We start from the raw sequence: 448,088 nt of genomic DNA, 5'->3' as shown, positions 1-448,088 counted from the left end.
CGACCGGGCCATCGAGGCGCTGGACCGCGAGATCGCCGCGGCTGAGGGGCGGCGGATCGTCCGGCAGGTGCGCGTGACGACGGCGAAGGGGCTCTGAGGCGATGGGGCTTTTCGACCGCTTCCGCCGCCGGTCCGCCGGCGGCCCCGCTTCCGTGCGCGCCCGCCTTGAGGGCGCCATGGCGAAGCGCCGGCTGCGCGGCTGGAACCCGCCGCTCGAGAACATCAACGCGCTGGTCGCCTCGGGCGGGCCGCGGCTCCTGGCGCGGTCTCGCGAATTGGTCGTGACCAACGGCTATGCCGCCAACGCCTGCGAGGCCTTCGCCGCGAACCTCGTCGGAGACGGGATCAAGCCGTCCTCGCTGATCGGGGACGCCGATCTGCGCGACCGTGTCCAGCGGCTCTGGCTCGCCTGGACCGACGAGGCCGATGCGGACGGGCTGACGGACTTCTACGGCCTGCAGGCCATGGTTACGCGCGAGATGTTCGTCGCGGGCGAGTGCTTTGTCCGGCTGCGCCCAAGACGCGCCGAAGACGGACTGCTCGTCCCGCTGCAGCTGCAGCTTCTCCAGTCCGAGATGCTGCCGTTCGAGAAGACCGAAGCCGCGGCCAACGGCAACCGCATCCGCTGCGGGATCGAGTTCGACGGGATCGGACGGCGCGTGGCCTACCACTTCCGCCGCCGCCACCCCGGCGATAGCACCGATCAGGGGGCGGTCATCCCGGAGACGGTGCGCGTGCCGGCGGCGGACGTGCTGCACATCTACCGGCCGATCGACGCGGGCCAGATCCGGGGGCTGCCGCATATCGCGCCGGCGATGGTGCGGCTGTTCCTGCTCGACCAGTACGACGACGCCGAGCTCGACCGGAAGAAGACCGCGGCGATGTTCGCGGGCTTCATCACCAAGACCGCGCCGGAAGAGCCCATGATGGGCGAGGCCGAGGCGGATCTCGACGGCGCGGCCATCGCCAGCCTCGAGCCCGGAACCATGCAGGTGCTGCTGCCAGGCGAGGACGTGAAGTTCTCGTCCCCGGCGGATGTCGGCGGCGGCTACGAAGCGTTCCAGTACCGCACGCTGCTGGCGGTCTCCGCTTCGCTGGGGCTGCCCTATCACCTGGTGACTGGTGATGTGCGGCAGGCCAACTATTCGTCGTTGCGCGCAGAGCTCGTCGAGTTCCGCCGCCGCATCGGCCAGCTGCAGCATGGGGTGATCGTGCACCAGCTCTGCCGGGCAGTGTGGCAGCGCTGGCTCGAAACTGCGGTGCTGTCGGGCGCACTCGATGCCGATCCCGCGACGGCGCGGCCGGTCCAATGGATCCCGCCGCGCTGGGACTGGGTCGATCCGCTGAAGGACATCCAGGCGCAGGTGCTGGCGATGGAGGCCGGCATCACCTCGCGGCGCAAGGTGGTCGAAGCCACCGGCTACGACGTCGAGGAGGTCGACCGCGAGAACGCCGCCGACGCCGCGCGCGCGACAGGTCTCGGCCTGCGCTACCGCACGAGCCCCGGCGGGACGCAGGGCGCCCGCGCGACGCCTGCCACGCGGGCCGAGCCCGGCAATGGCGCCGGCAACGATACGGACGACGGCGCCGCGGCGACCGATCCGGCCACCGAACAGGAGTGACGACATGGCAAGCTGGTATGCGATCCGCGCCCGGGGGACCGGTGCGGAAGTGGCGATCTATGACGAGATCGGCGCCTACGGGGACTCGGCGAAGGGTTTTCTGGCCGAACTGGGCGCACTGCCCGAGGGCACGCCGGTCGATCTGCGGCTGAACAGCCCCGGCGGCTCGGTGTTCGACGCCGTCGCGATCCACAATGCGATCAAGCGGCACGAAGGCACGGTCACGGTCTGGATCGACGGCATCGCCGCCTCGGCCGCGTCCTACATCGCCATGGCGGGCGACGAGATCGTCATGCCCGAGAACGCCTTCCTGATGATCCACGACCCGGCCGGCCTCGTGATGGGGACGGCTGAGGACATGCGCGCCATGGCCGAGGCGCTCGACAAGGTGAAGGGCAGCCTCGTCTCGGGCTACGCCGCGAAATCCGGCCGGACGACTGAGGAGGTCTCCGCGCTGATGGCCGCCGAGACCTGGTTCGACGCGAGTGACGCCGTGGCGCAGGGCTTCGCCGACCGGCTGATCGAGCCTGTCCGGATCGCCGCGAACTTCGACATCGGGCGCTTCCGCAATGCGCCGCCGGTGCTGGTCAAAACGGTCGAGGCTGAGCCGGAGACAGACGACGCGGCCGACGGCGCCGAGTTCGAAGCGAAAGAGGATACCGATGATGCCGCCGAAGGCGACGAGGTCGCGGACGCCGAGGACGCTCAGGCCGTTCCCGACACCTCGGAGCCGCCCACCGAAACCCCGCGGCCGACCGGTGAGCCGCCCGATCCCGCCGCGATCCGCGCGCAGGCCATCGGGCATGCCCGGGCCGTCGTCGATCTCTGCCGTCTCGCGGGCCAGCCGCAGATGGCCGGTCGCTTCCTCGAGCAGGACACCAGCCTCGACGAGGTGCGCGCCGCGCTCCTCGCTATCAAGGCCGAGGCCGAGCCCGAGATCGCGCCCCATCACCCGCAGCCCGGTCGCTCCTCGGCCGCGCGCCCCTGGGGCGAGATCGTCGCCCGCACCTTCAAGCTGAAAGGATGACACCATGACCACGCTCGTCGAAGGCACGCACCCCGGGGGCTTCCTCGTCTGGGAAGCCTTCCGCGACTACACCCGCGAGACGATCACCGTCGCCGCGGGCACCCTCGAGCCCGGCACCGTGCTCGGCAAGATCACTGCGTCGGACAAGTACGCCGCACACGACCCGGCGGCCGTCGACGGCACCGAGACCGCCGTCGCCGTGCTCTGGGGCAAGGCGGATGCGTCCGGTGGCGACGCACCGGCCGTCGCGGTCCTCCGCGGTCCCGCCATCGTCAACCGCCACGACCTCGTCTTCGCGGGTACGCCCAGCGAGGGGGAGATCGCGGCCGCCCATACGGCGCTGCTCGCCGCGGGCATCCTCGTTCGCTGACCCAATCCCGACAGGAGGCATCCTCATGGCCACCATGGACATCTTCGAAGGCGATGCCTTCACCATCGTCGAGCTCACCCGCGCTCTCGAGAACATCCCCTACAAGCCCGCGTTGCTCTCGGGCTCGAACCTCTTCAGCCCGCGCGGCGTGCGTTCCCGCACCGTCGTGATCGAGAGCCGGGACGGCACGCTCTCGCTGATCCCGTTCTCGGAGCGCGGCTCGGCCTACGAGCAGCAGGTGCCCGACCGGCGCGAGATGCGCGCCTTCGTCTGCCGACAGTTCAAGAAGCAGGACGTGCTCTGGGCCTCCGAGATCCAATCGGTGCGCGACTTCGGCTCGGAGAGCGCGACCCAGCAGGTGCAGACCGAGGTCGCGTATCGGCTTCGCAAACTCCGCCAGGACGCCGAGACGACCTTCGAGTACCACCTGTTGAATGGCATCCAGGGGCTGGTGAAAGACCCGAAGGACCACGCCACGGTGGTGAACTACTTCACCGAGTTCGGCATCTCTCCGGCGGCCGAGATCGACTTCGACCTCGACAACGCAAGCCCGGCCTCGGGGGCGCTCCGCAAGCGCTGCCAGGCGCTGATCGAGAGCGTGGAGGACTCGATGGGTGGGCTTTCGGCCGGCGCCGTGCAGGTGCGCGCCGAATGCGGCTCGGCCTTCTTCGCCGATCTCGTGGCGCACAAGGAGGTGCGGGAGACCTACCTCAACACCGCTGCCGCGGCCGACCTGCGCGGCCGGGTGGCCGACGAGGTCAGCTTCGGCGGCATCACCTTCCGCCGTTATCGGGGCGGGGTGGGCTTCACCGTCCCGACCGACAAGGCGTTCTTCTATCCCGAGGGCATCGAGGGGCTCTTCGAGATCTACTACGCCCCGGCTGACACCTTCGAGACCGTCAACACGCTCGGCCAGCCGCTCTACGCACGCACGATCCCCGACCGGGATCGCGACGAGTGGGTGCGGCTCGAGATCGAGAGCAACCCGCTGCCGATCTGCACCCGGCCGCAGGTTCTGCGCTCGGCAAGGCGGACCTGATGACCGCCTTCGCCGCCGCCCTCGACGCGCTCTTCGCCGATGCGCATCTCGCGCGCGACGTCGTCTACACCGCCGAGGGCGGCGCACCCGCGCTGGTCCGCGCGATCCTGCGCCGGCCCGACGACGTCACGCACTTCGGCGACGCGCGCATCTGGTCGGAGACCACCCGGCTGGATCTGCGCCTCGCCGAGGTGCCCCAGCCCCGTCCCGGCGACCGCATCGAGATCGACGGCGAGGCTTTCCTCATCCAGGGCGAACCCGTCCGCGACCGCGAGCGGCTCGTCTGGACCGTGGACCTGCGCCCGGCCTGACAGCGATGAAGCTGAAGCTCGACATCACCCCCGATCTCGTCGCCGCCATGGCCGCCGAGGTGAAGGCCGGCGAGAAGGCCGTCACAGTTGCCATGCGCGAAGCCGGGACCGGGCTCAAGACCGCCTGGCGCGGGCAGATCACTGGTGCGGGGCTCGGCCGACGGCTCGCCAACTCGATCCGGAGCCAGACCTACCCGAAGGCCGGCGAGAGCCTTAACGCCGCGGCGCTGGTCTGGTCCAAGGCCCCGGTCGTCGTCGGGGCCCACGACACCGGCCCGCTGATCCGCTCGAAAGACGGGTTCTGGCTCGCGATCCCGACCGAGGCCGCCGGCCGTGGTCTGCGCGGCGCCAAGATCACCCCCGGCGAATGGGAACGCCGCCGTGGGTTGCGTCTCCGCTTCGTCTACCGCCGGCTCGGTCCGAGCCTGCTGGTGGCCGAAGGCCGGCTGAACAGCCGCGGGCTTGGGGTTGCGTCACGCTCGAAGACCGGTCGCGGACGCACGACGGTGCCGATCTTCCTGCTGGTGCCGCAGGTCAAGCTGCCGAAGCGGCTGGATCTGGCGCGGGACGCGGACCGGGCTTTGGACAGCGTGCCGGGGCTGATCGTGGCGAACTGGGTGGAGGGGCGTTGAAATCAGGCCAGTCCGTCGAGGAGAACGTCCAATGCTGTCGCCGTTATGACGCCTACGGAAACGTCGCCAAACGCCGTCGCAAACTGCTGCCGGGAAACCTTGCCGGATCGCAGAACCTGAGCCGCAGAGATGGCTCCCGCCAACAGAGCGGAGGCTGCAGCACCTTCTGCGATTTCGACCGCCATACTGTCTCCCGGCAGTTCGGTGAACACGCGTGAAACATCGCCAGATATCGCCGCATTCGAGAAACCTGAACCACTTGCAGCGGAAACGACAGCCGCCACTTCTTCCGTCGCGACAATTTCGATGTCCGGATAGCGGGCAAGATGCTCAAAGATCGCGGCTGGCGAGGCGACTGCCTTTAGCTGAACGGCATGGATGACATCACCGTCAACAATGAACTCCACATCTGCGCCGGGATGGTTGGTCGCCTCGAATACCCGCGCGGCAACGTCATCTGCGTCGATGTTTTCAGCATGGACGAAAAGCAACTCGTGGTAGATGCCCTTCACGTTGGACACGACGCCTCGAAGCTGTTCGGGATTGAGCTCAGAGATGTAAGCGGCCAGTTCCTCTGTCGTGGCACCGTTCAGGTTCGTCGCCGACCGCCTTACGGCATCGAGAACAAGTTCCTCTTCCATCGACCAGGAGCGAGTGGGTTCATCGAGCAGGCGCTGCAGGGTGACAGCAACGACGACCGCAGCGCTTCGGGTCAGGCCGCCGCGTCCTTCTCCATCGCTGCCAGCGCGATCCGGCCCAGTTCGGCCCTGCACTGATCGAGCTTGCGCCGTTGCAGGTAGGCCAGTCTTCGCGTGAATGGTTCGCATTCGGACTTTCCGTTCTCTTTGAGGGAAGCATCATCCCAGTGCTGGTTGATCTGGTTCGCCAGCGGAATGAGCACTTGTTCTGCGACAAGCCGCATCTCTGCAGATGAGGCTGTCTGGCTCAGTTGTCGTTGCTGCTTTGTCGCGTTGATCAGCGTTACGCATGCTACAAGGATAGCCTTCTCATGCTCCTGCAAGTCGACTTCGGAACGCGCCTTGCCAAAGAGCTTCCGTTTGCCCCAAAAACCTGCGGCAATTCCGGCGCCCACACCGCCTGCCACCAACATGAGGCTGCCGCCTACGGCCCCAACGCCGACCAGAGAACCTATCCAGAAATGCAGCGCCGACGTTGCGGCGGCACCATGCAGGGTAGCTAAGGCCGCGCCAGTTGATGCTGCGCCAAACGTGGTGACAAGGCCTGAGATCCCGCCCACGGTTAAAACACCGCCAAGTTTGCCGATGACCGCGTTGACGAAAAGCCGAGATCTTCGGTCGGATGTCTGGCGGATTGCTGATACGATCTGCGTGAGCGTTTCCTCGAGATGTTCCAAGGAGATCGATACCGGCCTCGGGCGCCAGTCATAGCGCTCTGCGTTTTTCCGCGCCCATGCTTCAATCGCGCTGGCGTTCGGCAAGTGCGAACTCGCCCTCTCTTGCTGCCTTCGTCCCCAATCAAGAGCGCGGTCGGCATGAGGCTCAGCGAGCTTGATCGCCGCAGAAATCTTTTCTGAGGCAGCCTTCACCGTGGTGGAATTAAACTTCGGGAGTTCGCCAAACTTCAAATATTTCAAGCCTCAACCTACTCTGGAACAGGGTTCGAATACCACATGCCCACACCGCGCGAAACCATCCTCGCCGCGCTGCACGCGCGACTCTCGGTACTGCCCGCCACCGCGCTTCGAGGCGAGGTGCTGCCCGAGCGCGTGCCGGCCGATGGCCTGATGATCTTGCGCGACGGCGAGCCGGGGGAGCCGGAGGTGACGTTGTCGCCCCTGCGGTATCACTACCAGCACCGCGCCGAAATCGAGGCGGTCGTTCAGGGTTCTGACCGTGACGCTGCCTTAGACACGCTGGTAGCCGGCCTCGGTGCAGCACTCGCCGCCGACCGGACGCTGGGCGGGCTCTGCGACTGGGTCGAGGCTGAAGCGCCGCGGGTAGTGGACCTGCCAGTCGAGGGTGCCGCGAGCCTCAAGGCGGCGGTGATCCCCGTTATGCTTCACTTTTCCACGGCCGACCCGCTTGGGTAGAGCCGACGGTCAGTTGCCGCGACAGGTTCCGTAGTAGCCGCCCGAGAAGTAGCAGTATTCACGGGCCACTCCGGCAGCGATCATCTGGGCCGCGACATCGCGGCCATCGGCGAGGAAGCACTGCCCGACGATCCGTCCGTACCGGTCGACATCGTGCACGCGACAGGTCAGGCTTTGTCCGGCGACCAGCCGCCGCAGAGTAGACGTCGCTGCGGAAGCGCCGCGCTCGTTGCGCTCCGGAGCGTCGAGGCCCCAGACACGGATTGGCCGTTCAACGCCGCGAAGTGAGAAGGTGTCGCCGTCCGTCACGTAGCGCACCGCGCCGCTCACGGTATTCGTCTGTCCCAAGACGGGGCCAACCGAAAGAACCACGATCGCGAGAGAAACGATCATACTGGTGATGATCGACCGACCGAAAACACTGAGCAGGGAGTTGGGACGAGTACTGCGCATGAACTTTATGTGCGGCACGGCCTGACCGAACGCAACCGTGCTTCGACACCATCAAGGAGAACACGATGGCAAGAGCCCAAGGGGCGCGGGCGCAGATGGCGCTTGCGTTCGAGACGACCTATGGCACGCCGCCTGTCGGCGGTTTCACGAAGATGCCCTTCGCCAGCACCTCGCTGGGCGCGGAACAGCCGCTGCTGAACTCGGAGTTATTGGGCTACGGCCGCGATCCGCTGGCGCCGATCAAGGACGCGGTGACGGCCGACGGCGATGTCGTCGTGCCGCTCGACGCGGAGGCCTTTGGCTTCTGGCTGAAGGCGGCCTTTGGCGCACCAACCACCACCGGCACCGGCCCCTGGACTCACGAGTTCCAGTCGGGGGCGTGGACACTGCCCAGCATGTCCATCGAGACCGGCATGCCCGAAGTGCCGCGCTTTGCCATGTATTCTGGCTGCGTGCTCGACCAAATGACCTGGCAGATGCAGCGCTCGGGCCTGTTGACTGCAACGGCACGGCTGGTCGCGCAGGGCGAGACGGTGGGCACGAGTTCTAGCGCCGGCACACCCGCCGCGCTGGAGCTGAAGAGGTTCGGCCATTTCAACGGATCGATCACCCGGAATGGATCGGCCCTCGGCAACGTGATTTCGGCCGACATCACCTACGCCAATAACCTCGACCGGATCGAGACCATCCGGAACGATGGCCGCATCGACGGCGCGGACCCGTCCATCGCCGCGCTCACCGGGTCCATCGAGGTCCGCTTCGCCGACAGCACATTGGTGACGCAGGCGATCAACGGCGATCCGTGCAAGCTCGAGTTCGGCTACGCGCTGCCCTCCGGCGAGAGCTTCACCTTCACCGTCCACGCCGTCTACCTGCCGCGCCCGCGGATCGAGATTTCCGGGCCGCAGGGCGTGCAGGCGACCTTCGATTGGCAGGCCGCCCGCGACAGCGTCGTCGGCCGGATGTGTACCGCCACCCTCGTGAACGACGTGGAGACGTACTGATGCTGACGCTCGACCTGACCAACGCCCCACGCTGGCACGATCTCGTCCCCGGCGTCCGGGTGCAGCTGCGCCCGCTGACCACAGCGCTGATGGTGGCGACACGCAGCGACCCGGTCGTCGAGACCGTGCCGGAGGAGGCATCTGACGAGGAGCGCGCCGTCGCCTTCGCCAAGGCACTGGCGCGCCGGGCGGTGCTCGCCTGGGAGGGCATCGGCGATGCCGACGGCCAGTCTATCGACCCGAGCCCCGAGGCCATCGATGCGCTCCTCGATGTCTGGCCGATCTTCGAGGCGTTCCAGTTGACCTATGTCTCCAAGGGCCTGCTGCTGGAACAGGAAAAAAACGCCTCCGCGCTCTCGCCGAGTGGTCCTTCGGCGGGGGCGAGCGATACTGCGAAGCCTGCGCACCCTACGAGGGCCGCGCGCAAGCCTGCCCGGACTGCCCGGCGCGGCTGAACCGGCCGCTCACGCATGAGGGTTGGCAGGTCCGGGACCTGGTCGGCCGTCTCGGCGGCCAGCTCCGCGTGCTCCCCGGCGCGGTGATCGGCTGGGACATGTCGGCGGCGCTGGCACTCGGTGACGCGCTCGGCGTGCCGCCGCTCGCCATGGCGGAACTGCTGCCCGTGATCGAGGCGGTGATGGTGGCGAAGATCAACGAACAAATGGATCATTCCAGTGGCTGAAAAGCGCGTTTCTGTCCGCCTTGCTGCGGTTGGCGGCCGACAGGTGCGCGCCGAGCTGGAAGGTGTCGGTGAGGCCGGGTCGCGAGGCTTCGGCCGGCTCAGCCGCGAGATGGAGGCGGCGAACACCCGGCTGGCGGCGTTTTCTCGCCGTGTAGCAGTGGCTGCCGCTGCCGCAGTTGCCGCCGCGACCGCCGCTGGCGTGGCCATGATCCGGTCCGGTCTGCAGACCGTCGATGCGCAGGCCAAACTCGCGCAGTCGCTCGGCACCACCGTAGCCTCGATCCAGACGCTGGAGCGGGCGGGCGAACTGGCGGGCGTCTCGATGTCCGGCATCGAGCAGGCGACCAAGGATCTGACGCGTCGTCTCAGCCAGGCGGCCGCCGGGACCGGCCCTGCCGCCGACGCGCTGGACCGACTGAGGCTCTCGGCAAACGAACTGATCGCCCTGCCGCTGGACCAGCGGGTCGGCGCGATCAACGCCGCCATCGAGAACTTCGTGCCCGCCGCCGAACGCGCGGCCGTGGCAGGCCAGCTCTTCGGCGAGGAAGGCTCGATCGCCATGAGCCGGATCGACACCGCGACGCTGCGCCAGGCGACGGAGGACGTGCTTGCTTTCGGCGTTGTCGTCTCGGAGCAGGATGCCGATCAGATCGAGCGGACGAACGATGCGATCTCCCGGCTTGGGCTGATCTGGCGCGGTCTGTCGAACCAGCTGGCCGTTGCCGCGGCTCCGGCGTTGGAAGCCGTCGCCAACGCGATGGCGGCGGTCGCCAGCCGCACCGGCCCGCTTGGCATCGCGATCCGCGGTCTCTTCGACAACATCGGCCGCCTGACCACCTATGCCGCCACCTTCGCGGCCTTCCTCGCGGGCCGTTGGGTCGCTGGCATGGCCGCTGCGGCCCTGTCTGTGCGCGGGCTTGCCACGGCGCTGGTCGTGCTGCGTGGGGCGCTGATCCGCACCGGTATCGGCGCGCTGATCGTCGGCGCGGGCGAGCTCGTCTACCAGTTCACCCGTCTCGTCTCCGGCGCGGGCGGTTTCGGAGAAGCGATGTCGCTCCTGAAGGACGTCGCGGTCGAGGTCTGGGAACGGATAAAGATGGGCGCTGCTGCGGCGGGTGCAGCCGCCACGGCCATGTTCTTCGATCTCAAGGCCGATGCAGCCTCCGGGATGCAGAGCGCCATCGAGAGCGTCGTAGCTTTCGGGAACACGGCGGCGAACACCTTCGAGGGCGCCTACGAGGCGATCAAGGCGATCTGGGGCCTGCTGCCGGCCGCCATCGGCGATCTGGCGTTCCAGGCGGCCAACAGCCTGGTCGATGGCGTCGAGGCAATGCTGAACGGCGTGGTCTCGCGCATCAACGGCTTCATTGGCGGCATCAACGAGGGGCTTGAAGCGCTCGGGTCTGAACGCCGCATCTCGCTGGTGCCCGACCTCGACCTCGGCGAGATCGAGAACCGTTTCGAGGGCGCGGCCAGTGCCGCCACGACAGCGGCGCAGGCGGCCTTCGACCGGGCCTTCGAGGACAACCCGCTCAGCGCGCCCGATCTCGGTCTGACCGAGGCGGCGAACCGCGCGCTCGAATCCGCGAACGTCTATCACGGGGCCGCGCGCGATCTGGCCGAAGGTGCCCGCGCGCCGCTGGAAAGCTGGCAGGCGCTGCGCGATGCCGTGCGCGGCACCGACGAGGCGCGCGCGGATGCGCTGACCGAGGCCACGGGTGCTGCCGAGCGGCTGGAGACGGCGCTCGGCGATGCCGGGCGCGCCGCGACGGATGCAGGTGCGGCGGCCGGAGCTGCCGCTGCGGCAGCGGAGCCCGCGACCGAGGCTGCCGTCACGGGTTGGCAGGCCGTCACAGCGGCGCTGTCCGATTACGCCAGCAAGGCGCGCGAGATCGGCGGCGATATCGGCCAGAGCCTCGTCGGCGCCTTCCAGTCGGCGGAGAACGCGGTCGGTGAGTTCGTGAAGACCGGCAAGCTGAACTTCCGCGATCTGGTCACCTCGCTGCTCGCCGATCTCGCCCAACTGGCGGCGCGGCGGTTCATCCTCGGGCCGATCGCAAACGCGCTCTCCGGCGTGTTCTCCGGCGCGGGCGGCATCTTCGCGAACGTCCTGCATGCGGGCGGGATGGTCGGATCGGCCGGACCCTCGCGCATGGTCCCGGCCATGGCCTTCGCTGCCGCGCCGCGCATGCATGGCGGCGGCATGGCCGGACTTCGCCACGACGAGGTGCCCGCGATCCTGCAGCGGGGCGAGCGGGTGCTGTCGCGGCGTGAGGTGCAGAGCTACGGCGCAGGCGGCGGGGTCAACGTCACCATCATGGCCCGCGACGCCGAAAGCTTCCGGCAATCGCGCACGCAGGTCGCGGCCGACATCGCCCGCGCGGTGTCGCTCGGGCGGAGAGGCATGTGATGGCGTTTCACGAGGTCCGGTTTCCCGACAACGTCAGCCGGGGCGCGCGGGGCGGCCCGGAGCGGCGCACCCAGATCGTCGAGCTCGCCTCGGGCGACGAGGAACGCAACGCCAGCTGGGCGAACAGCCGCCGCCGCTACGATGTCGCCTACGGCATCCGCCGCGCCGACGATCTGGCGGCGGTGGTGTCCTTCTTCGAGGCGCGCAACGGTCGCCTCCATGGTTTCCGCTTCAAGGACTGGGGCGACCACAAGTCCTGCCTGCCCTCGGGCACGCCATCGCCGACCGATCAGGCCATCGGCACCGGGGATGGCACGACCACCGCTTTCCAGCTGGTGAAGCGCTACGCCTCCGGTGCGCAATCCTGGACGCGGGCCATCGCCAAGCCGGTGACCGGAACCGTGCGCATAGCGCTCGCCGGGGTCGAGCAGCCCTCCGGCTGGTCCGTCGACACCGCCACTGGCGTCGTCACCTTCAGCGGCGCGCCGGGCGCTGGCGTCGCGATCACCGCGGGCTTCGAGTTCGACGTGCCCGTCCGCTTCGACACCGACGTGCTCGACGTGACGCTCGACCTCGAGCGGCTCGGCTCGATCACCACCATTCCGCTTCTGGAACTGCGCCGATGAAGACCCTTGATCCCGCCCTGCAGGCCCATCTCGACGAGGGCACGACGACGCTCGCCTGGTGCTGGCGGATCGCCCGCGCCGATGGCGTGAGCTTCGGCTTCACCGATCACGACCGGACGCTGACCTTCGATGGCACCGACTTCGAGCCCGAGAGCGGGCTGACGGCCTCCGAGGTCCGTTCCGGCTCGGACCTGTCGGTCGATGCGCAGGACGCCGAGGGCGTGCTGACCTCCGACCGGATCACCGAGACCGACATCCTGGACGGCCGCTGGGACAACGCCGAGGTCGAAGTCTGGCGGGCGAACTGGGCGGACACAGGCCAGCGCGTGCTGATGCGGCGCGGCGCCATCGGCCAGATCCGGCGCGGGCGGCTGGCGTTCGTCGCCGAGGTCCGCTCGCTCGCCCATGTGCTCGGCCAGACGGTCGGGCGGACCTTCCAGGCGACCTGCGACGCCGCGCTCGGCGACGCGCGCTGCGGCGTCGATCTGGAGGATCCGGCCTTCAAGGGCACAGGCGCGGTGATCGATCTCCTGCGCGACCGGGCCTTCACCGCCTCGGGGCTAGGCGCATTCACGTCTGGCTGGTTTACCTTCGGCACCATCGAATGGACCAGCGGCGGAAACGCGGGGCGGCGCACCGAGGTTTTGGGCCATGACGTGACGGACGGCATCGCCGTGCTGACCCTGCTCGAGGCGCCGGTGCGTGCGATCGCCGAGGGCGACGCCTTCACCATCCGCGCGGGCTGCGACAAGCGGATGGAGACGTGCGGCGCCAAGTTCGCCAACACCGCCAATTTCCGTGGCTTCCCGCACATCCCCGGCCAGGACGCGGTCCTGCGCTACGCCACCAAGGATGGCGGGCACGAAGGGTCCGTGCTGTGACCTCCGCCGATCCCACCCGCGTCATCGCCATTGCGCGGGCCTGGCTCGGCACGCCGTACCACGACCAGGCCAGCCTGCGCGGTGTCGGCTGCGATTGCCTCGGGCTCGCCTGCGGCGTCTGGCGCGAGGTCGTCGGCCCCGAGCCGTTCCCGATCCCGCCCTACAGCCGCGACTGGGGCGAGACTGGACCCCGCGAGGTGCTGGCCGAGGGCGCGCGACGCATGATGATCGAGGTGTCGCCCGCCGAGGCCGGTCCCGGTGCGCTGGTCCTCTTCCGCATGAAGCCCCGCGCGATCGCGAAGCATGTCGGGATCCTGACCTGTCCCGACAGCTTCCTCCACGCCTATGAGCGGCTCGGCGTGATCGAGGAACCGCTCACCCCATCCTGGCGGCGGCGCATCGCCTTCGCCTTTCTGTTTCCGCAACGCTGAGACCCCGACATGGCAACGCTTGTTCTCGGTGCCGCTGGCGCCGCCATTGGCGGTTCGATCGGCGGCGCGATCCTCGGCGTCAGCGCCGCCACCATCGGCGGCTTCATCGGCTCCAGCATCGGCTCGGTCGTCGACAGCTGGATCATCTCGTCGCTGGCGCCCACGCAGCGCATCGAGGGCGCGCGGCTCGACACGCTGCGCATCACTTCCGCAACCGAAGGCGCGGTCATCCCGCGGCTCTATGGCCGCATGCGGATGGGCGGCAACATCATCTGGGCGACCGATTTCCGCGAGGAGACGAAGACCACCACCCAAGGTGGCGGCAAGGGCGGCGGAGGCGGCAAGGTCAAGACGACCGAGTATCTCTACTACGCCTCCTTCGCCGTGGCGCTCTGCGAGGGCCCGATCACCGGGATCGGCCGCATCTGGGCCGACGGCAAGCCGATGGACCTCTCCGGCGTCACCTGGCGCTGGTATCCTGGCGACGAAGCACAGTCTGCCGATCCGTTCATCGCGGCGAAGATGGGCGCGGCCAGCACGCCCGCCTATCGCGGCACCGCCTATGTGGTCTTCGAGGAGCTGGCGCTCTCGACCTATGGCAACCGCCTGCCGCAACTCTCCTTCGAGGTGTTCCGCCCACTCGCCGATCCCGACACCGCCGAGGGGCTGACCCGCGCCGTCACCATGATCCCGGCCTCGGGCGAGTTCACCTATGCCACGCAGGCCATCCGCAAGACCGATGACGGCGCAACGGTGCCCGAGAACCTGAACGCGCTGGCGGACTCCACGGACATGGTGGAGGCGCTGGACCGGCTGCAGGCGATGGCCCCCGCGGTCGAGAGCGTCAGCCTCGTGGTGGCGTGGTTCGGCGACGATCTGCGGGCGGGATCCTGCAAGGTGCGGCCGGGCGTCGAGGTGTCGGCCAAGTCGACCACGCCCGCCAGCTGGTCGGTGAACGGTGTCAGCCGCGCCAATGCCTTCCTCGTCAGCCGTGACGATCAGGATCGCCCCGTCTATGGCGGCACGCCGTCCGACTTCGCGGTGGTGCAGGCGATCCAGGAGATGAAGGCGCGCGGGCTGCGGGTCACCTTCTATCCTTTCATCCTGATGGACGTGCCGCCCGGCAACACGCTGCCGAACCCGTATTCCGACAACGCCGCCGAGACCGGCCAGCCCGCGTTCCCCTGGCGGGGGCGGATCACCTGTTCGCCTGCCGCTGGCTACGCGGGCTCGGTCGACAAGACCGCCACGGCGGCAAGCCAGGTCGCGGCGCTGTTCGGCGCAGCCACGCCCGCGAGCTTCAGCGTCTCGAGTCAGACGGTTTCGTGGACCGGCACGCCCGGCGACTGGGGCCTGCGCCGCATGGTACTGCACTATGCCCACCTCTGCGCGGCGGCGGGCGGGGTCGATGCGTTCCTCATCGGGACCGAGATGCCGGGGCTGACGACGATCCGCTCGAGCGCCAGCACCTATCCGGCGGTCCAGGCCTATCGGGACCTGCTCGCGGATGTCCGCTCTATCCTCGGTGCCGGGACGAAGATTGGCTATGCGGCGGACTGGTCGGAGTATTTCGGGCACCAGCCGGGCGACGGCTCGGGCGATGTGTTCTTCCACCTCGACCCGCTCTGGGCCGATCCCGAGATCGATTTCGTCGGGATCGACAACTACATGCCGCTCTCCGACTGGCGCGACGGCTTCGAACATGCCGACGCGGCCGAGGGCTGGCCCGCGATCTACGACCGGCCCTACCTGCAGGGGAACATCGCGGGCGGCGAGGGTTTCGACTGGTTCTACGCCAGCGCCGCCGATCGAACCGCGCAGGTCCGGACCCCGATCACCGACGGTGCGGCGGCCAAGCCGTGGGTCTTCCGCTACAAGGATCTGCGCGCCTGGTGGTCAAACGCGCATTACGACCGACCGGGCGGGGTGGAGAGCGGCACGCCGACGGCATGGACGCCCGAGTCCAAGCCGATCTGGTTCACCGAGTTGGGCTGTCCCGCCATCGACCGGGGCACGAACCAGCCGAACGTCTTCTTCGATCCGAAGTCGTCCGAGAGCTTCACGCCGCATTTCTCGCGGGGCTGGCGCGATGACGCCATCCAGCGCGCCTATCTGGAGGCGACGTATCTCTGGTGGGGCACGCCGGCGAACAACCCGCTGTCATCGGTCTACGGCGGCCGGATGGTGCATCTGCCCGAATGCGCCGCCTGGACCTGGGACGCACGACCCTATCCCTTCTTCCCGGCGCTGACCGACGTCTGGACGGACGGGGCGAACTGGCGGCTGGGGCACTGGCTCACCGGGCGGCTTGGCGCTGTGTCGCTGGCCGCACTCGTTCGGCACCTCTGCCTGCGCGCCGGGCTGCCCGAAGCCCGCATCGACGTCACCGGTCTCTGGGGCGCGGTCGAGGGCTATGCCATCACGGCGCTCGAAAGCCCGCGCGCCTCGATCACCACGCTTTCGCGGCATTTCGGCTTCGACGCCGTGGAGACCGAGGGCGTGATCCGTTTCATCATGCGCGGCCGGGCCTCCGTCGCCACCCTCGCGCCCGACGATCTGGTCGCGGGCCGCGAAGGCGAGGTGCTGGAGCTGACGCGGGGACAGGAGACGGAACTGCCGCAGGCGCTGAAGTGGCAGATCGCCCGCGCCGACGAGGATTACGACGCCGCCCTCGTCGAGGCGCGGCGCATCACGGTGGACACGACCCGGATCGCCTCGGAGAGCTTCCCGATGGCGGTGCCGCCCGAGGAAGCCGAGCGGCGCTGCCGCCGCGTGCTGATGGAGGCGTGGGTGGGGCGCGAGACGGCGGCGTTCCGTCTGCCGTCCTCGCGCCTCGCGCTCGATCCGGCCGACGCGATCCGGCTTGAGCATGACGGGCGGCTGGTCGATCTGCGGCTGGTCTCCATCGCCGACGCCGAGGCGCGCGGCATCGAGGCGGTCCGACAGGACCGCGCGACCTACGACCTCCCGCCCGGCGATCCCCGCGCGGCGTCGCTGACGCGGGCCGTGGTGTTCGGCGCGCCGGACGCGCTGCTGATGGACCTGCCGCAGCTGACCGAGGACCAGCCCGCACACCGGCCACTGGTCGCCGCGCACGCCGTTCCCTGGCCGGGTGAGATGGCGGTGTTCCGCAGCCCCGCGACCGATGGCTTCGAGTTGCTGACCACGTTCGGCAGCCGCGCCCGGATCGGGACTCTGTTCTCCGACTTCTTCGCGGGCCCCACATCGCGCTTCGACCTCGGCAATGCGCTGGTGGTCGATCTGCTGACCGGCACGCTGGAGAGCGTCACGGATCTGACGCTGTTCGGTGGGGCCAATGCGCTGGCCATCGAGAGCACGCCCGGAGCTTGGGAGATCGTGCAGGCAGGCGCGGCCGAGTTGCTCGCGCCCGGCCGGTATCGGCTGACCCGGCTCTTACGCGGCCAGCGCGGCACGGAAGGCGCCATGGGCAACCCCGTGCCGGCGGGCGCGCGAGTCGTCGTGCTGGACACTGCGCTGGCGTCACTGCCCATCGCGGAGGCCGATCTCGGCATCCCGTGGAACTGGCGCATCGGCCCGGCCAGCCGTCCGGTCAGCGACGAGACCTATGTCGCGCAGGCATTTACGCCCGCGGGCGCCGGACTGCGGCCGTTCTCGGTCGCCCATGTCGAACAGCCATGGCGCGCACCGCGCAGCCCCGGCGATCTCACCATCCGCTGGACCCGCCGATCCCGGGCACTCGCGGCCGACAGCTGGGGCGGGCTTGAGGTGCCGCTGGCCGAGGAGCTCGAAGGCTACGAGGTCGAGATTCTCGACGGCGCCACAGTGAAGCGGGTGCTGAGCACCGCCACGACCAGCGCGGTCTATTCCGCCGCTCAGCAGACCGCCGACTGGGGCGCGCCGCTCGACCCCGGCGAGAGCCTCACCGTCCGCATCTTCCAGCTCTCCGCCCTCGTCGGGCGGGGCGCGCCCGAGACCGTCACGCTGACATTCTGAAGGCCATCCCATGTCCGACACCACGACCCATCTCCTGCTGCCCTACATCCTGGCGGCGCAGGCCCAGAAGCATGTCACCCACAACGAGGCGCTGCGGATCCTCGACGGGCTCGTCCAGCTCTCGGTGCTCGACCGGGATCTGACGGCGCCGCCCGGCTCTCCGGTCGATGGCGACCGATACATCGTCGCTTCCGCCGCAACGGGCGACTGGGCAGGCTGGGACCTGAACGTCGCGCTCTGGACTGATGGCGCCTGGCTGCGTCTGCCGCCGCGGACCGGTTGGCGGGCGTGGGTCGAGGACGAGGGCCTGCTATTGGTCTACGACGGCACGGGCTGGGTCGGCACGACGCCGACCGCGCTGCAGAACATGGCGCTACTCGGGTTGGGCACGACGGCGGATGCCTCGAACCCGTTCTCGGCCAAGCTCAACGCCGCGCTCTGGACCGCAAGGACCATAGCCGAGGGAGGCACCGGCGACCTGTTCTACACCATGAACAAGGAAGCTGCGGGCGACGATCTCGGGCTGACACTCCAGACCAACTTTGTGACCAAGGCGCTCGTGGGGCTATTCGGCTCCGACCGCTTCCGCCTCGCGGTCTCGGCCGACGGCAGCACCTTCTTCGACGGGCTGAGCGTCGACAACGCGAACGGCATCGTCGATCAGCCGCGGCTACCGCGCTTCAAGGCCTACACGAACTACGACAACTACGTCGCCATCGGGACCTGGACGAAGATTGGCCTCAACAACACCGACTACAACGACCAGGGGGCGTTCGACGCAGCAAACAACCATTTCGTCGCGCCCGCGGACGGCACCTACCTCTTCGGCGCGACGCTGCTCTACAAGGTCAATGCCAGCACGACCGCGCGCATGCGGGGGCGGCTGGTGCTGAACGGCACGACTGAAATCCGTGGCTCCCTCGGTGAAATCTCCGCGACCCATGTCTCGCTCGCCACCGCGATCTGGCTGCAGACCATGGTGCCGCTGACCGCAGGCGATACCGTCGAGCTGCAGGGGTATTTCCGGGTCGCGGACGGCTACTTCGCTGCCGATCACACGTCCTTCTGGGGCTGCAAGGTCGGCTGAGCGGTAGAGGGAGCATCAGATGACACCACCCCGATCCGAGGGCTTCGTGCGCATGCCCGACGCCGAGTTCGAGGCGATCCTGACGCGGGCAGCCGAGGAAGGCGCGAAGCGGGCGCTCGCCGACGTCGGGCTCGACGGCGACGAGGCCGCGCTCGACATCCGCGATCTGCGCTCCCTGGTGGACTGCATCCGGCTGGTGCGGCGGACGGCCATGCAGACCGCTGTCCGCATGATCACCACCGGCGTCATGCTGGCGCTGCTCGCGGGCATCGCCATCAAGCTCAAGATTTTCGGCGGCAGCCCTTAGCCGCGCCCGATCCCCATTCATCAGCCCGCAATGACCCGCCCTCGTGGCGGGGTGAGCCGTGGTCTGCCTGAAAGGCAGACGAGAAGGTCCAGTGGACCCTCCCGAACGGCGAACGCACCGAGCCCTGCGAGGGGCCGACAACTCGTTTTCGGAGGCCCCCCATGACCACGACCTTCCACCGCCATTGGCGCGATGTGCCCGAGAGTGCCTGGCGCTGGCGGAATTTCAGCCCGGCCGAGATCGCCTGCCGGGGCACCGGCAAGCTGCTGGTCAACGAACCCGCGCTCGACAAGCTGCAGGCGCTGCGCGACCGGCTGGGCAAGCCGCTGATCGTCCGCTCCGCCTACCGCAGCCCCGAGCACAACCGCGCCGTGGGCGGCGCGACCCGCTCCAAGCACCTCGACGGCGCCGCCTTCGACATCGCCATGGCGAACCACGATCCGGTGGCCTTCGAGGCCGCGGCGCGCGCGGTCGGGTTCCTCGGCTTCGGGTTTTACCCGCGATCGGGGTTCATCCACGTCGACCTTGGGCCCGCGCGGCAGTGGGGCGAGCGGTTCCCGGTCCGGGAGACTGCCTTTGCGGCTGAGACGCCGCCCGCGCGCGAAGTCTTGGCGCAGAGCCGCACCATGAAGGGCAGTGGCGCGGCTGGCGTGGCGACGCTGGGCGCAGCCGGGGTCGAGGTCGCGCAGAGCGTCCTGGCGGAGACCCAGACCGCCATCCTGCCGCTGGTCCCGTATCTCGACACGTTGCGCTGGGTATTCATCGCCGTGGCTCTCGGCGGGATCGCGGTCACGATCTACGCCCGCCTCGACGATTGGAAGCGGGGGAGGCGGTGATCGATCAAAAGGGCATAGGCGAGGTCGCTGCCCGACCCAGCCCATCTGTTGCCCCCAATCCCCATCTTCTTGTGATCGGGGGCACATCACTCTCACCATGGGTGATCAGTAGAGTTCTGCAAAGCCTTCTGCCTTCATCGACGGCAGAACGATGACTGACGCTCCGTGCACGGCCCGTTCGTGCAAGTGGATCACATCCTGGTTCAGCATCCTGATACAGCCGGACGACACCGCCCGGCCAAGTTCTCTCGGAGAGGCATCCCCGTGGACACGGTACAGCGTGTCAACACCGTTCTGGAACAGGTAGAGAGCTCGGGCGCCCATCGGATTGCCAGCGCCCGGGTCCATGCCGCCGTTCGCCACGGAGTATGGTTCAAGCTCCGGCTGGCGAGCGATCATCGTGTCGGGCACTCTCCAGCGCGGCCATTGGCGACAAAACTGAAGGCGTGCCGTCCCTTCCCATGAAAAGCCCGCCGCACCGACGCTTACGCCATAGCGCGTAGCCTGTAGCGGGCTTTCCACGAAGTGAAGCATGGCCGCGTCCGGATCGACGATGATCGTGCCTCTGGCATGCCCAGGCCACCGGTTTTCGACCTCCTGGCGCCAGTATTCCGGTGCAATTGAACCCTCGGGAATCGCGGGCACGGGATATGGCTCATCCGTGATGGCGCCATAGAAGTCTGGAAGCGGGGGATATTGCGGTTGGGGCGGAACCGCTCGTGTTACGATGGCGGTCTCGGGCCGGGCGCAGGCAGAGAGGCCCGCAGCCACCCCGAGGGCAGCGAAGGTGCGACGTGTGAGCATGGGACTTGTCCTTGTTATCGTGACTGAAGCTGCGCATTGGGGCGCGGGATCGGTCACGAAAGTCGGGGAGGTCCCGTTCGAGGTATCCGGCCAAGATCGTCGCCAAGCCACTCGCTGTATCGAAAGATCAGAGTAGCGGCGGCAGGCCCGTGGGTATCTGCCAAAGTGGGCACGTTCGCCGCAAGGTCCGGACCACAGGGCGATCCCGGCAGGGAACCGAGACGGCATTTCCGGTGTGGCGTTGCTACATGGACGTCCGACGCGACAACTGTCGTTCTGACGGAAAGGTCTCGTGCGCCGATCTTGGCGTCGTTCGGACTGAATGCACCCCATGGCAGGAGCAACATGATCGACATCATGACAACGACGGGCATAAACCGGTGCACTCAGTCTTCTTTCAAGGTCAACAAGCGGTCGCCAATCAAGATATTGCGAGGCGGATCACGAAAGCGATCATGGCCAGAGCGCTAACGCTGGCGATCCACAATCCGACGAACCACAGCCAGCGCGAGTATCGGGATCGACTGGACATCAATGGTACCCCGCCTCGGGATCGACCTTCCCCCGGAACACCCAGTAAGCATAGCCAGTATAGGCGAGGATGATCGGGATCAGGATGCCCGCGCCGATGATCATGAAGAGTTGGCTTCTGTAAGGGGCGGCCGCCTCCCACAGTGTGACCTCGGTCGGGACGATATAGGGGAACATGCAGATGCCGAGACCAACGAAGCATAGACCAAACATCGCCAACGCCAGCATGAAGGGCCAGTAGTCGTGGCGGTGCACGTGAAGAGCCCGGAACATGAGGACCGCGAGGCCTAGGACCGCGGCGCCCACCAGCACGGCCAGAAAGATGCGGGTGCCAGCGAACCAGCGCACGAAGTATCCCTCTTGCAAGAACGGAGTCCAAAGGCTGACCGCGCCGATGAACGCAACCGTTGCGACGCCCAGGATCCAAGCGCGGGTACGCATACGATCCTGAAGCTCGCCATCGGTTTTCATGATGAGCCAAGTCGCCCCGAGGAGCATGTAGCCAACCATGACGGCCAAACCGACCGTCACCGAGAAAGGCGTCAGCCAGTCCCACCAGCCGCCTGCATAGGCCCGAGCGGCCTTGTCGATGGTGATGCCCTGGAGGAGCGCGCCGAGTGCGATGCCCTGGCTGAGAGCGGCCACCGCGGAGCCGCCGATGAAGGCAACGTCCCAGACACCACGCCAACGCTCGGTGCGCCAGCGAAACTCGAAGGCAACCCCTCGAAAGATAAGCGCCAGCAGCATGGCTATGATCGGCGCATAGAGCGCCGGCAGGATCAGCGCATAGGCTAGCGGGAACGCCGCAAAGAGGCCTCCGCCCCCAAGAACGAGCCAAGTCTCGTTCCCGTCCCAGACGGGGGCAACCGAGTTCATCATCACGTCGCGGTGGCGCCTCTCGGGCTCAACGGCGAAAAGCATGCCCAGACCGAGGTCGAATCCGTCGAGCACCACGTAGATGAGCACGGCGAAGGCGATAAGGAAGCCCCAGACAAAGGTTAGGTCGAATGCGACCCCTTCTGCGATCGGCATTGTTCTCACTCCCCCGGATGGGCGGCGTCCGGGCGCCGCATGGCTTCCTCGATGGCCGGCGTGATGCCGGCCGTGCGAGTTGGTCCCTTGGTCACGTCCTTGAGACGCGGTTCGTCGAAGACAGGCGGGCGGCTCATCAAACGCATGATGTAGAAGGTGCCTGCGCCGAAGACGGCGAAGTAGACCACGATGAAGGCTATGAGCGAGGTGCCGACGGCAGCCGCGTCGAGCGGTGCCGCGCTCTCAGCCGTGCGCAGCATCCCGTAGATCGTATAGGGCTGGCGTCCGACCTCGGTGGTGATCCATCCGGCCAGGACCGCGATCAACCCTGAGGGCGCCATGGCCAGGGCGGCGCGGTGCAGCCACGGCGCCTCGAAGAGGCGCCCTCGCCAGCGCGCCCAGAGCGACCACGCTCCGATGCCCAGCATGGCAAAGCCCACGGCGACCATGACACGGAAGGACCAGAAGACGATGCCCACGGGCGGTTGTTCGTCGTCGGGGATCGTATCGAGACCGTCCAGCGGAGCATTGAGGTCGTGCTTGAGGATCAGCGAAGACAGCTTCGGTATGCCGACCGCGTAATCGAGGGTTTGCGTTTCGTCATTGGGGATCCCGAACAGATAGAGCGGTGCACCGTGGTCATGGCTTTCATAGTGGCCCTCCATGGCCATGACCTTGGCGGGCTGGTGTTCCAGCGTGTTGATCCCGTGCAGATCTCCTAGGAAGATCTGCACCGGGGCCACGATGGCAGCCATCCACATCGCCATGGAGAACATCGTCTTGGTGGCCTCGGACACTGCCTCGCCCCGCCGCCGGCGGCGCAACAGGTGGAAGGCCGCCACGCCGCCCACGATGAAGGCCGTCGTCAGGTAGGCGGCCGTCACCGTGTGCATGAGGCGATAGGGGAACGAGGGATTGAAGATGATCTCCCAGAAGTTCTCAGGCAGAAACTGGCCGGTGTCCGGATCGATGGAGAATCCCGCGGGCGTCTGCATCCAGCTGTTCACGCTGAGAATCCAGAAGGCCGAGAAAAACGTACCGAAGGCCACTGCTGCGGTCGCGGCCATGTGCAGACCCGGCCCCACGCGCTCGCGCCCGAACAGCATGATCCCGAGGAAGCCCGCCTCCAGGAAGAAGGCCGAGAGCACCTCGTAGGCCATTGGTGCACCGATGACCGGCCCGGCCTTGTCGGAGAAAACCGACCAGTTCGTGCCGAACTGGTAGGACATCACGATGCCCGACACGACGCCCATCGCAAAGGCCAGCGCGAAGATCTTCACCCAATAGCGGAAGAGATCGAGATACTTGTGATCCTTCGTCCAGAGCCACAGCCCGTTGAGCACCGCGAGGTAGCTCGCGAGGCCGATGGTGAAGGCCGGGAAGAGAAAGTGGAAGCTCACCGTGAAGGCGAACTGAATGCGGGCCAGGAGCACTGCGTCGAAGGAGGCGAGCATGAGTTGGTTTCCGAGGTGGCGGTAGGAGGGGCGGCGCGGCCGCCCGCTGGGCGCGGTTTAGAAGGACAGGATGCGCGCGTTCGGCGTCAGCAGCCGCGCGGCCATTGCCGCAGGGTCAGCGGGGGTGATTCCGTCGAGCAAGACCTCAGGACCTGCGCCCTTGTTCGGCAGGTAGATCGCGCAGACCTCGACCTGGGTGCCGGTTTCCATGATCTTCTGCATCAGCCCTTGGGGGCTCATGCCCTGCGGCTCCTGCGGAGCGGTCACCGAGGCGGGGGCATCGTTCAGGGCCAGGTCGCCGGCCGGGCCGCAGAGCAGGATGTGTGCCTCGGCACCTTGCTGAACCGCCTGCATGGTCAGAACCATGCCCATCAGCTGAGTTTGCGCGTCTCCCGAGGCAAGGACCGTCACCAACTCCGGCGCTTCCTGCGCCTGCGCGGCTCCGGCGAGACCCACCAAGGCCAGCGCCGCGAATGCAAAACGTCTCATGTTGTCTCTATCCTTCTCGTTTGTGAACAATAATCAATCTTGCAGGCGCGTGGTTCGCAAGTAGGGACGGTGCGTCGTCCAGCCCTGCGGGAAGAGACCCTTCGCCGCGACGTCGTCGATCGACGTCGGGATGATGACCTCGTCGCCGGGACGCCAGTCTGCAGGCAGCGCCACGCCCATGGCGTCACCGGTCTTCAAGGCGTCGATCACGCGCAGGATCTCATCGAAATTGCGCCCGACACTCATCGGGTAGGTCATCGTCAGGCGCAGCTTCTTCGCGTTGTCAATGATGAAGACCGAGCGCACGGCGGCGGTCTCGGACTGGGCCGGATGGATCATGTCGTAGAGCCGCGCGATCTTCAGATCCGGGTCCGCGACGATGGGAAATCGCAGCCTCGTGTTCTGCGTGTCGTTCACATCCTCGATCCATTTCAGATGCTCGTCGACCGTGTCGGTGCTGAGCCCGATCGGCTTGACGCCGCGCTTGTCGAACTCGGCGCTGAGTTGCGATGTCCGGCCCATCTCGGTGGTGCAGACCGGCGTGAAGTCCGCCGGGTGGCTGAAGAAGAAGGCCCAGTCATCCCCGATCCAGTCATGGAACGAGATCGGTCCGAGCGTCGTGTCAGCGGTGAAGTCTGGAACGATATCTCCGAGAAGCAGAGGCATGATGTTTCCTTTCGTGGGTTGCCCGGCAGATACCGCGCCTCGCCGTGCCGTTCAGTGACATTGTCACCCAGCTTGCAAAAAAGTTATATGCTGGGTAGAAGTTTCATCGGGAGACATAGATGAAGCTCACGGCATATTCCAACTACGCGCTTCGATCGCTTCAACTTGCCGCACTCAGGGCGCCGGATCTCATCCGCGTCGATGACGTGGTGCGGGTGCATGGGCTGGCCCGGCCGCACATCGTGAAGATCGTCCACGAGCTGGGGCGCGCCGGCTTCGTCAAGACCCAGCGCGGGCGGGGCGGCGGGTTCCGTCTTGCGTGTCCGGCCGAGGAGATCGTCGTGGGTGACGTCATCAGGTTGACCGAGGGGCCGCTCGATGTTGTCGAATGTTTCAATCCGGCGTCGAACACATGCCCCCTCATCGGGGTTTGCCGGCTGTCCCGGGGCCTCCACGAGGCCACCCGGGCGTTCATGGCGGTCCTCGACGATCTCACGCTGGCGGACATTTCCGCCAATCGCGATCAGCTCTTGGGGCGCATCGCGACCGTCGAGAAAGGCGCCCCGGCGCCGACGCGGAGCGCGACATGAGCATCGGCGACTGGACCGAACGGTTCCAGGGTACGCGCGGTCTTCCCCGGACGGTGCGCGACAGGCTGCTCGCCAGTGCACAGGTCGCACGCTACGCGCGCGGCCAGACCGTCTTCAGCCCCGATAATCGTCCCGACAACCTGATGTTTCTGGTCGAGGGAACGCTCCGGGTCTCGCAAACGGCCGAGTCGGGGCGGGAGATCGTGCTATACCGGGTGGAGGCGGGTGAAAGCTGCGTGCTGACGACGGCCTGCATGCTGGCCGAAGAGGCCTACAACGCCGAGGGGGTGGCGGAAACGGCGCTCGTTGCCGTTGCGCTCTCGCAAGAGACCTTCGATCTGCTGGCGGCGGAGGAACCGGCCTTTCGCAAGTTCGTGTTTGCGGCCTATTCGCGCCGTCTGCTGGATCTCCTGCATGTCGTGGACGAGGTGGCCTTCGGACGGATCGACGTGCGCCTCGCGGCAAGGCTGCTCGCTCTCTCCGGCACGGCTGTCGAAGTATCGGCGACGCATGACGACCTCGCCCGGGAGCTGGGCACGGCGCGCGAAGTCGTGTCCCGCGTCCTGCAGGACTTCCAGAAACGCGGGTTCGTGAGCCAGGCGCGCGGTCGGGTCCGGCTGCTCGCCCGCGAAAGCCTGCAGCGACTCGCCGAGAGCGATTGATCGACACGGCCCGCACGCGGCCTCCGGCGACGGACTTTTCCTGCGCTCAGTGACAATGTCACTGAAGCTTGTGCGGCAAAGCTATATTCGTCAGACAGCTTTTATCCTGGAGGATCTGCCGTGAGCGTCAATGTTGGAACCGTCGATCGTATCTTTCGGGCCGCCCTTGGCCTCGCGCTTCTCTATCTCGCGTTTCTGAGCGGTCTGCCGCTCTTCGAAGGCGCGCTGCTCAAATACGGCGCGGCTGTCGTGGGGCTCGTCATGCTGGTCGTTGCCGTGACCCGTGTCTGCCCGGTCTATTCCGTGCTCGGCGTCAAGACCTGCCGGGCCTGAGCCGATGGAGACCGTGTTTACACCCTGGGCCTCCCTCGGCGGCGGCGTTCTGATCGGTCTCGCGGCCACGTTGCTGATGCTGTTTCTCGGCCGGATCATGGGCGCGACCGGCATTCTTGCCGGCTTGCTCACACCGTCCTCGGGCAGCGAGTTCGCGTGGCGCGGCGCGGTGCTGCTGGGCATGGTGAGCGGGCCGCTTGCGCTGCTCGTGATCACCGGTGAGATGCCGGCGGTCCAGGTGCCCGTCTCGACAGCGATGCTGATCGGCGGCGGATTGCTCGTCGGCATTGGCGTGACCTTCGGGTCCGGCTGCACGTCCGGTCATGGCGTCTGTGGCATGGCGCGCTTGAGCGTCAGGTCGGTCGCCGCGACGCTCACCTTCATGATCACGACCTTCGCCACGGTCTACGTCGTTCGTCACGTTCTGGGAGCCTGAGCCATGCGTTTGATCGCCGCCTACATCATCGGACTGGTGTTCGGCACCGGAATCGCACTCTCCGGCATGGCGAACCCGGCCAAGGTACTGAACTTCTTTGACATCGCGGGCAGCTGGGACCCGTCGCTCATCTTCGTGATGGGCGGAGCGCTGGTGACGACCTTCATCGGCTACCGGCTGGTCTTCGGGCGGCCCGCGCCCGTTCTGGCGGAGGCGTTTCAGGTGCCGATCAGCCGCACCGTCGATGCCCGCCTTCTGGGCGGCTCGGCTGTGTTCGGTATCGGCTGGGGCATCGCCGGTTTTTGCCCGGGCGGAGCGTTGCCCGCGCTCGGGACCGGCCGGTGGGAAGTGTTCGCCTTCATCGCAGCAGTGGTCGGGGGCATCTTCCTCGCCAGGTTCCTCCAGTCCAGAGGCGCGAGCGCCCGGCGCGCAACCGCCTGACGGTCTGCAAAAGGAGAATTTCATGACTCGCTATCCGATCAATCTGGACGTCAAGCCCGATGTCCATGCGTTCTTCGACGACGCGACCAACACCATCAGCTACATTGTGAAGGATCCTGCGTCGAACGCCTGCGCGATCGTCGACAGCGTCATGGACTTTGATTATGCGGCAGGGCGTATCACATACGACCATGCCGACATGCTCATCCGCAAGGTGGAGGAAATGGGCCTGTCGGTGGAGTGGATCATCGAGACCCACGTTCACGCCGACCATCTGAGCGCTGCGCCGTACCTGCAGCAGAAACTGGGCGGAAAGATCGGCATCGGCGCCAGAATCATGGTAGTGCAGGACACCTTCGGCAAGGTGTTCAACGAGGGTACCGAGTTCCAGCGCGACGGATCGCAGTTCGACGCACTGTTCGAGGATGGCGACACCTACATGGTGGGAAACATGCAGGCGGTCGCAATGGCGACGCCCGGCCACACGCCTGCCTGTATGACACACGTGATGGGTGACGCGGCCTTCGTCGGCGACACGCTCTTCATGCCGGATGGCGGATCGGCGCGGGCGGACTTCCCCGGCGGCGACGCCGGTACACTCTACGATTCTATCCAGAAAGTGCTGTCGCTGCCCGACGAGACGCGGCTCTTCATGTGTCACGACTACGGCCCGAACGGGCGCGAAATCCGCTGGGAGACGACCGTCGCCGATGAAAGGGCCCACAACATCCACGTAGGCGCCGGCAAGACACGTGACGAGTTCATCAAGTTCCGGACCGAGCGCGATGCGCAGCTCGCCATGCCCAGGCTCATCATCCCGTCGCTTCAGGTCAATATGCGCGCGGGCAAAGTGCCTACCGACAAGGACGGCAATCGCGTGCTCAAGGTGCCAGTCAACGGTCTTTGAGAATAGAACAGCGGCAACACGGCGAAAGGAGGATTCCATGTCCAACAACAAGACGGTGGAAAACCTGAACAAGGCGCTTCAGATGGAAATGAGCGCCGCGCATCAATATCAATTGCATGCGCATGTCCTCGACGATTGGGGACTCAATTTGCTTGCAGACAAGATGCGCGAGGAACAGGCAGAAGAAATCGGGCACTCCGACCTGTTCATCGAGCGTATCATGTTCTTGAAAGGAACGCCTGAGATCGCTTTCGCGAAATCACCCAAGCGAGCCGAAACCCTGACAGACATGTTCAAGGCGGACCTCGCCGATGAAGAGGAAGCCGTTGAATTCTATCTCAGCGCGGCCCGACAGGCCTATGAAGCCAACGATGTCGGATCGCGCATGCTCTTCGAAAAGATCGCAATGGATGAGGAAGGCCATAAGGCCTGGTTGGAGCTGCAACTGGAGTTGATCGAGCGCATCGGTGAACAGGCGTACAGCGCGAAAATGGTTTCAGTCATACAAGACGAAGAACCATCTGCTTGAAGAAGTCCGCAGGTGTGATGGCGGCGTTTCGGCGCCGGTGGACCGTCTTCGATCAAAACCAACCGGGAGGAATGCAACAATGGAACTGAAAGAAATCTCGCCGAAAGTCACGGTGTCCCCGCAGATCGCAGCCTCGGACATGGCCGCGATCAAGTCGGCTGGTTATCGCGCAATCATCTGCAACCGCCCCGACGGGGAAGGCGCGGATCAGCCGAGCTTCGAGGAGATCGAGGCCGCTGCCAAGGCCGAGGGGATCGAGGCGAGATATGTCCCGGTTCAGTCCGGGATGGTAACTGACGACGATGTTGCTGCCTTCGGTCAGGCGCTGGCAGAGGTGCAACGCCCGGTTCTGGCCTACTGCCGGACTGGCACACGCTCGGCGACACTCTGGTCGCTGCACGAGGCGAAAAAGCGGCCGGTTTCCGAAATCCTCGCCATGACGAAGGCGGCAGGCTATGACATGAACGGTGTCGCGCGCCGCGTCGCCAATGGCGGGAAGACGCCGACCGACACCGGCGACGCTCATTACAAGGTGGTGATCGTCGGCGCGGGCGCCGGCGGCATCGCGGTCGCTGCCAGCCTCAAGGCGCGCAAGCCGGGCCTCGAGATCGCGATCATCGATCCTGCCGACATTCATTACTATCAGCCCGGCTGGACGATGGTCGGTGGCGGCATATTCGAGGCGCAGGAAACCGCCAAGACCATGGGCAGCCTGATCCCGAAAGATGTCACCTGGATCAAGGCCGCAGTCGCTGCGTTCGAGCCGCAGAACAACGCTGTCATCCTCGATGGCTGCCGCGTGGTGAAATACGATCGGCTTGTCGTTTGTCCTGGCCTTAAATTGGACTGGGGCAAGATCGAGGGCCTTGTCGAGACGCTCGGACGAAACGGCGTGACTTCGAACTATCGCTACGACCTCGCGCCCTATACCTGGCAACTGGTGCAGGAGATGCGCGGCGGGACCGCGGTCTTCACGCAGCCGCCGATGCCGATCAAATGCGCCGGCGCGCCGCAGAAGGCGATGTATCTCTCGGCCGACCACTGGCACCGCTCCGGGCGGCTGAAGGATATCGACATTCACTTCTGCAACGCGGGCGGCGTTCTCTTCGGCGTGAAGGACTACGTGCCGGCCTTGATGGAATACGTGAAGAAGTACGACGCGACGCTCGACTTCTTCCACAATCTCGTGGCGGTGGACGGACCGGCAAAAAAAGCCACCTTCGAAGTCAAGGAGCCGGAGAAGGAGCCCCGGCGCGTCGAGATGGAATTCGACATGATGCATGTCTGCCCGCCGCAGACCGCACCGGATTTCATCCGCGTCTCGCCCTTGGCCGATCAGGCGGGCTGGGTCGATGTCGATCAGGCCACACTGCGGCACAAGAGTTTCGACAATATCTGGGCGCTCGGCGACGTGATGAACGCGCCCAACGCCAAGACGGCCGCCGCGGCGCGCAAGCAGGCGCCCACGGTTGCCGAGAACATCGTTGCCGACATCGCCGGTCGCTCGGCCGTGGCGCAATACGACGGCTACGGCTCGTGCCCGCTGACGGTCGAGCGCGGCAAGATTGTCCTGGCCGAGTTCGGCTATGGCGGCGTGGTAATGCCGAGCTTCCCCTCTTTTGTGATCGACGGAACGAAGCCGAGCCGGGCCGCGTGGTTTCTGAAGGAGAAGATGCTGCCGCCGATCTACTGGCAGGCGATGCTTCGGGGGCGCGAGTGGATGGCGAAGCCCGCGAAGCTTGAGGTCGCTGCCGAGTAAGACGAGAACGCGCGCCGGCCTCTCCTCCCGCTGAGCACGCGTCCACGAACGGGGCGCACCGGTTGCGCCCCGTTCCCCAAACCCCAAGAGCTCACCCGCAATGATCCCAAGACTTGCCAGCTATTTTCCGATCCTCAGGTGGGGCCGGCAATACAACCGATCGGCGCTCACGAACGATCTCGTGGCGGCGGTGATCGTGACGATCATGCTGATCCCGCAGTCGCTGGCCTATGCGCTTCTGGCAGGCTTGCCGCCCGAAGCCGGGATCTACGCCTCGATCGCGCCGATCCTGCTCTACGCGGTCTTCGGCACGTCCCGCGCGCTCGCTGTGGGGCCTGTGGCGGTCGTGTCGCTCCTGACCGCCTCCGCCGTCGGTCAGGTCGCCGAGCAGGGCACCGCGGGCTATGCCGTCGCAGCGCTGACGCTCGCGGGGCTTTCCGGTGGCTTCCTGTTGCTGCTCGGCGTCTTCCGGCTGGGATTTCTGGCAAATTTCCTCAGCCATCCAGTGATCGCCGGGTTCATCACTGCTTCGGGCATCCTGATCGCGACGAGCCAGCTCAAGCATATCCTCGGGATCGAGGCGAGCGGTCACACGCTGATCGAGATGGTCGGTGCGCTTGTCTCGAATCTGGGGCAGATCAATCCGATAACGGTGGTCATAGGCGTCACGGCGACGGCATTTCTTTTCTGGGTGCGCAAGGGACTGAAGCCGCTCCTGCGCAAGATCGGCGCAGGTCCGCTTCTGGCCGACATAGTCACCAAGGCGGGGCCCGTGGCGGCAGTCGTGGTCACGACACTCGCGGTTTGGGCTTTCGGTCTCGCCGAGCGCGGCGTCTCCATCGTCGGCGAGGTGCCACAGTCCCTGCCGCCGCTGACCATGCCCGGTCTCGCACCCGAGCTGATCCGCCAACTGGCAATCCCGGCGATCCTGATCTCCATCATCGGCTTCGTGGAGTCCATTTCCGTCGCCCAGACGCTCGCTGCCAAGAAGCGTCAGCGCATCGACCCGAACCAGGAACTCATCGGCCTCGGCGCTGCGAATCTGGGCGCGGCCTTCACCGGCGGCTATCCCGTCACCGGCGGGTTCGCGCGCTCGGTCGTGAACTTCGACGCGGGCGCCGAAACGCCGGCTGCCGGCGCCTTTACCGCGATCGGCCTCGCGATTGCCGCGCTCGCCCTGACGCCGCTGGTCTATTACCTTCCCAACGCGACGCTGGCCGCCACAATCGTCGTCGCCGTGCTCAGCCTCGTCGACTTCTCGATCCTGAAGAAGACCTGGTCGTACTCACGCGCCGATTTCGCGGCGGTCACTGCCACGATTCTGCTGACCCTGACGCTGGGAGTCGAGATCGGCGTGGCCTCCGGCGTCATCCTCTCCATCGCGCTGCACCTCTACAAGACGTCCAAACCGCATGTCGCCGAGGTCGGGCTGGTTCCCGGAACGAACCATTTCCGGAACATCAACCGGCATGAAGTCGAAACGCATCCGGAGATCCTCGCCCTGCGTGTGGACGAGAGCCTCTACTTCGTGAACGCCCGGTTCCTCGAGGATCTGATCCAGGATCGCGTGGTCGACGGTCAGTCGCTGCGCCACGTGATCCTTATGTGCTCCGCGGTAAACGAGATCGACTACTCTGCCCTCGAAAGTCTGGAGGCGATCAATCACAGACTCACGGATCTTGGGGTCGGACTGCACCTATCGGAAGTGAAGGGTCCGGTGATGGACCGCCTCAGGACGACGCACTTCCTCGACCAACTCAATGGCCGCGTCTTCCTGTCCCAGTATGACGCCTGGAAGGCGCTCACCCAACCGGCCGATCCGGCCAAAGCCGCAGAATGACCTGAAAGGAAAGGACTGCATGACGATCCCGCATTCGAAAAGCGCATCCCGTGGACCTGGAAGCCCCGATGTCGTCGGTTTCTACGACGAGGCCTCGGGCAGCTGCCAGTACATCTGCATCGACCCGGCGACGAAGAAATGCGCGCTGATCGACGTGGTTCTCGACTTCAATCCCGCCCGCGCGCACACCTCGACCGAATGTGCCGACTGGGCGCTCGACTGGATCGAGCGCGAGGGTCTGACACTCGAATGGATCCTCGACACGCACCCCCATGCCGACCACCTGATGGCGGCCGCCTATCTCAAGGAGAAGACCGGCGCGCCCAACGCAATCGGCGAGAAGGTGCGCGAGATCGCAGAACTCTGGCGCGACTTCTACAACACGCCGGACGCATTCGACCCGGAGGCCGATTTCGATCGGCTCTTCGCCGAGGGCGACACGTTCCGCGTGGGCGAAATCGACGTGCGCGTGATGCTGTCGCCCGGCCACACTCTCGGCTCGATCACCTATGTGGTGGGCGACGCGATCTTCGCGCATGACACGTTCATGCAGCCTGACAGCGGAACCGCCCGCGCCGACTTCCCCGGCGGATCGGCCGCCATGCTCTACGACTCGCTGATGGCGATCCTCGCGCTGCCAGACGAGCATCGCATTTTCATTGGCCACGACTACGGCGCCAAGGGCCGCGATGGTCCGGCTTGGGAAAGTACAGTCGCCGAGCAGAAGGCGTCGAACAAGCACCTGGGGGGCGGCGTTCCGAAAGACGAATACGTGAAGGTCCGCGAGGCGCGAGACGCGACACTCAACCTACCCGACCGGATGCTGCATGCGCTGCAGTTCAATCTTCGGGGCGGCCGCCTGCCGGAACCGGAGGGTGACGGAAACAGCTACTTCAAGATACCGGCGAACAGGTTCTGATCATGGCACAACTCGAAAACTGGACTCCGGAACAAGTTAAGGCGGCGCTCGACGCGCACGAGATCGTATTGATCGATGTACGCACGCCGCCCGAATACATGATGGAGCATATTGATGGGGCACTGCTGATGCCCATGGCGTTCTTCCGTCCCGAAGCACTGCCCACACAGGACGGCAAGCGTATCGTGTTGCATTGCGGCTCGGGCGCCCGGTCAGGCAAGATAGCCGAGATCGCGCTGGCGGCGGGACTGTCGCCACTCGCGCATATGGAGGGCGGCTTCGGCGCATGGAAGCAGGCCGGTCTGCCCTACACCGGCACCGATATGGCCACGGGCGCACCCAAGGCGGTAGCGGCGGGCTGACGTGCCGGTTGATCGGCAAAGCCACGGAGAAGTCGCTTCGGCACCGTCGTCCCTTTGCGGCTTGGCTCTTTCGTCCCTACGGCCGGGGGTGCGCCTGGCGGTACTGAAACACGGCGACCACGTCATCTCGGGCGGTACGTGGCCGAACCGCACTGGGGATGCCAGCGGCAACCGTCATGTTTCCGATCGACGGAAATGTGACAGCGGCAGTTGCACCGTCGCCCGCAACCCGCCCTCTGCGCGATTCGACAGGACCACGTCGCCGCCATGGGCGCGCAGGATGGCCCGCGCGATGGGCAGGCCGAGGCCGATACCGCCCGTCTCGCGCGAGCGTGACGTCTCGAGCCGGGTGAAGGGGTCGAAGACCTTGTCCAGATCCTGCTCCGGGATGCCGGGACCATCGTCCTCGATCCGCATCTCCGCGCGATCGCCAACCCGCGTGACCGACACCCGCGCCCCGCGGCCGTAGCGCTGCGCGTTCTCCATCAGGTTGCGCAGGGCGCGCCGGATCGCCGTGCGGCGGACCTCGGCCCTGACCGGTTCCGATGATAACACGGCGATCTGCGGACCCGTCTCGGAGAGCTCGTCCGCGAGCTCGCCCACGAGAAGGGAAAGATCGCACGTCTCCATCGGCTGGTCGGTGGAGACGCCTCGCGCGTAGGCCAGCGTCGAGTCCACCATCTCCTGCATTTCTTCGAGCGTGGCGGCCATCCGTTCGCGCGTCTCGTCATCATCGACCATCTCCGCGCGGACCCGCAGCGCCGTGATGGGAGAACGCAGGTCGTGGCCGAGCGCGGCAAGCATCCGGGTTCGATCCGCGATCATGGCCGTAAGGCGCGCATGCATGCGCCCCAGTGCGTCGGACAGGGCGCGCACCTCGCGCGGGCCGTGCCTTGGCATCTTGGGAGCGGGCGCATCGAGGCCTAACCCGTCCGCGGCATCCGCAAGCTGCCGGAGCGGCCTGGTGATCCGTCCTAGCCCGAACCAGAGCGCCGCCATCAGCAGCGCCAGCGACAGAAGCGTGGCGCCCATGAGCGCGGGCGGCGCCTGGATGTCCGGCCTCTGGAACCGGGCTTGGACATTGAGCCAGTCGCCCTCGCCAAGCGGGATCGAAATCCGGAACTCCACCGGCGCGACACCCGCCGCGCGCATCCGCTCGTGCAGCCAGGCGAATGCGGCGGGCGGCTCTGCGGGCTGTCCATCATGCGGCGACACGGTGATTTCCGTCGCGCGGATGTCGCCGCCTTCGAGCGCCGGCAACTCCATGCGCCCTGTCTCGACTAAGGGCCCATCGCCCACGCTGAACCGGACAAGGCGGGAGTTCACCGCTGCGAGGATGCTCTCCTGGCTCTCGGTTGGCGCCGCATCGAGCGCGCGGGCCACCGCTTCAGCACGTTCGACCGTCTCGAACCGTTGTGCCGCGCGGATCGCCGCGCCGCGTTCGTCGGCGAAGAGCCAGATGCTGATCGCCTGCGCAGCCAGGAAGGCCCCGAGGATCAGTAGCGCCAATTGGCCGAGCAGGCTGCGGGGGACGAGACGCATCACGTCACCTCGCGGACGTCGGCGGCAAGGCTGTAGCCGCCCGACCGGATCGTCGCGATGATCTGAGGATGCGCCGGATCATCTTCGATCTTGCGGCGCAGGCGGCTCACCTGATTGTCTATGGTCCGGTCGAAGACATCCGCCGTGCGCCCGCTGGTGATGTCGAGCAGCTGGTCGCGCGACAGCACGAAGCGCGGCCGTTCGAGGAAGGCCGTCAGCAGTTTGAACTCCGCCGTGGTGAGCGAGACCTCGAGCCCGTCCTCGTGCGTCAGCGCGCGCGTGTCGGTGTCCAGCACCCATCCCGCGAAGGTCAGCTTGCGCCCGCCAAGCGCGCCCGCCAGCGGCTCGGGCCGGTCGGAGCGACGCAGGATCGCCTTCACCCGGGCCAGCAGCTCGCGCGGGTTGAAGGGCTTCACCAGGTAGTCGTCGGCGCCGACCTCGAGCCCCACGATCCGGTCGGTATCCTCGCCAAGCGCGCTGAGCATCAGCACCGGTGGACCGCCTGCCGCAGCCAGCCGACGCGCCGCCGACAGCCCGTCTTCCCCCGGCATCATCACGTCGAGCACGACGAGATCGAAGCGGCCCGCGCGGAGCGCCGCGTCCATTTCGGGCACGTCCCTGGCGGCGCTCGCGCGCATGCCGTTCTTTTCAAGGTAGCGCGTCACCGCATCGCGGATTTCACGATGATCGTCGACGACAAGAATATGCGGTGCGCGGGCGGGATCGGTCATAAGTCCTTGATAGCGCGGGGTGACCCTGTTCGGGAGATTATTCTGTCCAGATCCGTCGCAGCGAGGCGGCTTTGCGACAAAGCGATACAATTCGGGGGTCGGACCGGCACTCTTCTGCGACAAGGGGCCTCCATCTTCGCCTCATCGAAACCAGAAACCCGAAGAGGTGACCCATGAAACGCAAGACCATTCTGACCCTCGGCGCAGCCGCCACCGCCGCCGTGATCGGCGCCATCGCCATCCCCGCCATCGCCGGTGGCTGGGGTCCGCACGACGGCTGGGGCCCGCGACAGATGATGCAGATGATGCATGGCGACCAGGCCGGCTTCATGCAGGACGGCCGCGGCCCCGGCATGATGATGCAGCGCGGAGGGCCCCATTTCAATAATCCGGGGCCGATGGGGATGGGCGGCATGGCCGACAACCCGGTCTACCAGTCCTTCGACTCTGATGAGGACGGCACGGTGACGGCGGCCGAACTCGAGGCAGGCATCGCCGCGCTGCACACCGAGCACGATGGTGACGGGAACGGCGCGCTGTCCTCGGACGAGTTCGCAGCCCTCTTCGCAGAGGTCACCCGCGGCATGGCCGAGCGGCCCTTCACCATGCTCGATGCCAACGAGGACGGCGAAATCAGCGCCGAAGAGATGGCGTTCCCGGCGCAGATGATGGCCCGCATGCAGCGCATGCACGGCGCCGATGCCGAACAGCAATGACAAGAGCGTGCGGTCGGCGTCGCAACGGCGCCGGCCCGCTGCGCACGACGAGGGACCTGAGCCATGACCGCCACGACCGCCGCTCCACAAGGATATTCCGCCACCCAGATCGCCCTGCACTGGGCCGTCGCCGTGCTCGTCGCCGGGCAGTACATCTTCAAGGACGCCATCTCGGGCGCCTGGGATGCGATCCGCGCGGGCGAGACCTATGCCTTCGACCCGCTGATCCTCGCCCATGTGGCGGGCGGCGCATTGATCCTCGCCTTCGTCGTCTCGCGCCTCGTGCTGCGCCTGACCCGCGGTGTGCCTGCGGCCCCCGAGAACGAGCCCGCGCCGCTGAAGACCCTGAGTCACATCGCGCACTGGGCTTTCTACGCAGTGCTCGCGGCGATGGCCGTTACCGGCTCGCTGGCCTGGTTCGCTGACGTGACACCCGCCGCACAGGCGCACAACGTGCTCAAGGTCGTGCTGCTCGCCCTCATCGCGCTGCACGTGCTCGCGGTGCCGTTTCACCGCCTCGTTCTGAAGAACAACGTGATGCGGCGGATGATCCGCCCGTCTGCCTGAACAATGCGCCCGATGCGCACAGCAGGATCGGGCTATCCCACGCCCAGAAAATCAAGGAATTCACTCGTGAAACGCCACCTCATCCCCGCCATCTTTGTCCTCACCGCCACCGCCACCGCCACCGCTGCCCTGGCCCAGACCACGCCCGGAGACCAGTTCATGCAAAGCTGGGACCTTGATGGAAACGGCGCGGCAACACTGGAAGAATTGCGCGAAATGCGCGGCAACGTGTTCATGGCCTTCGATGCCGATCAGAATGACATCCTCGACGCCGATGAATACGTCTATTTCGACGAGGCGCGCGCCAATGACGTCGCCAACTACGAGGCCGACCAGCGCGATCAGATGCAGGCCGTTGCCGATGGCATGAACCTGACCGCCAGCGATACCGATGGCAATGGCATCGTCGGGCGTGAAGAGTTCCTCGCCGGCACGGACGGTTGGTTGGCCGAGCTCGACAAGGACGGCGATGGCGTCATCACGCTGGACGATTTTGCCATGTGATCATCCGGGGGCGCCGCTGCGCGCCCCCTGCCACCGGAAAGGATCAGACAGATGACCGCCCCCGACACCCCCGACCTGCCGCTCGACCTGGGCCGGGACACAGGCGACGCCGCCGCCCCGGCGCGGCGCCGGCGCTGGTTCCGCAAGCGTTATCTGTTGGTCCTGCTGATCCCGGTCTTCATGTTTTCGGGCGCAGTGATCGGGCTCTATTACCAGCCGCCGGGGCTGCAGAACTTCTATGCCCTAACCGGGCTGCAACCCGGCGGCGGGGCCGACAACCCGATCGCGCTGCCTCCCGAGATCGACCTGCCCGAGGAGATGGCCGAGACCCTGTTGCCGTCTGACGTGGTGGGTTTGGCGCGCCTGATGCCCCGTGGCGACGTCGCCATCGTCGCCGCCCCTTACGGCGCGGGCGATGCACGGGTCGCCGAGATCCTCGTCTCGGTCGGCGACCGCGTGTCCCGGGGCGACATGCTGGCCCGGCTCGACAACATGCAGGCCCTGGAAAGCGCCGTCCTGACGGCGGAGGCAACCCTCGCCGTCCGGCAGGCGACCCTCGCGCAGACGCGCAGCGCCGTCGCCGCGAGCCGGGCCGAGGCGCAGGCGACCCTCGATCAGGCGCGCGCCACCGCGCGCGAGGCGCAAGCGAACCTCGCGCGGACCGAGGGGCTGGCCGAGCGCGGTGTCGCCACCGAGGCCACGCTCGATGCGGCGCGCACCGCGGCCGAGGAAGCCGGTCTGGCCGTCGTACGGGCCGAGGCGACACTGGCGCGCTTTACTGGCACGGCGCTGGACGACCAGCCCGATGTCGTCGTGGCCGCACGCAACGTGGACGCCGCGCAGGCGGAGCTTGCGCGTGCTCGCGCCGACATGGCCCAGGCCGAGGTGCGCGCGCCCGTCGACGGCACGATCCTCGAGGTCAACGCGACACCCGGCCAGCGCCCGCCCGCCGAAGGCATCATGGAGATGGGCGACACAAGCGCCATGATGGCAGAAGTCGAGGTCTGGCAGGATCGTGTCGCTGCCGTCGCGCCGGGCCAACCGGTCGAGCTTGCCGCCCCCGCACTGGGGCAAGGCGTGCGCGGCACGGTCGAAAGCATCGGCCTGACCGTCGGGCGGCAGGGACTGATCTCGGACGATGCCGCGGCAAATTCCGACGCGCGCGTGATCCGGGTGCTTGTGGCGCTCGATCCCGCGTCCTCGCGCCTTGCCGCGCGCTATGTCGGGCTGGAGGCGGTGGCCCGCATCGACACGGGCGCGCCTGCGCGGGTCGGTCAATGAGCCGTCTTCTGCAATGGATCTTCGGGCGGCTGCCGATCGGCTGGCTGCAACTGACCCACAAGCGGGGTCGGTTCGTGGCGGCCCTGTCGGGCGTCGCCTTCGCCAATGTCCTCGTTTTCGTGCAGCTCGGCATCATGAACTCGATGGCCGCGGCGACGCTGAAACCCTACGAGCTTTTCCAGGCCGACATCATGATCTCGGCCGCAGACGCCAACGCGTTGGCCGAAGGCAGCAACGTGGCGCGGCAATGGATGCTGCAGGCCTTCGCGGCCCCCGACGTCGTTGCCGGCATGGGGCTGTTCGTGGGCAACGCGCCCTGGGATCGCGGCGACACCGACATCACCTTCACCACCTTCGGGATCGACCCCGGCCAGCCGGGGTTCGCGTCGCCCGCGATCGCCGGCGATCTTGCGTTGCTGCAGGTGCAGGACGTCGCAATCCTCGACCGGCTGGCGCGCGGCCTGCCGCGCGACGAGGCCGCCGCGATCCGCCCGCAGACGCCCCTGTCCTTCGAGACGCAAGGCCGCACGCTCACTGCGCTCGACACCTTCGCGGGCGGCGGCGGCTTCGGGGGCGACGGCTACATGTTCGTGTCGGACCAGACCTTCCTTTCGCTCTTTCCTGCGCGCAGTTCGGCCGCGCCGGACCATATCCTGCTGCGCCTGCGGCCTGGTGCAGATGCGGACGCTGTCATCGCGCGGCTGGCTGGGCTGATTTCCGAGGACAGCCTGCGCATCCGCAGCTACGCCGAAGCCGCGCAGGAGGATCTGCGCTATCAGCAGACGCAGCGGCCCACGGGCGTGATCTTTGGTTTCGGCGTGCTGATCGGCGTTCTGGTCGGGCTCGTGATCGTCTACCAGGTCCTGTCGGCGGACGTGGCCGACCACCTGCGCGAATACGCGACCTTCAAGGCCATGGGCTACGGGCCGCGCTTCTTCCTCGGCATCGTCGTCGAGGAGGCGCTGGTGCTCGGCCTTCTGGGCTTTCTGCCCGGGCTTGTGGTGGGCACAGCGATTCTGACGCTCATGGGCGCAATCACCACCCTGCCGTTGTCGATGACGCCCGCTATGGCGCTCATGGTCTTCGCAGGCACGGTCGTCTTCTCAGTGCTCTCGGGGGTGATTGCCACGCGCAAGCTGTCCGCGGCCGACCCGGCCGACCTGTTCTGAGGAGCCACAGGCATGAGCAACGAGACCGTCCTCGACATACGCGGCCTGAACCACTGGTTCGGCAGCGGCGACGCGCGCAAACAGGCCTTGTTCGACATCGACATGACGCTGGAGCGTGGCAGCTTTACCGTGCTGATGGGGCCGTCGGGCTCTGGCAAGACCACGCTGCTGACACTGGCCGGATGTCTGCGCGGCGTGGAAGACGGGTCGGTGCGGCTCATGGGGCACGAGTTGCGCGATGCGCCCGAGGCAGAGCTGACCCTGCTGCGCCAGCGGCTGGGGTTCATCTTCCAGGCGCACAATCTGCATGAAAGCCTCACGGCGTTGCAGAACGTCATCATGGGGGTACAGGTCCGCCCCGGCGTGCCGGATGGTCTGGCCCGGCAAGCAGCGGCCCGTGCTCTCGATCTGGTTGGGCTGTCCGACCGACTGCACTACCTGCCCGCGAACCTGTCGGGCGGGCAGAAGCAGCGCGTCGCGGTGGCCCGTGCGCTGGTTGGCAACCCTGCGATGGTGCTGGCGGACGAGCCAACAGCAGCGTTGGACAAGGACAGCGCCGCCGATGTGATCGATCTTCTCAAGCGTCTCGCCGCGGCGCGGGGCACAACGACCCTTCTGGTCACCCACGACAACCGCATCCTCGACCGTGCCGACTGCATCCTCACGCTCGAGGATGGCCGTATCGTCTCCAGCGACATCGGACCGGCCGCAAAACTCACCGACCGCAACGAATATTCGGAGGCGGCGTCATCCAGTCCGCAGGGATGATCAAGATGGCGACGGAATTCTGTTCATGTGCCGCGACATCTTCCGGAATGGGACGCGCTCGCGGAGGCTCAACCATCTGATGTTGATTTTTTGCTTTTTATACAGAGCCTTGGGCGTCAGAGAACGTTCGACGCCAGACCCACCCCCTCCGCCATTTTCCCTGAAAAATTCACGATTATAAGGGTTTCAGGGGGGCTATTCCCGTATTGTTCCCCATTTTTTGGGGTCCTGACCGGCCGTCCCGACAGCGGAAACGCCAAGCCCCGGCGCAGGGCCGGGGCTCGACAGTGGGCCTTACGGCGCGGGTCGGGGCGCGTGCCCCTACACCCGATCCAGCACGCCCTTCACGCCCGCCTCGCGCAGCGCGGCCGCCAGCACGTCCGGCCGACGCCCGACGCGATCAGCTTCTTCACGTCCTCGGGGCCAATCGGCAGACGCCTAGCAAGGGCGGGATTGCGCGCCCGCAGGTCGGCATGGAAGTCCTCGATGAATGGTCAGCGGCAACCTTTGGCTGCAGGACGAGCGTCGCGGCGACGCGATCGACGTTGGCCGACAGCACGTTATCCACCACCTTCTAAAGGTGGCCGCGGTCGATCTTGTCCAGCAGCCGGTCTGCCTCGATGGCGGGCTTGTCCGTCAGTCCGATCCTGGGCCGACTTGGCCAGGGCGGCCTTGGTCCGCGCGTCGATTCCGACGACCAGCGTTGCCACCAATGCGATCGCCCCGTCCTGGGCGTTTGCGATGGCCTGTTTGATGATGCCGGCGGACATGGCCGCGACCGGGACGAGGGCAAGGAGCACGATCAAGGCTTTCGTTTCGGTCACGGAGTGGTCTCCTATCAAAGAAAGGGCTGTGAGGATCATGGCTCCGGAGACTCCGTCCGGGCACAACTGACGGAATTTCTACGGGTCCGAGACAGCTTCGTTGATGGCCCGTCACTCACGGCGTCGAGTGCCTGCTCAATCAGGTCCGCATCCAGCCGGTCAAACTTGTTTGCCAGCACCATCGCCGGATGGTTGACCGCGTTGGGTCGTCAGCACCCTCGATGGTCACCACGTGCGCGCGCGCCACATGATCCTCGCCACGGGTACCTACACCGGCGAGCTGGTCCCGCAACTGGCACGCCGACTCGCACGGACTGTTGTACCGGTGCTGTCGTGGCAGATGTCGACTGATCCCATCGGCGATAACCTTCGCCGCCATGTGCTGCCTGGACGGCAAGCGGTGTCAGACACGCGCGGCGACCTGCGATTCTTCCGCTACGACGCCCGCAACCGACTGGTCACGGGTGGTGTCGTAATGGGACACCGGGACATGGCCCGCCGGGTTGCACAAAAGGCCGCCTCGACCTTGGCCGAGGCATATCCCGAGCTTGGCGTTCAGCGGATGAGCCACGTCTGGTCGGGCTATGTCGGAATGACCTGGGACCGCTTTCCGCGGATCCACAAGCTGGGACCCGACGCGTGGACCTGGATCGGCTGCAATGGTCGCGGGGTCGCGTTAGGCGTCGCGCTGGGACGCGAAATGGCGCGTGCGGTATCGGGCACCGCCCTAGACACGCTGGCGCTGCCGCTGTCAGAGCCACAGCCCCTTCCCCTGCACCGCTTTGCCCGCTGGATTGCGCCCAATTATCTCGCCTGGATGCGCCGCAAGGATGTTCGGGAAATAAAGTGAGTTGCACGCACCTGGCGTGTCGGGCGGCTTAGGAAGATATCGCAAAAAAACTGGTGAGGCCTCGAGGGGACTGTGCCGCAACCTCGACGCCATTGATAGCTCACGGCAAGTGCCCGTCGCGCGGACACCTGCGCTGATGCCACACATCCATCGGCTGGCAGGGGCAGCTTTGCTGGTCCCGGCAGCGATTCTGCGTTTCAGAGCCGCGTCCGCGTCGGACAATCCTGGCAACTTTTCGACGCCGGCGTCTCCCCGCCACCTGCACGTCAATTCTGCTTGCGCGCCTTATGCAACTCTCTCTAATCTCAAGATATCAAGATATGTGATCCACCAATTTTCGTAGCGGATGGAGGATATCTCTGTGCTGAGGGCGATACTGACCACGGTTGCGTCTTTCGCGCTCGCCAACATGGCGACGGCAGAAGAAAACACGATCAACTTCAGATCCTGGGGCGGCGCCTACAGCGCCGCGCAAAAACAGGCCTACGTCCAGCGTTTCCAAGAGGCGACCGGGATAAAGGTCAACATGATCGACGTCGACAACCCGGCGACACCGATCAAGGCCGAGGTCGAGGCCGGTAACGTCATGACCGACGCTGCGACCGTGGAATACGCGGATGCGATCAGCCTGTGCGACCAGGGCCTGCTCGAGCCGATGGACATGGCGATCTTTGCGCCCGGCGCTGACGGCACGCCGCCGGAGAAGGATTTTCTGGAGGGGACGATCAGTGATTGCTTCGTGGCTAGCGACGTCTCGGCCACGATCATCGGCTATGACACCACCAAGTTTCCGAATGGCGAGCCCTCCACCGTCGCGGACTTCTTTGATCTCGAGAAATATCCCGGCAAGCGTGGCCTGAGAAAGAGCCCGAAGGTCAACCTTGAACTCGCGCTGATGGCGGACGGCGTCCCCCCGGCGGACGTCTACGCAACGCTGGAGACGCCGGAAGGCATCGACAGGGCCTTTAGGAAGCTCGACACCATCAAGCCCAGTGCGGTCTGGTGGGAGGCCGGCGCGCAGCCGCCACAGCTGTTGGCAGACGGCGAGGTCACCATGACCACCTCCTATAACGGGCGCATTTTCGATGCGATGATCAACGAAGCCAAACCCTTCAAGATCATCTGGCAGGGAGAGGTCTACGAGTTCGAGGGGATCGTCATTCCGAAAGGTGCCCCGAACGTCGAACTTGCCAAGAAATTCATCAATTTTGCCACCGAGCCTCAGTCGATGGCCAACCTGACCCGCTACATCAGCTATGGCCCCACCCGCAAATCGGCCGCCGCCCTTGTTACGACTTACAAGGACGACAAGACCGAAATGATGCCCAACCTGCCCACCAGCGAAGTGAATCTGAAGGAAGCCCTTCCCTCCAGCAACGAGTTCTGGGCAGATCACGACAGCGAATTGACCGAACGTTTCAATTCGTGGCTGGCGGGATGAATGGAACTGAGGATGGCAATTGAAATGGCGCCCCGCGTGGGCGCCGTTTTTAAGCTCGGGGCTGTCAGCTGAGAGAGTAGCGAGCCAACTGGCGTAGTATCCCTCCTAACAGCGCGGTCACGGGGGGCTGCTCAAGCCGATGGGACAGGTATCTTAGTCGCGGTTAGATCAACACGAGCTCTCTCTCTCGCGGCATTACCGATACGCCCCGCTGCCAAACCGCAGTAGCCCGCTGTAATGTGATCTTCTTCGCCATGCTTGCGACGACGAAGTTTTCTCCACCACTCCATCGCGGCTGCATACCCTCATGCGGTGCCCGCCCTTGCCAGCATTGCATGAAGCAGCACCGACGCTCCCGCCGCGAGATCCTCTGGCGAGGCATATTCCGCGACATTATGGCTGATGCCATCGCGGCACGGCACGAAGATCATCGCAGCGGGCGTGCCCTCGGCAATGTTGCAGGTATCGTGCAAGGCGCCGCTGGCCATTCGCATAGCGCTTTCGCCCAACAGGGCCGCGGCGTTTTCAACCGCGCTGACGCAGTTCGCATCCAGCCGCGTGGGGGAGATCTCGACGCGCTGTTCGACGGTGGCCTCACAACCCGCCGTACGCGCCTCGACGACGCACGCCTCCGAGCAGCGGCGGGCGAGGAGCGACAAGGTTGCCGGATCGGGATGACGGACATCGATGACGAAACGCACATCGCCCATGATGGTCGACGGGCCATCGGTTCCCGGTAGGAATTGGCCAACGCTGACGCGTGCATCGGGCTGCGCCCGGCCAATCTCCGACAGCGCGACCAACATCCGCGCAGACGCCAGCAGCGCGTCGCTCCGACTATCCATCGGCGTCGTGCCAGCGTGACCATCGCGTCCGCGGACCTCGACGTCCAGCCAGACCAGACCCTGGATCGATTCGACCACGCCGATGCGGCGGCCAGCCTGTTCGAGGATGGGCCCTTGCTCGATATGCAGCTCGAAGAATGAATCGAACCGGACCGCGGCGGGCCCGTCCGCGCCGCGCCAGCCGAGCCGCTCAGCCTCCTCGGCAAAGCATGAGCCTTCCAGCGTCGGCGCATTGTCCAGCGCGCCATCGTCGAGAAATCCGGCATACCACCCCGATCCGGTCAGACCGGGGGCAAAGCGCACCCCCTCTTCATTGGTCCAGTTGACGACCGCGAGCGGGGCAACGGTTTCGATTCCCGCGTCGTTCAGGGTCTCGACCACCTCGAGCGCGGCGAGAACGCCGGAAATCCCGTCGAACCTTCCGCCATGCGGTTGGGTGTCGAGGTGACTGCCCGAAGCCACAGGCAGGCGCGCGGGATCCGCGCCGGGCCGCAGAAAAATCATGTTCCCGGCCCTGTCGACGCGCATCTCCATGTTCGCCGCGCGGCCCCACTCGGCGAGCAACCGCCGCGCCTCGGCATCCTCGGGCGTCATGGCCAGCCGGCAGCAGCCGTCGCCCGCGATTGCCCCGATCCGCGCGATGTCCATGTGACGCTTCCACAGCCGCCCACCGTTGACACGGAGCGGCGCGGGCGAACCCTCCGCAGCAGTCATAGCGCCCTCTCTTTCCGTCCACTGACGAGTTGCGAAATGATGACCGCGAGGATCAATGCACCGCCGTAAAACAGATCCTGGACGAAGGTCTGAAAGCCCACTACGGATAGCCCGTTGATCCCGGTCACCAGGAAATAGACCGCTACCACCGAACCCAGTGCGTTGAACCTGCCGGGCTTGATGCATGTCGCACCCAGGAAAGCGGCGGCGAAGGCGGGCAGCAGCAGCGCGGTCCCGGAACTGGGATTGGCCGACCCCGTCGTGCCCGCGTAGAGGATGCCCGCGATCGCGCCCAACACGCCGGATATTACCAGCGCCATCAGCCGGACCCTGCCTACCGGCACACCGCTGAGCCGCGCAATTTCACGTCCGCGACCCGTGAACAGCAGCTGCTGGCCCAACGCGGTGTAGCCGAGCATGTACCAGACGCCCAGCGCCAGCAGCAGCGCATAGTAGAAGCTGAAAGGAATGCCGAACAGACGGTTGATGATGACGTATTTCAACAGCGCGGGTGACAGGCCTCCGATGGTCTGGGAATCGCTGACCCATAGCGTGACGCCGTGCAGGAACGTACCCATGCCCAATGTCACGATCAGCGAATGGACCCGAAAATAAAGGATGATCGCCGCATTGATCGCGCCGATGGCGGCCCCCACCAGCAACATCAGCGGAATGACCTCGCCGATTGGCAGGCCCATCCGCGCGTTCAGGATAGCGGTCAGCATCGAAACCAGCGTCAGGTTCTGCGCGATGGACAGGTCGAAATCCCCCGCGGTCAGCGGCACGATCAGGCCTAGCGTGACGATCACCAGAACGGCTTCCGAGCCGAGGATGGTCGAAAAGTTGGACCACGTAAGGAAGGAGTCGGGCCGCAAGGCCCCGAACAGCAGGATCACCACAATCCAGACAAAGATCAGTCCAAAGCGCTCGGCCTGCTCGGCCCAGTCAGATCGCGTCATGGACCCGGTCCTCTTGATAACAAGCCTCGGCAATGTGCTGTTTCGCGACATGATCGCCCTTCAATTGTGTCTTGATGCGGCCGCGGTCGAAGACCAGCACTCGATGGGCAATGGCTTCCAGCTGGTCGAACTCCGACGTGGCGCAGATCACCGCCGTTCCCGATGCGCAGAGTTCGGCGATCCGCTCGAAAATCTCGCGACGGGCACCGACATCGATACCCTGGGTCGGTTCGTCCAGCAGCACCAGCCTCGGGCCAAGCTGGAACCACTTGCCCAGAACCAGCTTTTGCTGGTTGCCGCCGGAAAGCTCGCCCGCCGCCTGCGCGGGATGACGCGCCTTCACGCCGAACCGGTCCATCAGGACGCGAGTCGCCTTGTTGCGTGCGTCGGGATGGATGGTGCGGCTTTTCCCCAAAAGCGGCAGCATCGCATTTTCGGCGAGGCTGATGTCGAGCGCGAGGCCGGCTTTTTGCCGATCCCCGGGAATGAGAACGATGCCATCCCGTTTTGCGCGGGCAGGCGTGACCGAGGCGACAGCCACGGTTTGCCCATCCACGGTCAGTTGGCCGCCAGCCGCGGATCGCGCCCCGGCGAGCAGATATGGCACCTCGTCATAGCCGGAACCCAAAAGGCCGGTCAGCCCGAGGACCTCGCCGGCCCGCACCTCGAAGGACAGTGGCGACAGGGTCGCGCTCGTCAAATCTTCGACGCGCACCCGAACCGGCGCCGTGTCGACCGGCGCGGGAATTACGCGGCCCCCAGCAACGTCGCTGCCAACGATAGCGCGCACGATAGCGTCTCGCGGCGTGTTCCGTGTCACGAAGGTCGATACCACGCACCCGTCACGCAGGATCGTTGCACGCTCGGTGATCTCCAAGATCTCGTCGATGTCATGCGACACAAAGACGATGCTGACCCCCTGTCCCGCCAGTCTGCGCATGAGGCCGAAAAGCTCGCGCACATCGTCGAGCGGTAGGAACGGGGTCGGCTCGTCGAGGACAAGCACCCCGCCCGTATCAGCAAGCCGGTCGGCGGCGCGGACAATGGCAAACTCCGCCCGCTGCACCTGCGTCAGGTCTTCGACCGGCGTGCGCGGATCCAGTCGCAGGCCGTGCTTTTCGAACAGGGCGCGAGCCCGGCGGGTTTGCGCCGCCCAGTCAATATGCCAGCGGCCAAGATGGCGACGGTCACCTGCGATCAGGTTCTCGATTACCGTCGCCTCAGGCAAAAGGGCCAGGTTCTGGTGGACAAAGGCAAGCCCGTGCCTCTCGCCCTCGCCGGGGGCCAGCGGCAAGGAAACCTGCCGGCCATCAACCTCGAGCCGACCGGCGTCTGGGGCATGCACCCCTGCCAGGACCTTGATCAGTGTGGATTTGCCGGACCCGTTGGTCCCGAGCAGGCCATGGATTTCCCCCGATGCGACTGTCAGGTCGACATCGCGCAGGGCATGGACGCCGCCAAATGACTTCGTCAGCCCCGAGATGGCCAGCCGCGGCGCAGCCTCCACTATTCCAGCTTCCACAGGGACTTGTAGCCCGCCACATAGGCGTCGCCGTAGCCCTCGGACGCTTTCGCCGGCTTGCTGACCCCGTCCATATGCTCGGCATCGAATACCTTCAGCGGGACCTTGGAATCGCGAACTGCGGGAAGGTCGCACAGCAGCCGCATTTCCGCGTCCAACATGGCATGCGAGATCCAGTCTAGGTTTTCGCCGATATCCATCTCGACGCTGCCGTCGCGGATCATGTCCAGCACAAAGGGCGTCCCGTTGAAGGTGGCGACTTTCACCTGAGCCGTCTTGCCCGCGATCTGGATCGCCGGGACCACGAATTGCGACATGCTGTCATAGATCGGGATGATGTAGTTCAGGTTCGCGTTGGTCTGCAGCTTGCCCTGCACCAGCGGCTGGACCTTAGTCGCCCAGTCGACGATCGGAACGTTCGCCAGCTCAAAGGCGCAATCCGGGCAGTTCGCCGCAAATGCGGACTTAAGGCCATCCACGATACTGTCTGTGGATAACGCCTCGTTGGAGGTCAGGACCAGCGCGTTCACCTTTCCGCCGGTCTTGGCGATGGTCCAGTCGGCCATCAGTTCACCCGCCTTGCGGTAGTCGATGGCCGTCGCGGAATCGACACCGGCCGGCGGCTCCTGCTCGAGACCCGTCAGATGCGATGCAACGACCTTAACGCCCTTCCCTTGGGCGCCGATCACTTGCGGCTGAAAGAAGCGGGGGTCCGCGCCGGCCAGCAGGCTGATCAGGTTGAAGCCGTTATTAGCCCCGTATTCCATGCCTTGGATATACTGGGTCGGGCTGCCCTGATTCTCCCACTGGCGATGCTCGAAGCCGAGGGTCTTGGCCAACGCGTCCTTGCCGTCAGCGATAGTCTTGATGAAAGGAATCGCACTGGAGGCCGGGATCGTCAGGATCTTCTTGCCCTTCATGCAGGCGCGGGCGTCGAACGGCTCACCTGGCGCCGTGAATTCGGGTTGACCCGAATACGCCGCGATCTCGGCCTTCGCGGCTTCCACACCGTCCCGGGCGTGGGCCGGCAGCCCCGCGGCCAGCAGCACGGCTACGGCGATAATGGGCGCGGAATTGTGGACGTTCATCTCTTCGCATCTCCTCGGGCTGCTGTTGGTCAAGCGGGTCGGCGCAAAAGCTTCGTTTCGGCGTTGTCGATCGCGCCATCCACGATGGCGACCCCGTACTGCGCGCGGGCATCATCCGCGGTGATCAAGCCGTCCAGAAGGTCGTCGAGAACGGCTTGCGGATCACGTTCGTGCGGATTGCCGTAACCGCCGCCGCACGGACCGACCGCCGTGAGGCGATCCCCGCGTGACAGGTGGCGGTAGGGAATCTTGGACGGCAAAGCCTCGGGGGCAAGATTGCCGCCGCGGGCGAGCTCGATCCGTGCCGGGGCGCCGTCTGCCCCTCCCGCAAAGCCCCAGGGCGCGAACCGCTGCCCGTCGCCTTCGATAGAAACGGCCCCGTCCTCCAACATCTCGAAGGAGCGGACCGAGCCGATACCGCCCCGCCATTTACCCGGTCCGGCCACACGCTCGCGCAGCTCATAGGTCCGCACCCGCAGGGGTAGGTGCGACTCGATATCCTCGACCGGGTTGTTGCGGGTGTTGGCGTAGAGGGTGTCGACCGCGTCCATGCCGTCCTTCCCGGCGCGGCCACCGTACGAGCCCTCCATGATCTCCATGTGCACCCACGGGGCGCCCTGAGACGCGCCGGAGAAAGCCATGACGCGCAAATTACCGATCCCCGCGCTGACCTGCTCAGGAACCGCCGGCGCGATCGCCTTCATGATCGTGTCGGCCAGGGCATTTCCAGGACAGAAACGCGCAATTACAGGGGCCGGAAAGATCGGATTGGCCAGACAGCCCTTGGGGGCATGAATCGTGATGGGCCGCGTCAAACCGCTGTTTTGCGGAATGTTCCCGTAGATTTCGCTGTCCAGCAGGATCGAGCGGAGCGTAAGCCAGACCGCGCAATCCACGGTGCCGACGAAGGGCATGTTGATCGGTCGGTTGGAAGTCTGCGGCGCCGTGCCTGTCAGATCAACATGCAGATCCGAGCCCTTGACGGTCAGGGTCACTTCGATGGGTAGGTCGCGCAGCGCCGGATCGTCGCTGTCAATGTACCCGTCGATGAAAGTGCGGGCATTGTAGCTGCCGTCCGGAAGGCGCTCGATCGCCGCCCGCATCAGCCGCTCGGAATAATCGAGCAGATTCTCATAGGCCGCGGTCACCGCCTCCAGGCCGTATTTATCCAGCAATTCGCCATAGCGCTCTGCCCCGATACGGGCCGCCGCGACTTGCGCCTCCATGTCGCCGACCACGAGGTCGGGAATGCGGATATTCGCGCGCAAGATCTGCCACACGGGCTCGACCCGGCGGCCGGCGTCGTAAACCCGGATTGCCTTGAACTGCAGCCCCTCGGCATAGGTGTCGACCGCGTCGACGATACCGCAACTGCCGGGGGTCAGGGCCCCAATTTCGAGATGGTGCGCGGTCGTCACCGAAAAACCGACCAGCGCGCCATGGTGGAAAACCGGCACGGCAAACCCCACGTCCGGGCCGTGCGAGGCGCCGCCATAGGGGTCGTTGTGCATGAAGACATCGCCCGGCTGCACGTGATCGCCCCGCGCTTCCAACTCGCGTAGGATGCCGGTGATATATCCCGGAATTGGACCGGACTGCAGCGGCGTACTCATGGTGCATTCGCACAGCTGCCTGCCCTGCGCGTCGGTCAGCGCCGCGCCGAAATCCTCGCTCTCGCGGATGATGCTGGAATAGCTCATCCGCATCAGCTTGTGGCCCATCTCAATGGCGATGCTCTCCAGCGCGCCGTGGATGACAGCGGCAAGGAAGGGGTCGATTGGTGACGTCATCGCATCCTCCTCAGGCTGCATCGATCAGGGTCAACATGAGGTTTCCGGCGGCGTCCTGTACGAAACTCCAGCCGGGCGGCACGACCGTGGTGGTATCGATCTGCAGCACGATCGCAGGCCCCTCAAGGGGTTGATCGACCCCCAACTCCTCGCGTTCATAATGGGGGATGTCGTATTCGCCGAGGACGTCATTGACCCGGAACACGCATCGACCACGACCTACCGGCCGCGGCGCGGCACGCTCGGGCGGCCGCGGAGGTCGATCAAGCTTTTCGACCTCGCCGATGCCCCGCGCCTTGACCGTGACAATCTCGATCGGACTATCGGTGAAGGCGTGCCCGTACTCGGCGCGGTGGCGGTCATGGAACGCCTGCCATACTCCCTCCAGTGCAGCCTCGTCCAACAGTCCGGCCGGCAGGTCGATCTTCAGCTCGTAGCCCTGCCCAACGTAGCGCAGATCGCCCTCGCGCAGCAGCTTTCGACGGGCGGGCTGCACGCCGTCCCCCTCGAAAAGGTTGGCCAGTTCCGCCTCCATGTCATCGAAGAGGCCATTCAGGCGATCCACGTCGATCGCGCCTTTGACCGCAAAGGCGGTGCGCAGGACGTGATATTCCAGATCCGCGGTGAGCAGGCCCGTCGCGGAAGTGATTCCCGGATGTCGCGGGATCAGCACGCTGCGGATTCCCAGCATTCCCGCCACTTCGGCAGCATGAAGCGGCCCGGCTCCGCCGAACCCGGCGAGCGTAAAATCCCGCGGATCGATGCCCTTCTGCACGGTGCGCGAACGGATGGCGTTGGCCATGTTGCTGTTCAGCACGGTCAGCGCCCCTTCTGCCGTTTCCTCTGGCCCGCGCCCGAGTTCCGCGGCAAGGGTGGCGATCACCGCCTCTGACGCGGCGCGGTCCAGCGCCATGCGGCCACCGAGGAAGCGCTCGGGCACCAACCGTCCCAGCACGACGTTGGCGTCCGTCACCGTAGGACAGGTGCCCCCACGGCCGTAAGCTGCGGGCCCGGGGTCCGCGCCCGCGCTCTGCGGCCCTACACGGAACGCTCCGCCGGCGTCGATGTGGGCGATCGAGCCTCCGCCTGCACCGATGGTGTGAATGTCAATCATCGGCAGCATCACCGGAAAGCCGGCGATGCTTGCGCTGCGCGCGTCCGCCTCGGCCAGGCGGCCGTCCTGGATGATGCCGATGTCGGCGCTCGTCCCGCCGATATCGAGCGTGATGAGCCGGTCGGTTCCCGAGTGCCGCCCGATCCAGGCGCCGGCGCGAACGCCAGCTACCAGACCCGACAGCAGCGTCGCCGCGGGTTTTTCCGCGATCATCGTGGGCGTCGCCAACCCGCCGCTGGAGGTCATCACGTGAAGCTCGGCCGTGATGCCCAAGCCGCGCATCCGGTCTTCGAGTTCCGCAATGTAGCGGCGGACCTTGGGTCCGATGAACGCCGACATGGCGGCCGTGGTAAACCGCTCGAACTCGCGGAATTGCGGCGCGACCTCTGACGAGGTGGTCACGAAAACGTCCGGCAGCACGCCGCGGACGATTTCCGCCGCGCGCCGCTCATGGGCGGGGTTGACGTAGGAGAACAGAAACCCGACGAGAACCGCCTCGACGCCGGCCTCGCCAAGCTTGCGCGCCGCCTCGGCCACCGCAACCTCGTCAAGCGGCTCCAACTCCTGCCCGGAGGCGTCGAGCCGCCCGTTCACCGTCAGCCGGTGCCTGCGGCGGATCATCGGGCGGCTCTGCCACGGCAAATCCTGGATGATCGAGTAATGCTGCGGTCGCTGGTGGCGGCCTATATGCAGAATATCGCGAAAGCCGGCGTTGGTGATCATGCCGGTCACCGCACCGCTATGGGTCAGCATGGCGTTGGTGCCGACCGTCGTGCCGTGAAATAGCATCTCGATCTCGGCCGGCTTCACACCCGCTAGGGCACAGATGCCGGTGATCCCTTCAACCACCCCCAGCGCCGGATTGGACGGCGTGGACGGCGTCTTGTGGATCGTCACGCGCTCGCTGCCCAGATCCGCTAGCAGAAGGTCCGTGAAGGTCCCGCCAACATCCACCCCAAGTGCCAGCATTCCGCAATCTCCTCCCTCTTCGAATCGAAGTTTGATCCAAATGGATTTATCTTGCAAGCATGGCGGCCCCCCGCCGTGGATTCTAAAAGAGGCCGGTCAGAAGGGATGCGCGGCTATGGACCACAGACGAAAAACGCTGTTCTCGGGCGAGCTCGGTCCGCTGATGCTGCTCAGCCATGTCGTGCTGGGAAACAACCTCGTCACGGACCGCTTCACGCGGCGGCAGTTCGACCTGCCGGTGCAGGCCTGGTCGGCGCTTTACGCCATCTCGCAGTTTCCCGGCATCCGCGCCAAGGAGATCGCGTTTCTCTTTCCGCGCCCGCAGAACACGATCAGCCGCGCTCTGGCGACGCTTGAGGAGCGCGGTCTGATCACGCGCGAGGCCTCGGGTGAGGACGCGCGCGAGAAGCTGCTGTTCATCAGTCCCGAGGGCGAAGCTACCTTGAAGCCGTTGATCAGCGCTTCGCTGGAGCGACAGAAGGAGCTGTTTGGCGGATTGACGGGTGAGCAAACGCGTACGCTGATGAGTCTTTTGGAGCTGGTCGTGGAGAGCCCCGGCCTTATCGACAGTACGGCGATGGACGGCAGCGTTTTCGATCAGGCAGATGGGACTGAGGCGGAGTCACAATCGCGGTGGATCACAGGGGGAAGTTCATCCGCGGGTGCAAAGGCAGAATAATCTGACGGAGCCGGGGGCTAGCTCCCCTCCTTTCGCGACAGATGATCTCACCTACCGCCTCCAAATAAACCCGCGATCAGTCCGACAGGTCATCAAGCTGGAACCGAATCGTCACCTCTTCGATGTCCAGATCGCGTTCCAGGTTGTGCAGCGTTTCATCCTCGATCAGCCCGGCCCGGTGCAGCCGGATCAGCTCGGCGCGCCCGGAGCTGATGCCGGCGTCGAGCAGCTCGAAATGCGCGCGCATCTGCTCCAGTGACGTTGGGCTCGGTTGCATAATGCTCGGTGCCTTTCAGGCGTTTCAGTGATTGTTCGAGCAAGACAGGATGGCGCAGTTCGCCATCCGGGCCAAAGGCCCGCGCCTTGATCTGGGCATGGCGAGCCTGGGCGACGGCATATTCCGCCTCGGCGATGCTCAGGGCACCCCGTTCGACGACAGCATCATGCGGTATCTGTGGCGACGCGACGCGCTTGTGCCCGTCGTGGGCGGCGCGCTGCGCGAGCGGCGCTCAAAGGCCGGGCTGCTGCCTCCTGGCTGCCCGACCATCCGCTACCCGTCCGACAGCTACATGGGACGGATCATCGCCAGCCACGAACGCCGCGCGGTGGCCCGATTAGAGGGCCCGACGGCGGTCGAGTCGGCATTTTCCGTCGGGATGTCCCGGCTGGTTGCTGCGGGTGTCGGGGCAGGCTGGACGCCCCACTCGATCGCTCAGGCCGATCTCGCGACTGGCAGGGCAGTCACGCTGTCCGCTGATTACGGCCGTATTCCACTGGATATCGTATTGTTCGTCCGCCGGTCGAACACACGCGCCGCCACGCTGATCGAGACCCTTTCGTCCGCCGGACCCCCGGACACGCAGTCCTCGTCGTAAGACCAACTGCGCGCAACTCCCGTGCGCTCGAACGGAATCTTGAAGTGACCTGTCCTGACCGAAATTGACAGTTGTTCCCGTGAGGCGAGCGTGAACGGGCCTGTTAGGGACGGAACTCTCCTTCGGTGAGCCCTGACACTAGCCGAAACGCAGACCGAGTGGAGCGCGGCGCGGTAGTCCAGCAAGCACCGATCTGCTCGAGGAGCGAGCGCTAGGGACCGATCCGCCCACTCGGGCGCTCCAACTCCAAAAGCTTTACGCGATCGGGCAAAGCCTACGGGAATGCAACCTTAGTTAAAAGTCGCGCCGCCCTCCACGTATAGAGTTTGACCAGTAGTCAGTGAAGCTTGATCGCTGGCCAGAAACAACACGGAGTTCGCAAGTGGACAACACCGACGTCCCTTCGCGCCCCTAGCGCGCACCACCCCGAACCCGCCATCGGCGCGGTGCGGCTGTTACCTAGGATGGCGGCAACCCCGGACGCGTTGATACTTCCGTCGTTCAGACATTCGGAGCAGTCGGAAAGCCAGCCCTTTGCAGTTGCGGATCGGGAACTAGGAGGGCGACAGCATCCGACCAAAGTAATCTCGGCTCTTAAAAGGCATTTCCTGCCGAGCGGGCGCCACCAGAGTTTCGGCACGAGAGTATATAGGTTTCGATGAACCAATGTGCGCTGAGGGCTCGAAGCAGTTAATCGCGCCGCTGCGTTTGATGGCCGTTTTTGTCGCCATGTCGGCCTATCCGCTGACGGCAGAGCAAGAAGGGGATCTAGTGGGGTCACGATCGTCAAAATCTACACGTCGTTCCTTGTCGACTTGATCGCGCACGTAGATGGTCTTGATCCCCGGAGCGAGTGCCCTCGAATCGTGTTGGGTTGGCCCGAACTGGTCAGGTTGGCGAGTTCTGGCGGACCACCCTGATCGGTAAACGCCGTCATATGGGGCGGCGTTATGCGTGCGAGGTTCCGGAGGCGGTAGCGGGTTTATCGACCCCCTCACGATCCGCCGAGCCGACAGGCGACGACCTGATGCCGCCGCGGATCGAACTGCAGGGCAGCCTCGCAGCGATCCTGCGCGTCAGGCTGGGTGTGGAGGACACTCCGGACGGTAAGACCTCCTGCGAGAAGGAGGTCTTGCACTGCAGAGAATCTGGTTGCGAGGACAGGATTTCGATTATTGCGAAAGATCCTGTCCTGGCCTGGGCTGCGTCAAGCAGCATTCAGAACGGTGCGTCAGCAGGCTGACCAGCCCCTTCACGCCGTCGAGGTAATTTCCTACTCGCATGTTCTCATCAAAGCTGTGCTGACGATTGTCCGAGTTGACCAAGGGCACAATAGCGAAGGGCACGTTCAGCGCCTGGACCGCCGCGCCGGTCGGAACCGTGCCGCCCATCATGCGGATGCGCACTGGATCGGGTGGGTGCATAGTTGCCATAGTGCCCGCTGTGCAGTTCACTCGTGCCGCCGAACACGGTCAAGGTTGCAGCCTGCAGCCCGCGGTTCCCGAAGACCAGCGTCGGCCGGTTGCTCTCGTGCATCGGGCCGTCGAGCACCACCAGCGCGTCGGCCTTCAACTGATCGAGGTTACGTTCGATCACGCCGCCCAGCGTGGGCGAGCCCTGCTCCTCGTCTGAGTCAAGCAATACCTTGACATTGACCGCCGGATCCTCCCCCGCGGCCTTCATCTCATCAATCGCCGCCAACAGCATCATATCGGCGCCTTGTCATCCGAAGATGAGCGCGCTCGCCCGCTACGACGACCGCCCGGAGGTTCAGTTAACGCCGCGTCACATACAAGTATAAGAGGTCGTATCTCGGGTAGTTCCGCACATCCGTGTGTCCGAACTTGACCGGCGAGATGTGGCTGTTGAATGCCTAAGCGGATTCGCCCAGCAGTTCCAAGATCTGGTCGCGGTCGATGGCATGAACCGCCGCGAGGCGGCCCCGCACGTCGTCGAAGGGCGGCTTGTTGCAGCGGAAGTACAGGTACTTGTGCTCGCACGAAAGACTGCTGGAGGCGACAAAGTTGGGATGGTTCTTAACAGATTCAAACTGCTCTGGCTCCGGCCGCTCGCTCGTTTGATATTGGCCGTTCAGCCCCGCCATATTCAGGATATTGAACAGGGCACTCCGTTATGTTAAGTCACTTGAATATCTGTCCTTTAATCTTGAATTTTACTCCAACCCCATGACCTCGCGCTCCTCAGGGCGCTGTGCTCGTCTCTAGGCTGACGCGCGCAGTCACCCCTACTGTCTTTTCCCCCCACAATCGGGAAACCTGACGTGCAGCGTAGAACCCGAGGATGGCAAACATGCGCGTTGGGCGTTCCCTTGGCGTGTCGCTGCTGCCGCTATTTCTGGGGCTGGTGCTCTTTGCGGCTTCGCTGACCCCGTCGCTGATTCCCCGGGCCTGGGCGGTGCAAGGCGCGCTCGGCGGGCTTGTCGCAGCGCTGGGCTACATGATCGGTCGCCTCCTGCTGACGCTGTGGCGCGCGCTGGAACTGCCCATGCTGCGCGGTCGCGCGGCGCTCTACGGGCATCTGATCGCTGCTATCCCGGTGCTGATGGCACTCGTTCTGTGCCTCGGGCATGCGCGCGGCTGGCAGAACGGCATCCGCAGTCGCATGGGGATGGAGTTGATCGACACCATCGACGTGCCCAACATGGTCCTCGTCGCGGTGACCGTGCTGGCCGTGCTGTTGCTGTTGGGCGGCCTGGTGCAGGGCGCGTTCGACCGGTTGCGCGCGCGCCTTTACCGCCACATGCCGCGGCGGACGGCGAATGTTGCGGGCCTGCTGATCGTGATCGTCGCGCTGACGATCGGCACACGGGACGGCGTGCTCGACCGCGTCGTCCGCGCCTTGGACGAATCCTACACCACTGCGCAGGAGTTGTTCGACACCGCCCCGCCGGCGCCCGCGGACCCCCGCACGCCGGGCAGCGCGGCGTCGCTGGTCGACTGGGGCTCGATGGGCCAGCCGGGCCGGAATTTCGTCACGGGCGGCCCCGATGGGGCGGCTATCGCTGCCTTCAGCGGACGTCCGGCCAAGAACCCGATCCGCGTTTATGTCGGCCTGGCCGAGGCCGACACGGCTGAAGCCCGGGCCGACCGGGCGCTGGAAGAACTGATCCGCCTCGGCGGGTTCGATCGCAAGGTGCTGATCGTTGCGATGCCAACGGGCACTGGCTGGCTCGATCCGGGCAGTTTCGACGTGGTCGAATACATGCAAGACGGCGACATCGCATCGGTCGCGGTACAGTATTCCTACCTGCAGTCGCCATTGGCCCTGCTTCTGGAAACGCGGGCCGGACTGGACCAGGCACGGGCGCTGATCCGCGCGGTGCACCGCCACTGGCGCAGCCTGCCGAGGGACAGCAGGCCTCGCCTCTATATCCACGGGCTCAGCCTCGGGGCCTGGGCGTCGATGTATGGGACGGACCTGTTCTCGCTGCTAGACAGCCCCATCAACGGTGCGTTGTGGGCCGGTCCCCCCTTCCCTTCCGCTCGCTGGAACGAGGCCATGGCCGAGCGCAATCCCGGCACCCCCTATGTCGCGCCACAGGTTGGCGAGAGCCGTCTGATCCGTTTTGCCAGCCACACGCAGGATGCGGGGGGCGCACAGGGCTGGGGCGACATGCGGCTGATGTTCCTGCAGTATTCCAGCGATCCGATCGTGTTTTACGAGCCGGCCTCTTTCTGGCGGCCCCCGGTCTGGATGCGCGAGGCCCCTGCCCCGGACGTATCGCCCGACCTGACCTTCACGCCAGTCGTGACCCAGTTCCAGCTGGTCGTCGACATGATCCTGGCGACGAGCGCGCCTGCGGGTCACGGCCATTCCTATTATGCGCGCGACTATATCGGCCCGTGGGTCGCCGTGACGGATCCTGAAGGGTGGACCCAGGCTGACAGCGATCGCCTCGCCGCCCATTGCAACAGAGGGTTCCAGCAGGGATGCGACAACGGCTGAAGCGCACGGGCCTGATCGCCGCCGCCGTGGCGTTGCTGATGCTGCTGGCCGTCGGCGTCAACACCGGGCGGCAATGGGCCGGCTGGACGGGTGCGTCCGACACGGCGGCCGAGCGCCGCGCTGCGCTGTTGCCGTATTGGCAGCTTACCCCTCCACCTGCCGGAGTCGCCGAAATCGGGGGCGCCGTCTTGCTGTCCGGCTGCGACGGTGTCCACGACAACATGGATTTCTGGGCGGGACGGCTCGCCAGCCACGGCTACCTCGCCCTTGTCCTCGACAGCCACAGCCCGCGCGGCCTCGACCGACTGGAGGCCTGGCGGCTGGTCTGCGCCGGGCAGGCCCTGCCGGGGGCCGAGCGTGCGGGGGATGTCGCGGTCGCCTTGGCCGATCCGGTTCTGCCCCCGGGGCGGCGGGTCGTCCTCGGCGCCTCGCATGGCGGCTGGGCGGCGATGGAGTTCCTGCGCCAGGCAGTGACCGGGCAGCCCTCGCCCGCTTTGCAAAGCTGGCCTGCCACCCACCCCCGGCTGCTTGCCAGCCTGGACGCGGTAATCCTGCTCTACCCGTATTGCGGCCTGCTGAACGGCGCGGACCAGGGCGACTGGACCCGCGCCCCGCCGATCCTGATGCTGCTTGCCGCCGAGGACCAGATCATCAGCACCCCCGCCTGTGAAGATCTCGCCGACCGCCTCCGGCGCCGCGGAGCGCGCATCACGGTGACGCTCCTTGCGGATGCAGACCACGGCTTCGACCAGAACGAGCGCTCCTCGCTGTCGCCCCTGAGCTTTGATCCGGAGATGCGCGAAAGAGCGAGTGGGCTAGTGGACGACTTTCTAGCGTCCTCGGAATAAGCAAGCGCCCGCTCGTCACGTAACGGGCTCAGTCTCCGCACTACCTTCACCGAGATGCGTCCTCCCCCATTCGCACAGCGGCTTCAGGGCCTCGTTGAGCGAGGCACCGAGTGGCGTCAGGGAATAGTCCACGCGCGGCGGGACCTGATGAAACATCTCCCGGTGCACCAAGCCGTCGGCCTCCATTTCGCGCAACTGCTGGATCAGCATCTTCTCGCTGATGCCGGGGATGCGCCGCTTCAGCGCGCCAAATCGCTCCGCGCCATCATGCAGTTCCCACAGGATCACGCCTTTCCACTTGCCACCCAGGATTGCGAAAACCGGCCCGAGCCCAGCGTTGTAGGATTGCCTGCGAATGGTCATGGCCGCCCATTCTAACCAAATCGTAAGTATATGAGGAAATAGTAGGTAGTTGATAAATAGAAAGCATATCGCGCAGCGTCACTCCACTCCAAAGGGCTCAAGGCCCGAGTTTTGGTGAAGGATGGCCCGACATGTCCGACAAACTTCTAGTCCTGATCGGTAGCCCCCGCCGGCAGGGAAATTCCGCTACGCTGGCCGAGGCGGTGCGGCGCGGGGCCGAGGCCGCCGGGACCGACGTCGCGCTGCGCTTTCTCGACGATCACCTAACCAGCTTCCTGCGCGACTGCCGCACCTGCCGTGGGCCGGACGGCGAATGCACGATCAATGACGGATACCGCGCGCTCTTTTTCCAGGAATTCCTGCCTGCTCGCGCCGTCGTCTTTTGCTCGCCGATCTACTGGTACGGCATGTCGGCGCAGACCAAGGCCTTCTTCGACAGGTGCTTTTGCCACTATGCGGCGTCCTCACCGGACTCGCAGGGCGTCTTGCGCGCGATGGCGGGCAAAAGGCTCGGGCTGGTTCTCGCTTCGGAAGAGACCTATCCGGGCGCCACGCTGGGCATCGTGCACCAGATGCAGGAATTTTCGCGCTATACCCATTCCGATTTCGTCGGCGTGGTCCACGGTGTCGGCAACAGCCGCTGTGAAGTTCGCCATGACCCCGCCGATTGTGTTGGGCAGGCCGAGCGACTGGGTGCGGAAATCCTGGACCGCCGCTATTCGGATTATCGGCTGGATACCAAGCGAGCTTCCGTAGTGTGGCCCGGCGACGCGGGCCATGCCGGGCAATGAGATCAGCGCTGCGAATTTGGGGCCAGCGAGGGCCAGTTCGTTCACCATCGACCGAGATCGGCGCAGCGATCTACGGACTACGCTACTGCCCCGCGATTAACGGCTCTTGCTGGAAAGCCGTTGCGCCCATAGTCGATAGCGGCAGCCGTTGAACCCGCCGCGGCCGCCCTCGCTTGATCGGGGGTGGACAGCAGTGCTGTCTCGGCGACAGTCATCAGCACTCTGGGCGGCGCAACGCCATGCGCCGCCAGCCCGTTGCCAACCACGCCCGAAAGCGCACCAAGCGAGGTGAGACCATGACCGCGACCATCTGGCACAACCCCAAGTGCAGCACCTCCCGCAAGGTGCTGGCGACCTTGCGCGAGGGCGGCGAGACGCCGGAGGTGATCGACTACCTTCGCGACCCCCCGACCCGAAGCGCGATCATGGCCTTGGTGACCGAGGCAGGCCTGACCTTGCGCGCGGCACTCCGCGAGGCGGGGACACCATATGCCGAGCTGGGGCTGGCCGACCCGACGTTGTCCGACGCGCAATTGCTGGACGCAATCGAGGCGCATCCCATTCTTTTGAACCGTCCGTTCGTGCGGACCGAGCGCGGCACGCGGCTTTGCCGGCCAGCCGAGGTCGTGCGGGAGATCATGGCGAATCCGCCGGCCCCCGAGGCGCAGCCCTCATAACTGGGCGCACGGCGCGCTTGCGGACGGGGATCATGGCGGTGCAAACCCAGCCCCCGAAACGCACATAATCATTCGCGCTTTCAGTGCAGCACTTGGCGCAGAAAGGCCTGGGTGCGCTCGCTGCGGGGGGTCGTAAAGAACACCTCCGGCGGCGCATGTTCCACGATTCGGCCATCGTCCATGAAGATGACGCGGTCCGCGACCTCGCGGGCAAAGCCCATCTCGTGGGTGACGACCGCCATGGTCATGCCTTCGGCTGCAAGCTGGACCATGACGTCGAGCACTTCCTTGACCATCTCGGGGTCGAGCGCGCTTGTCGGCTCATCGAACAGCATCACCTCGGGCTGCATGGCCACGGCGCGGGCAATGGCGACCCGCTGCTGCTGGCCGCCGGACAGCTGGCCGGGGTATTTCGCCGCCTGCTCGGGGATGCGGACCTTGGTCAGGTAGTGCATCGCCCGGTCGCGCGCCTCGGCCGCGGGCAACCGGCGCACCAGCCGCAATGGCAGTGCGCAGTTTTCCAGTACGGTCAGGTGGGGAAACAGGTTGAACTGCTGGAACACCATTCCGACGCGCCGCCGCACACCTTCGACGACCGCCGGCTCGCGCGTCAGGCGCACGCCGCTGACGGTGATCTCGCCCTTCTGGAAGCCCTCCAGGGCGTTGATCGTCCGGATGAGCGTGGACTTGCCCGACCCGGATGGGCCGCAGATCACCAGCCGCTCGCCCCTGGCAATGGTCAGGTCGACGTCATACAGCACCTGCAGATCGCCGTACCACTTGCACAAGTCCCGGATGTGGACCGCGGGTTCGTCATTCATGGGGCTCACCGGGTCACCGACTTGTTGTAGTGTTTTTCGATCATCTTCTGCACCAGCTCCAGCACGATAGAGAGCATCCAGTAGATCAGCGATGCCGTGATCATCATCTCGACATGCCGGAACTCAGTCTGGCCTTGGGTGCGGGCCAGGTACATCAATTCCCACACGCCGACGACCGAGACGAGCGAGCTGTCCTTGAGCATCGAAATGAACTGGTTGCCGGTCGGCGGGATGATCACGCGCATGGATTGCGGCAGGATGATGCGCGTCATCACCGCCGCGGGCCGCATCCCGAGGGCGCGCGACGCCTCCCATTGGCCCTTGGGGATGCTCTCGATCCCGGCGCGAAAGATCTCGGTCATGTAGGCGCCGTAGCAGAGCGACAGGGCGGCGATGCCGGTTGGCACTGCATCGACGACATAGCCGAGCTGCGGCAGGCCCAGGTAGATCATGTAGATCTGCATCAGCAGCGGCAGGCCGCGGAACAGCGAAGTGTAGAAGTTGGCGATCCCCAGCGCGATCCCATTGGACGACAGCTTGGCCACCGCGCCGATCATCGCCAGCACCGTCGCGATGACGATGGAAATGGCCGAGATGTAGAGGGTCGTGACGAGCCCCTGCGACAGCAGAAAGCCGATCTTGCGCCGGATGAAGACGAAGCTGAGATCAAAGGAATAAAAGAACAGCAGGATCAGCAGGGCCAGCTCGCCCCAGACCAGCCACACCTGCTGGCGCAGGGGCAGCCGCAAGACGACAAAAATGTTGAAGCCGGCCAGCAGCGTGACCAGTGCCGCGGTCAGCACGTTCAGTTGCGTGCCGTCCTGCACCGCGGGAAAGACGCTGGAGGTCAGCCGGCCGAATGCGCCGCCCCCGGCATTCATCGCCACGAGCGCCGCGAAAAGGCCGCCCAGAAGCGGCAGGTAGACCACGGGCCGCGTCAGCAGCGGCGGGTAGTCGACGTTGTCCCGATAATGCATCGATTCCCTTCCCGCTCGCCCGATCAGCCGCGGCGCTCTCGCCAGGCGTCCTGCGCCTGTAGCTTCCAATAGGTCAGTTGCACGGCCGCCATGCCGGCAAGGCCGCCAGTCCATTCCAGCCCGAAGGGCTCGAACCGGCGCCAGCGGTCGGACTGGCCGAGGATCGCCTCGGCGACGACGCGCCCGCCGATGGCGGTCGTATTCATTCCGTGGCCGCCGAAGGCCGTGCAGTGCCAGAGGCCGGACGGCATGCGACCGATCTGCGGCATGAGGTGGCGGGCATAGGACATCAGGCCCGACCAGACCTTGTCGATCTCGATCCCAGCGAGTTGCGGGTAGGTCGAGGTCATGGTGCCGTGCAGCAACCGGCCGAGATCGCGCGGCTCGCTGCGGCGGGTGGTGATCTTGCCGCCCCATAATATGCGCCGGCCGCCATCGACGAGGCGGTAATAGTCCCCCGCCCGGCGGTCGTCGCCGACGGCCGAGGTTGTGTGGATCGCGGTGGCGATCCGCTCGGGGTCGGGCTTGGTAACCATGACATAGGTGGCGATGGGCAGGAACGCGCGGTCCAGCTGCGGCACCAGGCCGCCGGTATAGCCACCGGTGGCGATCAGCACGTCGCGCGCCTTTACCTCGCCGCCGGCTGTGGCCACGGTCCAGCCGGCGGGGCTGCCGCTGACCACGCTCGCGGCGCTGCCCTCGTGGATCACGGCGCCGGCCGCTTCGGCCGCGCGCGCAAGGGCGCGCGCATAGGCCAACGGGTCAAAGTGAAAGGCGTTCAGGTCGTGCAGCGCCTGGTGGTAGACCGGCGAGGTCAGATGCTGGCCCAGTGCGGCCCGGTCGAGGTAGTCGACGTGATAGTCGAACCGCTCTGCCAGCCAGTCGCGGCGGTCCTGCAGCGCGCGCCCAGCATCGTAGCGTACGGCGCCGAGGATGCCCGGTCGCGGGTCGGCGCGGTCGATGCTCAGCCGGGCGATGGTATCCGCGACGATGCGCATGCCCTCGATCGACATGGCGTGCAGTGCATCCGCCCCCTCCGCGCCGCAGCGCCGGGCGATGGCGTCATAGCCCTGGGCGTAGCCGGGGCTGACAAAGCCGCCGTTGCGCCCCGAGGCGCCCCAGGCGACCCGCCGCGCTTCCAGCAGCACGACGCGGCGGCCGGCGACGGCCAGATCATGCGCGGCGGTCAGGCCGGCAAGGCCGCCGCCGATGATGCAGACATCCGCCTCGGCTGGGCCCGACAATGGCGGACGGGCAATCAGGTCGCTCGATTCCAGTCGCGTCCGGTACCAGACGTCGGCGTAATTGGTAGTCGTTGGTTCTGTCATGTCGCGCCCGAAGCAAGGCGCGGCGCGAGCCTTGTCGCGCCGCGGGATGTCATTACTTCGAGTAATCCTTGCCGTACCATTTGGTCGTCAAGGTCGCGAGAGTGCCATCAGCACGCATCTGCTCGATGATCTCGCCAAGGCGCGCGGTCCACTCGGGATCGCCCTTGTCGGCCACCACAACTAGGGGCTCGCGGAAGGCATAGTCACCCTCCAGTGCCTTGATCGGATAGCCGCTTTTGATGGCGCCCATCACCGTCTGCTCGGGCGCAATCACCGCGTCGAGGCGCTTGCCATCGCCGAGGCGCAGGTCGTCGAATGGCAGCAGCGAGCTGGCATAGGTCTTCACCTCGCCCGGCTCCAGCCAGTACTGGATCGGCGCGACGCCCGGCGCATCAATCTCCAGCCGCCGATTGATGTAGTCCTCGGAGGTGGTGCCGGTCTCGACGCCGATCTTCTTGCCGTTCAGGTCCTTCTGGTCGGTGATGGCGCTGTCGGCATGCACGGCAAAGATATACGGGCTATAGTAATAGACCCCCGCGAAATCGAGGACCTGCGCCCGCGGCTTGGTCGGCGTGATCGATCCGACCGCCGCGTCCCAGCGGCCGCCCCAGCGGCCGCCGGTCATCAACCCCCAGTCGGGCGTGTCGAAAGTGACTTTCGCGCCAAGACGCTTTCCGATCTCGTTCGCGACGTCGATGTCATATCCGACGAGTTGGTTGGAATCGTCGAGATAGCTTTGCGGAGGCCACGCGGCGTTGGTCGCGACCATCATCTTGCCGCTTTTGGTGACGCGATCCAGCGTCTCGCCGGCCTGCGCCAAGGGCGCGAGCAGCAAGGCGGAAGCAACGATCAGGCTGCCGAGCAATTTCATTCTTCTCTCCCCTCCCGAATGACGCCCGTCCGGACCGGCCGGGCGCGATTGGTCCATTGATATCGTATCAGGCATTTTCGCGGGTCAGCACAGTTTCCGGTGTGCGCCCGACAATCCGCGTGAACAGCGCCGGATCGGTCGCCCCTTCGGTATTGATGACCAGCAGCCGCGCCTGCGGCCCGAGGCCGATCCGAGGCGCAAGCTCGCCATCGCGCAGCACGGCCATGGCGCCGGCCAGACCCACGCCGCCACTCTCGCCGGCGACAACGGGCGGGTCCCCGGGCTCGGGCTCCGCGAGCCGGCGGACGACGGCGATCGCGTCCTCCTCCTCCAGAGTCATGAATCCGTTGGCCAGTCTTTCCAGTACCCGGAAGGCGACCAGCGACGGCTCGTAGCACTCGAGCATGGCCATCACCGTCGGCTCACCCGCCGGGACCTGCACGACGCGCCCCGCCTGGGCGCTTGCGAACAGACTCGCGGCCCGGGCGGGGTCGACAACCGTGACATGCGGGCGTCGCTCGCCCAAGACGAGAGCCAGGTGCCCGGCGATCGCAGCGGCAAAACCGCCGACGCCGGCCTGCAGGAAGACATGGGTCGGCGGCGCGGGCAGCTCCGCCAGCGCCTCGCGGGCGATGGCCGTGTAGCCCTGCATGACGAGTCCGGGAATTTCCTCGTAGCCGGGCCAGGACGTGTCCGACAGGATGGTCCAGCCGTTGGCGGAGGCAACGCGCGTCGCCTCCGCGATGGAATCGTCGTAATGGCCGTCGACCCGGATGACCTCGGCGCCCAGGCGCGCGATGGCATCGATCCGCGCCTGGCTGACCCCGGCATGGACAAAGATGACCGAGCGCGCACCGAGCAGCTGCGCCCCTTGAGCGACCGAGCGGCCATGGTTGCCGTCAGTCGCGCAGGCAAAGGTGATGGACGCAGCCACCGCGCGCACGTCCGGCGCCATCAGTCCCTCTGGCTCGATCGCCCGGCCAAGGCGCCGACTTGCCTCGTCCTGCACGACCCGCATCACCGCATAGGCCCCGCCCAGCGCCTTGAAGCTGCCGAGGCCGAGCCGCTGGCCTTCGTCCTTCAGATGCACCGAGGCGAGCCCCAGCTTTCGCGCGAGGCCCGGCAGCGCGACCAGCGGCGTGGGGGCGTTGTTCTCGCGCAGGGCCAAAATGCGCGAAACCTTGTCGGCCCCGGTCTGCCCCAGCGTCTCGGCATCGCGCGGATCGAGCGGCTGGCCGAATACCGGTAAGGTATTGATCAGATACATCACGACTCCCTTTTGCGAGAGGCTATTGCACTCACCGTGAGAGTTGCGCTGTAAATTGAGGCTCTTCATGCAAGTCTGTTTCACGAGACCGCACACGCCATGACGCCCCTCGACGCATTCGACATCGCCATCCTGCGGATCCTGCAACGCGACGCGAGGATGCCGCAGCGCGAGATCGGCGAGGCGGTGAACCTGTCCGCGCCCTCGGTGCAGCGCAGAATCCGCCGGATGGAGGCCGAGGGCGTGATCGCGGCCACCGTCGCAGTCCTTGACCCCGGCAAGGTCGGCCGGCCACTGACCATCTTCTGCCAGGTAGAACTGGTCAGCGAGACGCCCGAGGACATCGACATGATGAAATGTCGCTTCCGCGACGCACCCGAGGTGCAGCAGTGCTTTTACGTCACCGGCGAGGCCGATTTCATGCTGGTCGTGGTGGTCGAGAGCATGGCGCATTACGAGGATTTCACGCGCCTCGTTCTGTTCCAAGGCAGCAACGTGCGCAAGTTCGGCACCTTCGTATCGATGGATACCGTCAAGACAGGACTGACGCTGAACATCTGACTACAGCACCCCTCCGGCCTGTCCGGATGACTGGACGCCCGCCATCAGATCTCGCGCACCGTCCCGTCCCCTCGCCGCAGGGCCGGCAGGCCGACGCCGGTTGCGTCAAAGCCGCCGTCGACGGCCAGCGTCTGCCCGGTGACGAAGCTGGCCTTGTCCGAGCATAGGAACACGATCGCCTCGGCGATCTCGCGTGCCTCGCCATAGCGGTTCAGCGGGATGGCGTCGTAATAGGCGCTGATGATTTCCGGCGCATGCACCGCCATGGCCAGTTTGGTCCTGACCGGGCCGGGGGCGACGCAGTTGACGCGAATACCTTGCTCGCCCAGTTCGGCTGCGAATTGCTTGGTCAGATGAATGACGGCGGCCTTCGAGGTGCCATAGGCGACCCGCAGCGTCGAGGCGCGCAGGCCCGAGATCGAGGCGATATTTACGATCGCGCCGCGTGTTTTCGCCAGCTCCGGCACCGCCGCCTGGGTACACAGGAACACGCCGTCGAGGTTGGTCGCCATGACCTCGCGCCAGGCCTCGAAGCTGGTCTGGTCCGCGCGCGAGAACAGCGCGACGCCCGCGTTGTTGACCAGTGCATCGACGCCGCCGAACTGACTGACGACCGTTCGGATCAGGCCATCGACGCTTTGTGGCTCGGAAATGTCTGCCTCGATCGGCAGGACATTCTCCATCGGGTCACACACGGCATGTAGTTCGTCCGTGTCGCGGTCCACGACTGCGACCCGCCAGCCCTGCTCGAGGAAAATCTGTGTCGCGGCGAGGCCGATGCCGCGGCATCCCCCGGTTACGACGGCAACCTTGGCGTCATGCGTCATCGCGCACCCCTTCTGTCTCGACTATCAATTCCAGCGTCACGCCGACCGGGTTAACCCCGCGCTCCAGCACGCCGCGCATGATCTTGCCGTCGATGTCCACGACCTCGATCGGCACATGCGCCTCGCCCGCCCTGAGGGTGGCACCAACCAGATGCAGTTCCGTGGCGTGGCAGTCCGTGCGGCTGCCGTCGACAAAGCGGATGTGATCAATGCTGCCGACCCCGTACAGCCGCGCATCGGTGATGCCGTGTCCAGCGCAGAGGGTCTCGATGGCAGTGAGAACGTCCTCGCCAGGAAGGATGCGAGCCAGCAGGCCAGTGCCGATACCGCTCCCTTGCGGCGTGAATAGCGTAAAGGCGGTTTCCACGTCGGGCAGCGACTCGAACCACGCATCAGGCGCGCCGATGCCGGCGACAGGCGCATCGGCGGCCAGAATGCTGTCGAAGGGCAAAAGGTGGCCCATGGTACCCGCCCATGTGCCATGGCAGTGCAGGAACGGCGCGCCATCCTTCCAGCCGACGGTTGCGGTGGCCCGCCCGATCTGGACGGGGCCGTCCGGGGCATGGGTGTCCGAATACCATGCCGCGTGCAGGCCATCCGTCGATGGCGCCGGCAGCACAAAGCGCAGCGGATCGCAGACCGCCCCGTCCAGCCACACCACGCCGCCCTTGCAACCCTTCGCCGCAAACAGATCGCCGACTGCCTCCATCACGCTGCGCCCGGCCGGCAAAACCCCCGCAATGCGGCGCAGGTCGGCCGGCACGGCCACCGTGCGCTCGGCCGCGCGCGGGCCGGGATGGATCATTCGCAGGCTCATGCGAGCATGCCGCGGGCTTCCAGCTCTTCGCGGATCATCTTCTTGGTGATCTTGCCATAGGCTGACTTGGGCAGCGCATCCCAGAACAGGAACCGCTTGGGCATCTTGTAGCGCGACAGCTTGCCGTCGAGGAACGCCGCCAGGTCATCCTCGGCCACGGGGGCGTTCGCGACGCAAACCGCCCAGCCTATCTCTCCCCACAGGGGGTCCGGCACGCCGACGACCGCGACCTCGTTGATCGCCGGGTGGGTCAGGATTTTTTCCTCGATCTCGCGTGGATAGACGTTCGAGCCGCCCGAGATGAACATGTCCGACTGCCGACCGGTGATGTAGAAAAAGCCCTGCTCGTCCATGTGGCCAAGATCGCCCGTGCGGAACCAGCCGTTCCGAAAGGATTTCGCATTGGCCTCGGGGTTCTGGTAGTAGCCGGCAAAGACGGCCGGGCCGATGCAGCAGATCTCTCCTGTCTCGCCCGGCGCGACCTCGTCGCCATTGTCATCCTGGATCTGGACCTCGATCCCGGTCCGCGCATGGCCGCAGGTGCCGATGCGGGCGGTGGGCCCGTCCTCGGCCTGATGCAGATGCGCGGGCAGGACGGTGATGTTGCCCGTGACCTCGCCCAGCCCGAAATACTGGACCAGCACGGGGCCGAGCGTCTCCAGCGCCCTTTGCTGGTCCACGCGGTACATCGGCGCGCCGGCATAGACGACATAGCGCAGGGACGAGGTGTCGGCCGCCGCGCTCGATGGATGTTCCACCAGCAGTTTCAGGATCGTCGGCACGGTGAACATGGTCGACACCCGCCACTGCGCGACCAGATCCCAGACCTGCGCCACGTCAAAGCGCTCGGTCGGCAGCAGGATCGTCTTTACCCCGCGCGCCACCTGCGTCAGCTGATGCACCCCCGCGCCGTGCGACAGTGGCGCGACCACCAGTGAGGCATCATCGCCGGTCAGCCCCGGCATCAGGTCGGCAAGGTGATTGGTCACCACAAAGGCCATCTGGCCATGGGTCAGAACGCTCGCCTTGGGGCGCCCGGTGGTGCCCGAAGTGAAGAAGAACCAGCAGGGATCGTCGCGGCCAACCGCTGCGGCCGGCGGTCGCTTGCCCATATGCTCGGCAGTGATGGCGGCAATGTCGGGGCCGAAATCGGCAGCCCCGATGGCGATCTGCGGCAGATCGCAGGCCGCCGCATGGGCCGGAAAGGCGGCGTTACAGAACATCAGCGACGCGCCCGAGGCCTCGGCGAGATAGGCCACCTCCTCCGGTGTCTGGCGGAAGTTGGCGGGCACCCAGACCCCGCCGGCGCGCCAGACGGCGAACATGGCCTGCATCATCTCCATGCAGTTCTGCGACTGGCACAGCACCCGGTCGCCCTTTTGCAGGTTGAACCGCGTCTGCAGTGCATCGGCCAGCGCATCGGCGCGGGCGTTCCACTCGGCCCAGGTCCAGCGCGTATCGCCCATCACAAGGGCAATCCCGTCCGGGTCGCGCCGGGCAGCCTGCGCGAGGAAGGTCGCAAGATTCATCACGCGGGTCGAGACAGGGGCAACGCCGCCTGAGGGGTCCGTCATCGCGCGCGCTCCAGGATCGAGCAGTAATTGGCAACGGCCGTGCCGCCCATGTTGAAGACTCCGGCCAAGTTCGCGCCGCGAACCTGCATGGCCCCAGCCTCGTCCATCAACTGCATCGCAGCCATGACGTGCTGCGAGACACCTGTCGCGCCGATCGGGTGGCCGCGCGATTTCAGCCCGCCCGAGGGGTTCACCGGCAGCGCGCCGCCCATGCGGGTCGTCCCCTCTCGGATCACGCGCCAACCCTGCCCGCGCGGAGCGAGCCCCATCGCCTCGTATTCGATCATCTCGGCGGTGGTGAAGCAGTCATGGGTTTCCACCAGCGACAGGTCGGTGATCGCCAGCCCCGCCTGGTCCAGCGCCGATCGCCATGCGCGGTGCGCGCCGGCAAATTCGGTCGGGTCCCGGCGCGACAGAGCCAGAATGTCCCCGGCCTGCGCGCGGGCGCGAAAACGGATCGCTCGGGCCAGACCTTCAGCCACCTCGGACGCCGCCAGCACGATGGCCGCTGCGCCGTCCGAGACCAACGAGCAATCCGTGCGCCGCAGCGGACCGGCCACCAGCGGGTTCTTGTCGGACGGTGTGTTGCAGAACGCCACATCCAGCGCCTTTTGCATATGCGCATAAGGGTTGTTGACGCCGTTGCCGTGGTTTTTGGCGGCAATCATCGCCAGTTCCTCGGACCTGTCGCCGTTCCGCTGGAAATAGGCGTCCGTGATGCGGCCGAAGACGCCGGCAAACCCGCCGGGCGTGTCCCCTTCCTCGGCGACATAGCTGGCGGTCAGCAACACGCCCCCGACATCGGTAATGGGCAGCGCGGTCATCTTTTCCGCGCCGATCACCAGGGCGATCCTGCCGCGGCCCGAGGCGATGAAATCCGCTGCCGCATAGAGGGCCGCCGAGCCGGTGGCACAGGCGTTTTCGGTGCGCATGAAGGGCATGCCCGCCAGTTCCGGCGCGCCCATGGCGACGAGCGCGCCCTGAAAATCCTGGCGCTGAAAGCCGTTGTTGTAGACGCCGGTAAAGATGCCATCGACCGCCTCGGGCGGCACCCCGGCGTGGTCCAGCGCCGGCAGCGCGACCTCGGCCATCAGGGCCATCGTATCGGGCGCCTCGGCCTTGCCGAACTTCGTATGCGCCCAGCCGACGATCAGGGGTTCGGTCAAGGGATGTTCCTTTCGGTGCCCAGCGCGGAAAGGCGCGCCGCGATAACTGCGGCCTCGCGATGCAGGCCGGCGACCAGATCGACCTGGCGCGCTGGCGTCATGCGGTTTTCGATGGCGGCGATGGACAGCGCCCCCGCCGGGCGCCCGTCCGGCCAGGAAATGACCACCCCGAGGCCCCAGGACCCGGCAATGACATGTCCGGGATTGAGGGCGTAACCGTCGGCGCGGGCCTGCTCCAAATCCGCGACCACAGCCGGCATCAGATCGCCGATCTGCGGCGCCGCCCGGGTCAGCAGCGCCTCCGCCTCCGCCGCTGGCAGGGCGGCGAGGATCGCCAAGGCACCGGCCCCGAGGCCTGCAGGTTTGCGGTCGCCACGCATCAGGGCATGGGTGCGGACCGGAAAATCGCCCTCGATCCGTTCCAGGCACAGGGTGTGGTCATCCTGCGGCACGGTCAGCAGCACCGTATCGCCCGTCTCTTGCGCCAGCCTGACCATGCCCTCGCGGGCATGGTGCAGGATGCCGTGGCGCTCTGCCGCGAAACCGGCCAGCAGATAGGTCTCGGCGCCCAGATGATAGCGGCGCGTCGCGCGGTCCTGCTCGACCATGCGCGCCGCGCCCAGCGCCAGCAGCAGCCGCCGCGCCGTGGGCCGCGCAAGACCCGAGGCTGCCGCAAGCTGCGCCAGCCCCAGTCCTTGCGCCCCGCCCCGCCCGACCAGCGACAGCAGCGACAGCGCACGCGCCACCGCCTGCGTTCCTCCAGTGTCCGCATGGGCAGGGGCGACGGCGTCGCGCATCAGGCCAGCTTGCGTCCAATGGCCGTTTCCAGAATGGCCCAGGCCTCGTCGCCAAAGGTTTTCTTCCATTCCGCGTAGAACCCGGCCTCGCGCAGCTTGTCCTCGAACGCCTTGGGATCGACGTCGTTGAAGACAAAGCCGTTGCCCTCGAGGTCGGTCTTGAGGGTCTTGTTCATCTCGGCGATGTCGGCCCGCTGCTTGACCGCCGCGGCGTTGAAGTTGTCGGCGACGACCTTCTGCACGTCTTCGGGTAGGGCCTGCCAGGCGCGGCGGTTGCCGAGCATCCAGAAGCCGTCCCACATGTGGTTGGTCAGCGAGCAATATTTCTGCACCTCCCACAGCTTCGCGACCTTCATGATCGCCAGCGGGTTTTCCTGCCCGTCGACGATCCCGGTCTGCAGAGCGGTATAAACCTCGGCGAAGTTGATCGATGCCGGGGCCGAGCCGAAGGCAGTGAAAAGCGAGGTCCACAGCGGGCTGACCGGCACACGGATCTTGAACCCCTCCAGATCGGCCGGCGTCGTGATCGGCTTTTTCGACGAGGTAATCTGGCGGAAGCCGTTGTCCCAGATCTTGTCCATGACGACGAGGCCACCAGCCTCGATCTGACCGCGCGCATAGGCGCCCAGATCGCCATCCATCGCCTTCCAGACCGTGTCGTAGTCCGGGAAGGCAAAGCCCACGCCGTTGATCGAGGCGTTGGGCACCAGCGTCGACAGGATCACCGGCGAGAGCTGGAAGAACTCGACCCCGCCCGAGCGCAGTTGGCCCAGAACGTCGGTATCGGCGCCCAGCTGGTTCGACGGGAAGATCTGCAGGTCAAAGCGGCCGTCGGTCCCCTCCAGGATCGCCTTTTGCGCCTCGGCCAGGCGGATGTTGCTGGGATGGTCCAGCGGCTGGTTGTTGGCGACCTTGTAGCTGAACTCGGCCGCCATGGCCGGGCGGACCCGGATGAATGGCGTTGCGAGCGCGCCGACGGCGGCGCCCAGCAGGATGTTGCGGCGGGTGATAGTCATGATTTCCTCCTCCTCCCTGAGGTATTCGATTGATTACAAAAGCGCGGTCGAGAACCAGGGCACGGCGGCGATGACCAGAAGGCCGACCAGCAGTGCGGCGAGATAAGGCCAGATCTTCGCCATCACCTGTTCGGCGGGCACGTTGGCGATCTTGCAGGCGATGTAAAAGCCAATGCCGATTGGTGGTGCCATCAGACCGATGTTCATCGCCGTGACGATCACCATCGCATAATGGATGTCGTGAATGCCCAGCCCGCGCGAGATCGGGAACATGATCGGCGCCAGCAGCACGATGGCGGGCAACCCCTCCAGCACGCAGCCAAGCAACAGGAAGATCACGATCGAGGCGAGCATGAAGACGAGCCAGCCGCCCGGCAGGCCGGTCACCAGCACCATCAGATCGCGCGCAAAGCCCGATTGAGTCAGCCCCCAGGCCATGGCCGACGCGGCGCCGAGAATCAGCAGGATCGCCCCCGACATGGCGGCGGTCTCGACCAGCATCGTGCCGACGCGGCGCAGCGGGATGCCGCCGTAGAGCACCGAGCCGATGATGAAGGCATAAAGGGTCGCGATGGTGCTGACCTCGGTCGCGGTGGCAACGCCGCCGGCGACCAGACTGCGGATCATGAAGGGCAGCACCAAGGCGGGCGCCGCGATCAGGGCGGTCTTGCCGATCACGCCGAGCGAGGCGCGCTGCACCCCCTCCATCCGCTCGCCGCGCGCTTTCCAACGGGCCAGCACAGCCAGAACGACCAGAAGCACCATGGCGATGGCAAAGCCCGAGGTGAAGAGGCCGGCGATGGACACGCCCGCAACCGATCCCAGTACGATCAGCACGATCGAGGGTGGCACCGTGTCGGCCATGGCCGCGCCGGTCGCCAGCAGCGCGGTCATCTCGGGCGCGGAATGGCCACGGCGCCGCATCTCGGGGAACAGGGCCGGCGCGACAGTTGCCATGTCCGACACTTTCGAGCCGGAAATGCCGGAGACGAGGAACATCGAGCCGAGCAGCACATAGCTCATCCCGGCCTTCACATGGCCGAACAGCGAGGCGAGGAAACCGACGATGGCGCGGCCCATGCCGGTCGCGTCAAGGATGCAGCCCAGCAGCACAAACACCGGCACCGACAGCAGGATCAGCGAGGACATGCCCTCGTCGATGCGGCCCATCATGACGAAGGCCGGGGCGTGGGTCGCAAAGGTCAGGTAGCCGAGTGTCGCCAGGGCAAAGCAGAAGGCGATGGGCACGCCCATGATCAGCAACGCGCCCGCGAAGAGGCCTAGGAACAGCGGCAGGTTCCAGTTGCCCAGCGACAGGATCGCGGGCTTGGCGACCCACAGGGCGGCGACGACTGCTCCGGTGACCAGCAACGTGCCGATAATGGTGGACCATTCGCGAGTCCGCAGGACCGACAGCACCATCAGCACCACCATCAACCCGATCCCCGCCGGCAGGGCAGACGCCCGCCACGACATCGGCAATTGCAGTGCGGGCGAGGTGACGAACGATTCCTCGTAGGCGTATTCGACGGCGACGGGCAGCAAGCGCAGCAGCAGGACGCAGACCAGCACACTGCCGGCGACCTCGACCACGCGGGCCAGCCTCTCCGGCAACATCGGCAGGAAGACGGTCAGCCGCATATGCTCATGCCGGTCTACGGCGAGCGCCGCCCCCAGCATGGCCATCCAGATGAAGCTGATCGAGGCGACCTCGTCGCCCCAGATCAACGGCTTGGTCAGCACATAGCGAAAGAACACGTTGGCCAGCACGGTGACGATCATCACCAGCAGCAAAGCAGAGGCCGCAATCTCGACCGGGCGCATCCAGGCCTCTGCCCGCTTCGGCTCGGCCAGGGATTCGATCCCGCCGAGAGCCAGTTCGGCCTCGGCATGCGCATCCGCGTGGTGCATCACTGTCCTCCCCCTCGGGACTGCGGCCAACTCGCCGCACCGGCGTCCACATGGTGGTTATGATTTTGTCCCCCGACGCGGGGATACTGCGTCGATTCTGCTGTCGTGCAAGAAAAAAGGGCGATGCTCGTACAGAAATCGACAGATTTTTTCGCTCGTGGGAAGCGTCCATAATTCCAACATGCGGAACTGAATTTCGATAATCGGAAAAAATTTCGTGCGATCAATGTCTCTGCCGGTCACCGGCAATGCCTCGCCGGAAGCCAAATCGACGTGGAAAGAACCGCACCTCCCTCGCGGGGGCGACTTTAGTCGTCACGACGGGTCGCCCCACAAACCGGTCCAGGTGACTGATCCCGTCTTGCAAATGGCCCCGGACTGCTCGCCATCCGCCACACCCGCGAGAATTGACCCGCTTGACAGGCCGCAGTTCTGGGACCAGCTTTCGACCGGTTGGCTTAATTGTGCCCTGAGAGATTGATTTGCCTGAAAATTCGGCACCTTGCCGCGACTTCCTCAAAATGCACGGCCTCGGAAACGATTTTGTCATCGTCGACGGGCGCAGCCATGCGTTTCGTCCCGACCCCGACACGATCCGGGCGATTTGCGATCGGCATCGCGGTGTGGGTGGCGACCAGTTGCTGGTAATCGAGCCGCCGAGCGCGCCTACCGCCGATGCCAGAATGCGAATCTATAATGTCGACGGGACCGAGGCCGAGACCTGCCTGAATGCCACTCGCTGCGTCTGCTGGCTGTTGCTTGAGGAAGGCTTCGACAAGGTCCGGCTGGAGACGCTGGGGGGACTGATCGCGGCCCGCCGCGCTGCGGGCGGGGATGTGGCGCTGCGCCTCGGTGCGCCGCGCTGGGACTGGGCAGCCATCCCCCTGTCGCAGCCGGCGGACACCGGCGGGCTGGACATGGAATCCGGCCCGCTGTCCCACCCGGTGGCACTGAACCTCGGTAACCCGCATCTGGTCTGCTTCGTCCCCGACCGGGACGCGGTGGACGTGCGGCGCTGGGCCCCTGCCCTCGCCGCCAACCCCGCCCTGCCGGAAGGCGCCAACATCGGCATTGCGCAAGTCGTGACTGATGACCGCCTGCGCGCCGTGGTCTGGGAACGGCCGGGCATCCTGACTCAAGCCTGCGGCAGCGGCGCCTGCGCCGCGGTGCTGGCTGCACGCCGTCGCGGGCTGATCACCGCCCGCCGCGTGGTGGTCGAGATGCCGGGCGGCAACCTCACCGTCGAGGTCCACGAGGATGACAGCCTGACCCTCACCGGACCCGTCGCAATCGCCTTTTCGGGCCGATTTTCCACCGACCACGGAATTGCCGCATGACCGCCCAGCCCATCGTCGTCGTTGACCGTATCAGCAAGACCTTCCCCTCCGCCGACGGGCGCGGTTCGCACCGCGCGCTGGACGAGGTCTCGCTGACCATCGATCCGGGCGAGGTGCTGGTCATCATCGGACCCTCAGGCTCGGGCAAGAGCACGCTGTTGCGCACCCTGAACGCGCTTGAGAGTTTTGACACCGGGACGATCACCATCGATGGCGTCGCCCTGGCCGACCGGAACACCAACCTGAACCATTTGCGTGCCGAAATCGGCATGGTGTTCCAGCACTTTAACTTGTTCCAGCACAAGACCGCGCTGGAAAACGTGGCGCTGCCGCAGGTGGTGGTGCGTAAGCGCAGCCGCGCAGGCGCGCTCGAGCGGGCGCGGAAGTTGTTGGACAGCGTCGGCATTGCGGACCGCGCGAACCACTATCCCAGCCAGCTCTCGGGCGGCCAGCAGCAGCGCGTGGCCATTGCCCGCGCGCTGGCGATGGACCCGAAGATCATGCTCTTTGACGAGGCGACGTCTGCCCTCGACCCGGAAATGGTCGGCGGGATCCTCGATCTGATGCGCAAGCTGGCGCAGGGCGGCATGACGATGGCCGTCGTCACCCACGAGATGGGCTTTGCGCGCGAGGTCGCGGACCGCATCATCTTCATGGACCAGGGCCGTATCGTCGAGCAGGGTACGCCCGAGGCCTTTTTCTCGGCGCCCGCGCACGAGCGGACCCGCGCATTTCTAGACCAGATTCTCTAGCGCCGCCGGCGACGACGACGCGATCACAACAAGGGGGCGAACCAGATGAGACGATTTCTTAAGAGCGTAATGGCGCTTGCCGCGGCCTGCATGACCACGGTCAGCGCCGCGCAGGCCGACGAGATGGACGATATCCTCGGCCGGGGCGAGTTGCGGATCGCGGTCCAGACCCAGGGCCCGCCCGTCAGCTTCGTCGACAAGAACGGCGCCCGGACCGGCCTTGCGGTCGAGCTGGCGCAGATGATGGCCGACGATCTGGGCGTCAAGCTGGTGGTCCAGGACTACGACTGGAAGGGCCTCATCCCGGCACTGCTGTCGGGCAAGGTGGACATGATCGCCGCCGACATGACCCCGACCCCGCAGCGCGCGGCGCAGCTGCTGTTCTCGCGCCCGATGTTCTACCAGGAGACGGTTGCCGTCGCGCCGAAGGATTCGCCGGCGACGAAATGGCAGGACCTGAACAAGTCCGGGCTGACCCTCGGCGCGACGCAGGCCAGCTCGTATGGCGAGGCGATCAAGAAATACATGCCCGAGGCCACGCTTAAAGAGTTCGCGGGCGGCACCGCCGCGACCGCGCAGGCGCTGTCGTCGGGCCGTCTTGACGGGATGGTCTCGGACCTCGGCAACGTCACCAGCTTCGTGGACGAATTCGGCAACCTCAAGATCCTCGAGGGTGTCATCACCCGCGAGCCGCTGGCCTTTGCGGTCCAGCCGAACGCCTTTCACCTCAAGCTCTGGCTGGACAACTATGTCGAGCTGATCACGGCCGACAACCGGCTGGAAGCCAAGATCAACTACTGGTGGAAAACCACCGACTGGGCCAAGGACCACAAGTAAGCGCCCGACCGGGCTGGCCTCGCGCCGGCCCGCCTCAGCCCAGCAGGCAGCATGAACCCGATCGTCGAATTCTATAATTACCGCATCGTCGCACAGTACCTGAACCGCTTTGCCGAGGGTCTGGCGAACACGCTGACGGCTGCCGGCATCGCCCTGGTGCTGTCTGTCCTGTTCGGCACGCTGATCGCGATCGCCCTCTTGTCGCGCCGGGCGATCATCACGCGGCCGATCGCGGCCTATGTCGAGTTCATCCGCTCGACCCCCCTGCTGGTGCAGATCTACCTCGTCTACTACGGCCTGCCCGCGCTGGTGCCGGTCACCAAGTCCTGGAATGACATGTATTTCGGCATCGCCGCCCTGGTGCTGAACTCGTCCCCGTACATGGGCGAGATCATCCGCGCCGGCATCGGCTCGGTCCCGCGCGGCCAGATCGAGGGCGCCAAGGCGGTCGGCATGTCCTACGGCCAACGGATGCGATATGTCGTGCTGCCTCAGGCCTTTGCCAACACCCTGCCGCCGCTGATCGGCCAGACCGCCGTCCTGATCAAGGACACATCCTTGCTGTCGATCATCACCGTTTTCGAATTCACCAGCGCAGGCATCCTTCTGAACAGTGAGCGCGTGCGCCCGAACGAAAGCTTCCTGACCATCGCCGCAGGCTATCTCGCGATTTATGCCGTGATGGTGCTGCTCTCCCACTTTGTCCGCCGGCGCCTTGCGGGGCCGGCCTGGAATGGTGGGGCCTGAGGGATGCTGGAACGTTACTGGTCCATTACCGTGTCGCTGATGCCGTTCCTGTGGCAGGGCTTCTTGCAGACACTGCTGATCTCGTTCGTCAGCATCATTGCCGGCTCGATTATCGGCTTTGTCATCGGCGTGATCCGCAGCCAGCGTGTGCCCCTGCTGACCGGGCTCCTCGGCCTCTACATCCACCTGCTGCGCGGCACGCCGTTCCTCGTGCAGCTTTATCTGTTCTATTTCGTCCTGCCGAACACCGACATCTCGTGGCTGAGCTGGAACTCGCAGACCGCCGCGCTCGTCGCGCTGTCCATCTATACCTCCAGCTACGTGGCAGAGATCGTGCGCGGTGCGATCGACGCGGTGCCGCGCGGCCAGTCCGAGGCGGCGACCGCGCTGGGCATGAACCGTATCGAACGGCTGTGGTACATTCTTTTGCCGCAGGCCTTGAAGCTGACTGTCCCGCCGATGAGCGGCGTTTATGTCATGATCATCAAGAGCACCGCGATCCTGTCCGTCATCGGCATTGCCGATCTGACCCGACAGGGCGAGATCGCGATCCTGCGCCATCCCCGCGACGTGCTTTTCATCTATGGCCTGATTGCTGCGATCTATTTCGTTTACTGCTACCCCGTCCTCAGGTTCGCGCGCTGGGCGGAACGCCGTCTCGGCAGCGCGCAACCCATCAACCTCGACTGACGGCATGCTGGACACATTTCCTTGGGTGGACCTCGTCGGCGCGCCGACGCCGTTGGAGCGCATGTCCCGGATCGGCGAGGTCCTCGGGCACCCCGCCATCTGGGTCAAGCGCGACGACTGCATGCCGCTCGCCTTCGGCGGCAACAAGGTGCGCAGCCTAGAGTTCTGGATTGGCGAGGCAAAGGCGCAGGGCAGCGACATGCTGGTGGTCGCCGGCGCCCTGCCCTCCAACCAGTGCCGCCTGACAGCCGCCGCCGGGGCGAAACTCGGGATCGAGGTGCTGGTCCTCTATGCCGGTGACAGCGAGGCCCCCCTGCGCGGCAACGCGATGCTGACCGAGCTTCTGGGCGCGGACATCCGTCGCCTGGGTCCGGTGAGCGAAGAGGAGCGCGGCGCCCTCGCGCAGCAGGCAATGGCGGAGCTGCGCGCAGCTGGCCGGCGACCCTACCTCATTGGCGATCCCTTCGTCGGGGCGCTGGGGTATGTCCGCGCGGCCGAGGAACTCACCGCGCAGGACCTCCAGCAAGGCGCGGGGCTGCGCCATATCGTCCTGCCTGGCTCGATGGGTGTGACCGAGGCCGGCCTGATCCTCGGCGCCGCGTTGCTGGACCGCGACTGGCGCTTTCATCTGGTCAGCGTGGAATATGATGCTGCCGAACTGACGGCGCGGCTGACCGAAAACATCCTTGGTGCCGCGGCGCTGATGGACCAAGCTGTGCCCACGGACCTCATGGACCGGGTCGAGATCCACACCGGAGAGTTGGGCGGCGGCTACGGCGTCGTGACGGAAGCGTCGCTTGCTGCCGCGAGGACCATGGCCGCCAATGAAGCGCTGATGATCGAGCAGGTCTATGTGGCCAAGACCTTTGCCGGTCTGCTGAACCTGGTCCGGTCCGGCGCGATCCCAAAGGATGAGGCCGCCTGCATTCTGCATACTGGCGGCACGCCATCCCTGTTCGAGCAGTAAGCCGGCCGGAGAGCAGATCGCATTCGCGCCACATCAAACGCGGTGGACCATCACCTCTGCGCCGCGACAGTCAAAGGCGGCGGGATCACCCCGCCGCCTTCAAAATGTCTTCCAGTACGGCGCCCAAGCCTAGATGCTGCGGATCATTCCGCCGTCGCAGCGCACGCGGCTGCCGGTCACGTAACTGGCCGGGTCCGAGCAGAGGAACGCGACCACCGCCGCAAACTCCTCGGGACGGCCGTAGCGGCCGGCGGGGATCGTTGCGCGCGAGGCTGCGCGGACATCCTCCAGTTCCTTGCCGGTGCGTTTGGACGCCGCAGCGTCCAGCTGGTCCACACGCTCGGTATGGATGCGGCCCGGCAGGACGCAGTTCACCGTCACCCCGTCGGCGGCGACTTCGCTGGCCAGCGTCTTGGACCAGCCGACCACCGCGGCGCGAACGCCGTTCGAGACGGCAAGGTTCGGGATCGGCTGCTCAACGCCGGAACTGACAATGGTCACAATTCGGCCCCAGCCGCGCTCGCGCATCGGCGGCAACAGGCGCGAGGTCAGGTGGAAGAGACTCGCCGCCATCGCTTCAAAGGCGCGGCTCCATTCCTCGGACGCGACGCTCGCCGCAGCGCCGGGGGCGGGACCGCCGGTGTTGCAGACGAGAATATCCATCCCGCCATCGGCAAGCAGCGTGTCAGCGAGCGCGTCGACGGAGGCGCGGTCCGCCAGGTCCACGCGATGCGGCCCTTCGGCGCCGCGCGATGCGGCGATCACCTCCGCCCCCTCGGCGCGCAGCGCCTCGGCGACGGCGCCGCCCAGCCCCTTCATGCCGCCCAGCACAAGCGCGCGGCGCCCGGTAATTCCCAGATCCATCAGCACAAATCCTTCAGCTTGCGGTCGAGCCGCGTCATCAGTCGGTCAATCTCGGCCGCGGCTACCGCGCCCAGCTTTGTGCCCGGCTTGCGCAGCGCCGGCGTGCCGAGGATCCCGCGCTTCCACAGGATATGCTTGCGCACGGCGAGGCCCAGGCCGGGCTGCATCTCCATCCGCACCAAGGGCAAATAGGCCTCGAACAGATCGAGGGCGCGATCCATATTGCCGGCGCCGACTGCGGCGATCACGTCGCGCATCATCTCGGGGTAGGCAAAGCCGGTCATGGCGCCGTCCGCGCCACGCTCCATCTCCTCGGGCAGGAAGCAGCCGCCGTTACCGCACAGGATGGAAATGCGGCGCGGCAGCCCGCCGGGCGCGCGCAGGGTGCTGATCTTTTCTAGCCCGGGCCAGTCCTCGTGCTTCAGCGACACGACCTGCGGAACCGCCTCGACGATCCGGGCGATGACGCCGGCGCTCATCTGGACCGAAGTCGCGAGGGGGAAGTCCTGGATGACGATCGGTGCCGCGCCAGTCGCCTCGGCGGCGCCGCGGTAGTAGGCGAAGATCTGGTCATCGGTGCGCGTCGTGGGGGGCGGCGCGATCATCACGCCGCCGGCGCCTGCGTCCATCACGGCCGCTGTCAACTCGCCCATCGCCGCGAACCCGGGCGACGAGACACCGACCACCACCGGTACGCGCCCGTCCACCCGCCCGAGAATGCGGCGCACGATATCGGCACTCTCGGCTTGGGTCAGCTTCGGCGCCTCGCCCATGATGCCCAGCACGGTCAGCCCGGTGGCGCCCCGTTCAAGGTAGAAGTCGGTCAGCGCGTCGAGGCTGTTCCAGTCGATCGCGCCATCATCGCTGAACGGCGTGGCGCCGATCACATAGACGCCACTGGCTTCGGCGGTCATCAGAGTCATGAGGGATCCGGTCTCCTGGTTCTGGCCGGTGGCCCAATTTAGGATGACCCTCGGCGCCCGCTGCGCGAGCTTCTGATTTGTGCCATACGGTATACACGATGTATCCGCTGTCAAGCGACCCCGCTAGCGAGCGAAATAGCCGGAAATCATGTTGGGAAGGGCCAGACTGATCGCAGGCCCCGGCTGGACCAGAAATCCTCGCCCAGCGCAGTCGCAAACCTAACTGAACGCCACTTGCAAGCCGCCAAGGTCGAGACCTTCAAGATCCGCGCTCCACGTCTCGCCCTGCGAGATGACATGGGCGTCGGTCAGGGTCCCGGTCGTCACGATCTCTCCCGCCTGCAACTGCGGGCCGGCCCCCTCCTGGCCAACCGCCTCGACCAGAAAGCGCAGTGCCGTGAGCGGGCCGCCGAGGACGTTGCGAGCATGGCCCGTTTCCACCGCCGCCCCGTTCTTGAACAGGGTTACGCTGAAGTCATGCAGTCGGTCAGCCCACCCGGGGCCATTGTCCCCGATTTCGGACCAAGGCCCCAGGACGAGGGCGCCGTGCAGCCCGAAGGCGGCCGTTGCCGCGGGCGCCGAGAACTTCCAACCGGGAAAGACGGACTGGACGATCTCGAAACCAAGCGCCACGCGGTCGATACAGCCGAGCAGCGCCGCCTCGTTCATTCCGGGCTCTGGGGTCCGGGCCAATTGGAAGACGATTTCGGGTTCGATCCGTGGCTCAGAAAATGGGTCCAGCGAAAGGGTCGCACGGCCCTCCGAGGCGGGCCGGACGGTCGTCTCCCAGACGTAATTCCAGATCGGCCGGTCCACGGCATAGAGCGGCCAGATGGAGGTGTTCGAGAATCCGATCTTGCGGCCCACCACCCGATCCCCGCGCGCCTCGCGCAGAGATCTGATGTATCCGGCAATCCGGTAAGCTGATGCCATGTCGGAAACGGGAAGGCCCGGGCGCTGCTGGCCCGTGCCCCAGAGTTCCAGCAACGCGACCGCCGTCTGCCGTTCCTGAGTTTCGTTTGCCATGGCTTCCCCAGCACTTGCGATGGGAGCCATCACAACTGCGGTCGCAACCGGCCGCAAGCCCCACAGGGCACCCGTGGCCCGATCGAGAACACAAGCAACCGGGTGCTCGGCGCAACGCCGGGCACCCGAGTCGCTTCAGATCACGCCGAGCGCACGCATGGCTTCGGCCACGCGCACGAAACCGGCGATGTTCGCGCCCAGGACGTAGTCCCCCGGAACGCCGTACTCCCGGGCGGTTTCATCACACAGATCGTGGATCTCGGTCATGATAAAATCCAGCCGGCTCACGGTCTGCTCAAAGGTCCAGCTGTCGCGCGAAGCGTTCTGCTGCATCTCCAGAGCCGAGGTCGCAACGCCGCCGGCGTTGGCGGCCTTGCCCGGCGCAAAGGCGACGCCCGCCGCCTTGAAAGCCGCGATCGCGCCCGGCGTGCTGGGCATGTTGGCGCCCTCGGCGACCAGCTTGACGCCATTGGCGATCAGCGTGGCGGCATGAGTCTCGTCCAGCTCGTTCTGCGTCGCGCAGGGCAGCGCGATATCGCAGGGCACGTCCCAGATCGAGCCGTCGCCGGCCGCGATGAAGGTCGTGCCGGCGCCCTTGGCCGCGTGATAGTCTGACACCCGGCCGCGCCGCTTTTCCTTGATCTCGCGCAGCAGGTCGAGGTCGACGCCGTTCTCGTCGACCACGTAGCCGCCCGAATCCGAGCAGGCGATGACCTTGGTGCCGTAGGCCTGCAGCTTCTGAATGGCGAAGGTCGCGACGTTGCCCGAACCGGACACGATCGCGGTCTTGCCCTCCAGCCCGTCCTTTCGCGCCTCGAGCATCGAGCGGACGAAGAACACCGTCCCGTAGCCGGTCGCCTCGGGACGCGCACGCGAGCCGCCGTAGGACAGGCCCTTGCCGGTCAGAACGCCGGCCTCGTAGCGGTTGGTCAGGCGCTTGTATTGGCCGAACATATAGCCGATCTCGCGGCCGCCCACGCCGATATCGCCCGCAGGCACGTCGGTGTATTCGCCCAAGTGGCGCGACAGCTCGGTCATGAACGACTGGCAAAAGCGCATGACCTCGCCCGTCGACTTGCCCTTGGGATCAAAGTCAGAGCCGCCCTTACCGCCGCCGATGGGCATCGTGGTCAGCGCGTTCTTGAAGGTCTGCTCGAAGCCGAGGAACTTGATGATGCCGACGTTCACCGAAGGGTGGAACCGCAAGCCGCCCTTGTAGGGCCCGAGAGCCGAGTTGAACTGCACGCGAAAGCCGCGATTGATCTGGACCACGTTCTGGTCGTCGACCCACGGCACGCGAAAGATGATCTGCCGCTCGGGCTCGCACAGGGTCTCGATCAGGCCATCGTCGAGGAACTCGGGATGCTTGGCGACGACATGACCCAAGCTCTCCATGACCTCCATGACCGCCTGCAGGAACTCGGGCTCGCCGCGGTTTCGGCGTTTGACGGTCTCGAGGATGGGGACAAGGTTCTCGTCGATCTGCATCATGCGCAAGTTTCCTCAGCGGTTGGGTGCCGTGAATTAGGGGGCGTCCAGGCGGGACTGGCCGCGCGCGTCGCGACTGCCGGCCACAGCGCAACCCGCGGGTTCTGCCTTGGAGTGCGGCGGGACGCAATGATCCAAAACGTCTCATGCGGGCACCCGGCCGCTTGGGGCCGGGCGCCGCGTCGCAGCAAGTAGCGGATCGCCTCGACTTGCTGCGGTTTAGATCACCAGTTCGATCAGGAACGGCCCGTCCCGCAGCAGGCTGGCGCGCAGCAGGTCGGCCAGGCCCTCCAACGTGTCGGTGCGCGCGGCCTCGACCCCGAAGCCGCGGGCGAGCGCGATCCAGTCTATGACCGGGTTGCCGAGGTCCAGCATGTCCATCGCGGTCGGACCCGGGTTCGCACCAACGCCGGCATATTCGCCGAGCAAAATCTGGTAGCGCCGATTGGCGAGGACGATGGTCGTGCAAGGCAGCCGCTCGCGCGCCTGGGTCCAGAGCGCCTGCAGCGAGTACAGGCCCGAGCCGTCCGCCTGGAGCGAGATCACGCGGCGCTGCCCGCCCGCGCCGATGGCGGCGCCTGTGGCAAGCGGAAAGCCGTCACCGATGGCGCCGCCGGTCAGCGAGATCCAGGTGTGCGGCGCCGCCGCATCGTAGGCCGGGCCGGTCCCTCCGCCGAAGCTCACGGACTCCTCGCAGATGATCCCACCCTCTGGCACCAACGCTGCCAGAACCCGCGCGAGCCCTTCCGCATGGGGCGCGCCTGTCGGCAGGGGCGCGCTGTCCGCGTTCGACTGCGGCGGCGGCAGGGCGGTCGCGCCAACCTCGTCCGCGAGCGCACGTAGCGCCGCGATGCCGTCTTGGTCGGGGCGGCTGAGGACATGCAGCACCGCCTGCGGCGGGAACATCTGCGAGGGCTTGCCGGGGTAGCCGAAGAAGCTGACCGGCGGGGTCGCGCCGACTTGGATGATCCGATCATATGGCGCCAAGGCCTCGAGCGCGGCCTCGACGGTATAGGGCACGCGCGCCAGCGGCCAACGCCCCTGCCCGCGCTGCAGATTTCCCGTCAGGAACTGGGCCATCACATCCGCGCCGGTGGCGGCGGCGATGCCGTAAGCAAGCGAGGGCCCATCGCCCAGCAAGGCGTCCGCCGCCAGCAGCAGCAGGGTGCGGCCCTCGCCCTTACCGCGGAGCAGACGCGCGGCCCCATCGACGGCGGCCGGGTCGACCGGCGGCGCCGCCGCCGCAGGCAGCGGCTCCGCAACCTCGCCGCCATCGCCCCAGGACGCGTCGGCCGGCAGGATCAACGTTGCCACCTGCCCCGGATGGGTGCGCGCCGCGCGCACTGCCTCGGCCGTATCGCGCCCGACTTCCTGCGGCGTCTGCGTGGTGCGGACCCAGGCCGAGACGACGCGGGCCAGGGCCTCGGTATCGGCGGTCAGCGGCGCGTCGAGCGGGCGGTGATAGGTCGCTTGGTCGCCGACGATATTGACGATGCCGCTGCGGCCACGCCGGGCGTTGTGCAGGTTGGCAATGCCGTTCGCAAGGCCCGGGCCGCAATGCAGCAGGGTGCAGGCGGGCTTGCCGGCGATGCGGGCATAGCCATCCGCCATGCCGGTCACGACCGTCTCGTGCAGGCCCAGCACGCAATGCATGCCAGGGATGCGGTCGAGGGCGGCGACGAAGTGCATCTCGCTTGTGCCGGGGTTGGCAAAGCAGGTGTCGATGCCTGATTTCAACAGCGTGTGGACCAGGCTTTCGGCGCCGTTCATCTGGATATCTCCGGTCAGTCTTGGGTGAGTGATTCTTCAAGGGCCGCGACAAGGATGTCGGCATGTTCCGTGCCAAAGGGCAGCGGCGGACGGATTTTCAGCACGTTACCGGCGGGACCAGCGGCACTGATAAGAACACCGCGACGGCGCATGCCGTTGACGAGGGCCGAGGCGCGCGCGCCGTCCGGTGAGCCATCCGCGGTCCGCACGTCGACGCCTAGATAAAGCCCGGCGGCCCGCACCTCGCCCAGTTCGGACCGGCGCGATGCCAAATCCCGCAGGCGGCCCGCCAATACCCCCCCGGTGTCGGCGCTATTGCGCGGCAGCTCCTCGTCGCGCAGCACGTCGAGCACGGCCAGCCCGACGGCTGCCGACACAGGATTGCCCCCGAAAGTATTGAAATATCGGATGTCCCGCCCGAAGCTCTCGACCAGGTCTGCGCGGGCGATCAGTCCCGCGACCGGGTGGCCGTTGCCCATGGGTTTACCCATCGTGACGATGTCCGGGACGACCCCGTGGCGCGAAAAGCCCCACATTTCGCCGGTGCGGCCAAAGCCCGCCTGCACCTCGTCGGCAATGAAGATGCCGCCTGCCGCGCGGATCGCCTCGGCGGCCGGGCCGAGCGTGCCGGCCGGGTCCGGCAGGATGCCGTCGCTCGCGAAAATCGTGTCGACCAGCAGCGCCGCCGGCTGCAGCCCCGCCTCGGCAAGGCTGGCAATCGCAGCGCGCACCCCTTCGGCGAACTGGCCTGCGGGATCGGCGGCAGTCGGGTCGGGGGCGGGAACGGTGCGCACGCGCGGACCCGGTGCGACATGAGGCCCGAGCGCGGGCGACATCTCGGCCAGGCTCTCGGTGACGCCATGATAAGCGTAATCGGTCACGATCACGCCCTGCGCGCCGGTCACCGTTCGGGCGATGCGAATGGCGAGGTCGTTCGCCTCGCTGCCCGTGCAGGTGAACATCACGTTCGACAGGGGCGCGGGGACGGTAGCCAGCACACGCTCTGCGTAATCCACCACCAGCGGGTGCAGGTAGCGGGTGTGGGTGTTCAGGACCGCCGCCTGCTCGGCCATCGCTGCCACGACGCGCGGGTGGCAATGCCCGACACAGGCGACATTGTTGTAGGCATCGAGATAGCGCCGCCCCTCGGCATCCCACAGCCAGACCCCCTCGCCCCGGACCGGGTGCAGCGGCTCGGCATAGAACAGGCGATAGGCCGCGCCCAGCGCCGCGGTGCGGCGGGCGACCAGGGCGCGGTCGCCCTCGGAAAGCGCGGTGGCTTTGTGCGGATCGAACGCGTTCGGCATGCTCATGGGCGATCTTCCCCTGTGGCGGCGGCAAGGCGCGCTGCGACCGCGCCCGGCCCAATGGTGGCAAAGGCGGACAAGCCCGCGACCGCCCCTGGCATGTTGCGCAGCAAGTAGGCGCTGTTCCGCGGCTCGCTGGCGGCGCGCCAGGAGGAGACGACCACGGTGGTCGCCCGGCGGGCGGCGATCAGGCCCGGCAGGACCTCAATCTCGGCCGGCAGCAGCGGCAGCCTGCGGGCATAGCCGCCCAGCAAGTCGGCCATGGCGGCCAGCGGGTCGGGGCCGCCGACCGGCTGATAGGCCAGGGCGATGCCAAGCTCGTTAACCAGCGGTCCCTCGACCATGTCGCCAAAGTCGATGATCGCTGACGGTTGCTGGGGGGTGGCGCGGTCGATCAGCACGTTGTGCGGATTCATGTCGTTGTGGATCACCTGCCGGCGCAGCGAGCCAAGGCGCGGCTCGACCTCGTCCACGAAGAAGTCCAGCGCCCGCGCAGCCATGGCGCGTGCCTCGCCGTCGGGAACATGCTTCAGCAATGCGCGCAGGTTGGCCGCTTGCGACAGGTCCCAGACAAAATTGTCGTGCCGGGGCGCCTCGCCCGCAAACCCGGCCAACGCCAGGTCAAGCCGGGCGATCAACCCTCCCAGCGCGTCGCGGAAGGATGCCGACACTGGCGCATCCGCCAGGGGCGAGCCATCCAGCCAGCCGACCATGCGCGCAATGCGCGGACGCGCGCCGTCCAGCCGGTGCCAAGCGGCGCCGGAAAGCGTTGGCAACACGCTTGGCACTGGCAGGCTCGGATCGACCGTGCGGGCATGGACCAAGGCCTCGCTCTGGAAAGCGGCGATGGCTGGGTCCTCGTCGGGATGGGTGATCTTCAGCACCTGGGGCGTGCCGCCATCGGCTGGGTCGATGCGGAAATTCTCGTCCCGTTCGGACGCCAAGGGCCGCGCCCTGCCGCGGACGCCCCAGACCTCGGCGGCAAGTTCCTCGGCCCGGTCGGCCGTCCATTCGCTCACGCCACGCCCTCGAAACCGTCGAGGAACGCATCGAGGCAGCCGCCAATCGCGTCGATGGCATAGCCGCCTTCCTGCACGATGACCGTCGGCAGGCCGGCGCGCCGGACCATCGCGCCGATTTCGCGGAAGGCTTCCGTCGTCACCTTCAGCGCGCCCAGCGGGTCATCCTTATGCGCGTCATAGCCAAGCGACAGGACCAGTGCCTCGGCGCCCGACGCCGCGATCTCGGCCAAGCCACGCTCGGTTGCCGCCAGGAATTCGGCATCGCCAGAGCCCGGGGGGACTGGCAGGTTCAGGTTTGATCCCTCGCCCGCGCCATGGCCGCGTTCCTGGGCATAGCCAATGAAGTAAGGATAATAGGCCGCCGGATCGACGTGGACAGAGACGGTCGTCACATCGTTGCGGCGGTAAAATATCTCCTGCGTGCCGTCGCCGTGATGGGCGTCCACATCCAGCGTCGCCACGCGGCCGAACCGCTCGCGCAGGCGCGAGACAGCCACGGCGGCGTTGTTCACGTAGCAAAAGCCGGTGGCCCGGTCGGTCCGGCAGTGGTGGCCGGAAGGACGGCAGAGCGCGTAGGCCGCGCCCCCTGTCTGGGCCACATAGGCCGCCGCGGCCTCGGCCGAGGCCGCCGAGCGGAAGGCCGAGACATGGGTGTTCGGCCCGATCGGCACAGCGCCGTCTCCCAGATACCAGCAGGCCTGCGCCACGACCAGCGGCGAGGGGCACGGCGGGCGCGCGTCCCGATCGGGGGCGCCATTCCAATAGGGCGAGACGTTGGGCAGCACCTCAGGCCCCGCGCCCGGCAACTCGCGCCAGCGGCGGTAGGCGGTCTCAAGAAAGGCGAGGTAATGCTCTGGATGAACGCGCGCCGCCGCGGCCCGCCCGTCGCCCTCGGGCGCCTCGGGCGTGATGTCGTGCCGCGCCAGCGCGTCCAGCAGGCGCGTCGTGCGCTCGGGCAGGTCGGTCGGTGCGGCCAGCACCCCAAGTCGCATGAATTGCTGCGGATCGTGGAGCGCTTGGTTGGGATGGTAGAATGCTTTCAAACTTCGGCCTCCAGCGGGACACCCGTCATGGGCGGCGTCCAGTCGCGCCCCGGAATGGCAGCGATCAGACCTTGTGTATAGGGGTGGCGGGGGGCGTCGATCACTTGCGAGGGCGGACCCTCCTCGACGATCTCGCCCTTGTACATCACCGCGATGCGGTCGCAGACCTGTGCCGCAACCCGCAGGTCATGCGTGATGAAGATGATTGCCAGGTTCAGCCGCTGCTGCAACTCGCGCAGCAGGGCCAGCACCTGCGCCTGCACCGACACATCGAGGGCCGAGACGCTCTCGTCCGCGACGATCAGTTCCGGATCGAGCATCAGCGCGCGGGCGATGCCGACCCGCTGGCGCTGCCCGCCGGAAAACTCGCTCGGGTAGCGATCGAAGGCCGAGGGCTCCAGCCCGACGAGGCGCAGTAACTCGCGCGCCTTGGCTTCGGCATCGCTGCGGGCGACGCCGTTCGCCACCTGCGCGTCGGACAGGATGCGACCGATAGTCTGGCGCGGGTTCAGCGAGGCGAACGGGTCCTGAAAGATCATCTGCAAATGTCGCCGGCGCGGCCGAAACGCCTGCGGTGACAGGGGCACGATGTCCTCGCCCTGAAAGCGCATGCTGCCGCCGTCCACCGGGATCAGCTTCAACAGGCAGCGGCCGACGGTGGACTTGCCCGACCCGCTTTCGCCCACGATGCCCAAGGTCTCGCCGCGGGCAACGTTGAAGCTGACGTCGCGCACCGCATGGACCACGCGCGCCTTGCCGAACAACCCGCCGCCGGTGCGATAGGTCTTGCGCAGCCCGCTGACCTGCAAAAGCGGGGTGCCGGCATGGCTTTGCCGGGTGTCCCCCGCGCTGCGGCTGGGCACGGCGGCGATCAGGCGCCGGGTATAGGGATGTCGGGGCGCATTCAGGACCTCGGCCGCCGGTCCCTGCTCGACCAGGCGGCCATGCTGCATGACGACGACGCGGTCCGCGATCTCGGCCACGACGCCAAAATCATGGGTGATGAACATCACGCCCATCCCCTTGCTGCGCTGGATGCGCGCGATCAGCTCCAGGATCTGGGCCTGGGTCGTCACGTCCAGCGCGGTCGTCGGCTCGTCCGCGATCAGCATCACCGGCTCGAGCGCGAGGGCCATGGCGATCATCACGCGCTGCCGCTGACCGCCCGACAGGCGGAACGGGTAGACGTGGCGCAGGGTCGCGGGATCGGGCAAGCCGACGAGGTCCAGCAGCTCCAGCACGCGCCGCTCGCGCGTGGCGGCATCGCCGACATGGTGGACTTCCATCACCTCGGACAGCTGGTCGCCGACACGCATCAGCGGGTTCAGTGCGGACAGCGGCTCCTGAAAGATCATGCCCATCGCCCGGCCGCGCAGGTCGCGCAACTGCGGCTCGGGCATGGTCAGCAGGTCCTTGCCCTGCAACAGGATCTGGCCCTGCGTCGGTCGCAGGTGGGGCGGCAACAGGCCCATGATGGCGTTGGCGGTCATCGACTTGCCCGAGCCGCTTTCGCCGACGATGCAAAGGATCTCGCCGTTGTTCAGATCGTAGCTGACATCCTCGACGGCGTTGACCCGGTCGAGGCCGGGGGGCAGGGGAATGGTCAGGTTGCGAACCGACAAAAGGACATCGCGCGTCATGCTCAAGACCTCCGTCCGCGCAGATGCGGGTTCATGGCATCGTTGATGCCCTCACCGATGAGGTTGATGGCGAGGACGGTCAGCAGAATTGCAATCCCGGGAAAAGCGCTCATCCACCAGGCCTGCCGCAGCATCGTGCGCGCGGCGCCGATCTGGTAACCCCAACTCATCGCATTGCGATCGCCGAGGCCGAGGAACGACAGCGAGCTTTCGGTCAGGATGGCGGTCGCCACCATCAGCGAGCCGGTGACGATGATGGGGGACATCACGTTCGGCAGGATCTGGCTCCAGATGATGCGGGGGCCGGTCTGGCCGATGGTGACCGCGGCCTCGACGAACTCGCGCGAGCGCAGGCTCATGAACTCGGCCCGTACCAGCCGCGCCACCGGCGGCCAGGAGACGATGGCGATGGCGAGCGTGATAGAGGTCAAGGTCGGCGAAAAGATCGCAACCAGAACGACCGCCATGGCAAAGGCGGGAATGGTCTGGAAGAACTCGGTAAACCGCATCAACCCGTCGTCCACCCAGCCACCGTAAAAGCCCGACACCGCGCCCAGGGTGACCCCGATCAGCACCGCAACCGCGGTCGAGACCAGCCCGACCAGCAGCGAGACGCGCGCGCCATGGGCGATGCCGGCAGCGATGTCGCGGCCCAGCATGTCGGTCCCCAGGGGATAAGCGGCATCGACGAACGGGCCCAGCATTGGGCGCGCGACCCCCTGCCACGGGTTGCCCGGATAGATCACCGGCGCCAGCACCGTGATGGCGATGACCGCGAGCAGGATCAGCGCGCCGATCAAGGCGCCGCGGTTGGCGGCAAAGCGGCCGAGAAAGGACATGCGCGCCTCCTTCTTGCGGATCAGGCCGTGGCGCCGATACGGGGATCGACGACGCGGTACAGAAGGTCGGTGATCAGGTTCACGACCACCACCACCACCGCCGTTGTCAGGAACACCCCCAGCAGCACCGGGTAGTCCCGCTGCAGCAGCGCGTCGAACATCAGCCGGCCGATGCCTGGCCAGCCGAACACCGTCTCGGTGAGTACCGCGCCGCCGACCAGTTGCCCGGCCTGAAGCGAGGCAAAGGTAAAGATCGGCAGCATGGCATTGCGCAGGACATGTCGGCGAATAATGCGCGCCTGCGGCACGCCCTTGGCGCGCGCGGTCTTAACGAAATCGAGGCTCATGACCTCCAGCATCGAGGCCCGGGTCAGGCGCGCATAGACCGCCGCCGAGAAGAGGCCCAACGTCAGCACCGGCAGCACCAGATGCGCGGCAATGTCCTTGACCCGCGCCCAGCCGGTAAAGCCCGCGCCCACCGTCTCCATATCGAAGGCCGGCAGCCAGCCGAGTCGGATCGAGAACAGCAGCACTGCCATCAGCCCGACCCAGAAAAGAGGCGTGGCGTAAAAGACCAGGGCGCCGGTCATAATCGCAGTATCGGTCAGCTTGCCGCGCCGCCACGCGGCCAGAACGCCCGCGCCGACACCGATGACCAGCGATACGACAAAGGCGCATCCGGTCAGCAGCAGGGTCGCCGGCAGCCGGCTGGCAATCAGTTCTGCCACCGGAACCTGGTTACGATAGGAGTATCCCAGATCGCCACGCAGGATACCGGAGATATAGGTCCAGAGCTGCACCGGCAGGGGCTGGTCGAGGCCAAACTGCGCCCGAAGCTGAGCGATGAACTTTTCGTCCCCAGCGCCAGCCTCGCCCGCCATGACCGCCGCCGGATCACCCGGCGCCAGATGGATGAGGACAAAGTTCATGACCGCCACGCCAAGGATCACGAGGACTGCCTTGGCGAGGCGCACGAGGATGAAGCGGACGGTGTCCATCGGTCTGGCGCCGTCCCGTTATTTCGAGATCCAGGCTTCGTCCATCACCTCGTTTAGGCCGATGCCCGTGCGGACCAGGTCGTGGACCTTGTCGTGCATCAGCGTGGTGTTCTGCAACTCGAACAGCCAGATCACCGGCACGTCGTCGACCAGGATCTTTTGGACCTCGGTATAGGCCGCGGCGGCCGTCGCCTCGTCGGTCGCCTGCGCGGCCTTGGCGAACAACTCGTCCACCTTTGGATTCACATAGCCGCCGTTGTTGCCGTAGGGCGTGCCCTTGATGATGTTGTTCGACAGATAGTGCCGCGCAACGCCCAGCGCCGGATCACCATACTGGTAGGTGAAGTTGACCGACATGTTGAAATCGAGGTCGGACATGGCCTGCGACCAGCCGCCCGCGTCCACCGCCTTGATGGTCGTCGCGAAGCCGACCTGATCCAGCTGCTGGCGGACATATTCGACCAGACGCTCCCACTGGGGGCCGTAAGGCAAGGGCATGATCTCGATCGGGTTGGCCTTCAGATCGACGCCCGATTCCTTGATCAGCGCCATGGCCTTCTCGATGTCAAAGGGATAGGTCGGCGTGTCGGCGGTGTAGTACTTGGTCGTCGAGGCGATCGGGCCGGTGGCGGCCTTCGCCTGGCCGAACATGATCGACTGGGCGATGAAGTCGCGGTCGATGGCGTGCATCACCGCCTGGCGCACCAGCTTGTTGTCGAACGGCGGCTTGCGCAGGTCCATCGGCATGAAGGCCAGCGGCGAGTAGTACTCCCAGCCCGCGGTGGTGGACTGAACGCCCGGCAGTTCGGCGAGGCGCTGCACCTCGAAACCCTCGACATCGCCGCCGCGAAGGACGTCGACCGTCCCCTGCTCGAACGCGACCGCACGCGATGCGGCGTCGGGAATAATGCGGAAGTAAAGCTCGTCCAGATAAGGGCGATCCTTCTTCCAGTATTCAGGGTTCTTCACCAGGTGGATATACGAGCCGCGCTTCCATTCCTGCAGCTTGAACGGTCCGGTCCCGACGGGGGTCTGGTTCGCCGGGTTAGTGCGATAATCGGTCCCCTCATAGAGGTGCTTGGGGATGATCGGGAATGAACTCAGCTCGAACGCATTGATGAAGGCCGAGAACGGCGTCTTGAGCTTGAAGACGACCGTGTTCGGATCGGGCGCGGTGACGCTTTCGACATAGGTCGAATGGATCAGGCGCCAACGCGGATGCGCCTCGGTCAGGAAGGATTCGCCGGTGAATACGACATCGTCCGCGCTGAAGGGCTGGCCGTCATGCCACTTGACCCCCTCCTGCAGATGGAAGGTGTAGGTCAGCCCGTCGTCCGAGACCTCCCAGCTTTTCGCGAGGCTGGGCAGTGGTTTCAGGTCGGTGCCGTAGGTCAGCAGGCTTTCGTAGATCTGCCCGCCGACGTAAAGCGTCGGCCCCTGGGTGTTGAGGCCGACCATCAACATCGGTGGCTCGGGCTGCGCGATCATGTTCAATGTGCCGCCCGGCGTCGGTGTCGCCGGTGCCTGCGCCCCCGCCGGCAAGGCCAGTGTCGCCCCTAGAACAAGGCTCGCAAGCCACTTTCTGGATCCCTGAAACATGGTGCCCTCCCCTGCCACGACGCTTCCGTTACGTTAAGTTAACTGATGCTACACACGCATTGAGTTAAAGGCCAACTGCGCCCGCGCCGGCTGATCGCTTTTTTGCAGCGATTTGCGCCTGCGCCGCGGATGTCCGCCGAGAGCGCCGAATACCCCACTCCCCCACATATCAAATTTGATAGTCCGGACGCGAAGTCGCATCGTGGCACGACCTCGCCCGACGCTCATCCGGCACCCGACCCCGATGTCTGGTGCAGGCGTGAGACCAGCCGGACGAATGGCCAGAAGAGCAGGAAATAGACTACGGCCGCGGCAATCAGCGGCGTCGCGTTGTAGGTCATGCCCTGCGCCAGCTGGGCCGAGCGCAACAACTCTTGCAGCGCGACAGCCGATGCGATGGACGTCTGCTTGGCCAGCTCCAGCGTGTTGCTGACGAGGTCCGGCATCACGTTGCGCGTGCCCTGCGGGATGATGACGTATTGCATGCTCTGCCGCCACCCGAGGCCGGTTGATCGTGCAGCCTCATGCTGGCCTTTGGGAACGGACTCGAGCCCGGCGCGAAAGATTTCCGCAAAGTAGCTGGCCCCGTTCAGGACGAGCGCGAGGATCGCCGCCGGAAACTCGGTCAGCCGCAGACCGAGGAACGGCAGCGCGTAGAAGATGAAAATCAGCAGGACCAGTGGGGGGATCGAGCGGAACACATCCACATAGGCGATGACCAGCGTGCGCCCGATCCGGCCACTCGCGCCCTGGGTGATCGCCAATGCAAGGCCCAGCGCCGCGGCCAAGGGAATCGAAACGACGCTGAGTTTCAGCGTCATCCAGAAGCCCTGGACCAGAAGGGGCGCGACCTCGCGCAGGATTTCCAGGTTGAAGAAGTTGAGGATGATTTCGTTCATGCGTGCACCGGTCCCTTGAACACGCGCTCTAGCCAGCGGGTGAAGCGGACGAATGGCAGGAAGATCAGCAGGAACAAAACCGCCCCGATGGTCAGTGCCGTGGGATTGGCGATGTTGGACTGGATGGAGGATGTGACGTTCAGCAGTTCGGGCACCGCGATGACCGAACCGAGCGTCGTGCCCTTGGAGATGCCGATCGCGCGGTTGGTCAGTGGCGGGATCGTCATGCGCACGACCTGCGGCAGGATCACGCTGAACAGCGTCTGGTTGAAGCCGAGGCCGGTCGAACGGCCCGCCTCCCACTGGCCCTTGGGCACGGACAGGAACCCGCCCCAGAAGATTTCCTCGGCAAAGGCCGCCAGGATCAGCGCCAATGCCGTCACCGTCGCAAGGAACGGGCTGAGGACAAGGCCCGTCACCGGCAGCGCAAAGAAGAACAGCACGACCAGCACCAGCTGCGGAATCGCGCGGAAGAAATCGACGAAAAAGACAATCAGCAGGCTAACGGGCCGAACCTGGTAGAGCCGCAGGATGGCGAGGCCGAGGCCCAGCGGTATCCCCAGCAGCACCGTCAGGACGGACATCTGCAGCGTGACGAAAAAGCCGGCCCAGATATCGGGCCAATAGCCCGCCAGACGACCGAAATTGAAGAAGTACTGGCCGAGTTGTTCCATAAACTCAGGCCCGCAGCCGGCTGACGAAATCGCGGATCCGCTGGTGACGGGGCGTGACCAAGATCTCCTCGGGCGTGCCGCTGTCCAGCACGACGCCCTGGTCCATGAACACCACCCGGTCGGCAACCTCGCGCGCGAACTGCATCTCGTGTGTGACGACGATCATCGTCATCCCCAGCTTGCGGGTCTTGTCCATGACACTCAGAACCTCGCCCACCAGCTCGGGATCGAGGGCCGAGGTCGGCTCGTCGAACAGCATCACCTGCGGCTCGAGCGCCAGCGAGCGGGCGATGCCCACCCGCTGCTGCTGCCCGCCCGAGAGTTGCGAGGGGTAATAGTTCGCCCGCTCGGACAGTCCCACCACGTCGAGGTGGTGGAGGGCCTTTGCGTCCGCCTCGGCCCTCGACAGACCGGCGACCTTGCGCAGGGCAAGCGTCACGTTCTGCTTGGCGGTCAGGTGCGGGTAGAGATCGATGCCCTGGAACACCATGCCGATCCGCCGCCGGAGAGCGTTCAGGTCCACCCCCTTACCCGTCACCTCGTGACCGCCGACCGCAATGCGACCCGACGTCGGCTCCTCAAGGCGGTTGATGCAGCGCAGGCAGGTGCTCTTGCCCGAACCGGACGAGCCGACGATGACCACTGCCTCGCCCGCGTTCACCTTGAGGTCGATGCCTTTCAGGACCTCGACCGCGCCATAACTCTTGTGCAGGTTCTCGATGACGACAACAGGGTTGCCGTCATGCGAGGTTTCGGGCCGCGTCTCGGTCATTTGCACTCCGGCTCGTGCTCGGTCGCGTCATAGCCGTCGAAATTGGGCGCGCCATAGCCGGGGTAGATCGTGGTGACGGACTTGCCTTGCTCGGGCTCGGTACCGAACCACTTCTTGTAGATCGCGGCCAGGGTGCCGTCCTTCTTGAGGCACTCGATCGCGACATCGACACGGTTGCGGAACTCGGTGTCGTCCTTGCGGAAGGTCAGGCCAAAATCGTTACCGGTGTCGATCACGAAGGGCACTTCGGCCATCGGGGTCTGGGTCGTGACATAATGCGACACCGGCTCGTCGGCGATGTTGGCGAAGGCGCGGCCCATCATCACGGCCTGAACGCCATCGGCGTTCTTGTTGAACCGCTGAACGGTAAAGCCGTATTCCTTTTCGTGCTCGCCGGCCCATTTGTCGGCCGTCGATCCGTTGTTCACGGTGACGATTTTGCCGGACAGGTCCTCGAGGCCCGCGACCTTGCCGCCCTTCTTGACCAGCACTCCGAGGCCGGTCGGCATGTATGGTTCGGCGAACAGCATTTCCTTCGCGCGCGCCTCGGTGATGTTGGCGGGCGCTGCCACCATCTCGTAGCGCTTCGAGAAGAGGCCGGCGAAGATCGACGAGAAGTTCACGTCTGCGACTTCGATCCCCGGGCGGCCCAGCTGCTTGGCGATGGCCTCGGCGAAATCATAGGAAAAGCCGGTGATCTGGCCATTTGCTTCCTTGAAGGCGAAGGGGGCGAAGCCGACGTCGAAGGCCACCATCAGCTTCTGGTCGTCGGGGTGGTCGGCCGACTGGGCCAGCGCCGGGCCGCTGCCTACCGCAAGCGCCGTTCCCAGCGCAAGCGTAGCGGCGAGGGACGAAATACGTCGCAGGATCATGGCTCTAGGCTCCTAGACTTGTGTGAGGTTCGCGCTGCTGCGCGGCGCGGGGCCTCCCCGGCGAGAGGGACCCTAGCAAGGTGTGTGACAGCACAGGCATCAAGATTCGTCTCTGATCCATAGCCCGATGTTATGATGCGCTCGCCTTTCCGCGTCCGGGCTTGGCCGCGGGCAGCAGCGCAAACTCGGTCTGGCGTTGGGAATACTCACGCAGAGCGCGCACGAACAGCCGCGTCGGATGCGACATCGGCTGTAGTTCGGACGAGATCAGGCGCAGATCGCAGCTCGCCCGCGGCACCAACCGACGTGCGACGATATTCGGCCAGGCATTCCCGCTGAGTGCGAATCTGTCGACGATCGCGACCCCCGCCCCGGCATGGACCAGAGCGCAAGCCTGGGCGGTGAAACGCACGATGGTGTGGAACCGCACCTTGTCGGCACTGGAGCGGAGCGCCCGGCGCACCATCGCGCCATAAGGCGTATCGGGTCCGTAGCCGATGATCCCGTAAGGTACGAGGTCCTCAGGCCCGACTGCCTTTAGCGCCTCCAGCTCGTGCCCGGCGGGAAAGATGACGGCCAACTCACCTTGGTGCAGCTTTTCGACCGTCAACGTCGGGTTGTCGATCGACAGGATCGACACGCCCAGGTCCACGCGGTTGCCGCTGACCTTGTCGATCAGGTCGATGAGCGAGAGGATCTCAAGCTCCACGCGTAGTTGCGGGTGCTTTTGTCGAAAATAGGCAATGGCGGCCGGGACATAGCCCTGCGCCGGGCTGGGACTGGCGGCAATGCGGACCGTGCCCGAGCTGCCGGACCGCAATTCCTCGGCGATCAGGTTGATTCGGTTGACCGATTGGTGAAGCTGCTCGACTTCCTCGAACAGCTTTCGCGCCTCCAGCGTCGGCTGCACCCTGCCGCGGCCGCGCTCGAACAGCTTCAGCTTCAGCCGATCCTCGGTATAGCTCAGCATGCGGCTGACGGCCGGCTGCGAAACCGACAGCAGACGCGCGGCACCCGAGATCGAGCCGGTAGTCATGATGGCGCGAAACACCTCAATCTGCCGCAGGTTTATCAGCATTGAATAACACCCCGTTATAGGTGGACGCGAACTTGGTATGCCCCAGTTCGGGCGATCTCGCTATGGTTGTCGCAGCACTCACACGGGAAGGTACCATGGGCGATTTCGATCTGGTTCTGAGCGGGCGCGTCGTGATGGACGACGGCATCATCGAGAACGGCTATGTTGCCGTGCGTGATGGACGCTGCATTCAGGTCGGCACCGGCCACGCCCCCGCCGCGGCCGAGCGGCACGAGCTGGGACAGGCATGGATCATGCCCGGCGTCATCGATGGCCAGGTGCACTGCTACAGCGCAGGCCGGACCGAAGGCATCGGCCGCGCGTCACGCGCCGCGGCCGCCGGCGGCATCACCGTCATGGTGGACATGCCCTATGACCAGCCCGAGCCGATCACCAATGCCGACCTGTTCCGCCAGAAGATCGCCACCGTCGAGGACGAGGCACATGTCGATGTCGCCCTCTACGCCACGATCGCCCCTGAAAACGGGCTGGGCGCCATTCCCGGTCTCGTCGAGGCGGGGGCCTGCGCCTTCAAGTTCTCGACCTTCGAGGCAAACCCGACCCGCTTCCCCCGGATTGGCGATGACACGTTGGCCGAGGCCTTTCGCCTGGTGAAGCACTCGGGCCTGATGTGCGGTGTGCACAACCAGGACCAGGAGCTGAGCCGCAAGAACATCGCCCGCGCCATCGAGACAGGCGACACCGGCTGGGACGCCTTTGGCCGCGCGAACAACACGCTGGTCGAGGATCTGGCCACCGCCCGCATCTACGAGTTGGGCGCTTTGACCGGCGCCCGGGCGCACGCGGTCCATGTTTCGACCTCGCGCGGGTTCGAGATCGCCGAGATGTACAAGCGCGCCGGCCACCGCGCCAGCATCGAGACCTGCGTGCAATACCTGATGCTGAACGAAGAAGAGCATGTGCGCCGCTTTGGCGCCCGCACAAAGCACTATCCCCCGATCCGGCCACGCGCCCAGATGGAGGCGCTGTGGACGCATATCGCTGCCGGGCATTGCGATTTCGTCTCGTCCGACCACGTGTCCTGGGGTCTGGAGACAAAGCAGGCCGAGAACTTCTTTGACAACATGTCCGGCGGCCCGGGCCTTGAAACCTTGCTGCCCGCCTTCTGGACCGGCTGTGAAGAGCACGGGATCTCGCCCAGCATGGTCACCCGGCAGATGTGCAGTGGTCCGGCGCGATCCTTCCTCCTAGCGGACAAGGGCCGCCTCGCGCCCGGCGCTGACGCCGACATCGTCGTGCTGGAGCCGGGCCGCTTCATCCACGATCCGTCGAACAGCCAGGCCGCCGTGCAGTGGAGTTCCTTTGAGGGACGCGAGTTCAGCGTGCGCGTCGCCGCGACCTACAGCCGCGGCAAGCTTGTCTGGGACGGCAAGGCGATCCGCAACCAGGCGGGCGATGGCCAGTTCCTGCGTCCTGCAGCCTGACATGGCCTGCGGGATCGAGGGTGACTGTGGAGGGCTGTCGGGCCGGGTGGCATCGTGGGGGATCGCCAGTGGTATTGTGCGGGTTGGGCAGGTGGCGATGGCTTCTACGGCCAGCGGCGCGCGTCCTCACGCTCTGAACCCGCGTTGCCACGACGGCCTCACCATCCCTAAAGCCGCATGATCCATGGACTGGTCGGTATCCGAACTCACCGAGCGCGAGGTCTACAAGCTCCTCGTCAATACGGTTCTTCCGCGGCCCATCGCGCTCGTCACCAGCCTTGACGCAAAGGGCGGGATCAACGCGGCGCCGTTCAGTTTTTTCAATGTCTTCAGCCATGCCCCTCCGCTTGTGGTTCTGGGTATCGAGGGGCGCGCGGGGGATCCTGATGAACCCATGGGCCTCAAGGACACGCTGAACAACATCCGCAGCACCGGCGAGTTCGTGGTGAACCTGGTGGACCGGGCGATGCTGCCGGCGATGAACGCCTGCGCGGTCGACCACGCACCGGGCGTCGACGAGCTTGCCCTCGCGGGGCTTGAGGCAGTTCCCTCGCGCGCCGTCGCGCCGCCCCGCATCGCCGCCTCGCCGGTGCAGTTCGAATGCCGCGAGACCGTGACCCTTGCTGTCGGGCGGCGCCAGCGGATGCTGGTTTTGGGCGAGATCATCCACATCTGGGTGCGCGACGGTGCCACCAACGAACGCCTGCATGTGGATATCGACGCGCTCGATCTCGTCGGGCGGCTGCACGGCGCAGACTGGTACGTCTCCCTGCGCGAGCGCTTTCAGTCGCCAAGAAAATAGACCTCACTTCGGCTTGTCAGAGGAAAGGCCCACGGAATGTCGGCGCAAAACAGCACGATCTACGTCATCAACCCGAACTCCAGCACCGTGGTAACCGCCGGGATCGACGCGGCGATGGAGCCGCTGCGCCCATGCGGCCTGCGCATCGAATGCGTCACGCTGGAAGGCACGCCCAAGGGTATCCAGACCCAGCGCGATGTCGATTCCATCGACGGCCCGCTGCTGAATCGCGCCGCCCAGCTGGAAGACAGCGCCTGCGGTTTCGTCGTCGCCTGCTTCAGCGATCCCGGCATGTTCGCCCTGCGCGAGCAGAGCCGTCACCCGGTTCTCGGGATTGCGGAATGCGGCATGTTGACCGCTATGAGCCTCGGCCAGCGGATCGGCGTCATCTCGATCCTCTCGACCTCGATCCCCCGGCACATGCGCCTGTTCGGCGCGATGGGCATCATGGACCGGATCGCCGCCGATCGTGCCATCGGGATGGGCGTGGCCGATCTGGCGGACGACGCCCGCGCGGTCGCGCTGATGAGCGAGACGGGCCGGATGCTGCGCGACGAGGACGGCGCGGACGTGCTGGTCATGGGCTGCGCAGGAATGGCGCGCTTTCGCGCCGCGGTCGAGCAGGCGGTCGGCATCCCGGTCGTCGAGCCGACGCAAGCCGCCGTCGGCATGATGATCGGCCGCGTCAGCCTCGGCTGGGCCGGCAAGACGGACGCGAAGGCGGCACGATGAGCAGCCTTGCCGAGGAACTGCGCGCCATAGTCGGCGACAGGCATGTCCTGCAGTCCGAGGCAGAGATGGCGCCTTATCTGGTCGACTGGATGGGGAAATATCACGGCCAGGCGCAGCTAGTCGTCTCGCCCGGCACGACCGCGGAAGTCTCGGATACCGTCCGGGCCTGCGCCCGCCATGGCGCGATCGTGGTCCCGCAGGGCGGAAACACCAGCCTCTCAGGCGGGGCGACGCCGGGCTCTGCGGGGGCGGTGGTCCTGTCCACTCGCCGGCTGCGGACGCTGCGGCGTGTCGATCCGGTCGGCAATACCATCACGGCAGAGGCCGGCTGCATCCTGGCCGAGGTCCAGCAGGCCGCACAATCCGCTGGCCGCTACTTTCCCCTCAGCCTCGGGGCGGAGGGCAGTTGCACCATTGGCGGCAATGTCGCGACGAGTGCCGGCGGCGTTGCCGTGCTGCGCTATGGCAACATGCGCGACCTGACCCTTGGCGTCGAGGTGGTGCTGCCGGACGGCCGCCTGTTCGACGGGCTGCGCGATCTGCGCAAGGACAGCACCGGCTATTCGCTGCGCGATCTCTTCGTCGGCTCGGAAGGCACGCTCGGGATCATCACTGCGGCGACGCTGCGCCTGTTCCCGACCCCGCGCGCCTCCGTCACCGCCATGGCCAGTGTCGAGGGTCTGGATCAGGCGGTGTCGCTGCTCAACCAGATCAACGATCATTGTGGCGACCGCCTGTCGGCCTTCGAATACATCAGCGGCGCCTGCCTGTCGGTGATCGCCAAGCATGTTCCGTCAGCCCCCCTGCCCTTGCCCGCCGCAAGTGACGCGGTGCTGATCGAACTGACCGACAGTCACGCGGATGCGCCCTTGGCTGCCATGCTTGAGGAGCAACTGGTCACCGCAAGCGAAGCAGGGCTGATTTCCGACGCCGTCGTGGCACAGAACGCCGCCCAGGCCGGGGCCTTCTGGAAGGTCCGCGAGGCGATCTCGGAGGCTCTGGTCCGCGAGGGCGGCAGCGCCAAACATGACGTGGCGGTCCCCGTCTCGTCGCTGCCGGAATTCGTCGCTGATGCGGATGCGGCCGTCCAGCGAGTGATGCCGGGCGCGCGGCCGGTGATCTTTGGCCACCTCGGCGATGGCAACCTGCACTACAACCTGCTGCGTCCCGTGGACGCAGGCAACGCCTTTCCGGGCTGGGATCGCGTGACCAGCGGGGTTCATGCCGTCGTGTCGCAGTACCGCGGCTCGATCAGCGCCGAGCACGGGATAGGCCAGTTGCGCGTAGGCGAGATGCCTGCGTTCAAGGGCGAGATCGAACTGGAACTGATGCAGCGCATCAAGGGCCTTCTCGACCCGCAGGGCCTGTTCAACCCCGGCAAACTTCTACCACTCTGACAAGGATTGACCGATGCTTCTGGATGAAACCGCGCGCGGCGTATTCGTAATTTCCGTCACGCCTTTTACCGAGGACGGCAGTCTCGACCTCGACAGCACCGACCGGCTTGTCGATTTCTACCGTGAAAAGGGCGCGACGGGCCTGACTGTCCTCGGAATGATGGGCGAGGCGCCCAAGCTGACGGCCGACGAATCCGCCGCCTTCGTGCAGCGCGTGCTGGACCGCGCCGGTTCCGACCTGCCGGTCGTCGTGGGCGTCTCGGCCCCCGGGTTTGCTGCGATGAAGGAGCTCTCGGACCGCGTGATGCAGATGGGCGCTGCGGGCGTGATGGTCGCGCCGCCCTCGGCGCTGCGCACGGACCAGCAACTCTACGGCTATTTCACCGGCGTTGCCGATGTCATCGGTGCCGACGTGCCGTTCGTTCTGCAGGACTTTCCGCTGGCGACGAGCGTGCAGATGTCAGCCGACCTCATCATCCGCATCATCCGCGACGTGCCAAGTTGCGTCATGCTCAAGCATGAGGACTGGCCGGGCCTTGCCAAAATCGACGCGCTGCGGGCGGCCGGGAGGAAGGATGGCCTGCGCCGCATCTCGATCCTCGCCGGCAATGGCGGGATGTTCCTGCCGGAGGAGTTGCGGCGCGGCAGCGACGGCGCCATGACCGGCTTTGGCTACCCCGAGATGATGGCCGACGTGCAGGCCGCGCATGACCGCGGCGATACGGACCGCGCACAGGACCTGTTCGACGCCTACTTGCCGCTGGCCCGCTACGAGCAGCAGCCGGGCCTCGGCCTCGCGCTGCGCAAGGCGATCCTCGCGCGGCGCGGCGCGATTGCCTCGGCCCATGCGCGTAGGCCCGCGCCCAAACTGTCCCCGGCCGACATGGCGGATATCGAATTCCTCATCACCCGCCAGGAGCGTCGCCTGAAGGAGCTGAACTGATGGATCTGGGCATCAAGGGGCGGCGCGCGCTCGTACTCGGCAGCAGCCAGGGCCTCGGTGCCGCGATCGCCACGGCGCTGGCGCAGGAGGGTGCGATCGTGACCGCGGCCGCGCGCAACACGGACAAGATCAAGGATTGGGCCGGCAACCTTACAGGCGGAGCTGCCGGCAACGTCCAGGCGGCGCATGTCGATCTGGCCGATGTCGCCAGCGTCGATGCCCTGGCCGAGTCGCTTCTGCGATCCGGCGGGGTTGATATCCTGGTCCTCAATTCCGGCGGACCGCCCCCCGGCGAGGCCCGCTCGGCCGCGCGCTCTGACTGGACGGCGCAGTTCGAGGCGATGGCCGCCAACCTGTTCCACCTCGCCGGGCGCCTTTTGCCGGCGATGGAGGTGCGCAAGTGGGGCCGCATCATAGTCCTCGGCTCGTCGGGGATCGAGCAGCCGATTCCCCGGCTGGCACTGTCGAACGCGATCCGCGCCTCGGTCCTCGGCTGGGCAAAGACCCTGTCGGCCGAGGTCGCGGCCAACGGCGTGACCGTGAACGTGGTCCTGCCCGGCCGCATCCACACCGAGCGCGTGGATCAGTTGGACGCCGCGACCGCCTCGCGCCAGCAGCAGCCCGTCGAGGACGTGGCGGCTGCCTCGCGTGCGACGATCCCCGCCGGCCGCTACGGCGCGCCGCAAGAGTTCGCGGACGTGGTGGCCTTCCTCGCCAGCGAGCGCGCATCCTATGTCACCGGCGCCAAGATCAGGGTAGACGGCGGCGCCATCCGCAGCGTGTGAGGCGAGGACTTCCGATGCAACTGACCCTGGACCACGTCCACATCTTCGCTGCCTCGGCGCGGAAGACGGCGGATGACTACGTCGCCCTGCTCGGCGCGCGCGAGATCGAGCAATATGAGACGCCCAACGGCCTGCGCGTCATCCTGCAGCTGGGTGGCGCGCAGGTCTATATCGAGGAGCGCGCGGGGGGCACCGGCGCGGTCGATCACCTGGCTTTTGCGACCCGGGACCTCGACGCCGCAGTGGCGCATATCGAGAATTCGGGTGGGACGATCCTCACGCCTCCGCGCCAGGTCCGCGAAGGGCTTCGCATCGCCTTCGTGGCACCCGAAGGCGGCGGCAAGACCGAGATCGTGCAGAGGGGCTGAACAAGGCTGGTCTTGAGGGCCTGCGCGGGGGCCCGCCGACGACGGTGGGCTCCCCGACAGGATTGGCGAGCTGTAGCTTCAATTGGCATCCGGGCGGCTAGCGCCCGCTACACCTTAAAATTGGAGATGCCGTGGCTGCTGCTCCGGCGTCCGCGTCCGATCCGGTCTTCGCAAGTGGGCTCGCGTCGCGAGACGCCCGCCGCCGTTGCCGTCAACTGGGCTGCGCAGCGAGCGGTGCAGACGGTCGCGCGCTTCCGCCAGGTCCAGCCGCGCTCCCCCACGATTGCGGATGAGCGGAGAGTTACTCGGTCCTGCACAACATCCATGAGTGTCGCCACCGTCATGGTGGAAGCCCTTTCCGAGGCTTAAACCGACCTTGGGCGGGAGCAATGCGTATCTCGCTCCCGCGACAAAAAACCCGGGCCTTTGCCGAGGGCTCCACCCCTCATCGTGAAGCTCCTTCGCACCTCGCCGCGCCAGAATTTCCCCTGCTTTTCCCACCTAGCGCCCAAACTCGTGCTGATCCCTCCCCTTACCCCTTGAGGACGCATCACAATTTTTATTGACAGCAATCAGTGCTATTTATACGCATAATATGGTCATGCGGCATAAGAACCGGGGAGGGTTCGGCAATGCTAGACTCCGTCAAATCACGTCAAACTGACTCACGCAGCCGTCGCAGGATGCGCTGTTCCCTTGGGGTGGGAACTGCGATCGCGCTGCTGGCAGCGCAGATCGGTGCTGGCCCGGCATCTGCCCAGGCAGCGACCGAGGCCCCCAGGTTCGACAAGCATGGGACCAACAACGCCATCACCGACGTGCCGGGAATTCTCGTCGGGCAGGTGACGCGCAACGACCCGCCGTTCCTGACCGGCGTGACGGCCGTCTATGCACCCGACGGCGCGGTCGGCGGCGCGATAGTTCCCGGCGGCTGGCCGGGCAGCATCAACGTCGAGGTGTTGCAGCCGGGCAAAAACGACCAGGAATCGCACGTGATGTTCCTGACCGGCGGCAGCTATTTCGGCCTAGGCTCGTTCTCGGGGATCATGCGCTGGCTGGAGGAGCATGGCGTCGGCATGAATGTCGGCACTGATCCGCTGCATGTAGACCCGCTCGTCTCGGGCGCGGTGGTGTTCGACCTGCTGCGCGGGGGCGACTTCAAGGCAAGGCCCGACGCGGATTTCGGCTATCAGGCGATGGAAAACGCCAAGTCAGGTCCTGTCGAGCAGGGCAACGTCGGCGCGGGCACAGGCACCCGGTCGGGCGGCAAGAGCCTGCCGCTGAAGGGCGGCATCGGCACAGCCAGCGTGGAACTGGACAATGGCATCATTGTTGGCGCGATAACCGCGGTCAACGCGGTCGGCACGCCAGTCGATTTCTCGGACTGCAGTTTGCGGGCGGTGGATTTGGCTATCGGGGACGAGTTCGGCGCCTACAAGAGTCCCTCGCGCGAGGAATGTGACGCGGCGCTGGAAAAGGCAAAAATCGACGCGGAAACGGGCAAGCCGCATGCCAACACCACCATTGGCGTGCTGGCAACCAACGCCAAGCTGGACAAGGAACAGGTCAAGCAACTGGCCGAGGCGGTGTCTCGCGGTCATGGCCGCGCCATCGACCCGATTCACCTGATCAGCGACGGCGATTCCTACTTCACCCTCGCCACCGGCGAAGTGACCGCCGACGACGCGCAGATCCAGCAGATCTACGCTGCGGCGGAAAACGCCTTCGCCCGCGCCATCGTGCACGCAACGCTGAAGGCAACCTCGGTCGGTGAATTCGTCAGCTACTGCGACACTTTCCCGTCCGCCTGCGGGGCGCAGTGACCTTGCTTTCAATGTGAAACGATCCTGTCCGGTGCGCTGCAACTCGCGCACCGGACATTGCCGCCAACAACGATATTGCCCGGCAACAATCGATGCGTACTAATATAATCAAAAGCTGAATCTGGGGAGGAAGTCATGTTGCATCGCCGCGAGGTTCTGAAGCTATCATCTCTGGCCGCCACCAGCCTGACGATGCCCGGCCTGTTGCGCGCCGCCTGGGCGCAGGAGGGCACGATCCCGATCGGCGCGCCGTTGCCGATGTCGGGCGCCTTTGCCGCAAACGGCAAGTTCGGCGCGATGGGGACCGCCATGGCCGTCGAAGCGGCGGGCACGGTCCTCGACCGCAAGCTGTCCTATCTGGAAATCAACACCGAGGGCCGGCCCGCAAGCGCCGTGCGCAAGGTGCAGGAGGCGATGGAGCAGCAAAAGGCGACGCTGTTCGCCGGCGGCATCCTGTCCTCCGAAGCCCTCGCCATGGGCAAGGAAATCAGCAACCGTGGCGGCGTGTTCTTCACCACCGCCGGCGCCGACGAGATCACAGGCAGCGACTGCAACAAGGGCACCTTCCGCTGGAGCGTGCCGACCTTTGGCGCCATCAACCAGACCGTCCGGCCGCTGATCGAGCAACTGCCTGACGCGAAACGCTGGTACACCATCACCCCGCAATACGTGTTCGGCGAGGGTCTGCTGAGCGCCGCCAAAACGATCTTTGCCGAAAAGGGCATCGAGCATGTCGGCAACAGCTACCATTCGCTCGATGAAAAAGAGTTCAGCGGCTACATCACCAATGCGGTCGCCACCCAGCCCGACGTCCTGCTGATCCTGAACTTCGGCTCGCAATCCAGCTCGACGCTGCGCCAGGCCGTCAACTTCGGCCTGAAGGGCCGCATGAAGATCCTGGTCGCCTGGGCCTCCGGGCTGGAGCAGTTCGAGGCGCTGGGGCCGGAGATCAGCGAGGACGTCTATTTCGGCGCGCAGTATTGGCATGCCATCGACACGCCCTTCAACAACGAGCTGGTCAAGGCGGTGCAGGCCAAGCACGGGATCAACCCAAACTACTCGCTGGCGAGCGCTTACATGATCACCAAGCTGCTGATCGACGGCGCGGCCAAGGCCGGCGATACGACGGGCGAGGCCGTCGCCAAGGCGCTGGAGGGGATGAAATACCCGGGCCTGACGGGCGACGAGGAAATCCGGGCGGCCGATCATCAGGTGATCAAGAATTACTACCTGCTGAAGGGCAAGGCGAAGGACGCCATGAAAGACAAGGACGACTACGCCGACGTCATCAGTTCGGGCCAGTCGTTCCTGTCGCCCGAAGAAGCCGGCTGCAAGATGGGCTGAGGCGCGGCCCGCTGCGGTTGCAACTGCGGCGGGTCCCTACCCTTCGGCGTATCCGGGGCGGCCGCGGCTGACCCCGCGGTGCGCCGCCTTCCAGCCGCCGCGCGGAGAACGACATGATCTATCTGTTCCAGCTCATGAACGGCATCGGACTGGGGATGCTCTACTTCCTGCTCGCCGTGGGGCTGAGCGTCATCTTTGGCTTGCTGCATTTCGTGAACTTCGCGCATGGCGCATTTTACCTGCTCGGCGCCTATTTCTGTTTCGCGGTGTTCCAGATGGGCTTCGGCTTCTGGGTCGCGTTGGCGGTCGCACCGCTGCTGGTCGGCTTGCTGGCCGCGGTGACCGAGGCGTCGTTGCTGCGGCGCATCTATCGGCTGCCGCACACCTACCACATCATTGTCACGATCGGCCTGGCGCTCATCATCCAGGAACTGGTCATCATCATCTGGGGGCCGATCGGCTCCAGCGTTCCGGCACCGGCCGGCCTCGACGGCGCCGTGATGCTGGGCAGCTTCATCTACCCGGAATACCGGTTGTTCGTCATCGGTTTCACCGCCCTGCTCGCGGGCGGGCTGTGGTGGTTGCTGGAGGGTACGCGCCTTGGCGCGGTGGTCCGAGCAGGCTCGGAATCGGCCGACATGATCGCGCTGCTGGGCTATGACATCAAACGGATCAATACCGCGGTCTTTGCCCTCGGCGCGGGTCTGGCCGGGCTTGCCGGCGCCCTCGCCGCGCCCATTCGCGGGACCGATCCCTTCATGGGGGTCGAGGCGCTCGCCATCGCCTTTGTGGTTGTGGTCATCGGCGGCATGGGCAGCTATTCGGGCGCGCTGATCGCGGGGCTGCTGGTCGGCATCGTGCAGAGCATGATGACCACCATCTGGCCGCAGGGTGCGGGCATGGCGGTCTACCTCGCCATGGTGCTGATCATCCTCGCCATGCCGCGCGGGCTGATGGGGCGCGCATGACGAGCATCAACAAGCCGCTGTTCCAGTTTGCGCTTGCCGTGCTCGTCGCGGCCGCGCTGCCGATCTTCCTCAGTTCCGGCACACTCGCCTCGGAGGTGCTGATCTTCGCGATCGCCGCTGCCGCCTGCAACCTGCTGCTCGGCTACACCGGCCTTCTGTCCATCGGGCAGGGCGTCTTCTTCGGCATCGGCAGCTATACGCTGGGGCTGACGCTGGTGCATACCGCGCTGTCGCCGCTGATCGCACTCGCCTTCGCTGTGGTGCTTGGCGCAATCGTCGCGATCGGCATCGGGTGGCTCGCGATCCGGCGGCAAGGTGTCTACTTCGTCATGCTGACGCTCGCCTTCGCGCAGTTCTTTTACTTCCTCGCCTATACCTTCAGCGGCATCACCGGCGGAGACAACGGCCTGCTGGGAATCCCGCGTTCGAATATCGGGCCATTACGGCTGGCAGACTCGTGGACGTTCTACGGCTTTGTCGCGGTGCTGTTCCTGCTGGTCTTTGCCGGCCTGCAGCGGGTGGCGAGTTCCACCTTCGGCCGCACGCTGCTCGCCATCCGCGACAACGGCGCGCGGGCGCAGGCCATCGGCTTTCCGGTCCGCGCCTTCAAGATTGCCGCCTTCGCTATCTCGGGCGGCGTCACCGGCCTTGCCGGCGGCCTCCACGCCCTCCTCATCGGCATCGCGCCACTCGCCAACATCGACTACCACCTCAGCGAGAGCCTGCTGATCATGACGATCATCGGCGGCACCGGCAGCCTGTTCGCCTCGGTGCTTGGCGCCGGGTTCTTTGTCCTCGTCTCCGACACGCTGTCGGCGATCTGGCCGCGGTGGCTGCTGCTGCTGGGGGTGCTTCTGATCGCGCTGGCGCTGTTCATGCAGAAAGGCATCTGGGGTCTTGTCGAACGCCTCGTCGGCCTCGCGGCCGAGCGGCGCAGTCCGGCGGCGCAGACGCCCGCTGACCGGGCGGAGGAGCCGAGATGACCCAGGATCTGCTGGTCTCGAAAGGTCTCGGCGTCAAATACGGCAGCTTCGCCGCGCTCAGCGATGTCGACCTGAACATCCGGCCCAACACCGTTCATTCGATCATCGGCCCGAACGGCGCGGGCAAGACCACGCTGTTTCACGCGCTGACCGGCAGCGTCCGGGCAAGTTCGGGCCGGATCATGTTCGGCGGCCAGAACATCACGCCCCTCAGCGACGATCAGCGGGTCCGCATGGGCCTCGCGCGGTCATTCCAGGTGACGAGCCTCTTCCAGAGCCTGCCCGTGCGCGAGAACCTGCGGCTGGCCGCCCAAGGGCGGACACCCTGGCAGGCGCTGCGGATGTGGCAGGCGGCCGAGGCCAACAGCGAGGCCCTGGCCACCGCCGACGCCCTGATGCAGCGCCTCGACCTCAGCCGGGTGGCCGACCGCGCGGCGGGCGAGCTGTCCCACGGCCAGCAGCGGCGGCTGGAGGTCGGCATGGCGATGGCGTCAAAACCTCGCCTGATTCTCCTGGACGAGCCGACCTCGGGCATGGGCATAGACGACATCGGCTCGATGAAGCGCCTGATCGCCGATCTGGGGCGCGATCACACCGTGATCCTAATCGAGCATAACATGGGCATTGTCATGGACATCAGCGACAGGATTACCGTCATGCAATCCGGTCGTACGCTGGTCGAGGGAACGCCGGCCGAGATCCGCGACAACCCTGCCGTGCGCCGCGCCTATCTCGGCTCGATGATGACGGGGGGGCACGCATGAGCGGGGCCGCACTCGAGATCGAGGATGTGCATGCCTACTACGGCAAGAGCCACATCCTTCAGGGCGTCTCGCTGCGCGTCGCGCCGGGCGAGGTTGTCACCCTGCTGGGCCGCAACGGCGCCGGCAAATCGACGACGCTGAAGACCATCAGCGGCCTCGTCGCCCCGGCCGGCGGCCGCATCACCTTCGACGGAAAGGACATCGCCGGGATCAAGCCGCACCAGATCGCCGGCCGCGGGCTGTCGCTTGTCCCAGAGGACCGGGGCATCTTCGGCCTTCTGACGGTCGAGGAGAACCTGCGGATCGCGCAGCGCAAGGACTCGCTGTGGTCGCTGGCCGACGTCTACCGCAACTTCCCGCGGCTGGAGGAGCGCAAGCGCAATGGCGGGGCGCAACTGTCCGGCGGCGAGCAGCAGATGCTCGCCATCGCCCGCGCCCTGGTGAACGGGCCCAAGCTGCTGATGCTGGACGAGCCGGTCGAGGGCCTGGCGCCGGTCGTCGTCGACGAGATCGTCGCCCAGATCAAGCAGATCCGTTCCAGCGGCATTCCCATCCTGCTGGTCGAACAGAACCTCGCCGTCTGCACAGAACTCGCCGACCGGCACTACATCCTTGAACTGGGGCGAATCGCTTACGAGGGCACGCGCGCGGAGTTTGCCAGCGACGATGCGGTCAAGGACCGATACCTCGGCGTCGGCGCCCAGTAAGCAGTGGAGAACAATTTGCGTTTTGTCATCGCCCGCCTGAATCACGAGACCAACACCTTCTCGCCGCTGCCGACGCCGCTCGAAGCCTTCTCGCCGCACTTTGGCGAGGAGGCCCGCGCGGCGGCAGAGGGTTCGATCACCTCGATGGGCGCCTTCCTCGACTTTGCCCGCGCGCGTGGCGCCGAAGTCGCGACCCCGGTCTATGCCCACGCCAATCCCAGTGGGCCGGTTTCAGATGAGGCATTCGAGACGATGGCGGCGGCGATTGTGGACGCAGTCGCGCTGGGCTGCGACGCCATCCTGCTCGACCTGCACGGCGCGATGGTCACGGAAAGCCTCCATGACGGCGAGGGCGAGTTGCTGGAGCGTGTTCGGGCCGCCGCGCCGGGCATTCCCATCGGCGTGGCGCTCGACCTGCACGGCAACATCACCGGCCGGATGCTCGACAACGCCGATCTACTCGTGGGCTTCAAGACTTATCCCCATGTCGACATGGTCGAGACCGGGCAGCACGTCGCCCGGCTGATCGGTCGGATGCTCGACGAAGGCATCGCCCCCGCCCGCGCCCTGTCGCACCCGCCGCTGCTGGCCCAGACCCTGCAGATGAACACCGGGGTGCCCGGCGCCATGCAGGATGCCATCGCCGCGGCCCGCGCCGCCGAACGGCAGCCCGGCGTCCTCGCGGTCAGCGTCTTCGGCGGCTTTTCGATCGCCGACCTCGCAGAGGCCGGCGTCTCCGTCGTCGTGATCGCCGAGACGGGCGAGGTCGCCTCGGATGTGGCCAAGCGCCTTGGCACGGACATCTGGGCCGACCGGGAGGGGTTGGTTTACGTCGAGGAACCGCTCAGCCAATCGGTCGCGGCCGCAGCCGCTGCGGCCGATGCCGCGGCGGGCCAGGACGGCCCCGTGCTGATGCTCGATCATGGCGACAACTGCATGTCCGGCGGCACCTGCGATCGCATGGACGTCCTGGCCGAGGCGCTGCGCCAGGGCCTTCGCGGCATCATCGCCGGCCCGATCTGCGATGCCGAGGCGGTGGCACGCATGACCGAGGCCGGGGTCGGCAGCACGGTCACCCTCGGCCTCGGCAATACCTGGCATCTGCCCAAGATCGGCGTGGACAAGCCGCCGCTGGAACTGACCGGGACCGTCCGCGCCCTTGGCGAGGGCGCATACGTCATCAGCGGGCCGACCTACACCGGCATGCGCTGCAGCATGGGCCGGGCCGCCGTGCTGGAAACCCCGCAGGCGCTGATCCTCGTCTCGGAGGAGCCGCACGAGCCTTGGGACCTCGGGGTTTTCACCTCCATGCGGATCGATCCGCTTAAGGCCCGCTTCCTGATCCTGAAGTCGCGCATGTATTGCCGTCCGGTGTTCGAGCCGCTGTCAAAGGCCTTGGTCGAATGTGCCAGCCTTGGCGTCACCAGTTCCGATTTCGGGCTTTTCTCGTTCGAACATCTCGCGCGCCCGATCTATCCTCTCGATCCGGACACGGAATGGATCGCAGAGGCGCGCTTATCATGATGCAGGCACCAGCAGCACGGGACGAGGTCGACCGCCCGCGGCGCGCCAAGCTTTCAAACCTGATTTCAGAGGACTTGCTGAACTGGATCGCGCGCGAGGGGCTGAAGCCCGGCGACCGGCTGCCGAACGAGAAGACTCTGATGCAGCATTACCGCTGTGCCAAGGGGACGATCCGCGAAGCCCTGAAAGTCTTGGAAGTCCAAGGGCTTGTCGAAATGCAGACCGGGCCCAATGGCGGCGCGGTGATCCGGCCGGTTTCCATCGACGCGGTGACCCAGCAACTGCGGACCTATCTGCATTTTCAGTCGCTGGATTTCGAAGAGGTCTACGCGATCCGCCACAGCCTGGAGGTCACGCTGGCCGAAAGCGTCGTCGGCAAGCTGGACGAGACGCAGCTCACACGGTTGGAAGAGAACATCGAGAGCTGCGTCGCCGCCCTCGCCGCCGGCGAGCGCACCAAGGCCCGGCATCTGGAGCTGACCTTCCACGACCTTCTGTGCGAAAGCTGCCCGAACCCGCTGCTGGTCTTCATCTGCCATTTCGTGAATGGCCTTTTGCGCGATCTGGTCGAGTTCCGCAGCAACAGCCACGACGAACACGCCGCCTTCGCCCAGGCGAACCTAGAAAGCCACCGGCGGTTGCTTGACGCGTTCCGGGCGAACGACCGTGCCGCCGTATCGGGGATCATGGCAAAGCATATGTGCGAGGCCGAGAACTTCATGACCAGGCTGGATGCGGCGGTCCATTCGGACATGCTGAGCAGGTAACGCGCGGGCACGGACCGCGAGGTGGGGTCAGGTTAGCAATCTGAATTCTGGCGGAGCGAGAGGGATTCGAACCCTCGAGACGGTTCCCCGCCTACACACTTTCCAGGCGTGCGCCTTCGACCACTCGGCCACCGCTCCGTCAGGGTCGTCTAGCCGGACGCGTTCAGGCCCGCAAGTCAGAGCTTGCCGATGCGTGACTGCAATTCGGCCAACTGGCGGCGGATCTCGGCCATTTCGTCAGGGTCGGTAGCCGCGGCTTTCCCGGGCGGGTCCTCGTCGTCGGGCTCGGGGCCGCTCGACGCGGTGGGCCAGGTGGCGGTCATCGCCTGCAGGAACTTTTGCTGCTGGCGGCGCAGCGCCTCCAGCCCCGGGAGCGCGTCGAGGCCGGGGACCGCCAGCGGGGCGGGAAAGCTGGCCAGGTTCTCGAGCATACGTGTCTGGCCCTGGCGCAGCATCTCGAAGCTGGCGGCAAGGAATTGCGGCACCACACTCTGGGCGTTGCCCGCATAGCTGCGCACCAGGTCGGTCAGCACGTCGACCGGCAGGATGCTCTCGCCGCGGCTTTCGTGTTCGACGATGATCTGCAGCAGATACTGGCGGGTCAGGTCGTCACCTGATTTCAGGTCCACGATCCGGACCTCGCGACCGGCACGGATCACGGCCGCGATATCCTCGAGCGTGACGTAATCGCTGGTCTCGGTGTTGTAGAGGCGGCGGCTGGCGTAGCGCTTGATCAGCAGCGCGGGGCGCGCTTCGGGTACGTCAGATGGGGCTGGGCTGGGATCGGACATCCGCATCCTCGCAAGTTGGGAATGGCGATTTTGTCCCCTGCCCCGGCAAATGCCAACCGCAATTGCGGTAGCGCGGCGTCAGGGCAGGCATGCTAACCGAACCAGGCCGTCCGGATATGCGAACGGGGGCAGTTGCCCGCCCCCGTTCCTGCGGGCAAAGCCCGCATCATGCAGTGATCGAGATCAGGACTTGGCGTTGTCGGCCGCGGCCTTGGCACCGGCGTTGACGGCGCCCTGGACGTTGCGGGTCGCGGCCTCGGCCTGACGGCTGACGTTCTCGGCAACCGACTTGGCGGTGTTCTGCGCGTCAGCGGCGATGTCCTTGCCGGCGGTCAGCATCAGATCAACGGTTTCCATCTGAACTTTCTTGGCGATCTCGGCATAGGCAGCCATATGCTCGGCAGCCAGTTCGGCCGCGGCAGTGGCGAAATCGCTCATCGCCTTGGTGTAGTCAGCCGGCTGCTCCTTGGCGGAGGACAGCTCGCCCAGACGGGCGATCGTGTCCTTGGCCCAGCGCGACGACACTTCGGTCGAACGCTCGGCGGCCTCGAGGGCAACGCGCGACATCTTTTCGCCAAGGGCGGTCTGGGTGCGCAGGGCATCGCGCATCGACGAGGTGTCAACCGGCAGGTTCGACATGACGTCCTGCATGGCGCGGGTGTAGTCGGCGGGCTTGAGCATGGCTGTCTTCCTTGGGTCAGCGTCGCGGTGCGACTCGGGGATCGGATGACAGGACAATACATGCTGCGTTGCAGCATTTCAAGCTCCAATGCTGCAACGCAGCATAAATTATGCCGGCTGGTGGACGTAGGTCCCAGGCGCCGGGGCGAGGCCCTCGCCGGGATCGCGCGCCGCCACCATCCCGCCCGAGCGCGGCGCCAACCATTCGCCCCAGGTCGGCCACCAACTGCCCTCAAGAAACCGGGCCGCGTCGCGCCAGGTTTGGGCGCTACCCCCGAACCCTGCCCCCGAGGTATAATGGCCGTATTTGATCCGCCCCGGGGGGTTCACGATTCCAGCGATATGGCCCGACTGGGACAGGATGAACGTGCGGTCCTGCGCGCCGGTCATCGAAAAGCCGCGCCAGCAGTCGAGCCAGGGCGCGATGTGATCGTTCTCGCAAGCGATCGCGCAGATCGGCAGATCGACATCCGACAGCCGCACCTTCTGGCCAAGGACGGTGAAGCCGCCTTGGGCAAAGCCGTTCGACTGGCAAAGGCCGCGCAGGTATTCACGCGCCATCTTGCCCGGCAGGTTGGTCGCATCCGCGTTCCAGTACAGCAGGTCGAACGCCGGCGGTGTCTCGCCCAGCATGTAGGCGCGGATCGCCGGCGCCCAGACCAGGTCATTGGCGCGAAGAAAGCTGAAGGTGCGCGACATGAGTTGCGCGCCCAGAACCCCGGTGCGCGCGACCTCCTCGTCGATCCCCCCGAGGAAATCGTCCTGGAGGAAGGTCGTGAACTCGCCCGTTTCGGAGAAATCGGTCAGCGTGGTGAAGAACGTCGCCGCGCCCACACGCTGATCGCCCCGCGATCTCAGCAACGCCAACGTCAGCGCCAGCGTGGTGCCGCCGATACAATAGCCGACCGCGTTCAGCTTGGGCTGGCCGGTCCGTTCCAGGACCTCGTCCATCGCCGTCAGATAGGCCGATACGTAATCGTCCATGCCGACATCCGCGTCACGCCGGACCTCCGGATTGCGCCACGAGATGACGAACAGCGTGTACCCCTGCCCTACCAGCCAGCGGATCAGGCTGTTCTGCGGCTTCAGGTCGAGGATGTAGAACTTGTTGATCCACGGCGGGAACAGGATCAACGGGGTTTCATGCACCTGATCGGTGGTCGGCGCGTACTGGATCAACTCGAACAGCGGGTGGCGAAAGACAACGGTGCCCTCGCTGGTGGCGATATTCTCGCCCACGGTGAAGGCGTCGCGGTCGACCAGCGAGACGACCACCTCGCCGCCGTTGCGCTCTATATCGGCGACAAGGTTTTCGAGGCCGCGCACCAGGCTTTCGCCCTCGGTCTCGACCGCGCGCTGCAGGGCGTCGGGGTTGGTCGCGAGGAAATTGGTGGGCGCCATCATGTCGATCATCTGGCGCGTAAACCAGTCGATCCGGCGGCGCGCTGTGGGATCGTCCGGCTGCACCTCGGCTGCCGCCTTGGAAATTGCGGCGGCGTTGATCTGGTACTGGCGTCGCACGAGGCTGAAGAAAGGGTTGGTGGTCCACAGCGGGTTGCGGAATCGGGGGTCCTTGGGCGCGTCATCATCGGCCTGCGCGACCCGCCCGGCGGCCAGATCGGCCTGCGCACTGGCATAAAGCCGCAGCGTTTCGGCCCAGTAGCTCGTCTGGGCCTGAATGAGGCGGGCCGGCTGCTCGGTCATGGCCTTCATCCAGCCCTGCGCCGCGGCCTGATAAAGGTCAGGCCCCGGCCCCTGAACGCCCGCGCTCTGCGGCTGGCGTTGGGCGAGTGCAGCGATCAGGCGCTGCGACAGCTCCTCGATGCGCGAGATATTCCGGGCCATCGCCTCGGGCAGCATCGGGTTCAGCGTGGCCAGCCCTTCGAGGGCGTGGCGCGGCGGCGATCCTGCGGCGGTGTCAGACGGGGCGGACGCTTGCGCCTCCGCGGGGGTGGCGAGCGGCGAGCCGGAGGACTGGCCCTTCGCACAGGCGGAAGGCGGCATCGCGGTCGGTTGCGCCACGGATGCCGCGTTTGTCTCGCGGGAGGTTCGCACCTGCGGGGCAGCAGCGCTTGCGTTGGGCGAGGCCTGAGCCTCGGCGGACGCTACAGGCGCCGCCACCGGCTTTTCCGGCGCGGTTTTAGGCGAAGCCGCTGCGGTTGCTGCTTCCTTAGGTGTGATCTTCGGTTCAGTCGGTATGAGCTTGGGCTCGGGTGGTGCCTGGACCGCCATTCGCGTACCCGCGTTTGGCGCCGCGACGGCCTCGGGCGCGACTGCGGGCGCCACCGCCGGCGGAGGCGCGCCGCGGATTTTCCGGGGAGCTTTCGCCTTGGCGCTTGGCTTTGTCGCGGCAGGGATGGCGGCCCCCAACGGGTCCGCCTTGGTCGCCGCGGGGTCCGCCTTAGGGGCCGGCGAAGGGGTCGCTGCTTGCGCCTTCGGCTTGGCGGCGGCTGGCTTGCGCCGCGCTGCTCGCGGTTTCGGCGCTGCGCCCGCGCCGCGCAGTGCCGTGGACGTCTTGAGGCCGGACATTTGCGTCACCGGCGCAACGGCCAGAGTAGCATCAGCATTCTGGGCGGGCTGTGCCTTGGGCACGGTCTCGGTCCCAGGGGGAGGTACGATCTTGGCGGCAGTCTCGAGCTTGGGCTCCGGCGCAGGGGCAAGGTTTTGTGGCGAGGCTGCGCTTGCCGCCGGCTTGCCAGGCGCCTTGCGGGCGGGCTTCGCGGCTGCCCCCGCCACCTTCGGCGACTCTTTTGGCACCGGGGCGTCCAGACCCAGTGTGTCCTGCGCGCCGCCACGGGGCGCGCGTGCGCTGCGGGTTTTGCCCTTGCTGCTTGTCATGGCCGCAGCCTCCTCCTACCCTTTAGTGAATGTAGGACCGTGGAACCGCTCGCCACAAGCGCGGTTTCGTCCAGATCGCGCGATCCTCTGCGCCAGGAGACAATTTTAGTGAATTTTCTGTATCGCAGCATGGCTCGCTATGACGCCATGGAAGCGGCGCGAAACACCAGCGAATGGATGGGGGCCTCGGCTCGCGCCCTCGGCAGCTACCCCGCCTTCGCCCTCGCCCCCGTACCGATGTTCAAGATGCTCGCCGCCTGGGGCGCCGTCACCGAACGCAGCTTTGCACGAATGGCGATCAAGCCCGACTGGAACCTGCCGCCGATCATCGGCCCCGAGGGGCAGGACCACATCGTCTATGTCGAGCCGCGCCTGCGCCGCCCGTTCGGCGATTTGGTGCATTTCCGCGTCGCCCGGCGCGAGCCGATGACGCGCCGCATCCTGCTGGTCGCGCCCATGTCGGGCCATTATGCGACGCTGTTGCGCTCGACCGTTGCGTCGCTGCTGCCCGACGCCGAGGTCTATATCACCGACTGGCACAATGCCCGTGACATCCCGGTCAGCGAGGGCAAGTTCGACGTCGAGGATTACACCCGCTACCTGACCGACTTCATTGCCGATCTGGCCGCGGACGGCCCGATCAACGTTGTCGCCGTCTGCCAGCCCGCGCCCTTGGCCTTGGCCGCCACCGCGCTGTTGGCCGACGAGGCGCCGGAGTTGCTGCCTCGCAGCCTGATCCTGATCGGCGGCCCGATCGATCCCGACGCCAAGGCAACCGAGGTGACTGATTTCGGCAACCGCATCACCATGGGCGAGCTCGAGCATCTTGTCATCCAGCAGGTCGGCTTCAAGCATCGCGGCGCGGGTCGGATGGTCTATCCGGGTCTGGCACAACTGACCTCGTTCATCGCCATGAACGCGGCGACGCACACCAAGGCCTTTACCGATCAGATCTTTGCCGAGGCGCGCGGCGATGCGACGCCCTATGACCGGCATAACAAGTTCTACGACGAATACCTGGCCGTGATGGACATGACGGCCGAGTTCTACCTCTCGACGGTCGGCCGTATCTTCAAAGGGCTGGAACTGGCGCACAACCGCTTTACCGTCGAAGGCAAGCCGGTCGATCTGGGGCGCATCCGCGATACTTGGGTGATGACAGTTGAGGGGGCCGAGGACGACATCTCGGCGCCGGGCCAGTGCGTCGCGGCGCTGGAGCTGTGCAGCGGCCTGCCGGCCGAGCGCAAGGCCCAGCACCTCGAGCCGGGCGCCGGGCATTACGGTATCTTCGCGGGCAAGAGCTGGCGGTTGAACATCCGCCCGCTGGTTCTCGACTTCATGGACGAGGCAGCCGGCACCAAGGCACCCCGACGTCGCAAAAGGGCCTCGGCCTCTGCTGTTGCCGCCTCGGCGGATGCCCCCTCACCCTCGCGCAAGCTGGCGGTCTAACGCGCGGAACTGCCGACCAGATCGCCCGTTGAGGTCCGCAACCTGAATGGAGACGATCATGGCCGAGAAGCGCGACAACGAAGACCGCCAGGAGCTACCACCGGCCGAGCAGCGCGCCCAGTTCTGGAAGCGGCTCGAGGGCATCAATGCCGGGATGCTCGGCGCGACTTCGGACCTGAAGCTGGTGCCGATGTCGCACACGGCCGACCCCGACCAGCACGCGCTGTGGTTTATCACTGCCGCCGGCACCCATCTGGTCGAACAGACCGAGGGCGGCGCGCAGGACGCGTTGTATGTGGTCGCCGAAGGCTCGGGCAAGCTCTACGCCCGGATCGAGGGCAAGCTGGAGCGGTCAGGCGATCAGGCCAAGCTGGACGAGATATGGAACACAGTCGCCGCCAGCTGGTTCGAGGATGGCAAGCAGGACCCCGACGTGCGACTGCTGAAACTGGCGATCTCGCGGGCCGAGGTTTGGACCACGACCGGCGGCCTCGGCTTTCTCTATGAGCTCGCCAAGAACAAGCTGACTGGTGCCGAGCCGGACATGGGCGAGCATTTCTTCGTCGAGTGAGACGAGAGGGTCGCGCCGCAGAAGCGGCGCGATCCTACTTGTCAGACGTCTGCGACAGCAGCGACCAGCAGCGACAAACTAACGGGATCAGAAAGCCGGTGGTCGGCGCCCTTGATCTTCGTCAGCCTGACATCCGGCCCGTCGATGTGGTCCAGCAGGGTGAGTTGGTCGGCCATCGGCACGTCGGCATCCGCGGTGCCATACAGCATCCTGACCGGCGCGCTGATCTGCAACGGGCGATCCAGGATTGACTCCTTCCGGCCCTGATCCAGCAAGTGGTGCGAGAAGACGTAGTCATCGCCATAGTCGCTCGCCCGGCTGACATGGCCCTTGTCTTTCAGCATGGCGCGATCTGCGGCGGTAAACTCCGCCTCCATCCGCCGGGTGAAATCCGGCGCGGCTGCGGCCGTCACGACCCCTGCGATCCGCTGCGGCAGGCTGCGCGCCACCAGCAGCGCCAGCCAGCCGCCGAGCGAGCTACCGACCAAAACCTGCGGCCCCTCGGTCAGCGCGTCGAGCACGGCAAGGACATCCTCGCGCCAGTCGGACAGGCCGAAATCGGGAATGTTGCCGCCGCTTTCGCCATGCCCCGACAGATCGAGACGCAGGAAGGCACGGCCTTGCGTCGCGGCCCAATCCGCCAGCACCTGACCCTTGGTCCCGCGCATGTCACTGTTGAAACCGTGCAGAAAGACGAGCCCCGGCCCCTGGCCCGCCTGCCGCAGATAGGCCAGCCGGCGTCCCTGCGGCGTCTTCAGAAACTCGGTCATTTGTCCCCCTGCCCGCCTTGCCGCAGCCTTATCCCATGGCCGGGCGCGGTCCGAAAGTCGGCCCGCGGTCAAATCGCGCGCAACAGATTGACAGCGCTCGGCGAACCCGCCAAGAGGCGACGGTCAATCGCAACCGGGCGTGCCGTAGGCGCCAAACCGACGAGGAGGACCGCTGATGTCCCAGATCACCCTCACCTTTCCCGATGGCGCCTCGCGCGACTACGATGCCGGCGTCACCGCCGCCGAAGTCGCGGCCAGCATCGCGCCCAGCCTCGCCAAGGCGGCGATCAGCGCCAGCCTCGATGGCAAGCACATCGACCTCGCCTGGCCGATCACCGCATCGGGGGCGCTGTCGATCAACACGCTCAAGGACGAGGCGCCTGCCCTCGAGCTGATCCGGCACGACCTCGCCCATGTCATGGCCCGCGCGGTCCAGGAGTTGTGGCCCGACGTCAAGGTCACCATCGGCCCGGTGCGTGACGCGGGTTGGTTCTACGACTTTGACCGCGCCGAGCCCTTCACGCCCGAAGACCTCGGGGCAATCGAGGCGCGGATGCGCCAGATCATCGCCGCGCGCGAGCCCGTGCGCACCGAGCTTTGGGATCGCGAGCGCGCCCGCGCCTATTACGAAGCGGCCGGCGAGCCCTTCAAGCTGGAGTTGCTGGACCGGATTCCCGAGGGCGAGGACATCCGCATGTACTGGCACGGCGACTGGCAAGACCTGTGCCGCGGCCCGCACTTGCAAAACACCGGCCAGCTGCCGGCCGACGCGTTCAAGCTGACCCATGTCGCCGGCGCCTACTGGCTGGGCGATGCCAGCCGGCCGATGTTGCAACGCATCTATGGCACCGCCTTTCGCAACCGCGACGAGCTGAAGGCGCATATGACCATGCTGGAGGAGGCCGCCAAGCGCGACCACCGCAAGCTGGGCCGTGAGATGGACCTTTTCCACCTGCAGGAAGAGGCGCCGGGCATGGTGTTCTGGCACCCCAACGGCTGGACCATCTACCGCACGCTCGAGGATTACATGCGCCGACGTCTCGGCCGCGCGGGCTACAAGGAAATCCGCACGCCGCAGGTTGTCGACCGCGTGCTGTGGGAAAAATCAGGCCACTGGGAGGCCTATCGCGAGAACATGTTCATCGTCGAGGTGGACGAGGAAGGCGCAAACGAAAAGCGCATCAACGCGCTGAAGCCGATGAACTGCCCCTGCCACGTGCAGGTTTATAATCAGGGCCTGAAATCCTATCGCGACCTGCCGCTGCGGCTGGCCGAATTCGGCTCGTGCCACCGCTACGAGAGCAGCGGCTCGATGCACGGGCTGATGCGGGTCCGCGGCTTCGTTCAGGACGACGCGCACATCTTCTGCACCGAGGAGCAGATCGAGGCCGAATGCGCGTCATTCATCGAGCTGCTGGCCTCGGTCTATCGCGACCTCGCGTTCGACAGCTTCGATATCAAGCTGTCCACGCGCCCGGAAATCCGCATCGGCCGCGACGAGGACTGGGACACGGTCGAAGCGGCCCTCGAAAACGCCATCAAGAAGACCGGCAACGCTTATCAGATCGACCCCGGCGAGGGCGCGTTCTACGGGCCGAAGCTGGATTTCAAGCTGACCGACGCCATCGGACGCGAATGGCAGTGCGGCACCTTCCAGGTCGATCCCAACCTGCCCACGCGCCTCGATGCCGAATATGTCGGCGAGGATGGTGCCAAGCACCGCCCCTACATGCTCCACCGCGCGATCCTGGGATCGTTCGAGCGGTTCATCGGCATCCTAATCGAGAACTATGCCGGCAAGCTGCCCCTGTGGCTGGCGCCGCGCCAGGTGGTGGTCGCCTCGATCGTCTCGGGGGCGGATGACTATGTGGCCGAGGTGGTCGAGGCGCTGAAAGCGGCCGGAATCCGGGCCGAGGCGGACACCCGCAACGAGAAGATCAACTACAAGGTGCGCGAACATTCGCTCGCCAAGGTGCCCGCGATCCTCGCCATCGGCATGAAGGAGGTCGAGGAGCGGACCGTTTCGATGCGCCGCCTGGACCAGCAGGGCAGCCGCACCTTGTCGCTCGCGGAGGCCGTCGCGGCCCTGAAAACTGAGGCGACGCCGCCTGATCTGCGGTGATCGGCGGTCGGCAGGCTCGCGCCGACGAACGGTAGTACATACAACTCGGGATTGATTCCGTTGGCGAGAGGCGCGTATGACGGGAAATACGGCCCCGGCGCACTGGCCGGCGGAAGCCCTCTTGATTTTTATCGCGATTCGGTGATCATTTCGTTCGCGTGAGCACGACTTTCTACCGCCTCCCTTCACGGGGCAGCCGGAATTCGAAAGGGCTGCACGGACCGGATGCATGTCGCACCGGATAAACTGAAGGAGGGTCCTGTCATGGCGACCGGTACCGTAAAATGGTTCAATTCCACCAAGGGCTTCGGCTTTATCGCGCCCGATGATGGCGGCAAGGACGTCTTCGTCCACATCTCGGCCGTCGAGCGCGCTGGCCTGACCGGCCTGAACGACAATCAGAAAGTCGAGTATGAGCTGCAGTCCGGCCGTGACGGCCGTGCCTCGGCTTCGGACCTGCGTCTGCTCTGATTGCCGGCATTTTGAATAACAGATGGCCCGCCGGATGGCGGGCCGTTTGCGTTTTTGGGGATGGCTGGCGGGCTTAAGCTGCCTTGGGACGCCCAAAAGAGTCGTCGGTGGCCCATCCCAAAACGAACGGGCGGTCGAACATTCTTGCTCCTGAGCACCGGCAGATTCCTGCCGGAACGTCGATCGCGTCCTAGCCGTCTGACCCCTCCGGCACCTTGGCGAAGGCCGAGTTCGTTGGTTTGCCCTCTACCGTCTCGCGTGTCGGCGGCGTGCCCGGATCCACTGCAAGTTCCTGCACGCGCGGCGCGCCGGGACGGCGGATCAAGGGTTCGGCTTCAACCACGGCGGGGCGCAGGTCCGCGCCGCCGGCCGCGATCATCTCCAGCAGGCGGGCGCGCATGTTCGGAGGCCAGAAATCATTCAGATGCGCGGCCACCGCCCGCCACGGCTCAACCGCGGGCTGGCTGGCAAAGAAGGTCGCGATCTGGTTGGCCATCGTCACCAGCCGGGCGTCGTTATGCGCCGTCACATCATGCTCAGCCGCCATGGCCTTATTCCGCCGCCAGGATGCGGCGCGCGGCCTCGGCATGTTCGGCATAAGCCTCCTGCCAGTCCGATGGCCCGTTCGAAGGGGTCACCTGCACGGCCGTCACCTTGTATTCCGGGCAGTTCGTCGCCCAGTCGCTGTTGTCGGTCGTGACCACGTTCGCCTGCGTCGTCGGATGGTGGAAGGTGGTGTAGACCACGCCCGGCGCCACCCGCTCTGTCACCAGGGCGCGCAGGGTCGTCGCACCAACACGACTCGCCAGCCGCACCCAGTCGCCGGACTTCAGCCCGCGGTTCTCGGCGTCATGAGGATGAATCTCCAGCCGGTCCTCGGCATGCCAGACGTTGTTGTCGGTCCGCCGGGTCTGCGCGCCCACGTTATATTGCGAGAGTACGCGTCCGGTCGTCAGCAGCAGCGGGAAACGCGGCCCGCTGCGCTCGTCGGTGGCGACATATTCGGTGTGGATGAACTGGCCCTTGCCGCGCACGAAGCCGTCCCCATGCATCATCGGCGTGCCGAGCGGCGCAGCATCATTGCAGGGCCACTGGACCGAGCCGACCGCATCCAGCAGCGAATAGCTGACGCCCGCAAAGCTGGGGGTGGTGGCCGCGATCTCGTCCATGATCTGCGCCGGATGGGTGTAGTTCCAGTTACCGCCCAGTGCGTTGGCCAGCAGTTGCGTCACCTCCCAGTCGCCATAGCCGTTGCGAGGCGCCATGACCTTGCGCACGCGGTTGATGCGACGCTCGGCATTGGTAAAGGTCCCGTCCTTTTCCAAGAAAGTGCTGCCCGGCAAGAACACATGAGCGTAACTGGCGGTCTCGTTCAGGAACAGGTCCTGCACGATCACGCAGTCCATCGCCGACAGCGCCGCCGCGACATGGGTTGTGTCGGGGTCCGATTGCAGGATGTCCTCGCCCTGGCAGTAGAGGCCGTGGAACTCGCCGGCGACGGCAGCGTCGAACATGTTGGGAATGCGCAGCCCCGGCTCGTCCGGGATGGTCACGCCCCACAGCCGCTCGTAGATGCCCCTCGCCTCCGGGTCGCTGACGTGGCGATAGCCGGGCAGCTCATGCGGAAAGCTGCCCATGTCGCAGCTGCCCTGGACGTTGTTCTGGCCGCGCAGCGGGTTCACCCCGGCGCCCGGCTTGCCGATGTTCCCGGTCAGCATCGCCAGGTTCGCAATCGCCATCACGGTGGTCGAGCCTTGGGAGTGCTCGGTCACCCCGAGGCCGTAATAGATCGCCGAGGCACCGTTCGCGGCGTAGCGCCGGGCGGCGGCGCGCATGGCATCGGCCGGAACCCCGGTCGCCTCGGCCACCGCTTCGGGCGCGCGGGCCGGGTCCGACACGAACTCGGCATAGGCGAGGTATTCGTCCCAGTCGCAGCGGGCGCGGATATAGGCTTCGTCGATCAGCCCCTCGGTCACGATCACATGGGCGAGGGCCGTCAACACGGCCACGTTGGTGCCGGGGCGCAGTGCGAGGTGATGCGCCTCGCCGAGGTGCGGCGTGTCCAGCAGGTCGATGCGCCGCGGGTCGAGGACGATCAGCGCCGCCCCCTCGCGCAGCCGCTTGCGCAGGCGCGACGCGAACACCGGATGGCCGTCAGTCGGATTGGCGCCGATCACTAGGGCAACGTCGCAGAACTCGACCGAGTCAAAATCATGCGTGCCGGCCGATGTGCCGAAGGTCGTCTTCAGCCCGTAACCGGTGGGCGAATGGCAGACCCGGGCGCAGGTGTCGGTATTGTTGGTGCCCAGGACCGCGCGGGCCAGCTTTTGCACCAGGTAGGTTTCCTCGTTGGTGCAGCGCGAGCTGGTAATCACGCCGACCGAATCGCGTCCATGCTCGTCCTGGATGGCGCGCATGCGGTTCGCGGCAAAGCTGATCGCCTCGTCCCAGCTGGTCTCGCGCCAAGGGTCAGTGATCGCCTCGCGCACCATCGGGGACAGGATACGATCGCCGTGATTGGCATAGCCCCAGGCAAAGCGGCCCTTGACGCAGCTGTGGCCGCGATTGGCCTTGCCGTGCTTGTAGGGGATCATGCGCACGACCTCGTCGCCGCGCATCTGCGCCTCGAAGCTGCACCCGACGCCGCAATAGGCGCAGGTGGTGATGATGCTGCGCTCGGGGGTCCCGATCTCGGCGACTGTGTTCTCCAGCAGAGAGCCGGTGGGGCAGGCCTGCACGCAGGCCCCGCAGGACACGCAGTCCGAGGTCAGGAAAGGCTGGTCCTGCCCGGCGACGATCCGGCTGTCGAAGCCTCGGCCCTCGACCGTCAGGGCAAAAGTGCCCTGGATGTCATCGCAGGCCCGCACGCAGCGCATGCAGACGATACACAGCGCGGGGTCATAGGTAAAATAGGGGTTCGAGGTGTCGGGCGCGCGGAACAGCGGGTTGGCCTGGCCGTCTGCGCCGCAGGGCGCGACATGGTTCGCCCCGGGCGTATAGCGCACCTCGCGCAGGCCGACGGCCGCGGCCATGGTCTGCACGTCGTCCAGCCCGTTGGCCGGGCTGGTCAGCAGATCGCGCGGGTGGTCCGAGACGTACAGTTCCATCACGCCGCGGCGCAGCTGGCGAACCGTGTCTGACTGAGTATGCACGATCATGCCGTCGGCCACCGGCGTCGTGCAGGAGGCGGGCGTGCCGCGCATGCCGTCGATTTCGACGAGGCACAGCCGACACGAGCCGATAGCCTGCATGCTGTCGGTCGCACATAGCTTGGGGATGGCGATCCCGGCCTCGGCCGCGGCGCGCATGACCGAGGTGCCGGCCGGCACGGTCACGGCAAAGCCGTCGATGCTGAGGGTGACCAACTGGGCCGAGGGCGAGGCGGGCGTTCCCAGATCGCGGCTGTTTTGCGGATCGAGCGCATCCTGCGGGATGATGAAGTCTTTCATTCGGCGGCCTCCCGGCTGCGGACGAACTCGTCAGGGAAATGGGCGACGGCGGACATCACCGGATATGGGGTAAACCCACCAAGGGCGCAAAGCGATCCCAGGCGCATCGTCTCGCAGAGGTCGGTCAACAGCGGCAGGCCGGCGGGATCGCCCGCGGCGATGCGGTCCAGCGTCTCGACCCCGCGCGTGGCGCCGATCCGGCAGGGGGTGCATTTACCACAGGATTCGACCGCGCAGAACTCCATCGCGAAACGTGCCATGCCAAGCATGTCCGCGCTGTCGTCAAAGACGACGATCCCGGCATGCCCGATCAGCCCGTCCTTGGCGCCGAACTCCTCGTAACCGAAGGGGGTGTCGAACAGCGCCGGCGGGAAATAGGCGCCGAGGGGACCACCGACCTGCACTGCCTTGACCGGCCGCCCGGTGGCGCTGCCGCCACCGATCTCGTTCACGATCCTGTCCAGTGTCAGGCCAAAGGCGCATTCGTAAAGGCCGGGACGGGCGATGTTGCCGGCGAGCTGCAGCGGCATGGTCCCGCGCGAGCGGCCGATGCCGAAGTCGCGATAGAACGCGGCGCCTTCGGCCAAGATGACGGGGACCGAGGCCAGCGAGATGACGTTGTTGACGACCGTGGGCTTGCCGAACAGCCCCTCAAGCGCCGGCAGCGGCGGCTTGGCACGGACAACGCCGCGCTTGCCCTCGAGCGAGTTGAGCAGCGAGGTTTCCTCGCCGCAGACATAGGCACCGGCGCCGACCCGCACCTCCATGTCGAAGACAGGCCCGAGGATGCCCGCCCGCCGGGCCAGGTCCATGGCGGCGCGCATGATGCGGATGGCGTCCGGATATTCACTGCGGATATAGACATAGCCGCGATCGGCGCCGACCGCGTGGCCGGCGATCGCCATGCCCTCGATCAGGCAGAAGGGATCGCCCTCCATCAGCATACGGTCGGCGAAGGTGCCGCTGTCGCCCTCGTCGGCATTGCAGACGATGTATTTCTGCGCCGCTTGCGCCTTCAGGACGGTGTTCCACTTGATGCCTGTGGGAAAGCCCGCCCCGCCGCGGCCGCGCAAGCCGCTGTCGGTGACCTGCTGGACCACCGCTGCCGGCTCCATCGCGCGGGCGGTAGCCAGGCCGGCGAGCCCGCCATGGGCGCGGTAGGCATCGAGGTCCAGCGGATCGATCAGCCCGACGCGGGCAAAGGTCAGGCGGGTCTGGGATTTGAACCAGTCCATATCCTCGACCCGACCGAGCGCCTTGGGGTGGCTTTCGGGGGCGTCGAACAGGGCCGGCACATCGGCCGCTGTCAGAGGCCCAAATGCAGTGCGGATGCCACCCTCGGGCTCGATCTCGACCAGCGGCTCCAGCCAGATCATGCCGCGGGTGCCGTTGCGCACCAGCCGCAGCGAGATGCCGCGGGCCTCGGCCTCACGCGCTACGGCGGCGGCAACCTCGTCCGACCCGAGGGCACGGGCGGCGGCATCCGCGGGAACATAGATCGTCAGCATCAGCGCAACCCCGCAACGGCAGCGGCAATGGTTTCGGGACGCACCCGCCCCATCGGCCGCTCGTCCAGCATGGCAGAGGGCGAGCAGGCGCACAGGCCCAGGCAATAGACCGGCTCGAGCGTCAGGGCGCCGTCCGGCGTGGTGTCATGCCAGCCCAGGTTCAGCGCCTGCATGATGGCGTCGTTGTTGGCCGCCGCGCCCATCGCCTGGCAGCTTTCCGCACGGCAGAGGCGCAGGACATGCCGGCCCTGCGGCGCCCGCTTGAAGTCATGATAGAACGTCAGGACGCCATAGATTTCGGCCGTCGTGGTCCGCAGCGCGTCCGCCAACATCGGCACGGCGATTTCTGGTACATGGCCAAGCGCCGACTGGATGTCGTGCAACATCGGCAGCAGCGGGCCATCCTGTCCGGAATGCGCGGCGATCACCTCGGCGACGATGCCTTGGGTGGCGTCCTTGTCAGTCATGTCCGGCCTTGCCTGATGCTGGGTCAACAACTCATCGGGCTAGCGGCGCGTCAACGGATGATCAAGGGTGATGATCCGTCGGATGATAGGCAGTCCCTATCGCAACTTGGCCAGCAGCGCAGCAACAAGGGGCGGTTGCGGGCTGAGATCCCGGGTCACCAGGGCGATCGCCTCGCCGCCGTCGCCCGGCAGCCTGCGCGCCGTGACGCCAGCTGGCAGGGGCAACGCCTCGCCCAGGGCTTGCGGCAGGATCGCGGCCCACGGCCCGGCGGCAACGCAGCCGAGGATCGCCAGCGTGCTGTTGGACTCGATGCGCGGGACGACCGGCTCGGCACCGCTGGCGGCCAGCATCTGCTCGACGACCCGCCGGTTGCGCATGTCGCGGGACAACAGCGCCAGCGGCTTGGTCGCGGCCTCGGCCCAGGTTGCGGGACTGGTGCCACCGCCCTGCTCGACCAGGCAGTAATCCTCGGTATAGAGCGGCAGGCGCAGCAGCCGCGCAGGGGCCGTGATCTGGTAGGTGATCGCGGCATCCAGTTCCAGCGAGTCGATCCCGGCGATAATCGCATCCGAGCTGAGGGTCACGACAGCCAGCCGCGCCCGAGGATTCGCGGCGAGGAACGGGCCGGTCAGTGCCGCGACCCGCACCGCGGCGGTGGGTATGATCCCCAGGCGCAACTCGCCTGTGATCCCCTCGCGTAATGCGCGCATATCGGCGCGGAAGGCCCGCGCCTCGCCGACGATGCGGCGCGCCCAGTCGAGTGCGCGCTCGCCCTCAGGCGTCAGGCCCTGGAAGCGCGAGCCGCGGCGCACCAGTTGCACGCCTAGTTGGTCCTCGAGCGTACGCAGCCCCGAGGACAGCGACGGCTGGCTGATCCCGAGCGCGGCGGCAGCCCGGCCGAAATGCCGCTCGCGCGCGAGGGCGATCAAGATCTCAAGGCGGTCGATCATCGGCTGACGGTGCGGCGACGCGCCCTAGCGGTCAAGCGCGGCAGTCGCGTCCAGCCCTGAGGTTAGGCCATCGAGCGCCTCAAGGGCGAGGCGCCGCGTGATGCGCCGTCCCTCGGCCAGCGAGGCCTCGTCAATGGCCGCGACCAGACGCCTCGCGAGGCCGAGATCGCGGTCCATACGCAACACAAGCGCGTCGATCACATCCGGCGCGACCTCGAGCTGGCGGTCGGCGAACAGCTTGACCAGCACCGCGCCCAGCAACGCCTCATCAGGCGGTCCAAGGACGACCTGCGGCAGCGCATCCATACGCGAGCGCAAATCCGGCAAGACGAGCCCCCAGTCCCGCGGCGCAGTGGACGCAGTCAGCAGCAGCAATCCCTGCCGCGCGGCCGACAGGTTCCACAGGTGAAAGAGGCTCTGCTCCGCCCCCGCCGCGCCGCCCGCGCGATGGGCATCCTCGATGACCAGGGCCGCGCCTTCGGGCATCAGGTTGTCGGCCATCTCGGGGTGCAACGCGGCGGCGGAGACGCGGCGCGCGCCATTCTCGGCCGCCCAGATGGCCGCGAGGTGGGATTTTCCCGACCCCTCTGGCCCCAGCAGGACCAAGCGCCCCCCGGGCCAGTCCGCGGGCGCGTCCAGCGCGGCAAGCGCGGCGCTGTTCGACGGGGCGACTAGGAAATCGCCGCGCCCCAGCGCCGGGGGGGTAGCCAGATCAAGCGAGAGCTGTCGGGGGGTACGCGGTTGCATCAAGCCTTGCGGTCGCGGTCACGCGCAGGGGCGGGACGGACTACCTCGCGCACCGTAGGCCGGGGCTTGCCGCGCAAGGCGTCGTGAACCTCGGCCTCTGCCTCGTCGGTGAGCGTACGGACCGGGGCCTCGCCATCCTCGGCTTCCGGCTCGGCATCGGGCACGGCGCCGGCGCGCGCCATTTCCGCGCGGGCAATGTCCGGTGCAGCTTCCGCCTCGCTCTTGGCGATGGCGGCCTCCGCGCGCTCCTCGATACTTGCGCGGGTTGCGGCAAGCTCGGCGGTGATGCCCTCGACGGTCACCTCCTCGCCCTCGCCATACAGCACTTCGGCCGCGGCGGCGGGGTCAGACTTCGGACTCGCGTCGGGATCGATAGCCGCTGGCGGATGGGCAGTTCCGCTGGCGGGTGCGGCGGGGGGCGAAGCACCCGCCATGGCCGCCAAGGCCACGTCGCGCGCTGCCTCTTTGAGATCCTCGGTCCGCTGCGCGACCTCGGCATGGACCGCGCGGTCCATCGCGGCCGACCGCCGCTTCCGCGAAGTGGCGTCCAACTCGGCATCATCGACCAACGTGCGGATGGGATCGGAATCCCCGGCATCCGAATTCGTCGGCGTGGGCGAGACGGCGACCACCTCCGGCGTGACATCGGTGACGCGCGGGTCGGCCACGATCGCCACGGCCGCACTGGCCGCCGTAGCGCCGGTCGCCTTCGCGGTTTCCTCGGCAACGCGGAGCGCCTCACGGCGAGCATCCTCGATCCGCACCTCGGCCACGGCAACGGCCTTGGCGTCCTCCGCCCGGCGACGCGCCTCGGCGACCGTCCCGCGCGGCACCAGTTCGATCAGCGTCGGCTGCTGCGGCGGCGGCGGGACCTCGCGCCCGGTGTAGATCGCCCCCTCCTTGTAGCGGGCGGCCATGAACCGCGCGACGACCCCGACCATCGCTGCGAGCGGAACGGCAACGATCAGGCCGACAAAGCCGAACAGCGTGCCGAACACCGACAGGGCGATCATCAACCAGACGGGGTGCAACCCGACATGGCCGCCGATGATCTTTGGTTGCAGATAGTTCCCCTCGACGAACTGACCAATGGCAAAGATCGCAGCGACGACACCAATCCAGTAGGGCTCGTTCCAGAAGCTGACGGTGGCCACGCCGATGGCCGTGACCCCGCCGATGAACACGCCGACGTAGGGGATGATCGACAAGATCGCCGCTGATATGCCGATGACCAAGCCGAAAGGCAGGCCGACCGCAAACAGCGATACGGCGTAGAATGCTCCAAGGATAAGGGTCACAAGCCCTTGACCGCGCAAGAATCCTGACAGACTTTCGTCAATCCCGGAGGCTAAATGGCGCAGCGTATCGGCGTGCTCGCGCGGCAGCAGATCGTCGACTTTCTCGACCATATGGTCCCAGTCAAGCAGCATGTAGAAGGCCACGACAGGCACGATCACCAGCAGCGCAAGCACGCCCAGCATGCTCGACAGCGAGGTCAACACCGTGCTGAGCACCTCGCCGGAATGCTCGTTCATCGCCGTCGTGGCGTTGTTGATGGCGTTCTGCAGGGTGCCACCCTCAGGCAGCAGGCGCGGGAAGCGGGTCGAGAGGAACTCCTGCAGGCGTTCGAGGAATGCTGGCGCACCTTCGACAGCAGAGATCAGTTGCTTGATGAGCATCGGCACCAGCAGCAGCAGGATCAGACCAAAGGCCAGGGCAGCGACCACCGTGATCAGGCCCACCGCCCATCGGCGGCTGACCCCGGATGCCTCTAGCCGGTCCGCGACGGGGTCGAGCACATAGGCGACGCCCGCCCCCAGCAGGAACGGCGTCATCACATTGCCCAGGCGCCATAGCGCAAAGATCAGCAAAAGGCCGACCGCGCCCCACCACCAGATCTGCTTTTGAACCGGAATCCGCATCCACCCGTCCCCTCGCGCGCGCCGCACACGCATTGCCCATGACAAAGAGGCGCCAGCAAGGGCGCCATGTGACATGCAACACCGCTTGCCCGCAACGGGTTCAATCACGCGCGCGACATGCGCGGGCGGAGTCGGGACGGCAGGCCATTGCCCTGCGCCAGACCATCGGCTAGGCCGGAAAAAATCGTAACGGAGGCTGTTTACGGATGCGCCTGACCCAGTACTTCCTGCCGGTGCTGAAGGAAAACCCGGCCGACGCCCAGATCGTCAGCCATCGCCTGATGCTGCGGGCCGGTATGATCCGCCAGCAGGCGGCGGGCATCTATTCCTGGCTGCCGCTGGGCTTTCGCGTCCTCAAGCGGATCGAGCGCATCGTTCACGAGGAACAGCAGCGCGTCGGTCACATCCCCTTGCTGATGCCCACCCTGCAGCCCGCCGACCTATGGCGCGAGAGCGGCCGCTACGAGGCCTATGGCGAGGAAATGCTGCGGTTGAACGACCGCCACAAGCGCGAGCTGCTCTATGGGCCGACCAACGAGGAGATGATCACAGACATCTTCCGGGCCCATGTGAACAGCTACAAGGACCTGCCGCTGACCCTCTATCACGTCCAGTGGAAGTTCCGGGACGAGGTCCGTCCGCGCTTTGGCGTGATGCGCGGTCGCGAATTCCTGATGAAAGACGGCTACAACTTCGACCTGACCAAGGAAGACGCGCTCCACGCCTATAACCGCCATCTGGTCAGCTACCTGCGCACCTACGAGCGGATGGGCCTTCAGGCGATTCCGATGCGGGCCGACAGCGGCCCCATCGGCGGCGAGGACACGCACGAGTTCCTGGTTCTGGCCGACACGGGCGAAAGCGAGGTGTTCTATGACAGCGAGATCACCGACCTGACCTTCGGCGACCGGACGGTCGATCCCGCCGATCCCGCCGCCTGCCAGGCCGTGCTGGATGAGTTCACCAGCCGCTATGCCCGCACGGACGAGACCCATGATCCGGCCGTGTTCGAAAAGATCCCCGAGGCGCGCCGCCGTACCGCCCGCGGTATCGAGGTCGGCCAGATCTTCTATTTTGGGACCAAGTATTCCGAGCCGATGGGCGCGACGGTCGTCGGTCCCGACGGCACCCGCGTTCCGGTCCACATGGGCAGCCACGGCATCGGCGTCTCGCGCCTTCTGGGCGCGATCATCGAGGCGAGCCACGACGACAAGGGCATCATCTGGCCCGAGGGCGTGACCCCCTTCGACGTCGGCATCGTCAACCTCAAGCAGGGGGACAGTGCCACCGATAGCGCCTGCGAGGCGCTCTACGCCGCGCTTGAGGCGCGCGGGCTCTCGGTCCTCTATGATGACCGGGACGAGCGCGCAGGCGCCAAGTTCGCCACCATGGACCTGATCGGCCTGCCGTGGCGCATCACCGCGGGGCCGCGCGGCCTTGCGACCAACACGGTCGAGTTGACCAGCCGCCGCACCGGCGAGACCGTGACGCTCGCCCCCGCCGATGCGGTCGAGCGACTGGCTGCCATCTACGCCCCGATCAAGGCCGCGAGCTACGACGCGGCGGTCGGCTGAAACGACAAAAAGCGCCGCCCCGGATCCCGGGCGGCGCTTTTGCAATTTCGCTTCGCTTTAGTGCCGGACGGTGCCTGACAACAGGTTCAGGACCAGCACCCCGACGATGATGAGGCCGATCCCGAGGATCGCCCACAGGTCCAGCCGCTGACCGAAGAATGCCCAGCCGATGAAGGCGATCGCGGCCACGCCGCTGCCGCTCCAGATCGCATAGGCGATGCCGACGGGAATGTATTTCAGCACGATGGTCAGCAGCCAGAAGGCGAGGCCATAGCAGATGCCCATGGCGATCGTGGGAACCAGCCGCGTGAAGTGATGAGATGCCTGCAACAGGCTGGTGCCGGCCACCTCGAGCGCAATGGCGAGGGCCAACAGGGCGTTCGGCGGGATGTTCATGCAGCCAACCGCCCTTGCAGAGAATTCGAAGCACTGGCCACAATCTGAACCGGGAGCAGGTCGCCGACCTTCACGTTGTCGGCCTTGACGAACACCGAATGCAGGTAGTCAGATTTGCCGATCATCTGGCCGCCCATCCGCCCGGGTTTTTCAAACAGAACCCCGACCGTGCGCCCGACCATCGCTTCCTGCGCCGCGCGCTGCTGGCGCGTCAGAAGGGCCTGCAATTCGTGCAGGCGGGTCTCGGCGATCTCCTGCGGGACAGGCGGGCGGTCGGCGGCCGGCGTGCCGGGCCGGGCCGAATAACGAAAGCTGAACGCGGCGGCAAAGCCGACCGCCTCGACCAGTTCCAAGGTGGCGGCATGGTCGGCATCGGTTTCGCCCGGAAAGCCAGTGATGAAATCGCTGGTCAACAGAATATCGGGCCGCGCCGCGCGGATGCGCTCGATCAGGCGCAGATACTGCTCGGCGGTATGACGACGGTTCATCGCCTTCAGCACACGGTTGCTGCCCGATTGGACCGGCAAATGCAGATAAGGCATCAACGCTGGCACTTCGGCATGCGCGGCGATCAGATCGTCGGTCATGTCGTTAGGATGGCTCGTGGTATAACGGATGCGCGCCAGCCCTTCGATCTCGGCCAAGGCGCGGACCAGGTGGCCCAGACCCATGGCTCGCCCAGTCGCGTCCTCGCCATGCCAGCCGTTCACGTTCTGGCCCAGCAACGTGATCTCTCGCACGCCACGCGCGACGAGGCCGCGCGCGTCCTCGACAATGCGGGCTGCCGGGCGGCTGACTTCCGCGCCGCGGGTGTAGGGCACCACGCAAAAGGCGCAGAATTTGTCGCACCCCTCCTGAACGGTCAGGAAGGCAGTTGGCGCACGGCGCGTCGCTGGCGGCAGGTGGTCGAACTTGTCCTCCCGGGGAAAGTCCGTGACGACCGCCGGCGCTTCGCCCCGGACCATGGCTGGCAGGCGATGATAAGCCTGCGGGCCGACGACCAGATCGACGATCGGCGCGCGCCGAATGATCTCTTCGCCCTCGGCTTGGGCAACGCAGCCGGCAACGCCGATGCGCAGGTCCGGCCGCCCGGCTTTCAGCGGCTTCAACCGGCCAAGATCGGAGTAGAGCTTTTCCGAGGCCTTCTCTCGGATGTGACAGGTGTTCAGCAACACCATGTCAGCATCATCGACGCTATCGGTCTGGACATAGCCCTCTGCGCCCATCGCGGCGGCCATGCGCTCGCTGTCATGGACGTTCATCTGGCAACCATAGGTCTTGATGAACAGGCGCTTGGGCTGGGTCATGGCTGGCGGGTCCCTCGGAGTGGACGGGAATTAGCGGAAGCCAGGGTCAAAGGAAAGCATCGCTGGCACCTCAGCCTCAGGCGTCGTCCAGCCGCTGGTCCATCGTCTCGGCCGGCTCGTCACAACCCGCGACCCCGACGACCCGCGCCGGAACACCCGCAACTGTCACGCAGGGCGGGACGTCCGACAGGACCACGCTGCCAGCCGCGATGCGGCTGCGCGAGCCGACGCGGATATTGCCCAGAATCTTGGCCCCTGCCCCGATCAGCACGCCATCGCCGATCTTGGGGTGACGATCTCCGTTTTCCTTCCCAGTCCCGCCCAGCGTCACGCTATGAAGCATCGACACGTCCTCGCCGACGACCGCAGTTTCGCCGATCACGATTGAATGGGCGTGGTCGATCATCAGCCCCGGCCCGAGGCGCGCAGCCGGGTGAATGTCGACGCCGAACACCTCCGAGATGCGCATCTGCACGAAATACGCCATGTCCTCGCGCCCTTGGCCCCACAGCCAATGGCCGATGCGATAGGCTTGGATCGCCTGAAAACCCTTGAAGAAAAGCAAGGGCTGGATCAGCCGGTGTGCGGCCGGATCCCTCGCATCCACCGCCAGCAGGTCCCGCAGCGCGGTTTCGCTGAGCGTCGGATCCTCGGCATAGGCCTCGTCGGCAATCTCTCGCAGTATCTGCTCGCTCATCTCCGCCGAGGCCAGTTTCAGCGAAAAGCGATAGGCGAGCGCCTGATCCAGCCGTGTGTGGTGGAGCAGCCCGGCATGGACCGGACCGCCCAGCAATGGCTCGGCCCGCACGACGGCCTCAGCTTCCTCGCGGATGCGGTGCCAGACATCGTGCATGGTCTTGCTCGTCAGGGGCCGTTTCACCAGGGCGTCCACGTCTACCTCGCAGGCTGTGGCGAGCATCTTAACCGATCCCCCGCCGGGGTGCGAGGCAGGGCGCGCGGCACCCCGCTGTGCCGGTGCGTCAATCCGGCAGACGCAACTCCCACCAATGGATGGCGAGACGGATTTTTCCGCCGGCAAACGCGCCTCCGGTGGAGGTCAGGATCAACGGCGCGGGGTCCCAATAGGTCATGGGCGCCGACAAAATACCCCGCGCCCACGAGCCTACGGTCAGTCCCAGCCCCTTGCCAAACCGGTCGAGCGCACCGGCGGTCCCGAGTTGCCAGCTCGTCAGGGTCCCGGTCACGGTCTGCTTGACCCGCGCATTGGCACCAATGACCATGGCGCCGGAGGGGATCACCAACCCCGTCGTGATGCTCGTACCAGCGGTCAGCGTAACCTCCAACTCGGCAACGCCCGCCACCATGCCAGCGCCCGAGGCGGCCAGCGTCAGCGCCCCCACGATCCAGCCGCCGCTGCCGGCCCAGACAAGGCGCGCGCCGGTCGATCGATCCCAAGCACTCATCCCCGGTCGAGGAGCCACATAGACCCAGCCGCCGTTGCTGCCGATGGCGATCTGGCCGCCCTGCCCTGCCCAGGCATCCACCGCACCCGGAGCCACACCATAGCAAAGTCCATCGACCACCACCTCGGGCGGCGCCAGACGGTTGGCTTCCTCAAGAACCAGGTTCACCAAACCGTCCAGCCGAACCAGCGACTCGTTCAGGGTGACGTGCTTTTGCGCCTGCGCTGCCTGCAGCAGCGGCAGCTTCAGGCGGGACGTGGTGTCAGACATCGATCGTTCTCCTTGCGACAGGTCCCGGCCCATAGGCATCGGATAGTTGCGCGACCTCGGCCTCGAACGGGCCGCCCGCGATCGCAGCGGCCCAGGATGCTTCGGGGATCGTCCAGCGCGGCTCGCTAACCAGCGCCTCGGCCAGGCGCCCGCCGTCTCTCACCAGGCGTACGCGATAGGCCTCGCGCGATTCGCCCAGCGGGACCTCGACACCGTCCCAGCCATCGCCATCGATGCGCGTGCGGCGCACCCAGGTCAGTTGGCGCGCCGACAGCCGCAGGTGGCACGGCGCGTAAGGCCGCAAGCCGACGCCCCTAAAGGACAGCGCCCGTTGGCGATAGCTCGGATCATCGACCCCGCGCAGGGCCGGTCCGGCACGCCAGATGCGCAACTGGCCACGGCTCGAGGCTGGCAGGCTCAACTGTGCGGAGGCCCCATCAAGCAGCACCACCTTGCTGCCCACCGGCCACACCGCCGGCATCACCCCGTCAGTCCCAGCCTGTCCACGCAGCCGACCCGAGACCTCCCAGACGCCCGGACCGACCAGCACCGCCGTCGCGAACTGAAACACTTCCCAACGGTCCGGGGTGCCGTCCCCAATCGCAATGGCATTCGCCCCTGCCAGCAGCGCGGTCTCAGTGGCAGAGCGCAGCGCGCCGCCCTTGACCCGAATCCGCAGCGCCGGACCCCGGTCGCGCACGCCAGCGGACGCCGCATCCAGCGCCGTCAGCGTGACGCCCATTACCGAGGGACGCGGCAGCACGCGGTTGAGGGCAAACCCGCCCTCCTCGCTCAGCGCCGAATATACAGCCACGCTACCGGGCCAAGGCATCGCCGTGACCGCCAGATGCGGCGCGTGTGGAACTTCGTCCCCGGTCAGCAGCGGCAGATCGAGGTATTCCGCCCAGACCGGAACCGGCGGCACGAAGCGGCGCGGCGCCAAGGCGTCCTCGGTCGTGTCCACCGGGCGATAGACCCCCGGCTCAACCCTGACCGCTTCGACGACGGCAGCGCCCGCACGTTCGATACGGTCGATGCGCCAACGGCCAGCAGGACCCTGACCAGCAGCCGGTTGCCACCGGATCACGTCCCCGGGCTGCAATCCGGCTGCCCGGGACGGCGGCAGCGCCAGGCGCATGCTGTCGCGCGCAACCCGCGATTCCGCCAGCCAGCGTTCAGCGATCGCCCGCCCCTCGGCGCGGGTCAGCGCCAGGCTGAACTCGGAATCGGTGGTCGTGCCGGGCCGGCGCTCATCGGGCAGCACCGCCTCGGCAGTGCAGGTCTCGTAATCCGTGCCCGCCTCGACATGCGTGATCCGGACGCGGCCCGCGAGTTCTGCCTCCGGCGCGCGCAACACCTCCGGGCGGGACAGATCCTGGCTTTCGGCCAGATCATCGGCCCCAATTTCCGCCGCGGGACGCGCGCCCCGCATCCGAAAGACCAGCTTGCCCGCGCCGCTCGTCACGTCAAAGCCATACGCCAGCATCAACACTTGCAAAGCCGCGCGCGCAGTCTCAGCACCCTGCAGCGCATAGCCGCGCACGATCCCGGACAGGCCCGAGACGTCAACCTCGCTCACCCCGGCATCGCGGCAGATCTCGGTCACCACGTCACCTAGCGGTGCCGCGCCCGCGCGGCCGTTCAGCCAATGGCCCCGTGCCCAGGCGGCGCCATCCGACCACAACTCGCCCAGCGCCGGAAACGCTGGGTAAGGCCGCGCATCCCAGCACCAGACATGCAGTCGCGCGGTGTCAATCATCCGACCGCCCCAAGCGCCGACGGGGTTGTTCTCCGGATCCGACCAATGCTCGGTCACGGCGCGCACATAGGCCGCCTGCATGGCGTCGTTGCGGCTGCCGTCGGAATAGAACGGCAGCATGGATTCCGAGCTCATCGCATCCAGGAACTTGTTCGGCTGGTTGGTCCCCTTGTCGAGCGCGGAGCAGCCGAGTTCGGTAAACCACACCGGCTTGCTACGCGGGACCCAGGCCGTCGGCACAGGGCTGCGCGCCCCGCCGGCGGCACGGTCGCGATGCGGGTTTTCCCACCAGCCGCGAATGTCCTTGAGCCGCCAGACCCATTGCTCGTTGAAATCGCCATCGGTGATCGGCGTGCGTATCTGCGCGTCGCGATGCGCGGGATCGGCATAGTACCAATCGAACAATTCGCCACCGGCGACACCGCTGCGCAGGTAGGCGGGATCGTCGATCCGGCCCCAATGCGCGTCTGCATGCTCCTCCGCATCGCGCCAGTCAGTCAGCGGCAGGTAGTTGTCGATGCCGACGAAATCGATGTTCTTGTCTGCCCAGAGCGGGTCGAGGTGAAAACGCCGCTCGCCATTTCCCGGCATGTGACCGGCATACTCGGTCCAGTCGGCGGCATAGCTGAGCTTGACCTGCGGCCCGAGGATGGCGCGCACCTCGCCAGCGAGGCGCCGCAGTTCAGCGACCGCCGGATAGGATCCGCTCGCGCCGCGCAGCGTGGTCAGCCCGACCATCTCGGATCCGATCAGGAACGCGTCGACCCCGCCCGCAAGTGCGCAAAGATGCGCGTAGTGCAGGATCATGCGCCGATAGCCCCACTCGGCTGGACCGGAATAATCGATCCGCATGCCGTTGACCGTGAAATGCGACGGTTGGGCGACGCCAAAGAAGGCCGCGACCTCGGCCGCCATGGCAGCCGTGCGGTCGGGACTGCCGGGGCGCCCCGGGGCGACCGACGCGGTGATCCGCCCGCGCCAAGGCATGACCGGCTGGCTGCTTGCGCCGCTATGCGGATCAGGGCGATTGTTCCCCGCCCGCTGCTCCATCAGGATGAAGGGATAAAATACGACCTTGCGGCCGCTGGCGCTCAGGGCATGGATCCCCTCGATCACCGCCGCATCCGCGGGCGTGCCGCCATAAATCGGCCGATCGTTCACCCTGGCAACCGTCATGGCCTGATCGCGGCCGATACCGCCCGCGCGCCACGGCATCGCCGGTGCGTCGATCACATCCTCGACCTTGGGCTGCACCGTGCAATTGCCGCAGCGCAGGTCGTCGCCGAACCATGAGACCACCAGCGAGACCGAACCCGCCCGTGGCAACTCGGTCCGCAGCGTCCGCAGCGAGGCCGCAAAATCGCTTCCATCGGACACGGTGTTGCGATTGATCATCCGGGTCTCGCCAAGACCCAGGTCCAGCCCAACAGCTGTGGTGGCCAGGCTGTATTCCCCGGTGCCGGGAATCATCGCCACCGCCTGAACATGCTGCGAGAGGCCGTGGCCATTCGGCACGGCGCGGGTCACCTCGAAGGTCAGGAGCGGGACACGATTACCCCAGCGCTCAAGCCCGAGGCTCTCGACCACCACATAGGCGGTGCCACGATAAGCGGGCGCAGCCTCGCCCTCATGGGCGGTGATGCAGGGGTCGGGCAGCTGAGTAGTTCCCCCCTTATAGACGCGCAGGTTCAAGTCATTGGGGTCCACCTCCTCACCGTCGGCCCAGACCCGGCCAATACCGCCGATCGGCCCCTCGCACAGGGCAAAGGCCGCGCTCAGCCGATAGCTGATCTCGGTGACCTTGGGCCCGCTGGCGGCACCCTTGCCGCGGCCGCCGTCCTGATCGCGACGCACTTCCTCCAGCGGCGCGGCCCAGATGACATGGCCGGGCAGGCGCATCTGGCCCCAGACCCGGGTGATGGGCGTGCCCTCGCCCGCGCTCTGCAGACGCAGGCGGTCGACCCGCCCCGTCTCGACCGCGCGCGAGCCCGTCCCCAGCAGTCGTTGGTCGATGACCCGGCCGAGCGTCGCGCCGACTGCCCGGCCCACGACCGCGGTCGAGAGGCCGAGCATGGTCCCGCCCATGCCCGCGCCGATCGAAGCACCCACGGCAGACAGAAGAATGGTGGCCATCGCGTCCTCTCAAGGCTTGAAGGTGTTGCGCTCACTGGCCCGGAAAGGTGAACCGGGTCACGATGCGCGCGGCCCAGGGCCGCGACAGCGGGCTCTCGACCACGCCATGGCGGTCGTAGGCGTGGATAAAGGCACCCGCAGCCCCGGCGCACGAGACGATACCCAGGTGCTTGGCACTGGCGCGCTCGACCATGCGGAACAGGATCACCTGCCCCTCCGCCACGGGAGCGTCCGGGGGAACAGCAAGCAGATGCCGAAGCGCGCCAGCCAGCAGCAACTCGGACCCGCCGACCTCGCCCCAATCGGGGCTGTAGGCCGGCAGCGCCTCCGGCTCGGGCCCGTACAATCTTCGCCAGACGCCGCGGACCAGCCCCAGGCAATCGGCGCCGGCGCCGAGGGTCGAGGCTTGATGAACGTAAGGCGTGCCGATCCACGCACGGGCGGCGGCGACCGCGGGATGTTCGTCCATTACGCGTTGCCCCCGCGTCCACCCGCACCATCGTCCCCGTCGTCCTCGCCCGCGGCCAGCCCAAGGTCCCCGCCGCCATTTCCCGGCAGCGGAGTGCCGGGCCGCGGTGCAGGCCTTGCGCGGCCGCCGGTGGCCTTCGGCGCCGTCAACCAATCCTCGCTTGGCAGATGGGGGAAGCCGCGAAAATTCAGGTAGTTGTTGAACTTCAGCCGACAGGTGTCCGGCTGCTTGTCGCAGCCCGCCGTCAACCTTAGCCCGTCCCCGGCAGCGACTGCAGCGCCGATACCTGCCCACAGTTCGATCTCGCGGCCGCCATCGGGCATGGCCAGATCGCGCTTGATGGCACCACGCAGGCCCTTGGCGGCGCCGGAGGTCACCTCCAGCGTACCGCGCTCGAACCAGCGCAGGTCATACCCCGGCAGGCCGCCAATCCGAAATACCCGTCCCTCCTCGACCGCGACCGCGACCGTATCGGCACGATAACCCGGCAGGCCCAGGTTCATGCGGCATGCGCTGTCACCCAGCACCGCCGGGCAGCGCGGATGATAGACCCGACCTTGCGGCCGGTTCAGCGCCTCGCTGAGGCCGCGCAGCTCGGCCTTGAAAGCCGAACCCTGGCGCGTCACCTCGCCCAGCGCGCCGCGAAATACTAACTGCCGCGCCGCCGGCTTCGCCCAATCGACCTCCCACAAGCGCACGTCGGCCGCGTCCCAGCGACCAGCCTGCAGATCAGCCTCGGTGATCGCATCATCCGACAGCATCCCAGCGGCCTCCGAGTTGTCCACCGACAGCCCAGAGGATTGCATCACCGCCGCCGCACTCATCCCCGTGTCGGGGCGAAAGCGGATGCCCTCGAACTCGAGCGCGACATCGTGATCGGTAAACCCGAGGACCAGGCCGTCTGCGCGCGTCACCGCCCAGGCACGTGCCCGCGTCGTTCCCTGATCGAGCGCGCTCATACCCGTACCTCCAGCACCGGGACATCGGGCATGCCGCCAGCTTGGAACGAGGCGACCGAAACGGCGATCCGATCCGCATCGAACCGAACGGGCACGTCAAATTCATATCCCGCGGTGATCTCGGCACCAGCGCCCGGGGCCGCGTGGAAAGTCAGCGCGCCTCTCGCATAATCCAGCGTCCAATCGACCGCCTCGCGCATGGCATCACCAGCAATCGCCACCAGCACCGTCCCGCGCACCGGCTTGGCAATCGGCCGCACATAGCTTGCCGGACCGCTGAGATAGGCCTTCCGCAGTTGGAACACCTGCGTGACCCCATCGCCGTGCCCGAGGATCTGATCGTCCATCGCAGGCGTCCCTGATGGCGCACAGCTTTTGAAATCGGCCCAGTCCTTCCAACGAAAGCCGTGCATCTGCCCCGCCCGCGCTTCGAAAAACGCGATCAAGTCGGCCAAGTCATCCAGCGAGCGCAGGCCCAGCCCCGCGTCATAGCGGCGGCGCGAATGGGCCCAAGGGGTGTTGCGCTCCTCATAGCCGTTGCTGAGGGCGACGATTTCGGTGCGCCGTTCAGGGCCGCCCACCGATCCGAAGGACAGGTTGGCGGGAAACCGTATCTCGTGAAATGCCATCATGCCCTCAAGCGTTGCGATCGCCGCGCGCCAGGGCGCGGCTCATCTGGGCTGCGATCTGGCTCTGACTGCGGCTGAAACCTGCGACGTCGGGGGTGGTCACATTGATCGTGACATTCACGGCCGCCCGTCCACCCTGCCCGCCCGCGGCGGCGACGCCGAGGCGCCCGTCCGGACCACGCCGGAGGGGCATGATCGCCTCGGGGCCAGCCTCGCCCATCAGGCCCGTTGCACCGCGCATCGGGAAATACGTCGGCTGGCTGACAACCCCACCGCGGGCAAAGGGCATGACGCGCCCCTCGGTAAAGGCGCCGCCTTTGGCAAAGGGTTGCGCGCCGCCGATCGTGCCGCCCAGCATGGCTCCCATGCCCTGCGCGATGGCGCCGCCCAGCGCCTGATGGACCGGCTTCATGGCGATGCTGAAGGCGGTGTCGACGATGCTGCGGGCGACCCCCTTCAATGCGTCGGACAGCTTCATCCCGTCGAGCGCGAGACCGTCGAACGCACGCCGCAGCCCGCCGCCGATTCCGGCCGACAACTGGCCCGTCTCGCGGGCGGTGTACAACATCGACTGGCGCAGCCGTGCCAGCTCGGCCTCAAACTCTGCCGACATACGGCCCGAGGCGCCGAGGCCCTGCTCCAGCCGGTCGAGTCCATCCTGGTCCGCCATCACAGCCTCCATCCTCGCATTTCAGTTTGTCACCCCGTAGGCGCGGCGCCCTCGGGCGCATCGGGAAAGCGCGCCGCCAGCTCGGCCAGCCGCACACGGTTCATCGGCCCGCCCCCGCCACCCGTCAGGTCGAGGCCAAGCATCAGCGCCAGTTCGGCCGGGGTCAGCGCCCAGAACTCGCGCGGCTTCAGCCCCAGCCCCTGGATGCCGGCGCGCATCAGCCCCGGCCAGTCGAGGCCGTCGGGGTGCACATCACCCGCCGCGCCCGTCATCGCGTGATGCGAAAAGCGCGGGCGATCAACTCTGCCGCAGCGCGGGCGCAGGCCAGGGGGCCGCCTTCGATCTCGACGGTTAGCAGATCCTCCGACCGACCACGCCATCCGCCGCCGCGGAGCCCCGCGATCAGAACCGCCAGCACGTCCCGGGTAGAGAACGCCCCACCCTCGAACCGCTCGATCAGCGCGACCAGGCTCTCTGCGCCGAGATCTCCCTCCAGCGCAGCCAGCGCCCCGAGGGTCAGGCGGGCGTGGTGCGGAACGCCGTCCAGGACGACCTCGACCTCGCCCGCATAGGGGTTTGCGCCGGCCATCTTAGGGAACCGGGGCGGGGGTCGCGTCGGCGGTAAAGGTCAGCGCTCCCGCGCTTGCCAGCGTCAGCTCGTAAGTCGCCTCGCCATTCCAGGTCCCGGCATATTCCAGGCCGGTAATGACGAACGGCCCGTCGACGATGCCGAAATCCGGGATCACGACCTGACAACGCGGCGCCTCTCCATCGAAAAACACCTGCCGCACGCGCGCGTCCGAACCGCTGTCCCGGAACACGCCCGAGCCGGTGATCGAGGCCGAGCGCACGCCCGCACCCCCCAGCAACTCGCGCCAGCGGCCGGTGCTGTCGAGGCTGGTGACATCGACCGTCTCGGCGTTAAAGCCGATACGAGTCGCCCTCAGCCCGGCCACTGTCTCGAACTGACCGCCGCCGGTCATGTCCATCTTGATCAGCAGATCACGTCCGTTCTGCACAGCCATTGCAGGCCCTCCTCATGCTTTGATTGTCTGTCAGCCCAGATCGACGCGGGCGCGAAAGGTCAGGTCGACCCTCCGCCCGGCACCGCTTTCGGCCCGGCGGGCGGTGGCGCGCAGGAACCACAGGCCTGCCAGATGGCCCTCGTCCAGCGGCAGATCGCCAGCCTCCAGAGAGGCTGCGACAGCCGCCGCGGCGGACTTGACCGCCTGGAAACCGCCATTGTCTTCGTCCGAGCCGGACAGGACCGACACCACGAACTCATGCTCCGCGCCCGCGCCCGTCTGATCACCCGCCGGGCGCACGACCTCGGGTCCTAGCGAGACATAGGTGCCGGCCGGGGGCGTCACCGGCATGGCGTCATAGACCGCATCGCCGATCAGGGCGGTAACGGCCGGATCGGTGCAAAGCTGCGCGTAGACCGCGCCTTGCAGGGCGATCGAACCCATATAGCTCATGCGCCTCCCTCCTCGCGGGCATGACAGGTCAGCCAGCGTCCGCCGGCATCGGTTTCGGCAATCGCCTCGATGCGGAAGAGGCGCTCGCCCATGCGCAGGCGCTGCCCCGGCCGGGGTCGGCGCGGGTCGCCCGCGGGTGCCGCGCGCGTCGTGATGGCCCAGGACACCACGCTGACCGCACCGACCTCACCGCGCGCCTCGCGCCCGGTCGAGGCGCGCATCCCGGCCCAGATTGCCCCGAGTGCGCGCCAGACCGTCGTTTGCCCGCCCATCCCGTCGGACGCCCGCTCCGGAGCCTCGAGGATCAGGCGGTGCCGCGGATCAGGCCCGCTCATCGCCACGCACTCCGCCGGACATTTGCTGCCCCGCCGCGCCCGGCCAGCGTGCGCACCGCGCGCCACCGCTCGATCAGCGCCGCGACCCCGAAGGGCAACGAAGCGGACACGCTCATACCGCCACGATCTTCGTAGTAGTGCGCGGCAAGCATCATGACCGCCTGTGCCAGATCCGCCGGAATGGTCGTCCAACTGGTGCCAAACCCCGCGGTGAACAGAATCGTCACGAAGCCGCGCTCGGGGACCACGGGAAGGACCGAGCCGGCCGGGACCAGCAGCGGACGCTGACTGTCGGGCAGCAATTGCACCTCGCTGGCGGCAAGGCTGGTCTCGCTGCCGCGGCCATCGTCGATCACGACGCTGTCGATGGCCAGCACCGGCGCCAGCGGCAGCGGCTGGGCCTCCGGGTCGCGCCAGTCCTCGATCCGCATGCGAAAGCGGCGTGTCAGCAGCACCTTGCCGGTGCGCGCCTCGACCGCAGCGATGGCGGCGCGCAGAAAGCCCGCGAGGGCCGCATCCTCGGCGGCATCAACCGCCACATCAAAGCCGCTTCCAAGTCGCAGGTAGGCGCGAAAGGCCTCGACGGGCAGCGCCGCGGCCGGGGGGGCCGTCTCCTCGACAAGCATCATCTCTCGGTTCTCCCGTCACGGACGCGTGGCTGAATGAATGAAAACGGGGCCGCGCCCGCGCGCCTGCCGGCGCGCGCGGACAGCTGGACCGGCATGCGTCAGCGCGCGGCCCCTTCCTCGCCCTTGGATCAGGCGAAGTTCAGCCGCTTGATCGCGCGGGCGTCGGTGACCGCGCCGCCGACCCGCTTGGTCGCGTAGAACAGGACATGCGGCTTGGCACTGAAGGGATCGCGCAGGATGCGCAGCTCCGGACGCTCGACAATGGTGTAGCCGGCGCGGAAATCGCCGAACAGCAGCGCGACACCGCCGCCGACCGGGTCGGGCATGTCCTCGGACACGACCACCGGATAGCCCAGCAGCCGCGACGGCTCGCCTGCCGAGACGCTGTCCTGCCACAGGAAGCGGCCATCGGCATCCTTCTGGCGGCGCAGGCGGGCGGCGACCTTGCTGTTCATGACGAACGAGGCATGGGCGCGGTAACCCGCGCCCAGCGCGTAGATCACCTCGATCAGCTTGCCCATCGGGTCGGCGACGTCGAAATCGCCGGGCGTGGTGGTCGCGGTGACGCCGATCTTCAACGGATCTTCGGTGTAGAGGGTCGCGGTTGCCTGCGTCAGCAGGCCCTTGGGCTTGTCAGTGCCGTTGCCGGTCATGAAGGCTGCAGCCTCGGCCCGGCCGAAACGCTCGGCGATCCGCTCGGACAGCCAGGCCTCGACGTCAAAGGCGGCGTCGTCCAGCAGGCGTTGGCTCGCCTTCGGCATGGCCGACAGCTCGTTCAGCGGGATCGAGATACGGGCGAGGCCGGCGTTCGCGGACTCGGCCGTCGCGGCAATGTCGTTTGTCCAGGCCGTGCCGGTATCGCCGGTCTCGACCAGAACGTCATAGCTTGAGGCGTCGATCTGCACGACATTTGCCAACGCCCGGATCGAGGTGGCCGAGCGCAGCGCGCTCTGCACGTTTTCCGCAACCACTGTCGGCATCAGAAAGCCGCCATCGGCGACGCTGATCGCCTTTTCTTCCAAGGTCAGGCCACGCAGGCCGTCCTCGTCGCCACTGCGAACATAGGCGTTGAACGCCTTCTGATGCGGCGCCTCGGCCTCGGCGCTCGAGGCCAGGGGCGAGCGGCCACGCAGCGCGGTCTTGCGGTCGAACATGGTCATGCGATTTTCCTGTACTTGCAAGCGATTGTTAACATTCTTGCGGAACGTCTTGAGTTCCTGGACAAAGCCCATCACGGCTTCGTTCAGGTCGGCAGGCGCGTCTGCCTCGGCCGTGGCTTTCACCTCGGTCATCCCTCGATCTCCTTGTCGGAAAGTTGCATTCGCCGGCGACTGGGGCCGCGGCGTCACGCAGGTCCGGGACGGGCGGCGCGGCTGCGCGCCCCTCCCCGGTCTCAGTCGGCGCGCAGCATCGTTGCGGCGCGCATGAACAGGTTGGCCAGAGCACCCGGGCCAACGGTAGCGGCAGATTTTGCATCCTCCGGCCGGACCGCCGCCGCGAGTTTCGCGTCCGGCAACATCGGGAAAGTCACCAGCGAGACCTCCCACAGCTCGACCTCGGTGAGCGCCCGGCGACCCTTCTGGTCGCGCTCGGCGCTGATCGTGCGGTATCCGATCGATAGCCCATCGATGGCCCCGGCCGCGATCAGCGCGGCGGCCTCGCGGGCCCGTGCAACCTCGGTCAGCAGCCGGCCCTTGACCCACAGCCCGCGCTCGTCTTCGCGGATTTCCTCCCAGACGCCAATCGGGGCGGTGGCATCATGCTGCCACAGCATCCGCACGCGCCCGCCCTTGCCAGAGAGCCGCCTCAGCCCTGCCTTGTAGGCGCCGGGCTGCACCACGTCACCGCCCTGGTCGGGAATGCCGAAAAGGCTGGCATAGCCCTCGATGGTGGCGCCGTCGGTCATCACCGGGCAGGCCACGCCTGCCGCGTATTTCGTCTCCAGCCCCCAGGCATTCAGCCTATCGCCAGTCTCCACCATCAGCCCCCTTTCGGCACATAGGTCAGGATCGACTGGACGGCTTGGGTCAGGATCACGGCAACCACACCGTAAACCGTGACCCACAGCCGTTTTTCCAGCGCGCCCATAAGGTATTCGATGCGCTCCAGCCGTTTTTCGACCTGGCCGAACTGCAGCGCCATGATCCGCTCCTGCGTGTCAAAGCGGTGGTCGCGCCAATCGGGCATGCGGTGCGGCATCTGTCCGCCCCCATCCACGGCCTCAGCCCTCGGCCGTCGGCAGCAGGTCCGGCGCCAGCGGCGGCAGACCCAAGGCGGCGCGCTTTTCGGCCGGCGTCAGAAAATCCGCCGCGGCAACCCGGCGCCAGTGCTGGTCACGCTCGTCCGAAAGCGCCGGGATCTGGTCCAGGTCGGGCTTCAGATCGACCTCGGCGCCCAGATGTTCGGACAGCCACCACGCGACTGCGGCCGACACCCGCGTCGCCAGCGGTAGGACCGTCAGGCGATAAAAGGCGCGGTTGGCCTCGGCGTAATTGGCATAGGTCAGATCGCCCGGTATCCCCAGCAGCATCGGCGGCACGCCAAAAGCCAGCGCGATCTCGCGCGCGGCGGCGTCCTTGGTCTGGTGAAACTCCATGTCGCTGGGACTGAACCCCATCGGCTTCCAGTCGAGCCCGCCCTCCAGCAGCATCGGACGGCCCGCGTTGCGCGCGCCCTGATGGTGCATCTCGATCTCGGACTGCAGGCGCTCGAACTGCTCGGGGGACATGACCCCCTGCCCGTCGGCCCCCTTGTAGACCATCGCGCCCGACGGCCGCGCGGCATTGTCCAGCAGCGCCTTAGACCAGGCCGAGGCACTGTTGTGAACGTCCACCGCCACGCCTGCCGCCTGCATTGGCGACAGCCCGTAGTGATCGTCTTGCGGGTGGAACGCCTTGATGTGGCAGATCGGATCGGGGCTGCCGGTCATGTCGAACCGGGTCTTGCGACCGCCGACCTGATACTCGAACGCGACAGGCCAGCCGTCCTCGCCGGGCACCAGCGCCATCCGGTCCGCACGCAGGACGTGCAGCTCGTCCGGCAGGCCGCCGTCGTTTTCGCCGACGGCCTCCAGATAGCCGTTCCCGGTAAGCAGCAACTGGCCGTAAAGCGCCTCGAACAGCTCGGCCCGGCCCTGCCCCAGGTTCGGACGACGCAGAAGGTCGAGGACCGGATGCACCTCGTAGCGCCGGTCCGCGTCCTGGCAGACCAAAGGCACGGCGGCCGCGGCTTCGGCGATCAGCTTGACGGTGCGGAAGCCGACCGGGTTGTTCGTGAAACCGGCCCGCGTCAGGCTGGCAGTGTCGCGCGGGGACCACGCCACGCGGCCCGATCCAGACGCCAAGGCCACGACCCGCCCGGTTGCAGAGCTTTTGCGCTCCACGACCGGGGCGGGCGCGGCAGGCTCGGGCGCGCCGCCCCGGCCAAACAGTCGCAACGCCATCTCGCGTCCTCCATCACAAAAAGCAAAAGGGCCGGCGGATCGCCAGCCCTTCCTTGTCTCCGCCACGTCAGCGGTCCGCAGACTCCGACCTTGCTAAAGCATCCGCACCTGCGGCCGGCGCCAGCCCTGGGCCGGCTCGATCATCAGCTCGTGGATCGCCCAGACCAGCGCATCGACCCGGTCGGGGCTCCCCTGCCCCTCAAAGCCTCGGACCGTCATCTGGCACATCTGATCCTCGAGCGCGCCGAACCGGCCCCCCGCGACATGCTTGATCCGCCCCTGCTCGTAGAGGGCGGCAACCGGCTCGGCCCGCAGGCCTTTGCCGCGACCCGCGCGAAGGCCCCGAAACGGGACCAGCGGATCGACCTGCCGGATGACGCTCTCGACCAGATCGCCGCCTTGGTTCACCTCGGCCACCAGCCGCTCGGCCCGGTGCCGGTCGACGGCGGCAATCGCCGCCCGCGCCCAGTCGGTCGGGCCGCCCCTTACGGTCGCGTCCTGCAGCACATAGGCCCGCCATTGCGAAGGATCGCCTTCGGCTACGACGCCGGCGACGATGATGCCGCATTCATCGCTGGCCTTGCCGCCGGTGACGGCCGGATCGACCGCGACCACGATCCGCGACAGCTTCTGCGGCCGCGCGACGCGGCAGCCCTCCAGCATCGCCTGGGTCCACAGCGCGCCCTCGACATCGTCGAGCAGCGCGCCGTCCAGTTCCTGCCGGCCAAGGCGCGTGCCGCCATAGCGGGTCTCGACCTCGGCCAGAAAACTCTCCGCCAAATAGGCGCGGTTGGCGTCGGTCGGCGCATGGGTCGTTACGGTTGAGGCATTGCCCAGGATCCGCTTCAACACGGCGACATTGCGCGGCGTGGTGGTGATGACCTGCTGGGGATGGCTGCCCAGCCGCAACGCGAACTGCAGCATATCCCAAGTATCCTCGGCCTTTTTCCACTTGGCCAGCTCGTCGACCCAGGCGGCATCGAACTGAGGGCCGCGCAGGGCCTCCGGCTCATGCGCCGAATACACCGAGGCGGTGGCGCCATTGGCCCATACCAGGCGGTGGCGCGTCGCCTCCCAGACCGGCCGCCGGTCTGGGGGCGAACATGCCAGGATGCCGCTCTCGCCAAAAATCATCACCTCGCGGGCCTGGTCCATGGTCTCGCCAATCAGCGCGACGCGCCGGGCCGCGCCGAGGGCCGTGGCCGTGGTGCCCTCGACCATGCGCCGCACCCATTCCGAGCCGGCGCGGGTCTTGCCCGCCCCGCGCCCGCCCATGATGACCCAGGATTTCCAGTCGCCCTCGGGGGGCAACTGGTGCGGCAGCGCCCAGAATTCGAACAGCCAGGGCAATGCCGCCAGGGCATTGTCGCTCAGCCCGCCGAGGAAGGCGTCAACCTCCTGCGGCGCGGCGCAGGCAAGCCAGCCTGCGCCCGATTTCCTCTCGTGCTGCGTCAAGGTCGAGGGCGCCTGCGCCGCCGCATCCCCCGGCAACATCCTTGCGAAGTTTTTCAATGCGATTCCTCTCCTCGATCATGACGAGGGTTGCGCCGCGCATTTCGCGCGCCAGCTTGACCGCGTCCTTCAGGTCGTCGAGCTCGCCCCGGTCGAACCGGTCATTCATCGCCTGCATCTTGTCGGCGCAGCTGTTGAACAGGCCGCCGACCGTTCCGAATGCCTGACGGATCACGTCCTCCAGGTCGACGTCCTCGGTCCCTCCGGCGCAGCCCGATTCCGGACTGATGCGGACCGCCTCGCCATCCTTTGACCCTTGGCCTTGTCCCGGCACATAGGGTCCGTCCGCAGCCTGAAGGCCACGGTTGCACATCACTGTCATTCTTTGGTTGTCCTGCCTCAGGGCCCGTCCGCACAGGCGCGAGACATGAAAAAACGGCCCGTCGGTCGTTCCCGACCCGGCCGCTTGCCCACCTCTCCCAGCATGTCGTTGTTGTACCCCGCACCGTTCGCCAAGTCAATCTGGCGGCCCGAGGGCGCACGGTTAACCGCTTGTTTCCCAGCGTTTACTGGCGCCACGGCGCGCAACACCCCCGCAACACCGTCTGGATCTCGCCCAGCAACGCCGACGCGACCTGCGGGAATCGGGAAGTCCATCGACTGTCATCACGCACACACTCCGTGACGAGGCCTAAAGGGGCACGCTGAATAGACCGATCGAACACTCGACCATCGCGTGCCGACTCTCCATCCAACAAAGCGAAAGCCGGCAGAGGTCTCCCTGCCGGCTTTCCAGGAATTTCCCGCTCCGCGGCCAGGCGGCAGTTTAGGACGCGGGCTTCAGCTCGATCACATGCTCGGCCGCGGCCTCGACTGCCTCGCGCGAATAGACCAGCGGCGCGTAATCGCCCGCGGCCCACAGCGGCGCCAGGTCGCGATAATGCGCGCTCATCGGATCGCCGGACTGGCCCGGGGTGTTGACGAACCGGCTGGCGTCCCAGTTGCCGACATCCAGGACCATGCGGAACGACGCGCCCGAGGTGACCTCGAACTTGTCGTTATAGCTGGCCGCGCGGGGACTGTAGGCCGACCCGCCCATCGACAGCGGCCCGACGTTCAGCTGGCTCGCCCGCCCCGGCCGCGCCAAACCCGCGACCGAACTGGTGAACTTGCCCTTGTGGATGTCCCCCCACTGCCAGTTGGCCTGGTCCTCGCCCAACAGCTCGGTCGTTTCGGTGACCGCCCCGCTCAGCGCCTTGGCGAGGATCTCGTCGCGTGCCGCCGCGGGGTCCGACCCGAGACGATCATCCGGCGCCTCCATCAGGTCCATGATCGGCGTGATCGCGCCCCTGCCCAGCAGTTCGGCCAGCGGCGCGTCCAGCACGCGGGGCGCTGCTGTCGGGACCAGATGCTTGCTCAACAGCACCTCGCCCACCGCGGCCGCGCCGCTGTCAGCCGCCGTCACGCCATCCCACCCCTGGATCAGCGCCAGCGCATCGCGCTCGGCCTGCGGCGCTGTCTCCGGCAAGTTCACGCCCTTGTAGAGCGCGACCAGCCGCCGCTGCATCAGACTGTTGTCGTCATTCTGCAGCGCCATCGAATCGGCCAGCGTGACCTTGTCATTGGCCGACAGCACCTCGGTAATGCGGTTGAACCGCGCCGGATCGGACCATTCGAACCCGACCTTGTTCTCCTTGTAGGGATAGCCCTCGGGCAGGTTCATCTGGTTGGCCGTGGCGAAATACCCGGCCTCGGGATTGTAGACCGAGGGCAGTTCCGAACGTTCGAGGAAGCCCCACTCGTACCGACCATCGCCCGGCACCGGCAGCAGCCCGTCCCAGTTCTTGCGCAACGGCGACATCGCCCCGACGATCCAGCCGATGTTGCCATCGGTGTCCGCATAGACCTGGTTCTCGGACGGGGCCGAAAAGCGTGCCATCGCCGTGCGGAATTCGTCCCAATTCTTGGCGCCCATATAGTCGACCGAGCCGAAATAGGCCGAGGTGCCCGGCTCGAACCAGACGCTGCGGAAGGCGAATGCGCGGTTGTTCTCGGCGTCGACCTTCAGCACCGGGCCGTGCCGGGTGAACCGCATCTCGACTTCCTGCGCCTCGCCATCCCGCACCGGGATGGTGTCGCGCACGACCTCCATGTCGACCCACTCGCCGTTGTAGCGGTATTGGTCGGGGTTGTCGGGGTTCAGCTCGTAGACAAAGATATCCTCCTGATCGACCGCAAAGATCGTCAGGCCAAAGCCGATCTTGTCATTATGCCCGATCGAGATGCCGGGCAGTGCCGGCTCGCCCGCGCCAATGACGGACATGCCCGGCGAGTTCAGATGCACGACATAACGCAGCGACGGCACGCCATGCGCGCGGTGCGGGTCGTTCGCGAGTATCGGGCGGCCCGTCGCCGTGCGTGAGGGGGCGATGGTCCAGTTGTTCGAGCCAATCTCGTGAACCTCGGCCGCGACCTCGCGCAGGAAATCGGCCGGCTTCAGGGCGGATTGCTTGTCGCCCGAGGACTGGCCGTTCTCGTGGCTCGCAGGAGCCGCAGGGTCCGGGGCCGCGGGGACCAGGGGCGACGCCGCTGGGTCTGATGCCGCAGGCGCGGCGGGCTCGGCCGGGGCGTCCGCGGAGGTGTCGGCCGGCGCGTCGGCTGGGGCATCAGCCGCGGCTCCGGCCGGCGCGTCAGCTGCGCCGGGGACGGTATCAGTACCGCCACTGGCCGATGCGTCAGTCGCAGCATCTGCGGGTGCGTCGGCCGGCTCGGGCGCGGCTGCCGCATCATCGTTGGGCACGGCGGTATCGTTGGCGGGCGTCTCGCCCGCAGCAGGCTCCGCCGTCGGGGTCGCAGTCGCGTCGGCGGGCGTTGCCGCAGCCGGATCGGCCGGTGCGGCCGCTGGCGCCGCAGCCTCGGTTCCGGAGGTCGCGCCTGCGGCCGGCGCGGCCGAGCCGCTCGCGGCTTCCGCTCCAGCCGGCGCAGCCGCCCCATCCGCCTTCGGAACCTCGAACTTCACGTTCTGGGTCGCCAGTTCGTAATCCTTCAAGACATCCTCGGGGATCGAGCAGGGATCGAGGCCCTCGGGCACCATGGGGGTCCATTCCGGCTCCAGCTTCTGGCGCAGACGGTCGGCCTCGATGTCCTTGCCGCAGGTGATCCGCGCGCGGTCAACCTCCGAGGCGGCGTTCCGGGTCAGGCCATGGCTGCGAATGCGCACCACGTCCTCAGGCTCCCAAATCGAGGGTTTAGAGCCTGTCAGCCCGAACTCGACCGGCATGGGCCGATCGCCATCCAGGACCTGCTGAACATAGGCGTTCACGCCGTCGACGAAAGCAGCGGCATATGCTTTGCCGTTCGGGCCATAAGCGGCCCATTCCGCCTCGATGTCGCCGCGATAAAGGAACATGCGCGCGGCGCGGTCCTGCGCGACGAAGGCGTCACCAAAGCTCTCCGACAGCTTGCCCAGGCCGCGCTTGCGCCACAGGTCGATCTGCCACAGCCGGTCGCGGGCGGCATTGTAGCCTTGTAGGAACAGCGCATCGCGGTCGGTGCCGGCATAGATATGCGGCACGCCCCATTGGTCGACGATGATTTCGGCTGGCTTTTCCAGACCGGGCACGTCCATCGCCTCATGCGTTGCCGACGACGGCAAATCCGCCCAGGCGGGCCCGGCAGCAATCAGCAGCCCGGCGCCAACACATCCCAGAAAACGGTTCATGGTCTCCCCCTCTGCAACCCTGAGGAGTATTCGGGCATGTTTGGCCCGAGATGGGAAGCCGTCAAATGACGTTGCGTCACGAAATGGCGCAGATCCGCGCGTCGCACGCGTCGATCCGCGTGACGCGACGGTCTGCCGCGCGCGGGGGTGCCTCGGGCGGCTGGCCAGCCGCCGCCCCGCGGCTTAGGCTGGGGACATGCTCGATCAGCCTGGCCCCTTTTCGACTGTCCCGCGACTGCCGCCCCAACGCGGCTTCTGGGGACGTCTGGCCGACCGCGTCGCGGCCTTCATCGGCCGCGCCGACCCCGCGCTGCCGCCCGAACGCTCGGTCGCCTTCTCGATTGCTGTCATTGCCCTCGGGGCCAAACTCGCCAAGGTCGATGGCGAGGTGAAGCGTTCGGAGGTCGCCGCCTTCCGCCGAATCTTCGTCATCCCCCGCGCCGAGGAAAAGAACGCCGCGCGCCTTTTCGATCTGGCCCGCCAGACCCCGGCGGGATTTGACGCTTGGGCCAACCGCCTCGTGCGCCTGTTCGAGCCTGGTGATCCGGTCCTGACCGACGTGATCGAGGGGCTGGCCATCATCGCCGCCGCCGACGGCAATGTCGGCCCGGCCGAGCGCGGCTTCATCGCCCAGGTCGGCGAGATCTTCGGCCTGCCCGCCGCCGTGGTCAAAGCCATCATCGAACGCCACGACCCGGCCGGCTGCGCCCCTTGCACCGTTCTGGGCATCGCTCCGGACACGCCGATGGCGGCGGCACGCCAGAAATATCGCGCCCTGATCCTCGAGGCGCATCCCGACCGCGCCATCGCCCGCGGCCTGCCGCCCGAGGCCGTGCGCCTGGCCGAGGCCCGCACCCGCCGCATCAACGCAGCGTGGCAGGCCTTTCAGGCCCGCCATCCGAGTGTCTAGCAGCGGAACCGGGCGCGGCGCGGCGGGTTTCCCTCGTTGCCTGCGCCCCTCGTTCGCGCCCTCCGTTGCGCCCCTATGAAAGGCCGCGCCATGCGTCTCTTCAACCTTCGCCCGCTGCTGATCTCCTCGCTCAGCGCCCTTGTTCTGCCAGGCCTGGCTTTGGCCGAACGGGTGGTACCACTCGCGCCGGCGCAGCAGTTCGATCCGCTCGCGGTGCCGCTACCCCCGGTCCAGGCGACCCCGCCCGTTCGCGTTCCCGCCCCGCAGCCGCCGATCATCGTCGTGCCGGCGCCGGGCTGGCAACAGACTGCCCCGCCACCGCCCCAGGTGCGGATACAGGCGCCCTCGCCGACCCCGGCCCCGCCCGAGGCTGGCGCCGATCTGATCGAACGCGGCGCTGGGATCCTTCTCGACAACCTGCTGACCGAGATGCAGCCGACTTTCGAGGAGATGGCGCGCGGCCTTGATGGCGTTGCCAACAAGTTCGGCCCCGCGCTGGAGGACCTCGGCTCGCTGGTTGATGACATCCACAACTACCAGACACCCGAGCGGCTGCCGAATGGCGACATCCTGATCCGCCGTCGCGCCGATGCCCCGCCGCCGCCGGCCAGCAACGCGTTGCGCGATCTGACGACGCCGCAGGACACGCCCGGCACAACGCCGCCGGCAACCTCGCCTCCTGGAACGGTCCAGCCGACCACGCCTCCGGCTCCGATGGCGCCCGATACGACTGCGCCCAACGACCCGCCGCCGCTGGCCGCACCGATCCCCTCGGTGCTACCGGGCACGCAGATCGAGCTCTGAATCGAAAAGGGCGCCCGCGGGCGCCCTCTCAATTCCTGCCTGCCGGCTCAGTGACCCGAGGGGCCGGTCGCGCCGATCCCGGTTTCCGAGCGGGCCTGCTGCGCGAGGTAGCCTGCCCGGTCGACGTCGCCCCGCCGCGAGCGGTCGGTGACCGAGAACAGCCAGATCCCCAGGAACGCCAGCGTCATCGAGAACAGCGCCGGCGAGGTATAGGGGAATGGCGCCGTGCCCTTGGCATGACCCAGCGTCGCCTCCCAGACCGAGGGCGAGAGCACGGTCAGGATCACCGAGGAGATCAGGCCGAGGAAGCCGCCGATCACCGCGCCGCGCGTGGTCATCCCCTTCCAAAGCAGAGACAGCAGCAGCACCGGGAAGTTGGCCGAGGCCGCAACCGCGAAGGCGAGCGAGACCATGAAGGCGATGTTCTGCTTTTCGAACACGATCCCCAGGATCACCGCCACGATCCCCAGCGCCACGGTCGTCGCGCGCGAGACGCGCAGTTCTGACCCCGGTGCCGGATTGCCGCGCTTGACCACCGTCGCATAGAGGTCATGCGACACGGCCGAGGCGCCCGACAGCGTCAGGCCGGCCACCACCGCAAGGATGGTGGCGAAGGCAACGGCCGAGATGAACCCCAGGAAGACGTTCCCGCCAACCGCATGGGCCAGATGGACCGCCGCCATGTTGTTGCCGCCCTGCAGCGCCCCCTTTGCGTCCAGAAAGTCCGGATTGCTGAGGACAAAGGTGACCGCGCCAAAGCCGATGATGAAGGTCAGCAGATAGAAATAGCCGATCCAGACGGTAGACCACATCACCGACTTGCGCGCCTCGCGGGCGCTGGGAACGGTGAAAAAGCGCATCAGGATATGCGGCAGGCCGGCGGTGCCAAACATCAGCGCCATGCCAAAGCTGATGGCGCTGATCGGGTCGTGGATGAAGTTGCCGGGTGCCATGACCGAGCGTCCGGTCGCAGCCGCCTCGGCCGGCGGCTGGCCGGCCGCGCTTGCGATGTCGGTCTTGATGCGGACCGCTTCGGCGAACATGCGCTCGGGGCTGAAACCAAACCGGGCCATCACCATGAAGGCCATGAAGGTCGCGCCGCCCAGCAGCATGCAGGCCTTGATGATCTGCACCCAGGTGGTCGCGGTCATGCCGCCAAAAAGGACATAGACCATCATCAGCACGCCGACGATGACGACCGCCATCCAGTACTCCAGCCCGAACAGCAACTGGATCAGCTGACCGGCGCCCACCATCTGCGCGATCAGGTAGAAAGCCACCACAACCAGCGTCGAGCAGGCGGCAAAGATGCGCACCGGGGTCTGCGCGAAGCGGAAGGCGGCGACATCGGCAAAAGTGTACTTGCCCAGGTTGCGCAGCCGTTCGGCCATCAGGAAGGTCAGGATTGGCCAACCGACCAGAAAGCCGATCGAGTAGATCAGCCCGTCAAAGCCGTTGGCCATGACCGCAGCCGAGATCCCAAGGAACGAGGCCGCGGACATGTAGTCACCGGCAATCGCGAGGCCGTTCTGGAACCCCGTGATCCCCCCGCCCGCGGTGTAGAAGTCCGAAGCCGAGCGGGTGCGCGTCGCGGCCCAGCGCGTGATGACCAGGGTCATCACGACAAAGGCGCCGAACATCACGATGGCGGTCCAGTTGGTCGCCTGCTTGACCACCTCGCCCTCGAGAGCGCCGGCGGCGAGGGACAGGGTCGGCAGGGCCAGCAGGGCCGCCGCCGTCACCAGGGCGGGTGCAGAGAGCCCCGACCTCATTGCAGCGCCTCGCGGCGGACTTGCTCGGCCAGCGCGTCGAACTCGGTATTGGCGCGGCGCACATAGATGGCGGTCAGGATGACGGTCACGATGATGACGCCGAATCCCAGCGGAATGCCGAGCGTCGTGACGCCGTTGCCGATCGGCCTTGCCAGGAAGGATTTCCCGAACGCGATCATCAGGATGAAGCCGTAATAGACGATCATCATGATGATCGTGAGTGTCCACCCGAACCTCAGCCGTTGCGTGCGCAGCGCCTGATAGTTCGGGTCTGACACGATGCGTTGAAGCACCGCCTCGTCCATGGGTCTCTCCTCCCCCTCTGCGGGCCGCCCGGTGGTTCGCTTGTCGCCCCGGGTCGGCCCTGCGTTGGCCGGACCGCCCCCCGGCGGCCGGCAATTCCGTCTCAGCCGCGATTCATGCGGTTCTCGATCAGTTCCTCGACCACGGCAGGATCGGCCAGCGTCGAGATGTCGCCCAGCGCCCCGAAGTCGTTTTCAGCGATCTTGCGCAGGATCCGGCGCATGATCTTGCCGCTGCGGGTCTTGGGCAGGCCGGGCGCCCACTGGATCAGGTCGGGCCGGGCGATTGGCCCGATCTCGGCCCGGACCCAGCCCTCCAACTCGGCGCGCAACTCGTCCGTGGCGGGTACGTCGTTCATCAGCGTGACATAGGCATAGATGCCCTGCCCCTTCAGATCATGCGGATAGCCGACGACCGCCGCCTCGGCGACCTTGGCATGGGCGACCAGCGCGCTTTCGATCTCGGCGGTGCCCATGCGGTGACCGCTGACATTGATGACGTCGTCGACGCGGCCCGTGATCCAGTAATAGCCGTCCTCGTCACGCCGGCAGCCGTCGCCGGTGAAATAGGTGCCGGGATACTGCTGGAAATACGCCTCCTCAAAGCGTTGGTGATCGCCCCACAGGGTCCGCATCTGGCCGGGCCAGCTGTCAGAGATGGCCAGGACGCCCTCGACGCCGTTGCCCTCGATTACCTCGCCGGTCGCGGCATCCAGGACCACCGGCCGCACCCCGAACACAGGCAGGGTCGCGCTTCCGGGCTTGGCCTCGATGGCATAGGGCAGCGAGGTCAGCATGTGCCCGCCCGTCTCGGTCTGCCACCAAGTGTCAACGATCGGACAGCGGCCTTTGCCGACATGGGTGTCATACCAGTGCCAAGCCTCGGGGTTGATCGGCTCGCCGACGGTGCCAAGGATGCGCAGGCTGGACAGATCGTATTTCTCGACCCACTCCGGCCCCTGTCCCATCAGCGCCCGGATGGCGGTTGGCGCGGTATAGAAATGCGTGACCTTGTGCTTGTCGCAGACAGCCCAGAATCGGCCCGCGTCGGGCCAGGTCGGGACCCCCTCGAACATCAGCGACGTGCCGCCGTTCGCCAGCGGGCCATAGACGATATAGCTGTGCCCGGTGACCCAGCCGACATCGGCGCTGCACCAGAACACCTCGCCATCGCGCCAGTCGAAGGTGGTATCGAAGGTCATCGCGACGTGGACCAGGTAGCCGCCCGTGGAATGCACCACCCCTTTGGGCCGCCCGGTCGAGCCAGAGGTATAAAGGATGAACAGCGGGTCTTCGGCATGCATCGGCCGCGGCGGGCAGTCGGGGCTGACCTCGCGCATCAGGGCCAGCACGTCGACATCGCGCCCGTCGATCCAAGTGGTCTGATCGCCAGTGTGCTTTATGACGAGACAGCGCACGCGGTCACTGCAATGCAGCAGCGCGGCATCGGTGTTCGCTTTCAACGCCGTCCGGCGGCCGCCGCGCGGCGCAGTGTCGGCCGTGATGACCAGCTTTGCCTCGCAATCGTTGATCCGGTTCGACAGGGCATCGGGCGAGAAGCCCGCAAAGACCACCGAATGGATCGCCCCGATCCGCGCGCAGGCGAGCATGGCAAAGGCGGCTTCGGGGATCATCGGAAGGTAGATCACCACCCGGTCGCCGCGCATCACGCCCTGGCTCAGCAGGACGTTGGCCATGCGGTTCACCTGATCCGAGAGTTCGGCATAGGTGATGTGGCGCGCGGGCTCGGAGGGATCATCCGGTTCCCAGATGATGGCGGTCTGATCGGCGCGAGTGGGAAGGTGTCGGTCGACGCAATTGACGCAGGCGTTCAGAACGCCGTCCTCGAACCATTTGATCGAGACCTGGCCCAGAGTGAAGTCGGTATCCTTCACGCGGGTGTAGGGCTCGATCCAGTCGAGGCGCTGACCCTCGCGTCCCCAGAACGCATCCGGATCGGTGATCGAGTCCGAATAGAGCCGCTGGTATCCTGCGGGATCGATGCTGCTAGCCTCGGCGCCCGCCGGGATCTTGACCTTCTGCACATCCTGAACCGACATCCTGCCCCCCTCATGACCACCGGCGACTGCCGCTTCGGTTCCGGGGCAGTCCCGCATTCCGCCAAGACCGACAACCAGCGTCGCGAGGCGGATTGGGTCCACTAAAGGCGAGGCGCAAAAGCAAGTAAATATCTGATCGCGGGCGCGCTCCGGGCCTGACATGCAAAAGCCTCCGGGCCGGCGGGCGGCCCGGAGGCAGGATCAGTCCACGTCTGCGGTCAATTCTTGTTGTCCATCCGCACCCTAACCGAGATGCTGCCCTTGGCCGCCTTCGACCAATTGACCTTCAGCGATTTCTGATCGCTCGCCTGTCGGACCTGCAAATAGGGCATGTCATTCAGCCTGGCATTGCCGCTGTCGGTAATCGCCGTGGTGGCAATGATCGAATCCGCCTGCTTGGCCCAGCCGTTGAATGGCAGGCGGTCGGCGGTCGGAACGGTCCAGCCGGTCGAGGCGGTGGCCTGGCTATGTTCGACCAGCAGCGGGTTGCTGGTCCACACGTCGACGCCGTTATAGGTGTTACCGTCGAAGGTGATGTTGCGCATCCAGCCGTTGTCGAGCGCCGCGTAGGTCGTATCCACGCGGTCTACCCGGGTGATGTTGCGATCTGTCGCCAGGAACACGTTGCTCGTCACCGTAAGTCCCTGAATGAAGTGCCCGGGACCATAGGGTTTGACCACGATGAACGAAAAATAATTCACCGTGTGCGAGCAGAGGAACGTGTTGCCCGTAACTACGAGCCCGCCGAACGACCATTGCGCACCGTTGAACGTCGGCTGCGGCGCGTATTCGTTGGTCCATTCGATACTGCTGTTGTCGATGTAATTGGCAGTCACCGTTATCTGGACGGTGGTGTTGGCGATCACGAGGCCGCCGCCGCGCACGCCCGGATCGGCCGCATCGCCCTGGAACCAGTGGTTGCCACTGATCAGGTGGCCCGTGCCCGAGGCGACCATGAAGTGGCGAAAGCGCACAAAGCGGTTCTCGCAGATCTTGGTGTCGTTGGCGTTGACGTTGATGCAGACGTTGGTGCGGTTCTGCCAAAGCTCGTCCATCTCGTTTGACAGGAACTGGCAGCGGTCGACGAGCATGTCCTGGCAGCCGCGCCCGATCGAGGTGATCCCCCGGTCGCGACACCGCACGACGTAGCAGTCGCGGAAATGGATCATCTCGCCGGCGGGCGGCAGCATGACCGCGCTCGCAACGCCGTCGCACAGGAACTCGATGTCGGCAAAGTTCAGGCGGTCGACCTTGGCCATGCCGGACATGTCGAAGATATAGCGGAAACGCTTGAAAGCATAGGTGCGCGTGCCGGACCCGCCAAACAGCGGCTGGCTGAGGGTCAGGGTGCCGGCGCCGATATTGCGCTCTTTCACATAGACTTCGCGTCCGACGCCGGCGCCAGTGACGAGGCTGCCGACCTCGATGTTCGCGACATTGGCAACACCGGTCAGCAGCGTGGACTGGCCGACGTTGTATGTCGCGACCGAGCTCACGCTACCAGTGTTCCAGGCAGCGCCGGGCACGGCGCAAAGCTGGCCGTTGCTGATGACGCGCCGGTTGGAAAAATTGGTCACACCCGGAACCGCGTCAGCGAGGTCGATCGGGCCGGTAAGGTCAACCCGGCGGCCGCACAAATCGAGCGTGCCGTGGTCGGTATAACCCAGCAGCGCCTGCAAGGCGCGCTTGAACCCCTCGGTCTCCTCGCCGAATGCCTCGGCGTAGGTCGGAAAGTTGAAGCTGGCGACGAGGGCGAGGCGCGCGGTGCGCGGCATCACCAGCTTGCCCTGAAATCGGATGGGGGCATTGATCGTCAGATCGCTGCCGATGCGAAAGGTGCCGGCCGGGACGACCAGTTGCCGCCCGCGTGCGGCGGCGTCGGCGGCAGCAAAGGCCGCGCGGTCGTCGGTCACGCCGTCACCGACCGCACCAAAATCGCGCACGTCGACCCAGTCCATCATCGTGCGCAGAAAGGCCGAGGTGACATCCTCGATCCTGATCGACTCGATCCGGACTGAGCCGCCGTTGGCGCCAAACAGATCGAGGCCAAAGTGGCCGTAGATCGGGGCCGAACCCCAGGCCATGTTGACGCCGGTGCGCCGGCCGGTGCCGACAATGGCGCTGACCTCGACAATGCGGCCATAGCCGGACAGCGCGGCGGCCGGGCCGGTATCGACGAGGTTGGTAACACGCTGGCGCGCGCCGTTGCCGGCAAAGGCGGCGATGCGCACTGAGGGCAGCATGCCAGCCACCGCCTTCACTCGCGCGCTGATGCGCAGATAGGTGCCCGGCAGGATCGGCGTTTCCGCCATGAACCGCAGCTTGGTGAGGTCGTCCTGCTTGAATATCTCGAGGCAGGTTCCGAAATCCTGGTCCGCCGGCACCACGGCGGCGTTGGTCGCGTTTGCCCAGGTGGCGCTGCCGGCGGTGCCATCCTCACGCGACCAGACCGACAGACCCGCGGCAAAGCCCGGCGGGCTGAGCTGGATGCCGTCCGTGATGGCGATGTTCATGTGCAGTTCCCCTTGCTGACCGGCCGGGGCCGCTGTCACCCCGTATTGCGGGCACAGTGTCAGCGAATGGTTAATGCGGCCTGACCGAGGAGGGCGCTGCAACGGCCAAACGCGCAACATCGGGCGCGGGTGGGGTGCCGCGCCCTACAGGGCAATTTGCGACGGGCCTCGCATGCGCAGCCTTAGGCGGCGGGCTGCGGAGCCGCTGTCGTCAACTCTCCGGCCAGGGCGCGCTCGATCAGTGCCTTGGTTTCCGCCAGGCCATAAAGCGCGATAAAGCCGCCAAAGCGCGGGCCCTGTTCGGCCCCAAGCAGGACCTGGTACAGGGCCGAGAACCAGTCCTTCATCGAATCGAAGGCGTGGTCGCGGCCGACGGCGTAGACCATTTCCTGCAGCTTTTCCGGATCTGCCGGCTCGGTCCATTCGCCCAGCCGCGCCGCGAGGTCGGTCAGTGCCGCGCGCTCCGCCTCGGTCGGGGCGCGGTAGCTGCGGGTCGGCGCGACGAAGTCGTTGAAATAGCGCAGTGCATGACCCGCGGCAGCATCGAGGCCCGGGTGGGTCTGCGGGCTCGCCTCGGGCGCATAGCGCTGGATGAAGCCCCAGAGGCCCGCCTTGTCCTTGGCGCCGGCAACCGACGCCAAGTTCAGCAGCATCGAAAACGGCACCACCATGTCCGAGGGCGGCACCTGCCCGCCATGGATATGGAATACAGGATTGGCCGCCTGCTGTTCCGGTGTCTGGTCGGGATAGGCCCGCAATTGCTGATGATATTCGTCGACGGCCTTGGGAATGACGTCGAAATACATGCGCTTCGCCGTTTTGGGCTTTTGGTACATGAAATACGACAGGCTCTCGGTCGCGGCATAGGTCAGCCATTCGTCGATCGATAGGCCATTGCCTTTCGACTTGCTGATCTTCTGGCCGTGCTGGTCCAGGAACAATTCGTAATTGAAATGCTCCGGCGCGCGGCCGCCGAGGGTTTTGCAGATACCGTCGTAGATCGGCGTGTTGGTGCTGTGATCCTTGCCATACATCTCGAAATCGACATCGAGCGCGGCCCAGCGGGCGCCAAAGTCAGGTTTCCACTGCAGTTTCACATTGCCGCCTGTCACCGGCAGCGTGGTCTCCACCCCCTCTTCGTAAAACGTCACCGTGCCGGCCTTGGGGTCGACATGCTTGATCGGCACGTACAGGACGCGGCCGGTGCGCGGGCTGATCGGCAAGAAGCAGGAATAGGTCTGCTGACGCTCCTCGCGCAGACTGGCCAGCATGATTTCCATGATGGCGTCATATTTCTCGGCCACTTTCAGCAGCGTCGCGTCGAATTGGCCCGATTTATAGAATTCGGTCGCGCTGATGAATTCGTACTCAAATCCGAAAGTGTCCAGAAAGCGGCGCAGCATGGCATTGTTATGGCCACCAAAGCTGTCGAGCTCGCCGAACGGATCGGGGACCGAGGTCAGCGGCAATTGCAGATGCTCGCGCAGCATTTCCTGCTGCGGCACATTTTCGGGCACCTTGCGCATTCCGTCGAGATCGTCGGAAAAGCAGAACAACCGCGTCGGAATGTCGCTGATGATCTCGAACGCGCGCCGGATCATCGTCGTACGCGCGACCTCGCCAAAGGTGCCGATATGCGGCAGCCCCGAGGGGCCGTAGCCGGTTTCGAACAGCACGTAACCCTTTTCGGGATCGCGTTTTTCATAACGTTTCAGCACCCGGCGCGCCTCCTCGAACGGCCAGGCCTTTGAGGTCATGGCGGCGTCGCGCAAGGGGGTCATGGCGGATCTCCGGGAATATCGGCGGTGTGCGGGCAGACACCGGCCATATTGAAAGCCCCGCCGCGCGTCAATAATCTGCCGGTCCACGCGCCGTTGCATCCCCGCCGGAGAGATCGATGTCCCTTGAGTTGCCCTCGCTGTCGGTCTGCGACGCGCTCGTTGCGGTGATGGTCGCGGTATCGGCATCCGACGCGCGCATGCGCACGTCCGAGCTGGTCGCGATCGAGCGTATGGTGAACCACGCCCCGGTGTTCGCGGACTACGACGCCGACCGCGTGCGGGCGGTGTCGCAAACGGTCGTGAGCCTCTTTGAGGAAGAGGACGGCCTCGACGCCTTTTTCGGCCTGATCCGCGAGGCTTTGCCCCAGCGTCTGCACGACACCGCCTATGCCCTCGCCTGTGACGTCGCTGCCGCCGACGGCCGCATGGGCGAGACCGAGGGCGCCCTGCTGGCTGAAATCCGCAGCGAGCTGGAGATCGACCGCTTGCACGCCGCCGCCATCGAATTGAGCGCCCGCGCGCGGCATCGCACACTTTAAGCGCTAACGCCTCTGCCGATCCCGCTCCTCAGCGGGGGCACTCCGTGGGCGGCTGCCCGAAGCGCGGTTGAGGAGGCAGGGTTGCGCGGCAAATCCAGTATCGCCCAGGCAGGGGGCCTCATCTGCGCCAGTTTGCCGGCCTGCCGAGCGGGGATGCGCCACGGCGCCAGGATCTGCGCCGCCCGCGCCCTCCGTGCGGCCAGTTGGCTGCCAGGGCGCGACAGGACACCGATCGGAACGCGCTCCGCGATCTCGCGCCAGCGGTCCCAGCGGTCGAACTGCATCAGATTGTCGCTGCCCATCAGCCAGACGAACCGGACCCCCGGGTAATGCTTCTGCAACGCCGCGATGGTGTCGGCCGTCATGCGCGTGCCGAGCCGCGCCTCGATGGCGGTGACGACAACCCGGGGGTCGCGCAGCAGTTTGCGCGCCGCAGTGATGCGATGCTCCAGCGGCATCGGTCCGTGTGCCTTCAGCGGATTGCCGGGCGAGACCAGCCACCACACTCGGTCCAACCCAAAGCCGCGCAACGCAGCACGGGTAATCGCGACGTGGCCTTCGTGCGGCGGGTCGAAAGACCCGCCAAGCAAACCGATGGACTGCCCCGCGAATGCCAGAGGAAAACCAGATCGCATGGGGCGCTGTCTCATGCCGCAGGCCTTCAGGCAAGACTGCGGTAGATTGTGGGGCAAGCCAGACCCCACTCAAGCGCCACCCCGGCTGTCATGCGCCAGCGCAAGCACCGGCCGCTCGCGCCACGGGCCCTTAAAGACCGTCGCCGCGCCAAAGCCGGTGCAGCGGCAGACCCGGCCGCGTCCGGCGCGCTTGGCGGCGTAGAGGGCAGCGTCCGCCTCGCGCGCCAGCGTCTCGTGCCCGACCCCGGGATAGTCGCAGCTGAGCGCGATGCCGATGCTGGCCGAGACGGAAACCGCGACCGCGCCCAAGGCGACCGGTTTTTCGATCCGGGTGATGATCCGTTCCGCCAGAGAATCCAGCGAGGCGATAGAGGTCGTGCCCGGCAGCACCACCACGAATTCGTCTCCGCCAGGACGCGCGATGACATCGCTGCTGCGGGTCTGTTCGACAAGCACTGCCGCGACGTGCCGCAGCAAAAGATCGCCCGTCGCATGGCCATGGGCGTCGTTGATCGCCTTGAAACCGTCGAGGTCGATGTGCATGACCGCATGACCGGCAGGATCGCCCTGGCGCCGCGTGGCCGTCCCGTCGGCCGTCCGTGTCAGCCCAAGCAAGGCGGCATCGAGGCCGCGCCGGTTGCAGAGCCCTGTCAGCGCGTCGGTGGTGGAATCCGCCTCTGCGGTGCGGCGAGCCTCGTCCAGGCGAGCGTTGAAATGCGACAGTGCGCCCGTCGCGGCGGCATTGGCCTCGTGCAGAAACAACAGCTCCATCGCCAGGTCGCTGGGGGCAAAGTCGGCGTCTGTGAGGTCAAACTGGCGGACCGATTGCGGCAGGTTGATCCCAAAGCCGAGGTTTACCAGCAGCCGTCCCCTGCCAACCGGCACGGCGTGGCCGCGCAAAACGGTGAACGGCGTCTGTATCTGGCGCAGAAAGACGCGCGCGCCGTTGCGCGCAGCCTCGGCCAGCGCAGCCGCGGCCGGTCCGTCCCCGGGGTGCGGGCGCTCAACTACGAAGCTGTCGGTCAGGTTGGCGGCGCCCTTGGTCAGTTTACGAATGGTCGGCCCACTGGAGACGATGCAGCCGTCCTCGTCGATCAGCAGGTGCATTGGCATCAGCCTGCCGACGTCCCCGAAATCCAGTGCCTCGTCGCGCATCAGATCGCCTCCCTGTGCGCGCGCGGCCCCGCGCCGAGGTCAAAGTCGCGCGCCGCGCCGAAGCTGTCGTCAGAGACGTCGACACTGATATAGGCCCCCTCATCCACGATGAGCGCGAGGGCGCCATACTCATCCGACATGGCGCGCAAGACGCCCGCCAGGACGCAGCGCCACTCCGGGAAGGAATGGGTGACGGCGACACAGAACTGCGCCTCACCCTGCACCAGCACGCTGATCCTCGGCATGTCGAGATCGGGCAACACCAGATGGGCGCGACCCGGCAACTCCTCCAGCGCGAGGACGAAATCGGCAAAATCCGCGCCAGAAAAGCGAAGCAATCGTCGCGCCGGCTCTATCCGGGCGAGCCACGCTCCGACATCCTCCAGGAACTCGGCCTCGGGCTTTGCCAAGACCCGAGCGCCGATCGCGACGAGGCAATGGGTGTCCGCGTCAGGATAGCGCCGAAAGGGCTCGAAGCCCTCGCGCTCGATCCCCAGTGCATCGGCAACACTGTTCCACGCAGCCTCTCCATAGCTGTCGCGCAGAAAGCTTTCGATCGAGCGGTTGATGAGACCGTGCATTTGTGTGCCCTGGAGCTGTCCTTGGCCCAGCGCTAGCACCCTTGGGTTAAGAAAACCTCAATCCCAGCCGTCCTCGGGCCCGCTAAGCGCTTGGCGCGCCGCCATGACTTCCGTTGGTTTCACGCCCGCCGCGGTTGCAAAATCAACAACGCGGGCGTCGTTTTCGAGCAGGAAGTCAAGCAAGAACAGGGCAAATTCAGGCTCTACAGCCATTTTTCTAAGCCCACCCGCCTCGGCCCCAGACGCCGCCAGAAGAGCAGCGGCGAGGTCAGGATCGGTGGCAACAAAATGCAGAGCATCGTCAGCAAGTTCGCGCGCAGCGAGGGGGGTCATCGGCGGCCTTTCGCCCAGTCCCGGGCACTACGCCGCGGGCGGGAAACGATTTGTTAACGACTTGGGCGCAGTCTGACCCCAAGACACGAGACCTGTTCAAGGTACGAGACCCCAATGTCAGGCACAATTCTCATCGCCGATGCTGTATCCAGGAATCGGATCGCGCTGAAGGTCAAGCTGTCCGCGGCCTGCTATGATACTTGCGTGGCCACCGACGTCGACACGGCGCTGGCGGGGGCGCGGGCCCAGGTTCCGGATCTGCTCCTGGTCGACGATGCACTACCCGGCGGAGGCGCGATCGAGCTTTTCCGGCGCCTGGCGGCCGATCCCCTGACCCGCGCAATCCCGGTCATTGCCCTTTGCGATGCCTCGGGTCGCCTCCCAGCCGTGCGTGCCGGCGCAGACGCGGTGTTAGAGCGTCCGGTCGACGAATTTTTGCTGCTCGCCCGGATTCGAAACCTGATGGCCGGTGGCGGCCGGCCCCTTGCCGGCCCGGACACACCAACGGTGCCAGACGCATTCGCGGCGCTCGGTCTCGCAGAGGCGCCGGCAAGCTTTGCCCCCGCGCCCTCGCCGAAAGGCCGGCTGGTCCTGGTCGCCCCTGATGGCGCCACGGTCATCGGCTGGAAGCAGGCGCTTGGCGGACACGGTCCGTTCTCTATCGAGGCAAGTTCGGCCGAGCGCGCCTTGAACGATGCCGCAGCCGGCCGCCCGGGCGATGTCTATCTGATCGCCGCCGACCTCGCCCTGCCCGGCGATGGCCTGCGGCTGTTGTCCGAATTGCGCGCCAGGCCTTCCTCTCGCGGCGCGGCCTTCATCATTGCGCTCAGTGACGAGCGGGCCGCGTTGGCCCCGGTCGCGCTCGACCTCGGCGCGGGAGACGTACTGCCCATGTCCCTGCGCGACCGTCCGGTCGCCGAGGAGGCCGCGTTGCGCATCACCGCGCAACTCAAGCGCAAGCGGGCAGCCGACCACCGCCGCCTCGCCGCTGAGGCGGAACGGCACTGGGCGGTCACCGACCCACTGACTGGCCTTCACAATCGCCGCTTCGCCATGCCGCGCCTCGAAGCGATGGCAGCGGAGGCCGAGCGCGGCGAACTGGCGGTGATGGTCGTCGATCTCGACTGCTTCAAGGCCATCAACGATACCTACGGCCATGCCGCCGGCGACACCGTCCTGACCGAAGTTGCGTGCCGCCTCGCGCATGTGCTTCCCCCTTCCGCCTTGCTCGCCCGGATCGGCGGCGAGGAGTTTCTGATCGCCATACCAAACCTCCTACCCGGCGGCGCCGAGGCAGCCGCCGATGGTCTGCGCCGGTGCGTTGCCGCTGCGCCGGTCGAACTGCCAGCCATTCTTGGCGGCGGCCAGATCGCCGTGACCGCCTCGATCGGCCTTGCCCGCGGGATGCAGGGCGAACTGGCCAACATCATCATGCTGCGCGCAGACCGGGCGCTGCTTGGTGCCAAGAGCATGGGACGCAACCGCGTGGTCGCTGCCCCCTTGTGGTCGCAGCCTGACGCATTCTGCGGCGTTTGATCGCATGTCACGCAATCCGGCATGGAAAATTTTCCCTGCCTGCGCTATCTGACGCGGGTGCGGCCAGCCGGGTCGCCCCAACCGAAATTGGTCCGATGTCCCTGAGCCAGATCGAAGTCGTGCAGCCTGCGATCGTTAATGACCGCATCACTGGTCTTGCCATGCGTCGTGGCGCGCTGGGTCGCTGCCCTGCCTGCGGCGAGGGCCGGCTCTTTCAAGGATATCTCAAGGTCCGCGACGAATGCCCTTCCTGCGGCGAACCGCTGCACCACCAGCGAGCAGACGACGGACCGGCCTACCTCACGATCTTGATCGTGTCGCACCTGCTGACCCCGGTGCTGATGGCGGTCTTTATTACCTGGCGGCCGAGCGTGTCCTACATGCTGATCGGGTTCCTGGGGGCCGCCGTTGTGATGTCGCTGGCGCTACTGCCGGTCATCAAGGGCGCGCTTGTGGGCATGCAGTGGGCGCGCCGGATGCACGGCTTCGGCTCCGGCGAGGCCCGCGCTGACTGATCCGGCTCCTCCGATCCGCGACGCCGCCAGCGTCGTTCTGGTTCGCCGTGACGGACCCACGCGGGTCCTGATGGGCATGCGCGGCGCGAAAGCCGCCTTCATGGCATCGAAATATGTCTTCCCCGGCGGCGCGGTTGATCCGGAGGATTTTGCCAGGGCATCCACCAATTCCGGTCCCCTCGCAATCGATAGCGACTGTCCGGCGGATGCGATCCTGACCTGCGCAAGGCGCGAGCTGGCCGAGGAAACGGGGCTGAAGTTGTCATCGAACTCGAGGCTTCACTTCTTTTTTCGGGCCGTCACTCCGCCCGGCCGACCGCGCCGGTTCGACGCCCGCTTCCTGCTCGCGGACGCCCGTGATCTGACGGCGGATCCCGATGATTTTTCAGCTGCCTGTGACGAGCTTTCGCACCTGCACTGGGTTCGGCTTGACGAAGCGCCTCGGCTCGACCTGCCGTTCATCACGGAAGTCGTTTTGGCTCAAGTCGCATCCTTGATCCCCATGGCAGGGGCGGATGCCCTGGTGCAGCCCTCAAGCGTGCCATTCTTTGACAACCGCGACGCCGAGCCGCGCTTCACCTGGATCGGCGGTTAACCCGATATTTACGCGAATCGGTCAACCTCGTTGACGAAGGACCCCCGCAAGGGTAGAACAATCCCCGAACACAGGCGGGGCCGAGGGATGCCATGCTGACGAAAAAACAAGTTGAGTTGCTCACTTTCATCCAGTCCCGGATGGCTCGTGACGGCGTTCCTCCCTCGTTTGACGAGATGAAAGAGGCGCTCGACCTGCGCTCCAAGTCCGGCATCCATCGACTGGTGACCGCGCTTGAGGAGCGCGGCTTCATCCGCCGCCTTCCGCACCGGGCGCGCGCTCTCGAAATTGTCCGCCTGCCTGACAGTATCGGCGGCCGCGTGCCCCCCGGCACCATCGCCGGGCCGGATGCGGCCTCTGCTTTCCGCCCCGAGGTGATCGAAGGCGATCGCCGGCCACCGCCACGCAACGCCATGCCGGTCGTATCGTCCTCGGTCGATCTGCCCGTCATGGGCCGGATTGCGGCGGGTGTCCCCATCGAGGCGATCAGCGAGGTCTCGCACCATATCGCCGTGCCGGGGACCATGATCTCCGGTCGGACGCATCACTATGCCCTCGAGGTGAAGGGCGACTCGATGATCGAAGCAGGCATCAACGACGGCGACGTTGTGGTCATCCGCGAGCAGACTACGGCCGATAACGGCGACATTGTGGTCGCCTTGGTCGAGAGCAACGAGGCCACCCTCAAGCGCTATCGCCGCAAGGGAAACATGATTGCCCTTGAAGCTGCGAACCCCGCCTACGAGACGCGGATCCTCGGCGAGGACAAGGTCAAGATTCAGGGCAGGTTGGTGGGTCTGATCCGCAGCTACTAGCGAAGGGTTGGCGACCCAAATACCCGCTCTGCAGTCCTGGCGCCGAAAGCATATGACGGGCGTGAGCCTGCGGCACAGCGACAGCGGTCCGAAGCTCTGCCCGGGGTCCCACAATTGTCCGCCAAGATTCTAGCCGAACCTTAGGTGCGGGGGCAGCCCACTCGTCGACTATCAAAGCTGCATGATGGCCACGGCGCCGCGGAGTTCCGCCGCCTCCGGCATGACGAAAACCTTGCGTCGATGCGGATTTGCCGGTAGCGGGAGCGCAGCACTGTCGAAGATCGCTGATCATCGGCGCCGTGCTGGGGGCGTGGCGAAATGGTAGACGCGGTAGACTCAAACTCTGCTTCCGCAAGGAGTGCCGGTTCGATCCCGGCCGCCCCTACCAAATTTACATTCATTTGATTTGAAACACCCGCGATAGCTGTAGCTCTCGGCGGTTTTCACGCTTCGTGTGCCAAGGGGGGGCGCCCGAATTAGGGCTTGAATTTGAGCCGGGTTGCGCCCGACTCTTTATCTGAAGAACTGACCCCGGATTTCACCGTTAGACGCAGTGCTTTGAAAAGACCCAGGCGCAAGTATCAGACACGAAATTGCGCAACCCTCGGGCGGCAAGCGGCCTGTCTCAGAATACTCTGAAATAACAAATAACTTTCGGCTCCGGGGTCAGAACCCTCAAATTGAATGGGGCGGCCGCCGCCGCCCCATTTTCCTCACATGGTAAAGTCTGCCGAGGACAGAGCTCCGTTGAAGTGCCACAGAAGGACGGTGCTGTCCCCGTCAAGGGTCAGCATCAGGCCGTCCTCGGTGGTTACCGCGCTGTTCAGGATGGCGTCCACGTCGGCGCCGTAACTGACTCCGATCAGGTCCTTGCCGTCCTGGAAGTCCATGACCTTGTCTGCATCGGTCGTCTCGCACGCATCATCGAACCAGAAGGTATCCCTGCCGGCGTTCCCGTACAGCATGTCATCGCCATTCTCGCCCGCCAGCTGGTCATTGCCTTGCCCCCCGAAGAGGGTGTCGCGGCCTTCCCAGCCGAGCAGAACGTCGTTGCCGTTGCCGCCGCGGAGGAGGTCGGCACCGTTCCAGCCGTCGAGGAAATCATTGCCGCTGCCGCCGGTGAGGACGTCGTTGCCGTTATCCCCGAAGATGTAGTCATCGCCGTTGTAGCCGCGCAGAAGATCATCCTGGGTGCTTCCCCAGATCAAGTCGTCGCCGGGCGTGCCGATTTCGACCGAGCCTTCGTTCGACATCGCAGCGATTCTGAAGGCATTTGCCATTTATTTACGCTCCCTGACTTTCGACCGCAGGGGTGGCGCGCGGTCGATTGGCGCCGCCGCCTGATCAACCGGATCAGCGCGGCGAGCTCATAAGGTCGGCAAGTGCGCAAATCAGTCAATTAGCCCGTTAACAATAGTTAATGGAACGTGAAAATTCCAATATAAATTGTATCAGGATTTACGGCGAGGATTGTAGGTCGAGAAAGGAATTTCATCTACCGGATGAAATCAATAAGGCGAAAGCAGATATCGAATTCAACCATAAGCTGGAGTGGCGAATCAACTCTGCTCGTCCTCGTCGTCCCCGCCGTCAAACTCGATGCCGATGCGCTGCTTGGCACGGGCCCCCAGCAGACGCAGCTTCTCGATCTGCCCGGTGATGTTCCCGGGCCCGGAGGTCAGCCGGCCCATGGCGATGCCATGGGCCTCGTGGGCGCGCGACAATGCTGTCCCGACGTCATTCATTGACTTTATGAACAGCGCGAACTTGTCGTAGAGCGCGCCGGCCCGGTCGGCGATGGCGGCGGCGTTGCTTTCCCGGCGCTCCACCGTCCAGATGTGATCGACGATCCGCAGCGCCAGCATCAGCGTCGCGGGCGTCATGACCGCAACCCGGCGCTGCATTGCCCAGCTGACCAGATCGCCGTCGGCGCGGACCGCCTCGGCATAGGCACCCTCGATCGGCATGAACATCATGACGTAGTCGACCGAGCCCTCGTCCAGGCGCTCGTAGCCCTTGTCGGACAGGGTCTGCACATGCGTGCGCACGGCTGCGACATGGCGCTTCAGGGCGGCGGCACGCATCAGCGGATCCTCAGCCTCGGTCGCCTCGGCGTAAGCGTTCAGCGAGACCTTGCTGTCGACGACCAGCACCTTCTTTTGCGGCAGCCGCACGATCACGTCCGGGCGCCACAGCTTGCCTTCCTCGTCCCGCCGGGATTCTTGGGTCAGGTAGTGAACCCCCGCATCCAGCCCGGAATCCTCCAGCAGGCGGGCAAGGATCATCTCGCCCCAGGCGCCCTGGCGCTGCTTTTCGCCCTTCAATGCGCGGGTCAGGGCCACCGCCTCGACGCTGATCTGTTCCGAGCGCTCGTGCAGCAGGCGGATCTGCTCGCCCAGGCGCGCGCGTTCGCGGTTGGATTGATCCTCGCGGTTCTGAAGTTCCGTCTGAAAGGTCGCGACCTGATCGCGAAAGGGGGTCAAAAGGGCCGAGAGTTGCTCTGCATGGCGTTCGTGCAGCGCCGTCCCCGTCGACTTCAGCGTCTCGTCGGCCAGCAGACGGAACTGGTCCGTCATCTCCTGACGCAGGCCGCGCAGGGTTGCGATCTCACGCGCCATGGCCTCAGCGTCTTTCTGCGCGGCAAGGCGGGCCTCTCCCAGCTGCTGCCGCAGGTCGTTGGCGGCGTCGCGCTCACTGCGCAACTGGCCCGCAAGGCTGTCGCGCTCGGCCGCTCGGTCGGCCAGTTGCCCAGCAAGCGACTCGGCCCGCGTTTCCGCCGCGGCGGCGCGCAGGGCCTGCACCTCGCGTGCATCGGACACATCGGCGAGCCGCGCCTCCAACCCGCGCTGCGTGTTTGCCGCCACTTCCAGCCCCTCGCGCGCCGCCGCCAGCCGTTCCTCGGCCGCACGCAAACGCGCCTCGGCCTCAAGCCTTGCCCGGGCGGCCGTTCCAACCGCGCCGCGCCAAAAGAACAGAAGCAGGCCCAGCACCGCGAGCAGCAGAACGATTGCAATCATGGGCGCATCCAACGTCATGCAAACCGTCCTTCTTTCCGGTTGTTCCTCTTTCGTTTCCTAACCCCCGGGAACCCTGCCGGCAACGCCCGGTTATGCCCGGTATGCTATCGGAAAGAGGGCCAATGCCTAAAAACGTCGCCGTTTTAGTGGGTTCGCTCAGAAGTGGGTCGATCAATCGCAAGCTCGCCCATGCGCTTGAGGGACTGGGTGGGGACAAGCTGACATTCGAGAATGTCGAGATCGGCGATCTGCCGCTCTACAACGAGGATCTGTGGGCGGAGGTGCCCGCCCCGGTGACGCGGATGAAGCGCCAGATCGAGGCCGCGGATGGCGTCCTCATCGTTTCGCCTGAATACAACCGCGGCTATCCGGGGATTCTCGCCAACACATTTGACTGGGGCAGCCGGCCGTCGGGCCAAAGCTCCTTTACGCGAAAGCCGGTTGGCATCATCGGCGCGACCGGGGGCGCGACGGGGACCGCTGCCGGCCAGCAGCACCTGCGGCTGGCGGCGGTGAACCTGGGGATGATCGTGATGCACGCGCCAGAGATGTACATCACCTGGAACAGCGAGCGGTTCGGCCCGGACGGAGAGATCAAGTCCGACGACACACGCAAGCTGCTGCAAGGATTTGTCGACGCTTTCGCGGCTTTCGTCGACAAGCACGGCTAGGTCGAGGACTTAGGCCCCGACCTTCAGCCAGTCCCACAAGGCCTGCGCCTCCGCCTCGTCATGGAGGCGCAGCTTGACCTCGCCCTTGTCCTTCCAGCGCGCGGCGGGAAAGCGCGCCAACAGCGCGTCGGGCGTTGTGATGCCCCCACGGATCGCCGGCTTGCGGAGGGAAAACAGAACCCAGCCCTCGTTGAGGATGGCCGAGAACATCCAGTCCTCGCCGTGGTAAAAGCGCAGATCGTGTTGGATAAAGCCGTTGGACCTCAGCTCGCGCCGCCAGCCTTCGGGCAGCGGCGCGGTGGTGAATAGGGTCCAAGCCTCGCGCGAACCGGCAGATACACCCTCCGGCGGGCGCAGCAACTCCTCGCTCATTGATCGAGGAAGCTGCGCAGCTTGCGCGAGCGGCTGGGATGTTTGAGCTTGCGCAGCGCCTTGGCCTCGATCTGGCGAATGCGCTCGCGGGTGACACTGAACTGCTGGCCGACCTCCTCCAGCGTGTGATCGGTGTTCATGCCGATGCCAAAGCGCATCCGCAGCACGCGCTCCTCGCGTGGCGTCAGGGACGCCAGAACGCGGGTCGTGGTTTCCTTCAGGTTTTCCTGAATGGCACTGTCCAGCGGCAGGACGGCGTTCTTGTCCTCGATGAAATCGCCAAGCTGGCTATCCTCCTCGTCCCCGATCGGGGTTTCGAGGCTGATCGGCTCCTTGGCGATCTTCATCACCTTGCGAACCTTCTCCAGCGGCATCTGCAGCTTTTCGGCCAGTTCCTCGGGGGTCGGCTCACGGCCGATCTCGTGCAGCATCTGCCTGCCGGTGCGGACCAGCTTGTTGATCGTCTCGATCATGTGCACCGGGATGCGGATGGTGCGGGCCTGATCGGCGATGCTTCGGGTAATCGCCTGGCGGATCCACCAGGTCGCATAGGTGCTGAACTTGTAGCCGCGGCGATATTCGAACTTATCGACGGCCTTCATCAGACCGATGTTGCCTTCCTGAATAAGATCAAGGAATTGCAGGCCCCTGTTCGTGTATTTCTTGGCGATCGAGATGACCAGGCGCAGGTTCGCCTCGACCATCTCCTTCTTGGCCTGACGGGCCTCTTTCTCGCCGCGTTGGACCTGGTTCACGATCCGACGAAACTCGTCGATCTCGACGCCGACGTGCTGGCCGACCACGGCCATGTCGCTGCGCAACTGCTCGACCTGTGGGCGCGAGCGCTCGAACAGCGCCTGCCAGCCGCGGCCCTTGTTGCGGACCATGCGGTCCACCCAGGCGGGGTCCAGTTCCGACCCGCGATAGGCGTCGATGAACTCGCGGCGGTTGATGCGGGCGGCGTCCGCCAGCTTCACCATGCCGCTGTCGATGGTCACGATCCGGCGGTTGATGCCATAGATCTGGTCGACCAGTGCCTCAATGCGGTTGTTGTGCAGGTGCAGGCCGTTCACCAGCCCGACGATCCGGGTGCGGACCTCCTGGTAATGCGCCTCGCTCTTCTTGGAAAAGCTGCCGTCCTCGTTCAGGCGCGCTGACATGCGCTGATCCTGCAAGTCGGCCAGGTCCTCGTAGTCGCGCGCGATCGCCTCGAGGGTCTCGAGGACCTGCGGCTTCAGCGTCGCCTCCATCGCGGCCAGCGAGGGGTTCACGCCCTCGTCGTCCTCGTCGTCATCGCCCGCCAGCGGATTGCCGTCGGCGTCGACCTCGGGGGCGGAGGCGCCCTTGTCGGCGCTCCCCGTCGCGCCGCCGGGGGTCAATTCCTCCTCGTCGCCCTCGTCCTCGTCCATCGAGCGACCGAAGGTCGTCTCGAGGTCGATGACGTCGCGCAGCAGGATGTCCTCTTCCAGCAGTTCCTCACGCCACATGGTGATGGCCTTGAAGGTCAGCGGACTTTCGCAAAGGCCCGCGATCATGGTGTTGCGGCCGGCTTCGATGCGCTTGGCGATAGCGATCTCGCCCTCGCGGGACAGCAGCTCGACGCTGCCCATCTCGCGCAGATACATGCGCACCGGATCGTCGGTGCGGTCCAGCTTTTCCGTCTCGGCGGTAGAGACGGCAACCTCGCGCGAGGTTGAAACCGGGACCACGGCGCCGGCTGGGGTCTCGCCCTCCTCGGCCTCGTCATCCTCGATGACGTTGATGCCCATTTCGGACAGCATCGACATCACATCCTCGATCTGCTCGCTGCTCACCTGCTCGGGCGGCAGGACGGCATTCAACTGGTCGTAAGTGATGTAGCCGCGCTCGCGCGCCTCGGCGATCATGCGTTTGACCGCCGCCTGGCTCATGTCCAGCGAATGCTCCGCCTCGGGGGCGTCGGACTTGATGTTGTCGTCGTCTTCGTCCTTGGCGGCCATCGAGGCTCTCCTGACAATGGTCGGGGCGCTGGGTGATTCGGTTGCTGGCCCGAATCACAGCGGCTCCCGCCGGGTCTATCGTGTCGCCGGCGGCTGAGAAAGCCCAGCCGGCGGTAAATGCCTGCCTGAAACCGCAGGTGATTCGCCCCGGTGATTCGCAAAGGCGCCCTCGTCAGGCAGATGCTCATGCATCAGCGGCAGGTAAAACGCCGTCGCGCCAGCTTCAGGTCCGTTTCTTGCGCCACACTTCGTCCTCCAGCAGCGACGAAAGATGTGCGCTCAGGGCCTCGCTGTCCTCGCCGAGATCGGCGGTATCGTTCCACTGCGGACGGTCGGCCGCTTCGCGCGCCTGGGCCAACTGCGCAACGCGCCAGGTCAGCCCCTCGTCCACCAACCCGGACATTTCCGCCTCGGCCCGCACCAGTTCGGCCCGCGCCGCCCGCCGCGCCTCGAGTTTGTCGAGGGCATTTTGAAGGACCGGGCCGGCGAGATCGGGACCTGCGCCGCCTTGCAGGGGCGGTGCGGTGCGCAGATGGGGATCGTCCAGCAGTGCGTCAAGGGCGGCACGCCCGGCCGGGCTTTCGCGGCCCGACAGCAGATCATGCAGCAGCGCAGCCCGCGGCGGATCGGACGGATCGAGGCGTTCGAGCCGCCCCTCCAGCCCATGGACCAGATCCGGATGGCGCGCACAAATCGCGAGGATCAGCCCCTCCAGCAGCCGCTCACCCTCGTCCGAGGCGACCAGAACCGAGGCGCGCGTCTCCGCCCGTGCCGGCGCAGGGGCCGCAGGTGCGCCGCGTCGGCGCGTCCCGGAGTTTCGGGGGGCGCCCGCCGCCTCGCGCGGCAAGGGGGCGAACAGCGCGCGCTTGCGTGCGTTCAACTCGGCCTCGGTGTGGCTGCGGGTCGCGGGGTCGGGAATCTGCTGGACCGCTGCGCGCAGCGCGTGATCCAGCGCGGCCCGCCGCTCGGGGCTGTCGAGGACGCGCCCCTCGGTCTCGCGCTGCCACAACAGGTCGACCAAGGGCCGCGCGCTCTCGATCACCTGGCGCATCGCCCCGGCGCCCTCGCGGCGGATCAGATCGTCCGGATCGAGGCCGGGCGGCAGCATGGCAAAGCGCAGCGCCTGCCCCGGGCCGGTCAGCGGCAGGGCGAGATCGACCAGCCGCAGCGCGGCCCGCAGGCCGGCGGCGTCGCCATCCAGCGCGATCACCGGCTCGGGCGAGACGCGCCACATCAGGCGCAACTGATCGCCGGTGATGGCGGTCCCCAGCGGTGCGACTGCCCCCTCGAAGCCGGCGCGCACCAGCGCGATCACGTCCATGTAGCCCTCGGCCACCAGCAGCGGCTGGCCCTTGCCAACAGCCGCCCGCGCCGGCCCGAGATTGTAGAGGTTGCGACCCTTGTCGAAGAGCGGTGTTTCCGGCGAATTCAGGTATTTGGCACGGGCATTGGGGTCCATTGCCCGCCCGCCCAGCGCGATCGCCCGGCCTTGCGCGTCGCGGATCGGAAAGATGATCCGGTCACGAAAGCGGTCATAGGGCGCGCCGCCGTCGTCGGGCTGGATCGTCAGCCCGGCCTCTGCCAGCAGTTCGGCCTTGATGCCCTTGGCCAGCATGGCCTCGGTCAGCGCCCGCCTTGCGCCGGGGGCAAAGCCGAGGCCAAAGCATTCCGACGCCTCGCCATCGAGCCCGCGCGCGGTCAGGTAATCGCGGGCCGGCCCCGCCGGCCCGGTCTGCAACTGCAGCCGGAACCAACGCACCGCTGCCTCCATCACCTCGTAAAGCTGGCCGCGCCGGTCGGCCTGCTGGCGCGCCTCGGGCGTGCGCTCGGGCATCGCCATGCCGGCCTCGGACGCCATGGCGGCCACAGCCTCCATGAAGCCGAGACCCTCGGCCTCGCGTAGGAAGGTCAGGGCATCGCCCTTCACGTGGCAGCCAAAGCAGTAATAAAACCCCTTCTGGTCATCGACGTGAAAGCTGGCAGTCTTTTCGTGGTGAAAGGGACAGGGTGCCCACCAGTCGCCCTTCGCCTGGTTGCTACGACGCAGGTCCCAGGTCACGCGCCGGCCGATCACCCGGCTCAACGGCACGCGCGCCCGCAGCTCGTCCAGAAATCCGGGTGGAAGGCTCATGCTCGGTCCCCGCCGGTGACGGCGCCGCGCACCAGGCCCCAGTAGAGGGCCTCGATCCGCTCGCGGTCGAGGCGGCCGCCCGCGCGATACCAGCTGGTGACCCCGGTCAGCATGGCGATCAGCGCCATCGCCGTCAGCCGCGGTTCGGTCACATGCATGGTGCCATCGGCCCGACCCGCATCGAGGATGACCTGCAAGGCATCCTCATAGCTGCGGCGCTGGGCGGTGATCCGCGCCAGGTTTTCCGGCGTCAGCGAACGCAACTCTATCATGCTGAGAAAGACCCCGTCGGCATGCTCCAGGCTCAGCCGGACATGAAAGCGCACGAAGGCCTCCAGCCGCGTCAGTGGCGCGGCGGCCGGGTCGTCCTGCCATGCGGCCAGCAGCGCGGTCATGTGATCCGACAGCAGCCCGAACAGCAGCGCCTGCTTGTCCGGCACATGACCGTAGAGCGCGCCAGCCTGCAGCCCGACCTCGGCCGCGATCTGGCGCATGCTCACGCCGTCATAGCCGTGCCGCGCGAACAGCCGCAATGCGGCGGCGCGGATCAGCGGGCCGGTGGTCCCGGCGCGGGAGCCGTGTGTGCGTGCCATCCTTTCCCTTTAGTCCGCGATGCCGTCCCGGGAAAGGCCCGACCCCTTCATCGCCCTGCGTTCCGATCTTGCCCGGCCGGTGCCGCGCGCCCTAGTCTGCGCCCCATGAACGCCGCTCGCCCAACCCTTCGCCCCGCCGCATGGCTTGCAGCATGCCTCGCGCTCGCCGCCTGCGGGGACCGAGCGATGGATGACTATCCCAGCCTCGTCCCCGCCGAGGAAGTTCTGGCCGAGCCTGCCCTGCCCCCGCATGCCGCGGCCGACCCCGACGCCGTCGCCGCTGACCTGCATGCGGCAAACCGCGAGTTGCGGGCCGAGGCCACGGCGCCCATCGCCCCGGTCATGACCCCCGACCTCGCGGCGCGGACCCGCGCGCTGCGCGCCCGCGCCGCCGAGATGCGCTGTGAGGGGGAGACGCCCGGACCCAACTGCTGAGACCGCCGTCAGGCTTGCGAGCGTCCGCCGTGCAGGCCACAAAGCCCCGAACCGCTCACCTCGGGAAAGGCGCCATGCCCGTCATAACCTGCATCGACGATCTCAAGCGCGTCTACCGCCGCCGCGCCCCGCGCATGTTCTATGACTATGCCGAGAGCGGCAGCTACAGCGAGCAGACCTTCCGAGACAACAGCAATGATTTTGCCGACATCCGCCTGCGCCAGCGGGTCGCCGTCGACATGGCTGACCGCAACCTGCGGACCGAGATGATCGGCGAGACCGTTGCGATGCCGGTTGCACTGGCGCCGGTCGGCTCGACCGGGATGCAGGCGGCGGATGGCGAGATCAAGGCCTGCCGGGCGGCGCAAAAGGCCGGGGTGCCGTTCACTCTGTCCACCATGTCGGTCTGCTCGATCGAGGATGTGGCGGCGCATGTCGAAAAGCCGTTCTGGTTCCAGCTTTACGTCATGCGCGACCAGGGCTTCCTGGAGCGCATCATCCAACGCGCCAAGGACGCCAAGTGCAGCGCACTGGTCCTGACACTGGATCTGCAGATCCTCGGCCAGCGCCACAAGGATGTGAAGAACGGCCTGTCCACCCCACCCAAGCTGACGCTGCCGGTGCTGGCCAACATGGCGACCAAGGCGCGCTGGGGCCTGGGCATGCTGCGCACCCCGCGCCGGCAGTTCGGCAATATCGTCGGTCATGTCGAGAATGTCGCCAATGTCAGTGATCTGGCTGCCTGGAACCACGATAACTTCGACCTGCAACTCGACTGGGAAAAGATCGCCAGGATCCGCGAGATGTGGGGCGGCAAGCTGATCCTCAAGGGCATCCTCGATGAGGAGGACGCCCGCATTGCTGCCGACTTCGGGGCCGATGCGATCATCGTCAGCAACCACGGCGGACGCCAGCTGGACGGCGCGCTGAGCAGCATCCGCATGCTGCCACGGATTGTCGCGGCGGTCGGCGACCGGGTCGAGGTCCACATGGACAGCGGAATCCGCAGCGGTCAGGACGTCCTGAAGGCAATCGCGCTCGGCGCCAAGGGCACCTATATCGGCCGCGCCTTCGTCTACGGCCTTGGGGCCTATGGTGAGGCGGGCGTGACCACCGCGCTGGACGTGATCCGCAAGGAACTGGACGTGTCCATGGCGCTGTGCGGCGAGCGCGACATCCGCAAGGTCGGCCGGCACAACGTCCTGCTCAAGCGCGGCTGGGTCGAGGAATATGTCTGAGGGCGGACCTCAGACAGCCAGACCAGCGGCATAATCCTCCAGCGCGAGCGCCGGCAGGCCGCCGGCGCCGTCCGGGTCGATGAGTTCGATTCCGCGCAAGGTGATGCGGTGGTCGGTGGCGCGGTCGACCAACTGCCAGTCGCCGCCCGGCGCGCCGATGTCCATCAGAACGAAATCGTCGGCAAAGCCGGGATAACCGAGGATCAGGTCACTGCCGGCGCCGCCGTCAATCGTCTCGGCCGGCATCACGTCCTTCTGCCAGCCGTCAAGGACGATGGTATCGTCCCCGGTGCCGCCCCAGACCTTGTCCCAGCCGCCGCCGACCAGATTGCTGGGCCGGGCGACGTCGATCAGGTCATTGCCGGGGCCGCCGTCCGCCTCGTCATTGTTGCCGGCCGACTGGATCACGTCATCGCCGCCCCAGCCGACCGTGCGCGTTGTCGGGGTGCGCACCCCCTCGCCCGTGGCCGGCCCAGCCAACGCGATCAGATCGTCATTATGGCTGCCGATCACCAGCAAATCGGTGGTGTTGTCCCATTGGACCTGAACCCCCGCGTTCTGGACCCCGACCAGATCGAGGACCCTGATCGGCCACCCGCCCTCGACCTGCGCACCGATCAAGTTCCCGTCGGCATCCCTTACGCTGAAATCCCCGCTGGCGTCGCTGACCTGCACCTGAAGGCTTGCATCGCCGCCGGGCGCGCGCGCTGCAATGCCGGTTGCCGTCAGCCGGCCGTCGCTATGGATCGCCACCAGAGGCGCAGTGAGATCGACAAAACCATCGGTGAAATAGGCCCGTTCGATCCCGGACAGGCGATCGGTGCTGCCATCGCGAAGGTCGGTGACGTGCCAGCCGTCCGCCTCCAGCGTCAGCTGGAAATCCTGCCGCCTCGCCGCGAGATCCACACCGTCGAAGCCTTCGCCTCCGTCAAGGCGGTCAGCACCCGCACCCCCCGACAGCATATCGTCGCCGGGACCGCCGAACAGGGTGTCGTTGCCGCGCTCGCCGAACAGGTTGTCGTTGCCGCGCCCGCCGCTCAGCATGTCGCGGCCGCCGTCGGCGGGGCTGGGGACGCTGAAATCGCCCCACAGCCAGTCATCGCCGTCAAAGCCGAAGAGGCTGTCGCGGCCATAGCCGCCGATCAGCGAATCGCCCCCGACCCCGCCCTCGATCCGGTCGTCACCGCCGCGGCCGTCCAGCTCGTCGTTGCCATTCTGACCGCGGATGATGTCATTGCCCGCACCCCCGCGCACGATGTCGGGGCCGAACCCCGATTCGATCAGCGCGCCGCTGGTGTCCGTCCCCTCGATCGAGATCACGTCACCGCGCCCACCACCGATCAGGGTTACGGCCCCCGGTCCGTCCCAGTAAATCCGCATTGCGGTCTGGAAAAGCCCACTGCCGTCAACCATCCGGACCCCGGCCAGCTCCTCGGCGCCGAGGCCAAAGACTGGAGCGATCACCCCGGACGGCGAGCGCGAGATGACCAGCGGATGAATCTCGGCATGGCCGGCAAGGCGCAGCACGCCCGCATCGACACTGGCCGAGAAGATGGGGACGGACATGACGGACCTCTCGCGACGGAGTGGAAGGACGGCGCGCAGATCCTGCACCGGAGTGGTGCAATGCCAAAGGCTTATTCGCGGAACATGCTGGTTTTTAAGCCAGAACGGGACGACGCAGCAGCGCCCACAACCCCAGCAAGATCAGCGCCATCACCCCGGTCACGGCGGCAAACCCGAGACGCAGGCCGCCGCCCTGCGACACCCAGCCCATCGCCACCGGGCCGATGAAGAAACCCGTAAAGCCCAGCATGAAGGCGCGGCTGATGGCGCGCGGGCGATCCTGCGGCGCGACCCGCCGGCCGAGGAGGGAATTGGCCGAAGGCACGACCACCGCGACGCCGATACCGATCAGCGCGACCCCGGCGACTGCGATCTCGCGACTGGGGGCGGCCGCCAGCATCATGGCGCCGGCCATGGCGATCACGGTCGAGATCGCGACCAGCCGCGCCTCGCCCAGACGCGCCGCCACCGCCTGACCCGACAGTCGACCAATGGCCATCATCAGTCCCATCATCGCCGGCCCGAACGCCCCCTCGCCGGGCTGACCGCCCAACGTGCGCTCGATATGTAGGGCCGACCAGGTCTCGGTCGCGTTCTCGGACATGAAGGCGGCCATCAGGATCAGGGCGGCCGGCAGCACTGCGGCCCAGGGCATCGGCGTGGGGGCAAGCGCCGCCGATTCCCTGGGTCCGGCAACGCCGTCACCGCGCATATGCGCGGCCACCCCCAGGAGCAGCAGCATGATGACGCCAACCACCACCGCCTGCGGCGCGCCCGCCGCGCGCGCCACCCCGGCAAGCGCCGCCGAGACGGCAAAGGCGAGCGAGTAAAGTCCGTGGCCAAGGTTCATCAGCGGGACGCCATACTGCGCCTCAAGGACCGAGATCCGCACGTTGCAGGCGACATCGATGCTGGCCATGGCAACGCCCATGACGGCAAATGCCGCAAACAGCGCCACCGGCCCGCCCGCGCCCGCCAGTTGCGCCAGGGCGGCCAGCGAAAGCGCGAGCGCCGTCAGCGGCAACATGCGCGGACCCAGCCGCCGCGCCAGGGCGGGATAGACCGCCATCGCGGCGATATTGCCGACCGCCGCGCCCAGCATCACCATGCCCATGGTCGCGTCCTCGAATCCGGCCCGCGCCTTCACCGCGGGCAGCCAGGCGGCATAGGCCCCCCAGAACGCCCCCAACGCGGCGAGGCCCGCGGCCGGCCGGTGACTGATCTGCAGCGCTCGGCGCAGCCCTGACATGACATCTTCCCGCAACGTGATCGCCGCGCCTGACTATCTCAGCCGAGGCAGGGCGGCGAGGGGCGGAATTCCGTTTGCCGTCCGCGGTGCGGCCTGCTAAACGCCCAGCTTCGTCGCCGCCTGCACCCTTGGAGGAGGGGCGATGTCTATCATCCAAACGAAGGAACGTATCATGGCCAAAGAGATCCCGGATCTGGTGGCCGAGGCACGGACGGGGACAGGCAAGGGGGCCGCCCGTCAAGCTCGCCGCAACGGCAAGGTGCCCGGCATTGTCTACGGTGACGGCAAGGACCCCTCGCCGATCAGCCTCGAATTCAACCCGCTGCTGACCAAACTGCGCGCCGGCCGCTTCATGTCCACGCTGTGGAACCTGAAGGTCGAGGGCCAGGACGACGTGCGCGTCGTCTGCCGCGGCGTCCAGCGCGACGTGGTCAAGGACCTGCCGACGCATATCGATTTCATGCGCGTGCATCGCAACACGCGGGTGAACCTGTTCATCCACGTGAACTTCGAGAACGAGGAGGCCGCGCCCGGCCTCAAGCGCGGCGGCACGCTGGTCGTTGTCCGCCCCGAGGTCGAGCTGATGGTGACCGCGGCCGATATCCCCGATCACATCACCGTCGATCTGACCGGCCGCGAGATCGGCGATTCGATCCACATCTCGGACGTGACGCTGCCCGCCGGCGCGCGCCCGACCATCGAGCGCAACTTCGTCATTGCCAACATCGCGGCGCCCTCGGGCCTGCGCGCGTCGGACAATGCCGATGACGCCGCTGCCGCCGAAGAAGGCGAAGCGGAGGCGGCCGAGGCCTGAGCCTCGCCCCTGCTGACACGAGGGGGCGGGGCTTATGGCCGCGCCCCCTTTTTCATGCCAGAATGTGATCCGGACCCGCCATGACCGAACCCGTCCATATCGTCGGCGCCGGCCTTGCCGGATCGGAGGCCGCCTGGCAGATCGCCCGCGCGGGCGTGCCGGTCGTGATCCATGAGATGCGCCCGGCTGTCGCGACCTTTGCCCACCGTACCAGCGATTGCGCCGAGATGGTCTGCTCGAACAGCTTTCGCAGCGATGATGACGTCATGAATGCCGTCGGCCAGCTACACTGGGAAATGCGCGCCGCGGACGGTCTGATCATGGCGATGGCGGAACGCCACCGCCTGCCCGCCGGTGGCGCACTCGCGGTGGACCGGGACGCGTTTTCGGCCTCGGTCACCGCGGCTCTGCGCGCCGAGCCGCTGGTCAGCTTTGCCCCGGGCGAAATCACTGGACTGCCTGCGGACGGCCACTGGATCATCGCCACAGGTCCCCTGACTTCGGACGCCCTCGGCCGCGCCATCGCCGCCGAGACCGGCGCCGAGGCACTAGCCTTTTTCGACGCCATCGCCCCGATCGTGCATGCCGATACGATCGACATGGACATCGCCTGGCGCCAGTCGCGCTATGACAAGGGAGAGACCGAAGAGGAACGAACTGCCTATATCAACTGCCCGATGGACCGCACCCAGTATGACGCCTTCATCGACGCTCTGCTGGCCGCCGAAAAGACCGAGTTCCATGAGGGCGAGACGGCTGGCTATTTCGATGGCTGCCTGCCGATCGAAGTGATGGCCGAGCGGGGGCGCGAGACGCTGCGCTTTGGCCCGATGAAACCGGTCGGGCTGACCAACGCGCATCGCCCGGAGGAAAAGCCCTATGCCGTGGTCCAGTTGCGCCGCGACAATGCGCTGGGTACGCTCTACAACATCGTCGGCTTTCAGACAAAAATGAAATACGGCGCGCAAACTGATGTTTTCAAAAGTATTCCCGGCCTGCAATCAGCCAGATTTGCGCGCCTCGGCGGAATCCACCGCAACACCTTCCTGAACAGCCCGACCCTGCTGGACGAACGGATGCGCCTGCGCTCGCGCCCGCATCTGCGGTTCGCCGGGCAGATCACCGGCGTCGAGGGCTATGTCGAGAGCGCCGCCATGGGCCTGCTTGCTGGGCGCATGGCCGCAGCCGAGGCGTTGGGGCGCGATCTTGGCCCGCCGCCGGGAACGACCTCGATGGGTGCGTTGGTGCATCACATCACCGGCGGCGCCGAGGCCAAGACCTTCCAGCCGATGAATGTGAACTTTGGCCTCTTTCCCCCGATCGAGGCGCGCGCGGGCCGGCGCGGCCGCAAGGACCGCTATCCGGCCTATACCGAACGTGCGAAAACGGATTTCAGCCAGTGGCTGGCGGGCTGAGCGGGCCGCGCACGAGGTTTGCCCCCTCGCCCAGCGGGCCGCTGCACCTGGGGCATGCGCTCGCCGCGCTGACCGCCGCCAGCCTCGCCCGGGACGGCAGTTTCCTGGTGCGGATCGAGGATCTCGACCGCAGCCGCTGCCGCCCGGAATATGAGGCGGCTATCTTTGCCGACCTGGCTTGGCTGGGCCTCGACTGGCCGCGGCCGGTCATGCGCCAGTCAGAACGCGGTGCGACCTATGCCGAGGCGCTGGACCGGCTGGCCCGCCGAGGGTTGATCTATCCCTGCCGCTGCAGCCGGGGCGATATCCGTGCTGCACTCTCCGCCCCGCAAGAGGGAAGTCCCCTGAGCGGGCCGGACGGGTTGATCTATCCGGGAACCTGCCGCGGGCGGCCGCTGTCCAAGGCGGGTTCCAACGATGCGCTGCGCCTCGACGCTGCACGGGCGCTCGCCCTGACAGGGCCGCTGAACTTCAACGAATGTTGCCATGAGCCCGGAATAAAGCACATGAATGAAGCGGATTTTCTTCGCTTTATCGGCGATCCTGTTCTGGCACGCCCAAGCCTCGGCGCGGCCTATCACCTCGCGGTCGTGGTGGACGACGCGGCGCAGGACATCACTATCGTCAGCCGGGGCAGCGATCTGTTCGATGCGACCTGGATCCATGTCCTGATCCAACGGCTGCTGGACCTGCCGACCCCGGCCTATTGGCATCATCCGCTGGTCCGCGATGCCGAGGGAAGGCGGCTCGCCAAGCGCGACGATGCGCGCAGCCTGGAGGAGTTGCGGCGTGCCGGCTGGACGCCGGCGCAGGTCGCTCAGGCTGCCGGTTTCTCGGGCGACATGATCTCGACCTCGGCCCCGTCGCGGACGGCGGTGTAAAAGCAGCTGCGGCGGTTGGTGTGGCAGGCCGGACCGGTCTGTTCGACCATCAGCAACAGGCAGTCCCGGTCGCAATCGACCCGCATCTCGACCAACCGCTGCCGATGGCCCGAGGTTTCGCCCTTGCGCCAGAAGGCCTGTCTTGAGCGTGACCAATAGGTTACCTGTCCTTCCTCAAGCGTTTTCTGCACTGCCTCGGCATTCATCCAGGCCATCATCAGCACCGCGCCGTCCCTAGCGTCCTGGGCGATGGCAGGGATCAAGCCTTGGGCATCAAAGCGCAGCGTGATGGGATCGAACATGGTTTTCCTTTCGCTCGCTCGCCCCTATCTACCGCCAAGGGAGGCTCGCGCAATGTCCGACACCGATCTGATGGCCCTCTATTCGCGGCAGTTGTTGGCGCTTGCGGCCGACATCGAGCATCTCGGTCGTCTCGACAACCCCGAGGGCGCGGCCGAGCGTCGCTCGCCGCAATGCGGCTCCACCGTACGGGTCGAGGTGGCGATGGAAGGCGGCAGGATCGCGCAATTTGCCCAGCAGGTTCGGGCCTGCGCGCTGGGGCAAGCCTCGGCGGGTCTGCTCGGCAAGCACATGCCGGGCCCGACTCTGGACGAGGTCCAAGCCGCACGCGCTGCACTGGCAGGGATGCTCGCCGGGGGGCCCGCACCGGAGGGCGCCTTTGCCGATCTTGCGGTGCTGGCAGCGGCGCGCGATTTCCCCAACCGGCACGCCTCGATCATGCTCGCCTGGGACGCGACGCTGGCGGCCATCGCGGATGCGGCGACGCGCGCATAAAAAAGCCGGCCGCAAGGCGGCCGGCCAGTTGCGCATTACCTACCGAGGGGACGGTCGACGGGTCCACAGGCGAGCGGACCATCCGGGCAACGCGGGGCAGTGAACAGTCAGGCCGGGACTAGCGCGGGCAGCCACAGCAGGGCAATCATGGCGCCGAAAAGCGCGGTTACGCTGACGAGGTCGGAGAGGGCTTGGCGGTCCATGGCGATTCCCTGTGGCGACAGTGTTGCCACTTTGTTCTCACGATCACAGCCGCGCGTAAAGAACTTTTTAAGAACATCGTGCCGGACACGGGCTATCCCGCAGCAATCAGACGGATCGCCTTGTCCTGCTCCATCAGCCAAAGCAGATGTCGCGCCGCCTGCCCCCGGGACGAGGCAAGCTGCGGATCCCCCTCCAGCAGCGCGCGCGCGTCGCTGCGCGCCAGTGCCATCAGATTCGACTGCCGTTCGAGATCGGCGATGCGGAACCGGGGCAGCCCGCTCTGCGCGGTGCCAATGGCGTCGCCCGCCCCGCGAATCGCCATGTCCTCCTCGGCGATCCGAAACCCGTCCTCGGTCTCGCGCAGGATGCCCAGCCGCCGGGTGGCAGTCTCGCCCAGTGGCGGCTGGTAGAGAAGGATGCAGAAGGACGCGCCAGTGCCGCGCCCGACCCGGCCCCGCAACTGGTGCAGTTGCGCGAGGCCAAAGCTTTCGGCCCGCTCAATCACCATGATGGTGGCGGCGGGTACATCCACCCCGACCTCGATCACCGTGGTGGCGACCAGCAGATTGGCTCGGCCCGAAGCGAAATCGGCCATCGCCGCGTCCCGCGCCTCGGCTGGCATTTGGCCATGGACGAGGCGGACGGAGTCGCCAAAGATGGCGCGCAGGTTGCGGAAACGCTCCTCGGCGGCGGTCAGGTCGCTGACCTCGCTTTCCTCAACCAGCGGGCAGACCCAGTAGGCGCGCGCACCTTCTGACAGCGCCTTGCCGAGGCGGGCGATGATATCCTCGCGGCGGCTGTCGGGCACGATGGTGGTGGTGATCGGCTGGCGGCCGGGCGGCTTTTCGTCCAGCACCGACAACTCCATATCGCCGAACTGGGTCAGGGCGAGGCTGCGCGGGATGGGGGTAGCCGTCATGACCAGCACATCTGGCGGTACGCCGCCCTTGGCCCCCAGAGCCATGCGCTGGGCGACACCGAAGCGGTGCTGCTCGTCGATCACGGCAAGGCGCAGGTCGGCGAACTGGACGGCCTCCTGGAACACCGCATGCGTGCCGACCAGAACGTCGATCAGCCCGGCCGCGAGGTCGGCGAGGATCTGCGCGCGTGCATCGGGACGGTCCCGGCCAGTCAAGGTCGCAACTCGCACCCCTGCGGCCTCGGCCCAGGGCGCAAGCCCCGCGGCGTGCTGCCGCGCGAGGATTTCCGTCGGGGCCATCAGCACACCCTGTCCGCCCGCCTCGACCGCGATTAGCAGCGCCAACCAGGCAACCAGGGTTTTCCCCGAGCCGACATCGCCCTGCAGCAGGCGGTTCATCCGCATCGGCGCCGCCATATCCCCGGCAATCTCCGCCACCGCACGCTCCTGCGCGGCTGTCAGGCCCCAGGGCAAAGCGGAAAGCGCCTTTGCCCGCAGTCGGCCATCGCCGGGGCTCGCCCGGCCGGGGGCGCGGCGCCGTTCCCGCCGCAGCAGGGCGAGCGTCAGTTGGTGGGCGAACAGTTCATCATAGGCGAGGCGCGCCCGCGCGGGATCGGTGGGCGCGAGCGCGGCGCGGCTGCCGGGCGCGTGCGCGGCAGCGAGCGCCGCGTCGAAGGCCGGCCAGCCCTCGCGCGCCAACAGGGCCGCGTCGATCCATTCGGCCAGCGGCGGCACGCGGCCCAGCGCGGCCTCTGCCGCATTGGCGACCACGCGCTGGGTCAGGGCGCCGGAGAGCGGATAGATCGGCTCGAACGCCGCCAAGGGCTGTGCGCCAACGGCCAGAATGTGGTCGGGATGGACCATCTGCGCGAGGCCATCGAATAGTTCGATCTTGCCCGAAACGATCCGTTGCCCCCCAACCGGCATTTGCGCGGTGACCCACGCTTCCTTCGCGTGAAAGAAAACCAGCGTCAGATCCTGCGTGCCGTCCGAGGTGACAACCCGCCATGGCCGGCCACGCCCCGACGGTGGCAGGTGCCGCGAGATGGTCAGCGTGATGCTGATCACCTCGGGTGGCCGGGCCTCGGACAGGCGGTCGATTGCCCTGCGGCTGATACCATTCTGGGGCAGCGTCAGAATCAAATCGCGCGGCCGCGTGACGCCAAGCCCTGCGAGCCCCTCGGCCGCGCGCGGCCCGATCCCGGGCAGAGTCTCGACGCCGGCAAACAGCGGAAACAGCACCGCGGGCCGACCGCGCGGCGGGGTCAACTGGCTGCTATCGTCAGCCATTCGTCCTCGTCGACGACCCTGATGCCCAGATCCGCCGCCTTCTTCGCCTTTGATCCCGCCCCGGGCCCGGCCACCACCAGATCGGTCCGCGTCGAAACCGTCCCGGCCACCTTGGCGCCCATGGCCTCGGCCCGCGCCTTCGCCTCGGCCCGCGTCATCCGCTCTAGCGTGCCGGTAAAGACGACCGTCAGGCCGGAAATCTCGGTCTGTGCGGTTGGCGCGGCGACCGGCTCGATCTCCGTCAGCTGATCGACCAGACGGTTGATGGCAGCGCGTTCGGTCGGTTGCGCAAAGGCGGCGGTCAGCGACCGGGCCAGGACTGTGCCGACACCGTCGATTGCGTTGAGCGCGGCCCAGGCCGGGGAAGCCTCGTCATGCGCCTCGTCCACCGCCGCGATAAAGCTGGGCCAGTCATGATAATGCCGGGCCAGCAGACGGGCGGCAGTCTCGCCGACGTGGCGGATGCCGAGTGCAAAGATCAGCCGGTCGAGCCCGATGTGGCGCCGTTGCTCTATCGCGCCGAGGAGGTTGCCCACCGATCGCTCGCCCCAGCCCGCCGTGGTCTTCAACGCGTCGCGGTGCCGTTCGCCAAGATGGAAGATATCCGCCGGCTCGCTGATCCAGCCGAGCGCATGGAAAGCCTCGACCTGCTTGGCGCCCAGCCCCTCGATGTCAAAGGCGCCACGCGAGACAAAGTGGCGCAGTTTTTCAATGGCCTGTGCGGGACAGGCCAGACCGCCCGTGCAGCGGCGCACAGCATCACCCGGCTCTCGCACCGCATCCGCTCCGCAGGCGGGGCAAAGATTGGGAAAGGCATAGGGCCGCGCCCCTGCGCCGCGTGCTGTCAGATCGACATCGGCAATCTTGGGGATCACGTCGCCGGCCCGGTAGACCATCACCCGGTCGCCCTCGCGAATGTCGCGGCCCTCACGGATCATCGCCCCGGTGGCATCACGGCCGGCGATGTAGTCTTCGTTGTGCAAGGTCGCGTTCTGGACCACCACGCCGCCGACCGTGACTGGAGCGAGACGCGCGACGGGGGACAGCGCGCCCGTCCGGCCGACCTGAATCTCGATCCGCTCGAGGGTGGTCCAGGCGGTTTCGGCCGGGAATTTGTGCGCGAGTGCCCAGCGCGGCGTGGTCGAGCGCATGCCAAGGCGCGCCTGTAGCGCGAGGTCATCGACCTTGTAGACGACGCCGTCGATGTCGTAGCCGAGGCTGGCGCGCTGCGCCTCGATCTTGCGATAGACGACCAGCAGGCACTGGGTCGTCTCGCAGCGTTGCATCAGGGGGTTGGTCTGAAATCCCATGGCGCCCAGCCGCGCGACCGCCCCGAATTGGGTGGCGGCAAGCGGCTCGGATGTCGCGCCCCACGCATAGGCGAAGAAGTGTAGCGGCCGCGCAGCGGTGATCGTCGCATCGAGTTGCCGCAGCGAGCCGGCGGCGGCGTTGCGCGGGTTCGAGAACGGCTTGCCGGAACCGCTTACCGCGCCGGAGGCGTTCAGCGCGGCAAAATCGGCATGGGTCATATAGACCTCGCCCCGCACCTCCAGCAATTTCGGCGCCTCGTGCAATTCCAGCGGCAGTCCGCTGATGTGGCGGGCGTTGGCGGTCACATCCTCGCCCGTGGCCCCGTCGCCCCGTGTCGCGGCACTGACCAGCCGGCCATCCTCGTAGCGCAGCGACAGTGACAAGCCGTCGATCTTGGGCTCGGCAGTGATCGCCAAAGGCGCGTCAGCGGCCAAGCGCAGGAACGACCTGACGCGCGCCGCAAACTCGTCGACCTCACTGTCCGCGAAGGCATTTTCCAGCGACAGCATTGGTCGGGCATGGGTCAGCTTGCGAAAACCAGGGGCAGGCGCGGCGCCGACCTTTTGCGTAGGGCTGGCTGCGCTGGAGAGCGCCGGAAAGGCAGCTTCAAGTTCCTGCAGACGGCGCTTGAGGGAGTCATAGGTCGCGTCGTCGATCTCGGGCGCGTCCGCCTGATGATAGGCGAGATTCGCCGCTTCGATCTGTGTGCTAAGTCGGACGATCTCCGCTGCCGCGTCTTCGGGCGGCAGGGCTTCGACATCGGGACTGCCGATAGCCGCCCTATCAGGCGCGCTCGCCCCGGACCCGGTGTTTTCGCTGCCGCGTGCCATCGTCAGCCTTGCCCTGTGCCATCATCCGACGCCGCACGGAGATGCCGGCAGCGACGAAGGTGATACCGGTGCCTGTGCCGGCATGTCCAGCCGTGCCAGCGCGGGCACCGCCATGCCGACCAAAGGGGGCGAGTCAGGCGCCGACGGCCAGGCGCTCGATCTGTTGCGGCGTTGGCTCGCGCAGCACATACCCGCGCCCCCAGACCGTCTCGATATGGTTGTCGCCGCCCAGCGCCTCGGCCAGCTTCTTGCGCAGCTTGCAGATGAAGACGTCGATGATCTTCAGCTCCGGCTCATCCATCCCGCCGTAGAGATGATTGAGGAACATCTCCTTGGTCAGCGTGGTGCCCTTGCGCAGGCTGAGCAGCTCGAGAATCTGGTATTCCTTGCCCGTCAGGTTCACCGGACGGCCGTCAACCTCGGCCGTGCGCGCGTCCAGGTTGACGATCATGCGGCCGGTGCGGATCACCGATTGGCTGTGGCCCTTGGAACGACGGATGATGGCCTGGATGCGGGCGACCAATTCCTCGCGGTGGAAGGGCTTGGTCATGTAATCATCGGCACCGAAGCCAAAGCCCTTGAGCTTGCTCTCGGTGTCGTCCGAGCCGGTCAGAATCAAGATCGGCGTGTCGACCCGGCTGAGGCGGATCTGCCTCAGCACCTCCATCCCGTGCATGTCTGGAAGGTCGAGATCGAGAAGGATCAGATCGTAATCATAGAGGCGTGCAAGATCGATGCCCTCCTCGCCCATATCGGTCCGGTATACGTTGTAACTGGCGTGGGTCAGCATCAATTCGATGCTGCGCGCCGTGCTGGGATCGTCTTCAACCAGAAGGATTCTCAACACGCCCTCCGTTCCAAAGCTCTTGTTGTGTGTAACACTCGTATCACCGAAAGGTTAACAGGACGTTACCGGAAGGCAAACATTTCTAATCTTCAATCCTGGGTTGCCGATACTTTTGTATTGCCGTGACCCTAAGGGCGCCCGTTCCAAAACGCGCCACGGCATCAATCCAGCTATCAAACTCCTCATCGGTCAATTGATAGCGTGACAGCGCGTCAATCCGCTCGATCAGGCCGCGGCTGACCGCGTGGACCACGATCGCCTTGCGGCTGGCGACCCAGCGAGTGTCGGGCGGCGGCAGGTCAGCAAGGCTGAGGATGCGGCCATCGGGCAAGGTCACCGCCCGCGGGCCACGGTTCTTTCGGACATACATGACAGCATCCCATTGTATTGCCATCCGTAAATACGATCGGCGCATTAAGATCGGGTTGAAGCAATGTACCGTCAAACCCGGTTGCGGGGTTGTTTGACGCCCTTAGTGCCTCTACTTTTACCCATTCCTGCCCTGCCCCACTTATTGGACCCTTCGATGACCGTCGCCGCTTCCATGTCCGATGCGCCGCTCGATGCGGTGAATTCGCTTGGTTTTGCGAAATCTCCGGCGGAAACGCGGGTGGTTGTCGCCATGTCGGGCGGCGTCGACAGTTCGGTCGTGGCGGCCATGCTGGCCGAGCAAGGCTATGACGTGATCGGCGTCACGCTTCAGCTCTATGACCATGGGGCCGCGCTCGCGAAAAAGGGGGCCTGCTGCGCCGGGCAGGACATTCATGATGCCCGCCGCGTCGCAGAGCGCATCGGTGTGCCCCATTATGTCCTTGATTACGAAAACAAGTTCCGCGAAGCGGTGATGGAGGAGTTCGCCGAGAGCTATCTTGGCGGCGCTACCCCCGTTCCCTGCATCCGCTGCAACGAGCGGGTCAAGTTTCGCGACCTGCTCGCCACGGCGCGCGATCTCGACGCCGATTGCATGGCGACGGGTCATTACATCCGCCGCGTTGATGGCGCGGCCGGACCCGAGCTGCACATGGCCGCCGACCCGTCCCGCGACCAGAGCTATTTCCTGTTCTCGACCACCCCCGAACAGCTGGATTTTCTTCGCTTTCCCCTGGGCGGCCTCGCCAACAAGTCCGAAACGCGGGCGCTCGCGGCACGCTATGGCCTTGCGGTGGCGGACAAGCCCGACAGCCAGGATATCTGCTTCGTGCCGAACGGCGATTATGCCAGCGTCATCGAAAAGCTGCGCCCCGGCGCTGGCGAGCCGGGCGAGATTGTGGATCAGGCGGGGAATGTCGTCGGCGCGCATCAGGGCGTGATTCGCTACACCGTTGGGCAGCGCCGCGGTCTCGGCATCGGCGGGTTGGCAGAGCCGATGTATGTCGTGCGCCTCGATCCGGCGGCGCGGCAGGTCATTGTCGGTCCCAAATCGGCGCTCGCGACCAGCATTGTGCCAGTGGGCGAGGTGAACTGGCTTGGCGACGAGGCCTTTGACGCGGTGCCCGAGCGGCACATCGCCGTGCGCGTGCGCTCTACACGCCTGCCGGTGCCAGCGATCCTGCGCGCGACAGGCCGGCGCACGGCCGAGGTCGAGTTGCTGGACCCCGAGGAAGGCGTCAGCCCTGGCCAGGCCTGCGTGTTCTATGCGCTGGATGGCAGTCGGGTGTTCGGCGGCGGCTGGATCGTGGCCCGCCGGTCCAAATAGGCCAGCACCGAGGCCGCAGCCCGCACCCCGGGCAGCGGACCGCACTGCCCCAGCCTCTGCATCGTCAGCGCCATCGCCGCGCGCTGCTCGACGACGGCTGCCGGGTCGCTCAACAGCCGCTGTACCGCAGCCGCCAATGTTTCGGGCTGGCAGGCGCGTCCCAGAAACTCCGGTACCGCGCGCGTCTCCGAGACGAGGTTGACCAGCGTCACGGTGTCCGTGCGGATCAGGCGGCCCATGATCCAGCGGGTCAGCGGCGCCATGTCATAACCGATGACCATCGGCACATCGTTGGCCGCAAGCTCCAGACTGACCGTCCCCGAGGCAGCAAGGGCCAGGTCGGCCGCGGCAAAGGCCGCGCGCTTTTCCTGTGCATCTGTGACCACCCGCGCCTGCGGGAACATCGCCCTGACGGCATCGGCGACATGCGGCACGGTGGGCACGACCGCGCTCAGACGCGGGTTCTTCTCGCGCAGCAGTTCAACCGCGCGCGCGAAGCGCGGGCCAAGCCGCGTCACCTCTCCCATGCGCGAGCCAGGCAGGACAAGCATTAGCGGGCCGGGCCCGACCTCAGCTCGAAACGCTGCCGCCTCCTCCGGGGTGGCGCGGGGCTCGGCAACCACGGGATGGCCGGTGAAATCGCAAGACATTCCGGCCGCCCGCATCAGCGGCGGCTCGAACGGCAGCAGTGCCAGGACGTGGTCGATGACCTCGGCCATGCGGCTCGCCCGGCCGGGGCGCCACGCCCAGACTGAGGGCGCGACGTAATGGACGGTCGCCAGATCGGGTCGCACGCCGCGTGCCAGGCGGGCAACCCGCAGGCCGAAGTCCGGCGCGTCGATGGTGATCAACACATCGGGCCGGATCTCGGTGATTGCCTGCGCTGTCTGGGAAATCCGCCGCTTGAGTGCGCGGTAGCGGGGCAGCACCTCCCACAGGCCCATGACCGCGAGTTCGGACATGGGCACGCGGGATTCGAGACCGAGGGCACCCATCTCGGGGCCGCCGATGCCGTCGAACCGGGTACCGGGAGCGAGCTCTGACAATCCCTTCATAAGCGCGGCGCCGAGGCGATCGCCCGAGGGCTCGGCCGCGATCAGGAACACCCGCGGGCCGGCATCGGCTTGTGATACCGGGTCAGTCATCCGGGCGGGACCACAGGAACAGCCCTGCTGCCTCCGCCGCCGCCATGGTCCGCTCTCGGTCCAGCAGCACCGCGTGACCGGCGCGCCAGGCAATTCCGTTCAGTTTGGCGGCGGCCACCTGGTCGATGGTGTCGGGCCCAATGGCCGGCAGGTCGATACGCAGGTCCTGGCCGGGCTTGGGCGCTTTCCACAGCACCCCTCCGCGACCGGAGCGGCTCTGGGCAGTGAATTCCAGCATCGCCGCGGTGCCCGGCAGTGTCTCGACCGCCAGCGTCAGCCCGCCGGCGACGACTGCCCCCTGGCCGATGTCGAGCGCGCCGAGGGTGGCGACGACCTCGGCGGCGCGGGAGGCGTCTGCATCGTCGGCCGCGGTGACCCGGCCGGCGAGGATGCCCGAGGCCGGCAACAATTGCGGCGCGACCTCCCTGAGGCCCGCGACGGCCAGGCCGGCGTCCTCGAAGATGGCGATCAGCTCGCGCAGTGCGGCATCGTCGCCCTGACGCATCGCCATGGCGATCCGCGGCACCAGCCGTGCGGTCAACGGGTCGAACGCCTCAGGATCGAGCGCCGGGCGGCGGACGGCGCCAGCGAACACGACCCGGGTCACGCCCCGATCCATCAGGCCGTCGAGGAACGGGATCAACCGCTCGAGCCGGAAGGTCTCGGCCGCGATGCCGTCGGGGGCAAAGCCCTCCAGCGCGGCGACAATTGGCGCGTCCAGGCCTGCCGCGACCTCGGCAGCCAAGCCGCCGGAGCCGGCGATGATAGCGGTGCGGTTGGCTTCGGGGGTCCCCGGCATCACTCGGCGCCGCCGAGGGGCGTCAGAAAACTGCGCTCGCTGGGGCCGAGGATGAAATCGAGGATGGCGCGCTCACGTGGGCCTGCATCCGGCTGACCGGCAAGGCCGCGGGCCGCCTCGCGGAACGGCCCGTGGCCCAGAGCCGCCAGCATCGCGCGCAAGGCCGACAACTCGCTGCGCGATGCGCCGTGACGCTTGAGGCCGATGATGTTCAGCCCATCCAGCCGCGCTCGCGGGCCCTGCACCAAGCCGAAGGGGATGACGTCGGCCGTCACCATGCTGAGTGCGCCGATCATCGCGCCCTGGCCGATGCGCACGAACTGGTGCACGCCCGAGAGGCCGCCGACCACCACGTCGTCACCGATGCTGACATGCCCGGCGAGGGCAACGTGGTTGACCAGCACCACGCGGTCGCCGACCTGGCAGTCATGGGCGACGTGACAGCCGGTCATGTAGAGGCCATCGTCGCCGACGCGCGTCTCGCCGCCGCCGCCCTCGGTCCCGGGGTTCATCGTCACATGCTCGCGGATGCGGTTGCGGGCCCCGATGACAAGGCGTGTGCGCTCGCCGCGGAACTTCAGATCCTGCGGCGCCTCGCCGATGCTGGCAAAGGGAAAGATGACGGTGCCCGGACCGATCTCGGTCTGGCCGGAGACGACGACATGCGATTTCAGCACCGCGCCGTCGTGCAGAACCACCTCGGGGCCGATGACGCAGAACGGCCCGACCTCGGCCCCCACGCCGATCTCGGCGCCGGGCGCGATCACGGACGTCGGGTGAATACGGGTGTCAGCCATTGCGGCCGGCGTCGCCCTTGAGGTCCATCATGGCCGTGAAATTCGCCTCGGCCGCCGGCTGCCCATCGACCGTTGCCCGGCCGCTGAATTTCCAGACCTTGCCGCCGCCGCGCACCACCTCGACCTCCAGCGACAGCACATCGCCGGGAACGACCATCCGGCGGAACCGGCAATCGTCGATGGCCATGAAATAGGTCAGCGCCGACTTGTCGACCAGATCCATGCTGATGCCGACCAGAACGGCGGCGGTCTGGGCCATTGCCTCGATGATGGTGACGCCCGGCATGATCGGGCGATCCGGAAAATGGCCCTGAAAATGCGGCTCGTTGCAGGTGACGTTCTTGATCCCGACGGCGCGGCTGTTCGGCACGATGCCGGTCACCTTGTCGATAAAAAGGAAGGGGTAGCGGTGCGGGATGATCCGTTTGATCAGGGCGAGATCGGCCTCGGTCGTGGATGGCTGGGCAGGGTTTTGGGGGGTATCGGGCATGTCGCGGTCCATCCAGCAGGGTGGCCCCGTGGGTAGCAACCGCGCGCGGGGCTGGCAAGGTGGCGAGCGGTGGCGCGGCGGCAAGGGAACGCGCCGGCGCGTCAGGCTGCGGTCCAGGTCTGTTCGAGGTCCGGGCCCAATCGGCGGGTTCCAATCAAGCGGAACCGCGGCGCGCCGCTGAGGGCGTCCAGCGACATCGGGCCAATCGCCGCGGCGCCGTCGCCGCCGAGGATCATGCCGGCGCTGTGCAGCACCAGATCATCAATCCGGCCGGCATGGATCAGCGCGGCGGCGAGCGTCCCGCCCCCTTCGCAAAGCACGCGCGTGATGCCCCGCTCTGCCAGCGCGCGAAGTGCGGCATCAATGTCCAGGCGACCTTCGGCGGTTGAAATGACGACGCCCTTGGCACCGTCGGCGGTAGGATCGGCGGCCCCGTGCAGGTGCCAGAATGGTGCGCCCGTCTGCGGCAGGACCGGCAGCGGGCCGCTCGAGAGGACCGCGCGGACCGGCTGGCGCATCGTGCCAAGGCCACGCACATCGAGGCGTGGCAGGTCGGCGCGTGCGGTGCCGCCGCCGACCAGCACCGCGTCGTGCGACAGGCGCAGGGCATGGACGGCGCGCCGCGCCTCCGGGCCGGTGATCCACTGGCTCTGCCCTGAGGCCGTTGCGATCCGGCCGTCGAGCGAGGCTGCGAGCTTCAGCGTGACAAGCGGCAGTCCTTGCGTGACGCGGCGCACAAAGCCGCGGTTCAGTCGCGCGGCCTCGGTGCCGCGCACGCCCTCGGTAACGCGGATGCCGGCCGAGCGCAGCATGTCGTGGCCACGACCGGCGACCCGGGGATCTGGGTCGGTCATCGCGGTTACGACATGGGCGACGCCCGCCGCGATCAGGGCCTCGGCGCAGGGGGGTGTCTTGCCATGGTGGGCACAGGGCTCGAGCGTGACAAAGGCGATGCCGCCGCGCGCCCGCTCGCCGGCCTGCGACAAGGCCCTGACCTCGGCATGGGGGCGGCCACCGGGCTGCGTCCAGCCCCGCCCGGCGACGAGGCCCCCGGCATCGAGGATAACGCAACCGACAGCGGGATTTGGCCAGACATTGCCCAGACCGCGCGCCGCCAGTCGCAGCGCGTGGTCCATGGGCCCGTTCAGCGCATCCGGATCAGGCACACTCACGCATCTCCCGTCTGGGGGCGCAGTTCGGCCACGAAGCGGTCAAAGTCGTCAGCGGCTTGGAAATTCTTGTAAACACTGGCGAAACGGACGTAACCCACGGTATCGATCCGGGCCAGCGTCTCCATGACGATCTCGCCGATGGTCTTGGAGGGTATGTCCGTCTCGCCCAGCGATTCCAGCCGGCGCACGATGCCGGAGATCATCTGGTCGATCCGTTCGGGTTCCAGCGGCCGCTTCTGCATGGCGATCCGGATCGAGCGCGACAACTTGTCCCGATCGAAATCCTCACGGCGGCCGGACGATTTGATGACCACAAGATCGCGCAACTGGACCCGCTCGTAAGTGGTGAACCGCCCGCCGCAGGCCGGGCAAAAGCGGCGCCTGCGGATGGCGACGTTATCCTCGGCCGGGCGCGAGTCCTTTACCTGAGTGTCGATATTGCCGCAGAACGGACAGCGCATCAGGACCCCTCATCTCGGCGGCCGTGCCGCGCTGGACCCCATGACTATAGGTTGGCCCAAAGGGCTTGGGTAGCGGCTGGTGCGGAACACAAAATCAGGGTGCCGTGATGTTGCGGGAAAGCCGCTGTTCAGGCCGACCGGCGGTAGGTGGTCGAGGCATCCAGCAGATGGCGCGTGTAATCCTGCGCGACCGATCCCGCGCGCAACGCCTCGACCGTCAGCGTCTCGACGATCTGGCCCTGCTGCATGACAGCCAGACGCTCGCAGAGGTGCCCGACCACCGCGAGGTCATGGCTGACCATGACGTAGCTGAGGCCATGCTCGGCACGCAGGTCGGCCAGCAGGTTCAGGATCTCGGCCTGAACCGAAACATCAAGGGCCGAGGTCGGCTCGTCCAGCAGCAGCACCTCGGGCTCGGCCGCAAGCGCGCGCGCGATGGCGACCCGCTGCCGCTGGCCGCCGGACAGCTGATGCGGATAGCGAAAGCGGAACCCGCCCCCGAGGCCGACCTGCTGCAGCAACTGGTCGATGCGGGCGTCCACATCGGTCTTGCCCTGCAGATGCAGGGTTTCGCGCAGCACCGCGTCAATCGTGTGCCGGGGATGCAGGCTGGCATAGGGGTCCTGAAACACCATCTGCACCCGGCCCTTGAACGTCGGGCTGCGCCGGATACCCGACAGCTCCTCGCCATCGACGGTGATGTTGCCCGACCAGGTCGGGATCAGGCCGGCGATGGCGCGCAGGATGGTGGACTTGCCCGACCCGCTCTCGCCCACAAGGCCGAAGCTTTCGCCCCGCGCCACGTCCAGCGACACGCCGCGAACCGCATCGACACGTTCGGGCGGATCGCCGAACCAGACGCTCAGATCGCGGATCTGGATCACGGGGTCGGGCACGGCACCGCTCATCGGATGCCACCCGGAAAGGCTTCGATCATGCTGTCCTCGATGATCGCGCCGTCGCGCCACTCGGGCTTGCGGTCCAGCACGGGCAGCCGGTCGACGGGGGCGTACAGCTGCGGCAGGCTGCTGAGCAGGCCGCGCGTATAGGGGTGGCGCGCCTCGTGAAGGCGTGATGCCGTAAGTGTCTCGACCACGCGGCCGGCATACATGATCAGCACGCGGTCGCAGAACTGCGAGACGAGATGCAGGTCATGGCTGATGAAGATCAGTCCCATGCCGCGGTCCTGGACCAGATCGTCCATGATCCGCAGGACCTCGCTACGGACCGACACATCGAGGGCCGAGGTCGGCTCGTCGGCGATCAGCACCTCGGGGTTGGGTGCGAGCATCATTGCGATCATGATCCGCTGGCCCATGCCGCCGGACACCTCGTGCGGATAGGCGTCATAAACACGCTCAGGGTCGCGGATGCGGACCGCGCGCAGCATCTCCATCGCCTTGGCACGGGCCTCGACGCGGCTGCCGCCGGCGTGCAGGCGGTAGGCCTCGACGATCTGGTCGCCGACGCGCATCACCGGATTCAGACTGAACTTTGGGTCCTGCATGACCATGCTGATGCGGTTGCCGCGAATGGATCGCATCTGCCGTTCGGGCAGGTTCAGGATATTCTCGCCGTCCAGTTCCATCCGCGCGGCGGTCACGCGGCCGGGCGGCCGTACCAGTCCAAGGATGGCGCGGCCGGTCATCGACTTGCCGCTGCCGGATTCGCCGACCACGCCCAGACGCTCGCGCCCGAGGTCAAAGCTTATGCCGCGCACCGCCTCGAACGGGCCCTGCCGCGTCGGAAAGGTCACGCGTAGATCGCGCACGCTGAGGATCGGAGCGCCGCTCATTCCTTGGACCCCTTGGGATCGAGAACATCGCGCAGCCCATCACCGAGGAAGTTGAAGGCGAGGCTGACCATGAAGATGGCGATACCCGGCATGGCCGCCACCCACCAGAAATCAAGGATATAGGTCCGCCCGTCCGAGATCATGGCCCCCCATTCCGGCGCCGGCGGCTGCGCCCCGAGGCCGAGAAAGCCGAGGCCGGCGGCCGACAGGATGATCCCCGCCATATCCAGCGCGACCCGCACGATCAGCGAGGACAAGCATAGCGGCCAGATATGTCCGATCAGCAGGCGCAGGCGTCCTGCCCCCTGCATCCGCGCTGCGGCGATGAAATCGGCGTTGCGGATGGTCAGCGTCTCGGCCCGCGACAGGCGGGCGTAGGGCGGCCAGCCGGTGATCGCGAGGGCCAGCACCGCATTGGTCACGCTGGGGCCAAGCGCCGCGACAAAGGCCAGTGCCAGGATCAGCTTCGGGAACGCCAGGAAAATGTCGGTGATCCGCATCAGGACCTGGTCGACCCAGCCACCGGCAAAGCCGGCGATCGTCCCGACCAGCAGCCCGATCAGCGGTGAGATCAGGGCGACGGTGCCGACGATGAACAGCGTGATCCGGCTGCCCCAGATCAGCCGCGACAGGATGTCCCGGCCCAGCGCGTCCGTGCCCAGCCAATGCGCCGACGAGGGCGGCTGCAGGCGGTCAGGCAAGCGCTGCGCGAACGGGCTATAGGGCGCCAGTTGCGGCGCAAATATCGCCATGCCAATCAGCAGGATCAGGATGATCAGCCCGAGCACCGCAAGATGGTTCGAGCGGAACACCAGCCAACCCTGGTAGATGGCGCCAAGCCGGGCCTGCCGCGCGGTCTGGGGCGCGGGGCTCAGCAGCCAGGCGCGCAGCGTCGGCTGGGAATTGGTCATGATGTCGGTCACTGCGCCCTCGGGTCCATCACGCGGTAAAGGATGTCGCTCAGCAGGTTCAGCGCCACAAAGCAGGTGCCGACGACAATCGTGCCGCCAAGGACCGCGTTCATGTCGCCGGCCAGCAGCGTCTTGGTGATGTAGCTGCCGATGCCGGGCCAGCTGAAGATGATCTCGGTCAGGACCGAGCCTTCCAGCAGCGAGCCGAAGCTGAGAGCGATGACGGTGATCAGTGGCACCAGGATATTGCCGAAAGCATGGCGCCAGATGACCTTGCTCTCGCTCAGCCCCTTGACGCGCGCAGTGGTGATGTATTCGGCCGACAGCTGCTCCAGCATGAAGCTGCGCGTCATGCGGCTGATGTAGGCGAGGCTGAAGTAGCCGAGCAGGGACGCCGGCAGGATGATGTGGCTGAAGGCATCGCGGAACGCACCCCAGTCGCCGGCGATCAGGGTGTCGATCAGCAACAGGCCCGTGTGGGTCGTGACCATGCCGTCATAAATGATGTCCTGCCGCCCCGGTCCCCCCACCCAGCCGAGGATGCCGTAGAACACAAGCAGGCCCATAAGTCCCAGCCAGAAGATCGGCACCGAATAGCCAACGAGCGCGACTACCCGCGCGACCTGGTCGATCCATCCGCCGCGATTGGCGGCGGCAATCACGCCCAGCGGGATGCCGACGAAGACGCCGATCAATGTGCCGAGGCTCGCCAGTTCCAGCGTGGCGGGGAACACGCGGCGCAGATCCTCGGCCACCGGATGCCCGGTCGAGATCGAGCGACCGAAATCGCCGCGCAGGACATCGCCCATATAATTGAAGAACTGAACGATCAGCGGCTTGTCGAGGCCCATGGCCACGCGCGCCGCCTCGATCTGCGCGGGCGAGGCACGCTCGCCCACCACCTTCATCACGGGGTCGATAGGCATCACCCGGCCGATGATGAAGGTCACCAGCAGCAGGCCCAGCAGCGTCAGCAGCAGGGACAGCAGCAAGCCACCGGTTTTTCTGAGGCGCCGTCCCGTCCGGGTCGCGCCGCGCGGCGCCTTCGGCGGCAGCGCCTGCTGCCCCCCGCCGGTGTCTGTGACGGACAAGACTTACTCGCCCTTGCTGACCTGCTTGTACATCACCCAGGCCACCGAGCCGCCGCCGGACCAGTCCTTCACGCCCTTCTGCATGCCGACCTGCTCGACCCGCTGGAACAGCGGCATGATCGGCGCGGTGTCGTGAAATTCCTTCTGGATCTCGATATACATCTGCTTGCGCTTGTCGCTGTCGGGCTCCAGCAGCGCGGCGTTCACCTTGTCCTGCATCTCCTGCGGGACGGCGTAGGAGTTGCGCCAGGCAATGGTCGAGCCCTTCTCGGCCGCGTTGTCCGGGTTCAGCGCAAAGGCGCTCGCGTTCGTCTGCGGGTCGGAATAGTCCGGACCCCACTCGCCGATGAAGATCGGCACCTGCCGCGCGCGATAAGCGTCCAGCACCTGCGCGCCGGTCATCTGCTCGATGTTCAACGTCAGGCCGGCCTCGGCCATCGCGGCCTGCAAGGTCTGGGCAATGTTGATATATTCCGGCAGGTCGCGGATCTTGGTGGTAATCGTGCCCGAGGTCACGCCGGCATCGGCCAGGATCTTCTTCGCGGCCTCGACATCAAACTTCCACGAGTTGTCGTCCGAGGCACCCAAATAGCCTTCCGGCAGGAAGTTCTGGTGGATGCGCCACTGACCCTTGAGGAAGCTGTTCCCCATGCCCTCGAAATCGATCAGGTGGTGCATCGCCTGGATCACGGCCGGGTTGGACAGGATCGGGTCCTTCTGGCTCATGCCCATGTAGACCATGCGGCCGCGCAACTCGTCCTGGATCTTCAGCTTGTCATTGGCCGCGACTGCGTCGACATCGGTCGGCGACAGGTTGCGCGCGACGTCGATGTCGCCCTGCTCGAGTTGCAGGCGCTGCGAGCTGGATTCGGCCACGTTCTTGACGATAACCCGCTTCAGCTTGGGCGCGCCGCCCCAGTAATCTTCAAAGGCGATGAACTGGACCGCCTCGTTCGGCTTCCACGCGCCGAGCGTGAAGGGGCCTGAACCGGCGTCGTTGGTGGTCAGCCAGGTGTTGGCCAGATCGTCACCCTCGACATGCTGCATCGCCAGTTCCTTGTCGACGATCGAGCCGACGTTGGCGGTCAGACAGTTCAGAACGAAGCTCTCGGCATAGGGCTTGTCCATCGTGATGCTGAGCTTGTTGCCGTCGGCCTTGACCATCTCCTCGACGTTGTCGGCGGTCAGGCCGAACTGCGTCAGGATAAAGACGGGCGACTTGTCCAGCTTGACCGCACGCTGCAGCGACCAGGCGGCATCCTCGGCCCGGACCGGGTTGCCCGAATGGAACTTGACCCCCTCGCGCATGGTGAAGGTGATGGTCTTGCCGTCCTCGCTGACCTCCCAGCTCTCGGCGAGGCTGGGCTGGAAGCCCTTCTCCAGGTCCAGCGGGTCAAAATCCACGAGGCGGTCGTAGAGGTTCTGGTCAACGTCATTGCCCGAGAACTCGAAGCTCTGGCCCGGGTCGAGACTGATGATGTCGTCGATTGTCGCGGCCACGACCAGCGTGTCGGCCGGAGTAGCGGCAAAGGCGGCGGGCGCGAAGGCGACGGCCGTGGCGAAAAGAACCGCGCGGGCGCTGGGCTTCAGAAATGACATGTCGTGGACCCTGTTGCTGTTTCTGGCCTGACGCGACGCGTCGGCTTATGCCGCGAGATTGTCGCAAATGTGACCGTCGGGCAAGGGCCGCTGTGGAGGGTTGGGACGCCCCGCAGCGATCGCGCGGACTGGCTACGGAAAGCAGGTGTCCCGTCGCCGCGCGATACTCAGCGCAGCCTCAGGCGGCGACGCTGTTGCTGCGGGGGATGTAGTTCAGCACCGGGCCCAGCCAGCGCTCGACCTCGGCAATCGGCATGCCTTTGCGCGCCGCATAGTCGCGGACCTGATCTTCCTCGACTTTCGCCACGCCGAAATAATAGGCGTCGGGATGGCCGATATAGATGCCCGAGACGGAAGAGCCCGGCCACATCGCCATGCTGTCGGTCAGTTGGACCCCGGTCGCCGCCGTCGCGTCGAGCAGCGAGAACAGGGTGGTTTTTTCGGTGTGATCGGGCTGTGCCGGGTAGCCGGGCGCCGGACGGATTCCCGCATAGGGCTCGCCGATCAGTTCCTGCGGATCGAAACCTTCGTCCGGCGCGTAGCCCCAGTAGTCGCGGCGCACGCGGGCGTGCAGCGCCTCGGCCATCGCCTCGGCAAAGCGGTCGGCAAGTGCCTGGACCATGATTGCAGAATAGTCGTCGCCCGCGGCACGAAAACGCTCGGCGATGGCCTGTTCCTCGGGGCCGGCGGTGACGACGAAACCGCCGACATAATCGGGCTGGCCGACCGGGGCGACGAAATCCGACAGAGCCACGTTCGGGCGCCCGTCGCGCTTTGTGACCTGCTGGCGCAGCGTGTGGAATGTCGCGAGGGGCATCGCGCGATCCTCGCCGGTCCACAGCTGGATGTCGTCGCCGACCGTGTTGGCCGGCCAGAAGCCCACCACGGCGCGCGGCTTGAACCAGCCCTCGGCCACCACCTTGGCCAGCATCGCCTGTGCGTCGGCGAACAATGCCCGCGCCGCCTCGCCCTGCCGCTCGTCCTCGAGGATGCGGGGATAGACGCCCTTCATCTCCCAGGTCTGGAAGAAGGGCGTCCAGTCGATGTAGCGCGCCAGATCGGCCAGGTCCCAGTGGTCGATCACCCGCGTGCCCAGGAACTGCGGCACCGTCGCCTGGTACGCGGGCCAGTCGACGACCGCGGCGTTGGCGCGCGCCTCGGACAGCGGAAGACGGCGCTTGTCGGCCTCGGCACGGGCGTGGCGCGCGGCAACCTCCTGGTACTCGGCCTGAACGTTGGCGACGTAACCCGCCTTCTGGCCGGACAGCAGGGCCGAGACGACGCCAACCGCGCGGCTGGCGTCGGTGACATAAACGGTCTGCCCGCGGCTGTAGCGCGGGTGGATCTTGACCGCCGTATGCACCCGGCTGGTGGTCGCGCCGCCGATCAGTAGCGGTAGTTCGAACCCCTCTCGCTCCATCTCGGCCGCGACATGGGCCATCTCGTCGAGGCTGGGGGTGATCAGGCCGGACAGCCCGATGATGTCAACATTCTCGGCCCGCGCGACCTCGAGGATCTTGGTCGCGGGGACCATGACGCCGAGGTCGATGATTTCGTAATTGTTGCAGGCCAGGACGACGCCGACGATGTTCTTGCCGATGTCGTGCACGTCGCCCTTGACGGTGGCCATCAGCACCTTGCCGGCGCTGCTGTTGCCGCTGCCGCCGGCAAGGGCCTTTTCAGCCTCCATGTAGGGCAGCAGCAGGGCGACCGCTTGCTTCATCACACGAGCGGATTTGACCACCTGCGGCAAGAACATCTTGCCGGCGCCGAACAGGTCGCCCACGACGTTCATTCCGGCCATCAGCGGCCCCTCGATGACGTGCAGCGGACGTTCGGCCGCCTGCCGCGCCTCCTCGGTGTCGGCGTCGATGTATTCGGTGATGCCGTTCACCAGCGCATGCTCGATCCGCTTTTCGATCGGCCATTCGCGCCAGCTGAGGTCCTTTTCCCGCGCCTTGGTGCCGCCCTCGCCGCGGAAGCGCTCGGCGATCTCCAGCAGGTTCTCGGTCGCGGTGCCGCCGCCTTTGGGCGTGCGGTTCAGGATCACGTCCTCGCAGGCCTCGCGCAGGTCAGGCTCGATCTGGTCATAGACCGCCAACTGGCCGGCGTTGACGATGCCCATGTCCATGCCAGCCTGAATGGCGTGGTACAGGAACACCGAATGCATCGCCTCGCGGACAGGCTCGTTGCCACGGAAGCTGAAGGACAGGTTCGACACGCCGCCGCTGATGTGAACGCCGGGGAGGGTCTGGGTGATGCGACGCGTGGCGTTGATGAAATCGACGCCGTAATTGTCATGCTCTTCGATCCCGGTCGCGATGGCGAACACGTTGGGATCAAAGATGATGTCCTCGGGCGGAAAGCCGACCTCGCCGGTCAGCAGCTCGAAGGCGCGGGTGCAGATCTCGACCTTGCGGTTCTCGGTGTCGGCCTGACCCGTCTCGTCGAAGGCCATCACGACGACCGCGGCGCCATAGGCCCGGCAGAGGCGCGCGTGGTGCAGGAACTGCTCCTCGCCCTCCTTGAGGCTGATCGAGTTCACGATCGGCTTGCCCTGCACGCATTTCAAGCCGGCCTCGATCACCTCCCACTTGCTGCTGTCGATCATCACCGGCACGCGGGCGATGTCCGGCTCGGCGGCGATCAGGTTGAGGTAATCGACCATCGCCTGGCGCGAATCGATCAGGCCCTCGTCCATGTTGATGTCAATGATCGTGGCACCGTTCTCGACCTGGTCGCGGGCGACATCCAGTGCGGCGCTGAAATCGCCGTTGGTGATCAGCTTGCGGAACCGGGCAGAGCCCGTGACATTGGTCCGCTCGCCGACGTTGACGAAGGGAATGTCCTGGGTCAGCACGAACGGCTCCAGCCCCGACAGGCGCATCAGCGGCTCGGGTGCGGCCAGCGGGCGCGGCTTGTAGGGCGCGACCGCGGCGGCGATAGCGCGGATATGATCGGGGGTCGAGCCGCAGCAGCCGCCAACGATGTTGACGAGACCGCCCTTGGCAAAATCCTCGATCTGCGCGGCCATGGCAGCGGGGGATTCGTCGTATTCGCCCATCTCGTTGGGCAGACCCGCGTTCGGATAGGCGCAGGTCAGGGTGTCGGCGATGCCCGCAATCTCGGCCAGGTGGCCATGCATGGCATTGGCGCCCAGCGCGCAGTTCAGTCCGACGCTCAGCGGTTGGGCATGGCGGACGGAATACCAGAAGGCGGTGGGCGTCTGGCCCGACAGCGTGCGGCCCGACAGATCGGTGATGGTCCCCGAGATCATGACCGGCAGGCGCATGCCGTGTTCAATGAACACCTCTTCGCAGGCAAAGATCGCCGCCTTGGCGTTCAGCGTGTCAAAGATCGTCTCGATCAGGATGATGTCTGCGCCGCCCTCGATCAGGCCGCGGATCTGCTGGGCATAGGCGATGCGCAGATCGTCAAAGGTGACCGCGCGATAACCCGGGTTGTTCACGTCCGGGCTGATTGACGCGGTGCGGTTGGTCGGCCCCAACGCGCCGGCGACAAATCGAACGCGCCCATCCTCGGCCGTGGCCCGGTCCAGTGCGCGCCGCGCTATGCGCGCACCGTGGACGTTCAGGTCGTGTACCGACCCCTCCATCCCATAGTCGGCCTGGGCAATCGTGGTCGAGCTGAAGGTGTTGGTCTCGACGATGTCGGCGCCGGCCTTGGCGTAGCGGTAGTGGATTTCCTCGATCGCCTCGGGCTGGGTCAGGATCAGCAGGTCGTTGTTGCCCTGCTGGAGATGGTCGGCATCGCCGTGGTGCAGCGATTGCGCGTGATGACAGGCGCAGCCCGAACCGTGGCTACGTACGCCGGTAAAATCATCCTCGGAAAATCCGAGCTGCTGGATCTGCGTGCCCATGGCCCCGTCGAGGATCAAGATCCGCTCGGCTGCGGCCTTGCGCAGGGCGTCGAACACGGGCGAGAGCGGCAGGGACATGGCTAGGGTTTCCGGCGGAAAAGGGGCCAGCCTGTCTAACGCCTGACGCAGGATGAGGGAAACGCATAATCCTCACCCAAATCATGAGCCGCGCTCACGCTGGGTTTGGGGTACATGCTGTGCTTGCACACGGTGAGCAGGCTTATTATATCGCCGCTCATGGAACATCCCGCCCACGGCCTTGCCGTCATGATGCATCATATTGGCCGCCGCCTCAGCCGCCGCTTCGAGGAGCGTACGCGCGACCGGTCGCTAACCAGCGCGCAATGGCGTCTGCTGGTGCTGCTGCGCCGCGCCGGCGAGATGCGGCAGGCGCGCCTCGCCGAAGCCTTGGAGATCGAGCCGATCAGTGTCTCGCGCATGATCGACCGGATGGAACAGGGTGGCTGGGTCAGCCGCGAGCCCGATCCGACCGACCGCCGCGCCCGCATCGTCCGGCCCACCGCGCGCGCGATGAACTCGCTCTCGCGGCTGGGGGACGTGGCCGAGGCGGTCTATGCCGAGGCGCTGCGCGGCTTTTCGCGGTCCGAGATCGACACCCTGATGGGTCTGATCGACCGCATGAACCTGAACCTTGCGACCGCTGACGGCGAGACGGCCTGCGGCACATCCAAAATCGGAGCTGAGGCATGAACGCCGAGACACCCCTTGATTCGAGCAATGCCAAGGCTGCTGCCGAACCGATGAAACCCGCGACTGCGCCCCCTGCCCCGGCCATCGCCCCGACCGTCGAGCCCGCGCCAAAGCGCGGCCGCCGGCGCATCCTCATGTTCTCTGTCCCGATGCTGCTGGCATTGGTGGGCGGGTATGTCTGGCTCAGCGGCGGGCGCTACGAGGAAACCGATAACGCCAACCTGCACCAGGCCCGGCTGCTGATCGCGTCCGATCTGTCCGGCCGGGTCGCCGAGGTGGGCGCGGTGGACAACCAGCCCGTCGCCAAGGGTGCGTTGCTGTTCCGCGTCGATCCCGAGCCCTACAAGCTGGCCCTGCAACAGGCCGATGCATCGGTCGCTGCCGCCCGTGTGCAGGTCGCGCAGCTGAAGGCGGCCCTGTCGGCGGCCGATGCCCAGCGCAATCTGGCGCAGGGCGATCTGGACTTCGTCGAGACCGAGGCCCAACGCCAGGCGACGCTGACAAAGCGCGGCGTCAGCAGCGCGGCCAACCAGGACAGCGCCCAGCACGACCTGCTGCGCGCCAAGCAGGCGCTCGCCGCGGCCGATGTCGGTGTGCAGGGCGCGGCCGCCGCACTTGGCGGCGATCCGCAGGCGCCGGTCGACAGCCATCCGCTGGTGCTCCAGGCCATCGCTGCCCGTGACAAAGCCGCCTACACCCTGACCCAGACCGAGGTGCGCGCGCCGATGGCGGGGATTGTCTATCAGGCCGCGTCGTTCCGCCCCGGCCAATTCGTGGCCGCGGGCTCGCCCGCCTTCTCGCTGGTCGCGACCGGCGATTCCTGGGTCGATGCCAACTTCAAGGAAACCCAGCTGGAGGCCCTGCGCCCCGGCGAGCCGGCAGAGGTCGAGTTCGACGCTTTTCCGGGCCGCACCTACCACGGCACTGTCCAGGCGGTTGGCGCCGGCACCGGGGCGGAATTCTCGCTGCTTCCGGCCCAGAACGCGTCCGGCAACTGGGTCAAGGTCACCCAACGCGTGCCGGTTCGCCTGCGTCTGACCGAAGGGCAGGAAATTGGCGACCTGCGCTCGGGCCTCAGCGCGACGGTCAAGGTCGATACCGGCCGCCAGACCGGCCTGCAGCGGCTGGGTGATCGCGCGAATGCCGCGGCGGCCAAGATCGGCAATGGCAAGGCGACCGCCGGCGCAAGCGTGACCACGACAACCAAGACCACCGGCCCCTCGGACGCGGCGCATCTGCCGGCGACGCTTCCGGCCGCCGCCCCGCCCCCCGTCACCACGGCCCCTGCCCCGGTGACGCCTGACGGCACCACCGGCACGCCGGCCACGGCAGCGCCATGAGCCGCGCGCCTGCCATGGCGGGCGCGGCCCCCTCCGGCGCGGCCACGGCGTCACCCCGCCCGCAGCCCGGCCGCGCCTCGATCGAGGTCAACAACAAGGGCCTGATCACCATCTCGATCATGCTGGCGACGGTGATGCAGGTGCTGGACACCACCATCGCCAACGTCGCCCTGCCCTCGATGCAGGCCGACCTGGGGGCATCCGCGGACACCATCAACTGGGTGCTGACCAGCTATATCGTCGCCGCCGCAATCATGACGCCGATGACTGGCTGGCTGGCCGACCGGATTGGCCGCAAGCGGCTGTTTCTGGTGTCGGTGGCAGGCTTTGTCGTCGCCTCGCTGGCCTGCGGGCTGGCCTGGAACCTCAACAGCATGGTCGCCTTTCGCCTGCTGCAGGGCGTGTTCGGCGCGGCCATTGTGCCGCTGTCCCAGACCTTCATGCTGGACATCAACCCACCCGAAAAGCAGGGCCAGGCCATGGCGCTGTGGGGCGCCGGAATCATGGTCGGCCCGATCATCGGCCCCACCTTGGGCGGCTGGCTGACCGAGAGCTTTGACTGGCGCTGGGTGTTCCTCATCAACCTGCCGGTCGGCATCGCCGCCTTCCTCGGCTGTCTGGCCACGCTGCCCGAAAAGGCCACCGTGCGGCGTTATTTCGACCTGATCGGCTTTGCCTTCATCGCCCTCGGGGTCGGCTCGCTGCAACTGATGCTGGACCGGGGCGGCGAGGTCGACTGGTTCAACTCGACCGAGGTCTGGATCGAGCTTGGCCTCGCCATCACCGGCTTCTGGGTTGCCATCGTCCATATCGCCACCGCGCAAAAGCCGTTCCTAGAGCCGCGCATGTTCCGCGACCGTAACTTTTCGACGGGACTGGTGCTGATCTTCGTGATCGGCGTCGTGTTGCTTGCCAGCATGGCGCTGTTGCCGCCGATGCTGTCGCGCATCTACGGCTATCCGGTCATTACCACCGGCCTTGTTATGGCCCCGCGCGGGGTCGGAACGATGTTCTCGATGATCCTCGTCGGGCGGCTGGTGCAGATCGTCGACCCGCGGGCGCTAATCGTCACGGGCCTGCTGCTGACCTCGTGGTCGCTGTATCTGATGACCGGGTTCAGCCCCGATATGTCGAACCGCCTAATCATCGAGAGCGGCATCATCCAGGGCATTGGCCTCGGTCTGGTGTTCGTACCGCTGTCCACCGTCGCCTTTGCCACCATCGAGCCGCGGCTGCGCGCCGACGCGACCGCCCTGTTCAGCCTTGTGCGCAACATCGGCAGTTCGATCGGGATTTCGGTCGTCTCGTTCCTGCTGACGCGCAACGTGCAGGTGAACCATGTCGAACTGTCGGCGCTGATCGTGCCCACCGCGCCCGAGGTGCAATCGATGCTGCCGGTCGCAGGCCGCCTGCCGGGCGGCAGCGCGCTGGCGGTGCTGGACGGGATGATCAACGTTCAGGCGTTGATGATCAGCTATCTCAACAACTTCCTGGCGATGATGTGGGTGACGCTTGCGGCCCTGCCGCTGGTGTTTTTGCTCCGCCGGCCCAAGCGTGGTGGCGGCCCTGCGGCGGCCGCGCATATGGACTAGGCACGTCGCACAGCGGGCCTGAAAAAAGGCCCGAGGGTTCACCCCTCGGGCCAAGTCTTGTTCTGCTCGCGGTTTGCCGCCTGTTTACCCCCGCGTGCGGGGATTACTTGTCCTGACGCTTGTCAGGCTCTTTCGCGACGCCCTTGAAGGGCTTGTCATCGGCCTTGCGGTCCATGAACTCGCCCGTGGTCCGGTCGCGCTTGGTGTGGTGACCGTCCTCGCCCTTGATCTGGGTGCGATCCTTGACCGAACCGATACGGTGGCCGTCCCCGGTGTTTGTCGCCATGACGCTTCTCCCTTCGATCAGCTGCAGCCGCTGGTGCCGCCGCAGGTGTTGCACTTCATGCAGGTGCCGTTGCGCACCAGCGTGAAGTTGCCGCATTCGCCGCAGGCCTCGCCCTCGTAACCCTGCATCTTGGCCTTTGCGCGGGCATCCATGGTGACGGTCATCGACGCCGCCTCGAAGCTGACCGCACCCTCGGCAAATCCGGCGCTGGTCGCCCGGCCCAGCGCAGTCGACGAGGCGCCGCCCTGCAGGACCATCAGCTCTTGCGGAAGGCGCTTCCTCAGATAGCCGGTGCTGCTGATCTGGCGCAGCATCTCCAGCCCCTTGGATTTCTCCTCGCTGACCTCGGCGATGTTGCGGCCCTCGGCGACGCCGCCGCCAAGGTCGTCAAAGCTGGCGCCCTCCGGTTTGACATGCGCCAGGTCGGTGCGGTCGAGGTAGCTGACCGCGAGTTCGCGGAACACATAGTCGAGGATCGAGGTCGCCGACTTGATGCTGTCGTTGCCCTGGACCATGCCTGCGGGCTCGAACTTGGTGAAGGTGAACGCGTCCACGAACTCCTCCAACGGCACGCCGTATTGCAGGCCGACCGACACCGCGATGGCGAAGTTGTTCATCATCGCGCGGAAGCCGGCACCTTCCTTATGCATGTCGATGAAGATCTCGCCCAAGGAGCCGCTGTCGTATTCGCCCGTCCGCAGATAGACCTTGTGGCCGCCGACGATGGCCTTTTGGGTATAACCCTTGCGCCGGCCGGGCAGCTTTTCGCGGTGACTGCGGACCATTTCCTTGACGATGATCTTTTCGACCACCTTCTCGGCCATGACCGTGACCTTCTCGTGCAGCGAGCCGGTGGCCATGACCTCCTCGGCCTCGTCGTCATCCTCGACCAGCGCGGATGCGAGCGGCTGGCTCAGCTTGCTGCCGTCGCGGTAGAGGGCATTGGCCTTGATCCCGAGGGACCAGGACAACTCGTAGGCGGCCAGCGCATCGCTGATGCTGGCATCGTTGGGCATGTTGATCGTCTTGCTGATCGCGCCCGAGATAAAGCTCTGCGCCGCCGCCATCATCCGGATGTGGCTGTCGACCGACAGATAGCGCGTGCCGGTCCGGCCGCAGGCATTGGCGCAGTCGAACACCGGGTAGTGCTCAGGCTTCAGATGCGGAGCGCCCTCAAGGGTCATGGTGCCGCAGACATGATCGTTGGCAGCAGCGATTTGCGCCTTGGTGAACCCGAGGTGTGCAAGCAGGTCGAAGGTCGGGTCAGCCAGCCGTTCGGCCGGAATACCCAGCGTGCCGCGGCAGAAATCCTCGCCCAGGGTCCACTGGTTGAACACGAAGCGGATGTCGAAGGCCGAGGCGAGCGCGCCCTCGACCTTTGCGATCTCGGTCGGACCGAAGCCGTGACCGGCGAGCGCGGTGGGGTTGATATGCGGGCAGTTGCCCAAGGATGCGTGACCCACGGCATGGGCGACGATCTCGGCCGCCTGAGCCGGACCATAGCCGAGGACCCGCAGCGCCTCGGGGACCGACTGGTTGATGATCTTGAAATAGCCGCCACCGGCCAGCTTCTTGAACTTGACCAGGGCAAAGTCGGGCTCGATCCCGGTAGTGTCGCAATCCATCACCAGGCCAATAGTCCCCGTGGGGGCGACAACGCTGGTCTGGGCGTTGCGATAGCCGTGCGCCTGGCCGAGGCGCAGCGCCTCGTCCCAAGAGGCGCGGGCCAGATCCACCAGCCGGCGGTCGGGGCAGTGCGCCGCGTCGAGCGCGACGGCCGGGACGTTCAACCCCTCATAGGCCGTGCCATGCGCCGCAGCGCGGTGGTTGCGAATGACGCGCAGCATGGCGTCGGCATTGCGGCCATAGCCGGGGAACGCGCCAAGCTCGCCCGCCATCTCGGCCGAGGTGGCATAGGCAACGCCGGTCATGATCGCGGACAGCGCGCCGCACAGCGCCCGCCCCTCGGCGCTGTCATAGCCAAGGCCCATGTTCATCAGCAGGCCGCCGATATTGGCATAGCCAAGGCCAAGCGTGCGGTAGTCATAGCTGCGCTGGGCGATCTCCCTGGAGGGGAACTGCGCCATCAGCACGCTGATCTCCAGCGTCACGGTCCACAGGCGCGTCGCGTGGACATAGGCATCCGCGTCAAAGCGGCCGTTGGCCCAGAAAGTCAGCAGGTTCATCGACGCCAGATTGCAGGCGGTATCGTCGAGGAACATATATTCGCTGCACGGGTTCGAGCCGCGGATCGCCCCGTCCGCCGGACAGGTGTGCCAAGCGTTGACCGTATCGTGGAACTGGATACCCGGATCCGCGCAGGCCCAGGCGGCATGGCCGATCTGGTCCCACAGATCGCGCGCCCGCACCGTCTTGGCGGTCTTGCCATCGGTGCGGCGCAACAGGGCCCAGTCGGCGTCGTCATGCACGGCCTTCAGGAAGGCGTCGGTCACACGGACGGAGTTATTGCTGTTCTGGCCCGAGACGGTGACATAGGCCTCGCTGTCCCAGTCGGTATCGTAGGTCGGGAATTCAATCGAATCAAAACCCTGCCGGGCGTATTGCAGAACCCGGTTGATGTATGTCTCGGGGATCATGGCCTTCTTGGCCGACCGGATCGCGCCCTTCAGCGCGGCGTTCTTCGCCGGGTCGGTGGCGTCCTCAATGCTGCCGTCCCATCCCTTCACGGCAGTGAAGATCCAGTTCAGCTTCTGCTCATGCGCCTTGCTGCCGGCGACGAGGCTGGCCACCTTCTGCTCCTCGATGACCTTCCAGTTGATGAAGGCCTCGATATCGGGGTGGTCCATGTCGCAGATGACCATTTTGGCGGCGCGGCGCGTGGTGCCGCCCGATTTGATGGCGCCCGCCGCCCGGTCGCCGATCTTCAGAAAGCCCATCAGGCCCGAGGATTTGCCGCCGCCCGACAGCCGCTCGCCCTCGCCGCGCAGAGACGAGAAGTTGGTCCCGGTGCCGCTGCCGTATTTGAAGAGTCGCGCCTCGCGGACCCACAGATCCATGATGCCGCCGTCGTTGACCAGATCGTCGCTGACCGACTGGATGAAGCAGGCATGCGGCTGCGGATGTTCGTAGGCCGAGGTCGAGGCGGTCAACTTGCCGGTCTTGTAGTCGACATAGAAATGCCCCTGCCCCGGTCCGTCGATGCCATACGCCCAGTGCAGCCCGGTGTTGAACCACTGGGGGCTGTTCGGCGCGCCCATCTGCCGGGCCAGCATGTGGCGCATTTCGTCGTAGTAGGCTTCCGCGTCGGCCTCGGTGGTGAAATAGCCGCCCTTCCAGCCCCAATAGGCCCAGGCCCCGGCCATGCGGTCGAACACCTGGCGGGCCGAGGTCTCGCCCACGAACCGTTGGTCCTCCGGCAGGCTGGCCAGCGCCGCCTCGTCGGGGATGCTGCGCCACAGGAACTCGGGGACGTCCTTTTCACGGACGCGCTTCAGTCGCGCGGGAACGCCGGCCTTGCGGAAATATTTCTGGGCGATGACATCGCTGGCGACCTGGCTCCAGCCGCGGGGGACCTCGACTGCCTCGTTGCGGAAGACGACAGTCCCGTCCGGGTTGCGGATTTCCGAGGTGGTGATGGTAAAGCCGATACCGCCATAGGCGTTGCCCTGGCCGCCCTTGGCCTCGGAGGTGAAATGCCGTTCGATCTGCATGGCTGCGCCCCTGTCCCTCGTCCCGCGACCCGGCTGTTCGCCATGTGCCGCCACCCGCTGCACCGGCCCAAAGTCCACCCCGCCTCTGCCGTCAGCAGAAGGGGCCGCGTCCCAATGGGATGCGGTAGGCGGATGAAGGGGTCGGTGCTTGTCCGCACCACATCTTGTGGTGCCGTAAACCTTTTACACTAAGTGCCGCGTTCGCGCAGCCATCGCAACGAATATTTTTCGCACTTTAGCGAAGGGTTTTCGTTGACAGGTCGGCGGTCCACAGACGGCGCCACAAGGCGGGACAGGCCGCGCGCCAACAGTTGCAAGGGCTTGCGGCATCACCTTGCGAGTCGTTCCGGAGTTGTCCCCAGACCTGTCCTCACGCCCTGGCGATGCTGTGGCAGCCGGATTGTGTGACGATTAAATCAAGGGGCTCGTCCGTGTCTTCGACCGGAATCAGCGGCAGGCGTTGCGCCTCGAAGGCGAATCCCACTGCAAGCACTGGGGCTGCGCGCCGCAGTTGCGCTAGCGTGCGGTCATAGAAGCCGCCGCCATAGCCCAGCCTTCCCCCGGACCCGTCAAATCCGGCCAAGGGCACCACCACAATATCTGGGGTCACAACTGGGGCTGATTCGGGCGGGTGGGTGGTCCCCAAGGCGCCCCCCTCCAGCGCATCGCCCCCACGCCAGAGGCGAAACGCAAGCGGCGCCGCCGGGGCCATCACGACGGGCAGGCAGACGGGACCGCTGTGCCCGGAAAGCGCGGGGCGCGGATCGGCCTCGCCGCGCATCGGAACATAGCCTGCGACCACGACCTCCGGATGGCGCGCCAGCAGCGCCGCAAGATGCGCATTCATCGCCGCCTCTGCTACGTCGCGGTTTTGCACCGCGGCCCGGGCGGCCAATGCCTGCGCCCGCAGCGCGGATTTCAGAGAAGGATCCATGTCGCGAGCGACAGGAAGGCAAAGAAGCCCATGACATCGGTCAGCGTCGTCACGAATGTCCCCGAGGCGAGCGCCGGGTCGAGGCCCAGACGGCTCAGCGTCAGCGGCACCAGAACGCCCCCGAGTGCCGCGACGATCTGGTTCACGATCATCGCGCCCGCCAGGACCACGCCCAGCCAGGGGCTGCCGAACAGCAGACTGCCCCCGAGCCCGAGGATGAGGGCGAGCCCGAGGCCGTTCAGCATGCCCGCCAGCAATTCGCGCAGGACGACGCGGCGGGCGTTGCCGCTGGTCAGGTCGCGTGTGGCAAGCGCACGCACTGCCACCGCCAGCGACTGCGTGCCGGCGATGCCGCCGGTCGAAGCGACGATGGGCATCAGCGCCGCCAGCGTCACCAGCGAGGTGATGGTGTGTTCGAACCGCGAGATGACGAGGGCCGACAGCGAGGCAGTAAACAGGTTGACCACCAGCCACGGCAGGCGTTGCCGCGCGGTCTGAATTGCGTTGTCGGTGACATGGCTCTCCTCGCCCACACCGGCGAGCTTCAGCATGTCCTCCTCGTGCTCCTCGTCCAGCACGGCCATGGCGTCATCGATGGTGATGATGCCGACCAGCCGGTCGTGAGAGTCGACGACCGGCGCCGAGATCAGGTGGTACTGGTTGAACGCATAGGCGACGTCGCCCTCGTACTCGTCGGCGTCGATGGTGCGAAAGCTGTCCTCGGTGATGTCGGCCAGACGGACGTTGCGCGCGGAACTCAGCAGCCGGCCCAGCGTCACATAGCCCGTTGGATGGCGGCGAGGATCCACCAGAACCACATGGTAGAACTGGTCCGGCAGCTCTTCCTCGCGGCGCAGGTAGTCGATGGTCTCGCCCACGGTCCAGTGGCCGGGCGCGGTCACCACCTCGGATTGCATCAGGCGGCCGGCCGAATATTCGGGCCAAGCCAGCGACTGTTCGACCGCGGCGCGGTCGGATTCGTCGAGCGCGGCGAGGATCTCGGCCCGGTCCGGGGCGTCGAGGTCCTCGACCAGGTCGACGACATCGTCGGTGTCCATCTCGCGGACGGCCTCGGCGACCACCTCGCGGGGCAGTGCGTCGATCACCTCCTCGCGGATGGCTTCGTCGATCTCGGACAGGATCTCGCCGTCGATCTCGCCGGAATAGAGTCGCAGCAAGGCGCGCCGCCGCGTCGGGGTCAGCTGCTCGATGATGTCTGCGATGTCGGCGGCGTGCAGCGGCTCCAGCAGGGCATCCAACTGCGGGCCGTCATCGGCGTCAACAGCGGCTTCGATGGCCACGACTTCGGCCCGCGAGGGGGCGAAGTCGTCCTCGTCCTCGGCCTCGGCGGTCTGCGGGGCGCGGTCGTTCACTGGGCACCCAGCAGGTGCAGGGCCGCGGCATGCAGGGCGGGACTGGCGGCAGCGATGATCTGGCCGCCCGGCTCGGCCGGGCCGCCCTGCCAGTCGGTGACGATCCCGCCGGCGGCGCGGATCACGGCGATGGGTGCTACGACGTCATAGGTCTGCAATCCGGATTCGACCACCAGATCGACATGCCCGGCGGCCAGCAACGCATAGGCATAGCAATCAAGGCCATAGCGCGTCAGTCGGACTGCGCCCGCGACACGGGCAAAGGCTGCCGCCGCGCCCACGCCCGAGAGTTCGGGAAAGGTCGTCATCAGGATGGCGTCCGCCAGATCGACGTCGGTGCGGACGCGCAGCGGATGGCGGCCGCGAGGGCCCGTCACCTCGGCCACCTGCAGCCCGCCGGCAAATCGCTCGTCGGTGAAGGGCTGGTCGACTAGGCCGAACAGCGCTTGGCCATCGCTGTCCGTCACGCCGATCAGGGTGCCCCAACTGGGCGCGCCGCTGATGAAGGCGCGGGTGCCGTCGATCGGATCCAGCACCCAGGTCATCCCGCTAGTGCCAGGGGCCGCACCGTATTCCTCGCCGATGATGGCATCGTGCGGCCGGCGCACGGCCAGGATGTCGCGCATGGCACGCTCGGCCGCGCGGTCAGCCTCGGTGACCGGGTCATAGCCCTTCGTCAGCTTGTTGTCCGGCTTCAGCGCCGGGCTGCGAAACAGCGGCAGGGTCTGTGCCCGCGCGGCATCCGCCAGCGCGTGAGCGGTAGCGACGATGTCGGCTGCGTCATCATCCATGCCAGGCCCCCGATCCCGATTGCGCGCGCCGGCGGTCTAACCGCAAAGCGCGCCGCAGGCCAGAGGACCAGGGCGCGAACAAAGAAACCCGACCCCTCGCGGGGCCGGGTTTTCTGTCCGAGCCGCCCGGTGTCAGGCGGCGTCGGATAGGACCCGTGCCAGCTCGAAAATCTGGCGGCGCTGGGCCTCGGGCATCGCGTAATACGCACGCACCAGCTGCAGCGCTTCCTTGTCGGCGAGGATATCACCCTCGATCCGACCGGTCGGGACGCCGCCGGTTTCCAGGCCCTCGAAACAGAAGGACACCGGAACCTCCAGCGCGTGGGCAATGTCCCAAAGGCGGGAGGCCGAGACGCGGTTCGCACCCGTCTCGTATTTCTGGATCTGCTGGAACTTGATCCCGACCTTCTCGGCCAACTGCTGCTGCGTCATGTCGATCATCCAGCGGCGATGCCGGATGCGCTTACCTACATGAACATCTACGTTGTGTGTCATCTCACTTCCTCACCCGCTGCTGAGGTGGGTAGCGCTGGTCCTGTGTGCCAGCGAGGAAAAAAACAGTGAACTGGCGTGAACCTGCCGAAATATACAGGTCCTTAACATTAAATTAGGTCAACAACCGTGACGGGTGCCGTCCACGGATGCCTCGCGCCGCCAAAAGGTCCCCAGATTCATGCGAATCAGCCAGCGGTGAAAGGCATGAACAGGTTAACTCACCTTGCGGGGTGCCCGACTGAATAGGGATTAACAAGTGTTAACAACGCCGGCCGGCGGAACCCCGCCTTCAACCTATGCCTGCAGAACTGCCGGCCCGGGCAAAAGATGAGGTGCCAACGCGTTTGTCAGCCAGGCGGCGTTGAATTTTCAGACGGCTACACCGATATTGTCCGCAAGCGGACGGCCCAGAGGGCCGCCCCCGTGACACCCATGACGGACATCCGGAGGGCATTTGCTCATGGCCGAATACAACACGATCCGCCAGCCTCAGGTGGGCACGCGCGGGGCGGTCTACGACGAGGGGCTGCGCGCCCATATGAACAAGGTCTATGGCCTGATGGCCACGGGCATGGCCATCACCGCACTCGCCGCGTGGGCGATCAACGGGCTGGCAGTCATCGATACTGATCAGGGTCGCACGCTGACCGACTTCGGTCGCGCTATCTACGCCTCGCCCCTCAAGTGGGTCATCATCTTCGCCCCGCTGGCGATGGTCATGGCATTCGGCGCTGCGCTGAATCGCCTGTCGATCTCTGCCGCGACGACAATGTTCTACGCCTTTTCGGCGATGATGGGCCTATCGCTCAGCTCGATCCTGCTGATCTACACCGGCTATTCGGTGGTACAGACCTTCCTGGTCACAGCGATCGCCTTCGCCGGCCTGTCACTCTACGGTTATACGACCAAGCGTGACCTGTCGGGCTTTGGCACCTTCCTCGTGATGGGTGTGATCGGCCTGATCGTCGCGATGGTGGTGAACCTGTTCCTGCGCTCGCCGGCGATGCAGATGGCGATCTCGGCAATTGGCGTGCTGCTGTTCGCCGCGCTGACCGCGTTCGACACGCAGAACATCAAGCGCGCCTACCTGGAGCTGGCGAACACCGACAGCGATTTCCTCGGCAAGGCTGCCATCATGGGCGCGCTGCAGTTGTACCTGGACTTCCTGAACCTGTTCCAGTTCCTGCTCAGCTTCATGGGCCAGCGCAACTGATCCGTACCTTAAATCGCACAGAACGAAGGCCGGGGATTTTCCCCGGCCTTTTCATTTGCGCTTCTGATCCGCGGGCTGGCGACCCCGGCAGGATTGCAAGAGAGCAGCAGTCTCAATGGGTTGCCCTGTATCACGCGGGAAAAGCGCGCCTTGATAAATCAATGGGTTGCGCCAGAGAGTGTATCACCCTTGAAACCCTGCCCGCGGAGCCGGAGCCCCTCTAGTCGGACGATCCGCGGCGGTCTACGGTCGGTCGCGCGGCGCGAATCCACGGCCGGAAGCAACGAGACAAATATGCCTTTGAAGCATTAGATCGAACAGCTCGACCGAGCGCTCTCGGCGTTTGGCGACGGTTGAGGCAGGGGCCGCAAATTCTATTCGGCTCGCTCAGCGGTGGCGCTGGCTGGTTCGAGTGGAGCGACTCCATGTCGGTTGCGCGGGACAAACTGCAACTGGCAGCGGCGATATACCTTTTCGATACAATTGTGCAGAATTGGGACAGATGCGCAGCCAACCCCAACTTGCTCGTCAAAGGTGATCAGTTCTTGATGATTGATCACGGGGAAGCCTTTGTTGCTGCGACCGGGACAGATGTCGAACGCGACTATCATAAGATACCCTGGCACCTTGGAGGTGTTGAAAATCATGCGGGGGAGTACGAGATGCACCCTCTCTGGCCAAAGCTGCGCCCCAAGACCCACGTGAACTTCGCGGCAGCGGCAGGACTGTGGAGGGCCTTGCCGGACGACACCTTCGCCCTTATCGCTGATGATGTTCCCGGCTGCTGGAACAAGGTAGCAGCTTCGCGGATTGCCCACTATACGGCGGAGGCAGTGGCAAACGTGGACGCAATCGTCGCCAACATAGAGCATAATTTCGACCGATGACCAAGCATGCCTACTCTTACGCAGTTTTACAGTACCGCCACGACGTCTGGGTCGGCGAGGCGCTGAACGCGGGTGTGCTGCTGCTCAGTGAGGGTGCGCGATTCCTGAAGCTCAAAGCCCGGACAGGTCAAGGGCGACTCGCAAACGCCTACCCCGATCTGAACCACGGGGCGCTGCGTGACGCAGTGAAGGCCTTGGAACGACGCTTCGACAAAATCGCAGCCGCCTCAGGACTGTTGATGCCCAGTGGCAGCGCGATCGACATTGGCCGAAAGGTACTCATTCCTGACGATAGCAGCCTGTCATGGGGCATGACGGGATCGGGTGTCGCCGATGACCCTGAAGCCGCCTTGGAGAAGGTTTATGCTCGGTTTGTCGGACGATATGACAAAGCGGCGGGGCGAGAGGTTCGCACTGATGAAATGGTCTTCGAGAGCGTTCGACGAAAGTTAGAAATCGCCGAGCTGCATGATCGTTTGCAGCCTCATGTAGTGCGCTCTAAGTTCGCGGCGATCGAGTTTGAACACGCCATTCAGAACGGTGTGTGGCATGTGATACAGCCACTTTCATTCGACTCCGCTGATGAAGAGCGCATGATGGATAAGGCCGCTAAGTGGGCTGGGCGTCTACAGGGGATCGCAGAATGTGAGGGCAAGGTGCGCCCCTACTTTGTGACGGGAAAACCCTCGATTCAGTCACTCATGCCTCGGTACCGTAAAATGGTCGAGTTTCTGCGCGCCAGTCCCTTGCAGCCAGTGGTGATGGACGAAGCTCACGCCGGCGACTTGGTTGCAGCAGTTGCCGAGAATATCACCTGACGTTCTCCTGGATCGCGCCGCCCCCGAGCCGATCGAGGGATAAATGCACGACCTGAGCGCTCGGCCCCTCGCCGGAGGGCACTGGATTCGATTCGAGTGCGGGTGCGGTCATGTGGGTGAGGTGGAACTGCCCTCCGGCCCGTGGCGGCCCCGAGACGAGCGGCTTGCCCGCGCCCGGTGCAGCGTGTGCGACCGGCGCGGGGCGATCTCCATGACGGTGATGCGCGAGACGACCGTGCCCGGAATGCGTCCGCCCGGCGCGCCAGAGCGGCCGGTTTAGTTTCTGATAGCCATCGCCTCGGTCAACGCCTCGGCGAGCGGATCGCCCGCCTCGACGGCTACCGGCATCGGTGCTGCCTTCGCGCCCATCTTGGCCACGATCATCTGGGTGATCTGGTCCCGCGCCGCGTCCGCGTTCGTCTTGAAGAAGTGCTTGATCGCGCCGGGCACCGACTTCTCGACATAGGACAGCGCGAGGTCGATTGCCGCCACGCCGGGCACAGTGCCAACGGCAAGCTCGCCTGCGGCGAGCGCCCGGTCGACGCCGGTGTCGATCGCCTTGTGCAGCGCGTCTCGGTTCCGCTGGTCGGAGTAGAGGCGCGCCACCAGCGGGATATAGCGGGCCAGCAGAGTGAGGACAGCGGCCGCGCCGGCCTCGATAATGAGGGTGAGGGCCGGCTGCAGCCATTCGAGGATCAGGTGAGTCATGTTATGCTCCGAAGATACGGGTCAGCCACGCCCAGAAACTGGTCTGGGCGGCAGGTTGCGCTGCGGGATCAGGCGTGGGACGCGGCAAAGGCCGCTGAGAGGCCATCTGGAGCGCGCGGGCGCGCACGGCGGCAACGCGGCGGCTCCAGCCCACGCCGAAGTGCGGCCAGGTGCCGAGCCGGCGCAGGAAGGCCAGACGCGCGTCGCAGGCACGGTCGATCGCGACGACAGCGGGGGTCTCGGTCGCGGCGATCAGAGTGCGCTGGCCAATCTTGCCGTCGATCTCGAGCCCGCCGATTCCCGCTTGCAGCCACTCCGCGCCCCGCCGGGGCCCGCTGTTGACTGCACCGTCGAAGGCCACCAGATCCAGCCCGGGCGGCAGCGCGTCGCCCTGCACGGCGTCCCAGAAGTCGCGCCGGTAAAGGACAGCGGCGCGGGCGCGGGTCATGCCCTTGATGTTCTCGTTGGGGTAAGTTCGGCGGGAAATGCCCATGTTGGTTTCCCCGCCTGGGTCGCGCGGATCGTTGACGTATCCGCCCTCGTGCTTGAGAACCTCAGAAAGGCATTCCTCGAAGTTTCCTCGCATGGTAGACTGTCCTTGTGTCACGAAGTGAGGTGTTGGAATGGTTGCGGCTATCGACATCACCGGCGAGCGGTATGGACGGCTCGTAGCGGTTCGCCGTCTTCCGCCCGTTCGCGGAAAGACGTTTTGGCTTTGGCGATGTGACTGCGGGAACGATTATGAGTGTCGCCTAGAGAACGTCAGGCACTCACACACGCGCAGTTGCGGATGCAAAAAGGCAGAAGATATCGCCGCCCGGTCACTGCGGCACGGGCATCAGGTCGGCAGGAAGGAAAGCCGAACCCTCAAGTGCTACAGGCACGCAAAGTCTCGCTGCGAGAACCCGAACGATCCCAAGTTTTCCATCTATGGTGGTCGCGGCATTCAAATGTGCCCCGAGTGGAGTCGAGACTTTGAGACGTTTCTTGGAGACATGGGCGAGTGCCCGCCCGGAAAGTCTATTGATCGGATCAACCCTGATGACGGATATCGCCCGGATAACTGCCGGTGGGCCACCACTTCGCAGCAGGCGAGAACAAGGACCGATAATGTGCTGGTAGAGCACGACGGCAAAAAGATGATCCTAAAGGACTTCGCTGCCCTCAAGGGCGTGAACTACAAAACGCTCCACAACTATGTGCGATACAAGGGCATGGAGCCGGACGAAGCTGCGGCGCGGCTCTTGTCCAGATAGGAAAAAGACCCCGCCTTTCCGCCCAGCCGCCCTCATGCTTGAGGGTTTCGGCCAGACACGCGTCGAAATTGCCTCGCATGGATATGGCTCCAGACATGAAAAAGCCCGCCGGTCAGGGCGGGCAGCATTAGACGGATGTTAGACGGGCCTTAGACGGCGGCGCGGATCGCCCGGCCCACGCGCCACGTCAGCCAGATGCGGCGGGCGTGCTGGTCCTCGCAGAACCACCAGTCAGTGGCGCGGATGAAGGCCCGCCGTGCGGCGCAGTTTGGGGCAGCGTAGGCAATTGCGCAGATAGGAATCGGCCGCCCGGTCAGCAGCAGCCCGAACGCTGCCGAGATGCGCCAGTGGGTCACTCTGGCCGACCCAGCCGGGCGATGGCGGTGCCCAGCCGCGTGTCGGACACCATCCGGTCCTCGATGCGCTCCAGCCGGTCGTCGGCACGCTGCATGAGGCGTTCCAGCCGGTCCAGTTGCCGCGACATGTCTCGCCGGTCTTCCTCGGCAATGCTGTGGCCGTGGTCGATCCGGTCGCGCAGCGTCTCAAGCGCGGCCTTGGTCTCGTTCACCGTCGGCGGTCGCTCAGGCGGCGGGGCGGCGGGCTTCATCGCTTGCCGCACGGCCGCGAACCCGGCGAGGACAGCGGCCCCGAGCGCGCCGACAATGGTACCGATTGCCTGCAGGTGTTCCTTATCCATTCACGCGGCTCCGCCAGATCGCAATTTCCCGGCCGCAATCCTTGGCTGCGGCGTAGATCGCCATCCCGCAGAACCCGAACGCCATGAAGCCGTAGGTGTAGACCCCCGAGGAAAGGGGCGTGTAGAGCCAGAAGCCGAAGGCAAGGTTGAACAGGACCAGGCCGTTCACGAACAGCGCGACGAGCCGGGCGAAGGGCGTCCACGCCGCCCGGCCGTTGATGTGCAGCGCGTAGGCATGGAGGCTGCCGACGCAGATGAACAGCGCCGCCCAATAATCCTCTCGCATGATGCTGGTGACGCCGGAGAAGCCGGCACTGCCGCTGAAGGAAAGGCCGGGCCGGGCCAGCCAGAGCCCGAGCCCGAGCGTGTAGAACGCAAGGCCGAACTCCAGCTTGCGCTCGGGGAATTTGGTGAACCAGCGGATGCGGCTAAGCATGGCCGGTCAGCATGTTGTCGAGCGTGATCTTGTTCTCGATGTTGGTCATGCTTCCTCCTTCGCGGCAGGGGCGATCTCGGCCCGCCGACCTCAAATGCGAAACCCGCCTCCTGAAAACGGGGCGGGTTTCTTTAGAATTGGCCACTAAGGATCTTGAGACGGCGCCAGGTGCTAGCTGGTTCGCGGCCATTTAAACTTCATTCTATATTGACCTCATTGAGGCGCACGCCGCGTCTTGACGGTATCGAATGTGATCGCCGCGCCAGCTTGCATAAGTGCGCGCGCCAGCACTTCAGCGCTAACGGTGACATTTTTCGGCCGCTGGCTGACGGGCGTGCTGAAGTGCGCGGCGACCTTTTCCCGGTCTTCTGCGGGGACGTGTTCTTTGATGAACTTGGCGTTGCTCTCAGCGAAGAACTCCATGATCTCCCGGCGCGTTTCCGGACCAAAGACGCTTGCCTTCTCTCCGACCTCTTGGTTGCCCATGCGGCGGATGTTGCGAATGATCGGGTCGACATTGTAACCGGCCCCTATCAGCAGGTTCAGTGCCAGTTGCAGGCCAACACTGGAAGCTGTCGGGCTAACATTACCCTCGATGATGTGCTCGGGGCCTAGCGCTTCGCCGATGCCCGCGATATTGCAGAAATCGCGCACGACATCGCCTTCCGCCAGCAATGCTCGCGAAAAACACCGCGGCACAATTTTTGCTTGTGGCAGCGCCCTTTGCACAACCGATTGAAAGAACGAATAGTCCAGCGCTTCGCCGAGTTTCATATAACTCTCGGGGTCGGGCCGAGACACCGCGATCTTGCCCTTCACGGTCTGAATAATACGGCTTTCGATCGCATCGTCCTGGCGCCGATAGTACCACACAACCGTGGTGTCCCAGCCTTCGGTTAAATCGCCCAAGCGGCGGAGCAAATGTTCGACCAACGGCGGGTCCATGTGCGTGATGCGACCGCCCGAGATCCCTTCGCAACTGATGATCACGTGCTTGCAGCCCGAGGTTCCGATTTCCTCCAGTAACGGCGCAGAGTCGAACGAACCCGGCAGGTCCTTGTGAAACTCATTCTTGAGGCCCCTTATCAGCGCTCCGTGCTGCCACTTGCGGCAACCAGTTTCGGGATAAAGGATGCCGTGATCGATCAAACGGGCACGATTATGATCGAGCGTCTTCTGAATCGAAGTGCTGCCAGTCTTGTACTGGCCGATGTGCAAAATGAGTTTCTTCATGCCCGCTCCAGACGGCGACATAAAATCTATCAGGTGCGCAGCATACCGTTAGCGCTACGCGCCTGCGATACGACGCCTCGACCCTATAGTGAGCCAGGAGCCCTGCGCCAAGTGACATCGCCTTGGAGGCGCCGGTTTGCGCCCACCCCGGACTTGGGTCAGAGGGCGCGAGGTCTCGAAGGTCCCGCCGCGGCATGGACAGCCCTATTCCTCCTCAGGACAATGACTGCCCCACCGAGTGCCACATGATGTTGATATGCACGTCCGGGTTGGTGTCGCACCAGAACTGCACCTGGGTTCGTCCGAGCCGCTGCATTCGGATGTTGGGCAAAGCGTAGGGTGCCGAGGCCTGTGTCGAGGATGCGCTCACGGAATAGACGATGCTGTAGTCGAGCGCGTTCGGAAGGAACAGACGGTCGGCCAGTTCAACGATCCCGCTCTTGTACGCACCGCTCGACGCAGCCCAGGTAGTGGGAAGAACCCGTTGGACAACTGTGCCTCGGGTCGATGGCACGCTCACTCCAGCATTCGTTCCGACGTGGTAGACGTTATCCGCGACCACCATCTGCGCTGGGCCGACAAAGTAGTTGTGGGAGCCCCAGGCATCGATGCGGAAGAAGTCGCCCGGCAGTAGGCTGTCGCTGTTGCCCGTCTTCGTCCCCTGAAAATCCCCGTTGACGATCATGAGGCCGTTGAGCTTCGTGTTTGGGGCCCGGGGCACCAGCTCGTAATAGAACGGATCGTTGATTGCCGCGCCGGAGGTCAGGTGGCGGGTATTTCTGTCCTGGACCCGCGGCTCTTCAAAGCGCGAGATGCACTTGTCCGTGTAGCAGTCAGAAAACACCGGGAAGGCGCCCTTATAGACCAGTCGGCCATAGGTCTTTCCCGTGGTCAGAACATCGCCGTCGCGGGCGCCGTTATAATAGTGGTCGCCGATCAGCTGGCTCGCCCCGGTACCGTAGACGACCAGCGGGTATTTGCAGTAGCGGCCGATGTTGTTGCGCCAGGTGATGTCACCGGTGCCGAGAACGAGGGCGGCGGCCGTACGTTTGGCATGCTGGCCGTTCTCGACGTCGGTCAGGTTCCACTGAGAAATCTTCAGGTCCTGCGCCGCGCCGTCTGTGCCTCCCGCGACCCAGACGCCAAAGTTTGCGCAACCGCGTCCTTTCAGGCGGCTGAGCGTGTTGGAGCCGCCGTGATACAGCACGAAATCTGCGGCGGGCTGCTTGTTGGCATCGCGGCCATCGAAGGAAATCGTGTCCAGCGTGAAGCCGCCCAGGCCGACACCGAGGTAGAAGAAGGGATAGGTGGCATAGTCTTCCGGCTTAGGGGATGCGATCTCGCCGGGCTTAAGCACGGAGCCGAAGGCGGCGACGATGCCATTGGGACCCGAGATCGGCCAGATGCTGTTACCATCGCCGGGCCAGCGGGAAACCCAGGTGCTGTGCGGCTTGATATTGGCGAACCGAAAGGATCGCTCCCGGAAGCCCGTCGGCGCGATCGTCCTGGAGAGAGCGTAGAACTTGTTCAGGCCGTCCAGCAACTGTGGACGACCGTCTGCCGCGCCCATCCACTCTAGGGCCTTCTCGATGGGAACTGTGTCGTCAGCCACTCCGTCGCCGACAGCACCGAAGTGCATCGGCGTGCAGTTAATCGCAGGGGACCACTTTGTCCCGTCTGCCACCTGCAAGGCCGCGCCGGACGAGTCCCGCTGATACAGAAGGCCGTTCACCCAGAGGAATTTTGCCTTCGTCGGTGGTTTCGCTGCCAGCGCTTCATCCCTTGTGGCGTATTCCGTCGCGGTGAAGCCGCGGAACTCTGGCTCCAACGGCACCACGACGGAGGGCATAAGCGGCCGGTTAAGCGTCAAGGCACGAGTGCTTGGGCTGAGCGACGCAGAGCTGATACCTGACCCCGCTGTTGCCGCCGCATCTACGATCCTTTGGGACGCCTCGGCCGCGTCCCTGCTCGCTTGCTCAGCTGCCGTGACCGCATCATCCGCGCGGCGTCCGACGTCCGCCACCGCATCATCTGCTGCGGTCTTGGCGGCCGCGACAGCCTGGTCCCGGATCTGCATCACCTGTTCGAGCGTCGAGAGGCCGGCCGGCCGGGCCTGCGTGCCGAAGTTGAGGATCATCAGCAGGCCTCCACGATATTGAGGGCGAAATCCGGCGAACTGTCCTTCGAGCCCTCGGACCAGGTGATGTGAATGGACGCGCGACGCGCCCGCGGCGTCAGCGTGTCGAGCACGGCCGTATCGGGCATGATCGTGCCGAGCAGCGGGTCCGGGATCTGGACCGGGACGATCAGGCAGGTCGGGCCAGTCTCGACGGCGATCTGCACGCTGCAGCCGGAGAGGTCATAGGGCGTGCCGTCGTCCTGGCGCATGGTGATCGGTTCGGCGGATTCGCCGAGGCGGTAGGTGTAGGTCTGCATGGGTGCCTCATTCATCCGGCGGGCCGAGCATGTCGCGTTCCGGGCATGAAAAATCCCGCTCGAAGCGGGCGAAGGGCGGCGACTGAGAAGATCAGGGAAGCGGGAAGGCCTTTAGCGGTTGGCTGCGTCCAGGGCCGCGCGGATACGGTCGAACATCGCCTTGTGCCCGATCTCGTTCGGGTGCAGCCCGTCTGCCAGCCACGCGCTGTCGCCCGCGTCCAGCAGCAGCTTGGTGGGCGTGTAGTGGTCGATCATGTCGAGGTTGAAGCGGTTCGCGACCCGCAGGATTGCCGCGCGCGCATCTGCCATGGTGAAGAACTGGGGCGGCACCACGTCAGTCACTGCCGCCGGCGCGGCCTCTGCCCTGCTCGCCCAGTCAGCGGCGGCCCCCTCGGCTTGCGCCGCACGACCCGCAGCATCGACCGCAGCATCCCTCGCAGGGATAACCTGCCCCACTGCGCCCGCAGCGGCATCGCGGGCTGCTACTGCATCCTGTGCCGCCTGCGTGGCCTCTGCGATGTGCCCCTCGATCGTCCCTGCGACCTCAACCGCATGGTCGACCCTTTGCCGGTCCTCTGGCGTCAGGCCACCGGGCGGCCCCTGGCGGGAGACGAGCAATTTAACAATGGCGGTCATCAGCAGCCCCCCTGAACGTTGATCACCAGATCCGCGACATGCTCCCATCCGTCGCGGTCCATCCACACGCCCACGGGGTAAACCCGCGCCGGCAGATCGAGGCTGGACAGGTCAGCGCTGTAGCCCTCCGCGACCTTGGTGCAGGGCAGCGGCACGCACGCGCCGGCCACGGTGAAACGCAACTCCATGGTGCCGGTGACCTGCGCGTCCGCCTCGTCGCGCGGGTCGAGTATCAAGGGCAGCGTGTCGCCCTTCCGGTAGGATAGTGTTTGGGGCATCTTCGGCTCCGAATATGAAAAAGCCCCGTGAAGGCGGGGCCGGTGTCGTGCATGAAGGGCGTCAGGCCGAGCGCAGAAAGCAGGGGCGCGATTAATGAAGATCATCGCCGTCGGTGGGTCGAACACCGTATTTAAGAATGGCTATCTGGGCGACCTGCAGGCGCTGCTACCCGAGGCGGTGTTCGTCAACCGATCGGTCGGTGCTGCCAACTGCAGCATGGGACTGTTCCGTCTGCTCAGCTATCCGGACCTGTCCGAAGGCGACATCGTCGTCTGGGAATACGCGCTGAATGACACCTTCAGCCTGCCGACGCGCGGCGTTGAATGGCACCTGTCAGTCATCGAGCAGACACTCATTCATGCACGGGATCGGGGCTGTCTTTTTTTGCCGGTGATCCTCACCACCCGCGACATCGAGAACAATCAGGAGATCACCCCCTACAGGGCCGCGCTGCACTATCTTTTCCGGGCCTATGGCGTCACTCCGATCGACGCCGCGCAAGAGGCTCACATCGCCTTCAATGTGGCGGTGCTGCCCAAGTCCGACTTCCGTGATCTGTCGCACTACTTGCCCGGCGGACGGGTGTGCAAGCTGATCGCCCAGAAGATGGCCGAGCAGATCGCCAAGGGTCTTGCGCCGGCTGGCACCTTGCCCGCGCCCCTGTTCGCGCGGAAAGGTTACCTGCCCCGCGTGCGAACCGACCTTTCGGGCGGGACAGTGTCAGAGTTCACGAACAGTCTTTTAAGCGTGTGCTATAGGGATACGAGGGGAAACCAGACCGTCACCTTCGATCCGCGCACCCGGTACGGAAGGGTGATAGCTGCAATCACCCTTGTCAGCCCGGGCGGTGGAAAATGCGACGTCATCACGCCTACAGGGGTCGCGGGCGCACTACTTGAACCAAAGGAACCAGTCGCGATGACGCTGCTGAAGTCGATCCTGGGGCATCGCGGCTTCAACAAAATAGGGACCGGCGAAGGCAAGGTTATCCAGTTCGCGCCGCGCGAGAGCACATCGGATGAGCGCCCGCGCGGTGTGGTAGCGGTGCTTACAGAAGAGCCAGCGTGACACGGTTCCGAGGTGCGACCTCAGTCCGTGAGGGTCAGTTGGTAGACCTCGATCGCCTCGCGCATTGCCGCAATCTTCTGATCCCGGCTCGCGGGGTCTTCTCCGATCACCTGCTCGTAGCGGCGGGCACCCGCTAGCAAGGCTTCCCGCTCGCGCTCTTCATAGGTCATGCGACGGTGACTCCCCTGATTGCCGCCTTCACGTTGGCGACGGTTGCTGCCTTGACGAGAAGGCGCTCCAAGCGGGCGCTGACCATGACATCGCTGCCCGAACTGGCCGCCGTGACAGGGCCGATCCCCGACCATGCGGACAGGTCGATGATGTCCCCGACGGCAAAGTCTGTAATGGTGGATTGCTGTTCGTTTCGCAGGATCACGAAGGTGTCGTTTTCGGTGCCTCCGGTCAGCAAATCTGCTCCACCATCCGCAACGAGGGTATCCATTCCTGCGCCGCCGAGCAGAGTGTCATTTCCCGGGCCACCGCTGATGCTGTCGTTGCCGGCATCTCCCCGCAGGCTGTCATTTCCCGCGCCGCCGCGAATGGTATCATTTCCGTCCCCGGCAAAAACGACGTCGTCTCCGCCGTCGCCGGAAATCGCATCGTGCCCACCTGACGTGTCGATTGTGTCGTTTCCCTCGCCACCGCTCACAGTGTCGTTCTTCCATTGCGTGACGATGTGATCGTTGCCGAAGCCGCCGTCGACGTTGGTGGCATTCTCGACGTAGTCATCCCCCGCGCCGGCGCTCACAGTGGCGCTCGCTCCCCAGCCCATGATCAGGCTGTTATCTTCCGAATTGGCGACCAGGCGCGCCAGAGCCTCGGTGCTGCTGCCTGACTTCCAAAAATTCTCCGAGGCGCGAGTGACGCCCTCGATGCCTTCAGGCAGGACAAATTCCACCCCGTCGGTCGGAAGCCACCATAGAATATCCCATCCCTCCCCGAGGTTGCTGCCGGGGCCGAGCAGGTCATGGGAGAAAACGATGTCGTCGCCGCCGCTTCCCTTGAGCTGCTGCTGCGCAGCGTTACCGACCAGCATGGTCGCGCGACGGCGGGCAGCACCGGCGGGTGTGTTGGCGTAGCGCATCCCCCCTTGTTCGGCCATCGCGCGGAGCCGGCTCAGCAGGTTCGCCGTGCGGGTCGGGTTCTGGCCGGCTATGTTCTTGATATTGCGCCAGTCTGTGCTGTCGTTGAAAACCACCGTTTCGCCGGACAGGTACTCCCCAACGCGGTAGCGTGTTCCACCGGCCTGATATGTCCCGTCGTCCGCGCTTTCGAGAAGCGCCGACATGCCGCCGAATACCTCGGTGATGGAGTAGCATTCGCCGATGGCACTGGCCCCCTCGATCAGCGGCCGCAGCGACTTGCCGACAGAACGCGCGGGGGATGGCACCCCAGCATAGTCCAGCACTGTCTGGAACATGTCGTACCAACCGACCGGTTGCTGCACGGTGCGCGCTACGGTCTGCCCTGGCGCTCGATACCAGACCGGCGGGTTTGCCGCCTCCGAGAGCGTCGTCAGCTTGTGCCAATGGAAGTGCGACCCGAGGTGGAACCCGTGATCGGACCAGACCTCAATGACATACTCATCGCCGCGGCGCGCGCACATATCCTCGATCGCCTGGACGAGACGCCCGAAGTTGTTGCTCGTGAAGCTGAGCGCCGCGAAGTAACCCCAAACGGTTCGCTTGAGCTTGTCCGCCTGGGTGACAGGATCAATCACCCCGCCGGGCGCCGCAGCGCGGCCGAGCTCGTATTGCAGGATGTCCTGCGGCAAAGACCACAAGTCGGTGGAGGTGAGATCGGCAGGGATCGTGAAGTCCGAGAGGCTGTAGAGATTGTAGTAGGACTCCGGGACGACGTAATCATCATGCGGCCTGAACAACCCCATGCAGCCCATGAGAGGGCGCGTGCCGCTGTAGTTGCGCAGGAAATCTTCCCACCATAGGACGACCTTCAGGTCGCCATAGTCGGTCGGGTCGTTCAGACTGACCGTGCCGTTGATGCCGCCGTAATCGACGCTAATACCGTCCGCGAGGTCGTCGTTGATCTGGCCTTGGACATAGTCGCAGGCGATCGTGTTGTAGTTTGCCGCCTGGTGGCGGCCGTCGGTGTACTTCCCGACCGAGACAACCTGGAAGCCAGCCTTCCGGCAGAGATACGTGTATGTGTCGGTCGCGCGTGACCGCAGAATAACGCCCGGCTGGTTATAGTTTATGCCGCTCTCCGCCGGCGTGAAGCCGGTAACCTTCGACCAGCGGGACTGCCCGCACACGGGCACCGCGCAAACGGCATTTGGGAAATGCGTGCTCGTTGCCGTGAACGCATCGAGCTCCGGTGTGATCGGCGCGACGCCATACATGGTCCCGAATTTCGGGTAGTTCACCATGTCATCGATCGCGATCGAGAAAACGTGGCGCATTACCAGACCCCGACAGCGGAGTTCGGGTGCATCCTTTGGACGGCAGTCCATGCCGCGGCCGCCTCGGCATCTGTTATCGCCCTGTCCCAAACCGCGAAGAGAGGCGAGTATCCGACAAAGCCGCGGATGATGGCTCCGCCGGCGGCGGGGGCGTCGTCCCGTGCCCAGAGAGATACAAGGCCGGTCTCTGCTGTGGGGGTTGTCGTAGGAGCGATGTCTTTCGCCTTGACCCCGTTGTCGAACGTGCTCAAGCCCGTTCCGTCGGCGCGGTGAAGGGTGCAATGCCACTTGGCCATATCAAGCTTTGACGTCCCGAGACCGGCGGAAATGCCGCCCGGGACTGTCCAGAAGTGCCCGCCGTTCGCAGTCAATCGAACAAAGCTTTCCCCTCCGGTCGTCGAGCCAGTCACCGTGAAAAGGTGATCGTCCACAGTGTCCGTAGCCTCCACTCGCCACACCTGAAGGATCGTGAATTTGCTCGCGCTCTTGAGAGGGACGCGGCCATAGGCTGCGTATGCGGCCGGGAACGAGAACACCTGATCCCCGAGGGCGGTCGACTGCGAGGTCGTGGCCAGAGAGGTGCCCATCGCGGTGACTGCGGTGTTCCCCGCCTCGGGCAGGATGCTGGTGACGCCCCCTGAAGAGTTGCGGATGAGGTAGTCTTCATCGGCAACCCAAAGACCTAGCAGGTCGGGGATCTTTGCGATCTCCTGCACCCAATCAGTGATCGGTAGGGTAACGCCTGGAGGCACGGTAACGCCCTTCAGAGGAATGCCCGTTGTGGCCATGACTAATCCTTTCAGGTGATTTGAAGCCGCCCGGACAGGGCGTAGCGGGTGAGGGTCTGCGTCGAATCGAGCGGGTTGACGGCCGAATAGCCGTCGCAAATAGTTCCGCGCGCGGCGGTGAAGCCGTCGCCTTTGTCGCCGGCCTGCCCCCAGGCGTAGGTGACGTAGCTGCTGCCCGCGGTGACAGTGCCTGATACGGTCAGGAAGGCGGATTTGGCCGCAATGGTCACGTCCGTCACGGTCGCGCCTTCGACAGCGAAACCGGCAACATCAACAGACGCACCGTAGTTGACACTCCGCAGCTTCGACATTGCGTCGAAGTCCACTCGGACGCGGCCGTCGGCCTCGAGGCGCGCCAGGGTCGGGGTCGGGGCGTAATACTGCCCGAGCTTGGCCGTCGCCTCCGCCGCCAGAACCATATGGCCCGCGATGGCCTTCAGGCCAGCGGCTCCGGGGGCATGGGGCGAGCCAGCCGCGAGCGCATACGGATAGAGCGGCGTGACGGGCCACATCTCGACGGTAGGATCGAGGCGCCAAGCCTCAGCCGCCGCTAGGGTTCCCTGGTATGCACCGTCGGTGCGGGTGCCGCTGAACTGCGTATAGAGCGCATACATTGCAGCCGTTTGGCCGGTGATCGATGCGGCCTGCTCCCCGAGCCATTTGACAAAGGCGGACATGGACTGCGCCAGCGAACCAGGCACCCCGGTCTTGTCGCTCGCACCGAAGGTCAGGACGGCATAACGAAGCGCGGCCGCCTCGCCATATTTCGCAACCGCGTTCTTGAATGCGGTGAGCCAGTTGGTGACCGTAGGGCCCTGCCACGTCGACACGGATGCCGTCATGGACAAGGCATCAGCGACATAGGCAGGCATCCGCGCTCGCGCCCTCCACGCCTTCTCGAGGGCTGCAGCAGCAACGGTCTGAGGAAGCGCTAGGGTCGATACAGGGGCGATGTCGCTACCCGAGAGGCCAAGAACATGCCAAGGCCACGGGTTATCGCCGGAACTCTCGGCCGCCCAAGGCTGCCCGACCCCGAGGATACCCATGACGGTGCCATCGCTCTCGGCGATGCTGATTTTCGTCGCAGGTGTGACTGCGTAGCGGCGCGTTTCCCCGCGCAGCTGCGGCGAAGAGTAGCGCGTCACGCTACCACTCACCGCCAGATCCCATGCATCAACATCCGGCCAGGTTCCATTGGTCCCTGTATGCCCGCTCGCCGGGGTATTAGCGGGCGGGGTTCCCGGAGTTGTCTCGCCATCCCAAGCTGTCCTGAACTTGGTGTCGATCCAGAGCAAAGGCTTCTCGTCCTCAGCGCGGTAGGCGATCACGGTGGCCGTTCCGCGCCGGCGGCGGGATTGATTGAACCGCGCCCCGAGGACATCCGGCAGAAGACGGAAAACCGGATCCCCGCTGGCGGTCACAGACATGACCGGCAGTCCGGCACCGTCGGTGAGGAAATCCGTGAGCGATCCGCGCCGCCTTTTGCTGCGCAGAGTGCGTGTGAATTCGGACAGGAAGGCTTCCAGTTCGCCTGTGGGTGTCGCCGCGACGACTGGTTTGCCCGAGGCATCTGAGGCGATGATCCGGTTTCCCCGCTGCCCGGAAAGTCGCGTGATTCGCGTGGCAAGCGCAGGGATGATCTTCCGGCGCTCCTCAGCCTCAGCGACAACAGATGCCACTCGTGCTGTTGCCTCAGCCGAGACCCCCGCAGCGACACGGTCGATGACCTCCTTTGCGGTAACCCCGCCATAGATCATGCGCCAGCCATCGCTGGCCCGCCGGAATGCGTAGAAAAGGTACGCCTTCAGGCCCACGTTCTCGTTGAAATAGTCGCCGTTTTCCTGGCGGAGGTTTCGTGCATCAGAGCCGATCGTCAGGGTAACGTCGCCGGTAGTGGTGGTGACCGGGCTGACAAAACCAATCTGCATGTTGGCCGTGATGCCATCGCCCGTCAGCTGAGCAACGTCCGCCGGGAAGTCGCCTTTGATAGACGCAGACGTACCGACTACCATCCCGGTGACATTCACCAAATTGACCATGCCGACGTTGCGCAAGATCGTCGACAGCGCATTTGCCGCGGGCCAACGGTCGACCACACCCCAATTGGGGAATGTTCCGAAAAGGGGGTCAGCGCTGGACGAACCCGCGCTGCGCAGCGTCATCCAGCCGTCCTCCAGCACAAAAATGTGCCTGAGGTTGCTCGCTAGCTTGTCCTGGCCCAGATCGATGGCGGACTGCCGGGAACCGAAGATTTTACCGCTGCTGAACTCGCCCGCATCAAACGCCGCTCGGATCTGGTCGAACCAAGCGCGCTGATCACCCTTCTGAACGGGGCTTGCCCCCAGCCCCTTGGGCAGAGGGGGGGTGTAGGTAAATGCCATGGTTTCCCTCGTGATCAGGAGATATTGGCGACCAGCACTTCGGCCGATGCCACGTTGCTGGCGTTCTCGGACCGCAACCAATATTTTGCCCCGCCGGTCGGGACGGTGCCGCCGCCAATAGTCACCTCGGCGCCAGTGGCGTAGGTAGTCGCGATCTGAGCGGCCGAAGCGAAAGCGCTATCTGGCTCGCCGCGATAGAGGCTCGTGCGGCTGTAGTTGGCCCCCAGATCGGGCCGGAACGTGACCGAGACCGCCGTCCCGATGCCGCCGGACCAGCTGACCACCGTCGGCGGAGCGGGCGGCGTGCCGTTCGCCACGACCTCGATGTTGTTCACCTCGGTCCATGTGCCCACAATGGCAGTCCCCCAGGATGCCCGGCGGACGCCGAACCGCATGTCGATCGGCTCTCGATCGAACAGGGCCTGCGTGCGCATGACGCCGCCCGCCGTCCCTTCGCGTATCATCTCCGTCCAAGGATCGACCGAGCCTGCGCGGCGATACTGGCCGATGACCGATTCCCCTGCGGGCTGGGTAAATGTGGTCCGGACGTAGGGCGAGCCGAGCCCGGTCACGACGGTTGTCGAGATGATGCTTATGGTTGGCACCACTTTCGGGCCCGGCGTTGCCTTCGCGGCCACTGGTGCGGTGCCTTCCTCAGCAGCCGTCCAATCATCCGCCTCAGGCCGGACGTGCTCGAGCGTCACAGTGACGACCTGATCGCCACCGTTCATGTCGCACTGCCAGCGCCGGATCGCGAACGGCTGGTTGTTGATGCCGATCCGCGGCATGTGCAGATAGACGTTTTCCTCTTCGTAGAGCAGCAGTCCCCAGAAGCGCAGGTTGATGGTGAACCGCCACTTCGGGTTCATCGCCGCCGCGCGCCGCTTGGCGATCCGCCGCGCCTGGCCGTGATGCTGGACAACGGGGAGGTCGATCTCCTTGGGCGCCACCTCGCCATAGCGGGCCAATGCAACCGGGTCCTCCCATGGGTCGGCCGAGGTTTCCTGGTACATATTCTCCGGGCTGGTGAACTTGGGCACCAGCGTCGCCACCACGTCGAGGCCATCGCGGCCCGACCCGCCATCCCAGGAGACAATCTTGTCCTCGGTGATCGTGTAGGTCGGCGGGCGCCACTTCCCGACGCGCATGCCCAGCTTGCCATCCGTGGTCAGGAACAAATGGCCGTCCATACCATCCAGCCAGCGCTGCGCGACGTCCTTGAGCGGCTCGGCCAGTTGGTATCCCCCGCCCCCGAGGTAGCGTGCGCGGGTCGTTCCGCCGGCGGACGGGACGGTCTGGAAACTGTCGGAGACCGCGAGTGCCCATGAGGCATCGTCCATCTCGGAAGGTGCCAGCCAACCATGGTCAGCATGCGTGATGATGTCGTAGAGCTGCCAAGCCAAGTTTAGAGTGTGGGTGGGGGTGCGCCCCGGCGCATTGGCGATGTCGCCGTCGAACTCCACCAGCACCTTTGGCTCGCCGCCGGGGTACACCTCGATCGCATCCTCTGAGGACACGCTCTTGAACTCGGCGAGGATCGTGCCGACCCGCGTCGCCTTGTGGGCAGCCGTCCACTCGGTCACCGCGCTGAGCAGCGACGGATACTGGCCACCGTCAATGAACGAGCCCTTGCCGCTGCGCCAACGCAGGTTGACGTTGCCGCCGTAGTCCGGCACCCGATCCCCAATCCCGCCAGTCACGCCCTCGCTGACGACGGTCACCTCGACGTCGTTCAGCCACCAGCGGCGCACATCCGTCATGCCCCCCTGTGCAATCGCGATCAGCTTGAACAGCACCCGCTTCGAGCCGACCGACCGCCAGTCCCAGAACAGCACGGCACCGCTCGCCCGGTTTGTCCCCAAGTAGCGGACCCGCGGCGCGTCGGACTGGCGCAACTCGTTCTGCAGGTCCTTCGGCTTGGGCCCCTTGGGCGCGAATATCTTCGCGATGGCGGCATTGAACGCGAGCGCCGCCCCCGCTGAAATGAGGGCCGCTCCAATGCCAGTCGCGCTAGCCAGCGCCCCAGACGCCACGGCCGCGTTGATGATCCAAGTGCCTACTACCTGAGGCATCAGCTGCCCCAGATCGCGAGGGCAGGCATGTTGGCCTCCCCCATGCCGGCCAGCGATTTCACCGCCCACCCGTTCTCAGTGCGGATCGCGGCGGTTTCTCGGCCGTCAATCATCACCACCCCCACGTCACCGGGCCTGGCCTCGGTCCACTCGACCAGGAAGCCCATGAAGGGGCGTATCGTTTCCAGCAGCCCGCCTGCCGTCAGGGCCTCGGCCTCGTCCTGCGTGCTGTAGCGCCCCCGGAACGATGCCGCCGGGTCCTGTCCCCACCGCTCGGCGCACCAGTCGGCCACCCAGAGCGTGCAGTCGCACTCGCCCCAGACAAATGGGCGATCCCATGTCCGGGCCAAATAAGCGTTCAGCCCTTCAGCCATCCGGTAATCACCTTGTCTTTGAGCGAGGCCACGAACTGCATCGCCTTGTCGCCGGGGTAGCGGGCCTGTTGGTCGCGGTCGGTATATTCGCCAAGCGGGGTCCAGTTGCGCCGGGCGAGGTTGCTCTCGACACGGATCGTCAGGCCCGCCTGCGCCACGCTCTCCGCAGGCTTGATGTCGGCGATCCATCCAGTGTGCATGACGATGGCCGGGCCAACTGCGGCGCCGTCCAAGAGCAACTGCACTGCATAGGTCGCCTTGGCCGCCCGCCATTCTGCCTCGTCATGCAGGGCCGCGATCATCAGCGAGGCGAACTCGCCGGGGGTGTCCGGCCCCAGCGACGTCACCCGATAGATGGCAGGTTCCGCGTCGAGCACCGCGCCGCGATTGATTGCTCCGGCTTCCAGCCACCCGAACGCCGGCTGATAGGTCTCGCCGCCGATGGTCCGCGCAATCACGTCATCCACCAAGCGGAAGGTCTGGCTCTTGAACGCGACAGTGAACAGGCGCCGCACCTCGACCATCTCGCGGTTGCTGTCGAGCAGGTCCACCTGCGCAGGGGTGAAGGCCATTACCGGTCGAATGCCTCAATGAGGGTAAGGGTCGTTTGACCGCCCCAGCGCATCAGCTCGCGCGACCTCCGGCCCTCGTCGTCCGTGGCAAACCGGCCATAAAATACAGGGGGGTCGGTTTGGATTACCTGTCCTGCCGGGATCGCTTGCCGCAAAGGAGGCTCGAAATAGATATCGTTTCCGCCCGCAGAAGTGACCCGATACAGGAACCCGTTGATAGAAAACATGTCGCCGAGGCGCAGTGCCGGCCTGACAGGTTGGGTCAACTTGAATGTCAGAAACCGCGAGCCGACGCCGGCCGCGTTCACGACCGTCATGGGCTGGCTTGCGGTGCCGTCGACCCACCCTGTCCCATCGCTGAAATACGTCCCGTCTGACCACGGCTGCTGCAGTGGCGACACTTTCGCGCCGTATCGGTAAGGATCGCAGAGCGGGATCGCGGCGACGTTCTGTCGGCCGCGCATCCGCGAGATATACGCCTCGAACGCCTTGAGCCGCTCCCCGTCGAACTCCCGGCTGAGCGTCAGGGAAATCTCCCACCACGACGCTGTGCTGGTCAGGACCTGCTCCACGCCATTCAGCGACACCCCGCCTGACCGGCTGATGTTGCGGATGAAGAACGAGCCCTCGACCGGGCGCAGAAGCCCGGCGGGCCATACGATCACTGCCATCAGGCATACCGCGCGTTGAATTCAGGCATGCTCTGTCGCAGCATCGGAACGAACTCGCGATGCATGAACTCCGCCATCTGGCGCTTGGCCATGTCGAGGTCCGTCTGAGACACGGCGCCATTGGCATGGATGACCGGCGCGAAAGTGATCGTGTTGCTGCTCCTGCCGCCCAGCCTGTGGTTCGGAATGACGGTGCCTGGCAGTCGGGGAACGATCAGCTCAGGACCGCGCTCGCCGACGACGTAGGGCGCACCGGCGTTAATCGGGCCGCCGCTGGCCCTGAAGCCAATCGCACCGCGCAACGCCTGCGAAAGGGCGTCGTTGCCGCGCACAGCCCCGCCGCCGCCAAACATCGAGAACAGCCCGGACAGTAGCCCGCCGCCCCCGCTGGACATCGGTCCCTGACCGAACAACGCCGCTTGAAGCGCCGCCTTGGCAATGTCCTGAGCGATGCTCTTCAGCATATCGGAGAAACTCGCGCCGGCGACTATAGCATCGACCAAACCGTCCTGGAACTTCCTCTGCTCGCCGTTCCAGAACTCCTGTGTCTCGGCCGCTTTCTGCTGCGCCGACTGCACTTGCTGGTCGATGATGATCTGCTGTTTCTTGCCCTCGCCAAGCGCCTCGATCGCCTGTTTGTAGGTCATGCTGCCATCGGTCATCATGGCGTCGAGGCTCACCTGCCGACGCTTGGCCTCCTCCATCAGCGCGAAGATCGTCAGTTGCTTCTGCATCTCGCCGTTGACCTCGGCGATGGCCGCGGCTTTGTCCGCTTCGGACAGATTGCTCGCATTGATCCGCGCCACCGCGTCGGCGCGTTTCTTCTCTTCCTCGGCCTGTTTCTGCTGCGTGACGTAGGAGGACGAAAGCTGCTCCGCATACTGCGTGACCTGATCGGCAAGTTGCTTTCGCCTCTGGATTTCCTCGTCCAGATCCTTCTTTCGCTTCGCTGCCACCTCGGGGTCGATCAAGGGGGTCGATTGCGCACCCATAGCGCGCTCGATGATCGGGTCGCCCACATTATGCAGGCTGGTCCATTCGTTCCGCAGGCCGGGCAAGCCCTGTCCGCGACGCCGGCGGATCAGTTGGTCCGCCATGCGGTCCTGCATGTTCTGGTCGTACAGCTCGTTCCCGGTCAGCCCGAGTTCCTTGATCAGGCTCTCGAGCGTCTGGCCCACGATCTGGTAAGCCCCGAGAGCCGAGGACCCCTTGCCGTTGCCGTATTTGGCCCGGTTCGCCGGGTTCGCTAGCATCTGGTTCTGAAGCGCGCGGACCTCATTCAACGTCATGTTGATCAGGTCTTTGGGACCGCCGGTCCACTGGCCGTTGTCGAGGGTGGCGTTATAGTTGCCACCGCTCTCCTTCAGCTTGATCAGCTCGCGCAGGCTCTGATTGGCCGCCTCCACCTCTTTGGCGACGGTCGCCATCTCGGTCGCAAAGGGCGCGCCCATGTTCGCCAGCTTGTCGCTGAGCGCGCTCAGGCCATTGGAGGCAGATGCCCCGAGGGTCGAGTTGATGGCCTTCGCCATCTGCGCGAACACTTCATCGCTCACTCGGCCTAGCTCGCGCGTCTTTTCGATCTGAACGTCGATGTTCAGCGCGACCTCTTCGAGCTGGGCGACGAGCGCGGTGTTGCCGCTCTTGCGTGCCTTTTCGAGTTGCTCGTCAACGACGCCCTTCTGCCGCGCCAGGTCCATTAGTTCGCGGGTCTTCCCAGCGAACTTGTCAATGATCTTCTGCGTCTCGCCCATCACAGCAGCAACCTGCCGCTCGGCTTGGGTGCGGATTGCGCCGGCCTCGACGACGAGAGTGTTGAGGTTTTCCATCTGGCCTTCGGTAAGCTTGGCGTTTCCGGCAATGTCGGACAGAACAATCTGAAGGTTGGCGGCTTCCTTCGCATAGGCGGACGCGCTGTTGGCCGTGGCGAGCCGCTTCATGGCTTGGCTCAAGGCCTCGACCTGAGGGACGGTCGCCCCGGTCTTTTCGCGCAGGTTATCCATCGCATCGGCCTGCTGCGCGATACTGGCAGCCTCGATTTCGGTGTATCCCGATCCCGTCCACACCTTCACAGGCTGTGGGCTCGTGTCGTAGCCAACCGATTGTCCGACTTTCTTTGCTGCACCCGAGAGATCGTTCTCCGCGCGGATGCGCGCGAACATGGCCTGCGCTTGATCTGCTCGCGCGATTTCATCAGCGAGGCCACCGAAAGCAGTCTGCAATTCATAAATCGGACGGGAGGCGTTCTCCGCAGATGCAACCATGTCATCGGTCGATGTCGTGAGAGCCTTCAGGCTCTCCTCAAGCGTGTCGGTGTCGCGCACGAGACCTATAAGAGCGCGGCCGACCGGGATCAGGATGGCGGCTGCCGTCCCCATGCCAATCCCCAGCGCGCCAAAGCCTGACAGAAGCTGAGGCAACTGTTGCGCAAGGGCTTGGCTGGCGGACGTACCAGCCCCCACTTGAACCGCAAAGTCTTGCACCTGGAAACCAAGGTTGCGGAAGCCGTCTGCCCCGCCTTGCGCGCGCGCGGTGGTTTTCTGGATGATCCCGGCAGCCGTCCCCATCTCGACGGTCGCGCGCTTCATGTGCTCAGCGTAAAGACGGCTACCGATGGCGCCGTTCTTCAGTGCGAGATTGAGCCTCTGGACCTCGGCCTCATATTTCTTCGTGGCGACGTAGACCGGGTCATAGGCGCGCTTGAGCGCGTCCAATTCACGCGCGTGCGCCCGGGCGGCCTGGCTGTTCGATACGGCCCCCGTCGAGTCCTGAAACGCCTTCTGCGCCGCTTCACCTGCCGCCTTGTACTTGCTGACGACCTGCTGCACCGAAGCAGCTAGCTTGGACGCGGAAAAGCCGACGTCTAGGACGAGATCAGGTTCAGCCATCAGAATCCCTCAATTCCCATCGCGCGCAATTGCGCCTCGGTCAGGCTGTCCGCCGATGTGTTGCTGCCCGAGCCGGGCTTGAAGCCATTGGCGCGGCTGTACACGTCCCACGACGCCGCCAGTTCCCAGAGGCTGCAAAGTCCGGTCTGACAAGGTCCCCAGCCCATCACGGCCCCGATCCCGTACAGCTGGCTAAACCTTAGCTTTCCTCGGGGGTTGTCTCCGGCGTCTCTTCGCTCGCCAGCGTCTGCTTTCCCGGCATATCGTCCAGCGGGCCATAGAGCGCGGCCGTAAGGACCTGGAGGGCCGGCACCTTGAACGAGATCAGCGGGTGCCGGTCGAGTGCGTTGCCGACGAGCCGCGCTGCCTCGCTGTCGCCCATACCGCCGCCGATCAGGCCGAACCGCAAGGTCTCGAAAATCTCGGTCGCCAACCACTGACCCGATTGAAGCCGGAAAAGGAGCCACTCTGGGCCGGCGTCCGTTTTCTGTTGCAAGCCCTCAAGCTGGGCGAGCGCCAGGCGGAAAGGATGCTCCCCGCCCGGCCATGTCATGGTGAGCGCGAGCATCAGACTTTCGCCACGCGCTCAGGGGTTCCGTCGAAGGCGACTTCAATGTTCGCGGTGACCTTTTGTCCCTTGACCCGAGCGTGGTTCAGAGACGTGAGGAAGGCAGGGCCCTGCTCGTACTGCGGGTCGCCGGTCAGGGTGGCGGCATGGCCGACGCGGACCATCTTGGTCGCGCCCGTGTAGAACCAGTCCATCATCGTCTTGTGCGACTGCTGCGCCCAAGCACCGTCCGCCGAAACGGTCACATCCACCGACCGCAGCGCGCGGTCGACCTTGAGGGGCAGGCTTTCGTCCGCGCAGTCTGCGGGAACCTCGCTGGTCTCAAACTGCGCTCCGCGGGTGATGGTCACGCCGATCATGCCGCAGAGTTTGGTCCATACAGTTCCATCTTCGCTGACTTCGAGCGTCATTTGCTCGAAACGTTCCGTGACCGGAGCCACCATTTTGCAACCCTCCTTTGGGCATAAAAAAAACCGCCATTCCGGGCGGTGCGGTTTGGCCCCGGTTGGGGATTACGGCTTTAGTTAGCCGCCGGCTTGGCCGCCGAAGCTTGGTCGCCGGTCTTCGCATTTTCGCCGACGCGAGTTGCTGCGCCTGCCTCCACGGCATAGGCGATAAACTCCTCGGGGAACGACTGCGGGTCCTTGCTGGCCTCGGCGTACCACCCGCCGCCGCCCTTGGGCTGCGTGTAGCCAACCGGCTTGTGGAAAATGGCTTTAGCCATTGGGCATCTCCCTTTTGATCGCGAGCTTCACTGCGCCGCGGATGCGTTTGCGAAAGGCCGCCTTTTTGGCCTTCCAGACCGGATGGAAAAAAGGTTGGGCCGGGGTGCCGGTTTTCGTCCCGAACTCAATAAACCGCGCGTAGAACGCGTCTCGGTTGCCGGCATAAATTTTGAGGCGGAGCGTGGCATACTGCCTGCCTCGGTTCTTGCCGCTACGGACATCTGCAATGGTGAACGACCCGGCAGGGACCTCGCCCCAGGTCCACCCGATGCTGTCGCGCAGGGCGCCACTCTCGACCGGAACTGTCGCCCGCATCGCATCCACGATCTCCTGCGCGCCCTCCTCCATCGCCTGTGCGGCGGCGGCGCGAGCAATATCTGGAACTCGCTCTAGACTGGCGCGAAGCCGTGGGGATAGCTGTGACATAACGAACCCGTGAACAAAGGAATCACTGATGCGCTTTAGTTTGGTCGTCCTCGTCGCCCTCGGCGTAAGTGCCTGCGTCGATGTAAACGACACTGAGGTTAACGCGCGCCCGGCGGCCGTGACGTCGAAGGATCGCGGTTACATTCAGTCAGCTATCGTAGACTCTTTGAAGGACCCCGGGTCGGCGCAGTTGCGCAATGTCGCCGCGTTTGATCTCAGCAACGGCCAAGGCCGAGCGATCTGCGGCGAGATAAATGGCAAAAACTCGTTTGGCGCCTATATCGGATACAAGCCCTTCTATCTCCGAATTCGCGATGGCGCCCTAGCCTCTCGGTTTGTGGGGTCTGGAGCCAAGTACGATCTTGACGGCCAAATGGCCATCGAAGCATGCAGTTTAGCCGCTACCGGACGAATGAAGGTAAAGGCCTAACCCTCGACCATCGCCTCGACCTGCACCACGCCGTGGATCACACCCGGCGCCGGATCGTCCATGACCCGCACCAGCGAGACCCGCAGCGGGTGCATGGTCAGCGCCGCGGTGTCCTCCCAGCCGTCCAGTGCAGCGACCACCTCGTCGGTAGCGTCCTTGGCGGCCCGCTTGTCGGGCTTGTTGCTCGCCCAGATGTCGACCTGGACCGTCTCGACGCGGCCGCGGATGCATTCGGCGCTGTCATCGTTCCAGTAGCTCGGGCCGATGCTGACGTAGGGCATCGTCGCAGTCTCGTTGGGGCCGTCGAATACGCGGCCACTGACCAAGGGCACCTCGGCCTTGAGCCGGGCGACGATCAGCCGCTGCAGGGCGCTGCTGATGCCCATGTCAGGCCCGCGCACCCTCGACGGGCGGGATGCCACTCGCCTGCGCGATCTTAATAAAAGCGTCCGCGGCCGATTCATTGACCGCGACCAGCTTCCCGCTCGACATATAGATGCAGGCCCCAAGCTCGTGCGGCGCCACTGTCTCGATTAGGTCTACGTTGACGATCACAGGGTCGCCCTCGTAGCCCATCGCCCGGCTAGTGAAAGAAGTCCACGTGGCCATGATCAGCCCTCAGCCAGCATTTCGAGATACCCGTTCGCTTCGGTCGGGCGCGGGTCTTCCTTGATCGCATAGACCTTGCGAATGCCGGTCCGGTCCCGCAACTCAGCCTGCCACTCGCTCGTGATCCGCCGCGCGCGCGCGCTGTTGCGGATCGTGATGATCACGGGGTTCCGCGACGCCAGCCGCGCCTGCATGACGCTCTCCCCGCCCCGCAGATGCTTCACGGCCGCCCATTCGGTGAACTGCGGCACCCATGCGTCCTCGGTGCCGCCCATGTCCGTCTCGACCGTCTCGCGGGCGGAAAAGGTGGCCTGGTAATCGAGGTTGGGAACAGTGCGCTTCATGCCAGAGCCGGATCCCGCTCACGGTGGAGCAAATCCTTCGCCGCCGGCGACAGCCAGCCACCTTCGAGTTCGCCCATCGGGTCATCGTGGATCCGGTGCAGGACGTGCACCATGGCGGCCTGGACGTGTAAAGGGACGGTGTGCGCCGTCCATCCATGGTCCGGCCGCTTGATGTAGTCGACAACGATCTGCTCAGCCATCTCGGCTTCGCGCTGAACCTTCAGGTCCTCATCGTCGTGTGTAATGCGCAGGGTTTCTTTGGCCGTCTCGAGGTCAATCAGCATTCCCGCCTCCGACCCTTAGCGGGCTGCGATCGGCCGGCGCCTTTGCGACGCCGTCCTTGCCGTCACGGCCCTTCTTCACGCTGAGGCGCCAATCGCTGGAACCGTCCGGCCGCGCTTTTGTCTCTCGTTGCGCGATCCATACGCTGCCGCCGAAGGTGACGCTGTCGCCCTTCTGATAACCCGCGCCCGGCGCGTAAACGCCGCGATCCAGCACCACCGGCACCACGAAGTGACGCTCCTCGATCCGTTCGCCCTTCTGGAACAGGAAGGTAATGGTCCGCTCACCGTCGTAGTCGAGGGTCAAGTCATCAAAGCCGAGACCGTCTTGGCCGTCGCGCCCCGGCTCGCCGACAACGCGACCTAGGCTTCTTGTCTCTCCGTTGGTCAGCGTAACGACCAAACAGCCCTCACGATCGATCAGCGCGCCCGCCAGGCCTACGCCGTCCTTACCGGGCGAGCCATCCTTCACCGTGATCGCTCCCACCGCCTTGCTGACCGCCTCGGCTACGAGCCGCTCAACCTCGGCGGGATCAGCGTCTCGACCGGGCTCGCCATCTTTTCCGTCCTCCGGGAGAGGTAGGGCCTCCAAGAATGACTGCACCTGCATTGTAAGCAGTGGCATGACATCTCCCAAGTCGACACTGGTGCCGTCTTGGCCGTTCAGCCCATCTAAGCCCGGTTCTGGCGGTGGCAGCGCTGCAACGGCAGCAGCGGTGCTTTCTGCGATCCACCCCTTGATCTCGGTCAACGTGACCGCTGGCTCAGCATCGCCCAGACGCTTGAGCGCGGCGTCCATTTCATTGATCTTTCCACGGACCTCGGACAAGCCATCGTCGCCTGCCGCAGCCTCCAGCGCTGCGATCCGTCCGACCAACGCGGCATTCGCTTGCCGCAGCCCCTCGTTTTCCTTGAGGACGGGCGACAGATGCTTCGCGATCAGGGCCTCGGTGGCATCCAGCATCGCGGCAGCGACGGATTCACTGTCGAGCATCGGGCGCCGTCCTTTTGTGAGTGAGAGCACGGATAGCGAGCGCCAGAGGCACGCCCTTGTCCCCTTCGTCGGGGGGCGGAAGCGTCGGAAGTGCGGGCGGCGGGCCCTCGATTAGCGCGCGGTCCCGTGCTGCGATCGCATCGAGACTGTGATCCTGCTCCTGCAGGTAGACCGTGTCTCCACCTGCCATCTTCGGTAGATCGATCCGGCGACGGCGCTCGTTCAGCGTCATCAGGTTCTTGGCCTCGGCCAAGGTCTCCATCTGGGTCTTGCTGTCCATTCGAAGCAGCCCGTCCAGATCGAATTCGGTGCCGATCCGGTCGCCAACATAGGCGTCCAGGCCCAATCCCTCGTCCAGGCACAGTTCAGCCGCCTCGATGTGCTGCTGCAGGCACTGGCTATAATATTCGACGTTCAGGTTCTGGACGTTGTTATAGTTCGGTTGTCCCTCGCCCATGGCCACCTTGTAGAGCGGAACGTGGAACACGCTGCAGATGACCGACGCCGTCCACTTCAACTGCTCGATCATCTGAGCGTCGCTCGCCGTCATGGTCATCGGCTCGTATTTCAGCCCATCCCCGAGCACCGCGACTTTACCGGCGTTGTCGCCGGTGTAGCGGCTCTCCCAGTGCTCCTTGAGCCTTTGGGCCGTCTCATCGCTGATGGCGCCGGGGGCAGTCAGGATGCCGCTCGGCCGGGCCCCGTTCGCGAAGAAGTTGGTCGAGTTGGTCTGGATCCGAATGCCCTGCATCGCGGCCAGACCAGCCGCGTGAATCGGCGAGGTGCCGACCAGCGGATGATAGATCGTGTTCATCCGGTCGTGGATGATCTCGGATGCCGGCACGACAACGTCGCCTTCTTGCCCCGCCAAATTGTCGGCTGCGAGTTGGTAGTAGACGTCCCCAGTGTCTGTGACGAGCGGCGTAACCCGGCGCGGGTCGAGCACGTGAAGCGCCGTGACCACCGCGCGATTGTCGCGCCGCTTGAGCACATAGACGTTCCCGGTGGATAGCTTCGAGAGCATGTAATGCTCCCAGAACTGAATGCGGTTCTGGAAGTGGTTTGGCCTGCGCAGAACCGGCGAATAGGCGGGACTGTCGATCTCGGACCAGACGCCACTGTTATCCTGTTGCACCAGCTTCACCCGAAGCTTGGCAATGTCCGACGCAATCAGCGTCATGCAGGCGTAGACCGCATGGAACGCACGGACGCCGTCATAGTCGACTTCGACATTGCGCTGCCAATTGCCCGAGTTCGCCTCGAGAACGGTGAACCAGCCGCTGCCACGGCCCGTGGGGACTGGTGATGCGGAGACGGCCTTTTCTTGCCGCCCGAACAATCCCCAAAGAGCCATGATTATTCCGCCGCCTCGGCAATCTTTTCGCGCAGGGTGTCGGCGTTCCAGCCGTGATAAGCACGCTTGCCAACAATTTCCTGGTACCGATCACGCAGCTGAGCCAGTTCCTTCGCCTCAGCTTCCGCGGCGTCGTCAGCCCGCAGGTCGGTGCGCTCATAGCCCAGCTTGCCGAGAATGGCCGCGAAGCGCGGGTCTTTGGCCCGCATCGCCCGGTCCATGTATGTGGATTTCTTCATGTGATAGCCTCCCGCAGAGGGAGAGAGGCGGGCGGACCCGCCTCTCCAGTCATTGTCACGGGGTGGCGTCGTAGCCGGCCCAGGTCGCCTGGGTGATGACCGCCACGCCGGACGGCCGGCGGCGCGCCCAGTTGATGAACCGCTCGGCCCGGAAGGCCACGCTGTTCGTCTGGAACATCGACACCAATTGGATGGGCGTCGGCGTGGTGCTGTTGTGGGTCGGGCTGTCCGACATCTCCAGCGACGCCTCGCGCGACATGGCAACCTGCACGCCGCCCTCGTCCACCAGGTAGATGTCCGAGGCGTTCGCCAAGACCACCAGACCCGCCGGCGCATAGTCGGAAACGATCACCGGCAGACCGGCGAAGGTGCCCCCGGTCATGGTCAGGCCGGGGAATTCCGGCTGGCCCAGCGGGTTGATCATCATCGACAACGAGAGTGCCGCCGATGCCGACATGATCCACACACCGTTCGTCGGCGCGTTCTTGGCGGCGATGAAGCTGCCAAACAGCGCCTGAATATCAGCGCGGATATTGTCAGCCGTGCCGCCGGCCGAAACGATCGGCGTCAGGCCATTGGTGATCGAGGCTGGCGACACGCCGGCCACGGCAGCCTTGGCGGGGTCGATGAAGTCCTTGTCCAGACGCGTGGCGATCGCAGCGGTGAGCTGGTCACGCAGGAACGCCTCCGCTGCGATGCCCGATTTGCGCAGCAGTTCTTCGGTCACAACCGCGATGTTCGCGACCTTGAGGATGCTGAGCTTGTTGGTCTCGCCCTCGAACTTGGTCAGCGGCTTTGCCTTGCCCTCGCCGACCCAATAGGCTTCACCGCCGCCCGTCTGCGCGCCGATGGTGGTATCCGCCGGCACGTTGCGCAGGCTGGGGACGCCGTTTTGGCCGAAGCGCCCGAGGATCGTGCGGGGCCGCAGATACTCGAGGAAGTCGCCAAACACGCGCCCCTCATCGGTGACCATCCACTCCGCCCAGTTGCCGTCCAGCGTGGCGCCGGCCGGAACAGCTGCTTTGGTGATGACGCCGTAGACGGCCGAGTCCTCGCCATAAAGGCGCTTGGCGATCTCGCGCGGGTTCTCCACGTCCAGCTGCGCCAGAGCCTTCACCTTGGCGAGACGGGCGAAGTTGATGCCCTTGTCGACCTTCTCGGCCAGGCGCACCTTGCCGGGCACAGTCGCCGGGTCACGGCTCTCGTGGTCCGAGGCCTTCTGGCCAGCAACCGGCTTCGCCGCAGCCAACTTGACACGCTCCAGCGCCTTGAGACGGCTCAGATCTGCGTCGACCTGATCGACCTCGGCTTGCAGGCCGTCGAACTCTTCGTGCTCGTCGGCCGCCATCGTTTCGCCGCGGTTGATGCTCTTCGTGGCGATTTCTTCCATGCGCGCGGCATTCGCGGCGCGTTTTGCCTCCAAGGAGGCGATCTGTTCAGCGAGAGCCATCTTCGGCACCCCTTTCGTGCTGATTTTCACCGGGGTTCCCGAAGCGCCGGGACTGATCTCGCCCTCGCCGGACGCGGCGATCTGTTGGCGCGAGATGCTCTTGATCGCGGAAATAGTGGCCTCCGCGTTGGCCGGTATGGTCACGAGCGAAAGCTCGAGCCATTCCCAATCTGTGAACCGCAATCCGCCAGTCTTGAGCCGCTCAGGTTCTCTGGCGTTGAAGCCGATGGACACACCGCGCACCAAGCCGGCCTTTACCGCCTGCCATGCCTTGTCCACGAGCTTCTTGAGGTCGCCGTCCTCCTCGACCTTGGCGAGGCGCGCCCGGAAGGGAATGCCCTTGGCGTTCGGCTCGGCGAACTCGACAGTGCCGACCGCTTCGTCATGGTTGTGCTGCCACAGCAGCGGCAGAGGCAGCGCGAACTTGGCGCCCATGGGCTCCACGACATCGCCCATGCGGTCGGGTGAGGGAGTAGACGCGACGCCTTCAATCACACGCTCGTCGCCGTCCTGCAGCGCTTTGGCGGTGAGGATCGAATAGGCACGGTTCATGCCGGCCTCCTGCTGTTGGATAGTGCTGACAGGTCTAGCCGATGACCAGCATTTGGTACTCGGGCGCCTTCTGCGCCTCGGGGTTCCGGCTCATGACCGTGACCGCGTCGAACAGCGCCATGGCCGGGTCGATCTTGGCATCGCCGGCGTTCGCCTTCGTCGCGCGGATCGCCGTCGCGGTCGGCTCGATCTTGATGTTACCCACGGCCCACGCCATCAGCGCCGAGCCGTCGTGCCAGAGCGTGCCGTTCGCCAGCTTGCGCTCGGCCGTCTTGATCGCGTTCATCATCGCGTAGCCCTGCGGCGCGCCGATGACCTGCCCGTCCTCCGGCGTCACACCGATCGCAGCCAGCGCGTCGATCAACTCGCCGAGGCCTGCCGGGTCGGCCGCAACCGCGGCGAGCAAGCCCCGAGCCTTCACCTCGCCCACGATCTCCACGATCGCCGAGATGTCGGCCAGCTCGTCATCGACGATAGTGAGCGACCCTTCCCGCTCGAAATCCCGTAGACGCGGCGCAATTGCCCGGCGCCGGTCCAGCACGCCGTCGTGGCACCACGCATGGCACCAGGCGAGCCAGTCTTTTGTCTCTCGGTCGCGCCCCAGCACGGCAAGCCCGAACAGATCGTCCAAGCCGCCGCCGTCGACGCCGACCACGACCACCTCGCTGCGGTCCAGAACCTCGCCCAGATCCATGGGCCTCTCGCGGCGCGCCCAAAAATCCGCCCCGGGCCAGCGGTTGGCCCGCAAGTTCATCCCGATCTCGACGTTCAGATGCTTGGCAAAGAACGTCGCGCGGGTGCTGGCGTCCTTGGCCAGTTCCTTGCCCATCTCCCGTTCGAGCCAGTCCTGCGACACGCTGCGCCCCATGTTGGGGTTCGTGACGTAGAAGTTGGCCGGCTCCAGATACGCCTCGCGATCCAGCATCTTCTGCGGGTATTCGTAGATCACGGGCAGGAACCGCTTGTCCTCGATGCGGCCGTCCCGCACGTCGCGCGCATAGTCCAGCTTATCCTTGAACACCCCGGCCGGCGGCGCGTCCGCCTGGGTGGTCAGGTAGATTACGAAGCCCTCGGGCCGCGATACCAAGCCGCCCGTCGCCTCCCGCAGCATGGCATCCGCGCTCGGCCGCTTGCCAAAGATCCACAGCTCATCGATCAGGATCCGGCCCGACTTCTTGCCGCCCACCGTGTCCGTGTCCGCGGCCACGACCTTGAGCGACGATTTGGTCACCCGGTGCGTGATCGTCCTCACATGGTCCTGCACATGCAGCAGGTCTGCCAACTCCTCGTCGGCCCGGACCATCGCCGCCGCCGGCTTATAGCTGTTGCCCGCCACCTCAACTGTCGGCGCGAGGATCAGCAGCTCCTCGTCCTCTCGCCAGCCAATGATCAGCGCCGTCAGCATGATCGCCGCAGCTATCGTGGATTTCGTGTTCTTCTTGCTGATGCAGAGGAAGAACTCGCTGATCAATTGGTTGCCCGTCTCAGGGTCATTCGCGCCGAAGATCGCCGAGACGAACTCGAACACCCACGGCGCGCTCACCTCACCGAAGGTAGGCTTGCCGGGCAGGTCTGGCACCCGCAGCGACTTGAATACGCCGAGGGCATAGTCGGCCTCTGACTGGAACAGCGGGGCGAACGGGATCAGTCCCTCACGATTGACGATCCGGCGCTCCCAATCCGGGCAGGCCGTCGACCACACCGGCATCACCCGTTACTGACCGCCAGGCGCGGGCCGCCGCGCGGAGCGAACTTGCCGGCCGCCACTTTCTCCGCCGCGTCCTGCTTCTGCTCCTTCTTGCCGGGGACGACATCGGATGCCCGTGCATGCACAAAGGGTGCCGCCGCCATCGCCATCCGGTCGCGCCGGGTCGGCTCCTGCTCAGCGTCGTTCATCACCGCCAGCATGTACTCCAGCGGGGTCATCCCACCGAGGGACTTGCGCGGACGGTTCGCTGCCGCCTCGTTCTTCACCGCCGGGACACTGCCAGCCTCTTTACGAGGGCGGCCAGCACCAGGCCGGGCACCACCTCGGGCCATGTCAGCACCTTTGATTTCGGATTGATTTCGCCGCTGGATAATCAAACGGCCGGGATTTTATCTCTGCGTGAGGAGGACGCCGGTACCCAGATACCTTGGGTTGCCGACTTTTGCCCTCCCCCCCTTCAAGTCAGCACATCCGCGCGTACTCAAGCGCCAGCTCTCGCTCGCATCTTTGACGACGAAGGCTCTCAGAAGCATCCCGCAACCCAGCCATCGCTTGCGACTTGGTCAGAGGGAACCCCGGCGCCGTCCGATAGTGGTACTTCTCGCCTGAATCGCTCAAGAAGTACCATGCGTCCCAGATGCTCTTAGAGCCGGTGGCAACCAGCACCCAATCGTGGAAGCGGTCTCCGACGGATACGGCATCGTTTGCCTTCACCTTCATCTCATCCATTCCTTAGCCGTCTTGGCGGCGTGGCAGGGCGCGCACAGGCTCTCGAGGTTGCTGTCCTCGTCGTTGCCGCCATGAGCCTTGGGGACGATGTGGTCGACGGCATGGTCGCGTGGCCTGACCTTGAGCGCTGTCAGCCTGTCGTGCCTCAGGCACTCTTGGCACAGGTAGCTGTCGCGCTTGAGGATGCGGGCCGCGGTCTTGACCCATGCGGAGCCGTAGCCCCGTTCGTGCCTGCTGCCTTTACCTGACCATGCCGAGCGCTCGCCGGATGTCGGCAGTTCTGCGATGGGGCCGGTGGCCGCAATGGACTGGCGTACCGTTGCCATCCGAGGCGGAAGTTTAGCCAGACGACCCATTGCTCCATGCTCGCTCTTTAATGCGCCGCAATAGTGCGGGTCGTCGGACAAGAAGAAGTCAGCGTGTTATCAACTCGCCGAGACTCGCGCTGGGACATGCAATAGAACTGGGGTGTGCCTATCAGGGAGAATGCACATGAGTCTCATCACAGAATATCGCGATCTTGAAGCGAACATCACAGCACTCGAGACTGCACGGGCTTCCTCCCGTGGCGGGGACTATGAGATCTACCGTTCTCTAGTATCCAAGGGCCGGGTATTGCTCCCCTATTTGAGCGGCGACGGAATCGCTTTCGGTCCGTCTCGCTTCCTGGGCTACAAAGACAACACGGTTTCTGAGCATGTAAAACGCGAGCAACTCGACGGCCGCGAGACGACGCCCCGCATTCGGCAGGTTTTAAGCAAACAGTTTGGGTTCACCATTACGAATACACCCGACGATGCGGTCGACCGACTATTTCACCGGTTCTGTTCTTCCCTGCGCGCTGAGCCAGACAATGCAGCACGCACATTCTGGATTACGCCCGAGGTCGCCAACTGGTTGGCGGACCATCTTGGCGACGAAGAGGCCTTCATTTCGCATGGCACCAACAACGTGGATGAGATCGAAGAGCGAGTTCTCCGCGACGAGACGCTACCGGCGACGACTCGCGATGCCATTATAAAAGCGCGAGTGGGCCAAGGGCTGTTTCGGCGCCGGGTTCTTCAAAGCTACGGCAGCTGCCTCGTGACCGGCCTCAATGAGCAAAGATTACTGGTTGCCTCGCATATAAAGCCGTGGCGAGACTGCTGGGACAACCCAAACGAGTGCCTGAGCGCCGACAACGCTCTACTGTTGTCGCCGACGTGGGACGCCTTGTTTGACAAGGGTTTCGTCAGCTTTTCAGATGGTGGTGAGCTGCTGGTCTCGGAACGGCTTTCGTCCAACTCGAAGCGAGCGCTGGGGGTCAAAGGTCTGACCGTTAGCCTTAGTGCCGGTCAGATCTCTCACATGCGACACCATCGCAACATCTACCAATTCGGAGACTAGACAACTGGGGATCAGCCAAACTCAGCTGGATGTAGTCGCGGGGAGTTTGCAGCGCTCACAGCATCGCGCGCTAATGGACCCACTGCTGTTGCGCGCCTGATAGATCGTCTCACGGTTGTCGCTCAGTACGCCAAACGGCGCATTTTGCGCTACGTGTCGTGCCAGCAGGCCGATGCGAGGCGGGTCGCAAGGACCTGCACGCCGCCCAGGACGGTGAGCGCACCGATACCTGCCCATCCCGTATGGACGTGCCCGTTGGGGCGCCCGGCAGCGATGGCGAACCCCTTGATCTCGCCGCGACGGGCTTGCCTCAGAAGGTCCTCCAGTTCGCGGATCACGTCAGCGTTGGCGCCGTCGTCCGTTAGCTGAGTTCCGACTAGGGAGACGACCGTCATGGCTATGCCTCCCACAGCGATGTTATTGCACGGGCAATGTCGGCCGCTGCGACCTGCGAGGGATACAGGATGTGCAACCTCTACAACCAGACGACGACGCAAGAGGCGATGCGCCGGCTGTTCGCGGACCTGACGGTACATGACCGGGCAGGCAACGTTGAACCCGGCCCGATATACCCTGATCGGCCGGCGCCTATCATTCGCCATGCCGACGAGGGGCTGGAGATCGTGCGGGCGCGCTGGGGGCTGCCGTCCCCCAAGTCGCTCCTCAAGACCGTCCGTGACCCCGGCGTCACGAACGTGCGCAATGCAAGCTCGCCCCACTGGCGGCGTTGGCTGGGGCCCGCGTATCGCTGTCTCGTGCCGCTGACAGCGTTTGCAGAACCCCGCGGCGCCGGCCTCGGCAACCAGTGGTTCGCCGCTGCTGATGGCGAGCCCATGTTCTTCGCAGGGCTTCAGGTTCCGAACTGGACCTCGGTGCGCAAGATCAAGGATGGCGCCACCACCGACGATCTGTTCGCCTTCCTCACGACGGAGCCCAATGCAGAGGTCCGGCCCATTCATCCCAAGGCGATGCCGGTCATCCTCACGCGGCGGGAAGAGTGGGACACATGGCTCTCTGCGCCATGGGAGGTTGCAGGCAAGCTGCAAAGGCCTTTGCCCGATGGAGCGCTGCGCCTGGTGGATGAGCCCCTCTAGATGGAAACCCCGCCTGCATCTCTGCGGGCGGGGCTATCTGCCGCACGTGGCTGGCAGGTGGAAAACGGCTATCTGCCGGTCGCGAGAACCAGGATGCGACAGACGCGATACCAGAGCGGGTCACGCGGGCCGCTGGCGGCGAAGTCGGCTAGCTGCAAGCCTGCGTTCCTCATATCCCAATTGCGCATCGCAACCCCGTTGAAACGAAACGCCCGCGCGATTCCTCGCCGGGCGCCGGGCGCGCGTTTCCCAAAAGTCGCGCGCGAGTGTGGTCAAAATGGCCGATTACCATTTACCTGTCAACTACCCATCGCGCATGCCATGCGGTCCAGCGCATCATGTAGCGCCACGAGTCCCGTCTGATAGCCCTTGCCGCGAAACCCACGGATCGCCGCAGGCGTGCGGCCGTCCAAGACGCACGCCTCGACGATGGGCCAGTCCTCCCGAGTGACGTAAGCCGCCAGTTTGGCATAGCGGCTGATGCGGTCGACCTGGATCGTCACCGCGTGGTCCGGTTTGGGGCTCGACTGCACCCGATCGTTCTCGGGCCATCCGGGGCCGCGCTGTGTGCCCTCGAAGGCATCGCGCAGCTTCTCGGCCGCGGTGAACCCGGCGGTGCTGATCACCCCGCGTCGGTGCCAGACCTCCAGCATATCGACCCGGCGCGCGCCGTAGACCTTGTTCGGGTTGACCCGGCGCCCGGTCTCGGCGTTGACCTCGCCCCGGTCCTCCAGCACCAGCCCGGCACGCATGGCGGGACCATTGGCGCCGAGGTCCCATGGGGCGGCGTGCAGCGACACAGCTGGCCGTGGTGCGCAGCCGTGCTGCCAGGCGCCCATCTGTTTGCGTATCCGGCGAGACCTCATCTTGCCCATCGTGCCACCCCGTTCTGCCGCGCGTTCTCGCGGGCGATGATTTCGCGCTCGGGCCAGCCGGGCACCTGATCCATGTCGATGACGGCCCAGCCGGTGCCGGCGGCGATGTCGCGCCGACAGGCGGCGTTGCGGGCCGCCGTTTCCTCAGGGGTCAGCCCTTCGGGTTTGGTCCAGCGGTAGATGCTGCTGGCGAGGCTCATGCGGCGTCCCCGCTGCGCTGCGCAGCAATCAGCCTGCTCACGTGGATGTCCGAGAGCCCGGTTGCCGCGATAATGACCGCGCGATCTGTCTCGCCACTCGCGATCATCTGCGTAGCGACCACGGCGGCCGGGGACACCTTGCGTCCGTACTCTGCGGGCTTTGGGGCGCGCCGCATCTGTTTCGGCGCGTGACCTTCGGCCGCGGCCTGGCGTTTCATTGCCTTGCCCAGCAGAGCCTCTAGCGCGGGGGTCAGTTGGCGCGCGCGGAACGCCACCGCGAAGGCGGCGCTTGAGGTCGGGGCGAGAGGCTTGCAGGCGCTCATGACAACACCCTCCCCATCGGAACTGCACTGGCATCTCTCGTCGTGGGCGCCGGGTGTCCTTTCATGATCGCGGCTCGCCATCCTTTCGCCGGGGGCCAGTCCACGCCCCAGCCCGCCAGGGTTTCTCGCGTCCAGCCGCCGTTCGGTGTCCGCGCGGCTTCTATCTCTTGTGCGGTGATGGCTCTCATTCTCTTGCTCTTGCTGGAAGGTGGGGGGTTCCGGATGGGCGCACTTCACCCGTCGTCAGGATGAAGTGCTGCTCGTGCTGGCATGGAGCCGGGGACACGGACGCAACGCTCTCTCCGAACAGGCGCGTCGTTTGCACGCGGGACCGGGGTCAGGCTGTCGGTCCGTACCTGTCGCTTCACTCCCTTTCGGGACCTGGCGGCACCTTTCCCCATCCTCGGAGAGCGAGACGGGGCAGGCTGCACCTCGTGGGTGCGTCCTATGCGGGTAATGGGCTTGCCGCGTCCCCCGCCGGGGTTTCCCATACCCGTCATGTTCCGGGGCTGGGCCTGCTGTGCAGGATGCTGAGCGGCTATGATGGTCGCTTGAGGCCGTGCCAGTCGGTTACCACCCCGACCTTTCACCCTGACGCCCCTTGATTGCCTCATGGGGGTCAAACTGCGTCCTTTGCGGGTGCCCACCGCGCCGGACTGTGGCCCTCTCACGGCGGCTTCACCTCGCGCAGCAGCAGCGCGACGGCCCGCAGGCCGTGCCGCGTGTGATGGTCGTTCCAGTCGCCCATCTCGGGCGGCATGACCCAGCGGCAGCCGGACTGGCGCGCGTAATGCTCGCCGGTGCCGGTGCCGAAAACGTCGACGGTCTTGTCGTGGTCAGCGGCGATGATGGCGCCGGGGATCGCTCCCGCGACCTTGGCGACATTCTGCGCGCTGAAAGCCGAAAGGACCGTTGCGGAGCGACCCAGCAGCCTCAGGGCCGCGCGGACGCTGAGCGCGGTCGCGATACCCTCGCAGACCCAGGTCTCGCGCCCTGTGGCGATCCTGTGGGCCGCGGCGCCCATGCGGCCGCCGAGGATGTTCTTCTTGATGCCTTCGGCGGTGATGAACTGGACGGTGGTCACCTCGCCGCCAGCCCGTCCAGGGATCAGCAGCAGGGGCCCCTCCCCCTCCGGCAGAGCCGCGGCAACCCGCGGGCCCATGCCAGTGGCGGGAAGGACCGCCCGCGCATCCTCGAGCACGAGCCCGCGCTCCTCGGGGAAACCCTTGCGCGCCAGGTAAGCGTGCCGCTCCTGCCGGCTCGCGCCCACCAGGGCGGCGTAGATCGCGGCGACGGCACGGCGGTCGGCCTCCTGCTCGCGTTCGCGCGCAAGGTCCCGCGGGCGCGCCGGGGATGCCGGTGCGGCCTGATCCCGGAACCGCGCATGCTGCCCGGTCTGGTGATTCCACGACACGCCACCGCGACCATCTGGGTCCAGTTTGACGCGGCCATCGCCTTTCCCGTTCGCCTTGCCCTCAACATCCGCCAGAACCCAGCGGCCGGGAACGGGGCGAGCCGGCGGAACGATCCCGACCGCGCGGCAGGCCTCAACCATCGCATCGTGCACGCTCATGCCGCAATCTCACGCAGTGCATGGCCGCCCCACTGGTCAGCGCAGGCCGCGGCGATGCCTTCGAATGTTCGGCTGCGGATGCGCCACCGGTCGGGTCCGGGCGGACACCGATGGACGGCCTGCCAGCGGTGGTCCTCTGGTGAGCCCTTCGAAGGCAGTGTGAGCCGATCGGTTGGAGCCAAAGGCGGCAGCCCCCGGAGGTAGAAGCCGGTCGCCTTTTTAGCTGGCTCACCGAACCACCAGGGTTGGACGATCTGCGGCTTTGGCAGGTCCTCCGGGAGGCGCGCCCGCGCATGGCGATGCATGACCGGATTCTCGATTGCGAGGCGCGCAACGGGCGCCTCCCAGCAAGCCGCGAACAGCGCGGCGCCCTCGTCCAGTTCGGCCCACATTTCGGCGCGCGTCCGGCCAGGCGGCGGGACGCTGAGCCAGCGAACTCCGCTGTTGCATAGGCGGGTGCAGGGCGGATGACAGACAACCAGCAAATCCCAGCCGTCCCCCAGATGGTCGCGAATGTCACCACGAATATGGCGATTGCTGCCGTCCTCGGCCGCTAGAAGATCACAGGACCAGGCGTCGTGTCCGAGCGCAGTGAATGCCCTCCGCATCACGCCCGAGGTTTCGCAACCGATCAGAACACGCAAGCTCATGCTGCCCTCCGCTTCGACTGGCGAAAGCGCTTGACCTCTCGGTCGATCAGGCCCAGCGCGCTGTCGCTGATCGGGCCCGGCGCGGCGGAGTACCAGCCAGCGGGCAGCTTCGCGTCGGGATAAACCCCATGCCAGATCCCCGCAGCCCAGCGGCGTGCCTTGTCCTCGCCGTAGCGGCTGTTGCCGAGGCAATAGGACAGGGCCGCGCTCCAGACGCCGCGTGGGTCATTCAGGCACTCGGCCCGAAGCCCTGGGCGCGTCGCCATCGCCAGCGTCGCTGGATCGAAGGCATGAAGCGAACCGTCGACGGAATGGATGCCGGACCGCGCCGGGCGCTGCCAGCCGCATGAGCGGCAGGTGTCGCCGTAAAGGGCCCCGCTGCATTCCGGGCAGACCACCTTGGCCCGCTCGCCCGGCTCGCGCTTGCGCGGAGTGCTGTCGCGCTTCGTGGCCTTGGACAGGTCGCCCGCGCCGTTCTCCCAGACATCGTAGGTGTCGAGGGCAAACCGCTCGACGTTGCCGCTGTGGCAGAGCCAGAGTGCCTTCGCCTTGCCCTCGGCCGGCCGCATGATGCGCCCGATCTCCTGCATGTGGCTCGACAGGCTCTTGCGGTATGGCTTGCAGCCGATGCCAACCAGCACGTCTGGCACGTCGAACCCCTTAGTCAGTACGCCGCAGGACACCAGCCCGTGGATGATGCTGTCGGGGCGGCGGAACTCGGCGATCTTGGCGTCACGCTCGGCCTCGTTGCGGTCCAGGTAGCTGACCTGCTGGAAGTTAAACCCGGCGTCGGCGAAGGCTGCGCACAACTCGCGCCCGTGCTCGACGGTCGGGCTGAACACGATGGTCTTGGCAGGTCCGCCGAAATGCTCGCACGTCTTGGCGATCCACTCCGCGACCACGTCACCGATGATCTTGATGCCTGCGCCGGTCGCGCTGGCATCGGTGAACTCACCCATGCCCGAGACGGCAAGTTCGCTGTCCTGCGGCGAGCGCGCGACGTAGATCAGCGGCTCGATCAGGTTGCCGGCGTCGATCAGGGTGCGGGTGGAGGCGACATTGACGATGGTGTCCCAGTGATCGCCCATGCCCTTGGTGAATGGGGTGGCGGTCAGACCGATGGCGACGGCCTCCGGGTTGTCGGCGATGAACCGCAAGGTCTTGCGATAGCTGCAGTGCGCCTCGTCGTAGATCACCAGGCTGGGCCGGCGCGGCAGTACGCGGCGCTCGAGCGTCTGGATCGAGCAGACCTGTACGTTCTCGCGCGGCATCCACCGCTCGTTGATGCCCTGCACGATGCCGTGCGGGATGCCATAGCGGTCGAGGGTGGCCGAAGTCTGTTTGACCAGTTCGACCCGGTCCACCAGGAACAGCGCATAGCTGCCCTTGGCATTGGCTTCGCGCAACAGGTGCGACGCGATGACGGTCTTGCCGGCCCCGGTCGGGGCGTAGAGCACGGGGCGCTTGAGACCCCGCCGCACGCATTCGCGCAGCAGGTCAACGGCATCGGCCTGATATGGCCGCAGGCTGATTGCTTCGGTGGGCCGAAGATCGAGCATCATGCTGCCACCTCCGCGTAGGCCGCGGCCTCCGCCTCGGCGCGGGTCATTCCGGCATCGAACTCAAGGATCGCCGCGCGCTCGCACCATGCGTCATAGGCCGGCCATGCCTCGGTCATCACTGCATCCCTGTGGTGCTTGACCCAGGCGATTGCGGCATCGTCCAACCGGCCGCGCACAAGCGTCGGCCGCCATTGGTCGAAGGTCAGGTCGCCGCCATGGGCGCGAATGCGGGCCAGGATGCTCACAGCGGGATTGCCTCCCGCTCCCGCGAGGCGGCCAATTCCCGCTCCAGATCGGCAATCCGCTTATCGGCGGCGCGCAGCTTGCGGGCCTCGACGGCCAGCTCGTCCATCTTCTTGCCCTTTGCCGCCTTCTCGCGGTCTCGCTGGGCTTGCAGGTCGGCAATGATGCGGCCGCTCTCGCTGTGGGCCAGCTCGGCGTTGGCACGCTCCAGGTCGGCAATTCGCGCCTCGGCAGCGACCAGCTTCGAACGCAGCTCCGCGTTTTCCTCGCGCAGCCCGGCCAGATCGTCGGTCAGCGCCTCGCGCGTCAGGGCGCGGGTCGGGTGCGGGTTGGCGGTTGTAGACTTGGCCTTGCGTTCGTCGCGGATTGTTTTCGCTCTAGCCTTCACGGCCTGTGGCCCAGCTGCGACCACCTCGGCTTGTTCGGCTCCTGGCAGTCGCGCAACCTCGGCTGCGGCCGAAACGGCAACTTCTCCGCTTTCGACTTGGGCCGCCAATTCTGGCGCTCCATGGTCGAGTACCGCCTTCGCCGCCTCAACTGTGCGCGTGCCGACGTTCAACATAGTGGCAGCTTCTGCGGTCGAGACCTTCCGCAGATTTGCGGAAGGTTCCAAATCAGTTCGTGCGCCTTGAGGCATGTTCGCCAGTTTGGCCGCAACCGCCGCGCGTTGGCTTTCGGTCAGGTGCCGCCGGTGCAGGTTAGTCGACAGGACATAGGCCAGAGCCTCAGCGTCCGTGCCGGCATAATCCGCCACCGGAAACTCCAGCCCCAGATCGCGCGCTGCCATATAGCGATTGCGACCATCCAAGATGCGCCCGTTGAACAGAACAATCGGCTCCCGGACACCGAACTGTCGGATGTCATCGCGAAGTCGATCCTGCGCAGCCGCATCGAGCATCGGGAAGAGGTTGGCATAGTCGTGCCAGAGTCCGGTCAGCGCCACCTCGTGGCGGTGGTTGGTCAAAGCGCTCATGTCTCGATGATCTCCACGCCCTGCGCGGCCAGAATGGCCCTCTTGAGCTTGTATTCGGGGGTACGGTGGCCCTTGGCGTCCTCGATCACCTCGAGCCCGCGCGCGGTGTCGAAATAGACAAAGTCAGCGACGTAGACGGCGACGCGGTTCGACGGCTGGAAGCGGACCGGGCCGTCACGCCCTTCGAGGGGAAGGCGGACCTGCCGGCGCAGATCACGGATAGCGCCGCCCTTTTCGAGCAGCTTGAGAGCGGCGTAGCGCGCCATCTCCCGTTGGCTGTCAAAGCGCATGCCGTCGTACTCGACCGGGATGTTGCCGAACTTCTTGAAGCCGCGCCGGGTCATGCCGCGACCTCGCTGCGGCTGATCCAGACGGCCTGGCGGTCCGCGTCGTGGATCTCGATCTGCCCCGCAGCGCGGCCGAGGGCGATCACTTCCCACACGATGCGGTCGGACAGGCCGGTGGCGGCGATAATGCCGTCGACATTCAGCTGCGCGGGTGGCGCGATTGCGTTCCAGACGGCGCGCTTCTGTTCGGGGGTGGGAGCGGGAAGCGTCATGCCGCGTCCCCTGCCCGCTCGAGGCGCTTACGACAGGGCGGTATCCAGCCCATGCGAGGCATGGATTCACCCATCATCCAGACCAACCAGCAGTAGGAGGTGGCCGTCGTGGCATCAGGGTCATGGCGCCCCTTCACCATCGGCACGCGCTCGGTGAACTGCAGGGTCAGCGAAGGGGGATTGTCGCGGAACAGCCGCTCGTAACGACCGATCCCCTCCAGGAAGGCGCTGCGGACGATGACCGCGACCCCCACGTCGGACGTGGCGAAGGCCCGGTGGACGAACTGTTCAGCCAAGCGGAAGGGCGGGTTCGTGATGGTCCAGTCGACCGGCGCGAGGGGCACGGGAAACAGGTAGTCCTGAACCGGATAGCCTGCCCCGTAGTCGTGAACGTCGGATGCTTCGACCGTGCCGAAGTACTCGGCCAGAGGTTTCACCATGTAGCCACGATTCGCGGCCGGCTCGCGCACGGTCATGTCGCCGAGGCTGTAACCCTCGCGGTCGCGCAGCCATTCGCACAGCGCGCGCGTAGCCCATGGCGGAGTCGGAAAATCATCGAGGCTGTCATGCGCCTCGACGCGCCGCTGCATGACGGCCGTGCTGCGGTTCTGGCTCATGCCTCGCCCCCGTCGCGGCGGCCGGCGGACAAAGCGACGGACTTTTCTTCCCGGCGGGCGAGGGCATGAAGCCCCCGACCTACGGCGCTCGCGAACCACCATCCGCCGAAAGCACGAACGGCGGCGGCAGCACGCGCCTCGATGCGCACGACGGCGATGATGAGATCGTCCATCATGCGCCCAGCAGCTTTTCAGCCGCCCCCGGCACGTTCTTGATCGCGTAGGCGACAGCGCCGCCCCTGGGCCCGGTGACGCCATCGCGCCAGTTGCGCGCGGCCTTCTCGGTGACGCCGAAAAACACGGCGACATGCTCAGCGCTCTGGAAGTGCTTGTTGGTCAGCTCGATCCAGGCGTCGCGCAGGTGTTGGTCGAAGCTGCGAGGGTCGGACTTAAATCCGGACGACATGTCGTCACTCCTTGTGCTGTTGATCGGGTGTGAGGACCGATCGACAGCAGCAGAGAAATGGGGGGTGGCCTGATGGATCATCGGGCGCCCCCGGAGGTCCGCCGATAGCCAGCGGTCAGCGTGACGGTGATGGCCTCGTCATCGACGTGGACGGATGTGCAGGACTCGTCGTCACCGATGGCGGCGCTTGCGCGATCCTTGGCGTCCAACATCTCGCGAACGGCCATCAGTTCGTCGAACGACAGCGCCGCGAGCGGGGCGGGCAGAACGACTGGATCCACATCGGCGATCTGGTCGCGCGGATAGTGGAGGGGATGTGAGGGGGTCATGAGCGAGCCTCTTGCGTCAGAGCCTGCGCGAAGCGACTTTGCCCGTGCCGCCCCTGCGGGAACAGGGACGGCACGTATCCACCCGGCTCATGCGAAGGAGATGCCGAATGGAATCCAAGGATCAGGAGGAGCGCATTGCGGCGCCTGGAGAAGCAGGTCGCTCTGCTGGTTCGGGAGATCGCTACGCTGAAGGGAGCGACAACCGGGCGAGGATTGCTCGCTGCGCTGCACGATGCGGAGCAGAGATACGGCTAGCCGTGGCGCTCTCTGTAGTGCTTCAGATCTTCCAGATCGCCGTGCGCGAGCCTGACGCTCACACGCAGGCGCCGAATCCTGTATATCGCCCACGCCGCCAGTACGGCGGTCGCCAGCACGTTGAGGCCGACAACGGCCGCGAGAAGGATCATGGCGTGTCCTTTGCTGGGGATGTGATGTGCCGGGGTGCACGCGCACCCGCCCCGGCTCGGGCGTCGCGGAGGGAGGACCGCTGCGTGTGTCTGAGGGGGCGGTCATTTGCGCGACCCCAAAAGTTCGACGAGGGAAAGAGCAGCGAACAACACGCCACACGTCGCGAGCGTAGCGGCCAGAGGTCCCGGCTCCGACCGATAGGCCAGGATCACATACCCTATGCCGGTAGCGGCGTGCACCGTCGCGCTGCCGAGACGGGTCATGCTGCGCCTCGTTCTTGGAAAATGTCCGGGCGAAGAACCGACTTACTGACCTGCCCGCCGGTCGCAGCCTCGATCGCGAGGGCCATCTCGGCGGTGATCGAGGGCGCGCGCAGGAGATACGAGATTTGCTGCTGCGAACATTTCGCCGCCTCTGCCAGCTTGGCTTGCGAGCCGAGCAGGTCGATGGCGCGTTCGATGTGGGGGCGGAAGTGCGTCATACTAGAAATCTAGTTGAGGGCCGACTGCATTGCAACTAGAAATCTTGTCGGACGGGAAAAGTCCGATCTGCTATTCCCGCGCCATGACGATCGGTCGGAATCTCAAGCGCTTCAGAGAAGAAGCTGGCATGTCCCAGGCGGAGCTTGCGCGCCGGGCCAAGGTCTCTCAGCAACTGATCTCACAGCTTGAGCGCGACGCGCCTACCTCTACGAAGAAACTGCCAGACATTGCGGCAGCGCTCGGGGTGCAGGCGTCCGATATTGACCGACGGTTTGCTTCCGTGTCGCCACCGTCGGTCGAGATGGTCCCTCTGGTGTCATGGGTGAGCGCCGGCCAGATCAAGGACCACGATAGCGTCGACAATCTTTCGGACTATCCAACCGTAGCAACGTCTGGGCTTCCTCCTGGTCGCTGGATCGGGCTGCGTGTCGAAGGGTTCTCGATGAGCAAGTTGTCTCCACCGGATTCTGTGCTACTCGTGAACCTCGATGATACTCGCCTTGTGGCTGGACGGTGCTACATCGTCGCCCACCCCGAGACAGGGGAGGCCACCTACAAGGCCTACCAGCCCGACCGCGATCCGGTGTTTCAACCCCTCACCTACAAGGAGGGGATAGAGCCGCCAGCTTTCCCCGCCGGAGTCCGCGTTATAGGTCGCGTCTACCGCTCCTACATCGACCTCTAGCTGCGCGCTTCGTGGCTTTTGCACCCATTCTGGGCGCATGGGCCATGCGCGTCGATGACCGATCACTAGTTTTCTTGTTTTTGTCGTTGACGGCATACTAGTTTGCTAGTAGACCTGATCCCAACGCGCCACCCCGGCGCAGAGGGAGACCACCATGCACCGCATCCTCGCCGCCGCCGCTCTGATCGCCCTGACCGGCCCGGCCCACGCCTCTGATGTCTGCGACACGCTGGGCGATCTCGGCAGCCTCATGGTCGAGGCGCACCAGTCCGGCACCCTGACCGAGCGTCAGGCCGTCGCCATGCTCTCGGCCAGCGACATGCCCGTCTCCGTCAAGCCGCTCGTGAAGACCATCGTCAGTAATGGCTTCGATTGGGAAGGCGAGCCGGATGTCTACGGGGCCTTCGTCCGCGCCACCTGCGAGGACGCGGTGGGGGACGCGCTGTGATGGCTGATCCCGATGAACTGATCCGCCGCATGGCGATGATGCTGGACTGCTGCACCGACCATCTGGACAAGGCAGCCGCCGCCGAGAAGCGCCGCGAGGCCGGCAAGGCGATGCGCCAGATCACCGAGCAACAGCGCGCCGAAGCTGCCCGCGAGCTGATCGCGGAAGCTGAGCTGTTCTTGTCGGGGAAAACGCAATGATCCGCGACCTGCTCAACGTCTGGCGCGAGAACCCCGTGTCCGCGCTCACCGGCGCGGTTATCACCTTGGCCCTGATCTTCGGTGCCCCGACCTATTGCTGGCTCATCCAGAACGGCGACCGCCTGATCGGGGGTATGCTGTGACCTCCTGCCACTGCTGCAAGGGCGCCCGCGTCATACAGGCCCGCGACCTTGCCACCGGGATCGCCAAGACCGGCATCTGCCCGATCTGCGAGGGCACCGGACGCGCTGACCGCGTGGCCACCGCCAAGGACGTGTTCCTGCGCGACCTGCTGACCACGATCAACACCTCGGCGGCGCTGGACGAATGCGCGCATGAGCTGGTGATCGATCGGATCAAGGATGCCGTCCGCGATGGCAGCTACGGCGCCGAGACGTATCACGCCGAGCCCTACAGCTGGGGCGGCAGTCGGGGCACCGAGACCACGATCACGCTCACGTCCTGGTCGCTCTGCTGCCACGACCTGACCCGCGACGACGCCGTGCTGCTGCTCGGCGAGACCCCGGTCACCGACATCGAGGACACCCGCACCCCTTTCGAGGAGGCCGCATGATGGACACCCGCACCCCTTCCCATCTGGACGAATGGTTCGCCGAGCGCCGCGACATGATGGAACGGACGGCGGCGGAGGCCGAGGTCGAGCGCCACTTCGTCACCGCCCTTGTTGTCACCTACTGCGTGACCGGCGCCCTGGCCGTGGCGGTGGCCGGGCTGCTGCTGATGTGACTGCCCGCGCGGGGTGCCTGTATCTCCCGCGCCAACTGCCGGCGGCCTCTGCGCCGCACGTCGCCGGCCTTTTATTCCCGCCGCACTCCCGCGGCACCCGCCCCGGCTGACCGAACACGACCGCAGCCGGGGCGGCCATCCCATCCCCGAGAGGACGCCATGAACGCCATGAGCCAGATGCCGGATCATCCCGGCCCTCATCAGCACCCGACGCCATCGGCCGTGCTCTGCGCCATCGCGGAAGAGATGGCCCGCTACAACCGCGCGAACCCGGACGCCCCGCAGAGGGCGACCTTCATGGCGGTGGTGCGCGATGGCGTCAGCCGCGCCAATGCCGAGCACCGCGCGGCGCGCGAAGTGTGGGGGCTGGTGTGATGCGGATGATCGATCTCGACCATATCCGCCGCTGGTCCGCGCAGATCGCCGAGACCGACGACCCCGAAACCGAGGCCGGGTATCTGGACACGCTCGACGGCGAGACAGACGCCTTGGACATTGCCGATCGGCTGATCCGCAGCGTTCTTCGCGACGAGACGATGAGCGAGGCCGCGAGCGTCGAGGCCAAGCAGTTGCAGGCCCGGGCCAAGCGCTACGCGGATCGTGCCGCACGGGGCCGACAAGTCATCGGTGAACTGCTGGACGCCATGCAGGTGCGCAAGATTGAGCGACCCCGGGCGACCGTCAGCCGCACGGCAGGCCGCACACATGCAGATATCGTGGATCCCGACGCCGTCCCGACCCAGCTGTGCCAGATCAAGCGGCAGCCCGACGCCACCGCGATCCGCAAGGCCCTGGAGGCCGGCGAGGATGTGCCGGGTGCCGTGCTGGCGCGCGGGTCGGACAGCATCAGCATGCGGGTGGCGTGATGGATTGGCTCACCGCAACAGATGCCCTGACCCGCAAGCTCGACCCGAAGCACGTCAGCAGCCGCAAGCAGGGCGGCGGGCAGGTCCAGTATGTGGAGGGCTGGCACGCGATCGCCGAGGCGAACCGAATTTTCGGTCACGGCGCATGGGCGCGTGAAACTGTCGAACTGCGCCAGTTGGGCGAGCCTCGCGAGACCGAAGGCAAGTTCCGTGTCGAATACCTCGCCCGCGTCCGCATCACCGTGTGGCTCGATGGCCCCCCGGTGGTCCGTGAAGGCTGCGGGTTTGGCCAGGGCATCGACCGGGACGTTGGCCAGGCGCACGAAAGCGCACTGAAGGAGGCAGAGACGGACGCCATGAAGCGGGCGCTGATGACCTTCGGCAACCCCTTCGGCCTCGCCCTCTACGACAAGTCCCGCGCCGATGTCGGGGTGGATGCGTCCCCGGCCGATGTCGAGCGTGCGGTCGCGATCATGGCCGCTGCGACAACCGTGGAAGCGCTGACCGCCGCGTGGCGCGCGCTGCCTCAACACGTCGGACAGGACGAGCGCGTGAAAGCGGCGGCGGCTGTTCGGAAGACACACCTGATCCAGAACAAGGAGGCCGCGTGATGAAGACGATCACTGTCGCCGGGAATATCGGCAAAGACGCTGTGACCCGCACCACGCAGGGCGGTGACAAGGTCACCAGTTGGACTGTCGCCGTCGAGGAACGTGCCGGGCAGGAAAAGCGCACGATCTGGTTCGACTGCTCGCTGTGGGGGAAACGCGGCGAGGCCCTGGCGCAGTATCTGACAAAAGGCGGCCGTGTTGCCGTGTCTGGAGATCTGTCCACGCGAGAGCACGAGGGCCGCACTTACCTGACCGTTCGCGCCGATCAGGTCACTCTGCTGGGTGGCAGCCAACAGACCGGGGGCGCCCGCGCCAGCGGCGCTCCGGCCGGCGGCGCGCCGAGCAACGCCCCGACCTTTGACGACGACATCCCATTTGCCCCGTGCGTGATGCTGTGACGCACGCGATCCCATCTGAAAACGCCATCGTGGACGCGATCCACAAGGTGGCCGAGCTGGCCGGCTATGACCCGGAGATACTGCCCGAGGTTGCCCGGCTGTTGGCGCCCAAGGACGCCGACGAGGACGAGCGGGGCATTGTCTCTGCCGCCGTGCAGGCCGTGTGGCGCACCCGGTTCAACACGGATTGGGGGGGATGATGCAAGGACAGACCGTCATCCTCGCCGATCTGGATCAGCGCATCCTCGCCAAGCACCTGATCGACATCGCGCCGGCAGGTGCGGTGGCCAACATCCGCGAGGCCACCCGCTCGTCAGAGCAAAACGCAAAGATGTGGGCGATGCTCTCGGATATCGCGCGCGCGGCGCCCGAGGGTCGGAAGATGCCCACGGAGACATGGAAAGCCGCGTTCATGTCAGCGCTGGGGCACGAGATCATGTGGCAGCCGGGGCTGGACGGCAATCCGCCGTTCCCTGCCGGCTTCCGTTCCTCGCGGCTGACCAAGGCGCAGATGGCGGACCTGATCACCTTCATCGCGGAGTATGGCGACCGGCACGGGGTCCGGTGGTCGGGACCAGGCGAGGTGGCGGCATGAGTAACCTCGCTCGTCGCGGTCCCGTTGGTCTCAAGCCAGACGGCCCCACCGCCGCCGACCGCGCTGCTGGTCGCGCGCATATGGCTCGCGTCGCCCAGCTGCCTTGCATCATCTGCGGTGCCCGGCCCGTTGAAGTCCATCATTGCATCAGCGGCCGGTTCGGCCAGCGCCGGGTGTCCGACTTCGACACGATCCCGCTTTGCGCCCGACACCATCGCGAGGGTCCGTTCTCGATCCACGGGAACAAGGCGCTGTGGGTGGCGACGAATGGCCCGGACACCGATTTCCTGCCGCGCGTCGCTGCGCTGCTGGCCGATCACGACATGGGCGCGGTCGAGATGATCGAGGCCGCATTTGGGCAAGGGGACGAGAAATGAGTGCTAATCGACCCGAAGACTTGGCCGCTGAAATCACTTTGGAATTGGAGCGGGCGCGTGCCAAGTTCCCCGGTAAGAACGTCACGTTCGCGGCGCTTGTTGAGGAAGTGGGCGAACTCGCGACAGCCATCTTTGAAGAACCGGCGGAGCGTGTCCGCGAAGAAGCAATCCAGGTCGCAGTCATGGCTATGCGCATCGTTCTAGACGGCGATCACACCTACGAGCCATGGCGAAAATCTAAAGGGCTGGACGCCTTGACAGAGGCGTCCTCGGACAAGGGGGCGCGCAATGCCCGCTGACTGGACACCCGAGCGCGCCCGCGAACTGCTGGAAAGGCTGACCGGATGGACGCCGGGGCCGTGGTGGACTGACGGAAAATATAATCCCGCCGAAAACGGCGTGGCCATCATCGCGGCCCGAACCGACTGCGGACCTCTCCCCGGCAATCCAACCAGAGGATTGGTGGCATGGGCCAGCGAACTACTGGATGAGCAGGCTTCTACATGCGAGGCAGGGGCCCGTCTAATCTCCGCCGCCCCCGACCTGCACGCCGCCCTGACCGCCTCGCTGGAGCGCGAGGCGCAACTGTCGGCCGAGATCGAGCGAATGCGGGTGGCACTGGAATGGTATGAAGCGCGGGTTCGGCTGTGTATCAAGCTAGGCGGCATACCCGATGGAGATGCTGCACGCCACGCACTTTCCGCTGACGGCGGGGAACGCGCCCGTGCCGCGCTGGAGGGCCGGAGCGATGGCTGACAAGCGGAAGCTGCTCCGCGTGGCGATCAACGTGAACATTGGCGGGGACTTCGAGGTCTTTGCGGACGAGGGCGTCGAAGTGATCTGCGTGTGCGATTTTGCGGAGGACGACCGCCTCTATCGTGCCAGTCCGCGGCCGATACCGGAAGGGATGCTGGATGGACCGATCGGCCATGCGGGGGATGGATCCCGCGCCGAGCGATTGGCGCACGCCGTATCCAAGGAACTGGACGAGGGCGCCCCGCTGCACGATCTCAAGAACGCGGCCCATCGGCGGGTCCGCCGCGAAGCCCTGCGCGTGGTGACGAACGAGGAGCGCGGACGCTGATGACCTGCCTCGCTGCCCTCTGCCTGATCGGGGCCCTCGCCGTCGACGGCGACACCCTGCGCGCGGGTGACCTGCGCGTGCGCATCTGGGGGATCGACGCACCAGAGCGGATGGACCCCTACGGCCCCGCCTCCAGCGCAGCCATGGCCGCCCTGATCGATGGCAAGGTGCTCGCCTGTGACGACCGGGGCCCTGACCGCTACGGCCGCACCGTCAGCCGCTGCGTGCTGCCAGACGGCAGGGACATCGCCTGCGTCATGGTCGCGGCGGGACAGGCCAAGGACTGGCCGCGATATTCAAAGGGTGCCTATGCCGCGTGCAACGGCTCCCGGCCGCCGGGGAGGCGCTGATGACCCAAGCTTTCCCGCTTCAATGGCCTGTCGGGCGGCCGAGGACCAAGGCCCGCGTCAAGAGCGCGTTCAAAGTCACGCCTCGGACCGCATACGAGGATCTGATGGAAGAGTTGCGCCGCTACGGCGCGGGCAATGTGGTCGTCAGTAGCAACGCCCCGCTCCGGCGCGACGGCGCGCCCTACGCTGACGCCTTGGATGATCGGCTCGATGATCCGGGCGTCGCCGTCTATTTCGTGCGGAAGAAGCGGCTGGTCTGCCTGTCGTGTGACAGCTTCACCCTTCCCTTTGAGAACATCCGAGCAGTTGGCCTTTCGGTGAAAGCTTATCGCGACATGGAGCGATGGGGGGCAGGCCAGATCGTGGATCAGGCATTCGAAGGCTTTGCTGCCCTTCCGCCACCCGGCGCCGGTGCCGAAGTCGCTGCGCGCGCGTGGTGGGTTGTCCTCGGCGTGGAAGCCAACGCCACGAGCGACCAGATCGACGCAGCATATAAGAGCAAGGCGCGTGCCGCGGGCGGGGCATCCGTTGACCTCAACGCCGCGCGGGATGCGGGGCGGCTTGCTGCGGGGACAATCTAATGACCGCGCGCGCCAACCTCACCTACCTGCCCCGGCTGCTGGGCGAGGCCGAGGCCGCGCGCTACATCGGCGTGTCCGCCAACACCCTTCGTGCCTTGTCCATCCCCCGCCGCGTCTTGGGCGCGCGCCGCCTCTATCTTCGCGACGATCTTGACGCCTATGCCTACGCCCTGCCTTCTGAGGGGCAGCCCAATATCGAGGCCGAGGAAGATGCGTGCGACAGGGCGTTTGGTATCCGAAATTGAAGGGCATCCGTCGCCAGAGGCGCGGGGACCGCGTGGTCCGCTACCATCGCGCCACGGGCACTCGCCTGCCCGATGACCTCCCGGAGACGCACCCCGACTTCATCGCAGCCTGGGCCCGGGCGGAAGCTGATGCCGACGACCCACAGGCGCGCGCCGCGCGCCGCGCGCCGATCAGGGAGGGCACAATTGCGGCGGCCATCCGGTCGATGCGGCAAGGCGCCGAGTGGAAAGCGCTGTCACCGCTTTATCAGTCAATCATCCTGCGGGCGACTGATGGCATCGGGTCCGCACACGGCACGCTGCCCATTGCTGGCATCCGCCGCCGGCACATCGAGGCCGACCTAGAAAAGCTGGACCCGAACCCGGCCAACGCCCGACTCAAGGCGTGGCGCATGCTGTGCCGAATCGCAGTGCGCCAAGGGGTCATTCAGGACGACCCTTCTCTCGCCGTCGCCAAGCGGAGGATTCGCACTGATGGCCACATCGCATGGAGCGCAGACGACGTTGCCGCCTTTCGCTCGCAGCATCCAATCGGGACGCCGGCTCGGGCCTGCTTCGAGCTGATCTACTGGACCGCGGTCAGGACCTGCGACGCCGTGGTGCTCAGCCCCGCACATGTCGGGACCGACGGCGTGCTTGCCTTTCGGCAGACCAAGACAGGCGGCATGGCCCATGTGCCCTGGTCATGCCCCTGCCCGCCTGGGCGCAGGCTTGGTCCCCGGAGCGCGCCCAAGTCCACGATTCGCTTCGCTGCCTGGCGGGCGGCTTCACCTTCCTCGCGGTGGATGGCCGAGTTCGAAGCGTGAAGGGCCTCAGCAACACGATCAGCGAGGCCGCGCGCGCCGCGGGCTTGTCGAATCGCACCGCCCACGGATTGCGAAAGGCGCGCTTGACCGCGATCGCAGAAGCGGGCGGCTCGGCGCATGCGATAATGGCGTGGGGTGGCCACAAGAGCCTGTCGGAGGCGCAGCGCTATACCTCAGCGGCGCAGACGCGCCGGCTCGTAATGGGAACAGAACAGGAAGGGAACGCTGTATCACTGCGCCGAAGTGATACAATTTAGCCGCCAACCGTTTGTTATCGCTTCGATAAAAACGCGGCTGGCGACCCCGGCAGGACTCGAACCTGCAACCATCCGATTAGAAGTCGGATGCTCTATCCAGTTGAGCTACGGGGCCGTGCCGGCGCGGTTCTGCACCGGTGTGTCAGCAGGGGCAAGCGGCAGGGTCATGAAGACGCTGTTCGGATCGGGCGCATAGTTGCCGAATGGCGGGCAGTCGACGAATCCGGCCCGGGCATATAGCGCGCGGGCGGCGCCGAAGGTCGGCGGGGCGCCCGTCTCCAGATAGAGGCGCGCCAGCCCCTCGGCCCGCGCCACCTCGATCAGATGCGACAGCAGACGGTGCGAAAGCCCCTGCCCGCGATATTCGGACAGCACATGCATCGACTTCAACTCGCCCCAGCTGCCACTGCGCTTCAGCGCGCCCATGGCGGCGGCGCCATCATCAACGCGCAGCAGGTAAAAGCTGATGCCGGGCGCGGCCAGTGCCTCGCGCGGTAGCATATGGATCGACTCGGGCGGCGTGTCAGCATGCATGTCGGCGGTGTGGCGCGCGAACAGCAGGTCGGCCGCCTCGTCGAGCGGCGATGCCTCAGCGATAGCGATCGTGGTCAATGCGTCCACGGCATCCGCCGATCGGGAACGAAGTTCTCGGCATAGCCGCGCGAGCGGATATTGGGCGCGCGGCGCTGGTTCTCGAGCACGACAAAGTCGATGCCGCGCGACTTGGCATAGGCCTCGGCCTGGGCGCGAGTCTCGAACCGCAGGCGTACCTGCCGCTGGGTATCGCCCGAGCTGGTCCAGCCCATCAGCGGATCGATCTCGCGCTCGCCGGTCGGATCATAGTCCAGGACCCAATGATTGCGGGCGCTGCCCGACTGCATGGCATTGCGGGCAGGCTGATAAATCCGGGCGCGCATGGCTTACCTTCGATCGACGACACAGAAACCGGTTATCGGCCAACCCCGGACGGCGATCAAGGCGCCAAAGGGTTCGGGCCGCGGACGGGGGCGTGGCGCAAGCTGTGGGCCGAGCGTGGGTCCAGATCCGTATAGAACCTAGCCCTCCGCCGCCCTGCCCAGTTCCAGCACGAACGTCCAGAAAGGCGCGTGTGGGTCGACGGAGGAACGCTGTTGACCGAAAGCGCAAGACAGGGAGCGGGGAAACGGCGGAGTGCCAATCCCGCGGCCTCGTGAGCAGCAGAGCGACATGCCAACCGGGCGTGACAATAGTTAACGCTGATAATTGCAATCGGGGGCTGCATAAACCGTGCCCGCTCGCCCATCCTAGCCAATTCAGATCATCCCGCGAGGTGATTCGTTTCCCACGGAGAGCGGTCTCGGGAGACGACATGATGTGGCCGTCCTCTGTATCATCCTATGCGTGTACTCCCAAATTTTGGATCGTTTTGAGTTCTTCCCAGAAATGTATCTGACAAAATTGATTGCACGCCTGGGTTGAGTTCTATTGTCGCTTTAAATGCCGTCCTCCAACGAATTGCCGCCAGGGCCAACCGAAGCGTTTTCGACCGGCCCATTGGTGATACTGGAGCTGACAATGGCGAATTTCACGGTACTCGGTTACGACACGCTTTTCGGGAACACGACCGGCGACATCAACCAAACCATCGAGGTTGATCAAAACGGCACGCCAGGCCCGATCTCGATCGAGTTCAATCGCACCAACCCCAATTCAGGCAAGGTCGATCCGTCGAACCCTGAATGGGATAAATATACTCTGACCGAGACCTCTGACCCCGCCAATGTCGGCTCGGCGACCCTCGGGAACGGCAGCAACAAGGACGGTGACGCGGATCAGAAGGACATCGGCCGGTCCACCAGGCCGAACGAGAACGACTGGCAGCACGACACCTTCCAGTTCACCTTCGACACCTCGTCCCAGGCCTGGCACGACCTGGCCATCGGGCAGAGCGTCACCGTGACCTACAAGCTCGATGCATTCGAGTACCTTCACGGCGGTCACACCGACAGCGACTCGATGACGATCACGCTGACCTTCGTGAAGACCTGCTTCACCGCCGACAGCCTGATCCGCATGGCGGACGGCAGCGAACGCCGCGCCGCGGACATCAATGTCGGCGACATGGTCGCGACGCTGGATAATGGCGCGCGTCCCGTGCGTTGGGTCGGCAAGACTGTGGTGGCGGGCGCCGAGTTCACTCACTTCCCCAGCTGGAAGCCGGTGCTGATCCGCGCCGGATCGCTCGGCACCGGCCTGCCGGCGAGCGACCTGCAGGTCTCGCAACTGCATCGCGTCGTCGTGCGCGGCACGCTCGCGCGTCAGCATTTCGACAGCGACGAGGTTCTGATCGCAGCCCGCTTCCTGATCGCACTCGATGGGGTCGAGATCGTTCAAGACGTTAACCGTATCGAGTATGTCCACTTCATGTTTGATCGGCATGAGATCATCACTGCGAACGGTGTGCAGAGCGAGAGCTTCTGTGTATCGCCGCTATCCCGGAACCAAGTTGGCGCTGCCCAACTTGCGGAATTGGAAGCCTTTTTCCCCGAACTGGCGGAAATCGTGCGTTCCGGCCGTCAGGATCTGGTGCGCCCGGTGGCGCGCGGCCCTCTGGCCGAAAAGATCATTGCCAAGTACCGCGATGCGGGTGCGACCCTTCAATAGCCTTCGATCTTCTGGGCATTTTAATTAACGAGGTCGCCCGGCACGTAGTCCGGGCGACCTTTCTACCTATGGTTGTTTAGTTTACAGTTTCCGAATTGTTAACTATCAATTGTTAAATCAGGTCTGGTTCAAAGCTGGAGAATAGTTGCGCAAACATCGCGCCAGTTAATGTTTTAAGAAGGGCCGCAGTGTGAATGTTAAACCCGAAGGAATGATCGCCGGTGAAGACGGCAATGATGTCAATCGGCTGCCGGGCGAGCCGCCTACCGGCATGCCGATACCGCAAGTCGAAACCTGCGGTTCGGTCCGCGACATGCTGTACCTCGCGGTCCATGATGACGCCTTCTCGCAACAGACCGGTCTGCGGCTGGTCGAGATGCTGACCCATCACGCTGCGAACAAGCAGGTGATCGTGCTGCGGCGCGGAGATTACCCGGTGGCCTTCGGAATCTGGGCGCGCCTGTCAGAGGATGCGCTGCGCCGTCTGATCAACAAGGGCTACAGCGCCCTGACCCCGGCCGACCTCGACAGCGGCGACAAGGTCGTTCTGGTCGGTATCTGCTCGCCATGGCGGCGGGCAGACTTCGACGTCATCTTCACGGCCAGCGCAAACACGCTTGACGACGGGACGGGCCAGGGCGGTTGGTACCTGGTGCTGCCCGCGGTCAAGACGATGCGCAAGCGGCTGACCCGCTTTCGGCGCACCAGCGCCAACGGCGGCCTGTTGGAGGAAATCAAGCTTTAGTCCGTCTGGGACCTGCGTCGGCGGCACTGCACTGCCGCCGACCGTGTCTATCGGTTTACGTGAGGAAAGGGTCCGTCAGGGAAGTGGACGTGGCAGCACGGCGCATAAACAGATGCGGCGGCGGGGTCCACCTAACCCTTCAGAGACCAAGCCGGATTTTGGGCGCGGCCTCAAACCAGTGATTTTCTCTGGAGAATGGCAGCCCGTAGGGGAGTCGAACCCCTCTTTTCAGGTTGAAAACCTGACGTCCTAACCGATAGACGAACGGGCCATCCAAGTCCGCCAGCGACGGTGTCGCGCGGCGTGGGCGGTGTTTAGGGCAGCCTACCAAGGCGTGCAAGCGCAAATATCGTCAAAAGCGACTACATTTTCAGATCGCTGGCGCCGCATCATCGAGGCGCAGGCGCAGGCGCTGCCGGCCGTTCCAACTCGACAGTTCTAACTTGCCGGCAAGGTGGAAACGGCGGCCGCGGGCGGCCAGCAGGGCGGGCCCGAGCGCGCCCGACATCGCGCCCCAGGCCATCGCCTCCAGCGGCGGAGCGCCCGCGGCGCGGATGTTCAGGCGCAGGTGCTGGCCGTCGCCGACGGTGGTGATGGCGTCGATCAGATTGTCGGCAAAGGCAAAGCGCGGCGCCGGGGCCGCCTGTCCGTAGGGGCCGGCGCGATCCAGCATCTCGAACATGTCGAGGCTGGCCGCCTCGGTCGCGAGCAGGCCCGAGATTCGCAGATCGCTGCGGCCGGGCGCCGCCGCCAGGTCGGCGGCGATCAGGGCGTCCAGCCGCGCCATGGCGCCTTCGATCCGGTCCTCGGCGACGGTCAGCCCCGCCGCCATGGCGTGCCCCCCGCCCTTCAGCAGCCAACCCTCGGCCGCGAGGCGATGGATCGCGCGGCCCAAATCGACACCGGGCACCGAGCGCGCGCTGCCCTTGCCGATACCTCGCTCGACGCCGATGACAACCGAAGGGCGGTTCGTCGCCTCCTTCAGGCGGGCGGCGACGATTCCGACAACCCCGGGATGCCAGCCGTCGCCCGCCGCCCAAGCGAGGCCCGGCGTCAGGCTGGCGCGGGCTTCCGCCTGGGCCATGGCGGCCTCGCGCACCGCCGCCTCGATCGCGCGCCGCTCGCCGTTGTAGCCGTCGAGTTGCGCGGCAAGGCGCGCCGCCTCGTCAGCCGAGGTCGCGGCGAGGCAGCGCGCGCCCAGATCGGCCCGGCCGACTCGGCCACCAGCATTGATGCGCGGCCCGATCAGGTAACCCAGGTGAAACGCGCCGGGCGCCGAATCAAGGCGCGCGACATCGGCCAGCGCCGCCAGTCCTGCGCGCCCGCGCCGGGCCATGATGGCGAGGCCCTGCCGGACAAAGGCACGGTTCACGCCGACCAGCGGCGCGACGTCGGCAACCGTCGCCAGCGCCACCAGATCGAGCATTGGGACAAGATCGGGCATGCCGGAAATGCCAGCCTCACGCGCCTGCCTGTTCGCCTCGACCAAGGTCAGGAACACCACGCCGGCGGCGCACAGGTAGCCCAGATCACCGCTTTCGTCGGCGCGGTTGGGGTTAACGACGGCCAGCGCCGGGGGCAGCGTCTCGGCGCCGATGTGGTGGTCTAGGACCAGCACATCAACGCTCGCCGCGGCCAGGGCCTCGTGCGACATGGTCCCGCAATCGACACAGATGATCAGGTCGTGATCGGCCGATAGCGCTGCCATCGACGGCGCATTCGGGCCATACCCTTCGTCGATGCGGTCGGGGACATACAGCTTCGCGCTGCGGCCCTGAAGGCGCAGCCAGTCCAGCAAAAGCGCCGCAGAGGCGCCGCCGTCGACATCGTAATCGGCAAAGATCGCGACCCGCTCTCCGGCGCGCGCGGCGTGCAACAGCCGGGCGGCGGCCTTGTGCATGTCGCGCAGACCGCGTGGATCGGGCAGCAGGTCGCGCAGCTTGGGGTCGAGGAACTTGGTGGCGGCATCCGACTCAACGCCGCGCTCGGCCAGGATTCGGGCGACCGGCAGTGGCAGTTCGGCGGATTGTGCGAGCCCGGCGGCCCGCCGTTCGAGCGCGTCATCCGGGCCGACCCAGCGCCGCCCGGAGAGCGAGGTCTCTACGTTGAGGAATGCTGGCATGGCGCGTTTGTCGCCCCGCGCCGCGTCAGGTGCAAGCCCCCGAGGGTACCGCACCACAGAGGCAGCCATCTGGAGAAGTCAACGCCCCGACGGCCAGGCCAGCTGGACTATGTCCGCTTATTTGATCGGGTTGCGATAGATCATCCGCCGGACCGATCCGGTCTTGGATCGCATCAGGATGGTCTCGGTCTCGATGAAGTTCGGCTCGCGGCGCACACCCTTTACGATGCTGCCGTTGGTCACGCCGGTCGCGGCAAAGATGACGTCAGCGGTGACCATCTCGTCACGCGAATAAATGCGGTCGAAGTCGGTGATGCCGGCCTTGCGGGCGCGTCCACGCTCGTCGTCGTTGCGGAACATCAGCCGGCCCCACATCTGCCCGCCCATGCATTTCAGCGCCGAGGCCGCGAGCACGCCTTCCGGTGCGCCGCCGCTGCCCATGTACATGTCGATCCCGGTCAGCTCGTGCTCGGCGACATGGATCACGCCGGCGACGTCGCCGTCGGTGATGAGGCGGATCGAGGCGCCAGTCGCGCGCACCTCGGCGATCAGTTCCTCATGGCGCGGACGCTCGAGGATGCAGCAGGTGATGTCCTCGGCCTTCACGCCGCGCGCGGCGGCGAGGGCGTGGACGCGCTCGGCCGGGGTCATCGCCAGCGAGACCACGTCCTTGGGCAGGCCCGGGCCGACGGCCAGCTTGTCCATATAGACGTCGGGCGCGTGCAGCAGCGTGCCGCGCGGCGCCATGGCGATGACGGTCAGCGCGTTCGGCATGTCCTTGGCGGTGAGGGTCGTGCCCTCCAGCGGGTCGAGGGCAATGTCGACCTCCGGGCCGTTCCCGGTGCCGACTTCCTCGCCGATGAACAGCATCGGCGCCTCGTCGCGCTCGCCCTCGCCGATGACGACGGTGCCCTTGATGTCGAGGATGTTCAGTTGCTCGCGCATGGCATTGACGGCGGCCTGATCGGCGGCCTTTTCGTCGCCCCGGCCGATCAGCCGCGCCGACGCATGGGCGGCCGCCTCGGACACTCGGGCAAGGCCCAGGGACAGCATGCGGTCGTTGAAATCCTTGCGGTCGCTCATGGTTACCTGCCTCGGCCGTGGGAATGGGGTCTGCGTGGCTCATAGGCAAGGCTGCCGGTCGGGGCAAGGATGGGTGCGCTAACGGATGCCGGGCTGGGCGGGCGTCCGCGGCACGCCCGGGGGCGCTGCGCGCAGCACGATCTGCAGCACGAGGCCGATCAGCACCCCGTTCATCAGATGCCAGATCCAGTGCAGTCCCAACGGAAATGCCCCGCATACCGCCTGGTCGAATGTCCGCGCCGTCAGCGAGACCAAAAACGTCGCCAGCGCGCCCGTGATCCACCAGCGCAGCGGATGGCCGCGCCACTGCGCCAGCGCCGCAAAGGCGGCCAGCGCGACGACGGCAGGCGCATATTGCAGCGAGCCGTTCAGCGCCGGCGGGCCGCTGTCCCGGCCGCCGCTGCCATCGCCCGATGCAATCAGGACCGCCGCCAGCGCCGCGAGGATCAGCGCGCCGATCACCACCCGACCGGGGCGCCAGCCGCCGATCCGCACCGCGCAGATGCCACAGGCCAGCGCGACAAAGATCCAGATCGGGATGGTATCGGCAAAGCTGGACCAGACCTGCGCGACGGTGTGAAACAGGAAGCTGCCGATGCCGATGGCAAAAGCGAGCGCGATCAGCAGCCAGACGGCGGGGCTGCGCTCGCCCCGACTACGCGCCGTAGCGACACCCCACAGGCCCGCGGCGATGAACGAAAGGTTGGTCACAGCGTTCACCGGCTCGGACCAGAAGGCGGCCGAGGTGCGCTCGCAATAGATGTCCACGGGCGTGGTGAGCAAAAGGACGGACAACATGGTGGCATGATGCCAGATGATCCGTCCGCGCACCACGCGCATGGCGCTGGGTGCGGAAATTTCTGCCGTGGGATCAGGGGACTAGGGTCAGGGCTGAAGGGCCTGCAAACAATGGCGCGGTTGACGGGGCTCGAACCCGCGACCCCCGGCGTGACAGGCCGGTACTCTAACCAACTGAGCTACAACCGCGCATGTTTGGCGATGGATGGTGGTGGCGCGGTTGACGGGGCTCGAACCCGCGACCCCCGGCGTGACAGGCCGGTACTCTAACCAACTGAGCTACAACCGCGCATAACCACCCCCGGATCGCCTCCGGGGTGACGGCGATTTACGGAAACCCCCCTGCCCCGTCAAGGGCAGTTCCCCGGCGCGCGAAAGAAAACGGTCATATGCGGTCTGGGGCTGGATTTGGGCGTGATTTTTCAGGGCGACGGCGCCTAGACGGTCGCTCCGCATCCTTCGGCCCTCGTCCGAAGCGGCCAGACCTCCCCCGCAATCCTCATTCGGAAATCGCCTTGGAAGAGCCAACTAGTCCGGCGACGAAATCCGGCCACCGCAACAGGGACCGGGCACCCCCGTCGTCTCGGGCCCGGAGGTCGGCAGCCCCGCGAGCACGCGCGCGGCGAGCCAGCCAAAGGCCTGCGCCTCGAGCATGTCGCCGTCCAGACCGGCGGCCTCGACCGGCACCACGGCACAGGGCAGCGCCTCTCCCAGCGCGGCCATCATTGCGCCATTATGCCTGCCGCCGCCGCAGACCAGCACCTGCGTGGGCATCTGAGGAGCGAACTGCAGGCCCCGCGCCACCGCGCCCGCAGCAATCGCTACAAGGCTCGCAGCGGCATCGGCATCCGGCAGATGCGCAACATCGACCGCGGCGAACGCGTCACGGTCCAACGACTTTGGCGGCTGGCGGTCAAAGAACGGATGGGCCAGCGCGCTTGCGACAACCGCGGTGTCTGCGCGGCCAGCGAGAGCCAAAGCCCCGCCCTCATCTCGCGTCGTGCCCCGCCGCGCGCGCATCAGATCGTTCAGCGGCGCATTCGCCGGGCCGGTATCAAAGGCCAGACAAGCGCCCGGCGCCTCTGGCGTCTGGATGCGTGGGTCGGTCCAGGTGAGGTTTCCGACACCGCCGAGGTTGAGCAACGCAACTGGCGCCGCCGGCAGATGCCCGGCCGACACAGCCCACGCGGCGCAGGCGTGGTGGAAGAACGGCGCCAGCGGCGCGCCCTCACCGCCGCGCCGCACGTCCTCGCTGCGAAAATCCCACACGACCCGGCGGCCCGTGGCGCGGGCCAGCGCGGCCCCGCTGCCAGCCTGATGCGTGCCGCGGCCATGCGGGTCGTGGGCCAACGTCTGGCCGTGATAGCCAATCACCTCGGCCTCGGGAAAACGGCCGGCCAGCGCCGCGTGCGCCGCAACGGACAACTCGGCTGCGGCCGCCGCGCCCTCCTCGCCGGGCCAGCGGCCCAGTGCGGCGTGCAGGGCGGCGGCCTCGTTGCCGCTATAGGCCCGATATTCGCTGCGCCCAAAGCGGGTGATGGCGCGGCCGTCCGTCTCGATCAGGGCAGCGTCAACCCCGTCGAGGGAGGTGCCTGACATCATTCCCAATACCAGCATCGCGCTTTCCCTTGCCCGCCACGGGCCGTATATCCCCACCATTCGCGAGGATCGACCCATGCAAAACAAGCCGAAATCCGAGTTTTTGTCCGTCATGACGAGCCGCGGCTATCTGGCCGACTGCACCGATATCGAGGCGCTGGACGAGGCGCTGCTCGACGGGCCGGTGACGGCCTATATCGGCTATGACGCGACGGCGGCCAGCCTGCATGTGGGCCACCTGCTGAACATCATGATGCTGCGCTGGTTTCAGAAGACCGGCAACCGGCCGATCACGCTGATGGGCGGCGGCACGACCAAGGTCGGCGATCCCAGCTTTCGCAGCGACGAGCGCCCACTGCTGGGTCCGGAGCAGATCCAGTCGAACATCGACGGCATGCAGCGCGTCTTTGCCCGCTACCTCGATTACGGCGCGGACGGCGCCGTGATGCTGAACAATGCCGAATGGCTGGACGGGCTGAACTATCTCGATTTCCTGCGCGATATTGGCCGGCATTTCTCGGTCAACCGGATGCTGGCATTCGAGAGCGTCAAGTCGCGCCTCGACCGCGAGCAGTCGCTGTCGTTCCTGGAATTCAACTACATGATCCTCCAGGCCTATGATTTCCTGGAGCTTTACCGGCGCCACGACTGCCGCCTGCAGATGGGCGGGTCGGACCAGTGGGGCAATATCATCAACGGCATCGACTTGACGCGGCGGGTGCTGGACCGCGAGATCTTTGGCCTGACCTCGCCGCTGCTGACGACCAGCGACGGCCGCAAGATGGGGAAGTCGCAAGGCGGCGCGGTCTGGCTGTCCGCCGACATGCTCAGCCCCTACGAGTTCTGGCAGTTCTGGCGCAACACCACGGATGCCGATGTCGGCCGGTTCCTCAAGCTCTACACCGAGTTGCCGCTCGCCGAGTGCGAGCGCCTCAGCGCGCTGCAAGGGTCCGAGATCAATGCCGCGAAGATTATCCTCGCCAACGAGGTGACTGGGCTGCTGCACGGGCCAGAGGCAGCCGAGGCGGCCGAAGCCACCGCCCGCGCGGTATTCGAGCAGGGCGGCGTGGGCGAGGACCTGCCTACGCTGACGATCTCGGCCGAGGAACTGGCCGATGGGATCAGCCTGACCCAGCTTTTCGTGCGTGCGGGCCTCGCAAAATCGGGCAAGGACGCCAAGCGCCTGATCGCCGAAGGCGGCGCGCGCCTGAACGACGCGCCGGCGAGCGAGGGCACCATGATCAGCGCCGCCGACCTGGCCGAGCCGATCAAGCTGACCGCCGGGCGCAAGCGCCACGCGCTTGTGACGCTGGGCTGATAGGAAAAGGGCGCGGCAAATCATGCCGCGCCCGTTCTGTTTTATCGACTGAGAAGGCTGGGACTCTGCCCCGCCAACGCTGCGCTCACTCGGTCACGGTAACCTTGGCCATGACGTCTGGCCCATCGACCTTGCCGTTATCGCTGCTGCTGCCCTTCTTGATGGCATTCAGCACGTCCATGCCGTCGATCAACTGGCCGACCGCGGTGTACTGCCCGTCAAGGAAGGGCGCTGCCGCCAGGTCGATGAAGAACTGGCTGTTGGCGCTGTCGGGGCTGGCGCTGCGCGCCATGCCGACGACGCCCGGGCCAAAGCTGACGTCGTTGAACTCGGCCTTCAGGTCCGGCAGGTCAGAGCCGCCCATCCCGGCCATGCCGGTGTCGCCGCCCGCCTTGCCATACTGGACATCGCCGGTCTGAGCCATAAAGCCATCGATCACGCGGTGAAAGACGACGCCGTCATACTTGCCGGCCTTGGCCAGTTCGGTCAGGCGCTTGACATGCTCGGGCGCCTTGTCGGCGAACAGATCGAGCGTGATCGTGCCCTTGTCCTTGCCCTCGGCGTCCGCGATCTGGATGACCAGGTTCGGGCCGGGCCCGTCCTTGGGCGCAGCCTGCGCATGCGCCATGCCGGCGACCGAGGCCATCAGCCCCGCAATGATCAGCTTACGCATCGGCGGCCACCTTCATCGAGACGATGCGGTCCGGGCTGGCCGGCGGCTCGCCGCGGGCGATCTTGTCGACATGCTCCATGCCCTCGATCACCCGGCCGTACACGGTGTATTGCCCGTTCAGGAAATCGTTGTCCTTGAAATTGATGAAGAACTGGCTGTTGGCGCTGTTCGGGTCCTGGCTGCGGGCGGCGCCGATGGTGCCACGCCCGTGCGGCAGCTTCGAGAACTCGGCCTTCACATTGCCCAGGTCCGAGCCGCCGGTTCCGGCGCGGCGCAGGTCAAAGTCCTTTTCCATGTTGCCGTGCTGGACGTCGCCAGTCTGCGCCATGAAGCCGTCGATCACGCGATGGAACGCGACGTTGTCATAGGCACCGCTGCGCGCCAGCTCTTTCATGCGTGCGCTGTGCAGGGGTGCGACATCGGGCAGCAGCTCGATCACGACGCGTCCGCCGTCCTTCAGCTCCATGACGATGGTGTTCTCGGGGTCCTTGATCTCGGCCATGCCGATCTCCCTTCTGGATTTGCCTCGGGCGCAGGCGTAGCGGCCGGGCGGCACGGGTGCAACGCCGGGGGTCACACCTCGGGTCCAAGGCGACTGTCGCGGTTGACGCGGCGGGCTGCGGTTTGCACAACCCCTCGCGAGTTATCACCGGGACGAGAGGATGCGCGAATGGCCGATTTCCTGACGATCGACGATCTGGAACTGGACGGGAAGGTGGTTCTGGTGCGCGTCGACCTGAATGTGCCGGTCGAGAACGGGCAGATCACCGACGCCACCCGGATCGAAAAGATCGTCCCGACGGTCCGCGACATCATGGCCCGGGGCGGCAAGCCGGTGCTTCTGGCGCATTTCGACCGGCCCAAGGGCAAGCGGGTCGAGGCGATGAGCCTGCAGCAGGTGGTCCCTGCCCTGCAGGCGGCGCTGGGCGTTCCGGTGAAATTCGCCGAGGATTGCATCGGCGGGCCGGCCAAGCGCGCCGTGGCGGCGCTGCAGCCGGGCGAGGTCCTGTTGATGGAAAATACCCGCTTCCACGAGGGCGAGGAGGCTGGCGATCCGACCTTCGCCGCCTCGCTCGCCGCCCTCGGGCAGGCCTACGTGAACGATGCCTTTTCCGCCTCGCACCGCGCCCATGCCTCGACCGAAGGGCTCGCGCGGCTTTTGCCGGCCGCCGCGGGCCGCCTGATGGAGGCCGAACTGACGGCGCTGAATGCCGCGCTGGGCCAGCCGACCCGGCCCGTTGTGGCGGTGGTCGGCGGCGCGAAAGTCTCGACCAAGCTGGACCTGCTCTCGAACCTGATCACCAAGGTTGACCATCTGGTGATCGGCGGCGGCATGGCCAATACCTTCCTCGTCGCGCAGGGGATCGAGGTCGGAAAGTCGCTGGCCGAACGCGACATGGCCGCCACCGCGAGCGATATTCTGGCGCGCGCCACGGGTGAGGGCTGCACCATTCATCTGCCGGTGGACGTGGTCGTCGCCCGCGAGTTCCGCGAAGGCGCACCGTCCGAGGTCGTGGCCGCCGATGCCTGCCCGGCGGATGCGATGATTCTGGATGCCGGCCCGCGCACGGTCGAGGCGATCACCGCCGTCTTTGTCCAGTGCCGCACGCTGATCTGGAACGGTCCGCTGGGTGCCTTCGAGATCGCGCCTTTCGACACAGCGACCAACGCCGCCGCGAAAGCCGCGGCCGAACTGACCCGCAACGGCCAACTGGTATCGGTTGCAGGCGGTGGCGATACGGTCGCGGCGCTGAACAAGGCCGGGGTGGCCGATGATTTCACCTTCATCTCGACCGCAGGCGGCGCTTTCCTCGAATGGATGGAGGGGCGCGACTTGCCTGGCGTCGCTGCACTGATCGCAGCCCGCCGCTAAAGTAAAAAAGCCCCGGCCAGACCGGGGCTTTTGCACTTCTGGCGCGGCGCTCTCAGCCGCCGGTCGTGGCGGGGGCCGTCCCCTCGGGTGCGGCCTGCGGCGCGGTGTTGGTCTGCGCCGGGGTATCGCCTGCCGGGCCGGTGACGGAGGGCGGGACCACCTGCTCCAACGTACCTTTGCCCTCCCACGGGGTAATCAGCAAAACGACAGCGGCGATGATAGCGGCAAGAACCGCAAAGCCGATCCCCCAGATGGCCGGCTGATGCCAGCGGGCAGATTTCTTGAGATCTGGTTCGTTGTTTGACATCGCGGCGACCTCCGGCTTGGCTTCGAGGCAAAACCCCGCGGGGGCCGCGATGTTCCCAACACAATGACCGCACAGCGATATTCCTGCGAAGACGCCTAGCCGCCGATGGCGCGCAGCAGCCGGCGGCGGGCAGGCGGAATGGCCGATATCTCGAGCCCGGTAAAGACGTGCAGCGTGCCCAGCTTGCGGTCGACCACAGCGTGATCGCTGACCCAGCCGCCCATTGCCAGATAGCTGCGCAGCAGCGGCGGCATGCCCGCCTGGGCGCGGCGCGCGTCGGGCCGCATCGCCTTCAAGACACGCGCAAAGCGGAACACGTTGGGCGCCTTGACCCGCGGCAGCCAGCGCTTCGGCGCCAGGTGACGCGCCGCGAGCATGGCAAAGGCATCGGTATAGGCCCCCGGCTCGGTGCCGAAAAAGGACGAGCAGCCGAACAGCAATTCGACCCCCTCGGCCTCGACATGCGTCGCCAGGGCCCCCCAGGCAACGCGCAGGATGTCGGGGTCCGACCATTCGGGATGGATGCAGAACCGGCCGATCTCGACCATTGGTCCGTTGAACTCGCGCAACGCCGCGAGGTTGTAGTGCTGGGCAGAATAACTGCGTTCGATCTCGGCTCCCCCTTGCAGCAGGAGCATGCGAAAGCAGGCGACCAGCGTACCGCTGGCGCGGTCCTCGATCAGGACATGTTGGCAGACGTCATCAAGGTGGTCGGCGTCCAATCGCGCCCCGTTGGTCCCATCCTGCGTCCCATTACGCGCGCCGATGAAACACAGCCACCGCAGCCGCTGGGCGGCTTGCAGGTCGGCCTCGGCCGCGGCGACACGAACAACATAGCGCCCCTTCAGCAAGGACAGCATCTTTCTACCCGCGCAGGCCACAGGGCCGGTGGCAACCCTTGCCCCGCGCTATCCTGCGCCTAGTTTGTGTCGAAAGCGAGACGATATCGCGGCAGGAGGATGGCATGGCAAGCAAGATTGTGAAAACCGATGCAGAGTGGCGCGAGGCCCTCTCGCCCGAGGCATATCGCGTGACGCGGCAGTCGGGCACCGAGAGGCCGTTTTCTCACCCCGGCTTTCCGAACGGGCCGGGCCATTACGTCTGCGTCGGATGCGGCGCGCGCCTGTTCGAGGGCGATGCGAAGTTCGAGAGCCATTGCGGCTGGCCCAGTTTTTCCCGTGCCGGCGGCGAGATCGACGAATTGTCCGACCGCAGTCACGGCATGGTCCGGACCGAGGTCCGCTGCCACCAGTGCGACGCGCACCTCGGCCATGTGTTCAACGACGGGCCGCCCCCCTCGCATCTGCGATACTGCATCAACGGGGTCGCGCTGGAGTTTGTGCCCGACGCCTGACGCACCCGCCGGCCTCGCCTGACGGCGGGCACGGGCGAACTTCCCTTTACTGGCCGAAGATCTGATCGGCGCGGAACTTGCCGAAGTTGCCGAGGATCTGGCGCAAGGCGCTCGCCGCGCTGACGCCCGGGTCGGTGACGCGCTGGGACAGAACGACGACGCGCCCACGCTCCAGCCCGAAGCGCTCGACATTGGCGACGGTGCCGCTCTCGGCAAAGCTGATCGCCACCACCTCACGCTTGATCTCGGCCGGGCGATAAGGGCCGAAATGCTCGAAGCGCGATTTTACATAGAACCAGGCGCCGCCGGTCAGCACCCCCTCGGCTGAGGGGCTGCCGATCAGCGAGGGCACCTCGTCGCGGGTCGTTTGCCCGACGACGATGCTGGCCAGCGACTGATCGTCGGGGACATATCCGTGGTTTCGGAACACCGGCGCACAAGATGAAAGGATGAGGGCCAAGAGGAGGACCAGCGGGGTGAGGCGGGCGTGGTTCATGAAGCTCCCTATCCTGGCCGGTCTGGCCACTGCGCGTGCGCAATCATGTCAGGCGGTTGACGCGCCTTGCACGCCTTAGCAAACTCGTCACCGCCGCTCAAGAATGCCGCGGCATGGTCAACCGAGGTATCCGATGTCGCAATCTCCGGCCGCGAGTGCGCGCCTCAATGTCGCCCGCCTCAACCGCCGCGCCACGCTTGCGGTCGATTACGCACCGGACGCCGAGGCGCGGGCCGTGATTGCTGGCGAATTGGGGCTGCTGTCGCTGCCTGCGCTACGCCTCGAAGGGAAGCTGATGCCCGACGGCGACGGCTGGCGGCTGGAAGGGCGGATGACCGCCGATGTCGTGCAGCCCTGCGTCGTCAGCCTGGCGCCGGTGCCCGCGCATCTGGACGAGGAAGTGACCCGGGTCTGGTCGCCGCATGTCCGCCAGCCCGAAGCGGGCGGCGAGACCGAGATGACGAGCGACGAAATCGAGGCGCTTGGACAGTGGATCGACCTGGGCGAGGTCGCGACCGAATCCCTCAGCCTGGCATTGCCGCTGTATCCCCGCGCGCCGGGTGCCGGGCTGGAGCAGCCGGAGGCCGAGGCCGAGGCTCCGCGTCGGCCCTTCGCAAACCTCGACAAGCTGCTCAAGTCCAAGGACTAGCTGCGGCGGGCACCGCTGGCTGTGATGACCTTGAAGGCGCCGTTGCCGCCGATTTCCTCGACCTGGCGGAAATGGCTGGCGAGTTCGGCCTCATAGGGAAGATGGCGGTTGGCTACCATCCACAGGCGTCCCGCCCCGGTCAGCAAGCCCGCTGCCGCGCGGATGAACCCCGCGCCAAGCCGTGGGTCGGCATTGCCCCCGGGGCCATGAAACGGCGGGTTCATCACCACGCCGTTGACCGGCTCAGGCAGACGAAAGGCGAGCGCATCGGCCCAGTGAAACTGGGCCCGTGGGTCGCTCACATTGCGGCGCGCGCATGTCAGGGCATCGTGGTCGGCCTCGACCAGATGCAGCACGTCGACCCCCTCGCGGGCCAGCACCTGTGCCGCCAGCCAACCCCAGCCGGCGCCAAGATCGACCATCCGCGTCGGCAGCCGGGGCGGCAGCGCCTGCGCCAGCAGCAGCGAGGCCGGGTCGGGCCCATCGGCCGAAAAGACCCCGGGCCGGGTGACGAAACCGTCTGCGACCTGCGCCTCGGTGGCGGTCCAGTCGTCTGGCAACCACGGTCCCTCGGGAATGGTCACGCGAAAAAGCTTGCCATGCGCCTTGCTGATCAGAGGATCGACCGTCGCCAACCCGCGAAGATCACGCAGCATCGTCTCGATCCCGTCCGATTTCTGCCCGTCCACCCAGAGCGAGGCCCGCGCTGGCAGCAGCCGGGCCGCCTCGGCCACCTGCGCGCGTTGGGCCGCGCGGGCGCGGGCCAGAAACACGACCGCGCTCGCATAGGGTCCCTGCCCCGCTGAGACATCGGTGCGCCACCCGGCACGGGTCAGCGCGCCATTCATCCCGGCGTCGGTCTGGACGGCGAGAGTGTCGGGCGCGAATCGTTCAGATTCGAGGTCCGCCGGCGCCCCAAGCAAAAGGGTCGGCGCCGCGGGCGGTTCGGAAAATGCCAGCGCCAGTCGCGCGTCGGTGCCGGCGCTCACTCTTTTTCCATCGTGCACTGCAGCGGGTGCTGCTGGCGCCGGGCGAGTTCCATCACCTGCATGACCTTGGTCTCGGCCACCTCGTGGCTGAAGACACCAACTACGGCGAGGCCTTGGCGATGGACCGCCAGCATGATCTCGATCGCCTGGGCGTGGGACATTGCGAACAATCGCTCCAGCACATGGACGACGAATTCCATGGGCGTGAAATCATCGTTCAAAAGCAGAACTTTATACATCGGTGGGCGCTGCGTGCGCGGTTTGGTGCGAACGTCAAGATCGATCTCGTCGTCATGGTGGTGATCGCCACCGGGGTTATCCGGTGGCCGGGCCATCAGCCGGTCCGGGGTCAAGACGGCGGTTATTTTCATCGCGATCACGAAGCCTCGGTGTCGATGGAGGAATTGCGGCAGCACCAGAATATAGGGCGAACGCCGGCCGATGGAAGGGCCGCGCCGGGTAGCAATTGCGACCGGCGATGCGGCCGTCGAGAGCAAGCGCAGGCAGGCGGGGAAGGCGATTTTGCGCCGCCCGACGGAAAAACTTGGCAAATTGCAAGTTTCTTCCTGCAAAGCACCATGGTATTGTCGGTTTATTAACGAAGGCCGCGCATCATGACGGGGCCTCACAGGCAGAAAGACCGGGACAGTGAATGCATTAAAGCTCAGGGTCCGTGCGGGCCTGCTGATGATCGCCGTTGCACTTACGGCCGCGACCACTGCGCAGCAGGCAGGCGCGGCGCCTTTTGCGGCCTACGTGATGGACGGACGAACGGGCAAGACGCTGCACTCGCAAAACGGCGACACGCCTTTGCATCCTGCGTCGCTGACAAAGATGATGACGCTATATCTGGCCTTTGCGGCGATCGAGCAGGGGCGTGTGCGCCTCGACAGCCGCTTCACGGTCAGCCAGCACGCCGCCTCGATGCCGCCGTCCAAGCTGGGTCTGCGCCCCGGACAGCAGATCGAGCTGCGCTACTTGATCCGCGCCGCCGCCGTGAAGTCGGCCAATGACGCGGCCACGGTGATCGGCGAGGGGCTCGCCGGCTCGGAGCCCGCGTTCGCCCAGCAGATGACCGCGACTGCGCGCGCTCTGGGGATGCGCAACACCCAGTTTCGCAACGCCAACGGTCTGTCGGCGGATGGGCACTACTCGTCGGCGCATGACCTGACGATCCTCGGCCGGCACCTGTTCTACGACTTCCCCCAGTATTATTCGATCTTCTCGCGCCGCAGCGCCGATGCTGGCGTGGGCACGGTAAACAGCACCAACGCGCGCTTTCTGGACAACTACCAGGGCGCCGACGGGATCAAGACCGGATATACGCGTGCCGCCGGCTTCAACCTGACCGCTTCGGCTCAGCGCGGCCAGCAGCGCGTCATGGCGACCGTCATGGGCGGCACCTCGACCGCGCAGCGCAACCAGATCATGGCGCAATTGCTGGACGCCGGCTTCAGCCGCAGCCCGGCGCGGGTCGCGGTGGTCAAGCCGGCGACCGTCGTCGTCCAGCCGCAGCGCGTGCGCCGCGCGACCGTGCCGCAGGCACAGGCCGTCGCGGCGGTGCCGCGGACGGTCACCGTGCGTCCCGCGGCAAACGTTGCCTCGATCGCGACCAGCGTCGCGCCGGTGCGTCGCACCCAGAGCGTCGCCGCGGCCGCACCCTCGCCGGGCGGGATCGACCTGTCCGAGGCACTCCGCGAGGCGATGGCCACCCGCCCCGAACCGTCGCCCGAGCGTCCGGTCCCGGCCCGCACCCGCGCCCCGGCTCCGGTCGCCGAGGGCGACGACAGTGGCAGCGCCGTGGCCAGCCTGCGCCCCCCGACCAAGCCCGAGGGCTCGTCGCCCGACAGCGACCTGAGCCCGGACAGCGCCGCGGCGGCGCCGCCCGCCAAGTCCTCAGCGGAACCGGCACTCGCCCCGGCCCGGCCGGCGCGCCGCGATAGCGCCGCCTCCCTTGACGGCGGGACCGTAAAACTCGCCTCGCTCGAGTCGGGCGATCGCCCGGCGGCGGGCAAGGCGGCGTCGACCAACTGGGGCATCACCCTTGGCCGCTACCGCTCCAAAGCTGAGGCTGAGCAGATGCTGCTGAAAACCGCATTGCGCGAGGCGGACGCGCTGGGCGAAGGCCTGCGCAAAGTCGGCGAGAGCAAGCGCGGCTACGAGGCGCGTTTCGTCAACCTCAGCCGCGCTCAAGCCCAGCTTGCCTGTGACAAACTGCAGGCCCGTTCGCAGAAATGCACGGTCAACGCCCCCTGACGGCAGATTGACTGGATCGAATTAAAACGGCGCCATCACATCATGGCGCCGTTTTTTTTGACCAGGCGGAGGATGCACCCGACCGCCGCGCTCCCAGCTTTTGCCGTGGCATCCGACGGCAACCGGCCTCCCGGCAAATGAAAACGGCGCCCCGAAGGACGCCGCAGTCGCTTTCAAGGTCGGGCTTTTCAGGCGCCCTGATAGATCTCGACCAGCTTGCCCAGCATGGCCAGCGCATCCTCGCGCGAGCGCTGGAAGCTGTTGCGGCCGATAATGCTGCCGTTGCCGCCGCCGTCGCGGATCGCCCGGGCGTCCTCGTAGACCGCATCCTCGCCCTTGGCCGCGCCGCCCGAGAACACCACGATGCGCCGGCCGCCAAAGGCTGCCTGCATGCAGTGCCGCACCCGTGCCGCCTGGGTCGAAATGTCGATCCCCTGCTCCTGATAGACCTTCTTGGCGTCCTTGTTCTCCAGAACGTCTGTCGACAGCTTGATCTTGATGATATGCGCGCCCAGCAGCGCCGCGATCTGCGCGGCATAGGCCGCGATGTCGATCGCGGTCTCGCCGTCCTTGCTGATCGCCTCACCGCGCGGGTAGGACCAGATCACGGTCGGGATGCCGACCGCGGCAGCCTCGGCGCGCATCTGGCTGATCTCCTCGAACATGTCGAGGGCCATGTCGCTGCCCGGGTAGATGGTAAAGCCGATGGCCGCGCAGCCGAGGCGCAGGGCGTCGTCGACCGTGCCGGTCACCGCCTGGTTCTTGCCGGCGGTGTCGCTCATCAGGCTGTTGGCGCTGTTGCACTTTAGGATTGTCGGGATCTGGCCGGCAAAGGTATCGGCCCCCGCTTCGAGCATCCCCAGCGGGGCCGCATAGGCGTTCAGCCCCGCGTCGATCGCCAGCTGGTAATGGTAGTGGGGGTCATAGCCGAGCGGGTTCTTGGCAAAGCTGCGCGCCGGGCCGTGCTCGAACCCCTGGTCGACCGGCAGGATGACCATCTTGCCGGTGCCGCCAAGCTTGCCTTGCATCAGCATGCGGGCGAGGTTGCCTTTCACACCGGGGTTGTCGCCCTCGTAATTGCTGAGAATGCGTCGGACTTCATCGGTCATTTTCATGGCAGAACCTCTCGTGCGGACGTTGGCGCCTGCCTACCCGGCTCGCCCCCCAGCGGCAACGCCGGTTGCGCTAACGGGGTCCGGAGGGGCGCACGCCTGCCGAACGCGCTCCGCGTTTACATTGCCTCCCCTCCCCGGCTACGGCTGGGCCGCCCGCGACATGCACCATTCGACTGACCCCAGCTTGTCCGTACGACCGGCTCTGCACCGACCACACCTGACAGGATTCGCGCCATGCTACCCTTTTCCGATACCGTGAACCGCCTGCAGGGCCTTGGCGCCGAAAAATGGGCGGTCCATTTCCGCGCCCGCGCGCTGGCCGCCGCTGGGCGCGAGATCATCGAGTTGACCATAGGCGAGCCGGATCGCGCCCCCGACCCGTCGATCCTCGGTGCACTGACCGACGCGCTGGCCGCCGGCCGCATCCGCTATTCCGATGGCCGCGGGGAACCGGCACTTCGCGACGCGCTGGCCGAGAAATACACCGCTCGCAGCGGCCGGGTGGTCGCCCGCGACAATATCCTTGCCGTGCCGGGCACCCAGGCCGCCCTCTTTTCGACTATTGCCGCGCTGGCCGGACCGGGGACCGAGGTCGCCCTGCCCGATCCCTATTACGCCACCTATGAGGGGGTGATTGCGGCCTCCGGCGCCAGCTTGCGCCCGGTCCCGATGTTGGCCGAGGACGGCTTTCGCCTGACGCCCGCCGCGCTCGAGGCGGCGATCACGCCGGCGACACGCGTCCTGCTGCTGAACAACCCCCACAACCCGACTGGCACCGTTCTGACCGCGGCAGAGGTCGCAGCGGTCGCCGAAGTCTGCGCCCGTTACGATCTGTGGATCGTCAGCGACGAGGTCTATGAAGCGCTCATCTTTGACGCCGAGTCCGCTTTCGCCTCTCCCTTCGACATGGCGGAACATGCCGAGCGGACCGTCGTCGTCAGCTCGATCTCGAAAAGCGAGGCGGTGCCAGGCTTTCGCAGCGGCTGGATCGCCGGGCCGGCGGCCTTCTGCACGCGCGTGCAGCCGCTGGTCGAGATGATGTTTTTTGGCAACCAGCCCTTCATCGCCGACGCGACCACGCATGCTCTGCGCCAACCCTCGCCGACCGCAGCGGCGCTGCGCGGCGATTACCTCCGCCGGGCGACACTGGCGGCGGATATTCTGGCCGCAGCGCCGGGGCTGAAGGCGATGCTGCCGCAGGCGGGCATGTTCCTGATGCTCGACGTGCGCGGCACCGGCCTTGACGGCCTCGGCTTTGCCGAAACGCTGCTGGATGCGCAGTCGGTCGCGGTCATGCCTGGTAACGCCTTTGGCGCGCAGGCTGCGGGCTTTGTCCGGCTGTCGCTGACAGTGCCTGATGATCGCCTGGCAGAGGCGTGCCGACGCGTTGCAGCCCATGGAGACAGCCTCAATTCCCGGCCCTTAGCAGCAGCCGCCTCGGCCTGACCCATGCCCCGACAACCCGAGTCGGATTGACGCGGGGCGCCATTTCGCCTAATGGCCGTGCGTCCGCATCCGGCGGACAGCCAAGGGACGTGCGGATCAAGCGTCCCGACAGGTGGCCTCGCGGCATTGCCGCGGCACGGTCGCCACGGACGCCTCCTGACCGATCGAAAGCCCTTGAATGACCCAATTTTCCGACCTGAAGCTCGACCCCAAGGTTCTGCAGGCCATCACCGAGGCCGGCTATACCACACCAACGCCGATCCAGGCGGGCGCCATCCCGCCGGCGCTGGAAGGACGGGACGTGCTCGGGATCGCGCAGACCGGCACCGGCAAGACCGCCAGCTTTACGCTGCCGATGATCACCCTGCTCGGCCGCGGCCGCGCGCGCGCGCGGATGCCGCGCAGCTTGGTGCTGTGTCCCACGCGCGAGCTGGCCGCGCAGGTGGCCGAGAACTTTGACATCTATGCCAAGCACACCCGCCTGACCAAGGCGCTGCTGATCGGCGGTGTCTCGATGCGCGATCAGGAGATGCTGATCAACCGCGGCGTCGACGTTCTGATCGCCACCCCCGGGCGCCTGCTGGACCATTTCGAACGCGGAAACCTGCTGCTGCAGGGCGTCCAGATCATGGTCGTGGACGAGGCCGACCGCATGCTCGACATGGGCTTCATCCCCGACATCGAGCGCATCTTCCAGCTGACGCCGTTCACCCGCCAGACGCTGTTCTTCAGCGCCACAATGGCGCCAGAGATCGAGCGCATCACCGACACCTTCCTGCACGCTCCCGAGCGGATCGAGGTCGCGCGCCAGGCCACCGCCTCCGAGACGATCACCCAGAAGCTGATCGAGATCACGCCCACCCGCAAGGATCAGTCGGCCAAGCAAAAGCGCGAGTTGCTGCGCGCCGTAATCAATGCCGAAGGCGAGGCGCTGAAAAACGCGATCATTTTCTGCAACCGCAAGACCGAGGTCGACATCGTCGCCAAGTCGCTGAAAGCGCATGGCTTTGACGCCGCCCCGATCCATGGCGATCTCGAACAGGCGCAGCGCATGCGCACGCTCGATGGCTTTCGTGAAGGCACGCTGCGCTTCCTGGTCGCATCGGATGTCGCCGCGCGCGGCCTGGATATCCCGGCCGTCAGCCATGTTTTCAACTTCGACCTGCCGAGCCATGCCGAGGACTACGTCCACCGCATCGGCCGCACCGGCCGCGCCGGCCGTCAGGGCACCGCGATTTCGCTGGCCGTTCCGTCAGACGACAAGTATCTGGCCGCGATCGAAAACCTGGTGAAATCGACGCTGCCCCGCGTGCAGGTTCCCGAGGGCTTTGCGATCAGCGATGCCTCGCGCGAGGCACCCCGCGCGCCGCGCGAGGACCGCTCCAGCCGATCGGGTCGCAAACCTGCCGACCGCGGCCGCGGACCACGCGGCAAGGACGAGTTGATCGAACGTTCGGCCGGCACCCAGCCGCTGGAGGTTCCCGCCGTCACGCTCGCCGCGGTCGAGCCGGCGCCGGTCGCGAACGGAGTTGCCCCGGCTGTTGCTCATACCGACGTCGCGGCCGCCGCAAAATCCGAGCCACGCGGGGGCGAGCGCCAGAATGGCCGCCAAGGCGACCGCCGTGAGCCGCGGTCCGAGGCGCGCAGCGAGCGCCGGGACGACCACCGCAGCGAGCGTCGCGACGAGCCCCGGTCCCAGCATCATGGCGAACGCCGCGACGAGCGTCGTGACGAACCTCGCCGCGACCGCGATGATCGCAACGGACGTCGCGACGACCGCCGCAACGGGGACGACCGCCGCAACGGTATCGTCGGACTGGGCGATCACGTGCCCGATTTCATGACCCGCAGCTTTCGCACCTCGCCCGCGCCCGACACCGGCTCGGCCGAAGCCGCGGTCGAACCAAACCCCAAGGTCGAGCGCGAGCCGCGTGAAGAGCGCCGCGATGAAAAACGGGGCCGCTCGCGCCGCGGCCGGGGCCGCAATCGCGGGGAAGATCGTGCCCGGGAGGCCGTGACTGAAGCCGCCGTCCCCGAGGCTGCTGGCGGCGAGTCGGCCGTCCCGGAGGCTGTGATCCCCGAGGCGCTGGCCGCGCCCGAGGCCGCCTTGCCTGACGCTGCGCCGTCGCTGGAAACCGTGGCTCTGCCGGAAACCACCGTCGAGCCGGTCAGCGAGCCGGTCCTCGACGAGACCGCGCCGAGCGTCGAGGTCGTCCTTGACCCCGATCCGCAGACCGTCGCCCCGGTCGCCGCCGAGGTTGCGACCCCGGTCAAGCGAACCCGGACGCGCAAGCCCAAAGCTGCCGCCGAGGCCGCGCCCGAGGCAAATGCTGCTGCGGCAGCGGAGGCTCCGGCCAAGCCGAAGCGCACGCGCAAGCCCAAGGCAACGGCAGCCGACGCGCCTCCGGAAGGAACTTCGGTCGCGACAGCGGCCGAGCCGGCCGCGGCCAAACCCGCCCGGACTCGCAAACCCCGCGCCAAAACCCTCGAAGCCGTGCCCGCGGCCGACGCCGCGCCCGCCCCCGCCGCCGAGCGCGACGCCTGAGCCCTGCCTGATGCGCGCCGGACGAAATCTGCCGCCGGCGCGCACTCTGACCTCGGCTTCCTTCGCAAAACGCGCTTCCCGCCCGGGGGTTGGTGACCCCCAGCCCCGCACCGCATGATGAGCCGACGTCAACGCGCGCTCGCCGTGGCTGCACCGGTCGCCATCGGTGCGGTGGCCTCGCTCGGCTTTGCGCCGTTCAGTTTCTGGCCCGCGACGCCGATTGCGCTCGCGCTCGGCCTGGCGATTGCTGCGCAGGCTCCGACCGCGCGCGCTGCGGGCATATTTGGCCTGTTGCTCGGCGCCGGGTATTTCGGCGCGGCGCTGTCGTGGATCGTGGACCCCTTCCTGGTCGAGCCGCAGGTGACCGGCTGGATGGCGCCGTTCGCACTGGTCCTGATGGCCCTCGGCGGCGGGTTGTTCTGGGCTGCTCCCCTGTGGCTCGCCGCCCGTCTGGTTCCCGGACCCCGCCCGCTCCCTCGCGCCGCGGCGATGGCGGCCACTGTGCTGCTGTCCGAATGGCTGCGCGGCTTTATATTCACCGGTTTTCCATGGGCACAGCCGGGACAGGCCTGGCTCGGCAGCCCGGTTGCGCAACTCGCCGCCATAGGCGGCCAGCTCGGACTGACGGCCCTGACCCTGACACTGGCCACGCTACCCTTCGCGCTGCGCACCCGCCGCCAGGGTTGGCTCGGCATCACGCTGGCGCTGGCCCTCTTTGCCCTTGCCTGGATCGCGGGCGAGGCACGGCTGCATCGCGCGTCCGCCGCCGACACCGGCCTGACGATCCGGCTGGTCCAGCCCGATGCCGATCAGGCGCTGAAGTGGGACGCCGACTGGGCGGCCGAATTCTATCGCCGCCTCATCACCCTGTCCCAAGGCCCTACGTCCGAGGGGCGCCGCCCCGATGCCGTCATCTGGCCCGAAACCGCGGTCAGCTTTCTGCTCAACGACGCCGGCCCCGCGCTGCCCCAGATGGCCGAGGCGGCCGGCGGCGCGCCGCTGCTGACGGGCATCCAGCGGGCCGAGGGGCCGCGCTGGTTCAACAGCCTCGTCGAGATCACGCCGCAGGGCACGGTCGGCGCGGCATATGACAAGTTCCACCTGGTCCCGTTCGGCGAATATATCCCCGGCGGCGATGCCCTCGCCCGGTTCGGTATCCGCGCTTTCGCGGCGCAGGCGGGCTTTGGCTACACGCCCGGTCCGGGTCCGCAGGTGATGCATATCCCCGGGCTGCCACCGTTCCAGCCGCTGATCTGCTACGAGGCAGTCTTTCCCCAGCACCTGCGCGAGGTGCCGCAGCGCCCGCAATGGCTGCTGCAGGTCACCAACGACGCCTGGTTCGGCAAGTTCTCGGGGCCATGGCAGCATCTGGCGCAGGCCCGCCTGCGCGCTATCGAGACCGGCCTGCCGGTCATGCGCGCGGCCAATACCGGGGTCAGCGCGGCCATCGACCCGATGGGACGGCTGACCGCGCGGCTTGATCTGGGAGAGCAGGGGCGGATAGACGCGCGCCTGCCGGCGCCGCTGCCGCCGACCTTGTGGCTGGCCTGGGGAAACCTGCCCGCGGTCCTTTTCGCGCTGATCGTCCTGGCTGCGGCAATCACAGCGTCGCGGCGCCCATTGCGCCGCATTGACGCCCGCCGCGCTGACCCCTAAGTCTTGCCGACCGTCACAACGGCTTCCTGGCGTGACGGGGTCATCTAATGGAGCATCTCATGGCCAGACAGAATTACGTGTTCACCTCGGAATCGGTCTCCGAGGGGCATCCGGACAAGTTGTGCGACCAGATCTCGGACGCGGTCCTTGATGCGCTGCTGGCCGAAGAGGAAGGCGCCCGAGTCGCCTGCGAGACCTTTGCAACCTCGGACCTGGTGGTGGTCGGCGGCGAGATCGGCCTCAGCGATCCCGGACGCCTCAGCAAGTTCAACGATCATATCCCGGAAATCGCCCGCGGGGTGATCCGAGACATCGGATACGAGCAGGAGCGGTTCCACTGGAACAGCTGCAAAGTGCTGAACTTTCTGCATGAACAGTCGGCGCACATTGCTCAGGGCGTGGACCGTGACGGCGCGGGTGACCAGGGCATCATGTTCGGCTATGCCATCGATGAGACGCCCGAGCTTATGCCCGCGCCGATCCTCTATTCCCACGCCATCCTGCGCCGCCTCGCCGAGGCACGCCGCAGCGGGGCCGAACCGAGCCTGGGTCCCGACGCCAAGTCGCAACTCTCCCTGCGCTATGAGGACGGCCGCCCGGTCGAGGTCTCGCAGATCGTCGTCAGCCACCAGCACAAGGACCCGGCCCAGACCAGCGCCGACATTCGCGCCATCGTCGAGCCCTATGTCCGCGAAGTTCTGCCCGAAAGCTGGCTGACCGAGGCGACCGAATGGCACATCAACCCGACCGGCACCTTTGTCATTGGCGGGCCGGACGGTGACGCCGGCCTGACCGGACGAAAGATCATCGTCGATACCTATGGCGGCGCTGCCCCGCATGGCGGCGGCGCCTTCAGCGGGAAGGATCCGACCAAGGTGGACCGCAGTGCCGCCTATGCGGCGCGCTACCTGGCCAAGAACGTCGTCGCCGCCGGTCTCGCCCGGCGCTGCGTGATCCAGCTCAGCTACGCCATCGGCGTTGCCCGGCCGCTGTCGATCTATGCCGACACCTTCGGAACGGGCGCGGTCCCGGAGGCCGAGATCGAGCGGGCCATCGCCGAGGTCATGGACCTGACCCCGCGCGGCATCCGCAACACTTTGCAACTCAACCGGCCAATCTACCGCCGCACAGCCGCCTATGGCCACTTCGGCCGCGCCCCCGAGGCCGATGGCGGCTTCAGTTGGGAGCGTACGGACCTGACCGAGGCGCTGAAAAAAGCGGTCTGACAACAAAATCGGGCGGCGCGCTGATGCGGCCGCCCGGTTGCTTTTGTGGGTGTCGCGTTCAGGCGCGGATAGGGGCGCCGTGCAGGTCCGCCGTCTGGCCATCGACCAGCGCATGGGTCGCCTTGGCGCCGACCGCAATGGCGACCAACGCCAGAATCGCCGCAACAGACAGGGTCGGGATGCCCGAGAGGCCCGCACCCAAGGTGCAGCCGCCCGCCAGCACGCCGCCAAAACTCATCAGCGCCGCGCCGGCCATGTAACGCCTGGTTTCGCGCGGCGAGGAAAAGCTGACGGTCCGAAAGCTGCCGGCCAGCAATGACGTGACGAGGCTACCCAGCAGGACGCCCCCCACCAGCCCTGTACCGAAACCGGCAGGGATCGAAGTCGCGGCGATGACCCAGAACAGGGCCTCGGCGCCGGGGCCGGTGAAGGATAGTGCCTCCATGGTGATCGGATCGAACTCGTCAGCCAGGAGCCAGCCGGTGCCGATCCAGGCGGCGGGGACAAGCAACCCGATCAGCGCGCCGAGCACCAGCAGGCGCGGCCGCCCGCCCGAGCGCAGCGCGATCAGGATGGCCAGCGCGGCAAGCACCAGCGTCCAGAGCAGCGGCCCGCCCGGCAGGGAGGCGAGGCTGGCCCGTGCGCCCAGCGGCACTGTCACCGAGCCGATGGCGGTACGCAGCGGCGCGAGAATTCCCTTCAGCGTCGCATGGGCGATCACCGCGACCACCAGGATCGTCGTCAGTGCGCGCAGGTTGCCGCTGCCGCCAAGGATCGTCAGGCGTGAGATGCAGCCGCGCGATAGCACCATGCCGGCGCCGAACAGCAAGCCCCCCAAAATCACCGCCGCGATCGGCAGGTCGGGGGCCAGCAGGCGATGGCCGTCAAAGGTGATCAGCCCGGCCATCACGGCCGCTTCCGTACCGAGAATGGCAACGGCCAAGGCGGTCATCCACACGCCCATCGCCTCGCGCCGATCGCTGCCGACCAGCGCGCGGCGAAAGCAAAAGGCACTGCGCTCGGCCAGGGCACCAAAGGCCAGCCCGATAACGAGGCCGAGGCCCACGGCGAGCTGCGGAACGGTGAAACCTGCGAGAAACTCTGGCATGGGACTTCCTTCGGGCGCGGATTTGGCAGGCAGTTGGCGCCTGCGCTGCCGTGACGCAAGAGTCACATTTGGCGCGCGCGGTCGCAGGATGGGAACGAGCGTTTCGGCCGGTTGCGCCAGTCGGGACAGGCGTTCCCGTGATGACAACGCAGCCCGCGAGCGTCCGCTGCACTGCGGCACGCGTGGCGGGACGTTCTTATTTTCGGCTCAGGTGGCCGATCCCCCGTCTCTCAGCCGGGCGGCCAGCCAGCGCGCCAGCGCCTCGGGGCGGTCGCGGTCGGCTGGGGGAAGGTCCTGCGCTTCGCGCACCATGCGCACCGGCGCCCAGACCACGGCGCGGCCCTCGCTTGCGGCGGCCTGGATCTCGGTCCGGGTTGCCGCGATTTCCAGTCCCAGCTGCGCGGCCAGCGCCCAAGCCGCCTGATCGAGGGCCAGCAGCGCCATCTGCACGGGATCGCCCCCCTGCGGCATCGGCAGGCCCGGGGCATCGGGGACAATGACCGCGGCGCCCGATGGGCGGCTGTCGCGTGCCGAGAGCACCGGAATCTTCACGGCCGACACGGACCGCACCGCCGCATCGCCCCGCGCACGCGTGATGGTGATGCCCAGCGCCCCGGGCACGCGGTCCAGTTTCTCAACGCAGACCTGCACTTCTGCCGCCTGCGGATGTGCCAGGATTCGGGCGGCGATGTCCTCGGCCAGCGCCTCGAGCAGGTCGAACCGCTTGGCGCCCAGCGCATCCGCAATGGCGCCGACCAGTACATCGTAACTGAGGATGCTATCGACATTGTCGCTGGCCCCGGTCCCCGGCCTGGCCAGCGTCGCGGTCAGCGCAAAGCGCAGGCGCTGGCGACGGTCACGCTCGGACGCGAAGGCGCCGATCTCGGCTTCGATCACATGCTCGCGCAGGTGGATGCGGTCGGGAACCATGTTGGACCTTTGGTGCAGGGGCAGAGCGGCGGAGCGTTGTTGTTACGGTCATTGCCAAAAGGCCGCAGCAGCGCAAGCCCGGCGCCGCATTTCGCAGTTGCAGCACGCGCGCGCTGGCCTAAGGTTCGCGGCCATGACCGCACAGATCGATCCCAGCGCCTTTGTCCGCATCACCCCGACTGCCCGCATCGACCGCGAGCGTCACGGATGGCGCGCGAAATGCCTGCAGCGCCTGATCCGGATGGAACTGCCCGTCCCCGCCACCTTCGCCATTCCGGTCGAGGCGGTGCGCCTGATCGCCGCCGGACACCTGCCCTCGCGCGAGGCGCTGGCCGCGGTGATCGGCTCAGCGGACGGCCTGCTAGGGGTGCGCCCCTCTGCGCTGAACCCCGACTGGGGCGGTCCCGACACTGTGCTGAACGTCGGAATCAACGATCGCTGCCACGCTATCCTGGCCGAGCGGCTGGGCAAGGTCGCGGCAGACGCGATGTACCTGGCCTTCGTCCAGTCCTATGCGGTCAATGTCGCCCGCCTCGATCCCGACACCTTCACCCAGCAAGGGGCCGCGACGCTGGAAGGCGCGCTGGCCGCCTATCGCGACGAGACTGACGAGCATTTCCCCCAAGACCCCGCCCAGCAACTGGGCGAGGTGCTTCGGTCCATGGCGCGCGCCTGGGACGGTCCCTCCGCCCGGCTGCTGCGCCAGGCCAAGGGCGCGCCCGCGGACGCGCCGCTGGGGCTGGTCGTGCAAGAGATGGCGCTGGCACTGGGACCGGGCCTCAGCGGCTCGGGCTGGATCGATTTCGTCGATCCGGTGACCGGCGCGCCGCGGCTGGCGGGGCGGTTCAACCACCAGACCCAGGGGCGCACCCGCGGCGAGGGCGCGCGCGAAATCTATCTGACCAAGGACCCCCGCGGCCCGTCGCTGCAGGACGAGGCGCCCGAGATCCTGACCGAGCTGATCCGCTGTGGCGCCGCCGCCCGCGCCCGGCTCCGCGAGGAGATGAAGGTCGAGTTCGCGCTCAGCAACGGCGCCCTCAGCATCATTGACGCAGTCCGCGTCAACCGCAGCGCCCGCGCGGCGGTCAAGATCGCGGTCGCGCTGGGCCGCGACGGCATCATCCCGCCAGAGGAGGCGGTGATGCGGGTGCAGCCCCGCGCCCTCAGCGACTTGCTGCACCGCCAGATCGACCCGCGCGCGCCGCGCGATCTGATCCTGCGCGGCATCGCCGCCTCACCCGGGGCCGCGACTGGCAGCATCGTCTTCAGCTCGGCCCGGGCGCAGGACGCGCAGGCCCGGGGCGAGGCCGCGATCCTTGTGCGGCGCGAAACGGTGCCGGAAGACGTGCGTGGCATGCATGCCGCCGTGGGTGTGCTGACCGAGCGTGGCGGCATGTCCTCGCACGCCGCGGTCATCGCGCGCGGCTTCGGCCTGCCCTGCATCGTCGGGGCGAGCGATCTGGTGATCGACGCCCGCGCGGGAATCATGACTGCCTCGGGGCGAAGCTTTCGCGAGGGTGAGGAGATCACCATCGATGGCACCTCCGGCGAGGTGCTGGCGGGTGCGGCCGACATGCTCGACCCGGCCATCGACGATGATTTCCGCACCCTGCTGGGATGGGCCGACGCCGCCTGCGACATGGTCGTGCGCGCCAACGCCGACACGCCCGAGGATGCGCGCATGGCCCGCACCTTTGGCGCCCAGGGCATCGGGCTTTGCCGCACCGAACACATGTTCTTTGACGAGCGCCGCCTGCCCGCGATGCAGGAGATGATTTTCGCCGACAAATCCGCCGACCGGCGGCTGGCGCTGGACCGCCTGCTGCCGATGCAGCGCGAGGATTTTGTCGCCTTGTTCGACATCATGGCCGGCTTTCCGGTCTGCATCCGCCTCTTTGACCCGCCCCTGCACGAATTTCTGCCCCAGGACCGAGAGGGGATGCGCGAGTTGGCCGAGACGCTGGCAATACCCCTGTCGGACGTCGTGCGCCGCGTCGAGGCTGTAGCAGAGGCAAATCCCATGCTGGGCATGCGCGGTGTCCGGTTGGGCCTCGCCATTCCGGAAATCTACGAGATGCAGGCCCGCGCGATCTTCGAGGCAACTATCGAAAGCGCGGCCAATGGCGCGCAGGTCGTGCCCGAGATCATGATCCCGGTAGTCAGCGCCATGCGCGAGGTCGAGATCGTCAAGACCCGTATCGACGCCGTGGCCGCAGCGGTCCGCAATGCGCGGCGCACTGGCTTTGACTACCGCCTAGGGGTCATGGTCGAAACGCCGCGCGCTGCCCTTCGCGCCGGCGACATAGCCGAGCACGCAAGTTTCATTAGCTTTGGCACGAACGATCTGACGCAGATGACCTATGGCCTGTCGCGGGACGACGCGGGCAGATTCATGGGGACTTATCTGCGCGAAGGCGTCTGGCCCGAGGACCCGTTCCACATCCTCGATCAGGACGGCGTCGGCGAATTGATCCTGCTGGGGGCCGAACGCGCGCGCGAGCGGCGCCCCGGCATCACCGTTTCGGTTTGCGGCGAGCATGGCGGCAACCCCGAATCGATCGCCTTCTGCCGCCGTGCCGGACTCGACTACGTGTCCTGCTCGCCTTACCGGGTGCCGATCGCCCGGCTGGCCGCGGCTCAAGAGTCGATTCGCGCCCGGGGTACTATAGTTTTGGATCCCCTCGGCTCGCCCTTGAGCTGATTTCTGGCACGATCACGCCGGAAGCGTTTGATCTGCCGGCAAGATCCCGCCGTTTTTGGGCCATATTGGCCCGGTTCCCTCCCTCACGCCCCTGTGCGCTTCAACGGCTTGCCGGCGATGTCTAGGTTTCGGGCGTTCGCCGGCCGAGCTGCCAAGTCCCGTCCGGCTCCATAACCACGCCTGATCTCCGGACCAGCCCGAAAGGCAATGCTTTCCGGGGCATAGGGATAGTTTGTTTATGTATAGTCTGCTCGCTCGCGTTGCCCGCGCGACTCTTGCCGCCACCGTCTTTGCCGCCACCTTCACCGTCAGTCTCGCCCTGCCCGACCCGGCCAGCGCCAGCCCGACGAACTCCTCGCCCGCCGAACTGAAATGCCTCGCCGAGGCCCTGTATTTCGAGGCCCGCGGGGAACCGCTGGCCGGCCAGAAAGCAGTCGCCGAGGTGATCCTGAACCGGCGCGACAGCGGCCGCTTTCCCACCTCTATCTGCGGCGTCGTCAAGCAGGGCGGCAAGGGCGGCTGCCAGTTCAGCTACCACTGCGGCGGCGCCAACCGCGCGATCCGCGAAAAGAGCGCTTATATGCGCGTCAAGCGCGTGGCCGAGGCAGCATTGGCGGGCTCGCCCCGGAACCTGACGGGCGGCGCCACCTATTTCCATACCCCCGCCGTACGCCCGTCTTGGTCCAAGCGGTTCACCCGCACCGCCCGGATCGGCCGCCACATCTTTTACCGCCCCGGCAAATCCCAGCGCGTGGCCTCGAACTGAGCACTCTAGGGCCTCTGCGACGGCGATTTAAACGCGCCCACTGATATGCGGCGGGTTTGCCTCCGCAGGGCCGGCGTGCCACTGTAGGCGTGACTCCAGAATGGGTGGCGCACGATGGTGGGACGGACCGGCCCAAGGGCCTTGATCGCGGCGCTGGCCTTCCTTGCATTTGCGCCGCCTGGCCTGGCCCAACCCATGGGCGAGGGTCCGCTACCGGCGCGGCGCGTCGTGCTGGACGACGGCTTTGACCGTCCCGGCGGCGATCTGCAGCAGCTCTTCAACACCACGCGCGAGGCTTGTGTCGCCGTCTGCCTCGCAGATGCGCAATGCTCGGCTCTGACCTACAACGTCGGCTCGCGCGCGTGTTTTCCCAAGGGCGATGCGGCCGGCCCATTGACGCCGTTTCCGGGCGCGCAGTCCGGGACGGTGATCGACACTGACCCGACCGTTATCGCCGCGGCGACCGCCCGGGCCGCGGCCGCCAAGGACTGGCTGAGCGCCGCCGATCTGAAGGCCGCCCGCGAGCAGGCCAATGACATCGGCGCCACCTGGCCGGGCACGGGCGAGGGCGCACCTGCGCTGCGGCAGTTGGCGCAAGAAGCCTCAGGCACGGGCGGCGAGGCGGTGATCCGCTGGATCGGCGCCGCCACAGCGATCAGCGACGAGCCGGGCGACTGGCTGTCGCTGTCGCAATGGCTGACCACCGGCGATGACGGCGAATCGCGTAGCGATGCCGCCATGTCGGCCGCGATCAACAGTTGGCTGCGCGACCCCGGCGCCGGCAGTCTCGCCCTGCGGCGCTGGGCAGAGCTTGCGGAGAAGCAGAACCGCGGCCGCGACGGCCTGAAAGCCCTGCGCCTTGCCGCGACGACCGACACCTCGCCCGAACTTGCGCAGATGCTAGCCGGCTTTGAGGAGCGCAACGGGTTCCGCATGGAGGACACGCAGGTCGACGCTGATGCCGCCGCCCCACGCGCCTGCCTGCGGATGAGCGACGCCCTTGCCCCGGGCACCGATTATCGCAGCTTTGTCGTCCTGCCCGACCAGACCCTCGCGGTCGAGGCCGAGGATCGCCAGCTGTGCATCGCCGGGATCACCCATGGCCAGCGGCTGCAACTGACCCTGCGCAAGGGCCTGCCCGCCGCTGACGGCGAGGTCCTGGCCCGCGACGTGCCCGTCAATCTTTATGTCCGGGATCGCACCCCGCAGGCGCGCTTTACCGGGCGGGCCTATGTCCTGCCGGCCGGCGGCGATCAGGGCGTCACGGTGCGCACGGTGAATACCGACCGCGTGGCGCTGACGCTCTATCGCATGTCCGACCGCAACATCGTGCGGGCGCTGCGCCAGGATATCTTTGGCCAGCCGCTGGATGACTGGCGCGCCGAGAGCTTTACCGATGAGCTGGGCCAGCAGGTCTGGACCGGCGAGGCAGACGTCGCCCCGGGCGAGGGCGGCGGGCCGGCCGTCGTGAATACCGAGGTTGCAACCCGCCTCGACATCGCCCGTGCCGCCGGGCCACTGGCGCCCGGGGTCTATGCCCTGACCGCCGCGGTCCCCGGCCAGGACGCCGACCGCAGCCCACCGGCGACGCAATGGTTCATGATCTCGAACCTCGGGCTTGCCAGCTATGGCGGCACCGACGGGCTGACGGTCGCGGTCCGCGGCCTCGATGATGCCGCCGCGCGCGAGGGCGTGACAGTGCAACTGGTCTCGCGTGCCAACGCCGTCCTGGGCAGCGCCCAGACGGATGCGGACGGCATCGCCCGTTTCGCGGCAGGCCTGTCGCGCGGCCGCGACAGCGCCGCCCCGGCAATGGTGACCGCCAGTATCGGGACTGACGGGGCGATCACCGACATGGCCTTCCTGTCCCTGACAGAGCCCGAGTTCGACCTGTCCGACCGCGGCGTCGAGGGCGCCCCGCCTGCACCGCCGATCGACGTCTTTGCGACCACCGACCGCGGCGCCTATCGCGCCGGCGAGACGGTGCACGCCACGATCCTCGCACGCGATAGCTCGGTCGCGGCGCTGTCGGATCTGCCGATGACCGCCATCCTGACCCGGCCCGACGGCGTCGAGGCGCAGCGTCAGCTGGTGCCGTTTGCTGGCGACGGCGGCTATGTCTTTGACTGGCCGATCCCGGCCAGCGCCCCGCGCGGCAGTTGGCGGATCGATCTGAAGGTCGACACCCAGTCCGACGCTCCGCCGCTCGCTACCCTGCGCGTGCTGGTCGAGGATTTCCGCCCCGAGCGGATCGACCTTACACCGGTCCTGACGGCGGCCCCGCTGCCCACCGACCGCCCGCTGGACGTCGCGCTGACCGCGCGCTGGCTTTATGGTGCGCCGGGTGCCGAACTGCCCGTCGAGGGCGAATTGCGACTTGCCCCCGCGACCGAGGTGACCGGCTGGGCCGGTTACGCCTTTGGCCGCTACGACGCGCCGGACGACAGCACGACAGTCCAGATCGACCCCGGCATGACCGATGCCGAGGGGCACTGGCAGTCCGAATTGCCGGTCCCGCCCGCACTGGCCGAGGCCCGGCGCCCGATGGAGGCGACCTTCGCGCTGTCCGTCCGCGAGGGCGCAGGCCGCCCGGTCGAGCGGCGCGAGACGCGGCTGGTCATGCCGCAGACGCCCGTCCTGGGGATCAAGCCGGGCTTCGACGGCAGCGTTCCCGAGGGCAGCGAGGCGGCATTCCAATTGGTCTCGCTCGGCCCCGAACTGACCCCGCTGGCCGGCACCGTCGGCTGGGTGCTGAACCGCGTGGACACCGAATACCAATGGTATGCCCTAGAAGGCGACTGGCAGTGGGAGCCTGTGACCACCCGCAGCCGCGCGGCTTCCGGTCAGGTTCAACTGGCCGCCGGCGCGCCGACCCAGCTCGCGATGCCGGTCCAGTGGGGCGAGTATGAGCTGGTCGTGACCGCCGCAGACGGCGCACAGACCGCGGTCCGGTTCTGGGCCGGTTGGGGTGCGGCCGATACCGGCACCGACACGCCGGACCGCATGACCGTGACGCTGGACAAGCCCGCCTATCGCGCGGGCGACACCGCGCGCCTGACGATGGACGCGGCGGCTGATGGCGTGGCCGTGGTCTCGGTCCTGTCGAACCGGGTCGTGGCGATGCAGACAGTGCCGGTCAAGGCGGGCCCAAACAACCTCGACCTGCCTGTAACGGATGACTGGGGCGCGGGCGTCTATGTCGCGGTCAGCGCCATCCGGCCGCTGGACGCCACTGCTGCCACCAGCCACGCACCGGTGCGCACACTGGGTCTTGCCCATGCCGCCGTCGATCCCGGCGCGCGTCGCCTGCAAGCCGAACTGACCGCCCCGCCCGAGGTTCGCCCGCGCGGCGAGACGCGCCTGCGCCTCGCCGTCCGCGGCGCCGCGCCGGGCGAAACGGTCCATGCCACGGTCGCCGCGGTTGACGAAGGCATCCTGAACCTGACCGGCTTCAAGGCCCCGGACCCGCTCGATCACTATTTCGGCCAGCGCCGGCTGGGTGTTGCGCTGCGCGATCTCTACGGCCGGCTGCTGCTGGCCTCGGGCGTCGCGGATGGTGCGATCCGCAGCGGCGGCGACGCGGCCTCGGGGCGGCTCGATGCCCCGCCGCCGACGGAAAAGCTGATGGCCTGGTTCTCGGGTCCCGTCACCCTCGGGCCCGATGGCACGGCCGAGGTTGCGGTGCCGCTGCCCGACTTCAACGGCTCGGTCAAGGCGATGGCGGTGGTCTGGACGCGCAGCGCGGTCGGACAGGCGGACACCACGCTGCTGGTCCGCGACCCGGTCGTCATGACCGTGACTGCGCCCGCTTTCCTCGCCCCCGGCGACACCGCCGAGGTGCAACTGGCCCTCGCCCATGTCTCCGGCCCGGCCGGGGCGGTGGGCCTGACGGCCGAGGTCGCGGGCGGCCCAGCCCTCGGCCTCGCCAACCTTGCGCCGGAAGTGCCGCTGGCCGACAAGGGCCGCGGCGAGGCAGGACTGACCCTCACCGCGCCGCAGGACGAGGGCGTGGCCCAGTTGCGCCTGTCCGCCCGGCTGCCGAATGGCGAGGTGCTGACCAAGGACCTCAGCATTCCGGTCGAAAGCCAAGAGGCCGCGATCACCCGCAGCGCCCGCATCACGCTGGCGCCGGGCGAGACGGCCATGCTGGATCCGGCGGCCCTCGGCGCGTTCCGCCCCGGAACCGGCACCGCGACGCTGTCGGCCGGCGCCTGGGCGCAGCTCGACGTCGGTGCCGCCGCCCTGCGCCTCGCGACCTATCCCTATGGCTGCACCGAGCAAATAGCCTCGGCCGCCATGCCGCAGCTGTATATGCAGGGCCTGCTGCCTGGCATCACCCTGCCCGGCAGCAACGAGGCGCCGCGCAATATCGATCAGGCCATTGCGGCGGTGTTGACCCGCCAGACTTCGTCCGGGGCGTTCGGGCTGTGGCAGGCCGAACCCGGCGACGCCTGGTTGGACGCCTATACCACCGACTTCCTGTCGCGTGCCCGTACCACGGGCCATCAGGTCCCGGACGAAGCCTTCCGGCGCGCCCTGGCGAACTTGCAAAACACCCTCAACGCGGCCAGCGAGCCGCAGTATGCCGATCCGTCCGAGAATGCGGCGCTTGCCTATGCCGCCTATGTGCTGGCGCGCGAGCGGGCGGCGGTGGTCAGCGATCTGCGCTATTACGTCGATACTGCAGGTGACAGCTTTGCAACGCCGATGGCGGCCGCCCAGCTTGGCGCCGCCCTCGCGGCCTATGGCGATGTCGGCCGGGCGGATGCGATGTTCCGCCGCGCGCAGGCGATGCTGATGCGCGGTGGCGCCGACAAGGGCGACATGCGCGGCGATTACGGCACCGCGCTGCGCGATGCCGCGGCGGCCCTGACCATGGCGACCGAGGCCGGCAGTGAGGCACTGGACCGCACCGCAACCGCAACCGCCGTCGCCGGGCTGATCGCGGGCCGCCAGGCCGAGGGTGCCGATCTGTCCACGCAGGAGGCGCTGTGGGTGGTCCTGGCCGGGCACGCATTGCAGGCGGCAGGCGCGCCCGGGTTGGCGATCGGCGACAGTCCTGCCGGCGGCGCGCTGACCCCCCTCGGCGACGCCGCGGGCCTTGCGCCGCTGCGCCTGACCAACAGTGGCGCGACCCCGCTGCCGGTGACTCTCAGTGCAACCGCTACGCCGACCGAGCCTCCGGCCGCCGGTGGCACCGCTTGGTCGATCACCCGCAACTACTTCACCCCCGAGGGCGCGCCGGTCGATCCGGCACAGGTGGCGCAAGGCACGCGCCTCGTCGCGGTGCTGACAGTCACGCCCCTCGCCGAAGGTGGCGGCCGGCTGATCATCGCTGACCCCCTCCCCGCAGGGTTCGAGATCGACAACCCGAACCTCATTTCCTCCGGCGAGGGCGGCGGGCTGAGTTGGCTGGACGACCTGACCGAGGCCGAGATGGCCGAGTTCCGCCAGGACCGCTTTGCCGCGGCCGTGAACTGGTCGGACAGCGCGCCCTTTAACCTCGCATATCGGCTGCGCGCGGTCAGTCTTGGCGATTTCCGCCATCCGGCAGCGACGGTCGAGGATATGTATCGCCCGGAACGGCGCGGCTGGACCGACAGTGGCCAGACCCGGATCACCCGCTGACGACGGCCGGCTCGGGCGGCGGGCGGCGCGCGGCCTGACCGCGCTCGTTCTGGCGCTGGGGCTTGGCGCCTTCGCCGCTGATACGGCACGGGCGCGGCTCGACCGTTGGATCGCAAGCGCCGATCTACCGCCGCTGGGGATCATCACGGGAACCGAGGTGCTGGCCCGCGATGGCAGCCTGCTGCGCGCCTTTCAGGTCGAGGACGGCCTCTGGCGCCTCGCCCCACCGGCCAAGGGGATCGATCCGCGGTTCCTGCCGATGTTGCTGGCTTGGGAGGACCGGCGGTTCGCGCAGCACTCCGGCGTCGATCCGCGCGCCATCATCCGCGCCGCCGCGCAGGCGCTGCGCCACGGACGCGTGTTGTCCGGCGCCTCGACCCTCTCCATGCAGGTCGCCCGCCTGATCGAGCGTGGGCCGACAGGCGACTGGCGCGGCAAGATCCGTCAGGCCCGCCTCGCCATGGCGTTGGAGCGGCGGGTCGGCAAGGCCGGGATCATCGATCTGTACCTGCGCCTCGCCCCCTATGGCGGCAACGTCGAGGGGGTTCGCGCCGCAAGCCTGATGTGGTTCGGGCACGAGCCGACGCGGCTGACCCCGGCTGAAATCGCGGTCCTCGTCGCCCTGCCCCAGGCCCCCGAGGCGCGGCGCCCCGACCGCCCGGCCGGCCGCGCTGCCCTGCGCCGGGCGCGCGACCGGGTGCTGGGCCAGGCTCATGCGGTCGGCCTGATCGACGCAGAGGCGCTGGCCGACGCCCGCGCCGCGCCGCTGCCCGACCAGCGCCGCGCATTCCCCGCCCTCGCCCCGCTGCTCGCCGAGCGGCTGCATCGCGAGATGCCAGGCGCACCGCGGATCGAGACTACCATCGATCCCGACCTGCAACGCGCTGCCGAAACCGTCGTCGCCCGCGCCGTCCGGGGCCAGACGGCCCGGGTCTCGGCCGCCGCGGTGCTGGCCGATTTTCGCACCGGCGAGATTCTGGCCAGCGTCGGCACCGCAGAATGGACGGGAGAATCCTCCGCCGGTTATGTGGACATGACGCACAGCCTGCGCTCGCCCGGCTCGACCCTGAAGCCATTCGTCTACGCGATGGCCTTTGACGACGGGCTAATCCATCCGGAAACGCTGATCGAGGACCGGCCCGCCAGCTTTGGCCGCTGGCAACCGGTCAATTTCGACCGCCGATTTCGCGGCACCGTGACCATCCGCCAGGCGCTCACCGAATCGCTGAACATTCCGGTCGTGCGCGTTGCTGCGGCGCTCGGCCCGGCGCGGATCGCCGGCGTTCTGAACCGCGCCGGCATGCGCCTCGATTACGCAGGCGGCGTGCCGGGTCTCGCTGTGGTCCTCGGCGGCGCCGGGGTCAGCCTGCAGGATCTGGCGCAGGGCTATGCCGGGCTCGCGAATGGCGGGCTGGCGGTACGGCTGCATGATCGGCCGTTGGGGCAAGTGGCCTCGGCCGACCCATCCGGGGCTGACCTTCCTTCGGGCCCTCAGTGCGGGCTGGTCACCAGGCCATCCGCAATGCCCGGGGCGAGCGCTGTGCAATCCCCGACGGCCGGGCGTCATGATGCAGCAGTTGGCTGCGCCACCGACGCCGGTTCCCTCGCGCCAAAGCTCGGGATGACAGGCCAAGCGGCGGCGAACGCGGGCGCACCTGCCGCACGGATCGTGGGGGCGGTCGCTGCCTGGTACACGGGCGCGATCCTCGCGCAGGTGCCCCCGCCGACTGGGGCCGAGCGTGGCCGGCTCGCCTTCAAGACCGGCACCAGCTACGGCCACCGCGATGCCCTCGCCGTGGGCTATGACGGCGGCCAGGTCGGGGCGGTCTGGCTGGGACGGCCGGACGGTACGCCGGTGCCAGGGGCGTTCGGCGGCGATCTGGCGGCGCCGGCACTGTTCGATCTTTTCGACGCGCTGGGCTCCCGCGCCACGCCCCTGCCGCCGCCGCCGCCCGATGCCTTGACGGTCAGCAATCCCCGCCTGCCGGCGCCCCTGCGACGTTTCCTGGCGCCTGGCGAGGCTGCCCCCATGCGCCCCGGCTCCTCCCGCGTCGGTGCGCCCGAGCCTCTTGCCATCCTCTTTCCCCCTGATGGCGCCGCGCTGGAGGCGCGCGCAGGTGCGGCCATCACCGCCCGTCTGCGCGGCGGCGCGCCGCCCTACCTGTGGCTTCTGGACGGCGCCCCCGTCGCCCGCAGCGATGGTGGTGAGACCGCCGCCATTCCCGTTTCTGGGCCGGGCTATGCCGCATTGGCCGTGATCGATTCGACCGGCCGCTCGCAGCGTGTCGGGTTCAGCATTACCGGCGGCAGTTGAGATTGGAACCAAGCCGCCGTGCCCTGATGCCAACTTGGCGCGCTCTCGGCGGCGTCGCGCCATGAATATCCCCGACTGATCCGCGGCAGCAGCCCGCCTTCCTCAGATCAGCACCAGATCATCCCGCAAGCTGGCGACCGTTGCCCCGGAAACCACCAGCACGTCCTCGCCAAATGTAAACATCGCCCCAATGCTGCTGTCGCGTGCATGAGACCAGACCTGATCAATGGTCAGGCCGCCAAGCTCAGCCGAGCGCAGCGCGATGACATCGACGTTGTCGGCAAAGTCGGCGATCCGGTCACGGCCGTCGCCAAAGACGAAGATGTCTGCACCGCCGCCGCCGGTGAGGATGTCGTTGCCACCCTTGCCGTCCAGCGTGTTGATCCCCGCGCTGCCCTGCAAGAGGTTCGCCTCTGCGTTGCCATAGCCAACGCTCTTGTCGGTACCGGTGAGGACGAGCAGCTCGACCTGCGCCGGCAACACGAAACTTGTGGCGCTGTAGACCGTGTCGATACCGCCGCCTGCGACCTCGATCACTCGGTCGCCCAATTGAGCGAAATAGATGTCGTTCCCAGCACCGCCGGCCATCATGTCATTGCCACCTCGACCGTCCAAACGGTCGGCGCCCGCGGTTCCCCACATGCAGTTGGCCAGATCATTGCCAATCCCGCAGGCCCCCGGCCCGCCGTTGAAGACAAGATTCTCCACCTGCGCGCCGAGTTGATGGAAGGCGGCGGCCGTCCGGACTGTATCGATGCCGCCACCGGCAACCTCGATGATTCGGTCGCTGGCGTCGGCAATATACAGGTCGTTGCCGGCACCCCCGACGAGCGTGTCCGCCCCGCCCTGGCCATCCAGGGTATCTGCCCCGGCCGTCCCCGTCAGTTGGTTGGCCGCTGCACTGCCGATCCCCACGCGGGCGGACCCGGTCAGCACCAGATTCTCGAAGGCCGCGCCAAGGCGGTGGTCGGCGGCGGACCGGACCGTGTCGATGCCCCCGCCCGCAGCCTCGATCATCACGTCGCCAGTGCCGAGAATGTAGGTGTCGTTGCCGAGGCCGCCGATCAGCCGGTCCGCACCTTCGCGCCCATCAAGCACGTTCGCCCCCGCGGTGCCGGTGATCGTGTTGGCCAGCGCGTTCCCGGTGCCATGGGTGGCGCGGCCGGTCAGGACCAGATTCTCGGTCCAGGGCGCCATCACGTAGCTGGCCGACGAAATTACGGTATCGACGCCGCCGGTCGCGGTCTCGACCACCGTGTCGTCGCCGTCGATGATATAGGTATCGTTGCCCGCGCCGCCCTCTAACCGGTCATGGCCGCCGCCACCGTTCAGCCGGTTGGCAGCCGGGTTTCCGATCAGCAGATCGGCGCCTCGGCCCCCGGTCGCGTTTTCGATGATGCTGCCCGGCATGATCTGCATGTTGCCGATGCCGCCCATCACGTTGGAAATCGCACCAGGGCGCAGGTCGATCCGCTGCGCCTCGGTAAAACCGGAGAAGTTCAGGCTGTCGTTTCCGGCGCTGTCGGCGATCAGAAAGGCGGCTCGCGCGCCGATGGCAGCCGCCCTGTCGAGCGTGCCGCCTGCGGTCGAGGCGACACCATAGACGGTGTCGCCCGCACGCACGGCCGACGTGCCGCAAAGCGCCCGGATCGCCGTGTAATCGGCGGCCATCGGAGTCAGGTTGTAGGCTTTGCTCGCATGGACCGCGGTATTCTCGATTTGGTCAAAATAGCTCATCAGGCTCATCTGCCAGCTGTCGTTGGCCACGGCGGACTGGGCGAAGCTCTTGACCGTGCCGTAGTCCTGCGGATGCTTCAGGCCCAGCGCGTGCCCTGTTTCGTGCATGTAGGTGCGAAAGGCGTAGCTGCCGATGCCATCGCCGGGCCGCACGCGAGCGTCGTCAATCTCGATCAGGGCGCGGGTGATCTGACTCCCCCGGTAAGTGGTCACGGTATGCGCACCGGTGCCAGCGTGAGTGTAGGTGATCTGCGCGCTGCCAGCAGTTTCCGCAAAGCGCAGGTTGGCGATGGCCGCCCATTCCTTCAGCGCGGCGCGGGCCATGGCCTGCTCCTGCCCGGTGAGCGCCGAGATATTGTAGGAAATCGCGCCGTCCGCGCCCGGCCGGATCGACCCGCTGGGACCATCGCCGGTCACAAGCGCCCTGGCGAAGCGGTCGATGCTGTAGGTTTCCATCCGGCCATCCGTGCGAGACTGTTCGTCGCGCTATGGCACGGCCGCGCAAATTCGTCAGCGGGACCGCTAAATATTGAGGCAGTTTGTCCCGCCGCGCGGATCGGCAGGTGAACGCATATCCGCCCTCTCGACATTCTCGCGGCGGGGTGATTGCGTCATGTCCATGACAGATCACGCAAACGGCATCATTGTCCTAACCGTCCCCGCCCTGCCGCGGCGGGTCCGGGGATGAGCCGTCCGGCCCTGCAGATCACTGGCCTCTGCCGCCAACTTGGTGCCTTTCCCGCGCTGCGCGGCATTTCCTTGGGAATCGAGCCCGGCGAGCATGTGGCGCTGATCGGCCCCTCGGGCAGCGGCAAGGCGATGCTGCTGCGCTGCCTGCGCGAGCTCGACAGCTTTCAGCGCGGCCGAGTCGAGGTCGCGGGCGAATTCATTGCAGCGCCTGCCCCGCCTCCGCCCGAGCTTCTGGCGCGCATGCGCCGCCGCCTGCCGTTTGTCGCGGCCGAGCCGGATTTGCCAGCCGGCTGCACCGTGCTGAGCTGCTGCGCCAGTACGGCTGCGCAGGGTGATACGAAGCCCACGGTCGCCGAGGAAGAGGCGGCCGAAGTGTTGGATCGCCTTGGCCTCGGGGCGATAATGGCGCGGATGACGGAGAGCCTTGGCGTGGCCGACCAGCAGCGGGCGGCGATTGCGAGGGCGGTCGCGGCGCGGGGCGAGGTGACGCTGCTGGACGACCCTGCCTCCTGCCTCTCGGGCGCGGAGGCGCAGGCGGTCCTGAACCTGATGTCGGAGGTCAAGGCCGCAGGGACTACCATGCTCAGCGCCGTGGAATCGTTGGATTTCGTGCGCCAGAATGCCGACCGCGTGGTGTTCATGGATCGCGGCCAGGTAGTCGAGGTCGCCGCGACCGAGTGCTTTTTCACCGCCCCCTCCAGTGCGCGGGCGGCCGAGTTTCTGGCGCAGCGGGGCGCCTAGTGGCCGTGGGCCGCCAGCCACGCCTTCATGGTCTCGATCTCGGCCTCCTGAGCCTTGATGACCTCCTCGGCAAGCTTGCGGATCTGCGCGTCCTTGCCGTCCTTGAGGACAATCTTGGCCATGTCGATGGCGCCTTGGTGGTGCGGGATCATGCCCTTTACGAAATCCACATCCGCATCGCCGGTGTAATCGATCATCATGTCACCATGCATCTTGTCCATCGCCTCCATGTAGGCGCGGGTCGAAGGCGTGGCGTCCTCAGGGATCGCCGGCTCGGCCATGGCAGAATGGTCCATGGCGGCATGATCCATCGGTGCGGCTTCCGGCGCGGCAGGCGTGGCAGTGGTCTGGGCCAAGGTGGCACTGGCGCCAAGCGTCAGGGCGGTCAGGGTCACAGCGAGGGCGGATTTCATGCTTCTCTCCTCAGTCGGGCGGCGGAAAGCCGGCGTTCACAAGGCTGCGGAATTGGACGCCGGGGCGCGCCATATCGTCAAGCGGATGACGCCAGATCTCGCAGAACCTTTATCGACCCGGAACGGCGGCATCCCCGCCAAGGGGGCCGCGCCGACGCACCGCGCAATCGCGTTGTCTGCCTCAGCCCTCTACCGCCGCCTCAACGGGACGCGGCAGCGTCAGCCGCGCGATCAGCCCGCCGCCGGGACGATTGAGCAGGGTTACCTCGCCGCCATGCGCCTGCACGATGCTCCGCGCGATCGAGAGGCCCAGCCCCGTGCCCCCCGTCTCGCGCGAGCGTGACGCCTCGAGCCGCACGAACGGGTCGAACATGCGGGGCAGTTCTGCCTCCGGGATGCCGGGGCCACGGTCGGCGATCTCGATCGTGGCGGTCTGCGCACCGGCCCGCAGGGTGATCTCGACCGCATCCGCCGCGCCGCCATATCGGCGGGCGTTGTCGATCAGGTTGCGCAGCGCGCGCCGGATCGTGGCGGGGCGCAGGCGCAGCATCACTGGCGCATCGGGCAGGACCAGCCGCATGCCGACGCCCTTGTGCTCGCCCTCGTCCTCCAGATCGCGCAACAGATCGCGGGCGTCGACGCTCTCGACCGCCTCGCGGGTCCAGACGCCGCGGGCATAAGTCAGCGTCTGCTCGACCATCTCGCCCATCTCGGCCAGCGAGATCAGCAGCCGCTCGCGGGTTTCGTCGTCATCGACCATCTCGGCCCGCACCCGCAGCGCAGTCAGGGGCGAGCGCAGGTCATGGCCGAGCGCGGCCAGCATCTGCGTGCGGTCGCTGACCATCCGATGGAGGCGCTGCTGCATCTGGTTGAAGGCTTCGGTCAGGGCACGCATCTCGAAGGGGCCGGTGGCGGGCAGATCACCCACCTCCTCGCCGCGGCCGAGACGCTCGGCCGCGCCGGCGAGGCGGCGCAGCGGTCCCAGCATCCGCCCCAGCGTCAGCCACAGCGCGACGCCGATGGCGGCAGCGGCGAGAATGAAGCTGACCAGCGGCAGCACCGGCAGGCTGTGATCAGGTCGCGGAAAGCGGATCTCGGCGTTCAGCCAGTCGCCATCAGCCAGTTGCAAGCTGATCGTCAGCGCGCGCGGATCGACGCTGTCCGGCGGCGGCCTGCGCCGCATGCGGCCGTCGCGGTCGAGGCGTTGCGGTGGCGGCTGAGGCGGGGCAATGACCTGCGCGCCGCTGATGTCGGTCAGCGCCATGCGCATGGTGCGCTCACCCACGTCCGACATCGCCGCCGCCAGGCGACGCCGCGCGCGCTTCAACCCCGGGCCGTCGCTGTCGAGGGTCGGGCGTGCCTCGATAGCCAATTGCGTCAACGGCGTTTCTGTCGCCCGCAGCAGGTTGGCGTGCAGATCGCGAGGCGTGCGGTCGAGGACAAAGATCAGAGCCGCAGTCCGGTCGAGGGCCTCGCCGATCTGCGCGGCGCGCACCGCCTCGGTCCGGGTTACGACAGTGATGGCCGCGCTGATCGCCTGCGCCACCGCGAGGGCCAGAAGCACCGCCAGAAGCAGCTGGCCCCGCAGGCTGGTGGGCAGGGGGATGAGCGGGCCGCGGTCAGCGGGCTCGGTCACAACCGCCTCACGTCTGCGGTCAGGCAGTAGCCGCCGGCGCGCACCGTAGAGATTATCGCCGGGTTGGCGGGATCGGCCTCGATCTTGCGGCGCAGGCGGCTGACGAGGTTGTCGATACTGCGATCGAAGGCGGCGGGCTGGCGGCCACTGACCGCGTCGAGCAGGGTTTCGCGCGACAGGACGCGGCGCGGACGCTCCAGCAGCGTCGTCAGCAGGCGAAACTCGGCAGTGGTCAGGCGCATGGCCTCACTGTCGGCCTCGGCATTGGCCGCTCCGTCGTCCGCGACATCCGGCTCGCGACTCAGGGTTTGCCGATCAGTGTCCAGCACCCAGCCGGCAAAGGCGACGGCGCTGCCGGTCAGGCCGCCGGCGAGCGGCTCGGGGCGCTCGGCACGGCGCAAGATGGCCTTGATCCGGGCCAGCAACTCGCGCGGGTTGAAGGGCTTGGGCAAGTAGTCGTCGGCCCCGATTTCCAGCCCGACGATGCGGTCGGTATCGTCGCCTAGGGCGGTCAGCATCAGCACCGGCGGTCCGCCCGCCGCAGCAAGGCGGCGGCAGGCCGAGAGCCCGTCCTCGCCCGGCATCATCAGGTCAAGCACCACCAGGTCGACCCGCGCCTCGGCCAGACGGACGTCCATCTCGGCCGCATCGCGCGCGGCACTGGTGCGCATCCCGTTGCGTTCCAGATAGCGGGTGACGGCGTCACGGATCTCGCGGTGGTCATCGACGACCAGGATGTGCGGCAGGCTCATGTCCCGAGGATAAGCGGCGGGCCGCCGCCGCGCGAGCGTCGCGTGGACGCGATGACACTTTGATACAAAACCGAAGGGCCGCGGGGATCGTTGTGATACCGACGCGCCCCAGTTTGAGGGCACCGAAGCAAGAGGAACCTGTTGATGACCAATTCCAGGATGAGCATGCTGGCCCTCGCTGCCGCGACCGCACTGGTCGGCACGATGCCTGCATTCGCGCAGACAGCCCCGACGCCGGCGACCCCCGTGCCCCCGGCCGCAGCTGCTCCCGCTACCCCCGCACCCGATGCCGCCGCGCCCGCGGCCGCCGACGCTGCAGCCCCGTCCGCGACCGACGACATGTCCAAGGACGACATGGGCAAGGGGCACATGGACCGGAAAGGCAAACATGGCGGCCCCGGCCATGACGGCAAGCGCGGCGGCAAGGACCGCAAGGGCGATCGGCACGGCATGGTGATGATGCCCGGCCTGATGGAGCGTTTCGACACCGACAAGGACGGCAAGATCACCCCGGCCGAGACCGAGGCCGGCATTGCCGCCTTGGTGACGGAGTTCGACGCCGACAAGGACGGCGCGCTGCAGATGCCGGAATACGAGGCGCTGCAGGTCGAGATCATGCGTCCCATGACCGAGCGCGCCTTCCAGCGCCTCGATGCCAATGGCGACGGCAAGATCGATCAGGCGGAGGCCGCCGCCGCGGCCAAGCGCATGGGTGACATGGGTGGCAAGGGCCCGCGCATGGGCCCCGGCGGCATGCCGCCGCGCCCCGACGGCGCGCCTAACGACGCGCGGGCGCCGGGCGCGCCGGCACCCGACGCGGCTGCGCCGTCCGCCCCGGCGCCCGACGCCTCAACCCCCGCCCCGGATGCCACCGCGCCGGCCACACCCGCTCCCGATAGCGCGGCGCCGAGCGTGACGCCGCCAGCCCCGGCAGCGACCGACACCCCGGCGACCCCCGGAGCCACGCCGGTCGCGCCCGAGGCGACGCCTCCGGCAGCGACGACGCCGGGCACGACCGCGCCCAGCAATTGAGGCGGCCAAAGACCCAAGAAAGGGAGCCGCCGGGAAACCGGCGGCTCTTTTTGTTGAGGGTAGGGTTTATCGGATGCGCGACTGGCGGGGTCCACGTTAGCGGCCATTTACGCGACCGCCGAGAAAGACCGGGCGATTTACGCTGCTTCCCCGGCCCTCGGTAAGGATGATCGATCCTGCCAGTCGGCACACCGACTGGATCGAAAACGTTGAACGCGCGGCGCGGACTGGCAATGAGAATGGGTGGATTACCCGCCCGTCCTGAAGCCGAGACGCGAGCGCTGGCCCAAAAAGCGAGAGGTGTGTGCTGGCGTGAAACAGCGAGACGCGCGTGCTGCCAGAAAGAAGAAAGCCGCTGGCTGGACCAGCGGCTCTCCAAGGCATGTGCGATGGTGTCAGGCGCCGAAGGACCACCAGCCGCGTCGCTTGGGCTTGGGACTCGCCTCTTCGACGGCTGGCTCGGCATCGGCATTCGCCGCGGGCGCAGGGGCCGGGACCGGCGAAGGAGCCACTGGGGCGACCACCGAAGCTTGCTCAGCCGGCGTTTGCTCGACGGGGGTCTCGCCCAGAACCGACAGGCTCTCCTCGATGCTTGCCTCGACATGGTCAGGCACGACCGGCGCAATCATGGTTTCCGCCGGGATCTCGCGGGCCTCGGCCGGGACAGTCGCGGCCTCGTCGGACGCAGCGCCCGAGGCAGTGTCGCCCGTGGCCCCAGCTTGCTCGTCGAGCTCGGCCGTTTCAGGTGCCGGGGCTAGCAGGTGCTGCGCCGCCTCGTCCACGTCCGCAGAGCCCGCGGCCGAACCTTCGGCAGCCGCGCCGTATTTGCCGCCACGCACGCGGCGGCGGCGGCGGCGCGGGCCTTCGTCACCTTCGCCGCTGGCCGCGGCTTCCGCCGGGTGCGCGTCGGTATCACCGTCCTCGCCCGCGATTTCGGGTTCGGCCTCGCTGGCAACTCCTTCGCCCTCGGTGCCCGCCTCGTCCTGCCGTCCACCGCGCCGGCGGCGGCGGCGGCGGCGGCGGTTGCGGCCGCCATCTTCGCCACCGTCCTCGGTGTCGTCGCTCTCCGCTTCTCCCACGACATCGGCACCCTCGGCCGCTGCTGCGGCTTCGGCCTCGAAGGCGGCGCGGTCCGCAGCGTCGGCCGCGGCCTCGGCAGCGATCCGCGCTGCGGTATCGTCGTCGCCCTCGTCATCGATGGCAGCCATCAGCGAGGCATCGACGGACAGCGCATGGCGCTCTGACGGTTCGGCCAGCATCCGGGTTGCTGTCTTGAACTTTTCCAGCGACCAGTCAGGGGAGATCAGCGCCGGGTCGGCCTCGATCCGCACGGACATTGCGGTGCGCGCCTCGATCAGTGCGATATGCTCGCGCTTCTGGTTGATTAGGAAGTTCGCCACCGCGACCGGCGCACGGACCAGCACCTCGCGCGAGCGCTTGCGCGTGCCTTCCTCCTCGATGCCGCGCAGGATCGACAGCGCCAGGCTGTCGTCTGAGCGGATCAGGCCGGTGCCGTGGCAGTGCTGGCAGGGCTGGGTGGTCGATTCCAGCATGCCGGGACGCAGCCGCTGGCGCGACATCTCGAGCAGGCCAAAGCCGCTGATGCGGCCGACTTGGATGCGCGCGCGGTCGGTCTTCAGCCTGTCCTTGAACCGCTTTTCCACCGCGGCGTTGTTGCGCCGCTCGTCCATGTCGATGAAGTCGATGACGATCAGGCCGGCCAGATCGCGCAGGCGCAACTGGCGCGCGACCTCGTCGGCCGCCTCGCAGTTGGTCTTGTAGGCGGTATCCTCGATGCTGCCTTCCTTGGTCGCCCGGCCGCTGTTCACGTCGATGGCGACCAGCGCCTCGGTGATGCCGATGACAATATAGCCGCCCGACTTCAGTTGAACGACCGGATTGAACATGCCGGTCAGGTAGCTTTCCACCTGATAGCGCGAGAAGAGGGGCATGGGGTCGGTGTAATGCTTCACCGTCCGGACCTGGTCGGGCATGATCATCGCCATGAAGTCGCGCGCGGTGCGATAGCCGCGCTCGCCCTCGACTAGGATCTCGTCGATCTCGCTGGAGTAGAGATCCCGGATCACGCGCTTGGTCAGATCGCCTTCCTCATAGATCGGCGCCGGCGCGATCGAGCGGAAGGTCAGTTCGCGGATCTGCTCCCACAGGCGCATCAGGTATTCGTAGTCGCGCCGGATCTCGGTCCGGGTCCGCTGGCTGCCAGCGGTGCGGATGATCAGGCCGGCACCCTGCGGCACCTCCAGCTCGCCCGCGATGTCCTTCAGCTTCTTGCGGTCTGCGGCATTGGTGATCTTGCGGCTGATACCGCCGCCGCGCGCTGTGTTGGGCATCAACACGCAATAGCGGCCAGCGAGCGACAGATAGGTGGTCAGCGCCGCGCCCTTGTTGCCGCGCTCTTCCTTGACGACCTGGACCAGCATGATCTGCCGGACCTTGATGACTTCCTGGATTTTGTAGCGGCGCGCGCGGGGCTTGCGCGGGGCGGGCATGTCGTCCGCGACATCGGCCTCGCCCACGGATTCGATGGATTCGTCGTCCTGCGAGGCGTCGCGGCGGGCCTCGGGGGTGTCACCCTCGGCTTCCGCTTCCGGGGCGTCCGCGTCTGCCTCGGACGCGTCCGGCGCATCGACCTCGGTGAAGGCGACCTCGACGGCCTCTTCGTCCGAGGAGGAATCCTCGCCGATGGTCATGATCTCGTCGCGGGTGTCGTCCTCGGGGTCGGCCTCGGCCAGTTCCATCCCGGCGATGGCTTCCGAGGCGATGGCAGCGTCGAGGGTTCCGACGCTCTCGGCGCGGGCGCGCTCGGGCTTGGGGCTGCGGCGGGGACGGTTAGCGCGGTGCTCGCGCGCGTCCTCCTCGGCCTCGGCGGCGGCGGCGGCGGCACGCTCCTCCTCCAGGAGGGCGCGGCGATCCTCGGCCGGGATCTGGTAATAGTCCGGGTGGATCTCGGCAAAGGCGAGGAAACCGTGCCGGTTGCCGCCGTAGTCCACGAACGCCGCCTGCAGCGACGGCTCGACCCGGGTTACCTTGGCAAGGTAGATATTTCCGGCGAGTTGCCTTTTGTTGACCGTCTCGAAATCGAATTCGTCAACCTGGGTTCCGTCCACCACGACCACCCGAGTCTCCTCGGCATGGGTCGCGTCGATAAGCATTTTCTTGGCCATGTAACTTTCTTTCACGCAGCGGCCGCCCGCCCCTGTCAGGGGATGCGGATCGTGCAACGCTGCGGCTGGTCTGGGGAGCGAGGGACGCCAGGCAGAATGGAGGCAGTATCGGGCCGCGGTCACCCGCAACCTGCCTTGCCGTCATCCGCCCTGCGCGATCCATCGCGTCCGTTGTCCTGTCTACCCCGAAATCCGGCACAGCCGGGAGGGGCGCGAGAATGCGTCCGGGCATCAAAGCCTCGGCACGCGTTGCTTTCCGCGCAGCTCGATCGCCCTGTCTGGGGCGCATCTTGCCACGCTGCGAAACCGTAAGCGCAGGGGCGGTGTCCGGCCGGGGCCGACGCATCCCGCGCACGAGGCGACCTTAGCCGCGATCCGCGCCGCAAGACAATCCTCAATTGTATTCAGGCCGCCGCGCACTGGGCAAAACGCATTGCCCGACAAGTCCTTGGCCCGGCGATAGGGGCGCGCCCCGCGATGCGGAGCGGGCCAAGCGGCGGCAGTAGGACCGATCAGCCGGCGCGGACCGCAGCTTGAGGCGCGGTGCGGCGGCGGTTACGCAGTTCCTCGGCGACGAGGAACGCCAGCTCCAGCGACTGGCTGGCGTTCAGGCGCGGATCGCAGGCCGTGTGATAGCGCGAGGACAGGTCCTCGTCGGTCACCGCGCGAACGCCGCCGGTGCATTCGGTCACGTCCTGGCCGGTCATTTCGAAATGCACGCCGCCGGGGATGCTGCCCTCGGCCGCATGGACGGCAAAGAACTCGCGTACCTCGCGCAGAACCTGCTCGAACGGACGGGTCTTGTAGCCCGAGGCCGACTTCACGGTATTGCCGTGCATCGGATCGCAGGACCAGACGACATTGGCGCCCTCCTCCTGCACCGCGCGGATCAGGCGCGGCAGGTGATCGCCAACCTGGCCGGCGCCAAAGCGGGCGATCAGCATCAGCCGGCCGGCCTCGTTGGCCGGGTTCAGCCGCTCGATCAGGCGCTTCAGGTCATCCGTCGTGATCGAGGGGCCGCATTTCAGGCCGATCGGGTTCTGCACGCCGCGGCAGAACTCGACATGCGCGCCATCGACCTGGCGGGTGCGATCCCCGATCCAGATCAGGTGGCCCGAGCCGGCCACCGGCAGACCGGTGGTGGAATCGATCCGGGCAAGCGCTTCCTCGTATTCCAGCAACAACGCCTCGTGGCTGGTGTAGAACTCGACCATCGCCAACTCTTGGGCGCTGTCGGCGGTGACGCCCGCCGCCTGCATGAAGGCGAGCGCATCCGACAGTCGGTCGGCGATGTCGCGGTAACGCTCGGCCTCTGGACCCTCGGCAAAGCCGGTGACCCAGCTGTTGACGCGGTGAATGTCGGCATAACCCCCGGTCGAAAACGCCCGAAGCAGGTTCAGCGACGCGGCTGCCTGGGTATAGGCCAGCAGCATCCGCGAGGGATCGGGGATGCGTGCCTCGGGGGTGAAGTCAAAGCCGTTGATGATATCGCCGCGGTAGGACGGCAGCTCGACGCCGCCCGCAACCTCGGTCGGGGCGCTGCGCGGCTTGGCGAACTGGCCGGCGACGCGGCCGACCTTGATCACCGGCATCTGCGCGCCCCAGGTCAGCACCACCGCCATCTGCAGCATCACCTTGAAGGTGTCGCGGATGTTGTCGGCGCTGAACTCAGCAAAGCTCTCGGCGCAATCGCCGCCCTGCAGCAGGAAGGCGCGGCCGGCGGCGACGTCGGCCAGATGGGCGCGCAGCCGCCGCGCCTCGCCGGCGAACACCAGCGGCGGAAACTTGGACAGCTGCGCCTCGACCGCGCTGAGGGCGGCGGCGTCGGGATAATCCGGCATCTGCACACGCGGATAGGCGCGCCAGCCGTCCTTGTCCCACGAACTGGTCGGGCGGGCAGGATCGAGGCGGGCATCGGTCGCCATGGCAAAAGCTCTCCGCTGTGCAGGATGGATTTGGGCTGACATAAGGGCATCCTTGCCCGAGGGAAAGGGTCCGGCCTGCCTTTGGCCTGTCAGGGCTGAGCGAGGCGGCCTGCGGCCAAGGCGCAATTGCACCCTTCCCCGCCATCGCCTAATCCTCGCGCATGAAAATCGCCGCCATCATCACCGCCGCCGGGCGCGGCCTGCGCTGCGGGCCGGGCGCGCCAAAACAATGGCGTAACCTGGCCGGCCAGACAGTGCTGGCGCGTGCCGCCGCCGCATTCGAAGGCCGCGCCGCGTGTTGTATCATCGTGCTGCATCCGGACGACATGGCGGAAGGCGTTGCGCTGTTTGCCGGCACCGCGGTGCTGGTCGCCGGGGGCGAGACACGCTCGGCCAGCGTGCGTGCCGCGCTCGAGGTGCTGGAGGGCTCGGACGTCACGCATGTGCTGATCCATGACGGCGCCCGGCCGTTGGTGTCGCCGGTCGTGATCGACGGGGTGATCGCCGCGCTGTCGGGCGGCGCGCCCGCTGCCGCGCCGGGCCTGCCGGTGACCGACGCCCTGTGGCGGACCGAGGGCACGCGCATCGTCGCCGCGACGCCACGCGACAACCTGGCCCGCGCGCAGACCCCGCAGGGCTTTGCGCTGGACGCAATCCTCGCCGCGCATCGCGCGCATCCGGAGGGGGCTGCCGATGATGTCGAACTTGCCCTGCGCAACGGGTTGGAGGTCACGCTGACGCCGGGCTGCGAGGACAATCTGAAGATCACCTGGCCGGACGATCTCGCCCGCGCCGAGCGACTGCTTGGGGGGCACGCGATGGATGTTCGCATGGGTAACGGCTTTGACGTGCATGCGCTTGGGCCGGGGGATCATGTCACCCTGTGCGGCCTGCGCCTGCCCCATAGCCACGGGCTGGTCGGCCATTCCGACGCCGATGTGGGGATGCACGCGCTGACCGATGCCATCCTCGGCGCCTTGGCGGAGGGCGACATCGGCCGCCATTTCCCGCCCAGCGACGCGCAATGGAAAGGTGCCGACAGCGCCATCTTCCTTGCACGCGCGGCCGAGATCGCCGCCGCCCGTGGGTATCGCCTCGGCAATGCCGATGTGACGCTGATCTGCGAGGCACCCAAGATCGGACCCCATGCCGCCGCGATGCGGAGCCGGCTGGCGGAAATCCTCGGCTGCGAGCCCGGCCGCATCAGCGTCAAGGCAACCACAAGCGAGCGGCTGGGTTTCACCGGCCGGGGCGAGGGCATTGCCGCCATCGCCACCGCAACCTTGATCGGGAACTGAGGCATGGACCGTTTCATCGCCACCATGGGCGGCATCGGCTGGGTTAGGCCGGCTTCCGGCACGGTCGCCTCGGCGGTCGCCGTGCTGCTGGGGCTGGCGCTGCACCGCATCGGGCATTTCCCGCTGCTGGCGGCGGGCACAGTCGTCGTGATCATTGCCGGCTTCTGGTCGGTGCGCCGCTATACCGCCGGCATGACCGACAAGGACCGCCCGGAAATTGTCATCGACGAGATGGCCGGCCAGTGGATCGCGCTCTGCGCGCCCTCGGCCGGATTCTGGTTCGCGGGACTACCGGCCGACCGCTTTCCCTATCCCGGCTGGGTGGCGGCGTTCCTGTTCTTTCGCCTGTTCGACATCTGGAAGCCATGGCTGGTCGGGCGCGCCGATCGCCGCGGCACGGCCAATTCGGTGATGGAGGATGACTTGTGGGCCGGCGCGATGGCGGCACTCTGCACCATCCTCGCGGCCGCGCTGTCGCATCTGGTGCTGCTGCCATGAGCGATCCCCAGTCACTGCTGGACCTCGCGCTCCGCAAGGGCGTATCGGTCGCCACTGCGGAAAGCTGCACCGGCGGGCTGCTGTCGGCGCGGCTGACTGCGGCCCCCGGCTCGTCGGCAGCCTTCGAGCGCGGCTTTGTCACCTACTCCAACGACGCCAAGATCGAACTGCTGGGCGTCGAACCCCGGACACTGGAGACCGAGGGCGCGGTCAGCGAGGCCGTGGCCCGGCAGATGGCCATCGGCGCCCTGACGCGCAGCAATGCGCGGCTGGCTGTGTCGGTGACGGGGATCGCGGGTCCGGGCGGCAGCGAACACAAGCCCGAGGGCCGGGTCTGCTTTGGCGTTGCGACCGAGGCCGGCACGCGCACGGAAACCGTCGAGTTCGGCCCCCGCGGCCGCGACAAGGTCCGCGAGGCGAGCGTCGCCCATGCGGTAGAGATGATGACCGCCGCATTGAAAGAGATGCCGGACCACAGCGGCGAAGGCTCAGGGCCAGAGGCTGATCACGACAGCGCGGACTGACAGGAGGCGCAAGAAGCGACTGCGACCCCAACTGCAACGCAGCGCTAGTCGGCCCTTTTGGACTTTAGCCGCGGCGCAGCGCTAGAGGGCGACCTCGGCCTCCAGTTGCAGCGCGGCGGCCAGCGATTCAAAACGCGCCAGCGCGACCTCACCCATCAGATCGCGCCCGATCTTGCTCAGCTTCAGGCGCAGTTTGCCCGGCTGCAGCGACAGCTTGCCAGCGCGGGCGGGATCGTCGACCGAGAACATCGCCCCGAACCGCATCGCCTTGCCCAGCACCTCGGCCTCGCGGAGCTCTTCCGGGCTCAGCATGTCGAAGAGTTCGGCCATGGGCGATCCGGAACGGCTGGACCGATATCGGTGCAGCAGGGCAACGCCCAGGAACACACGTTCCGAATGACTCATCGCCGCCATGTTGGCGCGCGTGACATTGTCGAAACAGGCCTCGGCGCGGTAGTCGGGGTGCGCACGCCAGGTGGTGTCGTGCAGATAACAGGCAGCCAGGTTCAGCCGGGCGCGCTCCGGCGGCGCGTCGGCGAACAGCGGCAACAAGAACTTGTGCAGTTTTTTGCCAAACCCGGGCATGCGCGCCATATGGGCCTCGGCAAAGCGTGCAGCCTCGATCAGCGGGTCGCGCCGGCGAAGGTCGGGGGCCATCTGCTCGTACAGCAACCCCTCGCGAATCCCGTAGGACGAAACAGCGAACTCGGCCGGCGCAAAGGTGGCCGACAATTGCCGAAGCACCTCGGCCGCCAGTGGGACCAGTTCGAGCCTCGAGTTGGAGATGCCGCTCTTGCCCTTGAGGTTCGAGATCTGGGTGTCAGCGATGACCTTGACCGTCGCGGCGATGTCGTCCGGCGACATGCGGTATTCATGCAGCACCGTCATCGGGTAGTTGCGGCGTTCCATGTCGAGCCGCGCAATCGCCCGCCAGCTGCCGCCGACCAGGTAGATGCGCTCGTAGTCGGTGCCCATCTTGCTCGCAAGATCCTCTAGCACCTCTTTGATATATTTTCGCAATCCGGCCTTGCCGCCCTTGACCTGCTGCAGGCGGAACGGCCCCAGAGGAGAGCTGACACGGCGTCCGATCTTGCCGCCCTCGACCTCGGCCAGTTCCATGCTGTTGCCGCCGATGTCGCACACAAGCCCCTTGGCATCGGGCCAGCCCAGCAACACGCCCTGGGCCGACAGACGCGCCTCTTCCTCGCCATCGATGACGATTAGCTTAAGCCCCGTCTCGGCCTCGACCTGCTCGCGGAACGCGGGACCATCCTCGGCGTCGCGCACAGCGGCCGTGGCGACGCAGGTCAGGGGCGCAAGGCCCATGCCGTCGGCGAGCGTCGCAAAGCGGCGCAGCGCCGCCAGGCCGCGCACGACACCCTCTGGGTTCAGGCGGCCGCTGGTCGAAAGCCCCGCGCCAAGGCCGGCCATGACCTTTTCGTTGTAGAAATAGGCAGGTGAGCGGGCCGCCCCGTCGAACACCACCATGCGGATCGAGTTCGATCCTACGTCCACCACCCCCACCCGGCTCAGCGCCCGGGCCGAAGGGTCAAGGAGGAGGTTTGCAATGCCGTCGGCTTGGGGACGTGTCATGTCGGCCTCGTAGCTATGGCGTGGCAGGCTGGCAAGATCGCGGCGCAAGTGCGGAGCCGATGACCCGGCGTCAGTCGGCACCGAGCGCAGAGCGGATGTGCGCTGCGCCCGGCGACCGTCATTCCTGCGAATGGGTCAGGGCCGGCACATCGCGCGCCCCCGCCGAGCCACGGCCGGACAGCGACGGGTTCTCCATGAAGAAGCGGTGGCAACTGAACAGATCGTCGCGTCCCGCCGGAAGGTGCCGCAGATAGCGACCGTCCGGCCCGAGCACCCAGGACGAGGCCTCGTCGGCAAGGTTCGCGGCCATGATCTGGCTGACGATCTGATCCTTGACGGTCTCGTTGACGCATTCGACCAACGTCTCGACGCGGCGGTCGAGGTTGCGGTTCATCCAGTCGGCCGAAGACATGAACACCCGTGCCCGGTGCGAGGGCAATTGGTGGCCGTTGCCCACGCACAGGATGCGGGAATGTTCGAGGAACCTTCCTACGATGGATTTCACGCGAATATTTTCTGACAAACCCTTGATACCAGGTCGTAAAACGCAAACACCCCGGATGACTAGGTCAATCTTCACGCCGGCCTGAGAGGCCGCATAAAGGGCATCCACGACCTTGCTGTCGGTCAGGCTGTTCATCTTTGCCCAGATAGAGGCCGGGCGGCCGCGGCGGGCAAAATCCGCCTCGCGCGCAATCAGGTCAAGGAGGGCGGGTTTCAGTTCGATTGGCGCGATGGCCAGTTTTTCCAGACCCTCCGGCTGAACATATCCGGACAAGTAATTGAAGACCTTGGTCGCGTCCCGCCCCAGCGCGGGGTCACAGGTGAACAGCGACAGGTCGGTATAGATGCGCGCGGTGATCGGGTGATAGTTGCCGGTGCCGAAGTGGGTATAGGTGACCAGCCGGTCCCCCTCGCGACGCACGACAGTGCTGATTTTGGCGTGGGTTTTCAGAGCCATGAAGCCGTAACTTACATGCGCGCCCGCGCGCTCCAGGCGGCGCGACTGGCGGATGTTCGCGGCCTCGTCAAAGCGGGCCTTGAGTTCAACCAGGGCCATCACCGACTTGCCGGCCTCGGCCGCCTCGCACAGCGCGTCGACGATCGGGCTATCGCGGCTGGTGCGATAAAGGGTTTGCTTGATCGCCAGAACGTCGGGATCGCGTGCCGCCTGGGCAAGAAAGCGCACGACCATGTCGAAGGTTTCGTAGGGGTGGTGCAGCAACATGTCCTTTTGCCGGATCGCGGCGAACATGTCGCCGTCATGGTCCTGCACCCGCTCCGGGACGCGCGGGGTAAAGGCGGGCCATTGCAGATCGCGACGGTTGTCCAGCACCAGCTCGCGCAGATCGGCCATGCCGACGAGGCCCTGCACCTCGATCACCTCATCGGGGCCGACGTCCAGTTCATGTTCGATCAGGCGGCGCAGACGGTTGGGCGCGCCGGCGCTGATCTTGAGGCGGATGACCTCGCCGCGGCGCCGGCGCTTCAGCGCGGTCTCGAACTCGCGCACCAGATCTTCGGCCTCGTCCTCAAGCTCCAGATCGCTGTCGCGCAAGACGCGGAAGGTGCAATGGCCGGCGTCGCGATAGCCGGGGAACAGTTCTTTCAGATGCATCAGCAGCAGGTGTTCCAGCCGCACAAAGCGTGCCTTGCCGGGCAGCGCGACAAAACGCGGCAGCTGCGCCGGGATCGGCAGCAGGGCTTCCATCTGCCGGCCGTCAGCCTCGCGGGCCAGCTCGATCGCCAGCACGAAGCCGGTGTTCGGGATGAACGGGAACGGGTGCGCGGGGTCGATGGCCAGCGGTGTCAGCACGGGAAAGACCTGCTCGCGGAACTGCTGCGCGAGGTATTCACGCTCGGCCCGGGTGACGTTGGAGGGCGCGATCAGCGTGATGTCCGCCGCTTCCATCTCGCTCCGCAGGCGGTTCCAGACGCCCTGCTGCGCGTCCATCAGCCGCCGCGCGTCGGCGTTGACCAGCGACAGCTGCTCAGCCGGCGACAAACCGTCATCGCTAAGCCGGGTATTGCCCTCGCGCGCGAGCTCGCGCAGGCCGGCCACGCGGACGGTGTAGAACTCGTCCAGATTGGCGGCACTGATGGACAGGAACCGCAGGCGTTCCAGCAAGGGCACGCGCGGGTTGCGCGCCTCGTCCAGCACCCGCCAGTTGAAGCTGAGCCAGCTCAGCTCGCGGTTGAAATAGCGAGCCGGGCCCTCGGGTGGATCGCCCGGATTGTCACGCGCGGCAGGAAAGGGCGAGCGGAGGAAGTCTGCTTGGGTCATGATCGATTTTTTTGGGCCAACAGCGCTGAAAAGCAAGGCAGAACGCGTGACCGGCGGGGGTGAGCGTTCCGGCGACGCTTGTCGCCGGGGTTGATGGCGGAATTATGACAGTCCGGCGACCATTGCCCGCATCAGGCGCGGCTGGCCCTGCGTGTCACGACCATCCGCCGTGCAAACGCAGCGAGGAACATCGCCGTCAGGATCAGTACGATTGTCGGCGCCGGTGCGCTGTCGAGATAAAAGCTGGCGTGGACCCCGCCCAGCGTCGCGGCGAGGCAGACCGCCACTGCAACCGCCATCATGGCGGCAAAGCGCCGCGCCAGCAGGAAAGCGATGGCCCCTGGCGCGATCAGCAGGCCGACCGCGAGGATCAGCCCGACCGAGGCCAGCATCGCCACGATCACCCCCGCGAGCATGACCAGCAACCCGTAATGCAGCCAGCCGGTGCGCAGCCCGCTGGCCCGCGCCTGTATCGGATCAAAGCTGAACAGCAGCAGATCGCGCCATTTGAGCGCCAGCACCGCCGCGACGCCAAGGCCGATCAGCCCGCTGGTCAGCAGCTCCTGGCGGTCGATACCCAGCATGTTGCCGAACAGGATGTGGTCGAGGTGGATGCTCGATCCGGTCCAGGCGTGAATGACCAAGCCAAGGGCAAACATACCGGAAAAGACGATGCCCATGGCGGTGTCGGCCTTGATGCGGCTGTTGCTGGCCAGAAACCCAACCGACAGCGCGCAGGCCATTGCGGCGAGGAACCCGCCCAATCCGTAGGGCAGACCCAGAAGGTAGGCGATCACGACCCCGGGCATGGTCGCATGGCTGGCGGCATCGCCGAGCAGCGCCCAGCCCTTGAGGACAAGAAAACACGACAGCATCGCCGCGCCGGGCGAGATCAGCAGCGCCGCCAGATAGGCGTTCTGCATGAAGGGGAACTGCAGCGGTTGCAGCAGGGCTTCGACGCTCATGCCGCGGCCCCCTCACTCAGGGCGGCTCTGGCGCGGGCGCGCGCCGCCACCCAGCCGTGCCGCGGCGAAAAGGTGAAGGCGGCAAGGAACAGCAGCGTCTGCAGCACGACGATGACGCCGCCTGTCGCGCCGTCGAGGAAATAGCTCACATAGGCGCCCAGCGCGCAGGTCAGGGTACCTATCGCTACGGCCAGCATCAGCAGGCGTGGAAACCGCTCGCACAGCAGATAGGCAGTGGCGCCCGGCGTGACGACGAGGGCGATCACCAGAAAGGCGCCGACGGTCTGCATCGCCGCCACCACGCTGGCCGCCAGAAGGGCAAAGAACAGCCCCTTCAGAAGGGGCGGCCGCAGACCAACGGCGCGGGCGTGCGTCTCGTCGAAGAAGACCACCATCAGGTCCTTCCAGCGCAGCAGCAGGACCGCCATCGTGACGCCGCCAATCAGCGCCAGTTGCAGCGTGTCGCCGGGGGTGATGGCCAGGATATTGCCTTGGGTAATGGTCTGGATGCTGATCGCCATCGGGTTGATTGAGGGGATGAACAACCCCAACCCGAAGAACGCGGTGAAGATCAGCCCGATCACCACGTCGGTCTTCAGGCCCGAGCGGTCCGACAGAAACAGCATCGAGCCTGCCGCGAGGGCCCCGGCGACAAAGGCGCCGAGAGCAAAGGGCAGGCCCAACAGCTGCGCGACCGCGACGCCGGGGACGACCGAATGGCTCAGCGCGTCGCCGATCAGGGACCAGCCCTTGAGCATCAGGTAGCAGGACAAAAAGGCGCAGACCCCCCCGACCATGGCCGAGACCCAGATCGCGTTGATCATGTAGCCATAGGCGAAGGGTTCGAGCAGCACGCTCATGGCCGGCCTCGCGGCGCAGCCTCGTGCGCCTCAGTGGCGCCCGGACCGGGCGGCTCGGTCACGCCATTGTCTCCGGGTTGGCCGTAATGGACGAAAGGACGCTCGTCATCGGTCAGGATGGTCAGGCGACGGGCGTCGTCGCCGGCGTCGTGGTGCAGGTCCGAGCCGCCCAGCGTCACGCGCCGCAAGGCGCCGCCGAACGCCGCCTCGAGGTTATCGTGGGTAAAGGTGCTCGCGGTTGGTCCGGCCGCAAGGACCGTTCCCTTGACCATCACCACCCGGTCGCAGAACTCGGGGACCGAGCCGAGGTTGTGGGTGCTGACCAGCATCACCCGCCCCTCGGCCCGCAGATCGCGCAGCAGGGCGATGATCTGTTCTTCGGTCAGGACATCGACGCCGGTGAAGGGCTCGTCCAGCAGAATCACCTGCCCGTCCTGGGCGAGGGCGCGCGCCAGGAACACGCGCTTTTTCTGGCCGCCCGACAACTCGCCGATCTGGCGGTGCCGGAAATCCGCCATGCCGACCCGCGCCAAGGCGGCATCAACGGCCGCCCGGTCCGACGCGCGCGGTCGGCGCAGCAGGCCCATGTGGCCGTAGCGGCCCATCATCACAACGTCCTCGACCAGTACCGGAAAGGACCAGTCGACCTCCTCGGCCTGCGGGACATAGGCTATCAGGTTCTGGCGCAGCGCCTGCGAGACCGGCCGGCCAAGCAGGCTTATGCTGCCGCCACCGGCCGGAACAAACCCCATGATCGCCTTGAACAGCGTGGATTTCCCGGCCCCGTTGACACCCACGAGCGCAGTGATCGTGCCGCGCGGCAGGGCAAAGCTGGCGTGGTGCAGCGCAGTATGGCCATTGCGGTAGGTAACCGTCACATCGCGCGCGACGATGCCGTCGAAACCCGACTGATCCTCCGCGGCGCGCCGAGGCTCGGGCGACGCCTGAGTTATCAGCGGCCCGGTCGATTCATCCTGACGCAACCTGTCCGCCCTGCTGTCCGCGTCGGTTGGAAGACTCACTTGGCCGCGCCCTCTGTCAGACCCTTGGCGATTGTATCGGTCGTCACCTTCAGCAGGTCCAGATAGCTCGGCACCGGGCCCCCCGCCTCGGACAGGCTGTCGACATAGAGGACGCCGCCGTAATGCGCGCCGGTTTCGCGGGCGATCTGCTGAGCCGGCTTCTGGCTGACCGTGCTTTCGCAGAACACAGCGGGGATCTGGTGCTCGCGCACGCCGTCAACCACCTTTCGCACCTGCTTTGGGGTGCCCATCTGGTCGGCGTTGATCGGCCACAGATATAGCTCGTGCATGCCGAGGTCGCGCGCGAGATAGCTGAACGCCCCCTCGCAACTGACAAGCCAGCGGCGATCCTCGGGCAGGGCCGCGATCTCGGCTTTCAGCGGAGCGATGGCATCGGTCAGGGTCTGCTTGTAGGCCGCGGCATTGGCCTGATAGGCAGCCGCGTTCGCAGGGTCATGGGCGGCAAAGGCGCGGGCGATGTTATCGACATAGATGCCGGCATTGGTCAGGCCCATCCAGGCATGGGGGTTCGGCTTGCCCTGGTATTTTCCCTCGCCGATCGGGATCGGCTCGATCCCTTCCGAGGCGACGACAGCCGGTTTTGGCCCGAGCCCCTCGAGGAACTGGGTGAACCACAGTTCCAAGTCGAGGCCATTCCACAGGACCAGATCGGCATCGCTGGCGCGAACAATGTCCTGCGGCGTCGGCTCGTAGCCGTGGATTTCGGCCCCGGGCTTGGTGATCGAGACGACCTCGGCGTGATCGCCGGCGACATGCTGTGCCATGTCGGCCAGCACCGTGAAAGTGGTCACGACCTTCATCTTCCCGTTCGGGCCCGCCGCTTCCGCCCCTGACATCAAGGCCAGCGCCGCGACCCCCGCCGCCAATCGTCCGATCCCGCCCGCCATAACGCCTCCTTTTGAGAATGACTTGCATCATCTATGACAGATGCAAACAGCTTGCAAGTTGCGCTGACCGTAGCTGCATGCGAAACTTTGGCCATGTCGGACGCCCAGCCACCTGCCAGACCACCAGAGCCGCAAGGCCCCGCCGCGCGGCCAACCTCGCCGCCGCCCTCGCCCATGGCCCGCGCGACGCGCCTCCCCGACCATCCCGTTGCGCGCGCGGCGATCATCCAGCACATGTTGGCCGGCGCCGGACTGCGCGTCACCCGGCCGCGTCAAGCCATAGCCGAGGTGCTGCTGTTGGCCTGGGACCATCCCGACGCCGAGGCCGTGCTGGCCCGCGCCCGCGCCATCGACCCCAGCATCTCGCAGGCGACCACCTATCGCACGCTCGCCGTGCTGGCGGACAAGGGCTACTTGCGGACCCACAACTTCGGCACCGGCGGCGCCCGCTACGAGGTCGCCGAACAGCATCACGACCATCTGGTGGATGTCGACACTGGCGCGGTGATGGAGTTCGTGTCGGCCGAGATTGAAGCCCTGCAACAAAAGATCGCGGACCGGTTCGGCTATGACATTGTCGACCACCAGCTGGTGCTGTTCGGCAAGCAGCGGGCCAAAGGCTGAGGCCGCGATCTTTTGGGCGGGCGGGAATTACAGACGCCAGCGCCAGTTCAGTGGAATTCGTTCCCTTGGAGAAAGCTCGCGCGCGCCCGAATTGGCTTCCGCGCCGCTACCAGGGTTTGCTCGTGGAGGGGCGACCTGAAAAAAGACTTGCACCCCTTCCCCCTCGCCGCCATGCGAAAGCATCGTGGAACATTCCGATTACCCAGCTTCTCGCGCGTTGGCCGACCTCGGCTGGTCGGCTTTCTTTGCTGGTCAACGCGGCGCCGAGGAACTCGGACTGGTGCCCATGCGCGTTGCGACGGTCCACCGCAGCAGGCTGACCGCCATTGGCGAGGCGGGTGCGACGGGTGTCCAACTACCGCCCGGTGCGCGAACGACAGAGTTTGCGGTCGGCGACTGGGTTCTGGTCGACGCGGGGAGCGAGACGCTCGCCCGCCGGCTGGACCGACAGAGCTTGCTGCAGCGGCGGACCGAAGGGGGACATGCGCAACAACTGATCGCGGCCAATGTCGACACCCTCTTCATCGTCACGTCCTGCAATGACGATTTCAACCCGGCGCGGCTTGAGCGTTACTTGGCGCTGGCAAACGAAGCCGGGACCCAGCCGGTCATTGTCCTGACAAAGATCGATCAGGCGCCGGATGCGGCCCCCTATGTTGCCGCTGCCGAGGCGCTGCAGCGCGGCCTCAACGTGGTCCCGGTGAACGCGAAGGCGCCGGATGCCGCGCAGATTCTGGCGCCGTGGTGCGGTCCGGGACGCACCGTTGCGCTTGTCGGCTCGTCGGGCGTGGGAAAGTCTACCCTTCTTAACACGCTGTCCTCTCGGACGCCCGGAAAGCCCCAGCTCACCGGCAGCATCCGCGAGCAGGACGCCAAGGGGCGCCACACGACGACGTCCCGCTCTCTGCACGCCATCAACACGGGCGGCTGGGTGATCGACACGCCCGGCATGCGTACGCTGCATGTCAGCAACATTGCCGAGGGCCTGGAAGTGGTGTTCGCCGAGATCGCCGAACTAGCGCCGAACTGCCACTTTGCCGATTGCACCCACGACCATGAACCTGGCTGCGCGGTCCAAGCAGCAATCACCGCGGGCACCTTACAGCCAACACGCTTGGATCGTTGGCGCAAGCTCATCGAGGAAAACCGGACCAACACACCGGTTCGCACGGGTCCACGCGGCAACAAGGTCTTGAGGGCGCCCGGGAAACGACGGTAGCGCCGCCCCCGATGCGGGGCAGAAGTTAATAGTTGCCAGTTAAATCTGATCCATCATAGCCTGCGCCTGCCCCTGTGATGGAAACAATTGGCCGTGACCAAGGATATCGATCAGATTGATCGCAGCTTGCTGCGCGAGCTTCAGCGCGACGCCTCGCAGTCACAGCGCGAGCTGGCGGACCGGGTCGGGCTCAGCCAGAACACGGTCTGGCGACGGCTGAAGTCGTTTGAGGACGACGGGATCATCGAGAGGTGGTCCGTCCGCCTGAACCGGAACAAGGTCGGCGCCAGCCTCGCCGTGTTCACCATGATCCGCACGCGCAGCCATTCCGGAGAGTGGCTGCGCGATTTCCGCAAACGGGTGGTCGCCATCCCTGAGATCGTCGGGTTCTACCGGATTTCGGGAGACTTCGACTACATCCTCAAGGTGGTCGTGGCCGATATCGCCGAATACGATCGGGTCTACCAACAACTGATCGAGCGCACGGATCTCGAGACGGTCACCTCTTACTTCACCATGGAAGCGATTTTCGACGAACGTCCGCTCGCGCTTTGAAGGCCGGCGTCACCCCTGGCGCTCCTCCCACCGATCCTTCAGCAGGGACCAGGCGACCGTCGCTGTCACCGCCGGCTTTCGCATGAAATAGAACGGAATCGGACGCGGCGGGGTCGCCGGGAAGGGCAGCGCCGCGGTCGGCGTGCCACTGGCCCAATCGGCGAGAACCTTGCCCATCACTGACGCCATGGCGACCCCGCGCCCGTTGTAGCCCATCGCCGCCATGACGCCGGGGCCTAACTCGTTCAGGTGCGGGTAGTGGTCCTGCGTCATGGCGACAAAGCCACCCCAGGCAAACTTCCACTCGGCGTCACGCAGGGCGGGATACAGCGCGACCGAGGCGGCGCGCAGGCGCCGCATCTGCTCGGCGGTGCCGGACTCCGAATACTTCCCGCGCCCGCCCATGACGAAACGGCCCGCGGCATCCTTGCGGAAATAGAGCAGCAACCGGCGCGCGTCCGAGGCAGAATGCCCCTGCGGCAGAATGGTCGAGGCAACTTCGGGCGGCAGAACCTCGGTCGCGACCTGGACCGAGCGGATCGGGACCACGGTCCGGCGCATCTTGCCAAACGTTTTGCCGGTGTAGCCATTCGTGCAGATCAGCACCTTTTGCGCGCGGACCTGGCCCGCCTCGGTGCGCAGGACGTGCCCGACGCCGCTTCCCTCATGCGCGATGACGGGGCTGTGGCCATGGATCACGGCCCCGGCAGCAAGCGCGGCGTGGGCGAGGCCGAGCGCGTAGTTCAGCGGATGCAGATTGCCGCCGCGCCGGTCGATCATTGCGCCTAGATATGCATCCGTGCCCAACAGTTCGGCGGTCGTCTGGCGGTCGAGCAGGTCCAGCGGGGCGCCGCGGCGGTTCCACTGCTGGGCGCGCTTGCGGACCACGGCCTCCGACAGCTGGTTATGATAGGGCTGGATCCAGCCGGTTTGGTGCGCATCGCATTCGATCCCGAGCCGCGCGATTAGATCGAACACGAACTGCCCTGCCCCGCCGGACAGCGCGACCATCCGCGCGCCCATGTCCGGTCCATGCTGCGCCTCGATCGTGTCGGGATCCTCTTTCAGGCCCGGATTCACCTGCCCGCCATTGCGGCCCGACGCGCCCCAGCCGGGGGTCATTGCCTCGAGGAGGATGACCCGCAGCCCCCGCTCGGCCAGGTGCAGCGCGGCAGAGAGTCCCGTGTAGCCCCCGCCGACGATGGCGACATCGCAATCCGCCTTGCCCTGCAGCGGCGGGCAGTCCGGCGCGGGGTTGGCCGTCGCCGTCCACAGCGAATTGGCGATGACGCCGGCTTCATTCTCGATCATGCCTGACCCTCCCGTCAGTATACGGCCGGGGTTACCACCCACAGCACCTCGGTCGTCTCGTCGCCAGCGCACCAGAACCGGATCATGCGCGTCGCAGCGAAGGAAAAGCTGTCGCCGGCGCCGATGCGGTGGACCTCGCCATCGACCTCCAAAGCCAGAGCGCCGCTCAGGACGGTGCCGCATTTTGCGCCGGTCGCGTGGTTATAGGGTGTCTCGCCGGTCGAGCCGCCGGGGCGGATCACCAACCGCATCATCTGAATGCCGGTGCAACTGTCAGGGGTCATCAGCTCTTTCGCCATGCCCTTGACGCCGAGGTCCAGGACCCGCCGCTGGTGGCGGCGCACGACGATGTCACTCTCGTCCGGCGCGCCCGGCGCATCGAACAGCCAGCCGACCGGCATTTCCAGGGCCGCGCAGATCGCCCCGAGCGAGCGGACCGAGGGCATGGTCAGACCCCGTTCGATCTGGCTGATGAGGCCGATGGAAAGCTCGGCCCGACGGGCGACCTCGGCGATCGACAGGCGGCGAACCTTGCGCCGCTGGCGCAGCCGCGCGCCCAGGCTATCGCTGTCGGGGCGCTCCGGATCGGCTTCGGCGACAGACGGCGCATCGGACGTGGCGGGCGATGACAACATTTATTGACAACCTGAAGTTTGTTTCGTCACAATGAAATAATGATGATAGAATTTCAATACTGATGAATATTGGTCGTGGCGTCCAAAGGGGAGACAAGGGATGACGACAATCGCTTCACTCGTTCGCGGCACTGTCCTGGCACTGGCGGCAACTGCCATGACGGCAGGCGCCGGCATGGCGCAGGACGTGCTCAAGATCGGCTCGACCCCCTCGGGGATCCCGTTCACCTTCCTCGACGTCAAGACCAACCAGATCGACGGCGTGATGGTCGACATCATCAAGGCGATTGGTGAGGTCGAGGGCTTTTCCCCGCAGATCCAGGCGACCCAGTTCAATGCGCTGCTGCCGTCCCTGACCAGCGGCAAGATCGATGTCATCGCGGCGGCCATGTATGCCACGCCTGAACGCGCCAAGATCGTCGCCTTTAGCGAGCCCGTCTATTCCTATGGCGAAGGGCTGTTCGTCAAAAGCGACGACAAGACTGACTACAAGACCCTCGACGATCTGGCCGGCAAGACTGCCGGGGTCCAGGTCGGGACAGCCTATGTCGCGCCGCTGCAGGCCAGTGACAAGCTGAAGGAGGTGAAGGTCTACGACACCATCTCCGACATCATGCGCGACGTCGCTATCGGCCGGATCGACGCCGGCTTTGGGGACAAGCCGATCGTCGCATACCAGCTTTCGCAAGGCGCCTCGGCCAAGGTGCGGTTGGTGACGGACTACGACAGCCAGTACGTCGGCAACGTCGCCATCGCCGTGCGCCAGGATGATCCGGCGCTGCTGGCAAAGATGAACGACGGCCTGAAAAAGATCAAGGATTCCGGCAAGCTGGACGAAAGCATCAAGAAATGGGGCATCGAATGATGCCAGGCGCGGGCGGCGGTGCACACCGCCGCCCCGCGCCATCCGCACGTCGGGGAGGGACAGACTGATGGGGTTTTTCGCGCGGGCGGGTGAATACCTGCCCTTGCTTCTGGAAGGTGTCGTGCTGACACTGGTGGTGACCTTTTTCTCGGTCATCCTCAGCACCGCGCTCGGCTTTGTCTGGGCCGTCATGAGCTGGACAAAGCAACCGGTTCTGGTCGGGATCAGCCGCGGCTTCATCACCATGATCCGCGGCATCCCGATCATCGTGCAGCTGTTCTATATCTATTTCGTGATGCCCGACATCGGTATCAACCTGACCGCCGTGCAGGCAGGCATCATCGGCCTTGGCATCGCCTATTCGGCCTATCAGGCTGAAAACTTTCGCGCCGGGATCGAGGCCATCGACAAGGGCCAGATCGAGGCCGCTTATTCGATCGGCATGACCGACAGCCTGGTGATGCGGCGTGTGATCCTGCCGCAGGCGCTGCGCATCGTCATGCCGCCCTTTGGCAACACCATCATCATGATGCTCAAGGACAGCTCGCTCGTCTCGACCATCACGGTGGCCGAGTTGACACGCCAGGGGCAACTGGTCGCCGCCTCGACCTTTGACAACATGACGGTGTTTACGCTGGTCGCGCTGATCTACCTGGCCCTCAGCCTGCCGCTGACCTTCCTGACCCGTCACCTCGAGCGGAGGTTTTCGCAGACATGATCGCTGTCCAGGACATTCACAAATCCTATGGCGCGCTCGACGTCATCAAGGGCGTGTCATTCGACGTCGCCAAGGGCGAGGTGGTGTGCATCATTGGCCCGTCGGGGTCGGGAAAATCGACCATCCTGCGCTGCATCAACGGGCTGGAGACCTACAGCCGGGGCGCGATTCTGGTCGAGGGGGTCAAGGTTGACACCACCGCACCGTCGATCACCGCAATCCGTACCCAGGTGTCGATGGTGTTCCAGCGCTTCAACCTTTTTCCGCACCGCACCGTGCTGGAAAACGTCATGGAGGGACCGGTCTACGTCAAGCGCGTCCCCCGCGCCGAGGCGCGGGACGAGGCGGCGGCCATCCTCGACAAGGTGGGCCTCGGCTCAAAGCTGGATGTGCATCCGGCCCAACTTTCGGGCGGGCAGCAGCAGCGGGTCGCGATCGCCCGCGCCCTGGCGATGCGGCCCAAGGCCATCCTCTTTGACGAGCCGACCTCGGCCCTCGATCCCGAACTGGTGGGCGAGGTGCTGGCGGTGATGCGGGACGTCGCGGCGGAGGGGATGACCATGGTCGTCGTGACCCACGAGATGGAGTTTGCGCGCGCCGTCGCCAACCGCGTGCTGTTCCTCGAGTCGGGCACCATCATCGAGCAAGGCCCGCCGCAGGAAGTGCTGCGCAATCCCCAGCATCCACGGACGCAGGACTTTCTGCATCGCGTAATCCATCCTATGGAATAGGCCGCGTCGCCCTGCCCGGCCTCAACTGCGGCAGCGGCGCATCGTTTCGTCGACCCGCAACAGGTGCCGGCCCATGGCGTCGGCCGCGGCGTCAGGCTTGCCGCTGCCAATTGCGTCGACAATGGCCAGATGCTCGCCGCTGCGGTCGGCGATCTGCTCGGGGCTGAGGGTCTGGGCGCGCTCGCTATACCAATGCGTCATCTGCCGGACCGCGCGAATCTCCTGATAGATGCGCAGGAACAGCGGGTTGCCCGCGATCTCGGCGATGCGGTGATGGAAAATCTCGTCGGCGAACTCGTAGTTTCCGGGATCGTCAGCGGAAAACCCGCGCATCGCCAGTTGCTTGAGGCTCGCGACATCGGTGTCGCAGGCACGCGCCGCGGCGAGTGCGGCGAGCGCCGGCTCGATCTCGCGGCGCACCTCCATCACGTCGGCGGGTGAGATGGCGGTCGCGAGGCCCCGCAGCGCCTCGGCGCCCGGCGCAGGGGGTGGGGCGACGAAGGTCCCCTGCCCCTGCCGGCGAAAGATCTGGCCGCGCGCCTCCAGTTCTGACAGAGCGCGGCGCAGCTGGCTGCGGCCGACCCCGAGGCGGTCGGCCAGCACCCGCTCGGACGGCAGGCGGCCGTCGCCCCCGGCCGACGCCAGGGTCTGGCGCAGGCGCTCGGCCAGGGTCGCGGTCTCCATCAGCTGGCGCCGGTCATCAGGTCGATCCACATCCGCAGCGAGGTCAGCAGCAGGAACACGCCAAACGCCATGCGCAGGCGGCGCCGATCAATGCTATGCGCCAGCCGCACGCCATAGACCGCGAACCATGTCGACAGAGGAATGATGATCGCCGCCAGGAACAGGTTCACATAGCCCAGCGAAAACGGCGGCAGGCCCGGCTGGCCGAGGCCAGTCGCTGCATAGATGATCGCCCCCGGAACGCCGATGACAAAGCCCAGCGCGGCCGAGGTGCCGACGGCGCGGCGGATGTCATAGCCGAGGAAGTTCAGGATCGGCACGCCGACCGTGCCCCCGCCGATGCCCATCATGGCCGAGATCGCGCCGGTCAGAAAGCCGAGGATGGCCCATACCGGGGTGGAAAAGCCGCGCGGCTCGGCCGCGTCGTGCGGCCGACGCAGGATCATGTCCAGCGCCACGATCATGGCGATCGTTGCGAATACCGCCACCAGCACCCAGCCCGAGACATAGCCGCCGACGAGGCTGCCGAAGATCACCCCCAGGACAATCCACGGTACCCAACGCCGCATCAGGGCCATGTCCAGCGCCCCGCGCCGGTAATGGCCGTAGCTCGAAGAAAGCGCGGTAAAGACGATGGTTGCAAGCGAGGTGCCGACCGCCACCTGCATCGTCAGCGCCGGGTCCATCCCGGTCAGCGTCAGCGCGAAATAGAGCGTGGGGACGATGACGATGCCGCCCCCGACCCCCAGCAAGCCGGCGAGAACGCCGCCGAACACACCCGAGACGGCGGCCAGGGCCGTCAGTTCGATCAGCGCGTGACTGTCGATCCCGGCGATCATCGTGGCACCGCCAGAAGCTGGCCCAAGCGCTGTGGGGTATAAGGCCGGGCGCGAGTCCGGATGCCCCGAGCGGCAGCGCGGGTCTCGCCGCAGAGGGGGTCAGGGACGCAGACTGGACGGGTCATGGCTCAGCGTCCGACCGCGTAGGCCTGCATCAGGCGCGGGGTGGCGGCGGCGCGGATCACGCCGTCCGGCTCGCGCAGTGCGGCGGTCAGGCGGCCGATGGACCATGCGGGCGCAACGTCAACCTCGTGCCCGCGGGCGCGCAGGGCAGCGATCACGTCCTCGCCGATGGTCTCCTCGATCAGCATTTTCGCGGGCTCGGCCCGGCGTGGGTAAAAGCTGCCCTGGAAGTGGGTCGAATGGAACAGCGGCATGTCCATCAGCGCCTGCAGGTTGCCGGTTTCGGGCGCGCTGCCGGCACTGTCGCCATGGTGGACAAAGCGCAGGAACCAGATCAGTTGCCACTGGTCCTGCTGGTCGCCGCCGGGCGTGCCAAAGGACAGCCAGCGGCCGTCCTTGGTGGCGAGCGAAGGCGTCAGCGTCGTGCGCGGCCGCGCACCCGGCTGCAGCGACGAGGGCGAGCCCGGCTCGAGCCAGAACATCTGCGCGCGGCTGTTCAAGGCAAACCCCAGGCCCGGCACGATAGGCGAGCTTTGCAGCCAGCCGCCCGAGGGCGTGGCCGAGACGACGTTGCCCCAGCGGTCGATGACGTCGAGGTGGACGGTGTCGCCCCGCCGTTCGGTCATGTGGGCCATGGTCGGCTCGACGCTGGGACCGGCGGCAAAATCGCCGCTCGCGCGGGCGATGGCCGCATCTGCCAGTGGCTCGTACCCAGGGATGCGGCCCGGGCGTTGCTCGCGCGAGGCGACGTCGGTGATCAGCGCGCGGCGGGCACTCGCATATTCCTCGGACAGCAGCACATCCATCGGAATGTCGGCGAAATCGGGATCGCCGTAGAAGGCCTCGCGATCGGCGAAGGCCAGTTTCATCGCCTCGATCACCGTGTGGACGAACTCCTCACCCATCGGGTCCATGGCCGCCAGGTCGATGCCGCGCAGGATCGCGAGGGCCTGCAGCAGCACCGGGCCCTGCCCCCAAGGTCCGGTCTTGAACACCTGCCAGCCGTGATAGTCGATGGACAGCGGCGCCTCGGTGCGGCAGCGCCAGCCGGCCAGGTCATCGCGGGACAGCAGGGCCCGGTCGCGGCCGCCGATATTGTTGGACAACTCGGCCGTGCTGGTGAACGCGCCGATCGCGTCGGCCACGAAACCGTCGGACCAGATGGCGCGCGCCGCCTCGATCTGCGCGGTGCGGTCGTCGGAGGCGGCCTCGGCCTCGTCGACGATCCGCTGATAGGTCGCGGCAAGCGCGGGGTTTGCAAGGAGGCCCCCGACCGCGGGGCCGCTGCCGCCGGCGCACCAGACCTCCGCAGAGGTTGGCCAGTCGGAGGCAAAGAAATCCTTCAGCCCGGCGATGGTGGCGGCGACGCGCGGCAGGACCGGATGGCCCTCGCGGGCGTAAAAGATCGCGGGACCCATCACCTCGGACAGCGGCAGACGGCCATGCTCGGCCAACAGCGACATCCAGCCATCGAAAGCGCCGGGCACCACGGTCGCCAACAGCCCCGAGCCGGGGATGACCTTATGCGGGGCAAAGGCCTCGGCCGTCGCCGCGGCGGGTGCGGTGCCCTGCGCGCACAGCACCTGCGGCTCGCCGTCGGCGGTCTTGTAGATCACCGGCAGATCGCCGCCCGGCCCGCACAAATGCGGCTCGACGATCTGCAGCACCAGGCCGGTCGCCACCGCGGCATCAAACGCGTTGCCGCCACGCTCCAGCATGGCCATGCCGGAGGCCGAGGCGATCCAGTGGGTCGAGGTGACCGCGCCAAAGGTGCCGCGAATCTCGGGACGGGTGGTGAAATCGCTCATGGAGGGTCCTTCTTTCGATCAGTCGCGCGGGTCAAGCGCGTCGCGCAGCCCGTCACCGAGCAGGTTGAAGCCGAGGACTACCATGAAGATCGCGATCCCCGGCCACAGCGCCATCCATGGCGCCTGGGTCATGAAGTTCTTGGCGGTGTTCAGCATCGAGCCCCAGCTTGGCGCCGGCGGCTGCTGCCCGAGGCCGAGGAACGAGAGCGAGGCCTCGGCGATGATGGCGGTAGCGATGGTGAGCGTCGCCTGCACCAGGATGGGCGGCAAGGCGTTCGGCAGGATATAGCGCGCCAGGATCTTGCGCGTCGGCAGGCCGATGGCGTGGGCGCCTTCGACATAATCCTCGGCCCGCAGGTTGATGACCTCGCCACGGGTCAGGCGGATAAAGACCGGCATTGCGGAGATACCGATCGCAATCATCGCGTTGGTAAGGCTCGGCCCGAGGAACGCCGCGAGCGCGATGGCCAGGATCAGGAACGGCACGGCCAGCAGAGCCTCGGTCATGCGCGAGACGATGGCGTCGATCCAGCCGCCGAAATAGCCGGCAACGAGGCCGAGGGGCACGCCCAGCGCGATGGCGATGGCGACCGAGATGACGCCCGCCGCCAGCGAGGCGCGCGCGCCCCAGATCAGGCGGGAGAGCAGGTCGCGGCCGATCTCGTCCGTGCCCAGCCAGTGCTCGGCCGAGGGCGCGTGGCGCACCGCCGCCCAGTCAGTCGCGGCGGGCGCCGGGATCGGCAGCACCGGCGCCAGCAGGGCCGCGAGTGTAAAGACCACGATGATCGCCGCCCCGAACAGGGCGCTGCGATTGCCGCGGAACTTGCGCCAGCTGCGACGTGCCGGACTGACCGGCATCGCCAGCACCATCGCGGGATCGGGGGTGGCGATATCGGTCATGTCGACCTCCGCAGACGCGGGTTCAGCAGGATGTAGAGGAGGTCAGCGATCAGGTTCATGGCGATGAAGCCGACCGCGGTGACCAGCACGACCCCCTGCACGACCGAGTAATCGCGGGTGAACACCGCATCGACCACCAGCTTTCCGAAGCCGGGAATGGTAAAGATCTGCTCGGTCAGCACCGCGCCCGCCATCAACTCGCCAAACAGAAGCGCAGTCAGGGTCACGATCGGGGTCAGTGCGTTGCGAAAGGCGTGCTTGAGGATGACGGTGCGCTCGCGCACCCCCTTGGCCCGCGCGGTGCGGATGTAGTCGCTGCCCAACACCCCCAGCATCGCGGAGCGGGTATGCCGCATCAGGGTCGCCGCCAGCGCCGTGCCCAGCACGAAAGCCGGCATGATCATGGTCTTGAGGCTTTGTAGCGGATCCGTGAACAGCGGCACATAACCCGAGGCCGGCAGCAGTTTCCATCGCACCGACACCAGCATGATAAGCATGATCCCCAGCCAGAAGTTCGGGATCGACATGCCCCCCAGCGCCAGCAGGTTGGCGCCGTAATCGACCGCCGTGCCCTTGCGCGTCGCCGAAAGGATGCCGGCGGGAATGCCGATCATCAGCGCGATGAGCAGCGCCATGGTGCCCAGTTGCAGCGTCACCGGCAGCTTTTGCGCGATGATCTTCGAGACCGGCTCGCCGGTGCGCAGCGATACGCCCAGATCGCCGGTGACCGCGTTGCCGAGCCATCGAAAATACTGCACCGGCAGCGGATCGTTCAGCCCCAGCCGGTCGCGTATGGCGGCAATGGTCGCAGGGTCGCGATCCTCGCCCGCAAGGGCCAGCACCGGATCGCCCGGCAGCATCTTTTGCAGCGCGAACACCAGCACCGTGATCAGCAGCACGGTCGGGATCGCAACCAGCAGTCGGCGCAGAAACAGGCTGAGCATCGGACCCCTTCCGGGCAGAGCGTCGCGGGCAGCGGTGAAGGGCGCGCGTCACCGCGCGCCCCCGCGTTCAGTCGGCGTCGGTGACGTTCTCGAGACGGATCATGCCGTCCGGATAGGGCTTGAACCCCTGCACGCCCTGGTCAACCCCATAGAGCCACGGCAGGTAGTAAAGGTAGATCAGGGGCAGATCGCGGCTGAGAATCTGCTGGGCCTCGTTGTAGAGCCCTTTCCGGGTCTCGACATCGGACACCTTGCGCGCCTCGTTGAGCAGGCGGTCGACATCGGGGTTGGAATATTTTCCGTCGTTGAAGCCGGCATCGGTCGTCACGAACTGGTGGATGTTGCCGTCCGGGTCGACCCGACCGGACCAACCCTGCTGACTGGCCTCGAAATCGCCCTTGCCGGCGTCGGCGATCAGGGTCGCAAACTCCTTGGCGGTGATCTGAATGTCAAAGCCGGCCTCGGCCGCCATCGACTGGACGACCTGCATCATCTGCATCTGCACCGGCGTGTTCGGCGTCTGCACGTCGATGCGCACCGGAGTCTTGACGCCGGCCTCGGCGAGCAGCGCCTTGGCCTTCTCGACGTCGCGGGCCGGCGGCGGGAAGGCCGGATCGTGATAGATGCTGTCCGGCGGGAACGGTTGGCCAGCGGGCGGCATGGCGCCCGAGAAAACCACCTGGCTCAGCGCCTGACGATCGATCGACAGGTTCAGCGCCTCGCGCACGCGGGCATCCTTGCCGGCGGGGTTGTCAGCCCGGGGCCCGTTGGCGGTGTTGAAGGTGATGCCCTGGTATCCCAGTCCGACGACCTGCTCGACCCGCAGGTTGCCACTGGCGGAAACTGCCGCCATGTCGGTCGCCGCCAGCTGGTTCACCATGTCCAGATCGCCCGACTGCAGGTTGGCGAGACGCACGGTGCTGTCGGGGATCGGCAGGAAGACCACCCGATCCAGCTTGATCGCGTCGGCGTTCCAGTAGTCAGCGAATTTTTCCAGCACGATCTTGTCCTGGCTGACGCGGCTGACGAACTTGAACGGCCCCGAGCAGACCGGGTTCGCGCCGACATCCGCGCCATTGGCGAAAGCAGTGGGCGAGAGCATCATCCCCGCCCGGTCCGAAAGCTGCGCGAGCAGCGTCGCGTCCGGGCCGGTCAGGTGCATTCGCACCTCTGTCGGCGAGACCACCTCGACGCTCTCGACCGAGGCCAGTTCGGACTTGCGTACGCTGTCCTCGAGGGTCTTGGCGCGCTCGATGTTGGCCTTGACCGCCTCGGCGTCAAAGGGGGTGCCGTCGTGGAACTTGACCCCCTCGCGCAGGGTGAAGGACAGGGTCAGACCGTCCTCCGACAGGTTCCACGCCGTCGAGAGCTGCGGCACGAACTCGAGCTTTTCGTTCACGTCGATCAGCTTGTTGCACATCGCCGTAAAGACGATCCGGCCGACAAAGGTGCGCGATTTCGCCGGGTCGAGCGCGTCGGGATCGCTTTCGAGACCGATACGCAGCTCGGCGGCCGACACGGCCAGTGTGCTGGCCGCCAGCATCAGGGCGGCGAGAGTCGGGATATGCCTTTTCATCACGCGGGATTCCTTTGCGAGGGCTGCTGCTGAGGGGACTGCGGTGGTGCCTGTTGGACGATGCGCCCGTCGACGGCCTGGCGATAAAGCGCCAGCCGCGCCTCAGCCGTGGCGCCGCGACCGCCGGCATGGACAAAACCGGGGGCCGGGTGGCGAGCGGCGATTTCGGGCCAGAAATGGCAAGCGGTGGCATGGCCACCAGCGTCGGGCGTCAATGCCGGCTCGCTGGTCCGGCACAGGTCTTGGACAAATGGACATCGGGTGTGGAAACGGCAGCCGGAGGGCGGGCGCGCCGGGCTGGGAATCTCGCCACGCAGGGCTTCGTGCCGGCGCGGCTGACCGGGCACCGCCTCGGGGATCGCAGACAGCAGGGCGCGGGTGTAGGGGTGGCGCGGGCTTGCGAACAGGGCGTCGGTCGGGCCGGTCTCGACGACGCGGCCCAGATACATCACCGCGACCCGGTCGCTCATGTGGCGGATCACTGCCAGGTCGTGGGCGATGATGACCAGGGTCAGGCCCAATTCGTCGCGCAACTCACCCAGCAGGTTCACGACCTGCGCCTGGACAGAGACATCGAGCGCGCTGACCGGCTCATCCGCGATCACTAGATCGGGGCCCGAGGCGAGGGCGCGGGCAATGCCGATGCGCTGCCGCTGCCCACCGGAAAACTCGTGCGGGTAGCGTTGCATGTGCTCGGGGCGCAGGCCGACCCGGCTCAGCATCTGCGCCACCTGCTCGCGCCGCTGTTGGCGCGAAAGGCCGGGCGCGTGCGTCTCCAGCGGCTCGCCGATTAGCGTCGCCACGCTGGCACGCGGGTTCAGGGACGAAAAGGGGTCCTGAAAGATGAACTGCAGCCGCCGGCGCAGTTGCTGCAGCCCGAGCCCCTTGAGACTGGCGATGTCGGTGCCGTCGAACTGGACCGTCCCGGAGGTGGGAACGGTCAGTCGAGCCAGCACCCGCGCCAGCGTGGACTTGCCGCAGCCCGATTCTCCGACGATGGCAAAGGTCTCGCCGCGCTGAACGCTCAGCGAGACACCATCCACTGCACGAACCGGCGGTTGCGGGTTCAGCAAGCCGCCCATGGCAAAGTGGCGGCGCACATCGAGGGCCTGAAGCAGCGCGCTCATGCCGCGGGCCTGAAATACTGGTCGAGCGGGGCGAAATGGCAGGCGACATCGTGGCCGGCCCCGCCCACCTGGCGCAGTGGCGGACGCGTGGCGCATATGGGCGCCGCAAAGGGGCAGCGGCTGGCAAAGCGGCAGCCGGGGGGCATCGCCTCGGCTGGTGGAACGGACCCGGGAATGGTCGCGAGCCGCCCCCGCGGCCCGCTGAGCGAGGGCAGCGAGCCGAGCAGCCCCAGCGTATAGGGATGCTGCGGATCGGCAAAAACCTCGGCCGCCGATCCGCTTTCCACCACGCGGCCGGCATACATGACCGCGACACGCGTCGCGATCTGCGCCACCACCCCCAAGTCATGGGTGATCAGCACCAGACCCATCCGGGCATCGGCCTGCATCTGCGCGATCAGATCAAGGATCTGCGCCTGGATGGTCACGTCCAGCGCGGTGGTCGGCTCGTCCGCGATCAGCAGGCGCGGCTCGTTCACCAGGGCCATAGCGATCATGATCCGCTGGCGCATCCCGCCCGACATCTCGTGCGGATACTGGCGCATGCGGCGCTGGGGATCGCTGATACCGACGCGGGCCATGATGGCGACGGCGCGGGCCTCGGCCTCAGTGCGAGTGACGTCGTGGTGGCACAGGACCGCCTCGGCGATCTGGCTGCCGACGCTGAAGGCGGGGTTCAACGAGGTCATCGGCTCTTGAAAGATCATGGCGATGCGATCGCCGCGCAGGCCGTCCATGGCGTGCGCGTCGCGGAAGTCGGCACCCTGCCCGTCGACTTCGCGCCGGCCCGAGACCTTCGCAGATTTTGGCAGCAAGCCCATCAACGCCAGCGCGGTCAGGCTTTTGCCGCAACCCGATTCGCCAACGATGCAGAGCGTGTCACCTGCCGCGACATCAAGGTCGAGCCCGTCCACGACTGACGGCTGGTTGCGAAACCGGATCGTGAGATCGCGGACCGAGAGCAAGGGCGGAGTGTCGCTACCAACCAATGGTTCAACCAATCTGCAAGTGGTTTCAACAGATTGTTCTGCAAGTTGCCCTTCGGTCAAGAAAAATCGGTCACCGAAGCGTTACCTGGTCGGGTCAACCCAGATAGTTATATTTTATCAGCCTGTTGCCGGAGTGTTCTCAGGCTCCCGTGACGCGCCAGACAACGTTTCCGACGTCGTCCGCCATCAGCAGCGAGCGCCCGCCCGGGCCAATCGTCACCCCAACCGGGCGGCCATACGCCAGCTTTTCATCCTCGGACAGAAAGCCGGTCAGGATGTCGCGCGCCGGCCCGCTGGGGCGGCCATCGGCGAAGGGCACGAAGATCAGCTTGTAGCCGCTGAGGGTCGAACGATTCCAGGAGCCATGCTGGCCGATGACCATGCCCTCGGGAAAGCCGGGCAGCGTGCCTGCCGGCATCCAGCAAAGCCCCAGCGAGGCGGTATGCCCGCCAAGCGCATAGTCGGGTGCGATTGCCTGCGCGACGAGCGCCGGGTCCTGGGGCACGCGGTCATCGACGGTGCCGCCCCAGTAGCTGTAGGGCCATCCGTAAAAGCCGCCATCCCGCACGCTGGTCAGGTAGTCGGGCGGGGTCTCGTCGCCGAGGCCGTCACGCTCGTTCACGACGGTCCAAAGGCTGCCGGACCCCGGCTCCCACGCCAGGCCGACCGGGTTGCGCAGGCCGCCGGCAAAAATGCGCGCGGCGCCTGTGGCCAGGTCGACCTCCCAGATGGCCGCGCGGCCTTCCTCGGCCTCCATGCCATCCTCGCCAATGTTGCTTTGCGAGCCGACGCCGCAATAAAGCCGCCGGCCATCGGGCGAGGCCAGCAGGCTGCGTGTCCAGTGGCCGCCGGGCTTGAAATCAACGATGCGCTGGCCCGCGCCGGTGATCCCGTCCGGCTGATAGTCGAAGGCCACGATGCCGTCGGTGTTACCGACGTAGAATGTGTCGCCCACCAGGGCCATACCAAAGGGCTGGCGCTGGTTTTCCAGGAACGGGCGGCAGTCTTCGGCGACGCCATCACCGTTCGGATCACGGCAAAGGGTGATACGGTTGGCGCTGCGCCCGATGGCGCCGGCGCGGCGCATGGTGGCGTGCCTCGCGCGGTCGATGATCCCCTCGGGGGCCGACGAGGGCTCTTGCAGGGCCTCGGCGACCAGCACATCGCCATTCGGCAGCACCTCGACCCAGCGCGGGTGGTCGAGGTCGCGTACGAAGGCGTTTACTGCAAGGCCCGGTGCGGCAACCGGCAGGCGGCCGTCCCGCCAGCCATGGGCGACGGGCATTTTCAGCGTCATCAACGCTCCCTGATCGCGGGCCGCGGGAATCTCGGGCGCGCTGCCAAAGGCTGCCGTCCGAGGGGCCGAGGACTTGCGCAGCGCCACCATGACGCCCCCAACGACGGCAGTTGCGCGGGCAAGCAGGTCCATGGCGATCCCCTCATCTGATGCGCGGCGATCTTGGCCAAGCGCGCCGGCAAACGCCAGAGGGGGAGCGCCCTTCCGAAGGGATTTTCCTGACCGTTAAAGCGCTTGCACGCGGACCCGGTGATCGTCGCCGATGCTGACCAGCGTGCTCGCCGCGGGCGGCTGGTTCACGTCGGGCCGTCGCTCGGCGTTGGGCCAGTAGCGGGTTCCGGCCGGCGGCGGCGGCGCGGGAGGCAGGACTGTGCCGGCGCCGCCTGTTAGACGCTCGGGGTTCGGGATCGTCTCGATCAGGCGTCGGGTGTAGGGATGCGCGGGGGCGGTAAAGACCTCGCGCCAACCCCCCTCCTCGACGATCTGCCCGGCGAACATCACCGCCACCCGGTCCGAGACATGCTCGACCACGCCCAGATCGTGCGAAATCATCAGGTAGCTGAGGCCAAGGTTCTGCTGCAGGTCCATCAGCAGGTTGATGATCTGCGCCCGGATCGAGACGTCCAGCGCGCTGACCGGCTCGTCCAGCACGATCAGGCGCGGCCCGAGGATCAGTGCGCGGGCTATGCCGATCCGCTGGCGCTGACCGCCCGAGAACTCGTGCGGATAGCGCGCGGCATGCTCGGGCGGCAGGCCGACTTGGGTCAGAGCGTCCGCCACTGCCGCGCGGCGCTGGGCCGCATCGCCCATGCCGTGCAGGCGCAGCGGCTCGCCCAGCGCGCGGCCGACGGTCTGGCGCGGGTTCAGGGTCGAGAACGGGTCCTGGAATACGATCTGCGCCAGCCGCGCGCGGGCCAGCCGGTCCGGCGCACCGGGGCCGTGGACCGGCCGGCCTTCCAGCGTGATGGCTCCGGCCGTGGGGTCCTGCAGCCCCATCACCGCAAGCGCGGTCGTCGTCTTGCCGCAGCCCGATTCGCCGACCAGGCTTAGGCATTGACCCGGCATCACGGTCAGATCGACACCGTTTACCGCATGGACCAGTTGGCGCGGCGCGAACAGGCCGCCGCCAACCGGGAAGTGAACCTCGAGGCCGTCGACTGTCAAGATCGGATCGGCCTTCGCCGTGGGGGTGACTGGGGCGTTCATGCGGCCTCGCCTCGCGGCACGATGTAGCTTGCGGCAAAATCCGGGGCGGTGCGGTCGACGCTGCGGTCGAGGTCCGCCAGCCGGTGCCGACCCTCGCCCGCGCGGCTGCCGAGGCGCGGCAGGGCAGCCAGCAGCCCGCGGGTGTAGGGGTGGCGCGGATCGGTGAACAGCGCCTTGGCGTCGCGCAATTCCAGCAAGCGGCCGTTGCACATGACGCCGACCCGCTGGCACATCTCGGCGATCACGCCCAGATCGTGGCTGATCAGCATGACCGCCGTGCCCTCGGCCTCGCAAAGCGCGCGGATCAGGCGCAGCACCTCTGCCTGCACGGTCACGTCCAGCGCGGTCGTGGGCTCGTCCGCGATCAGCAGGTCGGGGCGGCAGGCCATGGCCATCGCGATCATGACCCGCTGACGCATGCCGCCCGACAGCTGGTGCGGATAGGCGCGGGCGCGCTGTTCGGGGTTCGGCACCTGCACCGCGGCCAGCGCCTCGACCGCCTTGGGCCGGGCGTCGGACCAGGACAGGTCCCGATGCAGAACGAACATCTCGGCAATCTGGCGGCCCACGGTGGCGAGCGGGTTCAGCGCGGTCATCGGCTCTTGAAAGATCATCGAAATGCGATCGCCGCGCAGCCGGCGCAGCGCCCTACGCGGCATCTGCAACAGATCACGCCCGTCATACATCGCCTGCCCCGACAGCGTCGTCAGCGGCCGCCGGTTCAGGCCCATCAAGGCCAGCGCCGAGGCGGTCTTGCCGCTGCCCGATTCGCCCACCAGCCCGAACACCTCGCCCGGCTGGATGTCGAAGTTCAGGCCTTGAACGATCATCAGGGGCGCCGCGCCCCTGCCCCGGCCGGGAATACCGACACTGAGGCCGCGAATATCCAGAAGTGGCGCGCTCATGTGCGTGGCCCTTTCATGCGCGGGTCAAGCCAGTCGCGCACCCCGTCGCCGAGCAGGTTGAACCCCAGCACCGTCGCGAACACGGCAAGGCCGGGAAAGATCGTCGCCCAGGGCGCGCTGCGGATCGCCTCGCGCGCGTCGGTCAGCATGTTGCCCCAGGACGGCGCGGGCGGCCGGATGCCGAGGCCGAGGAAGGACAGCGCGGCCTCGGCCAGCACCGCGTCGCCGATGCCGAGACTGGCCATTACCAGGATCGGCCCCAGAATGTTCGGCAGCAGCTGCGTGAACATGATGCGGCCGTCGCCATAGCCCAGCGTCCGCGCCGCTTGCACGTAGCCCTGGGTCTTCAGCGACAGCACCGCGCCGCGCGCGATACGGCAACTCCAGCTCCAGTTGGTCAGGCCCAGCGCAATGAGCAGGCTGGTCACGCCCGGCCCCAGCACCGCCATGATCGCCAGCGCAAAGATCAGCGACGGAATCGCCAGCATCAGGTTGGTCAGGCCGTTCACGACGTCATCCCACCAGCCGCCGAAATAGCCCGCAGACAGGCCCATGGCGATCCCGATGGTCGAGTTGATCAGCTGCGAGACGATGCCGACTGTCAGCGACACCCGTGCGCCATACAGCACCCGCGCAAAGACATCGCGGCCCTGGCTGTCAGTGCCAAAGAGATGCTCGGCCGAGGGCGGCATTTCCGAGTTCATCAGGTCCGCGTCCAGCGCCGGGTCGAACGAGGTCAGCAGTGGCGCGAACACCGCGCCGAGGATCATGACGCTGACCAGGATCAGGCCAAGGGTCAGGTTGAAGCGTGGGCGAAATCTCATCTATCGCCCTCAGCGCAGACTGATGCGGGGATCGATCATGGCGTAGACCAGATCGACCAGCACGTTGATGACGAGGAACCACAGCACGATCACCAGGATCGTGCCCTGAACCACCGGAATGTCGCGGATCGCCACGCTGTCCACCAGCAGCGAGCCAAGGCCGGGCCAGGCGAAGAGCTTTTCGATCACCAGCGCCTGCCCAAGCAGCGAGCCGATCTGCAGGCCGAGCGTGGTCACGATCAGCACCAGCGCGTTGCGCGCGACGTGCCAGCGCACCAGCTGCGAGGGACTGTCGCCCTTAGCCATGGCCGTGCGGATATGGTCCGAGGACATCACCTCCAGAACGCCGGCGCGGGTGGTCCTGGCGAGCAAGGCCATGGGCGCGAAACCCAGCGCGACGGCCGGCAGGATCAGGTATCGCAATCGCCCGTCGCCATAGCCAAAGCTCGGCAACCAGCCGAGGTGCAGCGCGAAGACATACATCAGGATCAGCCCCAGCCAGAACTGCGGCATCGACAGGCCGGAGACGGCGCCGATCATGGTCGCGCTGTCAAACAGGCTTCCCGGCCGCAGGGCCGCCAGAAAACCCAGCGGAATGCCGATCACCGCCGCGAGGCCCATTGCCGCCAGCGCCAGTTCGACCGAGGGGCCGACGCGCGCGGCGATCAGGTCGATCACCGGCTCGCGCGTCCGGAACGAGATGCCGAGATCGAACTGCACCAGCTTGACCAGATAATCCCAGAACCGGATCGGGAGCGGCTTGTCGAGGCCGAACTGGGCGTTGATCTGCGCCACCAGTTCGGGCGAGAGGGCACGCCGTCCCCCGCCGGTCATGCTGCTAGCGAAACTGCCCGGCAGGACGCTGAAGATCAGAAAGATCAGCGCCGCCACGGCCAAAACGGTCGGGATCATCTGCAGCACTCGCCGCAGCACGTAACGCAACATCCTGGTCCCTCGCGCCTTCGAAAATGCGCCCGGCGGCAGCGCAAAGCCGCCGCCGGGCGTGGATTTGCGGCTTACTTCGCCTTGCGGTCCGCGGGCGCGGTGTCGTCGATCCAGATGTTCTCGTAGTCCTGGATCGCCAGCTCCTGCGGGTTGCCCCTCAGGCCGTGTACCCAGGGCTGATAGGCCATCACCGCCTTGTTGTAGTTGAAGAACCAGAACGGCGCTTCTTCCTGAATGATGTTGCCAGCCTGGCGGATCAGATCGTTGCGCTTGGTCTCGTCACGCTCGTTCTGGGCGTCTTCGTACAGCTTGTCGACCTCGGCATTGCTGAACTTGGGATAGTTGCAGGCCGTCTGGGTGGTCTTGCTGTAGAAGCAGCGCAGGATGTTCAGCGGGTTCGGACCGCTGGCCAGCGACCAGATGAAAGCCGTGAAATCACCCCCGGTGATGCGATCTTCGAGCACGGCGTTCTCGACCGGCTCGACACTGGCGCGGATGTTGGACTTGGCCAGCATCGGGATGATCGCCTCGACGATGGGCGAGCCCCAGCTTTCGTTCGAGTTGGCGATGACCGGCAGGTCGATCCCGTCGGCGTGACCAGCTTCGGCAAGCAGCGCCTTGGCCTTTTCAGGATCGTACGGATAGCCCTTTGCATTCGGATCGAAGGCCGGCGAGGTGGTGGGGAAGAAGCCGACAGCGGGGAACGCCTTGCCCTTGACCAGCTTGTCGATGATCAGGTCCTTGTCGATGCCGTAGTTGACGGCCTGGCGCACACGCTTGTCGTCGAACGGCGGCTTGGTCGTGTCGAAGCCGATCACGCGGGTGAACAGCTCCGCCACTTCGAGCAGGCCCTTGGACAGGTCCGGATCGTCCCGATAGTCCTGGTACTGCTGCGAGCCGAGGACCGAGACGTCGATTTCCTTGTTGCGGAATGCGACATCGCGGGCGGCGGCCTCGCCCATGATCATGATGTTCAGCTTGTCGACATAGGGTTTGCCGTCGCCGCCGTAGAACTTGTCGAACCGGGCAAAGCTGACGCGCGAGCCGGGGACGTTCTCGACAAAGGTGAAGGGGCCAAGGCCGACGGGCTTCGTCGCCTGCTGTTCGGCCGGCACGTCACTGGGATAGATCGGCACATAGTTCTGCATCAGGTCGTAGCCGGGATCGGCGGTCGCGACGAAGGTGATCGCGACTGTATTGTCATCGACCTTCTTCAGGCCCGACATCTCGGTCGCCTTGCCCGCCTGAACTTCGTCGAAACCGGCGATGCGCGAGAGGAACTCGGCGCTCGGCGAGGCCGCCTTGGGATCGGCGATGCGGTTGTAGCTGTAGAGGACGTCATCGGCCGTCAGCGCCTTGCCGTTATGGAACACGGCATCGGTGCGCAGCTTGTAGGTATGGGTCAGCCCGTCGTCGCTGACGGTCTCCTCGATGAAGAGGTCGGGCTCGGGCTTTCCGCTCTCGGGGTTCCATTTGTAAAGGTTGCGATGCAGCGCATGAGCCACGATCTCAGTCTGGACCTCGGCCGAGGCAGTGATGTCCAGCGTGCCGACACTGCTGCCGTAGGGCGCGGTAAAGTTCAGCGTGCCGCCCTTCTGGACATCCTGCGCCCAAGCGCCGGTTCCCACCCCCAAGGCAGTCCCCGCGAGCAGCAGGGCTGCAAGCGTCCTAGTCCTGATTGTCATGTTCATCCTCCCAGTGATGCATGATTGGCGGCGGTGCCGCGGTCGTGGATCGCAGGCCTAGGCGGCTGCGGTGCCGCGTTCAAAAACAACGCGCCCGCCGAGCACCGTCAGTTCGCACTGCGTGTCGTTCAAAATTTCCTCCGGCGTCGCCTTCAGCAGATCGCGTGAAAATACCGCGATATCGGCCACCATGCCCGGCCGCAGGCGGCCCTTAAAGCCCTCCTCGCGCGCCAGATAGGCACCGTTTTCGGTGTAGACTTGCAGCGCAGTCTCAATGTCGACGATTTCATCCGCGCCCATGACTGTGCCCTTGTCGGTCTTGCGGGTCAGCATCTGGTAGATGTTGGGCCGCGGATCGGTGCGGCAGACGGGCGAGTCGCTGCCCGTGCCGGGGCGGAAGCCCATGTCCAGCCAGGTCCGCAACGGATAGCCGCTGCGCGAGATGTCCTCATCCATGACCGCGATATAGCTGTCGCCAAAGTTGTACATGAACGCCTGCTGGGGCGAGGGCTCGATGCCGCCGGCCTTCATGCGCGCGTTCAACTCGTCGCCGGGAAAACCGCAATGCTCGACCCGATGGCGCCGTGCCTCACCCGGATGGGCGGCCTGCGCCTTTTCATAGGCCGTCACCAGCTGGCGGATCGCCTCGTCGCCGATGGCATGGCAGGCGAGCTGATAGCCCTTGGCGTGATAGTCGGCGACCAGTCCTTCGACTTGCTGGTTGGGCAGCATCTGCACGCCGAAATTGTCCGGCTGGTCGCGATAGGCATGGCTCATCCAGGCGGTTCGCCCGCCGAGCGAGCCGTCGAGAAAGATCTTGACCGCGCCGACGCGCATCATCTCGTCGCCAACGCCGGTGACGAGGCCCGCGGCATGGCAGGTCTCGACGATGGAACGCTCGGGATCGCCCAGCAGCGTCAGCGAGACGCGCACCGGCAGGCGGCCGGTCAGCTTGGCCAGGTGATAGGCGCGAATCTCGGTCATGCCGGCGATCATGCCGACAGCGGCGTCCATGCAGCTGGTGATGCCATGCGACAGCAACTGGCGGCCGCCGGCCTCGATGGCGGCGATCAACATGTCCTCGGACGGCACCGGGACGTGATCCTCGACCAGGTTCTGCGCGTTTTCGGCCAGAAGGCCGGTCAGAACGCCGTTCTCGACCTCGATGACGCCGCCCTCGGGGGCCGGGGTTTTCGGGGTCACGCCGCCGATGTCCAGCGCGCGGGTGTTGGCGATCGACACATGGCCACAGGCCCGGGTCAGAAGCACCGGATGATCGGGGGCGGCTGCATCAAGCTCGGTCCGGTGGGGGTGGCGCGCGACGTCCAGCTTTTGCTGCTCGTAGCCGCGGGCCAGGATCCATTCGCCCTTAGGCGTCTTGGCGGCGCGGGCGCGGATCGCGTCCAGCAGGCCCTCGAGCGTGGACGCCGCCTCGGGGGATGCATCGACATTGTCGAGCACGAGCCCGGTCGAGATCAGGTGCAGGTGATTATCGTAAAGACCGGGCATCGCGAAGCGGCCGTCCAGGTCGATGACCTTCGTGTCCGGCCCGATCAGTGCCTCGATTTCGGCCGCGCTGCCGGTGTCCAGGATGCGCCCCGCAAAGACTGCCGCCGCTTCTGCAAGGGGCAGGCCCGCCCCACACCAGATGGTGCCATTCGTCAACACCAGGTCGGCCTGCGTGCTCATTCGATATTCCCTTACTACGACTTTCCGCCGGCCACCCTAACCGGCTGGCGCGCCGAGGCAAATGCTTTCCGCTGGCCTCGCAAACGGTGCTTGCCACGCGCCCCGCGGCGGACCACCTTGCGCGCGCATATCGCCAGGAGGGGTCGTAATGAAGGTCTTTATCAGTGCTGACATGGAGGGGACCGCCGGCATCACCACCTGGTCCGAGACCGAGCGCGAGACAGCAGACTATCCGCAGTTCCAAGCCCTTATGACGGCCGAGGTCCTGGCTGCCTGCGAGGGCGCACGGGCCGCCGGCGCGCGAGAGATCATCATCAAGGACGCCCACAGCAGCGGCCGCAACCTGCTGTTGGAAGGGCTGCCGGACGATGTGCGGATCGTGCGCAACTGGTCAGGCCATCCCCATTCGATGATGTTCGGGCTGACCGAGGATTGCGACGCGGCGATCTATACCGGCTATCACGACGCAGCCGGCACCGACAGCAACCCGCTGGCGCACAGCTTCAACGGCCGGATCATGCGGCTGACCATCAACGGCGCGTTGGCCTCGGAATTCACCGTTAACGCCACGACCGCGGCATCGCTGGGGGTGCCGTCGGTGTTCCTGTCCGGCGATGCCGGTATCTGCGCCGCCGCAGCCGACCTGGTGCCCGGGATCGTCACCACCCCGGTCAGCGAAGGATTCGGGCCGGCCACCCGCTCGATATCGCCACTGGCCTCGCGGGCCGCGATCCGGTCGGGCGTCGAGCAGGCGCTGCGCGATCTGCCAGCGCGATCCGCCGCACCGCTCAGCGGCTCGTGGGAGGTCGAGGTCGAATACTCGACGCCGGTCGATGCCTATCGCGGCAGCTTCTACCCGCAGGTCGAATATGTCGCGCCGCGCAAGCTGACCTTCGTGCGCGACGACTGGTTCGACGTGCTGCGGGCGCTGCGCTTCCTCTGATCACGCCGCGCCGGGCCGGTCGCGGTTTGAAACTCGCGCGCCAAGCTGACATCCTGGGCGCATGAGCGACGAACCGCGGCCCGTTCAGGCCCCCGCCCCTGAAACCAGCCCCGACACCAGCCCCGATCCCGCGCGGGTCCCCGCCAGCCGACCGCCGCCGGTGCAGGGCACGCTCGAGTCGGTGCTTTACGCGCAGGACCTGGACGCGGCCGAGGATTTCTGGACCCGCGTGATGGGCCTTGCGGCGTTTCAGCGCCAGCCCGGCCGGCACGTGTTCTTTCGCGTCGCCGACGGCCCACCGGTGCAGGTGCTGCTGGTGTTCAACCCGGATGCGACCAGTACCCCGCCCGCCCCTGATGTGCCGCTACCGGTGCCGCCGCATGGCGCGCACGGACCGGGGCACTACTGCCTCGCCGTATCAGCCGCGCGACTGGATGACTGGCGCAGCCACCTGACAGCGCTCGGCATCCCGATCGAGGCGGAGATCGAATGGCCCCGCGGCGGCAGGTCGATCTACCTGCGCGATCCCGCCGGAAACTCGGTCGAGCTGGCGGACCCGGCCCTCTGGTCCTGAGGGGGGCGCTAGCCCATCACCGCCTTGAGGAATGCCAGCGCGGCGCCAAGGCCATCGGGCGAGATCCCATGGCCGGTGCCGCGCATGACATGCGCGCCCACGTTGAACCCCGCGTCGCGCAGCCCGGTCTCGGCCGCGGCCATATCCGCGAAAGGCACCACCGGGTCCTGGTCGCCATGCAGCAGCAGGATCGGCGGGCGCGAGCGCACTTCGCCCGCCAGCAGTTCCGGCGCGAGCAACCGGCCGCTGAAACCGACGATCCCGGCCACTGGCTGCGCGCGGCGCGGCACGACATGCAGCGCCATCATCGTGCCTTGCGAAAAACCGACAACCGCCAGCCGGTCCGGGGTCAGCCCCTCGGCAGCAAGCACAGTGTCCAGAAAGGCGTTCACGTCAGCGGCCGAGGCGTTCAGGCTGGCGCGCGCATCTGCCTCGGTCGAGCCGTCCATCCACGGAATGGGAAACCACTGCCGGCCAAAGGGATTGTTGCGGCAGGCCTCGGGCGCGTCGGGCGCGTAGAATGCAGTACCCGGCAGCATCGGCCCCAGAGGCTCGGCAAGCCCCAGCAGGTCGGCGCCATCAGCGCCATAACCGTGCAGGAAAACCACTGCCGAGGTTGCATCCTGCGGGCCGCGCCGGCCCGATTGCAGATCCCGTGTCATGCCCGCACCCCCTCGCGACCCTTGGCGCCGAGGTAGTAGTGCCACAACCCCCGCGCCGCAACCGAGCGCCAGGGCCGCCACGCCTCGGCCATTGCCTCGATCGCCGCCGGGCCGGGCCGGGCGGGCAGGTCATACATCAGCCGCGCTGATTCCTGCAGTGCCAAATCGCCGGGCGCAAAAGCATCGGCCCGGCCCAGCGCAAAGGCCAGGTAGATGTCGGCCGTCCAGCGTCCGATCCCCGGCAGCGCGGTCAGCCGGACGGTCACCTCTTCATCGGGAAGATCGCGCAGTCCAGCCCAGTCCATCTGCGCCTCGGCCAGGGCGCGGATGTAGCGCAGCTTGGGCCGCGAGAGGCCGCAGGCCAGCAGCTGCGCATCATCGGCCGCGCGAACCGCTGCCTCGTCCATCAGCCCGGCCGCCACGATCCGTCCCGAGGTCGCGGCCGCTGACGCGGTCGAGATCTGCTGGGCGACAATTGCATTGACCAAGGCGGCAAAGCCGTCAGCTCGTCGGCGCAAGGGCAGAGGTCCAAGCTCGGGCAGCACCCGCGCCCAGACCGGGCAAACCGCAGCCAGGTGGGCGGCGCCCTCGGCCAGGTCCTCCTCGGTCTCGATCAGGCGCAGGCTCATTGCCGCGGCTCGGGTCCGGACGATGGATTTGGACCCATGCCCAGGTTTGCCGGCAGGTCGGCGTCCTGGCGAAGGCGCGTCTCGTAGGCTTGCGAGATATGCTGACGCAGCGCCAGTGCCGCGCCCTCGCCGTCGCCACCGGCAATGGCGTCCACCACCGCCTGATGTTCGTCCAGTGCACGCGGCGCGCGGCCCTCGGCGGCAAAGGTCGTGCGCGCCATCAGAGCCATAGATTTGTGAACGATTTCAAGCTGTTTCACAAGATATCTGTTGTGACTTGCAAGATGGATGTGGTGATGAAATCGCCGGTTGCTGCGGGCCAGCGCCTGCGGATCCTGGATGATGCCGCGGTCGGCCGCGACCATCTGCGCCAGCACGCGCACCTCCTCCGGGGTGGCGTGGCGTGCGGCCAGCCGGGCTGCCAGCGCCTCCAGTTCGGCCCGCACGGTATAGAGCTCTGCCAGTTGGTCGTGATCGAGCGAGGCGACGATCAGGGACCGTCCATCGCGCGTGACCATGGCCTGCGTCTCCAGCCGCTGCAGGGCCTCGCGCACAGGGGTGCGCGAGACGCCGAACCGCTCGGCCAGTTCGCTCTCGACCAGGCGCGAGCCCGGCGGGTAGTCGGCCGCCTCGATGGCAGACAGGATCAGGGAATAAGCGTCTTTCATGACCGGCAGACGATGCCCCGCAAGGATGCGCCATTGCAAGCGGCGGGTGCGCGGCTTACCCCCGCGGACATGGATTTCGCGCATGTCACCACCTGGGTCTTTGACCTCGACAACACCCTCTATGACCCCGAGGCGCAGCTGTTCGCGCAGATCGAGCAGCGCATGTCGGCCTATGTCACGCGCGAGCTTGGCGTGGCCGCGCCCGAGGCTGCGCGCCTGCGCGATCACTGGTGGCGCGCGCATGGCACCACGCTGAAGGGGCTGATGGACAACCACGGCATCGATCCGCTGCCTTACCTGGCCGAGGTCCATGACATCGACTTTTCCGTCTTGACCCCCGACCCGGACCTGTCGGCGGCCATCGCCGCGCTGCCGGGGCGCAAGATTGTGCACACCAATGCGGACGCGGATTATGCCGTTAAGGTCCTGCGCCATCGGGGAATCGACGCCTTTGACGCGGTTTATGGCATTGCCGAGACCGGGTTTCATCCCAAGCCAGATGCGCGCGCCTTCGCCGCGGTGATCGCGATCGACGGGTTCGATCCCGCGCGCGCGGCTTTTTTCGAGGATGATCCGCGTAACCTTCTCGAGCCCCACGCGCTGGGCATGCAGACGGTACTGGTCGGAGCGGGGCGGCATGGCCCGGACCTGCTGGCCGATGACCACGATCATGGCGTGCATGTCGGCCACCGGACCCGCGATCTGATCGGCTTTCTGCGCGCGCTTGTCCCGGCGCAACCCGGCGTGGCAGACTGACCGGCGGCCAGTAACGCGCTCGATGCGGAGGGAGGGCCGATGTTCCAGGCAATCGTCGACACGCCCCGGTCGGGGAATCGGACCTCGATGCTGATCGCGGGCTTTGGGTCGCTGCTTGGCGCTACGCCGACTCTCGCGCGGATGATGGCCGCACCAATCTGGTGAGCGACATGGATGACCAGGCAGATCTTCATACCGATATTCTCATCGCCGGGGGCGGTCCCGCCGGGCTGATCGCGGCGCTTGCCTTCGGCGCCGATGGTCACCGCGTGCTGTGCCTTGACCCTGCCCCGCCGGTCACGGCAGAGGGCGCCGACGGGGCCGACCTGCGCTCGACGGCTTTCCTGACGCCGTCGCTTGCGGTGCTGCGGCGCTCCGGCCTTTGGGAGAGGCTCGCGCCCCACGCGACGCCGTTGCAGAGGATGCGCATCGTCGATGCCGGGGGCGCCGCCCCTGCCCCGCGGCTGACCTGCGATTTCGACGCGGCCGACATCTCTGCCGAACCCTTCGGCTGGAACGTCAACAACTGGCTGATCCGTCGCGAGGCTATGGCGGCGATTGAGGCGATGCCGAACGTCAGCTTTCGCGCCGGCCTCGCCGCCACCGGTCTGCAACTGCGCGGCGACCGGGCGCGGGTCGCGCTCTCGGACGGCAGCCATGTCAGCGCGCAGCTGGCAATCGCCGCCGATGGGCGCAATTCGACCTTGCGCCAAGCCGCCGGGATCGGCGTGCGCACCCGGCGCTATGGTCAGAAAGCGCTCGCCTTTGCTGTCACGCATGAGCAGCCGCACGAGAACGTCTCGACCGAGGTCCACCGCGCGGGTGGCCCCTTCACGCTCGTGCCGCTGCCCGACCGCGACGGCAAGCCGTCCTCGGCAGTCGTATGGATGGAGCGCGGGCCCGAGGCGCTGCGTCTTGCCGCGCTGCCGCCCGACGCCTTTGCCGCTGCGACGAACGAGCGCTCGGCCGGGGTGTTGGGGCAGTTGCAGGTCGTGACCCGCGTGACGGTCTGGCCCATCATCTCGCAGATCGCCGACCGCTTTACCGCGACGCGCCTCGCCCTGATCGCCGAGGCCGCGCATGTGGTCCCGCCCATCGGCGCGCAGGGGCTTAACCTCAGCCTCGCGGACCTGGGCGAGTTGCTTGATCTGTCGCGCGACGCGCCGGGCAGCGCCGAAAGCCTTGCCACCTATGACCGCCGTCGCCGGGCCGAGGGGCAGTTGCGCTTGAGCGGAATCGATCTGCTGAACCGGGTCAGCATGGCGGATGCCCAGCCGCTGCGCGATCTGCGCGCGGCCGGGCTTGGCCTGCTGCACGGCGTGCCTGCGGTGCGCCGTCTGGCAATGCGCGCCGGCCTCGGCCTGCGCTGAGCGTCGCGCCCCCGATTGACCCGGCCCGGGGTTCAGCCTAGCCCGGCCACAGCCTTGGAGGAGCGCCGATGACCCAGACCACCCGCCGCACCGATCCCGCGGATCGCCTCGGCCAGATGATCGCCAAGCCGCGCGGCGTGCTGATGCCGGGCGCCGCCAACGCCCTCGCCGCCCGCCTGATCGAGGATCTGGGCTACGAGGCGATCTATGTCACTGGCGCAGGGGTCACCAATACCTGGTTCGGGCTGCCGGACCTCGGCTTCATGGGGCTGACCGACATGGCCGCCCATGTGACCGCCATCCGCGCGGCGGTGGACCTGCCGCTGATCGTCGATGCCGATACCGGTTTTGGCAATGCGGTGAACACCTGGCACACGGTCCGCACGCTCGAGGCCGCCGGCGCCAACGCGATCCAGTTGGAGGATCAGGTCAGCCCCAAGCGCTGCGGGCATTTCACCGGCAAGGCTGTGGTCCCGACCTCGGAAATGGTGGCCAAGATCCACGCCGCCTGCGACGGCCGGCGCGACCCGCGCACGCTGATCATGGCCCGCACCGACGCGCGCGCTGTCGAGGGCATGGCCGCGGCGCTCGACCGGGCATCCGCCTATCGCGAGGCGGGTGCGGACATCCTCTTCATCGAGGCTCCCGAAAGCGTGGACGAACTGCGCGCCATCGGCCGCCACGCGGACGCGCCGCAGCTGGTGAACCTGGTGGTCGGCGGCCGCACCCCGCTGCTGCCGCAGGCGGAACTGGCCGAGATGGGCTTTGCCTTCGTCCTCTACGCCAATATCGCGCTGCAGGCGGCACTGCAGGGCATGACGCAGGCGCTGACCGCGCTGAAGGAAGGCCGCGACGTGGGCGAGGCCAGCGGATTGGTTGCGCCCTTCAAGGTCCGCCAGGACGTGGTACGCAAGCCGATGACCGACGCCATGGATACGAAATACGCCGGCGGCTGAGGGGCGGACCGGCCCGCTACGCCCGGGCGACCGGCGTCCACATGACGGCATCGATGCTCGGCGCTGCGGTGGCGAGCATCACCAGCCGGTCGAACCCCAGGGCAATCCCCGAAGCCGGCGGCATCAGCGCGAGGGCAGCCAAAAAATCCTCGTCCAGCGGGTAGCGGTGGCCGTAGACGCGTTGCTTTTCGGCCATCTCGGCCTCGAACCGGCGGCGCTGTTCGGCGGGGTCGGTCAACTCGCCAAACCCGTTCGCCAGCTCGACCCCGCAGGCATAAAGCTCGAACCGCTCAGCGACGCGTGGATCATCGGCGGCGGGGCGTGCGAGGGCAGCCTCGGCCGCCGGATAGCGGTCGAGGATCGTTGCCCGGCCGTGGCCCAGACGCGGCTCGACCCGCTCGACCAGGACACGGCTGACCATGTCGGACCAGGTGTCATCCTCGGCATAGCGCAGGCCTGCCGCGCGCATCTCGGCCGCGAGGGCGTCGCGGTCGGTGGTTCCGCCGGCACCGCAACTGGCCAGCAGGTCGATGCCGGCGTGTTCAGCAAAGGCCTCGGCCACCGAGAGCCGCTGCGGCGGCACAAAGGGGTCGCAGACCGCATCGCGGTAGCGCAGCACATCGCTGCCCGCCGCCATCGCGGCCATCCGCAGCAGCGCCGCGCAGTCGTCCATCAGCGCGGTGTAGTCCGCCCCGACGCGATACCATTCCAGCATCGTGAACTCGGGCGCGTGCAGGACGCCCCGTTCGCGGTTGCGCCAGACATGGGCAAAGGCCGCGATCCGCGTCTCACCCCCCGCGAGCAGCTTTTTCATCGCGAATTCGGGCGAGGTGTGCAGATACATCGTCCGCGGGGTTCCGTCGTCCGACAGCGCGTCGGTCGCGAAGGCGTGCAGATGCGCCTCGTTGCCCGGACTGACGGCGAGCGCGGCCGGGTCAACCTCGACAAAATCCTCGGCGTCCAGCCAAGCGCGGATCGCGGCCTGGATGCGGCCACGTGCCATCAGCGCCGGTCGACGGTCGGCATGGCGGTCGGGCCGCCACCAGTGATCCTGCGTCATGCGCGCCCTCTTGGCCTCTCGCCCCATCCTACTGGCGATTTGCTTGGCGGTGCGCTAAGCCCGGCAGCAATTCGCACAGCGCCGCGCGCTTAGCGCGCGATGGCCCCGACCACAAGGACGCCGCCCGTGAAAGTCATCGCCTCCACCCTGCGCAAGGGCAACGTCGTCGATCTGGACGGCAAGCTGTATGTCGTGCTGACGGCGCAGAACATCCATCCGGGCAAAGGAACCCCGGTGACCCAGGTCGACATGCGCCGCATCGCCGACGGGGTGAAGGTATCCGAACGTTGGCGCACCACCGAGCAGGTCGAGCGCGCACATGTGGACGAGCGCGGCTATGACTTCCTCTACGAGGATGGCGAGGGCTTCCATTTCATGGAGCCCGAGACCTACGAGCAGCTAGTCGCCCCGACCGACATGGTGGGCGATCAAAAGGCCTATCTTCAGGAAGGCATGCGCGTGTCGCTGCAGGTTTTCAACGGCGTGCCGATCGCGCTGGAACTGCCGCAGCGCATCACCGTCGAAATTACCGAGACCGAGCCGGTGATGAAGGGCCAGACGGCCTCGTCCTCCTACAAGCCGGCGCTGGTCAGCAACGGGCTGCGGGTGATGGTCCCGCCGCATATCGGCGTTGGCACACGGGTGGTCATCAATACCGAGGATAACAGCTACGTCGAGCGCGCCCGGGACTGACCGGGAACTGATCGACGCGGTGCTTGCGGGTACGATGAGCCGCGATGATTTTTCCGGCCAGCGAGCACAAGGACGGCTGACGCTGGCTGCCCTTTGTGTCCACGCAGGGTCCGGGCTAGCGAAAGATGCCGTGCAGGAGCCGCCGGGCGGGGCAGCCCTGCTCGCAGAAGATCCATAGCCGCTGAGCGGTCTGGTCCTCGGCCCGGAAACAGGTTCGCCGTGCTGTGTCGAGCACCTTCGCCGCGACCCCATGAGGCGCCGAGAATTGCCTCGGGTATCGCGGCTCATGGTCGCCGTCCTGCGTGGCTGACCTGCGGACCCCCTGGCCGCGCCAAATATTGAGGGACCGATCGAAGTGACCGGTCTGACATGGCTCACTCCGGCGTTGTCCTTGTTTCGTCCTTTAAAGCAGGCCGCCAGCCCTCAGGAAAAACGCACCTCCTCCGCCGGCACGGTTCGGAGGGAAGGGCGAATCCCTGTCCTCGCGAAAGGTTACCAGCCGATCACATTTGCGCTCTTTCGACCCCGCGCGACGGCCGGATTCACTGCCTCCGATGGTCATGTCTCAAATACGTCGCGGCAGGTCGGAAATTGCACCTGTCGGCAAATTGGCGCGCCTAGTTTGGCCAGCAGGGCACGGGGATTCGTGCCGTTCACCGCAGGTGCATCATGCTTGACCTCGATCAGACCCTCGCGCTTATCGGCGAACGCAAACCGGCGCACGCGCTCGACCATGCCCTCTATACCGACCCCGGGGTTTTCCAGGAGGATCTGGAGCAGATCTTCTACCGCGAATGGCTCTTCGCCGTCCCGGCCTGCGAACTGGACAAGCCAGGCGCCTTTGCCACGCTGAATGTCGGCGCCTATCCGGTGGTGATCGTACGCGGCACCGACCAGCGCATCCGCGCCTTTCACAACGTCTGCCGCCACCGCGGCCAGCGGCTGTGCCCCAGCGCGGCGGGGCGCGCGGCCAAGCTGGTCTGCCCCTATCACCAGTGGACCTACGATCTGGACGGAAAGTTGGTGTTCGCCCGCGACATGGGACCGGATTTCGACCCCTCGCAATACAGCCTCAAGCCGGTGCATTGCGTCGATCTGGGCGGTATGGTGTTCGTCTGTCTCGCGCAGGTGCCCCCGCCCGTCGCTGACCTGGCCCGCAACCTGATGTCCTACCTGGCGCCCAGTGGCCTCGCCGACGCGAAGGTCGCCCATTCCTCGACCATCGTCGAGAAGGGCAACTGGAAGCTGGTGCTGGAGAACAACCGCGAGTGCTATCATTGCAGTGGCTCGCACCCGGAGCTGTGCCGGACCTATTCGGACGATCCGCTGATGACGGTGATGGAGGGGCCGAACGCCGCCAGCCCCGAGATCCTGTCCCACTGGGCGCGCTGCGATGCGGCCGGCATCCCCTCACGCTTTATCAACCAGCCTGACATGCAGTGGCGCATGGCGCGCGTGCCGCTGATGGACAATCAGGAAAGCTTCACCATGTCAGGCAAGGCCGCCGTCTCCCGCCGCATGGGCACCATCCCGTGGAACGACGCGGGGAGCCTGATGTTCTATCATTTCCCCAGCTCGTGGAACCACTTCCTGCCGGATCATGCCATCGTCTTCCGCGTGATGCCGATCAGCCCGACCGAGACCGAGGTGACGACCAAGTGGCTGGTCCACAAGGATGCGGTCGAGGGCGTCGATTACGACCTGAAGGCGCTGACCGAGGTCTGGATGGCTACCAACGACGAGGATCGCCGCGTGGTCGAGGAAAACCAGTTCGGCATCAACAGCCCCGCCTACGAGCCCGGCCCCTACTCACCCACGCAAGAAGCCGGCGTGATCCATTTCGTGGACTGGTATTGCGGCCTGATGCAGAGCCGCCGCCCGGCGCCCCCGGCCATGGCGGCCGAGTAATGCCGCAGCAGAAGTACGGCTCGGCGCCCTGGGCGGATGCAGAGCATCTGGAATTCGCCATGGCGGTTCCGGAATGCGACGGCACGGCGACCTTTACTTTCCGCGCGCCGTCGGGGTCTTGGTTCGACTACCAGCCCGGCCAGTTCCTGACGCTGGAGCTGCCGGTCCCCGGCGGCCCGGTGCACCGGACCTATACGATCTCGTCCAGCCCGTCGCGGCCGCTGTCGATCTCGATCACCGCCAAGGCGCAAAGCGACAGCATCGGCACCCGCTGGATGCTGGACAACCTCAAGCCCGGCATGCGGATCAAGGCGCTGGGGCCGGCCGGCATCTTCAGCTTCCACCGCCATCAGGCGCCGAAATACCTGTTCATCTCGGCCGGCAGCGGCATCACCCCGATGATGTCGATGACGACCTGGATGTGGGACAGCGGCGAGCAGCCGGACATCGTCTTCGTCCACGCCGCGCGGCGCCCGTCCGAGATCATCTTCCGCGAGCGGCTGGAGCATATGGCGAACCGCACCCCCGGCCTGCAGCTGCACTTCACGGTGGAGGAGCTTGACCCCTTCCGCTCGTGGATGGGCTATCGCGGTCGGCTGACGCAGATCATGCTCGGCCTGATGGCGCAGGACTACTTGGAACGCGAGGTCTTCTGCTGCGGGCCCGAGCCGTTCATGCAGGCCGTCCGCGACATGCTCGTGGCCCTCGGCTACGACATGGCGCATTACCATCAGGAGAGCTTCGGTGCCCCGGTCGAGACCGAGGCGCAGGCGCCGGTGCTGGACGACGTGGTGCCCGACGAGACCGCGGGGGCGGAGATCGAGTTTGCCCTGTCGGCCGTCACTGCCCGCTGTCAGGAGACCGACACGATCCTCGCCGTCGCCAAGCGCGCCGGGCTGAACATCCCGTCCGGCTGCACATTCGGCCTCTGCGGCACGTGCCGCATCCGCAAGACCGCGGGCGAGGTGCACATGGTCCACAACGGCGGCATCACGGACGACGAGATCGCGGAGGGTTATATCCTCGCTTGCTGTTCGAACCCGATCGGGCGGGTTTCGGTGGAGGTCTAGTGGGCTTGGGCAATGGCCGCCCGCCGGTCAGTTCCTCGGGCGACCGACTGCTCTTTCTTCGACCGCATCGCCAGCGTGCCGCCATGCGAAGTCAGTCCTCGAAACCCTGTCGGTCTGGCGACTATCTTCCGCTCACGTCACCACCGTGCTGCCAGAGAACACCCACCGCTCACGACCCTGACCGGCGCCCGCCTCGGCTTAGTTCCCGGCAGCGCCGTCCTGCGGGCGCAGGTGCGTTACCCCCTCGGCGGCCGCGCGGGCAAGGTCGGGGTCGAGCGACATGGTGATATACTCGCCCCTGCGCCAGAGCGCGCTGAGATCGTCGTAATGGCGGGACAGCGGATGACCTGACTGTCCAGTCGAGGTCACGAACACCGAGCTGTCGGGATCGGCCATGTCATAGACGCCGCGGTAACCGGCGCCGGTCACCGCGCTCCACCTTTGCGGGCCCCGACCGAGGGGCGGCGAGGCGGCCATGGTCGCATCCCCGCCGGAGACCGGCTGGCGGAGATTGACGATAAAGCCGAGGCCCGGCGCGCGGCCGAGGGCGGGGTGAACATGGCGCGCCTCGTGGACCGCGCCCCAGCGCCAACTCGCCACGGCCGGGCCAAAGCGCGTCGACAGGTCTTGCAGGGCCGCATCAAGCGCCTGGCGGGCGATCATGGCGCAGGTCTCGACCGGCGCGCTTTGTATCACGTCGCACCATGCGCCGGCGCCGCCGGTATTGCGGAAGACGCGGTCGATGAAGCCGGGGTGCAGTTGGGTGACTTCGTCGGCGACCGGGCCAAGCTCGTCGCGGATCAGGCGGCGCTGCAACTCGGCCATCCAGGCGGCATAGATCAGCGGCTCGGGCAGATGCTCGGACATGCTGCCGTCCCATTCGGCCAGCAGCCCGAGGGCGTCCTGGCGCAGCCGCTCTGGCGTGCCGGAAGGGGCGGGTTCGTCGGCGAACCACAGCTCCGCGCCGACCAGCGGCAGCAGCGCACGCGCCACCGGGCTGATGATGTCAAGTTGCGCGTCAATGAAGCTGTCGCGCGAATGGACCTCGCGGCTGGACAGCAGCGCCTGCAGGCGCGCGGCGCGGGGCGCGTCCGGCCCAGGCGCGGCGCCGGTCTCGCCCGTCGCGGCGACGATCTGGCCCGCCACGTCCTGCGGCGCCTCGGGCGGCAGGACGCCCTGCCAGCGGTTGGCCGCGATCCATCCGGGTGCTGGCATGCGTCCATGCGTCGCGTGCGACTCGCTGCGCACTGGGCGGGCGCCGGCAAGCTGACGGGTTACGCCGCCGGCGTCGGCAAGCGAGACCTCGACCGCGGGGGCAACGATGCCCTGCAAGGCTTTGCCCGCCGCGGCCCGGTCGGGTGCGCGCATCAGGCCCATCAGCGCGCTCATCGTGGTGTCGGTCGTGCTGAGCCCGGTCCAGGACAGCGCCGCAACATGACCGGCCGGCAGCACGCCCGCCAGTCCAAGATGGCCGGCCGGAATGATCGGGCCGTTCACGCTCTCGCGCAAGGTCAGGACCTGGTCGTCGTCGCCGCGCACGCGGATCACCTCGCGCCGGGTGTCGAAGGCGCGCCAGCCGTCGAGGTCGCGATAGCGTTCGGAATCGCCGGGCTGGACCTCTTCGACCAGCACGTCCTGGTCGTCGATCTGCGCGGGCGCGATGCCCCAGGCCAAGGTCGCGCTGCGGCCCGACAGGACGACCGGCACCCCCGGTATGGTCGCCCCGATCACCCCACCCGAGGCCAGCTCAAGCCGGGCGAGATAAAACAGCGAGGGCGCGGTCAGGCCGGTGTCGATCGCATCCGCCAGCAGTGCCCCACCGGCCGCCGTGCGTGCCGCGTCGGCGGCGAACACCGCGCCCGAAGCGGGCCGCTCGGCCGCAGGCGCGACAAAGCCCGCGCGCCAGTTAAACCAATCATCTTCAGGTGCCGGGGCGGTGCCGGGCGCGGCCAACCGTCCGCCGGGAAAAAGGCTGGCGTAGTCGGGCAAGTCCGCCTCGCCCGCCTGCGATACCACTTGCGGCCCGCGCCTCGGCAGGGCCAGCGACAGCCGTGCGCGCAGCACCTCGTTGCGCAGCGCGGCAGTGCTGCCGGAGGCGAGCAGCTTCAGGATCGCCAGCGAATCTGCCGCTTGCCAGTAGGCGATGTCCTCGGGATACAGAAAGAACTCGGGCGCGCCTCGACCGCGCGCCTCGCGGTTCACGATCTGGATCCACTGGTTGACCCCCTCGGCATAGGCGGTGAGGGCGGCGCGGGTGTAGTCGTCCTGCGCGGCCAGCGATTCCTTGGCCCGCCGGGCGAGGCCGAGGCGGCGCGCCAGATCGTCGGCGGCATAGGCGCGCGCGCCATAAAGCTCGGACAGACGCCCGTCGGCGGCACGGCGCAACACCGTCATCTGGAACAGGCGATCCTGGGCATGGGCCAGCCCCAACGCCAGGAACAGATCGGCATCGTTGCTGCCAAAGATATGCGGCACATTCTCGGTCGAGCGCACGATCTCGACCGGGGCGGCGAGGCCGGCAACGGTGTAGTCGGCGTTGTAATCGGGCAGCGAGCGGATCGAGAAATACCACACCAACCCGACCACCAGCACCGCCCCGGCAATCAGCACCACACTCAGCCGCACAAGCCAGCGAAACAACGTCAGCATTGATCGGCGGTCCTCGCGGTCGGCCTGCGGAGGCTTGGCTGGGGGCGATCGGCGCGGCGGTTGACCCGCCACGGCCGGGGTGGGATGTCTGCGAGCGTGTAGGGGATTGCCGCGCGCGTTTCAACGCGGCCGGTGCCCTCTGCGGCAAGCTGACAAAGGGGACTTGAATGGCAAGGCTGGCGTTTCTGGGACTTGGGGTCATGGGCGGGCCGATGGCCGGCCATCTGGCGCGCGCTGGTCATGAGGTGACGGTCTATAACCGCACCGCCCAAAAGGCAGACGCCTGGGCCACGGCCAATGGCGGCAGTGCCGCCCGCACCCCGCGTGAGGCTGCCGAAGGTGCCGAGGCGGTCCTCGCCTGCGTCGGCAACGACGACGACCTGCGCCAGATCTGCCTTGGCCCGGACGGCGCCTTTGCAGGCATGGCCCCGGGCAGCATCTTCATCGACCACACCACTGTCAGCGCCGCCGTCACGCGCGAGTTGGCAGCAGCGGCCGAGGCGGCGGGCATCGCCTATGTCGACGCCCCGGTCTCGGGCGGTCAGGCAGGCGCCGAGAATGGCGCGCTGTCCATCATGTGCGGGGGGTCGGAGGAGGACTTTGCCCGCGCCGAGCCCATCGTCGCCGCTTATGCCAAGATCTGCCGCCGCATGGGCCCCGTGGGCGCCGGCCAGCTGACCAAGATGGCCAACCAGATCGCCATCGCCGGGCTGGTACAGGCCCTCTCCGAATCGATGAACTTCGCCGCCCGCGCCGGCCTCGATACCGCCGCCGTGGTCGAGGTCATCAGCCAGGGCGCCGCGGGCAGTTGGCAGATGGTGAACCGTCACGCGACCATGGCCGCGGGCCAGTTCGAACATGGCTTTGCCGTGGACTGGATGCGCAAGGACCTGGCGATCTGCCTCGCCACCGCCGAACAGGTCGGGGCCAGCCTGCCGGTCACGGCGCTGGTCGACCAGTTCTACAAGGAAGTGCAGGGCATGGGCGGCGGCCGTTGGGACACGTCGGCTCTTGTCGCGCGGTTGACCCGGTGAGTGGGTCGGCCGGGCAGCGGGTTGGCGGGGCGATTGTCTACGCAAACGCCCTGCCCGCGCCGGATGAGACTAACATGCGCAACCTGTTCGCTGGGAATGGCTGGACCAATGCTTGGACCGACGGGGTCTATGATTTTGACCACTACCACCGCACGACGCATGAGGTGCTCGGCTGCATTCGCGGCACGGCCGTCCTCCGTCTCGGCGGGCCGGACGGCAGCGACGCGACCCTGCGCGCCGGCGATGTCGTGCTGATCCCGGCAGGCGTCGCCCATCGCCGGGCTCAGGCGAGCGGCGATTTCGCCGCGGTCGGTGCCTATCCGGGCGGGGCCGAGCCCGACCTGCAACGCGGGCCGGGCGAGGCGCTGGACCTGCCCCGGCCCAAGGCCGACCCGGTCCTGGGACCGGGCCGGGGTTTCTCAGCCTAGGGTGTCGATCAGGACGCGGCCGCGGCGGCAGTCAGGGCAGGCAGCCGGCGCTCGACCATCTCGGCAAACCAGCTCGAGCCGAACGGGATCGCGTCGTCGTCGAAGTTGTAGGCCGGATGGTGGACCATGGCGCTGTCGCCATTGCCAAGGAAGATGTAGGCGCCCGGGCGTTCCAGCAGCATGTAGCTGAAGTCCTCGCCGCCCATCATCGGGTGCATGTCGGTGATGACATCGCCCGCGACCGCGCGTGCCGCATCGGCAGCGTGGACCGTGGCCTCGGGGTGATTCTCGGTGACGGGATAGCCTTCGATGATCTTCAGATCGACCTCCACGCCCATGGCGGCGGCGGTGCCCTCGACCACGCGCCGCAAACCCTTGACCATGATGTCGCGCGACTTGCGATCGAGGCTGCGCACGGTGCCGGCCATCGTGACCTTTTCCGAGATCACGTTGCGCGCCGTGCTGTCCGTCTGCAGCGTGCAGATCGAGATCACGCCCTGGCTCAGCGGATCGACATTGCGTGCCACGATGGACTGGATGGCCACGATCATTTGCGCCGCAGCGACCAGCGGGTCGATGCAGTCATGCGGCTTTGCGGCATGACCGCCGCGGCCGGTGATGGTGATCGCAACCTCATCGGTGCCGGCCATCATCGCGCCCTCGCGGATGGCGAACTTGCCGGTGGGATAGCCGGGCATGTTGTGCATGCCGTAGAACTCATCGATGCCCCAGCGGGTGACCAGGCCATCGTCGATCATGGCCTTGCCCCCGGCGCCGCCCTCCTCCGCAGGCTGGAAGATGACGACGGCGGTGCCGTCGAAATTGCGCGTCTCGGCCAGATAGCGCGCCGCGCCCAGCAGCATGGCGGTGTGCCCGTCGTGGCCGCAGGCATGCATCGCGCCGGGCGTCTTGCTGGCATAGGGCAGTCCCGTCGCCTCGACGATCGGCAGCGCATCCATGTCGGCCCGCAGCCCGATCACCCGGCCGGAGGTGTCAGTGCGGCCGCGGATCACGCCGACAACGCCGGTCCGGCCGATACCCTCGACCACCTCGTCGCAACCAAAGCTGCGCAGCAACTCGGCAACGCGCGACGCCGTGCGATGCACCTCGTAGAGCAGTTCGGGGTTCTCGTGAAACTCGCGCCGCCAGGCCGTAATTTCGGGCAGCATTTCTGCAAAGCGGTTCTTGACGGGCATGGCGGTGACCTTTGCTGAAGAATTGCGCAACGCGACAGTGACGAGAACGCGCGCCGCCCGCAAGCCCCAGGCAAAATGCTTGCGGGATGAATTGAAACAGGTAAGCTCGACCGGCGGTAGCAAAGAATAAGTCCCGAAAAACGGGCAAAAACATGGCTATACGCGGGGGGAATGTGAATGGTGACAGGCCAGCGGCCTATCCTTTCGGTCGAAAGCCTTAACACTGCCTTTCGAACCCGGGGCGGCTATGTGCATGCCGTAAACGACGTCAGTTTTGACCTCCGACCGGGTGAGTTGTTAGGCGTGGTGGGCGAGTCGGGTTCGGGCAAATCAGTGACCATGATGTCCCTGATCTCGATCCTGCCCTCGCCCCCGGCGGAGAATCGGGGCGGCCGAGTGCTGTTCGAGGGGCGCGATCTGCTTAAGCTGTCGCCGCCCGAGTTGCGTCAGGTCCGCGGCGCCGGAATCGGCTTCATCTTCCAGGACCCGATGACCAGCCTGAACCCGGTGTTCACCATCGCCAACCAGTTGATGGAGCCGCTGCGCACCCACATGGGAATGTCGCGCGACGCCGCCCGCACCCGCGCCCGCGAGCTGCTGGAGCTGGTGGGCATCCCCGATGCCGCACGCCGGCTGGACGATTATCCGCACCAGTTCAGTGGCGGCATGCGCCAGCGGGTAATGATCGCCATCGCCCTCGCCTGCGATCCCAAGGTCCTGATCGCCGACGAGCCGACGACCGCGCTGGACGTCACCATCCAGGCCCAGATCATCGAGCTGGTGCGCGATTTGCGCCGCAAGCTGGGAATGGCGATCATCTGGATCACGCACGACCTGGGCGTGATCGCCGGCATCGCCGACCGGGTAATGGTGATGTATGGCGGCCAGATCGTCGAGATGGCCCCGGTTCGCGAGCTTTTCGCGCGCCCGCGCCATCCCTACACCCGTGCCCTTCTGCAGACCGTGCCGTCGGTCCGGGGCGAGCGCGCGGCAAAGCTGAACGTGATCCAGGGCCAGCCGCCAATCGTCCGGGACCGGCCGAAGGCCTGCAACTTCCGCTTTCGCTGCCCCTACCGGTTCGAGCGCTGCGACGCCGAGAACCCGCCCCGCTTCCCCGTCGGGCCGGCGCATGACGCCGCCTGCTTCTGGGATTTCGACCGCGATTCCCCGCGCCTCGAGGCGCGCGGCCTGCCGCGCGAGGCTGCCCATGCTTGACCGAACGGACGAGGCATTGACGCGCGCGCCGCTGGTGACTGTCTCCGGGCTGAAGATGTATTTCCCGATCACCACCGGCTTCCTGCGCCGCAAGATCGGCGACGTGAAGGCAGTGGACGACATCAGCTTTACCATCCGCGAGGGCGAGACGCTGGGGCTGGTCGGCGAATCGGGCTGCGGCAAGTCCACTTGCGGGCGCGCCGTGCTGCGCCTCTACGATCCGACCGCGGGCAGCATCAGCATTGCCGGCCAGGACGTGACGCAGGCCACGCCGGGGGCGCTGCGCCGGCTGCGACCGCTGATGCAGATGGTGTTTCAGGACCCGCAGGCCTCGCTAAACCCGCGCATGACCGTGGCCGATATCATCGGCGAGCCGCTGATCGAACATGCGCGCCTGACCCGCGACGAGCGCACCGCCCGCATCTACGAGCTGATGGACCAGGTCGGACTGAACCGCGATTTTGCCAACCGTTATCCGCATGAATTCTCCGGCGGGCAGCGACAGCGCATTGGCATCGCCCGCGCCCTTGCGCTGAACCCGCGGTTCATCGTCTGCGACGAGCCGATTGCCGCGCTGGACGTCTCCATCCAGGCGCAGGTGGTCAACCTGCTGGAGGAATTGCAGGACCGGCTGGGGCTGACTTACCTCTTTATCAGCCATGATTTGTCGATGGTGCGGCACATCGCCGACCGGGTAGCGGTGATGTACCTCGGCAAGATCGTCGAGCTGGCCGCCCGCGACGATCTCTACCTGCGTCCCATGCATCCCTACACCCAGGCGCTGCTTTCCGCGGTCCCCGAGCCGGACCCCGATGCCGAGGCGCAGCGCCGCCACGTGATCCTGAAAGGCGACGTCCCCTCGCCGGCGAACCCGCCCAAGGGCTGCAACTTCAGCACCCGTTGCCCGCGGGTCATGCCGATCTGCCGCGAGATCGAGCCGGCGTTCCTTGAGGAGCGCCCCGGCCAGTCCGTCGCCTGCCATCTTTATACCATGACCGCCGAACCCACGGCGGCAGAAGCAACTGCCCCGGCCACCGAGCCGGAACCTACCCAGGGAGATCGCATTTCATGACCATCAAGACTGCACTTCTGGGCGCCGCCGCCACAATGGCGCTGCTGCCCGCCGCCGCCATGGCCGAGCGGGGAATGGACGGGGATGTGAAGGTCCTCTATTCACAGGCGATCTCGACAATGAACCCCTACCTCTCGTCGGGGACCAAGGACACCGACGCCGCCAGCCTTGTGCTTGAACCCCTGGCCGGCTTCGATCCCAAGGGCGAAATCTTTCCGCGCCTCGCCGCCGAGATCCCGTCGCGGGACAACGGCGGCATCTCAGAGGACCTCAAAACGATCACCTGGAAGCTGAAGCCTGACCTGAAATGGTCGGACGGATCACCCGTCACCGCCGATGACGCGGTGTTCACCGCGCAGTATTGCATGGCGCCCGACGGCGGCTGTGCGCAGCTTGCGCGCTATGAGGGCGTCGAAAAGGTCGAAGCGGTCGATCCGCTGACCGTCAAGGTCACCTTTACCGAACCGAAGCCCAACCCGTTCACGATCTTTGTCAGCGCCACCGCGCCCATCCTGCAAAAGGCCCAGTTCGAGCCGTGCCTGGGTACGGCCGCATCGAGCTGCACCGACCAGAACTTCCGCCCGATCGGCACCGGACCTTTCATGGTCAAGGACTTCAAGACCAACGACGTGGTCCTGCTCGAAGCCAATCCCAACTATCGCGACCCGGCCAAGCCTGCCTTCGCGACGATGACGCTGAAAGGCGGGGGCGATGCCGCCGCGGCTGGCCGCGCCGTCATGGAAACGGGCGAGTTCGACTATGCCTGGAACACCCAGGTCAGCCCCGAGGTTCAGGAACAGATGAAGGCCGGCGGCAAGGGCGAGTTCGTCTCGGCCTACGGCACGCTGGTCGAGCGGATCGAGCTGAACATGACCGACCCGTCCTCGACCCTCGCCGAGGGCGAGCGTGCGACTGCCAAGCATCCGCACCCGATCCTGGGCGATCCCAAGGTGCGGGCGGCACTTTCGATGGCGCTGGACCGACAGCTGCTGGCCGAGCTTGGCTATGGCGAGGCCGGCAAGCCGACCTGCGATCTGGTGCCCGCACCCGAGGCCTATGCCGCGAACAACACGAGCTGCCTCCAGCAGGACGTGGAGGGTGCCAAGAAGCTGCTGGACGAGGCCGGCTGGACAGTCGGCGGCAGCGGCATCCGCGAAAAGGACGGCAAGCCGCTGAAGCTGCTGTTCCAGACCTCGGTCAACCCGGTGCGTCAGGACTTCCAGGCACTGGTCAAGCAGTGGTGGCAGGAAATCGGCGTCGATAGCGAGCTGAAGACCGTGGACGGCAGCGTCTTCTTTGGCGGCGATGCCGGCAGCCCGGACACGATGCAGAAGTTCTATTCGGACGTCGAGATGTACGCCAACAACTTTGACGGCACCGACCCCGAGCCCTACCTCGCCGAACGCACCTGCAACAAGGCGCCCGGTCCGGACAACCAGTGGCAAGGCCAGAACATCAACCGCTTCTGCGATCCCGCCTACGACGCGATGGTTGTCGAGTTGTCGCACACCTCGGACGAGGCTAAGCGCGGCGAGCTCGCCAAGAAGCTGAACAACATGCTGACGGTCGAGAGCAACTCGATGCTGCCGCTCGTCTCTCGCGCCCGCTTCTCGGCCAAGTCCAAGTCGCTGGGCGGGATCGACCTGAACGTCTGGGACAGCGAGTTGTGGAACGCCTCGGACTGGTTCCGCGTCAAGTAAACCTCCGCTGCGCCTGAGGAAAGGCGTCCGACCGCCCCTTCCGGCATCCCGCCGGGCGGGGCACCCCTGCCCCCAACCAGCCAGCCCCGAGGCCGCAACATGCTGAACTTCGCCCTGCGCCGGGTGCTGATGGCGATCCCCATGCTGATCTTCATCTCGATGGTGATCTTCCTGCTTCTCGAGCTGTCGCCCGGCGATCCGCTGGGTGATCTGCCAATGACCATCCCCCCCGAGGTGAAAGAGCGCATGCGCGAGGCGCTGGGCCTCGGGCAGGCCTGGTACATCCGCTATATCCTGTGGCTGAAACAGTTTTTCGTGGTCGAGCCGCTCTACTGGTTCGACCATCTGACCGGCACCCACTTCGCTGACGGAATGCAGCGCATCATCAGCTTCCAGTCGCGCAGCCCGGTGTTCGAAGTGATCGCCCAGCGCCTGCCGCAGACCCTGACCGTGGTCGGTCTCAGCTACCTGATCGGTGTGGCCATCGCGCTGCCGATCGGCATCCTGTCGGCCTACAAGCAGTATTCATGGTTCGACCAGCTCGGCACTTTCATCAGCATGGTCGGGTTTTCGCTGCCAACCTTCTTTACCGGGGTCGTCCTGATCGTCGTCTTTGCCGTCAAGCTGCACTGGTTTCCGTCGATCTACGACACCACGCTGGTCGTGCGCGACTGGGGCAGCTTCATGGCCCAGGTCCGGCAGATGGTGCTGCCGGTGACGGTGCTCGCGCTCTATAACGCCGCCCAGATCAGCCGCTTCATGCGCGCCTCGATGCTGGACAACCTTGGCCAGGATTACGTGCGCACCGCCCGCGCCAAGGGCATGTCCGAGCGGGTGGTCGTCCTCAAACATGTGCTGCGCAACAGCCTGATCCCGGTGGTCACGGTGATCGCGCTGGGCCTGCCCGGAGTCTTTGGCGGCGCCATCGTCACCGAGCAGGTGTTCAAGATCAATGGCCTCGGCCAGCTTCTCATCACCTCGATCTACGCGAACGACCTGCCGATGGTGCTGACGCTGACCTTCATCTTTGCCATCCTGATCGTCTTTTTCACCCTGATCGCGGACCTCCTTTACGGCGTCCTCGACCCGAGGATCCGCTATGAATGAGCCCCGCACGATGCACGAGGCGACGGCTCAGGTCCGCGCCCATGCCCTGGACGAGGCCGAGACGGTCGCAGCTTCGGCTGGCGGGGGCGCCGCAATCCTCCCCCCCGATGCGCCTGTCAGGCTGGCCCGGCCGCGCAGCCAGTGGCGCGACGTCTGGGACCAGTTTCGCCACCACAAGGGGGCGATGATCGCGCTGGTGATCTTTACGCTCATCGTGCTGTTCGTGCTGATCGGCCCCTCGCTGTGGCACATCGACGCGACGCATGTGGACATCCGCGCCCGCAACAAGGGGTTCAGCGCCGCGCATCCGCTGGGAACCGACCAACTGGGGCGCGACATGCTGGCCCGGTTGATGGTCGGCGGGCGCGTCTCGCTGGCAGTCGGACTGACGGCAATGCTGATTGCAATCACGCTGGGCGCGCTGATCGGCGTTCTGTCGGGGTTTTTCCGTCGCCTCGACGGGCCGCTGATGCGGGTGACCGAGTTGTTCCTGGCCCTGCCCCTGCTGCCCCTCCTGCTGCTGATGGTAACCCTGTTCCGCGAGCCGCTGTCCAAGCACTTCGGTCCGGCGCTCGGGATCTTTCTGCTGATCGTGACGGCCATTGGCGCGACCAGCTGGATGCAGGCCGCCCGCATCGTGCGTGGCGAGGTGCTGGGCGTGAAGGAGCGCGAGTTCGTGCTGGCCGCGCGCTCCATCGGTACGCCCAACGCACGGATCATCAGCCGCCATGTGCTGCCCAACGTCATGTCGCCGATCATGGTCGCGGGCGCCCTCGGCATCGCCTCGGCAATCATCACCGAGAGCGTGCTGTCGTTCCTCGGCCTAGGCTTTCCCCCCGACTTCCCGACCTGGGGACGCCTTCTCTACGACGCAGTCGACCAGATGCAGATGTATCCGTGGCGCGTGATCCTGCCCGGCATCTTCATCTCGCTGACGGTGCTCTGCGTGAACTACGTCGGCGACGGGCTACGCGACGCGCTTGACCCGCGCATCCGGGGCCGCTGAAGCTCAGCTTGACCTGGTTTCATTTGAAACTATCCTTTCCGCATCATCCGGCGGGAAGGATACCATGTCGCTCGACACCACGGCCGCCCCTCTGCGTCTGACGCAGGCGCCCAGCATCGACGGCACTGGCTACATGCCCGGCTTTGGCAATGATTTCGAGACCGAGGCTCTGCCCGGCGCCCTGCCGCAGGGCCAGAACAGCCCGCAAAAGGTCAGCCACGGACTTTATGCCGAGCAGCTGTCCGGCACCGCCTTTACCGCGCCGCGCGGCCAGAACGAGCGGACCTGGTGCTATCGCATCCGCCCCTCGGTCAAGCATGTCGGCCGCTTCACGCGGATCGAGATGCCGTACTGGCGCAGCGCCCCGCATATCCTGCCGGATGTGACCAGCCTTGGCCAATACCGCTGGGACCCGGTGCCCCATTCGGACGAGGCGCTGACTTGGGTGACCGGCATGCGCACGGTCACCACCGCGGGCGATGTGAACATCCAGTTGGGCATGGCGGCCCATGTCTACCTGGTCACCGCCTCGATGGAGGATGAATATTTTTACAGCGCCGACAGCGAGATGCTGGTCGTCCCGCAGGAAGGGCGACTGCGCTTCGCTACAGAGCTTGGCGTGATCGAGGTTGCCCCACAGGAAATCGCCATCCTGCCGCGCGGGCTGGTCTACCGGGTAGAGGTGCTGGACGGCCCGGCCCGCGGCTTTGTCTGCGAGAATTACGGGCAGAAGTTCGACCTGCCCGGCCGCGGCCCGATCGGCGCGAACTGCCTTGCCAACCCGCGCGACTTCAAATGCCCGGTTGCGGCCTTCGAGGACCGCGAGGCGCCCTCGCGCGTCATCATCAAATGGTGCGGCCAGTTCCACGAGACGCGGATTGATCACAGCCCGCTCGACATCGTCGCCTGGCACGGCAACTACTGCCCCTACAAATACGATCTGCGGACCTATTCGCCGGTCGGTGCGGTGCTGTTCGACCACCCCGACCCCTCGATCTTTACTGTCCTGACCGCCCCGTCGGGCCAGGAAGGCACGGCGAACATCGACTTCGTACTGTTCCGCGACCGCTGGATGGTGGCCGAGCACAGCTTTCGCCCGCCGTGGTATCATAAGAACATCATGTCCGAGATGATGGGCAACATTCACGGGGTTTATGACGCAAAGCCCAAGGGGTTCGTCCCCGGCGGGATGAGCCTGCACAACATGATGCTGCCGCACGGCCCCGACCGCGCCGCGTTCGAGCATGGCTCGACCGAGCCGATGGTCCCGGTCCGACAAACCAAGACGATGCAGTTCATGTTCGAGACCCGCTTTCCTCAGCATTTGACCGAATGGGCGGCCCGCACCATGCCGATGCAGGACGATTACGTCGATTGCTGGCGCAGCCTTCAGAAGAACTTCGACGGAACGCCGGGCGAGAAGTAAGGCGTGTGCCCTTAACGGGCTTGCCCTTCGACCCAGTCGATCAGCCGCGGCAGGCACACCCGGCGCAGGTCATAGTCCGACACGACCGTCTCGCGCGCGGCCGCGCCCAGACGCCCGGCCTCCGGGTCTGGGCCAAGGGCGCGGATTAGTGCTGCCGACCATGCTGGCACGTCAAAGAACGGCACCAGCCGGCCGTTGACGCCGTCGGAAATCAGTTCTCGAACCGGCTCGGTGTCGCTGGCGATAACCTGACAGCCGGCGGCCATCGCCTCGGTCATCGACCAACTGAGGACGAAGGGATAAGTCAGATAGGCATGCGCACGGCTGACCTGAAGCAGCTTGAGGTAGTCGTCATAGGGCACGCGGCCCGTGAAATGGACGCGGCTCATATCCAGCCGATCGCCGACCTCAGCCAGAAGACGCGACTTCCAGCTGCCGCCCTCGCGCGGGGCCGCGCCGTAGCTGACGCCTTCGGCACCGACCAGAACGACTTGCGCATTGGGCCGGGCGTCCATCACCTCCGGTAGCGCACGCATCAGGATGTGAAAGCCGCGATAGGGCTCGAGCGAGCGGCCGACATAGGTCAGCACCTCGTCGCCGGCGCGCAGCGTGGTGCCGTCCGCCAGCGTCAACCGGGACGCGGGATCGGGCCGGATGCGGTCGGTGTCGATGCCGTCATGAATGACGGTGATCTTGCCGCGCAACTCGGGCGGAAAGCTGCCCGCCTGGTATTGCGTCGGGGACAGCGCTGCGTCGGCCTGCACCATGGCCTGAATCAGATGCGCCGAGCGCGCCACCGCGCCGAGCCGCGCATCCTCGGTCCGGGGCGTCACCTCGGGGTCAAAGCCGACGTCATGGCCCCGCGTGCGGTAGAGGAGCTCGGCATAGATCGCGAGGCGCGCGTTGGGCCAGATTTCCTGCAGAAACAGCGTCTCGCCCCAGCCGGAATGGCCTATGATCAGGTCTGGCACATAGCCGTGGCGGTCACGCAGAACCCGCGCCGCGCGCGCCGCCTGCAATCCTCGCGCGGCATATTCGGCATAAACCTTGCCCGGCGGGGCCGAGACCGTGACCTCGGCCGGCGGCGCCTTGTAGCGGAACACCTGCACTGGCGAGGGGCGCTGGTTATGCTCGTCCGTCAGGGCGGCAACCTCGTGCCCGCGGGCCGACAGTGCGGGCGCGAGGTAGGGAAACTGGCCGGGAAAGTTCTGGTGGACGAACAGGATCTTCATGCGCGCCCTCGATCTGTCAGGCCCGGTCGGCGAAGGCGGCGGCCATCAGCGCGCGGGTGTAATCGGTCGCCGGATTTGCAAACAGCGCCTCGGCCGGACCGGCTTCGATCACGTCGCCGGCGCGCATCACCAGGATCTGGTGCGCCATCGCGCGGACCACGCGCAGATCGTGGCTGATGAACAGATAAGCGAGGCCGTATTTGCGCTGCAATTCGCGCAGCAGATCGACGATCTGGACCTGCACCGTCATGTCGAGGGCACTGGTCGGCTCGTCCAGCACGACCACCTTGGGCCGCAGGATCATGGCCCGGGCGATGGCGATCCGCTGGCGCTGCCCGCCCGAGAACTCGTGCGGGTAGCGATCCATGGTCTCGGGGTCGAGGCCGACTTCAGCCATGATCTCGGCCACCATCTCACGGCGGTTGCGCCCCGGCTCGACACCGTGAACGCCCAGACCCTCGCCGATGATCTGCTCGACCGTCATGCGCGGGCTGAGGCTGCCGAACGGGTCCTGGAACACGATCTGCATGTCGCGCCGCAGGTGCCGGAGTTGGCGCGTGCCCCAGTCGCTGATGTCCTGGCCGAGATAGAGGATCGGCCCTTCCGAGGCGATCAGGCGCATGATCGCCAGCGCCAGCGTGGTCTTGCCCGACCCGCTCTCGCCGACGATGCCCAGCGTCTCGCCAGCCCGGACCGACAGGGTCGCGTTGTTGACCGCCTTCACATGCCCGACCACGCGCCGCATCAGGCCGCGCTGGATCGGAAACCAGACCTTCAGATGCTTTGTGGCGACGATCTCCGGGGCGTTCTCGGTGACCCGGCCGGGTCGGCCCTTGGGTTCGGCCGCCAGCAGCTTGCGGGTATAGGGGTGCCGGGGGTTCGCGAAAATCTCGGCGGTTGGTCCCTGCTCCACGATCAGGCCGCCCTGCATGACGCAGATCCGGTCGGCGATGCGGCGCACGATGCCGAGGTCATGGCTGATGAACAGCATCGACAGCCCCTCGCCCCGCTTGAGGTCGGCGAGCAGTTCGAGAATCTGTGCCTGGATGGTGACGTCCAGCGCGGTCGTCGGCTCGTCCGCGATCAGCAGTTCCGGACCGTTCGCCAGCGCCATGGCGATCATCACCCGCTGCCGCTGGCCGCCCGATAGCTGGTGCGGGTAATCGGCAAGCCGCGTTTCGGGATCGCGGATGCCGACCTTGGTCAGCAACTCGACGATCCGCACCCGGGCGGCCGCGCCGCGCAGTTCTTGATGCAGCGCCAAACTTTCGCCGAGCTGCTTTTCGATGGTGTGCAGCGGGTTCAGCGAGGTCATCGGCTCTTGAAAGATAAAGCTGATGTCGTTGCCACGAATGGCGCGCAGGATGCTGTCGGGCGCGCCGATCAACTCGCGGCCCTCATAACGGATCGAGCCGCCCGTCTCGGCCGCATCGCCCAGCAGGCGCACGGTCGAAAGCGCGGTCACCGACTTGCCCGAACCGCTCTCGCCCACCAAGGCGACCGTCTCGCCACGGTTCACGGTAAAGCTGACGCCGCGCACGGCGGCCGACAGCCGCCCCTCGCTGCGAAAGGCGACGGTCAGATCGCGCACCTCCAGCACCGCCTCGCCGGCCGGCGTTGCGGGCGCGGGAATGGGCGGCACTTCCGGCAGGATCTGACCCGGGGGCGGCTCATCGGTCGGGGTGGCCGGGACCGCAGCGGCCTCGCCGGGCGCCGGGATCACCGGGCGAACGTCGGTTGCGTCCGGCATCGGGTCCTTCGGGCCGCTCATTTAAAGGTCTTTCGCGGGTCGAAGGCGTCGCGGATGCCCTCGAACACGAAAACCAGCAGAGACAGCATGATGGCAAAGGTGAAGAAGGCAGTGAACCCCAGCCACGGCGCCTGCAGGTTCTGCTTGGCCTGCAGCGCAAGCTCGCCCAGCGAGGGGGCGGACGCGGGCAGGCCGTAGCCGAGGTAGTCGAGCGCGGCGAGGCCGCTGATCGTGCCGGTGACGACGAACGGCAGCATGGTCAGCGTCGCAACCATGGCGTTGGGGAGGATGTGGCGGAACATGATCACCCGGTCCCCGACCCCGAGGGCGCGCGCGGCCCGGACATATTCAAAGTTGCGGGCACGCAGGAACTCTGCCCGCACCACCCCGGTCAGGGCCGGCCAGCCGAACAGGATGGTCACGAACACCAGCAGCCAGAACGACCGCCCGAGGATCGCGAACAGGATGATAATCACGTAGAGCGAGGGCGTGCTGCCCCAGATCTCCAGCAGGCGCTGGAAGATCAGGTCGGTGCGGCCGCCAAAGTAGCCCTGCACCGCGCCCGCGGCGATGCCGATGGTCGAGGCGATAACTGTCACGATCAGCGTGAACAGGATCGAGGTACGGAACCCATAAATCACGCGCGCCGCAACATCCCGCGCGGTATCGTCGGTGCCCAGCCAGTGGGCGGCGTCCGGGGCCGAGGGCGCGGTCCCCACGTCGTTGATGGTGCGATAGTTGTAAGGAATGACCGGCCAGATCATCCAGCCTTTCTGCACTGCCTCGCCGCTGACCTTGCCGGTGGCGCGCGCCTCGGCCATGACCCCTTCGGGATCGTCCCAGCACTCCTCGCGACCGCCGGTCACGATCAGGCACTGGACCGACTCGTCGCGGTAGATCGCCTCGGTCCCGAAATCGCCGCCGAAGGTCTTTTCCGAGTAAAAGCGGTAGACCGGGAAATAATAGCTGCCCTTGAAATTGACGAGGATCGGTTTGTCGTTGGCGATCACCTCGGCGAACATCGCCAGCACGAACAGCAGGGCAAAGATCACCATCGACCAGAAGGCGCGCTTGTTGCGACGAAAGTTGCGCCAGCGGCGCTGGTTGAGGGCTGAAAGGCTCATCCCGCGCGCCTTTCAAAGTCGATGCGCGGATCGACAAGCGCGTAAGTCAGGTCCGAGAGGATCCCAACCAGCAGGCCCATCAGGCCAAAGACATAAAGCGTGCCGAAGATCACCGGGTAATCGCGCTGGACCGCGGCCTCGAACCCAAGCCGGCCGAGCCCGTCGAGCGAGAAGATGGTCTCGATCAGGATCGAGCTGCCAAAGAACACGCCAAGGAACATCGCGGGAAAGCCCGCGATGACGATCAGCATGGCATTGCGGAAGACATGCCCGTAAAGAACGCGACGCTCGCTCAGACCCTTGGCGCGGGCCGTGATGACGTACTGCTTGTTGATCTCGTCCAGAAAGCTGTTCTTGGTCAGCAAGGTCAGCGTCGCGAAACTGGCTATGCTTGAGGCGATCACCGGCAAGGTGATGTGCCACAGATAGTCTTTTACTTTCCCAAAGGTCGACAGGGCCTCGAAATTGTCAGAGGTAAGGCCGCGCAACGGAAATATTTTCCAATAGCTCCCCCCGCGAACAAAACCATCAACAAGACGGCGAACAGGAAGCCGGGGATGGCATAGCCGATGATGATCGCGCTGCTGGTCCATGTGTCAAAGGCGGTCCCGTCGCGAACCGCCTTGCGGATGCCGAGCGGGATCGAGATCAGATAGGCCAGCAAGGTGGACCACAGCCCCAGCGTGATGCTGACCGGCATCTTTTCCAGAACCAGATCGACCACGCTGATCGAGCGGAACCAGCTGGTGCCGAAATCGAACCGCAGGTAATTTCCGAGCATGGTGAGGAACCGCTCGGCGGGCGGTTTATCAAAGCCGAACTCTTTTTCCAGTTGGGCGATGAACTCGGGCGAGAGGCCCCTGGCGCCGGCATAACCCTCGCTGCCGCCGCTGGCCTGCCCGGCGCCCGCGTCGCCGCCGCCGGCGATGTTGCGGAACACGTCGCCCTCGCCCTGCACGCGGGCTGCGATCTGTTCGATTGGCCCGCCCGGGACGAACTGGGTCAGCGTGAAATTGACCAGCATGATGCCGATCAGCGTCGGCACGATCAGCAGCAAGCGCCGCAGGATATAGGCTGCCATCCCCGCCCCGTTCCGGCCGTTCGGCGCGCGCCTAGCGCAGCGCCCCGGCCTGTTTCAGCTTGGCGGCTTTATCGGCGTCGAACCACCAGAAATCAAGCTCGCCAAGGGAATAGGGCGGCAGCGCATCGGGGTGACCGTACTGGTCCCAATAGGCAACGGTATGCTCGGCCTTGTACCATTGCGGCACCCAGAACCGCAGCGCGCGCAGCGCGCGGTCAAGTGCGCGAACGCGGACCGCCATCTCGTCATGGGTGGCTGCGCCTTCGACCAGCGAAATCAGCTTGTCGATAGCAGGGTTGGCCAGACCCATCGCGTTGAACACGTCGCCCACGTTGGCCGAGCCGAAATACTGCTGCAACCCTGCGCCCGGGATCAGTTCCTGACCCAGTTGGGCATTCGACAGGTCGAAATCATGGCCACGGTTGCGGTCCTCGTACTGAGCATCGTCGACGCGGGTGTGGACCGCATCAATGCCGGCCGCGCGCAGGTTCTCGACAAAGGGATTGATGACCCGGTCAAAGGTCTGGCTGTCGTTCAGAATCTCGACCTTCAGGGTGCGGCCGTCCTTGCGCCGCAGCCCGTCGCTGCCGGTCGCCCAGCCGGCCTCGTCCAGCAGCGCAGCGGCCTGCCGCAGGTTGCGACGGTCGAGCTGGCGGGCGCCGCTGGTCGGCGGCAGGACGGCCTCGGCGTCGAGGATGCCGGGCGGAAGGTCGGCGGCCAGCGGCTCCAGGATCGCGCGCTCCTCCGGCGAGGGCTTGCCTGTGGCGGCCAGGTCGCTGTTGTCCCAGAAACTTTTGGTGCGGGTGTAGAGTCCGTAGAACAAGCTCTCGTTGGCCCATTCAAAGTTGAACATCAGGCCGATTGCCTCGCGCACGCGAATGTCGCCGAAATCGGGCCGGCGCAGGTTGATCGCCCAAGCCTGACCGCTGGAGACATTGCCGTTGGGAAGCGTGTCGCGCCGCACCCAGCCCGACTTGAAGGCCGGAAAATCATAGCGTGTGGCCCAGATGATGCTGCTGGCCTCGTTGCGAAAGGTGTATTCGCCCGCCTTGAACGCCTCGAATGCGCTGTCGTAATCGCCGAAATACTCGACGCGGATGCGGTCAAAGTTGTTGCGGCCGATATTGATCGGCAGCTTTTCACCCCAGTAATCCGGGTTGCGCTTCCAGACGATGCTGCGGCCGGTATCGGCGCGGTCGAACATGTAGGGGCCAGAGCCGACGAAGGGAATGTTCGAGCTTTCGCCGATGTCGCGCTTGTTCTTTTCGAAATCGGCCTGCGAAAAGATCGGCAGGCTGCCGGCGCCCTGGATCACGTCGCGCCGCGGGTAGTCAGGCTTGAAGGTAAAGCGGATTCGTCGGTCGTCCAGCAACTCGGCCGAGGCAATCTGCTGGGCGATCACGGTACGAAAGCTGGACAGGCCCTTGTCACGCAACTGCTCGTAGCTGAACAGCACGTCCTTGGCGGTCAGCGGCCTTCCATCCGAAAAGCGCACGTCGGGGCGAAGGGTAAAGATCACCCAATCCCGGCTGGCCGGGTATTCCAGCGTCTCGCAAATCAGGCAGTAGGCGGCGCCGACCTCGTCCGCGGTGCCGGTCAGCAGGCTTTCCAGCGGGGCGTTGGACATCGCGGCCGCACGGCCCTTGATGGTATAGGGGTTGTAGCTGTCAAAGCCGCCGGCGGCCCATTCGCTGATCTCGCCGCCCTTGGGGGCCGACGGATTGACATATGCCAGATGGGCAAAGTCGGCCGGCAGCTTCAGATCGCCAAAGACCGAGATGCCGTGCGCGGTGATGGTTTGCGGCGTATCCTGCGCCTGCAGTGGCTGGCCGAAGGCCATCAGCAACGCCAGCGGCGCGAGGCGGTGCAGGGCGCGAAGGGGCATCGGTCGGATGGAAATCATGGCGGCTCCGTCATCGCCGGGGACCGGCATCTGCGGGCCGCAGGCTAGGACGGGGCGGCCGTGGCGGGCAACCCGCGATTTCGTGAGCCGGACAGCGGAACGCCCGCCTTTTCAGGCGGGCGTCCGGTCGAACTGGTAAGGCGCGGGACTCAGCCGCCGTGCTGCTGCAGGAAGGCGATCAGATCGGCGCGGTCCTGGGGCTTGGGCAGGCCGGCAAAGGCCATCTTGGTGCCGGGAACGACGCCCTTGGGGTTGGTCAGGAATTCCTGCAGGGCTTCGGGCGTCCAGGTCGGCGCCTCGCCCGCATGGGCCTTCATCGCGTCATCGTAGTTAAAGCCGGCGACGCTGGCGACAGCGCGGCCAACCACGCCGTTCAGGTGCGGACCGGTGCCGTCCTTGCCTTCGACGCTGTGGCAGGTCTTGCACTTGCCGAACACCTTCTCGCCCTTGGCCGCATCGGCCGAGGCCATGAGCGCGCCGAAATCGATCTGCTCGGCCGGGGCGCCACCAGCAGGCGCGGCCTCCTCGACGGCGATGGTATAGGCTTGCGCGGGGGCCTCGCCCTCGGCGTGATGCTCGGGTCCGCCGACATGGTAGATGGACGAGGCGGCCCAGCTGACGAGCAGCAGCACCAGCAGCGATCCGATCAGCGCGCCCGCCGTCTTGGTAATGGTCATCGTGTTAAACATGCGGCGAGATCCCCGGCGATTGGGCATGGAGTGTCGCCGGCGTGCATACATGCTTTCGCTTTGTCGGTTCAAGCTGTAGTTAGGCACCCGCCGCCAACCCGTCGCGGCAGGGTGCCGCATGCGCCGCACTGCGCCGGGCCGGGGCTGATCGACTGCCGCCGGAAACGGCCGCGCCCCATGCCCAGACCCCCTGCCCGGGACGCCCACAGGACCCACCATGAAGCCCACCAATTGCATCGCCTTCCAAGGCGAACCCGGTGCCTACAGCCACCAAGCCTGCCGCCAGGCCCGCCCGGACATGGAAGCCCTGCCCTGCCCGACCTTCGAGGAGACGGTCGAGGCCTGCCGGTCGGGCGCGGCGGACCTGGCCATGCTGCCGGTCGAGAATTCGACCTATGGCCGCGTCGCAGACATCCACCACCTGCTGCCCGAAAGCGGCCTTCACATCCTCGACGAGACGTTCGTGCGCGTTCACATCAGCCTGCTGGGCGTGCCCGGCGCGCGGCTGCAGGATGTGCGCGAGGCCATGAGCCATACCGTCCTGCTGGGCCAGTGCCGGGGCTTTCTGCGCCAGCACGGGATTCGCACCGTGACGGCGGCGGACACCGCTGGCTCTGCCCTCGCCGTCGCCGAGGCGCGCGATCCGCAGCGCGCGGCGCTCGCCTCGCCCCTCGCCGGCGAGATTTACGGGCTGACCCCGCTGGCCGAGCAGATCGAGGATCGGGGCAACAACACCACTCGCTTCCTGATCATGGGCCGGACCCCGGACCGTACGCCGCGCAGCAATGCCTCAGGCGGCACGCAGATGATGACCAGCTTTGTCTTCCGCGTGCGCAACATTCCCGCGGCGCTTTACAAGGCGATGGGCGGCTTCGCGACCAACGGGGTGAACATGACCAAGCTGGAAAGCTACATGGTCGACGGCGTGTTCACCGCGACCCAGTTCTACGCCGATGTCGAGGGGCATCCGGACGAGCCGGCGCTCGCCCGCGCGCTGGAGGAGCTGACCTACTTCACCAGCAGCCTGACCATCCTCGGTGTCTATCCCGCCGATCCGTTGCGCGCGTCGCAGGCAGTCGCCGGGACATAACGCCGGCGACGCCCGTCAGCGACGCCCGCCAGCCGCGCGGGCGGTTTTTGGCGGGACGATCAGGCCCGCGTCGATCAGCGTCTGCGGTCCTTCGTATTGCAGCGAACCCGGATAACGGAAGCTGCGGTTCGCCGGGTCCTCGAGGATCTCGGCATAGACCCGGTATTCGCGCGCGCCCTCGTAATGCTGGTTGCGGCGCACCTCTTCCATGGCTCGGGCGTGGAAATCGGGCAGGAACTTGAAATGCAGCAGCGCTCCGGTTTCCGACGACACCCGGCAAGGCGTCATCTCATGGGTCGAGGACAGATAGTGAAACCCCTCGTTCCAGCGGGCCAGCGGCGCCTTTTGCATCGACAGGTGCGGCAGGCGTGGATCATGGCGGTCGTTCCAGAACCGGCGGATGCGCACGCCCCCTGACACCGTGGTGTCGGGGAAGCTGGCCGTGCGGTCGAACCAGTAGCCGGTGCCGTCGAACAGCGGGAAGTTCTCGATCAGCGAATCGCCGGGCTGGAAATCCACCTGATCCAGCGCGCCATCGGCATACATGTCTATCATCGGCGCCAAGAACGCCTCATCCCCGCCCGCATCGAGGCGGCGCACGAGATCGTTGATCGCGCCCGGCTGGTCCGAGCCGGCAAACACCAGCACCTCGTCCGCATCGACCGTCAGCACCCAGCGATCGCGGAAATAGGTCTCGCACACTTCGTTGTGCCATTTCACGCCATAGCGAGAGTCGCGGTAGTTTTCGTCGGTCTGCAGCACGAATACGTCGGGCTGCGCGGTGAAGTAGGCGACAGTCTGGTCGTCGGACATGTTATCGACCAGCACGAACTGGGCGATGCCCAGGTCTCGGTAGTACTGGTGCAACCACTTGAGGCGGCCGAACTCGTTGCGGGCGACGATCACGCAGGCAACTTCGTCCAGATCGATGCCGGGCGTGCCATTCAGCTTGGTGAACACCGTCGGCGCAGCGGTCAGGGGCGCCATCTCGGGATCGTTGGCCAGCATGTCTGCGACGGCAGTGCGGACCTGGTCCGGATCGCCGGTGCGATAGGCCAGTTGCATCAGCAAGCGGCGATAGCTCCACTCGTGCAGCCGCCAGCCTGCGCGGCCGCGATGGATCATCTCGGCCGTGTCCTTGGTCTGGCCGGCGCCGATCCGGGCCATCATCCAGTGCTCATAGCTGAAATTGGTCAGGTTCTCGTTGCCGACCAGATCGACCGTCGCCAGCACGCCTGGCCAATCGCGGCGAACCGCACGGTAATGGGTCAACGCCTCGCCAAAAGCCGCGAGGGAAGCGCCGCGCGGCAGGTCGTCCGGCAACAGCGACTCCGGCGGGATGCCGGCAAAGCGGGTGTCGGCCGGGTCGAACACCGAGGCCGCAATCTCGGCCGTGCGCAGCGCCAGCAGTGTCAACGGCGGGGCGTTCTCGACCGGGGCCGCGACCAGCTTGCGGACCTCATCGAAATAGCGGCGCCGGACAAGCATCGCGACGAGGCCGGCCAACACGTCGCCGTCGCGCAGCAACCCGCTGCGCTCAAGCTGGCTGACCATCCGCCGGACGTGATCGCCCTTGGGATCGATCAGATCGAGGTTCGAGGCGACCTCGAAGAAGGGCAATTGCTGCCGAGCCGCGCATTGCAGCGCAAGCTGGGCAAAGGTCGCGGGCGAAGGACAGAGGCGGTGCACCCCGCGCACTGCGACTGCGGCCGAGGGAGTCGAGGCGCGCTGCACCATCTCCGCCAGGACCGCGTCGGGCAGGCACCAGATCAGGTCGACGGGGGCGTCGCTGTCGTCCGAATCGGCAGCTTTTGGAACGGAGGGGATGCTGTCGATCACCGGCACGCCCGCGACCGAAAGCATGCCGACGATAGTCGTGATCATCGCCGGCAGGTCAGGCTGCGGCGCGTCCAACAGACGCCGGCTGTCCGGGCCGGCAAGGCGCACGAAGCCGGGCGACATCAGATCGGCGAGCACAGCCGGCGACAAGCGCAACGCAATTGGACGGCCTGCCTCGGTCACCGTCTCGATCCCGCTCAGCGGATGGCGGAACGCGTCGGCCACGGTGTGGGCCAAGTCCTCGCCGGTCAGCGCGCAGAGCACGAGATCGTCGGCGCAATTCTCATCCGCCTGGCTGGCGAGGGTCAGCAGCATCTGCCGCACCGACTGCGGGAACCCGCGGCTGAGCGGCATGTGACGCAGCCCGGCTGCAAACAGCGCGTGCTGCGGCATGGCCGGCGGCGTCACCACCAGCGGGTGGCGTGTCGGGCGCGCCAACTGCAACTGCGTGGCGCCGCCAGGATCGACTTCGAACGGCAGGCGGGCGCTGGCGTTGCGCGCCGCCCGCAACTGCGGTCCCACCTTCCAGCCGCTGGGTGCCCGCCAGTCAGCCAGTGCCAGGAAAGCGGGGTCGACCGTGACCATGCCGGCCACCGCGCGCAGGCTCGGCCGGCCGCGGAACCGCGCGGGCAGCATCATGCCCCAGCGGGTGCCGGGCTGGACCACCATGTCGAAACCGAGCGGCATGTAGACGTTGTCGCTGTCCTCAAGCAGGTATCCCGCGGCGATGCTGCTGAGGTCGGCCGCCGTCCATTCCCCCGAGACCACCATCACGTTGCTCGTCTCGACCGCAGCGATCGCTGCGTCGATGCTGCGATCGATTGCGTCCTCGCCCTCGGCGGCGGGGTCCAAGACCACGACCTGTGCGAAATGGGCGTCCAGTTGTACCGCCTCGCGACGGTTGTCATTCATGCTGGCGGCTGACGACAGCATGATCAACGTGGCGCCCGGCAGGGCGTCGTCCGCCTCGGGCGCGGTCTGGGCGATGCGGTCGGCGAGCGCGAGCTGCGCCGCGACCTCGGTGCCGATCTGCAGGCTGAAAGCGCGCAAATCGCAGTTGGTCTTGAGGATGCGCATGTTGTGGGCGACGGTTTCGGGGCCCATCGCGCGGGAGGGATCGCACGACAGCAGGACGCGCTCGCCTGAGACAATCTCCAGTTCGACAGCGCCGATGCGCAGCTCGAACGGGCCTGGCACCCGGCCCTCGGGCAGGTCGACCGAAATCTCCGGTCCCCATTCACCGGAGGCCTCGAAGCGGCTGATGACGAGGCGCGTGCTACCCTTTGCGCTGCGCCGGTCGGTCCGGCACATGATCGCCAGCAGGCAGCGGCCGGCCTCGTCCTCGAAATAAATCTCGCGCGTGGACGAGAGGGGGGCATCCACGCTGATCCGCAGCTGCTCGGCGGGCGGTAGGAGGCATTTCTGCATGGATCATCCCAGTCGTTCGGCGGCCGTCAGGCGACCGCGCAGGGTTCAAGCAGGCACCCGCGGCGGCAGGCAGTCGGTTTCGGCTCAGTAGTGTTCCGGCGGGCATGGCGCGCGGACCACAGTGCGGTTACGCACAGTCCGTCCCGCCGGCAACCGGGCAAGGTCAGCCGTCCCTGGCCATCGCTGCGGCCACTGCCTCGCGCGCTTCGGCGAGGTTGGGAACGGCAGCGTAGATGGCAGCGGTATTCTGTCCCTTTTCGCGCAGGGCAATCATCAACTGCGTCTCGAAATCCTCGGCATCGTCGGGGACGATCTCCAGCGCCGCGCACAAGGCACGCACGCGCTCGCGCCCCGCCTCGGGGTCGGCATAGATGTCCTCGAAGGCGATGCGGATCGGCGAAATCCCCAGCCGCGTGAAGTTGGCCTCCACCTCGCGGGTCATGCGGCGGCAAGCCCTCTGGTGACCGAGCAACAGCTCGACATCGAGCGGCGGCAGCTGGACCTTGCCGTCGTTCACGGCCTGATAACGATCCGTGGCGCCATGCTTGCCCCAGACGCCGGTGATCTTTGCCAGTTCGAGCGACAGCAAACGGCCGGCCTCGTCGTTGCGAGTCAGCACGATGTGCCGGTAGCCAAGCTTGTTCGTCAGTTGCATGAGGATGCGATTGAAGTCGGTGCTGGCAAGCTCGTAGCAGTGCTTGATCGACGGCCCCGCGGCCAGCACTTCGCGCAGCTGGGCCTTGAGGGTAGGTACGTCCTTGGTCGCGCTAAAATTCCTGGCGATCGGACCAAGTTCGCGATCGAAGTTGAACGGCTCATGCTCGAGCTTGGGCCGGTCGCTGAATGCCATCAGCAGATTGGTCAAAGTCGTGCCGCCCGTGCGACGCATAGTCCAGATGATGAACGGCAAGCTCATGACGCGGAGGTCCGATGTTGGGGCTGCCCCCAACTAGCAAGCCGCGCAATCCGCCTCAACCCTTGGCGCGAGTATGCCACCAACATCAAGGCACTGCGAGCAGGCACTGACGCGCGCGACGGTGCCTGCTCGCGATCTAATGGGCGCCTGAATAGAGGAGAATTCCAGACGTCACCTGTGTTTTCCTCGTTGGCGCGCACGCCGCGTCTTGACGGTGTCAAATGTGATCGCCGCGCCAGCCTGCATAAGTGCGTGCGCCAGCATTTCGGCGCCGACGGTGATATTTTCCGGCCGCGGGCTGACGGGGGCAGCGAAGTGCGCGGCAACCTTTGCCCGGTCCTCCGCGGGGACGTGTTCTTGGATGAACTTAGCGTTGCTCTCAGCGAAGAAATCCATGATCTCGCGGCGCGTCTCGGGTCCGAAGGCGCTCGCCTTTTCTCCGACCTCTTGGTTGCCCATGCGGCGGATGTTGCGAATGATCGGGTCCACCTCGTAGCCGCCCCCTATCAGCAGGTTCAGCGCCAGTTGCAGTCCGATGCTGGAGCCCGTCGGGCTGACGTTGCCTTCGAGGATGTCCTCCGGGCGCAGGGCATCGTCGATACCCGCGATTTTGCAGAAATCGCGCACGACATCTCCTTCCGCCAGCAATGCTCGCGAAAAACACCGCGGCACAATTTGCGCTTGTGGCAACGCCTTTTGCACAACCGATTGAAAGAATGGGTAGTCCAGCGCCTCGCCGAATTTCATGTAAGGCGCCGGGTCCGGTCGGGACACCGCCGCCTTGCCCTTCACGGTCTGAATAATCCGGCTTTCGATCGCATCGTCCTGCCGTCGATAATACCACACGACCGTGATGTCCCAGCCATTGGCCACCTCGCCCATACGGCTGAGCATATGTTCGACCAGCGGTGGGTCCATGTGGCTGATGCGACCGCCCGAGATTCCCTCGCAACTGATGATTACATGCTTGCAGCCCGAGGCTTCGATTTCCTCCAGTAAGGGCGCAGAGTCGAACGAGTCCGGCCGGTCTTTGTGCAACTCACGCTTAAGACCCTTGATCAGCCCCCCGTGTTGCCACGTGCGGCAGCCAGTTTCGGGATAAAGGATGCCGTGATTGATCAAACGGGCACGATTATGATCGAGCGTCTTCTGAATCGAAGTGCTGCCAGTCTTGTACTGGCCTATGTGCAAAATGAGTTTCTTCATGCCCGCTCCCGACGGCGAAGTAAAATATATTGGGCGCGCAGGAGTGCGGTCAGTGCCACCAACCTGCGACATGTACGCTTCGACGCCATAATGGGCTACGTCGAGTATAAACTGCATTTACGGTTAATATCTGAACGCGCGAATGCCCGATCTTCAAGGAGAACGTCGCAACATGATCTTTTTACCCGCTCAGGGTGAAATTGGATTCTGTTTTGCAATTAAACAGAAGGCGGGTATTTCGCAGCTATGCCACCGACAGTGTCATGATTCTGCTATACATCCGCACTAGCCGGTGCGCATGAAGCGCCTTTTCAGGAGTCCAAGATGACCTTCAGACTGATGACGACCGCCGCACTGGCCGCCCTGCTTGCGGCCCAGACCGTGCAGGCGCAGGGCGTCGATATGCCCGCGCTGGAAGCTGCCGCCGTCAAGGAGGGGATGCTGACCACCATCGCCCTGCCCCATGACTGGTGCAACTACGGTGCCAACATCGAGGGCTTCAAAGCCAAATATCCCGGCATCAAGATCAACGAGTTGAACCCCGACGGCAGCTCGGCCGACGAGCTGGAGGCGATCCGCGCCAACAAGGGCAACACTGGCCCGCAGGCGCCGGACGTCATCGACGTCGGCCTCGCCTTCGGCCCGCAGGCCAAGACCGAGGGACTGACCCAGCCTTACAAGGTCGCGACCTGGGACAGCATCCCGGCCGAGATCAAGGACGCCGACGGCCACTGGTTCGGCGACTACTACGGCGTGATGGCGTTCGGCGTGAACACCGACATCGTCAAGGAAGTCCCCAAGAGCTGGGCCGACCTGCTGAAGTCCGACTACAAGAACGCCTTCGCCCTGACCGGCGATCCGCGCGCCTCGAATCAGGCGATTCTCGCGACGCTGTCGGCCGGCATGTCGCGCGGCGGAGAGCCGGGCGAAGCCTCGGGCACCAAGGGCCTCGAGTACTTTGCCGAGCTGAACAAGGCCGGCAACTTCGTTCCGGTCACCGCCAAGGCGGGCACGATTGCCCAGGGCGCGACGCCGATCGTGGCCGCATGGGACTACAACCTGCTGTCGTGGCGTGACCAGTTGGCCGGCAACCCGCCGATGGAGGTCGTGATTCCCTCGGACGGCGTGCTCGCTGGCGTCTATGTCCAGGCGATCAGCGCCCATGCGCCGCACCCGAACGCGGCCAAGCTGTGGATGGAGTACCTCTATTCGGACGAGGGCCAGATCAACTGGCTCAAGGGCTACTGCCACCCGGCCCGTTTCAACGACCTGACCGCCAAGGGACTGGTTCCGCAGGACATCCTGGACAAGATGCCGCCGGCCGACGCCTATGCCAAGGCGGTGTTCCCGAGCCTCGAGGCCCAGGAAGGCAACAAGAAGGTCGTGACCGAGAACTGGGACAAGGTGGTTGGCGCCACCGTCGCCGAATGATCTTGGACTGACGCGCCGGGCATGGTCCGACGCGGCTGAAGTACGACTCGGCGGCGGGCGATCCCCGCCGCCGGATTCCGGTGCAGGTGAGATCGGCCCCTGAGCCGAACACGGCGGATCCCACCGCGCCTCCGTGCACCCGCCACCGCTGCCATCCAGCATGACCACCCGTATGCGAGCCGTTCCAGAGGCTTCAAAACGCCGATCCCGATCGCCGCCGCCGCCAACACCTTGATTTGGGCGCGCCAAGGCCGCAGACCGCTGCAAGCCCGAATCCGGGCATCACGACCCCGAGGCCCCATGATTTTCCTCGCAGTCCCGCTGCCCCGCCCATGACCCGGGCTCCGATCCAGCCACAAAGGCGACGCGCGCAGCCCCGGCTTTCGGTCTGGCTGGGCCTTGCCCCATTCGCAATTTTTGCCCTGCTGTTTCTGATCCTGCCGACGCTCAGTGTCGTCGTGGGCGCGTTCCGGGACAGCCAGGGCGGCTTTACCCTCGATAACGTTGCCGGCCTCGGGCAGGAGCGTATTCGCCATGCACTCTGGCTATCGGTCCGCCTCAGCCTGGCAACCGCGATCATCGGCTGCGTCGCGGGCTTCGCCATCGCCGCGGTCGTCACGCGCGGCGGGCTGCCCCGAGGGCTGCGCGGCCCGCTGATGAGCTTTTCTGGCGTCGCCGCAAACTTTGCCGGGGTGCCGCTGGCCTTTGCCTTTATCGCCACCCTCGGACGGCTCGGCTTTGTCACCGTGCTGCTGCGCGACTGGCTCGGCTTCAACCTCTACGCCACCGGCTTCAACCTGCTGTCCTTCTGGGGGCTGGTGCTGACCTACCTTTATTTCCAGATCCCGCTGATGGTGCTGGTCATCACGCCATCGCTCGACGGGCTGAAAACCGAATGGCGCGAGGCGGCACAAAGCCTCGGCGCCTCGCAGGTCACCTATTGGCGGCTGGTGATCCTGCCAATCCTGTGGCCGGCTGTCCTGGGCACGCTGGCGCTGCTGTTCGCGAATGCCTTCGGCGCGGTTGCGACCGCGATGGCGCTGACCGGCAGCTCGCTGTCGCTGCTGCCGATCCTGCTGTTCGCGCAGATTCGCGGCGACGTGCTGCAGGACCCTGGGCTCGGCTATGCCATCGCCTTTGGCATGATCGTGCTGACCGGCGTTGCCAGCGCCGTGTCGATCATCCTGCGCGCCCGGGCCGAGCGGTGGCTGAAATGACCCGCGTTTTCGCCTGGCTCAGCTTTGTCCTCGGGACGCTTTTCTTCGCGCTGCCGCTGATCGGCACGTTCGAGTTCAGCCTGCGCGCCCGGCGTGGCGAGTACAGCTTTGACACCTATCGCAATGTGCTGGGCGACCCGCAATTCCAGGCGACCTTCCTCTTCTCGGTCGTCGCCGCGCTTGTCACCATCGTCATCGGCATCCTGATCGTCGTGCCGGCGGCGTTCTGGGTGCGGCTCAAGCTGCCGCGGATGCGCCCGGTGGTCGAGTTCATCTCGCTGCTGCCGCTGGTCATTCCGCCGATCGTCCTCGCGTTCGGCTATATCCGCCAGTTCAACACCGCCTCGATGATCCCGCTGACCGGCAGCGCCATGGGCACTAATCTGCTGCTCGTCGCCGGTTATTCGGTGCTGGCCCTACCCTACATGTACCGCGCCGTTGACGCGGGCCTGCGCACGCTGGATGTCGCGACGCTGACCGAGGCTGCCCAATCGCTGGGTGCGGGATGGACCACGATCCTCGGGAGGGTGATCCTGCCCAACCTGCTGGCATCGGTGCTGTCAGGTGCATTCCTGACCTTTGCCATTGTGATCGGCGAATACGTCATCGCCGCACTGCTGAACCGGCCGGCCTTTGGGCCCTACATGGTTCTGATCGGTCCCAACCGCGCCTACGAGCCTGCGGCCCTGGCCGTGATCGCCTTTGCCATCACCTGGGGCTGCATGGGCCTGATGCAGCTTGCCATGCGCCTGACCCGCGCCAATCGGAAGAAACGATGACCGACACCAGCAGCCTGACCCTTTCGGGCCTCGAGAAATCCTTCGGCGAGAACCGCGTCGTGCGCGACTTCAACCTCGATGTGCAGCCGGGCGAGTTCATCTCGCTGCTGGGCCCGTCGGGCTGCGGCAAGACCACCGTTCTGCGCATGATCGCCGGGTTCGAGACGCCCTCGGCCGGTCAGATCGTCATCGGCGGGCAGGACGTGACGCGGATGACGCCAGCCCGGCGCCGGATCGGCATGGTGTTCCAGGCCTATGCGCTGTTTCCGAACCTGACCGCGGCCGAGAACGTCGGCTTCGGCCTCAAGGTCGCGGGCGTGCGCCGCGCCGCGCGGGCCGCACGCGTGGCCGAGATGCTGGCGCTGATCGGCCTGCCCGAAAAGGGCGGCCACTATCCGTTCGAGTTGTCCGGCGGCCAGCAGCAGCGCGTGGCCCTCGCCCGCGCGCTCGCCCCGCAGCCGCGCGTTCTGCTGCTGGACGAGCCGCTGTCGGCCCTCGACGCCAAGGTCCGCGTGCGCCTGCGCGCCGAGATCCGCGAGATCCAGAAGCGCCTTGGCATCACCACCATCTTCGTGACCCACGACCAGGAGGAGGCGCTATCCATCAGCGACCGCGTCGTGGTGATGCACGAGGGCGTGGCCGACCAGATCGGCACCCCGCCCGAGATCTACAACCGCCCCGCCACCGGCTTTGTCGCCAGCTTTGTCGGCACCCTGAACCGCCTGCCGGCCGAAGTCCTGGTCCCGGTCGCGGGCCATGTCAGCATCGCGGGATACGAAGTCGTCCTGAACCGCAATCTTCCTGCCGGCCCCATCACCCTCGGCGCCCGCCCGGAGGCGTTCCGGCGCGCCGACAGCGGGCTGCGCGTCACCGTCGACGGGGTCGAATTCATGGGCGCCGTTCGCCGCGTGCGCGGCCACCTCGAGGACGGCAGCCAAATCATCTGGGACGGCTTCAACTCCGCCGCCGACACCGCGCCCGAGCGCGGAGACCGGGTCGCTTTGCAGATCGACGGCCGAGACCTGATCTCGCTGGAGGATTGAGAGACCCTTTCCGTCCACTGCCCCCCGATCGGGCGAGCAGGTTGCCGTGCAATCGACGGACGCCACCTATCCGCTAGCTGGCTGAGACCCCCGCGGCGCTCCGCCGGCATATCACCCGAGCGCGGGGAGTAAACTGCAGTGCGAATCGACATACGCCGCCTGATTTTACTGCGGGAATGGCGGCTTTTGGGTTGCCGTTGCCTCGGGCGGCAGCGGAGCATTTGCTTGCGGGTCTGTCCCATGGGCACGATTTTGTTAGGCCGCTGAACTGACCCGTTGAACATCGACATTTCTGCGACCCGCTCAGCGGGGGCACGACCTGTCAGGCCGCGCCTCCTTCTTATTGTCGGGGACCCATGAGAAACCGCCCTCAGCCCTCCGGCACCCACACCGCGCCATCCGGGCGCGCCTCAACACGGCCGAGGCCCGGCGGCGGCATGTGGAAGACCGCGGCGCGCATCTTGTCCGCGGCAAGGCGGTCGATCATCCGGCGGCGCTGCTCCTTGCCCGCCTCAGCGTCCTGGTCGGTGCCCCAGGTCAGATCGGGGTGCGAGACGCTGGCCGGATTGGTGAACACGTCCCCGGTCAGCATGATCGGATCATCGCCGAGGTGCAGCACAAAACTGGTGTGCCCTGGCGAGTGGCCGTGCGTTGCGAAGGACTCGATCCCGGGCAGCACCTCGGCCCCATCGGCAAAGAAGGTCGCCCGTTCTGCCAGCCGCGGCAGGCGTGCCTGCGCGCCCACGGCAAAGTTCTGCCGGTCGGGTGGCATCGACGACATGGCGCCGTCCGACATCCAGAAATCATGCTCGGTGCTGGCCATGTAGTAGGCGGCCTCGGGGAAGGCGAGCTCGTCAAAATCGTCCGTCACGCCCCAGAGGTGATCGGGGTGGCCGTGGGTAAAGACGATGTCCGTCACCATGTCGGGCGTCACCCCCGCCTCCTCCAGCGCGGCGATCAGCGTGCCCGCGGTAGGCACGAAGGCAGGGCCAGAGCCGGCGTCGAACAGGATAACCCGGTCGTCCATGCGCAACAGCGGGACCGTGCAGGCGCTCTTGTAGGGCGCGCCCGGGTCGGATGTACCGAGGGCGGCCATCAACTGTTCGGGCGTCGCGTCGGGAAGGACAAACCCCGCGGTCAACTCCAGATGGCCGTCGCTGAGGAACGCCGGCGCGGTAGCGTCGGCAGCGGTTGCGGCGTGGGCGCGGCGTCCGGCCAGCGGCAGCGCGGCGCCCACCGCCAGCAATTGCAGCACCCCCCTGCGGCCAAGCGGGATGGTGGCAAGGTTCGGTCCCGGGCGATGCGCCATGGTGTATCCTCTCGGTTATGGTCGGGGTGGCGGCCGGCGTGCCAAGGCGACGCCCTGAAGCGCACGCGAGGCAAGATGGCAGCGATTGATCCCCGGCGTCGTTAACAGCATGCACCGCGCAGGCGGCGCCGGCGATCGTGGCAGCTTCATGACAAAAAGGGTAGCAGGTTCGTCCGCCGTGCATCGCGAGACGTGCAGGCGCTGGCGACCGAGGCGCTCCCGGGCGGTTAAAGCCGCCGAGGTTCGGGATTACTCTGACTCCGCCTTGTCCGCGGCCCGGTCACTCGCGACGCGGGTGAAGTGATGGCCCGCCGCCGGCGCGCTACGGCCGCGCGTCGGAAACTCCATCGCCGCGCCCCGAGTGAAGCCCGCCTTTTCCAGCACCCGCGCCGAGGCCGGGTTGTCATCGAACACCCCCGCAGTCAGCCCGGCAAGGCCGAAACGTTGCAGGACCATGTCACAGAAGGCCGGGACTACTTCCGAGGCGATACCGCGTCCCGCAACCTCGGGCGTCAGGTAATAGAACACCGGCGGCATGTGACCCGCGCCGTCGCCCAAGGCCCCGACCCCAACCGAGCCGATGATCCGCCCGCCCTGGCGGACGGTGCAGCGGAACGGCGGCAGGCCGGTCCATTCGGGATGGGTTGTGGCGAACTCGCCCTCGGGCATGTCTGGATAGAACAGGAACAGCATCCGCGCCACCTCCCCCTGCGTGGCGATGGCGCGCAGGTCGGCCAGATCGGTCTCGCGGACCGGCCCGATCTCGCAGCGCTCGGTGGTCAGGTGAACCGGCTGGGCGGCGGCAAATTCGGGCAGCGTCAGGTGATGACGTGTCCCCGGGACGACGCCGCGCGTGGGCGAATGGATCTGCACGCGCCCTACGGGCTGGAACCCGAGGCGGGCCAGCACGGCCTGCGACGGGCCGTTGCCGTCCATCACTTGCGCCCCGATCAGGGACTGGCCGGCGGCAAATGAGCGCGACAGCGCCAGCACAGCGGCGCGGGTGGCGATACCGCGGCCCTGAAACTCAGGCGTCAGCCAGTAACCGAGGTCGGGGCCGCCCCGGACCATGCCCGCAAATGTGCCATCGACGCGGATCGCATGCTCACCCGGGGTGGCGGTGGTCGTCACGAACGCCTCCGCATCGGCAATGCCGTAGGGCTGAGGCACGCTGCTGAGCCATTGTGCCGTCTCGGGCGCCTGCATCGCGGCCGTGATCCGCGGGATATCCTCGGTCCGGGGCCTGTCGAGGGTGATGCGAGTCATGGCGCGCGCCTTTTGATGTCAGCCCACGGACACGACACGTACCGCACCGTTGCGGGCCGACAAGGCTACCTCGCCCGCCGCGAGGCGCAGCGCGTCAGTGCCAAACACTTCGGCCCGCCACCCCGCCAGTGCGGGAACGTCGCGCCCGCCCGAGGCGATCGCGTCCAGTTCGGCCGCCGAGGCGATCAGCCGCGGCGCGACGCCGGCGGCATCGGCCTTCGCCTTCAGCAACACGCGTAGCAGGTCCGCCAGGGCCGGATTGCCCGGCGCCCCTGGCTCGCTGTCGGGCAGCCTGGGCGGGTCCTTCTCGGCCGCGGCGCGGCTGAGCGCGTCAAAGATGCCGGTCGCAATCTCGCCCCGGCGCGCCTCGCGCAGCAGCAGGCGCGAGCGTCCCAACTCGTCCTCGTTCTGCGGTCGGGTCGAGGCCAGTTCGACCATCGCATCGTCCTTGTAGACGCGCGAGCGTGGCACGTCGCGGCTTTGCGCATATTCCTCGCGGAACCTGGCCAGCTCTTTCAGCGCGGCCAGAAATCGCGGCGAGTTGCTGCGCGTGCGCACCCGCAGCCAGGCATCCTCGGGCCGCGTGATATAGGTCTCGGGGTCCAGCAGAACGCCGATCTCCTCGGCAACCCAGGGGGAGCGTCCGGTCTTTTCCAGCTGCCCGGCGAGAAACTCATAGATCGCGCGGAGGTGCGTGACATCCGCCAGCGCATAATCCATCTGCGCCTGACTGAGCGGGCGATGCGACCAGTCGGTAAAGCGCGAGGACTTGTCGAGCGGCTGGCGGGCGATCCGCTTGACCAGCGTCTCGTAGCCCGCCTGCTCGCCAAAGCCGCAAACCATGGCCGCGACCTGCGTGTCGAACAGCGGTTGGGGAAAGATGCCTGCGTCGTGAAAGAAGATTTCCAGGTCCTGCCGGGCGGCGTGGAACACCTTCACGGTGCCGGTATGCCGGAACAGATCGTAGAGCGGCTCCAGCGACAAGCCCGGCGCCAGCGGATCGACCAGCACCGCCGGGCCGCCCGGGGCCTTGGGGCCTGAGGCCGGCGGCAGGGCCATCTGGATCAAGCACAGCTTGCTGTAATAGGTCCGCTCGCGCAGGAACTCCGTGTCGACGGTGACGTAGGGATGGGTCTTGGCCTCGGCACAGAACGCCGCGAGTTCTTCGGTGGTCGTAATCAGCGTCATCGGGCAGTCCCGCGTCTCTTTTTCTTGTCGGCCTTTAGGCGCTTGGGGCGGCAATGGAAAGCGCGCGCTGCTAGCCGATGTCAGTAGTCTCGATCAACCGGCGCATCTCGGCAACGCCGCTGCGGCCGACCTTGGCGGGCATGGCGTGGCCGATGCCACGGCCCAGCTGCCGCAGGCCGACCAGCAGCTTGTCCACGGGGCGGATGCCGGTCGGCGGATGGGCGGCCGCATGGGCCAGCGAGCCGCGCTGCGGGCGCGGGACAAATGCCGGGTCCCAACGGCGCAGGGCGGCATGCCAGTCGCCCGTGACCTCGGCCGCCAAAGGATCGTCAGTCAGCAGCCAGGGCTTCGCCCCGCCCGAGAAGTGCAGAAGAAGCGGATCGAAGCGGCGCACCAACTCGGGCCGCAGCCAGCGGTAGTTGTGCCAGTTCCAGCGCGGGCTGAGCAGCGCGATCAGATGGGCCGCGCTGCCGTTCAGTGCACCCTGATCGCCCTGACGATCACGCGCCATGACCTGCTGGTTGGCCTGGGCGAAGGCCATCATCCGCTCGGTGATACCCTCGGCCTCATAGGGGGCGGTCTGGAACAGCAGCACGCCCGATTGCCAGTAGATGCCGTCCGGACCGCCCAGCGCGGCCCGCAGCCGGGCCGAGTTTGCGCGCCCCTTGGCGCTGCGATGCGGCTTTAGCGCTTCGCGATGCGCGAAGTCGGGGACCGCTGCCAGCGGAAAGGGCGCTGCAATCGAATCGAACAACTGCTGGACCGCGGGGCGACGCAGGCTTGTGTCGGTGTCGCAGTAGAGCATGGCGCGGTAGTCGTTGCGCAACAGCCCCGGCAGCAGGTAGCGAAAATACGAGGCGATGGTGATGCGCGGGTTGGTGATGCCGATCTGCGGCATCACCGGCACCAAGGGTAGCAGCCGCACCTCGCCATCCCGCAGGTGTAGCGGCACCCGGTCGATGTCGGGCGAGGCCAGCACCACGTCAAAGCGACGGCCCGGCTCCATCCGGGTGATGCGGTCGGCGGCGGCCCAGGCATAGGGCAGATGGCCGGCGTCGCAGGTAAAGACGACTGCGTCCTGATGACGGGCCGGACGCGGGGCGACCGGACCGTAGCTTGGGGTCGCGGTCGCCGCGCTCACTTCAATAGAACGCCTGCAGCCCGGTGATCGCCCGTCCGATGATCAGCGCATGGACGTCATGCGTGCCCTCGTAGGTGTTGACCGTCTCGAGGTTGGCGGCGTGGCGCATCACCTGAAACTCTTCGCTGATGCCATTGCCGCCATGCATGTCGCGCGCCCAGCGGGCGATTTCTAACGCCTTGCCGCAGTTGTTGCGCTTGATCAGGCTGATCATCTCGGGCGCGGCATTGGCGTCGTCCAGCAGGCGGCCGACGCGAAGGCTGCCCTGCAGGCCCAGCGCGATCTCGGTCAGCATGTTGGCCAGCTTCAGCTGGAACAGCTGTGTCTGCGCCAGCGGCTTCTTGAACTGGTGGCGGTCGAGGCCGTACTGGCGCGCGGCATGCAGGCAGAACTCGGCGGCGCCCATGACGCCCCAGCTGATGCCGTAACGCGCGCGGTTGAGGCAGCCGAAAGGACCCTTCAGCCCCTCGACATGCGGCAGCAGCGCGTCCTCGCCGACCTCGACATCCTGCAGGACGATCTCGCCGGTGATCGAGGCGCGCAGGCTCAGCTTGCCCTCGATCTTGGGCGCGCTGAGGCCCTTGGCGCCCTTGTCGAGGACAAAGCCGCGGATCTTGCCGCCATGCGCATCGGATTTCGCCCAGACGATGAATACGTCGGCGATGGGGCTGTTGCTGATCCACATCTTGGACCCGTTCAGCAGATAGCCGCTGGCGGTCTTTTTGGCGGTCGTCTTCATGCCGGCCGGGTCGCTGCCGGCGTCGGGTTCGGTCAGGCCAAAGCAGCCGATCCACTCGCCGGTGGCCAGCTTGGGCAGGTATTTCTTGCGCTGTTCCTCGCTGCCATAGGCATAGATCGGGTACATCACGAGGCTGGACTGGACCGACATCATGCTGCGATAGCCGCTGTCGACGCGCTCGACCTCGCGGGCAATCAGGCCATAGGCGACGTAAGACGCGCCGAGTCCGCCGTATTCCTCGGGGACGGTGACGCCCAGCAACCCCATCTCGCCCATCTCGCGGAAGATGGCAGGGTCGGTATGCTCGTCGCGGTATGCGGCGATGGCGCGCGGGGCCAGCTTTTCCTGCGCATAGGCGCGGGCGGCGTCGCGCAGCATCCGCTCTTCCTCGGACAGCTGGTCGTCCAGACGGAAGGGATCCTCCCAGTCAAAGCGGCCAAGATCGGGCGCATCCTTGGGCTTGCGCGCGGGCGCTGCGGCGTCGGTGCCGGGCGTGGCTGGGTTCTGGACGTTCATGCGATCCTCCTGCGTTCCCTGTGAATAAGACGTGGGCTGCGATCACGCAATCCTCCGCAACTTGTCAGGCGGCGGGGGCAAGCTTTGAGGAACTGCCGGCGCGCGGCTAGGTTAGGCTGCGACAAGTTTCGCCCGAGGAGGCACCGCACATGAATCGCCTGTTCCGCTCGACCACCGCCATCGCCGCCATTCTTGGAATCGTTACTCCCACGCTGCTGCAGGCGCAGGTTCCGATTGGATTGGCCCAAGCCCAAACCCAGCCCGTCGTGGTCGTGCCGCCCACAGAGGCGCTGACCGACGCCGAGGCCGCCGCTGCGGCCGCTGCCGCCACGGGCAAGGCACCTGTGTCGAAGGCAGAACTTGAGAAGAAGGCCAAGGAAGCCGCGAAGAAGGCGAAGGAAGCTGCCAAGGAGGCTGCCGCCGAAGCCAAGGAAGCAGCGAAAGAGGCGGACGTGGCCGCGAAGGAAGCTGCCAAGGACGGCAAGAGCCCGATCGTCGTCTCGCCCAACGCCAAGTCAAAGGCAGCTGCTGAGGATGGCGACGCACCGGTCGTGGTCGCCCCCGGCAAGGCCGGGGTGAAGGCCAAGGCTGATGCAAAGGCCGACGCGCCGGTCAAGGCCGGCGCCAAGGCCACGGCGGATGCGCCTGTCGTCGTTGCCCCCAAGGACAAGCCCAAAGCGGACGCCAAAGCCAAGGCGGAAGCCGAGGCACCGGTGGTCGTCGCCCCGGCCAAGCCGGTCGCGAAAGCCAATGATGCTGAGGTGAAGGCTGCCGCGGACAAGGCGGCCGCTGCAAAGGTCGCCCAGGAGAAGGCTGCTGCTGCCAAGGTTGCCGCCGACAAGGCCGCGGCAAAGGCTGCCGAGGCATCCACGCCCGTCGTCGTCGCGCCCGCCGCCAAGCCCGTGCCCGAGCAGCCCTCCCCCACGACCAAGCCGGCCATTGCAGTCTCGCCCAATGCTAAGTCGCCCGATTACGCCACCACCAAGGCGCCGGCCGAGCCGGTCGCCGTGAGCCCCGGCACCAAGGCGCCAGACGCTGACGCCTTGGCAGAGGCCCTCGCGAAAAAGGATGGCGCCAAGGCGCCTGTTGTGGTCGCCCCCGCCGCCAAGCCCGCTGCCGCGACCGCACCCGTGGTCGCAAAGCCCGCCGCCGGGACGGGAACCACGCCGGTCGTGGTCGCCCCGGGCGCTGTGACCGCCGCCACCGGCCAGAAAGAGGCGCCGCGCCCGGTCGTTGTGGATGACGCCGACAAGGCCTTGATGTCAGAAGCGCTGGGTAAGGCCAAGTCGGTGGCTCCTGTCGCTGCCGCTGGTACAGCGGCCGCAGCCGCAGCAGCCGCCGCCGGCAAAGCGCCGGTCGTCGTCTCGCCCAACAGCAAGTCGGCCGACAATGCCGCCGCCAACACCCCGGTCGTTGTGGATGCGCTGAACGCGCCCGACACCGTGGGCAATGACGCCAGCTCGGTCGTCGTGACCGACGGCAGCGCCCGCTCGTCGTCCGAGGATTTCGCGACCAGCGTTGCCGCCGCGGCGGCCGCAGCGGCCGGCAAAGGCCCGATCAACAATGTTGGCGAGACCACCACCAGCGGCGGCAAGTCGGCCAAGAACGACGACGATGACGACCGCAAGGAAATGCTGGCCAAGTTGCTGGTCGCCGGACTCGGCGCCTATGCGGTTGGCAAGATGATCCAGAATCAGGGCCAGGTCGCGCTGAACACCGGCGACCGCGTCGTGGTGCAGGCGCCCGACGGCAGCCAGCAGATCTGGCGTGACGACAACGCCTTGCTGCTGCAGCCCGGCGCGCGCGTGACGACCGAGAACTTCACCGATGGCTCGTCGCGCAGCATCATCACCCGTGACGACGGCAGCCGCGTGGTCACTATTCGCGACGCGCAGCTGCGGGTCCTGCGCCGCACCCTGATCGCGGCGGACGGCACCGCAACCGAACTGATCAACGACGCCGCCCCTGTGGAGCCGGTGCAGGTCACCGCGCTGCCCCCCGCCGCGCGCCCGGTGACCTACTCGGGCCAGTCGAGCGAAAGCCAGCTGCGCGACGCGCTGGAGCGTGAGGCAGCGGTCAGCCGCCGCTTCTCGCTCGGTCAGGTGCGCAACATCTCCGAGGTGCGTAGCCTGGTCGCGCCGATCAGCATCGACTCGATCACCTTCGACACCGGCTCGGCCGCGATCCGTCCCGATCAGGCGCAGCAGCTTTCCTCGCTCGGCAAGACCATCGCCGACATGGTGAAAGCCAACCCGCGCGAGGTCTTCATGGTCGAAGGCTATACCGACACCGTCGGCCAGCCCGCGTCGAACCTCGCCCTGTCCGACCGCCGCGCAGAATCGCTGGCCCTGGCGCTGTCGGAATACTTCCAGGTGCCCCCCGAAAACCTGGTCGTTCAGGGCTATGGCGAGCGCTTCCTGAAGGTTCAGGCAGAAGGTGACGTGCGCGAGAACCGCCGCGTGGCGGTGCGCCGGATCACCAATCTGCTGCAGAACTGACCGGATACAGAAAGGGGCCGCAGCGATGCGGCCCCCGATCCCGGCCCTCACGGGCCCACCTTCAAGGGTCGCAGCGATGCGGCCCCTTTTTCGTCGGCTCAGATCATCTCGACGCGGTAGCGCTCGATCACCGTGTTCGCCAGCAGTGCCTCGCACATGCGCTTGACCTCGGCCTCTGCTGCGGCCGGATCGGTCGCGGTAAGGTCCAGCTCAATCACCTTGCCCTGGCGCACGCCGTCGATGCCACCGAACCCCAGCGAGCCGAGGGCATGGCGGATCGCCGCACCCTGCGGGTCCAGAACGCCGTCCTTGAGCATGACGGTGACGCGGGCTTTGAGGGACATGAACGGGGCCTTCAGTTGATGAGCGTGGGCTTGGTGATCGGCGCGGGGCTCGCTTGCAGGACGCCAAGACGGCGCGCGACCTCGGTATAGGCGTCGGTCAGGTTGCCCAGATCGCGGCGGAACACGTCCTTGTCCAGCTTCTGGCCGGACTTCACGTCCCACAGCCGGCAGCTGTCCGGGCTGATCTCGTCAGCCACGACCAGGCGCATGAAATCGCCGTCCCAGATGCGCCCGATCTCGATCTTGAAATCGACCAGCTTGATGCCGACGCCGTAAAAGACGCCCGAGAGGAAATCGTTGACGCGCAGCGCCAGCGACACGATGTCGTCCAGATCCTGCTGGCTGGCCCAGCCAAAGGCGATGACATATTCCTCGCTGACCATCGGATCGCCCAGCGCATCATCCTTGTAGCTGTATTCGACGATCGGGCGCGGCAGCGCTGTGCCCTCCTCGATACCGAGGCGCTTGGAGATGCTGCCCGCGGCAAAGTTGCGCACGATCACTTCCAGCGGGATGATCTCGACCTGCCGGATCAGCTGCTCGCGCATGTTGATGCGGCGGATGAAATGGGTCGGGACACCGATGGCGCCGAGGCCGGTCATGAAGAATTCGGACAGGCGGTTGTTCAGCACGCCCTTGCCCTCGATCACCGCCTTTTTCTGGGCGTTGAACGCGGTGGCATCGTCCTTGAAATACTGGATCAGCGTGCCCGGCTCGGTGCCTTCATAGAGGATCTTGGCCTTGCCCTCGTAGACTTTCTTGCGCCGTGAGGCCATCGGGCCGCTCCTCCGATCAATGCTGCGCGAGGTTTAGGCGCTTTGCCCTCGCGCGGCAATACATGGGAAGGGGCCGGACAGCGGCGCGCCCTTGCGGCCGAGCTCCCGCGCCTGCATATCCCCCTCATCGACCCGCACCTGTCAGGAGAGAGCCGATGACCACCTTCGACGACCGCCAACGCGCGCAAGAGGCCAAGTTCGCCCGCGACGACGATCTGCGCTTTCGCGCCGAGGCGCGGCGCAATCGCCTGCTCGGCCAGTGGGCTGCCCAGCTGCTCGGCAAGTCCGGCGACGAGGCCAGCCAGTACGCGATGAGCGTCGTGACCACGGATTTCGACGAGCCGGGCGACGAGGACGTGCTGCGCAAGCTGCTGGCCGACCTGCAGGGCAAGGCCAATGAGGTCGAGATCCGCGGCAAGATGGCCGAGCTGCGTCAGACCGCGCGCGAGCAAATCGAAGCGGAGGGCTGAGCGGCGCAAGCCGCGGCCTGGCCGGAGGTATGACATGACGGCTTCGCTGCCCGAAATGCTGGCCGACCGGCCATGGCTGCTGGCTGACGGCGCGACGGCGACCAACCTCTACAACATGGGCCTGCGGCGCGACACCGCGCCGGAGGTCTGGAACGAGACCCATCCCGACCGCGTCCTGGCCCTGCACCGCGCAGCGATCGAATCCGGCGCCGATATCATCCTGACCAACAGCTTTGGCGGGACCGCCGCCCGCCTGCGCCTCGTCGGGGCCGAGCACCGGGTGTGGGCCGTGAACCATGCCGCCGCCTTCCTGGCGCGGCAGGCCGCGGATGCCGCGGGCCGCCCTGTGCTGGTTGCCGGCTGCATCGGCCCGACCGGCGAGATCATGGTCCCGATGGGCACCCTGACCCAACAGCAGGCAACCGCCATGTTCCAGTCTCAGGCCGAGGCGCTGAAGGCCGGAGGCGCCGATCTGCTGTGGATCGAGACGATCAGCTCGCTCGAGGAGTTTCGCGCCGCAGCGGAGGCCGCGCGCCTCGTCGGGATGGACTGGTGCGGCACCATGAGCTTTGACACAGCCGGGCGCACGATGATGGGTGCGACCCCGGCGCAGCTTGCCGCCCTGGTCGACCGCCTGCCCTACCCGCCGGTGGCGTTCGGCGCCAACTGCGGCACCGGCATGACCGAGCTGCTGCGCAGCATCGCGGCCTTTTCCGCCGCGGGCTCCGAACGGACCCTGATTGCCAAGGCCAACGCCGGGGTGCCGCACCTGGACCATGGCGAGCTGCATTACGACGGCACTCCCGAGCAGATGGCCGAGTATGCGGTTCTCGCCCGCGATCTGGGTGCGCGTATCATCGGCGGCTGCTGCGGCACCGAGCCGCGCCATATCGCCGCGATGCGCCGCGCGCTGGACGCCCGCGGCCCCGGCCCACGACCCTCGCCAGAGGCGGTGGCCGCCGCAATGGCGGAGTTCGAAGCGGACGCAGACGAATAGTATCAGCGCCTTACAGCCGGTCTTTGACCAAAATTCCAGCTGCCAGAAAACTAGAACAACGACAGCTGGTCGCCCGCCTTTGCCGGTGGCCCGAACTGGCTGCAATCCAGCGGCGGTGATTTTTCCTCATAGCCCAGCCGCCGCCGCGCCAGGCGGAAACGCTGGTGTAGCAGGTCGGCCGCGATCCCCTCGCCGCGCATCCGGCTGCCAAAGTTCGGATCGTTGTCGCGCCCGCCCCGCATGGCCTGCACGCGGTTCATGACGTGGGCAGCGCGGCTCGGCATGTTCCGGTCAAGCCAGTCACGGAACAGCGGCGCGACCTCATGTGGCAGGCGCAGTGGGATCATGCTGGCAAAGCGCGCCCCTGCATCGCGCGCCGCACTCAGGATCGCCTCGACCTCCGGCTCGGTCACCACCGGGATCACGGGCGATACCATGACCCGGACCGGCACGCCCACTTCTGCCAGCCCGGCGATCATCCGCAGCCGAGTCCCCGGCGCGGGGGCCCGCGGCTCGAGGCTGCGGGTCAGGGCGGGGTCGAGGCTGGTGACCGAAATCCCCACCTGCACCAGCCGACGTGCTGCCATGTCGGCCAGCTGGCCCGTGTCGCGCAACACGAGGGCGCCGCGCGTGGCCAGGCTCAGCGGATGATTCCAGTCCGAGAGCACCCGCAGGATCTGCGGCATGATCCGGTATTCAGCCTCGATCGGTTGATAGGGATCGGTCGCGGTGCCGATTCCTAAGGGCGCCACACGATAGCCGGGTCGCGCAATTTCGCGCGCCAACACCGCTGCCGCATCAGGTCGCGCCGTCAGCTTGGTCTCGAAATCCAGTCCCGGCGAAAGGCCCAGGTAGCTATGGAACGGCCGGGCAAAGCAGTAGATGCAGCCATGTTCGCAGCCGCGATAGGGGTTCAGGCTGCGGTCGAACGGCACGTCAGGCGAGGTGTTGCGGGCGATTACGCTGCGCGGCCGCTCGATTGCGACCTCGGTGCGCAATAGCCGCGATTCCTCGGGGATGTCCCAACCATCTGCCTCGCGTACAGCCTCCAGCCGCTCGAACCGACCCTTGGGCCGACTGGCGGCCCCGCGGGCCTTGAGGATCTCGTCGGGATCAGAGGGGGGCAGCATTCCGCTAGAATAGAACATTCCATGAACATTACAAGCGCGGCCGATTGTGCCAGCTTCCTCATCGTGACATTGTCTTAACAAAGTTAATCAGGGGGCCGGCACCGTGGCATATCCATATGCGACCGTACTTCCCCGAATGTCCCCGGCGCGCAGGGTCGGATGATGATCGTGGTCCGGACAATGACAGGTGACGAGATCGCCAGCCGTTTGGACGAGATCGCTGCGTTGCGCGTCGTCGTGCTGGCCGGGTGGCCCTATCTCTACGCGACCAATGTGGAATACGAACGCGCCTATCTTTCCCCCTATTGGACAGAGCCGCAGGGACTGGTCCTGGGTGCGATACATGGCAGCCGGCTGGTCGGGATGTGCAATGCCATCCCGTTGGAAATGCAGTCCTGCCATATCGTTGCCGCCTTTCGCGCCCGCGACGAGGCACCCGAGACGATCCTTTACCTCGGCCAGCCGATGATCCTACCGACCCACCGGGCCCGCAGCGTCACCGAAGGCTTTTTCGATCATGCCGAGGCCTGGGCGCGTGCCCTCGGCCGGCGCCACATCGCATTTTTCGCCCTCGTGCGTCCGGATGATCACCCGGCGCAGCGCGCGGTTGAATGCCCGGCCGAGGACATCTGGACTGCGCGCGGCTATTCTCCCGTGCCGGGAGTGGTCGGAGAGCTTGCCTGGTGCGATGTCGGCGCGAGCGAGGAGACGTCAAAGCCGCTACAGTTCTGGATGCGCACCCTGCAGTAGACACTCTCTTTCGGCCGGCACTCCCTCGGCGTTGCCGCGACTCACCCTCGCAAATGTCCCGCCTGCCCGCGTGCGAAACCCTGCGGACGGCGGCGCCAGACCACCCGAGAACCCTTTTCTTTGCCCCCTGCCGTCCCCATAATCGGGGGATAAGGAAAGGCCCGATGATGACCCTGCCCCATTTCCTGCTGTTGATTGTGGCCGTGATCCTGATCGCCGGCCTCACCCTATGGGCGGCAAGCGCCGCGGGCCTGCCGCTGGCCGCGCTCGCCATTCCGGCGCTGATCGCCGCTGCGGCGGTCCATCTGGCGGCGCGGGTGCACTAGACCCACGCCCGCCCCTTCTCAGCTTTCCAGCTCGACGTCCCAGTAAAGATAGTCGATCCAGCTTTCGTGGAAATGGTTCGGCGGAAAGCGCCTGCCGGTGGCGTGCATTTCCTCGGTGGTGGGCCGGCGCGCCGGACGGCGCAGCTGCATCCCGCACTGTCGCAGACTGCGATTCGCCTTGCGCAGATTACAGGGCGAGCAGGCAGCCACCACGTTCTCCCAACTGGTCTGCCCACCGCGCGAGCGCGGAACCACGTGATCGAAGGTCAGATCGCCCTTGGCCCCGCAATACTGGCAGCGGAATTCGTCGCGCAGGAACAGGTTGAAGCGGGTAAAGGCGACGCGCTTTCGCGGCTTGACGTAATCGCGCAGGACCACAACCGACGGGATGCGGATCTGCGTGCGTTGGCTGTGCACCACCTCGTCATATTCGGCGATGATGTCGACCCGGTCCAGGAACACCGCCTTGATCGCCTCCTGCCAGGGCCAGAGCGATAACGGGTAGTAGCTGAGCGGGCGGTAGTCGGCATTCAGTACCAGCGCCGGATGATGCTTGAGCGCTGCAGGCTCGCGAACGAAATGTGCGCGAAAGTCAGAGTGGTCATGACAGTCCCGGTCCAGCATAAGGTCCGTCCCCTTGGGCGACCTTCCGCATCGCGGATGGCCGCGCTTGGCGTGACTATATCTCGCGTCTGAAGGCTGACAAGCCTCCGTATATATGCGCGTTAACGCATCCGCGTGACGGCGCCGTGACGGCGCGCGCGGGGGGTGGGCATGCGTGCTGCGGGTCCGTTACCACAGGTTGGCAGGTCCGCGCACCGCCCAGCCCTCGTCATAGGTTCGCGCATCAAGTTCGGACGAGTTCGCGGCCAGCATGTCGCCCTGCGTTGGCAGCCCCTCGGGCGCCGCCTGGCCGCCCCATATTCTCGAGCGTAGGATCGCCCGGCTGCACTGCATGTAGACCTCGCCGACCTGAACGATCATCACGGTGCGCGGCGTCAGCGCGCCGGCGGCGTTGTGACGGGCAAAGCTGGCGCAGAAATCCGGGTCGGCGGTGATCCGGCCAAGACCGTTGACGCGCACCACGTTTCCCGATCCAGAGACCATGAACATGATCGACAGGCGCGGATCCCGGACAAGGTTACGCATCGAATCGATGCGATTGTTGCCAGTCCAGTCGGGGATCGCAAAGGTCCGCTCGTCGAGGATCCGCGCCACCGGTCCGTCATCCCCTCGTGGCGAGGCGTCCGTCCCCTCGTGCCCGACCGTGGCGATGACGCAGAACCGCGCGGCCTCGACCCAGCGCCGATAAGTCGGCGTCAGGCTGCTGGAGACCTTGGTCAGTGCCACCTGCATGGGCGCGCCATAGATCGCCTGCAGTTCGTCCTCGCTGCCGATGAAATCCATGTCCCCTCGCGTTTGCCCTAAAGGATGTCCGGGCCGGCCATTGGAGGCCGGCCCGGGTCGTGTTACTTCACCGCCGGTGCAGTGGCGTTGGCCTCGGGCCAGATCAGCTGGTTCTTACCATTCTGGATCTGTGCGACCGGCAGCGGCAGGTATTCCCCCCCGCCCAGCACCGTGTGGTTGGCGGGATCGAATTTGAACCGGCCGATCAGACAATTGTAGTCAGTTGCACCGATGGCTTCGGAAATCGCCCTGGGGTCGGTACTGCCGGCGGTCTCGATCGCGCGCATGCCGATCTCAGTCACGCAATAGGCGTGGGCGTGGCTGTAGGTCGCGGGGTTGCCGTAGGCGGCCTGGACGCGCTCGTCAAAGGCCTTGTGGGCCGGGACCACCTCGGGTGCGAACTGCAGCGAGGTCCACACCAACCCCTCGCCGGCCGGGCCCACCTGGGCCATGAACTCGGGCTTGGTCGGATAGTAGATCGCCATGTGCCGGCCGGGCAGCGCCTGCTCGGACATCTGCTTGACCAGCGATACGCCCGAGTTGACGGCCGTGAAGACCGAGACCGTCAGGTCCGGCGCCACGCCCTTCAGTTTGGTCAACTGCGGATAGAAATCGGTGCTGCCCGCCGGGACCGCCTCGCTGGCCGCGACCGTCCAGCCGTCCGCCTCGAACAGCTGAGTGATCGTGTCGGCGTTCGAGTGGCCGTAGTCGGTGTCTTCGATCACAAACGCGAGCTTCTTGCCGCCTTCGGCGATCAGGCCCTTGTCGATCGCATATTTGACGAAGTCGTGGACCGTCTCGCCATAGGCGCTGCTGTTGTAATTTCCCTTCCAGTAGAGCGCATACTTTTCCGGGTCGGATTTGACCTTGTCGGCGATCAGCGTGCTGACCGGCTCGGCGCTGATGATCGGCAGGTTGAACTGGGGCGCAAGCTCCATCAGGGCCATGGTGACGTGGCTGTGCAGCGCGTCGCCGATCAACAGCTTGATGCCATTGCGCGTGACCATCCGCTGCGCGGCGCTGACCCCGACCTCGGGCTTCGAGTTGTTATCCTCGACCGTCAGTTTGAAGGTCGGATGCGGTCCCTCGGCCTTGGCATAGTCGCCCTTGCCCTCGTTCCATTCCTTGACCGCAAGCTCCATCCCCTGACGGAGCGCCTCGCCCGAGTTGGCGGCCGGGCCGGTCAGCGGGGCAATGCCGCCGATCGGAATGTCATCGGCCGCAAGGGCAGTCAGCGGCGCGAATGTAGCCAGGGCGAGCGCACTGGTGGCAAGCAAACGTGTCAGCATGGTTGTTCCCCTTGATGAAGCGGTGTCAGGACGGTTTGCGGTCTGCGCGCCAGAGCGAGATGGCGTCCAGCCAGCCGGCGATGCCCCGCGGGGCGGCCAGCACGAACAGCACGACGATGCCGCCGTAGAGCAGCATCCGGTAATCGCCGAACTCGCGCAGCACCTCGCCCAGAACCGTCAGCAGCGCCGCGCCCAGAACCGGGCCGAGGAACCGGCCGACCCCGCCGACGATAATCATCGCCAGCAGGCTGACGAGCATCTCGGGTCCGACGGTCGAGGTCGGCGTCAGGATTTGCACGTAATGGGCATAGAGCGCGCCCGAAAACCCGACGATGGCGGCGCTGAGGGCGAATGCCCCCAGTTTCCAGCGGGTCAGATCGACGCCGAGGCTTTCGGCCGCGGTTTCGCTGTCGCGCATGGCGACCAGAGTCAGCCCGACCCGGCCGCGCAGCAGCGCCAGCAGCCCGACATGGACCAAAGCAAAGAACACCAGCGCCAGCAGATAGCTGCCGAGCGGCTTGCCGGTCCCGAAGGCCAGTTCGGTCCCGCCGAGGTGCAGGGACGGCATCGCCTCGATCCCCCAAAAGCCCAACTCGCCGCGGGTCCAGTCCTTGAGGTTGGCCAGCACGAGTCGCACGATCTCGGCAAAGGCGAGGGTCACGATGGCCACATGCGGCATGGAGCGGATGCGTAGGATCGGAATGCCGATCAGCAGACCGGCCAGCATCGCCGTCGCCGCGCCTGCCCAGATCGTCAGCCAGGGCGAAATCCCGGCATAGAACGACAGCATCGCCGAGGCATAGGCGCCGATGGCGAAGAAGGCGTGATGGCCCAGCGTCTTCAGCCCCAGAATGCCCAGGGTCAAATTCCAGCCTGACGCAAAGATCGCGAACAGCAGGAACAGCGTCATGATATGCAGCGGATAGGGGTCATGCACGATCACCGGCAGGGCGGCCAACAGGGCCAGCATCGCAAGCAGGGTCAGGCCGGGTCGCCGGCCGAGCATCTCGGTCATGGTCCTAGCCCTCGCGTCCGCGGAAGAGGCCATAGGGCCTGACCCAGATGACCGCGATCAGCAGCCCGAACGAGATCACGTCCCGCCACTCGCTGGCGGTGAAGGCAACGGCAAAGCTCTCGACGACGCCCAGCAGCAAGCCGGCCAGCACCGCCCCGCCAAAGCTGCCGAGGCCGCCGAGGATCACCACGGCAAAGGCCTTGAGCAGGTAAGGCACGCCCATCCACGGGTTCACCGACATCAGCGGCGCCAGCATTATCGCGCCGACGGCGGCAAGGCCGGCCGACATGGCAAAGACCATGGTGTGAACCCGGCCTGCGGGAATGCCAAAGGCCTGGGCGGCCTCGGCATCCTGCGCAGTCGCGCGGATCATCTGCCCCAGCCGGGTGCGGTACAGCAGCCAGGCCGACAGCCCCAACGCCAGCCCGGCCACGACCAGGATCGCGATCCGCTGCCAGGGCATGCGCACCGGGCCGATGACCAGCACCCCCTCGAAGAAATAGGGCATGCCCTGAAAACTCTCGCCCCAGATCAGTTGGGCCGCGCTTTGCAGAAAGATGGACAGACCGATGGTGACGGCGATGATGCGGAAGGCCCAGTCGTCGCGGCCCATGATCGGTGCGATGATGACCCGCTGCATCAGCGCCGCGGCCGCCATGGTAAGCACGATCGCGCCCAGCGCGGCCACCACCGGCGGCAGGCCCAGCGCCGTGCTGCCGATTAGCACCAGATAGGCGGCGATCATCATCGCCTCGCCATGGGCAAAGTTCAGCACCCGCGTGGTGCCATAGATCAGTGCGATCCCGGACCCGACGAGGGCGTAGATGCTGCCGGTGATCAGGCCGTTCAGCAGCGTTTCGATCAGCATCGCACCGGTCATTGGCCGCCACCCCTCACGCCGCGGCCTCGCCCAGGTAAACGCGGCGGATTTCAGGGTGGTTCAGCATGTCGGTTCCCGATCCGGTCAGCACCACGCGGCCCGATTCCAGCAGATAGCCGCGATGGCTCAGCCGGAAGGACAGCGCGGCATTTTGTTCGTTGAAGAGAATGGCGACCCCGCGGGCGTTGATGTCGGCCATCAACTGAAAGGCACGGGTCTGCAGCGCCGGTGACAGGCCCAGCAGCGGCTCGTCCATCAGCAGCAGACGTGGTTTTGCCATCAGCCCACGGGCGATGGCCGCCATCTGCTGCTGCCCGCCGCTGAGGCGGCCGGCGCTCGCCTCCAGATGCGGCACCAGTTCAGGGAAAAGCGCCAGCACCCCCTCCATCTGGGCGCGGGCCTCGGCGCGGGGCAGGACGAAGCCGCCGATCTCGATGTTCTCGCGCAGGCTCATGCGCGGAAACAGGCGCCGACGCTCCAGCACGATGCTCATGCCGGCGCCGGGGCGGGCAGTTGCCGGGGCGCGGGTCAGATCGGCGCCCTCAAACACCACGCGCCCCGCCGACGGCGTCTTGAGGCCCATTGCAACCTTCAGGACCGTGCTCTTGCCAGAGCCGTTCGGCCCCATCACCGCCACCACCTCGCCGGCGCCGACGCGCAGCGAGACGTCCCACAGCACCTGCGTCGCGCCATAGCGTACGTCGATCCCGTCCATCTCAAGCATCGGCAGCCTCCAGCTCGAGCGGATCGCCCAAGTAGATGTCGCGTACCCGAGGATCGGCCGCGACCTCAGCAAAGCTGCCCGAGAGGACATGCGCTCCGCGATCGAGGAACATCGCCCGGTCCACGAGCGCCTTCAGAAAATCCATGTGATGCTCGACCACCACCAGCGTCAGGTCGCGCTCGGCGTGCAACTGGCGGATCGTCTCGACCAGACCGGGGATCGAGGGGCGATCGACGCCGCCTGTGACCTCGTCCAGCAGCAGCAGCTTGGGGCGCGTCGCCAAGGCGCGCGCCAGTTCAAGCCGCTTGCGCTGTCCGGTGCTGAGGCTGGCCGCGCTCTCGTCAATCTTGGCGCGCAGGCCGACAAAGCCGACATATTCGACGGCCGCTGAAAAGGCACCGCGCATGGCCATGCCTGCGGCAGTCAGCGCGACCATGACGTTTTCGCGCACCGTCAGGCTGGTGAAGGGTTGGGTGATCTGGAAGGTGCGGGCGATGCCGCCGCCGCTGCGCGCGCTGCTGCTGGCCGCGGTGATGTCGCGCCCGTCAAAGACGACCCGCCCCTCGGTCGGGCGCACCGCGCCGGCGATAACGTTGAAAAGCGTCGTCTTTCCCGCGCCATTCGGGCCCAGCAGGCCCAGCGCGCTGCCCTGCGGTAGCGCCAGCGAGATGTCCTTCAGCGCGGTCAAGCCGCCAAAGCGGACCGTCACATTCGACAAGTTCAGCAGATCGGCCACGTCATCCCCCGCACGCTTCGCGATCCTGGTTGTCGACTGTAGAGGTTGAACGCAGCGTTGCAACCCGACATCGTGACGTTACTGTGACGCCCAGCCGAGGGGCGCGGCCGACAAATCAGGGGACTAGATGCGCGCCTTTTATCACCCGGATCAGGCCCTTCACACGCCGCTGCAATACATGCGCTTCGGCAGCGTCGTGACGCCCAAGGACCTGCCCGAGCGGACCGAGCGTCTGCTGGGCGCGCTCGCGCGGCACGCCATTGCGCCCGAGGCGCCGGCCGATTTTGGCCTCGAGCCGGTCACCGCGGTCCACACGCCCGATTATGTCGACTTCCTGGCCACCGCCTGGGACCGCTGGCAGGACCTGCCGCCCGAGCGCGGGCCCGAGGTCTGGCCGGCCACGTTCCCTTACTGGAGCGGCCGCCCCGAGCAGAAGGCCCGCCCGCCCTGCCCCGCGACCGGGTTCCTGGGCCAACTTGGCTGGTATTTGGGCGATCTGTCGGTGCCTGTCGGCCCCCATCTGTGGCAATCGGCCCGCCGCTCGGCCGATACCGCGCTTGCCGGGGCGCAAGCGGTGCTGGACGGCGCGGCCCTGGCCTATGCCTTGTGCCGCCCATCGGGTCACCATGCGCGGGCCGACCGCGCGTCGGGCTTTTGCTATCTGAACAACACCGCCATCGCCGCGCAGCACCTGCGCCAGCGGTTCGGCCGGGTCGCGATCCTCGACGTCGACGCCCATCATGGCGACGGAACACAGCAGATTTTCTATAGCCGGCCCGATGTGCTGACCGTGTCCGTTCATGCCGATCCGGACAATTACTATCCGTTCTATACCGGCTATTCGGCCGAGCGCGGCCATGGCCCCGGCCTGGGGGCCAACCTGAACCTGCCGCTGCCGCATGGCAGTGAGACGCTGGCCATGCTCGATGCGCTCGGCCATGCCAGCGGCCATATCCGCGCCTTTGGCGCCGACGCACTGGTCGTGGCGCTGGGTTATGACGCGCATCGCGATGATCCAATCGGCGCCCTTGCACTCGAGGCGGCTGATTTCGAGGCGATCGGCGCAGCCGTCGGCGATCTGCGGCTGCCGACCCTCGTCGTGCAGGAGGGCGGCTATGCCATCGAGGCGATCGGCGATTGCCTCGATGCGTTTCTGGTTGGGGTGCGCCCCGACTAGGCGCTCAGTGCGCGAGGTTCGCGACCAGGCCCTGCGCCGCCCCGCCGGCTTTCTGCCGCGGAAAAGCGTAGCTGCCAACTTTCGACGTGCGGAACTGCGCGGCGGCGAGCGCCTCGGCCAACTTGACTGCGGCGGTGACGCTCTCGATCACCGGGATCCCCGTCTCGCGCGCCAGTCGGTCGGCAAGGTCGGTCATCCCGGCACAGCCCAGGACCACCGCCTCGGCCCCGTCCTCATCGCGTGCCATGCGAATCTGGGCGGCGATCTTGCGATAGGCGTCGACCGGGTCCGATTCCAGCGCCAGCACCTCCAGATCGGCAGCGCGGACGCGGCGGCAGTGGTGACCGGCGCCGTAAGCCGCGACCAGATCCTCGATGATCGGGACCGAGCGGGGCAGCGTGGTCACGATCGAAAAGCGGGCTGCGATGCTCATCGCGACCTGCATCCCGGCCTGGCAGATGCCGATGACGGGCCCCTCGGCAATCTCGCGCGCGGCGTGCAGGCCGGGATCGTCAAAGCAGGCGATGACATGGGCGTCCGCGCCCTCGGCCTCGGCCTCGGCGATAAGGGCAAGCATGGCCGGCACGGCGACCGCCTCGTCGGCATGGCCCTCGATGCTGGCGGGCGTGCCGCGGGGGTTGCCGGCCATGATCCGCGTGCCGGGCGCCGCGCAAGCTACCGCCGCAAGCCGCGCCTTTTCGGTCATCGCGGCGGTCGAGTTCGGGTTAACCACATGGATGATCATTGGCGCACCTCACGCACCGGGGTGATGGTGGCGATGTCCGGCGCCTTCAGGACGATCTGGCGATCGCTCGTGACATAATTGTCTGCATGCAGTCGGGCGATCGGCTGGTAGGTGGCCGGATCGACATAGCGCCCCTCGGCGTCGAGGCAGTCCCGCCGCACATGCATGTGCACCACGCGCCCAAGAACGAGCACCCGCCGGTCATAGTCGATCAGCTGCTCGACCTCGCATTCCATCGCGACCGGCGCCTCTGCGATCCACGGCGCGCCGGTCAGCACGCCTTCGGCAGCGGTCAGGCCGGCGGTTGCGATTTCGTCCACTTCGGCGTCGAAGGGTAGCCCGCAGATCAGCATTCCGGGCGCCAGGGCCATATCGACCATGTTGACCGCGAACTCACCCGTCTCACGGATATTGCGCACCGTATCCTTGATGGCTCCGTCGGGCCGGGTCTGGATACCCAGCACGACGATCGGCGGTTCGTGCGAAAACACGTTGAAAAAGCTCATCGGCGCGGCGTTGGTGCCGCCGGACGTGCCCCGGGTTGAGACGAGAGCGATGGGCCGCGGACCGACGAAATTGGTCAGCAGCCGGTAACGCTCGTCCGGGCCGAGGGTGGTAAAGTCAAAGTTCATGCTGTTCCTCGGGGCAGGCCAAGTTGCGCTGCGCAAAGTGTTGACAATCCTGTCGGCAGACGGCCCAACGGACCTGATGGTGTGGAGAGCGAAAGTGGACCAGATCACCGCCGAACGCGGCAAGGGGGCGAATGCGGCCGAGATCGGCGAGCGCATTTGGCTGGCCATCGCCGAGGGACGCCTGCGCCCTGGCACCCGCCTGAAGGAAGAAGAGCTGGCCGAAATCTTTGCCGTCAACCGGGCGCGCGTACGCCAGGCGCTCGCCGACCTGAGCCGCGAGGGGCTGGTCACCATCGTACCCAATCGCGGCGCCTTCGTTGCGGCCCCCTCGGTCGAGGAAGCCGCCGATGTGTTCTATGCCCGCCACGCCATCGAGCGGCGCGTGGTCGAGCGTCTGGCCGCAGCAATCACGCCCGCTGCGGTCGCCGAGCTGCGCGAACTGATCGCCGAAGAGCGCCGCGCCTCCGCCGACAGCAACATTCCCGACGTGATCCGCCTCTCGGGACGTTTTCACATCCGTCTGGCCGAGCTTGTGGGTACGGACTTTCTGGCGACGATCATGCGCGATCTGGTGGCGCGCAGCTCGCTCATCACGGCGGTCTATCGCGACACGGCGCATTTCAACTGCGGCCCCGACGAGCATGGCGCCATCGTCGATTGCCTTGCGCGTGGCGACGGCGCGGGCGCGGTCGAGGCGATGGGCGGGCATCTGGCGCATCTGGAATCCGAACTTCACCTCAGCCCCGCCCGGATCGGCTCGGCCGACTTGCGCAGCGCGCTGGGCTGAGGGGCGCCGCCCGCGGCAGCACCCGCCGGCGCGCCATTCGCTTCCTCGACCCGGTGGCAGGCGGTGCGCGAGCCGTCGGGCCAGGACAGCACCGCTGGCCGCTCGGCCTTGCATCGGCCATCTGCCAGCGGGCAGCGCGGATGGAAGGTGCAGCCCGACGGCGGGTTGACCGGCGAAGGCACCTCGCCGCCCTTCACCGCGCGGTCGCGATGCGGGGCGCGGACGTTCGGGATCGTCTCCAGCAGCAGCTGTGTATAGGGGTGGCGCGGGGTGGCGAACAGTACCTCGGTTGGCGCCTCCTCGACGATCCGGCCCAGATACATGACCGCGATCCGGTCACTCATGTGTCGCACGACGCTGAGGTCATGGCTGATGAACAGATAGGTCAGCCCCATCTTGTCCTGCAACTCGCGCATCAGGTTCAGGATCTGCGCCTGCACGCTGACGTCGAGCGCACTGGTCGGCTCGTCGCAGATCAGGAACTCGGGCTCGCCGGCAAGCGCGCGGGCGATCGAGATGCGCTGCCGCTGCCCGCCAGAGAATTCGTGCGGGTACTTGCGCCCGTCTGTCGGCGAGAGGCCAACGGTGGTCAGCAGTTCGGCCACGCGTGCGCTGATCGCGGCCTCGCTGTCCCGCAGGCGCAATTCGCGCAACGGCTCGGCGATGATGGCATCGACCCGCCAGCGCGGGTTCAGGCTGGCATAGGGATCCTGAAAGATCATCTGGGCCGCCAGCGGCTTGCCGCCCTTGCCCGGCGCAAAGCGCAACTCGCCGGCGCTGGGGCTGTAGAGCCCCGTGACCAGCCGTGCGACGGTCGACTTGCCGCAGCCGGATTCGCCGACCAGCGACAGGCAGCCGCCGCGCGGGACGACGAAGTCGATGTCATCGACGGCGCGCAGGCTGCGGCGCGGCTTGCCCTCGATGACGCGGTTCAGCCACGGCTCGGAGACATCGAACACGCGGGTCAGGTGGGATGCGGTCAGCGCGGCCTCGGTCATGCGACCCCTCCGTCATGCAGGTGGCAGGCGGCGCGGCTGGCCCCGACCGGGACCAGATGCGGCACCTCGATGTGGCATCGCGGGCCCGCATGTGGACAGCGCGGGTTGAAGGCGCAGCCCGGTGGAATCGCCGAGAGCCGCGGCATGGCGCCGTCGATCTGGGTCAGGCGCTGCACCCGCGCCCCCAGCGCCGGGATGCTGCCCATCAACCCGCGGGTATAGGGATGCTGCGGAGCGGCGACGACATCTGCGACCGGCCCGATCTCGACCAACCGGCCAGCATACATCACCGCCACGCGGTCCGCGGTCTCGGCGATCACGCCCATGTCGTGGGTGACCAGCATCACGGCGGTGCCATGTTCCTTGCACAGCCGCCGCAGCAGCGCCGTGATCTGTGCCTGGATCGAAACGTCCAGCGCGGTCGTCGGCTCGTCCGCGATCACCAGCTTTGGCCGCGCGGCCAGGGCGAGCGCGATGACCACCCGCTGGCGCATGCCCCCGGAAAACTGGTGGGGATAGCTATCGACCCGCTCGGTCGGGGCCGGGATGCCGACCTCGGCCAGCAGGTCGATCGCCCGCAACCGGGCCTGCGCGCGCGAGACCGGCAGGTGCAGGCGGATCGTCTCGACCAGTTGTTGGCCGACGGTGAACAGTGGGTTCAGGCTGGTAAGCGGGTCCTGGAAGATCGCCCCGATCTGGCGACCGCGGATGCGGGTCATCGCGGATTCGGGCAGATTGTCGATGCGCTGCCCGTCCAACAGGACCGCCCCGCTGGCGATGCGGCCCGGCGGCTCCAGCAGTTGCTGGACGGCAAGGCCGGTCATCGACTTGCCGGCGCCGCTTTCGCCGACCACGCCCAGGATTTCCCCCGGCCGGATCGACAGCGACACCCCATCGAGCGCGCGCAGCGTGCCATGGCGGCCGGGGAACTCGACCACCAGATCGCGCACCTCCAGCACATGCTCGGCCGGTCTTGCGGCCAGGGCTGCGTCAGCCATCGGCATCCTCCATCAGCGGGAACGAGGGCGGGAAAAGCTGCTCGAGCGGCGGGTGGCCCCAGCTGCGGTCGGGATATTGCGCGACCAGCCCGTCGAACTGCGCCTGCGCGCGGGCCTGCGCCGCGGCGAGATCGGGAATGCCCGCAACCTCGGCCACGCCCGCCAGCCGCCGCATCGACAGCCGCCCGTCGACGAAGGTCGCCCGCGTAACCTTGCCCGAGCCTCCTGCGACCAGCGTGGTGATCGGATCGATCGCCGGCGTCATCACTGGATCGGCCAGATCGAACACTGCAATGTCGGCTGGCAAACCGGCTGCGATCCGGCCGAGGTCATCGCGCCCCAACGCCGCCGCCCCGCCGAGTGTCGCGGCCCCCCACAGATCGGGGGTGCGGACAGAACCGCCCGCCGTGCGGCAGGTGATCAGTGCCGCTTGCAGGTTCATCAGCATGTCCGCCGGCGCGGTGTCGGTGCCCATGGCAATGTTGATGCCCATTGCCCGCAGCCGATCGAAGGTGCGCAGGACCGAGCCGCCCCGCCCCGAGACCAGCGGGCAATGCACGACGCTGACCCCGTTCGCGGCATAGAGGGCAAGGTCTTCTTCGGTCGCATTGGTGGCATGCGGCGCGATCAGCCGGTCCGAGAGCAGCCCGAGACTCGCCAGCCATTGCGGCGCGGTCATCCCGTGCAGGCTGCGAACGGTCGCAACTTCCATTTCGCCCTGCGCCATGTGCAGGCGAATCTTGCAGCCAAGATCACGGGCGGCGGCATCCGTGGCACGCAGCAGGCCTTCGGTGCAGGTCTCGACCCGGTCGGGTGCCAGCATGCCGCGCACCAGCCCGTCAAAGCGGCCGTCCTGCGCGCGGATGAAGGCTACCGCATCGGCCAGCCCCGCCATGCCCCGAGCCTCGTCAAACTCCGGCACCATCTGGCCTGGCCCGTCCAGCAGCATGCCCCCGGCCCGGTAGGCGGGCGAGAGATAGACCCGCAGTCCCATCTCGCCTGCGGCATCGGCGGCGGCGGTGAACTCGGCGACCGTCTCGCCCCACTGACGATAGAACAGCGAGGCGATCGGCGCGGCGGTGGTGATGCCGTTCATCAGCAGTTGCGCGAAGGCAAAGCGCTTCTGAAACGCCAGCTCGCCGGGGTCATACATCTCGCGGGCGCGGGCAGCGTAATCGCGCGGCCAGACGCGACCTTTGGCCCAGCCGGGCGCGTGGTCGATGGACAGGACCGTGGTGTCGAGGTCCGACAGTGCATCGAGGTCGATGAGCCCGGGCGAGATCAGCGCCGCGCCGAAATCGACCCGGCGCGCCACCTCGCCCTCGAACCGCTTTCCAACCCAGAGGACGCGCGATCCCTCGATCACCACCTCGCCGTCGCGGATCAGGCGATGGCCCGACCCGTCATGTGCCAGCACCCATGTCGCGCGCAGTGCGGTGCGGCCCTCCGGTCGCGATCCCAGTGGCAGATCGGCAAGACCCCTCACGGGATCACCACGCCGGGTACGACGATCTCGCCGCCGCGGGCCGTGACCTTGCCGCCCTTGACCGTCAATGTGCGCGGCGCGGTATCGGCGACCGCGTGGGCCAGAGTCATCGCCTCGATCAGGCACAAGTCGGCCGCATCACCAATCGCCAGTCGATGGCCGGGCAAACCCATCACCTCGGCCCCGCCGGTGCTGCACACGTGCAGCGCGTACTCAAGATCCTCGTCCCGGCGAAAGCCGTTGCGCATGCCGATCACCTCGGCGCGGTGCAGCATGTCGGGCTTGCCCCAGGGCCCCCAGGTATCGCGGATGCCGTCGCAGCCCGCGCCGACGCGGATGCCAGCCTCTTTCAGACGCAGGATCAGCGGCACGGTAGCCGATGGCGCCCCGGTGGTCAGAATGGCGATGTCTAGCGCGGCGATCCGATCGATCAGCGCCTGCATGCGGGCAGTGTCGGGCGCACCCAGGGCAAAGGCGTGGCTGATCGCGACCTTGCCCTGCATTCCCAGCGCCTCCGTACGGGCAAAGATCTCCTCCATGTCGAAGGCGCCCAGATCCCCGGTCTCGTGCAGGTGGATGTCGATCGGCTTGCCATGCTTTTCCGCCAGCCCGAACACCGCATCCAGATGCCCTTTAGGGTCGCGGTCCATGCCGCACGGATCGATCCCGCCGACGACTTCGGCCCCTTCCGCCAGCGCCGCGTCGAGCAGATCGATCGTGCCGGCGCGGGTCATGATGCCCGATTGCGGAAAGGCCACGATTTCGATGTCGATGACCCCGGCCAGCTTCTCGCGCGCCTCGAGCAGCCCGTGGAAGATGGCGAGTCCGTGGTCGGTGTCGATGTCGACATGGCTTCGGATGTGCGTCGCGCCATGCGCCGCCAGCAGCAACGCGTGCCGTAGAGGCTGGCGCACCGGGTCGATGCCCAGCGCCATGCGGTTCTCGCGCTCGTAATCGATCCGGCCACGCAGGGTCGCGTTCTGGTCGTTGACGTGCCAGCCCATGCCCCAGGTGGTCTTGTCCAAGTGGGTATGGGCGTCGATCAGACCCGGAACCGCCAGTGCACCGGCGCCATCCTCGACCGCCGCGCCCTCGGCGGGCAGGTCCGGGCCGATCGCCGCGATCAGGCCGCCGCGGACGAGCAGGTCGGCGGCCGGGCCGCCCATCGGGCGGATGTTACGGATCAGCAGGTCGGTCATCACTTACCTCAGCTTGGGGTTCAGCGCGTCGCGCAGCCAGTCACCCAGCAGGTTGACCGACACGACCAGCAGGCAGAGCTGGATCACCGGGAACAACACCACCCACCACACGCCAGAGAACAGGAACTGGTTGCCCAGCCGGATGAGCGTGCCGAGGCTCGGCTGGCTGGGCGGCATGCCGATGCCCAGAAAGGACAGCGTCGCCTCGGTCAGGATCGCCATGCCAAAGTTCAGTGTGGCGGCGACAAAGATCGGGGTCAGAGTGTTCGGCAGGATGTGGCGGAACATGATGCGCCGGGCGGGCACCTTCAGCAGCCGCGCCGCCTGCACATATTCCCGGTTGCGCTCGACCGCCGCCTGGGCGCGGACGGTACGGGCGTATTGCACCCAGGCCGACAGAGTGATGGCAAGGACCAGGACGCCAGCGGCACCGGCATCACGCAGGTTCTCGGGCAGGGCCTGGCGTGCGATGGCGCTGACCAGGATGGCGATCAGGATGGTCGGGATCGACAGCAGGATATCGCCAAAGCGCATCAGCACGGTGTCGGTAATGCCACCGAAATATCCGGCGAACAGCCCCAGGATCATGCCGATGCTCAGCGACAGCGCGACCGAGGCGATGCCGATGATGATCGAGCTGCGCGAGCCATATAGGATCGCTGACAACATGTCGCGGCCCTGCGTATCCGTCCCGAGAATGAACGGCCACTGCCCGTCCGGCGACCAGATGGGCGGGATCTCTGCGTTCAGCAGGTCCAGCTGCGCCGGGTCATACGGGTTCTGCGGCACGTAAAGCGGTGCGGCGAAGGCCGCGATCACAAGTACCAGCAGGATCCCCGCTGCGATCATGGCCGAGGGCTTGTGCGTGAAGGACCACCACAGGTCCGAACTGCGCCATCGCCGCCAGCGCGAGGTCGCGACCCCGTCCGAGGGGACCATGGAATCGGCGGGAACATTCACTACGGGATTGGACATGGCTTACCTCGCCTCGCGCAGGCGCGGGTCGATCACCGCATAGGTGATGTCCACGGCCGTGTTCAGGACCACGAAGATGAAGCTGATGATCACGAGGTAGGCCGACATCACCGGGAAATCGAGGAAGGTCACCGCCTGGATGAACAGCATTCCCATCCCGGGCCACTGAAAGACCGTCTCGGTGATCAGCGCAAAGGCGATCAGCGCGCCGATGTTCATCGCCGTCATGGTGACGACCGGCATCAGGCAGTTCTTCAGCGCATGCCGGAACCAGATGCGGTGGCGCGGCACGCCGCGGGCGCGGGCGAACTTGACGAAGTCCGAGCGCATCACCTCCAGCATCTCGGCGCGCACGAGGCGCATGATGAGGGTGATCTGGTAGAGCGACAGCGCAATCGCGGGCAGCACCAGCGCGGCCCGCCCGGAGCGGGTCAGCAGCCCGGTCGACCACCAGCCGAGGTTCACGACCTCGCCCCGTCCAAAGGCGGGGGCGATCCCGAGCATGACGGAAAAGACGAGGATCAGCAGGATGCCGACGACAAAGCTGGGCAGCGAGACGCCGATGATACTAAGGAACTGCAGTCCTTCGGCATACCATCGCCCCCGGCCGATTGCGGTCAGCACGCCGAGCGGCAGGCCGATCAACAGCGAGAGCAGCGTCGCGGTCAGTACCAACTCCATCGTCGCGGGGAACCGCTCGGCGATCAGGCCGAGGACCGACTGGCCGTTGCGCCAGCTCATGCCGAAATCGCCTTGCGCCGCGTTGCCGACGAAATGCGCGAATTGCACCAGCATCGGCTGGTCGAGGCCCAGCCGCTCGCGCAGGGCATCGCGGTCGGCCTGGCTCATCTGTTCGTTGGCCATCAGCTCGACGGGATCGCCCGCGACCTGAAAGATGGCAAAGGCCAGGGCCGCCACGGCCAGCATGACAAACAACGCGTTCATCAGGCGCTTGAGGACAAAGACGAGCATGGCCGTCCCTTTCGTCGGATGAAGGGTCCGGGCCACCGCGCGGGCGGCCCGGAAAGGCGGCTCACTTGGCGGGAGCCATGACGGTCAGCCAGTGGCGGACCTTGTTGTCGGCCAGCTGCGCCACCGACTCCACCCGGTCGACCATCGCCCAGGCAACCGGCTGCTGGTGCAGCGGCAGCATGATGATCTCGTCCTTCGCCATCTTCATGGCCTCGGTCTGCAGGGCGAGGCGCTTGTCGCGGTCCATCTCGGTCGAGGCGGCCTTGATCTTTCCGTCGATGGCCGGGTAGGACCAGCCGCCCCAGTTGAACACACCCGCGGTGTCGGACTTGGTCTCGATCATCTGGACCAGCAGCGAATAGCTGTCGAGCATCGGCTCGTTGGCCCAGCCCAGCAGATAGACATCCGCCTGGCCTCCCGCGCGCTTGGGCGTCTGCACCGCGGCCGGCCCGATATCGAGCGAGGGCTTGAACCCCGCCCGGGTCAGCATCGAGACCATGGCGTTGCACAGCTCTTCTTCCGAGACATAGGCGTCGGTTGTGCAGGTCAGCGTGAACGGCAGGCCGTCCTGTCCGGCCTCGGTCAGCAGCGCCTTGGCCTTTTCGGCGTCGCCCGGCGGGAACTGGTCCAGCGCCTCGGTGTAGCCCGGAATCTCGGGCGCGACCATTGCGCCGGCGCTGCGCGACTTGCCGCGCATAACTCGCTTCTTGATCAGGTCCCGATCGATCGCCAGTTCGAACGCCTGGCGCACCTTCAGATCGTTGAACGGGTTGTCTCGGCCATCCGCCAGCTTGGGCTTGCGGTTGAAGCCGACCATGACGGTGCGCAGGTCGGTGCGCTCCATCACTTTCATGCCCGGCGAGGCTGCCAACCGCTCGACGTCCTGGACCGGCGCGTTCTCGGTGAAGTCGATTTCCCCCGACAGCAGCGCTGCGACGCGGGTTGCGGCGCTGGAGATCGGCGTGAACTCGATCCGGTCGAGGTTGTGCTTGGGGGTGTCCCACCAGGCGTCGTTCTTGACCAGCACGGTCTTGCTGTCTGGGACCCGGCTCTCGACCTTGAATGGGCCGGTGCCGTTGGTGTTGAACGTGGCGTAGCCCTCTTTCTTGGCGCTGACATCGGTCGGCTTCAGCGAGTCGTTTGCCTTCATCCAGTCCTCGTCGAAGATCTGGATGTTGGTCAGATCGTTCAGCAGCAGCGGATAGGGGCCGGTCAACTCGATCTCGACCGTCAGGTCGTCGAGCTTCTTGCTCGACTTGTAGGTCGGCAGGTTGCCTTTCAGCGGCGAGGTCTCGTCGCTGACGCGCGCGAGGCTCGCCACCACGTCGTCCGCGGTAAAGTCGGCGCCGTCGTGGAACTTGACCCCCGGCCGCAACTTGAAGCGCCAGACCGAGGGCGAGACGACCTCCCAGCTTTCGGCGAGGGCCGGCTCGATCTCCAGCTTTTCGTTATAGCGCACCAGGCCTTCGTAGACGTGGTTCAGGAAGGCGATGGTGTAGCTTTCACCGTAGGAATAGGGGTCGAGCGAATAGATGTCGCGGGCGGCACCCCAGCGAAGCGTTTCGGCCGTGGCCGGCCCCCCCGCCAGCAGCGCGAGCATCGGCAGGGCGTATTTCAGGCGCAGTTTCATAGGGCTCTCCTGTCAGGATGGGCCGGTCTGGCGCCGGCTTGAAGCTTTGGGTGGGGAAACGGCGATCAGTCGGCCATCCGGGTCAGCCAATGGCGCGGCTTGTTGTCGGGCCGCACCACGACATCGGCCACCTTGTCCGTGGTCGCCCAAGCCATCGGCTGCTGCCAAAGCGGCAGCATGATCAACTCGTCCTTGGCGTATTTCAGCGCCTTGGTTTCCAGCGCCAGACGCGCGTCGCGATCCATGGTGACGCTGGCTTCCTTGGTCATCGCGTCGAGTTCGGGATAGGACCAGCCGCCATCGTTGGCGACGCCCGAGGCGCCCTCGCGGGTCGACAGCACCTGCGCCAGCATCGAATAGGTATCCAGCGTCGGCTCGTTCGCCCAGCCGATCAGGAACATGTCGGCATTCCCGGACGAGCGCTTGGGCGTCTGCACCGCGCGCGGACCCAGATCCAGCGTCGGCTTGAGCCCGACCTTGGTCAGCATGGACACAATCGCCTGGCACGCATCCTCGGCATTCACGTATTCATCGTTCGCACAGACGAAGGTGAATGGGGTGCCCGCCAACCCGGCCTCGTCCAGCAGCTTCTTGGCGCCGTCGGGGTCATATGCGGTTGGTGTGTCGAGCGCCGCGTCGTAGCCAGGGATGGTCGGCGCAACCAGCGTGCCGGCGACATGGGCCATGCCGCGCATGATCCGCTTGTTGATCAGTTCGCGGTCGATGGCCATGTCCATGGCCCGCCGCATGCGCAGGTCGTTGAACGGATTGTCGCGGCCGTCCGCCAGCTTTTCCTTGCGATTGAAGGCGATGTTCACGGTGCGCAGATCGGCGCCCTCGATCACCTTGACAGGCGTGGTGTTGCGCAGCCGGTCAAGATCCTGCAGCGGCGCGCCGTCGGTCAGGTCGATCTCGCCCGACAGCAAGGCGGCAACGCGGGTCGCGGCCGAGGTGATCGGCGTGAACTCGATCCGGTCGAGGTTATGGAGCGGCTTGTCCCACCAGCCCTCGTTCTTGACCAGAATGGTCTTGCTGTCCGGCACCCGGCTTTCCAGCTTGAAAGGGCCGGTGCCGTTGGTGTTGTGGGTGGCGTAACCCTCGACCTTGGCACCGACGTCGGTCGGCGCGGTCGCGTTGTTGGCGGTCAGCCAGCCGGCGTCGAACATGAAGATGTTCGTCATGTCGTTCAGGAACAGCGGATTGGCCGAGGTGACCTTCAGATCGACGGTCAGATCATCGATCTTGCTCGCCGAGACATAGGTCGGGATGTTCCCGCGCAGCGGCGAGGCCGGATCGCTGACCCGCGCCATCGAGGCGATCACGTCATCGGCGCTGAAATCGGCGCCGTCCTGAAACTTGACCCCCGGCCGCAGCTTGAACCGCCAGGTGTCGGGCGCCACGAACTCCCAGCTTTCGGCTAGCGCCGGGACCACCTCGAATTCGGGCGTGTAGCGCACGAGGCCTTCGTAGATATGGTTCAGGAACGCCAGGTTCGAGGTCGAGCCATAGCTATAGGGATCGAGCGAAAAGATGTCGCGCGCGCTCCCCCAGCGCAGCACGTTTTCGGCCGAGGCCGCGACCGGCAGTGCCGTAAGTCCCAGTGCCAAAGCAATCGCCGTCGCGCGCATCATGTTCCCCCTTGCCGCGTTAGAGGAACCATCGACTCCGCACCCGAATGTTGTCAACTGGATTGTTGACAATTTTGACACCAAGTTTTCACGCTGCGCGCTTTTGCCGTTTTACCGCCCCCTCCCCGGCGCAAAGCAGCCGCTTTCACATAGGCTATACATCTGTCGGTTGTGCAGCGCTTTGAACTCCCGTCTCGTCGGTGGTCCCTACTCGCCAAGGGCCGACCCCCATGCACCTTGCTCGCCTTTCCTTTCTGCTGCTGCCAACGCTCGCCGCCTGCACCGACGGGCCCACGGCTGCCACCCGCACCGCCGCGGTGGCAAACCTGCCGGGCCGCTATGTCCAGACCGACGGGCATGGCGACATCATGCTGTTGACCCAAGGCAGCGCCCATTGCGCGCCACTGTCACCCAGCGAGGCGGCGATGGCGCTGCAGGCGACCAACGCGGTGCGCACGTCGCGCGGCCTTGCACCGCTACGCCCGCAGCCGCAGGTGCAGGCCATCGCCGACGCCCATGCCTGCGAGATGGCGCGGCGTGGCACCATGACCCACCGGGGCGGTCGCAGTTCCGGGCCCGGCGCAAGGCTGCGCGCCAACGGCTACAATTCGCGGGTCGCAGCCGAGAACATCGCCGCCGGCCGGTTCACCTTGCCGCAGGTGCTGGCCGAATGGTCACGATCGGGCGGGCACATGGCCAACATCATGCGCCCCGATGTGCGCGACTTCGCCCTCGGGCGGGCAATTGGTGCGGACGGCAAGACCAGCTTCTGGGCGGCCGTCTATGCGGGCCGCTGAGGGGGCAGAAGCGGGCCTCGATAAAGCCATTACGCTTGCGCGCGCACGCACCCGCGCGGTCGCGTGATGTAAACGATTACAGGGCGGGGGCGTGCCAAACGCGGTTCAGCGACGACTCGGACCGCCGACTTCCGTGCATGATTCACGAGCGAAATGCCCGGCGTTCATGCCCCGTTCACTCAAATCAGCCTGCCGCGACGGCGCTATGCCCGCCAGCCGTCTAGACGGTTGTACTGTAGCCTGTCATGACGATAGTGCTGCTCACCAACTCGTCATCAGGCCATCGAGCAAGGTGGCCGGTGCGCCCGTCGCTCTGGGAGGAACATATGAAACTCGCGAACTTCGCTGCCACGTCGCTGCTCGCCATCGCCGCAGCCACCGCCTTTGCCGGATCGGCCGCCGCCAAGACCCTCATCTATTGCTCGGAAGGCTCGCCGGAAGGGTTCGACCCGGCCGCCTACACCGCCGGCACCACCTTTGATGCCACCTCGCGCCCCATCTTCAACCGCCTGGTCGAGTTCAAGAAGGGCACGACCGAGGTCGAAGCCGCCCTCGCCGAAAGCTGGGAAGTCTCCGAGGACGGCCTGACCTACACCTTCAAGCTGCGTCCCGGTGTCAAATTTCACACCACGGACTACTTCACCCCCACGCGCGAGTTGACGGCGGACGACGTCGTCTTCTCGTTCGAGCGCCAGGGCGATGCGAAGAACCCGTGGAACCAGTACATCCCCGGACTGACCTTCGAATATTACAACTCGATGGAAATGGCCTCGCTCATCAAGTCGATCGAGAAGGTCGACGACATGACGGTCAAGTTCACGCTGAACCATCCCGAGGCGCCGTTCCTCGCGAACCTCGCCATGGACTTCGCCTCGATCCAGTCCAAGGAATACGCCGACAGCCTCGACAAGGCGGGGACCAAGGAAAACCTCAACAGCGCGCCGGTCGGCACGGGCCCGTTCAAGTTCGTGGCCTACCAGAAGGACGCCGTGATCCGGTACCAGAAGAACCCGGAGTACTGGGGCACGCCGGCCAAGGTCGATGATCTGGTCTTTGCGATCACCACCGATGCCGCCGTGCGCCTGCAAAAGCTGCAGGCGGGCGAGTGCCACATCATGCCGTTCCCGGCACCGGCGGACATCGCCGCGCTGAAGGCCGATCCGAACCTGACGGTGATGGAGCAGCCCGGTCTGAACGTCGCCTATCTCGCCTACAACACCGAGACCCCGCCCTTCGACAAACCCGAGGTCCGCAAGGCCCTCAACATGGCGATGAACAAGCAGGCCATCGTCGACGCGGTGTTCCAGGGCATGGGCGAGGTCGCCAAGAACCCGATCCCGCCGACCATGTGGTCCTACAACAACGCAATCGAGGACGACAAATACGACCCCGAGGCCGCAAAGGCCGCGCTTGAAGCAGCCGGCGTCAAGGACCTGTCGATGAAGATCTGGGCGATGCCGGTGCAGCGCCCCTACATGCCCAACGCCCGCCGCGTCGCCGAGATGATGCAGGAGGACCTGAGCAAGGTCGGCGTCAAGGTCGAGATCGTCAGTTACGAATGGGGCGAATACCTCAAGAAATCGATGGAGCCCGGCCGCGACGGCGCCGTGATCCTCGGCTGGACCGGCGACAACGGCGATCCGGACAACTTCCTGTCGGTGCTGCTGTCCTGCGCCGGCGCCAAGGAGGGCGGTGCGAACCGCGCCTTCTGGTGCAACCAGGAATTCAGCGACCTGCTGGAAAAAGCCAAGCAGACCTCGGACACAGCCGAGCGCACCAAGCTGTATGAACAGGCGCAGGTGATCTTCAAGGATCAGGCGCCCTGGGATACGCTGGCCCACTCGACCGTGGTGCTGCCGATGTCCAAGAAGGTTTCGGGCTACATCATGAGCCCGCTGGGCAGCCACGCGTTCGACACCGTCGACATCGCCGAATGATCAGATGATCCTTGGCGGGCCGCGCCTCGGGGGTCAAACCCCGGCGCGGCCCGCGCTTTTCCTCCACCCATGATGGCCGCATGATCCGTTTCATCCTCGGGCGTATCGCCTATCTCGTGCCGACCTTGATCGGCATTACAATCGTCGCCTTTGGCTTTGTCCGGGTGCTGCCGGGTGATCCGGTCCTGCTGATGGCGGGCGAGCGCGGCATGTCGCCCGAACGCTACGCCGCCGTTCGCGAGCAACTCGGCTTTGACCGCTCGCTGCCGACGCAATATTTCGACTACGTCTGGCAGTTGCTGCACGGCAATCTTGGCGTCTCGCTGGTTACCAAGAAGCCGGTGCTCACAGAATTCCTGGCCCTGTTCCCGGCGACCATCGAGCTTGCGGTCTGTGCCATCATCCTCGCGACCGTGATCGGCGTTCCTGCCGGCGTTCTGGCCGCGATCAAGCGCGGCAGCTGGTTCGACCAGGTCACCATGGGCACCGCACTGGTCGGCTATTCGATGCCGATCTTCTGGTGGGGCCTGCTGCTGATCATCCTGTTCTCAGGCACGCTCGGCTGGACGCCGGTGTCGGGGCGCATCTCGCTGATGTACTTCTTCCCGCCCGTCACCGGCTTCATGCTGATCGACAGCCTGTTGTCGGGGCAGAAAGGGGCCTTCACCTCGGCCGCCTCGCACCTGATCCTGCCGACTATCGTGCTGGCGACCATTCCGCTCGCGGTCATCGCCCGCCAGACCCGCAGCGCCATGCTGGAGGTTCTGGGCGAGGACTACGTGCGCACCGCCCGCGCCAAGGGCCTGCCGCCCCGCCGCGTGGTTGGCCTGCACGCCTTGCGCAATGCGCTGATCCCGGTCGTCACCACCATCGGCCTGCAGGTCGGCGTGTTGATGGCCGGCGCGATCCTGACCGAGACCATTTTCAGCTGGCCCGGCATCGGCAAGTGGATGGTCGAATCCATCAGCCGTCGCGACTATCCGGTGGTCCAGGGCGGGCTTCTGTTGATTGCGGTCATCATCATGGTCGTCAACCTGCTGGTCGATCTGCTCTACGGACTGATCAATCCGCGCATCCGGCACCGCTGAAAGGGGGACCGCCATGACCGATTCCGTCGATATCGTAGCCGACCTTCCCGGCGGCGGTGGCTGGCGCCACAGCCTGCGCGAGTTCTGGTACTATTTCGCCACCAACCGCGGCGCCGTGCTGGGCTTGGTCGTCTTTGCCCTGCTGGTCGTGCTGGCCATCCTGGCCCCGATGATCGCGCCGCACAGCCCGACGCTGCAGTACCGCGACGCCATCCTGCTGCCGCCCGCCTGGACCGAGGGCGGACGCGCAGACTTCCTGCTGGGCACCGACGCCGTCGGCCGGGACATGTTGTCCCGCCTGTTGTTCGGGGCCCGCTACTCGCTGTTCATCGGCGTCGTCGTTGTCAGCGTGGCCCTGCTGGGCGGGGTCATCATCGGCCTTCTGGCCGGCTATTTCGGCGGCTGGGTCGATGCCGTCGCCATGCGGGTGATGGACATCATCCTGGCCTTCCCCTCGCTGTTGCTGGCCCTGGTGCTGGTCGCGGTCCTGGGACCGGGCCTGACCAACGCGATGATCGCCATCGCCCTGGTGCTGCAACCACACTTTGCGCGCCTGACCCGGGCCGCGGTGCTGGCCGAGAAGAACCGCGAATATGTCACCGCCGCCCGCGTCGCCGGCGCGGGTCCCCTGTGGCTGATGTTCCGCACCATCCTGCCGAACTGCCTCGCGCCGCTGATCGTGCAGGCCACGCTCAGCTTCTCCAGCGCGATCCTTGATGCGGCGGCACTGGGCTTTCTGGGCATGGGCGCACAGCCGCCCACACCCGAATGGGGCACCATGCTGGCCGAAGCGCGCGAGTTCATCCTGCGCGCCTGGTGGGTGGTCACCCTGCCCGGCCTCGCCATCCTGATCACCGTGCTGGCGATCAACCTGATGGGCGACGGGCTACGCGACGCGCTCGATCCCAAACTGAAGCGGAGCTGACGCCATGGCGCTGCTGGATATTCGCAACCTGCGGGTTGCCTTCGACACCGCCGCGGGCCCGTTCCTTGCGGTCGATGGCATCGACGTGTCGGTCGATTCCCGCGAAGTCCTCGCCATCGTGGGCGAGAGCGGGTCGGGCAAGTCGGTCTCGATGCTGGGGGTGATGGGTCTGTTGCCGGATTCGGCCACGGTCACCGCCGACCGTATGACCTTTGACGGGCGCGATCTGATGACCATGACCGCGGCCGAGCGCCGCGCCATCATCGGCCGCGACATCGCCATGATCTTTCAGGAGCCGATGGCCTCGCTGAATCCCAGCTTTACCGTCGGCTTTCAGATCGAGGAGGTGCTGCGCCAGCACCTCGGCCTGAAGGGTCGGGCCGCGCGGGCGCGCGCGGTCGAGCTGCTGACCCAGGTCGGCATCCCCGAGCCGGAAACGCGCCTTGGCAGCTATCCTCACCAGATGTCGGGCGGCCAGTGCCAGCGGGTCATGATCGCCATGGCCATCGCGTGCGAGCCGCGTCTGCTGATTGCGGACGAGCCGACCACGGCGCTGGACGTGACCATCCAAAAGCAGATCCTGGACCTGCTGATGGCACTGCAGGCCGAGCGCGGCATGGCGCTGATCCTGATCACCCACGACATGGGTGTGGTGGCCGAGACGGCCGACCGCGTGGTCGTGCAGTATCGCGGCCGCAAGATGGAGGAAGCCGACGTTCTGACCCTGTTCGAGCATCCCGGCACTGCCTACACCCGCGCCCTGCTGGCCGCCCTGCCCGAGAACGCCACTGGCGAGCGGCTGCCGACCGTGGACGAGTTGATGGCCGCGGAGGGCCAGTCATGAGCGATATCGTCGTCGAAGGCCGCGGACTGGTGCGTGACTACGTCACCGGCGGCAGCTTGTTCGGTCAGAAAAAAGCCGTCCGCGCCCTGAAGGGCATCGACTTCAAGGTCGAGCGCGGCAAGACCCTCGCCGTCGTCGGCGAGAGCGGCTGCGGCAAGTCCACCCTGGCGCGGATCATCACCCTTATCGATCCTGCGACCGAGGGGCAGTTGCTTATCGAGGGCCAGCCGGTCGACATCAATCACGGCAGCATCACCCGCAAGATGCGCTCGGCCGTGCAGATCGTGTTCCAGAATCCCTATGGCAGCCTCAACCCGCGCCAGAAGGTCGGCCAGGTCCTGACAGAGCCGCTGCGCCTGCAGGGTGGCGTGCCGGAGGCCGAGCGTCGCCGCCGCGCCATGGCTATGCTCGAACGCGTCGGGCTGAAGGCCGAGCACTACAACCGCTTTCCGCACATGTTCTCGGGCGGGCAGCGCCAGCGGATCGCCATCGCGCGAGCGCTGATGTTGAACCCGGCCCTGCTGGTGCTGGACGAGCCGGTCAGCGCGCTCGACCTGTCGGTGCAGGCGCAGGTGTTGAACCTGCTCAAGGACCTGCAGGACGAGTTCAACCTGACCTATGTCTTCATCAGCCACGACCTGTCCGTGGTCCGCTACCTGGCCGACCAAGTGATGGTGCTGTGGAAGGGCGAGGTGGTCGAGGACGCCAGCCGCGACGCGATCTTTTCTGCGCCGCAGCATCCTTACACGCAAAAGCTGTTCGCAGCGACGCCGGTCGCGGATGTGGATTCGATCCGCACCCGCGTCGCCGCCCGCGCGGCCGAACGGGCCCGCCTCGCCGGCTGACGCCGCATCCCCCGCGCCCGCCCTGTCGCAGCCCGCTGCGGCCGCGGCGGGTGGCGGACGGCGCGCCCGCGGGGCTTTTGCATCCCGACCGGCGTCCCTAGATGTGAAGGACCGCCTGCGGGACAAGGATGCCATGATCCGCTTTGACAACAGCTATGCCCGCCTGCCGGGGCGGATGTTCGCGAGGGGCACCCCCGACACCGTCCCCGCGCCCGAGCTCATCGCGCTGAACCGCCCTCTCGCCGAGCGTCTGGGCCTCGACGTGGACTGGCTGGCCGGTCCCGAGGGACTGGCGATGCTGTCCGGGAACGCCATGCCACCGGGTGCGGCGCCGCTGGCGCAGGCCTATGCCGGGCACCAGTTCGGCGGCTTTGTCCCGCAACTTGGCGACGGGCGCGCAATGCTGCTGGGCGAGGTGGTGGCACCCGATGGCGCGCGCTTTGACGTCCAGCTGAAGGGCTCGGGCCGTACGCCCTTCTCGCGCATGGGCGATGGAAAGGCGTGGCTCGGCCCGGTCCTGCGCGAATACCTAGTGTCCGAATTCATGGCCGCCATGGACGTTCCGACCACGCGCGGGCTCGCCGCCGTTGCCACCGGCGAGACGATCTACCGCGAGACGCCCCTGCCCGGCGCCATCCTGACCCGCATCGCCGCGAGCCATATTCGCGTCGGCACCTACCAGTTCTTTGCCGTGCGCGGCGATACCGAGGCGCTGCGGGCCCTGACCGATCACGTCATCGCGCGGCACTATCCCGATGCGGACGGCCCCCTCGGCCTGCTGAACGCCGTGATCGCGGCGCAGGCGCGCACCATCACGCATTGGATGGCCCTAGGGTTCATCCATGGCGTGATGAACACCGACAACATGGCGATCTCTGGCGAGACCATAGATTACGGCCCCTGCGCCTTCATGGACGCCTTCCACCCCGAGACGGTGTTCTCGTCCATCGACCGCAACGGCCGCTATGCCTGGATCAACCAGCCGCAGATCGCGGTCTGGAACTTGGCGCAGTTCGCGACATGCCTCATCCCGCTGATGGGCGATCAGGATGCCGCGATCGAGGCGGCGACCCGCGCCGTCCACAGCTTTCCGGCCGTCTACGAGGCCGAATGGCTAGCCCGCTTTGCCGCAAAACTGGGTATCGCCACGCCGGTCGAGGCGGATCGCGCCTCGGCCGAGCGGCTGCTCGTCATCATGGCCGAGGCCGGGGCCGACTTCACCCGCACCTTCGCCGGGCTGGCGGACGGCACTGCCCGGTCCGAGTTCGCGGACCCGAGCCGGTTCGACGCCTTCGCCGCGGACTGGCGCGCGCGAGTACCGGCGCCGGATCTCGCGCTGATGGCCCGCGCCAACCCGCGCCGCATCCCGCGCAACCACCGCATCGAAGCCGCCATCGCCGCCGCGCGCGAGGGCAATCTGGCGCCGTTCCACGACCTTTACGCCGCCGTTACCCGCCCGCGCGAGGATCGCCCCGAATGGGATGACTTCGCCGCCGCCCCCGCCCCGGCCGAGCGCGTGCGCGCGACATATTGCGGGACCTGATGCGGCTGCGACTGGCAACCTATAACCTGCACAAGTGCAGGGGCATGACCGGCCCGCACGATCCGCTGCGCAACCTCGCCGCGATCCGCGCCGTTGCGCCCGATGTCATCGCCCTGCAAGAGGTCGATTTCCGCTATGGTCTGCGCCCCGAGGCCCTGCCGCGCCGCCTCGTCGAGGCCGAGACAGGCCTTGTACCCATCGACTTGACCGGCACCAGCGAAAGCAGCCTCGGCTGGCATGGCCAGACCATCCTGATGCGCCCCGACCTGGCGCGGGTGGCGCGGATTCGCCGGCTGCCCTTGCCGGGGCTGGAGCCGCGGGGCGCGGTTGCGGCGATGCTGCCGCATCTGAACATCTTTGCTGTCCACCTGGGCCTGACCCGTGGCGCGCGGCGGATGCAGCTGGCACGCCTCGCGTCCCGCGCGCGGGCTTTCGGCGGCGGCATCTCGGTTCTGACCGGCGATTTCAACGAATGGCATGATGATCGCGGCCTTGAGGCACTGTCCGGCTTTCGCGTCATCGCCCCCGGCCCCAGTTGGCCGGCACTGCGCCCACAACTGCGCTTTGACCGCTTTGCCATCAGCGGCGAGGCCGAGGTGATCGGCTGCGGGGTCGAGGACGGAACGGTGGCGCGGATCGCCTCGGACCACCTGCCGGTCTGGGTCGATCTGGACCTCTAGCGATAACAGCCTTTTCGCGACGGGCCCGGGCCGTTACACCCGCGGCAACCCACAGCGAGGACGCCCCCATGCACGACATGACCGCCATCATCGACATCTTCGCCCGCGAGATTCTGGATTCGCGCGGCAATCCCACCGTCGAGGTCGACGTCACGCTGGAGGACGGCACGACCGGCCGCGCCGCAGTTCCCTCGGGCGCATCCACCGGCGCCCATGAGGCGGTCGAAAAGCGCGACGGCGATCCGGCACGCTACGGCGGCAAGGGTGTGCTGGAGGCAGTCGCTGCGGTCAATGGCGAGCTGGGCGAGGCGTTGATCGGCGAGGATGCGACCGAGCAGGTGGCGATCGACCGCATGATGATCGAGCTGGACGGTACCGAGAACAAGGCTCGCTTTGGCGCCAACGCGATCCTCGGCGTTTCGCTGGCGGTGGCCAAGGCCGCGGCCCACGCGACCGGGCAGCCGCTGTACCGCTATGTGGGCGGCGCCTCGGCGCGGCTGCTGCCGGTCCCGATGATGAACATCATCAACGGCGGCCAGCACGCGGAAAACCCGATCGACATCCAGGAATTCATGGTCGTTCCGGTAGGCGCGGAAACGATTGCCGACGCAGTGCGCATGGGCTCCGAGATCTTCCACACCCTGAAGAAGGGCCTGATGGCGGCCGGCCACAACACCGGCGTGGGCGACGAGGGCGGCTTCGCCCCGAACCTCTCGTCCACCCGC

General features: G+C 66.5%; 443 protein-coding genes, 6 tRNA genes, 1 pseudogene and 1 riboswitch (2 of these 451 cut by a window edge). Of the genes and pseudogenes, 183 read left to right on the top strand and 267 right to left on the bottom strand.

Annotated elements, in window-relative coordinates; genetic code table 11:
* The 7 genes in view from DRW48_RS11695 to DRW48_RS11665 are tightly spaced (at most 25 nt apart) and all read left to right on the top strand, a layout consistent with a single transcriptional unit that may run on beyond the window.
* A protein-coding gene (locus DRW48_RS11695) for a phage head-tail joining protein (protein WP_114076593.1) crosses the window boundary here: on the top strand, positions 1-97 show its 3' portion. It extends 119 nt beyond the left edge of the window; 97 of the gene's 216 nt are visible here — the last part of the coding sequence; its start codon lies off the left edge, out of view; its stop codon occupies positions 95-97.
* Positions 98-101: 4 nt separating this feature from the next.
* Complete coding sequence (locus tag DRW48_RS11690; RefSeq protein WP_241963252.1) at positions 102-1,622, top strand: phage portal protein; 1,521 nt, start codon at positions 102-104, stop codon at positions 1,620-1,622.
* Positions 1,623-1,626: 4 nt separating this feature from the next.
* Positions 1,627-2,649 carry a head maturation protease, ClpP-related gene (locus DRW48_RS11685; protein ID WP_162784750.1) on the top strand — a complete coding sequence of 341 codons (1,023 nt, stop codon included), beginning with the start codon at positions 1,627-1,629 and terminating at the stop codon, positions 2,647-2,649.
* 4 nt (positions 2,650-2,653) lie between these two features.
* Entirely contained in the window at positions 2,654-3,019 is a 366-nt protein-coding gene (locus DRW48_RS11680) for a head decoration protein (protein ID WP_114076591.1), read from the top strand.
* A 25-nt stretch (positions 3,020-3,044) separates the two neighbouring features.
* Positions 3,045-4,058 carry a major capsid protein gene (locus DRW48_RS11675; protein ID WP_114076590.1) on the top strand — a complete coding sequence of 338 codons (1,014 nt, stop codon included), beginning with the start codon at positions 3,045-3,047 and terminating at the stop codon, positions 4,056-4,058.
* Positions 4,058-4,369, top strand: a complete 312-nt coding sequence (locus DRW48_RS11670) for a head-tail joining protein (RefSeq protein ID WP_114076589.1) — start codon at positions 4,058-4,060, stop codon at positions 4,367-4,369. Before DRW48_RS11675 ends, DRW48_RS11670 begins: the two co-directional genes overlap by 1 nt.
* Positions 4,370-4,374: 5 nt before the next feature.
* Positions 4,375-5,001, top strand: coding sequence for a DUF6441 family protein (locus tag DRW48_RS11665; RefSeq protein WP_114076588.1), 627 nt, complete (start codon positions 4,375-4,377; stop codon positions 4,999-5,001).
* A 2-nt stretch (positions 5,002-5,003) separates the two neighbouring features.
* On the opposite strand, the gene DRW48_RS11660 is transcribed toward DRW48_RS11665, so the two are convergent.
* Together DRW48_RS11660 and DRW48_RS15990 are read right to left on the bottom strand one after the other, a co-directional pair.
* Positions 5,004-5,642, bottom strand: coding sequence for a hypothetical protein (locus DRW48_RS11660; RefSeq protein WP_114076587.1), 639 nt, complete (start codon positions 5,640-5,642; stop codon positions 5,004-5,006).
* A gap of 71 nt (positions 5,643-5,713) precedes the next feature.
* Positions 5,714-6,616 carry a hypothetical protein gene (locus DRW48_RS15990; protein WP_162784749.1) on the bottom strand — a complete coding sequence of 301 codons (903 nt, stop codon included), beginning with the start codon at positions 6,614-6,616 and terminating at the stop codon, positions 5,714-5,716.
* A gap of 36 nt (positions 6,617-6,652) precedes the next feature.
* On the opposite strand from DRW48_RS15990, the gene DRW48_RS11650 reads away from it, so the two are divergent.
* Complete coding sequence (locus DRW48_RS11650; RefSeq protein ID WP_114076585.1) at positions 6,653-7,072, top strand: acyl-CoA transferase; 420 nt, start codon at positions 6,653-6,655, stop codon at positions 7,070-7,072.
* Between the two features lie 9 nt (positions 7,073-7,081).
* On the opposite strand, the gene DRW48_RS11645 is transcribed toward DRW48_RS11650, so the two are convergent.
* Complete coding sequence (locus DRW48_RS11645) at positions 7,082-7,525, bottom strand: thermonuclease family protein (protein ID WP_162784748.1); 444 nt, start codon at positions 7,523-7,525, stop codon at positions 7,082-7,084.
* A 65-nt stretch (positions 7,526-7,590) separates the two neighbouring features.
* On the opposite strand from DRW48_RS11645, the gene DRW48_RS11640 reads away from it, so the two are divergent.
* The 11 genes from DRW48_RS11640 to DRW48_RS11595 all read left to right on the top strand — a co-directional run bounded on the left by DRW48_RS11640 (position 7,591) and on the right by DRW48_RS11595 (position 19,764).
* Positions 7,591-8,529 carry a phage tail tube protein gene (locus tag DRW48_RS11640; RefSeq protein ID WP_114076583.1) on the top strand — a complete coding sequence of 313 codons (939 nt, stop codon included), beginning with the start codon at positions 7,591-7,593 and terminating at the stop codon, positions 8,527-8,529.
* On the top strand, positions 8,529-8,984 hold the full coding sequence (locus DRW48_RS11635) for a hypothetical protein (protein WP_114076582.1): 456 nt from the start codon (positions 8,529-8,531) through the stop codon (positions 8,982-8,984). Before DRW48_RS11640 ends, DRW48_RS11635 begins: the two co-directional genes overlap by 1 nt.
* Before the next feature lie 68 nt (positions 8,985-9,052).
* Positions 9,053-9,211, top strand: a complete 159-nt coding sequence (locus DRW48_RS15985) for a DUF7697 family protein (RefSeq protein ID WP_162784645.1) — start codon at positions 9,053-9,055, stop codon at positions 9,209-9,211.
* Positions 9,204-11,621 carry a phage tail tape measure C-terminal domain-containing protein gene (locus tag DRW48_RS11630; protein ID WP_114076581.1) on the top strand — a complete coding sequence of 806 codons (2,418 nt, stop codon included), beginning with the start codon at positions 9,204-9,206 and terminating at the stop codon, positions 11,619-11,621. The genes DRW48_RS15985 and DRW48_RS11630 overlap by 8 nt, the downstream gene beginning before the upstream one ends.
* Positions 11,621-12,247 (top strand): DUF2460 domain-containing protein, encoded by a 627-nt coding sequence (locus DRW48_RS11625; protein ID WP_114076580.1) that lies wholly within the window; start codon positions 11,621-11,623, stop codon positions 12,245-12,247. The genes DRW48_RS11630 and DRW48_RS11625 overlap by 1 nt, the downstream gene beginning before the upstream one ends.
* Entirely contained in the window at positions 12,244-13,128 is an 885-nt protein-coding gene (locus tag DRW48_RS11620) for a DUF2163 domain-containing protein (RefSeq protein ID WP_114076579.1), read from the top strand. The genes DRW48_RS11625 and DRW48_RS11620 overlap by 4 nt, the downstream gene beginning before the upstream one ends.
* Complete coding sequence (locus DRW48_RS11615) at positions 13,125-13,559, top strand: C40 family peptidase (RefSeq protein WP_114076578.1); 435 nt, start codon at positions 13,125-13,127, stop codon at positions 13,557-13,559. Before DRW48_RS11620 ends, DRW48_RS11615 begins: the two co-directional genes overlap by 4 nt.
* Positions 13,560-13,568: 9 nt before the next feature.
* On the top strand, positions 13,569-17,534 hold the full coding sequence (locus DRW48_RS11610; RefSeq protein WP_114076577.1) for a baseplate multidomain protein megatron: 3,966 nt from the start codon (positions 13,569-13,571) through the stop codon (positions 17,532-17,534).
* A 10-nt stretch (positions 17,535-17,544) separates the two neighbouring features.
* Positions 17,545-18,621: a DUF2793 domain-containing protein gene (locus tag DRW48_RS11605; protein WP_114076576.1), complete on the top strand. Its 1,077-nt coding sequence runs from the start codon at positions 17,545-17,547 to the stop codon at positions 18,619-18,621.
* Positions 18,622-18,640: 19 nt separating this feature from the next.
* On the top strand, positions 18,641-18,928 hold the full coding sequence (locus DRW48_RS11600) for a DUF6127 family protein (RefSeq protein WP_085378178.1): 288 nt from the start codon (positions 18,641-18,643) through the stop codon (positions 18,926-18,928).
* A 161-nt stretch (positions 18,929-19,089) separates the two neighbouring features.
* A complete protein-coding gene (locus DRW48_RS11595; protein WP_114076575.1) occupies positions 19,090-19,764 on the top strand; it encodes a YcbK family protein in 675 nt (224 codons plus the stop codon).
* A 105-nt stretch (positions 19,765-19,869) separates the two neighbouring features.
* Here the strand turns inward: DRW48_RS11595 and DRW48_RS11590 are convergent, their stop codons facing one another.
* The 5 genes from DRW48_RS11590 to DRW48_RS11570 form a co-directional block, all read right to left on the bottom strand.
* Positions 19,870-20,568 carry a L,D-transpeptidase gene (locus tag DRW48_RS11590; protein ID WP_114076574.1) on the bottom strand — a complete coding sequence of 233 codons (699 nt, stop codon included), beginning with the start codon at positions 20,566-20,568 and terminating at the stop codon, positions 19,870-19,872.
* Positions 20,569-21,099: 531 nt separating this feature from the next.
* Positions 21,100-22,131 carry a cytochrome d ubiquinol oxidase subunit II gene (gene cydB / locus DRW48_RS11585; protein ID WP_114076573.1) on the bottom strand — a complete coding sequence of 344 codons (1,032 nt, stop codon included), beginning with the start codon at positions 22,129-22,131 and terminating at the stop codon, positions 21,100-21,102.
* A gap of 5 nt (positions 22,132-22,136) precedes the next feature.
* Positions 22,137-23,585, bottom strand: a complete 1,449-nt coding sequence (locus DRW48_RS11580) for a cytochrome ubiquinol oxidase subunit I (protein WP_114076572.1) — start codon at positions 23,583-23,585, stop codon at positions 22,137-22,139.
* Between the two features lie 57 nt (positions 23,586-23,642).
* A complete protein-coding gene (locus tag DRW48_RS11575) occupies positions 23,643-24,074 on the bottom strand; it encodes a DsrE family protein (RefSeq protein ID WP_114076571.1) in 432 nt (143 codons plus the stop codon).
* A 33-nt stretch (positions 24,075-24,107) separates the two neighbouring features.
* The gene (locus DRW48_RS11570) at positions 24,108-24,740 is read right to left on the bottom strand and encodes a peroxiredoxin (RefSeq protein WP_114076570.1); all 633 of its coding nucleotides are present in this window, start codon (positions 24,738-24,740) and stop codon (positions 24,108-24,110) included.
* Positions 24,741-24,859: 119 nt separating this feature from the next.
* Here DRW48_RS11570 and DRW48_RS11565 point away from each other — a divergent pair, with 119 nt between their 5' ends.
* From DRW48_RS11565 to DRW48_RS11515, 11 genes are all read left to right on the top strand, one after another.
* A complete protein-coding gene (locus DRW48_RS11565) occupies positions 24,860-25,330 on the top strand; it encodes an RrF2 family transcriptional regulator (protein WP_114076569.1) in 471 nt (156 codons plus the stop codon).
* Complete coding sequence (locus DRW48_RS11560; RefSeq protein ID WP_114076568.1) at positions 25,327-25,992, top strand: Crp/Fnr family transcriptional regulator; 666 nt, start codon at positions 25,327-25,329, stop codon at positions 25,990-25,992. The genes DRW48_RS11565 and DRW48_RS11560 overlap by 4 nt, the downstream gene beginning before the upstream one ends.
* Before the next feature lie 120 nt (positions 25,993-26,112).
* Complete coding sequence (locus DRW48_RS11555; RefSeq protein ID WP_114076567.1) at positions 26,113-26,325, top strand: YgaP family membrane protein; 213 nt, start codon at positions 26,113-26,115, stop codon at positions 26,323-26,325.
* A 4-nt stretch (positions 26,326-26,329) separates the two neighbouring features.
* The gene (locus tag DRW48_RS11550) at positions 26,330-26,761 is read left to right on the top strand and encodes a YeeE/YedE family protein (RefSeq protein ID WP_114076566.1); all 432 of its coding nucleotides are present in this window, start codon (positions 26,330-26,332) and stop codon (positions 26,759-26,761) included.
* Between the two features lie 3 nt (positions 26,762-26,764).
* The gene (locus DRW48_RS11545; protein WP_114076565.1) at positions 26,765-27,202 is read left to right on the top strand and encodes a DUF6691 family protein; all 438 of its coding nucleotides are present in this window, start codon (positions 26,765-26,767) and stop codon (positions 27,200-27,202) included.
* A gap of 22 nt (positions 27,203-27,224) precedes the next feature.
* A complete protein-coding gene (locus tag DRW48_RS11540) occupies positions 27,225-28,109 on the top strand; it encodes an MBL fold metallo-hydrolase (RefSeq protein WP_114076564.1) in 885 nt (294 codons plus the stop codon).
* A gap of 37 nt (positions 28,110-28,146) precedes the next feature.
* Positions 28,147-28,638, top strand: coding sequence for a bacterioferritin (locus DRW48_RS11535; protein WP_114076563.1), 492 nt, complete (start codon positions 28,147-28,149; stop codon positions 28,636-28,638).
* Positions 28,639-28,717: 79 nt separating this feature from the next.
* The gene (locus tag DRW48_RS11530; protein WP_114076562.1) at positions 28,718-30,397 is read left to right on the top strand and encodes a bifunctional protein tyrosine phosphatase family protein/NAD(P)/FAD-dependent oxidoreductase; all 1,680 of its coding nucleotides are present in this window, start codon (positions 28,718-28,720) and stop codon (positions 30,395-30,397) included.
* A gap of 100 nt (positions 30,398-30,497) precedes the next feature.
* The gene (locus DRW48_RS11525; protein WP_114076561.1) at positions 30,498-32,237 is read left to right on the top strand and encodes a SulP family inorganic anion transporter; all 1,740 of its coding nucleotides are present in this window, start codon (positions 30,498-30,500) and stop codon (positions 32,235-32,237) included.
* A 19-nt stretch (positions 32,238-32,256) separates the two neighbouring features.
* On the top strand, positions 32,257-33,156 hold the full coding sequence (locus DRW48_RS11520) for an MBL fold metallo-hydrolase (RefSeq protein WP_114076560.1): 900 nt from the start codon (positions 32,257-32,259) through the stop codon (positions 33,154-33,156).
* A 2-nt stretch (positions 33,157-33,158) separates the two neighbouring features.
* Positions 33,159-33,518 carry a rhodanese-like domain-containing protein gene (locus tag DRW48_RS11515; RefSeq protein ID WP_114076559.1) on the top strand — a complete coding sequence of 120 codons (360 nt, stop codon included), beginning with the start codon at positions 33,159-33,161 and terminating at the stop codon, positions 33,516-33,518.
* 174 nt (positions 33,519-33,692) lie between these two features.
* On the opposite strand, the gene DRW48_RS11510 is transcribed toward DRW48_RS11515, so the two are convergent.
* On the bottom strand, positions 33,693-35,060 hold the full coding sequence (locus DRW48_RS11510; protein ID WP_199286090.1) for an ATP-binding protein: 1,368 nt from the start codon (positions 35,058-35,060) through the stop codon (positions 33,693-33,695).
* On the bottom strand, positions 35,060-35,791 hold the full coding sequence (locus DRW48_RS11505; protein WP_114076557.1) for a response regulator: 732 nt from the start codon (positions 35,789-35,791) through the stop codon (positions 35,060-35,062). The genes DRW48_RS11510 and DRW48_RS11505 overlap by 1 nt, the downstream gene beginning before the upstream one ends.
* Positions 35,792-35,964: 173 nt before the next feature.
* Between DRW48_RS11505 and DRW48_RS11500 the strand changes: the two genes are divergently transcribed.
* The 6 genes from DRW48_RS11500 (at position 35,965) to DRW48_RS11475 (ending at position 40,796) form a co-directional block, all read left to right on the top strand.
* Positions 35,965-36,507: an EF-hand domain-containing protein gene (locus DRW48_RS11500; protein ID WP_114076556.1), complete on the top strand. Its 543-nt coding sequence runs from the start codon at positions 35,965-35,967 to the stop codon at positions 36,505-36,507.
* 63 nt (positions 36,508-36,570) lie between these two features.
* Positions 36,571-37,074, top strand: a complete 504-nt coding sequence (locus DRW48_RS11495; RefSeq protein ID WP_114076555.1) for a cytochrome b — start codon at positions 36,571-36,573, stop codon at positions 37,072-37,074.
* Positions 37,075-37,140: 66 nt separating this feature from the next.
* Complete coding sequence (locus DRW48_RS11490) at positions 37,141-37,578, top strand: EF-hand domain-containing protein (protein WP_241963251.1); 438 nt, start codon at positions 37,141-37,143, stop codon at positions 37,576-37,578.
* 51 nt (positions 37,579-37,629) lie between these two features.
* Entirely contained in the window at positions 37,630-38,859 is a 1,230-nt protein-coding gene (locus tag DRW48_RS11485; protein ID WP_114076554.1) for an HlyD family secretion protein, read from the top strand.
* Complete coding sequence (locus DRW48_RS11480) at positions 38,856-40,028, top strand: FtsX-like permease family protein (RefSeq protein ID WP_114076553.1); 1,173 nt, start codon at positions 38,856-38,858, stop codon at positions 40,026-40,028. Before DRW48_RS11485 ends, DRW48_RS11480 begins: the two co-directional genes overlap by 4 nt.
* Positions 40,029-40,040: 12 nt before the next feature.
* Positions 40,041-40,796 carry an ATP-binding cassette domain-containing protein gene (locus tag DRW48_RS11475; RefSeq protein ID WP_114076552.1) on the top strand — a complete coding sequence of 252 codons (756 nt, stop codon included), beginning with the start codon at positions 40,041-40,043 and terminating at the stop codon, positions 40,794-40,796.
* 560 nt (positions 40,797-41,356) lie between these two features.
* Here the strand turns inward: DRW48_RS11475 and DRW48_RS15980 are convergent.
* Positions 41,357-41,620: a hypothetical protein gene (locus DRW48_RS15980; protein ID WP_162784747.1), complete on the bottom strand. Its 264-nt coding sequence runs from the start codon at positions 41,618-41,620 to the stop codon at positions 41,357-41,359.
* A gap of 232 nt (positions 41,621-41,852) precedes the next feature.
* On the opposite strand from DRW48_RS15980, the gene DRW48_RS11465 reads away from it, so the two are divergent.
* A complete protein-coding gene (locus DRW48_RS11465; RefSeq protein ID WP_241963250.1) occupies positions 41,853-42,470 on the top strand; it encodes an NAD(P)/FAD-dependent oxidoreductase in 618 nt (205 codons plus the stop codon).
* A gap of 346 nt (positions 42,471-42,816) precedes the next feature.
* Positions 42,817-43,911, top strand: a complete 1,095-nt coding sequence (locus DRW48_RS11460; RefSeq protein WP_114076549.1) for an ABC transporter substrate-binding protein — start codon at positions 42,817-42,819, stop codon at positions 43,909-43,911.
* Positions 43,912-44,216: 305 nt separating this feature from the next.
* On the opposite strand, the gene DRW48_RS11455 is transcribed toward DRW48_RS11460, so the two are convergent.
* From DRW48_RS11455 to DRW48_RS11430, 6 genes are read right to left on the bottom strand one after another with little or no spacing between them, the layout of a single operon-like run.
* Positions 44,217-45,470: a Zn-dependent hydrolase gene (locus DRW48_RS11455; RefSeq protein ID WP_114076548.1), complete on the bottom strand. Its 1,254-nt coding sequence runs from the start codon at positions 45,468-45,470 to the stop codon at positions 44,217-44,219.
* Positions 45,467-46,429 carry an ABC transporter permease gene (locus DRW48_RS11450; protein ID WP_114076547.1) on the bottom strand — a complete coding sequence of 321 codons (963 nt, stop codon included), beginning with the start codon at positions 46,427-46,429 and terminating at the stop codon, positions 45,467-45,469. The genes DRW48_RS11455 and DRW48_RS11450 overlap by 4 nt, the downstream gene beginning before the upstream one ends.
* Positions 46,416-47,936, bottom strand: a complete 1,521-nt coding sequence (locus DRW48_RS11445) for a sugar ABC transporter ATP-binding protein (RefSeq protein WP_162784746.1) — start codon at positions 47,934-47,936, stop codon at positions 46,416-46,418. Before DRW48_RS11445 ends, DRW48_RS11450 begins: the two co-directional genes overlap by 14 nt.
* Complete coding sequence (locus DRW48_RS11440; protein WP_114076545.1) at positions 47,936-49,039, bottom strand: sugar ABC transporter substrate-binding protein; 1,104 nt, start codon at positions 49,037-49,039, stop codon at positions 47,936-47,938. The genes DRW48_RS11445 and DRW48_RS11440 overlap by 1 nt, the downstream gene beginning before the upstream one ends.
* A 29-nt stretch (positions 49,040-49,068) precedes the next feature.
* Complete coding sequence (locus DRW48_RS11435) at positions 49,069-50,829, bottom strand: hydantoinase B/oxoprolinase family protein (RefSeq protein WP_114077523.1); 1,761 nt, start codon at positions 50,827-50,829, stop codon at positions 49,069-49,071.
* Positions 50,830-50,839: 10 nt separating this feature from the next.
* Positions 50,840-52,912 carry a hydantoinase/oxoprolinase family protein gene (locus DRW48_RS11430; RefSeq protein ID WP_114076544.1) on the bottom strand — a complete coding sequence of 691 codons (2,073 nt, stop codon included), beginning with the start codon at positions 52,910-52,912 and terminating at the stop codon, positions 50,840-50,842.
* A 115-nt stretch (positions 52,913-53,027) separates the two neighbouring features.
* Between DRW48_RS11430 and DRW48_RS11425 the strand changes: the two genes are divergently transcribed.
* Positions 53,028-53,591, top strand: a complete 564-nt coding sequence (locus tag DRW48_RS11425) for a MarR family winged helix-turn-helix transcriptional regulator (RefSeq protein WP_162784745.1) — start codon at positions 53,028-53,030, stop codon at positions 53,589-53,591.
* A gap of 76 nt (positions 53,592-53,667) precedes the next feature.
* Here the strand turns inward: DRW48_RS11425 and DRW48_RS15975 are convergent, their stop codons facing one another.
* Positions 53,668-53,868 (bottom strand): hypothetical protein, encoded by a 201-nt coding sequence (locus tag DRW48_RS15975; RefSeq protein ID WP_162784744.1) that lies wholly within the window; start codon positions 53,866-53,868, stop codon positions 53,668-53,670.
* A 49-nt stretch (positions 53,869-53,917) separates the two neighbouring features.
* On the opposite strand from DRW48_RS15975, the gene DRW48_RS11420 reads away from it, so the two are divergent.
* On the top strand, positions 53,918-54,466 hold the full coding sequence (locus DRW48_RS11420; protein WP_114076542.1) for a LysR family protein: 549 nt from the start codon (positions 53,918-53,920) through the stop codon (positions 54,464-54,466).
* A gap of 290 nt (positions 54,467-54,756) precedes the next feature.
* Here DRW48_RS11420 and DRW48_RS16545 read toward each other — a convergent pair whose 3' ends face one another.
* The 3 genes from DRW48_RS16545 to DRW48_RS11405 all read right to left on the bottom strand — a co-directional run bounded on the left by DRW48_RS16545 (position 54,757) and on the right by DRW48_RS11405 (position 56,570).
* The gene (locus tag DRW48_RS16545; protein ID WP_422385764.1) at positions 54,757-54,837 is read right to left on the bottom strand and encodes a hypothetical protein; all 81 of its coding nucleotides are present in this window, start codon (positions 54,835-54,837) and stop codon (positions 54,757-54,759) included.
* Between the two features lie 919 nt (positions 54,838-55,756).
* Positions 55,757-56,176, bottom strand: a complete 420-nt coding sequence (locus DRW48_RS11410) for a zinc-binding metallopeptidase family protein (protein ID WP_199286089.1) — start codon at positions 56,174-56,176, stop codon at positions 55,757-55,759.
* Positions 56,177-56,339: 163 nt separating this feature from the next.
* Positions 56,340-56,570, bottom strand: coding sequence for an ABC transporter substrate-binding protein (locus DRW48_RS11405; protein ID WP_199286088.1), 231 nt, complete (start codon positions 56,568-56,570; stop codon positions 56,340-56,342).
* A gap of 206 nt (positions 56,571-56,776) precedes the next feature.
* Here DRW48_RS11405 and DRW48_RS11400 point away from each other — a divergent pair, with 206 nt between their 5' ends.
* Positions 56,777-58,432 carry an alpha/beta hydrolase gene (locus DRW48_RS11400; protein WP_241963249.1) on the top strand — a complete coding sequence of 552 codons (1,656 nt, stop codon included), beginning with the start codon at positions 56,777-56,779 and terminating at the stop codon, positions 58,430-58,432.
* Positions 58,417-59,280 carry a dienelactone hydrolase family protein gene (locus DRW48_RS11395; RefSeq protein ID WP_114076539.1) on the top strand — a complete coding sequence of 288 codons (864 nt, stop codon included), beginning with the start codon at positions 58,417-58,419 and terminating at the stop codon, positions 59,278-59,280. Before DRW48_RS11400 ends, DRW48_RS11395 begins: the two co-directional genes overlap by 16 nt.
* 15 nt (positions 59,281-59,295) lie before the next feature.
* On the opposite strand, the gene DRW48_RS11390 is transcribed toward DRW48_RS11395, so the two are convergent.
* Complete coding sequence (locus tag DRW48_RS11390; protein WP_114076538.1) at positions 59,296-59,643, bottom strand: winged helix-turn-helix transcriptional regulator; 348 nt, start codon at positions 59,641-59,643, stop codon at positions 59,296-59,298.
* A gap of 131 nt (positions 59,644-59,774) precedes the next feature.
* Here DRW48_RS11390 and DRW48_RS11385 point away from each other — a divergent pair, with 131 nt between their 5' ends.
* Both DRW48_RS11385 and arsC read left to right on the top strand, forming a co-directional pair.
* The gene (locus tag DRW48_RS11385; RefSeq protein ID WP_114076537.1) at positions 59,775-60,434 is read left to right on the top strand and encodes a flavodoxin family protein; all 660 of its coding nucleotides are present in this window, start codon (positions 59,775-59,777) and stop codon (positions 60,432-60,434) included.
* Between the two features lie 296 nt (positions 60,435-60,730).
* Positions 60,731-61,111: an arsenate reductase (glutaredoxin) gene (gene arsC, locus DRW48_RS11380; RefSeq protein WP_114077522.1), complete on the top strand. Its 381-nt coding sequence runs from the start codon at positions 60,731-60,733 to the stop codon at positions 61,109-61,111.
* A gap of 80 nt (positions 61,112-61,191) precedes the next feature.
* On the opposite strand, the gene DRW48_RS11375 is transcribed toward arsC, so the two are convergent.
* The 5 genes from DRW48_RS11375 to DRW48_RS11355 all read right to left on the bottom strand — a co-directional run bounded on the left by DRW48_RS11375 (position 61,192) and on the right by DRW48_RS11355 (position 66,375).
* Entirely contained in the window at positions 61,192-61,932 is a 741-nt protein-coding gene (locus tag DRW48_RS11375; protein WP_114076536.1) for an amino acid ABC transporter ATP-binding protein, read from the bottom strand.
* A 5-nt stretch (positions 61,933-61,937) separates the two neighbouring features.
* Positions 61,938-62,909, bottom strand: a complete 972-nt coding sequence (locus tag DRW48_RS11370) for an amino acid ABC transporter permease (RefSeq protein ID WP_114076535.1) — start codon at positions 62,907-62,909, stop codon at positions 61,938-61,940.
* A 23-nt stretch (positions 62,910-62,932) separates the two neighbouring features.
* A complete protein-coding gene (locus DRW48_RS11365) occupies positions 62,933-64,237 on the bottom strand; it encodes an NAD(P)/FAD-dependent oxidoreductase (protein WP_114076534.1) in 1,305 nt (434 codons plus the stop codon).
* 52 nt (positions 64,238-64,289) lie between these two features.
* Entirely contained in the window at positions 64,290-65,108 is an 819-nt protein-coding gene (locus tag DRW48_RS11360) for a transporter substrate-binding domain-containing protein (RefSeq protein ID WP_114076533.1), read from the bottom strand.
* A gap of 67 nt (positions 65,109-65,175) precedes the next feature.
* Complete coding sequence (locus DRW48_RS11355) at positions 65,176-66,375, bottom strand: diaminopropionate ammonia-lyase (RefSeq protein WP_114076532.1); 1,200 nt, start codon at positions 66,373-66,375, stop codon at positions 65,176-65,178.
* A gap of 99 nt (positions 66,376-66,474) precedes the next feature.
* On the opposite strand from DRW48_RS11355, the gene DRW48_RS11350 reads away from it, so the two are divergent.
* Positions 66,475-66,936, top strand: coding sequence for an Lrp/AsnC family transcriptional regulator (locus DRW48_RS11350; RefSeq protein WP_114076531.1), 462 nt, complete (start codon positions 66,475-66,477; stop codon positions 66,934-66,936).
* Between the two features lie 44 nt (positions 66,937-66,980).
* On the opposite strand, the gene DRW48_RS11345 is transcribed toward DRW48_RS11350, so the two are convergent.
* From DRW48_RS11345 to DRW48_RS11315, 7 genes are read right to left on the bottom strand one after another with little or no spacing between them, the layout of a single operon-like run.
* The gene (locus tag DRW48_RS11345) at positions 66,981-67,763 is read right to left on the bottom strand and encodes an SDR family NAD(P)-dependent oxidoreductase (protein WP_114076530.1); all 783 of its coding nucleotides are present in this window, start codon (positions 67,761-67,763) and stop codon (positions 66,981-66,983) included.
* Positions 67,753-68,568 (bottom strand): PCC domain-containing protein, encoded by an 816-nt coding sequence (locus DRW48_RS11340; RefSeq protein ID WP_114077521.1) that lies wholly within the window; start codon positions 68,566-68,568, stop codon positions 67,753-67,755. Before DRW48_RS11340 ends, DRW48_RS11345 begins: the two co-directional genes overlap by 11 nt.
* 8 nt (positions 68,569-68,576) lie before the next feature.
* Positions 68,577-70,154 (bottom strand): acyl-CoA synthetase, encoded by a 1,578-nt coding sequence (locus DRW48_RS11335; protein ID WP_114076529.1) that lies wholly within the window; start codon positions 70,152-70,154, stop codon positions 68,577-68,579.
* Positions 70,151-71,320, bottom strand: a complete 1,170-nt coding sequence (locus DRW48_RS11330; protein ID WP_114076528.1) for an acetyl-CoA acetyltransferase — start codon at positions 71,318-71,320, stop codon at positions 70,151-70,153. The genes DRW48_RS11335 and DRW48_RS11330 overlap by 4 nt, the downstream gene beginning before the upstream one ends.
* Complete coding sequence (locus tag DRW48_RS11325) at positions 71,317-72,117, bottom strand: IclR family transcriptional regulator (protein ID WP_114076527.1); 801 nt, start codon at positions 72,115-72,117, stop codon at positions 71,317-71,319. Before DRW48_RS11325 ends, DRW48_RS11330 begins: the two co-directional genes overlap by 4 nt.
* On the bottom strand, positions 72,117-73,133 hold the full coding sequence (locus tag DRW48_RS11320; RefSeq protein ID WP_114076526.1) for a TRAP transporter substrate-binding protein: 1,017 nt from the start codon (positions 73,131-73,133) through the stop codon (positions 72,117-72,119). The genes DRW48_RS11325 and DRW48_RS11320 overlap by 1 nt, the downstream gene beginning before the upstream one ends.
* A 33-nt stretch (positions 73,134-73,166) precedes the next feature.
* The gene (locus tag DRW48_RS11315) at positions 73,167-75,044 is read right to left on the bottom strand and encodes a TRAP transporter large permease (RefSeq protein WP_114076525.1); all 1,878 of its coding nucleotides are present in this window, start codon (positions 75,042-75,044) and stop codon (positions 73,167-73,169) included.
* A 521-nt stretch (positions 75,045-75,565) separates the two neighbouring features.
* Between DRW48_RS11315 and dapF the strand changes: the two genes are divergently transcribed.
* Genes dapF through DRW48_RS11285 form a run of 6 tightly spaced genes read left to right on the top strand, consistent with a single transcriptional unit; the run spans position 75,566 to position 80,374 of the window.
* Positions 75,566-76,381 (top strand): diaminopimelate epimerase, encoded by an 816-nt coding sequence (gene dapF / locus DRW48_RS11310; RefSeq protein WP_114076524.1) that lies wholly within the window; start codon positions 75,566-75,568, stop codon positions 76,379-76,381.
* Entirely contained in the window at positions 76,378-77,133 is a 756-nt protein-coding gene (locus tag DRW48_RS11305; protein ID WP_114076523.1) for an amino acid ABC transporter ATP-binding protein, read from the top strand. Before dapF ends, DRW48_RS11305 begins: the two co-directional genes overlap by 4 nt.
* 45 nt (positions 77,134-77,178) lie before the next feature.
* Positions 77,179-77,970, top strand: coding sequence for an ABC transporter substrate-binding protein (locus DRW48_RS11300; protein ID WP_114076522.1), 792 nt, complete (start codon positions 77,179-77,181; stop codon positions 77,968-77,970).
* A 51-nt stretch (positions 77,971-78,021) separates the two neighbouring features.
* Positions 78,022-78,717, top strand: a complete 696-nt coding sequence (locus tag DRW48_RS11295; RefSeq protein ID WP_114076521.1) for an amino acid ABC transporter permease — start codon at positions 78,022-78,024, stop codon at positions 78,715-78,717.
* 3 nt (positions 78,718-78,720) lie between these two features.
* A complete protein-coding gene (locus tag DRW48_RS11290; RefSeq protein ID WP_114076520.1) occupies positions 78,721-79,407 on the top strand; it encodes an amino acid ABC transporter permease in 687 nt (228 codons plus the stop codon).
* Positions 79,408-79,411: 4 nt separating this feature from the next.
* Positions 79,412-80,374 carry a 1-aminocyclopropane-1-carboxylate deaminase/D-cysteine desulfhydrase gene (locus DRW48_RS11285; protein WP_114076519.1) on the top strand — a complete coding sequence of 321 codons (963 nt, stop codon included), beginning with the start codon at positions 79,412-79,414 and terminating at the stop codon, positions 80,372-80,374.
* A gap of 129 nt (positions 80,375-80,503) precedes the next feature.
* Here the strand turns inward: DRW48_RS11285 and DRW48_RS11280 are convergent, their stop codons facing one another.
* From DRW48_RS11280 to DRW48_RS11200, 17 genes are all read right to left on the bottom strand, one after another.
* Complete coding sequence (locus DRW48_RS11280) at positions 80,504-81,238, bottom strand: SDR family oxidoreductase (protein ID WP_114076518.1); 735 nt, start codon at positions 81,236-81,238, stop codon at positions 80,504-80,506.
* On the bottom strand, positions 81,238-82,161 hold the full coding sequence (locus tag DRW48_RS11275) for a dihydrodipicolinate synthase family protein (RefSeq protein WP_114076517.1): 924 nt from the start codon (positions 82,159-82,161) through the stop codon (positions 81,238-81,240). Before DRW48_RS11275 ends, DRW48_RS11280 begins: the two co-directional genes overlap by 1 nt.
* A 219-nt stretch (positions 82,162-82,380) precedes the next feature.
* A complete protein-coding gene (locus tag DRW48_RS11270) occupies positions 82,381-83,187 on the bottom strand; it encodes a 2-keto-4-pentenoate hydratase (RefSeq protein ID WP_162784742.1) in 807 nt (268 codons plus the stop codon).
* 135 nt (positions 83,188-83,322) lie between these two features.
* Positions 83,323-84,678, bottom strand: a complete 1,356-nt coding sequence (gene gdhA, locus DRW48_RS11265; protein WP_114076515.1) for an NADP-specific glutamate dehydrogenase — start codon at positions 84,676-84,678, stop codon at positions 83,323-83,325.
* A gap of 216 nt (positions 84,679-84,894) precedes the next feature.
* Positions 84,895-86,445, bottom strand: coding sequence for an acetolactate synthase large subunit (locus DRW48_RS11260; protein ID WP_114076514.1), 1,551 nt, complete (start codon positions 86,443-86,445; stop codon positions 84,895-84,897).
* A 14-nt stretch (positions 86,446-86,459) separates the two neighbouring features.
* Positions 86,460-87,758 (bottom strand): aspartate aminotransferase family protein, encoded by a 1,299-nt coding sequence (locus DRW48_RS11255; protein ID WP_114076513.1) that lies wholly within the window; start codon positions 87,756-87,758, stop codon positions 86,460-86,462.
* Complete coding sequence (locus DRW48_RS11250; RefSeq protein ID WP_162784741.1) at positions 87,755-88,771, bottom strand: phosphotransferase; 1,017 nt, start codon at positions 88,769-88,771, stop codon at positions 87,755-87,757. Before DRW48_RS11250 ends, DRW48_RS11255 begins: the two co-directional genes overlap by 4 nt.
* Positions 88,768-89,817 (bottom strand): histone deacetylase family protein, encoded by a 1,050-nt coding sequence (locus DRW48_RS11245; protein ID WP_114076511.1) that lies wholly within the window; start codon positions 89,815-89,817, stop codon positions 88,768-88,770. Before DRW48_RS11245 ends, DRW48_RS11250 begins: the two co-directional genes overlap by 4 nt.
* Positions 89,814-91,457 (bottom strand): ABC transporter ATP-binding protein, encoded by a 1,644-nt coding sequence (locus DRW48_RS11240; protein ID WP_114076510.1) that lies wholly within the window; start codon positions 91,455-91,457, stop codon positions 89,814-89,816. Before DRW48_RS11240 ends, DRW48_RS11245 begins: the two co-directional genes overlap by 4 nt.
* 2 nt (positions 91,458-91,459) lie before the next feature.
* Positions 91,460-92,296 carry an ABC transporter permease gene (locus DRW48_RS11235; protein ID WP_114076509.1) on the bottom strand — a complete coding sequence of 279 codons (837 nt, stop codon included), beginning with the start codon at positions 92,294-92,296 and terminating at the stop codon, positions 91,460-91,462.
* A 20-nt stretch (positions 92,297-92,316) separates the two neighbouring features.
* The gene (locus tag DRW48_RS11230; protein ID WP_114076508.1) at positions 92,317-93,294 is read right to left on the bottom strand and encodes an ABC transporter permease; all 978 of its coding nucleotides are present in this window, start codon (positions 93,292-93,294) and stop codon (positions 92,317-92,319) included.
* Positions 93,295-93,312: 18 nt separating this feature from the next.
* Positions 93,313-94,893 (bottom strand): ABC transporter substrate-binding protein, encoded by a 1,581-nt coding sequence (locus tag DRW48_RS11225; RefSeq protein WP_114077520.1) that lies wholly within the window; start codon positions 94,891-94,893, stop codon positions 93,313-93,315.
* A gap of 224 nt (positions 94,894-95,117) precedes the next feature.
* Positions 95,118-95,792, bottom strand: coding sequence for an amino acid ABC transporter permease (locus DRW48_RS11220; RefSeq protein ID WP_114076507.1), 675 nt, complete (start codon positions 95,790-95,792; stop codon positions 95,118-95,120).
* A complete protein-coding gene (locus DRW48_RS11215; protein ID WP_114076506.1) occupies positions 95,789-96,466 on the bottom strand; it encodes an amino acid ABC transporter permease in 678 nt (225 codons plus the stop codon). Before DRW48_RS11215 ends, DRW48_RS11220 begins: the two co-directional genes overlap by 4 nt.
* A gap of 4 nt (positions 96,467-96,470) precedes the next feature.
* Positions 96,471-97,238: an amino acid ABC transporter ATP-binding protein gene (locus tag DRW48_RS11210; RefSeq protein WP_114076505.1), complete on the bottom strand. Its 768-nt coding sequence runs from the start codon at positions 97,236-97,238 to the stop codon at positions 96,471-96,473.
* Entirely contained in the window at positions 97,235-98,110 is an 876-nt protein-coding gene (locus DRW48_RS11205; protein WP_114076504.1) for a substrate-binding periplasmic protein, read from the bottom strand. Before DRW48_RS11205 ends, DRW48_RS11210 begins: the two co-directional genes overlap by 4 nt.
* Positions 98,111-98,240: 130 nt before the next feature.
* Complete coding sequence (locus DRW48_RS11200) at positions 98,241-99,188, bottom strand: LysR family transcriptional regulator (RefSeq protein ID WP_114076503.1); 948 nt, start codon at positions 99,186-99,188, stop codon at positions 98,241-98,243.
* Positions 99,189-99,283: 95 nt separating this feature from the next.
* Between DRW48_RS11200 and DRW48_RS11195 the strand changes: the two genes are divergently transcribed.
* The 15 genes from DRW48_RS11195 (at position 99,284) to DRW48_RS11125 (ending at position 114,540) form a co-directional block, all read left to right on the top strand.
* Positions 99,284-100,633 carry a dihydroorotase gene (locus tag DRW48_RS11195; protein WP_114076502.1) on the top strand — a complete coding sequence of 450 codons (1,350 nt, stop codon included), beginning with the start codon at positions 99,284-99,286 and terminating at the stop codon, positions 100,631-100,633.
* Positions 100,634-100,817: 184 nt separating this feature from the next.
* Positions 100,818-101,435, top strand: a complete 618-nt coding sequence (locus DRW48_RS11190; protein WP_114076501.1) for a flavin reductase family protein — start codon at positions 100,818-100,820, stop codon at positions 101,433-101,435.
* 36 nt (positions 101,436-101,471) lie between these two features.
* Positions 101,472-102,167: an aspartate/glutamate racemase family protein gene (locus DRW48_RS11185; RefSeq protein ID WP_114076500.1), complete on the top strand. Its 696-nt coding sequence runs from the start codon at positions 101,472-101,474 to the stop codon at positions 102,165-102,167.
* Positions 102,164-103,564, top strand: coding sequence for an FAD-binding oxidoreductase (locus tag DRW48_RS11180; protein ID WP_114076499.1), 1,401 nt, complete (start codon positions 102,164-102,166; stop codon positions 103,562-103,564). Before DRW48_RS11185 ends, DRW48_RS11180 begins: the two co-directional genes overlap by 4 nt.
* Positions 103,565-103,577: 13 nt before the next feature.
* Positions 103,578-104,507: a dihydrodipicolinate synthase family protein gene (locus tag DRW48_RS11175; RefSeq protein ID WP_114076498.1), complete on the top strand. Its 930-nt coding sequence runs from the start codon at positions 103,578-103,580 to the stop codon at positions 104,505-104,507.
* The gene (locus DRW48_RS11170; RefSeq protein WP_114076497.1) at positions 104,507-105,292 is read left to right on the top strand and encodes an SDR family oxidoreductase; all 786 of its coding nucleotides are present in this window, start codon (positions 104,507-104,509) and stop codon (positions 105,290-105,292) included. Before DRW48_RS11175 ends, DRW48_RS11170 begins: the two co-directional genes overlap by 1 nt.
* Positions 105,293-105,306: 14 nt before the next feature.
* Positions 105,307-105,660 (top strand): VOC family protein, encoded by a 354-nt coding sequence (locus DRW48_RS11165; RefSeq protein ID WP_114076496.1) that lies wholly within the window; start codon positions 105,307-105,309, stop codon positions 105,658-105,660.
* Between the two features lie 683 nt (positions 105,661-106,343).
* Entirely contained in the window at positions 106,344-107,483 is a 1,140-nt protein-coding gene (locus DRW48_RS11160) for a P1 family peptidase (protein ID WP_162784739.1), read from the top strand.
* Positions 107,484-107,618: 135 nt separating this feature from the next.
* Positions 107,619-108,827 carry an ABC transporter substrate-binding protein gene (locus DRW48_RS11155; RefSeq protein WP_199286087.1) on the top strand — a complete coding sequence of 403 codons (1,209 nt, stop codon included), beginning with the start codon at positions 107,619-107,621 and terminating at the stop codon, positions 108,825-108,827.
* 113 nt (positions 108,828-108,940) lie between these two features.
* Entirely contained in the window at positions 108,941-109,795 is an 855-nt protein-coding gene (locus DRW48_RS11150) for a branched-chain amino acid ABC transporter permease (RefSeq protein ID WP_114076494.1), read from the top strand.
* Positions 109,792-110,778 carry a branched-chain amino acid ABC transporter permease gene (locus DRW48_RS11145; protein ID WP_114076493.1) on the top strand — a complete coding sequence of 329 codons (987 nt, stop codon included), beginning with the start codon at positions 109,792-109,794 and terminating at the stop codon, positions 110,776-110,778. Before DRW48_RS11150 ends, DRW48_RS11145 begins: the two co-directional genes overlap by 4 nt.
* Entirely contained in the window at positions 110,775-111,542 is a 768-nt protein-coding gene (locus tag DRW48_RS11140; protein WP_114076492.1) for an ABC transporter ATP-binding protein, read from the top strand. Before DRW48_RS11145 ends, DRW48_RS11140 begins: the two co-directional genes overlap by 4 nt.
* Positions 111,539-112,249 (top strand): ABC transporter ATP-binding protein, encoded by a 711-nt coding sequence (locus tag DRW48_RS11135; protein ID WP_114076491.1) that lies wholly within the window; start codon positions 111,539-111,541, stop codon positions 112,247-112,249. Before DRW48_RS11140 ends, DRW48_RS11135 begins: the two co-directional genes overlap by 4 nt.
* 15 nt (positions 112,250-112,264) lie before the next feature.
* Positions 112,265-113,773, top strand: a complete 1,509-nt coding sequence (locus DRW48_RS11130) for a M81 family metallopeptidase (RefSeq protein ID WP_114077518.1) — start codon at positions 112,265-112,267, stop codon at positions 113,771-113,773.
* Positions 113,770-114,540 carry a FadR/GntR family transcriptional regulator gene (locus tag DRW48_RS11125; RefSeq protein ID WP_241963248.1) on the top strand — a complete coding sequence of 257 codons (771 nt, stop codon included), beginning with the start codon at positions 113,770-113,772 and terminating at the stop codon, positions 114,538-114,540. The genes DRW48_RS11130 and DRW48_RS11125 overlap by 4 nt, the downstream gene beginning before the upstream one ends.
* A gap of 48 nt (positions 114,541-114,588) precedes the next feature.
* On the opposite strand, the gene DRW48_RS11120 is transcribed toward DRW48_RS11125, so the two are convergent.
* From DRW48_RS11120 to DRW48_RS11105, 4 genes are all read right to left on the bottom strand, one after another.
* Positions 114,589-114,678, bottom strand: a tRNA-Ser gene (locus DRW48_RS11120).
* Between the two features lie 38 nt (positions 114,679-114,716).
* Complete coding sequence (gene phaR, locus DRW48_RS11115; protein WP_114076490.1) at positions 114,717-115,331, bottom strand: polyhydroxyalkanoate synthesis repressor PhaR; 615 nt, start codon at positions 115,329-115,331, stop codon at positions 114,717-114,719.
* A 183-nt stretch (positions 115,332-115,514) separates the two neighbouring features.
* Positions 115,515-116,012 carry a phasin family protein gene (locus tag DRW48_RS11110; protein WP_114076489.1) on the bottom strand — a complete coding sequence of 166 codons (498 nt, stop codon included), beginning with the start codon at positions 116,010-116,012 and terminating at the stop codon, positions 115,515-115,517.
* Positions 116,013-116,120: 108 nt separating this feature from the next.
* Positions 116,121-118,034, bottom strand: coding sequence for a PHA/PHB synthase family protein (locus DRW48_RS11105; RefSeq protein ID WP_338418417.1), 1,914 nt, complete (start codon positions 118,032-118,034; stop codon positions 116,121-116,123).
* A 945-nt stretch (positions 118,035-118,979) separates the two neighbouring features.
* On the opposite strand from DRW48_RS11105, the gene phaZ reads away from it, so the two are divergent.
* Both phaZ and DRW48_RS11095 read left to right on the top strand, forming a co-directional pair.
* Positions 118,980-120,299, top strand: coding sequence for a polyhydroxyalkanoate depolymerase (gene phaZ, locus DRW48_RS11100; RefSeq protein WP_114077515.1), 1,320 nt, complete (start codon positions 118,980-118,982; stop codon positions 120,297-120,299).
* 58 nt (positions 120,300-120,357) lie between these two features.
* Complete coding sequence (locus tag DRW48_RS11095) at positions 120,358-120,870, top strand: pyridoxamine 5'-phosphate oxidase family protein (protein WP_114077514.1); 513 nt, start codon at positions 120,358-120,360, stop codon at positions 120,868-120,870.
* Positions 120,871-120,911: 41 nt separating this feature from the next.
* Here the strand turns inward: DRW48_RS11095 and DRW48_RS11090 are convergent, their stop codons facing one another.
* A complete protein-coding gene (locus DRW48_RS11090; protein ID WP_114076488.1) occupies positions 120,912-121,640 on the bottom strand; it encodes an alpha/beta fold hydrolase in 729 nt (242 codons plus the stop codon).
* Positions 121,641-121,815: 175 nt separating this feature from the next.
* Here DRW48_RS11090 and thrS point away from each other — a divergent pair, with 175 nt between their 5' ends.
* Both thrS and DRW48_RS11080 read left to right on the top strand, forming a co-directional pair.
* Positions 121,816-123,762 (top strand): threonine--tRNA ligase, encoded by a 1,947-nt coding sequence (gene thrS, locus DRW48_RS11085; RefSeq protein ID WP_114076487.1) that lies wholly within the window; start codon positions 121,816-121,818, stop codon positions 123,760-123,762.
* A gap of 264 nt (positions 123,763-124,026) precedes the next feature.
* A complete protein-coding gene (locus DRW48_RS11080) occupies positions 124,027-124,233 on the top strand; it encodes a cold-shock protein (RefSeq protein ID WP_114077513.1) in 207 nt (68 codons plus the stop codon).
* A gap of 190 nt (positions 124,234-124,423) precedes the next feature.
* Here DRW48_RS11080 and DRW48_RS11075 read toward each other — a convergent pair whose 3' ends face one another.
* The 7 genes from DRW48_RS11075 to DRW48_RS11045 all read right to left on the bottom strand — a co-directional run bounded on the left by DRW48_RS11075 (position 124,424) and on the right by DRW48_RS11045 (position 133,277).
* Positions 124,424-124,780 (bottom strand): formate dehydrogenase subunit delta, encoded by a 357-nt coding sequence (locus DRW48_RS11075; protein ID WP_114076486.1) that lies wholly within the window; start codon positions 124,778-124,780, stop codon positions 124,424-124,426.
* A 4-nt stretch (positions 124,781-124,784) separates the two neighbouring features.
* Positions 124,785-127,682, bottom strand: a complete 2,898-nt coding sequence (fdhF, locus tag DRW48_RS11070; protein ID WP_114076485.1) for a formate dehydrogenase subunit alpha — start codon at positions 127,680-127,682, stop codon at positions 124,785-124,787.
* Positions 127,679-129,187: a formate dehydrogenase beta subunit gene (locus DRW48_RS11065; protein WP_114077512.1), complete on the bottom strand. Its 1,509-nt coding sequence runs from the start codon at positions 129,185-129,187 to the stop codon at positions 127,679-127,681. Before DRW48_RS11065 ends, fdhF begins: the two co-directional genes overlap by 4 nt.
* 2 nt (positions 129,188-129,189) lie before the next feature.
* On the bottom strand, positions 129,190-129,657 hold the full coding sequence (locus DRW48_RS11060) for a formate dehydrogenase subunit gamma (RefSeq protein ID WP_114076484.1): 468 nt from the start codon (positions 129,655-129,657) through the stop codon (positions 129,190-129,192).
* Positions 129,658-129,753: 96 nt separating this feature from the next.
* Positions 129,754-130,608, bottom strand: a complete 855-nt coding sequence (locus tag DRW48_RS11055; RefSeq protein WP_114076483.1) for a LysR family transcriptional regulator — start codon at positions 130,606-130,608, stop codon at positions 129,754-129,756.
* Positions 130,609-130,632: 24 nt separating this feature from the next.
* On the bottom strand, positions 130,633-131,355 hold the full coding sequence (locus DRW48_RS11050; protein WP_114076482.1) for a P-loop NTPase family protein: 723 nt from the start codon (positions 131,353-131,355) through the stop codon (positions 130,633-130,635).
* A complete protein-coding gene (locus tag DRW48_RS11045) occupies positions 131,355-133,277 on the bottom strand; it encodes an AI-2E family transporter (protein WP_114076481.1) in 1,923 nt (640 codons plus the stop codon). The genes DRW48_RS11050 and DRW48_RS11045 overlap by 1 nt, the downstream gene beginning before the upstream one ends.
* A 206-nt stretch (positions 133,278-133,483) precedes the next feature.
* On the opposite strand from DRW48_RS11045, the gene proS reads away from it, so the two are divergent.
* A complete protein-coding gene (proS, locus tag DRW48_RS11040; protein ID WP_114076480.1) occupies positions 133,484-134,851 on the top strand; it encodes a proline--tRNA ligase in 1,368 nt (455 codons plus the stop codon).
* A gap of 57 nt (positions 134,852-134,908) precedes the next feature.
* On the opposite strand, the gene DRW48_RS11035 is transcribed toward proS, so the two are convergent.
* The 22 genes from DRW48_RS11035 to DRW48_RS10930 form a co-directional block, all read right to left on the bottom strand.
* A complete protein-coding gene (locus DRW48_RS11035; RefSeq protein ID WP_114076479.1) occupies positions 134,909-135,247 on the bottom strand; it encodes a DMT family transporter in 339 nt (112 codons plus the stop codon).
* Positions 135,244-136,554 (bottom strand): tRNA (N6-isopentenyl adenosine(37)-C2)-methylthiotransferase MiaB, encoded by a 1,311-nt coding sequence (gene miaB, locus DRW48_RS11030; protein WP_114076478.1) that lies wholly within the window; start codon positions 136,552-136,554, stop codon positions 135,244-135,246. The genes DRW48_RS11035 and miaB overlap by 4 nt, the downstream gene beginning before the upstream one ends.
* Positions 136,555-136,630: 76 nt before the next feature.
* Positions 136,631-137,407 carry a serine O-acetyltransferase gene (gene cysE, locus DRW48_RS11025; protein WP_114077511.1) on the bottom strand — a complete coding sequence of 259 codons (777 nt, stop codon included), beginning with the start codon at positions 137,405-137,407 and terminating at the stop codon, positions 136,631-136,633.
* 127 nt (positions 137,408-137,534) lie between these two features.
* The gene (locus tag DRW48_RS11020) at positions 137,535-138,248 is read right to left on the bottom strand and encodes a DUF2793 domain-containing protein (RefSeq protein WP_114076477.1); all 714 of its coding nucleotides are present in this window, start codon (positions 138,246-138,248) and stop codon (positions 137,535-137,537) included.
* Positions 138,241-142,140: a baseplate multidomain protein megatron gene (locus DRW48_RS11015; RefSeq protein ID WP_114076476.1), complete on the bottom strand. Its 3,900-nt coding sequence runs from the start codon at positions 142,138-142,140 to the stop codon at positions 138,241-138,243. Before DRW48_RS11015 ends, DRW48_RS11020 begins: the two co-directional genes overlap by 8 nt.
* 31 nt (positions 142,141-142,171) lie before the next feature.
* Positions 142,172-142,609, bottom strand: a complete 438-nt coding sequence (locus tag DRW48_RS11010) for a C40 family peptidase (RefSeq protein WP_114076475.1) — start codon at positions 142,607-142,609, stop codon at positions 142,172-142,174.
* Complete coding sequence (locus tag DRW48_RS11005) at positions 142,609-143,568, bottom strand: DUF2163 domain-containing protein (protein ID WP_114076474.1); 960 nt, start codon at positions 143,566-143,568, stop codon at positions 142,609-142,611. The genes DRW48_RS11010 and DRW48_RS11005 overlap by 1 nt, the downstream gene beginning before the upstream one ends.
* Positions 143,565-144,197, bottom strand: a complete 633-nt coding sequence (locus DRW48_RS11000; protein ID WP_114077510.1) for a DUF2460 domain-containing protein — start codon at positions 144,195-144,197, stop codon at positions 143,565-143,567. The genes DRW48_RS11005 and DRW48_RS11000 overlap by 4 nt, the downstream gene beginning before the upstream one ends.
* 7 nt (positions 144,198-144,204) lie before the next feature.
* Positions 144,205-144,867, bottom strand: coding sequence for a phage tail tape measure protein (locus tag DRW48_RS10995; RefSeq protein WP_114077509.1), 663 nt, complete (start codon positions 144,865-144,867; stop codon positions 144,205-144,207).
* A 29-nt stretch (positions 144,868-144,896) separates the two neighbouring features.
* Positions 144,897-145,139: a rcc01693 family protein gene (locus tag DRW48_RS10990; RefSeq protein WP_114076473.1), complete on the bottom strand. Its 243-nt coding sequence runs from the start codon at positions 145,137-145,139 to the stop codon at positions 144,897-144,899.
* Entirely contained in the window at positions 145,136-145,456 is a 321-nt protein-coding gene (locus DRW48_RS10985; RefSeq protein WP_114076472.1) for a gene transfer agent family protein, read from the bottom strand. The genes DRW48_RS10990 and DRW48_RS10985 overlap by 4 nt, the downstream gene beginning before the upstream one ends.
* 1 nt (position 145,457) lies before the next feature.
* Positions 145,458-145,892: a phage major tail protein, TP901-1 family gene (locus DRW48_RS10980; RefSeq protein WP_114076471.1), complete on the bottom strand. Its 435-nt coding sequence runs from the start codon at positions 145,890-145,892 to the stop codon at positions 145,458-145,460.
* A 30-nt stretch (positions 145,893-145,922) separates the two neighbouring features.
* A complete protein-coding gene (locus DRW48_RS10975) occupies positions 145,923-146,345 on the bottom strand; it encodes a DUF3168 domain-containing protein (RefSeq protein WP_114076470.1) in 423 nt (140 codons plus the stop codon).
* Positions 146,342-146,680: a head-tail adaptor protein gene (locus DRW48_RS10970; protein ID WP_114076469.1), complete on the bottom strand. Its 339-nt coding sequence runs from the start codon at positions 146,678-146,680 to the stop codon at positions 146,342-146,344. Before DRW48_RS10970 ends, DRW48_RS10975 begins: the two co-directional genes overlap by 4 nt.
* The gene (locus tag DRW48_RS10965; protein WP_114076468.1) at positions 146,677-147,309 is read right to left on the bottom strand and encodes a head-tail connector protein; all 633 of its coding nucleotides are present in this window, start codon (positions 147,307-147,309) and stop codon (positions 146,677-146,679) included. Before DRW48_RS10965 ends, DRW48_RS10970 begins: the two co-directional genes overlap by 4 nt.
* Before the next feature lie 128 nt (positions 147,310-147,437).
* Complete coding sequence (locus DRW48_RS10960; protein ID WP_114076467.1) at positions 147,438-148,601, bottom strand: phage major capsid protein; 1,164 nt, start codon at positions 148,599-148,601, stop codon at positions 147,438-147,440.
* A gap of 101 nt (positions 148,602-148,702) precedes the next feature.
* Positions 148,703-149,290 carry an HK97 family phage prohead protease gene (locus tag DRW48_RS10955; protein WP_199286086.1) on the bottom strand — a complete coding sequence of 196 codons (588 nt, stop codon included), beginning with the start codon at positions 149,288-149,290 and terminating at the stop codon, positions 148,703-148,705.
* Positions 149,290-149,496, bottom strand: coding sequence for a GTA head formation protein, RCAP_rcc01685 family (locus DRW48_RS10950; protein WP_241963247.1), 207 nt, complete (start codon positions 149,494-149,496; stop codon positions 149,290-149,292). The genes DRW48_RS10955 and DRW48_RS10950 overlap by 1 nt, the downstream gene beginning before the upstream one ends.
* Before the next feature lie 34 nt (positions 149,497-149,530).
* Positions 149,531-150,751 carry a phage portal protein gene (locus DRW48_RS10945; RefSeq protein ID WP_114076465.1) on the bottom strand — a complete coding sequence of 407 codons (1,221 nt, stop codon included), beginning with the start codon at positions 150,749-150,751 and terminating at the stop codon, positions 149,531-149,533.
* Between the two features lie 93 nt (positions 150,752-150,844).
* Positions 150,845-152,245 carry a DNA-packaging protein gene (locus DRW48_RS10940; protein WP_114076464.1) on the bottom strand — a complete coding sequence of 467 codons (1,401 nt, stop codon included), beginning with the start codon at positions 152,243-152,245 and terminating at the stop codon, positions 150,845-150,847.
* Positions 152,142-152,585: a permease gene (locus DRW48_RS10935; RefSeq protein WP_114076463.1), complete on the bottom strand. Its 444-nt coding sequence runs from the start codon at positions 152,583-152,585 to the stop codon at positions 152,142-152,144. The genes DRW48_RS10940 and DRW48_RS10935 overlap by 104 nt, the downstream gene beginning before the upstream one ends.
* Positions 152,586-153,029: 444 nt before the next feature.
* Positions 153,030-155,924 (bottom strand): penicillin acylase family protein, encoded by a 2,895-nt coding sequence (locus DRW48_RS10930; protein ID WP_114076462.1) that lies wholly within the window; start codon positions 155,922-155,924, stop codon positions 153,030-153,032.
* 196 nt (positions 155,925-156,120) lie between these two features.
* Here DRW48_RS10930 and DRW48_RS10925 point away from each other — a divergent pair, with 196 nt between their 5' ends.
* Complete coding sequence (locus tag DRW48_RS10925) at positions 156,121-156,834, top strand: J domain-containing protein (protein WP_114076461.1); 714 nt, start codon at positions 156,121-156,123, stop codon at positions 156,832-156,834.
* Between the two features lie 90 nt (positions 156,835-156,924).
* On the top strand, positions 156,925-157,638 hold the full coding sequence (locus DRW48_RS10920; RefSeq protein ID WP_162784644.1) for a hypothetical protein: 714 nt from the start codon (positions 156,925-156,927) through the stop codon (positions 157,636-157,638).
* 47 nt (positions 157,639-157,685) lie between these two features.
* Here DRW48_RS10920 and DRW48_RS10915 read toward each other — a convergent pair whose 3' ends face one another.
* The 5 genes from DRW48_RS10915 to DRW48_RS10895 all read right to left on the bottom strand — a co-directional run bounded on the left by DRW48_RS10915 (position 157,686) and on the right by DRW48_RS10895 (position 166,066).
* Positions 157,686-159,410 (bottom strand): cation acetate symporter, encoded by a 1,725-nt coding sequence (locus DRW48_RS10915; RefSeq protein ID WP_114076459.1) that lies wholly within the window; start codon positions 159,408-159,410, stop codon positions 157,686-157,688.
* Positions 159,407-159,715: a DUF485 domain-containing protein gene (locus tag DRW48_RS10910; RefSeq protein ID WP_114076458.1), complete on the bottom strand. Its 309-nt coding sequence runs from the start codon at positions 159,713-159,715 to the stop codon at positions 159,407-159,409. The genes DRW48_RS10915 and DRW48_RS10910 overlap by 4 nt, the downstream gene beginning before the upstream one ends.
* Before the next feature lie 101 nt (positions 159,716-159,816).
* Entirely contained in the window at positions 159,817-161,772 is a 1,956-nt protein-coding gene (gene acs / locus DRW48_RS10905) for an acetate--CoA ligase (protein WP_114076457.1), read from the bottom strand.
* Between the two features lie 218 nt (positions 161,773-161,990).
* Complete coding sequence (locus tag DRW48_RS10900) at positions 161,991-164,285, bottom strand: glycosyl hydrolase family 28-related protein (RefSeq protein WP_114076456.1); 2,295 nt, start codon at positions 164,283-164,285, stop codon at positions 161,991-161,993.
* Positions 164,286-164,467: 182 nt separating this feature from the next.
* Positions 164,468-166,066 (bottom strand): lysine--tRNA ligase, encoded by a 1,599-nt coding sequence (locus tag DRW48_RS10895; RefSeq protein WP_114076455.1) that lies wholly within the window; start codon positions 166,064-166,066, stop codon positions 164,468-164,470.
* A 116-nt stretch (positions 166,067-166,182) separates the two neighbouring features.
* Here DRW48_RS10895 and DRW48_RS10890 point away from each other — a divergent pair, with 116 nt between their 5' ends.
* A complete protein-coding gene (locus DRW48_RS10890) occupies positions 166,183-166,605 on the top strand; it encodes a tellurite resistance TerB family protein (protein ID WP_114076454.1) in 423 nt (140 codons plus the stop codon).
* On the opposite strand, the gene DRW48_RS10885 is transcribed toward DRW48_RS10890, so the two are convergent.
* The 4 genes from DRW48_RS10885 to DRW48_RS10870 form a co-directional block, all read right to left on the bottom strand.
* Positions 166,602-167,240 carry a nicotinate-nucleotide adenylyltransferase gene (locus DRW48_RS10885; RefSeq protein ID WP_114076453.1) on the bottom strand — a complete coding sequence of 213 codons (639 nt, stop codon included), beginning with the start codon at positions 167,238-167,240 and terminating at the stop codon, positions 166,602-166,604. The genes DRW48_RS10890 and DRW48_RS10885 overlap by 4 nt on opposite strands.
* Positions 167,241-167,309: 69 nt before the next feature.
* Complete coding sequence (locus DRW48_RS10880; protein ID WP_114076452.1) at positions 167,310-168,395, bottom strand: GGDEF domain-containing protein; 1,086 nt, start codon at positions 168,393-168,395, stop codon at positions 167,310-167,312.
* Positions 168,395-168,976, bottom strand: coding sequence for a heme NO-binding domain-containing protein (locus tag DRW48_RS10875; protein ID WP_114076451.1), 582 nt, complete (start codon positions 168,974-168,976; stop codon positions 168,395-168,397). Before DRW48_RS10875 ends, DRW48_RS10880 begins: the two co-directional genes overlap by 1 nt.
* 57 nt (positions 168,977-169,033) lie before the next feature.
* A complete protein-coding gene (locus DRW48_RS10870) occupies positions 169,034-169,309 on the bottom strand; it encodes a DUF3572 family protein (protein ID WP_114076450.1) in 276 nt (91 codons plus the stop codon).
* Between the two features lie 114 nt (positions 169,310-169,423).
* On the opposite strand from DRW48_RS10870, the gene DRW48_RS10865 reads away from it, so the two are divergent.
* The 5 genes from DRW48_RS10865 to DRW48_RS10845 all read left to right on the top strand — a co-directional run bounded on the left by DRW48_RS10865 (position 169,424) and on the right by DRW48_RS10845 (position 173,158).
* Positions 169,424-170,845 (top strand): diguanylate cyclase domain-containing protein, encoded by a 1,422-nt coding sequence (locus DRW48_RS10865; protein ID WP_114076449.1) that lies wholly within the window; start codon positions 169,424-169,426, stop codon positions 170,843-170,845.
* Positions 170,846-170,940: 95 nt separating this feature from the next.
* Entirely contained in the window at positions 170,941-171,360 is a 420-nt protein-coding gene (locus DRW48_RS10860; RefSeq protein WP_114076448.1) for a DUF983 domain-containing protein, read from the top strand.
* Between the two features lie 70 nt (positions 171,361-171,430).
* Positions 171,431-171,955: an NUDIX domain-containing protein gene (locus DRW48_RS10855; RefSeq protein WP_241963246.1), complete on the top strand. Its 525-nt coding sequence runs from the start codon at positions 171,431-171,433 to the stop codon at positions 171,953-171,955.
* A 92-nt stretch (positions 171,956-172,047) separates the two neighbouring features.
* On the top strand, positions 172,048-172,770 hold the full coding sequence (gene lexA, locus DRW48_RS10850) for a transcriptional repressor LexA (RefSeq protein WP_114076447.1): 723 nt from the start codon (positions 172,048-172,050) through the stop codon (positions 172,768-172,770).
* 304 nt (positions 172,771-173,074) lie between these two features.
* Positions 173,075-173,158 (top strand) — tRNA-Leu (locus tag DRW48_RS10845).
* A gap of 325 nt (positions 173,159-173,483) precedes the next feature.
* On the opposite strand, the gene DRW48_RS16480 is transcribed toward DRW48_RS10845, so the two are convergent.
* Positions 173,484-174,050 (bottom strand): calcium-binding protein, encoded by a 567-nt coding sequence (locus tag DRW48_RS16480; protein ID WP_114076446.1) that lies wholly within the window; start codon positions 174,048-174,050, stop codon positions 173,484-173,486.
* Positions 174,051-174,329: 279 nt separating this feature from the next.
* On the bottom strand, positions 174,330-175,805 hold the full coding sequence (locus DRW48_RS10835) for a DNA recombination protein RmuC (protein WP_241963245.1): 1,476 nt from the start codon (positions 175,803-175,805) through the stop codon (positions 174,330-174,332).
* A gap of 104 nt (positions 175,806-175,909) precedes the next feature.
* Here DRW48_RS10835 and DRW48_RS10830 point away from each other — a divergent pair, with 104 nt between their 5' ends.
* Positions 175,910-176,458, top strand: a complete 549-nt coding sequence (locus tag DRW48_RS10830; RefSeq protein WP_114076444.1) for an NADPH-dependent FMN reductase — start codon at positions 175,910-175,912, stop codon at positions 176,456-176,458.
* Between the two features lie 9 nt (positions 176,459-176,467).
* Here the strand turns inward: DRW48_RS10830 and DRW48_RS10825 are convergent, their stop codons facing one another.
* From DRW48_RS10825 to DRW48_RS10810, 4 genes are all read right to left on the bottom strand, one after another.
* Positions 176,468-176,830: a hypothetical protein gene (locus tag DRW48_RS10825; RefSeq protein WP_114076443.1), complete on the bottom strand. Its 363-nt coding sequence runs from the start codon at positions 176,828-176,830 to the stop codon at positions 176,468-176,470.
* Entirely contained in the window at positions 176,827-178,809 is a 1,983-nt protein-coding gene (gene rpoD, locus DRW48_RS10820) for an RNA polymerase sigma factor RpoD (RefSeq protein ID WP_114076442.1), read from the bottom strand. Before rpoD ends, DRW48_RS10825 begins: the two co-directional genes overlap by 4 nt.
* Positions 178,810-179,032: 223 nt before the next feature.
* The gene (dnaG, locus tag DRW48_RS10815) at positions 179,033-180,940 is read right to left on the bottom strand and encodes a DNA primase (RefSeq protein ID WP_114076441.1); all 1,908 of its coding nucleotides are present in this window, start codon (positions 180,938-180,940) and stop codon (positions 179,033-179,035) included.
* The gene (locus DRW48_RS10810; protein ID WP_114076440.1) at positions 180,937-181,533 is read right to left on the bottom strand and encodes a TetR/AcrR family transcriptional regulator; all 597 of its coding nucleotides are present in this window, start codon (positions 181,531-181,533) and stop codon (positions 180,937-180,939) included. The genes dnaG and DRW48_RS10810 overlap by 4 nt, the downstream gene beginning before the upstream one ends.
* Before the next feature lie 186 nt (positions 181,534-181,719).
* Between DRW48_RS10810 and DRW48_RS10805 the strand changes: the two genes are divergently transcribed.
* The gene (locus DRW48_RS10805; protein ID WP_114076439.1) at positions 181,720-181,968 is read left to right on the top strand and encodes a hypothetical protein; all 249 of its coding nucleotides are present in this window, start codon (positions 181,720-181,722) and stop codon (positions 181,966-181,968) included.
* Between the two features lie 74 nt (positions 181,969-182,042).
* Entirely contained in the window at positions 182,043-183,206 is a 1,164-nt protein-coding gene (locus DRW48_RS10800; protein ID WP_114076438.1) for an alpha-hydroxy acid oxidase, read from the top strand.
* Between the two features lie 9 nt (positions 183,207-183,215).
* Here the strand turns inward: DRW48_RS10800 and DRW48_RS10795 are convergent, their stop codons facing one another.
* Positions 183,216-184,772, bottom strand: a complete 1,557-nt coding sequence (locus tag DRW48_RS10795) for a calcium-binding protein (protein WP_114076437.1) — start codon at positions 184,770-184,772, stop codon at positions 183,216-183,218.
* A gap of 94 nt (positions 184,773-184,866) precedes the next feature.
* Entirely contained in the window at positions 184,867-186,021 is a 1,155-nt protein-coding gene (locus DRW48_RS10790) for an MFS transporter (RefSeq protein WP_114076436.1), read from the bottom strand.
* Positions 186,022-186,193: 172 nt separating this feature from the next.
* Between DRW48_RS10790 and DRW48_RS10785 the strand changes: the two genes are divergently transcribed.
* From DRW48_RS10785 to gluQRS, 3 genes are all read left to right on the top strand, one after another.
* Positions 186,194-186,835 (top strand): 50S ribosomal protein L25/general stress protein Ctc, encoded by a 642-nt coding sequence (locus tag DRW48_RS10785; protein ID WP_114076435.1) that lies wholly within the window; start codon positions 186,194-186,196, stop codon positions 186,833-186,835.
* An 80-nt stretch (positions 186,836-186,915) separates the two neighbouring features.
* A complete protein-coding gene (trmFO, locus tag DRW48_RS10780) occupies positions 186,916-188,250 on the top strand; it encodes a methylenetetrahydrofolate--tRNA-(uracil(54)-C(5))-methyltransferase (FADH(2)-oxidizing) TrmFO (protein ID WP_114076434.1) in 1,335 nt (444 codons plus the stop codon).
* Complete coding sequence (gene gluQRS, locus DRW48_RS10775) at positions 188,247-189,131, top strand: tRNA glutamyl-Q(34) synthetase GluQRS (protein WP_114077506.1); 885 nt, start codon at positions 188,247-188,249, stop codon at positions 189,129-189,131. The genes trmFO and gluQRS overlap by 4 nt, the downstream gene beginning before the upstream one ends.
* Here the strand turns inward: gluQRS and hisI are convergent.
* Positions 189,068-189,433 carry a phosphoribosyl-AMP cyclohydrolase gene (gene hisI, locus DRW48_RS10770; RefSeq protein WP_114076433.1) on the bottom strand — a complete coding sequence of 122 codons (366 nt, stop codon included), beginning with the start codon at positions 189,431-189,433 and terminating at the stop codon, positions 189,068-189,070. The genes gluQRS and hisI overlap by 64 nt on opposite strands.
* A gap of 52 nt (positions 189,434-189,485) precedes the next feature.
* On the opposite strand from hisI, the gene DRW48_RS10765 reads away from it, so the two are divergent.
* Positions 189,486-189,926 carry an iron-sulfur cluster assembly scaffold protein gene (locus DRW48_RS10765; RefSeq protein ID WP_114076432.1) on the top strand — a complete coding sequence of 147 codons (441 nt, stop codon included), beginning with the start codon at positions 189,486-189,488 and terminating at the stop codon, positions 189,924-189,926.
* Positions 189,927-190,221: 295 nt separating this feature from the next.
* On the opposite strand, the gene recG is transcribed toward DRW48_RS10765, so the two are convergent.
* The 4 genes from recG to sciP form a co-directional block, all read right to left on the bottom strand.
* Positions 190,222-192,339, bottom strand: a complete 2,118-nt coding sequence (gene recG / locus DRW48_RS10760; protein WP_114076431.1) for an ATP-dependent DNA helicase RecG — start codon at positions 192,337-192,339, stop codon at positions 190,222-190,224.
* Entirely contained in the window at positions 192,315-194,480 is a 2,166-nt protein-coding gene (gene ligA / locus DRW48_RS10755) for an NAD-dependent DNA ligase LigA (protein WP_114076430.1), read from the bottom strand. The genes recG and ligA overlap by 25 nt, the downstream gene beginning before the upstream one ends.
* Before the next feature lie 133 nt (positions 194,481-194,613).
* The gene (gene ctrA / locus DRW48_RS10750) at positions 194,614-195,324 is read right to left on the bottom strand and encodes a response regulator transcription factor CtrA (RefSeq protein ID WP_114076429.1); all 711 of its coding nucleotides are present in this window, start codon (positions 195,322-195,324) and stop codon (positions 194,614-194,616) included.
* A gap of 85 nt (positions 195,325-195,409) precedes the next feature.
* The gene (gene sciP, locus DRW48_RS10745; protein ID WP_114076428.1) at positions 195,410-195,697 is read right to left on the bottom strand and encodes a CtrA inhibitor SciP; all 288 of its coding nucleotides are present in this window, start codon (positions 195,695-195,697) and stop codon (positions 195,410-195,412) included.
* A 156-nt stretch (positions 195,698-195,853) separates the two neighbouring features.
* Here sciP and mnmA point away from each other — a divergent pair, with 156 nt between their 5' ends.
* Positions 195,854-197,023, top strand: coding sequence for a tRNA 2-thiouridine(34) synthase MnmA (mnmA, locus tag DRW48_RS10740; protein ID WP_114076427.1), 1,170 nt, complete (start codon positions 195,854-195,856; stop codon positions 197,021-197,023).
* Here the strand turns inward: mnmA and lpxB are convergent.
* The 12 genes from lpxB to metH all read right to left on the bottom strand — a co-directional run bounded on the left by lpxB (position 196,960) and on the right by metH (position 211,241).
* The gene (gene lpxB, locus DRW48_RS10735) at positions 196,960-198,168 is read right to left on the bottom strand and encodes a lipid-A-disaccharide synthase (RefSeq protein WP_114076426.1); all 1,209 of its coding nucleotides are present in this window, start codon (positions 198,166-198,168) and stop codon (positions 196,960-196,962) included. The genes mnmA and lpxB overlap by 64 nt on opposite strands.
* Entirely contained in the window at positions 198,161-198,967 is an 807-nt protein-coding gene (locus tag DRW48_RS10730) for an LpxI family protein (protein ID WP_114076425.1), read from the bottom strand. The genes lpxB and DRW48_RS10730 overlap by 8 nt, the downstream gene beginning before the upstream one ends.
* Complete coding sequence (gene lpxA / locus DRW48_RS10725; protein ID WP_114076424.1) at positions 198,967-199,764, bottom strand: acyl-ACP--UDP-N-acetylglucosamine O-acyltransferase; 798 nt, start codon at positions 199,762-199,764, stop codon at positions 198,967-198,969. The genes DRW48_RS10730 and lpxA overlap by 1 nt, the downstream gene beginning before the upstream one ends.
* Positions 199,757-200,254 carry a 3-hydroxyacyl-ACP dehydratase FabZ gene (fabZ, locus tag DRW48_RS10720; protein ID WP_114077505.1) on the bottom strand — a complete coding sequence of 166 codons (498 nt, stop codon included), beginning with the start codon at positions 200,252-200,254 and terminating at the stop codon, positions 199,757-199,759. Before fabZ ends, lpxA begins: the two co-directional genes overlap by 8 nt.
* Positions 200,255-200,355: 101 nt before the next feature.
* On the bottom strand, positions 200,356-201,390 hold the full coding sequence (ribD, locus tag DRW48_RS10715) for a bifunctional diaminohydroxyphosphoribosylaminopyrimidine deaminase/5-amino-6-(5-phosphoribosylamino)uracil reductase RibD (RefSeq protein ID WP_114077504.1): 1,035 nt from the start codon (positions 201,388-201,390) through the stop codon (positions 200,356-200,358).
* 32 nt (positions 201,391-201,422) lie between these two features.
* Positions 201,423-201,887 (bottom strand): transcriptional regulator NrdR, encoded by a 465-nt coding sequence (gene nrdR / locus DRW48_RS10710; protein ID WP_114076423.1) that lies wholly within the window; start codon positions 201,885-201,887, stop codon positions 201,423-201,425.
* 128 nt (positions 201,888-202,015) lie between these two features.
* Complete coding sequence (locus DRW48_RS10705) at positions 202,016-202,795, bottom strand: ABC transporter ATP-binding protein (RefSeq protein WP_114076422.1); 780 nt, start codon at positions 202,793-202,795, stop codon at positions 202,016-202,018.
* The gene (locus DRW48_RS10700; protein WP_114076421.1) at positions 202,792-203,682 is read right to left on the bottom strand and encodes an ABC transporter ATP-binding protein; all 891 of its coding nucleotides are present in this window, start codon (positions 203,680-203,682) and stop codon (positions 202,792-202,794) included. Before DRW48_RS10700 ends, DRW48_RS10705 begins: the two co-directional genes overlap by 4 nt.
* On the bottom strand, positions 203,679-204,593 hold the full coding sequence (locus DRW48_RS10695) for an ABC transporter permease (RefSeq protein WP_114077503.1): 915 nt from the start codon (positions 204,591-204,593) through the stop codon (positions 203,679-203,681). The genes DRW48_RS10700 and DRW48_RS10695 overlap by 4 nt, the downstream gene beginning before the upstream one ends.
* An 8-nt stretch (positions 204,594-204,601) precedes the next feature.
* Positions 204,602-205,648: an ABC transporter permease gene (locus DRW48_RS10690; RefSeq protein WP_114077502.1), complete on the bottom strand. Its 1,047-nt coding sequence runs from the start codon at positions 205,646-205,648 to the stop codon at positions 204,602-204,604.
* A 39-nt stretch (positions 205,649-205,687) separates the two neighbouring features.
* A complete protein-coding gene (locus DRW48_RS10685; RefSeq protein ID WP_114076420.1) occupies positions 205,688-207,283 on the bottom strand; it encodes an ABC transporter substrate-binding protein in 1,596 nt (531 codons plus the stop codon).
* A gap of 178 nt (positions 207,284-207,461) precedes the next feature.
* The gene (metH, locus tag DRW48_RS10680; protein WP_114076419.1) at positions 207,462-211,241 is read right to left on the bottom strand and encodes a methionine synthase; all 3,780 of its coding nucleotides are present in this window, start codon (positions 211,239-211,241) and stop codon (positions 207,462-207,464) included.
* Between the two features lie 189 nt (positions 211,242-211,430).
* Between metH and DRW48_RS10675 the strand changes: the two genes are divergently transcribed.
* The 3 genes from DRW48_RS10675 to DRW48_RS10665 all read left to right on the top strand — a co-directional run bounded on the left by DRW48_RS10675 (position 211,431) and on the right by DRW48_RS10665 (position 214,806).
* Positions 211,431-211,874, top strand: a complete 444-nt coding sequence (locus DRW48_RS10675) for a MarR family winged helix-turn-helix transcriptional regulator (protein WP_162784738.1) — start codon at positions 211,431-211,433, stop codon at positions 211,872-211,874.
* Positions 211,871-213,214 carry an HlyD family secretion protein gene (locus DRW48_RS10670; protein WP_114076417.1) on the top strand — a complete coding sequence of 448 codons (1,344 nt, stop codon included), beginning with the start codon at positions 211,871-211,873 and terminating at the stop codon, positions 213,212-213,214. The genes DRW48_RS10675 and DRW48_RS10670 overlap by 4 nt, the downstream gene beginning before the upstream one ends.
* Positions 213,215-213,333: 119 nt before the next feature.
* On the top strand, positions 213,334-214,806 hold the full coding sequence (locus DRW48_RS10665) for a DHA2 family efflux MFS transporter permease subunit (protein ID WP_241963463.1): 1,473 nt from the start codon (positions 213,334-213,336) through the stop codon (positions 214,804-214,806).
* Between the two features lie 103 nt (positions 214,807-214,909).
* Here DRW48_RS10665 and DRW48_RS10660 read toward each other — a convergent pair whose 3' ends face one another.
* The 6 genes from DRW48_RS10660 to DRW48_RS10635 form a co-directional block, all read right to left on the bottom strand.
* Positions 214,910-215,092 (bottom strand): hypothetical protein, encoded by a 183-nt coding sequence (locus DRW48_RS10660; protein WP_114076415.1) that lies wholly within the window; start codon positions 215,090-215,092, stop codon positions 214,910-214,912.
* A 17-nt stretch (positions 215,093-215,109) separates the two neighbouring features.
* The gene (locus tag DRW48_RS10655; RefSeq protein WP_114076414.1) at positions 215,110-218,763 is read right to left on the bottom strand and encodes a vitamin B12-dependent ribonucleotide reductase; all 3,654 of its coding nucleotides are present in this window, start codon (positions 218,761-218,763) and stop codon (positions 215,110-215,112) included.
* A gap of 370 nt (positions 218,764-219,133) precedes the next feature.
* Complete coding sequence (locus tag DRW48_RS10650; RefSeq protein ID WP_114076413.1) at positions 219,134-219,697, bottom strand: 5-formyltetrahydrofolate cyclo-ligase; 564 nt, start codon at positions 219,695-219,697, stop codon at positions 219,134-219,136.
* Positions 219,682-221,070, bottom strand: a complete 1,389-nt coding sequence (gene mgtE, locus DRW48_RS10645) for a magnesium transporter (RefSeq protein WP_114076412.1) — start codon at positions 221,068-221,070, stop codon at positions 219,682-219,684. The genes DRW48_RS10650 and mgtE overlap by 16 nt, the downstream gene beginning before the upstream one ends.
* The gene (locus tag DRW48_RS10640; RefSeq protein WP_114076411.1) at positions 221,067-221,861 is read right to left on the bottom strand and encodes an inositol monophosphatase family protein; all 795 of its coding nucleotides are present in this window, start codon (positions 221,859-221,861) and stop codon (positions 221,067-221,069) included. Before DRW48_RS10640 ends, mgtE begins: the two co-directional genes overlap by 4 nt.
* A 132-nt stretch (positions 221,862-221,993) precedes the next feature.
* A complete protein-coding gene (locus tag DRW48_RS10635) occupies positions 221,994-222,356 on the bottom strand; it encodes a helix-turn-helix domain-containing protein (RefSeq protein WP_114076410.1) in 363 nt (120 codons plus the stop codon).
* Positions 222,357-222,816: 460 nt separating this feature from the next.
* Here DRW48_RS10635 and DRW48_RS10630 point away from each other — a divergent pair, with 460 nt between their 5' ends.
* The 3 genes from DRW48_RS10630 to DRW48_RS10620 all read left to right on the top strand — a co-directional run bounded on the left by DRW48_RS10630 (position 222,817) and on the right by DRW48_RS10620 (position 225,274).
* On the top strand, positions 222,817-223,569 hold the full coding sequence (locus tag DRW48_RS10630) for a Bax inhibitor-1/YccA family protein (protein WP_114076409.1): 753 nt from the start codon (positions 222,817-222,819) through the stop codon (positions 223,567-223,569).
* 425 nt (positions 223,570-223,994) lie between these two features.
* Entirely contained in the window at positions 223,995-224,456 is a 462-nt protein-coding gene (locus DRW48_RS10625) for a HipA family kinase (protein ID WP_162784737.1), read from the top strand.
* Positions 224,453-225,274, top strand: a complete 822-nt coding sequence (locus DRW48_RS10620) for a DUF3037 domain-containing protein (protein ID WP_114076407.1) — start codon at positions 224,453-224,455, stop codon at positions 225,272-225,274. Before DRW48_RS10625 ends, DRW48_RS10620 begins: the two co-directional genes overlap by 4 nt.
* Before the next feature lie 276 nt (positions 225,275-225,550).
* On the opposite strand, the gene DRW48_RS10615 is transcribed toward DRW48_RS10620, so the two are convergent.
* The 10 genes from DRW48_RS10615 to DRW48_RS10565 form a co-directional block, all read right to left on the bottom strand.
* Positions 225,551-225,982, bottom strand: a complete 432-nt coding sequence (locus tag DRW48_RS10615; protein ID WP_114076406.1) for a hypothetical protein — start codon at positions 225,980-225,982, stop codon at positions 225,551-225,553.
* Position 225,983: 1 nt separating this feature from the next.
* Positions 225,984-226,568: a glycoside hydrolase family 108 protein gene (locus DRW48_RS10610; RefSeq protein ID WP_162784736.1), complete on the bottom strand. Its 585-nt coding sequence runs from the start codon at positions 226,566-226,568 to the stop codon at positions 225,984-225,986.
* Positions 226,569-227,387: 819 nt separating this feature from the next.
* Positions 227,388-227,594 (bottom strand): hypothetical protein, encoded by a 207-nt coding sequence (locus DRW48_RS10600; RefSeq protein WP_114076403.1) that lies wholly within the window; start codon positions 227,592-227,594, stop codon positions 227,388-227,390.
* Positions 227,591-227,935, bottom strand: a complete 345-nt coding sequence (locus tag DRW48_RS10595; RefSeq protein ID WP_114076402.1) for a hypothetical protein — start codon at positions 227,933-227,935, stop codon at positions 227,591-227,593. The genes DRW48_RS10600 and DRW48_RS10595 overlap by 4 nt, the downstream gene beginning before the upstream one ends.
* Positions 227,928-228,371, bottom strand: a complete 444-nt coding sequence (locus DRW48_RS10590) for a hypothetical protein (protein ID WP_114076401.1) — start codon at positions 228,369-228,371, stop codon at positions 227,928-227,930. Before DRW48_RS10590 ends, DRW48_RS10595 begins: the two co-directional genes overlap by 8 nt.
* A gap of 213 nt (positions 228,372-228,584) precedes the next feature.
* Positions 228,585-229,604, bottom strand: coding sequence for a hypothetical protein (locus tag DRW48_RS10585; protein WP_114076400.1), 1,020 nt, complete (start codon positions 229,602-229,604; stop codon positions 228,585-228,587).
* A 214-nt stretch (positions 229,605-229,818) separates the two neighbouring features.
* The gene (locus tag DRW48_RS10580; RefSeq protein WP_114076399.1) at positions 229,819-231,741 is read right to left on the bottom strand and encodes a hypothetical protein; all 1,923 of its coding nucleotides are present in this window, start codon (positions 231,739-231,741) and stop codon (positions 229,819-229,821) included.
* Positions 231,741-232,040: a hypothetical protein gene (locus DRW48_RS10575; RefSeq protein WP_162784735.1), complete on the bottom strand. Its 300-nt coding sequence runs from the start codon at positions 232,038-232,040 to the stop codon at positions 231,741-231,743. Before DRW48_RS10575 ends, DRW48_RS10580 begins: the two co-directional genes overlap by 1 nt.
* A gap of 111 nt (positions 232,041-232,151) precedes the next feature.
* Entirely contained in the window at positions 232,152-232,676 is a 525-nt protein-coding gene (locus tag DRW48_RS10570) for an SGNH/GDSL hydrolase family protein (protein WP_114076397.1), read from the bottom strand.
* Complete coding sequence (locus tag DRW48_RS10565; protein WP_114076396.1) at positions 232,676-232,954, bottom strand: hypothetical protein; 279 nt, start codon at positions 232,952-232,954, stop codon at positions 232,676-232,678. The genes DRW48_RS10570 and DRW48_RS10565 overlap by 1 nt, the downstream gene beginning before the upstream one ends.
* A gap of 94 nt (positions 232,955-233,048) precedes the next feature.
* Here DRW48_RS10565 and DRW48_RS10560 point away from each other — a divergent pair, with 94 nt between their 5' ends.
* Entirely contained in the window at positions 233,049-234,023 is a 975-nt protein-coding gene (locus tag DRW48_RS10560; protein ID WP_114076395.1) for an SGNH/GDSL hydrolase family protein, read from the top strand.
* Between the two features lie 20 nt (positions 234,024-234,043).
* On the opposite strand, the gene DRW48_RS15970 is transcribed toward DRW48_RS10560, so the two are convergent.
* The 14 genes from DRW48_RS15970 to DRW48_RS10500 all read right to left on the bottom strand — a co-directional run bounded on the left by DRW48_RS15970 (position 234,044) and on the right by DRW48_RS10500 (position 247,826).
* Complete coding sequence (locus DRW48_RS15970; protein ID WP_162784734.1) at positions 234,044-234,193, bottom strand: hypothetical protein; 150 nt, start codon at positions 234,191-234,193, stop codon at positions 234,044-234,046.
* Positions 234,190-236,442: a sulfatase-like hydrolase/transferase gene (locus tag DRW48_RS10555; RefSeq protein ID WP_162784733.1), complete on the bottom strand. Its 2,253-nt coding sequence runs from the start codon at positions 236,440-236,442 to the stop codon at positions 234,190-234,192. The genes DRW48_RS15970 and DRW48_RS10555 overlap by 4 nt, the downstream gene beginning before the upstream one ends.
* A complete protein-coding gene (locus DRW48_RS10550) occupies positions 236,442-237,230 on the bottom strand; it encodes a hypothetical protein (protein WP_114076393.1) in 789 nt (262 codons plus the stop codon). Before DRW48_RS10550 ends, DRW48_RS10555 begins: the two co-directional genes overlap by 1 nt.
* Before the next feature lie 11 nt (positions 237,231-237,241).
* Entirely contained in the window at positions 237,242-239,611 is a 2,370-nt protein-coding gene (locus tag DRW48_RS10545) for a hypothetical protein (protein ID WP_114076392.1), read from the bottom strand.
* 14 nt (positions 239,612-239,625) lie between these two features.
* Complete coding sequence (locus DRW48_RS10540) at positions 239,626-241,683, bottom strand: phage tail protein (RefSeq protein WP_114076391.1); 2,058 nt, start codon at positions 241,681-241,683, stop codon at positions 239,626-239,628.
* The gene (locus tag DRW48_RS10535; RefSeq protein WP_114076390.1) at positions 241,683-242,057 is read right to left on the bottom strand and encodes a DUF6950 family protein; all 375 of its coding nucleotides are present in this window, start codon (positions 242,055-242,057) and stop codon (positions 241,683-241,685) included. Before DRW48_RS10535 ends, DRW48_RS10540 begins: the two co-directional genes overlap by 1 nt.
* Entirely contained in the window at positions 242,042-242,608 is a 567-nt protein-coding gene (locus DRW48_RS10530; RefSeq protein ID WP_162784732.1) for a hypothetical protein, read from the bottom strand. The genes DRW48_RS10535 and DRW48_RS10530 overlap by 16 nt, the downstream gene beginning before the upstream one ends.
* A gap of 20 nt (positions 242,609-242,628) precedes the next feature.
* Positions 242,629-243,300 carry a hypothetical protein gene (locus DRW48_RS10525; RefSeq protein WP_241963243.1) on the bottom strand — a complete coding sequence of 224 codons (672 nt, stop codon included), beginning with the start codon at positions 243,298-243,300 and terminating at the stop codon, positions 242,629-242,631.
* The gene (locus DRW48_RS10520) at positions 243,300-246,185 is read right to left on the bottom strand and encodes a lysozyme family protein (protein ID WP_114076387.1); all 2,886 of its coding nucleotides are present in this window, start codon (positions 246,183-246,185) and stop codon (positions 243,300-243,302) included. Before DRW48_RS10520 ends, DRW48_RS10525 begins: the two co-directional genes overlap by 1 nt.
* The gene (locus tag DRW48_RS15965; RefSeq protein ID WP_162784731.1) at positions 246,185-246,355 is read right to left on the bottom strand and encodes a hypothetical protein; all 171 of its coding nucleotides are present in this window, start codon (positions 246,353-246,355) and stop codon (positions 246,185-246,187) included. The genes DRW48_RS10520 and DRW48_RS15965 overlap by 1 nt, the downstream gene beginning before the upstream one ends.
* 29 nt (positions 246,356-246,384) lie before the next feature.
* On the bottom strand, positions 246,385-246,753 hold the full coding sequence (locus tag DRW48_RS10515) for a gene transfer agent family protein (protein WP_114076386.1): 369 nt from the start codon (positions 246,751-246,753) through the stop codon (positions 246,385-246,387).
* Entirely contained in the window at positions 246,753-247,196 is a 444-nt protein-coding gene (locus DRW48_RS10510; protein ID WP_114076385.1) for a phage tail tube protein, read from the bottom strand. Before DRW48_RS10510 ends, DRW48_RS10515 begins: the two co-directional genes overlap by 1 nt.
* A 77-nt stretch (positions 247,197-247,273) precedes the next feature.
* The gene (locus tag DRW48_RS10505) at positions 247,274-247,477 is read right to left on the bottom strand and encodes a hypothetical protein (RefSeq protein WP_114076384.1); all 204 of its coding nucleotides are present in this window, start codon (positions 247,475-247,477) and stop codon (positions 247,274-247,276) included.
* Positions 247,470-247,826, bottom strand: coding sequence for an HK97-gp10 family putative phage morphogenesis protein (locus DRW48_RS10500; RefSeq protein WP_241963242.1), 357 nt, complete (start codon positions 247,824-247,826; stop codon positions 247,470-247,472). Before DRW48_RS10500 ends, DRW48_RS10505 begins: the two co-directional genes overlap by 8 nt.
* Positions 247,827-247,932: 106 nt before the next feature.
* Here DRW48_RS10500 and DRW48_RS10495 point away from each other — a divergent pair, with 106 nt between their 5' ends.
* Complete coding sequence (locus DRW48_RS10495) at positions 247,933-248,334, top strand: hypothetical protein (protein ID WP_114076382.1); 402 nt, start codon at positions 247,933-247,935, stop codon at positions 248,332-248,334.
* Here the strand turns inward: DRW48_RS10495 and DRW48_RS10490 are convergent.
* The 12 genes from DRW48_RS10490 to DRW48_RS10435 all read right to left on the bottom strand — a co-directional run bounded on the left by DRW48_RS10490 (position 248,331) and on the right by DRW48_RS10435 (position 257,001).
* Positions 248,331-248,720, bottom strand: a complete 390-nt coding sequence (locus tag DRW48_RS10490) for a DUF3168 domain-containing protein (protein WP_114076381.1) — start codon at positions 248,718-248,720, stop codon at positions 248,331-248,333. The two genes, DRW48_RS10495 and DRW48_RS10490, sit on opposite strands and share 4 nt — an antisense overlap.
* 1 nt (position 248,721) lies before the next feature.
* Positions 248,722-248,943 carry a hypothetical protein gene (locus DRW48_RS10485; RefSeq protein ID WP_114076380.1) on the bottom strand — a complete coding sequence of 74 codons (222 nt, stop codon included), beginning with the start codon at positions 248,941-248,943 and terminating at the stop codon, positions 248,722-248,724.
* 2 nt (positions 248,944-248,945) lie between these two features.
* Complete coding sequence (locus DRW48_RS10480; protein WP_114076379.1) at positions 248,946-249,287, bottom strand: phage head completion protein; 342 nt, start codon at positions 249,285-249,287, stop codon at positions 248,946-248,948.
* The gene (locus DRW48_RS10475) at positions 249,284-249,571 is read right to left on the bottom strand and encodes a head-tail connector protein (protein ID WP_114076378.1); all 288 of its coding nucleotides are present in this window, start codon (positions 249,569-249,571) and stop codon (positions 249,284-249,286) included. The genes DRW48_RS10480 and DRW48_RS10475 overlap by 4 nt, the downstream gene beginning before the upstream one ends.
* The gene (locus tag DRW48_RS10470) at positions 249,561-250,562 is read right to left on the bottom strand and encodes a hypothetical protein (protein ID WP_114076377.1); all 1,002 of its coding nucleotides are present in this window, start codon (positions 250,560-250,562) and stop codon (positions 249,561-249,563) included. Before DRW48_RS10470 ends, DRW48_RS10475 begins: the two co-directional genes overlap by 11 nt.
* Positions 250,549-251,916, bottom strand: a complete 1,368-nt coding sequence (locus DRW48_RS10465; RefSeq protein WP_114076376.1) for a phage portal protein — start codon at positions 251,914-251,916, stop codon at positions 250,549-250,551. Before DRW48_RS10465 ends, DRW48_RS10470 begins: the two co-directional genes overlap by 14 nt.
* 2 nt (positions 251,917-251,918) lie before the next feature.
* Positions 251,919-252,155 (bottom strand): hypothetical protein, encoded by a 237-nt coding sequence (locus DRW48_RS10460; protein ID WP_114076375.1) that lies wholly within the window; start codon positions 252,153-252,155, stop codon positions 251,919-251,921.
* Between the two features lie 55 nt (positions 252,156-252,210).
* Positions 252,211-254,157: a phage major capsid protein gene (locus DRW48_RS10455; RefSeq protein ID WP_114076374.1), complete on the bottom strand. Its 1,947-nt coding sequence runs from the start codon at positions 254,155-254,157 to the stop codon at positions 252,211-252,213.
* 34 nt (positions 254,158-254,191) lie between these two features.
* Positions 254,192-255,865 carry a terminase large subunit gene (locus DRW48_RS10450; RefSeq protein ID WP_114076373.1) on the bottom strand — a complete coding sequence of 558 codons (1,674 nt, stop codon included), beginning with the start codon at positions 255,863-255,865 and terminating at the stop codon, positions 254,192-254,194.
* Positions 255,865-256,131, bottom strand: coding sequence for a hypothetical protein (locus tag DRW48_RS10445; protein ID WP_114076372.1), 267 nt, complete (start codon positions 256,129-256,131; stop codon positions 255,865-255,867). The genes DRW48_RS10450 and DRW48_RS10445 overlap by 1 nt, the downstream gene beginning before the upstream one ends.
* Before the next feature lie 196 nt (positions 256,132-256,327).
* Positions 256,328-256,594: a hypothetical protein gene (locus DRW48_RS10440; RefSeq protein ID WP_162784730.1), complete on the bottom strand. Its 267-nt coding sequence runs from the start codon at positions 256,592-256,594 to the stop codon at positions 256,328-256,330.
* Positions 256,582-257,001: an HNH endonuclease gene (locus DRW48_RS10435; RefSeq protein WP_241963241.1), complete on the bottom strand. Its 420-nt coding sequence runs from the start codon at positions 256,999-257,001 to the stop codon at positions 256,582-256,584. Before DRW48_RS10435 ends, DRW48_RS10440 begins: the two co-directional genes overlap by 13 nt.
* Positions 257,002-257,086: 85 nt before the next feature.
* Here DRW48_RS10435 and DRW48_RS10430 point away from each other — a divergent pair, with 85 nt between their 5' ends.
* Entirely contained in the window at positions 257,087-257,980 is an 894-nt protein-coding gene (locus DRW48_RS10430; RefSeq protein WP_162784729.1) for an HNH endonuclease, read from the top strand.
* A gap of 149 nt (positions 257,981-258,129) precedes the next feature.
* Here the strand turns inward: DRW48_RS10430 and DRW48_RS10425 are convergent, their stop codons facing one another.
* Positions 258,130-258,375 (bottom strand): hypothetical protein, encoded by a 246-nt coding sequence (locus DRW48_RS10425; RefSeq protein ID WP_114076368.1) that lies wholly within the window; start codon positions 258,373-258,375, stop codon positions 258,130-258,132.
* 69 nt (positions 258,376-258,444) lie between these two features.
* Here DRW48_RS10425 and DRW48_RS10420 point away from each other — a divergent pair, with 69 nt between their 5' ends.
* A complete protein-coding gene (locus DRW48_RS10420; protein ID WP_114077501.1) occupies positions 258,445-259,074 on the top strand; it encodes an SOS response-associated peptidase in 630 nt (209 codons plus the stop codon).
* 299 nt (positions 259,075-259,373) lie between these two features.
* Here the strand turns inward: DRW48_RS10420 and DRW48_RS10415 are convergent, their stop codons facing one another.
* The 16 genes from DRW48_RS10415 to DRW48_RS10350 all read right to left on the bottom strand — a co-directional run bounded on the left by DRW48_RS10415 (position 259,374) and on the right by DRW48_RS10350 (position 268,273).
* Complete coding sequence (locus tag DRW48_RS10415; RefSeq protein ID WP_114076367.1) at positions 259,374-259,826, bottom strand: hypothetical protein; 453 nt, start codon at positions 259,824-259,826, stop codon at positions 259,374-259,376.
* A gap of 110 nt (positions 259,827-259,936) precedes the next feature.
* Entirely contained in the window at positions 259,937-260,149 is a 213-nt protein-coding gene (locus tag DRW48_RS10410) for a hypothetical protein (RefSeq protein WP_114076366.1), read from the bottom strand.
* On the bottom strand, positions 260,146-260,472 hold the full coding sequence (locus tag DRW48_RS10405) for a hypothetical protein (RefSeq protein ID WP_114076365.1): 327 nt from the start codon (positions 260,470-260,472) through the stop codon (positions 260,146-260,148). The genes DRW48_RS10410 and DRW48_RS10405 overlap by 4 nt, the downstream gene beginning before the upstream one ends.
* 667 nt (positions 260,473-261,139) lie before the next feature.
* Positions 261,140-262,045, bottom strand: a complete 906-nt coding sequence (locus DRW48_RS10400) for a toprim domain-containing protein (protein ID WP_114076364.1) — start codon at positions 262,043-262,045, stop codon at positions 261,140-261,142.
* Positions 262,042-262,695 carry a hypothetical protein gene (locus DRW48_RS10395; RefSeq protein ID WP_162784728.1) on the bottom strand — a complete coding sequence of 218 codons (654 nt, stop codon included), beginning with the start codon at positions 262,693-262,695 and terminating at the stop codon, positions 262,042-262,044. Before DRW48_RS10395 ends, DRW48_RS10400 begins: the two co-directional genes overlap by 4 nt.
* Complete coding sequence (locus tag DRW48_RS10390) at positions 262,692-264,257, bottom strand: DEAD/DEAH box helicase (protein WP_241963240.1); 1,566 nt, start codon at positions 264,255-264,257, stop codon at positions 262,692-262,694. Before DRW48_RS10390 ends, DRW48_RS10395 begins: the two co-directional genes overlap by 4 nt.
* Positions 264,254-264,502, bottom strand: a complete 249-nt coding sequence (locus DRW48_RS10385) for a hypothetical protein (RefSeq protein ID WP_114076363.1) — start codon at positions 264,500-264,502, stop codon at positions 264,254-264,256. Before DRW48_RS10385 ends, DRW48_RS10390 begins: the two co-directional genes overlap by 4 nt.
* Positions 264,499-265,473 (bottom strand): hypothetical protein, encoded by a 975-nt coding sequence (locus DRW48_RS10380; RefSeq protein WP_114076362.1) that lies wholly within the window; start codon positions 265,471-265,473, stop codon positions 264,499-264,501. The genes DRW48_RS10385 and DRW48_RS10380 overlap by 4 nt, the downstream gene beginning before the upstream one ends.
* On the bottom strand, positions 265,470-265,817 hold the full coding sequence (locus tag DRW48_RS10375) for a DUF1064 domain-containing protein (RefSeq protein WP_114076361.1): 348 nt from the start codon (positions 265,815-265,817) through the stop codon (positions 265,470-265,472). Before DRW48_RS10375 ends, DRW48_RS10380 begins: the two co-directional genes overlap by 4 nt.
* On the bottom strand, positions 265,814-266,032 hold the full coding sequence (locus tag DRW48_RS10370; RefSeq protein ID WP_114076360.1) for a hypothetical protein: 219 nt from the start codon (positions 266,030-266,032) through the stop codon (positions 265,814-265,816). Before DRW48_RS10370 ends, DRW48_RS10375 begins: the two co-directional genes overlap by 4 nt.
* Positions 266,029-266,649 (bottom strand): methyltransferase, encoded by a 621-nt coding sequence (locus DRW48_RS10365; RefSeq protein ID WP_114076359.1) that lies wholly within the window; start codon positions 266,647-266,649, stop codon positions 266,029-266,031. The genes DRW48_RS10370 and DRW48_RS10365 overlap by 4 nt, the downstream gene beginning before the upstream one ends.
* On the bottom strand, positions 266,646-266,825 hold the full coding sequence (locus DRW48_RS15960; protein ID WP_162784727.1) for a hypothetical protein: 180 nt from the start codon (positions 266,823-266,825) through the stop codon (positions 266,646-266,648). Before DRW48_RS15960 ends, DRW48_RS10365 begins: the two co-directional genes overlap by 4 nt.
* A complete protein-coding gene (locus DRW48_RS10360; RefSeq protein ID WP_241963239.1) occupies positions 266,822-267,055 on the bottom strand; it encodes a hypothetical protein in 234 nt (77 codons plus the stop codon). Before DRW48_RS10360 ends, DRW48_RS15960 begins: the two co-directional genes overlap by 4 nt.
* Positions 267,056-267,132: 77 nt before the next feature.
* Positions 267,133-267,384: a hypothetical protein gene (locus DRW48_RS10355; protein WP_114076358.1), complete on the bottom strand. Its 252-nt coding sequence runs from the start codon at positions 267,382-267,384 to the stop codon at positions 267,133-267,135.
* A 251-nt stretch (positions 267,385-267,635) separates the two neighbouring features.
* Positions 267,636-267,791 carry a hypothetical protein gene (locus DRW48_RS15955; RefSeq protein WP_162784726.1) on the bottom strand — a complete coding sequence of 52 codons (156 nt, stop codon included), beginning with the start codon at positions 267,789-267,791 and terminating at the stop codon, positions 267,636-267,638.
* Between the two features lie 260 nt (positions 267,792-268,051).
* Positions 268,052-268,273 carry a YdaS family helix-turn-helix protein gene (locus tag DRW48_RS10350; RefSeq protein WP_114076357.1) on the bottom strand — a complete coding sequence of 74 codons (222 nt, stop codon included), beginning with the start codon at positions 268,271-268,273 and terminating at the stop codon, positions 268,052-268,054.
* Between the two features lie 128 nt (positions 268,274-268,401).
* Between DRW48_RS10350 and DRW48_RS10345 the strand changes: the two genes are divergently transcribed.
* The 21 genes from DRW48_RS10345 to DRW48_RS16345 all read left to right on the top strand — a co-directional run bounded on the left by DRW48_RS10345 (position 268,402) and on the right by DRW48_RS16345 (position 276,524).
* Positions 268,402-268,959, top strand: a complete 558-nt coding sequence (locus tag DRW48_RS10345; RefSeq protein WP_162784725.1) for a helix-turn-helix domain-containing protein — start codon at positions 268,402-268,404, stop codon at positions 268,957-268,959.
* Positions 268,960-269,113: 154 nt separating this feature from the next.
* Entirely contained in the window at positions 269,114-269,407 is a 294-nt protein-coding gene (locus DRW48_RS10340) for a hypothetical protein (RefSeq protein ID WP_114076355.1), read from the top strand.
* Positions 269,407-269,607, top strand: a complete 201-nt coding sequence (locus DRW48_RS10335) for a hypothetical protein (protein ID WP_114076354.1) — start codon at positions 269,407-269,409, stop codon at positions 269,605-269,607. The genes DRW48_RS10340 and DRW48_RS10335 overlap by 1 nt, the downstream gene beginning before the upstream one ends.
* Positions 269,604-269,750 (top strand): hypothetical protein, encoded by a 147-nt coding sequence (locus DRW48_RS15950; RefSeq protein ID WP_162784724.1) that lies wholly within the window; start codon positions 269,604-269,606, stop codon positions 269,748-269,750. Before DRW48_RS10335 ends, DRW48_RS15950 begins: the two co-directional genes overlap by 4 nt.
* Positions 269,747-270,181, top strand: coding sequence for a hypothetical protein (locus DRW48_RS10330; RefSeq protein ID WP_114076353.1), 435 nt, complete (start codon positions 269,747-269,749; stop codon positions 270,179-270,181). The genes DRW48_RS15950 and DRW48_RS10330 overlap by 4 nt, the downstream gene beginning before the upstream one ends.
* Entirely contained in the window at positions 270,178-270,354 is a 177-nt protein-coding gene (locus DRW48_RS15945) for a hypothetical protein (protein WP_162784723.1), read from the top strand. The genes DRW48_RS10330 and DRW48_RS15945 overlap by 4 nt, the downstream gene beginning before the upstream one ends.
* A 159-nt stretch (positions 270,355-270,513) precedes the next feature.
* Positions 270,514-270,729 (top strand): hypothetical protein, encoded by a 216-nt coding sequence (locus tag DRW48_RS10325; protein WP_114076352.1) that lies wholly within the window; start codon positions 270,514-270,516, stop codon positions 270,727-270,729.
* Positions 270,729-271,220, top strand: a complete 492-nt coding sequence (locus DRW48_RS10320) for a siphovirus Gp157 family protein (RefSeq protein ID WP_114076351.1) — start codon at positions 270,729-270,731, stop codon at positions 271,218-271,220. Before DRW48_RS10325 ends, DRW48_RS10320 begins: the two co-directional genes overlap by 1 nt.
* A complete protein-coding gene (locus DRW48_RS10315; protein ID WP_114076350.1) occupies positions 271,220-271,831 on the top strand; it encodes an RAD52 family DNA repair protein in 612 nt (203 codons plus the stop codon). The genes DRW48_RS10320 and DRW48_RS10315 overlap by 1 nt, the downstream gene beginning before the upstream one ends.
* Positions 271,831-272,229 (top strand): single-stranded DNA-binding protein, encoded by a 399-nt coding sequence (locus tag DRW48_RS10310; protein WP_114076349.1) that lies wholly within the window; start codon positions 271,831-271,833, stop codon positions 272,227-272,229. The genes DRW48_RS10315 and DRW48_RS10310 overlap by 1 nt, the downstream gene beginning before the upstream one ends.
* Entirely contained in the window at positions 272,226-272,429 is a 204-nt protein-coding gene (locus DRW48_RS10305; protein WP_114076348.1) for a hypothetical protein, read from the top strand. The genes DRW48_RS10310 and DRW48_RS10305 overlap by 4 nt, the downstream gene beginning before the upstream one ends.
* Positions 272,426-272,824: a recombination protein NinB gene (locus DRW48_RS10300; protein ID WP_241963238.1), complete on the top strand. Its 399-nt coding sequence runs from the start codon at positions 272,426-272,428 to the stop codon at positions 272,822-272,824. The genes DRW48_RS10305 and DRW48_RS10300 overlap by 4 nt, the downstream gene beginning before the upstream one ends.
* Positions 272,821-273,201, top strand: coding sequence for a DUF968 domain-containing protein (locus tag DRW48_RS10295; protein WP_114076347.1), 381 nt, complete (start codon positions 272,821-272,823; stop codon positions 273,199-273,201). Before DRW48_RS10300 ends, DRW48_RS10295 begins: the two co-directional genes overlap by 4 nt.
* Entirely contained in the window at positions 273,198-273,500 is a 303-nt protein-coding gene (locus tag DRW48_RS10290; protein WP_114076346.1) for a hypothetical protein, read from the top strand. Before DRW48_RS10295 ends, DRW48_RS10290 begins: the two co-directional genes overlap by 4 nt.
* On the top strand, positions 273,490-273,957 hold the full coding sequence (locus tag DRW48_RS15940; RefSeq protein ID WP_162784722.1) for a hypothetical protein: 468 nt from the start codon (positions 273,490-273,492) through the stop codon (positions 273,955-273,957). Before DRW48_RS10290 ends, DRW48_RS15940 begins: the two co-directional genes overlap by 11 nt.
* Positions 273,950-274,285 carry a hypothetical protein gene (locus tag DRW48_RS10285; protein ID WP_162784721.1) on the top strand — a complete coding sequence of 112 codons (336 nt, stop codon included), beginning with the start codon at positions 273,950-273,952 and terminating at the stop codon, positions 274,283-274,285. The genes DRW48_RS15940 and DRW48_RS10285 overlap by 8 nt, the downstream gene beginning before the upstream one ends.
* Positions 274,285-274,635 (top strand): thermonuclease family protein, encoded by a 351-nt coding sequence (locus DRW48_RS10280; RefSeq protein ID WP_114076344.1) that lies wholly within the window; start codon positions 274,285-274,287, stop codon positions 274,633-274,635. Before DRW48_RS10285 ends, DRW48_RS10280 begins: the two co-directional genes overlap by 1 nt.
* Complete coding sequence (locus DRW48_RS10275; protein ID WP_162784720.1) at positions 274,635-275,216, top strand: J domain-containing protein; 582 nt, start codon at positions 274,635-274,637, stop codon at positions 275,214-275,216. Before DRW48_RS10280 ends, DRW48_RS10275 begins: the two co-directional genes overlap by 1 nt.
* Positions 275,216-275,461 (top strand): helix-turn-helix transcriptional regulator, encoded by a 246-nt coding sequence (locus tag DRW48_RS10270; RefSeq protein ID WP_114076342.1) that lies wholly within the window; start codon positions 275,216-275,218, stop codon positions 275,459-275,461. Before DRW48_RS10275 ends, DRW48_RS10270 begins: the two co-directional genes overlap by 1 nt.
* Positions 275,462-275,493: 32 nt before the next feature.
* Complete coding sequence (locus tag DRW48_RS10265; protein ID WP_241963237.1) at positions 275,494-276,267, top strand: hypothetical protein; 774 nt, start codon at positions 275,494-275,496, stop codon at positions 276,265-276,267.
* Positions 276,243-276,524: a tyrosine-type recombinase/integrase gene (locus DRW48_RS16345; protein WP_241963236.1), complete on the top strand. Its 282-nt coding sequence runs from the start codon at positions 276,243-276,245 to the stop codon at positions 276,522-276,524. The genes DRW48_RS10265 and DRW48_RS16345 overlap by 25 nt, the downstream gene beginning before the upstream one ends.
* A gap of 38 nt (positions 276,525-276,562) precedes the next feature.
* On the opposite strand, the gene DRW48_RS10260 is transcribed toward DRW48_RS16345, so the two are convergent.
* The 3 genes from DRW48_RS10260 to DRW48_RS16340 all read right to left on the bottom strand — a co-directional run bounded on the left by DRW48_RS10260 (position 276,563) and on the right by DRW48_RS16340 (position 277,441).
* Positions 276,563-276,639: transfer RNA gene (locus tag DRW48_RS10260), tRNA-Arg, on the bottom strand.
* Positions 276,630-277,145, bottom strand: a complete 516-nt coding sequence (locus DRW48_RS10255) for a GNAT family N-acetyltransferase (protein ID WP_241963235.1) — start codon at positions 277,143-277,145, stop codon at positions 276,630-276,632. The genes DRW48_RS10260 and DRW48_RS10255 overlap by 10 nt, the downstream gene beginning before the upstream one ends.
* A complete protein-coding gene (locus tag DRW48_RS16340; RefSeq protein ID WP_241963234.1) occupies positions 277,133-277,441 on the bottom strand; it encodes an ETC complex I subunit in 309 nt (102 codons plus the stop codon). Before DRW48_RS16340 ends, DRW48_RS10255 begins: the two co-directional genes overlap by 13 nt.
* A gap of 637 nt (positions 277,442-278,078) precedes the next feature.
* Between DRW48_RS16340 and DRW48_RS10250 the strand changes: the two genes are divergently transcribed.
* Positions 278,079-279,167 carry a Hint domain-containing protein gene (locus DRW48_RS10250; protein WP_114076340.1) on the top strand — a complete coding sequence of 363 codons (1,089 nt, stop codon included), beginning with the start codon at positions 278,079-278,081 and terminating at the stop codon, positions 279,165-279,167.
* Between the two features lie 211 nt (positions 279,168-279,378).
* A complete protein-coding gene (locus DRW48_RS10245; protein ID WP_114076339.1) occupies positions 279,379-279,912 on the top strand; it encodes a toxin-activating lysine-acyltransferase in 534 nt (177 codons plus the stop codon).
* Between the two features lie 196 nt (positions 279,913-280,108).
* Here DRW48_RS10245 and DRW48_RS10240 read toward each other — a convergent pair.
* The 7 genes from DRW48_RS10240 to DRW48_RS10210 all read right to left on the bottom strand — a co-directional run bounded on the left by DRW48_RS10240 (position 280,109) and on the right by DRW48_RS10210 (position 285,532).
* Positions 280,109-280,183, bottom strand: a tRNA-Glu gene (locus DRW48_RS10240).
* A gap of 99 nt (positions 280,184-280,282) precedes the next feature.
* Positions 280,283-282,034, bottom strand: coding sequence for a single-stranded-DNA-specific exonuclease RecJ (gene recJ, locus DRW48_RS10235; protein WP_114076338.1), 1,752 nt, complete (start codon positions 282,032-282,034; stop codon positions 280,283-280,285).
* A gap of 117 nt (positions 282,035-282,151) precedes the next feature.
* On the bottom strand, positions 282,152-283,117 hold the full coding sequence (gene glpX, locus DRW48_RS10230; RefSeq protein ID WP_114076337.1) for a class II fructose-bisphosphatase: 966 nt from the start codon (positions 283,115-283,117) through the stop codon (positions 282,152-282,154).
* 78 nt (positions 283,118-283,195) lie between these two features.
* The gene (locus tag DRW48_RS10225) at positions 283,196-283,957 is read right to left on the bottom strand and encodes a ceramidase domain-containing protein (RefSeq protein ID WP_114076336.1); all 762 of its coding nucleotides are present in this window, start codon (positions 283,955-283,957) and stop codon (positions 283,196-283,198) included.
* Between the two features lie 70 nt (positions 283,958-284,027).
* Positions 284,028-284,104: transfer RNA gene (locus DRW48_RS10220), tRNA-Asp, on the bottom strand.
* Positions 284,105-284,127: 23 nt separating this feature from the next.
* Positions 284,128-284,204: transfer RNA gene (locus tag DRW48_RS10215), tRNA-Asp, on the bottom strand.
* 239 nt (positions 284,205-284,443) lie between these two features.
* On the bottom strand, positions 284,444-285,532 hold the full coding sequence (locus DRW48_RS10210; protein WP_114076335.1) for an anhydro-N-acetylmuramic acid kinase: 1,089 nt from the start codon (positions 285,530-285,532) through the stop codon (positions 284,444-284,446).
* A 58-nt stretch (positions 285,533-285,590) separates the two neighbouring features.
* On the opposite strand from DRW48_RS10210, the gene tyrS reads away from it, so the two are divergent.
* Complete coding sequence (tyrS, locus tag DRW48_RS10205; protein WP_114076334.1) at positions 285,591-286,832, top strand: tyrosine--tRNA ligase; 1,242 nt, start codon at positions 285,591-285,593, stop codon at positions 286,830-286,832.
* Positions 286,833-286,917: 85 nt separating this feature from the next.
* On the opposite strand, the gene DRW48_RS10200 is transcribed toward tyrS, so the two are convergent.
* Together DRW48_RS10200 and DRW48_RS10195 are read right to left on the bottom strand one after the other, a co-directional pair.
* Entirely contained in the window at positions 286,918-287,505 is a 588-nt protein-coding gene (locus DRW48_RS10200) for a peptidylprolyl isomerase (protein WP_114076333.1), read from the bottom strand.
* A complete protein-coding gene (locus tag DRW48_RS10195) occupies positions 287,498-288,007 on the bottom strand; it encodes a peptidylprolyl isomerase (RefSeq protein WP_114076332.1) in 510 nt (169 codons plus the stop codon). Before DRW48_RS10195 ends, DRW48_RS10200 begins: the two co-directional genes overlap by 8 nt.
* Before the next feature lie 168 nt (positions 288,008-288,175).
* Here DRW48_RS10195 and DRW48_RS10190 point away from each other — a divergent pair, with 168 nt between their 5' ends.
* A complete protein-coding gene (locus tag DRW48_RS10190; protein ID WP_114076331.1) occupies positions 288,176-289,378 on the top strand; it encodes a phosphoglycerate kinase in 1,203 nt (400 codons plus the stop codon).
* Between the two features lie 52 nt (positions 289,379-289,430).
* On the opposite strand, the gene DRW48_RS10185 is transcribed toward DRW48_RS10190, so the two are convergent.
* Complete coding sequence (locus DRW48_RS10185) at positions 289,431-289,685, bottom strand: hypothetical protein (protein ID WP_114076330.1); 255 nt, start codon at positions 289,683-289,685, stop codon at positions 289,431-289,433.
* Between the two features lie 95 nt (positions 289,686-289,780).
* Positions 289,781-290,545: a GNAT family N-acetyltransferase gene (locus DRW48_RS10180; RefSeq protein ID WP_114076329.1), complete on the bottom strand. Its 765-nt coding sequence runs from the start codon at positions 290,543-290,545 to the stop codon at positions 289,781-289,783.
* 104 nt (positions 290,546-290,649) lie between these two features.
* Here DRW48_RS10180 and msrB point away from each other — a divergent pair, with 104 nt between their 5' ends.
* Positions 290,650-291,039 carry a peptide-methionine (R)-S-oxide reductase MsrB gene (msrB, locus tag DRW48_RS10175; RefSeq protein ID WP_114076328.1) on the top strand — a complete coding sequence of 130 codons (390 nt, stop codon included), beginning with the start codon at positions 290,650-290,652 and terminating at the stop codon, positions 291,037-291,039.
* Between the two features lie 46 nt (positions 291,040-291,085).
* Here msrB and DRW48_RS10170 read toward each other — a convergent pair whose 3' ends face one another.
* Positions 291,086-291,535, bottom strand: coding sequence for an outer membrane protein assembly factor BamE (locus tag DRW48_RS10170; protein ID WP_114076327.1), 450 nt, complete (start codon positions 291,533-291,535; stop codon positions 291,086-291,088).
* A gap of 133 nt (positions 291,536-291,668) precedes the next feature.
* On the opposite strand from DRW48_RS10170, the gene DRW48_RS10165 reads away from it, so the two are divergent.
* Positions 291,669-292,184 carry a YceD family protein gene (locus tag DRW48_RS10165; protein ID WP_114076326.1) on the top strand — a complete coding sequence of 172 codons (516 nt, stop codon included), beginning with the start codon at positions 291,669-291,671 and terminating at the stop codon, positions 292,182-292,184.
* On the opposite strand, the gene DRW48_RS10160 is transcribed toward DRW48_RS10165, so the two are convergent.
* Together DRW48_RS10160 and clpS are read right to left on the bottom strand one after the other, a co-directional pair.
* On the bottom strand, positions 292,181-293,173 hold the full coding sequence (locus DRW48_RS10160; RefSeq protein ID WP_241963233.1) for a class I SAM-dependent methyltransferase: 993 nt from the start codon (positions 293,171-293,173) through the stop codon (positions 292,181-292,183). The genes DRW48_RS10165 and DRW48_RS10160 overlap by 4 nt on opposite strands.
* The gene (clpS, locus tag DRW48_RS10155; protein WP_241963460.1) at positions 293,170-293,457 is read right to left on the bottom strand and encodes an ATP-dependent Clp protease adapter ClpS; all 288 of its coding nucleotides are present in this window, start codon (positions 293,455-293,457) and stop codon (positions 293,170-293,172) included. Before clpS ends, DRW48_RS10160 begins: the two co-directional genes overlap by 4 nt.
* Between clpS and DRW48_RS16335 the strand changes: the two genes are divergently transcribed.
* Positions 293,356-293,772, top strand: a complete 417-nt coding sequence (locus tag DRW48_RS16335) for a hypothetical protein (RefSeq protein WP_241963485.1) — start codon at positions 293,356-293,358, stop codon at positions 293,770-293,772. The two genes, clpS and DRW48_RS16335, sit on opposite strands and share 102 nt — an antisense overlap.
* Before the next feature lie 88 nt (positions 293,773-293,860).
* The gene (locus DRW48_RS10150; protein ID WP_114076325.1) at positions 293,861-295,429 is read left to right on the top strand and encodes a D-alanyl-D-alanine carboxypeptidase family protein; all 1,569 of its coding nucleotides are present in this window, start codon (positions 293,861-293,863) and stop codon (positions 295,427-295,429) included.
* A gap of 188 nt (positions 295,430-295,617) precedes the next feature.
* On the opposite strand, the gene DRW48_RS10145 is transcribed toward DRW48_RS10150, so the two are convergent.
* Positions 295,618-296,544, bottom strand: a complete 927-nt coding sequence (locus DRW48_RS10145) for a class I fructose-bisphosphate aldolase (RefSeq protein ID WP_114076324.1) — start codon at positions 296,542-296,544, stop codon at positions 295,618-295,620.
* Between the two features lie 234 nt (positions 296,545-296,778).
* Between DRW48_RS10145 and DRW48_RS10140 the strand changes: the two genes are divergently transcribed.
* The 4 genes from DRW48_RS10140 (at position 296,779) to metK (ending at position 303,417) form a co-directional block, all read left to right on the top strand.
* Complete coding sequence (locus tag DRW48_RS10140) at positions 296,779-297,990, top strand: pyridoxal phosphate-dependent aminotransferase (protein WP_114076323.1); 1,212 nt, start codon at positions 296,779-296,781, stop codon at positions 297,988-297,990.
* A gap of 178 nt (positions 297,991-298,168) precedes the next feature.
* On the top strand, positions 298,169-300,535 hold the full coding sequence (locus DRW48_RS10135; RefSeq protein WP_114076322.1) for a DEAD/DEAH box helicase: 2,367 nt from the start codon (positions 298,169-298,171) through the stop codon (positions 300,533-300,535).
* 117 nt (positions 300,536-300,652) lie between these two features.
* Complete coding sequence (lnt, locus tag DRW48_RS10130) at positions 300,653-302,191, top strand: apolipoprotein N-acyltransferase (protein ID WP_241963232.1); 1,539 nt, start codon at positions 300,653-300,655, stop codon at positions 302,189-302,191.
* 7 nt (positions 302,192-302,198) lie between these two features.
* Positions 302,199-302,246: riboswitch (SAM-SAH riboswitch) on the top strand.
* Between the two features lie 4 nt (positions 302,247-302,250).
* Entirely contained in the window at positions 302,251-303,417 is a 1,167-nt protein-coding gene (gene metK, locus DRW48_RS10125) for a methionine adenosyltransferase (RefSeq protein ID WP_114077494.1), read from the top strand.
* A 58-nt stretch (positions 303,418-303,475) separates the two neighbouring features.
* Here metK and DRW48_RS10120 read toward each other — a convergent pair whose 3' ends face one another.
* Together DRW48_RS10120 and DRW48_RS10115 are read right to left on the bottom strand one after the other, a co-directional pair.
* The gene (locus DRW48_RS10120; RefSeq protein WP_114076320.1) at positions 303,476-304,525 is read right to left on the bottom strand and encodes a YeeE/YedE family protein; all 1,050 of its coding nucleotides are present in this window, start codon (positions 304,523-304,525) and stop codon (positions 303,476-303,478) included.
* Positions 304,526-304,732: 207 nt separating this feature from the next.
* A complete protein-coding gene (locus DRW48_RS10115) occupies positions 304,733-305,455 on the bottom strand; it encodes a dihydroneopterin aldolase (protein WP_114076319.1) in 723 nt (240 codons plus the stop codon).
* 133 nt (positions 305,456-305,588) lie between these two features.
* Between DRW48_RS10115 and DRW48_RS10110 the strand changes: the two genes are divergently transcribed.
* From DRW48_RS10110 to DRW48_RS10095, 4 genes are all read left to right on the top strand, one after another.
* A complete protein-coding gene (locus DRW48_RS10110; RefSeq protein WP_114076318.1) occupies positions 305,589-308,156 on the top strand; it encodes a putative PEP-binding protein in 2,568 nt (855 codons plus the stop codon).
* A 238-nt stretch (positions 308,157-308,394) separates the two neighbouring features.
* Positions 308,395-308,922 (top strand): cell wall hydrolase, encoded by a 528-nt coding sequence (locus tag DRW48_RS10105; protein ID WP_114076317.1) that lies wholly within the window; start codon positions 308,395-308,397, stop codon positions 308,920-308,922.
* 195 nt (positions 308,923-309,117) lie between these two features.
* On the top strand, positions 309,118-314,550 hold the full coding sequence (locus tag DRW48_RS10100; RefSeq protein ID WP_162784719.1) for an alpha-2-macroglobulin family protein: 5,433 nt from the start codon (positions 309,118-309,120) through the stop codon (positions 314,548-314,550).
* A complete protein-coding gene (locus DRW48_RS10095) occupies positions 314,525-316,864 on the top strand; it encodes a penicillin-binding protein 1C (protein WP_114076315.1) in 2,340 nt (779 codons plus the stop codon). The genes DRW48_RS10100 and DRW48_RS10095 overlap by 26 nt, the downstream gene beginning before the upstream one ends.
* A 102-nt stretch (positions 316,865-316,966) precedes the next feature.
* On the opposite strand, the gene DRW48_RS10090 is transcribed toward DRW48_RS10095, so the two are convergent.
* Positions 316,967-319,057, bottom strand: a complete 2,091-nt coding sequence (locus DRW48_RS10090; RefSeq protein ID WP_114076314.1) for a M10 family metallopeptidase — start codon at positions 319,055-319,057, stop codon at positions 316,967-316,969.
* A 228-nt stretch (positions 319,058-319,285) separates the two neighbouring features.
* On the opposite strand from DRW48_RS10090, the gene DRW48_RS10085 reads away from it, so the two are divergent.
* A complete protein-coding gene (locus tag DRW48_RS10085) occupies positions 319,286-320,032 on the top strand; it encodes an ATP-binding cassette domain-containing protein (protein ID WP_114076313.1) in 747 nt (248 codons plus the stop codon).
* Here DRW48_RS10085 and copM read toward each other — a convergent pair.
* From copM to DRW48_RS10070, 3 genes are all read right to left on the bottom strand, one after another.
* The gene (gene copM, locus DRW48_RS10080) at positions 320,029-320,445 is read right to left on the bottom strand and encodes a CopM family metallochaperone (RefSeq protein ID WP_114076312.1); all 417 of its coding nucleotides are present in this window, start codon (positions 320,443-320,445) and stop codon (positions 320,029-320,031) included. The genes DRW48_RS10085 and copM overlap by 4 nt on opposite strands.
* A 181-nt stretch (positions 320,446-320,626) precedes the next feature.
* Positions 320,627-322,081: an ATP-binding protein gene (locus DRW48_RS10075; protein WP_241963231.1), complete on the bottom strand. Its 1,455-nt coding sequence runs from the start codon at positions 322,079-322,081 to the stop codon at positions 320,627-320,629.
* Complete coding sequence (locus DRW48_RS10070; RefSeq protein WP_114076311.1) at positions 322,078-322,833, bottom strand: response regulator; 756 nt, start codon at positions 322,831-322,833, stop codon at positions 322,078-322,080. Before DRW48_RS10070 ends, DRW48_RS10075 begins: the two co-directional genes overlap by 4 nt.
* Positions 322,834-322,977: 144 nt before the next feature.
* On the opposite strand from DRW48_RS10070, the gene DRW48_RS10065 reads away from it, so the two are divergent.
* Positions 322,978-323,865, top strand: a complete 888-nt coding sequence (locus DRW48_RS10065) for an EF-hand domain-containing protein (protein WP_162784718.1) — start codon at positions 322,978-322,980, stop codon at positions 323,863-323,865.
* Between the two features lie 395 nt (positions 323,866-324,260).
* Here the strand turns inward: DRW48_RS10065 and DRW48_RS10060 are convergent, their stop codons facing one another.
* A complete protein-coding gene (locus tag DRW48_RS10060) occupies positions 324,261-327,050 on the bottom strand; it encodes an Rne/Rng family ribonuclease (protein ID WP_114077492.1) in 2,790 nt (929 codons plus the stop codon).
* Between the two features lie 512 nt (positions 327,051-327,562).
* Positions 327,563-328,975 carry a class II 3-deoxy-7-phosphoheptulonate synthase gene (locus DRW48_RS10055; RefSeq protein WP_114076309.1) on the bottom strand — a complete coding sequence of 471 codons (1,413 nt, stop codon included), beginning with the start codon at positions 328,973-328,975 and terminating at the stop codon, positions 327,563-327,565.
* 161 nt (positions 328,976-329,136) lie between these two features.
* Between DRW48_RS10055 and ispF the strand changes: the two genes are divergently transcribed.
* Genes ispF through DRW48_RS10040 form a run of 3 tightly spaced genes read left to right on the top strand, consistent with a single transcriptional unit; the run spans position 329,137 to position 331,295 of the window.
* A complete protein-coding gene (ispF, locus tag DRW48_RS10050; RefSeq protein ID WP_114076308.1) occupies positions 329,137-330,273 on the top strand; it encodes a 2-C-methyl-D-erythritol 2,4-cyclodiphosphate synthase in 1,137 nt (378 codons plus the stop codon).
* A gap of 3 nt (positions 330,274-330,276) precedes the next feature.
* On the top strand, positions 330,277-330,771 hold the full coding sequence (locus tag DRW48_RS10045; protein WP_114076307.1) for a phosphatidylglycerophosphatase A family protein: 495 nt from the start codon (positions 330,277-330,279) through the stop codon (positions 330,769-330,771).
* A complete protein-coding gene (locus DRW48_RS10040) occupies positions 330,768-331,295 on the top strand; it encodes a CinA family protein (RefSeq protein ID WP_114076306.1) in 528 nt (175 codons plus the stop codon). The genes DRW48_RS10045 and DRW48_RS10040 overlap by 4 nt, the downstream gene beginning before the upstream one ends.
* Before the next feature lie 81 nt (positions 331,296-331,376).
* On the opposite strand, the gene DRW48_RS10035 is transcribed toward DRW48_RS10040, so the two are convergent.
* From DRW48_RS10035 to DRW48_RS10010, 6 genes are all read right to left on the bottom strand, one after another.
* A complete protein-coding gene (locus DRW48_RS10035; RefSeq protein WP_114077491.1) occupies positions 331,377-332,888 on the bottom strand; it encodes a Ppx/GppA family phosphatase in 1,512 nt (503 codons plus the stop codon).
* A 118-nt stretch (positions 332,889-333,006) separates the two neighbouring features.
* Positions 333,007-335,172, bottom strand: coding sequence for an RNA degradosome polyphosphate kinase (locus DRW48_RS10030; RefSeq protein WP_114076305.1), 2,166 nt, complete (start codon positions 335,170-335,172; stop codon positions 333,007-333,009).
* A gap of 131 nt (positions 335,173-335,303) precedes the next feature.
* Positions 335,304-336,137, bottom strand: a complete 834-nt coding sequence (locus tag DRW48_RS10025) for a metal ABC transporter permease (RefSeq protein ID WP_114076304.1) — start codon at positions 336,135-336,137, stop codon at positions 335,304-335,306.
* Complete coding sequence (locus DRW48_RS10020) at positions 336,134-336,997, bottom strand: metal ABC transporter permease (protein WP_114076303.1); 864 nt, start codon at positions 336,995-336,997, stop codon at positions 336,134-336,136. The genes DRW48_RS10025 and DRW48_RS10020 overlap by 4 nt, the downstream gene beginning before the upstream one ends.
* Positions 336,994-337,950 carry a manganese/iron ABC transporter ATP-binding protein gene (locus tag DRW48_RS10015; protein WP_422385763.1) on the bottom strand — a complete coding sequence of 319 codons (957 nt, stop codon included), beginning with the start codon at positions 337,948-337,950 and terminating at the stop codon, positions 336,994-336,996. The genes DRW48_RS10020 and DRW48_RS10015 overlap by 4 nt, the downstream gene beginning before the upstream one ends.
* A 65-nt stretch (positions 337,951-338,015) precedes the next feature.
* The gene (locus DRW48_RS10010; protein ID WP_114076302.1) at positions 338,016-338,927 is read right to left on the bottom strand and encodes a metal ABC transporter substrate-binding protein; all 912 of its coding nucleotides are present in this window, start codon (positions 338,925-338,927) and stop codon (positions 338,016-338,018) included.
* 93 nt (positions 338,928-339,020) lie between these two features.
* Between DRW48_RS10010 and DRW48_RS10005 the strand changes: the two genes are divergently transcribed.
* The 3 genes from DRW48_RS10005 to DRW48_RS09995 all read left to right on the top strand — a co-directional run bounded on the left by DRW48_RS10005 (position 339,021) and on the right by DRW48_RS09995 (position 341,325).
* A complete protein-coding gene (locus tag DRW48_RS10005) occupies positions 339,021-339,551 on the top strand; it encodes a Fur family transcriptional regulator (protein ID WP_338418416.1) in 531 nt (176 codons plus the stop codon).
* A 217-nt stretch (positions 339,552-339,768) separates the two neighbouring features.
* A complete protein-coding gene (gene rsgA / locus DRW48_RS10000) occupies positions 339,769-340,770 on the top strand; it encodes a ribosome small subunit-dependent GTPase A (RefSeq protein WP_241963230.1) in 1,002 nt (333 codons plus the stop codon).
* 93 nt (positions 340,771-340,863) lie between these two features.
* Complete coding sequence (locus tag DRW48_RS09995; RefSeq protein WP_114077488.1) at positions 340,864-341,325, top strand: Lrp/AsnC family transcriptional regulator; 462 nt, start codon at positions 340,864-340,866, stop codon at positions 341,323-341,325.
* A 9-nt stretch (positions 341,326-341,334) separates the two neighbouring features.
* Here DRW48_RS09995 and DRW48_RS09990 read toward each other — a convergent pair whose 3' ends face one another.
* Together DRW48_RS09990 and DRW48_RS09985 are read right to left on the bottom strand one after the other, a co-directional pair.
* The gene (locus DRW48_RS09990) at positions 341,335-342,636 is read right to left on the bottom strand and encodes an NAD(P)/FAD-dependent oxidoreductase (protein WP_114076300.1); all 1,302 of its coding nucleotides are present in this window, start codon (positions 342,634-342,636) and stop codon (positions 341,335-341,337) included.
* A gap of 14 nt (positions 342,637-342,650) precedes the next feature.
* Positions 342,651-343,271 (bottom strand): helix-turn-helix domain-containing protein, encoded by a 621-nt coding sequence (locus DRW48_RS09985; RefSeq protein WP_114076299.1) that lies wholly within the window; start codon positions 343,269-343,271, stop codon positions 342,651-342,653.
* Positions 343,272-343,371: 100 nt separating this feature from the next.
* On the opposite strand from DRW48_RS09985, the gene DRW48_RS09980 reads away from it, so the two are divergent.
* The 3 genes from DRW48_RS09980 to DRW48_RS09970 all read left to right on the top strand — a co-directional run bounded on the left by DRW48_RS09980 (position 343,372) and on the right by DRW48_RS09970 (position 345,585).
* Entirely contained in the window at positions 343,372-344,136 is a 765-nt protein-coding gene (locus tag DRW48_RS09980; RefSeq protein WP_114076298.1) for an ABC transporter substrate-binding protein, read from the top strand.
* Positions 344,137-344,203: 67 nt separating this feature from the next.
* The gene (locus DRW48_RS09975) at positions 344,204-344,854 is read left to right on the top strand and encodes an amino acid ABC transporter permease (RefSeq protein WP_199286084.1); all 651 of its coding nucleotides are present in this window, start codon (positions 344,204-344,206) and stop codon (positions 344,852-344,854) included.
* Positions 344,851-345,585, top strand: a complete 735-nt coding sequence (locus DRW48_RS09970) for an amino acid ABC transporter ATP-binding protein (RefSeq protein WP_114076296.1) — start codon at positions 344,851-344,853, stop codon at positions 345,583-345,585. The genes DRW48_RS09975 and DRW48_RS09970 overlap by 4 nt, the downstream gene beginning before the upstream one ends.
* Before the next feature lie 21 nt (positions 345,586-345,606).
* Here DRW48_RS09970 and DRW48_RS09965 read toward each other — a convergent pair whose 3' ends face one another.
* The 15 genes from DRW48_RS09965 to DRW48_RS09895 all read right to left on the bottom strand — a co-directional run bounded on the left by DRW48_RS09965 (position 345,607) and on the right by DRW48_RS09895 (position 363,126).
* Positions 345,607-346,269 carry a FadR/GntR family transcriptional regulator gene (locus tag DRW48_RS09965; protein WP_114076295.1) on the bottom strand — a complete coding sequence of 221 codons (663 nt, stop codon included), beginning with the start codon at positions 346,267-346,269 and terminating at the stop codon, positions 345,607-345,609.
* A complete protein-coding gene (locus tag DRW48_RS09960; protein ID WP_114076294.1) occupies positions 346,269-347,108 on the bottom strand; it encodes a sulfite exporter TauE/SafE family protein in 840 nt (279 codons plus the stop codon). The genes DRW48_RS09965 and DRW48_RS09960 overlap by 1 nt, the downstream gene beginning before the upstream one ends.
* A 128-nt stretch (positions 347,109-347,236) precedes the next feature.
* Entirely contained in the window at positions 347,237-349,039 is a 1,803-nt protein-coding gene (locus DRW48_RS09955) for a gamma-glutamyltransferase family protein (RefSeq protein ID WP_114076293.1), read from the bottom strand.
* Positions 349,040-349,057: 18 nt separating this feature from the next.
* Entirely contained in the window at positions 349,058-349,939 is an 882-nt protein-coding gene (locus DRW48_RS09950; protein WP_199286083.1) for an ABC transporter permease, read from the bottom strand.
* Positions 349,936-350,883 (bottom strand): ABC transporter permease, encoded by a 948-nt coding sequence (locus DRW48_RS09945; protein ID WP_114076292.1) that lies wholly within the window; start codon positions 350,881-350,883, stop codon positions 349,936-349,938. The genes DRW48_RS09950 and DRW48_RS09945 overlap by 4 nt, the downstream gene beginning before the upstream one ends.
* 67 nt (positions 350,884-350,950) lie before the next feature.
* Positions 350,951-352,459 carry an ABC transporter substrate-binding protein gene (locus DRW48_RS09940; protein ID WP_114076291.1) on the bottom strand — a complete coding sequence of 503 codons (1,509 nt, stop codon included), beginning with the start codon at positions 352,457-352,459 and terminating at the stop codon, positions 350,951-350,953.
* Positions 352,459-353,586 carry an ABC transporter ATP-binding protein gene (locus DRW48_RS09935; RefSeq protein ID WP_114076290.1) on the bottom strand — a complete coding sequence of 376 codons (1,128 nt, stop codon included), beginning with the start codon at positions 353,584-353,586 and terminating at the stop codon, positions 352,459-352,461. The genes DRW48_RS09940 and DRW48_RS09935 overlap by 1 nt, the downstream gene beginning before the upstream one ends.
* Entirely contained in the window at positions 353,583-354,500 is a 918-nt protein-coding gene (locus DRW48_RS09930) for an ABC transporter ATP-binding protein (protein ID WP_241963229.1), read from the bottom strand. Before DRW48_RS09930 ends, DRW48_RS09935 begins: the two co-directional genes overlap by 4 nt.
* Positions 354,501-354,714: 214 nt before the next feature.
* On the bottom strand, positions 354,715-356,004 hold the full coding sequence (locus DRW48_RS09925; RefSeq protein ID WP_114076288.1) for a PQQ-dependent sugar dehydrogenase: 1,290 nt from the start codon (positions 356,002-356,004) through the stop codon (positions 354,715-354,717).
* Positions 356,005-356,097: 93 nt separating this feature from the next.
* Positions 356,098-357,078, bottom strand: a complete 981-nt coding sequence (locus DRW48_RS09920) for an ABC transporter ATP-binding protein (RefSeq protein WP_114076287.1) — start codon at positions 357,076-357,078, stop codon at positions 356,098-356,100.
* Positions 357,075-357,983, bottom strand: coding sequence for an ABC transporter ATP-binding protein (locus DRW48_RS09915; RefSeq protein WP_114076286.1), 909 nt, complete (start codon positions 357,981-357,983; stop codon positions 357,075-357,077). Before DRW48_RS09915 ends, DRW48_RS09920 begins: the two co-directional genes overlap by 4 nt.
* The gene (locus tag DRW48_RS09910) at positions 357,980-358,807 is read right to left on the bottom strand and encodes an ABC transporter permease (protein ID WP_114076285.1); all 828 of its coding nucleotides are present in this window, start codon (positions 358,805-358,807) and stop codon (positions 357,980-357,982) included. The genes DRW48_RS09915 and DRW48_RS09910 overlap by 4 nt, the downstream gene beginning before the upstream one ends.
* 9 nt (positions 358,808-358,816) lie before the next feature.
* Entirely contained in the window at positions 358,817-359,752 is a 936-nt protein-coding gene (locus tag DRW48_RS09905) for an ABC transporter permease (protein WP_114076284.1), read from the bottom strand.
* 71 nt (positions 359,753-359,823) lie between these two features.
* Positions 359,824-361,437: an ABC transporter substrate-binding protein gene (locus tag DRW48_RS09900; RefSeq protein WP_114077486.1), complete on the bottom strand. Its 1,614-nt coding sequence runs from the start codon at positions 361,435-361,437 to the stop codon at positions 359,824-359,826.
* A 57-nt stretch (positions 361,438-361,494) separates the two neighbouring features.
* Positions 361,495-363,126 carry an amidohydrolase gene (locus DRW48_RS09895; RefSeq protein ID WP_114076283.1) on the bottom strand — a complete coding sequence of 544 codons (1,632 nt, stop codon included), beginning with the start codon at positions 363,124-363,126 and terminating at the stop codon, positions 361,495-361,497.
* A 148-nt stretch (positions 363,127-363,274) separates the two neighbouring features.
* On the opposite strand from DRW48_RS09895, the gene DRW48_RS09890 reads away from it, so the two are divergent.
* On the top strand, positions 363,275-364,069 hold the full coding sequence (locus DRW48_RS09890) for a M55 family metallopeptidase (RefSeq protein ID WP_114076282.1): 795 nt from the start codon (positions 363,275-363,277) through the stop codon (positions 364,067-364,069).
* A 61-nt stretch (positions 364,070-364,130) separates the two neighbouring features.
* Positions 364,131-364,643, top strand: coding sequence for a VOC family protein (locus DRW48_RS09885; protein ID WP_114076281.1), 513 nt, complete (start codon positions 364,131-364,133; stop codon positions 364,641-364,643).
* An 8-nt stretch (positions 364,644-364,651) separates the two neighbouring features.
* On the opposite strand, the gene DRW48_RS09880 is transcribed toward DRW48_RS09885, so the two are convergent.
* The 3 genes from DRW48_RS09880 to DRW48_RS09870 are packed head-to-tail and all read right to left on the bottom strand — an operon-like array spanning position 364,652 to position 366,602.
* On the bottom strand, positions 364,652-365,305 hold the full coding sequence (locus DRW48_RS09880; RefSeq protein ID WP_114076280.1) for an alpha/beta hydrolase: 654 nt from the start codon (positions 365,303-365,305) through the stop codon (positions 364,652-364,654).
* Positions 365,302-365,934 carry a DNA-3-methyladenine glycosylase family protein gene (locus DRW48_RS09875; RefSeq protein WP_114076279.1) on the bottom strand — a complete coding sequence of 211 codons (633 nt, stop codon included), beginning with the start codon at positions 365,932-365,934 and terminating at the stop codon, positions 365,302-365,304. Before DRW48_RS09875 ends, DRW48_RS09880 begins: the two co-directional genes overlap by 4 nt.
* The gene (locus DRW48_RS09870) at positions 365,931-366,602 is read right to left on the bottom strand and encodes a GntR family transcriptional regulator (protein WP_114077485.1); all 672 of its coding nucleotides are present in this window, start codon (positions 366,600-366,602) and stop codon (positions 365,931-365,933) included. Before DRW48_RS09870 ends, DRW48_RS09875 begins: the two co-directional genes overlap by 4 nt.
* Before the next feature lie 69 nt (positions 366,603-366,671).
* Here DRW48_RS09870 and DRW48_RS09865 point away from each other — a divergent pair, with 69 nt between their 5' ends.
* The 4 genes from DRW48_RS09865 to DRW48_RS09855 all read left to right on the top strand — a co-directional run bounded on the left by DRW48_RS09865 (position 366,672) and on the right by DRW48_RS09855 (position 369,684).
* On the top strand, positions 366,672-367,358 hold the full coding sequence (locus tag DRW48_RS09865; protein ID WP_114076278.1) for a pyrimidine 5'-nucleotidase: 687 nt from the start codon (positions 366,672-366,674) through the stop codon (positions 367,356-367,358).
* 39 nt (positions 367,359-367,397) lie between these two features.
* Positions 367,398-367,523, top strand: coding sequence for a hypothetical protein (locus DRW48_RS16475; RefSeq protein ID WP_277870779.1), 126 nt, complete (start codon positions 367,398-367,400; stop codon positions 367,521-367,523).
* A gap of 5 nt (positions 367,524-367,528) precedes the next feature.
* A complete protein-coding gene (locus tag DRW48_RS09860) occupies positions 367,529-368,728 on the top strand; it encodes a UbiH/UbiF family hydroxylase (protein WP_114076277.1) in 1,200 nt (399 codons plus the stop codon).
* 68 nt (positions 368,729-368,796) lie between these two features.
* On the top strand, positions 368,797-369,684 hold the full coding sequence (locus DRW48_RS09855; RefSeq protein WP_114076276.1) for an isocitrate lyase/PEP mutase family protein: 888 nt from the start codon (positions 368,797-368,799) through the stop codon (positions 369,682-369,684).
* A gap of 16 nt (positions 369,685-369,700) precedes the next feature.
* Here the strand turns inward: DRW48_RS09855 and epmA are convergent, their stop codons facing one another.
* A complete protein-coding gene (epmA, locus tag DRW48_RS09850; protein ID WP_114076275.1) occupies positions 369,701-370,744 on the bottom strand; it encodes an EF-P lysine aminoacylase EpmA in 1,044 nt (347 codons plus the stop codon).
* Between the two features lie 126 nt (positions 370,745-370,870).
* On the opposite strand from epmA, the gene efp reads away from it, so the two are divergent.
* The 3 genes from efp to DRW48_RS09835 all read left to right on the top strand — a co-directional run bounded on the left by efp (position 370,871) and on the right by DRW48_RS09835 (position 374,415).
* Positions 370,871-371,437, top strand: coding sequence for an elongation factor P (gene efp, locus DRW48_RS09845; RefSeq protein WP_114077484.1), 567 nt, complete (start codon positions 370,871-370,873; stop codon positions 371,435-371,437).
* 669 nt (positions 371,438-372,106) lie between these two features.
* Positions 372,107-373,345 (top strand): aromatic ring-hydroxylating oxygenase subunit alpha, encoded by a 1,239-nt coding sequence (locus DRW48_RS09840; protein WP_114076274.1) that lies wholly within the window; start codon positions 372,107-372,109, stop codon positions 373,343-373,345.
* The gene (locus tag DRW48_RS09835; RefSeq protein ID WP_114076273.1) at positions 373,345-374,415 is read left to right on the top strand and encodes an FAD-binding oxidoreductase; all 1,071 of its coding nucleotides are present in this window, start codon (positions 373,345-373,347) and stop codon (positions 374,413-374,415) included. Before DRW48_RS09840 ends, DRW48_RS09835 begins: the two co-directional genes overlap by 1 nt.
* A gap of 198 nt (positions 374,416-374,613) precedes the next feature.
* On the opposite strand, the gene DRW48_RS09830 is transcribed toward DRW48_RS09835, so the two are convergent.
* Positions 374,614-377,064: a penicillin acylase family protein gene (locus DRW48_RS09830; RefSeq protein ID WP_114076272.1), complete on the bottom strand. Its 2,451-nt coding sequence runs from the start codon at positions 377,062-377,064 to the stop codon at positions 374,614-374,616.
* 167 nt (positions 377,065-377,231) lie between these two features.
* On the opposite strand from DRW48_RS09830, the gene DRW48_RS09825 reads away from it, so the two are divergent.
* Positions 377,232-378,098, top strand: a complete 867-nt coding sequence (locus DRW48_RS09825) for an NAD(P)-dependent oxidoreductase (protein WP_114076271.1) — start codon at positions 377,232-377,234, stop codon at positions 378,096-378,098.
* A 74-nt stretch (positions 378,099-378,172) separates the two neighbouring features.
* A complete protein-coding gene (locus DRW48_RS09820) occupies positions 378,173-378,526 on the top strand; it encodes a cupin domain-containing protein (protein ID WP_114076270.1) in 354 nt (117 codons plus the stop codon).
* Positions 378,527-378,534: 8 nt separating this feature from the next.
* On the opposite strand, the gene DRW48_RS09815 is transcribed toward DRW48_RS09820, so the two are convergent.
* Positions 378,535-379,722 carry a M20 aminoacylase family protein gene (locus DRW48_RS09815; RefSeq protein ID WP_114076269.1) on the bottom strand — a complete coding sequence of 396 codons (1,188 nt, stop codon included), beginning with the start codon at positions 379,720-379,722 and terminating at the stop codon, positions 378,535-378,537.
* A 177-nt stretch (positions 379,723-379,899) separates the two neighbouring features.
* Between DRW48_RS09815 and DRW48_RS09810 the strand changes: the two genes are divergently transcribed.
* The 6 genes from DRW48_RS09810 to hmgA all read left to right on the top strand — a co-directional run bounded on the left by DRW48_RS09810 (position 379,900) and on the right by hmgA (position 387,248).
* A complete protein-coding gene (locus DRW48_RS09810) occupies positions 379,900-380,937 on the top strand; it encodes an ABC transporter ATP-binding protein (RefSeq protein WP_114076268.1) in 1,038 nt (345 codons plus the stop codon).
* Positions 380,930-382,009, top strand: a complete 1,080-nt coding sequence (locus DRW48_RS09805) for an ABC transporter ATP-binding protein (protein ID WP_114076267.1) — start codon at positions 380,930-380,932, stop codon at positions 382,007-382,009. The genes DRW48_RS09810 and DRW48_RS09805 overlap by 8 nt, the downstream gene beginning before the upstream one ends.
* Positions 382,006-383,709 carry a peptide ABC transporter substrate-binding protein gene (locus DRW48_RS09800; RefSeq protein ID WP_114076266.1) on the top strand — a complete coding sequence of 568 codons (1,704 nt, stop codon included), beginning with the start codon at positions 382,006-382,008 and terminating at the stop codon, positions 383,707-383,709. The genes DRW48_RS09805 and DRW48_RS09800 overlap by 4 nt, the downstream gene beginning before the upstream one ends.
* Positions 383,710-383,808: 99 nt before the next feature.
* Entirely contained in the window at positions 383,809-384,816 is a 1,008-nt protein-coding gene (locus DRW48_RS09795; RefSeq protein WP_114076265.1) for an ABC transporter permease, read from the top strand.
* The gene (locus DRW48_RS09790) at positions 384,809-385,822 is read left to right on the top strand and encodes an ABC transporter permease (RefSeq protein WP_241963228.1); all 1,014 of its coding nucleotides are present in this window, start codon (positions 384,809-384,811) and stop codon (positions 385,820-385,822) included. The genes DRW48_RS09795 and DRW48_RS09790 overlap by 8 nt, the downstream gene beginning before the upstream one ends.
* Positions 385,823-385,886: 64 nt before the next feature.
* Complete coding sequence (hmgA, locus tag DRW48_RS09785; protein ID WP_114076263.1) at positions 385,887-387,248, top strand: homogentisate 1,2-dioxygenase; 1,362 nt, start codon at positions 385,887-385,889, stop codon at positions 387,246-387,248.
* A gap of 11 nt (positions 387,249-387,259) precedes the next feature.
* Here the strand turns inward: hmgA and DRW48_RS09780 are convergent, their stop codons facing one another.
* The 6 genes and pseudogenes from DRW48_RS09780 to DRW48_RS09755 form a co-directional block, all read right to left on the bottom strand.
* Positions 387,260-388,480, bottom strand: a complete 1,221-nt coding sequence (locus DRW48_RS09780; protein WP_114076262.1) for a glycosyltransferase — start codon at positions 388,478-388,480, stop codon at positions 387,260-387,262.
* 16 nt (positions 388,481-388,496) lie between these two features.
* Positions 388,497-390,251 carry an ABC transporter ATP-binding protein gene (locus tag DRW48_RS09775; protein ID WP_241963227.1) on the bottom strand — a complete coding sequence of 585 codons (1,755 nt, stop codon included), beginning with the start codon at positions 390,249-390,251 and terminating at the stop codon, positions 388,497-388,499.
* On the bottom strand, positions 390,248-391,354 hold the full coding sequence (locus DRW48_RS09770) for an ABC transporter permease (protein WP_114076261.1): 1,107 nt from the start codon (positions 391,352-391,354) through the stop codon (positions 390,248-390,250). Before DRW48_RS09770 ends, DRW48_RS09775 begins: the two co-directional genes overlap by 4 nt.
* Positions 391,351-392,435 (bottom strand): annotated as a pseudogene (locus DRW48_RS09765) (microcin C ABC transporter permease YejB). The gene DRW48_RS09770 and the pseudogene DRW48_RS09765 overlap by 4 nt, the downstream one beginning before the upstream one ends.
* Positions 392,436-392,466: 31 nt before the next feature.
* Complete coding sequence (locus tag DRW48_RS09760) at positions 392,467-394,338, bottom strand: extracellular solute-binding protein (RefSeq protein WP_422385730.1); 1,872 nt, start codon at positions 394,336-394,338, stop codon at positions 392,467-392,469.
* A gap of 149 nt (positions 394,339-394,487) precedes the next feature.
* The gene (locus DRW48_RS09755; RefSeq protein ID WP_114076260.1) at positions 394,488-395,027 is read right to left on the bottom strand and encodes a c-type cytochrome; all 540 of its coding nucleotides are present in this window, start codon (positions 395,025-395,027) and stop codon (positions 394,488-394,490) included.
* A gap of 217 nt (positions 395,028-395,244) precedes the next feature.
* Between DRW48_RS09755 and DRW48_RS09750 the strand changes: the two genes are divergently transcribed.
* A complete protein-coding gene (locus DRW48_RS09750; protein WP_114076259.1) occupies positions 395,245-396,117 on the top strand; it encodes a prephenate dehydratase in 873 nt (290 codons plus the stop codon).
* Between the two features lie 15 nt (positions 396,118-396,132).
* Here DRW48_RS09750 and DRW48_RS09745 read toward each other — a convergent pair whose 3' ends face one another.
* From DRW48_RS09745 to DRW48_RS09735, 3 genes are all read right to left on the bottom strand, one after another.
* Complete coding sequence (locus DRW48_RS09745) at positions 396,133-399,384, bottom strand: glycosyltransferase family 2 protein (RefSeq protein ID WP_114076258.1); 3,252 nt, start codon at positions 399,382-399,384, stop codon at positions 396,133-396,135.
* Positions 399,385-399,547: 163 nt separating this feature from the next.
* Positions 399,548-400,300, bottom strand: coding sequence for a Stf0 family sulfotransferase (locus DRW48_RS09740; protein ID WP_114076257.1), 753 nt, complete (start codon positions 400,298-400,300; stop codon positions 399,548-399,550).
* Positions 400,301-400,471: 171 nt separating this feature from the next.
* Positions 400,472-401,506 carry a hypothetical protein gene (locus DRW48_RS09735; RefSeq protein WP_114076256.1) on the bottom strand — a complete coding sequence of 345 codons (1,035 nt, stop codon included), beginning with the start codon at positions 401,504-401,506 and terminating at the stop codon, positions 400,472-400,474.
* A 324-nt stretch (positions 401,507-401,830) separates the two neighbouring features.
* On the opposite strand from DRW48_RS09735, the gene DRW48_RS09730 reads away from it, so the two are divergent.
* From DRW48_RS09730 to DRW48_RS09715, 4 genes are all read left to right on the top strand, one after another.
* Positions 401,831-402,937 carry an ABC transporter substrate-binding protein gene (locus DRW48_RS09730; protein ID WP_114076255.1) on the top strand — a complete coding sequence of 369 codons (1,107 nt, stop codon included), beginning with the start codon at positions 401,831-401,833 and terminating at the stop codon, positions 402,935-402,937.
* A gap of 332 nt (positions 402,938-403,269) precedes the next feature.
* Positions 403,270-404,154, top strand: coding sequence for an ABC transporter permease (locus DRW48_RS09725; protein ID WP_114076254.1), 885 nt, complete (start codon positions 403,270-403,272; stop codon positions 404,152-404,154).
* Complete coding sequence (locus DRW48_RS09720) at positions 404,151-404,933, top strand: ABC transporter permease (RefSeq protein WP_114076253.1); 783 nt, start codon at positions 404,151-404,153, stop codon at positions 404,931-404,933. The genes DRW48_RS09725 and DRW48_RS09720 overlap by 4 nt, the downstream gene beginning before the upstream one ends.
* Complete coding sequence (locus DRW48_RS09715) at positions 404,930-405,976, top strand: ABC transporter ATP-binding protein (protein WP_114076252.1); 1,047 nt, start codon at positions 404,930-404,932, stop codon at positions 405,974-405,976. The genes DRW48_RS09720 and DRW48_RS09715 overlap by 4 nt, the downstream gene beginning before the upstream one ends.
* A gap of 370 nt (positions 405,977-406,346) precedes the next feature.
* On the opposite strand, the gene DRW48_RS09710 is transcribed toward DRW48_RS09715, so the two are convergent.
* The 5 genes from DRW48_RS09710 to DRW48_RS09690 form a co-directional block, all read right to left on the bottom strand.
* Positions 406,347-407,285 (bottom strand): MBL fold metallo-hydrolase, encoded by a 939-nt coding sequence (locus DRW48_RS09710; protein WP_114076251.1) that lies wholly within the window; start codon positions 407,283-407,285, stop codon positions 406,347-406,349.
* Between the two features lie 249 nt (positions 407,286-407,534).
* Complete coding sequence (locus tag DRW48_RS09705) at positions 407,535-408,551, bottom strand: GNAT family N-acetyltransferase (RefSeq protein WP_114076250.1); 1,017 nt, start codon at positions 408,549-408,551, stop codon at positions 407,535-407,537.
* An 18-nt stretch (positions 408,552-408,569) separates the two neighbouring features.
* On the bottom strand, positions 408,570-409,739 hold the full coding sequence (rnd, locus tag DRW48_RS09700; RefSeq protein WP_114076249.1) for a ribonuclease D: 1,170 nt from the start codon (positions 409,737-409,739) through the stop codon (positions 408,570-408,572).
* Positions 409,740-409,809: 70 nt separating this feature from the next.
* A complete protein-coding gene (locus tag DRW48_RS09695) occupies positions 409,810-410,880 on the bottom strand; it encodes a glycosyltransferase family 8 protein (protein ID WP_114076248.1) in 1,071 nt (356 codons plus the stop codon).
* A 1-nt stretch (position 410,881) separates the two neighbouring features.
* Complete coding sequence (locus DRW48_RS09690) at positions 410,882-412,135, bottom strand: acyl-CoA dehydrogenase (RefSeq protein ID WP_114076247.1); 1,254 nt, start codon at positions 412,133-412,135, stop codon at positions 410,882-410,884.
* A 149-nt stretch (positions 412,136-412,284) separates the two neighbouring features.
* Between DRW48_RS09690 and DRW48_RS16470 the strand changes: the two genes are divergently transcribed.
* Positions 412,285-414,633 (top strand): OmpA family protein, encoded by a 2,349-nt coding sequence (locus DRW48_RS16470; protein WP_114076246.1) that lies wholly within the window; start codon positions 412,285-412,287, stop codon positions 414,631-414,633.
* Between the two features lie 98 nt (positions 414,634-414,731).
* Here DRW48_RS16470 and purS read toward each other — a convergent pair whose 3' ends face one another.
* Both purS and purC read right to left on the bottom strand, forming a co-directional pair.
* Positions 414,732-414,977: a phosphoribosylformylglycinamidine synthase subunit PurS gene (gene purS, locus DRW48_RS09680; RefSeq protein ID WP_114076245.1), complete on the bottom strand. Its 246-nt coding sequence runs from the start codon at positions 414,975-414,977 to the stop codon at positions 414,732-414,734.
* A gap of 11 nt (positions 414,978-414,988) precedes the next feature.
* The gene (gene purC, locus DRW48_RS09675; RefSeq protein ID WP_114076244.1) at positions 414,989-415,753 is read right to left on the bottom strand and encodes a phosphoribosylaminoimidazolesuccinocarboxamide synthase; all 765 of its coding nucleotides are present in this window, start codon (positions 415,751-415,753) and stop codon (positions 414,989-414,991) included.
* Positions 415,754-415,908: 155 nt separating this feature from the next.
* Here purC and DRW48_RS09670 point away from each other — a divergent pair, with 155 nt between their 5' ends.
* Complete coding sequence (locus DRW48_RS09670; protein ID WP_114076243.1) at positions 415,909-416,223, top strand: DUF1476 domain-containing protein; 315 nt, start codon at positions 415,909-415,911, stop codon at positions 416,221-416,223.
* A 34-nt stretch (positions 416,224-416,257) separates the two neighbouring features.
* Positions 416,258-417,220, top strand: coding sequence for a betaine--homocysteine S-methyltransferase (bmt, locus tag DRW48_RS09665; RefSeq protein ID WP_114076242.1), 963 nt, complete (start codon positions 416,258-416,260; stop codon positions 417,218-417,220).
* A 50-nt stretch (positions 417,221-417,270) separates the two neighbouring features.
* Here the strand turns inward: bmt and DRW48_RS09660 are convergent, their stop codons facing one another.
* Positions 417,271-418,368: a PA0069 family radical SAM protein gene (locus DRW48_RS09660; protein ID WP_114076241.1), complete on the bottom strand. Its 1,098-nt coding sequence runs from the start codon at positions 418,366-418,368 to the stop codon at positions 417,271-417,273.
* Between the two features lie 141 nt (positions 418,369-418,509).
* Here DRW48_RS09660 and DRW48_RS09655 point away from each other — a divergent pair, with 141 nt between their 5' ends.
* Positions 418,510-419,100, top strand: a complete 591-nt coding sequence (locus tag DRW48_RS09655; RefSeq protein WP_114076240.1) for a GNAT family N-acetyltransferase — start codon at positions 418,510-418,512, stop codon at positions 419,098-419,100.
* Positions 419,101-419,264: 164 nt separating this feature from the next.
* Positions 419,265-419,426, top strand: a complete 162-nt coding sequence (locus tag DRW48_RS15935; protein ID WP_162784643.1) for a hypothetical protein — start codon at positions 419,265-419,267, stop codon at positions 419,424-419,426.
* A gap of 18 nt (positions 419,427-419,444) precedes the next feature.
* Here DRW48_RS15935 and DRW48_RS09650 read toward each other — a convergent pair whose 3' ends face one another.
* From DRW48_RS09650 to DRW48_RS09620, 7 genes are all read right to left on the bottom strand, one after another.
* Positions 419,445-420,050 carry an HNH endonuclease gene (locus DRW48_RS09650; RefSeq protein ID WP_114076239.1) on the bottom strand — a complete coding sequence of 202 codons (606 nt, stop codon included), beginning with the start codon at positions 420,048-420,050 and terminating at the stop codon, positions 419,445-419,447.
* 168 nt (positions 420,051-420,218) lie between these two features.
* Positions 420,219-420,833, bottom strand: coding sequence for an MSMEG_1061 family FMN-dependent PPOX-type flavoprotein (locus DRW48_RS09645; protein ID WP_114076238.1), 615 nt, complete (start codon positions 420,831-420,833; stop codon positions 420,219-420,221).
* Positions 420,834-420,895: 62 nt separating this feature from the next.
* On the bottom strand, positions 420,896-422,122 hold the full coding sequence (locus DRW48_RS09640; RefSeq protein ID WP_114076237.1) for an ABC transporter substrate-binding protein: 1,227 nt from the start codon (positions 422,120-422,122) through the stop codon (positions 420,896-420,898).
* 25 nt (positions 422,123-422,147) lie between these two features.
* Positions 422,148-423,137 (bottom strand): branched-chain amino acid ABC transporter permease, encoded by a 990-nt coding sequence (locus DRW48_RS09635; RefSeq protein ID WP_162784716.1) that lies wholly within the window; start codon positions 423,135-423,137, stop codon positions 422,148-422,150.
* Between the two features lie 4 nt (positions 423,138-423,141).
* Entirely contained in the window at positions 423,142-424,017 is an 876-nt protein-coding gene (locus DRW48_RS09630; RefSeq protein ID WP_114076235.1) for a branched-chain amino acid ABC transporter permease, read from the bottom strand.
* 13 nt (positions 424,018-424,030) lie between these two features.
* A complete protein-coding gene (locus DRW48_RS09625) occupies positions 424,031-424,741 on the bottom strand; it encodes an ABC transporter ATP-binding protein (RefSeq protein ID WP_162784715.1) in 711 nt (236 codons plus the stop codon).
* Positions 424,734-425,477 carry an ABC transporter ATP-binding protein gene (locus tag DRW48_RS09620; protein WP_162784714.1) on the bottom strand — a complete coding sequence of 248 codons (744 nt, stop codon included), beginning with the start codon at positions 425,475-425,477 and terminating at the stop codon, positions 424,734-424,736. Before DRW48_RS09620 ends, DRW48_RS09625 begins: the two co-directional genes overlap by 8 nt.
* Before the next feature lie 127 nt (positions 425,478-425,604).
* Between DRW48_RS09620 and DRW48_RS09615 the strand changes: the two genes are divergently transcribed.
* Positions 425,605-426,654, top strand: coding sequence for a histone deacetylase family protein (locus DRW48_RS09615; protein WP_114076232.1), 1,050 nt, complete (start codon positions 425,605-425,607; stop codon positions 426,652-426,654).
* Between the two features lie 4 nt (positions 426,655-426,658).
* Here DRW48_RS09615 and DRW48_RS09610 read toward each other — a convergent pair whose 3' ends face one another.
* Positions 426,659-427,399: an aspartate/glutamate racemase family protein gene (locus DRW48_RS09610; RefSeq protein ID WP_114076231.1), complete on the bottom strand. Its 741-nt coding sequence runs from the start codon at positions 427,397-427,399 to the stop codon at positions 426,659-426,661.
* A complete protein-coding gene (locus tag DRW48_RS09605; protein ID WP_114076230.1) occupies positions 427,396-428,031 on the bottom strand; it encodes a flavin reductase family protein in 636 nt (211 codons plus the stop codon). Before DRW48_RS09605 ends, DRW48_RS09610 begins: the two co-directional genes overlap by 4 nt.
* A gap of 94 nt (positions 428,032-428,125) precedes the next feature.
* Between DRW48_RS09605 and DRW48_RS09600 the strand changes: the two genes are divergently transcribed.
* Complete coding sequence (locus DRW48_RS09600; protein WP_199286082.1) at positions 428,126-428,818, top strand: GntR family transcriptional regulator; 693 nt, start codon at positions 428,126-428,128, stop codon at positions 428,816-428,818.
* Here the strand turns inward: DRW48_RS09600 and DRW48_RS09595 are convergent.
* The 8 genes from DRW48_RS09595 to DRW48_RS09560 form a co-directional block, all read right to left on the bottom strand.
* On the bottom strand, positions 428,764-429,816 hold the full coding sequence (locus tag DRW48_RS09595; protein WP_114076229.1) for an ABC transporter ATP-binding protein: 1,053 nt from the start codon (positions 429,814-429,816) through the stop codon (positions 428,764-428,766). The two genes, DRW48_RS09600 and DRW48_RS09595, sit on opposite strands and share 55 nt — an antisense overlap.
* A complete protein-coding gene (locus DRW48_RS09590) occupies positions 429,813-430,814 on the bottom strand; it encodes an ABC transporter ATP-binding protein (RefSeq protein WP_114077480.1) in 1,002 nt (333 codons plus the stop codon). The genes DRW48_RS09595 and DRW48_RS09590 overlap by 4 nt, the downstream gene beginning before the upstream one ends.
* Complete coding sequence (locus DRW48_RS09585) at positions 430,807-432,300, bottom strand: chlorohydrolase family protein (protein ID WP_114076228.1); 1,494 nt, start codon at positions 432,298-432,300, stop codon at positions 430,807-430,809. The genes DRW48_RS09590 and DRW48_RS09585 overlap by 8 nt, the downstream gene beginning before the upstream one ends.
* Positions 432,297-433,499: an amidohydrolase family protein gene (locus tag DRW48_RS09580; RefSeq protein ID WP_114077479.1), complete on the bottom strand. Its 1,203-nt coding sequence runs from the start codon at positions 433,497-433,499 to the stop codon at positions 432,297-432,299. Before DRW48_RS09580 ends, DRW48_RS09585 begins: the two co-directional genes overlap by 4 nt.
* Before the next feature lie 3 nt (positions 433,500-433,502).
* Positions 433,503-434,474, bottom strand: coding sequence for an ABC transporter permease (locus tag DRW48_RS09575; RefSeq protein WP_338418415.1), 972 nt, complete (start codon positions 434,472-434,474; stop codon positions 433,503-433,505).
* A 3-nt stretch (positions 434,475-434,477) separates the two neighbouring features.
* Complete coding sequence (locus DRW48_RS09570; RefSeq protein ID WP_114076226.1) at positions 434,478-435,446, bottom strand: ABC transporter permease; 969 nt, start codon at positions 435,444-435,446, stop codon at positions 434,478-434,480.
* 61 nt (positions 435,447-435,507) lie between these two features.
* On the bottom strand, positions 435,508-437,076 hold the full coding sequence (locus DRW48_RS09565; RefSeq protein WP_114076225.1) for an ABC transporter substrate-binding protein: 1,569 nt from the start codon (positions 437,074-437,076) through the stop codon (positions 435,508-435,510).
* A gap of 65 nt (positions 437,077-437,141) precedes the next feature.
* Positions 437,142-438,707 carry an ABC transporter substrate-binding protein gene (locus DRW48_RS09560; RefSeq protein ID WP_114076224.1) on the bottom strand — a complete coding sequence of 522 codons (1,566 nt, stop codon included), beginning with the start codon at positions 438,705-438,707 and terminating at the stop codon, positions 437,142-437,144.
* A 227-nt stretch (positions 438,708-438,934) separates the two neighbouring features.
* Between DRW48_RS09560 and DRW48_RS09555 the strand changes: the two genes are divergently transcribed.
* The 9 genes from DRW48_RS09555 to eno form a co-directional block, all read left to right on the top strand.
* Complete coding sequence (locus tag DRW48_RS09555; protein WP_241963226.1) at positions 438,935-439,501, top strand: CAP domain-containing protein; 567 nt, start codon at positions 438,935-438,937, stop codon at positions 439,499-439,501.
* Between the two features lie 326 nt (positions 439,502-439,827).
* On the top strand, positions 439,828-441,438 hold the full coding sequence (locus tag DRW48_RS09550; RefSeq protein WP_114076223.1) for an ABC transporter substrate-binding protein: 1,611 nt from the start codon (positions 439,828-439,830) through the stop codon (positions 441,436-441,438).
* An 80-nt stretch (positions 441,439-441,518) separates the two neighbouring features.
* Positions 441,519-442,526 carry an ABC transporter permease subunit gene (locus DRW48_RS09545; RefSeq protein WP_114076222.1) on the top strand — a complete coding sequence of 336 codons (1,008 nt, stop codon included), beginning with the start codon at positions 441,519-441,521 and terminating at the stop codon, positions 442,524-442,526.
* Positions 442,527-442,539: 13 nt separating this feature from the next.
* A complete protein-coding gene (locus tag DRW48_RS09540) occupies positions 442,540-443,451 on the top strand; it encodes an ABC transporter permease subunit (RefSeq protein ID WP_114076221.1) in 912 nt (303 codons plus the stop codon).
* A gap of 4 nt (positions 443,452-443,455) precedes the next feature.
* Positions 443,456-444,295 carry an ABC transporter ATP-binding protein gene (locus DRW48_RS09535; protein ID WP_114076220.1) on the top strand — a complete coding sequence of 280 codons (840 nt, stop codon included), beginning with the start codon at positions 443,456-443,458 and terminating at the stop codon, positions 444,293-444,295.
* Complete coding sequence (locus DRW48_RS09530) at positions 444,292-445,140, top strand: ABC transporter ATP-binding protein (protein WP_114076219.1); 849 nt, start codon at positions 444,292-444,294, stop codon at positions 445,138-445,140. The genes DRW48_RS09535 and DRW48_RS09530 overlap by 4 nt, the downstream gene beginning before the upstream one ends.
* A 133-nt stretch (positions 445,141-445,273) precedes the next feature.
* On the top strand, positions 445,274-446,683 hold the full coding sequence (locus DRW48_RS09525) for a protein adenylyltransferase SelO (protein WP_114077477.1): 1,410 nt from the start codon (positions 445,274-445,276) through the stop codon (positions 446,681-446,683).
* Complete coding sequence (locus tag DRW48_RS09520) at positions 446,683-447,363, top strand: endonuclease/exonuclease/phosphatase family protein (RefSeq protein WP_114076218.1); 681 nt, start codon at positions 446,683-446,685, stop codon at positions 447,361-447,363. The genes DRW48_RS09525 and DRW48_RS09520 overlap by 1 nt, the downstream gene beginning before the upstream one ends.
* 77 nt (positions 447,364-447,440) lie before the next feature.
* A protein-coding gene (eno, locus tag DRW48_RS09515) for a phosphopyruvate hydratase (RefSeq protein ID WP_114076217.1) crosses the window boundary here: on the top strand, positions 447,441-448,088 show its 5' portion. The gene runs 627 nt beyond the window's last position; only the first 648 of its 1,275 coding nucleotides appear in the window; it begins with the start codon at positions 447,441-447,443; its stop codon lies off the right edge, out of view.

The sequence above is a fragment of the Paracoccus suum genome, assembly GCF_003324675.1.
Classification (GTDB): domain Bacteria; phylum Pseudomonadota; class Alphaproteobacteria; order Rhodobacterales; family Rhodobacteraceae; genus Paracoccus; species Paracoccus suum.
The sequence above is the reverse complement of the archived record's forward strand: the minus strand, read 5'-3'. Positions and strand labels throughout refer to the sequence as shown.

Bases quoted from the DNA above. Each gene is read 5' to 3' on its own strand.
- DRW48_RS11690 (WP_241963252.1), top strand. From the start codon at position 102: ATGGGGCTTTTCGACCGCTTCCGCCGCCGGTCCGCCGGCGGCCCCGCT.
- DRW48_RS11685 (WP_162784750.1), top strand. From the start codon at position 1,627: ATGGCAAGCTGGTATGCGATCCGCGCCCGGGGGACCGGTGCGGAAGTG.
- DRW48_RS11680 (WP_114076591.1), top strand. From the start codon at position 2,654: ATGACCACGCTCGTCGAAGGCACGCACCCCGGGGGCTTCCTCGTCTGG.
- DRW48_RS11675 (WP_114076590.1), top strand. From the start codon at position 3,045: ATGGCCACCATGGACATCTTCGAAGGCGATGCCTTCACCATCGTCGAG.
- DRW48_RS11670 (WP_114076589.1), top strand. From the start codon at position 4,058: ATGACCGCCTTCGCCGCCGCCCTCGACGCGCTCTTCGCCGATGCGCAT.
- DRW48_RS11665 (WP_114076588.1), top strand. From the start codon at position 4,375: ATGAAGCTGAAGCTCGACATCACCCCCGATCTCGTCGCCGCCATGGCC.
- DRW48_RS11660 (WP_114076587.1), bottom strand. From the start codon at position 5,642: ATGGAAGAGGAACTTGTTCTCGATGCCGTAAGGCGGTCGGCGACGAAC.
- DRW48_RS11650 (WP_114076585.1), top strand. From the start codon at position 6,653: ATGCCCACACCGCGCGAAACCATCCTCGCCGCGCTGCACGCGCGACTC.
- DRW48_RS11645 (WP_162784748.1), bottom strand. From the start codon at position 7,525: ATGCGCAGTACTCGTCCCAACTCCCTGCTCAGTGTTTTCGGTCGGTCG.
- DRW48_RS11640 (WP_114076583.1), top strand. From the start codon at position 7,591: ATGGCAAGAGCCCAAGGGGCGCGGGCGCAGATGGCGCTTGCGTTCGAG.
- DRW48_RS11635 (WP_114076582.1), top strand. From the start codon at position 8,529: ATGCTGACGCTCGACCTGACCAACGCCCCACGCTGGCACGATCTCGTC.
- DRW48_RS11625 (WP_114076580.1), top strand. From the start codon at position 11,621: ATGGCGTTTCACGAGGTCCGGTTTCCCGACAACGTCAGCCGGGGCGCG.
- DRW48_RS11620 (WP_114076579.1), top strand. From the start codon at position 12,244: ATGAAGACCCTTGATCCCGCCCTGCAGGCCCATCTCGACGAGGGCACG.
- DRW48_RS11610 (WP_114076577.1), top strand. From the start codon at position 13,569: ATGGCAACGCTTGTTCTCGGTGCCGCTGGCGCCGCCATTGGCGGTTCG.
- DRW48_RS11605 (WP_114076576.1), top strand. From the start codon at position 17,545: ATGTCCGACACCACGACCCATCTCCTGCTGCCCTACATCCTGGCGGCG.
- DRW48_RS11600 (WP_085378178.1), top strand. From the start codon at position 18,641: ATGACACCACCCCGATCCGAGGGCTTCGTGCGCATGCCCGACGCCGAG.
- DRW48_RS11595 (WP_114076575.1), top strand. From the start codon at position 19,090: ATGACCACGACCTTCCACCGCCATTGGCGCGATGTGCCCGAGAGTGCC.
- DRW48_RS11590 (WP_114076574.1), bottom strand. From the start codon at position 20,568: ATGCTCACACGTCGCACCTTCGCTGCCCTCGGGGTGGCTGCGGGCCTC.
- cydB (WP_114076573.1), bottom strand. From the start codon at position 22,131: ATGCCGATCGCAGAAGGGGTCGCATTCGACCTAACCTTTGTCTGGGGC.
- DRW48_RS11580 (WP_114076572.1), bottom strand. From the start codon at position 23,585: ATGCTCGCCTCCTTCGACGCAGTGCTCCTGGCCCGCATTCAGTTCGCC.
- DRW48_RS11575 (WP_114076571.1), bottom strand. From the start codon at position 24,074: ATGAGACGTTTTGCATTCGCGGCGCTGGCCTTGGTGGGTCTCGCCGGA.
- DRW48_RS11570 (WP_114076570.1), bottom strand. From the start codon at position 24,740: ATGCCTCTGCTTCTCGGAGATATCGTTCCAGACTTCACCGCTGACACG.
- DRW48_RS11565 (WP_114076569.1), top strand. From the start codon at position 24,860: ATGAAGCTCACGGCATATTCCAACTACGCGCTTCGATCGCTTCAACTT.
- DRW48_RS11560 (WP_114076568.1), top strand. From the start codon at position 25,327: ATGAGCATCGGCGACTGGACCGAACGGTTCCAGGGTACGCGCGGTCTT.
- DRW48_RS11550 (WP_114076566.1), top strand. From the start codon at position 26,330: ATGGAGACCGTGTTTACACCCTGGGCCTCCCTCGGCGGCGGCGTTCTG.
- DRW48_RS11545 (WP_114076565.1), top strand. From the start codon at position 26,765: ATGCGTTTGATCGCCGCCTACATCATCGGACTGGTGTTCGGCACCGGA.
- DRW48_RS11540 (WP_114076564.1), top strand. From the start codon at position 27,225: ATGACTCGCTATCCGATCAATCTGGACGTCAAGCCCGATGTCCATGCG.
- DRW48_RS11535 (WP_114076563.1), top strand. From the start codon at position 28,147: ATGTCCAACAACAAGACGGTGGAAAACCTGAACAAGGCGCTTCAGATG.
- DRW48_RS11530 (WP_114076562.1), top strand. From the start codon at position 28,718: ATGGAACTGAAAGAAATCTCGCCGAAAGTCACGGTGTCCCCGCAGATC.
- DRW48_RS11525 (WP_114076561.1), top strand. From the start codon at position 30,498: ATGATCCCAAGACTTGCCAGCTATTTTCCGATCCTCAGGTGGGGCCGG.
- DRW48_RS11520 (WP_114076560.1), top strand. From the start codon at position 32,257: ATGACGATCCCGCATTCGAAAAGCGCATCCCGTGGACCTGGAAGCCCC.
- DRW48_RS11515 (WP_114076559.1), top strand. From the start codon at position 33,159: ATGGCACAACTCGAAAACTGGACTCCGGAACAAGTTAAGGCGGCGCTC.
- DRW48_RS11510 (WP_199286090.1), bottom strand. From the start codon at position 35,060: ATGCGTCTCGTCCCCCGCAGCCTGCTCGGCCAATTGGCGCTACTGATC.
- DRW48_RS11505 (WP_114076557.1), bottom strand. From the start codon at position 35,791: ATGACCGATCCCGCCCGCGCACCGCATATTCTTGTCGTCGACGATCAT.
- DRW48_RS11500 (WP_114076556.1), top strand. From the start codon at position 35,965: ATGAAACGCAAGACCATTCTGACCCTCGGCGCAGCCGCCACCGCCGCC.
- DRW48_RS11495 (WP_114076555.1), top strand. From the start codon at position 36,571: ATGACCGCCACGACCGCCGCTCCACAAGGATATTCCGCCACCCAGATC.
- DRW48_RS11485 (WP_114076554.1), top strand. From the start codon at position 37,630: ATGACCGCCCCCGACACCCCCGACCTGCCGCTCGACCTGGGCCGGGAC.
- DRW48_RS11480 (WP_114076553.1), top strand. From the start codon at position 38,856: ATGAGCCGTCTTCTGCAATGGATCTTCGGGCGGCTGCCGATCGGCTGG.
- DRW48_RS11475 (WP_114076552.1), top strand. From the start codon at position 40,041: ATGAGCAACGAGACCGTCCTCGACATACGCGGCCTGAACCACTGGTTC.
- DRW48_RS11460 (WP_114076549.1), top strand. From the start codon at position 42,817: ATGGAGGATATCTCTGTGCTGAGGGCGATACTGACCACGGTTGCGTCT.
- DRW48_RS11455 (WP_114076548.1), bottom strand. From the start codon at position 45,470: ATGACTGCTGCGGAGGGTTCGCCCGCGCCGCTCCGTGTCAACGGTGGG.
- DRW48_RS11450 (WP_114076547.1), bottom strand. From the start codon at position 46,429: ATGACGCGATCTGACTGGGCCGAGCAGGCCGAGCGCTTTGGACTGATC.
- DRW48_RS11440 (WP_114076545.1), bottom strand. From the start codon at position 49,039: ATGAACGTCCACAATTCCGCGCCCATTATCGCCGTAGCCGTGCTGCTG.
- DRW48_RS11435 (WP_114077523.1), bottom strand. From the start codon at position 50,829: ATGACGTCACCAATCGACCCCTTCCTTGCCGCTGTCATCCACGGCGCG.
- DRW48_RS11430 (WP_114076544.1), bottom strand. From the start codon at position 52,912: ATGCTGGCACTTGGGGTGGATGTTGGCGGGACCTTCACGGACCTTCTG.
- DRW48_RS11425 (WP_162784745.1), top strand. From the start codon at position 53,028: ATGGACCACAGACGAAAAACGCTGTTCTCGGGCGAGCTCGGTCCGCTG.
- DRW48_RS15975 (WP_162784744.1), bottom strand. From the start codon at position 53,868: ATGCAACCGAGCCCAACGTCACTGGAGCAGATGCGCGCGCATTTCGAG.
- DRW48_RS11420 (WP_114076542.1), top strand. From the start codon at position 53,918: ATGGCGCAGTTCGCCATCCGGGCCAAAGGCCCGCGCCTTGATCTGGGC.
- DRW48_RS11410 (WP_199286089.1), bottom strand. From the start codon at position 56,176: ATGATGCTGTTGGCGGCGATTGATGAGATGAAGGCCGCGGGGGAGGAT.
- DRW48_RS11405 (WP_199286088.1), bottom strand. From the start codon at position 56,570: ATGGCGGGGCTGAACGGCCAATATCAAACGAGCGAGCGGCCGGAGCCA.
- DRW48_RS11400 (WP_241963249.1), top strand. From the start codon at position 56,777: ATGCGCGTTGGGCGTTCCCTTGGCGTGTCGCTGCTGCCGCTATTTCTG.
- DRW48_RS11395 (WP_114076539.1), top strand. From the start codon at position 58,417: ATGCGACAACGGCTGAAGCGCACGGGCCTGATCGCCGCCGCCGTGGCG.
- DRW48_RS11390 (WP_114076538.1), bottom strand. From the start codon at position 59,643: ATGACCATTCGCAGGCAATCCTACAACGCTGGGCTCGGGCCGGTTTTC.
- DRW48_RS11385 (WP_114076537.1), top strand. From the start codon at position 59,775: ATGTCCGACAAACTTCTAGTCCTGATCGGTAGCCCCCGCCGGCAGGGA.
- arsC (WP_114077522.1), top strand. From the start codon at position 60,731: ATGACCGCGACCATCTGGCACAACCCCAAGTGCAGCACCTCCCGCAAG.
- DRW48_RS11375 (WP_114076536.1), bottom strand. From the start codon at position 61,932: ATGAATGACGAACCCGCGGTCCACATCCGGGACTTGTGCAAGTGGTAC.
- DRW48_RS11370 (WP_114076535.1), bottom strand. From the start codon at position 62,909: ATGCATTATCGGGACAACGTCGACTACCCGCCGCTGCTGACGCGGCCC.
- DRW48_RS11365 (WP_114076534.1), bottom strand. From the start codon at position 64,237: ATGACAGAACCAACGACTACCAATTACGCCGACGTCTGGTACCGGACG.
- DRW48_RS11360 (WP_114076533.1), bottom strand. From the start codon at position 65,108: ATGAAATTGCTCGGCAGCCTGATCGTTGCTTCCGCCTTGCTGCTCGCG.
- DRW48_RS11355 (WP_114076532.1), bottom strand. From the start codon at position 66,375: ATGTATCTGATCAATACCTTACCGGTATTCGGCCAGCCGCTCGATCCG.
- DRW48_RS11350 (WP_114076531.1), top strand. From the start codon at position 66,475: ATGACGCCCCTCGACGCATTCGACATCGCCATCCTGCGGATCCTGCAA.
- DRW48_RS11345 (WP_114076530.1), bottom strand. From the start codon at position 67,763: ATGACGCATGACGCCAAGGTTGCCGTCGTAACCGGGGGATGCCGCGGC.
- DRW48_RS11340 (WP_114077521.1), bottom strand. From the start codon at position 68,568: ATGATCCATCCCGGCCCGCGCGCGGCCGAGCGCACGGTGGCCGTGCCG.
- DRW48_RS11335 (WP_114076529.1), bottom strand. From the start codon at position 70,154: ATGACGGACCCCTCAGGCGGCGTTGCCCCTGTCTCGACCCGCGTGATG.
- DRW48_RS11325 (WP_114076527.1), bottom strand. From the start codon at position 72,117: ATGCGCGACGCCGTCGCCCCTGCCCATGCGGACACTGGAGGAACGCAG.
- DRW48_RS11320 (WP_114076526.1), bottom strand. From the start codon at position 73,133: ATGACTATCACCCGCCGCAACATCCTGCTGGGCGCCGCCGTCGGCGCG.
- DRW48_RS11315 (WP_114076525.1), bottom strand. From the start codon at position 75,044: ATGCACCACGCGGATGCGCATGCCGAGGCCGAACTGGCTCTCGGCGGG.
- dapF (WP_114076524.1), top strand. From the start codon at position 75,566: ATGCACGGCCTCGGAAACGATTTTGTCATCGTCGACGGGCGCAGCCAT.
- DRW48_RS11305 (WP_114076523.1), top strand. From the start codon at position 76,378: ATGACCGCCCAGCCCATCGTCGTCGTTGACCGTATCAGCAAGACCTTC.
- DRW48_RS11300 (WP_114076522.1), top strand. From the start codon at position 77,179: ATGAGACGATTTCTTAAGAGCGTAATGGCGCTTGCCGCGGCCTGCATG.
- DRW48_RS11295 (WP_114076521.1), top strand. From the start codon at position 78,022: ATGAACCCGATCGTCGAATTCTATAATTACCGCATCGTCGCACAGTAC.
- DRW48_RS11290 (WP_114076520.1), top strand. From the start codon at position 78,721: ATGCTGGAACGTTACTGGTCCATTACCGTGTCGCTGATGCCGTTCCTG.
- DRW48_RS11285 (WP_114076519.1), top strand. From the start codon at position 79,412: ATGCTGGACACATTTCCTTGGGTGGACCTCGTCGGCGCGCCGACGCCG.
- DRW48_RS11280 (WP_114076518.1), bottom strand. From the start codon at position 81,238: ATGGATCTGGGAATTACCGGGCGCCGCGCGCTTGTGCTGGGCGGCATG.
- DRW48_RS11275 (WP_114076517.1), bottom strand. From the start codon at position 82,161: ATGACTCTGATGACCGCCGAAGCCAGTGGCGTCTATGTGATCGGCGCC.
- DRW48_RS11270 (WP_162784742.1), bottom strand. From the start codon at position 83,187: ATGGCAAACGAAACTCAGGAACGGCAGACGGCGGTCGCGTTGCTGGAA.
- gdhA (WP_114076515.1), bottom strand. From the start codon at position 84,678: ATGATGCAGATCGACGAGAACCTTGTCCCCATCCTCGAGACCGTCAAA.
- DRW48_RS11260 (WP_114076514.1), bottom strand. From the start codon at position 86,445: ATGAACGGCGCCGAAAGCCTGGTCCACACGCTGTTGAAATCAGGCATC.
- DRW48_RS11255 (WP_114076513.1), bottom strand. From the start codon at position 87,758: ATGAGCATGCCGAACGCGTTCGATCCGCACAAAGCCACCGCGCTTTCC.
- DRW48_RS11240 (WP_114076510.1), bottom strand. From the start codon at position 91,457: ATGACGCGCGATGTCCTTTTGTCGGTTCGCAACCTGACCATTCCCCTG.
- DRW48_RS11235 (WP_114076509.1), bottom strand. From the start codon at position 92,296: ATGTCCTTTCTCGGCCGCTTTGCCGCCAACCGCGGCGCCTTGATCGGC.
- DRW48_RS11230 (WP_114076508.1), bottom strand. From the start codon at position 93,294: ATGGACACCGTCCGCTTCATCCTCGTGCGCCTCGCCAAGGCAGTCCTC.
- DRW48_RS11225 (WP_114077520.1), bottom strand. From the start codon at position 94,893: ATGTTTCAGGGATCCAGAAAGTGGCTTGCGAGCCTTGTTCTAGGGGCG.
- DRW48_RS11220 (WP_114076507.1), bottom strand. From the start codon at position 95,792: ATGAACGAAATCATCCTCAACTTCTTCAACCTGGAAATCCTGCGCGAG.
- DRW48_RS11215 (WP_114076506.1), bottom strand. From the start codon at position 96,466: ATGGAACAACTCGGCCAGTACTTCTTCAATTTCGGTCGTCTGGCGGGC.
- DRW48_RS11210 (WP_114076505.1), bottom strand. From the start codon at position 97,238: ATGACCGAGACGCGGCCCGAAACCTCGCATGACGGCAACCCTGTTGTC.
- DRW48_RS11205 (WP_114076504.1), bottom strand. From the start codon at position 98,110: ATGATCCTGCGACGTATTTCGTCCCTCGCCGCTACGCTTGCGCTGGGA.
- DRW48_RS11200 (WP_114076503.1), bottom strand. From the start codon at position 99,188: ATGCTGATAAACCTGCGGCAGATTGAGGTGTTTCGCGCCATCATGACT.
- DRW48_RS11195 (WP_114076502.1), top strand. From the start codon at position 99,284: ATGGGCGATTTCGATCTGGTTCTGAGCGGGCGCGTCGTGATGGACGAC.
- DRW48_RS11190 (WP_114076501.1), top strand. From the start codon at position 100,818: ATGGACTGGTCGGTATCCGAACTCACCGAGCGCGAGGTCTACAAGCTC.
- DRW48_RS11185 (WP_114076500.1), top strand. From the start codon at position 101,472: ATGTCGGCGCAAAACAGCACGATCTACGTCATCAACCCGAACTCCAGC.
- DRW48_RS11180 (WP_114076499.1), top strand. From the start codon at position 102,164: ATGAGCAGCCTTGCCGAGGAACTGCGCGCCATAGTCGGCGACAGGCAT.
- DRW48_RS11175 (WP_114076498.1), top strand. From the start codon at position 103,578: ATGCTTCTGGATGAAACCGCGCGCGGCGTATTCGTAATTTCCGTCACG.
- DRW48_RS11170 (WP_114076497.1), top strand. From the start codon at position 104,507: ATGGATCTGGGCATCAAGGGGCGGCGCGCGCTCGTACTCGGCAGCAGC.
- DRW48_RS11165 (WP_114076496.1), top strand. From the start codon at position 105,307: ATGCAACTGACCCTGGACCACGTCCACATCTTCGCTGCCTCGGCGCGG.
- DRW48_RS11160 (WP_162784739.1), top strand. From the start codon at position 106,344: ATGCGCTGTTCCCTTGGGGTGGGAACTGCGATCGCGCTGCTGGCAGCG.
- DRW48_RS11155 (WP_199286087.1), top strand. From the start codon at position 107,619: ATGTTGCATCGCCGCGAGGTTCTGAAGCTATCATCTCTGGCCGCCACC.
- DRW48_RS11150 (WP_114076494.1), top strand. From the start codon at position 108,941: ATGATCTATCTGTTCCAGCTCATGAACGGCATCGGACTGGGGATGCTC.
- DRW48_RS11145 (WP_114076493.1), top strand. From the start codon at position 109,792: ATGACGAGCATCAACAAGCCGCTGTTCCAGTTTGCGCTTGCCGTGCTC.
- DRW48_RS11140 (WP_114076492.1), top strand. From the start codon at position 110,775: ATGACCCAGGATCTGCTGGTCTCGAAAGGTCTCGGCGTCAAATACGGC.
- DRW48_RS11135 (WP_114076491.1), top strand. From the start codon at position 111,539: ATGAGCGGGGCCGCACTCGAGATCGAGGATGTGCATGCCTACTACGGC.
- DRW48_RS11125 (WP_241963248.1), top strand. From the start codon at position 113,770: ATGATGCAGGCACCAGCAGCACGGGACGAGGTCGACCGCCCGCGGCGC.
- phaR (WP_114076490.1), bottom strand. From the start codon at position 115,331: ATGTCCGATCCCAGCCCAGCCCCATCTGACGTACCCGAAGCGCGCCCC.
- DRW48_RS11110 (WP_114076489.1), bottom strand. From the start codon at position 116,012: ATGCTCAAGCCCGCCGACTACACCCGCGCCATGCAGGACGTCATGTCG.
- phaZ (WP_114077515.1), top strand. From the start codon at position 118,980: ATGGCTCGCTATGACGCCATGGAAGCGGCGCGAAACACCAGCGAATGG.
- DRW48_RS11095 (WP_114077514.1), top strand. From the start codon at position 120,358: ATGGCCGAGAAGCGCGACAACGAAGACCGCCAGGAGCTACCACCGGCC.
- DRW48_RS11090 (WP_114076488.1), bottom strand. From the start codon at position 121,640: ATGACCGAGTTTCTGAAGACGCCGCAGGGACGCCGGCTGGCCTATCTG.
- thrS (WP_114076487.1), top strand. From the start codon at position 121,816: ATGTCCCAGATCACCCTCACCTTTCCCGATGGCGCCTCGCGCGACTAC.
- DRW48_RS11080 (WP_114077513.1), top strand. From the start codon at position 124,027: ATGGCGACCGGTACCGTAAAATGGTTCAATTCCACCAAGGGCTTCGGC.
- DRW48_RS11075 (WP_114076486.1), bottom strand. From the start codon at position 124,780: ATGGCGGCTGAGCATGATGTGACGGCGCATAACGACGCCCGGCTGGTG.
- fdhF (WP_114076485.1), bottom strand. From the start codon at position 127,682: ATGAAAGACTTCATCATCCCGCAGGATGCGCTCGATCCGCAAAACAGC.
- DRW48_RS11060 (WP_114076484.1), bottom strand. From the start codon at position 129,657: ATGACTGACAAGGACGCCACCCAAGGCATCGTCGCCGAGGTGATCGCC.
- DRW48_RS11055 (WP_114076483.1), bottom strand. From the start codon at position 130,608: ATGATCGACCGCCTTGAGATCTTGATCGCCCTCGCGCGCGAGCGGCAT.
- DRW48_RS11050 (WP_114076482.1), bottom strand. From the start codon at position 131,355: ATGCAACCGCGTACCCCCCGACAGCTCTCGCTTGATCTGGCTACCCCC.
- DRW48_RS11045 (WP_114076481.1), bottom strand. From the start codon at position 133,277: ATGCGGATTCCGGTTCAAAAGCAGATCTGGTGGTGGGGCGCGGTCGGC.
- proS (WP_114076480.1), top strand. From the start codon at position 133,484: ATGCGCCTGACCCAGTACTTCCTGCCGGTGCTGAAGGAAAACCCGGCC.
- DRW48_RS11035 (WP_114076479.1), bottom strand. From the start codon at position 135,247: ATGAACATCCCGCCGAACGCCCTGTTGGCCCTCGCCATTGCGCTCGAG.
- miaB (WP_114076478.1), bottom strand. From the start codon at position 136,554: ATGACCCAGCCCAAGCGCCTGTTCATCAAGACCTATGGTTGCCAGATG.
- cysE (WP_114077511.1), bottom strand. From the start codon at position 137,407: ATGCACGATGTCTGGCACCGCATCCGCGAGGAAGCTGAGGCCGTCGTG.
- DRW48_RS11020 (WP_114076477.1), bottom strand. From the start codon at position 138,248: ATGTCTGACACCACGTCCCGCCTGAAGCTGCCGCTGCTGCAGGCAGCG.
- DRW48_RS11015 (WP_114076476.1), bottom strand. From the start codon at position 142,140: ATGGCCACCATTCTTCTGTCTGCCGTGGGTGCTTCGATCGGCGCGGGC.
- DRW48_RS11010 (WP_114076475.1), bottom strand. From the start codon at position 142,609: ATGGACGAACATCCCGCGGTCGCCGCCGCCCGTGCGTGGATCGGCACG.
- DRW48_RS11005 (WP_114076474.1), bottom strand. From the start codon at position 143,568: ATGAGCGCGCTCGATCAGGGAACGACGCGGGCACGTGCCTGGGCGGTG.
- DRW48_RS11000 (WP_114077510.1), bottom strand. From the start codon at position 144,197: ATGGCATTTCACGAGATACGGTTTCCCGCCAACCTGTCCTTCGGATCG.
- DRW48_RS10995 (WP_114077509.1), bottom strand. From the start codon at position 144,867: ATGGCGGACCAGGATGGACTCGACCGGCTGGAGCAGGGCCTCGGCGCC.
- DRW48_RS10990 (WP_114076473.1), bottom strand. From the start codon at position 145,139: ATGACGGGCGCGGCGGGTGATGTGCACCCCGACGGCCTCGACTGGCCG.
- DRW48_RS10985 (WP_114076472.1), bottom strand. From the start codon at position 145,456: ATGGCCGGCGCAAACCCCTATGCGGGCGAGGTCGAGGTCGTCCTGGAC.
- DRW48_RS10980 (WP_114076471.1), bottom strand. From the start codon at position 145,892: ATGGCTGTGCAGAACGGACGTGATCTGCTGATCAAGATGGACATGACC.
- DRW48_RS10975 (WP_114076470.1), bottom strand. From the start codon at position 146,345: ATGAGCTATATGGGTTCGATCGCCCTGCAAGGCGCGGTCTACGCGCAG.
- DRW48_RS10970 (WP_114076469.1), bottom strand. From the start codon at position 146,680: ATGAGCGGGCCTGATCCGCGGCACCGCCTGATCCTCGAGGCTCCGGAG.
- DRW48_RS10965 (WP_114076468.1), bottom strand. From the start codon at position 147,309: ATGATGCTTGTCGAGGAGACGGCCCCCCCGGCCGCGGCGCTGCCCGTC.
- DRW48_RS10960 (WP_114076467.1), bottom strand. From the start codon at position 148,601: ATGACCGAGGTGAAAGCCACGGCCGAGGCAGACGCGCCTGCCGACCTG.
- DRW48_RS10955 (WP_199286086.1), bottom strand. From the start codon at position 149,290: ATGGTGGAGACTGGCGATAGGCTGAATGCCTGGGGGCTGGAGACGAAA.
- DRW48_RS10950 (WP_241963247.1), bottom strand. From the start codon at position 149,496: ATGCCCGATTGGCGCGACCACCGCTTTGACACGCAGGAGCGGATCATG.
- DRW48_RS10945 (WP_114076465.1), bottom strand. From the start codon at position 150,751: ATGGCGTTGCGACTGTTTGGCCGGGGCGGCGCGCCCGAGCCTGCCGCG.
- DRW48_RS10940 (WP_114076464.1), bottom strand. From the start codon at position 152,245: ATGTTGCCGGGGGATGCGGCGGCGCAGGCGCCCTCGACCTTGACGCAG.
- DRW48_RS10935 (WP_114076463.1), bottom strand. From the start codon at position 152,585: ATGACAGTGATGTGCAACCGTGGCCTTCAGGCTGCGGACGGACCCTAT.
- DRW48_RS10930 (WP_114076462.1), bottom strand. From the start codon at position 155,924: ATGAACCGTTTTCTGGGATGTGTTGGCGCCGGGCTGCTGATTGCTGCC.
- DRW48_RS10925 (WP_114076461.1), top strand. From the start codon at position 156,121: ATGCTCGATCAGCCTGGCCCCTTTTCGACTGTCCCGCGACTGCCGCCC.
- DRW48_RS10920 (WP_162784644.1), top strand. From the start codon at position 156,925: ATGCGTCTCTTCAACCTTCGCCCGCTGCTGATCTCCTCGCTCAGCGCC.
- DRW48_RS10915 (WP_114076459.1), bottom strand. From the start codon at position 159,410: ATGAGGTCGGGGCTCTCTGCACCCGCCCTGGTGACGGCGGCGGCCCTG.
- DRW48_RS10910 (WP_114076458.1), bottom strand. From the start codon at position 159,715: ATGGACGAGGCGGTGCTTCAACGCATCGTGTCAGACCCGAACTATCAG.
- acs (WP_114076457.1), bottom strand. From the start codon at position 161,772: ATGTCGGTTCAGGATGTGCAGAAGGTCAAGATCCCGGCGGGCGCCGAG.
- DRW48_RS10900 (WP_114076456.1), bottom strand. From the start codon at position 164,285: ATGAACATCGCCATCACGGACGGCATCCAGCTCAGCCCGCCGGGCTTT.
- DRW48_RS10895 (WP_114076455.1), bottom strand. From the start codon at position 166,066: ATGACCCCCTTGCGCGACGCCGCCATGACCTCAAAGGCCTGGCCGTTC.
- DRW48_RS10890 (WP_114076454.1), top strand. From the start codon at position 166,183: ATGTCCCTTGAGTTGCCCTCGCTGTCGGTCTGCGACGCGCTCGTTGCG.
- DRW48_RS10885 (WP_114076453.1), bottom strand. From the start codon at position 167,240: ATGCGATCTGGTTTTCCTCTGGCATTCGCGGGGCAGTCCATCGGTTTG.
- DRW48_RS10880 (WP_114076452.1), bottom strand. From the start codon at position 168,395: ATGCGCGACGAGGCACTGGATTTCGGGGACGTCGGCAGGCTGATGCCA.
- DRW48_RS10875 (WP_114076451.1), bottom strand. From the start codon at position 168,976: ATGCACGGTCTCATCAACCGCTCGATCGAAAGCTTTCTGCGCGACAGC.
- DRW48_RS10870 (WP_114076450.1), bottom strand. From the start codon at position 169,309: ATGACCCCCCTCGCTGCGCGCGAACTTGCTGACGATGCTCTGCATTTT.
- DRW48_RS10865 (WP_114076449.1), top strand. From the start codon at position 169,424: ATGTCAGGCACAATTCTCATCGCCGATGCTGTATCCAGGAATCGGATC.
- DRW48_RS10860 (WP_114076448.1), top strand. From the start codon at position 170,941: ATGTCCCTGAGCCAGATCGAAGTCGTGCAGCCTGCGATCGTTAATGAC.
- DRW48_RS10855 (WP_241963246.1), top strand. From the start codon at position 171,431: ATGGGCATGCGCGGCGCGAAAGCCGCCTTCATGGCATCGAAATATGTC.
- lexA (WP_114076447.1), top strand. From the start codon at position 172,048: ATGCTGACGAAAAAACAAGTTGAGTTGCTCACTTTCATCCAGTCCCGG.
- DRW48_RS16480 (WP_114076446.1), bottom strand. From the start codon at position 174,050: ATGGCAAATGCCTTCAGAATCGCTGCGATGTCGAACGAAGGCTCGGTC.
- DRW48_RS10835 (WP_241963245.1), bottom strand. From the start codon at position 175,805: ATGACGTTGGATGCGCCCATGATTGCAATCGTTCTGCTGCTCGCGGTG.
- DRW48_RS10830 (WP_114076444.1), top strand. From the start codon at position 175,910: ATGCCTAAAAACGTCGCCGTTTTAGTGGGTTCGCTCAGAAGTGGGTCG.
- DRW48_RS10825 (WP_114076443.1), bottom strand. From the start codon at position 176,830: ATGAGCGAGGAGTTGCTGCGCCCGCCGGAGGGTGTATCTGCCGGTTCG.
- rpoD (WP_114076442.1), bottom strand. From the start codon at position 178,809: ATGGCCGCCAAGGACGAAGACGACGACAACATCAAGTCCGACGCCCCC.
- dnaG (WP_114076441.1), bottom strand. From the start codon at position 180,940: ATGAGCCTTCCACCCGGATTTCTGGACGAGCTGCGGGCGCGCGTGCCG.
- DRW48_RS10810 (WP_114076440.1), bottom strand. From the start codon at position 181,533: ATGGCACGCACACACGGCTCCCGCGCCGGGACCACCGGCCCGCTGATC.
- DRW48_RS10805 (WP_114076439.1), top strand. From the start codon at position 181,720: ATGGATGACTATCCCAGCCTCGTCCCCGCCGAGGAAGTTCTGGCCGAG.
- DRW48_RS10800 (WP_114076438.1), top strand. From the start codon at position 182,043: ATGCCCGTCATAACCTGCATCGACGATCTCAAGCGCGTCTACCGCCGC.
- DRW48_RS10795 (WP_114076437.1), bottom strand. From the start codon at position 184,772: ATGTCCGTCCCCATCTTCTCGGCCAGTGTCGATGCGGGCGTGCTGCGC.
- DRW48_RS10790 (WP_114076436.1), bottom strand. From the start codon at position 186,021: ATGTCAGGGCTGCGCCGAGCGCTGCAGATCAGTCACCGGCCGGCCGCG.
- DRW48_RS10785 (WP_114076435.1), top strand. From the start codon at position 186,194: ATGGCCAAAGAGATCCCGGATCTGGTGGCCGAGGCACGGACGGGGACA.
- trmFO (WP_114076434.1), top strand. From the start codon at position 186,916: ATGACCGAACCCGTCCATATCGTCGGCGCCGGCCTTGCCGGATCGGAG.
- hisI (WP_114076433.1), bottom strand. From the start codon at position 189,433: ATGTTCGATCCCATCACGCTGCGCTTTGATGCCCAAGGCTTGATCCCT.
- DRW48_RS10765 (WP_114076432.1), top strand. From the start codon at position 189,486: ATGTCCGACACCGATCTGATGGCCCTCTATTCGCGGCAGTTGTTGGCG.
- recG (WP_114076431.1), bottom strand. From the start codon at position 192,339: ATGGCTGACGATAGCAGCCAGTTGACCCCGCCGCGCGGTCGGCCCGCG.
- ligA (WP_114076430.1), bottom strand. From the start codon at position 194,480: ATGGCACGCGGCAGCGAAAACACCGGGTCCGGGGCGAGCGCGCCTGAT.
- sciP (WP_114076428.1), bottom strand. From the start codon at position 195,697: ATGTATGTCCGAAAGAACCGTGGCCCGCGGGCGGTGACCTTGCCCGAT.
- mnmA (WP_114076427.1), top strand. From the start codon at position 195,854: ATGACCGTCGCCGCTTCCATGTCCGATGCGCCGCTCGATGCGGTGAAT.
- lpxB (WP_114076426.1), bottom strand. From the start codon at position 198,168: ATGACTGACCCGGTATCACAAGCCGATGCCGGCCCGCGGGTGTTCCTG.
- DRW48_RS10730 (WP_114076425.1), bottom strand. From the start codon at position 198,967: ATGCCGGGGACCCCCGAAGCCAACCGCACCGCTATCATCGCCGGCTCC.
- lpxA (WP_114076424.1), bottom strand. From the start codon at position 199,764: ATGGCTGACACCCGTATTCACCCGACGTCCGTGATCGCGCCCGGCGCC.
- fabZ (WP_114077505.1), bottom strand. From the start codon at position 200,254: ATGCCCGATACCCCCCAAAACCCTGCCCAGCCATCCACGACCGAGGCC.
- ribD (WP_114077504.1), bottom strand. From the start codon at position 201,390: ATGGACCACGCGCTGCGACTGGCGGCGCGCGGTCTGGGCAATGTCTGG.
- nrdR (WP_114076423.1), bottom strand. From the start codon at position 201,887: ATGCGCTGTCCGTTCTGCGGCAATATCGACACTCAGGTAAAGGACTCG.
- DRW48_RS10705 (WP_114076422.1), bottom strand. From the start codon at position 202,795: ATGAGCGGTGCCGTGCCCGACCCCGTGATCCAGATCCGCGATCTGAGC.
- DRW48_RS10700 (WP_114076421.1), bottom strand. From the start codon at position 203,682: ATGAGCGGCGCTCCGATCCTCAGCGTGCGCGATCTACGCGTGACCTTT.
- DRW48_RS10695 (WP_114077503.1), bottom strand. From the start codon at position 204,593: ATGACCAATTCCCAGCCGACGCTGCGCGCCTGGCTGCTGAGCCCCGCG.
- DRW48_RS10685 (WP_114076420.1), bottom strand. From the start codon at position 207,283: ATGTCATTTCTGAAGCCCAGCGCCCGCGCGGTTCTTTTCGCCACGGCC.
- metH (WP_114076419.1), bottom strand. From the start codon at position 211,241: ATGTCCCTGCCGCTCTCGCCCGTGTTCGACGCCCTGCGCAAGGCCGCA.
- DRW48_RS10675 (WP_162784738.1), top strand. From the start codon at position 211,431: ATGATGCATCATATTGGCCGCCGCCTCAGCCGCCGCTTCGAGGAGCGT.
- DRW48_RS10670 (WP_114076417.1), top strand. From the start codon at position 211,871: ATGAACGCCGAGACACCCCTTGATTCGAGCAATGCCAAGGCTGCTGCC.
- DRW48_RS10665 (WP_241963463.1), top strand. From the start codon at position 213,334: ATGCTGGCGACGGTGATGCAGGTGCTGGACACCACCATCGCCAACGTC.
- DRW48_RS10660 (WP_114076415.1), bottom strand. From the start codon at position 215,092: ATGGCGACAAACACCGGGGACGGCCACCGTATCGGTTCGGTCAAGGAT.
- DRW48_RS10655 (WP_114076414.1), bottom strand. From the start codon at position 218,763: ATGCAGATCGAACGGCATTTCACCTCCGAGGCCAAGGGCGGCCAGGGC.
- DRW48_RS10650 (WP_114076413.1), bottom strand. From the start codon at position 219,697: ATGGATCCTTCTCTGAAATCCGCGCTGCGGGCGCAGGCATTGGCCGCC.
- DRW48_RS10640 (WP_114076411.1), bottom strand. From the start codon at position 221,861: ATGGATGATGACGCAGCCGACATCGTCGCTACCGCTCACGCGCTGGCG.
- DRW48_RS10635 (WP_114076410.1), bottom strand. From the start codon at position 222,356: ATGACACACAACGTAGATGTTCATGTAGGTAAGCGCATCCGGCATCGC.
- DRW48_RS10630 (WP_114076409.1), top strand. From the start codon at position 222,817: ATGGCCGAATACAACACGATCCGCCAGCCTCAGGTGGGCACGCGCGGG.
- DRW48_RS10625 (WP_162784737.1), top strand. From the start codon at position 223,995: ATGTCGGTTGCGCGGGACAAACTGCAACTGGCAGCGGCGATATACCTT.
- DRW48_RS10620 (WP_114076407.1), top strand. From the start codon at position 224,453: ATGACCAAGCATGCCTACTCTTACGCAGTTTTACAGTACCGCCACGAC.
- DRW48_RS10615 (WP_114076406.1), bottom strand. From the start codon at position 225,982: ATGACTCACCTGATCCTCGAATGGCTGCAGCCGGCCCTCACCCTCATT.
- DRW48_RS10610 (WP_162784736.1), bottom strand. From the start codon at position 226,568: ATGCGAGGAAACTTCGAGGAATGCCTTTCTGAGGTTCTCAAGCACGAG.
- DRW48_RS10595 (WP_114076402.1), bottom strand. From the start codon at position 227,935: ATGGATAAGGAACACCTGCAGGCAATCGGTACCATTGTCGGCGCGCTC.
- DRW48_RS10590 (WP_114076401.1), bottom strand. From the start codon at position 228,371: ATGCTTAGCCGCATCCGCTGGTTCACCAAATTCCCCGAGCGCAAGCTG.
- DRW48_RS10585 (WP_114076400.1), bottom strand. From the start codon at position 229,604: ATGAAGAAACTCATTTTGCACATCGGCCAGTACAAGACTGGCAGCACT.
- DRW48_RS10580 (WP_114076399.1), bottom strand. From the start codon at position 231,741: ATGATCCTCAACTTCGGCACGCAGGCCCGGCCGGCCGGCCTCTCGACG.
- DRW48_RS10575 (WP_162784735.1), bottom strand. From the start codon at position 232,040: ATGCAGACCTACACCTACCGCCTCGGCGAATCCGCCGAACCGATCACC.
- DRW48_RS10570 (WP_114076397.1), bottom strand. From the start codon at position 232,676: ATGACCGCCATTGTTAAATTGCTCGTCTCCCGCCAGGGGCCGCCCGGT.
- DRW48_RS10565 (WP_114076396.1), bottom strand. From the start codon at position 232,954: ATGCCCCAAACACTATCCTACCGGAAGGGCGACACGCTGCCCTTGATA.
- DRW48_RS10560 (WP_114076395.1), top strand. From the start codon at position 233,049: ATGAAGATCATCGCCGTCGGTGGGTCGAACACCGTATTTAAGAATGGC.
- DRW48_RS15970 (WP_162784734.1), bottom strand. From the start codon at position 234,193: ATGACCTATGAAGAGCGCGAGCGGGAAGCCTTGCTAGCGGGTGCCCGC.
- DRW48_RS10555 (WP_162784733.1), bottom strand. From the start codon at position 236,442: ATGCGCCACGTTTTCTCGATCGCGATCGATGACATGGTGAACTACCCG.
- DRW48_RS10550 (WP_114076393.1), bottom strand. From the start codon at position 237,230: ATGGCCACAACGGGCATTCCTCTGAAGGGCGTTACCGTGCCTCCAGGC.
- DRW48_RS10545 (WP_114076392.1), bottom strand. From the start codon at position 239,611: ATGGCATTTACCTACACCCCCCCTCTGCCCAAGGGGCTGGGGGCAAGC.
- DRW48_RS10540 (WP_114076391.1), bottom strand. From the start codon at position 241,683: ATGCCTCAGGTAGTAGGCACTTGGATCATCAACGCGGCCGTGGCGTCT.
- DRW48_RS10535 (WP_114076390.1), bottom strand. From the start codon at position 242,057: ATGGCTGAAGGGCTGAACGCTTATTTGGCCCGGACATGGGATCGCCCA.
- DRW48_RS10525 (WP_241963243.1), bottom strand. From the start codon at position 243,300: ATGGCAGTGATCGTATGGCCCGCCGGGCTTCTGCGCCCGGTCGAGGGC.
- DRW48_RS10520 (WP_114076387.1), bottom strand. From the start codon at position 246,185: ATGGCTGAACCTGATCTCGTCCTAGACGTCGGCTTTTCCGCGTCCAAG.
- DRW48_RS10515 (WP_114076386.1), bottom strand. From the start codon at position 246,753: ATGCTCGCGCTCACCATGACATGGCCGGGCGGGGAGCATCCTTTCCGC.
- DRW48_RS10510 (WP_114076385.1), bottom strand. From the start codon at position 247,196: ATGGTGGCTCCGGTCACGGAACGTTTCGAGCAAATGACGCTCGAAGTC.
- DRW48_RS10505 (WP_114076384.1), bottom strand. From the start codon at position 247,477: ATGGCTAAAGCCATTTTCCACAAGCCGGTTGGCTACACGCAGCCCAAG.
- DRW48_RS10500 (WP_241963242.1), bottom strand. From the start codon at position 247,826: ATGGAGGAGGGCGCGCAGGAGATCGTGGATGCGATGCGGGCGACAGTT.
- DRW48_RS10495 (WP_114076382.1), top strand. From the start codon at position 247,933: ATGCGCTTTAGTTTGGTCGTCCTCGTCGCCCTCGGCGTAAGTGCCTGC.
- DRW48_RS10490 (WP_114076381.1), bottom strand. From the start codon at position 248,720: ATGGGCATCAGCAGCGCCCTGCAGCGGCTGATCGTCGCCCGGCTCAAG.
- DRW48_RS10485 (WP_114076380.1), bottom strand. From the start codon at position 248,943: ATGGCCACGTGGACTTCTTTCACTAGCCGGGCGATGGGCTACGAGGGC.
- DRW48_RS10480 (WP_114076379.1), bottom strand. From the start codon at position 249,287: ATGAAGCGCACTGTTCCCAACCTCGATTACCAGGCCACCTTTTCCGCC.
- DRW48_RS10475 (WP_114076378.1), bottom strand. From the start codon at position 249,571: ATGCTGATTGACCTCGAGACGGCCAAAGAAACCCTGCGCATTACACAC.
- DRW48_RS10470 (WP_114076377.1), bottom strand. From the start codon at position 250,562: ATGCTCGACAGTGAATCCGTCGCTGCCGCGATGCTGGATGCCACCGAG.
- DRW48_RS10465 (WP_114076376.1), bottom strand. From the start codon at position 251,916: ATGGCTCTTTGGGGATTGTTCGGGCGGCAAGAAAAGGCCGTCTCCGCA.
- DRW48_RS10460 (WP_114076375.1), bottom strand. From the start codon at position 252,155: ATGAAGAAATCCACATACATGGACCGGGCGATGCGGGCCAAAGACCCG.
- DRW48_RS10455 (WP_114076374.1), bottom strand. From the start codon at position 254,157: ATGAACCGTGCCTATTCGATCCTCACCGCCAAAGCGCTGCAGGACGGC.
- DRW48_RS10450 (WP_114076373.1), bottom strand. From the start codon at position 255,865: ATGCCGGTGTGGTCGACGGCCTGCCCGGATTGGGAGCGCCGGATCGTC.
- DRW48_RS10440 (WP_162784730.1), bottom strand. From the start codon at position 256,594: ATGGATGAGATGAAGGTGAAGGCAAACGATGCCGTATCCGTCGGAGAC.
- DRW48_RS10430 (WP_162784729.1), top strand. From the start codon at position 257,087: ATGAGTCTCATCACAGAATATCGCGATCTTGAAGCGAACATCACAGCA.
- DRW48_RS10425 (WP_114076368.1), bottom strand. From the start codon at position 258,375: ATGACGGTCGTCTCCCTAGTCGGAACTCAGCTAACGGACGACGGCGCC.
- DRW48_RS10420 (WP_114077501.1), top strand. From the start codon at position 258,445: ATGTGCAACCTCTACAACCAGACGACGACGCAAGAGGCGATGCGCCGG.
- DRW48_RS10415 (WP_114076367.1), bottom strand. From the start codon at position 259,826: ATGCGTGCCGGGCTGGTGCTGGAGGACCGGGGCGAGGTCAACGCCGAG.
- DRW48_RS10410 (WP_114076366.1), bottom strand. From the start codon at position 260,149: ATGAGCCTCGCCAGCAGCATCTACCGCTGGACCAAACCCGAAGGGCTG.
- DRW48_RS10405 (WP_114076365.1), bottom strand. From the start codon at position 260,472: ATGAGCGCCTGCAAGCCTCTCGCCCCGACCTCAAGCGCCGCCTTCGCG.
- DRW48_RS10400 (WP_114076364.1), bottom strand. From the start codon at position 262,045: ATGAGCGTGCACGATGCGATGGTTGAGGCCTGCCGCGCGGTCGGGATC.
- DRW48_RS10395 (WP_162784728.1), bottom strand. From the start codon at position 262,695: ATGAGCTTGCGTGTTCTGATCGGTTGCGAAACCTCGGGCGTGATGCGG.
- DRW48_RS10390 (WP_241963240.1), bottom strand. From the start codon at position 264,257: ATGATGCTCGATCTTCGGCCCACCGAAGCAATCAGCCTGCGGCCATAT.
- DRW48_RS10380 (WP_114076362.1), bottom strand. From the start codon at position 265,473: ATGAGCGCTTTGACCAACCACCGCCACGAGGTGGCGCTGACCGGACTC.
- DRW48_RS10375 (WP_114076361.1), bottom strand. From the start codon at position 265,817: ATGACCCGGCGCGGCTTCAAGAAGTTCGGCAACATCCCGGTCGAGTAC.
- DRW48_RS10370 (WP_114076360.1), bottom strand. From the start codon at position 266,032: ATGACGCTTCCCGCTCCCACCCCCGAACAGAAGCGCGCCGTCTGGAAC.
- DRW48_RS10365 (WP_114076359.1), bottom strand. From the start codon at position 266,649: ATGAGCCAGAACCGCAGCACGGCCGTCATGCAGCGGCGCGTCGAGGCG.
- DRW48_RS15960 (WP_162784727.1), bottom strand. From the start codon at position 266,825: ATGATGGACGATCTCATCATCGCCGTCGTGCGCATCGAGGCGCGTGCT.
- DRW48_RS10360 (WP_241963239.1), bottom strand. From the start codon at position 267,055: ATGTCGTCCGGATTTAAGTCCGACCCTCGCAGCTTCGACCAACACCTG.
- DRW48_RS10355 (WP_114076358.1), bottom strand. From the start codon at position 267,384: ATGACCCCCTCACATCCCCTCCACTATCCGCGCGACCAGATCGCCGAT.
- DRW48_RS15955 (WP_162784726.1), bottom strand. From the start codon at position 267,791: ATGATCCTTCTCGCGGCCGTTGTCGGCCTCAACGTGCTGGCGACCGCC.
- DRW48_RS10350 (WP_114076357.1), bottom strand. From the start codon at position 268,273: ATGACGCACTTCCGCCCCCACATCGAACGCGCCATCGACCTGCTCGGC.
- DRW48_RS10345 (WP_162784725.1), top strand. From the start codon at position 268,402: ATGTCCCAGGCGGAGCTTGCGCGCCGGGCCAAGGTCTCTCAGCAACTG.
- DRW48_RS10340 (WP_114076355.1), top strand. From the start codon at position 269,114: ATGCACCGCATCCTCGCCGCCGCCGCTCTGATCGCCCTGACCGGCCCG.
- DRW48_RS10335 (WP_114076354.1), top strand. From the start codon at position 269,407: ATGGCTGATCCCGATGAACTGATCCGCCGCATGGCGATGATGCTGGAC.
- DRW48_RS15950 (WP_162784724.1), top strand. From the start codon at position 269,604: ATGATCCGCGACCTGCTCAACGTCTGGCGCGAGAACCCCGTGTCCGCG.
- DRW48_RS15945 (WP_162784723.1), top strand. From the start codon at position 270,178: ATGATGGACACCCGCACCCCTTCCCATCTGGACGAATGGTTCGCCGAG.
- DRW48_RS10325 (WP_114076352.1), top strand. From the start codon at position 270,514: ATGAACGCCATGAGCCAGATGCCGGATCATCCCGGCCCTCATCAGCAC.
- DRW48_RS10320 (WP_114076351.1), top strand. From the start codon at position 270,729: ATGCGGATGATCGATCTCGACCATATCCGCCGCTGGTCCGCGCAGATC.
- DRW48_RS10315 (WP_114076350.1), top strand. From the start codon at position 271,220: ATGGATTGGCTCACCGCAACAGATGCCCTGACCCGCAAGCTCGACCCG.
- DRW48_RS10310 (WP_114076349.1), top strand. From the start codon at position 271,831: ATGAAGACGATCACTGTCGCCGGGAATATCGGCAAAGACGCTGTGACC.
- DRW48_RS10300 (WP_241963238.1), top strand. From the start codon at position 272,426: ATGATGCAAGGACAGACCGTCATCCTCGCCGATCTGGATCAGCGCATC.
- DRW48_RS10295 (WP_114076347.1), top strand. From the start codon at position 272,821: ATGAGTAACCTCGCTCGTCGCGGTCCCGTTGGTCTCAAGCCAGACGGC.
- DRW48_RS10290 (WP_114076346.1), top strand. From the start codon at position 273,198: ATGAGTGCTAATCGACCCGAAGACTTGGCCGCTGAAATCACTTTGGAA.
- DRW48_RS15940 (WP_162784722.1), top strand. From the start codon at position 273,490: ATGCCCGCTGACTGGACACCCGAGCGCGCCCGCGAACTGCTGGAAAGG.
- DRW48_RS10285 (WP_162784721.1), top strand. From the start codon at position 273,950: ATGGCTGACAAGCGGAAGCTGCTCCGCGTGGCGATCAACGTGAACATT.
- DRW48_RS10280 (WP_114076344.1), top strand. From the start codon at position 274,285: ATGACCTGCCTCGCTGCCCTCTGCCTGATCGGGGCCCTCGCCGTCGAC.
- DRW48_RS10275 (WP_162784720.1), top strand. From the start codon at position 274,635: ATGACCCAAGCTTTCCCGCTTCAATGGCCTGTCGGGCGGCCGAGGACC.
- DRW48_RS10270 (WP_114076342.1), top strand. From the start codon at position 275,216: ATGACCGCGCGCGCCAACCTCACCTACCTGCCCCGGCTGCTGGGCGAG.
- DRW48_RS16340 (WP_241963234.1), bottom strand. From the start codon at position 277,441: ATGCGCGCCCGGATTTATCAGCCTGCCCGCAATGCCATGCAGTCGGGC.
- DRW48_RS10250 (WP_114076340.1), top strand. From the start codon at position 278,079: ATGGCGAATTTCACGGTACTCGGTTACGACACGCTTTTCGGGAACACG.
- DRW48_RS10245 (WP_114076339.1), top strand. From the start codon at position 279,379: ATGATCGCCGGTGAAGACGGCAATGATGTCAATCGGCTGCCGGGCGAG.
- recJ (WP_114076338.1), bottom strand. From the start codon at position 282,034: ATGCCAGCATTCCTCAACGTAGAGACCTCGCTCTCCGGGCGGCGCTGG.
- glpX (WP_114076337.1), bottom strand. From the start codon at position 283,117: ATGAGCGACCGCAAGGATTTCAACGACCGCATGCTGTCCCTGGGCCTT.
- DRW48_RS10225 (WP_114076336.1), bottom strand. From the start codon at position 283,957: ATGCGCGTGGTGCGCGGACGGATCATCTGGCATCATGCCACCATGTTG.
- DRW48_RS10210 (WP_114076335.1), bottom strand. From the start codon at position 285,532: ATGCTGGTATTGGGAATGATGTCAGGCACCTCCCTCGACGGGGTTGAC.
- tyrS (WP_114076334.1), top strand. From the start codon at position 285,591: ATGCAAAACAAGCCGAAATCCGAGTTTTTGTCCGTCATGACGAGCCGC.
- DRW48_RS10200 (WP_114076333.1), bottom strand. From the start codon at position 287,505: ATGCGTAAGCTGATCATTGCGGGGCTGATGGCCTCGGTCGCCGGCATG.
- DRW48_RS10195 (WP_114076332.1), bottom strand. From the start codon at position 288,007: ATGGCCGAGATCAAGGACCCCGAGAACACCATCGTCATGGAGCTGAAG.
- DRW48_RS10190 (WP_114076331.1), top strand. From the start codon at position 288,176: ATGGCCGATTTCCTGACGATCGACGATCTGGAACTGGACGGGAAGGTG.
- DRW48_RS10185 (WP_114076330.1), bottom strand. From the start codon at position 289,685: ATGTCAAACAACGAACCAGATCTCAAGAAATCTGCCCGCTGGCATCAG.
- DRW48_RS10180 (WP_114076329.1), bottom strand. From the start codon at position 290,545: ATGCTGTCCTTGCTGAAGGGGCGCTATGTTGTTCGTGTCGCCGCGGCC.
- msrB (WP_114076328.1), top strand. From the start codon at position 290,650: ATGGCAAGCAAGATTGTGAAAACCGATGCAGAGTGGCGCGAGGCCCTC.
- DRW48_RS10170 (WP_114076327.1), bottom strand. From the start codon at position 291,535: ATGAACCACGCCCGCCTCACCCCGCTGGTCCTCCTCTTGGCCCTCATC.
- DRW48_RS10165 (WP_114076326.1), top strand. From the start codon at position 291,669: ATGTCGCAATCTCCGGCCGCGAGTGCGCGCCTCAATGTCGCCCGCCTC.
- DRW48_RS16335 (WP_241963485.1), top strand. From the start codon at position 293,356: ATGGACGACGAATTCCATGGGCGTGAAATCATCGTTCAAAAGCAGAAC.
- DRW48_RS10150 (WP_114076325.1), top strand. From the start codon at position 293,861: ATGATCGCCGTTGCACTTACGGCCGCGACCACTGCGCAGCAGGCAGGC.
- DRW48_RS10145 (WP_114076324.1), bottom strand. From the start codon at position 296,544: ATGAAAATGACCGATGAAGTCCGACGCATTCTCAGCAATTACGAGGGC.
- DRW48_RS10140 (WP_114076323.1), top strand. From the start codon at position 296,779: ATGCTACCCTTTTCCGATACCGTGAACCGCCTGCAGGGCCTTGGCGCC.
- DRW48_RS10135 (WP_114076322.1), top strand. From the start codon at position 298,169: ATGACCCAATTTTCCGACCTGAAGCTCGACCCCAAGGTTCTGCAGGCC.
- lnt (WP_241963232.1), top strand. From the start codon at position 300,653: ATGAGCCGACGTCAACGCGCGCTCGCCGTGGCTGCACCGGTCGCCATC.
- metK (WP_114077494.1), top strand. From the start codon at position 302,251: ATGGCCAGACAGAATTACGTGTTCACCTCGGAATCGGTCTCCGAGGGG.
- DRW48_RS10120 (WP_114076320.1), bottom strand. From the start codon at position 304,525: ATGCCAGAGTTTCTCGCAGGTTTCACCGTTCCGCAGCTCGCCGTGGGC.
- DRW48_RS10115 (WP_114076319.1), bottom strand. From the start codon at position 305,455: ATGGTTCCCGACCGCATCCACCTGCGCGAGCATGTGATCGAAGCCGAG.
- DRW48_RS10110 (WP_114076318.1), top strand. From the start codon at position 305,589: ATGACCGCACAGATCGATCCCAGCGCCTTTGTCCGCATCACCCCGACT.
- DRW48_RS10105 (WP_114076317.1), top strand. From the start codon at position 308,395: ATGTATAGTCTGCTCGCTCGCGTTGCCCGCGCGACTCTTGCCGCCACC.
- DRW48_RS10100 (WP_162784719.1), top strand. From the start codon at position 309,118: ATGGGCGAGGGTCCGCTACCGGCGCGGCGCGTCGTGCTGGACGACGGC.
- DRW48_RS10090 (WP_114076314.1), bottom strand. From the start codon at position 319,057: ATGGAAACCTACAGCATCGACCGCTTCGCCAGGGCGCTTGTGACCGGC.
- DRW48_RS10085 (WP_114076313.1), top strand. From the start codon at position 319,286: ATGAGCCGTCCGGCCCTGCAGATCACTGGCCTCTGCCGCCAACTTGGT.
- copM (WP_114076312.1), bottom strand. From the start codon at position 320,445: ATGAAATCCGCCCTCGCTGTGACCCTGACCGCCCTGACGCTTGGCGCC.
- DRW48_RS10070 (WP_114076311.1), bottom strand. From the start codon at position 322,833: ATGAGCCTGCCGCACATCCTGGTCGTCGATGACCACCGCGAGATCCGT.
- DRW48_RS10065 (WP_162784718.1), top strand. From the start codon at position 322,978: ATGACCAATTCCAGGATGAGCATGCTGGCCCTCGCTGCCGCGACCGCA.
- DRW48_RS10060 (WP_114077492.1), bottom strand. From the start codon at position 327,050: ATGGCCAAGAAAATGCTTATCGACGCGACCCATGCCGAGGAGACTCGG.
- DRW48_RS10055 (WP_114076309.1), bottom strand. From the start codon at position 328,975: ATGGCGACCGATGCCCGCCTCGATCCTGCCCGCCCGACCAGTTCGTGG.
- ispF (WP_114076308.1), top strand. From the start codon at position 329,137: ATGAAAATCGCCGCCATCATCACCGCCGCCGGGCGCGGCCTGCGCTGC.
- DRW48_RS10045 (WP_114076307.1), top strand. From the start codon at position 330,277: ATGGACCGTTTCATCGCCACCATGGGCGGCATCGGCTGGGTTAGGCCG.
- DRW48_RS10040 (WP_114076306.1), top strand. From the start codon at position 330,768: ATGAGCGATCCCCAGTCACTGCTGGACCTCGCGCTCCGCAAGGGCGTA.
- DRW48_RS10035 (WP_114077491.1), bottom strand. From the start codon at position 332,888: ATGACACGTCCCCAAGCCGACGGCATTGCAAACCTCCTCCTTGACCCT.
- DRW48_RS10030 (WP_114076305.1), bottom strand. From the start codon at position 335,172: ATGACCCAAGCAGACTTCCTCCGCTCGCCCTTTCCTGCCGCGCGTGAC.
- DRW48_RS10025 (WP_114076304.1), bottom strand. From the start codon at position 336,137: ATGAGCGTCGAAGCCCTGCTGCAACCGCTGCAGTTCCCCTTCATGCAG.
- DRW48_RS10020 (WP_114076303.1), bottom strand. From the start codon at position 336,997: ATGAGCGTGCTGCTCGAACCCTTCGCCTATGGCTACATGATCAACGCG.
- DRW48_RS10010 (WP_114076302.1), bottom strand. From the start codon at position 338,927: ATGGCGGGCGGGATCGGACGATTGGCGGCGGGGGTCGCGGCGCTGGCC.
- DRW48_RS10005 (WP_338418416.1), top strand. From the start codon at position 339,021: ATGTCGGACGCCCAGCCACCTGCCAGACCACCAGAGCCGCAAGGCCCC.
- DRW48_RS09990 (WP_114076300.1), bottom strand. From the start codon at position 342,636: ATGATCGAGAATGAAGCCGGCGTCATCGCCAATTCGCTGTGGACGGCG.
- DRW48_RS09985 (WP_114076299.1), bottom strand. From the start codon at position 343,271: ATGTTGTCATCGCCCGCCACGTCCGATGCGCCGTCTGTCGCCGAAGCC.
- DRW48_RS09980 (WP_114076298.1), top strand. From the start codon at position 343,372: ATGACGACAATCGCTTCACTCGTTCGCGGCACTGTCCTGGCACTGGCG.
- DRW48_RS09975 (WP_199286084.1), top strand. From the start codon at position 344,204: ATGGGGTTTTTCGCGCGGGCGGGTGAATACCTGCCCTTGCTTCTGGAA.
- DRW48_RS09970 (WP_114076296.1), top strand. From the start codon at position 344,851: ATGATCGCTGTCCAGGACATTCACAAATCCTATGGCGCGCTCGACGTC.
- DRW48_RS09965 (WP_114076295.1), bottom strand. From the start codon at position 346,269: ATGGAGACCGCGACCCTGGCCGAGCGCCTGCGCCAGACCCTGGCGTCG.
- DRW48_RS09960 (WP_114076294.1), bottom strand. From the start codon at position 347,108: ATGATCGCCGGGATCGACAGTCACGCGCTGATCGAACTGACGGCCCTG.
- DRW48_RS09955 (WP_114076293.1), bottom strand. From the start codon at position 349,039: ATGAGCGATTTCACCACCCGTCCCGAGATTCGCGGCACCTTTGGCGCG.
- DRW48_RS09950 (WP_199286083.1), bottom strand. From the start codon at position 349,939: ATGACCGATATCGCCACCCCCGATCCCGCGATGGTGCTGGCGATGCCG.
- DRW48_RS09945 (WP_114076292.1), bottom strand. From the start codon at position 350,883: ATGCTCAGCCTGTTTCTGCGCCGACTGCTGGTTGCGATCCCGACCGTG.
- DRW48_RS09940 (WP_114076291.1), bottom strand. From the start codon at position 352,459: ATGAAAAGGCATATCCCGACTCTCGCCGCCCTGATGCTGGCGGCCAGC.
- DRW48_RS09935 (WP_114076290.1), bottom strand. From the start codon at position 353,586: ATGAGCGCGCTGCTTCAGGCCCTCGATGTGCGCCGCCACTTTGCCATG.
- DRW48_RS09925 (WP_114076288.1), bottom strand. From the start codon at position 356,004: ATGGACCTGCTTGCCCGCGCAACTGCCGTCGTTGGGGGCGTCATGGTG.
- DRW48_RS09920 (WP_114076287.1), bottom strand. From the start codon at position 357,078: ATGAACGCCCCAGTCACCCCCACGGCGAAGGCCGATCCGATCTTGACA.
- DRW48_RS09915 (WP_114076286.1), bottom strand. From the start codon at position 357,983: ATGAGCGCGCCACTTCTGGATATTCGCGGCCTCAGTGTCGGTATTCCC.
- DRW48_RS09910 (WP_114076285.1), bottom strand. From the start codon at position 358,807: ATGAGATTTCGCCCACGCTTCAACCTGACCCTTGGCCTGATCCTGGTC.
- DRW48_RS09905 (WP_114076284.1), bottom strand. From the start codon at position 359,752: ATGTTGCGTTACGTGCTGCGGCGAGTGCTGCAGATGATCCCGACCGTT.
- DRW48_RS09900 (WP_114077486.1), bottom strand. From the start codon at position 361,437: ATGACAATCAGGACTAGGACGCTTGCAGCCCTGCTGCTCGCGGGGACT.
- DRW48_RS09895 (WP_114076283.1), bottom strand. From the start codon at position 363,126: ATGAGCACGCAGGCCGACCTGGTGTTGACGAATGGCACCATCTGGTGT.
- DRW48_RS09890 (WP_114076282.1), top strand. From the start codon at position 363,275: ATGAAGGTCTTTATCAGTGCTGACATGGAGGGGACCGCCGGCATCACC.
- DRW48_RS09885 (WP_114076281.1), top strand. From the start codon at position 364,131: ATGAGCGACGAACCGCGGCCCGTTCAGGCCCCCGCCCCTGAAACCAGC.
- DRW48_RS09880 (WP_114076280.1), bottom strand. From the start codon at position 365,305: ATGACACGGGATCTGCAATCGGGCCGGCGCGGCCCGCAGGATGCAACC.
- DRW48_RS09875 (WP_114076279.1), bottom strand. From the start codon at position 365,934: ATGAGCCTGCGCCTGATCGAGACCGAGGAGGACCTGGCCGAGGGCGCC.
- DRW48_RS09870 (WP_114077485.1), bottom strand. From the start codon at position 366,602: ATGAAAGACGCTTATTCCCTGATCCTGTCTGCCATCGAGGCGGCCGAC.
- DRW48_RS09865 (WP_114076278.1), top strand. From the start codon at position 366,672: ATGGATTTCGCGCATGTCACCACCTGGGTCTTTGACCTCGACAACACC.
- DRW48_RS16475 (WP_277870779.1), top strand. From the start codon at position 367,398: ATGTTCCAGGCAATCGTCGACACGCCCCGGTCGGGGAATCGGACCTCG.
- DRW48_RS09860 (WP_114076277.1), top strand. From the start codon at position 367,529: ATGGATGACCAGGCAGATCTTCATACCGATATTCTCATCGCCGGGGGC.
- DRW48_RS09855 (WP_114076276.1), top strand. From the start codon at position 368,797: ATGACCCAGACCACCCGCCGCACCGATCCCGCGGATCGCCTCGGCCAG.
- epmA (WP_114076275.1), bottom strand. From the start codon at position 370,744: ATGACGCAGGATCACTGGTGGCGGCCCGACCGCCATGCCGACCGTCGA.
- DRW48_RS09840 (WP_114076274.1), top strand. From the start codon at position 372,107: ATGCTTGACCTCGATCAGACCCTCGCGCTTATCGGCGAACGCAAACCG.
- DRW48_RS09835 (WP_114076273.1), top strand. From the start codon at position 373,345: ATGCCGCAGCAGAAGTACGGCTCGGCGCCCTGGGCGGATGCAGAGCAT.
- DRW48_RS09830 (WP_114076272.1), bottom strand. From the start codon at position 377,064: ATGCTGACGTTGTTTCGCTGGCTTGTGCGGCTGAGTGTGGTGCTGATT.
- DRW48_RS09825 (WP_114076271.1), top strand. From the start codon at position 377,232: ATGGCAAGGCTGGCGTTTCTGGGACTTGGGGTCATGGGCGGGCCGATG.
- DRW48_RS09820 (WP_114076270.1), top strand. From the start codon at position 378,173: ATGCGCAACCTGTTCGCTGGGAATGGCTGGACCAATGCTTGGACCGAC.
- DRW48_RS09815 (WP_114076269.1), bottom strand. From the start codon at position 379,722: ATGCCCGTCAAGAACCGCTTTGCAGAAATGCTGCCCGAAATTACGGCC.
- DRW48_RS09810 (WP_114076268.1), top strand. From the start codon at position 379,900: ATGGTGACAGGCCAGCGGCCTATCCTTTCGGTCGAAAGCCTTAACACT.
- DRW48_RS09805 (WP_114076267.1), top strand. From the start codon at position 380,930: ATGCTTGACCGAACGGACGAGGCATTGACGCGCGCGCCGCTGGTGACT.
- DRW48_RS09800 (WP_114076266.1), top strand. From the start codon at position 382,006: ATGACCATCAAGACTGCACTTCTGGGCGCCGCCGCCACAATGGCGCTG.
- DRW48_RS09795 (WP_114076265.1), top strand. From the start codon at position 383,809: ATGCTGAACTTCGCCCTGCGCCGGGTGCTGATGGCGATCCCCATGCTG.
- DRW48_RS09790 (WP_241963228.1), top strand. From the start codon at position 384,809: ATGAATGAGCCCCGCACGATGCACGAGGCGACGGCTCAGGTCCGCGCC.
- hmgA (WP_114076263.1), top strand. From the start codon at position 385,887: ATGTCGCTCGACACCACGGCCGCCCCTCTGCGTCTGACGCAGGCGCCC.
- DRW48_RS09780 (WP_114076262.1), bottom strand. From the start codon at position 388,480: ATGAAGATCCTGTTCGTCCACCAGAACTTTCCCGGCCAGTTTCCCTAC.
- DRW48_RS09775 (WP_241963227.1), bottom strand. From the start codon at position 390,251: ATGAGCGGCCCGAAGGACCCGATGCCGGACGCAACCGACGTTCGCCCG.
- DRW48_RS09770 (WP_114076261.1), bottom strand. From the start codon at position 391,354: ATGAGCCTTTCAGCCCTCAACCAGCGCCGCTGGCGCAACTTTCGTCGC.
- DRW48_RS09760 (WP_422385730.1), bottom strand. From the start codon at position 394,338: ATGATTTCCATCCGACCGATGCCCCTTCGCGCCCTGCACCGCCTCGCG.
- DRW48_RS09755 (WP_114076260.1), bottom strand. From the start codon at position 395,027: ATGTTTAACACGATGACCATTACCAAGACGGCGGGCGCGCTGATCGGA.
- DRW48_RS09750 (WP_114076259.1), top strand. From the start codon at position 395,245: ATGAAGCCCACCAATTGCATCGCCTTCCAAGGCGAACCCGGTGCCTAC.
- DRW48_RS09745 (WP_114076258.1), bottom strand. From the start codon at position 399,384: ATGCAGAAATGCCTCCTACCGCCCGCCGAGCAGCTGCGGATCAGCGTG.
- DRW48_RS09740 (WP_114076257.1), bottom strand. From the start codon at position 400,300: ATGAGCTTGCCGTTCATCATCTGGACTATGCGTCGCACGGGCGGCACG.
- DRW48_RS09735 (WP_114076256.1), bottom strand. From the start codon at position 401,506: ATGAAGAAACTCATTTTGCACATAGGCCAGTACAAGACTGGCAGCACT.
- DRW48_RS09730 (WP_114076255.1), top strand. From the start codon at position 401,831: ATGACCTTCAGACTGATGACGACCGCCGCACTGGCCGCCCTGCTTGCG.
- DRW48_RS09725 (WP_114076254.1), top strand. From the start codon at position 403,270: ATGACCCGGGCTCCGATCCAGCCACAAAGGCGACGCGCGCAGCCCCGG.
- DRW48_RS09720 (WP_114076253.1), top strand. From the start codon at position 404,151: ATGACCCGCGTTTTCGCCTGGCTCAGCTTTGTCCTCGGGACGCTTTTC.
- DRW48_RS09715 (WP_114076252.1), top strand. From the start codon at position 404,930: ATGACCGACACCAGCAGCCTGACCCTTTCGGGCCTCGAGAAATCCTTC.
- DRW48_RS09710 (WP_114076251.1), bottom strand. From the start codon at position 407,285: ATGGCGCATCGCCCGGGACCGAACCTTGCCACCATCCCGCTTGGCCGC.
- DRW48_RS09705 (WP_114076250.1), bottom strand. From the start codon at position 408,551: ATGACTCGCATCACCCTCGACAGGCCCCGGACCGAGGATATCCCGCGG.
- rnd (WP_114076249.1), bottom strand. From the start codon at position 409,739: ATGACGCTGATTACGACCACCGAAGAACTCGCGGCGTTCTGTGCCGAG.
- DRW48_RS09690 (WP_114076247.1), bottom strand. From the start codon at position 412,135: ATGAACGTCCAGAACCCAGCCACGCCCGGCACCGACGCCGCAGCGCCC.
- DRW48_RS16470 (WP_114076246.1), top strand. From the start codon at position 412,285: ATGAATCGCCTGTTCCGCTCGACCACCGCCATCGCCGCCATTCTTGGA.
- purS (WP_114076245.1), bottom strand. From the start codon at position 414,977: ATGTCCCTCAAAGCCCGCGTCACCGTCATGCTCAAGGACGGCGTTCTG.
- purC (WP_114076244.1), bottom strand. From the start codon at position 415,753: ATGGCCTCACGGCGCAAGAAAGTCTACGAGGGCAAGGCCAAGATCCTC.
- DRW48_RS09670 (WP_114076243.1), top strand. From the start codon at position 415,909: ATGACCACCTTCGACGACCGCCAACGCGCGCAAGAGGCCAAGTTCGCC.
- bmt (WP_114076242.1), top strand. From the start codon at position 416,258: ATGACGGCTTCGCTGCCCGAAATGCTGGCCGACCGGCCATGGCTGCTG.
- DRW48_RS09660 (WP_114076241.1), bottom strand. From the start codon at position 418,368: ATGTTCTATTCTAGCGGAATGCTGCCCCCCTCTGATCCCGACGAGATC.
- DRW48_RS09655 (WP_114076240.1), top strand. From the start codon at position 418,510: ATGATGATCGTGGTCCGGACAATGACAGGTGACGAGATCGCCAGCCGT.
- DRW48_RS15935 (WP_162784643.1), top strand. From the start codon at position 419,265: ATGATGACCCTGCCCCATTTCCTGCTGTTGATTGTGGCCGTGATCCTG.
- DRW48_RS09650 (WP_114076239.1), bottom strand. From the start codon at position 420,050: ATGCTGGACCGGGACTGTCATGACCACTCTGACTTTCGCGCACATTTC.
- DRW48_RS09645 (WP_114076238.1), bottom strand. From the start codon at position 420,833: ATGGATTTCATCGGCAGCGAGGACGAACTGCAGGCGATCTATGGCGCG.
- DRW48_RS09640 (WP_114076237.1), bottom strand. From the start codon at position 422,122: ATGCTGACACGTTTGCTTGCCACCAGTGCGCTCGCCCTGGCTACATTC.
- DRW48_RS09635 (WP_162784716.1), bottom strand. From the start codon at position 423,137: ATGACCGAGATGCTCGGCCGGCGACCCGGCCTGACCCTGCTTGCGATG.
- DRW48_RS09630 (WP_114076235.1), bottom strand. From the start codon at position 424,017: ATGACCGGTGCGATGCTGATCGAAACGCTGCTGAACGGCCTGATCACC.
- DRW48_RS09625 (WP_162784715.1), bottom strand. From the start codon at position 424,741: ATGCTTGAGATGGACGGGATCGACGTACGCTATGGCGCGACGCAGGTG.
- DRW48_RS09615 (WP_114076232.1), top strand. From the start codon at position 425,605: ATGCGCGCCTTTTATCACCCGGATCAGGCCCTTCACACGCCGCTGCAA.
- DRW48_RS09610 (WP_114076231.1), bottom strand. From the start codon at position 427,399: ATGATCATCCATGTGGTTAACCCGAACTCGACCGCCGCGATGACCGAA.
- DRW48_RS09605 (WP_114076230.1), bottom strand. From the start codon at position 428,031: ATGAACTTTGACTTTACCACCCTCGGCCCGGACGAGCGTTACCGGCTG.
- DRW48_RS09595 (WP_114076229.1), bottom strand. From the start codon at position 429,816: ATGACCGAGGCCGCGCTGACCGCATCCCACCTGACCCGCGTGTTCGAT.
- DRW48_RS09590 (WP_114077480.1), bottom strand. From the start codon at position 430,814: ATGGCTGACGCAGCCCTGGCCGCAAGACCGGCCGAGCATGTGCTGGAG.
- DRW48_RS09580 (WP_114077479.1), bottom strand. From the start codon at position 433,499: ATGACCGACCTGCTGATCCGTAACATCCGCCCGATGGGCGGCCCGGCC.
- DRW48_RS09575 (WP_338418415.1), bottom strand. From the start codon at position 434,474: ATGTCCAATCCCGTAGTGAATGTTCCCGCCGATTCCATGGTCCCCTCG.
- DRW48_RS09570 (WP_114076226.1), bottom strand. From the start codon at position 435,446: ATGCTCGTCTTTGTCCTCAAGCGCCTGATGAACGCGTTGTTTGTCATG.
- DRW48_RS09565 (WP_114076225.1), bottom strand. From the start codon at position 437,076: ATGAAACTGCGCCTGAAATACGCCCTGCCGATGCTCGCGCTGCTGGCG.
- DRW48_RS09560 (WP_114076224.1), bottom strand. From the start codon at position 438,707: ATGATGCGCGCGACGGCGATTGCTTTGGCACTGGGACTTACGGCACTG.
- DRW48_RS09555 (WP_241963226.1), top strand. From the start codon at position 438,935: ATGCACCTTGCTCGCCTTTCCTTTCTGCTGCTGCCAACGCTCGCCGCC.
- DRW48_RS09550 (WP_114076223.1), top strand. From the start codon at position 439,828: ATGAAACTCGCGAACTTCGCTGCCACGTCGCTGCTCGCCATCGCCGCA.
- DRW48_RS09545 (WP_114076222.1), top strand. From the start codon at position 441,519: ATGATCCGTTTCATCCTCGGGCGTATCGCCTATCTCGTGCCGACCTTG.
- DRW48_RS09540 (WP_114076221.1), top strand. From the start codon at position 442,540: ATGACCGATTCCGTCGATATCGTAGCCGACCTTCCCGGCGGCGGTGGC.
- DRW48_RS09535 (WP_114076220.1), top strand. From the start codon at position 443,456: ATGGCGCTGCTGGATATTCGCAACCTGCGGGTTGCCTTCGACACCGCC.
- DRW48_RS09530 (WP_114076219.1), top strand. From the start codon at position 444,292: ATGAGCGATATCGTCGTCGAAGGCCGCGGACTGGTGCGTGACTACGTC.
- DRW48_RS09525 (WP_114077477.1), top strand. From the start codon at position 445,274: ATGATCCGCTTTGACAACAGCTATGCCCGCCTGCCGGGGCGGATGTTC.
- DRW48_RS09520 (WP_114076218.1), top strand. From the start codon at position 446,683: ATGCGGCTGCGACTGGCAACCTATAACCTGCACAAGTGCAGGGGCATG.